Genomic DNA, 461373 nt, shown 5'->3' with positions numbered 1-461373 from the left:
AGAAATCAAAAAAATTGGTGAAGACAGTAAAATTGCAATTCGTAACATTCGTCGTGATGGTAACGAAGTTGTGAAAAAAGCTGAAAAAGCTAAAGAGATTTCTGAAGATGATTCTAAGAAGTATCAAACTGAAATTCAGACTGTAACAGATAAGTATACTAAACAAGTAGACGAGATCATTGCAGCAAAAGAGAAAGAGCTTCTAACTCTTTAATCTTTATTTGAATAAATGATGAACTTTCAAACGTCTAAATTAAAACATGTTGCAATTATAATGGATGGCAATGGGCGCTGGGCACAGAACCGCGCTCATCGTCGTGTGTGGGGACATGTACGTGGAAGTTCTGTTGTTAGTGATGTTGTAGAAAAAGCTGACGACATGGGAATTAAGGCCCTGACGCTTTATGCCTTCTCTACTGAGAACTGGGGTCGCCCGCCTTCTGAAATTAGAACTCTCTTTCTTCTTTTAAAGAAATTTCTTATTAAAGAAAGAGCTAAAGTTTTAAAAAATAATATTAAGTTTAATATTATTGGTGATATTTCAAAACTTCCTAAAGATACAATTGAAATTATCAGTCGACTAAAAGAAGAGTCGAAGGATAATACTGGTTTAAAGCTGACTTTCGCATTTGGTTATGGTGGACGCGCTGAAATTATTAGCGCTGTAAATAAATTAATCGCTGAAGATATTGAAGTTACTGAGGAGAATATTTCTCAGGCCCTTCACGCCCCTGAGTTAGGTGATGTTGACCTAATGATTAGAACTGGGGGAGATCAAAGAATCTCAAACTTTCTATTATGGCAAATTGCATACGGTGAATTATATTTCACGGAAACGATGTGGCCAAATTTCACATGTAAAGAATTTGAAAATATTATTTATGAAGTCGAAAAACGTGAAAGACGTTTTGGGCAAGTTTGTGAAACGGAATCATTAGCTGCTTCTAAAAATAAGATTAGAAAGAATATTAGATTAATAAATTAAACGGAATTAAAATGACAAATACTCAAAAAAGAGTCCTATCTGCCATTGTAATGATAGGTATCGTCGCATTAGCATATTCTATTGGTGTTGTTGGTATTGAAGCACTCCTTATCGTTGTTAGTGCAGCTTGCTTCTATGAATTCGCAAAGAATTTTCTCTCTCTTAAAGTAACAGGTATTTTCACACTCGTTAATTTTGTTCTTTTACTTGGAATTCAGTTCTGGGCAATGAACAACAACCACGTATTTGATGGGCTTCTTATTCCTTCAATAGGTTGTTTATTAAACCTTGTTCTAATAGGCTACTTGTTCATTTCTCCAATGGAGTCGATGAATTTTGTTAACCTTTTAAAAAGAGTAACAATTTTAAGCATGGTAATATTTTTGATTCCATTTCTTAATCTTCATTCACTTCTTAATCATGCTAATTGGCAAGCTCTTGTAATTATTCTACTAGTATTTAACTTTGGTATGGATACTGGTGCTTGGTTTTTTGGTAAGAACTTTGGAAAGACGAAGTTGTGGGCAACAGTGAGCCCTAATAAGACTGTTGAAGGTTTAATTGGTGGAGCCGCAACATCTGGCCTATTAGGAACTTTAGTATGGTATTATTTAATAGGTGATTTTGCGGTAAAATATGTACTGATCTTTTTTATTTTAGGTATTTTGAGTCAAGTCGGAGACCTGATTCAGTCTAAGTTGAAAAGACAAATAGGTGTAAAGGATAGCTCGAACTTGATTCCTGGACATGGTGGGGTTTACGATCGAATCGATAGTCTTCTCTTTGTTATACCGTTTTACACACTATTGTTAAGTTATAAGATTTTATAAGGGTTAGTATGTTAGAGAAAATTGTTATATTTATTTTATTTTTAGGTCCACTCGTATTTTTTCATGAGCTAGGACATTTCTTGTTTGCAAGACTCTTTGGTGTAAGGGTTGAAGTTTTTTCAATTGGTTTTGGTCCAAAACTGTTTAGATGGAAAAAAGGTGACACAGAGTACGCTATCTCTTTAATTCCACTTGGTGGATATGTGAAGATGTTTGGAGATGATCCATTCAACAAAGATGGTATTTCTGAAGAAGAAAAGAAATTTTCTTTTATTCATAAGAAAAAATGGCAAAGGTTTTGGATTGTTTTTGGTGGTCCTCTTGCTAACTTTATTCTTGCTTTCTTTATCTTCTTTGCTCTTTTCTTAACTGGTGAAAAAGTTCCAGAAATTAAGATTGGAAATGTGGCCAAAGAGACACGCTTTTATAAATTAGGTTTTAGAAGTGGTGATATTGTTAATAAAGTAAATGAACATCTTGTAACTTCTCCAAGTGATATCGTGCTGGAGAGTGATGGCCATATTAGTTCTTTAACTGTTGAGCGCCTTGGCCGAAAAGAAGTTGTGAAAGTTGATATGAAGCCAGAACAATTCTTTGAAGAAATGGTAAAGTATCCGCCATTTTTACTTCTGCCAATTGTTAAATCAGCAGATGGTAATCTATTTATTGTTTCTAAAGGTAATAAACCAAATACTGACTATAGCTTAGAAGAATTGGCCATTGAGGCAGGACACCTCGATCTATTTCCTGTGAAATCTATCGATACTGAAACAAGTCAGCCAATATTTGATAAGGAAGCTAAGGCCGTTGCACACTTAGATGTAACGAATGGTCTTAAGCACGCTCTTTTTACAAATAATTACTTTCCTATGGACTTAGTTGTTAAGAGTGTTCAAATGAAGTCTCCTGCAGATAAAGCAGGTCTTTTGGCAGGGGATATTATTACTTCGGTAAATGGAAAAGAAGTTAACTCATTTGATGAACTTAGAGGTGAAATCCAAGAAAATGAAGGTCAAGCTTCTTTAAAAGTTATTAGAAAGGGTGAGACTAAAGAGTTTAATATTACTCCTGACGTTAGAACTGAAAATGGTAAAACTGTTAAGTTAATTGGTGTTTATAGCCATGGTATTTATGCCGCTGGTAAATATGTTACAACTGAGCCAATGAATTTCTTCAAAGCAATTCCAAGAAGTTTATACCGTACATGGGACGGCGTTGTTAAAACATTTGAAGGCTTTAAAAAACTTATCACAGCAGAAGTTTCATTAAAGAATATTGGTGGGCCACTTACAATTGGAAAAGTTGCTTCCGACTCTTTCAATACTTCAATTTCATATTTTTTCCAGTTGATGGCTTTAATTTCTATCAACCTAGGTGTTATTAATTTATTCCCAATTCCGGTATTAGATGGTGGGCATATAGTTTTTCTTATTTTAGAAGCAATTAACGGTGGACCATTATCAAGAAGAAAGCTTGAGATTGCTCAGCAATTTGGTCTTTCTATTCTTTTACTATTAATGATTGGGGCGTTGTTTAACGATTTTACGCGATTCTTCTAATGATATACTTATTTATTGATACATCACATCTACTCCACTTTGGAATATTAGACGAGAACTTCTCTTGGGTTGAAGATGTCGTTGTTGAAACAAAGAAGACTTCTGAAGTTCTTCATGAAAATATTCATGCTCTACTTTCAAAGCATGGGCTTGATGTGAGTCATATTAAAGGTCTTATCTCAATTGCTGGCCCAGGTTCTTATACTGGTATGAGAGTAGGAGAAGGGCTTGCACAAGTTTTTGAACTAGATGATATTGAGGTTTTCTCTTTTTATAGCTCTGATATTCCAAGTATTCTTGGACAGGACTCGACTCACTGGATGTTTCCGGCATTTAAGAAAGAGTATTATATTCGTACAAATGATGAGGAGAAGCTTCTAACGCAAGCTGAATTCGAAGCATTTTGCTCGGGTATTGTGGATAAGTCACAATTATATACTCATGGTGCAAATGAGCTTTCAGAGCATTGTGAAGGGGATACTCGGGAGGTGCTTCGTAAGAATCCAGCACCGATTTTTAGCAAGGTTGTAAGTGAAAGAATGAGGCAGAGGCCTTATTATTTTCGACCACTTCACGTCGAATTTAAAAAGTCTTAGTATGACATGTCAGTTGAATATTGATAAATTATTAAAGTGAAAATATTTTATCTATCTAAGTCCACAATCAACTTTATTATAGTAGTAGCATTTCTATTATTACTATTATTCGGCTTTTATTTATTTTCAATTTACTTTGTAATTGTAGCTGTATTTCTATTCCTGTTTAGAAGGAAATTGAGCTCCTTTAAAGAAGATCAGGTAACAACTCGTGGATCGATCTATTCTCCAGTAACAGGGAAAGTTGTTGGTATTAATAAAATATCGAATAACGTTTCGGAGCTTTCAATTAGAATGGGACTATTGAGCGGATATGGGATATATTTACCAATTTCGGCGAGAGTAAATAACGTCATTTTTAATGATAAGGACTTTGGAACAAAAGTTATTCTAGAAGACTCTAACGATAGAAAGATTAGACTATTTTTTATAAATTCATTTTTTAAACGTGACCCAGAGCTAATTGTGTTGCCAGGGGACCTTGGAAGAAGACAAGTTGATATTGGCTTCTATCCACTTGGTGCTACTGTAAAGATGCAAGTCGAAAACTCTGAACTCCTCGTGGCCATGAATGAAAAGGTTAGGGGCGGAGAAACAATCGTAGGTCGCTATATAGAAGAATAAGAAGGAAATTCAAATGACAAGATATGACGGACAACCACATAAGCTAACTTTTTTCTTACCGAATGTTTTTACAGCATTGAATATGGGATGTGGATTTGCCTCAATTATTATGGCAACAAAGGGTATGTTCTACCCTGCTTGTATGATTCTGCTACTGGGGGCAATCTTTGATAGCGTAGATGGAAGAATTGCTCGTCTTACTGGGACTCAGTCTCAATTTGGTGAACAATTTGACTCTATAAGTGATGTTATCTCTTTTGGTATGGCACCGGCTTTAATTATTTACTTTAAGTATTTTCAAAACCTTGGTAGGCCAGGAATTGTTATTTCGTTCTTATACCTACTATGTGGTGCACTAAGGCTCGCTAGATTTAATGCAAATATTAATAAGGTTCCATCTAATTACTTCCAAGGTCTTCCAATTCCAGGAGGGGCCTTAGCGATTATTGGCTTTATTATGGTGACACTAGAGTTTAACTTTGGTGAGTATCAGAGTTACTACGCAGCTGCATATGTGATTTTTTATTCCCTACTAATGATCTCAAATATTCCGTTTAATTCATTTAAAAACTCGGATTATGTAAGAAAAAATCGCCGCAAGGTACTTGCGATGATTCTTCTCATTCTAGTATTAATCCTTATTTACGAGCAACTGATGATTTTTGTGCTGATTACTGCCTATGTTGTCGGATGTTTAGTGTATAATATTTTTAGTAAGGATACTAAAGTTGAATTATTCGACTGGGAAGAAAAAGATGAAGAAAGCGAATCTTAAAAACCTCTTTATTTGTACGCTATTAGTTTCAAGTACAAATGTTTTTTCTATAGACTTTAATCAGCCTCTGCCTGGAGAGTTAGATCTAAAAGATTCTCCGTACGAAAATGATCAAGGTTCTAATGATAGTGAAGAGGATAAGAATTCGATTCCAGATATCTTTGGTTCAACACCTCAGCAGTACACAGATGAAGAGCTTAAAAATGCTGTAATGAATTCACAAGATAAAGAGTGGTTGAAAACGGCCACTGATGAAGATTCAATCTTAAGAGACCCAAGTCCAAATTCATATGTTGAGTATAAAACTGAAGATCTACTTATAGATGTTTATCAAAAAGCAGATACTCAAATTGGTTTTACATATATCTATGATACTTATGATTACTCAGATAGTACTGGGACTTTTGAATCAATATTTCAAAACGATAACTCTGAAGCAGACTCTATTCAAGCAGGTTATCTTACATTCAATTATAGAAATTATTTTCAAAGAAATATTGTCTCGACATTCTTTCAGGGAAACCTTGGTCTATCATTTAACTCTGGAAAGGGGAAGTTTGGAGGCGGAACAATTTCACGAACAACATTTAATCTATGGTTGTTTCCAATTGATTTAAATCTTGGTGCGAAGTTAAACCTTGGAAAGAAGATTTCAATTACAGCTCAAGGTGGGCCAGTAATTGCTCCTATTTGGCAAAATAGAGATGATCGTGAACAAGGTGATGACGATAAAGATATTCGTCAAGTAGGTTATGGATATAACGCTTCAGCTTCGATTGATTTTTCGATTTATAATATTTTTCCAAATTTCGGAATGGACTTAAAGAAGTTCAGTGACATTAGTGAAATGAGTATTAGTCTTATGGCCAAGACAATGGATATTTCAGGATTTAAAAGAGAAGACTTTAGCGTGAGCGGAGTTTCTTTTGGTATAGGCTTTAACTTTGAGTATCTATAAAGTTACTTTTTCATACGATGGAACGAATTACTTTGGATGGCAGAAGCAAATTGGTCAGCAAAGTATTCAGGGTGAAATTGAAAAAGTTCTAAAACAATTATCAAAGTCTGATGATATACAAGTTGTTGGTTGCGGAAGAACTGATACAGGTGTTCATGCAATTTTTCAGGTTACTCGAATAACTCTTCCCATAGACATTAATCCAAATGCCCTAATGCGCGGACTTAATAGTCAGTTACCAGATGCAATAAAAGTTGTGGACTCAGAATATGCACCAGATGATTTTCAACCGGTTTTTAACGCGAGGAGTAAGACCTATCGTTACATATTCTCAGTTAAAAAACAGCCCAACCCCTTCTTGAGAAATTATGTGACCTACCTAGGCAAAGATTTGGACTTGGCCAAGCTGAATGAAGCATGTCAGCTATTTATCGGCGAGCATGACTTTGAAGGTTTCTCAACTAAGGGAACACCTGTTAAGTCGACAACTCGAAAAGTGACCAACTGTAGTGTCTTTGAAAGTGAAATGAACTATGGGCCAGGACTTAAAGAAAATGTCTTTATCATGGAGATAACCGGTAATGGATTCTTGAAGCAGATGGTTCGCTTAATTGTTTCAAGTATCTGGTCGTATGCTCAAGGAAAGATTTCAAGAGAAGTTATTGTGGGACAATTGACTAGTCCGAGTGCTGAAAAGGTTGCTCCGACGGCACCACCACAAGGCCTATTTTTGGTTAAGGTTGAGTATTAGGCTAATTGAAACCCCTTATATTCATTGACTTTTTGCCATATTCTAGCTAATTTCGGCTATTCATAATGTTAATATTGTCGCATAGCGAAGTGAGGATTTATTCATGACTTATAAAGTAGAACAAGTTAATGACTGCACAAAAAAATTATCTTTTTCATTCGATAACCTAGATCTATCTGAGCAAATTACTGTTGCTCTTAAAGAGAAGCAAAAATCAGTTTCAATCAAAGGTTTCAGAAAAGGTAAAGCGCCAATCGCTATGGTTGAAAAACTATACCGTCCACAGGTTGAAGGTGATGCTCTAAATCGTTTCGTACAAAAGGAACTTTTCGAAGCAATTAATAAAGAAGATCTTAAAGTAGTTGGTTACCCTAACTTTGAAAATATGGATTACAAAGATGGAAAGTCTGTATCATTTGATGCTGTTGTTGAAATCTTCCCAACTGTAGAACTTAAAGATTTCTCAAAACTATCATTCACAAAAGATACTGTTGAAGTAACTGAAGAAGATGTTGAAAAAGTACGTAAGAACTACCTTGCTCCAAGAGCAGAAATGGTTGAAGCTGCTGAAGGTACAGCACTAGCTAACGGACTATTCGCTGTTATGAACTTCGAAGGTGAAAAAGCTGATGGTGAAAAACCTGAAAATATGAAAGGTGAAGAATACCTACTAGAAATCGGGTCTGGTCAATTTATCCCAGGATTCGAAGAGCAAATGATTGGTATGAAAGCAGGTGAGAAGAAGACTCTAGAAGTTACTTTCCCATCTGAGTATCACGTAGAAGAACTAAAAGAAGCAAAAGTTAAGTTCCACGTTGAACTTCTTGAAATCAAAGAAAGAAAGCTTCCTGACTTTACTGATGAAGTAGCTAAAGAGCTAGGTTTTGAATCAGTAGAGGATTTCAAAGCAAAAACTCAAGAGAACCTAACTAAGCAAAATGAAAGACAAGCAGCAGAAAAGTTAAATCAAGAAATTCTTGAAAAACTAATCTCTGAAAATAGCTTTGATGTTCCATCAACTATGATTGCTCAACAAAAAGAGCACCTAAAGAATGATCTTGCAAACAACCTTAAGCAACAAGGTTTTACAGAAGATATGCTAGGTGAGTACTTTGAGAAGTGGGCCGGTGACTTAGATGAAAAAGCTCTTTTCCAAGTTAAGTCGGGACTAATTCTAGACCATCTTGCAAACAAGTACGAAGTTGAATCAACAGATGCAGACTTCGATGCGAAAATTGAAGAAAGTGCAAGCCTTTCTGGTCTAACTGCTGATCAAGTTAAAGAATTCTACACAAAAGATGAGCGTATGAAAGCAAACCTTATGTATGCAATCCGTGAAGAAAAAACTTTTGCAAAACTTCACTCAGAATTAAAAATTAAATAATACTAAGGGCCCGCTTTCTGCGGGCTTTTTTTTTTCTTCTTTAAATTACCTAAAACTTCAATATAATTTAATAAATTAATTATTGGAGAGTTCATGAGATTTCCTAGTTTTTTATTAGTATTAGTTACATTCGTAAGTTGCGCTCAGCTTGATTACAATATTCCTACATCTCGTATGGATAGTCCTGAAACAACGGGTGGGTTAGGTAAGGTAGATATCGCACTTGGTGTTGCAAGCGGCTATGATGTCGATCTTGCTGAAGGCTATGACTTTATTATTAGTGGTACGACAACAGAGGAGTCTGTTAGTGGGCCTGAGCCACTTCTAACTTTTAAAGGTAATCTAGGACTTCTTCCAAGACTTGATATTGGACTTCAAACATATCCGGACACTTCTGATCTTTTAAAAATTAAGTATCAGTTTATTGGAGGGGATCGAAAAACAGTTGGTCTAAAGATGTCTCTTCAGGGGGAGTTCGGCTTTGGCTATCATGAAGATGGCTCACTGAATACTGATTCGACAGTATATACTACTGACTTGAAAGCTAAGTCTCTAGGGGCCTCACTTAACGTTGGTTACCGAGTAAGCCCTACAGTTCTATTTTATTTAAATACTGTGTTTATGGAGTATAAGGTCGATGGAGTTTTGAAAGATGGTGCAACTATTTCTTATGATGGACAGCAGTCTCCAGAAGTTATTTTAGTGCTTCCTGGAATAAGGATTGATTTTGATACTGCTTATGTTCAGATGGAAACGGGATATTCGTTCTTAAACTCTTCTTATGATGATAAAAACTCAGATGATTTCACTTATGGCTTAAGTTTAGGTTATACATTTTAGATAAAGAAAAAGCCGCTTAGAGCGGCTTTTATTATTCTTGAATTTCATTCATTTCGTAAATTACATCGTATTTCTTTCCAGTAAAATCTGTCTTCACAATATTTTCACCTTCACAGAAAAAGTTTGATGCAGATGCTTTAAATCTTTTCTTAGTATTTGCATCCATAGCGTTTAAAGCTAGATCAACTTTACGACACTCTTTATTTCCTACAATTACTTTTGATACACTTTCGATATCCATGTAGCTTGAACAATAGTAATCAAGATGAGGAGCATCTTTATCAGAAGTTGTACTATTAAATCTAATACTATCTAAGTTCGAAACACCTCTCATAAGAGTGCGACCAAACTTACTAATGTCTTCATTTCTATCGTGAAATTGCTTATAGTCACCTTCAATTACATTAGAATAGAATTTTCCCGTAGCATAACCAGCTTTGATAAACTTTTTACCACTTTTGATCTGTTCTTGTTTTGCGACACTTAGCATTTCAAAACATTTGTTAAAGCTATATCTTTCAGCTTCTTTTACAGAACCGCTTCCACCACCACTTAGGATTGATGCTAGTCCATTTCTTAAGTTATTAGATTGAGAAGGTGAAAGGTTTAAATTTGCTGTTAGGTTATCAAATAGATCTGCTTGGGCCGTAGCACCTGTCAGGATCATAGCTGTTATCAGTAGTCTTTTCATAAAATTCCTCTTCTTTATTAAGGTGTGTTCAAGGAAATATTAGCGAAAATTGACAGCAAGGTGGTCTAAAATGGAAAAATTACTAGGGGTGTATAGATAATACCCAAGCCCCTAAGGGCTTGAAATTATTGATTATTTTTGAATTTGAGCCTTCATTAGGCGCTCAATTTGTACTCTGTGGTCACAGACGATCCAGTCATTTCCAGCACCTCTCCCAATTGGGGCATACTTATCTTGATCGATTCTACCACTATCAAGGAGTTCGTCTTCCACGTGCACCCTAACAACTTCACCTGTCACAAAAGTACCTGTTCCTGGTACATCACCGTAGCTTAAAGTATCTCTAAACTTACATTCAAAATGAATCGGTGATTCTTTCATTCTCTTTGGTGTAACAACTTCAGAATCTATTTCTGTGAGTTTAGCAAAGTCGAATTCAGACTCACCATGAGGAAGCTCTGTTGAGCAGAGGTTAACTTTCTCATAGTTGTGTTGAGTCACAAAGTTTACGACGAATTCTTTTTGACGAAGAATATTTTTAAGAGTGTCCTTTTGTTCTCCGTCGCTTGAACGAATCATTGGAGTGAAGCCGATGATCATTGGGTTTGCACTTACTACAGTAAAAAATGAGAAAGGTGCAATATTACTTGTTCCATCTTCATTAACAGTTGAAACAACTGCTATTGGTCTTGGAACAACTGATCCGATTAGTAGTTTATAATTGTCTTTAAAATCTTGTTTTGTTGTATCAAAAGTTGCCATAATTACATCCAGCTTTTCCAGTAGTCTTTATTTTCGTTTTCTTCAAACCATTTCGTTGGTTTAAGAGGGTAGCGAGTATCAACCATAACGGCATACTCGTCTGTGTATAGTTTATCTTCACCTGCTTCAAAGGCCTTTGGGTGTGGACCGTGGTGAACGCCTTGAGGGTGGAAAGTAAGTGCCCCTGCATCGATATTATCACGAGAGAAGAAATTTCCTTGGTGATAAAAAAGTACTTCATCAAAATCAATATTTGAATGATAGAAAGGAACTTTTAAAACCTTATGCTTCTTATCTTCAAGTGGCCTTTCTACAAATGAGCAAACAACAAAGTTTTTTGCTACAAAAGTAGTGTGTCCTGATGGAGGAATATGATAACGGTGACTCATGATTGGACAGATATCGTAGATTGAAATCTTCCAAGGATAGACTGAGCCCTTCCATCCCTTTGCTGTAAGAGGGTTAAATGGATATGTGATTGTTGTAATCTCTCCAAGTCTTTTGACACGTACACAATATTCAGGCCAGTCTTGATCACTTCCAAGTGCTGCTTCAGGTGTGAACTTTGCTGTTTGGTCATAAAGAGCATTTGGCCCTAGAAGACCACGTGAAGGTTCTTCAAATTCAGAATTCGATTCGACTTGGAAAAATTTTGCAGCTTGTGAAACTTTAATTGTATAAGTTGTTCCGCGAGGAATAACAATATAGTCACCTTTTACGAAAGGTACATGGCCATAGATTGTTTCAAAAGTACCACTACCTTCGTGAACAAAGTAGAGTTCATCAAAATCAGCATTTCTTAAAAAGTAATCTAGAGACTTTGTAATTGTTCCTAGACTAAGTTCACAATCATTATTTGTTAAGATTGCACGAAAATCATCCTGTAGGTCTTTGTGACTAAAAAGAGATGGAAGGTTCTTTGGTTTTAGATCTCCTGAAATATTTGTCCAGTTAACAGGTGGTTGAGTATGGTAGAGTTGGCTTACACGGCCAAAGAAGCCATTTCGTCCATGTTCTTCCTCGTATAAACCTTCCGGAATATCAACGTGAGCTTGCTTTGTATAAACGCCGCTTGCTTTAAAGCTTTCCATTTTATTATCTGTTGCCATTATCTTGTACCTCTTTGTGGTCCAATTTTATTTGTTAGTTTTCCAATCCCTTCTACTTCTAGAGTGATTTCATCGCCTGGCTTAAGCCACTTATCGATCTCTAGTCCACATCCTGTACCAACTGTACCTGAACCAAAAAGGTCCCCCGATAATACCCACTCGTCTTGTGAGACGTGAGCAATCATTTGTGCCCAGCTATAGTGAGAGTCACCAGAGAATCCTTCTGACCACTTTTCACCATTTACAGTTGCCGTCATTTTTAGATTTGGTTCTTTAAAGTCGAATTCATCAAAAGTTGTAATTACTGGTCCAATTACTGAACAAAAATCTTTACCTTTTGCTGGCCCAAGACGAACGGCCATTTCTTTCTTTTGAATATCACGGGCAGAAATATCATTAAGAATTGTAAAGCCAAAGATATGATCTTTTGCATCTTCTTCGCGAATATTAATACCATCTTTTGCAATGACCATCCCAAGTTCTAACTCGTAGTCGAGAATATTTGTATAGTGAGGCCATAAAACTTCTTGGTTGTGTCCAATGAATCCATGAGTTGGCCCTTTGTAGTAAGCAGGAATTTCATACCACGCTTCTGGGATTGGCTCATTTCTTTTTTTGAATCCAGCAGCGACATGCTTTTCATGTGCATAGAAGTCGCGGTAATTTGGAATTTTATCAATAGGTGTTTTAAGATTAATCTCATCAGATTTAAAAGCGATAGGTGTTCCGTCTCTAAGAGTTAGATCACCAACTTTTTCTAAGAATAAGTATAGGCCATAACATTCCCCTAGAAAGTCGATAGGGTCATCTTTCGTTTGTAAAATTTCTAAAAGAGACGGAGGGCAAGTGTGGTTTGCTCTTTGCCAAAAGTTAAAATATCCTTCTCTTTCATAATCACATGCCCAAACATTATTGGGATCAATAACGAGTCCATTATCTAATAAGATACCTAGACGAGGCTCTGGGCGATGAGTTCCATGATTTACATATTGGCAAATTTTCATACTAAATCCTTTCTGAATCTTTTGTTGTAAGAAGGAAGAATTCTATCGAATGCTTCAAAGAAGTGCTTCATTTCATCTTTTGTTCCAATACTAATACGCACGTATTCAGGCATTTCATTTGCTACAAGCTTTCTGATGATTACACCTTCATTTAGTAATTCTTCAAACATGAAGTCACTAGCTTCACTGCTTCCTGTTTTTAATGTAACGAAATTTGTGATTGATTTAATAGGAGAAAACTTTCTTTCTTCTAAAAAGACCATTAATTCGTCATATCTTTTTCTATTATTTCTTAACGTACGATCAAGATGTGGTTGATCTTCTAGGGCACCAACAGCACCTAATTGTCCAATCAGATTTGGTTCGAATGGAAGCTTAACTCGAGAGAGGTAACCAATTAATTCAGGATGGCCAAAACCATATCCTACACGTATTCCTGAAAGACCATAGGCTTTAGAAAAGGTTCTAAGTGTAAGAACATTATCATAGCGATAGTTCATCGAATCTGGGTAATCGTCTTGATCTTGAGCAAATTCAAAATAAGCTTCATCGAGAATAACTAGAACATGAGAAGGTACGTACTTCATAAGATAGTCGAATTCCTCTTTCGTAATATATGTTCCAGTAGGATTATTCGGATTAGCAATATAGATGACTTTTGTTTTCTCTGTAATATTGTCAGCAAGTGCTTTTACATCAAAGCGGTAATCATCAGTTAGTGGTACTTTGTTAAGCTTGGCACCAACACTTCTTGCAAGAATATAGAAACCGATAAAAGTATTGTCACAAGTAAGGACTTCATCATCTGGCTTAAGAAAGGCACGAGCAATATAGGCCATGATACCTTCAGACCCATTACCTAAAATAATATTTTCTAATTTTAGATCGTAAATTTCAGCAAGTTTTGATTTTAGAGCATAAGCATGCATATCAGGATAACGATGAAGGTCCCAAAGGCCACGAGTCATTTCACGAATGGCAAAGGGCGAAGGTCCTAGTGGATTTTCATTTGAAGCTAGTTTTGAAACTCGTGTAAGTCCTTTTTCTCTAACAACTTCATCGATTGGCTTACCAGCTTGGTAAACTTGTAGATTTTTTAAGTATTCTGGTACGAGATCTTTATGATGCATCACTCTTCCTATTTCATATTTTAGTTAAATTAAATTTGAGAAATTCTATCGTCTTTAGGGCCGATTGAATAGTTTTGGTCATCGCATCATGTATATGAGAACGAGATGAATTAGACTAACTCTATTATGAATAATTATCACTTTGGACAATTTACTACTGAGCATCTTGAACTAATCCAAGAGGGGCTTAACTTATTTAATACAGGTCATTACTGGATGTGTCATGAGGTCGTTGAAGACCTTTGGATGGATGCCATGGGAGACAATGCGCGTTATGTGTATTGGGTTGTGATTCAACTCGCAACAGCACTTTACCACCATGAAGATGACAATCTTAATGGAGCGACTGGGATGGTCAATAAGGCCAAAGGTAAAATTGACTTCATTGAAAAAAATCATGTGGAGTCGGATATAATGGATAGATACTTAGACTGGCAAAATTTGAAAAGTATTGTGAAGGCGATTCCCGTAAAACCAACTTTAAAAGACTTCTCAAAATTAAAAACTTTTAAATTTCCAGTTCAAAATTAATGGAGTCAAAATGATTGGAAAACTTCCATATTTCTTTTTTCGTTCAATGAATATTCTTAAGTCAGACAAAAAGATTATCTTGATCGCTCTTTGTCCGGTTTTAATTGGTTTTATTCTTTACTATTCATTAGGGCACTATGCCTTTAGTGAAGTCTCAACATGGGGACATGGTTATATCAATGAAAAGTATCCAGATCAGGGATGGGTTAGCACTGTCTTTTCTGGAGTTTTAATTATTCTTCTAGGAGTAATTATCAACTGGACATTCTTTATTGTGGTCTCAGTTATTGCCTCTCCTTTTAATGATATGCTTAGCTCACGAGTTGAGATGATTTATAAATTACAAAAAGAGACGAGTGATACACTTGCCCAGACCTTAAAGAGGCTACCTAGTATACTCATGAATGAACTTAAAAAGATTGGTGTGATTGTTGTTTTATCAATTATCAATATTGGTATTGGATTTTTCTTCCCACCGATTACATTTGTTCTAGGTGGACTAATTCTTGCGATTTCATTTATTGATTATTCTTGGTCTAGAAATAACTTAACTTTTGCGGAGTGCATAGGAGATGTAAAATCAGGCTTTCTTCCTTATTTACTAGGTGGAGTTGGATTTATGATTCTTATTTCTGTTCCAATCTTAAACCTATTCTTTCTTCCTCTTGCTGTTGTTTTCTTTACAGTAATTTATTGTGAATTAAGAGTTAAAGAGAGGACTCCAAGTGAAGAAGTTCCTACTCAGGGTTAAAGGTGATGAAGCAGAAATTGCTTCGATCCTACCCGTTGTAAATGCCATTGTTAAAGAGCATGAGGACAATCAAGTTGCAATTGTTTATACCGATGCAACTCAGATAGATGACTTTTGGTTACCTGAGCGATGTTGGGCCTATTCAATTTCAAAGAAAGAAACGGAGTCAATGTTTGCGGCACATAAATTTGCAGCAAACTTACACGAAGTTTTTAATACTGATTACTATATTGATTATGTGAATGATATGTACTCGGCAGTTCTAGGTCTAGCTTTTAGAGCAAATGTTAAGATTGGTTTACAAGGAGGACCAAAAAGTTTCTTTTATCAAGTATCTTTACCAGAGTATAGTGGAGAGTACTTAGATGAAAAGAAAGTGAGTGCTTTAAAAGCAGTGGAAGGGAAGTTTAACGATTCTAATATTGATCACGCTTTTACACATAAAAAAATCTCAAATATATTTATCAATTATCCACATAAGTATGACGTTGAATTTGTCGAAAGGATGAACTTTCTAGCAGAATGCTTACCGACATTGAAACTTCATGGTTATATTCCAAGTGAAGCAGTAGAGAGTTATGATGGGGTAAAGGTAAGTAAAAGAATAAGTTTATTTAGTGAATCACCAAATATTCTACGTCGTCGTATTGACGAGTTTGATGTTGTCATTACAAAGTCGCTTGCAACTGCGCAAATGAGTCGTAATCGTGGCCAGGTCGCCTTCTTAGTAGGTGATGAAGACTTGACTATCCCAGAGTGGAAGCATATGCCTGAGACCATTGGTCGTCTTTGTTTTAGTGGATCGACGCTTTTATCATATGGAATTAGCGAGCTAATTCAGCTAAAAACTTTTCCGGATTTAGAAGACTATATAGTTAATTATCAATCACTTAGACTAGTTCCATAGCTCTAAAAAACACTTGTTTGCGAGGCCGGCATAATATTGCTAAAATATTTCTATGGTGGCCGCAAAAGATCTTACATTTGCTCCTTTTGAAATCATTCCTGTGGAAGTGGATGATATCAAGTCATTGGCCAGAATCTATGTCGATTGTTTTTGGGAAAATTATAAAGGGATTCTCTCTAAGGATTATCTCTATTCATTAAAGTATTCAGATGTACAACAAACTTGGGAGCGAAAAATTCCTCGCAGGCCCACTGAGGGTGGAACTCTTGTGTTTCATGCACCTGATGGTGATGTGGTCGGCTTTATCGATTATGGGCCAGCTCGTGAACATGAACATGGTATTCCTGGTGAAATCTACGACTTTTATATTTTAAAAAAGTATCAGAAGTCTGGTATGGGACAAAAGCTATTTGAAGCTGTAATTAAAGACTTTAAAAATCGAGGATATGATTGTTTTTACCTTTGTACTTTTAAGGATAATCCTTCAAAAGGCTTCTTTATTAAAAATGGAGGAAAGGTTTTAAAAGAATCTCCCTTCGAATTTAATGGTGAGATCTATCAAGAAGAATATTTCTATTTTGAGATATAAAAAAGGCCCTTTTTGAAAGGGCCTTATTTTTTATGATTTGAATTGTTCGATTTGTTCTTTAAGTGAGTTTAGTTTTTCTTCAAAGTCACTTGCTTTTTGTCTTACTTCAACAACAACTTCTTCAGGTGCGTTTGCCATAAATTTTTCGTTGTTAAGTTTTTTTCCAATCTTATCGAATTCTTTTTGAGTTTTATCAAAGTCTTTCTCTAGACGCTTGATTTGCGCATCAAGGTCAATCACACCATCAAGCTTTAAAAAGATATCAGTGTGAGTCGTGGCCTTCATGATACATTTCTTAGGATTTTCACTAGACTTTGTTGCAATTGCTACATCTTTTGCACGAGCAAGATCTTGCATACCCGCCATATTATCTGCAAAGTAAGAAGATGCTTCTTCATCGTCAGTTAAAAGAACTACTTCAACTTCGTCTTTTGGTTTGATATTTACCGATTGTCTTAGGAAGCGAATTCCTGAAACAACTTCAATAAACTTATTCATCTTAACTTGTTCACTAGGGTAGTTAAGAGCAGTATCATATTCAGGGTAGTCTGCTGAGATGAGTAGATCTTCACTATCTTCTTTTAAGTAACCCCAAAGCTCTTCTGTAATAAAAGGAGTGATTGGGTGGAGAAGGGCAGTTATTTTTCTAAAGCAGTACTTAAGAACAGTCGCTCTTTGGACTTTAGCCGCTTCGTCTTCTCCGTTAAGAGTATTCTTTGAAAGCTCAATAAACCAAGAACAGAACTTATCGTAAACAAAAGAGTAAACTTCTGAACATGCGTCATCGTAGCGGAATGCATCGAGAGATTCATTCACAACTTTTGTTGCATCGTTAAGCTCCGATAGAATCCACTTCTCTTGATCATCAAGGTTAGTTGGAAGTTCTTTCTGAGCAAGGTCTAAGAATGGAGAGATGAATCGGAAAGCATTCCAAATCTTATTAATGAAGTTTCTATAACCAGCGATTCTTTCTGGATCGAGGTTAATTGCGCGGTTGTAACCAGAACCAGCAGCAAGAGTGAAGCGGAATGCATCGGCCCCGTATTGTTCAACCATCTCAAGTGGATCAATTCCGTTTCCAAGTGATTTACTCATCTTGCGACCTAGCTTATCTCTAACGATTGCGTGAATATAAACTTTATCGAATGGAACTTGATTAGAAAATTTTGTTCCCATCATCATCATTCTAGCAACCCAGAAGAAGATAATATCAAAGCCAGTGATTAGAACTGAAGTTGGGTAAAACTTATCAAAACCGCGCTCTTCCATTCTCTGCTCATTTGGCCAACCAAGCGTCGACATTGGCCATAGCCCTGAAGAGAACCATGTATCAAGAACGTCTGGATCTTGCGTGTATTCTTTAGCACTACACTTTGGACATGATTCAGGCTCAAGAGCTTCATCCGCCCATTGGTGTTCACATGATGTACATGTGAATACTGGAATTCTGTGTCCCCATAGAAGTTGACGAGAAACGCACCAGTTCTTTGGCTCGCGAAGCCAAGCAAAGTAAGTATTCTCCCATCCCTTAGGGTAGAAGCGAGTTGTATCATCTTCAACTTTTGCAACAGCTTCAGCGGCCATATCGTGAACATTTACAAACCATTGCTTTGAGATCATTGGTTCAATAACAACACCAGATCTTTCACCGTGACCAACTTGATGCACGTGCTTTTCTTCTTTAACAAATAGTTCTAATTCTTTTAGTTTTTCAATAACACCTTTACGAGCTTTCTTACAAGCTAGCCCCTGCCACTCAAGACCGTGCTCATTAAGAGTTCCATCTAGATTTAGGATATTGATGATTTCAAGATTATGTCTCTTTCCAATTTCAAAGTCATTGAAGTCATGACCTGGAGTAACCTTTAGACAACCAGTTCCTTTTTCAATATCAACGTGTTCATCACCAACAATTGGTACTTCACGGTTACAAAGTGGAACGATTGCTTTCTTACCAATTAGGTGAGCGAATCTTTCATCGTTTGGATTTACTGCTACGGCCGTATCACCAAGAAGTGTTTCAGGTCTAGTTGTAGCAACTTCTAATTTAATATCGCTGTCTTTTACAGAATAAAGGATATGGTAGAAGGCACCATTAACTTCTTTGTGATCAACTTCTGCATCTGAGATTGCTGATTGAAGCTTTGGGTCCCAGTTTACGATATAGTCTGACTGATAAATTAGACCTTCATTGTAAAGAGTTACGAAAGCGCGTCGAACAGCTTCGTTTGCTTCAGGATCCATCGTGAACATTGAGTAATCCCAGTCACAACTAGCACCCATTACTCTTTGTTGGTTAGCGATAACACCACCATATTGTTCTTTCCACTCCCAGATCTTCTTTAGAAAATCTTCACGTGAGTAGTCGTGCTTAGTTTTCTTTTCTTCATTCCAGATTAGCTCTTCAACTTTTGACTGAGTTGCAATACCTGCGTGATCCATTCCTGGAAGAAATAAAGTTTCATAACCTTTCATTCTTTTAAAACGAATAAGGGCATCTTGAGTTGTGATATCAAGTGCGTGACCTGCGTGAAGAATTCCTGTGACATTTGGAGGTGGCATGATGACGCAAAAAGACTCACCAGTCTTTCCTGCTTTAGGAGTAAAATACTTTTCATTTTCCCATTTCTGGTACCACTTCTTTTCTACATCATTAGAGCTATATGTTTTAGGTAGCTCATCGAAATTTTTTGTCACAATTTCTTCCTTTTTTCGATTTAACTAATTGAAATTATATATCATAGGATACACGTTATTTCTTTTAAAAATAGATGGGTAAATAGTTGAAATCCCCAAAAAGTACACGCCACCTTTAACTTTATTCCCAGTTTTCGACGGGCTCTGGAAGCTCTTGAGGGGCCTTGTAATCAGGGTCTTTGTCTGGCGCGTTATTAAAGAGAAGCTTATCAACTTGTCTTCTGGCCTTGATCAGATCAATGTCATTTATAGAGATATAAGATATATCATTATCTTTTTTGTAACTTGCGGCCGTAATACTTAAATTGCGATTTAGGGAGTTGAGAATTTCTAAGTTTGTTTTTAATAGTGTTGCATTGCGAACAGAAGTTGGCTTTTTGAGCGTATCGATCCAATATTGTAGGTAGCTGATTCGGTTCATGAATGCTTTTAGCTCCGGTGAAATTTTTAGATCTCTATTTTTAATATAGGCGTTGTACTCTCTTAAATTTCTATTTGTTAATAACTCACCAATATCTTTTAAAATTTTAGAAGATATTGATTTTGAAAATGGAAGAGAAGATTCGATTGATTTAATATTCTGATCAAGCTCGTTGTAGAGTGCTTGAGAGATATTTACGTGCTCATACTGCTTATTTAACTTTGTATTTAGGATGGAGTTTAAAATCATTAGCTCGATAAAATCATTATCAAGTGGAGAGGTTAGATTCTTACTAAGGTTAATAATATATTCTTGGTTTATCTTACTATTGAGATAAAGTTCTGTTACTAAATTCTTAAGCATCGGGCTAAGGCTTGGTGAAAACTTAAGCTCTTGTTGTGTTGGTGCAGATGCAAAAACTTTAAATGTGATAAGTAATAAAATTATAAATCTCATAGTTTTGACTTAATCTCTTTATTGATACTGAATTTCCCTTCTTTATTTTTTAACAAGTAGATCTTGTCCTTATAAGGAACTAAGATTGAATTATTATGAAGCACAATATTTGAAATATAGTTTAAATCGGTTCTTTGGTAGAGTTTCTTTTCTTCTAGATTGTAAGCGACAATCTCTCTTTGATTAAAGAGGTTAGAGTTTTCACTCTTTAACGTCAGAATAAAGAATAGCTCATTATTTAATATATTTAAATTAAAGGCCGGTCCAGACTGTGTGTTAATTAGTGGAGTTCTTTTAGTAAAATCAACTCTTCCTTTTTCTAACTCTGTTAAGTCCATATATGGATTCTTACCACCAGATGATTCAAGTATGAATACTTTCTTATCGGAACTAGCGAGGCTCACAACCTTATTCGCCTTATCATATTGATGAAGAAGATACTTCTTCTTAGAACGATTATTAAAGATATTAAGATTGATTTTAAAATCAAGGCCCTTATCTGTGTAATAGATGAGACTATCATCAAAAATCTCTACTTCACTTTGATGAAGTATGTCTTTTGTAGTTAGTGGAATTGAAAAACGATCGAGATTGTTTTTAATATTTACGACTTCAAGATATAACTTACTTTCATCTTCTTTTGTGTAAGAGATATAATTACTTTTATGATGAAATTTTGGATAGCTACCTTTTCCAACAAAGTCTAATTGATTCTTTTTGATTTGATAAAAATATATTTCTGATTCAGAGATGTATGAAAAATCTTTATAGTGACTACTCTTAACACTGATAATGTAGAGATCATCAGATGCCTTGATGACATCAAATTCGCTATCAGTCTTCTTTTCTAAAACTGTATTGGCGCGATTCTTTGCTGAATATGCAATAGCGTTCTTTCCTTTTAAATAGAAGGTAATCCCATTTAAATCGTCGTATTTAAGATTGTGAACATTTTGTCTTGTCGATAACTCAAGTAGTGCTGACTTTGAAAGTACACTTGTCGCAAGAAGTGATGAAATAATGATCTTTGTAAGTTTAGTAAAGGCCATATAACTCCCAATTCTTTAAAGGGCTCAATGTTGAGTACCTAGAAAGTGCTGTAAAGGCATTCGCCCATAATATGGAGCGAGGAGAATTGATATCATCCATGGCACTTCTAAAACTTAGATAAGTATTATTATTAATTTCTCTGTAACCATCAATAATAAATGGCATAGGTGTACAAACTCCGATCTTTCTTAGTTGGTAATGAGAAGGGTAGATATCCTCCGCACATCCTTGACCGTGAATAATTCCATTCTTTTTGTTATCCAAAAAGAATTTTAAAGAAGTAAGTGAATTGATTTCTTGTTCTTTAATATTTAGAACAGAAATTATTCTACTGTGAATATCAGCATCTGAAGAGTTGTACTTTGTCTTGAAGTAGTCAAATGAAAGAGAGCCCTCACTCCAGATCTCAAGTGCTTTACGATTATCAATCATCACATTGTATTTGCAGCTTTCAGAACGACAGGCCAGCTCCTGAGGAACAATCCAGCATCCGGCCTTATACTTTAGACGAAGTGGATTGTACTGTTTTTTAGAAACTTGTTCACACTTGATTCGACTAGAGACAATTTTAGTTTGGAATAGTGCATTTGCTACAACCATATTTAGGGCATTGTAATTCTCTTTTGAATTTCCTGGAATAAAAGGTAAGCACTTTTTCCCATTGTTAGAATTATAGCAAATACGAAGTGGCCACTTCTCTTCTTCATCTGATTCTAGGTATAGGCCATAGATCTTTTCATAAGAAGGGAAGACGCAGTCTTTGCTCTTTATATCATTAGTTGCAAAGTGTTTAATTACTCGAGAACCATTTACGATAGCGTAATTACCAATATTTCTTGGACAGTCATTGAAGTTATTCTTAAGTCTTGAAATTTTTAATGTTTCTGAAATCTCATTACAGCTAGGCATAGGGTAGAGTACTGATCCAGTTGCTGGTCCCTGAGTCATGCAACGATTTGGTTCTTTTCGTAAAAGAGAAATACATTTTAAGTAATCTAGATCTTTCAAATCTACTTCAGAACTCTTAGCTAAAATATTACGACAGCGAACTTCGATGTAATCAGGAGACTTTTGTTTATTTATAATTAGTGACCAAAAGTCTTGCTTAGAATAGTTTTTACAAAATAACTCTTCACGACTTAAGTTACTGCAAAAATTCTTAAAGTATAGAATATCTCTGTCACTAACCTCATCAGTATAGGTTTTAGATTGCCTTCTTAGGGAGTTGATATAGCTTCGCTCTGAAATACTAAGAGAATTATCTCGTAGCCTCTGAGAGAGCTTGTCTGCTAGCTCAATTGTATAGGGGGCACTACAGATATGATCAAGATTGATATTACTTTTAAGCTCCTTGTATTGATCAAGACACTGAGTTTGATTCCTTGGGAATTTAGGAGTTAGTTTTTTAAATGTATCTTTCAAAAGCCCTTTTTCAAACAGACGAGACTGCTTAAACGAGAGGCGACAATTACTTTTATAATAGTGTGCTAAAAAGGCATCTATTGGGACAAGGGCCGTAGAAGTAGAACTTCCCAACGTAATAGAGGTTTCAACATTTAAAAGAGGTCGATTATTAATTCTAATAAGACGATTTTTAAGAAGAGTATAGATTGAGCACTTATTCACATGAAACAATTCTGTATAATCTTGTTCACTGTAAAGAATGATGGCATTCAGTTGCCTTTTCGATAACTCAATTTTCTCTTCATCTTTAAAGTTTTGTCTAAAAGTTACCTTATCGCTTGGTGGATTGAGGATTTTTTCATTAACTTCATTTTGAAATGCATTTAACTTTTCTTCAAATGTTTCTAATAGACTGGTTTGATTTTCTTGAGTGCTTTGGGCGAGTATTTGATTTTGTAAAAAGCTAGGCTCAGCTAGAACTGAGCCTAGTATAATTGATTTAATCGATAGTTTTTGCAAGGATTGAAGCAACGTCTTCAATCTCAAGGTTTTCTGTACCTGTTTTTTCGCTAATTCCACCCTTAAAGTTTATCATACAGAAAGAGCAGGCCGTAGCTAATTTATCAACTTTCTTTTCACCAACATGCTCAAGGCGTCCAGCAGCTAGATCAGTACCAGCTTCAACCTCGTACCACATGTTTCCACCACCCATTCCGCAGCATAGGGCAGTATCTTCTTTCTTATCCATTTCTTTGATCTCAACACCAGCTGCCTTAAGAATTTCTCTTGGAGCATTGTATTCACCGTGGTGGCGTCCAAGATAACATGGATCGTGGAAAGTAAGATTCTCTTCGACTTTCTTTTCTGGTTTTAATTTTCCAGAACGTAGTAGGTCAGCAAGAAGTTCTGTGTGGTGAACTGTTGTAAAGTCACCATCATCAAACTTAGCGTATTCCTTACCAATTGTGTGAAGACAGTGAGGGCAGTGAGTTACAACTTTATCAAAGTCGTATTGTCTCATATTGGCAATATTCTCAATAGCGATTTCAAAGAATGAGTACTCATCTCCGAAGCGTCTGATCGGGTCACCGTTACATTTTTCAGTTTTACCCATTACTGCAAATGAAACACCTGCTTTCTTAAGAAGTTTAACTGTATCTTGAACAACTTTTTGGTTAGAAGCATCGTATGAACCGGCACAACCAACGTAGTAAAGGTAATCAACTTTCTTTCCAGCTTCGATTACAGGTACATCAAGACCGTCGGCCCACTTGAAACGATCATCTTGAGAGATCCCCCAAGGGTTACCATTAATTTGAACTTTTTGAACTGCTGTTGCAGCATCCGCTGGGATCTCACCAAGAGTTAAAGTCTTGTACCTCTTAGCACCCATGATGATATCAACGTGCTCAATATTTGCAGGACATTCTTCCATACATGCACCACATGTCGTACATGAATCCAACTCGATTGAAGAGTAAGTTGTATTTTCCCAGAAGTCTGCATCAGTTTCGCCTTTGGCCGCTGTTTCAAAAGCAAGGTCACGAGCTTTTGTAATGATCTTCTTAGGGTCTAGAGGTCTCTCTGCAAGGTTTGCAGGACATACTTGTGTACAACGTCCACACTCAACACATGCAAGAAGGTCTAGCTTGTTCTTAAGAGTAAGCTCTGAGATTTTTCCAAGCCCAAAAGTTTCTGCTGTTTCGTCTTCAAAATTCATTGGCTCAAGAACAGCACCACGTCTTGGAGGTGTAACTAGAGCAGCAAATGGAAGTACGAAGATATGTGAGAACTTTGTTGTTCCACATGCGGCAACAAATAACATTGTATTTGCCATGTGAACCATCCACATCGCGCGATATGAATACGCCCATGTTTGTTCTGAAAGTGGGATTGCTGAAAAGATTGTCGCAAGCAACCAACCTACTGGTGACCAAGTCGCTTCGCCAACTGGCATTCCAGTTCCCATAATTCTTACACCTTCAATCAGGTATCCAAGAACAACAAGACAGATTAGCATAGCGTACATAAATAATTCTTGCTTTGGTCTCGTAGCCTGTAGGTAATCAGGCTTGTCAATATATCTTCTTTTGTATGCAAGTCCGATACCTGCAAGAACCATAAGTCCTGCCATATCAGCTAGGAAGGAGATAACGATATAAACAGGTCCTTTATAAATTTTAAAAGGAGTATCTGCGTGAATGGCAACTAGATCCGTGGCAATCCACAAAATGACAAATCCCCAAAAGATTAAGCCGTGAAAAATTGCAACATTTCTAAAACGTGGAACTTTACCAGTTAGAAGCATTGTCTTAAAGAATGCTCCCCAGTTTAGTTTCTCTGGTAGAAGCTCTTTTAGGCCTTTGATGGCATCAACACCTTTCTTTCCAGTGATAAATTGAATTTTTTGATACAGGCCTTTGAACATAACAAAGACTGCTGCAAAAAATAGGATGTACATGACAACCTTAAACGAGAATGGAATATTCCAAAAAATTTCTCGCGTGGCAGCATCAAGAGTTTGATTCATTTCTTCCCTCGCTTACTTTTTAAACGTGAATATTAATTTTAATAATTTCAATCTTATATATATGATAATATATCATAAGAATCCCTATTTAATGAGTCGGAAATTATGATGTACGATAAAAAAAACTTAATATTTTTATTACTTCTCGGAATATTTTTTTCATGTTCAAGAGTAAATACGATTAACTTAAAAAAACATTCGTTTAATAACTATCCACAAAATCTAATTTTTATTCAAATACCCGGTTTAAGCGAAGAGCACATGGGTTATCTGCATTTTAAAAACCTAAATTATACGGCAAAGACTGAGCTAGAAAATTTCGCATGTTTTGGAAAAATGTGGTCATATAATATGATGACGATTACTCCAAGTGTTGAGGATCAACTACTGGCCCAAGTTAATGGCTATGGTTTGGCTAACCAAACATGTGATAAGTACCAAAGAAAGAGCCTTTGGGATGTGTTTATTAATTCTGGATATAGTAACTCGGTCATCTACCGAGGGAGTGCGCCGAACTTAGGAAAGATAAATAAGTGTAATGCAAACTTTTATCAAAACACTCGTTTATTCATTTCTGGGGCCAAAACTTTAAAGGAAGCAAAGTCTTTTCACTTTCAAAAGTCAGCGGAGTACAAGGTTGGTGAAATTTACAAAGACCAGTCTTGTCGTGGTAATAAATGTTTCTCAAATACGATGAATCTCTTTGAGCATGTCTTTGATTCAATGAGTGATTCAAATCGTCGCTTTGTAAATATTGTTGATTACGATCTTTATGAAATTTTAAAAAGACAGGACGCGAAGGAATTTGCGAAATATATGTCATACCTAAATAATTTCTTAGTTCAGGTGAGAAAGAAAGTTAGTACAACAAATGACTACTTGATTGTAGTAAGCTCGGTATCTCCAAAAGCTATTGATTGGCGCAAGGTTAATAAGAAGTGGAAATCAATCCCAATTGCTTCAAATAAGAAATCACAATTGATGTCCCCTGTTTGGGCCGATGGTGCACTCGCTGAAAATTTTTGTGGGATATATCTTGAGTCGGATCTAAACAGCCGCTTCTTCTGGCGATCAGAAGAAACGACTCTTCCGTTTTAGTGTAGATTTAAAATACTAGAGACTTCTTCTTTTGTGATCAAGTATGCTGTTTTACAGTAATCACACTTCGTTTCAATTGAAGCATCATTGTGAAATACATCATCAAAGCCACTAGAGCGTACAACACCTGCTACTCCTGTAACCATACGATCACGAGAGCAGTTGCACTTAAATTTAATCTCTGTTGACTTTAAGAAGTCAAAATCTAGTCCTTCAAATGCTTTTTGAATTTCATTATCTTCATTTAGAGCTTGTTTGAAAATATTATCGAAGCTCTCTTTGTTCTGCTTGATATAATCTTTTAAGCTTATAGACTCAACGACTTCTTCTTTATCAACATTTACTTCTGGAAGCTTTGTGACAAGCATAACCTGGTCACTGTCATCGCTGATAATAATTTGAGATTTCATCTGATACGATTTATCAAAGAAGTCATTCATAAGTTCTTTGATAGAGCGATTATCGACATTGATAATACTCGAATAAGGAGTTTTGCTATATGGAAATTGTTTTGCTGTTCTAAGCTTACCTGTTATTTTCTCTGGCACTGCCGGGAGATCTTCTGGAAGAATTAGTGTTCTGAAGAAGCCGGCTTGGTTCATTTCAAGTTTAAAGCGAAAGTAAGGATTGTCTGAATCAATGAAGATTCCCATATTTTCTTGTGGCTTTAAAAAATTAATTAGAGGAAGAATTGAAAGAGTACAATCTCTAAAGAAGCCGAAGCCCTGGTTGTTGACACTGTGAATAAGTGCTAGATCGTGGATAACTTTTTGACCTTCTAGAAAAGAAATTGCGAAGGTTTTCTCTTTATTAATGAAGTTGAATAGACGGCTTTCTTTAATCACAGTAAAATTCTCCTTGTAGGCGCTTTGTATATATCGCTTTTTGCTTAAAGTGTCATTTAAAAAGGGTAATGTTACGTGTTAAACCTCTATTTATATAAAAATCATTTTGATGAGTTATTTCAAGAGAATAAAAATATTGCTAACTGGCAAATTATCTGTCCTTCTCCACAGCGTTCAGACTTGTATCGCGATTATCTTATTCGTAAAGGACATGCAAAGAATACTGAAACAATCACAGTTGCTAAGTTTCTGTCGGATCACATTAATTTAACTGATGAACAAACTAAACTTTCAAAGTCTGAACTCATGGTTGACCTTTGGACATTTTGGAAATCGGCCGTCAATGATGATTATGAGAAGTTTCATTTTTGCTTTGAGCTATTCACAGAAGTTCGCTCATTTGACTTAAGTGGCTCCCTTATCGAAGAGTTGAGCCAGTTGGCCACACTTGAAAAAGATTGTATTTCAGGTCTAATGAGATTCCATACTTACCTTGAAACATTTCATATTGTTGATGAACAAAAATCTTATCAATTAGTAAGTGAGAGTTTTAGGCCACAAGAGAATGTGGGGTATATATTTATTGGATTTGACCATTTAAATGCAAATCAGATTGATATGTTAAAAGGGATGGGGAAAAAGGCTAACGTTTTTGTGCCATTTGAGAAATCAGTTTTTAATCAATGTGATAGTAAAATATTTTGGCCGAATTGGATTGAGCTTGAACAAACGAAAGAGGTAGAGGATTTAGAGGGGATATCTTGTGATTATATTTCAATCCCTTCGGGAAGAAGTGCTGAGTATTTAAGTGATTTGATTTCAGGAGAAAAACAAATTTTAAGTTTTTCTAATGGACTGGACTTAACTCAGGTTAATTCAATTCTTCTTTCGCAAAAAAGGTTTAAAACGGACTTTGCACTATTCTTTACTAGTGTTGATCAACTTACTTCAAAAGTTCAAGAACAACTTAACTTAAACAAAGGACATCTAAGGGCAGAGGACTTAATCACTTTTCTAGATAAGCTAGCTCTTTCTCATATGAATGAAAAAGGCTTTATGCTCTTTAAAACGATTCTAGCTTTCAAGAAAGAAGTGATTAGTTTTAGTGAGAAGGCGACAGTGAATGAAAATATCTATAACGCTGATTTAAAGCTTTTAAAAGAAGTTCTAGGTTTAAATCTTCCAAGAACATCAGTAGTTAATATTTCAATGACTGATACTGGTACAATCGGAACAAGAGATAATTTATTAACTTTTGAAAATGCTGATAAACAATACCTCTATATTTCAAAAGATGACTTAGGTGCTTTAAGTTCTTCTCAAAGATTCTCTAATGACGTTCTTGTAATTTTTAGTGCGTTTGGGCCTCTGCAAAGTAAGAACCTCGATATTATAATTTTAAGAAGTCAGTTAAGACGATTTATCAATAGTGGTGGGAAACTGATATTAGAAGAAGGTTTAACTCATGGGAGTTCGATAGCAGAAAATTTATTTGAAGGTGTTGAGTTAAACCCAGGGCATATGGAAGGTAGTAAAAGGAAGAATTTTAAAACTATCTATGGTCAAAAAGCTGCCATTCCTGAAAAGCTATCTCCTTCCTTCATCCAGACTTATATTGATTGTCCAAAAAAATGGCATCTGAAATATGCTCAGGGAGTTGATCTAGATGTCTCTTCTTCAGCATTTATTGATCGTCGCTATATTGGAACTATTAACCACAGTGTTATCGAGTCATACTTAGAGCTACACAGTCATTATGATCGAGGAGTACTTAAGGAGCTAATTTCTAATACTTTCAAACGATTCATTGATGAGAAGTCGCTACTACCTGAAAGAATTGATATCGAAAGCTTGAAACTCTCAGTAGAGTCTTACTGTAGTGGAATCATTTATAAGCTACTAGAAATTAAAAATGAAACGAATGTAGAGTTCTTCTTTGAAAGAGATATCTCAAAAGTAAACGAAAGCTACAAGGGATCCATCGACTTAGTTATTAAAGATGGAAGTGATTATTATATTTATGATTTCAAGACGTCTGGCGGGGCAGTTCCGTCAAAAACAGATATTAATGAATTTAGAAAGATCCAGCTTCTTGCCTATTTTGAAGCATGGGGTGTGGAGCATCACTTAAAAGGTGGCGGTTACCTTTGTCTCGAAAATTTGAAAGACTCAATATTTATAGGTGAAGAAAAGTTTTTTAATGAGTTTCATTCAAGAACAAATCGAATAGAGAATTATAAGAAAGAAGAGTTTAATGAGTTTATGAGTGAAACAATGGTTTCAATGAGAGAAGCCGAGTCTTGGCCGGCAACTCCTCAAAGCTCTAGTATATGTACCTTCTGCGTTGCAAATCCAATTTGTGCTAAAGGTGGAGATCAGTAATGGCCATTCAATTAAATTCAGAACAAGAAAAAGCAGTCATGCATAGTGGTGGTGTTCTTCTCAATGCTGGAGCAGGGTCGGGGAAGACTAGAGTTATTATCGAACACTTAGCATATTTAATAGAGAAGAAGTATGATGCACTTTTTGAAGTGGGACACACAGATATCCTAGGTCAGTTAAAATCATATCTTTCTAAAATAGTGGTGATGACATTTACAAAAGAAGCCGCTGGAGAGTTACAGTCTCGTATGTTTGATCGATTTTCAAATGTGGATGATGTTATAAAGAAGAAAGTAATTGATGAAGCACTAGAGTCTCTAGGGATTTCAACTATTCACAGCTTTTGTTTAAAACTAATTAAACGAGGTTATATTTTTGGTGCACCGGCTAATCTTGATATTGTTGATCGCTTCAAGATTAATGTGAAAATTGAAGAACTGACTAAGCAGTGGTTTACTCGTAACTTGAAAGAGCAAAAGATTGAGATATTTTTAAAGAATATTGATGCGCTAATCATTTCGATGCAATTTGTCTTCGCAAGTCCAGAGCTTAGGTATGAATGGTCCAGCATCGATGTAGACGATGTTTCATTTAACGAGAGTGAATATTTCGATAATATATTAGGCTTACTTGGCTGTAATGAAGTCTTTAGTAACCACTACTCAAGTGATACTTATTCGGATGAACATAGTAAGAAAGCCTGGTGGAAGCATTTAAGTGCATCAGAGTCTTTCTTTTTGTCTAAGAATTATAGCTGGGAAAATATAAAACGCTTTTGTGAAATCTATAAGTCTAATAAGCCTCGAAAATCGAAGGGAATACCTCAAGAAGTTGGAGAGCTTATTGATCAATGTAATTCTTTATTGAAGTTCTATGATAAGGAATCTGAAAATTATGATGCTTTCTTTGAAAATAAAGAAATATACCGTGAGTGGCTAACTCTATATAAGGAGTTATTTAATTATATTGAAGAACATTATTATAATTACCCTGGTATTGATTTTTCGGATATTGAATACTTAACACTTAAGTCATTAGAGGAGAGTGAAGAGTCACGTAGGCTCTGCCAGGAAAACTTTGATTATATTATTGTCGATGAGTATCAGGATACTTCTCCAGGACAGTATCAAATTATTAAGCATGTCATTGGTGAGAAATTTAATCGCTTAATGTGTGTAGGAGATAGGAAGCAGGCTATTTATGGATTTAGAGGTGGTGAAATTGCTGTCTTTAACCAAACGGAAAAAGTTATTCCACAAAATCTCTATATGTCTAACAATTACCGCTCTGAGGAAGCAGTTGTAAATTTCAATAATCAATTTTTTGAAACAATTTTTGGTCTTGGGGAAAAATATCAAGGTCATGATCAGTATAGTGTGAAAGTTGATTATCAAAATTTTCCAGATGTAAAGGAAGCAGGTCTTGGTATTGTAAAAGGTCACAAGGTAAATCTTGAGCTTGAATTAGAAAAGAAATCTTCGACAGTCTATGACAATATTGAAGCAGCTGCAATTTGTGAGTTAATTAAACGAAAGCAAAGTGAAAATCCTGGTGAAGAGATATGTATTTTATATCGAACACTAGCTCCTTCAAAACAGCTGATTTCTAATCTGATGTCCGCCTCAATTCCATTTGTGGCCCAAGTTAAAATTCCATATGGTGAAGACCCGCTTGTTATTATATTTAAGGCCTTTGTAAACTTCTTAATAGAAGGAGTTAAGGAAGGGGCTGATGAAAAGAGACTTCAGGCAATAGCACGATATTATAACTTTATCATAGAAGGGGTTTGTAGCCATTACTATGAATCATATCAAAATGTAGATGTATTAAATCTGATAAAGATGAAAGATATTTTTCTCAACAGTAATATTGAGTATGCATTTTGGTCATTTGTATTTGACTTGGGCCTATCAAGCTCTGCTTACAAGAATAACTCTGAAAAAATCAATGGAATCATTGGTGGAGCAAAGGGTGATATCGATCAAATATATAAAATTCTTAAATCATTAGAAAAAGACTCTTACAGTGCGAGCTTTTCTTATCTTTCTCAACCGAAAGTTCGAATTATGACAACTCACGCTTCTAAGGGACTAGAGTTCGATACGATCATTTTAGGTGGTATCCACACTAATGGACGTACTGTCGTTGATAAATCAAAATTCGGTGCTCTTCCTGGAGCATTATCTTGGAGTGCGGATATTAATAGTAAAAAATTGAATTCGTCACCTAATTTGATTTTAGAAAAGTTAATAAAGAAACAAAAAGAGTTCTCAGAGTCGAAAAGACTTTTCTATGTTGCCTGTACTAGGGCCGTCGAAAACATTGAATACTTTGATATTAGTATAAATGGTGAGGATGTTAAACACTCTGATAATAGCTGGATTGTTCCACTTAGAAATTATCAAATAAAAACAGTTTCTCTTGAAGACTTTGAACTAGACTATGAAGTTTCTCAAGCAACGCGACCACCAATTTACTTTCTGGATCCTCTAGGGATTAAGAATATTGAAAATAAAGTAGATATCGGCCTAATCTCTGAACTTTCAGTTACGAAGCTATCAGAGCTAGCTCTTTGTTCTAGAAAGTTCTACTTAAATCAGGTTTTAAAACTAGAAGATGATCTCAAAGAGTTTGCAAAAGAAAAAGATATTGAGCTACCACACATTCAAGGTGTTTCAGATGTTGATCGCGGAAATAGACTTCACTTTTTAGTAGAAAACTTAATCAAGGAACGTGATTTAAAATTCAATAATACTGATGAAGTAGAAATAGTCGGCTGGGTTGGAGATGAAATTAAGAAATCATCCCATGATAAAATCTTAAGTGAACACCAAATTAAATTTTCTTTCTTTGGCCAGATGATCACAGGGATTATTGACGGATTACTTTATCAAAACGGACAGGTAATCGAAATTTGGGACTTCAAATCAGGTTTAATTGATGATGATAAGTTACGATCATATTTCTTCCAGTTAAAGACATATGCTCTTGGTCTGGTATTAGTTGGTGAACAAGTTACTGAAAAAATTAAGCTGAAGGTCCTCGCTCTTGACCAAAAAAGAGTGATCGAGGAAGAGGTCTTAGTGGCCAACCTTGAAGCTGACTTATTTGCAACTTGGCGAAACCTTACAGACTTAGTCGGAAAAAGGATTCCACACTGTTCATCATGCACGTATGGAAATTTATGCCACCAATAAGCGACTTAAATTGTAGTTAACATCTTATGTTAAAATAATCACTGTAAATCCAACTATTTGAAAGGCAGGACGCTAAAATGATTAGGATGATCTTTGTATTATTTTTAACTTTTATGACGATTAAAACTTTCGCAGCAGAAAGTGATCTCTACAATTTTTCATGGCTTGATAAAGATAAAGAAATTTACGTACTTCAAAATCGTAAGTTCAAAAAACAGCAACGCTTCTTTGTGAGTGGAGGATTTGGTAAAACCCTTTCTGGCGCATTCGTTGATTCAACTTCGATGCAGTTAAGGGCAGGTTATTTTTTTACTGAAGAGCTTGGTGCTGAGTTTATTTATTCTTCAAACTCAGGTGAAGAAAACGATACAGCCGCTTCGGTTAGAAATAGTAATGGGGGAGGAAGTGGTTCTATTCCATTTAGAAGAATTGTAAATGACTATATTGGTGCTATGGTAACTTGGGCACCTTTCTATTCTAAAATTAATACATTCAACACTATTTTATATGTCGACTGGATCTTTGGTCTAGGTTTCGCAAAACTTAACGAAACAAATAACGGGCCAGAAGTTAGGGCCGGATCTCCAAACCCTGGTCTAACTATTGATGAGTCTCACACGGGACTAATGTGGGATGTTTCGACTAAATTCTATATTAATCAATCATGGAGCATTAGAGCAGATATTAACGGAATCCTGTATCAAGCAGCACCTGCGAGGGAATCTGGTTCAGAGAGTGATCAACTTTATTCAAATATTGATCTAACTTTCGCTGTTCAGTTTGACTTATAAAGGAAGCTATTGTGTTTAAGAAAGCGCTTATAACATTTCTAATATTGGGTCAGGCTTACGCTCTTGAGTCAATATGGACCGATTTAACGAAATCAAAAAATCGTATTACTCGTTATCCAAATATCATTAAGCAATTAATTGATAAAGAGATGTATCACACAGCAGTACCTTACGTGAAAGAGTACTTAGTTACATATAAAGGAAGAACGAATAAAAATTTCGAATATCTTTTTGAACAAGTTGTATCAAAAGTAGGGGATAGACAATTTATCCTGTTACCAGAAAGCTATCTGAAAAATATTGATTCACCGACTCTTAAGTATCTACTTGCAAAAAAGCAACTGAAGAGAAGAAAATACAAGGAAGCATTACAAACTTTAAATGGTACAATCCCATCGGCTCATCCGGTTAAACCATTTGCCTTACACCTTGAAGGTGTGGCGTTTACAATGCTAAGAAGTTTCAAGGCCGCTGTTGGCGCATTTGAAAATTGTATTGATCAATCAACAAATAGTAATGATGAAGTTCGAGCAAGGCAACTACAGATTAATCAAGACTATTGCTTGGCCGGAATTGCTCGAGTAAAGTATGAACAAAGAAATCTTGAAGAGTCAGAACTTGCGTTTATTGATATTGATAAAAGATCATATATTTGGCCTGAGCTACTAATTGAAGAGGCATGGAATAGTTATTATAAGGGAGACTATAACAGGACTCTTGGTAAGTTAGTAACATATAAAGCCCCTGTTCTTAACTATATTGTAAATCCTGAGATTAATGTTTTGAAGGCACTGAGCTACTATAAGCTATGCCTATATGATGATATGTCCAATATCATTGATGATCACTATAAAGAATTCGATAAGTCTAAGCAAGTTATTGATAAGATGCTTGCTAAGAAACACTCTCTTGAGTGGTACTTCAAGTTTATCAATAGTTATGTTGATGGAAAGAAGTATTACGATTCATTAACTAATAAGCTTCTTGAAAACGTAAGAAAGGACCCAGCTTTTCTTCAACTTTATAAGAGTTATAAAGATGGGCTTAGAGAAATTAAAACAATTAAAAAAGTAAGGAATAGAAGACTAAGAAAGATTCTTGCAATCAATCTGAAAGATTCGCTATTTTTACAGCAGAAGCTTATTGGGTCATATGTGAAAAAGGTTTTTAAGTTAACTTCTGCCCAATTAGAAAAGTCATTCATTGGTCTAAGTTACTTAAGACTTGAAGCTTTAAATGCAAGAAAAGCACTTTTATATAGTGGAATTACAGATACGGGTGCTAGGGGAGACATTAAGTACCTAAAGAGAAACTCAAAACAATATTTTTGGTCATTCAATGGTGAGTTTTGGGCCGATGAGTTAGGTGATTATGTATTTGCTCTTCGATCGGAGTGTCAGAAATGATTAAGGTTTTATTATTTGCAACTCTTATAAGTTTTAATTCTTTTGGTATCAAGCTTAATACTAAAAGAGATCGTATTGTTTCAGTAATCGATATGGAGCTTAAAGAGCTTGTGCGTATGAAACGATACTCAAAAAACGATACAATGCTCGATTTACGTATGGCCGAATTAAATTTAGAAAAGGGCCGAATCATTCGTGAACAAGAGAATGAAAACTTCTTCAATTTAGATATTAAGGATAAGAAGCGTATTGATCGCAAGAAGTTCTTTGCAGAATCTAGCTCTTACTACAACCGTGCTCAACAAATCGGTTTAGCAATCTTAAAGAAGAGGCCAAATGCAAAGGCCCGTTCACATATCTATTATATCCTTGCTTATAATGAACTTGAGAATGTTCAAATGGATCGCGCAAAGTCCTTATTTGTTAAGTCCGTTAAGTCTGCGCCAAAGAATGACTTAATTGGTGTGAAGTCTCGCCTTGCTCTAGGTGATATCTACTACCGAGAAGGGGACTTTAATAAATCTAAGAGATACTACGATACTGTCATCTATAAAATTAAAGATGATAAGTGGTATACAAAATATTTATACAATCTGGCTTGGTCTAACTTTAGAGTAGGAAAGAAGAATACTGCGATTAAGCAGATGAAAGAGGTTCATAGCCTATCTAAGAGTCCTAAATATATTGATAAGAAAGATATGGCCGGACGTGATGTTGGTTATTTCTATGCAGATAAGGGCGACACAAAGAGAGCTCTTCAGTTTTATCAGAATGAAAAAGGAACTCCAGAGAAGAATTTCTACGATATGGGAATGTTTCTTCTTGATAAGCAAAAGTATTCTCAAGCTGCAGGTATGTTTAAATCTGCTTTTAGAGGGAATAATGAAGAATATAAGGCGAAGTCTTTAGTTCAACTTCTTCAGATTTACGATAAGTATAATAATAATAAGAATTTTCTTGTTTTTGCACGTACAATCACTAAAACAAAACTAAACCCTGAACAAAGAAAAGAAGCACTTTTCTATGTGACAAAGAGAGCAGCTCATCTCCAAAAAGAATTGGGAATGTCACACAATAAGAAACGTCCAAAGGTCATGAGATTTAAGGGGCGTATTGCAGCAGAACTTTACTTCATTTCACAAGAAGTCGATCCGAACTTAGGTGAAAGGGCACTATTCTATGCCGGTGAGTCTTACTATGCAGCAGCAGAGTACAAACAAGCACTCTTTATGTACGATAAGGTTATCTCATCGGATAAGACAGATAATGTGTACTTTAAGCGTTCGCTAGCAGGTATGATTGTCGTACTAAATGATAAGAAAACGTCTGCTTCAACTAGATCAAAATATTTTGAAAAAGTATTTTCGACATATATTAAGCATGAAGATTCGAAGGTTAAAAAGAATAAGGCCGTTGAAAAACTATTTTCTTATTATGTCGATGAACAAAAAGACGCCAAAAAAGCTCAGAGCTTATTCTTTGTTTATGCTAAGGAAAACCCAAGAGCTATCTCAAAGAATGAGGCAATGATTGGGCGTATTGTTGACTTACATAAATCTCAAAAGAATAAATCAGAACTTATGAGTTTTGTTGGTGAGTTAAAGTCCACAGGGATTCCTCTTAGAAGAGGCTTTATTACTCACTTGAATAAAATTATTCTTGTTGCCCAGTTCTCAGATATTCAAAAGGCGAACCAAAAGGGTGATAAGGTAACGGCATTAAAAGGTTACTTGTTTATCTATAAAGACAAAGAAAGTACTGCTGAGGCCAAAAGAAATGCTGCTTACAATATTGCCGTTCTATTCTATGAATCAGGTAATGTTGATCTTATGTCTAAATGGTTAGATCGCGCAATTGATGAAATGCTCGTTTCTGAAATAACTAAGTTCTACGAATCTTTTAATAGCATTATTAGTGAGTTATTTTTAAGACAAAGAGTTGATGCAGGTATGGCACTAACTCAGAAGTTGTTAACGAAAACATGTTCGATTAGAGATAAGAATAAAGAAGGCTTACTTAAGAACTATATCGTTATGGGACTTGCTACTCGAAAAGATAGTGCTGCTGTTAGTTTTGTTGATGCACAATCTAAGTGTCGATTCAATAATTCGACTTTGTTAGCATCGTATGAGCAAATCTTTGATTACTATATTGATTTTAAACTATTAAGCAAGGCCGATTCAATATATCGTCAACGCCTAAGTGCTTATACAAAGAGCTTGTATAAAAAATCTGAGTATGTAGGGAAACTTTCGAAGCTTTCAAGGTCCCAGAAGAATAATTCTCGTTATGCAGGAGAGCTAAATTATATCTACAGTAAGGTGAAAAAGAAGAAAAGCTTAGCAATTGAAACAATAGACGAAGTCGCTCTGATGGAAGTTGATAAGTTAGAAAATGAAGTTAATAACTTTAATTCAATAGCTCTTAGCTTCCCTGAAAATAAATTCAATAATACGATGAAATTAAAGTTTAATCGCTTAGATCGTATTCAAGGAAAAGTCGCAGCAATCGTGGCCATGGGGTCTGGTGAGGCAATGGTTAAGAGTTACTCTCTTTTAATTAATTCATTTGATCAATTTTCATCTGACGTTGGTAATTTTTCACCGACAGGCAAGTCCGCTGAATATGTGAAGTCCTTTAAGGGAAGTATGGCCAACGTTTCAGCAAATCTCGCAACTAAGTCACGTCAATTAAAAAGAGAATTAGATAACTTAATCAATAAAAATGATGTTCTAACAGTAAACTTTGGGACGTTGTCGAGACAAGGTCTAGGTCTCCCAACGATGACAGGACCGGTCTTAATGGATAAGAGGGGGAATCGTTAATGAAGTATTTAGCTATTCTTTCAATGCTACTAATGGTTTCATGTGCTTCTTCAAAGAAGGGGACAACTCAGCAATTAGAAGATGGTGAGCAAATTGAAAACCTAACGAATGCTGATTTTAAACCAAAGAGTCAGATCCGCTATAATGCAGAAGCTGATTATCATTTAATTAATGATCTGGTTGATGATGTTTTAGAAGACGAATCTCTGGATAAAGTTAAGCTAGATAAACTTGAAGAAATTGATTCTAAAAAAACAGGACTTGTAGGTCTTTGTTATATGGGAAATACGAAAGAGGGACTTTCTCAACTTGATCAAATGTATGAGAAGTACAAGGCCAATCCTTCATATTGGAATCAACAAGGAATTTGTTCTTATAAATCTGGTAACAAGAGACTTGCAAAAGTGTATTTTAATAAAGCAGTTGCTTTAGATGATAAGTATATTCCAGCAATTAATAATATTGGTGTGGTCTATGTAGATGAAGATAAAGATGCGAAGGCCATTGCAGCTTTTAAACAGGTTCTGATCCTTAAAAAGAATAATAAGACGGCAATGTTCAACCTTGCCAATATCTACATTAGATATGGCCTGTATTCAAAGTCGATTTCTCTGCTTAAACGTTTATATTCAGTGAATAAGAACGATCGTGATGTGATTAACTCGTTAGTATATTCATATCTGTTTGATGCTAAGCCTAAGTATGCTTATACAATTCTTAAGGAAATGAACTCGGACTATATTGATATTCCAAGTCTTAAAATTGCTCTTTACTATTCTTTGAAGCAATTAAAGAGTGAACATGCAACTACAATTCAAAGTGATTTAGATACTACTGATATGAATGCTAAGGATAAGGCCTTCTATCAACAAGTTAGGAAGATGTAATGATGAAAGTATTAATGTCTGCCATTTTATTACTATTAACTACTCAAGCTTATGGACAAAAATCTGTTAAGGAAAAAGTAGTTTATAAATATAAGAAATTTGAACAATTTAATCTTGAAGAGATCAGTGTTGATGGAGAACTAGGTGCTCCTGGTGAAATTACAGTTTCGAGTCGCTACCTTCGTCAATTTAAAAATAAATTACCTTCAAAACCAAATTTTCATCTTGAAATGATGAAAGGTTTGGATCGTATACGCTAGGGAGTAGAAGTGGATCAAGGAAGATCATTTTATTTAAAAGGTAAAAAAGATATTCGTCTACCTCAGAAAAATCGTATTATCTTAGGAGCAAGTGACTCTTGTGATGTACGTATGAGAGGTGCTGGTATCGATGATATTCATTGTCTAATTGAGTTTGCAGACAAGGTATCTATCTACAGTATGTCTTCTTCAAAACCTGTATTAGTTAATGGAGAAGAAATTGTTACAACTGAACTAAAAGGTGGGGAGTCTATTACAATTGGTAATTACTCATTCACTTTTGATTCGACTGCTCAACTTCCTCCTCAGCAACTAATTCACCCTCAAGAGGTTGTGAAGAACTTACCAAAACAACCTAAGTTTAATGACGAGAGAATTAGAAAGGATGAAGAATACCAAGTTAACTATCCTTTAAGTATTGATGATAATGTAAAATTCTCTGAATATATATTTGAAGAACCAGATGAAATTTATCCAATCTTTAAATATAGCATTGATAAAGAAGCTGCGGAAGTTATTATCTTATTTAATGGAAAAATCGTTTCGCTAGATTATATCCCACACAAAGATGGGAAATTCTATTTAGTGGGTTCAAATGCTCGTGGAAATGATATTGAATTTCCATACCTAGGCAAGAAGGATAAAGTTGAGCTTCTAGATATTAGAAAGAATGATGTTGCAGTTGGAACTATTCCTGGATTTGAGCATCGTACATTCTTAAATAATAAAAACGCTAAAAGTTCACTTCGTCGAGATGATATCCATATTTTTGAAAAGGATAATCTAAAGGTTTTTATAAGAGGAACAGAAGCTCCTCCAATCGTTAAGACTGCACCGATCTTTAGACGTGATAAAGAATTAAGAAAATATCTTATTTTCTGTATTCTCTTCTTTATAGTCTTTGCAGCTGGAATGTTGAATTTTAAAGTAGATAAAGAAATCGAAAAAGAAAAGGTTCCTGAAAGAATCGCAAAAATTCTTTATCGTCCAAAACAACTTCGTGTCACTAAGAAGAAGAATGTTGTTAAAAATGAAGTTAAAAAGAAGGTTGAAAAGAAAGCACCAGTTAAACAGGCGGTTTCGAATGTTGAGAAGCCTAAAAAGGTAACAAAAAGTAAAGGTGATCCTAGACAAAAGTCTACTTCAACTCCTAAGAAAGGGAAGGCGAGACAAGGGAAGCCAAATGATAAACAAGTTGTGAGACAAAAGAAAAAGAAGGCGTCTAAGCCTGCTCGTACGACAAATAAGAAAACTACAGTTAAGAAGTTAGCGACAAATAGAAAAAGTCGCGGGAAAGTTGATGTTTATAAATCAACATCTTTTACTTCTTCAATGAACTCACTTATGGCCAAAGGTGGAGCTCTAAATTCTTTTAAAGCTGGTTCTGGAGCAAGTGAAAGCTTTGCAGATGATAACTCTGCACTATCGACAGGTGATTCAGCACAAGTTCAGAAAGCAGATGTTAAGGCAGAAGTTGGTTCATTAAGTAGTAAGGCGAGTGGAAAACTTTCATCATCGTTTGGTACAGATGGACTTGTTCAGAAGAAACAAGTTTATATTGCTGGTGTACCATATCGTGAGGTAATTTTAGGTTCAATGGATCGAAATGATATTATGCGTATTCTAATGGAGAACGTTCCTCAATTTAGATATTGTTACCAGAAAGAACTTGATGTGCAACAGAAAGGTATTTCTGGAGTTCTTGGAATGGAATTTGTTATTGGTGCCTCTGGTAACGTGACAAAGGCAAGTGTTGCCAAAGCAGACCGAGGTGTTCCGCCAAGTGTTAAAAATTGTGTTGTAAATCATTTAAAAACAATTCAATTCCCACGACCAAAAGGTGGGGCCGAAGTTGGTGTTCACGTACCACTTAACTTAAATTCAAGCGCTTACTAAATTCATCTAAAAAACACTAACGCCCCTTGTTGTAAAATAAGGGGCATATTTTCAATAATTTAATGAATCCATTGTCATTATCACGAGTAAATGTTCAATCATTGTGTTGTGAATGCTACTATCTGATGGGAAAACATACCGAAAAAACACGAGGTTTCTAATGAAGATAGTTAAACTTTTATTAATGTTATTAACACTTTCTGTATTTGCTAATGATAAAGGCCTAGAGATTGCTAGGAAAATGGATCAAGCGAATAAGGGTTATATTGGTGATACATCAACGATGGAGCTTGTCCTAGTTGATTCAAGTGGTGTTGAAATTATCCGTGAAATGCTAGGGGCATCTGGAGAATTTGATGGTGTTGATAAGAGTTTAATGGAGTTTAAAAAACCATTAGATGTTAAAGGAACAAAGCTACTTACTTGGACATGGAAAAATGAAAAAGATGATGACCAATGGCTTTATCTTCCGTCTTTAAAGCGAGTTAAGAAAATTAATTCACGCTCAAAAGGTAGTTCATTTATGGGTTCTGAATTCTCGTTCGAGGATATTGGTGGTCAAACAATTGAGAAATACAATTATAAATATCTAAAAGATGACAAGGTTGCAGGACAAAAAGTTTGGGTACTTGAAAGAGTTGCAAAGGCTAAGAGTTCTTACTCTAAAGTAGTGCTTTACGTTTCTCAAAAGTACTTAGCACCAGTTAAGTCAGAATATTACAATAAAAGAAATGAACACATTAAAACTTCTACAATGGATGAATTCAAATCATACACTGTTGGTAAGAGAAAGATGTGGCGTGCTAATAAAATTGTTATGTTAAACCTTAATAATAAGAAGCAGTCGATTTTTAAGTGGAAAAATAGAGTTATTGGTAAGGCCGTTAATGAGAATGATCTTACTAAGAGGAAGTTAAAGTAAATTGAAAACACTAATATACGGATTAATCACAGGTGCGCTTACACTATCAAGCCTTAGTTCTTTAGCTGATGGTAGAGGTGAGGTTTCATTAAACTTTAGAGGTTATGTTGATGATGCTCAAACTCTTTTAGGAGAGAATCAGCCTAATGAATTGGCCTTTGTTAAAGTTGCCTTAGAAGATAGAGGTGACTGGAGCGGGTGGGAATATAACCTTTCTCTCGTCGGTCGTGCTGATGAGAAGTATCAAGACAATAGTTATGTGGACTTCAATGAATTAAACCTAGGGCGTAGTTTTGGCAATTGGCAGGCTTCAGTAGGACAACATACCTTTATGTGGTCACGTCTTGAAGCATACCATGTTGTGGATGTTATCAACTCTCGTATCAATGATGGCAATATTGAACGCTTTGAAAAACTTGGAGAAACTTCTGTTGTTCTAAGTCACTATACAAGCATTGGAACGATGAAGTTTATCTATATGCCATACTTTAAAGAAGGCTTCTATCCTGATTCAAAAATGAGAATCTTTGATGGCCTTAGTCCTCAAAAACAAAATGTCGTTAAAGGCAATAAAATTACGGACTCAGATGAAGATAATGAATTTGATCAATTCGCAGTTTACTATGCACATCAGTTTGGTGATCTCGATCTTACTGTCTTTGCTATTGATCATATTGATCGTACGAGACCTGTTTTCGCGGCAGCATCTGTACCTGATTTATTAGCAGGGAATATCAATGCGTATTATCTTGATGTTGCTGATTACGGTACTGCGGCCACTTACTTTTGGGGTGAGCAAACTTTTAAATTCGAATACCTTTACTCTGACTTTAATGTAAACGACTCAGTTTCAATTATTGACTATACTGGTGGGCAAAGAGAGATCTTTAACTATCAACTAGCGTCTATTGGTCACGAGTACACATATAATTATGATAATAATTGGAGTTCTGGATTCTATACTGAATACCAACGCGTCCTTGGTGTTGGTAAAGATAAAAGAAGCCAAGCTCAGATTTTTCAAAATGATCTCTTTATTGGTCATCGTCTAGCACTTAACGATGCATACTCAAATGAGTTTATGCTCGGTCTCTACATTGACCTTGAGAGAGCAGGGGAGACTCTTTACTACTTGAGCTATGAGCGCCGCCTAAACAACGCATGGAAGATGAAGTTAAACTTCCGTGGAGTGACAATTGGTGATGATGCTAAGGCCGACAATCGAGGGCTCTATGTTCTTGATGGGGATGATGAGTTTGGCGTGACTTTAACTAGATTCTTCTAGCACAAATAAAAAAGGCTCCTTTCGGAGCCTTTTTCTTTATTACTACTCTTGTCCAAGAACAACGAATTTATACTGTTGAAAACCCGCTTCAGCAGCAGTGTGCATAAGCTTTTTAACATAGTTATACTTCAAAGACTTATCAATAACCAGATTCACAATACCCGAGAATTTTTTCGCATTAGGTGTCATCTTTGCAAGATCATCAATTTCTTTCTTCTTTGCAACGAGCTCGTTATAAAGTGGAACAATAAGCTTCCCACCTTGAGAGTAGAGCTGTCCTTTGAAGGTTTCAGTATTAAGGACTTCTTTATCGTCAACCCAGACGATCTTTGTCGAAACCTGAACAACAACACCTTGCTCATTAATAGACTTTGAAGCAGAGTGTGGGATTGTAATATCTTTTGGAATATTAAGAATTACACCTGTTGTATCATAGCTTCGAATTAGGAATACAAGAAGAATAACAAGAATGTCGAGAAGGGAAGTGATGTCAATATCAAACGGTTCCTTCTTTCTTCTGATTCCTCTATTTCTAATTGAACGATTTCTCATAATAAACCTGATTCTTTATTTCTACGATTGTGTATCGCCAAAAATAATATTGTTAAATAGCTCTAGAACCTTTACGTCCTGTCCATCTCTCTTTGTCCAAACTTCTGGGTCTGTTTTCTTGATATCGCGAACAGCATCCATGATCTTAATTAATTCTTCGTAAGAGATATTTGCATTTGGGATGAAGATAACTTCTTTCTCATCCACATATCTCTTCTTAAGGTCAATTAACTTTTCTCTTAGTTTGAATAGATCGTACTCACCATCAGCTGTTTTACCTGCTGTAAAGATACGTCTCTCATTTGGCCCAGAGTGTAGAGTGATATTACTCGTGTTGATCTTTAGAGTTAGATCTAATCTCTCTTTTTGCTTCTTTGGTGGAGTTGAGTTTGAAATGATAGGAACATCAGATCCAATCTCATAAATTCTCACAAAATTTGCAGACATTAAAAGAAAGAAGATAAAGATGAAGACCGAATCTAAAATTGGAATTAGATTCAGTCTCTCAACTTTCTTATTCTTATATTTTCGACTCGGTTTTCTATACATAATTACTTACTTTCTTCTGTATTTAAGATGTCCATTAACTTAACTGAATACTCATCGATCTCATTGATGATCTTTTCAGACTTTGAACTTAGGAAAGCGTGAATGATCATAATAGTGATCGCTACAAGTAGACCAAGGAATGTTGTGTTCATTGCTTGTGAAATACCTTTAGCAAGAAGTTCTGCCTTTTGCGTTGGATCAGCAGCAGCAACGGCCGCAAATGAAGCGATTAGACCTTGGATCGTTCCCAGAAGTCCGAATAGTGTTGAGATATTAGCAATTAGCTGTAGGTAGTTAAGTCTTAGTTCTACTTTTGGAATGATTTCTAAAGCAGTTGCATCGATTGCGTTTTGAATTTGCTCTGGTTTAGCAGAAGCTCTTTCAAGTCCACTTCTTAATACCTTTGGTAGGGCAGCGTTTGATCCTGAACATACACGTGAGGCACCTTCAACATCGTTTGCCATAATATAGCGACGAAGTTCATTCATAAATGATGCTCCATCAACATCAAATTTAAAGCTTAGTTTAAAGAATCTTTCTAATCCAATAGCTAGACCAACGGCCCAGATAAAGAGAATGATCCACATGAAGATTCCACCGTTTTGAAAAAAAGCAGCGATCGTGTTTACCGATGATACAGCTGTGCCTTCCATTTATAGCTCCTTAAAATTATGTACTAACTTAAGAATATTTTAACTCATATTCGCGTCAAGCACTTGATTTTAAAGACTTGGAAGTTTGTGCCGGTTCCTACTCGTAATTATTAGGGAATACTTGTCGCTCAATTCCCTCTATAAACGTATGAATAATTTTAATATGCATTTCTTGAATTCGATCAGAAAGATCAGCTTCAATAACGATAGGGAAGTCCACAAGATCCTTCATTTTACCACCGCCTTTTCCAAGAAGACCGACTACTTTCATCCCTTTTTCATGAGCTGATTTTACGGCCTCAAGACAATTTGGTGAATTACCTGAAGTTGAGATGGCAAGAAGGACATCTCCTTTGTGTCCATGGGCCTCAACATATTTTGAAAAGATATATTCAAAACCATAGTCGTTGGCCACACAAGTGATATGAGAAGAGTCCGCGATAGCAATGGCCGGCATTGCTGGGCGATCTTTACGAAAACGTCCTGTAAGTTCTTCAGCGAAATGCATCGCATCGCACATAGAACCACCATTTCCACAGCTGATCACACGGCCTCCACCTTTAATGGCCGTAACCATTTCGTTTATCGCTTTCTCCATAGTGGCGAAGTTTTCTTCATTAGCGATAAATTTTGTTAGAGTTTCTTGGGCGTGATTAAATGCGTGGGAAATAAAATTAGACATAAATTCCTTCTCAAAAAAGAAAAGCCTCTATCGTAGAGGCTTTTATTACATAAGTTCTTCTAAAGACTTCTTAATTTCTTCTTTTGTTTGAACACCAACTAGAGTCTTGCTTGCTTGACCGTCTTTAAAGAAGATCATTGTTGGGATCCCTCTAATTCCGTATTGTTGAGCAAGTTCTCCGTTATCATCAACGTTCACTTTTAAGATTGTTGCAGTTTCACCAATTTCTGATGCTACTTCATCAAGTACAGGTCCAAGTGTTTTACAAGGTCCACACCACTCTGCCCAGAAGTCCACTAGAACTGGCTTCGCGCTTTTTAGTACATCAGATTCAAAATTTGTTACGTCAGTTTTACCAACAGTACTCATATAATTATCCTCCAGAGCGTATGTGCTCTATTTAGTCTCAGTCTAAAGTTATATATTAAAATCCTATTTTTGGCTATTAATCAAAGTCTATTGACTGATAGAGAAGTTAAGCATTTCTTTAGTTAATATCTATTGTTTGGACTAGGTGCAAAAAATGCCTTGTTTTCTAATAAAATTCATAGGATAAGATAGTTATATGGATAGAAAGTACCTCTTAAAGTCGGCCATTAAGGTTGCACGTTATTCACGCATACTCGCTAAGGCAATTGACCTTTTTATTGTCGTCGTTTTGTCTCTATTCTTGTATCCAATTGGTATTCTTCTTTCGATCGTCTACTTAACTTTTGCTGACTCAATTCAAAATGGTCAGTCTGTTGGTAAGAAATTTATTGGCTTTAGAGTAATTTCTTTAGTTGACGGAACACCTTGTTCACTTAAGCAAAGTTTTATTAGAAATCTACCTTTTATTATTCCATTAGTATTTGCCATTATCCCTGTCGCTGGTTGGTTTATGGCGGTTATCGTTGGGGTTCCAATTGTGGGGATTGAGCTTTATCTCCTCTATAAGCTTGATTCAGGGCATCGCCTAGGTGATGTTATGGCCGACACAACTGTTATGGCAAACGATGATACAATGCTTGCAATTAAAAAGCGCAAAACAAATTGGTTTGAAGACCAGGGGACTCAAGCTTAGGCGAAGACTGTATTGATAATCTCTTCTAAATTACTTTTATCAATTTCATTAAAGCTTGCAAGTAAATCACTATCAACATCTAGGACTGCAATTAACTTTTCATTTTCTAAAACGGGAATAACAATTTCGGACTGACTCTTTGGGTCACAAGTGATGTGATTTTCAATAGAGTGAACATCTTCAACGATTTGCGTTTCCAATGTTTGGGCGGCAGTGCCACAAACTCCCTTGCCGAAAGGGATACGAAGACAACCAAGGGTTCCTTGATAAGGGCCTACAACAAGTTCTTTCTCTTTAGTAGGGTCAATCATGTAGAATCCACACCAGTAGTAATGGGGAAATGCCTGCTTTAAAATACAAGAAATGGTGGCCATTTTTGCAATTGTGCTACTTTCGCCTTCACAAATAGCAAAGATATCACGCTTCACTCTGGTATAAATTTCGATCTTTTGTGCATTGTCCATAATCGATTCTCCACATTAATCATTAACAGATTCAACATAATTGGCTAGATTTATAGCATAAATTGGAGATTATATGTCAAAGAAAAGATTAATCGTCGTCGACGTCAGTAACTTTATATTCCGTGCATTTTTTGCAATTCGTTCTATGAATGCCCCAGACGGAACACCTGTTAATGCCACTTATGGTGTGCTTTCAATGTTATTAAAAATTATGGCCAATTATAGGCCAACACATATGCTTCTTGCTCGCGATACTTCGGGTGGCTCTTTTAGAAATGAACTTTATGATCAGTATAAGGCCAATCGTTCTGAACCACCTGAAGAACTTGTTCCTCAGTTCGCACTTATCAAAGAACTTATCGACAAGATGGGTCTTCTAAATGTTGCCAATGAAACATATGAGGCCGACGACATTATTGGCTCAACTGTTGTTCAGTGGAAAGATGATTTTGATGAAATCCTAATCGCTTCAGGTGATAAGGACCTTATGCAATTTGTTGGCGGCAATATTAAGATGCTCGATACGATGAAGGACGTTACTTACGATGAGAAGGGTGTCTTTGAAAAGATGGGGGTACGCCCAGATCAAATCGTTGATTATTTATCAATGGTGGGGGACACTTCGGATAATATTCCAGGTATGCGTGGAATCGGTGCAAAGGGGGCCGCAAAACTGCTTGCCGAGCATGGAACTCTTGAGAAATGTTTTGAAGTTTCAGATACATTCAAAGGAAAGAAGTTAACAACTGCTTTTACTGAACATGTTGAGGATGCAAAGCTCTCAAAAGAACTAATTAAGATCGTCACAGATATTGATTTAGAGTGTAAGGCAGAGGATTCTGAGATTAAGTTCTATCCTTCAGAGGAGCTTCTAACATTTCTTAAAGATCTTGGTATGAACTCAATGATTAAGAGAATGGAAGATCTCAAATACCAACTTTCTATTGCAGATGGTGAGGAAGGAGAAGGTGAAGAGCTTGCATCTCCTTTTGAGCACAAAGTTACGACTCTTGATGAATTTAAGAAGCTTATAAAAGATCAAACAGCTCTTGCTGTTCAAACAGAGTTTGATAGTGAAGATATTCATGCTCGCAATCTTGTAGGTATAAGTATTTCATTTGATGATAATAATTCTTACTTTGTCGAAGTAAATGACTCTAATGAGAAAGAGCTGTTAGAGCTAATATGGGGTAATGAATCGAGAGAAGTATATAGTGAACACTCAAAGCGTGACTACTCTCACTTACTTAGACGTGGACTAGATTTTAAGGCGAATAATTTTGATGTTACACTGGCCCACTATAATGTTAGTCCAAGTACGAGACATAATCTTGACGTTATCGCATCTAATGTAAATGTAAAGGTAACGAATCTTGATAAGAAGACTCCTTTTATTACTTCACTTGAAACGGTTGAAGATAAGGCTTCTTATTCTGGCCTAAGATCAATTGCAGTCTTTAGGCTTGCAAACCAGCTAAAAGAAGAGCTTAAAGAGAAAGAGCTCGTTAGTGTTTATGAAGATATCGACAATAAGCTTATTCCAATCTTAGCTGAAATGGAATTTGAAGGTGTTCATTTAAATAAGGAATATCTTTATGAAATGGCAAAAGATCTACAAGAGTCTTTAGATAAGATTCAAAAGAAAGTTGATTCATATTCAATGAATGACACAATTAATTTGAATTCACCAAAACAAGTAGGGGAATTCTTATTTAATGAATTATCATTCCCTGTTGTTAAGAAAACGAAAACAGGTTACTCAACGGATTCTTCTGTACTAGAAGAGCTTGATTCAAAAAATATTAATGAGGTCCCAGGTTTAATTCTTCAGTATCGTGAATTAGGGAAGATTCTTTCGACATATGTGAAGGCCCTTCCTGAAATAGTAAATCCTAAAACAGGAAAGGTTCATACAAGCTTTAATCAGCATGTTGCTCAAACTGGCCGACTTTCAAGTGTGAACCCGAACCTTCAAAATATTCCAATTCGTTCTGAAACAGGACGACTTGTGAGAAAGGCATTTATAGCTACACCTGGTAACTTACTTTTAGCTGCCGATTATTCTCAAGTTGAACTTAGAATTCTTGCTCATTATAGTGAAGATCCAACAATGATTAAGGCCTTCAATGAAGACAAGGATATCCACGCGCAAACGGCAAGTGAAATTAACGGGATTGCCCTTGAGGAAGTTACAAGCGATGAGCGTTCAAAAGCTAAGGCCGTTAACTTTGGCCTTATGTATGGGCAGTCTTCATTTGGTTTAGCTTCAGCTCTTAAGATTTCAAGAAAAGATGCTAAAGCCTATATTGAAAAATACTTTGAAAGATTTTCAAAAATTAAAGGCTTCTTAGATAGCCTAAAAGAAGACGCTGAAAAAACAGGTTATTCAATTACAATGTATGGAAGAAAGAGATTTCTTCCTGATATTCATTCTAATAACCGTACGATCAAAGCAAATGCAGAGCGTATGGCAATTAATTCACCTATTCAGGGGACAGCTGCTGATATCATTAAATGTGCAATGATTAACATTGATGCTGAAATGAAAAAGCGCGGACTAAAGTCTAAAATGATTCTTCAGGTACACGATGAGCTTATCTTTGATGTTCTTGAGTCTGAGCTTGATGAAATGAAGACTCTTGTCAAAGAAGGCATGGAAAATGTTGTCGAGTTAAAAGTTCCACTAAAAGTTGATCCAGCATTTGGTGTTAACTGGTACGATCTAAAATAATTGTGCAGTATATATTTCCTCTCCACAGTAAATAAGCTCTGGAGAGGAGAATGTATCTGCATATCCTCTTTTAAAAAATATAATTGCATCGTGCTTATTTGGGCACAAATCTTTATAAAGTAATCTTTTGATCTCTGGTGAGCGACTTGAAACTAGGTCATAGGGAGAGTTGTAGCTGATGGTAATATAGTCTGCTGTATAAAGATAAGTGATGAATTCATCAAGAGTTATCACTTCATTTGGATGGAGATAGGTTGTTATATGATTGAATATGAATGTAGAGTTTACTGAGTCAGAAAAACATTCATCACAAATGGCCTCTTCAATAATATCGGAACTTTGACCATCAAGACAACCAATGTTGGAACACTCTAAGTGTAGTTCTTTTGTGAAATTTAGTGTCCAAACAATCTTAACATCTATTGCATAAGTGCTAATAATTGGTAAGAAAAATAATAGTATTATTGCTCGCATGATGAAAATAACCTCGCAAAATTTTGCTCCACCCTAACTGTTAAATCATTTTTGCATTCTCTGACTTTAAATTTGTATCCATCAACAACTCTCTTTGAGGCGAAGATAGTAAAGTTTCGCTCAAGAACTGTCTCTACAGCTAATTTTTCATCTTGGTTACTTAGGCAGTGGTTTCCATTCAAAAGAGTTGAACGACATCTTTTAGGAATTTCACCAAAACGCTGATAAGTTGTTTTAAGTTTTTCTAAGTCTAATTCCCATCTTCTAGGGATATTATCAAAATCAGTTAGGCCTTTGTATAAACTATAAAGGGCCCTTGCTACATAGAAGAAAGGACCGAGTTTAGAATTAAAGTAGGTGAGTGTGTTTGATATCCCTTCAAAATTGATTCGACATGCAGCACATGCAGCTCGACGACTAGGGTCTTTAGAAGACACATCAGAACCACTATTAGCAATTACGTCACCACCGCTGCGATCAAAGCAAGCACCAACAGAGATGCCTCTGAAATGATATAAATTTGTTGGACTCTTAGTACTACCTGTAATTGAGAGTGCACAAGGAACCCCAATTAATGGCCCAAATTCAGTAATGAGCTCAACGTTAACTTTTGATTTTTCGTAGTCTTTATTAAATTCAATTTGGCCATCTTTAATCATCTTATTAAATGAAGTGACGTAGCCGGGTGTAAGACTCACTCTTGTATAAAGAACACCTGGTGTGAAGAAACTCATCAGTCCCTGACCAATATCAGATACAAATTGAGTCATGACTTGCTTTGTTTTGAAATATGGATCATATACCTTGCAAGAGACGCGATCTGCATATGGGTTAAATAAGTCGGCCGAAGCTTGAGAAAACTTTGCTTTCCAGAAAAGATCACCATAGTAGCTAGCTCGAGATGTTTCAATAATATTAATAATTGATTTTCGTAAACAATGACTTATCGAACGACAAATAATATCTCCATTCTTATAAGTGATAAAATCTTGTGAAAGAGCATCACTCTCATAATGCTTTTCTGGAAATGTTTCAAATGTTTTTGCCGCGCGTGTCTTATCGATATACCACTGATGAAAACCTTCGTATTCTATCTCAAATTCATCATTCCAAATATTTTTTTGTTCAAGACTTTTACAGTAAGCACGTGTCTCATCCATGAGGGACTTATAATAATCGATAACATCATCATAGGGCATCTTTGAAAAGATAAGGTCGAGATTATCAATTAGTTCAGTTCCTTTAAGGCCTTCAATATGTTTTTTAGTAAAGCTAAATAGATCATCAGAGATAACAGAAGCTTCTGCACATAAGTAATAAAGATCATTTTTAATAGTATTTCCATCTAGATTTCTAAAGTAAAATGATAGCTGTTCTTTAACTTCCTCTGGCGTTAGGCGATTTCTCACTAGTGTAAAAAATGTTAATGAATCAATGAGTTTGTTTTTAACGTAGTTTTTGGTTTGCGTTTGGTTTTTAAATATGTGCTCGATCCATTTATCAGCATCGTTATACGAGGCAATATCGAGAATGTCCTGATTAACACTAGCAAATGGGTCCTTTAAAAGATCGTTTTGAACTCCTTCAGAAATAGGCGCTAGAATGTCGAGTTCTAAGGCATCCTTTTCAAAATTCTTGCGAGAGAACTCTCTAAATGAGTTTTCTGCGAGTCTTTTATTATTACAAGCGGGAATGATGTCACTCTTACATCCATTAGGAGAAAAAAGTATATAGTCTTGGGTATTTGAATTTCTAATGATTTGTTCGTACTTAGAGTTCTCAACTTTCAAATTCTTCATTGCCCAAGCAAAATAGAGCTTCATGGAATTCCAGTAGTCAAACCCAATTTCTTTCTCCCAGTATCTCTTTTTAATTCCTTCGATATCAAACTGGTAACCAGAAACTTGTAGGTTATCAATCTTGTCAATATCTTCTAAGCGACAATCAGATACTCTTTCATCTAAATCTAGTAGCTCTTGAGCGATACGGTTAAGATCTTGGACTGAGGGCTTTTGACCAAAAAGGTTTGCTTGTAATGGTCCGAACTTTTTTATTCTAATGCACTTAAATGTTTCATCGTTTTTGATATATTTTTTTTGGATGTAATTGCTATCTTCAAAACTATCGTATAGTCGATGCTTAAGCTTATGAGAGTTTGTCCAAAGAATATCCATATAATTATTAAGTTTTGGACATTCTAACTTACCATAACACTCTTTTAAAATTTTTTGATACTTAACTGGTATATTGTTTTCACTATCTAGATAGGGAAGAAGTGGTATCTCTTGATGAATGAGTTTTTGATGAATTTCATAAAGAAGGCGAGTTACCTTATTTCTGTAATCTCTTACGAGCTCTTTAATAACTTTTGTTTTATCCTGTCCCGTTCGATTTGCCAGACGATATGCTGCTTTGGCAGGTATTGTGTTATTTAAGAAAATAAACATCGAAGTTGTAGGTTTCTTTGAGTCAATCGCACAAGAAGCTCGATTATTTAAGTCGATAGTTGTTAGAGGTGTAACTAAATCATTTAGTCCTTGATGTTGCCAATCATGCCATTTGATTTTTGCATGGGCGTAAAAGTAATTAAAAATAGAAATAAAAAACCTCTCATCATAGAGAGGTTTTATAATTTAGAATTTTCCTTAACAATTAAAGAAAAGCTTAATTTTTTTAGCTTCCGCCATTTCCACTACAGTTGCTTGATTTTCCAATGATCGTTGTATAGAAAAGAATCATTGCTTCGTCAGCAGGAGTGAAGCCACGGCGTGTATTACCATCTGTGTCAAGTAGGCCATACATATAACGGTTAATAGCAATATAAACAGACTTAGGTACCTTAATACGTTGAGTACACTTACCGTTGTAGTATCTAACGTTAACTCCCCAGTATTCTCCGTTAATTTGTCCACCGTATCCTCCAGTGTAGATATTAACTCCACTTCCAGCTTGTTGATTCATTCCTTCACCAATATTGAATCCTACTTCAAAACCAGCAAATTTGTTTTCTGTTGAGAAGAGAGTACATTCTCCTTTTCGACACGAGACTTTAATGTCTTCTTCAATTCTTAGTAGAATTTCTTCATTTGAAAATTTCTCAAATTCAAATTGGTCCTCTCCACTACCAAACATATCATCAACATCGTTTGCGAAAGTCGTGCTTGTAAACATTAATAATAAAATCATCAGTAATTTCTTCATTGTTTCCCCTTTGCTATATATAGCTACTAAAAATCAATATCCCCAAAATCATCATCACTGTCATCGTCCGTTGGATCTTTCCCTGGAGGAGTACAAGTAAAGTATGGTGCTGTATAGTTGTTAACTGTTTTATTATCTTGAAGGTTACCCTCTTTCTTATATTCTAAAACTTCTGAAATTAGTTCTCCTGTTTTTTCATCTTGAGTTACCTTGAATTTTAATTTTAGCCTTAACTTGTGATCTTTCATCAGGACACATGATCCGTTAATACAGTAGTCTGAAAAGTATGGAGGCCATACGGGATCATCAAATACACGGCTAATTGAATTAACTGTATTCATAACTCCAAGGTGACTATTACCTGTGAATTTTATCGTATCAAAGACAGGGTAGCTTGGAAGTGTCTTTAAAACTTCAACTTGTGAGAATGGTGAAATTTCACCAATCGTTCTTCCTTCTCTATTGATAGAAGGGATTGTCGTCGGACGTAAGTTTAAACGAGACTTAATACGGCCCTTGAACATCATGAAGTTATATTCTTGATCATCAAGGATAACTTCAAGTTCGTAATCCTTACCGATTTCAAAATAATTGGATGTAATTTGTGTACCAACACCATTGATTAATCCTGTCCAATTCGCTGGAGCGATTCCTCCATCAAACCAAGAAGTAACATAGTGCTTTTTTCCATTTCCTGCTAGTTGTGTGAGGACGAACTCAGCAGCAATCGGTTGAGTATAATTACATGGTGCTGTACATGGCTTTCCTTGTTCACATTTCTTTTCACATGAATTTCTTACGAATAATGGTACACCAAAGTATGCACTATTCTTGGCTTCTTTCGATGTTGTCAGATATAGCTTTCCAAGTTGAATGTCACTTACTGGCCATTTCGTTGGAAACTTTGGCTCGTCTGGCTCAACTGTTTTATTTACTGCTAAGATTCCTTCAGGTGATTGATTTAATCTTAGTTTAAAGTCTTTAATGTATTTTAAATCTGGAGAGCGACCAGTTGCATCTCCTGATACATAGATACCAATAGATGCTAAAATATCTTGTAATTCAAATTCATTTTCTGTGTAGAAGTCATTTGTTAAACAAGCCTCATTAATGATTGGTTTAATGATATAGGCAGAGTCAGTACTTGGTTTAAAGAAACAGTAGTACCCTTGAAATCTAGCACTGTTCTTATCGATTCTTGTGACTTTACAGCCTGACTGAGTTTTTGGGAATTCGATACCAGACTCAGCAACGTCATTAACTTCAAACTCGAGGCATCGATTCATGATACGACGACGTTTTAGTAGGCGTTGCTCTCTTTCATCCTTAGTTGTTCCATTTGTATCTTCAAGATTTTCGATACGGCAGAAATCTTTAGAGCCGTAAGTAACCTTGTCATTAATACTGTATGTAAGGAATTTATCTGTGAGAACGAAATTTTCAATTCCTACAGTAATCATTGTGTAATGATTATTTGATGCCGCAGTCAAGCAGTTTGATGCAAGAATATTTGGCATTTTTTCTCTTCTAGTTCCTGAATCGTCGTAAATATACAGACCTTTACTGAGTGGAGAAATTGAAATGTTAATATTCTTTGGTGCAGTTGCAACTAAGCACGCAAGAGTATTAAATGTTAAAAATAATAGTATTAAGCCCCTGTAAATCATATTTCCCCCGCACATCTCTTCACTTAGTAAAGGCAGGGTGGAGAACCACCCTGCAGTATTTAAAGACTTTGATTAATAGTCGTAGTCGTGATCGTGACCTTGAATATTAGTGATAGCTGTATCAGTACAGATGTTTGCAGCTTGCATTTTCCATCTTCTGAACTTATCAACAGTTTTGTGAGCATATCTTGCATTCTCTTCGAATTCGTAACGTACAACACAACCTTTTAGGTCAGCTGCTGCATAACGCTTGAAGAATTCAACAACAGAGTTTGAAGATAGGTCAATTTGAGCAGAAGGGTTTCCTGATCCACCGTAAACTTGAACGAAGTCTCCATCTTTGTCTTTACAGAAAATTCCAGACTTAACAGCAAGTCTTGCTGCTGATTGGTAACTTTCTTCTGACCAAATAGTGTCATCTTCACCTAGATCCCAGTGATCGCTTGTGTTAGAACCAGCGATGTCTGTTACTGTTACCTTTCTTTCGAATTTGTAAAGTGGGTTGTCGATGCTTCCAAATTCAGGCATTCCTACTACGTAGTCATCTCTGATTTCTTCTGGAACGATAAAGTCAAATCTGTCTTCTGTTGATTCCGTTAGGTAATCTGGTCTTTGTCCGTAGTCGATTTGTGTCGCGCGGAAACAGATGTCAACAAAGTACTTCGCACCATACATTTCTGAACCAAGGTTGAAAGATAGTTCTTTAAGTCTTTTGCTGAACTGGTCATTTTGATTGATAAGAGTGTGGTAGTTGTACTCACCAGCTGTTTTCTCAACTGAGTATCTAAAGTTAGAACGATCACCATGATCTTTCCACTTCGTAATTTTACCACGTACAGTATCTAGAGTGTTTTCATTTCTTCCATCTAGATCACCAGCACAAACGCAATCACAATTTGTTCCATCTGGACCACAGTCTTGGCCTCCGCCTCCACCGTAACCACCGTTACCGCCTTCAGCGATTAGACCTTCTAGGAATGGATAACCACCACCATGGCCACCTCTTGATCCTGGATCACATGATCTTAATGTTTTCGGATTGTAACAGAAAACACCTCTGTGTTTCTTGTGCTTTAAACCAGCGTTACATGGATAGATTGATGCTCCCGAAGAATAGACATCAAAGTCGAATTGAACTCTCGCCGCTTGCGTCGAGAAGGCTCCCATAAAAAGAGCCGAAGCTAGTAGTAATTGTTTCATTACCCTCTCCTTTTTAGTTAGGTTGTTAGACAAAAAATATTGATGAATAAATTTGTAGCAACCGAATTTTTGAAAGTCGAGAGGGTCAAGGGTGGAAGGCCTGAATTTGTACTTTATTAACCGGCTTTTAAGAAAAGGTTAACTGATTGCTTCGTTTTCTTTTGATTCTGTTATTTGATAACCGAATTGTTTAACGATATCTTTTGGAGTGAGAATACCTATAATCCTTTTTTCATCAAGTCTCGAAACGACCGGTAGACGGGAGATTTGGAATCTTTTTAATCTGTGAAGAGCTATGTATAAACTTTGATCTGGATAGATTTTTATAATTTTTTTCTCGCAGAAATGTTCAATTTTTATGTCACCATTTCCTTTTGCAAGTTGTACTTTAAGTTCTGATGTTGACATCATTCCAAGTAACCTTCCATTTTTTAAAACAGGAAATCCTTGAAGTTCTGGGTTGTATTTTTGAATGTCTTTTAGTGTTTCATTAACTGTTAAAGTAGCACCATATGTAACGATGTCTTTTATCATTGCATCTTCAACATGTAGCTGATCAAGCACTTCGAGATCATCTCTTGTTGGTAAGTGTATTCCATCTTGTGCAGAAATTTGTTCGTAGATCGATTCATTTTCTGTTGGTTTAGAAGAGAGCATATAGGCAATAATATTTGCAATCATTAGTGGCAGAATAATATTGTAGTCTCTTGTTAACTCAAACACGATAAGGATAGAGGTAAATGGAGCTCGAATAACTGTAACAAAGAATGCTCCCATTCCAACGAGTGCATAAGCACCTGTATTCGTCGTAATCTCTGGAAAGAAAACACTTGCAAGGGAACCAATTAAACTTCCTAGTGTAGCACCCATTAAAAGTGTTGGCATGAAAAGACCACCGGAGATTCCGGCAGAGTAACAAAGAGATGTTGCTAGGAATTTTAAACAAAACATCAGGAATAAAACTTTTGGGTCGAGAATAAGTGAAAGTAATGTGTCTTCTAAAGTTCCGTGTCCACTTCCAATAACACTAGAGTGAACTTGTGTCATTAATGCAATAATTAGAAAAACAATCATCATGTAAGTTAGCTTATGACTCTTCATATGTTTTCGATTGAATTCTCTAAAGGCCAAAACCGATTTCATCCAAAGTGGCCCAATGAAAGCACAACTAATTCCAATTAATAAATAGAAGAGTAGTTCACGATGATCGTGCATCTTATAATAAAGCTGCTCAAACATGTGATGCTGTCCTGTAAGCATTTGTCCCGTAATGGATGCAACAACAGATGAGATAACGATTGAACCAAGTACTTTTGCATTGAGGTCACCAACAACTTCTTCTAGTGTAAAAACAACAGCAGAAATAGGAGTTGCAAATGCGGCAGCAATACCACCTGCTGCACCAACTGCAACAAGGGCCTTAACTCTCTTTTTTGAAATATGAAATGAATAACCAAGCCAAGAGGCAACACCTGAGGCAATGGTAACAGTCGGTCCTTCTCTTCCAAGAGAGACTCCTGAGCCAAGTGCAAGTAGAGTTGTCACTGCTTTAGCAAAAGTATCTTTTAAAGTAATTCTTCCATGATCAACAACAAGGGCCGCGCGAACCTTTGGGATTCCTGATCCTTCAGAGAAAGGGAATTTACGAGTCGTTAGCCAACCGGAAATAAAGAGGGCCGTTCCACCGAGAACGACAGATTGCCATGTGAATGTTGTATCTGTTTGGAGGATATGTTGTATCCAGTGAACACCTTTTTGTAGACCGACGGCGATAAGAGCTGATGCAACACCTGTAATGAGCGTAAGGACAAAAAATGTTCTCTCTTCTGCAGTTTCATTTTGCAGGAACTTTCCTAAAAGTTTTTCATTAAACTTTAGTTTCATACGCTAATTATCGGAGCGACTCCTTATAAAGATAAGTTAACAGGCTAATTTTTTTGGAATATCTCACAGTTTTAAGCTTCCGTGAAGGATAATTTTGCTTTGCGCTAATATAAATGTGAAAAAATATGATTTTTTCGCTTTGGTAGACCTTGACATGTATCCGTTCACTCCCAATTTATGTATAACTACTTATAAATTAAATAAAAAATGTATTTAACTGGAGGATTTATGCAAGTTAAACCATTACAAGATAGAGTTTTAATCAAAAGAATTGAAAATGAAACAAAGACGGCAGGTGGAATTTATATTCCAGATAACAACTCAGAAAAGCCAAGTGAAGGTGAAGTTATTGCAGTTGGGCCAGGTTATCGTCTAGATAATGGATCTGTTGCTGAACTAGCAGTGAAAGAAGGTGATAAGGTTCTTTTTGGTAAGTACGCTGGAAGCGAAGTTAAGCTTGATGGTGTTGAATACATTATTATGAAAGAATCAGATATTTTAGGAATTTTAGTTTAATCAAATTGATTAATAGATAGGAGATAAAAATGGCAAAAGAATTAAAGTACTCAGAAGAAGCAAGAGGACTAATCTTAGAAGGTGTAAATCAACTAGCTAATGCTGTTAGAGTTACTCTAGGGCCTAAAGGTAGAAACGTAGTTATCCAAAAATCATTTGGTGCTCCACACATCACTAAAGATGGTGTTTCTGTTGCAAAAGAAATTGAACTAGAAAATAACTTTCAAAATATGGGCGCTCAAATGGTTAAAGAAGTTGCTCAAAAAACAAATGAAGATGCAGGTGACGGTACGACAACTGCAACAGTTCTAGCTCAAGCAATCTATACTGAAGGTGCAAAGCTTGTAACTGCTGGGCACAACCCAATGGATCTTAAAAGAGGAATCGATACTGCTGTAGAAAAAATCGTTTCTGAACTAAGAACTGTAGCTAAAGAAATTAAGACTAATGAAGAGATCGAGCAAGTTGGAACGATTTCAGCTAACAATGATAAAGAGATCGGAACTCTTCTTGCAGAAGCAATGGATAAAGTTGGAAAAGATGGTGTTATCACTATTGAAGAGTCAAAGACTGCTGAAACAACTCTAGATGTTGTTGAAGGGATGCAATTTGACCGTGGTTACCTTTCTCCATACTTTGTAACGAATTCAGAAAAAATGGAAGTTTCATTTGATAATGCAAACATCTTAATTACTGATAAGAAAGTTTCTAATATGAAGGAACTTCTTCCAATCCTTGAAAAAGCTGTTCAAACTTCAAGACCACTTCTAATCATCGCTGAAGATGTGGAAGGTGAAGCAATCACAACTCTTGTTGTTAACAAGCTAAGAGGGACACTAAACGTTGCTGCTGTTAAGGCTCCAGGTTTTGGTGATAGAAGAAAAGAGATGCTTAAAGATATCGCAGCACTGACTGGTGGTACTGTAATCTCTGAAGAGCTTGGAATGAGCCTTGAAACTGCTTCTCTTGAGCACCTTGGTTCGGCCAAGAAAATTTCAATTGATAAAGAAAATACAACGATCGTTGATGGTGCAGGTGATGAAGCTGCTGTTGAAGCACGTGTTTCTCAAATCAAAGCACAAATTGCAGAAACAACTTCTGACTACGATAGAGAAAAACTACAAGAAAGACTTGCTAAGCTTTCTGGTGGTGTAGCTGTTGTTAATGTTGGTGCTCCAACTGAAACAGAAATGAAAGAAAAGAAAGACCGTGTTGAAGATGCACTAAACGCAACAAGAGCTGCAGTTGAAGAAGGTATTGTTGTTGGTGGTGGATCTGCTCTTGTAAAAGCAGCTAACGTTCTTAAAGATCTTAAAACTAATCGTGAAGAAGAAATGCATGGAATTAAAATTGTTCAAAGAGCAGTAGAAGCTCCTCTAAGACAAATTGCAACTAATGCAGGACTTGAAGGTTCTGTTGTTGTTAATGAAGTTAAGAAGAACGAAGATGCAAAATACGGATTTAACGCTCGTGACGAAAGATATGAAGATCTAATCGCTGCAGGTATCATTGATCCAGTTAAGGTTACTCGTTCAGCTCTTCAAAACGCGGCTTCAGTTGCAGGTCTTATGCTTACAACTGAAACAATGATTGCTGATATTCCTAAGGAAGACGGTCCAGCGATGCCTCCAATGGGCGGCGGAATGGGTGGAATGCCTGGTATGATGTAGAAAATTTTAGCGCGCAAGCGCACTAAAATTTTCGAAAGAAGACCTGGCAGTATGCCAGGTAAGCGACCGCAAAATTGGCCGCCTAAAGGCGGGCTATTGTTTGCGGCGCTAGGCCCCCAATCTTTAGCTAAAGAATTATTTCAACAAGCCGGGTTCAGGCCCGGCTTAGTTGTTTCAGGGCCAATGGGAAAGTTAGTGTAAAGAAGAAGCGACACTTTCACGAAGTGAAAGTTAGCAACAGAGCGACTGACATTTAAAGCCAACTCTTCAAGGCGCCAATTTCCAAAACCATCCCATCTTAAAATCTGAATTTTCAATAGCTTACGTGATTTATCTTAAGTAAATAAAGTATTTTTGTGGAAAACCGATATAATATTTATTACGAAAGAGTTCACTTTAGGGGGAAGCTTCATGGACTACTCAAGCATAAAAGCACTTGTTGTAGATGATCTTGATTACATTAGAAACTCGGTAAGAAGCATTTTGAATGATATCGGTGTCGAAAATATTAGTGAAGCTGTTGATGGTTCTTCAGCTTTAAGCAAGGTTGTTGAGGCACATGAAAATGGCACTCCTTATCAAATTGTATTTTGTGATGTTCATATGCCAAATTCAGATGGCCTAGACTTTTTATTTCAATTAAGAGCGGATGAGAGACTGGCCTATTTACCTGTAGTCATGGTTAGCTCAGAAAACTCTGTTTCTATTATTAAAAGGACAATCGAGTTGGGTGCGAATAATTATTTATTAAAACCTTTCTCTGCGAATGTCTTAGAAGATAAAATGAAGTCGGTTCTAAATAAAGAAGCGGCCCTTTAGGCCGCTTACAATATGAGTAATTTCTACCGTTCTTGTTTTCTTAATTCGTAGCTAATATCACTAAAATTGCGATTTACACAACTGACGAAAGAGTAGCTTACACCTCTTCCAATATTCATACAGTGACTAAGAAACATCCCTAATTCACCCTCAATTCTTCTAAAGTTATTATTGACACAACTTTCAAATGAGAAACTCAGGTCATCCCCAAAATTATTGCAGTATTGAAGGAATAGATTAGGAAGCTCAAATTCGGCACGCCTAAAGTTTGAGTTGATACAACTTGTGAATGAGTAGCTTACCTTATCACCGAAGTTTGAACAGTGTGATGGAAAATATCTTTCCTGTTCACTTGATGCACTCACATTGAGAATAGTAAAAACTAAAAATAGAATCGATACTAAAGCTGATTTCATAATTCCTCCCTAAAGTTATATGAATAATATTATTTTATGCAGTTTTATGAAGGATGTGCAACCAAAGTGTCTAACGCAATTAGCCTTATACTTTTTAGGGACAACTCGTTATAATTTTTGAAGTTAATAAAGTGAGGAAATATGTTTAATAAAACGCAAGAAGTTGAGGAGCAGAAACCTGCTTTTCTTTCAGGTAAATGGTTTAAAGACGAAGCACTATCATGGATTAAAATTATTTTAATCGTTTTTGGTTTCAGATCGACTTTTATTGACCACTACCACATACCAACAGGATCACTACTTCCAACAAATGCGATTGGTGATTCGATTGTTGTAAATAAGATGTCTTATGGATTTAAGGTGCCATTTACAGAATTCTTTAATCCAATCTATATCGGTGGACAATCTCTTCCTGAGCGTGGTGATATTGTTGTTTTCGAATATCCGATAAACCCTTCGATTCTTTTTGTTAAAAGAACAATTGGCCTACCTGGGGATACAATTGAAGTTTATGAAAATGAACTGTTCATTAATGGTAAGAAGGTCGAGAAGACTGCAGTTGAAGCTGAAGAAGATAAAGAACTAAGAAGCTTATATGACAAGGAGCCTTCACTTAACCCTGAAGATATGAAGTTCTATCATCAAACAATTGGTGAGAAGAAGTTCACAGTAGGTGAGAATCCAACATTCTTTAGACATCTAAATCAAGAAAAGGTAACTGTTCCTGATGGACATGTTTTCGTTATGGGCGATAACAGAGACTATTCAAGTGATTCTCGCGTTTGGGGATTTGTCCCAATGAAGAATATTCGTGGTAAGGCATTCATGGTTTGGATGTCAATGGTGTACCCTTGGTCAGATAAACCATTTCACTTTAGACCAAGTCGAATCGGTACATCTCTTTAAATTTTCCTGACAATAAATTCACTATGGGGCCACAAAGGAAAGTACTCAGGTACTAGTTCCTTTTTGGTCCTATGCTAAGTGGTTGTTTTTGTAGGACCACTAATCTTTCTATAGTGCGGCCTGTGGGGCATTTTGCACACTTCAATTGTAAAGTTTTTGTAAGTTGTTGAATCTATTATTTGTCAGTTTTGGCACGCAACCTGCTTATATATAAGTATCCAGAGGCCAGGGGGCCTCCCCAGGATTAGGACGATTTTGGGATTTAGCAATAGGACGTTGCTATGGAAACTGAGAGTTACACTTATGAATGTAAGGTCGCTTTCAGGAAAAAATGGGCCTAGAGGAAAGGGCAACAGAATTGTAAAAAAGCAAGAAGCTTAATCAAAACCACCTCTAGGCCCCTTTTAAAAACTTGTTGTTTATTTAGAGTGTCCACGGAAGGACACGAAGAAAACATGGAAGTTTATAGATAAGCTTTGGAGACATCCCTCTCTCCCTATGATTTGACCCAAAGCTTATAGAGGCCGAGAGTAACGTGTGTGGTTTTAAGAAAGGAGTACTCTCGGCCTTTCTACATTCTAGGGAATTATTTTCCGCAACCTCTTTCACCTTTAACTAACACTTGCAATGAACCGATGTGCTCATTGTGAGAAAATCAAACTATGTCATCTATTTACAATTTGAACGAGCACTAGGGGAAGAGTTTCTCTATATGTCTCGCGTTTTTTCAGAATTTGGAATGAAGCTTGTACCAATGAAGCTTGATGATTTTAAGTCCATAAGAATGAAGGAACATCAATTTGTTATTTGTTGCGTTCGCGATATTCGAGCACTCATTAATTATCAAAAACTATTAAAGAGATATATGAACTTCATGCTTAGGCAGGGAAGTATAACTTTATTTGAATATAGCTCATTTGCTATTTCTCATGATGATGCCATCCTAAAAACTAAGAAGGTCTTTCAAGAAAGACTTCCTGTCAGTATGTTTCGTATGGCAGATCGTGCAGGGCAGGAGATGTTCAGTAAACTTGTGACAAATTCTTCTCGCTGGCCAGGTGGGAAAAGAGCAAAATTACCTGAGTATTAAAAAGGGATTGAGAGAGAATGAGGATTTCAAAAGAAGTAAGTCGTTTACTTATTATACTAAGGCAAGATGCTGCCAGGCTTGCTGATAAGATCACTCACCGTGAAAAAGAGTATTTGCAAATATTGTCAATGAAGCGTACTCGTGAACATTTTAATGCGATTTTTAGATCAAACTTTAAAACAATAACAGTTGCACAGCTTATGCTCTTATCTGAAGAGTTGATTGTTAATCTTGAAGATTTCTATAATACCGTGGATGATCTCCATTGGTACCTTGCGCATACAGAAGATATGCCCGCAACTATTGAAGATAAAGTCCATGCTATGGTAAAAATGGTGAAAAACAAGTATGAACAATTAAATCTTTATCTAAATGCGGAGCTTGAGACTCATGAAGAAAGCGTTAGTGCTTAAATTCATCATTATATTATCTTGTCTATTTCGGGATGCTTTTGCACGCCAAAGTATTTCTGGTTCTCGCTATGAGCTACTGACTGGCCAAAGGGTGCAAGAGAAAGCCTCAAATATGTGGGATAAGAAATTTGCTCAACATGACTATATTTATGGAAAGTCTCCTGCAAATTTTCTTGCGAAGAATTATCAGCAGATACCTAGAGGTGCGACTGTTTTAGATATCGGAATGGGTGAGGGGAGAAATGCTGTTTTCCTTGCTTCAAAAGGTTATAAGGTAACAGGTGTTGATATTAGCTCTGTTGCTATTGATAAATCATTAAGACTTGCGAGACAAGCAGGTGTTCGTATTAAGACAATTCACAAATCTGTTGATGATTTAAAAATCGCTAATAACTCTCTGGATGCAATTATTTGCTTCTACTATGTTGATAGAGAAGTTTCTGAGAAATTGAAGAAGTGGCTTAGACCTGGTGGGGTCATTATTTATGAAGGCTACACGACAGAGCATAAGAAGAAATACAAAGAGCAGAGCGTGGATTCATATTTCTTAAAACCTGCAGAGCTATTAAGTATGTTCAATGATTTTAAAATTCTTAAATATGAAGAGCCACGTCACAATGCCGAGCTAACTCAATCAATCATCGCTCAAAAGCCTGAATAAAAGGCAGCTCTTTCCCGCAACTATCTAAAATAATTTAATATGGCACAATGGAAAGAGTGAAGTACTTCATTTTAGTTGCTACATTCTTGAGCGGAATAGTTTGTTATGCAAATATTCTCGAATTCAATAAAGACCTAGGTTATTTTTCTGGCAGGGTTTCACATATTGAAGGTAGTGCGAGACTAGTTCGCTTCAAGGTTGATTTTGATAATATCAAATACATAAATAAATTAGATGAAGTCGATTTATGGGGACTCCACCAAGAATCTTCAAAATGTAAGGCCATCGTTATGGGCCGTACGAGTCATTACTTACTTCTACGTATTCCAAGGTATGATGATTGTAATCGTAAGTCCGCATTTTCAACGGGAAGGTACTATAACTTTTATTCACAAGATCTCGTTAATAATGTTGCGATGGGTAATGAATTAATAGAAATTCTTGCTAAGAAAAAATTGGCCCTTGAGTCAAAAATTAGCCGCAATAAACAAGATATTACGACCTATGCGCAAAGAGTCGAAACGATAAACGCTCGTTATGATTTATTGAGGCAGAAATTAGAGAAGGAGTGGCGCGACGAATTGCGTCGACTCGAAGATGACCATCAGCAGCTTGTTCGTAACACTGAAGGTATTCAAACTCGTTTGAATGAGGTCGATTATAAATTACAACAATATCGCATTGAGTCTAAAAATCTTAAAGAAGACCGTTGGTCTTTGGATCCAAGGAATTACATCACAAAATAATTAACTCTTTTGTAAATAATTTTAGCATCTAGACAGACGAACGCGTACGTCCTAATGTGCATTCTAGCCATTTGGTGTAAAATTTTATATTGTGACTCGCTAAATATAAAAAGGATAAGTTTATGAAAAAAGGAATCTTTTTACTTCTTTTAAGTACACTTCTATTGTCAGTAGTAGGGTGTAATAAAAGCGGTGGAGCTAAAAAATCAAACAACACTTTTTACTACAATCTAAGTGGTACTCCTACAACTCTGAACCCGTTATCATCAACTGATGCGTACTCATCTAATGTTCATGGTTATGTACTTGAAGGTCTATTAACTAAAGACATTGAAACAAATGAGTGGCAACCAGCTCTTGCTGAATCATGGTCAATTGAAAATGATGGTTATGATTTTGTTTTCAAAATTAGAGAAGGTGTTAAGTGGCATGATGGAAAGCCTCTTACTGTGGAAGATGTAAAATTTTCTTTTGATGCGGTAACTCATCCGGAAAATAAGTATAAGACTGCTCACATGAAGTCTTACTTCGCTAACTTTAAAGAAGCGATTATTGAAGGCCCAAGAACAATTCGTTTTAAGGCCAGCAAAAAATACTTTGGTAACCTAATGTCAATTGCGAGTGGTGGATACCTTGCAATCGTTCCAAAGCATATCTATGAAAACCCAACTGAAGAGCAAGAAAAAGAACTTAACAAGACTTTAGTAGGTACGGGTCCTTATATCTTCAAAGAGCTTAGAAGAGGTAAAGGTATCTCTCTAGTTCAAAATAAAGACTGGTGGGGATATAAGACTGATCTTTATAAGAATGATTACTCATACGGTGAAATCTTCATGAGATTTATCAATGAGTCTTCTGTTGCTATTCAAAGACTTGAAAAAGGTGATCTAGATTTTAACGCTCTTTCACCTGAAGAGTATGAGCAAAAAACAAATGGCCCTAGATGGGGAAAAGATGTTTTAAAAGTTAAAACAGAAAATAAGTCAGTAAAAGGTTATGGATTTGTTGGTTGGAACTTTAAGAGCCCAATCTTTAAATCAAAAGAAGTTCGTAAAGCAATGAACTACTTAATGAACCGTGAAGAAATGAATAAGAAGTTCCGTTTTGGATACTCTGTTCTAGCAACTGGTCCACTATACGTTCAATCTGAATATGCAAATAAAGACGTTAAAGCGATTCCTTTTAATGTTGAAGAAGCAATTAAGATCCTAAAGAACGATGGTTGGAAAGATTCTGACGGTGATGCTGTTCTTGATAAAATGATTGATGGAAAGAAGACAAAGCTTGCTTTCACAATCTTAAACCCTTCAAAAACTTTCTCTAAGTACCTAACTATGTATCAACAAGATGCAAAGAAAGCTGGTGTTGCTATTGAAGTTAAGTACATCGAGTGGAACTCGTTCATTAAGGCACTTGATGAAAGAAACTTTGATGCTGTTACTCTTGCATGGTCTGGTGGATCACTAGATTGGGATCCAAAGCAAATCTGGCACTCAGATTCAGCTGCTAATAATGGATCTAACTTTATTTCTTATTCAAATAAAGAAGTTGATAAGCTAATTGATCAAGCACAACTTACTCTTGATAAAGAAGCAAGAAAGACAATGCTTAAAAAAGTATACAAGCTAATTGCTGAAGATTACCCATATATCTTTCTATTTAACGACCGTTATACTTTCTATGGACATACTAAACGTATGCAAAAAGAGAAAGATACTTACACTTACGGCGTTGGGTACGGAAGTAAGTGGTCGATTAAACCAGCTAAGTAAGTAGGAGAGACGACTTGTTTAATTATATCCTAAGAAGATTAATGATTATGGTCCCGACGTTGCTCGGGGTCAGTATCCTTATGTTTGTTATGGTAAACCTGGCACCAGGTTCTCCAATTGAACAAAAGCTTCAACAAATGAGATTTGGTGGAGTTGGTCAAACAACAACTGATACAAGCTCTAACAATGGGGCAGTATCTCAAGAGGTTGTCGAGGCACTTAAGAAACAATATGGTTTTGATAAACCACTTCATGTGCGTTACGTGATTTGGCTAAAGAATCTTGCAACACTTGATTTTGGAGAGTCATTTACATATGAAGAGCCAGTAATTGATGTTGTTATGAGTAAACTACCTGTATCAATTCAATTTGGTTTAGTGTCTTTTATAATGTCCTATTTAATATGTATCCCTCTAGGGGTCATAAAGGCCGTTAAGGCAGGAACTAAATTTGATGCAGCTTCATCGTTTATTTTATCTGCACTTTATTCAATTCCACCGTTTATGCTAGGTATCTTACTTCTTGTTTACTTTGCCGGTGGGACTTTTGTGGATTGGTTTCCGATTGGTGACCTTGTTTCAGATTATTACGATGAGCTAGGGTTCTTTGGAAAGATCTCAGATAGAGTTTGGCACTTTGTCCTTCCGCTCATTGCGTATATGGTAGGGCAGTTTACTGTACTAACTCTTCTTATGAGAAACTCGATGTTAGACGTTATCTCACAAGATTATGTACGTACAGCTAGAGCAAAAGGTTTATCAGATAAGGTGGTTTACTATAAGCACGCTCTTAGAAATGCCTTAATTCCAATTGTAACTGGATTTGGACATTTCTTATCTCTATTTTTTGCAGGGTCTCTTCTTATTGAAAGGATCTTTAACCTAGATGGGATTGGCTTACTTGGTTACCAATCACTACTAGAAAGAGATTATAACGTAATTATGGGACTGTTCTTTATTCAAACTGTCCTAATGTTCTTAGGTAACTTAATCAGTGATATTCTTTACACTGTTGTTGATCCAAGGATTGATTTCTCATGATTGAAAGATTTATTGAAAACGAACTTACACTTAAAAGATGGAGACGCTTTAAAAAGAGAAAATCTGCTGTTGTTGCAGTAGTTCTACTTTTTGCTTCTGTACTTTTAACTTTATCGGCACCATTAATTGCTAATAGCAAGCCGGTTTATATGACTTACCAAGGAAAGTCTTACTTTCCTGTATTTAAAGACTACCACCCTAAAGAGTTTGGTATCACTAACGTTTACGTTACCAATTATCGAACTCTAGAAATGGATAGTGTTATTTGGCCTCTAGTTCAATGGGATCCATTTGAATCCAATAGAGACGTATATGAGTATCCTGCTCCTCCTAGTGATGAAAATATCATGGGGACAGATGATAGAGGGCGTGATGTATTTACTCGTCTTCTTTATGGATATAAGTATTCGATTGCTTACGCATTTCTAGTATGGCTACTATCGACGATTATGGGAGTTTTCTTTGGTGGTATCATGGGATACTTTGGTGGGAAAGTCGATTTCTTCGGTCAGCGTGTCGTTGAAATCTTTAGTACTGTTCCAGTATTCTTACTACTACTTACGATGATTTCTATCTTTAAGCCGACGTTAACACTTCTAATTTTCATTTCTTCAATCTTTGGTTGGATGGGAGTTAGTTATTACGCTCGTGGTGAGTTCTTGAAAAATAGAAAACAAGAATTCGTCGAAGCTGCACGTGGTATGGGAGCATCAACATCTCGTATCATTATAAAGCATATTCTTCCAAACTCTCTAGGTCCGATTATTACATTCGCACCATTCTCTATTGCAGCTGGGATCTCTGGTCTTGCTTCTCTAGATTATCTTGGGTTTGGTCTTGCAGTTCCAACACCTTCTTGGGGAGAGCTTCTAAATCAAGCTCACCAGAACTTTAGAATTGCATGGTGGCTAGCTGTTTACCCATCAGCTGCACTATTCTCAAGTTTATTCTTACTTGTACTCGTAGGAGACGGAGTAAGAGATGCACTTGATCCAAAAATGAAATAATGAGGTTGGCGTGAGAATATTCATCTTAATATTCTCCGCCATTCTTTTCTTAAATTCTCACGCAAAAAATTATCGAGTTCTTTCAACACTACCAAGTTTTACTGAATCAATGTTCTATCTTGATGCTGGAGGCTTACTTGTTGGAGTTTCTAACTATTGTAATTATCCAGAAGGTGCAAAGAAGCTTCCTCGCTACGGTTCGTCCTTTGAAATTAACCTCGAAAAAGTCGTAAGTGATAAAGTCACTTCTGTTCTTTTGGCCGAAGTTCAGGGGGGACGAGTCAAAAAGAATTTAGAGAAGCTCGGTGTTGAAGTCATTATCACTCCCTACAAGAAACTAGGTGATGCCGTTGAAATGCTTAAGATTTTTAATAAAAAGTTTAAGCTCAATAAAGACCAGAAGATTCTAAACTTCGCTAATAAACTAGATGCGCTACTAAGGCCAATTTCAAAAGGCAAAAGGGTCTTAATGGTCATCGATGAAAAATTCAAAGATGGTAAATTGCACGAAGTTAGGGCCATTGGTGTCGATAATTATTATCATGAGATATTAACAAAATTAGGTGCTGAAAATATTGTAACGGAATCGGGTTATCCACTAAGAAGTCTTGAAAGCTTACTGACTTCAAAGTTTGACTTGATTCTTCGAATTTCTGATCGAAAAGTAAAATCAGAAGAAGATTGGAAGAATTCCTTATTTAAAGATAAAATCTATCTATACGAAAAAGATTATGCAGTTGTTCTAGGGCCTAGAACATTGTCACTTGTGAAAGACTTTAGGGAGATTTTGAAGTGATTCATTGTGAAAATTTATCAATTCAAAATAGGTTATCAGTTAAGGAATTCGCGTTTGAATCTGGCCACTGTGGTGTTATTGGACCAAATGGTGCTGGTAAGTCGAGTTTTCTTAAGGCGATTGCAAACCTTGTCGAGTTTCAAGGAAAGTGCTTTGTCGAAGGTGATGTTGCATATTGTGGTGATTGTTCTTCTATTCAAAGTGATATGGATGCTCAGGAAGTTTTGACCTATGCTCGCGGTAGCAAGGCACAAGACTTAGATTATCTCAAAAAGCTAGTTTCACATTTTAACTTTGAAAGCCTCTTGCTAAGAAGGGTATCGACTCTTAGCGGAGGAGAGAAGCAAAGGCTAAATCTTATTTGTGCTTTCTACTATGACTGTGAATTAACGTTGTTAGATGAACCAACAAATTTCTTAGATCCAATTTATGTTGAGAGCTTAAGTCGTTTCCTTCAAGAGTTTAAGAAAAGTTGTTTTGTTGTCTCTCATGATTTCAATTTTATTATTAATATATGTAATCGACTTGTGGCATTTGAAAAATCAAAACTAAGTTTTGACTCGACTGTCGATGAGGCATTCCAAGAAAAAGTGTTTGATAAGGTATTTCATAAGAAGTTTAATTACCATATCATGGATAATAAGAGGTATATTCTGTGAAGAAGACAATCCTCTTATATATAGTCGTTACTTTGGCCGTGGCCCTAACTCCATTCTTAGGTCGCGAGGGAATAATTGATTTAGATGTACAGGGCCTTTATATTTTAGAAAACTTGAGGCTTCCTCGTGTCTATTTGGCCTTTCTCGTTGGTGGAATACTTTCTGTCATCGGAAGTACAACTCAGGTTATCTTTAGAAATCCTCTTGCAACTCCTTATACGCTTGGTTTCTCAAGTGTGGCGGCTCTTGGGCTTGCTATTGCCGAATTAGGGTTTAACTCTTTTTCTTTAGGCGCTTATATTGCTCTTTCATCAATTTTTCTTCTTATTTTATTATTTCTTTATCTTAATAAGTTCTCATCTCAAAGAGTTCTGTTGTTTGGAGTATGCCTTTCTATCTTTTCATCTAGTGCAATTGTCTTTGTTCAAAGTATGCTTGGAAATGAAAGTATTGCTAGGTTAATTCGTTGGATGATGGGAAGCCTTTCTATTGTAGGATTTGAGAGCCTATTCTATACAGCACCTATTTACATTTTAGGATTGATCTTTTTTATCATTCACAAGAGAAGCTTAACTCTAATTTCTATTGGGGAAGACTTTGCTCAGACGAGAGGAGTACCAACTCGTAAGATTAATGCTACATTAATTCTTGTTTCAAATATTCTTATTGCAGCAGTTGTGTGGCAATGTGGACCAATTGGCTTTGTGGGTTTGATTATTCCACATATTACAAGAAGACTTGTTAGTGCTAATTATGAGAGAAGCTTAATGCCAACCTTTATCCTAGGTGGTGGTTTCTTAGTGCTTTGTGATTTTATTTCGAGAATTGTTTTAGAAAATAGTATTATACCGATTGGTGCGATTACTGCATGTGTTGGAGCACCAGTGTTGGCACTCCAACTATTTAAAAAGCAGTAAGCTTAATTTCTTTTAATTTCTTCTAGTTTGACGATGGCCTTTTTAAGAGCTGAACCTCTGCGGTAGAGAACTTCGACCTTATCTCCAACTTTGTACTCATATAGAGTGTTGAAAATATCATCAAAGTCATTAATCTCTTTTCCATCGATCTTTAGAATGACATCACCAAGAATAATACTTCTCGTACGTGGATCTTGAACTAGACCTTTAAGGCCAGCTTTTTCAGATGGACCGCCTGGGCGAACACTTTGAATAGGTAGTCCTTTTTCTACGTCAATGCCATAAAAATATGAAAGCTCTCTTTTTTCTGCAATAGCGATTCCAAGACCTGGTCTTTTTACCATTCCATACTTAATAATTTGTGGAACTACTTTACTGACAATATTGATAGGGATAGCGAAACCGACACCTGCTGATGATCCAGAGTTTGAAAAAATCATTGTATTGACGCCGATGACATTTCCAGATGAATCAAAGAGAGGCCCTCCAGAGTTCCCTGGATTGATTGAGGAATCTGTTTGCAGCATTCCACGAATTTCAACGCCTCCAATTCCTTGGATCCCACGATTCTTTGCAGAAATGATTCCTGTTGTAACCGTTGCATCAAGTCCAAATGGTGAACCAATGGCAATGGCCTTTTGACCAACTCTAACTTTGTCTGAATCCCCTCGGTTAAGAGGTTTGATATCTCTTGGAACTTCAATTAATTTTAGAACGGCAATATCCTTTGCTGGCTCTGTTCCAACTAATTTCGCCTTGTACTCTTTCTTATTATTGTTGAATCTTATTAAAAAGTTATCTCCACCTTCAACGACGTGATAATTTGTAATGATATGGCCCTTGTCATCCCAAACCCAACCAGATCCTTCTCCTTTGACAACTTGCTTATTTGTCATTGAAAAGAAGAATCCTCTTCGAGTCCTCATGCGACCAAGTGTTGAAATATTTACGACTGAGTTCACTGAACGATCAAATACTGAAATAGTATTTCGTTCACTTTCTAAGACGGCCTTATTTTCATCAAACAAAGCCTTTGAATTAAAGGATGTTAATAGAATAAGAATTAAAAAGAATGGCCTTAAACTGCTTTTCATAATATTCCTCATTATCTCTTTTTGACGCTCATCTCATTATACATATATAATCATAGTATAAAAATTTTGTAACACAGAAATGTCAAATTTCTGTAAGAATTCTGAGGTCACCCGTGGATATTAATTATTTTAATCGTTATACAAATCAAATGGAAGTGGAGAAAGTTTACGGGGATGCCGCAATCAATTTCTTGTATGGAAATCCGCTTGGAAAGCTGATCTCTGGTGCAATTACTTCATCAATCGTCTCTTGTATGTATGGCGAAATTCAAAATATGAACTTTACTAAGAATAAGGTTCCAAAATTTGTTAAAGATTACCAGATCAATATGGATGAGTTTTTACCAACTGAAGGGCGCTCTAAAGATGATCCATATGGAAGTTTCAATGAATTCTTTATTCGTAGGTTTAAAGAAGGAAAGAGGCCATTTCTTGATGAAGCTGATTCCATGTCGGCTTTTGCTGAGGCTAGATACTTTGGTTACGAGTCTATTACTAACCAAGTAAAGATTCCTGTTAAAGGTAAATTCTTAAATTCAACTGAATTACTACAAAATTCAAAGTGGGAAAGAGTTTTTGAAGACGGGCCACTTTTACTCGCAAGATTATGCCCTGTTGATTATCACAGATTTCACTATCCTCTTGATGGAGAAGTTATTGATTATTACAAGATTGGTGGTGGGTATCACTCAGTCAATCCACTTGCTCTTCGTAAGAAAAATGATATTTTTAGTACGAATATTCGCGAAGTGACAGTAATGGAAACGAAAGAGTTTGGTAAAATTGCATACGTTGAGGTTGGGGCAACAATGGTTGGCCGTATTGTTCAATCAAGTGATTTAACAACATTTTCAAGAGGTGATGAGAAAGGTTACTTCTTGTTTGGTGGGTCAACAGTTATCGTTATTGGTGAAAAAGGTAAGTGGGCACCTACTTCAGATATTTTGAATAATACTAAAAATGGAATTGAAACTTATATTCATTTAGCAGATAAAGTAGCACAAACTGGAAAGTGATCTGATGGGTAAATCCCGTTAGCACTTTCCTTGTGGAGATGTATCTGCTCACACTTTAATAAATCTTTTGAGTGAAGAATCCAGTCAATACGAGAGCCGTCTTCGCGAAAGCCTTTAAAGCTATGGTGACTCTCGCATTCTTCGTGTCCAAGATCAATCCATGGGTCAGTAAGGTTTAAGTTACTTTCATTTAATTCTTTTCTAACACTTTCAAATGGAGATTCGTTAAAGTCACCTGTTAAAATTAGTGGATAATCAGCTCTAACTTTTTCAATTTCATTAATAAGTACTTTAATTTGTTCTTGGCGAGTGCTTGATTCAAGATGATCTAAATGTGCATTAACAAAGAAGTAGTGTTTACCATTTTCTTTTGCCTTCAAAATGGCCCATGTACATAGTCTTGGAAAGGCGCTTCCAAACGATTTTGATGCTGCAATATATGGTGTTTCAGAAAGCCAAATATCTCCAGAGTTAATCAATTCAAATATTTCTGGGCGATAATATAGAGAAGGATACATTCGATCTTCAATCCATTCTCGATTCGTATCAATGATCTCTAGTCCATCTAGAAGTTCTTGAAAGTCTCTTAGTTGAGGCTCCCAACCTTCCTGTGTTCCGATAACAGCAGGACGATAGTTATTTAGTGCATTGGCAAGAATGACACGTCTTCCATCCCATGAATGAACTCCATCGGCCGGGTTATTAAAGCGAATATTTGAAGAAATTACAGTGAAATTAAACATATTCCATTAATGAAAACATATTTTTCATCAATAGAAAAATAGAAAACTCCAGGATCGACATAAGTGGTTAAAAAATCACTTATTTATTAAAAACATGCCTGTTAAGGAGGTCTTATGTTTCAACAAGAACAATTAGTTAAAGAAGTTAGAAAACGTTTCCCAAAGCATACGTATAAGCAATTAGCAGAGATTTTTGAGATGCAAACAACACGTTTGTTTAGGTTGATGAATGGTGCCGAAATGAGAACAAGTGAGTATTTTAAAATTAAAGAAAAATTAGAAATCAACTCTTCAGAATTGAGCTTATTAATTAAATTCTTAGAAAAGCATTCATTTAGCTTAAGTCGTAACGATTGCAATGAGATCGTTAGTAATTTAGAAGAGAAGTTTTTTATCAGAAAGTTAGCCGGATTATAGGGAGAAGTTATGTCACGTTTATTAATGGTTGAAAGAGCAATTCTAGAAGCTTGTGGAAAATCTCAGAAGACAATTTTTCAAATTTCTGATGAAACAGGAATGGATTTGTCTTTAGTTGGAAGTCTTTGTATTCGCTTAAATAAGAAAGGTATCTTAGAGAGACAAAGTAGTTCATATTCAATTAATAAGAATGCAAAGAGTCTATTAATTGCGAACACACCTGAAAATATAAAAAAAGAAGTTAACGAAGTATCAAACTCGATGGTCACCAACTACTTTAATCAAAAAAATGATCGCACCTTAAAACTACAAAAGGTATATGTTAACAAAACTGAAGAGTTAATTCTTAACTCAATGCTTGATCAGCTAAATAGTTTTGTTGAAGAGCTTCAGAGGAGTCACAAAAAGAGTTCTCATAATATTGTAAAGAAACAGAAAGTTTTAATGTGGGGACATGGAAATTATAGTGATTTAATAAATAGTTCATTAAGTTTAGCAAGATAAGTACTTAAGTTAATTTTATAAATACCCTGTTTGACCGGTTTCGTAACTTGAAATAATCTATTGTAAATATTTATTGTTTCAGGTTGCGAGGTCTCTAGTGAAAATCCTTTATTTTATTGTTCCATTTCTATTATTTGTTAGTTGTCAGTCAGATCATCAAGCAACGATCTACTTTGGTGGAAGTATATTAACGATGGATGGTGATAAACCTAGCTATATAGAATCTGTAGTTGAAGTAAATGGAAAAACAGTTTTCACTGGCTCTCTCACAAATGCATTCCAAAAATATTCGAAAGCGAAGAAAGTCGATTTAAAGGGAAAGACTATGCTGCCTAGCTTTCTCGACCCTCATGGACATTTTGCAGCTGCTATTCAAATGGCCGAGCAAGTAAATGTCGCAATTCCTCCTGTCGGTGGAGTTAAGAACATTAGTGATATCCAAAAAATATTAAAAAAATTCCAGGAGGTTAATGATATTCCAAAAGGTGAATGGGTTGTAGGCTGGGGATATGATAATGAGGGGCTAGAAGAGAGTCGCCATATTACAAAATTTGACCTTGATAAGGCACTTCCTGATCATAAAGTAATGCTAATACATGTATCCGGTCACGGTATCGTATTAAACTCTAAAGCACTTAAGTGGGCAGAAATTGATAAGAATACACAAACTCCTAGTGGAGGGGTTATTGCTAGAGTTAATGGCACTACTGAGCCAGCAGGATTATTAATGGAAACAGCTTATTTTTATCTCGTTCTCGAAAAACTTCCTCCAATGTCTGAAGAGAAGAGACTAAAGAATCTCGATAAGGCACAACAAATGTATGCCTCTGAAGGATATACACATATTCAAGATGGAGCGACATTATTTCATGATATTAAATTCTTTCAAAAAGCAGCAAAGCAAAAACGCTTCTATCTAGATGTTGTTTCGCTTCCTGCATTTAATGACTACGAAAAGTGGTTTAAGAAGGGCCTATTTAAATTTGGTAATTATGATAATCATTTAAAATTTCAAGGAGTAAAGATTCTACAGGATGGTTCTCCGCAAGGAAAAACTGCATTTATTACGAATGAATATTTAACAGGTGGCCCGGGGGGACAACTTCACTGGCATGGAGAAGGAACATTAGAACATGATGAATTCATAAAATTATTTAAAATGTTTGCTGATAATGGACTTCAAGTCTTTACTCATGCAAATGGAGATGCCGCAATTGATGAAGTTATTGAGGCGACGAAGACTTCAGGTGTGAAAGCATCTGATGATCGCCGTTTTGTTGTCATTCACTCTCAATTTCAAAGACCTGATCATTTGGATAAATACGTAGATTTAGGATTGTATCCTTCATATTTTACTAATCACACTTTTTTTTGGGGTGATGTCCATATTAAAAATATTGGAATGGAGAAAGCCAAGTTTATAAGCCCTGTGAAGACAGCAACAGATAAAGGATTAATCTATTCAAATCATACTGACTTTAATGTGACTCCACTCGATCCCTTCTTTGTGCTTTGGACAGCTGTTTCAAGGAAAACAAGAAATGGAGTAGTTTTGGGAGAGGATCAAAGAGTCGATATGTACACGGCTCTTCAGGGGTTAACGACTGGCCCTGCTTATCAAGTTTTTGAAGAGAATCGTAAAGGTAAGATTAAAGTTGGTCATCTAGCTGACTACGTAATTCTTGATAAGAATCCAATGGATCTTAAAGGGGATGAAATTAAAGAGATACAAGTTATGCAGACTATCAAGGAAGGAAAGACTGTCTTTTTAAAGAACTAGCCAACATAGCCGAACTCGTTAAGCATTTTGGCGACAAGTTCTTTCAATTGATATTTTAAAATCTTATTTTCGGGAGACAGTGTAGAGCATTCGATATAGCCAATCATTGTTTTAAAATCTGTCTCTCTTTCATTTTCTTTCAGCCATGAATCAAATGTGAGTATGGCCTCAACCCAAGAACGAACAGAGTATTGAGTTTTATCGATAAGACTAAATAAGAGTTCACCATTTTCTTTCTGACTAGGTGAAGACTTTAGATGCTTTTGTAGGTAACTAAAGATTATTTTCAATTCTTCTTCTGAGTGAATATTCTCCAATAGTAGACTTAGCCTTGCATCTGAGAGGAAGGCCACTGGGTATTGTGCTCTGAGTCTTCTAAAATACTTTTCAATCATAATACCTAACATGGTGTGCAAACTAGTTATTTTGTTCTAAACTAGCAAAGTTAATTATATCTAATTTAGCAAGGGTTTTTCATGATTGAAACTATTAAAAATATATGGCCATTGATCCATCGCCATCGTGCCAGAGTTATCGGAAGTATGATTTTCGGTATTGGTATGGCACTTATTAAAGGTGGTCAGATGGCGCTAATCAATCCACTTTTTACAAAGGGGCTTTCTCCAGAGTCGACGCTCGAAGAAATCCTAGGAATCGTGGGCCTTGCTTGTCTACTTGCTCTTATTAATTTACCTGTACGTTTCTTTCACTTTTACTGGATGCAATTTGCGATGAATGATGCAGTTTGTGAAATTAGAACAAAGATCTATTCAAAGATTCAAGATATCCCAATTTCATTCTATACGACGACAAAACAGGGTGACGTTATTTCAACGATCCTAAATGATACGATGATTTACTCTCAAGGTATTAGTGGTCTTCTCACTTTGATCAGAGAGCCAATCACTTTAATTGTTCTACTTGGTTATGCATTCTACTTAGATTGGCAGCTTACTCTTGTGACATTTGCACTTCTTCCAATTATGCTTTTAATTTTTGGATTCTTTGGAAAAAGAGTTAAGGCGCACCAAGCAGATGTACAGTCAAGACTTTCAGATATGACTCATGTTATTGGCGAAGGTGTTGGTGGACAAAAAATTATTAAGGCCTTTAACCTTCAGGATTATACAAGAAACTTTTTTAAGTCTTATCAAAATGACTTCTTTAGTTTTCAAATGAAAGCAGAAGTGATGAGACAGTTTTCACATCCTCTTGTTGAGTTTATGACAACGCTAATTCTTTCTTCTGTCATTGTCTTTGCTCAGGTGAAGATTACTGGGAACGCAATGACGACAGGGGAGTTCATTACTTTTATTGCTATTATGGCCATGATCCAAGATCCGATCAGAAAAACGAATGAAGCGAATCTTAAGATTAGTCAGGCCCAAGCTGCAGAATTACGTATCTTTAAATTCTTAAAGGTAGATAATGAAGAAGACTCTGGAACAAAAGAGCACTCCGAGTTAAGTGATAAGATTTCATTTAAGAATTTAGATTTCTCTTATGGTGATCATCAGGTAATTAACGACTTAAGTTTCGATATTAATAAGGGCGAGAAGGTTGCTCTAGTTGGACTTTCTGGTTCAGGAAAATCAACTCTAATTAATGTTCTTCTTGGTCTATACCCAGTTAAAAAAGGGAGCTACAAGATTGACGGTACAGACTCAAGTGAGTTCACTTTAAAGTCTCTACGTCACTATTTTGGTCTTGTTTCACAAGATATCTTTCTATTTAATACTACCGTGAGAGAAAACTTAACTCTTGGTAAGGAAGTAAGTGAAGCGCAAATCCAAGAAGCGTTGAAAGTTGCTCATGCGACAGATTATATTAATGAACTTCCAAGTGGACTTGAGACAGTTATTGGTGATCGTGGCTTAAGACTATCTGGTGGTCAAGCACAACGTCTGACAATAGCTCGTGCATATCTTCAAAATAATGATGTCTTCTTATTCGATGAAGCAACTTCTGCTCTTGATAATGAATCAGAAAAGGTTGTACAGGAGTCACTTAATGAGCTTGCGAAAAATAAAACAGTTGTAGCAGTAGCACATAGGCTTTCGACTATTCAAAACTATGACAAAATTATTGTTTTAAAAGATGGAAGAATGATTGAACAAGGTCGCCATGAAGAGTTAATGACTCGTGGTGGTGAGTATAAAAAATTATATGAATTAAGTGTGAAATCTTAGAAAATACCAAAGGCTACCTTAGAAGGGTAGCCTTTTTCCTGCCCTAAATGGGTGAATCCACTCAGGCTCTACATCATTAAGTTTTTTTCCAGACATTACAATTTCATACTTTTCAATAAAGTCAGAAGTGAATCTTTCCATAGAAAAGTTTTTGATTGCATAGTCTCGAATAAAGTCACGATCATAGACATCCTTTGTTGTATTAAAGTATTCAATGATCTCTTCGTGAGAGTAAAATGTACGACCTGTGCCAGGGGCGATTAAGTCAGGTAGTGATCCAAAGCTTGAGCCAAAAACTGGAAGTCCTTGAGTCATCGCCTCAATAATTGCTAAACCGAATGGCTCATGCCAGCGAACAGCAAATAGTAGGGCATCACACTGGCGCATATAATCTAATTTCTCTTGGCCACCAACCATTCCGTGGTTGTGGATTAAAGGGTGCCAACCAAAGAATTTAGAACCACCACCACAAATGTGAAGGTGCTTATTGGTTTGTCTTGCAATCTTTACAGATTGTTGTAGGTTCTTAACTCGCCAAGAAGCCTTTGCAAGAAAGAGTAGGCTTTTGATTTCAGTAATCTTACTTTCTTTATAAACGGCCGGATATTCATTCATATCAAGGCAGTTGTTTACGTAGCTTGTTGAACCGTGATGGCGAGCATGTGATTTTGAAACAAATACTGTATTTAAATCAAATTTTTCACCTGGGAAGCCATTTCCTCCAATATTAATAACGTAAGGAATATCAAGATCAACTTTTATATTATCAAATCCATGAATGACATCGATATTATCTGGAACGAATTTTTGCCACTCTTCAATATTTTCACATGCAATATGGTTAATGCCATATTCTGCTACTTGACTTTGCCCCGGGCCAATAAAGGTAACCTGGTGACCAAATTTAATTAATTCTTTCATGTGCCAAAAGACAAGTCTTTCAACACCGCCATAAGTTTTTACTGGTAATACTTTATGGTATGGAATACATACGTGCATTTAACTATCCTATAGTATTGGCCTTAGCCATTTCTTTGTTGTTTCAATGTCCTGACCTTTGGCCCTTGAGTAAAGCTCAATTTGGTCTTGGGCAATATTTAAAATATTAAAGTACTTAGCACAAGGATTAAAGAATATGTAGCCTGAAACTGAACTTGCTGGATACATAGCGAAGTTCTCTGTTAGATATGCACCTGTATTTTCTTTGACATTCATATAATCCCATAATTTTGCTTTTTCCGTGTGATCAGGGCATGCCGGGTATCCTGCAGCTGGACGAATCCCAGTATATTTTTCTTTAATGAGCTCATCAAGTGAGAACTTACGTTCTTCTTCAACTCCACACAATTGACGTGCTCTTTCATGAATTAATTCTGCATAGGCTTCTGCTAGACGATCACCAACGGCCTTGACCATAATAGATGTGTAGTCGTCACCCTTGTCTTCAAAACTCTTAGCATATTTCTCAACTTCATCACCCATTGTGACAACGAATGAACCAATATAGTCCTGTTTTTCTCCCTGTGGCAGAATATAATCAGCAAGAGAGAGGTAAGGGCGATCCTTTTGTGTTTTTTCTTTTTGTTGTCTCAGAAAATTAAAAGTACCAAATTCATTCTTATTTTTATCAAGTAAAGTAACTGTTTCATCTTTTGAATAAGCTGGCCAAAAACCTAAGACTGCTTTTGGTGCGAAACGATTATTTTCAATGATGTCATCAAGAATATTTTGTGCTTCATCGTAAAGCTTCTTTGCTTCTTCTCCATAATCTTTATGTGACAAGATATGTGGATAAAGTCCCTTTAGCTCCCAAGTCCAAAAGAAAGGTGACCAATCGATATACTTTGCAATTTCAGCAACACTAATATCATCAAATTTCTTGGCTCCAATGAATGGGGGAGTAAACTCGACAAATGTTTTTACAGGATCGATTCGTAAGTGATCACGGGCCGCTTCTAATGAAACTGTTGCTTGCCCACTATCTTTCTTATTTTCAAAATATTCTTTTGTTCTTTTTTGTGATTCTTTCAAATCCTTTAAGAAGTCGTCCTTTAGCTTTTCACTTAAAAGACTATTACATATTCCTACCGTTTGAGAGGCATCGCCAACGTGAACAACAGGACTTGTACATTCCGGAGCAATTTTAACAGCAGTGTGAGTTTTGGATGTTGTTGCTCCACCAATCAGTACAGGTACCTCAAGGCCTTGACGATTGAATTCTGCTACATTGTGAATCATCTCATCAAGAGAAGGAGTAATTAGTCCACTTAGACCGATGAACTTAGCCTCATGTTCTTTTGCAGCTTTTATAATATCTTCACAACTTACCATGACACCTAAATCAACAACGTTGTATCCATTACAGGCCAGAACAACACCTACGATATTCTTTCCAATATCGTGAACGTCGCCTTTTACCGTAGCAATAACAAATGTATTCTTTTTACTTTTACCATCAGCACCTTTTTCCATATATGGCTCAAGGTAAGCTACTGCCTGCTTCATAACACGGGCACTCTTAACAACTTGAGGCAGAAACATCTTTCCGGCACCAAAGAGGTCACCAACAACTTTCATACCGTCCATTAATGGACCTTCAATGACATTTAAAGGAATACCTAACTCTTGTCTTGCTTGTTCGACATCTTCCTCGATGAATTTTCCGATACCCTTTACAAGTGCGTGAGTGATACGCTCTCCAAGGCTCCCTTCACGCCAAGATAAATCATCTTCCTTGGCTTTTGATTTAACGCCTTTAAATTTTTCTGCATACTCGATTAAGTCATCAGTTGCACTCTCTGAACGATTAAAGAGAACGTCTTCGATTTTTTTCATAAGCTCTGGTTCAACATTTTCATAAACTTCGAGCATACCTGCATTTACAATTCCCATGTCTAAACCAGCTTTGATGGCGTGGTAGAGGAAAGAGCTATGCATTGCTTCGCGAACAATATTATTTCCGCGAAATGAAAAAGATATATTTGAAATCCCACCACTTGTTAGAGCTCCTGGGCAAGTCTCTTTGATTTCTTTTACAGCATCAATGAAGTTGATTGCGTAATCATTATGTTCTTCAATTCCAGTACCAACTGTTAGGACGTTTGGATCAAAAATAATATCGGTTGCGGGGAAACCAACTTCTTCTGTGAGGATTTTAAAGGCGCGCTGGCAAATTGAAACTTTTTCTTCTTTAGAGGCAGCTTGTCCTTTCTCATCAAAGGCCATAACTACAACGGCCGCTCCATATTGAAGGATCTTTCTTGCATGCTCTTTAAAAACTTCTTCGCCTTCCTTGAGCGAAATTGAATTAACAATTCCCTTACCCTGTATACACTTAAGACCTTCTTCGATGACATCCCATTTAGATGAGTCAATCATAATAGGGACTTTACAAATATCAGGCTCAGAAGCAATTAGGTTTAGAAACTTCACCATACAAGCTTTAGAGTCAAGGAGACCTTCATCAAAGTTGACATCGATAATATTGGCACCGTTTTCAACTTGTTGACGGGCGATATCCAAAGCTGCTTCAAAATTTTCTTCACGAATTAGACGTGCAAATCTTGGAGATCCTGTTACATTAGTACGTTCTCCTACCATGATAAATGGACGCTCACCCGTATAATCGAGATTAAGAGGCTCTAAACCTGATAGTCGTTGGTTCTTAGGTAAATCGTGTTTCTCACGTGGTTTGATATCTTTTAAGTGATTATAAATTGCATTGATATGATCTGGTGTCGTTCCACAGCAGCCTCCAACAATATTGACGAGCCCTGACTTAGCAAACTCTTCTAAAAGTGATGCTGTTTCATTTGGCTTTTCATCATAACCTGTATCACTAAGTGGATTAGGTAAGCCTGCATTTGGGTAACAAGAGATTAGACAATCGGAAACTCTTGATAACTCTTCAATATATGGACGCATCTCTTTGGCCCCAAGAGCACAATTGATTCCGACACTAAAAGGCCTTGCGTGCTCAACCGAGTTCCAGAAGGCTTCAACGGTCTGCCCTGAAAGAGTTCTTCCAGAGGCATCAGTAATTGTTACTGAGAGCATTATCGGAGTATCGAGATTATTGTCATCAAGATACTTTCTCATTGCAAAGATGGCCGCTTTTAAATTTAGTGTATCAAATGAAGTTTCTGCTAAAAGAAGGTCAGCGCCCCCCTCAATAAGCCCTTTTGTTTGCTCATAGTAGTTATCTACTAGTTCATCAAATGTAATACCTCTATAAGCAGGATTGTTTACATCTGGAGAAATCGAAGCTGTTTTATTTGTTGGCCCCAAAGCTCCTGCAACGTAGCAATTCCTTTCTGGATGTTCTTTCATGAAATCAAGACAGGCTGCTTTTGCGATTTTAGCTGCCTCTACATTTAGCTCATAAGCAATTTCGCTTAAGTGATAATCATCTTGAGCAATGCGAGTAGCAGAAAATGTATTTGTTTCAATAATATCTGAACCTGCAGCTAGGTACTTAGTATGAATTTCTTTAATAACTTCTGGTTTTGTGAGGTTTAATAAATCATTATTTCCTTTTAAGTCGATTTTTGTTTCTTGAAATCGCTCACCTCGAAAGTCTTCTTCGGTTAGGTGGTATTGTTGAACCATTGTTCCCATGGCCCCATCTAGAAACAGAATTCTATTCTTTAATATCGACTCTAGCTGTTTACGAATATCACTCATTAAAATAAACCTTTTAGAACATCAGTAACATTAGCACTGTCATTCATGACATAGAAGTGAACAGAAGGAACATTGGCACTTAATAATTCTTCTGTTTGTTTTCTTGCCCACTTAATACCAATTTCTTTGATATGATCTGGGTTCTCTGTTGCCTCATTAACAAATTCGTCAGGGAAGTCGACGTAGAAATGTCTTGGAACATTGGAAAGTTGTCCCATACTTTTAATTACTTTAATTCCCGGAACAATTGGGCATGTAATGCCGGCCTCTCGACATTTATCAACGAACTCAAAATATTTCGAATTATCAAAGAACATTTGAGTGACGATATAATCGGCACCAGCATCAACTTTCTCTTTAAGATACTTAATATCAGTTGCAAGGTTTGGTGCTTCAAAGTGTTTTTCTGGATAGCCTGCTACACCTACTGAAAAATCTAGAGGTAAGCTATTAGAAATCTCATCAAGGTAGATTCCTTTTTTTACGTTATCGATTTGTTCGACAAGGTCTTTTGCATAGAAATTTCTTTGGCGAGAAAGGTCGTACTTTTTATTGTAATTAAGGGCGTCTCCGCGAAGCGCGAGCACGTTGTGAATTCCAAGGTAGTTTAACTCAATAAGAGCATCCTCAGTTTCTTCTTTTGTAAATCCTTGAGTAAGAAGGTGAGTTACCGTATCAATCTTAAAGCGATTTTGAATGACCCCACAAATACCAACTGTACCTGGGCGTTTTTTATAAATTTTTCTTTCTACCGAACCATCATTCTTTTCATTGTAATAAGCACCTGCTGAGTGTGCTGTTACATCAATCCATGCAGGGTTAAATGGCAAAAGCTGCTTAACGATATCTGTTACGGCCGAAATATTTTTGCCTCTTGGTGGTGGTACAATTTCAAAACTAAAAAGCGGATTTGTTGCCTTGTCGATATGCTCGATAACTTTCATTCGTGTATTTCCCTATGTATAAATTTGTTACCTTATTTTAATCATTTATGAGCAATAAGAAAAGGCGAGGGCCCCTTTTTCTGGGGCCTTAGGTTAATTCGAATGAATCGGGTAGATGGATTATTTAGATAATTTTAAAGGAAGGATTTTTGTAAGTTTCTAAACATGAGTTATGTTTCAAACTTGTAGGATTTTTAGCCTACTGGTTTATATATTTGGACTTTTTTCACAATTGAAATGAGGGATCTATTCCACAATGAAATATATTGCCTATATTCAAGTGCTTATAAGTTTCACGTTGGGCCAAAAACTGTTATCATTATGTAGTAGAGGATAATTTGATGAATAAGGATCAGATTTACCATTTAGAAAGTGAGTTCATTAGAGTTTCTGTTACGAAGCAGGGAGCTGGACTGTTATCAATATTTGATCTTGAATCATATGTTGAATATTTGTGGCAAGGACATCCAACACTAAATCCCTGGAAGCCTCAGCTTATCTTTCCAATTGTAGGAAAGCTCAAGGATGACCAGTACTGGTTAGGACGTAAATATTATCACATGCAAAAGGATGGCTTTTTAAAAGACTTCCAATTTGAAGTAAAGAATCAACGCAGGGACAGAATCACTTTTGTTCATACGAATAATCAAGACACAGAGCTTATTTTTCCATTTCGCTATAGTATCGAAGTGACCTATATGGTTTATGGGCCAAAGCTTACAGTCTCATTTGTTATAAAAAATTTAGATAAGAAAGAAATGTTCTTTTCTCTAGGTTTTGCTCCGACTTTCAATGTTCCTCTTGGCCCAGAAGGTCATGAGGATTGCTTTATTGAGTTCTCTACTCAAGAGGAACGTGGAGCATATTTTTTAGAAAATGATCTTGTTAATTTTCATGATGCTGACAATAAGAAAGTTGTCCAAGACTGTCGTGTTTTCTTCACTCAGGATAATTTTAGAGGTGGAGAGATGGTGTTTAAGGATATTAAGTCAAAGAGCGTCGCTCTTAAGAATATTTTAAACGAGAAGTCAGTTAATATAGACTTAGGAAATATTCCTTATCTCTCAATATGGACTTATCCTGGTGCTAATTTCGTAAGGATTGCACCGGCTTTTGGTGTGACAGATGCGCTAGATTCTAATAATGACTTCTACACGAAAGAAGGCCTAATTGATTTAGAGCAAGAAAAGACTTTTAAACACGAATTTGTCTTTCATATCCGCTAGGCATATTCGCTAGGACCAGTAATGTATCATAATGAATTAGAAGAAATAAAAAACAGTATTCATACTAAACTCGACACTATGGTGTGGGGTGATATGTCGATTGAAAGAAAGGCCGATAAGAGTATTGTGACAGAGTTTGATATCTTTGTTTCAGACCAGGTTAAAAAGGTCTTTCATGAGTCTAATTTTGATTTCAACTTCTTTTCGGAAGAAGACCAAGAGAGTTTTGAGTTTCCTGTTATTGTACTAGATCCTATTGATGGAACTCGTGAGTTTGCAAAGGGCTATGGTGAGTGTGCAGTCTCCCTGGCCATTTTGTTTTCAGCAGATATTAATGACGATCGCAATTTTGGCTGGATCTATAATCCATTTACCGGGTTTGAGATCAGTAGTGATGTAAAGTACCCACTCGGAAGTCGCCATGCTCATGCTGAGGCCGTCAATATTATGATCTCGCGTTCAGAGTGGGAGAAGGGCGCTAATAAATTGGATTTTAAGCACAACTTTAGAATTACTCCACTTGGCTCCATTGCCTTTAAGTTAGGACTACTTGCTGCTGGTGCAGCTGAATGTGTTGTCTCTTTTCGTGATAAGAATATCTGGGATATCGCTGCTGGTGTTGTTATTTGTCACTCGAGGGGGATTCGTTCAGATGAGATAAAGGATCTTTCTAGCAAGAAGTTAACAGGGCCATTTATTTTCTGTCGAGATGAATTAAAAGTAGCTGTTCATGAAGAAGTTAATCGTCTGAAGAAGTCCAAGTCTTAGTTAAATAAATCTTCAAAATCTTTCATTGTAAGCTTTCCACTGAATAGCTCTTCATCATCTTCAGGAAGAAGTTCTTTGAAAAGTTCACGTTTGATTTCTTGGAGTTTTAAAACTTTCTCTTCAACTGAGCCCTTAATAATAGGTCTAAATACGTTTAGAGTATTTTTCTGCCCGATACGATAAGCTCTATCGATTGCTTGTGATTCAACAGCAGGGTTCCACCAAGGGTCCATAATAAAGACGTAACTAGCGGCTGTTAAGTTAAGACCAACTCCCCCGGCCTTAAGAGAGATTAAGAAGAGTTTTGTTTTCCCGCTTTGGAACTCATCAACTGCTGCTTGGCGCTTCTTAACATTTAGAGAACCATCAATTCGAGAGTACTTCCAGCACTGACTGTCAAAAGCTGTTCCAATAATATCGAGGTATGTCGTAAATTGAGAGAAGACGATAACTTGGTGACCTTCTTCAACAATTTGCTCTAAACTTTCAATAAGATAATCAACTTTCGTTGATGAAAGACTTCGAATGTCTTTTGTTGTTTTATTGCTATGGTTTTGCCATAGACAGCTCTGGCGAAGTTCAAGAAGTCCTTTAAGGATTTCACCATACTTCTTATTCTTAGGAGCATTTTGAATATTATCTTTAATTGATTGTAATTTATTTTTGTAAAATTCGTCTTCACTATCATCAAAACTAAGAAGGACATTATTTTCAATCTTAGGAGGTAGATCAGTAAGAACTTGGTTTTTTGTACGTCTAAGGATAAACGGTGCGGCCGTTTTTCTTGCATAGACTCTTGATTTAGGTGTCGAGCTCGATCTTAAAAATCTCAAGTCTCCCCAGATACCAGGAATACTAAGATCAATAATATTAAAGAATTCAGCAAGATCATTTTCAACAGGTGTACCAGTTAAACAGATTCTAAAGTCTGCATTGATTTTTCTTGCTGAAGAGGCTCCAAGTGAGCGCATATTCTTAAGATGCTGAACTTCATCTAGAACAAGAACATCATAATTAGTTTCTTCAAATTGCGCTTCAAGTTCTCTTTTAAGAATTCCATATGAAGTTAGGATTACTTTTGCTTTACTATCTTCTGGAAGCTCCCTATCGGCGCCGTGGAATATATGGACGTCAATATCTGAGAATTTCTTAAATTCATTTTCCCAGTTGAGAAGTAGGGAAACAGGGCAAACAATTAGAACTCGATCTATTTTATCGTAGATACTTTCAATAAAGGCGATGGTTTGAATAGTCTTACCAAGACCCATATCATCGGCCAGACAAGCACCAAGCTTATTCTCATGAAGGAATTTCAGCCAGTTGTAACCAGTCTTTTGGTATGCTCTTAGAGTTGAACCGAGATGCTCTGAAATAGGGTAGTCGGGAATACCTTCAAGATTTTGAAGTCTTTCGCAAAGAGCGATTTCTTCATCCGTTAAGGCCCCTTCAAGACCAATCTTTTTAAGCTCAAATAATTCAAAGATTCTGGCACGAGAAAAAGGTAGGATGAATTTTTTAAATTTTCCGTCCTGTATTTCTTCTTTGGCTTCAAACTTTGTGTATTTTTGAACAAACTTCAAAAGATCCTTTTGTTCATTATTTAGTAAGATGACACCATCTTTAGTAATAGCAATATTGTTGTCGAGGTCGACATTTTTAAGAACTTCTTGGTCGACGTCGTTAATTTCTAGCTCAAGGTCAAACCAACCAGAGCGTCCAATTTGCTTTCTTTCAAAGCGAATACGAGAGTTCCAATTCTTAATTTCATTATTGTTATAGAAAATTTCAACACCGTAAGGCTTTGTTACAGTAAATAGCTTCGATAGGCCTTGTGTGATTTGTGACATTGAAACTTGGAAAATCACTTCGTTTGTATCTCGATATAGGTAAGAGTAGCGGAAGAAGTGGTCTCCAAATTCCGTTACCATTACTTTAAAAAGAAGACGTTGAAGCTTATTATCGTATTTGTATAGCTTGTGATTCTCGTGATCAAAGCTTAGAGTGTAGTCTTTGCTAACAACTTCTGAGATCAGACGAATCCAAGCAGACTTCTTAGACTTTCCTGAAAGAGACTTCTTATAGCTATCAACACCTGTTTCAAAGTAGTGCTGAACTTCTCTTAGAAAGTGGTATGCTTCAATCTTTTTACGAAATAAATCGAGATAGCCACCTTCAAATGTGAGAGAGGCCATAAATTGTGGAGGCCTTGTTCTCTTTTCTTCTTTATTGAAGAACTCTACTGAAAAGTTGTTATAACCTTTTCTTTGAGAGTTATTAATATAGATTCTTAAATCTGGTGACTCGATATTTGTGATATCAAATTGCTTACCCTCAACTTCAAATGCGATGTACTTCTCAAGCCTTTCAGAGTAGGCAAGATTTAAGGCATCATCGATCTTATATGTTGATAAATTCGATCTTAGTGTCGAGAAGAACTCCTTTAATTCACTTGGAAGTGAAAAGAGTTCACCAGTATCCCAGTTAAAAAGATATAAACTTTCAAAGATACTAATATCACGGTGAGTTTTACCTTCTTCATCAAGTAAGGCAAAGCGAATACTCGATTTTAAGTCATCTTGAAAATCAACTCGTTGTTCTTTATTTGGAGCGATATTAAAGACTAACTTTCCTGATAGATTCTCAGGAATTGGAAACTCAATCGTTTTCTTATTAGTTAGTGAGTAATTTAGTGTTGAGTAAGTCGGCCCATGTGGCGCATTTTCTAACTCGTGTGGACCACTAATAATTGTCCCATACTCAAGTGGATAAACACCGTATCCACCGATAGGAGGGAGGTGAGTACTCGTATCAGACTGGTCATTATTTGTTGCAATATAGTACATAAAGAGAGCAGCTGTATGGTGGCAGTGCTTTTCTTTTGTCCATTCTAGACAATCACATGATGTTGATAGTGGTGATTCATCAGTTCCCTCAAGCCTCTTCTTATAGACGACCTTAGACTCATAAGGGCGATCTTCTTTAATGATTCCTGTTGTGATGAGGTAACCATCAAGACTTCCTTTCTTAAAAGAAAGTGAGACCTTCCCAAGGCTGAGAACTTTTCTGGCCTTAGAGATTGCCAGAGTTGAAAAATATTTTTTTGCTAGATCGAGTCCAGGTTCTTGTGTCATATATTACTTTTATGTCTAAAAGCCTTATTATAACGCAAAAATAAAGAATGTAATAGTCTTAGTTCTGTTAAGAAGAAAGGCCTCAAATAGAGGCCTTTTTTACTTAGTTATTTTCGATATATGACTTAAGAAGTTTCGCTCGAGATGGGTGTCTTAGCTTGCGAAGCGCTTTGGCTTCAATCTGTCTAATACGTTCACGAGTTACAAAAAAGTCCTGTCCAACCTCTTCTAGAGTGTGGTCAGACTTTTCACCAATACCAAATCTCATTCTTAGAACCTTTTCTTCTCTTGGTGTAAGAGTTGAAAGTACTGAACGAGTTTGCTCAGATAATGTAATGCTCATTACAGCATCTGCAGGTGAAATAATCTTCTTGTCTTCAATGAAGTCTCCAAGAGATGAATCTTCTTCTTCACCAATTGGTGTTTCAAGAGAGATCGGCTCCTTTGAGATCTTTTGAACTTTCTTAACTTTATCTACTGGCATTTCCATTTTCTCAGCAATTTCTTCTGGAGTAGGTTCACGCCCAAGTTCTTGGATAAGTTGTCTTTGAGTTCTTACCATTTTGTTGATTGTCTCAATCATGTGAACTGGAATACGGATTGTTCTTGCTTGGTCAGCAATGGCACGAGTAATGGCCTGACGAATCCACCAAGTTGCATAAGTTGAGAATTTGTAACCACGACGATACTCAAATTTATCAACAGCTTTCATAAGACCGATGTTACCTTCCTGGATAAGATCTAGGAATTGTAGACCACGGTTTGTGTATTTCTTAGCAATCGAAACAACAAGTCTTAAGTTAGCTTCAACTAGTTGAGCTTTCGCGCGGTCGGCTCTTTCTTCACCGTTAGTGATAATCTTATAAACTGTTTCGATATCATCAAAGCTCATTCCAGCTTCTTGAGATAGTCTTCTTAGTTTTCTAAGAATATCTTCTTGGTTACGAACTAGTTGCTCTACCTTTGCATCAGTTGTGTAAAGCTCTTTTGCGAATGCACGCTTAAATGCATCGTCTTCCATGATCTTCTCATGTAGGTCACGGTAAGCTTCAATTGTTTCAACTTCTAGGAACTTAAAGATACGATCTTGTTGTTCGTAAAGATCTTTAAATTGAAGGTAGTATTTCTTAACTGGCTCAACGAAGCTATTGATGATCTTTCTATTGAAAGTAAGGTCTGCAAGTTCAGTTGCAATAGCATCCATTTTAGTTTTTTCAGTTTTAGAAAACTTATCAAGAGTCCCATCATCTTCGTTAAGTGCAGAGTCATAAATTTCTTTAAGCTCATCACAAACCTTAATGATTGTCTTCTTAACTTTATCAACGTCTTTTTGAGTCGACTCATCATCTAGACCACGTACAAGTTCTCTTACAAACTCTGTTGGGTTTTCTAGTTCATTGATTCTATCTTTTAACGTGATAATTTCTGCAATCGCGTGAGATGACTTTAATGAAGAAAGAATAATTTCTCTTTCACCTTCTTCAATCTCTTTTGCGATAACAACTTCGCCTTCTCTCGTTAGAAGGGCAACAGAACCCATTCTCTTTAAATATAATTTTACAGGATCAGTTGAGGCACTTCTAAGTTCAGCTCTCTCTTCTTTTGAAAGCGTCTCTTCAATAATTTCAGTACCGTCAAGTTTGATTCCTTCATCTTCCTCTTCAACTTCGGCTTCAGTAACTTCAATTTCTGATTCACTGATAGCTAGCATAATGAGGTCAAGTTCTTCAGGAGCAATTAAGCTTGCTGGGATAGCATCGTTAATTTCTTCTGGAGTCAGGGAGTCTTGATCCTTACCGCGTGCGATAAGTTTTTCGAAACCCTTCGATTTTAAAAATTGTGCAGCACTTGACATGTTTGGTTTCTCCAGTCTTTTACTTTTTTAAAGCATGAAGCTTTTTACGAATTTCAATAATCTTTGTATTCAACTCAGTAAGCTCAGTTTGAGTGGTAACATTTCCTTTCTCTATGACTAAGCGATCACTTTCTTCTTCTAGACTAACTCTTTCAAGTTTTGCTTTGAGGTCCTTAATAATTTTAACCGCTCTCTCTTTTTCTAGTTTGATTCCTTTGTATTTATTTCTTATGCCATCATCTATAATTTCATGTAGGCCGTACTTGGAAGAACTCGAAAGCGCAAAATTTTTAAATTCCCTCTCATCTATTTCAAAGATTAAATTTTTCAGATTTAAAACATACTCTTTTACCCTATCTGAGTGCATAAAATCAAGCAGATCGGTCATTTCATCATACTCAAGACAATCCGGATGTTCAACGATAGCAAGTAGTAAGGTCTTCTCTGTACGTGAGATTGGAGCCTCTACTTCATCGATTATTGGCATCTCGTTTGCAACACTTTCAACAAAGCTTGCCATGTAGTCCTCGTCAAACTCTGGAGCATGCATTTCCATTGGAGGCGTCTCTTCGACAACGGCCGGCTTAAAGGTCTGAGATTTCTCGTCTTTTAAGAAATTTTCATAATTCTCAATGATGCTTTCTTTACTCGATTCAAGGTTTAGCTGCTTTGCCCACCCAACGAGTCTTTCAATGGCATTAAGATCTTTTCCAAGAGGTGAGACAAGATCAAAGGCCTGTCTTAGCAGTGCCAGTTTCTCGTCGAGAATCTCAATCTTGCGATCTGGTAGTATTTTTGAAAATTCATAATCAATGAACGGAAGCGCATTATCAATTCTATCTTGATAAGCAATGATACCTTCCTTCTCTAGGAAGTCGTCTGGATCTTTATGGGGATTTAGGTCGACAAACTTAGGTATGATGCCTGATTCTAGGAATTGGCGGTTTGCCCTCTGAGAAGCCTTAAAGCCAGCTTCATCATTATCGAGGGAGAGATAAATATTCTTTGTCATGGACTTAAGCGTACGAAGAGAGTTGTCACCAAGGGCCGTCCCCATGATTGCGACACTATTTTCAAAACCCTTCTTGTAGTTTGCAATTTGGTCCATATTTCCTTCAACTATAATCACGCTATCGCGCTTTCTAATGAATGATTTTGCAAGATGGAGGCCATAGAGTAGGTTTCTCTTATTAAAAATGAACGACTCTATAGAATTCATGTACTTAGCGTGTTGATATTCATGAATTCGTCGGCTAGTGAAGCCAATAACTTTACCGTAGTGGTCCCAAATCGGAAACATTATGCGCTCACGGAAAGTATCATAATGGGACTTATTATCGGCGTTATACTTAACGATTCCAATTTTCAAGGCTGTTTGAAGAATCTCTCCACGGTCCTTAGCTGGAAGTGAACAGATATAGTCATAGATACTATTCTTCTTTGGCGCAAATCCGAGCTGATAGAGGTCGGCGATTTCATTGCTCAAATGACGATTCTTTAAAAAGTCTAGGTATTGCTCTGGCTTTAGATTACGTCCCGATTGGAAGTAAATAGTTGAAGCGACCTTAAGAATCTTTTCAGCATAAATGAACTCTTTCGATTTTTCTTTTGTATTCGTATACGAGTCGAAATCAATGCCAAATTTATCACAGATATCCTTCATGGCCTCGATGAACTCCATACTTTGGAGGTTCATAACGAAGTCAAAGTGACTGTGACCTGCACCACAAGAAAAACACTTATAGATTTTCTTGTCATTAACAACAGACATGGAAGGGTTTGTGTCATCGTGGAAAGGGCAGACTCCGTAAAGGTTATTACCTTTGCGAACTAAGTGCACACCATAGCGCTCGATTAAATCAGAAATCGGGATTTCATTGACGATCTTTTCGCGCAGTCTTTGTAATGACATGTGTGTGACTAACCTAGCTTTTTATTTTGCTTTTTTGGATTTTAGAACAAAAGCTTTAATATTTACACCTTGCTCGATAAATATTTTCTCAAACTTTGTTTTAAATTGGCAAAGTAGGTGATCTGGAGCATCGTTCCATAGATCTTTTGTCTCAAGTTCAAGCTCAAAGAGGTCTTGCTTCTCGATAACTTCTTTCATCCACTCTGCATAACCATCATGGTCTGTCTTAACAAAGAAGTATCCACCTGGTTTGATTACTTTATATGCCCTTTCTAGGAAAGGAAGTTGAAAAAGTCTCTTCTTGTGATGACGGGCCTTTGGCCATGGATCAGGAAAGAAATAAAAGACTTTATCTAGCTCATTTTCAGCAAAAAGGTGCTCAATTCTTTCACCTTTAGCTCTTAAGTATTTAAAATTGCGGTAAGGGAGTGATTTTAGCTTCTTTGCTAACGCATAACTTCTCTTGAAGCGATAATCCAGTCCGACAAAGTTCTGATCTCGATAAGCATCACAATATTGTAGCATAAAGTGGCCATAACCAGTTCCGATCTCAAGACACAGTTCACCATCTTGCGAGAACACCTCTTGATTCCACTTACCACAGTGAACTTCAGCTTCTTCGTCTCTTAGAACAAATTCACTAAATTCTTCTAACTTGTCGTGGTAAGGGTTGCGGTGCTTGTACTGGAAGTCCTTAGCAAATGACTTGTCCTGGTCTTGGTCGTACGCAAATGGATCGTTTGTCGCTTCTTGAGCATCTGATTTTACTGGCAACTTATACTCCTAAATGATTATTGCACCTAGTTATCAAATTGAAGGCGCTCAGGCAAGGCTTTAAAACCTTTATACAGGCTTTTGTCCGAGTCATCGTAAACAAATATTAGGGATAATTAAGTATTAATTTACTCAAAAGCTTTAGAAACTGTAGTATGAAGTTTATTTTACACCTATTTCTTATATTTCTTTTCTCACAAGCGACTCATGCATTTGATGCGATGAGGAGAGGGCCAGCTTCTGTTGTTCCAACTCCCGTCTATAAAGAGCATGAAGTTAAGATTCTCCAAGGTCATTACCGCCACCAATACTTTCGCTATTTCTTAGAAGAGATTCTAACTCTTTCACGAAATGATTTTGGTGATTTTAAAGTGACGGCACTTGATTGTGGCAATGAAAAAGAGTGTGTTGACTCAGGTGCTTATAAAAATGGGGACATCATCTATTCTCCATCTGAAAACTGGGACTTATCAGGCTTCAAAAAAATTGAAGCCCCTATTTTATCTGGCCTAATGGGCCTTCGCTTACCAGTTTACGAGTATAAGGATCGTTTAAAATTTGAAGCGATAAAGTCTCCGGAAGAATATAAGAAAAAGCGGGTGTCATTCAATAAGAATTGGCGTGATTATAAAATACTAGAAAAGTATAAATTCAAATTAATTGCAGTTGATACGTTTGATGAAATCTATGGGGCACTAACTGACAGTCGTGCTGATTATACACTTAGAGGAGTTTCTGAAGCCTTCATTGAAATTATCAATCAAAAAGAGAACCTTCTAATCGATACGAAGAACTTTATTTATTATCGCTATCCAGTTTATCTCTATGTACGAAAAACAAATAAACGGCTTTATCGCGCTCTCATATCAGGAATGAAGAAGATGGAGAGTCAGTCATATAATAATTTTACAAAGAGTTTTGTGGGACAGAATCTTGTTTTGGATGAAGCTGAGAGTTGTAAGATCTATAATGTGAATACTGAAGTAGTCCAAGTTTTAAAGCAGTGCGAGCTTAAGGGCCTTATTGAAGCTGTTGCCAACTTTAATCGCAATTAGCCCTTAAGCATTTGTTCGATAATTCGTGCTGCTTTCTTAGCTTCCTGAGGGTTTTCAAGGCGCCTTTGAATGAGCTTTTGAAGTTGTTCTACCTCTTGTTTTTGCTGTGTTTTCGTCTGAGAGGTAGTAGGTGCTGCGTTTTCACGTGAATCAGCACCCTTATATAAGTGTGTATATTTTTTTACACCCATGAGAATTCCTAAGCAACCGCTTCTGCTGCACTTTTTTTCATTGTAGAAACTCTTTTCATATGTTCTTCAATGACTTCGTATAATTCTAATTTTGTTGAATATGGGTCCATGCCTTCAGGCATCGTTGAATAAATTACTTCGTTGTTGATTTCTGCAAAGATAAACCAGTTGTTACCTAGTTTTTGAAAAAGAACTTCTGTACCTTTGTGTTGAATTGTCATAAATCTTCCTCCTGAAATAGTTTTGCAGTCCTTGCTAAAACAATGACACTAACTTTATCGTCCCTTTAATTTTTTCTTTTAAAAAATTATGAGCATTATTAATGAACGGAAATCTTTGCCGATAGGCTCAAGGTACTAGTAACGATAGGTGAATCCGACGTTGTAACCAAACGTTCCTTCAAAATTTGTTGAGATCTGATTGTCTGGCCATAATTGAGAATTCACAAATTGACCATCAGACTCAAGTGTTGATGGAAGACGAATGTCAATTACTGGCCCATGGTAAAGATAGAAAGAAGGGGAGTCAAAAACCTTCTTATGGGATAGGTTGATTGAAAGTCTTACATTAAAGAAGAGTCCACTAAAAAGTTTCTCCTCTGCTAAGCTATTAGTTTGATCGTCTTGATTCACAAAACGTCTTTGGTAATTGAGCCCAACTTGTAGCATTGATTCAATTTCAAAATATTGTCTCTTGTGAAATGTGTAAGAAACGACAGGCCCAAAAGTATAGTGAATATTACTTTCTGTCGTAAAAATATCTCCACTCAGTCGATATTCCGCTTGTCCGGTTGTGATGCCACCAAAAAAACCGTAGTAGAGACGATTTCCATCATCAAAAGTCGCAGGACTTAAATACTTAACGTTGAGGCTTCCTTCAAATCCGGTACTCTCTTGTTGAACTTCTGAGTTGTAAGCGTAGCGAGAAGATACACCTTTTTTGAAGATAAGATCAAATTGAGCACGGTTTAGTGGACGTCCTTTTAGGGGGTATTCATCTGGAAGTGGCTCTGCGATAACATAATCAGTAGGATCATTTTTTACATAAATTGTATGACCTAAATCTTCTGACTCATTATTTAAAATAAGCTTAATAAAATCTTTTCGAATGTAGGCTTTTCTACCATCTCTTGTAAGAGTAACGTAGTAGGATTCTTCATTTAAGTAGTTCGGATGTAGGTAGACCTTTGTCCCTTTTCTTAACCTCATGAGTATGATGCCATCTTCATTTGGCTTACTTATAACTGGGGCTTCATGAACACGAATAATTCCATCAGTGGCAAGAATAGATGTTGTTAAAAGCATTATAAGTAATAGCTTTCTGATCATATTGAAACCTCAAACTCTTTTCCAATATTGATACTAATGGCAGTTGCTGAATTGTCATTGGTAAGATTCGCTGCTGGAAAAACTACATTTGAATCAAATGCATAATTTTGTTTTTTTAGATCTAGGCCAATGAAGTATTTGGCGTAGTTGTAATTAACATTGAGTCCAAAAGAATCAATTGTATGGCCAACTTTTAAATCATTTATCGTAGCTGATGTATAAAGAGATCTTTGCGCACTTAAGCCGGCCGCAATAAACGAGTTCTCGTTAATGTGATAGCGATACTCGATTCTTAGACCAACAGAAAAGGAAGTGAACTGAACTTCTTGGCCACTATTTTGGGCCAGGTATTCAGCACTAAGAAATACTGGAATATTTTCGAAAGTTTCGACTCCTGCTTCTGCTGCAATAGTTGTACTTGATAATGAAATATTATCTAAAAAGAAATTTGGAGTAGAGTTTCCTAGTCCTGCTCTGATTTGAGTGTAGGTATGGATTTGTTTTTTGTCGTATTCAATGGCCTTGAATTTAGTTTGATCAAAAGGTGTGAACTTCTCATTATTAAAAGTTAAAATCGTTTCAAGGTGATCAAGGTTTGTACTTAATGTAACGTACTTCACATTTTCTTCGCTACCGTCATTTGGGAGGATGAAGAAATAACGTGAGCCTGGTGATACTTCTTTCGTACGAATAATCGTATTTTTTTGAATACGGTAATAGCTCTTTCCATCCAGTGATTCGACTAGAGAGTTTGCTAGAATGACACTTCGAAAAGTTTTGGCCCTGAGATTATTTTTTATATACTTAAAACGTGGCTTCGCCTTTGTTTTAACTTTTTCTTCTTTCTTACTAATTCTTCTTAGATCCTCAAACAGCTTATCTGAAGAGGCTTGAGCAAAACAAAGTTTCTGAGATAAAAGGCCAATGATAGTAAGAATAATTAGTCTAGACATTCAAGTGCCTTTTGAAACGCAATGAAATTACTTTCGTATTTGAAGTCTTTCTTTGTTACTTGATCAAGTGGCACCCATTTATACCCTTGGTGTTCTTGAGGTGAAATAGTAATTTCTTTTTGATCAGTTCTTGCAAGGAAACAATACTCAGTCACATCCTTATTCCAACGGTCATGAAATTCAAATTTTTGATCAATTTCTAAAATCTCGGCTTCACTTATTGAAGTTTCTTCAAGTAGTTCACGCTTGGCCGCATCAAAAATATCTTCTCCAGGGTCAACAGATCCTGTTACATTCTGCCAGCCAAAACCACGATCCTCCTTCATTTCCAATAGAAGAATTGCTTTTAAACCATTGTGCATGGTGACAACTTGAACCTTTTTATGACGCGTATTCATAGGTTTATTATAGCAAAAAAATTTAATTTCAATGCCTTGGGCAAATTTGGAGGTTAATTTCTTTAATTTGTCTTACATTCCGTTCATTTTGTATCGCAAACTTTTGTCGATTCCCGTGGTTTTTGGTAGATTATTGCGATGGATATAATGCGAATTATCAATACATTAACTTTGGCCCTCCCGGGCTTTCTTTTAGCGATCTCATTTCATGAGTTTGGTCACGCTTGGATGGCCAAAAGATATGGTGATGATACGGCCGAGAGAATAGGTCGACTAACTCTTAATCCAATTCCACACGTTGATCTTGTGGGAACAGTTATTTTTCCTATGGTTGGTATTATGCTAGGTGGTGTTCCTTTTGGTTGGGCCAAGCCTGTACCTGTTGATGTTCGCCGTTTTAAAAATATGAAGTCAGGTATCTTTTGGGTTAGCTTTGCAGGGCCAGGTGCGAACTTGATTCTTATGGTTTTATCAGCGCTATTCTTTGGAATGGTCTATGCTTATGTTCCATCGACGTTCTCATTAAAGACACAATTTATGGATATGCTTCAGTATTCGGTATTTATTAATATCCTACTGGCAGTCTTTAACTTAATTCCATTTCCTCCACTTGATGGGTCGAAGATGGTTGCAGCTTATTTAGATTACAACTCAGCACGAAAATATGAAGAACTTCAAAGATTTAGTTTTATTTTTATTCTAATTCTTTGGTTTACACCAATCTTTGGCTACATGATCAGACCGGTTATGAGTTTAGGGATGGTATTAATGAATACTTTTGCAGGTATTCTCTCTTAGTTTGTTAATTGAGGGATTTGAGGGAATTAACACATGTTAGACACAACGATTAAGGTTAAAACGGATACATTTGATGGTCCACTTTCACTGCTTTTGCTTCTTATTCAAAAAGAGCAAATGTCGATTAAGGAATTAAACCTTACGAAAATTACTAAGCAGTACTTAGACTATCTTGCAAATATGAAAGAGCTTAACTTTGATATTGCAGGTGACTACCTATTCCTTGCAGCTACATTAGTTCTTCTAAAGTCAAAGAATGCTGTAACAGAAGAAGAGCAGGCAAAGCTACAAAATCAGCTTGGTGCTGAAGGCTCTTTAAATATCACTTCTCATGCAGAGCTTGTTCGTCGTCTAGAAGAGTTAGCTCTCTACCAAAAGATGGGGCAAAAGCTTTTAGAACTTCCTCAAACGGGGAAAGATATTTTTGTTAAACCAAAGGTAAATCGTAAGGAAATTGTTAACTCGATTCTAACACCGATGGAGCTAGAGAAGTTAACGGATACAATGATTGACTTCATTTTCCGTCAAAATCGTAAGTATACAGTTATTAAGCGTGACCGTTTATCGATTAAAGAGAAATTAGAGTTCTTAAAAACATATCTACAAGTTGGACAGAAAACAAATTTAGAAGAATTACTAGAAAATGATAGTAATAGTCGTATGGCAACAACGACTGGTGAAGATACTGCAAAGATGTCTGCAGATGGTAAGAATACAATTGATAACGTTGTTATTACTTTTATCTCACTTCTTGAACTAGCAAGACTTAAGCGTGTTCAAGTTTTCCAAAATGAAAGCTTTGGGCAAGTTTATGTTGATGTTGTGAAGACTCTTGATGATTTCGATGTAACTCAAGCCGATGGTTTTGATGACGAGAATGAATCAAAAGATAAGATCGATACACAAGAATTAGAAAATATGGAACAAGTAGCGCACTAATCGCTACTTAGAGAGAGCACACAAATGGAAGAGAACACAACAGTTACTGAAGCAAACCTAGAGTTTCTATCAACAGATGAAGAGATGGTTGAAGAGTTAGAAATGGCCCTTATGCCAACTGATGAAGACCTAGAGTTTCCAGAAGAGTATTTAAAGCTCGAATCTGACTTTGCTGATGAGAAGATGCAAGAAGATAAACTTTGGAAAGCTAGAACTGGACTTAATGAAGAAACAATCTGTGGAGCGATTGAGACGATTGTTTTCATGAGTGATAAGCCGGTACCACTAATGAAAATTAAATCACTAATTGATGAAGATATTCCTCTACGTGTTGTTCACGAGGCGATTACTCGTCTTCAAGATGAATATGAATTAAAGCACCATGGTATTCGTCTACAAGAAGTTGCAAATGGTTATCAATTTAGAACTAAGGCAACATTCTCTAAATATGTTCAAGACTTATTTAAGATTAATGAATTAGTACTTTCTCCAACTGCTCTTGAGGTACTAGCAATCATTTCTTATAAACAACCAGTTTCAAAAATCGATGTTGAAAAAATCCGTGGGGTTGATAGTTCTCACATCGTACGCGGTTTAATGGATAAGAGACTTGTTAAAGTTGTTGGCCGCTCGGAAGACGTTGGGCGCCCAGTTCTCTATGGAACAACTCCGGAGTTCTTAGAAGTATTTAATTTAGCAAATATTGACCAACTACCACCAGAGCATGAGCTTGCTGAAATTGCTACACAAGGTGTTGGGAAAATCGAAGATATTAAAACTCTTGTAAACGCTGATCTAGCATCACGTTTTGATCAAGATGAAATTGAAGAGCTTGATAATATCGCAATGTCGATTAAGTCAATTGACTCAGAAACAGCATTTACTAAATCTCTTAAGGTTCAAGAAAGAAGACGCAAGTCTGCTAAAGTAGCTGAAGGCGAGGAAGCGGCACCTGTTTTAACTGCTTTTGATCTCCTTGAACAACACCTGGATAACTCTCTCGTTACTGGTGCAAATAAAGAGTCTGCAGAGTCGGAAGTCTTTACAGCTATTACTTGTCCAGAGGTTATTGCTGATCTAACAAAAGGTCCATTTAATATCCCTGAAGAAGAGGAAGATGATTTTGAAATGATCGACCTTGACTCAGGTGAAGTTATTAAAGACCTGACGGTAGAGGAAGCACTTGAAGAAGTTGCTGACGCTATTCTTTCTTCTGAGAATACTGAAGCTCAAGAAATTGTAATCAATGAAGAAAATGATGAAGCGGATATTGAAGCTGCTGCAGAAGAAGTTGAAGAAATCGCAATTATTGATGAAACTAAATCAGATGAAGAGGCCGATCACCTAGCGCAGGCCCTTGATGATGCTTTTGCTAAGCTATTTGGTGGTGATTCAGCACTACCTCAAGATGAGATGGATGTTGACCTTGATGACAGCATCAATGAAACGACTCAAAACTTAATTAATGGGGCGAAAGACCTAGATCTTGACCTTGATTTTCTAAATAACAAGGACTTAGGAGATTCTGAGTCTCATATTGAATAAGAAATAATTACTTAAATACTTGTAAAAGCTTACGTTTAGTTCTATTTAGACGTAAGCTTTTTCTTTATAGCTTTTAACCGCCGTGATGGCAGATAGGAGAGTCGAATGTCTAAATTAGTACGCTTACAAAAATTTATTGCAGATTGTGGGATCACTTCACGTCGTAAGGCCGAAGACCTAATCGTTCAAGGACGTGTAAAGGTTAATGGTATTGCTATTCGTGAACTAGGAACTAAGGTTGATCCATCTGTTGATGCAGTTGAAGTTGACGGTAAGGCCGCCGACCTTGGTTCAGTAGAAAAAATCTATATGATTATGAATAAACCTCGTGGAGTAATGACAACAGTTAATGATCCAGAGGGAAGAGAAACTGTTATTGATCTTTGTAAAGAGATCAGTGAGAGAATTTATCCAGTTGGCCGTCTTGATTACCTTTCAGAAGGTCTTCTACTAATGACGAATGATGGAGATTTCGCAAATCTAGTTATTCACCCAAGCTCTGAAATTACTAAGGTATACGAGGTAAAAGTTTTTGGTGCGATCAATGAATTCCTACTTAAGAAATTAAGAGCAGGTGTCTATATTGATGGTGTAATGACAACGCCTCAAGCAGTACGTGTTATTAAGCAGCTAGAAACAAAGACATGGCTAGAGTTTAGAATTAATGAAGGTAAGAACCGTGAGATTCGTCGTATGTGTGAAGGTGCTGGCCTAACAGTAGATAAGCTAAAGCGTGTTGCTATTGGTGGACTAACTGTTGAAGGGATTGCTCCAGGCTCATACCGCCTTGTTAATAGAAAGAACTTATTAAATGCTATTGGAATTGACATGGCAGGGAATAAGACGAAAGATGCTGTTGAGTATATCTCAAGTAAAAAGTCTGTAAACTTAAAAAAGAAAGGTCATCAAGGTTGTACAGCTGCCGATGATAAGGCCTTCACTAAGTTTAGAAGAGAGACTTATTTCAAATCGATTAAAGAAATTGCTGAAACTAAAAAGGCAAAAGAAAAAGAGATTAGAAGACAGGCTTACGAAGAGAAAGAAGCAGCATTCAAGAAGAGACAAAACAAGAAAAAAGCTCGTCTTGCTAAAAAAGAAAATCAACAAAAACATACTCACGTAGAATTTGTTAAATAAAAAAAAGCCCCTTTACGGGGCTTTTTTATTATCTTCATATCATATATTTCTTTAATCTCGTTCCTGAATATCTTCAATTCGATCAACTCGATCATCAATTCTTAGGTCTTCATCCGTTCCTCTAATGTAACGGTTTAGATATTCAAGCTGGTTATAGATTTCTTGGTAGTTATTTGTTCCAATTCTTAAGTCTACAAGTGTCTCAGAGTCATCAACAATATAGACATCGAGGTAGAGATACTTCTCAATATCATCCTTAGGAAGAAGCTCCACTAGAAGTTGCATAATATATTGTTCATTATTCATTCTTCTGAGTTTTGACGTAAACTTATCGACCTTCTCATTGTAAGGCATGTCACTATGGATGATGTCGTAGAAATACTTTGCAAGCTTCTTTGTTTTTCTTTGATACTCATCTTCTGGGACGTCAAACGGATGAAGTCGAGAGTCCTTATCGTGACTTGTTGAGCGAATGACTCTTTTTCCTCTTAGGTGCTCTGCCAGACGGTAGCGAAACTCTTCAAATGGAATCTTGTTCAGATAAGAGAATGCATCTTTCTTTAGAATCATTGTAACTTTTGAATTAAAGTTTACGTATCTCTTCTCTTTAGGGATACGTGCTATCACTTCATCACGTACAAGATTTGGAAGAATTCCTTTTAAAATTCTCAAGTATCTTCTCTGTTCTAGTCTTCTAAATTCATTATCGATACGATTGAAATTCATCCCAACATTTAAAAATTTATCGTCACTATGTGAAGAGGTTAATCCAAAATATGAGAGGATCTCTTTTTCCTTGGTATCAAAGATTTCGATTGAGATCTTTGACTCCTTAGTTTTAGTGTAGTTAGGGTAGTAAAAAGCTACTGTAGAACCATCAAGTCTTTCAAAGTTAAATCGGTTGTTAACATAGTGACTTTTTGCACTTAACTTTAAAATATCAAGGTTAAGTTGAATACCTGATGATTTCGATTTGTATCTATTATGTCCTTTAAAGACTCTTTCTACTCTTGGGGTTTCTTGACCTTCATCAGCTCTCGCAATACGATCGACATCTTCAAGGTTAACGACATAATACTTATCAAGTAGGTCTGAGTTTAATGATTCAGCAAAGAGTTTGGCCTCTTTAAACTTAAAGACATTATTAAATAGTCTATCGTAAACTTTTCTAACTTCATCATCTTTTAGATTGAAGACATAGTCAGCAAGAATGATATTACCTTTTGTACGGGAAGCATCGAGTTTAAACCAGTCGAGTTTATATTCATAATCAACTTCTTGTCCTAAAATCTCAAAGCTAACTAATTCGATAGCAAATCGACTTTTAAAGCTTAAGCCTGAAGATTTCTTCTTTTGTGCGATAATTTTAACTCGAACTTTTTGGTCATCAAGTTTATAAACTTGGATTAAAAAGTCTCCGGCCATAGTGAAGAAGCCGGTTAGTCCTGTATTCATAAGAGGGATTGCATTGTTATAGCTAAAGCCCGTCGTCAGGGCCATTGAGGCCGGTATAGAGATAAAATCTCCTGGATTTAGTTCATCGACATATTTTGAGCGAATTGGAATTTTTGCCACATTAAAAGGGAGTGCTTTCATCGCATCTGTTTTCTTCTCAAATTGTCTTGAGATAACAACTTCATTGTTACGATCAACCTTTAGAAAGAAAGGAGTCTGTAATTCTGGAAAGAATGCATTCTTCGTGTCGTGATGAATTCTAAAATTGAACTGATCGCGACGAGTGTAATTTCCTTGAATATATGACTTTTCTACTTCGTACTCGTACTTACCTCTAAGGGATAGCCCGTCGGCAATATTAATTTTGAAGATATCCACGTCTAGACTGATCTTTAAACTATTAAAAGCATCAATCAGTTTACGATTTATATTCTCTTTTGAAAGGTGATCTCTAAGAAAGTACTTAAATTTCGAATATGCACCTGGTGAGCTGTCTTGAACGACCTCTTCAGGAGCGGGGACGTTATTGGTCTGCGGCTGCTTCGCTGCAAAGCTCATCGACGTAATTAGGATAATTGTCAGTGTTTTTAAGCTACTCATGTCTATGACTAATATCATAATAAATATTTGAAAAGTCGTTGAATGTAATACTTATAAGTATGAACAAAGTATAAACATTTTTGATGGACCACTTTACTTTATTGACTACTTAATTAGGCCGCTAAAGTTTTGTGGCACTTTAATTGGCAAGTATTGAAAATCACAGCCTTGTAATACAATAGATTTCCTTTGGGGAAAATATAAACTTTGACATAAATGGGCGTAATAAAAAAATCACAAGAGCCGATAACTAACTAGATATATTAAGTTTAATGAAAGAATCAAAACTTTTTTTATTTGCTGGGAAAAATTAGGTCGCTATTTGGAGAAATTTCTCAGTGATATATTAGTTGAAGATTATTGAGTAGGAGAAAGAGTAATGGAAGATCTTAAAAAGTTTTCTTTTTTAATTGTGGATGACATGAGCACAATGAGAAAGATCGTTAAAAAGTTATTGCGTGATTTAGGTGCTGATAGGTTTGTTGAGGCCGTTGATGGAAAAGATGCTCTTAAAAAGATTGTAGAGAATAAAGGTGGACCAAACGAAATATCATTTATTATTTCTGACTGGAGTATGCCAAATGCTACAGGACTAGATCTTTTAAAAACGATTAGAGGTAGTGAAAACTTTAAAGAGATGCCATTCGTTATGGTAACTGCCGAACAAGACGTTGCTCAGATTCAAGAGGCTATCGCTAGTGATGTAGATGGCTATGTAATTAAACCATTCGATCAAGCATCTTTTAAGAAGAGGTTGGCCCTGGCCATGAAGAAAAGGTTTCCACAAGGTTAATAGGAGGCTTTCATGGGTATGGTAGAGAGAATTACAAAATCTCACTTTTCAGTTTTGGCCTTCTCGGGCGATATCGATCAAGACTGTGTTAAGTCACTGTCGATGATCTTTGATGCGATATTAGAGGATGAAAAAGATAAATTAATAATTCTAGATTTTAAGAGTGTTGAGTATGTATCTCCAAAAATTTATAACGAAATTTTTAGGTTATTCAAGTCAGCAGAAGAAAAGTCAATTTTAATATATACAATTAATGCTCGCTCTAAACTTGTTAGAGAGCTCAAGAGTGACTATGTTGATGAGCGTTTCAATTTTACTGATTCAATTTCAAAAAGACTGCAAGAGCTAAATCTTAAAAAGAAAAGAATTGAGTTAGACGTAAACTTTGTAAACCCTTTTATTCAAGCTGCAATAGATACTTTTGGTGTTCAGGCGAATTTAAAAGTATTACCGGGAAAAGTTTCTAAAGCAAAAGATTTTGAAAGCTATGAGATTGGGTTAATTGGTTCCATTGATGTTCAAAATGAGCAGTTTAACGGAAGGCTTCTTATTTGTTTTCCTGATATTGTTTTTATCAATATTTATAATCAAATATTTGGTGAGGACTATACCGAACTTAATGATGATGTGAAGGATGCAATTGCAGAGTTTACAAATATTACCTTAGGACAAGCAAAGGCCACTTTGAATCAAAATAGAGGGATTGTGATTGACCGAGCAATTCCATCGGTTTTACTTAAAGAAAATTTTTCTGACATTGATTTAGGTAAATATGAGTCACTCATGATTCCACTTGCAACAAAAATGGGCTCTTTTTATATCTACATTCTACTAGGGGCAAATGAATAATTAAGTACTTGTAAAAAAACGAACATGATCAATGTCATGAAACTAAGATTATTTATAGAAATTTGAAGTAAGCCTCTAAAAACACTAATTAAATAAAAGTTTTGTCCGAATAATGAAGAGATATTAACACAAAAGACAAGATGTGATTATGGATGAGTTTGAATTAGAATTAAAGATGGATTTCCTAGAAGAAGCAGTACAGCTTCTTGAAGACTGTGAGGAATCTTTCCTAGAATTAGAATCTGGTGTCGATAATACAGATGAGCATATTGATAAAATCTTTCGTCTAGCTCACAACTTAAAGGGAACATCAAGAGCAGTTGAGTTTAGTGATGTTGCAGAGTTTACTCATGAAATGGAGGAACTAATCCTTAAGGTGAAAAAGGGTGAAGTTGAAATCTGTGCTGATGTTATTGATGTTTTCCTCAAGTGTTCTGACCATTTAAATAATATGATCTCTACTCTTAGAGATGATATAGATGCTAAGTTTAATTCAGACGATATTATTCAGTTAATTAAAGATGTCTCTAGTGCTGACGTTGAGCACGATGATCTTAGAATATCAAATATTCCTGATGAAGCAGAGTTTGAAGCTAATGCGTACGAGGAAGAAGAGGAAGAAAGTAGTGAAGACGATTTTGAAGATCAGGAACTACAAGGCATCCTTGATAATGAGGACGCAGTAAGTTTTGAAGAAGAAGTTGTTGCTGAATCTCGTCCTAGCGAATCAGATATCAGTGACCTCGATCGTATGCTATATGGAGAGTCTTTTGATTCAACAGAAGAAGCTAAGCCTGTTGAAGTAGCCGCTGTTACTACAGATGCGCCAAATGATCTTGATGCTCTAATGAATGAAACGGCTTCTCCAAAAGAAGTCCCAGTGGCAGACAATGTTGTAAGTTTAGAAGCTGTTGCAAAAAAAGAAGAAAAGAAACCTGTCGTTGCAGCTCCAAAAAAGCCAGTAAAACCAGAAGAGACAATTCGTATTGGTATTAGTCGTGTTGAAAAGCTTAATAACTATGTTGGAGAGCTTGTTATTCTACAAACTGTACTTAGTGAATGTAATGATCTCGTAGCTGATGAGCATGTTAGAAAAAGTGTAAGTCATTTATCAAAGATTACCAAAGAAATTCAAGATATTTCAATGAAGATGAGAATGGTTCCGCTTAAGACAACATTCTCAAAACTTCAAAGAATTGTAAGAGATACTTCAAAAGCACTTGGTAAGAAAGTTAATCTTACTATTGTTGGAGAAGAGACAGAGGTTGATAAAAATATTCTTGAGCAACTTTCAGATCCTTTAGTACACATCGTACGAAATGCTGTTGACCACGGGCTTGAAAAAAGTGTTGAGGATAGAAAAGCAGTAGGGAAGTCCGATGCTGGAGAGATTCAAATTAAGGCATATCACGAAGGTAATAGTCTTGTTATCGAAGTCGTTGATGATGGTAAAGGAATTGATCCTGATATTATTAAGAATAAGGCCATTGAAAAAGGCGTAATTAAAAATGCTGATAAGTTAAGTGATCAAGATGCGATTAACTTAATTTTTGCTCCAGGTTTTTCAACAAAAGAGGCGGTAAGTGAGATTTCTGGCCGAGGAGTTGGAATGGATGTTGTTAAGAAGAATATCCAAGATATTTCGGGAGCTGTTGAAGTTAAATCTGAAGTAGGCTCAGGTTCTGCTTTTAGAATTAAGCTTCCTCTGACAATGGCAATTATCGAAGGAATGGTGACAAGAGTTAGTGAAGAAAACTATGTGGTACCACTTAATTTAGTTCACGAAACAGTTTCTGTTACAGAAGAAAATTATAAAAAAGTAAATAATGTTGGTGGCTGTATTGTTTTAAGAGGACAAGTCCTACCAGCATTTAGGCTAAGTAAACTTTTGAAACATAATGTTAAAGAACCTTCAGTAAATGAAATCGCTCTTGTTGTAAGAACAGAAGATATGGATTTTGCAATTGTGGTCGATGATGTTCTAAGACGTCAACAAGTTGTTATCAAGAGTCTTGGAAATGATATTAAAAATACTCAAGGGTTTATGGGGAGTTCGATTCTTGGTAATGGACGACCTGCCTTAATCTTAGACTTAAAAGAACTTGTTGTTAATAAAGTGAGTAAAACGAAAGGCCAAAGATCAGTAAGTAACGCGGCATAAATTAATTATATAACTTGATGTGGGGATAATATGGAAAATGAAACAACTGATGTAACAAAAAGATATCTAGAGTTTAAACTTGGAGATGAGCACTACGCAATCCCTCTTCTGCAAGTAAGAGAGCTAATCTCTGTTCCTGAAACAACTAATGTACCTTTTAGTCCAAGCTATTATGTAGGGATTATGAATCTGCGTGGACAGGTAATTTCAATTATTGATCTACGTACTCGTCTTGGAGTCAAGCCAGCTGAATCAAATGAAGAAGCAGTTATTATTGTCGAATTTGGACAGCTATGCCTTGGAATCGTTGTCGATAATATCTGTAAAGTTCTTTCAGTAGATGAAGAACAAATCCAAGAAGTAGCTTCAGTTGAAACAAAAAAACGTGATCGTCTTAATAGAGTATACCGCAATAACGAGGCATTAATTCAGCTAGTTGACCTAGAGTCAATTTTAAATATCGACGAGATTAATGGCCTTGTAAAGAAAGCTGCTTAATAGAGACGGGTGCTTAAAGCACCGGGGGAAAATAATGAAACAGACAAAAATGTCAATGAACAAAAAAACGATTCTGAGTTTCCTTGGTATCTTTGCTATGTTTGGTATTGGTGTAAGTATTTCAATCTATTCATATTATGGACTAGTTGAAAACTTGAAGAATACTGTACAAGTGGATCTTCAATTAAAGGATTCTATGAGGACATTTGCTGCAAATCTTGGTGAGCAAATATCAAATGAAAAAGAATACGTTATTTCGCAAGACTCGGCATCCGTAAAGCGCTTTCTCGAAATTGATAAGGTTAATAATGAAGTATATGAAAAAATGAAGGCAATGGATGTTGATTACTCTGATGAAATTGGCTGGGAAGAGCTTTCAAAAAGTTATAAAGAACACTTCCAAAATTTTAGTCATACGCGTGAGGCATTGAAAGTAGAAGGAGATTCTAAGAATGGTCTTAGAGGAGAACTTCGTAGTTATGCACATGATATTGAAAACAAGATAAAGAAGTATGATTTAAATCCTAGCTTTATGATTTCTTTATTAAATCTTCGTCGTCATGAAAAAGATTTTCTTTTAAGAAGAACTAAGAAGTATGTTGATAAAGCATACTCTGAGGCTGGAAAAATAAAGAAAGAATTAATTGCAAGAAAGTATAAGCAGTATGTCTATAACGATGTCATAAAATCTGTTGATGATTACACTCGAACTTTCGATAAATTATATTCTAACCAGCAAAAGCTAGAGAATTATTCTCGAATAGCAGTGGTTGGGACAAGAAATATTTTTAAGATGATTCAAGAGAATGTTGATCTAGTAGATAGAAAAACACAAGAAAAAATTGAAGCAAGTACAGCGTTAGAAGAAAAAATTACTTTCTATATTCCAATTCTATTCGCTATTATTGCAGCATTTGCATATGGATTCCAATATAACTTTTCTAAATCAATTAAGAAAATTATTGGGCTTAGTGAACGTCTACGTGATTCTTCACAAGTTACTGCAAAATCTTCAACAAATATGAGTATGGCCTCATCTAAAGTGTCATCATCTGTAACTCAGCAGGCGAGTGCTATTCAAGAAACAGTAGCGACTCTTAATGAGATTACTGCGATGGTAAATAAGAGTGTTGAGAATGCTAAGATATCAAGTCAAAAGGCAGATGAGTCTCAACGTGTTGCCCTACAAGGGAAGAGTGCTGTTAATGAGATGGTTGAGGCCATTGGACAAATTAATGGTAATAACGAAGATATTATGAAAGAGATGAATCGTAATAACGAGGAAATCGTAAAGATTGTTGATGTTATTAATGAAATCTCTGAAAAGACTAAAGTTATCAACGATATCGTATTCCAAACAAAACTCCTATCTTTTAACGCTTCTGTAGAGGCTGCGAGAGCAGGTGAGCATGGTAAGGGATTTGCAGTTGTTGCTGAGGAAGTCGGAAACCTTGCTCAAATGAGTGGTAATGCTGCGCTTGAAATTGAAGAACTACTTGGTGGTTCAATTAAAAAAGTTCAGTCAATCGTTGATGAAACTCAAGTAAATGTAAAAAGACTAATTTCTGAAGCACAGACAAGTATTACTAAAGGTGTAGATGTCTCTGAGAATTGTGGGAAGATCTTAGATAGTGTTGTTGAAAATGTTGATGCTGTAACAAAAATGATGACTGAGATTTCAACTGCTTCTGAAGAGCAAGCTGAAGGGATTAATAATATTTCGGACGCAATGAATGAGCTTGATGAAGTAACACATACTAACTCGACAATTGCACAAGAAACTTCTGGTTTTGCAGAGAGCTTATCAGAGCAAACGTCAATCCTTAATGGGATTGTTGAAGAGCTAGAGAGTGAGGTCTTAGGTAAGATTCAAAACCTTTCTGCAGATAGAAGTGCATTAATCGATTCTATATCATCGACACCAGTGAAGTCACATACCGTAACTAAGAAAGAGGTTGTTGAAGACTTTCCTGTCTTTGAAAAGACTCCTATTGCTGAAGTTGTAAAACACGAACCTGCTAAGGTCGTGGCGAAGGCTGAGCCAGTGGTTGATGATATGGGCTTTGATGATCCGGTATTAGAAGTAGATTCTGATGAATACCCAAGTGAGAACGATACTAGGTTTGATAAGGCCGTTTAAAAATAATTAATTTAAATTAGGATGAGATTGAATGAGTAATCTTGCTAGAAGTTATATTGAAATAGCTCAAATGATGTCACAGGAGACAGGGACACACTTTACAGCGCAAAATGATGCAATGGTAAAGTCCCGTATTGACAAGAGAATTGTCGAGCTTCGTTTAAAAGATGCTGATGAGTACTTAACGTTAATTAAATCTCCCGGAAGTCAGGAAAAGAGTGAGCTAATATCGCTTTTAACAACGCATTACACATTCTTTATGAGAGAAAAAAATCAATTTGATTTTATCATCAAGTCTCTCCCTAAGATTGTTGAACGTGTAAAGAATAGTGGTCGTGATACATTAAAGATTTGGTGTGCAGCCTGTAGCAAGGGTGATGAAGTTTATAGTCTTGCTATGATTCTTAAAAAACATCTAAAAGAGATTGACCCTAGCTTTAAATTTGAAATTATCGCAACAGATATTTGTGAAAAATCAATTAAACACGCAAAGAAAGGTGTTTATTACTGGAAAGAACTTCAGAAGGTTCCTAAAGAATATCTCGAAGGTAACTGGTATCGCGGAAGCGGTGAGATCGCACCTTTTGTTAAAGTCAGTGATGAGCTTAAAAAATTTTGTAAATTTAAGGTTCATAATTTAATAGAGCAAAATAGTCCTGAGTATCGTGACAAATACGACCTGATTCTATGTCGTAATGTTTTTATCTACTTCAATGAAGAACAAATTGATAAAGTCATTAAAAAGTTCTCAAACTGTGTCACAAATAAGGGATACCTTTTAATTGGGATTTCTGAAACGCTAAGACGTCATGAAGGATTCCAAAGTCTTGGCCAATCAATTTACTTTAAGACAAATCATGAAACAAAAAGAAGCCTTAAAGTTAAAGAAGCTCAGGTAAAGAAAATTCTAATTATTGATGACTCTGGTACTGTAAGAAAGTTAATTAAGAAGTGTCTTACTGGTGATCCAGGTTATGAAGTCGTTGGAGAAGCTGTCGACGGGCAAGACGGATTAGAGAAAATTAAAGAACTTAAGCCTGATGTTATTACCTTAGATATTAATATGCCAAAAATGAGCGGACATGACGTTCTTAAAAATCTTCCAAAGGATCAATCTCTACAAGCGATTATGATTAGCTCTGTTAGTAAGAGTGATGGTGATATTGTTATGCGATGTCTTGAAGATGGTGCATTTGATTATTTAAAGAAGCCATCCTTCGATGATATTTTTAAATTTAAGAAGGCCTTATTGGAAAAAATTGATCTTGCTTATAATAGTATAGTTAAGTCTAAGAGACAAAAGCTCACAAGCTGGGTTGGGGCAAATAATTTTGACTTCTCGGGAAGTCAGTTAATTACAATTGGTGCCTCAACTGGAGGGACGGAAGCAATTAAGCAGCTATTAATGCGTTTTCCAAAAGAGTTTCCACCAGTTCTTATTGTTCAACATATACCTCCAGTATTTTCTACAGCATTTGCTAATCGTTTAAATGAGCTATGTCCGTTTGACGTTGTCGAGGCAACAGACGGTGAAGAGGTTAAGCACAATACTGTCTATATTGCTCCAGGTGGAATTCATATGGGAGTAGTTGGAAAGAGTAAATTAATGATCAAGTTAGATAGTGAAACTCCGATATATTCTGGACACCGTCCAAGTGTTGACTACCTATTCGAAAATCTTGCCCAACTTAAAGGGCATCGAGTAACAGCAGCACTTTTAACGGGAATGGGTGCAGATGGGGCCAAGGGGCTTCTTAAGTTGAAAGAGAATGATACTTTCACTATTACACAAGACGAAGAAAGTTCGGTTGTTTATGGAATGCCAAAGAAAGCATTTGAATTAGGTGCTTCATGTATTTCACTGCCGCTGGATAAGATTACTGAGCAAATCTTAACAAGGGTTGCGAAGAAATAGAAACTTGAGGGAGTTTGAGGGTTATTTATGAAAGGACAATGGACAATTAAGAAACAATTGATTGCTTTGTCAGCTACTATGCTTACGATACAGCTGATTATTGCATTTGTTGGTTATCAATCTTTAACATCAGTGAAGTCTCACTTGTATACAGTGTTTTCAAAAAGACTTCCAAGTATCAACAGTCTAGTACAAGCTGATCGTGATTTTCAACAGATGCTAGTGGCCGAAAGGACATTACTTTTAGAGGGATTATCAGCTAAGCAAAGAAAATCTTTGGCCGATGACTACTTTACTAATAAGCAACAAGTTGTTGATCGTTTTAAAAAATATACTGTCTTAGGTGACTCACCTAAAGAAATTGAAATCTCTAAGAAGTTTAATGAGGGTTTAGAAGCATTTGAAAAGACGGCCGCAGATAAGTTCCCTCTAGATAAAGAAGGAAATCTTCGTAAGTTCTCTAAAACAGAGCTTATTAAGAATTCATTAGGTCCAGTAAACTCTAAGTTTGAAGGAGCTAGAGATAGCCTTGATCAACTTCAAGAGTTAATCCTTGGAATGGGTGATGAAGAATTTAAAGAAGCAGATGAAACTTATTCTGATTCGATTTTCTTGATGTCGATTATTTCAATTATTAGTTTATTTGGTTCTGTTGGGATTTGTATCTTTATGGCAAGACGAATTGATGGCCGTATCAATAATATCGTTGAGTCAATTTCAAAAGAAGGACAAAACTTGGAGAATGTTTCAAATACATTTAAAAATAAGTCAGTCGCGCTAAGTTCTATTTCTGAACAACTTTCTGCGGCCGCTACAGAAACATCAAGTTCTTTACATGAGATCTCTCAAATGATTAAGAGTAATACTGATGGTTCTAATAATGTTGCTTCTTTAATCCAGAAAAGCCAAGAGTTAGTAACTGATGGTGTAAAGTCTTTAGGTGACTTGGGGCGCGGTGTTAAAGATGTCGATAATAGTACAACAGCACTGGCAAATACAGTTGAGAAAAGTAATAGTGAATTAAATGAGATTGTTAAAGTATTTGAAGAGATCAATGTTAAAACTCAAGTTATCAATGATATCGTTTTTCAAACGAAGCTACTTTCGTTTAACGCCTCTGTAGAAGCAGCAAGAGCTGGTGAAAATGGTAAAGGCTTCTCTGTTGTAGCAGAAGAAGTTGGTAACCTTGCTAAGATGAGTGGTGAATCTGCTGATGAAATTTCAAAACTACTTGTGGATAGTCTCAAGAAGGTAACAGATATTGTTGATATCTCAAGTAGGGATGTTAATGAGTCTTTAAATATGAGTAGAGATAAAATTAATAAAAGTGTTGAGATCAGTAATCAGTGCCAAGAAGTGTTTACTCAGGTGCTAAGAAATTTTGATGAAGTTTCAGCAAACTCTAATGAAGTTGCTAATGCTTCAAAAGAACAGCTGATTGGTGTTGAAGAAGTGAGTAAGGCGATGCAAGAAATCTCAAGTTCTGCAAGCTTAACAAGTCAATCAGCACATGACTTGAATGCTGCCTCAACTGAGTTAAGCCAAGCTGTTAATCATATTGGTAATGATATTTCTGATTTAAAAGGATTAATTATTGCTCAGATCAAGTCTGCGAGACGTGCAGTTAATAATGTCATTAATTTTAATAAGACGAAAAGAGAAACTGAGTCAAAGAAAGCAGCATAAAAAAATAATTAGCTTAAAAAGAAGAAGGGCACTTTTTAGTGCCCTTTTTTTTAACCATATTTTATCTAGGTTTTATGAACTCTCTATTTTATAATTAATGTAAAGAAGGGATGTTTGTATGTTGTTTTTTAGAAAGTATATCTTAGCAGTTACTGGGCTATTCTTGTGCCTATTCTTAATCATTCATCTCTGCGGAAATTTAATACTCTTATTACCACAAGAAAATGCACATTCTTTGTATAATCTTTATTCTCATACTTTGGCAGATAATATTTTTATAAAGGCCGTCTCATTTATTCTTTACTTTGCTATTGCTCTTCATACCTATATGGCCATTGTTATTACCTTAAAGAATTCTCGTTCTCAGGGTGTGGAGTATTCTTTTAAGGATAATAGAGAAGTCTCAACTTGGACCTCTCAGAATATGGGCTTTTTAGGATTTTTCATTTTATTATTTATTGTTATCCACATGGCAAATTTCTGGGCCAAAATTAAATTTGGTCTTGGGGGAAGTGTTTATAATGACACAAATGGATATAAAGATGTTTACTTATTAACGACATCATTATTTAGGAATCCATTCTATGTAATTTTCTATTGTGCTTTAATGGTTCCGTTAGGAGCGCATTTAAATCATGGAATATCAAGTGCCTTCAAAACACTTGGCTTTTATCGTTTAAGACATATTCGTATAATAGACTCTTGCGCAAAGATATTCTCATTCTTTATCACAATTGGATTTGTCGTCATTCCCCTTGTTGTCTTTATTAGGGAGGTTATGTAATGCTAAATTCTAAAGTCCCTAAAGGAAATTTAAAAGAGAAGTGGTCCAATTATCAAGCTGAGAGTAAGCTTCTTAATCCTGCAAATCGAAAAAAAGTCTCAATCATTGTTGTCGGCTCAGGTTTGGCCGGGGCAGGAGCAGCCGCTACTCTAGGTGAACTTGGTTATAATGTTGATTGCTTCTGTTATCAAGATTCTGCTCGTCGTGCACACTCTGTTGCAGCACAAGGTGGAGTAAATGCAGCAAAGAATTATCAACATGATGGTGATAGTGTTTGGAGAATGTTCTACGATACTTTAAAAGGTGGTGACTTTCGATCTCGAGAGGCCAATGTCTATCGACTCGCAGAATTGTCAGCTCCTCTTATTGACCACTTTACCCAACAAGGTGTTCCCTTTGCGAGGGAATATGGTGGTGTTTTGACGAATCGAAGTTTTGGTGGAGTCCAAGTTCAACGAACATTCTATGCCAGAGGTCAAACTGGTCAACAGCTACTCTTAGCTGCATATTCTCAACTTTCGAAAATGGTTAAAGCAGGAAATGTTAAAATGTATCCACGTACCGAGATGCTTGATCTCGTTGTCATCGATGGAAAGGCCAAAGGGATTATTACTAGAAATTTAGAATCAGGTGAAATTAAGAAGTTTATGGCAAATGCTGTTGTTCTCGCAACTGGAGGCTACTCTCGAGTTTTTAGACTTTCTACTCTTGCCATTGGTTGTAATGGTTCTGCTATATGGGCCGCTCACAAGAAAGGTGCTTTCTTTGCAGCTCCAAGCTTTACACAAATCCATCCTACTGCCTTACCACAGTCTAGTGAATTACAATCTAAACTTACTCTTATGTCAGAGTCCTTACGAAATGATGGACGAATTTGGGTTCCAAAAAAAGCAGGAGATAGTCGAGAGGCAAATGATATTCCAGAAGAGGAGAGAGATTATTACTTAGAAAGAAAGTATCCAAGTTTTGGAAATTTAGCACCGAGAGATATTTCTTCTCGTTCCGCGAAGGAGCAGATTGATGCTGGTCACGGAGTTGGTGCCTTAAAGAATGCTGTTTATTTAGATTTTAAGCATGCTATTGAAAAACTCGGAGTTGAAGTTATTAAAGACCGCTATGGTAACCTTTTTCAGATGTATGAGAAGATTACAGGTATCAATGCTTATAAAGAACCGATGAAAATCTCTCCTGCTGCGCACTTTTCAATGGGAGGACTATGGGTTGATTATGAATTAATGACAACTATCCCTGGCCTCTATGCAGTAGGGGAATGCAACTATTCAGATCATGGCGCAAACCGTCTCGGAGCAAATTCATTATTACAAGCGAGTATTGACGGCTACTTCATTCTGCCAAATACAATCAATAATTACCTTGCAGATGAGATGAAGTGTGAGCAGCCAGATATTTCTCATGATGAGTTTGATCGTTGTATCGAGAAGGCATCAGAAAGAATTAAGAAACTACTGATGATTGATGGAGTTAAAACTGTTGATCATTATCACAGAGAGCTCGGGAAAATAATGTGGCAAGAGTGTGCCATGAGTAGAAACCGTAGTGGTTTAGAAAAAGCAATTTCTCAAATCAGAAATTTAAAAGAAGAATTTTGGAAGAATGTTAAAGTAACTGGTGCTAATGAAGAGCTAAATCCAGAGCTAGAAAAGGCGCTACGCTTGGCCGACTTTATTGAACTTGGTGAACTCATGTGTGTGGATGCCCTTCAAAGGGAAGAGTCATGTGGCGCTCACTTTAGGGAAGAGTTTCAAAGCCCTGATGGTGAAGCAGTTCGCAATGATGAAGACTATAGTTATGTATCCGCTTGGGAATATAATGATGGCGAATATCAACTGCACCGTGAAGAACTAGAGTTTGAATATATACAACCAACGATTAGATCATATAAGTAGGTAATAATGAGAGTGATTTTTAAGATTTGGCGACAAGAAAACTCAAAATCAGAAGGACAATTTATCGAGTATGAGCTTGATAACGTTACTGAAGATATGTCCTTTTTAGAGGCCCTCGATATGTTAAATGAAAATCTCGTTTTAAAAGGTGAGAAGGTTATTGCATATGATTATGATTGTCGTGAGGGAATCTGTGGCCAATGTGGAGTATTTATCAATGGGAGAGCTCATGGCCCACATGCTAATACCACAACTTGCCAACTACATATGAGAAGTTTCACTGATGATGAAGTAATTGTTGTTGAGCCTTGGAGAGCTAAGTCATTTCCAGTTGTAAAGGACTTAGTTGTCGATAGAAGTGCTCTTGATCGTATTATTGAAAGTGGTGGTTATATCACTGCAAAAACAGGAACAGCTCCTGAGGCCAATTCGATTTTAATTGGAAAAGAAGTTGCAGATCTATCAATGGATTCGGCCGCTTGTATTGGGTGTGGTGCTTGCATTGCAACTTGTAAGAATTCATCCGCAGCTCTTTTTACCTCAGCGAAGTTAACTCACCTAAACCTTCTTCCTCAGGGAAAGGTTGAAGAAGGTCGAAGAACTCTAGAAATGACGAGACAAATGGAGTTAGAAGACTTTGGTCACTGCTCTTTTACTGGTGCATGTGAGATTGAATGTCCTGAAGGAATTTCAATCTCAAATATTGCGAGGATGAATTTTAATTTGTTAAAAGCTAAGATTTTAAAATAGTCCAAGTAACTTCCACCAAGCACCGCCAATAATCATCCAGATTAAAATATTTATGATGGAAATTAGAAATCCCATCTTCCACCAATCTGATAGTTCTACATAACCGGAGCCAAAGAAGACAGGAGCTGGTCCCGATCCGTAGTGTGTTAGTGAACCAAAGAGATTTGAGAAAAATCCTAGTGTGATGGCCATTAGATATGGAGGCACACCTACTTGCACTCCGACTCCTATAAAGACAGCGGCCATCGCTGTTACGTGTGCTGTGGCCGAAGCAAAGAAGTAATGAGAGTAGAAGTAAATCCCTGCTAAGATAGGAAAGGCAAGAGTCCAAGTGAGGGCCGACACTTCCATTGCCACGTACTTACTAAACCAGGGGACAAAGCCAAACTTATTTAAGTAGTCGGCCATCATGACAAGAACACCAAACCAAATAAGCGTATCCCAAGCTCCTTTTTCTGACTTGATATCATCCCAATTCAAAACGCCCGTAATAAGAAGAATTGATAGTCCCCCAAAGGCCGTTGTTGTTGCATTTATTTTCAATGTGCTGCCCAAGATCCAAAATGTGATAAGGAAAATAAAAGTCGCTATCATAATCCATTCTTGTTTGCTCATACGTCCCATTTCTTCAAGTTTCATTTTCGCTATTTCTTGTGCACCAGGAGTTTCTTTTATAGTTGGTGGATAAACAAAGTAGATCGCTAGAGGAACAATAATTAAGGAAACAACACCTGGGACAATCGCCGCGAGGGCCCAACCTCCCCATGTTATTTTAACTCCATTATCTGCGGCAAATTGTTGGATAAGTGGATTGGCCGCCATTGAAGTGATAAACATTGCAGATGTCACCATACAAACTTGAAAGCAACTAAGTGTTAAGTAGTGCCCGATTTTACGGTTGGTAGGATCATTGGGTTTTGAATCATAACTGAGGCTAAGTGACTTCATAATCGGAAAAATAATTCCACCGCCTCTTGCTGTATTCGACGGTGTTGCAGGAGCAAGGATTAAATCACTAATTGCTAGGCCATAAGCAAGACCTAGTGTTCTTCTACCGAGCAGGTAGACGAAGTAATAGGCAATACGAGAACCTAGTCCTGTTTTAACAAAACCTTGTGCAATAAAAAATGCCGTAACTATTAACCAAATAGTACTATTGGAAAAGCCTGTAAGGGCCTCTCCCTTTATCTTAAGTGTCTGTGTCAGTAGGCCTATTGAAAGTCCAGCTATACACATCGATCCCATGGGCATGGCCTTAATGATAATTCCTAAAATCGTACTTAAGAAAATGGCAAAGAGGTGCCATGCTTTTGGATCAAGGCCCTCCGGTATCGGCCGAGTCCAAATGAATGCACCAATTGCAATAACACAAATAAGCCTAATGATTTTTACTTCATATTTCATGATAGCTTTCCCTTTTAAATAAATTAATTTTAATGGTGATAATGAGAATGTTGCAATTTAAGAAAAAATTTAAGAAGATGCGCTCATGGAAATTACATCATATCACGCACATTTATATTACGATGAATCGACTTATGAGAAGGCCTTACTGGTTATTGAGAAAGCTAGGACTTTAGATTATGTACAAGTTGGTAGAGCACACCAAAAAGAAGTCGGCCCACATCCGCGTTGGAGCTGTCAGTTTCTTTTTGCCGCAGATAAATTAAATGAGATGATTCCTTGGTTACTTGAGAATAGAGAGGACTTAACTGTTTTCACACATGCTAATACGGGAAATGATTATCTTGATCATACTCAAAATACTCTTTGGATGGGTGAGATCCTAGATCTTAAATTAGATATCTTTAAGTAAGTCAAGACAGCACTAAATACGAGAAGTTGATTTATGTCATAAAAACACAAAGCTGATGTAGATCATGTTGCGCTCCGCGTAGGTTGCTATACTTATCAGAAGTTTAGTTATTACTGCAGGGGTAAAGTAAGTGAGTAAAGTTTCAATTTTTAAAGAGCAAGTTGATAAACTTGTTTCTTTTCATCAACAAATTCGTACAGAATTTAAAAGTCTAATTATTTTATCGCAGGCCGTAGGGGAATCTTCAAAAGATAGACCAGGTGCACCTCGTGGGATCTCAGAATTTTTATTAAGGTTTTGGATAACTCTTGAAGCAGATATGCAAAATGAAGAAAGGTATATTTTCCCTTTGATACTTAGGGAAAATTGTAGTGATGCATATGAGTATATTAAGGAAATGACTCAAGAGCATATGGAACAAGAAGAAGAGCTTAGAGGCTTGATTAAAATGGTACAGGAGTATGAGCTTCAAGATGAGACTTGTCCTGAGTGGGAAGGTCTTTATAAGAAAGTAAGGAAGGCCGTTGATAATCTTTGTAGGCATATGAATTACGAAAATGAAGTTATGTATTCATTTCTTTCACATTACGAAAATAGAAATGGTGCAGCTGTTTAAAAAAGTACAACACCAAATTCTTGAAGAATCAATTTCACAGTAGGTGAAATTGATTTCTTTGATGGCATTACTGCCCAAATTGGAATTGACTGATTTGTGTATTCACTAAGTAAAGGCAATAGAGTCTTATTTCTAATATGATCTAAAACATAGACACCTGGAAGCTTACAAATGCCTAGGCCCTGTAAGGCTGCATTCATTTGAGCACGTCCATTAGAACTCTTAAAATTTCCCTTAACTTTAATACTTTCTTTTTGGCCATCACTTGAAAATTGCCAACTATCATTATTACCAATAAGGCAATTATGGGAATTAAGGTCCTTTGGCTTCTTTGGCTGCCCAAATTTATTTATGTAATTTGGTGAAGCACAAACAAATTCCTTACGATCAGCGATTTGAATAGCAAATCCCTTATTTGGCTTTTTAGAAGTTACTCGAATGGCAAGATCAAACTCATGTGAGGTAATATCGATTAACTCTGTAGAAAAAACTAATTCGGCTTCGATGCCAGGATGCTTCATCATAATATTTGAGATAATCGGAGCAATAATATCTTCTCCATATGCACCGGCCAAAGAGATTCTTATTTTATCTTTAGTCGCCTCAAAGCTTTCTTTAGATTGCTTAGTAAATCTTTCTATTTCTTGGATATGATTCGCACAAATTTCAAAGTAATTTTTACCAAAGTCAGTAAAGTCGATAAAGCGTGTATTTCTCTTAAGCAGTGGTTGTCCTAGCTTGTCCTCAAGTTCTTTAACTGCCTTGCTTAAATGTGAACGTGAAACATTTAAAGCATCAGCTGCTTTTGTAAATGATCGATATTGTGCAACTTTTATAAAACTATAGATATGACTTAGGTCTTTGATTGTTTCCATATGTAAACAATTTGTCGAATAACGTCACAATTGTCAACAATCTAAAATGGGCCTAAAATAGATCAATTAATTAACAAATACCGGAGGTACTAAATATGAAAGTAAAAGCAGCTGTTGCTTGGGGACCAAATGAGCCACTTAAAATTGAAGAAGTCGATCTAGAGGGACCAAAAAAAGGTGAAGTTCTAGTTAAGATGCATGCTACTGGTGTATGTCATACTGATGCATTTACTCTCTCAGGGGCCGACCCTGAAGGTCTATTTCCTGTTATCCTCGGTCACGAAGGTGGCGGTGTTGTTGTTGAAGTAGGTGAAGGTGTAACAAGTGTTGAAGTAGGTGACCACGTTATCCCTCTATACACAGCAGAATGTGGTGAGTGTAAGATGTGTAAGTCTGGAAAGACAAACCTGTGTTCATCTGTTCGTGAAACTCAAGGTAGAGGACTTATGCCAGATGGGACAAGCCGTTTCTCTAAAGATGGAAAAATGATCCATCACTATATGGGAACTTCTACTTTTGCCGAGTACACAGTTGTTGCTGAAGTATCTCTTGCTAAAGTAAGTAAAGAAGCTCCGCTTGATAAAGTATGTCTACTTGGTTGTGGTGTAACGACTGGTATTGGTGCCGTTTTCAACACTGCAAAAGTTGAAGAGGGTGCAACAATTGCTGTTTTTGGTATGGGAGGAATTGGTCTGTCTGTTCTTCAAGGTGCAAAAATGGCAAAAGCTGGCAGAATTATCGCTATCGACATAAATGACGATAAAAAAGACATGGCCATGAAATTTGGTGCAACAGATTTCATTAATCCAAAAAATTACGATAAGCCGATTCAAGAAGTTATTGTTGAACTAACTGACGGTGGAGTTGATTATTCATTCGAGTGTGTTGGTAATGTTAATTTAATGAGATCGGCCCTCGAGTGCTGTCATAAAGGCTGGGGAGAGTCAATTATTATTGGTGTTGCCGGAGCTGGACAAGAAATCAGTACTCGTCCATTTCAACTCGTAACTGGACGTGTTTGGCGTGGAAGTGCTTTTGGTGGCGTAAAAGGAAGAACAGAGCTTCCTGGATATGTTGATCGTTATATGTCTGGTGAAATTAACCTAGATGATCTTGTAACATTTAAGTTACCATTAGAAGAGATTAATAAAGCTTTTGATCTCATGCATGAAGGGAAGGCGATTAGAACGGTAATTGATTATTCAATGTAGGTTTAATATGAAATTTGAAAAATTAAAATCACATAAATCATTTGGTGGGGAGACGGCTTTTTGTCTCCACACTTCAAAGATGACAAAGACAGATATGAAGTTTTCATACTTCAAACCTGCTACTGACAAAATCGACAATATAATTATCTGGTTATCAGGTCTTACATGTACGGAAGAGAACTTTATTACAAAAGCTGGAGCACAAGCTTATCTTGCTGATAGTAAGACTATGATTGTTTGTCCAGATACTTCTCCTCGTGGACTTGATCTACCTGGAGAGCATGACAGTTATGACTTTGGTTCAGGTGCAGGATTCTATCTCAATGCAACGACAGAAGGTTATAAAGATCATTATAAGATGTATGAATATATCGTTAGTGAATTTATACCAATGCTTAAGGAATCTTTTGGAGATGTGAAGCTTTCTATTACTGGTCATTCGATGGGAGGACATGGTGCACTGGTTATTGGCCTAAATAACCCAGAGTTATTTCATGCTATCTCTGCATTTTCTCCAATTGTTAACCCTACTCAAGTTCCTTGGGGAAAGAAAGCTTTTACAGGCTACCTCGGGGATAACGAAGAAGATTGGAAGCAATACGATGCTTGTGAATTAATTAGAAGTGGGAAAACTCACTCTAAGAAGATCCTAATAGAACAAGGTCTTGCAGATGAGTTCTTTGAAGAGCAGTTAAGAACAAAGAATTTTGAAGACGTTTGCGCTGATTTTAATCAGGAATTGATTGTTAATTATCGTGAAGGTTATGATCATAGTTATTATTTCATCGCTTCCTTTATTAAAGACCACTTAAAACACTTAATTTCTTAAGATATTATTTTAACAAAGGGCCTGCGGGCCCTTTTTTGTTTACTTTAGTTATGAATTTGAGTGAATTGTCGATATAATTATCCTCATGGATAAAATGAAACTAAGATTCTATGGCGCGACATCTACTGTCACTGGTTCAAAAACCTTCTTAACAATTAATGGTAAGAATATTCTTATTGATAGTGGAATGTTTCAAGGTGGAAAAGACTCTAATCAATTAAATAGTAAGCTTCCTAACTTTAATATTACGGAAGTTGATTCGATTTTTCTTACTCATGCCCATTATGATCACTCTGGCTATCTCCCTGTATTAGTAAAAAATGGATTCAGTGGAAAGATATATTGTACTGAAGTGACAAAGAGGATTGTTGAAATAATTCTACGTGATTCAGCTAATATTCAAGAAAATGATTTTAAAGAAAAGAAAATAGGTGCAATTCTTTACGACTTAGATGATGTCGATAAGACGATGACTCACTTTAGAGTAGTTGAGCAGGGTCAATGGTTAGGTGAAGACTTTCGCTATATCTTTGAAGAAGCTGGCCATATCTTAGGGGCGAGTAGCATTACTTTTGATAATGGTGAGTCTAAGATTTGTTTTTCTGGCGATGTTGGACGTAAGGATGATTTAATTCATTTGCCACCACATAAGAAAACAGAAGCTGACTATTTAGTTATTGAATCAACTTATGGAGATCGTCTTCATAAGAAAGAAGATACGCAACTGGTGCTAAAAAAACATATAAAAAGAATCATTTCGACACAAGGTGTGCTCTTGATTCCTGCCTTTGCAGTGGCCCGAACACAAGTCATTATCTATGAGCTATTTGAGCTTTTTGAAAAGTATCCTGAAATTGAAATTCCTATCTATCTCGATACTCCAATGGGAATACGTGTGACTAGGCTCTATATGCAAGAAGCTGAGAAATTAAAAGTTGATTCAAAGCGCTTTATTGATGCCATGAAGAAGGTTCGTTTTGTTGAATATAGTAGTGATTCAAAAAAATTAGCACGTGCAAAAAAACCATTTATCTTAATAAGCTCATCGGGAATGATTAGCGGTGGTAAAATTTTAAAATATATGGATATGTACGCAAAGCATGAAAATAACACTGTTCTTATTACTGGGTTTCAAGGTGAGGGAACGATAGGGCGTAAACTTGTTGATGATGAAAGAGAAATCTATCTCTTAGGTCACACGATGAATGTTAGAGCACATATTGAAAAATTAGAGTCAGTTTCGGCCCATGCTGATCGTGATGAATTAATAGATTATATTAAAAGCTCGGGTACTAGTCTAAAGAAGATTTTTGTCAATCACGGTGAAGAGCCTGTTGTCGAAAATTTTGTAAAGACTATTCAAGAGAGTTTAGGTTTTGAGGCCATCAATGTGGAAGATGGTATCGATTATATTTTGGGGGAATAATGAAAATTGTTGTGACTGGCGGTCCCGGTGGCGGAAAAACTACTGCACTAGATCTATTCAAAAGAGAGTTATTTGAAGATATTGTTGTTGTTCCTGAGGCTGCAACTTCTGTTTTTCAAAGTGGTGTTACAAGAGATAAACGACCTGAAGTTATAAAAGATATTCAAAAGATGATCTATGATTATCAAGTGAATTTAGAATCGATATATGAGAAGCAGAATCCTGATAAGATCCTACTATGTGACCGTGGAACTCTCGATGGGATGGCCTATTGGCCAGATGAATGTGAATCTTTCTTTGACAAGATCAATTCTACTTATGACCATGAGCTAAGTCGTTATGATGCCGTTATCTTTTTTGAAACAGGTGCAAACTCTGGTGGTGATATTACTAGTAATAATATCTATCGTAGTGAAACTAATCGTCAGGCAATTGAGTTGGATCATAAGTTAAAAGAGATTTGGTCAGTACATCCAAATTTTTACTTTGTTGATAGCAAGAAGTCATTTATGGATAAAATTATAAGTGGCGTTGAGATCTTAAAAGCAGTTGTTAAATAATGAAAAGCACGAAAAAGAGCAAGAAGGCTAAGAAATTAAAATATATCGTTCAAAAAGTTAACCGTAGCTTTGAGGAATTTGATAAGAAAAAGTTTAAGCGAAGCTTAGAGGCAGCAGGGGTTTCAGAAGAAGCAACTCAAGAAATTGTAAAAGAAATTTCAGAAGAGCTTGATCCATTTTCAACAACAAACGTTATTCATTAAAAGACATATCGTGCTTTAAAGAGGAGGTCAAAGTTAGATGCTGCCAATTATAATATTAAAAGGGCCATCTATAAATTAGGGCCGACAGGTTATCCTTTTGAAATTCTTTGTGCTGAAATGTTAAAGTCAAAAGGTTACAAAACTAAAGTTTCTGTTATTAAGAAAGGTAAGTTTGTTAGCCATGAAGTTGATGTTGTTGCAACTAGGCCTGACGGTGATATTTACTGTGAATGTAAATTTCATAATCGAAAGTATTACAAAAATGATGTGAAGATACCTCTCTATGTTCATGCCCGCTACTTAGATATTAAAGAAGCTAATCCTGGCTTGAATTTTAAATATGCTTTAATTTCAAATACACAATTCTCAGAAGATGCAATTAAGTATGCTAAGGGTGTTGACCTACTACTCTTTTCAATGAATTACCCAAAAAAGAATACGTTTTGTCATTTAATCCAGCGTTATCGAATTTATCCTATTACTGTCTTGTCGACACTAAGAGCACGTGAAAAAAAGCAACTCTTAGACAAGGGGATTGTCATTATTAAACATATTAATAAGGCGTGTCTGAAGGCATTGAACCTAAATGATAGCGAAATTCGAAAAGTCCTCAAGGAAGTTAAAGTTCTCATGAGCAAAGAGTAATCCTCTTATTTAATTCAGTTAAGTATCTAGAAGTACGTGATTTTAGCTATTTGTCTTTAGTAATAATTACAGCATAATCCTTATTTTCTAATTATCGTTCATAAAAATGGCATAATCACGCCATGCGTAATTCTGGAGGAAGATAATTATGAAAAGAGTAATGTCTACATTTCTGTCATCACTTTTATTGCTTACATCAGTTAGTGCAACGGCCGGTGATTTTGAGAATTATGTAAAAACTTTAAAGTATAGCAAGCTCGATTCGAAGCTTGGTGGAGATATTAAGGAGATTGTTACTCGTAATAAGCTCCCGCTTACACGTCCAGAATTTTGTCCCTTAAATAATACTCGCTCTTATGAAGAAGCACTAAGTAGCTTAAAGGCAATCGTTACAGTTTTCAAAGATGATTGTTTTGATGGTAATGAGTCTTTAATAGAGCAAGTTCTTAATAGTTCAAATGAACTTGAAGAGGAATTAAATAAGTTAAAGGAAGAACAGGGGAAAGAAACAGTTGATATTATCCCTTCTTCTGATGAAGTTGATATTAATGGTATTCCTCTTATGCAGGTTATGAATGGTGTAAACACTCTCTTTTCAAATAATAAGTGTTCAAGCCTTGATCGAACTTCTTTCTTAGAACGCTCAGCTGATGTCATTCAGACTTTTTCACAATTTGGTTTATATTCTCCATCTGGTGTAACTGTTGCTTATGGTGGTTTAGCAGTAGCCTCAATTCTAAGATTTGTTAATAATATTTTTAATGATCGTTTCCAATTTGAAAACGAAGAGGATATCAATACTTTCGTAAAACTTAATTGTGCCTACTATGATGTTAGAAACCAAGTAAAAGCACTTGAAGTTTTTGATATTGATACTGACAGACATTATACTGATAAAGAAATATCAAAGGCGCTAGTTGCTCAAGTGAAGAAAGAGCTAGAGTCACTAAAGAAGGCTAAAGACAGTGTTGAAGTAGAGTTTGAAAAGATTAAAGAAGCTGAAGTTGCAAAGGTTGATGCTGATGTTGAGAAGCTGATTGCCGGTCTTTATGAAAAAATGAAAAGTCCTCTTTCTGATAAGCCGGGTAAATCTGCTACGTACCAACAAGCTGAAATCCTTGGAGAGCTTGCTTACTCTAAGCCACTGCTAGAAGAGTACTTAGATGAATATATTGCAGAGTCTCAAGGCGCAGACCGTTTCTTAAATATGCTATTTAAACAGAAACTAAGTAAGCTGGACAATGCAATGGAGCTAATGGAGTTGAGTGTAAAGGATTTTAATCAGCAATTCCTTGCTGATATGGCCAGCTCATTTAACCGAGTTCTAAACAATATTGAAGAAAAGAGAAAAAAGGCCCGTGATAATTTTGATGATACTTATATGATTTCACTTGGTGAAGAAAATATCTCAGTTAAAGAGTATAAAGAACTTCTAAAGAGTGATGATCTTAAAAAGAGAGAGAAGGGAATTACTGACGCTTATAATGCAATTGCAGAAGTTGATAATCGTTTAGCTGCTATTATCGCAAAGAAAGAATATTCTTCAGTGGATTCAAAAGATGGTGATCTTAGAGAAATTATTAAGTCACTTGATGTTGTTCGTAATCACGTTTATGGAAAATACGGACGTGAGTTTCTAGATAAGATGAGAAGTCTTTCAGAAGAACAAAATAAAAACTTTAATCAAAAGTATAAAGATTTAGAAAAGAATTACGAAATCACTAAGTCTGGTGATTCAGCTGATCTTGGCGAAGATGCACAATTAAATGCTTGTGTTGATGTACAGACAACGAGAGAAATTTGGGTTTATGCTCAAAAGCTTTCGGAATTAGGTTATGACTTTATTGCGACAAATAACGATATCTTTGGTGATGCAGACAATGCTGATAGAAAGAGAATCAAGTCACACAATGATTCGGCCATCCTTGCTCGTCGTATTATCACAGCAAGAAACTACCTAAAGAAGATTGCAATGCAAAGAGAGCTTGGCCGTGAAGATGTTGAAGTAGAAGGAAAGAAATACTCTCTTACTGAAGCAGAAGGTGTTGTTCGTAATATTGAGTTCTATGGGAAAAGCCTAACGCTAGAAGAAGCACAAGACTACCTTGATAATAAATTTGGCCAAAAGGGCCTAAGAGGGGACCGACTTGGTCAGATTATGATGGAAATCATCAATAATCGTGACAAAACAGTTGGGCTTCAGAAGTTTTATAAAGTCCATAAGTGTTCAAACCTTTCAACAATTTCAAGATAATTAGAGGCCAGCATTAGCTGGCCTTTTTATGTGTATTTTATTTAGACCTCATTGTCTAATCACTCATTCATGCTATAAGTCCGAAATATTATATAAATTTAATTAAGGAGAAAATTGATGAAATCAATGATCATCTGTCTAATTACACTTATGTCGTTTAATGTTTTGGCCAAGTCAGTAACTAAGAATCTAACAAGTGAAGAAACTCAAGTTGTAGTTGAGCTTGTTAATAACTATAAAGTTCCTCTTCAAGTAAGCGGACCTTGTACTAAGGTTGAATTCGATATTATTGATAGTATTAAGGGCTTTAACCCTGCGGTATGGTCTCTAAATGCTGGATATATGACTTATCTTTTAGAAGAGAGTGAGGCGACAGATTTAGTATATCTATTTGATCGCGTGGAAGTTCCTTCTGTACTAATTAACTCATTTACACAAGTTTCGAGAGCAACAATTACTGGTTCTTCTTGTGGGTTTAATCCGTACAAGTGGTCTATTACATTTGATGATTTAGAGTAGGGAACATAGCTTGAGAGACTTGGTCAGCTTCGGCTTATAAACAGGATGTTTTGTATGCAACCATTAGCAGGAGCGATTGGTTGCCCTGCCTTCGCTGACATACGTCGCATCCTGCTCCTAAACTCGAATCAAGTTATGTTTTATATTGAGATCTCTATTTTTATAAAGTCGAGACTTGGTCAGCTTCGGCTCCTGCCTTCGCTGACATACGTCGCATCCTGCTCCTAAACTCGAATCAAATTCAAGTTCTATACCCAGACAACAATAATAAAAAAGCCCAGGATAAACCTGGGCTTTTTTATTATGGTGGCCCGGGCGAGACTTGAACTCGCACAGTATTGCTACCGGCGGATTTTGAATCCGCTGTGTCTACCATTCCACCACCGGGCCATTGAGAATAGAATAAGTCTATTCATTTCATGGAAATCAGTCAATTGTTAATAATTATCTATGAATATGACGCACGGTTTATTCTTTTTTGTTTTTTAAACTTATAAACTATTTCTATTAATGAGGACATATATGGAAGCACAGTCTTTGACCTATCTCTTTATTGCTACTGTCATTCTCTTTTTTCTTTTTACGAAGAAAGTAATGACGAATTCTACATGGACAGCAACCATGACCCCCCTAGCATCTATTATTGGTAGTGGTTTCCTTATTTCTGCACCTCTTTTAAATGAGCTAAGTGGTATATATGCTCCTGTCTTGATGGCCATCCTCTGTCTTGCTTCATTTGGGATAGGGGAAGTGATTCGTTGGAATATTAATGATGTTGAGCCTGTACTCTTAAAAAGTGATTTTAAAAACCACACACATGATAAGGTTCGGTTTAATGAAAGAATTAGTGACTGGGTCCTGGCCTTTGCTTATATTTTATCGATTACATACTACCTCTATTTATTTTCATCATTCTTTCTAAGGATGACAGGTGATCACAGCGTTGTTGTTGAAAAAGGAGTAGTAACAGTTGTTATTATGGCCATCGCATTCTTTGGACATCAACATGGATTATCATCACTAGAGAGGCTGGAGAGTGTTTCTGTTAACGTCAAGCTTTCCATTATTGTGACTTTTTTGATGGGCCTCGCTGCTTATCAATTTGGTTCCCATCAGATTGAGTCAAAAGATATTAGTAATTTTAACTATCATTCTTTAGCTGTCAGTTTGGGACTACTTATTATGGTACAAGGGTTTGAAACGAGTCGATACCTTTCTGAGAAGTATAATCGAGAATTGAGAGTAAGAAGTATGAGGTACGCTCAATTGATTAGTAGTGCAATTTATATGCTACTTATTGTCTTGTTTATTCCTGTTTTTAAATCTCATCCTTTAAGTGGAATGATTTCAGAAACATCTGTCATTGATATTGGTCAATTTGTATTTGTTCTCGCTCCTACATTCTTATTTGCAGCTGCTATGGCAAGTCAGTTAAGTGCTGCTATTGCTGACATGGGCGGTGGTGGAGGCCTTTTTGCTGAGATCTCAAGTGGGAGAATTAAATCGAAAAATGCCTACCTTTTCATAGCCTGTGTCGGAACAATTCTCGTCTGGCTATTCGATATTTTTAAAATCATTTCTTTTGCCTCAAAGGCTTTTGCTCTTTATTACCTATTCCAATGTATAAGCAGCTGTTTAATTAACTATCGAGTGAATAAGATTAAATTTACTTTCTCATTTTTAATGGCCGTTCTTTGCCTTGTTATTGTTATTCTTGGTCAACCATTTGAGTAAAACTCATTTTACTTTTGTTAATATAACTTAAGTTCTTATTTCTTTGTTAGATGTCGAAAGACTTATTGAAGCAACTCTACAAAGGAAGAAATATGAAAGTTGGATTTCTCGTTATTATTCTGTGTGCTATCTCATTTTTTGTGGGAAGAGGGACATCCTTTATGGGAAGTGCCCTAAGTGTAAATACCCTCATTCACGATAATCCTATGATGAAGGCTAAAGAGAAGAAGTTATCAAAGCTGGATAATGGTGCACTCGTTGATAGCGAAACGATGAATTATTGGAATTTACCTCAGGAAAGCGAAAAACGTGGTTCCTATGACAAATTGACAACCATTAACTTAGGACGTGGACTCTATACTGTTGGCAGTGACAGCATTGTTAACTTGCATTTCATTATCGGTAAAGATGGCGTTATTGTGTACGATACTGGTGATAATGAACACGATGCAAATGTTTTCTATAATGAAATTAGAAAAGTAACAAAACTTCCAATAAAGGCAATAGTCTACTCTCATGAACACTATACTTTTGGTGCAAAAGTCTTTGTTGATGAAGAAAAGCGTCGAGGAAATCGAAATATCAAGATTATTGGCCATCCAAATACGAATAATGTTATGGCCGTTTCTGGGGGAGTTGAAGCTCTTCATCCGGAGGTAGGTGGTGTTCTCATGGCAAGGTCTGTAGAGCAATTTAATCTTTACTTACCGGATAAGGGTGAAGATGCCCGTTTTAAAAATACTATTATTCCTGATAACAAAGGCTTTATACCAGTTAATACACCTGTGAAAAATGGCCAGAAGCTAACGATTGCAGGCGTAGGGATGACTTTTTATACTAAAGATGTCGGGACAGATACTTCTAACCAAGTTCTAGTACATATACCTTCTAAAAAGGCCGTCCTCAATAATATCGTGTGGGGATGGTTTCCAAATATCTATAGTCTACGTGGTGGAAGGTATCGAAACCCTGAAGAATGGAAAAGATCTGTTGAATTTATTAAAAATCTGAAACCAGAAGTTCTTATGAGTACACATTCCACAAGTATCAAAGGTCGTGATAGAGTTGCTCAACGCTTGCAGAACTATCAAGACGGGCTTGCTTTTGTTTTAGATCAGACTTTAAAAGGGATTTCATTGGGCATGGGGCCAGATGAGTTAAGATACTTTGTGACAATTCCAGATTACTTAAAAAAAGAACCAACGTTGATCGAAAATTACGGGCCAATTTCATCGATGCCTCCACGTATTTATAATGCAATATTTGGGCAATTTAATCGTGATGCAACAACTCTTTATCGTCTTCATCCTGATGATGAAGCAAAAAGAATTGTTCTTGCTATGGGAGGAGAAGCTAGGGTTAAGTCTCTTGCGGATTATGCATACAGAGATGGTGACTACCAGTGGTCTTGTCAGCTTGCAAGTTATTTAGTTCGCGTAAATAAGAGTAGTGATAATAATCAAATTAAAGCAAATTGTTTAAAGCAAATTGGCTATCGAAGCCTTGCAACAACTGCACGAAGTTGGGCCTTAAGTCAGGCCAGAGCTGCTGAAGAAAAGGTTGCAATTATTAAGAATGCTCCTGCAACATTTAGTCAGGTAAGAAGTAATGCAAGTGCATTTGTGAATAATTATCGTATTAGAATTAATCCTGGTCGAGCACAAGGTACTGATAAGTTCATTGCAATCAACCTTGGGTATGGTGAACAGTATGGCCTACATATTAGAAATGCAGTCGTCGACTTTGTAAGCGATAAAAGAAAGATTGATAAAATGAAAGATCTTGAAGTCCATATGAATAAAGATACATTTACAAAGTTATATAATAACCTCGGTACTGTTGATGACTTTATTGCTTCTGCTGATATTGGAATCGTAAAGGGGACGAAAGAAGAGATTGTAGAAGCCTTTTCTAATTTCGATATTATATACGATTGGGAAAACGATCCTGCTTTAAAAACTGTAAAAGAAAGAACACTCGCAAGTGAAGAGGAATAAAAATACTTAGCCCTTTCGTATTAACGAAAGGGTTTTTCTGCTGTCATATTGATAAATATCTTCTGGTATAAATTGATTAATTTTTGAATTATCAATAATACATGAGTACATAACAAAATCGATGAAGTAACTTGGAAATGGCCAGATCTTGCGTATCGCTTTAGAAAGAACTTCCAAGGTAAAAACTGGAAATGGAAAGTCTCTAGTCCCTGTTATTTTCTTTGCCTCTTGAATAGAGATTGTTTCACTAGGGGCAACGTTGTAAACCCCTGTCGGTAGTTTGTCGAGAGATTGAAATAAAATATTTGCCATGTCATATTCATGAATGAATTGCATCATTGGATTGAAATCAATAGGTATTGGAGTCATATTAGAGGTTAGGTATCTTGATATCGTATTATCAATTTGTGGCCCAATAATATTACATGGCCTAAGAACAACGGTTTCAATATTTTCTCTATTTTTCCACATCCAGTTTGTACAAAGAGCATCTACTTCTGTCACATCTCGAAGTTCAGGATGCTTGATACTAACTTTTAAAGGATAATCTTCATTAATAAATACTGGATTATCTGCTTGGGCGCCGTAGACATGAAAGGTACTAAGCATAATAAATTTTTTTATGGAGTACTTCTCAGCAAGTTCTAAGACTTTACTTGTATTGATAAGACTAAAACTCAAACGCTCCTCGGCACTTCCTCCAGGAGGAGTTATTCTACCGATTTGATAAATTATTTCAAATCTATTTTCACGAAATAGCTTTTCAAAATTTCTGCGAGTATAGCGCATACGATGAAATGTGAAATTTTCAAAGTCTACTTCATTCTTCATTCTTCTTGAGTCAATGCCAATAATTCTCGCATCAGGAATTCTTTTTGCCAGTAGCCCGCATAGAATATTTGAAAGACCACCTGAAGCACCAATGACTAGGATTGAACGTTTACTATTCATCGATCTCTTCCTTTGTCACTTTCTTTGTAAAGGCCCATGGCCTACGAGTCTTTCTCCCTTCATTAAGCATTGATTGAATAACTCTCTCTATTTCACGAATATGTGGATCGATTAAGCTGTCTTCACTATCTGAATTGATATCTGTAGGCAACTCAATTGGTTTTCCTACGTGAATATCAATAGGAGAGGGGAGTGGAAAGTAATTAGCACTTATTGGAAGAGCAGGTAATTTAAAAAAACTCGCAACAGAGCTTGCCTGATAGACATAAGGAAAGATCTCCTCTGCTCCAACCACGGCAACAGGAAGAATCTTCACTCCACTTTTAAGGGCCATGCGAAAGAAGCCAGGTGTAAATTCTTGGACATTATAATAGTTACTTGTGCTCTTAGAGACTCCTCTAACTCCTTCTGGAAAGATTAGAAGAGATTCTCCACGCTTTAAAAGGTTTAAGCAGTTGTCGCGATCACCAAGAACAGCGCCGCATTCTGAAGACCACTTGTTGATAAATGGTAGTGCTGTAAAAAAACGTTCAACCATTGGCCTAAGAACTCTTGGAGGTTCATTTTCGAACGCAAAGGCACATCCTATCATTAGGCCATCAATAGCAATTTGACCGGAGTGGTTTGAAATGACCATGTATTGTTCATCTTTGATATTCTCTTTTCCAAAAAGACGAACTTTAAAGTAGTGACGATAAATAGTGTAGAGTATTTCAAAGCTTTTGCGAGCTTTAGGTATACTTAGTCCCCATGGGTCTTCACATTCGCCATATAGGTCCAATAAACTTTGATAAGTTCTTTCAAGATTGTCTTTCTCCTCATTAGTGAGCATATCCTTGTAACTTGCGAGTTTACTTTCAAGAACTTGTTCAAAAGAAGAAAATTTTTTTGCTAAAAAATCTAATGAAATCATACTTATCTTTTTGTAAAATAGGGGACGATCTATTATTTATTCTATCTGAAAGAGTGAATTATGCAAAAAGAGGAATGGAAAACCAAGCTTAAGAAAATAGTTGATGAGTGTTCTCAGGAACTATCAAAAGCAACTGTTATTGGAAAGAAGATGCTAACGGCATCTCATACTAATACTCTGCTAAATGAGAAGTATCAAGAGTTGGGGCAATTGGCCGCTAAGCATTTAAAGTCAGGGATTCTTGAGTGGGAAAACCCAAGGGTTGATGAACTCTTAAAAGAAATTAAGGAATATGAAGATCAACTTCACCTCATGGAAGAAGATGTCTCAAATATTAAGTCTAAATGCTCAAAAGAATAATTTAGTCTCTTTGAGTGTTTGCGAGCTCATTTTGTAATAGCAGATAATTAATAATGGCATTCTCTAGTTGAGGGATCCCTTGTCCTTTCAGTGCCGAAATGAAGTGAATCTGAGTTACCCACTTGTGTTCTTTGAAAATGGCCGGTTTTAATTTATTTAGAGCTGCTCTATCTTTTTGTGTCTTAAGCTTATCTAGTTTATTAAAAAGTAAAAATGCTTCATGACCAAATGGACTTAGATAGTCTCTAAAAACAAGGTCGGCTTTTTGGTTAGGGTGACGAGCATCTTGAAGATTAAGCATTAGGTTTTGTTCCCCGCAGTTTCTAAAGAACTCATCCATTAAGTTTGCCCAATGAGCATGAATCTCTTTTGATACTTTTGCGTGTCCATAACCAGGAAGGTCAAATAGGTAAAACGGCGGAACATTATCAACAATTTTACCTTCTTTTTCTAACTGAAAAGAAAAGATATTAACTTGGCGTGTACGTCCTGGAGTCTTAGAAGTAACAGCTGTGCTCTTACCGAATAAAGAGTTAATTGTTGATGACTTCCCCGCATTAGAGCGGCCAATAAAACTTACACCAATTGGTTTCTCTGCGTTTAACCATTCGATTAATTGGTTAACGTCTGTCATTCCGTATCTGAATTGAGTTGTCCCTTTGGCAATTTTATATTCCATTTTACTTCTCTTCCGTTTATCAACGATTCTGCTTAAATTCTAAGGAGTTATATATGCTAGAAGTACCAAAGTTAGACAAGCTTGTAAAAGACACATTTTGTGCCCATGGAAATTCTATAGAGATTACACCTTTATTTGGTCCAAAACGTCGAATTTTATTGAATCGAACAGCCTATCATATTGATTTAACAGGAAAAGATCTCATTGTAGGGCCCTTAAGAATCACTCTACCAATACTATCAGAAAATGAGGAGGCCGAGTTTAATTTATCAATTGTGAAGACTAATGTTGGTGATACATTCTGTCTTTCAGGTATAAATGGAGCGACATTTAGAATTAATGGCACTTTTTCATCACATGCCTATTTAAGAAAAGGTGATGAAGTCGCCTTTGGCCGTAATCGTATTCGCTGCTTAAGTGATGATGTTGAGCAGGAAATTGGCCTGGACTATCGAGTTCATCCAAAGCTTAACGTATTAATTGAAGGTGAAACTGGAACAGGGAAAACACACTTAGCAAAAAGTCTACACGAGCAAAGTGGAGTCAGTGGAAATTTTGTACACTTAAACTTGAGTTCGTATTCTCAGAATATTTTAGAGTCAGAATTATTTGGTCATAAGAAAGGAGCATTTACAGGTGCTTTGAGTGATAAAGATGGAGCACTAAAAGTAGCAAGTGGAGGGACACTTTTCTTAGATGAAATTGATTCAATTTCAAAAGAAACACAAGCTAAGCTTCTCCTATTTCTAGATGATGGGCTTTTTTATCCTGTTGGATCAAATCAAGCTGAACATATAAAAACAAGAGTTATTGTTGCTTCTGGCCGGCCCCTTGAGAAGCTTGTTCAGCAAGGGAAGATGAGGGCCGACTTTTTCTTTCGTGTGTCTTCAGAAGAAGTTATTAAGCTTGATTCTTTACGTGATTGTGAGAAGCGTTTAGATCAGCTTCTTAACTCATATGAATTCAAACATGGTATTACGATTCATCCGAAGCTTAAGAGATTTTACCAAAATTATTCATGGCCTGGAAATATTAGGCAACTTAATGCTCACCTTAGAAAGAAACACTTGAAAGGCAAGACTAATCTTCTAACTTATTGTGAGATCGATGAAGGTCTTATGAAGCTAAATCAAATGAATATGGTATCTCAAGATGATCATCATTTTTATTCATACCGAGAAATGAAATATCATTACTTTCTAAAAATATATAATCATTGTGATCAGAATGTTAAGGCTTCAGCAAAGGTCTTGGGAATTTCAAATCAGACACTTCGAACTGTTTTATCCATTTAAAATTGAATCGATATAAACTCTTTCAACATGGCCGTCGATTTTTAAGTCTTCTATCAATTTGTTGACTTCGTAACGTACTTTCTCTTTGATAATCTTCTTACCTTCCGGTTCAAGAGGAAAGTTTGGTACAACTGCTTGAAGTGACTCATTAAGACGGTCACGTATTAAAATCTCATTTTCTGGTTTATAGAAATATTGTGCTGTGTAGCGGTTATTAGTTTCAAGAAGTACATCGATAAGAAGAGACTTCATTCCATTTCTATTTTTAATATAAATAGGAACATCCACGTTTCTCAAAAAGATGGTTCTCTTATTTGCAAGGCGGTAACGAGAACGACCCCATTTCGCTTTTTCAAGCTCATCTGCACTTGCAATCGTTCTTTCTTTCTTGGGAGCCGTTTTATCTGAGATTTCCTGAATATTTTGATAAACAGAAATTCCTGTAAGTGAAAATACCGTTAGGGAACAAGTTATACCGACGGCCTTTGCTGGTGAAATTGCTGCAAGTTTCGTCACTACATTTTTTGACCAAAAACCCTTGGCAACATTGTATGCCTTAAGAGAAAATTCCCCAGACAGCTTAAAGTTTTTGAAGGCCTCGCCAATTGTTGCCAAGCTTTGTTTCTTTGCCAGCATGAATGTAATGAATGCTGCAAGTTTAAGCCTAAACCATTTCCTAGCTGGTCCAGTGAGAAACTCTGGTAGAGATAAAATCTTTTTGATAAGGCCAGTCGTTGTGGCCAAGAAGTTACGATAGAGATGTTTAATCTTTTCAGGCGTGATTCCCGTAAAGAAATTGGCCAGATTTGTAAGCAAACCATTTAAATATTTTTCAATTTTTAGCCATTTATTCATCATTACGAAATATCCCCAAATCTATCTCTATAGTGCTTATCGGCAAGTGGTCAAAATACCTGAGTCTGTGGAGTCAATTCCTGAGTAATTTAATAGGCTAGGAAGTTTTTTCTGGATGTGGAGGAAGCTGAATGGATTCTTAAGAAATCCCAATAATTACACCGTAAAGAAGGGTGATGGGGAGAATTATTTAAGGAGAAGACATGCTTAGAGCATTAACATTACTTTCACTTTTGGCCATTGTTTCATGTGGGCCGATCTCGATAGATCGCCAGTTTCTTGATGTTATGGGAGAAGAAGATGAGGGATTCTCACTATTTAGCCCCGGTCAGGCCTTTGATACGGTTGGTGGAGACCCAAGCTATGTTAAATATAGTAGGGAAGAGATGATGAAAAGAACACCATCTAGTGAGGAGGATTATCCTGCATGGTCGCAAGAAAAGCGATTAAAAATGGAGCTTCAGGCAAAACTAGATAGTATGCGCCCGGAAGATCGAGAAGCTTTTCGTCGCAAGGAAAGGATGTTTGATAATGACTCACAGAAGCTCTATTACTTAACTTTGACCAGAGCTGAGCAGCAACAATATGGAAAAACTCTTGTTCAGTACGAGAGACAAAGAAAATTTGAGGCACGTAAGCCAGCTTCAATTTTTCACTATTCGCCACGAGCTCAGGCCCACCGCGAAATAGCAATGGGAATGGATAAGAAGAATGTAATTGATAGATGGGGAAACCCTCATCGCGTTGACACAGCAGGTAATCCTCAGCTTGAAAACGAGCGATGGACCTTCTTTGAAAATGGAGATCGTAAATATGTCTACTTTAGCCAAGGAAAGGTAGAAGGTTGGTCTCTGGAGTAGTGTGGAGAATCGTTAAGGAAGTATAATAAATATCGAATATTATTACTTCTAGCGGTTGATATCGCTGTGTATTTGAGTTAAAAAAGTCATTCATTGGGAGAGAAAATGGCCAAAAATATATATTCAATGACTGGCTTTGGTAAGGCCGAAGCAGGTAGTGAAAGCCTTCAAATTACAGTTGAGATCAAGACTGTAAATCATCGTTTTAAAGATATTCGATTTAAAATGTCATCACTATTCAATAGTGTTGAACTTGAAATGAGAAATCTTATTTCACAAAACTTCAAACGCGGAAGCTTTGATATAAACGTTAGTTATAAACGACTAGAAACGAAGTCTCGTTTTGATGATATTGATAGTGAAAAAGTGAACGCTTTTATCAGCTCGATGAAGCATCTGGCCGATAAGAATGATGTTCAACTTGATATTAAGCCAACTGATTTTTTACGTAATGAATTTATGAAAGAAGTCGATGAGTCTTCAATTGATGAGATGAATACATTTGCAATTGATGCCCTTAAGGGTGCCATTGAAAATTTAAAAGAGTCTCGTAAGGTTGAAGGTCAGAAAATGGTCGATGTCATTAAAAAGCATCAAAAATCTTATGAAGAGTTTTTTAATATTGTAAATAATAAGTCAGATGAATTCCAAGCGGCCGTAAAGGAAAGGCTTGAGAAGCGATTTGACGAATATAAAACGGCGATGCCAGTAGATGAACCTCGCTTTATGCAAGAGGTGATCTTCTACTTAGAAAAGATGGATATTCACGAGGAAATTAATCGTATAAATGCCCACCTTTCTAAACTTAATGATCTACTGACAAAAGGTGGAGAAGTTGGCCGTCAAATTGATTTTCTTATTCAAGAACTTAACCGTGAAACGAACACAACGGGATCGAAGTCAACTCTTCAAGAAATCTCTGAAGCCGTTGTTCAAATGAAGGTTCAGTTAGAAAAGATTCGAGAGCAAGGTTTAAACCTCGAGTAGTATTATGAGTGAAGGTAAAATTATAGTTATTGTTGCACCATCTGGATCAGGGAAATCGACTCTGATTAAGAGAATTAAAAATGAATTCCACGATCTTTTGGAATCTGTTTCTTTTACGACACGTAAGGCACGTGAAGGTGAAGAAAATGGAAAGCACTATAACTTTATTACGGAAGAAAAATTTCTTGCTATGAAAGAGCAAGATGCATTCTTAGAGTGGGCACAAGTTCACGGAAATTATTACGGTACATCAAAGGAGTTCGTGGAGAGTGAAATTGCCAAAGGGCATAATCTACTTTTCGATCTCGATGTCCAAGGTACTGACTCATTTAAGGAGTACTTTGGTGACCGAGCACGCGTGATCTTTATTGCACCACCAAGTGTTGAAGCACTAGAACAAAGGCTTCGTGGCCGTGGTACTGAGACGGATGAAAGTTTAAATATTCGTCTTGATAATGCAAAACGTGAATTACTAAGAAAGAATGATTACGATTATCTTGTGGTTAATGATGACCTTGAGACGGCATATATTGAATTAAAAGATATTTTTGAAGGAATCTTAAGAAAGTAATGTACCAGCAACTCGATTTCGCCCATGAGCGCGAATTAAATATTGATGAACTTTGTCGACGTGTCGAAACTTATTATCCAGACGCGGACTTCACTCTTTTAAGAAAAGCTTATCTCTTTGCAGAAAAGTCCCATGAGGGACAAATGCGAAGCTCTGGAGAGAAGTATATCATTCACCCGCTGAATGTTGCTGCAACTTTAGTTAAGCTTCATATGGACCTTGATACGATTATTGCAGGCCTTCTTCACGATGTCGTGGAAGATTGCAGTGTCACTCCTGAAGAAATTGAAAAAGAATTTACGACTGAAATTGCTCAAATTGTTGTTGGCCTAACTAAGATCTCTAAAATGAAGTTTAAGTCTAAGGAACAATCACAAGCGGAAAACTTCCGTAAAATGGTTGTTGCGATGGCACAAGACTTACGAGTTATTATTGTTAAGCTTGCAGATCGTATGCACAATATGAAAACCCTTCAGTATGTACGTGAAGAAAAACAAAAGCGTATTGCGGAAGAAACACTTGATATCTATGTTCCTTTAGCATCGAGACTAGGTATCAACTCAGTTAAGATTGAACTTGAAGATATTTGTCTTCGCTACTTACACCCGGATGTTTATTATCGTTTGGCCGAAAAAGTTGCGATGAAAAAGAGTGATCGTGAAATCTATATTGGAGACACGATTGGTGTCGTAACTGAAAAGCTTTTTGAATACTCGGTGAAGGCCGATATTACAGGGCGTTCTAAACACTTCTATTCAATTTATAAGAAGATGGTTTCTCGTGGTGTTGATTTCGAACAAATTCACGATATTCTAGCTTTTAGAATTATTGTGAATAATATTACAGAATGCTACAAGGCCCTTGGGGTAATACACTCTGCATTCACACCAATTCCTGGCCGCTTTAAAGACTATATTGCGATACCAAAGGTTAACAACTACCAGTCTCTACACACGACTGTTGTTGGGCCTAAGGCAGAAAGAATTGAAATACAGATTCGTACCCAAGAGATGCATGAAGTTGCTGAACGAGGGATTGCTGCTCACTGGAAGTATAAAGAAGGGATGTCTTCTGGTAAGACAAAACTAGATTGGGTACAAGAACTTCTTGAGTATAATAAAGATACTGATAATAGTTCTGAGTTCATGTCACATGTTAAGAATGACTTAGATGTTGGTGGAGTTTTTGTTTTCACTCCTAATGGAGATGTTTTTGAACTGCAAGATAACTCAACACCGCTAGACTTTGCCTATCGTGTCCATACAGATATTGGACATCGTTGCGTTGGAGCGAAAGTAAACGGCAGAATGGTACCATTAAAGTACGTTCTTCGTTCAGGTGATACGATTGAGATCTTAACTTCTAAAACTCAAACACCTAATAAAGATTGGCTTAATATTGTTAAGTCTTCTAAGGCAAAGGCCAAGATTAAATCATGGCTTCTCAAGGCCGAAAGAGAGCGCAATATTGAAGTTGGTAAAGAAACTCTTGATAAGGCATTCAAGGTACTTGGTACGACTTTAAAAGCAGTTTTAAAGCGTAATGAGCTTGATTATGCGAAAGAAAATCTAACGAATGTAAAAACATATAGTGAAATCTATAATAACGTAGGTGCTGGAAAACTTCATGTTGATAAAGTTATCGAATGTATTCCAGGTCTTAAAGACGAAAAAGTTGATGATGCGAAAAAGAAGGAGATCTCATCTCTTACTTCAACTATTTCTCGTACAGCTAAGAAGCGTGCCCATAAAGATAATGCAGTAATTGTTGATGGGATGGATGACTTAATGGTACGTATGGCCCGTTGTTGTAACCCTATTCCAGGTGATCCAATTATTGGATATATCACTCGTGGCCGTGGGATTACTATTCATCGTTCAGACTGTACTCGCTACGATGTAGGTGATGTTGGAAGACAAATTGCTGTTGAATGGAATGAAAACTTCACATTTAAGCACCCAGTAAATATCCGAGTTCTTACTCATGATCGTCCAGGTATTCTTTCAATGATCTCAAAAGAGATTGGAAACCTTGGTGTTAATATTCGCTCTGCTATGGCGAAGTCGACTCAAGATAGAAAGGGAAGCTTGATTTTTGAAATTGAAGTTAAGGATTACTCTGAACTTCTTAAAACGATTTCAGGACTTGAAGCACTAGACTCCGTGATCTCTGTTACAAGAGGATAGCGAACCATCGCAATAAAATGAAATTTATATTCAACAAGCCGGGTTCAAGCCCGGCTTTGTTGTCTGAGGAGCAATGGAAAAGCTCCTCTTATGCAATTAATTTTGAAAGTATCCAATTAAAGTTTCAACACCTTGACCAGAACCACCTTCTTGGGCCAGTGAAGGTCTAAAACCACTTGTCCAACCAAAGATATCAAAGTGTGCCCACTTAGTGTCACCAATAAATTTCTCTAGGAAAAGTGCTGCACCAATTGAGCCACCTTTTACCTTAGACATATTATTCATATCGGCAAAATTCGATTTGAAGCCTTTGTAGTAAGGTCTATATAAAGGCATACGCCAAGAAAGGTCACCGTTCTTTTGTGAAGCCTTTAGAAGTTTGTCTGCAAGCTCGTCATCGTTAGAAAACATACTCGTGACAAAATCACCCATCGAGACTTTTGCGGCTCCTGTTAATGTTGCAAAATCAATTAAAACTTCTGGTTTTTCTTTTTGAGTGATTGCAATATCCATAGCATCCGCAAGAGCTAGTCTTCCTTCTGCATCAGTATTACCAATTTCAACTTTTAGGCCATTGCGAGAAGTATAGATATCGCCTGGACGAGAAGCTAATTCATTAATTGAGTTTTCTGCAAGTGCTAGGTAAAGGTCTACCTTCTTTTTCACGCCTGATTTTTCAAGCCAAGTAGCAAAGCCCATAACTGTAGCTGAACCACCCATGTCTTTTTTCATTACGCCCATACCGGCGCCACTTTTAACATTTAAACCACCACAGTCAAATGTGATACCTTTTCCAACGATTGCAGTAGGTTTCCCCTTTGCTCCTGCTGGCCTGTATTTAAGGTGAACAATTCTTGGAGGAGTTGCAGATGCTTGTCCAACGCTTAGAATTAGCCCACAATTTTCTTTGGCAAGTTTCTTCTCGTCATAAATAGCAACCTTCATTGTCGTTGATTTTGCAAAATACTTCTTAACAGCATTTGCATAAGTTACAGGATTTAGCATATTTGCTGGAAGGTTAACGAGGTGTCTTGCTGTATTAATTGATTGTGCCACTGATAGAGCTGAGTCTACAGTTGATTTCGTTACTTTCTTTCCGTCGTCAAAGAAAGAGATAGCACCAAAGCTAAGTTCTTCTTTAAAGCGGTAAAGGGCGAGTTCTAAACCTACGATTGCACCAGTAATCATTTCTTTATCAAGTCCGTAGAAGTTAACTTCTACTTTCTTCGATCTCTCTTTTGTGATTTGACCAACAAGAGACCCTAAGGCCTCTCTTGCAAGAGAGTAGTTGCTATCCGCAATAAGATTATAATGTTGCTCTTCAGTTTTAACTTCTTCAATAACCTTGAAGATAATAGGTCCTTCACTACCAAGGATACTAACTTCTTTCTCTTCTCCAATTCTGTCAATGATCCACTCAGGGATATGCTCAGAATGAGTGATATTACTTTCTTCTAATGCACTAGCTGTTAGTAAGTAAATTCTCGTTACTGTTGAACGAAGTGTTTTTGGGCCACTTTTCTTAGTAGCCATGATTGATGGAACGATATTCATTATTCCTCCTATTTAAATTTTAATCTTCACTGGCCAAGGCCAAGTAAGTAAGTGTTCTGAAGTATTTAAATACTTCTTTGTAGATAATTTTAAGACTTCTGAAAGAGGTAAGTGGTGACTTCACTCCCCAGAAATAGAACTTGTAGTGATCGTTCTTACGACGACGATATTCGATTATCGATTTGATTCGAAGAATATGGTAATCATGTGACACAATCAATACTGAATCAATATTACTCTTTTTGCGAAGAGCTTGTAGTGTTTCTAATACGTTTTCATATGTATTTTTCGCATTGTAATCAATGTCGAGAAAATCATGGTTTATTTCATCAGTGATTTGATGACTTTGAATAAGAGTACTTACATTATTCTTTGTATGAACTCCTGAAATGAGAATATTCTCTTGATTGTATTCCTTCGCTAAGCGAATTGCTTCTTGAATACGGCCTCTATCTCCAGTAAAGACGACGATAATATCAGGTCGCTTCTTATAGAAAGTTTCTTTAGTTTTAACATTTTCATTTTGAGAGTAGAGGATGAGGGTATATGAAAGAAGTGAGTAGCCTAGGATGAAAATAACAAACTTGGAGAAAAGCTCGAGGGCCTTTCTCCAAGATCTTGTTTGTTTTGTTTCAAATACATACTTCTTATCAAACATAAAACAGTATTATCTATCCTTTCGCTGCGATAACTTCAATTTCTACCACAGCTCCCTTAGGAAGTGCTGGAACTTGAACACAGCTTCTTGCTGGGTATGGAGCTGTAAAGTAAGCTTCATAAGCAGCATTAACCTCACCAAAGTTAGCAAGATCAGTAACAAAAATTGAAGTCTTGATGATGTGCTCACGAGTTAGGTTTTGTGACTCTAGAAGCCCATCAATATTCTTCATAATTTGGTTTAGTTGAGGAACAAATCCTTCTTGTAATTCACTAGTCGCAGGATCAATTCCAATTTGACCAGAGAAGAAGTAAGTTCCGTTATATTCAACACCTTGAGAGTATGTTCCTACTGCGCTTGGTGCCTTATCTGTTGCAATAATATTCTTTTTAAAGCTCATAATAATCCTTCCTATTAGTCGTGCTTTGGCTCTTCTAATGATCTAAGGGCCGTTAAGCGACAAGAGTCAACGATCTCTTTAATTGAAGCCGTTCTTTGAATAATATTAACTGTCTGATTCATTGGAGCAAGGATTGGTCCAATAGCAGAAGCTTCACTTAATTGAGCAAGTAACTTGTAAGAGATATTTGCTGAGTTAAGTTCTGGGAAGATAAGAATATCTGCAGAACCACCAAGCTCGCTAAAGTCAAATAGGTGATCCATGATATTTGCGTTTACCGCAACGTCTGCTTGCATTTCACCTTCAATGATAAGCTCTGGGTATTTTTCCTTTGCCATCTTTGTTGCATTCTTCATCTTCCTTGCACCTGGAAGTTTTGAATCACCAAAATTTGAGTAACTTAAGAAAGCAATTCTTGGCTCTCTTCTCATTAGTGACTTGTAAAGGTGTTGAGTTGATTTTGCAATTTCAACAAGATCTTCAGCTGAAGGATCTGGTTGTACTGTCGTATCAGCTAGGAATAGAACACGGTCTTTAAATACTAAAATGAAAACACCTGCAGCTTTCTTTCCTGCTTGGGCCCCTATAACACTTAGAGCTGGTTTTAAGCAATCACTGTAATTTAAAGTTGGACCTGCGATAAATGCATCAGCGAGTCCTTTTTTAACCATCATTGAACCGTAGTAGTTTTCTTGGATCATTAGGTCTTCAGCTGCACTCAAAGAGACACCCTCTCTTTGTTTCATTTCACAGTATTCAGTGTAGAACTCTTTAAAGTTAGGTGCCTTACGTGGACGGATGATTTCGATACTCTCATCTAGAACCTCATCAAGGCTTAGTGACTTGATTTTTGCTCTAATATCATCTGGATGTCCAAGAAGAATTGGTTGAATTGTATCACCTTCAGCAAGAGTTTTTGCAACATGAAGAATTCTTGTGTTTACACCTTCTGCAAAAACCATTCTAACTTTTTTTCCATCACGAGCTTTAATTTGTGAAGCGAGACGGTCACGAACAGTTTTCATGAATGCACCAGAGGCCGATAGGCGACTTGCTAAGTGCTCAGAGTATTCTTGAAGGTCAGTAATCTGACTTCTTGCAACTCCTGTATCCATTGCAGCTTTTGCAACAGCAGGAGCAAGTCTAACAAGAACTCGTGTATCAAATGGCTTTGGAATAATATAATTCTTTCCATATTTGAAGTCCTCACCTTGGTAAGCAAGTTTAACTTCATCAGGTACTTCTTCTTTTGCAAGATCAGCAAGAGCGTGAACTGCCGCAAGTTTCATTTCTTCATTGATCTTACGAGCACGAACATCTAGTGCACCTCTAAAGATTGAAGGGAAACCTAGTACGTTATTAACTTGGTTAGGGAAGTCAGAACGTCCTGTTGCCATAATTGCATCATCACGAACTTCTTCAACTTCGCTTGGTAGAATTTCAGGGTCTGGGTTTGCCATTGCAAAAATGATTGGGCTCTTTGCCATTGTTTTAACCATATCTTTTGTTAAAACACCTTTTGCAGAACAACCGATGAAAACATCAGCATCAACCATTGCATCACCTAGAGTTCTTGCATCAGTTTCTACTGCATATTTTTCTTTGTACTCATTCATTCCATCAGTACGGCCTTTATAAATAACACCGCGAGAATCAGTCATTAGAAGGTTTTCATTCTTAACGCCTAGTTGAAAGAAGATGTTAGCACATGCCATTGAAGCAGCACCTGCACCTGAGAAGACAACCTTTACTTCTTCAATTTTCTTCTTAGATAATTCAAGGGCATTAAGGAATCCAGCAGCTGCAATAATTGCAGTTCCATGTTGGTCATCATGGAAAACAGGAATATCCATTTTTTCAATTAGTTGCTTTTCAATTTCAAAACACTCTGGTGCTTTAATATCTTCAAGGTTAATACCACCAAAAGTAGGCTCAAGTGCTTTAACAACATTTACCATACCTTCAACAGTTGATTCCTCAACTTCGATATCGAAAACATCGATGTCAGCAAAGCGCTTGAAAAGAATCCCTTTTCCTTCCATTACTGGTTTACCTGCAGCTGCTCCAATATTTCCTAGACCAAGAACGGCCGTACCATTTGAAACAACACCAACAAGGTTACCTTTAGCAGTATACTTGTAAACATCATCAGGATTTTTAGCAATTTCTAAACATGGGTGAGCTACACCTGGCGAGTATGCCTTTGTTAGATCAGAAGCAGTCAAACATGGCTTTGTTGCAATTACTTCAATCTTTCCTGGTTTACCCATTGAGTGGTAATCAAGGGCCTTTTGAATTTTTTGAGCGTCCGCGCTCGATTTGTCCGTGACTTTTTTATTATCAGTCATATGTAATCCTTTGAACTTAAAATCCTACGAAATTAAGTACAAAGGATACACTTGTTGGCCCTTATCCGACTAGTTTTTTATCCCTAATTAGGTGATAAATGAACAGAGTTAGACTTGTTGCAACAATCCCAATATAGAGCTCGTCAATATTGGCGTAGAAGCCAACTTTTGAGATATGACGCCACGTGGCCGTTGAGACAACTCCTATCAGACAGGCCGTCACAAACTGGTTATCACTAATTCGTTTCGGAAAGAGGTAACCATAGACAACTGGCAGCAATAGACATGATGCAGAAAATGAACCAAGAGTCTTCCAAACAGATTTTATATTTCCCTGGAAGTATTCAGACATAATCACTGTTAAAACGGCAACAAAAATAACTCCAAAGTGGTGAATCCAAATGCGACCCTTGTATTTCTTTGGTGCAAGGTCATAGGCCAGGTTTGTTCCTGCGATAAATAGGTAGGAATCGAGTGTTGATAATATTGTTGCAAGAATTCCCGCTAATAAAAATCCTTTTAGACCATGAGGCAGGATTTGAATTGCATATGTTAGGTAAGCATGTGCACTCTGTGCATCTGGTATTGCGGCTTTTGCATACATTGCTCCAAACGTCGTACAAATATCGAAACAAAACCAGATAAAAGTTGAGATCAGAATACCTTTCTTTGAAACTTCTCCACTTGTGGCAGAAAAACAGCGTTGATAAAAGTTTGGATCAACTAGAGTTGATAGGGCAATAAAACCCCAGACAAAAGTTGTTGCTAATGAGTTTTTACCCGTTAAAGACCAGTAGGACTCAGGTAGATTTGCTTTTAAATAGGAGATGCCACCAAACTCAAAGAAAGAGAATCCAAGAACTAAAGCAACTGCAAGACACATAACAAAGAATTGAATGAGGTCGGAAAATACAACTGACCTTAGCCCTCCCCACATAGAGTAGAGAACAACAAATCCAACTCCAAGACTTGTGTTAAGTAATAGCGATCCTCCAAAAATTAGTTGCAGAAAAATACCTAAACTAATTCCGTAAGCTATTGGGAGAACATTGAAGAAGTTGAAAACTGCGGTGAGTTTTGCTGAGCGTGGCCCAAACATTTTTTCAACTAAATCTGGTAGAGTAACCGCGTGATAAGGCTCAATTTTATCAATGAGAAAGAATGCAAAAATAATATAGGCGATGTACCAGAAAACACCTTGAGTGATAAAGTTATAAATACCCTGATTGAAGGCAATCTCAGTTACTCCAAATATTCCACCGTACCAAGTTGCAACAAGTGTCGCGACAAAAAGAGGTAGGGTGAGTCTTCTTCCCATGATCAGAAGATCGAGGAATGACTCTTTTTCTGTGGATTTATTCATGCGATATTGACCGTAAATAACACTGGCTATAGTTAAGCCTAAAATGGCAAAAAATATAAATAAGTCTAAAGATGATAGACTTTGAAATAAATCAATGCTGTTGTTCATATAGTCTCCGATTATGGAGTATGATATAGTATAGAAATTATAAATCAACCTTCAGGAACTCTTGTTATGACAATAACTCAACTGGAATATGTATTAGCAGTCGATAAACACCGTCACTTCAGAAAGGCATCTGAAGAGTGTCATGTTTCTCAACCAACATTGAGTATGCAAATACAGAAGCTAGAAGATAGCTTAGGATTTGTTATATTTGATCGCTCTAAGAATCCTATCGTTCCAACTATTGAAGGTGAAACTTTTATTGCTCAAGCTAGAGTTGTTAATAAAGAATTTAAAAAACTAAAAGATATTGCAAGTGATCCAATAGTCGGTATAGAAGGCGAGTTCAAACTAGGTGTAATTCCAACTTTAGCACCGTATCTTGTACCTCTTTTTTTAAGTCGCTTCGTAAAAGAATTTCCAAAAGTTGATCTTATTATTGAAGAGAGAACGACTGATGAAATTATTGAAAAACTTGATCGCGACGAATTAGATGCGGGACTTCTTGTTACTCCACTTCATAATAATCAGCTTGTTGAAAGAGTTTTGTTTTATGAACCACTCTATGGCTTTATTGCAAAAGATCACGAACTCTTTCACAAGAGCCAATTAGAATATTCTGACCTAGATAAAGATGGACTCTGGCTCCTTCAAGAAGGTCATTGTCTACGTGGCCAGGTTTTAAATCTTTGCCAGAAAGTTAAAGGCTTTCAGCACTTTGAAAGTGGATCCCTTGAGACAATTAAGAACCTTGTGGCCAAGGATAGTGGATATACGATTATTCCTCATCTCGATATGCTTGATTTAACAGGTGTTCGAAAGAAAATGATTCGCTCATTTACGCCTCCGGTACCAACACGTGAAGTTTCAATAGTTTACGGCCGAATCTTCTACAAAGAGAAGGTTATTGATGCACTGGAAGGAATGATCCTTAAAGTTATTCCAAAAGAGCTTAAGAGCTTTAAAAACGCCGATGTTTCAATAATTCCTATTGATTAGGTGACATTTTAACACCTCTGTTTGTTGTAATTTTTGGCCAATTTCTTACATTTGCTTAACTTTAGGCATTATGGGCCTATAAAAAAGACACCCAGGTTCTTATATCATGTTTATTTTTCTATAAATTACTCAATCAACAAGTTCACAAAAGAGCTTGAAAGGTTCCATAAGGAAGATTGGAGGAGAGGGTAATGTCAGTAAGAAGTTCCATGTTTTTATTAGTAGTTGTTTCCACATTCTTAACAGTTTCATGTGGGAAAAGTGTTCCAGCTTCAGCGGATGCAGATGTAGCAACAGGCTCAATCATTGTTGGCGATGTTAACTGGCAAGAAGTAATAGCTTTTGATGATTCTTCAGATATTAGAAAAAATTCAAAAGCAGTAGCTGATATTCAATTTTCAAACACTGGCCGTTGTACTGGCTTTTTAATCTCGGATAACGTTCTAATGACAAATCATCACTGCATCACAAGTGCAGCAGATGTTGTGGGAATGAAAGTTTTTATGAAACATGAAAAAGGTGTTTCAAAGTCAGGCCAAGGTGAGATCACATGTGATGAGTTCATCGGTAATGATGAGGAATTAGATTTTGCACTTGTTAAGTGTGAAGGGACGCCAGGTCAGACTTACGGTAAGGTTGTTTTAGATACAACTGAACCAGTAGAGGGAGATAGCGTTTATGTTATCCACCAAAACTGTGATTACTATACTGATTACAACTGTGACTGGACGAAGAAAGTATCTGAAGGAAAGGTTGTAGGACTTAGAGGAGATGTTTTATACGATGCTGACACTTTAGGAGGCTCATCTGGTTCACCAGTATTTAATGCAGACTCTGATAAGGTATATGCTATCCACCACGCTGGTTACGGCGGATGGGGAGGACGCGGAGTTTATAATGGTGCAGTATCAATGAGTCGAATTGTTCCATTTATCCTAGAAAACTTCCCAAGTGTTTTAGCGCAAGGTCAAGATGATAGCGATTCAACAGATAAGCCAGGCTCTGATAATGATACAGCACAAACGGCAACAGAGTTAGGTTCAGGATTCTCTCAAAATGTTGAAATCGACAGTGAAGAAGATGTTGATTTCTATAAAGCTGAAATGAAAGCAGGTGAAGTTTTAGACTTTAGAATCTTCTTCTCACACAGCGAAGGTGATCTAGACTTTGAAGTTCTTAAGAAAATGGGATCATCTTTTAAAGTTGTCTCTCGTAAAGAATCGTCAAGTGACAATGAGGCCGTGAGATTAAGAGTGAATTCTTCTAATACTTACTATATCAAGGTTTATGGTTACGCGGGAGCAAAAGCAAAATATAAAGTTCAATTTAAAAAATAAAATAAGGCCTCCAATCGGAGGCCTTTCTTATATCTTCATTTTTAAAAAATCTAATATTCGCTGTTCATACCAATAATATTTCTCTGAAGGAGATTTGATAAAGCCCACGTGACCACCATTTCTTGGGACCTCGAGGAATAAATTACTTTTCCTTTGTGCCAGCTCATAGGGATAACTTTCTTCCGATAGGAAGGGATCATCGTAAGCATTCAGAATGTAGAATGGGACGCGAATCTTTTCCAAGTGAGAGATAGGTGAAGCCTCTTCACGATAGTGATAACCATCGCGATAGCCGTAAATTGGGGCAGTAACATACTCATCAAAATCATCAATATGCTTAATATTTTTTACTTTATTCAGATCTACTGGTAGCTCCATGAGCTTGGCCTTTTCAATAACCTTTTTTCTCATGGAATAAACAAAGACATGTCGATAAATATGGCGTGAAATTTCAGTTTTTAATTTCACTGAACAGCCATTTAAATCCATAGGAGAAGAGAGAATAAAGCCACGGTAAATCTTGTGATTTACGAGCTCTGGGTGTCGTCCTAGGTAGTTTGCTGTTATAGCACCACCAAGGCTTATACCCATGAGAGAAACATGATCGTAGTCTTCAGAAACACTATCAACGAGAAATTTTAAGTCATGATAGTCTTGAGCATTATAAAACTTTTGTGTGCGGTTTAGGGTACCTCCACAAGAGCGCATATCCCAGGAGATGACATCATAACCTTGAGAGTTAAACTTCTTCATCATATCGACAATGTATCGATCGCGGCCGTTACCCTCTAGTCCATGAGAGATAATGATAAGGTGTCTTTTCTCAAGAGGAGAGTCAGTTGATGATTTATAATAGCGAAGAAAATCACCATCTGGTGTCGTTAGAGTTCTCTTTTCAAATTTATGCTTTGGAGTTCTTCTAATAAAGAATGGAATGATCGTTTGTAGGTGACCATTTTGTAGAGACTGATGACAAGTATAGCTTGATTCGATAACAGGCATTTCGTTTCCTCCATCTCCGTATTATAGCGCAAAAAGTGAAAATAAAAAAAGGAGGTCATTGACCTCCTTTCTTATAAATTTATCTAAAATTTAGTTTAGAAAATTAATTAAAGTAGCTCTTTTGGAACACCTCTAGGAATAGCGCTTAGAAGCTTCTTCGTATACTCATCTTGTGGGTTACGGTAAACCTCGTGTGCTGGACCGTATTCAACAATTTTACCTTTGTTCATTACACCAATTTCATCCGAGATGTACTTAACAACAGATAAGTCGTGTGAAATGAAGATGTAAGTAAGACCTAGTTCATCTTGAAGATCTTGAAGTAGGTTAAGTACTTGTGCTTGAACAGATACATCTAGTGCTGAAACTGACTCATCACAGATGATAAATTCTGGCTTAAGAGAAAGAGCACGAGCGATACAGATTCTTTGACGTTGACCACCAGAGAACTCATGTGGATAGCGGTTAAGGTGATCACCTTTAAGACCTACTTTTTCTAGAAGGTCAGCGGCCACTGCATATCTATCTTTCTTTGTTCCGCCGATACCGTGAATAACCATTGGCTCAGTTACAATGTCACCAATAGTCATACGTGGGTTAAGAGAAGAGTATGGGTCTTGGAAAATGATCTGCATTCTCTCACGCATCTCTCTCATTTGTGTTTTATTTAAATTAGTTACGTTAATACCGTCGTAAATTACTTCACCAGCTGTTGGTTCTAGTAGTCTAAGGATTGTACGGCCAAGAGTTGTTTTACCACAACCTGACTCACCAACTAGACCAAGTGTACGACCTTTTCTTACCTGAAGAGTTACATCGTCAACGGCCTTAAACCAATCAACTGTACGGCCAAAGATTCCACCTTTAATTGGGAAGTGCTTGTTGAAGTTCTTAACTTCTAGAAGTACTGGGTTTTCAGTTTCATTAATTTCTCTTGGTTTTTTCATTTCAAGAGATGAAACATCAATATCTTCTTTTGCATTTAGGAAGTCATCAACAGTAAGAAGTCTTACTGGGTTCTCATCTAGACTTGGACGACAAGCTAGGAGACCTTTTGTATAAGGGTGTTTTGGATTTTCAAAAAGTGCTTTTGTTGTATTTTGCTCAACTAGATCACCTCTGAACATAACCGCAACTTCATCAGCAATGTCAGCAATAACTGCTAGGTCGTGAGTAATGAAAAGCATACTCATATTATGTCTTCTTTGAAGATCAAACATTAGCTCAAGAACTTGTTTTTGAATTGTAACGTCAAGAGCTGTTGTCGGCTCGTCACAAATTAGAAGTTCTGGCTCACATGCCATTGCCATTGCGATCATTACACGTTGTTTTTGACCACCTGACATTTGGTGAGGATATTTATCAACTGATTCTTTTGGTGAAGGAATACCGACTTCTTCATAAAGTTCAATTGTTCTCTTACGAGCTTGTTCTTTATTCATTCCTTGGTGAAGCATAAGTACTTCATCAATTTGATTACCAGTTGTAAAAACTGGGTTTAAAGATGTCATTGGCTCTTGAAAGATCATTGCAATCTTATTACCGCGAAGTTCTCTCATTCTTTCGTTAGAAACCTTTGTTAGGTCTTCACCATTGAATAGAATTTCACCTTCGCTAATTCTTCCAGGAGGGTTAGGAATAAGCCCCATAATTGCTAAAGATGTTACTGACTTACCTGAACCAGATTCACCAACAAGCCCAACAGTTTTTCCTTTAGGAATACTTAGGTTTAAGCTTTTTACGGCCTTAACTCTTTCATCTTCTGTTTGAAATTCAACTGTAAGGTTTTTAATTTCCAGCATATTCTCTGCCATAGCATCTCACTTTTTAAACAATATTGATCAATTCTTAATTATAATAAAATCTTTTTGAAATCTTAATAGTAACTTAAATTTGTACCACTAACGACACATTATTTCACGACTTAATTCATCAAAAAATCTCGACAATTTAATATGATTTCAGTGACTTAGTATTCTACATGCTTACGAATTTGCTCTGTAAGAGCTTGTTGCGTTGTGACAATTTGCTCGCTGTAAGTTTTTAAATAGTCATTGTTTAGGTTTTCTACCTGAAATGGACGGCCATAGGCAACATAAATGCGACCAAATGGTTTTGGGATCTTCGTTTTGTCCCAGCTCTTGCTAATACAAAAACGACGAGTTGATATTGACTGGATGCAAAGAACCGGTGCTTCGCATTCGTGACTAACGACTAGTATTCCTTTTTTGGGAACATAGCTTGGTCCACGAGGGCCGTCGACAGTGATGGCAGAATTGAGTCTCTTCTCATTGATTTGTTCAATCATGGACTGTAGTGCCTTGGCCCCTCCGCGTGAAGAGCTTCCGCGAGTTGGGGTAAAGCCAAGTTTGGAAATTGTATCTGCGGCAAGGCTTCCATCTTTTGATTGAGAGGCCATTGTTACCATTCCAGAGTCTAACTCTGTTAAGACTGAAGTAGGGTAGTGCTCGTGCCATACAGCTAAAGCGTAGTTGCCGTGCTTTCCCATCTTCTTAGCAAGATCTAGGTTTCCCGGGTTTAGAACAATAATTTTTGACGTGAATTTAACAAATCTTAGGTACCAAGAAACTAATGTAGGAACTAACTTTAATAATATAGACATTTAATCATTATCTCAAAATTAAGATTCTTCGTAAATTAAGCAATTTAAAAAAAATCAGTGTTTATAACTTAGTCAATAATCTCTCAAAAAGTCCATATAATAGGCAATGATGAAGATCAGCTGACTAAATTTTTACCTACGAATTACCATCTTTTAACTTAATTAAGATGAGCGTCATCCATGAATCGACTATGATCAAAATAGAAAGAGTTCTCGACCAATTAGCTCGGGAGCTACTTGTTCTACGCTGACCATGAAGGAGGTGTTATGGCAGGTTTACGAGAAATCAAGAAACAGAGAACGAGAGAAATGATTCTAAAGAACTCAATGGAATTATTTACTCAAAAAGGGGTTGATGAAGTAGGAATGCGAGAATTGGCCCAGGTGTGTGGATTGGGGATTGGAACTTACTATAATTACTTTAAGTCGAAAGAGGATGTCATTTTCAGTCTATTTAGAGAAAATTTAAATTCTGCAATTACGAACAAGCCTTTCCGCGTTGAAGAAAATGAAACAAACGCAGATAATCTTGCAAATAATTACAAAGCGATTTTTCAAGAATTAATGATTCATAAGAATATCGCTGATGAATTTTTATCTCTTGCGTACAATACTAAGAATATGGCCGATAGTGACTCTGTTGCAGCGAGGTTGACTCCACAGATCGTTGATCTTTATTGGGGGTGGGTGCAACCACTGTTTAGAAGTGCTGGAATTATTATTCGCACTGAAGAGGAAGAAGGTTTTAGAAGAATGCTTTGGCATCACTTCTTATCAAGCTTTCATGCTTACACTTCTTCCTTTGGAGCAGAGGAGAGTATTGATTATATACGCTTCACTTCGCGCCACTTACTAGGTGGACTTAATTCGAATTAATAATAAGGGAGCTATGGCTCCCTTTTTACTTTAATTAAGTCTGCTCATATCGCAAGTTGTCCGAAATAGAGATTATGTCACTCAAGAAAATATTCTCAATCGTATTCTTCATCATTCTCTTATTATCATGTTTTAATGAGGGAGTGGATTCCCCCCTAAGAGCTCCTGCTAGCATTTACCAGTATAAAGTTATTTCATATACATCTAGTGCAATCGAATGCCGAGGGCATGTTGATGAGAGAGATATAGAGGGAACCCTTTTGGAAACAGTTCCTCTCGGGCCACAAGGACAAGCACCAATCAATATTTGCGGTGAAGAGCTAAGTTCTTTGAAGAGTGATCGAATTCGTCTTTACTGACTAGCAATGAACCTATTCTAAATTGGCATCCCTATTGCAACATAATATTCCAAATAAAAGAAATTGAACGAAGTTACAGCCTTCTATCGACTTAATTGCTGAACAAACTTTGTACAACTGTTTAAGGAATATTATGCGAAACCTAATTTTCAAGAGTTTACTGACTACTTTATTAACGGGGGCGACATTTGCTTATAGTGGGCAAGTTCTTAAGCTTAATAAAGATAGCGTTCCAAAAGAATTTGTGAAAACTCTTGAAGTATTTATCACTCAGGTTGATGAAAAAATTCCTGCTTCAGTAAGAGATGCTATTGGTGAAAAAGTTGAAGTAACTTTCTCTGATTTTAAAGAAAATAAAAATATTAGAAATTTTCCAAAAGATCGTTGTAACGAATCTGTACCTATTAAGTACGGAAGTGTGAGCTATTTTAATCGCGATGAGATCAAGATTACGTCTCTGTTTATCAAAGAAATTATCAATGGTGATGAAAGTATTGAACAGTTTAACTGTGGCCATAAGAATTATGTAAGAAAAGCACAGGCAACGATTTTACACGAGCTAGCACACCTCTATGATCTAAAAAAGGTTAGAACAAAAGAGCATAAGCAAAAAGCAAGAGTTTGTCGTAACGAAAAAGAGGAGCGCAATCATTTAAGTGATGAGTGTCGAGCAGTTCTTTCCCAAGATACGAATCGAAACTCGATTAGTGGATTGTTTTCATTCTACAAACTTGCAAACTGGAAGAAAGGCTTCTTTTCTAAGAAGACAAAGAATCTTTCGTCGAAGAGATCTGTGGATGCATATGAGTTTGAAAACTTAAAAGAGCATAATGCTGTTAACTTTGAGTTCTTCTTAATGGATAAAGAGTATAAGTGTAGAAGGCCTTCTTACTACAAGTTCTATAGTGAACTACTTAATCATGTTCCATTTCCTAATTACGACTGTAAGATTTTTTCTGAGATCATTCTGGATGACCTAAAGGTGACGAGAGATATCGATCCAAGTCGTGTATATCGAATTGATTACCTACTGGCTTCAAAAGGTGACTCAATGATCTCTGGGTTTGGTCACTCAATGTTTAGAATAGTTCTTTGTGCTCCTTTTAGAAAGAAGGTAGACGAGAAATGTTTAAAAGATAAGCTCTATCATGTCGTTCTTTCTTACCGTGCCAACGTAACAGATATTAAAAGTGACATGTTAAAAGGTGTTCTTGGTGGATATGACTCAGTTTTATTCATGCTCTCTTTCCCTGAGGTTATTAATGAATATAACGGTGGAGAGTTAAGAGATCTTATTAGTCAGCCAATCTATTTATCAGAGGAACAAAAGAAGGACTTCATCAATAAAGTTTTAGAGATTTATTGGGAGTACGAAGGTGATTATAAATTTATCACTAATAACTGTGCATCAGAATCAAATGAGCTATTTCAATCAGCTCTACCAAATAATGAATTTGCTTATGAAAGAGTTATTCTACCTTATTCACTTCTCGATAAGTTCACTGAAAGTGAATTCTCAAATGAAGATGATCTAGAAAACCTTGAGAAGGCACAAAAGAAAGGAATGTTCTTTCCAAGTGATATCGAGCTTCTTAAAGAAGTGAAGAAGTCTTTGTTTGGTACTGAGGCGTCAGACTACAACATTAAAAGACGTCGTATTCCAGGGCGTGATCATAAGTATAAAACAGTAAAAAGAGAAAAATTTATTAAAGATATCTTAGAAGAATTTGATGTCGATCGTTTATTTGAAAAATTCGAAGAATTAAATGCTTTAAGTGAAACTGTTGATGTTGAAGGAAAGCTAAACGATCTTTCAATTCTAACAGGCGCAATCTTTAAAATTAAACAGTCTTCAATTGATGAAGAGGTTGGGAACTTTTTAGACAAGAATATGGAAGAAGAAACTCCACTTGGTAAGAGAATCCAAGAATGGAATGAAATGAGAAAGTCGAGTCGCGTAAGGGCCAATGATTCAAGCTATGGAATTCCATTAGTTTTAAGAGACTCTGACTTTGATAGACATAATGTAAAGAGTGCAGAACTAGAAAAGATCGAAAATCAACTACTAGAAGACGTAAAAAGTAATTATGAAAAAGAGGTTCAGGACCTAGCAAGACTACTCGATTTAATTAGAAATATTCGTGATCAAGCAAGAATTATTTCAATGAAAGCATATAACAAGTAACAATTTATTTAAAAATAAAGAACAAAAAACAAAGAGGAGAAAAATTATGAAAAGACTTACTACAGCTACACTTATGACACTAATTGCACTTCAAGCAAACGCTATTGAAGTAAGAGACGCAACTCTAGGAGCTTCTTCAAAAGTATCTGAAGCAATCTATGATGCAGGTAAGAGTGCAACTGATAAAACTGTTGAAGTTGCTGACTTCACAGGTGAGCACCTAAAAGCATTTATCTCAAAGAACTTACAGTCATCTTATAAGGCATCTGAAAAACTAGCAAAAGAAATCGTTAAACTATCTGAAGTTTCTAAGCCAGCTTTCCGTTTTACTGCTGATGGCCTTGCTATGGTATTTGAAATCTCTGGAAAGGGAACAAAACAAACTTTAAAAGTATCTAGAAAAATCTATATCTTCCTTGAGCCAACACTTGAAGCAACAGGTGAATTTTTAACTGAGCTTCTAGAACTTGCATTCCAAGGGACATCAGAAGCTTCTGAGCTTCTTACTGATATCAATGAATTTCTTTCAAGAGTACTAGAGAAGCCAATTGATGTAACAAAAATGACTCTTGAAGAGATATTTGAGTTAATTGGAAAAGCAAGCGAGAAATCTTCTGAAGCTTCAGAATTTCTTCTTGGTGCAGAGAATTTTGAAAAGGGTATTGAGTACTCAGGAAAAGGAATCTCTCTAACTTCAAATGGTATTGGAGCTGCATTCTACCTTGTATCTCAAGCCACAACAGGTATTTCTCAATTATTTGATTTCAACAGAAAAGAAAGAGAGCAAATTGAGCAAATGGTTGAAAGAGGAGATGTAGACGGTCTTGCAGGTCTACGTGATCTAATTAGACACAATATCAACGAAGAAATTGTAAATGGAGAAGATCTAAATAGACTTCTAGATGACAATGCTATTGATACTTATATCAAGCTTAGACTATCAGTTCCTAATCTAGATCTTAAGTTAGAAGAAATCTACGGTAACCAAATTGTAAAATAATTTAAACTATAAAGGGATTAATAATGAAAAAAACAACTTCGACTATTCTATTTACTCTTTTATCTCTTCATGCAGTAGGAGCTGATATAAGAGACGCTGCATTTGATGCTTCTTCAAAAGTTTCAGAAGCTATCTATGATGCAGGTAAGAGTACAACGAGACAAACGATTAAAGTTGCAGACTTTTCTCGTGAAAAATTAGAGGCCCTTATCTCTAAAGGACTTCAATCTTCGTATCGTGCTTCGGAAAAAGTTGCTAAAGAAATTGTTAATCTCTCAGAGTTCTCAAAGCCGGCATTCCGTTTAACTGCAGACGGAATTGCTATGGTTTTTGAAGTCTCAGGTAAGGCGACGAAGTCTTCTCTTGAGGTTTCAAGAAAGATCTATGTTTATTTAGAGCCTAGTTCAGATAAGACAGAAGAGTTCTTAACTAAGATTATTGATCTCGCATTCGAGGGAACATCTGAAGCATCGGATCTTTTGACAGATATCAATGAATTCTTATCTCGAGTTCTTGAAAAGCCTCTTGATATTTCAACAATGGCCACTGAAGAGATCGCTGATCTTCTTTCAAAAGCGACACGAATGACTCATATTGAAAAATTAATTGAGTTAGCATTGGATGGAACAACTAAAGGGAGTGAGCTACTAACTGACCTTAATGAATTTCTATCAAGGGTTCTTGAGAAGCCAATTGATATCACTGGAATGACTCTTGAAGAGATATTGGAATTAATTGAGAATGCAAGTGTTGAATCGTCAAAGCTAACTGAGCTTTTAATTGGTGCTGATAATCTTGAGAAGGGTACTGAGTACACTGGTAAAGGGATCACTTTAACATCCGAAGGTGTTGGAGCTGCTTTTTATCTTGTTTCTCAGGCAACATCTGGGATCTCACATCTTTTTGATTTCAATAGAAAAGAAAGAGCACAAGTTGAGGCCATGATTGAAAGAGGTGATATTGAAGGGATTGAGGGATTACGTGACCTGATTCGCCACAATATCAATGAACAACTTGAAAATGGTGAAGACCTAAATCTACTTCTTAATGACAACTTAATAGATACTTATATTAAGATGAAATTGACTGTGCCAGAGCTTGATCAAAAATTAGAATCATTATACGGACTGCAATAAAAAAAAGCCTAGGTGATCCTAGGCTTTTTTTATAATTTAAATTCTCTGTGAAAGTATTTAAAACTTATTCCATCATATTGATTGAAGCAACCAATAACTTTCCCATCGATAATTGCAGGAGTTGATGCTAGGTCATCACCTGCAAAATCATAGAGTCTTCTTTTAGGCCAAAGAGTCTTGGCCTTTGCAAAGTCACTGATCTTATAAAAATAAAGGTTTTGAATATTTTTTGAAACTAAGTATCCGTCATGAATGATCGCCTTAGGCATATGTAGAGCTTCTCTATTTTGACGAATCGATATTACTTTATCCTGATTCATATTATTATCTAACACGACAAGCCCCTCAAAGGCCCTCTTCTTAGTTGAAAAATTATAAGTGACATTATCGAGCATAACAAAGATCTTTTCTCCATCATTGTCGATACCTGTTGCAGTCGATACTTGGCTTGGATCATGCGGAAGATCAAAATTGTGAATTGATTCAATACTATAAGCAGTAAGATCAATCTTAATTAGTCCAAGTGAGCCATGAGCGATAAAGAGTTTATCATTCATAATAGTCATATCTTGAGCTGTTTGATGTTTCTTTACTATTTTCTGATTTGTCGATGGGAAACTTGTGATGAACTCGTAATCATTAAGACTATGGACAAAGATATAATCAGGAGTGAGAATGTAGAGCTTTCCATTATATTCTTTAACAGAACGAATCTCGTACTTTGAAAAGATTAACCTAATTTGTTCTTGTTCGAATTTATAAAGAAATGGGCCTTTGAAAATATAGTAATTATCTCCTGACTTGTAATGGCCAGTGTCGCCTTTTTTAGAGGCACAGAATGAATCAAGATTGGCCTCCGATGCAAATGCGATTAAAGATATAATCACGACTAATAGAATTTGTTTCACCTCTTTCCCCCTAAATTTATTTAATATAAATATTATCGAGTCGTAATTCTTCTTCGTCAAAAAAACCTGACAAATCTTGATGAAGCGTGTTAGAAAGTCCCATGCTAGATAGAATCTTTATCGAAATTTCAAATATTTGCAACTTACAGTGTACGTTTTGTCCTGTTGTTGAGCGCGATAAGAAAGTTATGGGGCCAGAGGATTTTGAAAAAATTCTCGTTCAGGCCAAGCCTCTAGCAAAGCAAGTATGTCTTCACTTGATGGGGGAGCCATTGGCCCATCCTAATTTTTCAAAGATAATGGCCATCTGTGAAGACAATGGTGTTCCTGTCCAGATTACTACCAATGGAGTTGTCATTGCGGGACGTAAGGATGTTCTATTAAAGAGCAAAGTCTTAAGACAGATCAACTTTTCTATCCAAAGTTATAAAGATAACTTTCCTAACCGAGATTTCAATACTTACCTAAGGCCAATTTTAGACTTCTCTAGAGAACTTCATGAAGTCTCTCCTGAAACTTATGTAAATTATCGTTTATGGAACCTTGGGCGAAGTGAACAAATCATGAAAGAAAATGAAGAGGTCTTTCAAACTCTCGAGCGTTTCTATGATATTGAAATAAATCGTCGAACGCAGGTTGAATCGATAAAGAGTAAGAGGATCTGGAATAAGGTATATCTTCACTTTGACTCTCATTTTGATTGGCCATCTTGGGACCTTCCTAACCAAGGGGAAGTAGGGAAGTGTCACGCTTTAAAGACTCATATTGGAATTCATGCAGATGGAACAGTTGTTCCTTGCTGCCTTGATAAAGAGAGCCAGATACCACTTGGTAATGTTTTAGATGAGAGTTTAAAAAGTATTCTAAGCTCGCCTCGAGCGGTCGCAATGAGACAGGGCTTCGATAATAATATTCGTGTAGAAAAATTTTGTCAGCACTGTACGTATATCAATCGTTTTCAAAAAAATTAATCAATAATGCTCTTTAGCTTTTGAAGATTTGCAACCATCATCTTTCGATTTTTAATTGGAAAGTCTTTTAACTTAAGTGAAATCTTTTCTTGCACTTCACTCCACACATCATTGTATAGCTTCTGACCTTTTGTACTTAGAGCTAAGATCGTCAATCTAGCATCTTCACTTGATTTATTCTTAGTCACAAGGTCTTCATCAACCAAAATATTTATTGTTTTAGTCATTGCCGGCTGGCTAATTCCATGGTGATCGGCCAATTCCCCAACAGTATTTAGTCCTCTTCCAATATTAGAGAGGGCCCTAAATTGAGGATAGGAGATATGAGGGGATGCCGCTTGTCTGAGCTCACTACGAATTGAGCGAATAATGATTGGCATTACATCTAAAAGTATTCTTGAGAATTCTAGGTCTTTCACGTCTTTAGTATAAACCAAGGAGACACCGATCGTAAATTAATGCAGCAGCTGGAGAGCTGCTGCGGAAGGGTTTTTAATTATTGCTCAACTTCAAGATCAGAATCGTCTGAAAGTTCAGCATCTAGAGATGTATCTGAAGCTTCTGTTGTTTCAACACAATCACCAGTTACTGTACAATCCGCTGCTGGAGCAGACTCTTCAACTACTGCTGATTCATCTGTAGCAACTGAATCCGACCAGTCTTCGTTAGCATAAGAAACGAAAGCTGATGATAGTAGTACTAGAAGTAATAACTTTTTCATAATTAATCCTCATTGGTTTATGTTAAATATATAATGTAATTATATATCCTAGTTATATAACTTGGTTATATATTATTCCTTTCCAAAATTCCGTACAATAAAAAAATACACTTTTTGTGTAAAACTTTTGTCGTTATAATAAAATCTGGCATTTAAGCTCGGATAAAGAAGGAAAAATTATGTGGCAACCACCAAAAATTGAAACAAAAAGACTTGTTCTAAGAGAGGTAAGGCTGAGTGACAAGGAAGCAATTTTTGAATATGGAAAGAAAGCACATATCTCGAAGTATACCCTTTGGGAGCCTCATGAGTCAGTTGAAGATAGTGTCGACTTTATTGAGAAGTATGCTTTTTCAAACTACGAACAACATATTCCTGAGCCATTTGCAATTACTCTTAAAGGTGATGACAAGCTAATTGGTTGTGTCGGTTGCTTTTGGGTTTCAACAAAGAACAAGTGTATGGAGCTTGCCTATGTTCTAAATGACGATTTTTGGGGTAAAGGGGTTGTCGTAGAGGCGGCACAGGAAGTTATTAAGTATTGTTTTGAAAACTTTGAAATTGAACGCATTCAGTGTCGTTGTAAAGCCGAGAATATACAAAGTGAAAGGGTCATGCAAAAGCTAGGTTTTAAGTATGAGGGACTTCTTCGAAGTGAAATCTATCATCGTGGAAAGCACTGGGATATGAAGTACTATTCAATCTTAAGATCAGAAGTAGAATGATGTTTCGAGGGTGGCATATGTGTGGTCAGAGGCCCCTTTGAACTGAGGTCCATGCCAGTTGGCTTTTAAAGTTATTCGCATGCTGCTAAAGAATAAGTTGAATCCTGCATCAGCTTTGTAGTAAATATCTTCCAGGTCTTCATCAGCAATGACGTAGACTGAGTCGACCTTTTTAGAGCCCTGAAGAACAGCATCAAAGTAGTTCGCAACTGCTGAGCCATTTGCAAAGATTTCCAAGAAGCCAAGTCTCATTCCAAGTTTTAGGCCAATTTCTACATCACGTTTGATACCTCCGTAATGTCCTTGTAGCCATGGAGACATTTCAAAAATAGGGCCGCGATTTATTTTTATAATCTTGAACTCACCATTGAAGAAAAATTGATTACTAATTTGGTTTTGCCAACCATTCACTTGTGAAGAGGGTGTCATTTTATGAAAGAGATTTTGTAAGATTCCTGCCTTAGCATTTGGGCCTTGTTGTCCTGTCCAAAGATCAGCGCGGAAGTAGTAATTACTGTTAACATGGGAGAACCCTAGTATTCCATAGAGTAGACCTGTATAAGGATGATCGCCTTCAACAACCGTTGTACTTAAAGTTGCTTCAGGGGTGTAAATCTTGTGAGAAACACCGAAGCGAAACTTCGTTAGGGAGCCCTGGGAGTAAAGTCTCCTTTGATACATGAGTTCAAGGCCATTAGAGTAGTACTTATCTGTCTCAAAAGCAGCATCGTTATCAATCTTGATTGAAAACTCATTATTGGGCTTACTTTGCGCGAAAGTAGAGATGGCCAAGGTGAATAGGGTTAATATGAAGAACAACTTCATCAAATAATTGTACCATTTTCAATATCCGAGTACTTAGAGATGGCCAACTTTGCTTGTTTAGAAGAATGAATCTCTGTAATTTTAATATGATACAGGGGCTAAGTTAAGAATATCTTGTATTGTTTACAATAAATCTCATTGCTGATCACTTCGGTGTTATAAGCACTTCACGATGAATAGAATTAGCCTAAAGAATAAAGTTATTGCCATTACGGGCTCCACTGGAGGCCTTGGCCAAGCTCTAAGTTTAGAGTTAGCGAAGAGGGGTGCTTTGTTGGCCCTAATGGATATTAATTCTGAAAAGCTAAAGCTACAGGCAAGTGAGCTGAGTGGCCTAGCTCTTGAAGTTGACGTGACAAGCCTTGATTCAATTGAGGTCGCTATGGCGAAGGCCAATGACCACTTTGGGAAAATCGATATCATTATTGCAAATGCTGGTATTACAAAAATGGCCCCAATGATCTCTTCTAGTGAAGAGGACTTTTCTCAGGTTATTGATATTAACCTCAATGGACCTTGGAGAACTTTTAAAGCTGCTCTTCCTTATATTTCTAAAAGCTCTGGCTATATGGCCGCAATATGTTCGATGGCCTCATTTGTTCATTGTCCACTTCAGGCTTCATACGCTGCTAGTAAAGCAGGGCTTCATGCCGTTTGTAACAGTGTTCGAATGGAAGTGAAGCATCTAGGAGTTGACGTTGGAAGTTATCATCCAACTTTCTTTCCATCGCCATTAATGGATGGAGTTACAAGCGATCCAGTTGGAAACAAATTATGGGGCGGTAATAAAGAAGGTCCTTGGAAGATGATTACTATTGAAGAGGTTGTCTCTGATATTATTAGTGGTATAGAAGAGAGAGCGGAACTTGTCGTTATTCCAAAGCGCAAGACTCTTATCGCTAAGGCCAGTGGCTTCTTTAGGCGCTATATTGAACGTCGCGGTTTTAAAGGCAACGAAATACAAGAAGCAATCTCTCTTTCGCAAAGAAACTAATTCTAATTTGATTATAGAACTTCCTGTGTCCTTTTGAGATGGTCATCATTATTTAATAAGTGGACAACTTCTGTTAAGTTATGGGCACTTTCTATGACTTCTTCAGTATCGCTTTCAAGCTCTTCATTATACAAATAGTGGTCGATACTATCTTGAAGCTTTTGAAATAGAGGAAGAAGTCTGGCTTCAATTTCTTGAGAGAACATCATTGAAGTTTCTTGCTTAACAAGTTTCTTAATACTTTTATAAATAGATTCTTGTTTATGAAAGAAACCAAGTACAACTTTTGAAAAATAAACAATAAAAGATATAAATAAAATACAGTCGATAATATCATTAACGACAAGTGACAGTAGGCAAGCTGTTAGTGTGAGACTGTAGATATATTTAACTCTAGTGTTGGCGGCCAAGACAATCGTAAACAAGTAACTACTTAAAAGTAGTGGAAGCGCAATCGGGGAGCTTGAGCTTAGATAGTACTTAACGGTAAATAAAAGTTGCGCATTGAAGAGGTAAATATAACTGATCTTTTGAATCGAGAAGTGATTCGTCGTTCTGTAAAGATGAAATGCAAAGAGTAGAAAGTTTAAAACTATTGCAAGGCCAGTATAAGAAATATTTGAAATAGGATTGAATATTTCTACTGTAAAGAAAGTATAGAAGAGGCTCATCGACAGAATGACGATAATTGAAGACTTTTTGAAATTATTAAAAATTGGTACATTAAAGATATCAACTTGGTGATCAAGTAAGTGATCAACATCATCAAATTCTTTCTTTAAGAAGTCTTCAATACGACTACTGTTGGCCCTTAAGCTATTTTTGATCTTATCCCTATCGTCTAGTCCGGAAGAAATCATCGCAAGCATATTGTTGATAGGATTTAATAAATTGTGAGTAAAGTAACTCTTTAAGTTTAAAATATTTTTATGAAGTTCTTTTTTGTGCCAAATCTGATTAGCATTCTTCTTGAAGGTGATGGACTGAATGGAACTAACTGTCGTTATAAAAATATGAAGAAAAGTTACGAGAACGAGACTTTGATCGGCAAGAAAATAGTTATTAGTCGCTATTATGATAAAGTGTAAAAGACAGTACTTAATATTAGTATGCTGAAGATGGAAGGCCAACACTATGATCCCACCAATATAGCATAGGGAGCTCGTTGCAGAATAATCAGCCAGGCGAGGGTAGATTGACCAAATGAGACTCTCTATTACAACCGAAAAAAATATCACGAAAGAAATATTCTTTTTAAATAGCTTCTTATAAAAGACGACTGCCATAATGGAGTCGAAAGTGATCATATAATTGAATGTCGTTAATAGGTGTGGTTCAATATTGTAAAAATAGAACACGACATACAGTACAGACATTAAGAGAACTGCGAGAAAGTGCATCTCGAAGAATTCTCGATATTTCTGATCTAAATGGTAATAATCATTAACCAAAATCTTATCCTGTCCAAGCATAAATAACTGACTAGTAGTTATAACCTTTTAAAAGTATAATCATTATACAATACATTATATTTGAAAAAAGTACATATTTAGTCCAGTATTCGTTAACGTAATTTTAGCCGGTTATAGAATTTATGGGTATTTAGTGACCTTGAGGGGAAGAAAAAAGCCGCTTAAAACAGCGGCCTTGGTTTATTTCATAACTTTTAAAAATTCAATCATAAACTCCTTGTAAACGGAGTTGCTGGCCTTTAGAGCCGCTTGATAGGCTTTCTTTGCATCGACTTTTTGGAGCATACGCAGGTGAGCTTCAAGATCTTCTTTTGAGAGACTTTCGTATGACATGTCGAGTGCCATCTTTATGTTCTTTCCCTGCGCGGCCAAGATCGCATCTGTTTGCTTTTGAGCATTGCTAACGACTTCATTTATATTTAATGTCGGATTCTTTTCTTGCTCTGTATGAATCATCATGGCCTGGATCAAACTCTTAGATGAGGCCGTTGACTGCTCTAGAAGAGACGCTTCATCAATAATGCCATTCACCAACTCTTTTTTATCTTCAGGAAGCTCGTAATCTTTCCCATTGGTAATATGGTCGACTATTTTTTCCTGAGTTTGTTGTGCATTTTCTTGAAGCTTTTTTGAAGTCTCACTATCTTGAATTTCTGCGATGGCCTCAAGTTCATCAAGACTTAAGTTCTCGTATGATTTTTCAAGCTTTTCTTGGAATGGAAAGTTTCTTACAAGCTCTAGTAGCTTTTCTTTTTTCTCAGGGGACTGCTCATTAAACTTTTTATTCTTAAATGCATTTTCAAATGTTTGATTGAGTTTAGCTTTTGAAAGGTCTTTCAAAAGTTTTTTGATAAGCACTTTCTTTTCACTTAATACTTCTGGTGTATCTGCTGTTTTCTTTAACGTTTTAATTTCCACTGGGGAAGTCGAAGATGATTCATTCGATACCTGTTGTACTTCTTTCGCTACTTCATTCGTTGTCGTTGATGAAATGTCATCTTGTGCTTGTTTCGGATTTACGACTAAGTAATAAATCGCAATCAAGATAACTGGTAAAATTAAAATAACTTTTTTCATAATTCCTCGATATTTGGAGCTTTGATATATATCTTTGTAAATTTTGCTAGATTAGGCGAGAGTATTTTTATTTAGCCTTGTTGTAAATGAAGTGTGTAAAAACTAAGGTGTATTCGATAGTTCGTGCAATTATTCTAGCAGTGTAGCTTACTTATATTAGGTAACCTCATGAAAGTATTAATGTTTATTAGGTAAGTAACCGATCAGTTTAGTGGGATAATTTTGAGGGCCTACATGAACATTAGAAGTACATTAATTTTAACACTTTCATTCGTTGCGATTGGATTCTTTAGCTATTTTACTTTTGTTCATTTTGAAAGTGGTACTCGCTATCCTGCTAGTAATGGTATTGTCCTACCTTCAGGTCTCCATATCTCATGGGATCAAATTAACGAGATTAAGAATAGGCTGAAAACACTAGAAGAAGATAAGGTTTTCTTTCATTGGACGACAAGTGAAAATGGACTTCGTTGGGTTTCTCAAGGACATATTAACCAAGGGGAGGTTGAATTTTTTAATACACCTTCAAGTGAGCGCCAAGCACATGGTGCTGGTTTTTACCTTGCAGAGTCTTCAACTAGCTCATCTCACTATGGAGACTTTCCGGTCGTCGTTAAAATTTCAAAAGGTACTCCGATTTATGATTCGGTAGTTATCGAGGAAGTACTTGAGAAAACTCTTAATAATAGCAACGATATATCAGCTCTTGGTGCTCATATTAACTTTGTTAGAAATGTAACTGGAGATTGGTGGTTAACTCATAATCATTCAAATACGGCCAAGGTTGAATATGGTGGACGCTATGGAGCGCATGCAAAGGACCTAGAAATAAACGAGCTATCAGACTTTTATAAATATTTAAAAAAGTTTAGCTCTAATAATACGGCCCAGTGGTTAAATAGTTTCTATCACCTAAGTTATTACATGGATGGTATTTCTCTTATGAGGGCCATAAAGGTTAATCCTAGTAATCCGTGGGCCGAATTTGAACCTGAAAATTTTGAAATATTCAAAGAGATGAGAGAGGAGTATCTCGACGATACAAACCGGCCAAAAGTTAGAAATAATACCTGGGGACAAAATGATTATAGTAAAGAGTCATGGATTGATAAGCAGGTAAATGAAGAATTAAAATCTTTTTATCAAAAAATAAACAAGACAAGTGATTATCACTTTAGAGGTCACGGTATTCGTGCTGGAGGGGAGGAGTCTGGTCAACGTTTTAAGGCGACGCCTCTTCAGTTAAGTAATTTATTAGATAATCCACTATTAGATGTTTCATACGAACTGTCTGAGGATAAATCACACTTCTTAGTTTCTTATGAATACCCAAGTGTTGATCGTTGGCAGAAGGTGAGACATTTTCTTTCTGAAGACCTTATCTTAGCAATTGAAAGTGGAAGTGAATCAAATGAGAGATTAAATCAAAGAATGATGGAAGAGCTTCTTAAAGACCTTTTCTCTAGCTTATATAATAATGAAATTAATGAAGCAGACTTTCTTCGTCGCTTTATTTCAATACATCCATTTAGTGATAGAAATGGACGTATTAGTCGAATGTTTCTTGAGCGCGAACTTAAATTTAGAAATCGATCTCTTCCCCCTATGTTTCTATCTGATCTAGATCTTCTCTTAAGCAAGAAATCATTTTCAGAAGTTATTAAAGATAGTGAAAAAGCCTATTCTTCACTCTATGCTTCTTTCCTTGTCGAGTTCCTAAGTACAGGAATGGGACAAAAAATGGGGCATTATTATGATCTTGATGCTTGGAGTGACCTTTCAAAATCACTTGATAGCTTAGGAATGGGAGACTTAAAAGTTAGCACAGAAGATTATGATGATATCCGCCAACGTCGCTTTAATGATGTTTTTTCTGGTACGGGAGGAAAGGCATGGGACTTCTCTGTTGGAACGGATGGTGAGAAGACTATTGAGATTGCTAAAAAATATGGTGCTACTGGATACCTCGATTCAATTGTGGATAAGGCCAGAAGAATTATTGCAGGAATAAATGAAGCTAATGCACTTGAGGGTGATCATTTAATTGAAGTACAGCAGTTCATGGATCTTATATCTGACTTTGAAGGAGTTAAAGAACTAAGATCCTTGTTTAATACAAAAGTAGAAGAGATTATTGTAAATAGAGTTGACCAGCACCATTCCCAAATAAGATTAGCAAAACTCCTCGTTATGGGAATGCCATTTGATGAACAAGAAGTAGTAATTGCTCGCTTACTTGCTCCATTTGAAGCAAATGCGACATTAAAAAATAATAATAACTTTTATCAATTCCTATCTGGAGCAAGAAAATCCATCGATGCTAATCGACTGGTTAATAAAGTTGCTAAGGGAGAAGCTAACATAAGTGAGCTTATAGAAGTTGCCAAAAGAGCGAGTCGAAATAAGTGGGACGCATCCTTTTTAAATACGAAAAGTTTTGAAAAAGTTTTTGAAATGGCCGACTATGATCAGAAACACAAATTAAGCCTTGCAGTTGATTGGCCTAATTCGATTGATATAAATAGTGCGGAGAACTTTCTACGAATCTTTATTGATAGTATCAAAGAGAGCGAAGAAGACTCAGAGGGGCTGAATAAATACGTATTAAATAATATCGGTGAAGTTTATCGTAGATTTGAAAGTAATGTAAAATATGAAGAAAGAATCGGAAGGCAGCATCTGAGGCTAGTTGAGGGAAAGCCTAAAGTTATATACAAAATTCTAAGAGAAAGGATGACGGTTCATCCATATGAGACTTTTATGGATTTAGCCTTAAATAGTCTTTACGATTTTATAAGAAGTGATAATCCATCTGCAAATGAAGATATTAATACCTTTGTTAAGGTCTATATTCACTTTCAAGAGAATTGGAATACTTTATCAGGAGTGAGTTCAGATGAATTCTCAATTTTCTTAGAAAGGTTAGATTCTAGCTACCGTAAAAAGATACTAGAAAGGCTAGGAGTAAACTTTTCTAAAGGGCCAATGTTTGATGGCGTACTAAAGTTTTTTGATGAGAGTAGCAATGAAGAAGAAAAACAAATAATTGAAAGAAAGTTATTCTTTACTTTATCTGATTTGTCCCCTCTAACGGATGTCGAGGCCAGTAAACAATTTTATAAAGTTTTACCTTATATCGAAAGCCCTGATCTAAAGCTTTCTTTATATTTAAATATTCTTAATAAACCATTTCAGAGAGATGACTTGGCCACAAAGCAATTCCTAAGTGAATTTAAGAATTTAGTGACTTCTTCTATTGATGATTTAGAAGACAATAAGAAATTAAGAGATGTCTTCGCAGATAACGACAGTGTTATTCAAAATAAGCTAAGTCCATCAGATTTATTCTCTAAGGATGAGCAAATTGAAAAATTTATCCCACATTTTTCAAACTCTACTAAGAGAAGTATTGCAACTATGCTTGTGAATGATGCTGATACAGTTGAACGCTTGAGTGAAATTAAAAGTATTTTTGATAAACTACTTTCAACAAAATCTCTAAAAACAACTTGGAATGAAGAATTTTCGAATATGGTTAAAGATAAAGTTCTTGAGGCAATAGAAAAGGGAGACAAGTCTGATGATTTTATCTTAAGTGCCTTTAAATTGATGCTAGATACGAATAATAATTTTAATTATTATTCAACAAGTATTTTCAACTCTATTTCAAGAAGTGCTGAACTTGAATTACGTTTCTTAAATAAAATGAAAACGATTTGGTTTGAGCGCTCGATTGAAAAAATTAAAAATGACGAAATTAAGTTTACAGAAGTAATTGCTGGCAATAGCTGGGACACTTTTGTGTCTCTTAAGCTATCCTCGGACCAAAAAAGAAGCCTCTATCAAGTATTAGATGGAATAACGGTCAATGAGTTTGAATCTTCAATGTTTGGTGCAGGATCTAAATTTGATTTAAATAGTGATGTTGTAAAAGTAATCTTTGAAAATATTATGAAAATGGAAGATGGCGCCAGAAAAACACGTGTTTCAAAGGCCATCATTTATAAATTAAGACCTTCTATATTGGCAAAATATGGAGAAGGAATGAACTCTAATGTTAACGAGGTCAAGTCTGATATTAAAAAGATTCTGGCCCTTGGTGGAGCCAATGCTAATAATGATTTCATTTCAGAAGTGAGAAACGTTTTTATGTTCTTGCCAATGTGGGACCAGCTACATTCTGAGTTTAGTGGCCCTCTTTCAAGTGAGAGTTGTACCGATGTACTAAAGCAGATTCTAGGTAGTTAAATTCGGACTCACTTATTATAGGGCCTGATCATCTATATGTTTTCGATAGTGACGTCACCACTTCCAGTACTTGCTTTAATGGAAATTTCTGAATCGTCACTATTCCCGGCCTTATTTATAAGTTTTCCGCTGGCCGATTCTAGCTTTGAATTCACTTTTATGCCTCTTGGAACAATTACTGTAATGTCGCCACTTCCTGAGTTAAGCTGAGCCTTTAGTGTCTTGATTTGCGGGTTGATAAGCTTGATATTACCGCTTCCTGATTCAAAATTAACTTTTTTAAATTGACCCTTGGCATTTATATCTCCGCTACCAAGGAATGCTTTTAATGAGTCCATCGCTGAGTTTGTTATGGTGATCTGTCCGCTTCCTGAAGTAAGGTCACTGTCAGCATTAAGGCCTGTAATTGACGTATTTCCTGAGCCTAGCTTTGATAAAAGCTTCACTTGTTTTGGCATTGTAATATTAAAGTCTAATTCACATCGTGGCCCAGAAGAAAACCAACCAGAGCTCTTCTTCTTATTCTTTTGAACCTTTACGCTTACAACATTATTACTTTGTTCCATTTTTAAGTTGCAGCCTTCATCCCATTCTTTTTTTGTGTAAGAAATCTTCATTAAGCTACTTTCCGTACCTGTAATTGAAACATTCCCACTAGTACTTTCAAAATCAAGAAGACCTTTAGAAATTTCAAAGCTTTTTTCTTCTGCAAAAAGCATTGATGTGAATAATAGGGAAGCGCAAGCAATAAAGTATTTCATTAACTATTCCTTTTCTATTTAAAGTTAAAGTTCATAGTTAACTATAATTTTTTTAGCTAATTAGAAAATATTTATTCTAGAGTCTGTAGATATTCCCTACGTTTTGATACGCAATTAACTATCGTGGAGGTTATGCTTTGTAAATTATCAGTAAATGTGGATGATTGAGTTATGCATGGTTGGTTCACCTGACCTCCCATACTGGTCGGTCGGCGTTGTTCGGCATCAATTTGCCGTCGTGGCGGTTATGCTTTGTAAATTATCAGTAAATGTGGATGATTGAGTTATGCGTGGTTGGTTCACCTGACCTCCCATACTGGTCGGTCGGCGTTGTTCGGCATCAATTTGCCGTCGTGGCAATTGCTGCCTCCAAAAATATAAAAGGCCAGCTTTAAGCTGGCCTTTAGATGATTAGAATAGTTCTGGAAGATAGCTTGATAGGATATCCATCGCTTCTTTTAACTGCTCATATGATTTGGTAAAAGACTTTGAGCTTTTCTTGATATTCTTACAGTTCTCGCTTGCATCTTTAACGTTAATAAGGAAATCTTTAAAGTTTGATGTGAAATCTTCAACATCAGATTCATTCATATCAATTTTTTCAAGAGCTGATTTTGATTGTTCAAAATTTGTCATCAGCATTATTAAGTTAACACCTGCAATTGTTTTAATCGTTGCACAGTTTAGCTTTTTAAGTGCTCTCTTTTTCCCAAGAGCAAGAAAAACTGTATCTTCATATTCAGCTTTTATATTAGAAATATCTTTAATTGCATCAGTGTACAATTTTAATTGTACTTCTGAAGTCATTTTTAAAGTAGCTAGCTGAGCTTTCTCTTCTAATGTGAAGTCGTTTGCTAATGATAGTGTTGAAATTAAGATTGCACATACTGTAATTAGTTTTTTCATTTTCGTCTCCGTTTTTTATGTTTTGTTTTGTTGGAGCGAAAATAGCACAATGCGAATTATTCTCAAGGGCATAAGACTTAATACCGTTACAACTTTTGCGAAGGGGAAGTTTTTACAAGTTCTTGAATTTACGAGGTCTTTTGACGCCAAATGCCTTGAATAGCTTCTTCATATACTCGTCAATTGTGAGCTTATGTTGAGAGTATTCTAGGTCGAGTATGGCCATCTTTTCGAGTGCTTTATCACGAGTTGTAGGTAGAACGAACCAGAACTTCTTTTCAATATAGATTTTTGCAATACCTTTTTGGGTTAAATTTTTTATTTCATAGAGGTCATCTGTCATTGCGACAAAACTAAGCTTCATATTTGTACTCATGCTATCTGAGTAAATGTACTCATTTATTTGTTTAAGAATATCTCTTTCTATTTTTCCTTTATTATTTGTTGCAAGATAGGCGATTCGTTTTGTTGTGTATTTTTTTAGTTTTTCGATAAGTGACTCGAATCCGGCCATTACTTCTTTATCTTCGATAAAGTCAGTGTCAAATTTAGAAAAATAATTATCCATCTCTAAAAGAAAAATATGAGAATCCAGATCTATTTTAATCTTATCGATTGTAGTTATAAACTCTCGAATTGCTTTTAATGTTACCTCTCTCTTTTTCGTAAGGTTTGTATATAATTGTGTTTTATCAACATTGAAGTCAAATTTATTCAAGAAACTCATCATCTCTGATTCATTCGCATCGATAAACTCATATGAGTGTAGGAAGTGATTCACATCTCTAATGTCACTCGAAGACTTCAGGTAATCCCATAGCCATTCGTGCACGAGAATCCATGAAAGCTGTTCTTCAGAGATATTGCTAAATACTTCTTTATTAAAGAAAAAGATTTTACGTGCTGTCTTAAAACGTACAACTGCTTGAACGAGTGAGCAGTCTGCTGGCAGCTTAGACATGAGCTCTTCATCTTCAATATTGATTAGTTCATCTTCTGGTGACCAGTAGGTGCTATCACTGAAACTCTGCCTTTCTTTGTAGTTGGAAATAAACACACGAAGTGATTTTCCTAGGTGAGGGATTGTATTTTCTAGTTTTTCAATTATTGCCGCCGGAGTTGCTTCTTCATTTATGGCCATCTTATCACTTGAGTAATTTTTAGCGCGGTAGCTATCAAGTACCTCGATACTATTTCCACATAGTAGTATGTCTCCGCCATTACCAACACGCGATCCACCTGATGTACGCATCTGGCTTTTAAAGAGATCGATACTCTTCTTTTCATTATTTAAAAAGAAGTTTCCTTCATTTGTCTTACGCAGGTTTCCTGCTGCATCCTCAAGAATTTTAATGGCATTATTTGGCCTAGTATTTTCTTTATAGATTACATCTGAAAGATCGATATTATACTTCTGCTCAAGTGCTTCTAGATCATTCATGAGATCATCTTGATTTGCAAAGATCGAGATCGAAATAAATAAGGGAAGGAGTAGCGTTATAAACTTCATTCTTCTTCTACTTTGGTTAGTGGGAAAAATTGCAGGTTCATTTGATAAACACAATCAGGGTTGTCTTCAACGAACATCTCTAAAATTTCATCTTCAACTTTTCGAACAAATTGCTTTAGCTTGTTTAAGTTCTTTGAATTAACTGGAATCGTAAGTGCGGAAACATAGCGCTTATCGACTTCGATTTCATTAATGGCCTTATGTGCATTATCAAGCATCTGGTGATGAAAGTTTTGAATTGATTGGGATGGCATCTCGTCGTATGTATTAAGCCCATCTGTACAATTCTCAAGTTCACCTTGGCTATTTCTCTTAATCAGTCCTAGCTCAAGTAGTTCCTCTATTGCCTGTTCAACATCAGAAAGATTGACATCAAAGACTAATTTATTTGTTATCCACTCAGGATCAGACTTAAAATCTTTTAGTAGAATCATTTCTCTAATGGCAAAGTAGTACCATTTACAAATTCGCGAAAAGACTTCTTCTGAGAGTAGATTGAATTTTACATTATTCTTTGCTTTAATTTTTCGAAGTAGAGCAAGGTGAAGAGCAATATCTTTACCTTCAGACTTCTTAAGCTGAATTAGGTCTGAGAAGTAATCCACTTGCTCTTGCTCGTAATCAAAGTATTTATGGAATTTCTCAACAATCTGCTTACCTGGATGGCGATCACCATTTACGATCATTGTGAGGCTTGCCGTAGTCTTAAGCCCAAGCTGCCTTGACCACATACCAAAGCTAAAGTCTGCGCGAGACTCCTGCTTAAACTTAAAGAAGTCCTGTAGGTACTCCTTATAATCAATGTAGTCGTAAATATTAACCATCAGGTTATATAAAGCATATTTTGTGCCAATAAAAGATTGTGATATCAGGTGCTTGTAATTCTGAGGTGACTATTTAGTGATCAATGTAGCAGGAAAGTGAACAATAAAGAAAGTAGGGCCTAATACAAAACTGGTACTCCCAAGGGGCATCGTGCGGTAAAAGTGCCCCAAAGGGCAGTTTTGAAGCACAGATGAATGTGCATTTAGAAATCAAAGAGCGAAGCTCGCGTGATTTCGGATCGAAGCTAGTAGTTGGGAAATATTAATTTAGTGAAAGTTCGAATCCCTAGATAAATAGGGCCTAAAAATATAAAAGGCCAGATCTAAGATCTGGCCTAATATAAAACTGGTACTCCCAAGGGGGGTGTTAGGAATTTTAATTAATTCATATGTTTACACTGGAATTTAATACTTTCACTTAAAAATTTTATATTCTATTAATTTATATTGAGATATGTCGCAGTAAATGATGCTTAATGTTGTCTTTAAACATATTTTGTAACTCTTCATCAAATCCAAGTTCTTTAAATATAGCGATCAAAATACAACCGTATAATACTTCGTTTAAGTTGCCTATATTGATAGGGTTTATATAGTCTTTGAATCTCTTAAAACCGCCACTTTTCATTTTATTTGTGTGAACAATACAGTTTCTGATATCAGCTATGACTTTTCCAATTGATTCACCATTTTTAATAGGTGGAATGTTTAATTTAATGTCTTTAATTAAAGCCTCTGTTGCATACTCATTAATAAATATGTCACAGCATTTGTGTGTCGTGTTGAATACTCTGCTAATATGTTGCTCAATTCCGGCAATAGTTATTAAAAAGTGTTGAATACTAGATGGGGATAAGTTATTTCTTGAATGTGATACTTCATGGAGTAAATTCATTTCATCACTAAAAAAAGTGTGCCATTTATTTAGTGTGTCTGAAAAATTTTTAATGTAATTGATGTTTACATCATAAAAGTTAAATCTTGTTTCAGATGTAATATCGTTTATTGATTTTGTGTTTAGATATAAAGATTTTAATGTGTGTACTTTAGTGTCGTTAATGTAGAGTCTAATTGCAACAGGGTTTATGTTTTTAATTTGTATAAAGGAGAAAAACGCCTTAACTTCATTGATTATATTAAATGCATCTTTAATTTCAAGTGTGTTTCTTAAAGACTTTGCTGTAAAGATGTATTCAATGTTTTTCTTTAAGCTAGTCTGTGCATTCGGATAACGACCTTTCAATTCTTGATATTTATCGCTTAGTTCTTTTTTAAATTTATCATTATCTGTTATAAGATGAGACTTTACAAAGTTATCTATGAATGTCGCGGTAGCAGACATATGTAATTGTAACTTATATTCACTTGTTTTAGCTGTTAGAATTGGAGATCTATGGAAAGCTGTTTCTTCTGTTCCGAATGGGGCGCAAAAATCGGATGTAGAATTTAGGGAGAAGCAGCACTTATCAATTTTTTCATTAACGTAGTGGATTCCTGACAGTAAAGACTTTACCCGAATTTTAAATTGTGAACTGTTAATTGGGGACTTGAATGGATATGGATTGCTATAATGTAGTCCGATTAGAGATACTTTTCCTAACTCAACAACAAATCCATGAATAATATCTTCACTCTTTATTATATCTGACATACCTGTCGTCAAGTATACATCTAGCTCTATACCACTTGAGGGAGTGTATGTTAATTTACCAGGGAAGCGCTTCTCTGAATTACCATTATTAAAAAATTCACCAAACCATTCATATGTATTTGTATGTAGTAACTTGTTGGACATGTATTCTCCATAGATAGCCCTTTTTAGTGTGTATTATTTAAAAAATTATGTACAAAAATCTTAAAATCAATATAGATGTCTTTATTAGTTTTCATATGACCAGGATGACTGATTCCATTGTTGCATCTTAAGTAAGCGATGTCCCTTAGCATTCTTATATCTTTGATTGAAAGAGACTCCTTACCTAGGTTGTTTATAAGTAGACTAATGTTATAATTGTTTTGATTTTCGATTTGGTATTTGTATTTAGCAAACTCAATTAAAATATTATAAAGATGGTTTAAACAACGAGAAATATCACCTTTTCTCTCTGCTAGTGCAAGTTGTTTACACTGAAGTGGAAGAGATGGTATCTCCTTAAATAAGTAAGAAGGCGGTATTAATATTTGAGACGTATCATTGTTAATCTTGGTTATACTTCGCTTGAGTAATTTTATGTAGCTAGTACTTTCTTGTGATCTGCTCAATGTTTCACTTATATTTTCATCGAGTAGGTTGTTGATAAGTAAATACTCTACAAAGTGGTAGATTGAGTGATCTTTAAAATTTCTTTCAAAACTTTTTATTATGAATTGATTAAGGTCATCTATGAAATCTTTGTCGAAGTTGAAAAAGTTCAAGATTTGTTTTGGTGCAATTAATATATTTCTGTAGTTAAGATCACGCTCCGGATAATCCCAGTCTGAACAAGATTTAAGTGTTTTGTAGTAGTCTTCACTTTTTAGTTTTTCTTTCAGTTTTTCAATGAATAGCATGTTTAGAATAGAGGTTTGCGTAGTATTTAATTCTTTGATGTTCTCAAACATAAGATTCTTTATTATCTTTTTTGACTCCTGAATGACTTCATTATGGTCATTTATCTCGTGAAATTGAAGAGCAAAATCGCCTTGTCCGTTGCTTACAATACTAGCGTTGTCGAGAAACATGTCTATGTCATCAGAGGATGAAATATTGGTAATACTGCTCTTTTTAGAGTTCATTTGTAGACCAAGATGATTAGCGATATAAAATGATACGTCCGCAACTAGTGAGTTTAGGTCTGACACTTCAAACGCGTGGTTTTCAATGAATATATATATGTCATCAACATATCTAATGTATCGCCAATTGTTAGTGTTTTTACTTTGGTGTAAAAGTTTGTATATATAGTCATCTAGCTTATATAAGAATGTGTTTGCTATGTAACTTGATGTGATGTTTTGATTAGATACAGGTAAGCCTTTACTTGTGCTCATTAGTAAATAGAGATAGTCTGAAATTTCATCCTCAATAGCGTCAGAATGATCTTTAGTTAGTAGTACCTCTTCTGTTGTGTATTCTTTTATTGTTTTTAGTAGTTCTCTGTGATCTATTGAGTAATAAAAATCTTTTATATCCATCTTTATAATATGAAAGTTATTGCCTTCCCCGAAGATTTTGATAGCACTTTCCTTTAATCTTTTTAAAAAATCACTGTAGTCATCCTTGTATGTCACTGTACTTTTTTGAATGTTTTGAATATTTATGTCTGCACCATAGTAAGTGTGTACCCTGTTATTGAAATCAATATCTCTTTTGAAGTTCTCAAAAGTAGGGGTTATTAGTTCTTGTATATATATGCCGAGTGCTGTGTAGAGAATGAGAGACTCTTTTTCTAGAAAGTGAAATACTCGTGTCCCATTTAATCCTTTCGCTACATTGTAGTTCTTTCCTTTTAGATACTCATGATGATTGTAGAAATTACTGTGCTTAACATATTTGTCAAAAATAAATCTAGCATCTGGCTTATCTTTGTTACTTTTGTATATTAAGTATTCTATGTTATTAAAAGCATTAGCACCGGATTTTTCTTGAAGGTTTACCAAGTTTATAGCTTTAGCAATTCTCTCTTCTGTAAAAATATTTTCAAGCATGAATATTCCTTTGTATTGAAATATTTTATCAGAAAAAGATAAGAATATTATCCGGAATATAAATCCAGTATTATTATTTACTGATTTAAGAATTCGTTTGTTATGTACTTTTTGCTTATTTCTTCGTCTTCTATTAGTTCGATATATCTCTGTGTTTGATTTATTGTTTCATGGCCCATCAATCTTTGAATAACGGATATTGGAGTTCCTTTTTTGTAGTGCTCTGTTGCAAAGTAAACTCTAAGCATGTGAGGGGTTAAGTTGACCTTTGCATTAATAGCATAGCTTCGAAGAATCCTGCTTATACTGTCGCTTGTTAATGTGCCTCTTGGTGTATTATTTCGATATGAATTAAATATGTATAAATTACCCCTAGCTCTATTATTATTTATATACTTTAAAATTTCATGTTTTAAACTGTTGCTTATTGAAATATTCCTTTTTCTCTGCCCCTTTCCATTTATCATTATAGTATTTTTTTTGATATCTACGATTTTTAAATCTCTGAGTTCTTGTCTACGGATGCCAGTGTTTACAAAAATTAGAATAATGAGGAAATCTCTTTCTCCAATTATTGTTTTCGTATTTATTTGTTGCAACGTCTTTTGAATTTCTCTTTTTGATGGACACTTTGTTTTTTGAGCGCGTCTGTCTATCTTATATGGACGTACCATTTTGATTGAATTACTTGGAATTAGATCTGCTAAGTATAAATACTCAAAGAACTTTTTTACTGGAGCAAGTGATGTATTAATTGTGTTATAAGAAAGATTTTTGTTCTCAAGACTATTAATATACTGCTCAACCACCAAATGATTTATTTGATTTATACTTGTAAGCTCCATAGCCGAAGCCCACTTGAAAAATAGCTTTAATCTTTGCCTGTAACAACGTTGAGTTTGTGGTGCCCTTCTAGATAAAAATGCATTTAGCACTAGTTGATATCCATTTATTGAACCTGTAATTAGATCGCTATTCATTTAAACTCCTTGTTTTTTATATATTTACTTTCTTTGCATGAAGCAATGGGCCGCTGTAATTAATACTGAGTTATACATTGTGGGTGATGCTCAAAAAAACTCGTCACGAGTGTTTTAAGTAAGTTATTACTGTCCAAAAAATACATGATGGTGTTGTTTTATAGTAAGTAAATCAATGTCGGATAATATCCATTATACGACGTTGAAGGCTATTTTTTGGTACAGGGGGGGCAGTGCTTTGTTTTATATCCATGAATGTCCACATCATCATAAACACACTTTTGTTATGCGTGTAGTCTTCGATTTGTATTATCCGAGTAAACGGCCGAACTAACTGTAATTATTCCAATATTGAATTTTTCGAAAAATATTTCTTTACCCCTACATATTATCCGAATTGTTATTACTACATAGAAATAAGAGTAACTCTTTTTTGTAAGCGCTTACAACAAAACATTAAAACAAAAGGAACATACCACTATGTTAAACAGATTAACTCAAATTGTAGCAAAATTTTATGAACAGAGACTAACGGGCTCACTTGTTCTTTCATTTCAGTGTGGCACACCATACAGGATTACGACCAATGTTGACGAGGTCTTAAGTTGTCAGGAGAAAGATGAAGAGGAGGATTGTTAGTTTATGGAAAATCAAAAATACATTACGTTAAAAAAGATCATTGAGCCGGGGTTATTCCCGGCTGTTATGTGGTTGGTTTGTGGCTTAATAAACCGTAAGGAATTTATTTTAATTTCTGCTGCTGCAAAATTGGGAAAGACATTTTTCTGCCTTGTTCTAGCTATTACCGTTGCCAAGGGAGAGAAGTTTCTCGGTAGGTTTCCTACAAAAAAGGGGAAGGTACTGGTGATTCAAACAGAAGTTTCAGATGCAATGTTAGCAGAAAGATTAAGAACTCTTATAGGTGATGAAGATGTATCGGAATATGGTGAATCAATAATCTTTTACAATGAAAGGATTAAAATTGATTTACTAGAAGGCAAGAATAGGCTTGTCGAAATTTTAAGGGAAGTTAAACCTGATCTACTCATTCTTGATCCGCTTTATACGCTTCATAATAAAAATGAAGACTCCTCAAGTGACATGGCACCTCTTCTTACTGACCTGAAGACTATTGTGTCTGCTTTTAATATTGCATGTGTACTTATCCATCACCAAGGAAAGCGAAGTGAAAAATCAAATGGTAGTCAGCCGGGACATAAGCATAGAGGATCAAGCGCCCTTGCTGACGTACCTGATGCATCTTGGAGCTTGGAAAAAACAAAAGAAAAAGACTTGTTAAAGCTTTCGTTTGAGATGAGAAATCATGAGCCACTAGATACTTTAAAGATTAAGAGAGGGAAAAATATGACTCTAGAAGTGATTGGAGACCACGTTGAACAAAGTAGTGATGTAACAAGTGATGATATCTTTCAAATTGTTGATAGTGTTGGAGCAGTTAAATCGGGTGAGCTTGTCAGTTTAATTACGGAGAAATTTTCAATAAAGGAAAGAAAAGCTCGTAATGAAATTAAAAATGCAAATGAATTAGGAAAGGTGAATAAGAAAAACGTTGGGAAAAATTCTTTTTATTACACAAGAGAAGAACAACTGCACGACTGCATCCCCTTATAAGCGATGCATACGTGCAAATGTAAATGGAGAAAATTATGAATAAGAATATTAATGAAAATTATATTAAATCTAAACAAGCGTATGAGAACTGGAAGAATGGAGTAATTCCCAAGTGTGAACAAATAGTCAGAAGACAGATGCACTTTGAGGATGATCTCGAAAAGTTTGGGCTTACACCATTAGACATTATGAATTTAAACAAAGATGAGTTTGAGTTTAGGCATATTCCATTAAGCGATAAGATAGAAGTAAGGAAGGCGAAAGAATTTATTAAAAAGTACGAGTACCTTAGAAAGTTGGCTCAAAGGAACACCCATTACTTTGCAAGTTACTTCAAAGGTGAAATGGTTGGTGTGCAAGTTTTAAGTACTCCTAATATGTTTTCAAAAATACTTGGAGAAGACACGGCAAAGCTTGAGAAGGTTCTTAGTCGAGGTGCATGTAACTCGATTTCACCACCTTTTCTAAATTCGTGGCAAATATCTAAGACTATAGACTGGATGTCAAAAAATACTGAGTCGAGGCTATTCTATGGTTACAGTGATGTTTATGGTGCAGGCGAAAGAGGGATTATCTATAAGGCGTCTAACTTTATGTATCTTGGTGATAATTACGGCGGAAAAAAGGCATTGTTTGATCACTCTAATCCAGATAAGGGCATATTCTCTGATCGAGAGGCGAGGAAACTCGCCGCGTATAGGCGATATGCAAATGCCCTTGGTGTAAGTTGGGATATTTCGTGGAGTGAATCTGGACGCGTTAATTGGGGAAATATACCTGATGACGTTGAAACTGATCTTAGGTCGTCTAGTCGTAGCTACGTCGCTAGTTGTGAGAAAATTATTACACCACCAAAACGTAAATGGTTATGTATTAAGGGTGCAGATAGAAGAGAAACAAAATCACTACTTAAAAGATTTTATGAGGTTAACCCTAAGTTTTCACCATCTTCAAGAGTTGCAATAGGTGGTTTACCTTACCCTAATGATCTGGTTGGAGTATAGAAATGAAGGGGGATTTTAGAACGGCCTTCTCAAAGCCAATTTCATGTGCAATAAGTAGCGATACTAAAAGTATTGAAAAGCTAATGTCTGTAAATGATGTAGCAAGCTTTCTAAACGTATCTAAGGGGTACGTGTATCAGTTATGCCGAAAGGGTCTTATTCCTAAATATAAACGTTTAGGAAAGCTCTATTTTTTAAGAAATGAATTAGTAAGGTGGGTTAGGTATGGACAAGTTTGAAGTAGTTAATATCGAGACATTCGGTGATCTTTGGCAGGTGTATATTACTAACCAACTATCTAGTTTACAGCCACAAACACAACGGAACAGAGAAGAGTTGGCAAAGTTCTTTGATGGGATCACTGCGATCCCGTTAAAGGATTTTACATCAGAATTGATGTCGCAGTATTTAACTTTCAAGAAGCAACGATGCGTTAAGAATAAGAACCACAAAAGAAAGTCTTTTGATAATGAGTTAAAGCTATTGAGGACTGTTTTTAATTGGTATCGTGAGCACTTTGATTATCGCTTTGTTGTACCTATTACAAAAGCACACTGGAAGTTAAGTCGTATTACTTCTGAGAAGAAGACGATTAATAAGATGAATGAGCATGAATTAATTAGATTCTTAAATGCAATTGATAGTGAGGTATTTCGAGATCTTGCTATCTTCCAATTCTTGTTGGCATTAAGGGTTCAAGAGGCTGCTGGTGTAAGATTTGAGAGTATTGATCTTGATAAGGCAACTGTTTTGATTAAGGATGTCATTGTTTGGGGAAGAAATAAGCGATTTGAAAGTCTTAAGGAAGTGCCAAAAAATGGTGAGATTCGTTGCTGCCACTTAAGTAATGAATTACTTGATATTGTGAAGAGACGTTTTCAGTACCTTGATAAGGAACATGGGCTTGTGTTTCATGATAGAGGGCATCCATTAAGCTATAGGGCTATTCAGTATCATTATAATAAGGCTCTTAAGAAAGTAGGCTTATACGGTAAATTCTCATCAACTCACTTCATTAGACACTCTATGGCAACGCTTACTAGGATACACTGTGGAAGCTTAGAAGTTGTTCAAGCCGTTACAGGCCATAAAGATCAAAAGCTTGTGCAACACTATGCTAAATTTGCTCCTAGTAATCATCAAAAAATGGCCGTTAATTTATTATCTGAGAAACTCGCAGCTTTAAGTTCCCTATAGTTATCAGAGGTAAATAGTTGTAATTAATTGCAATGAAAAAAGTTTACGGGTTTCTTGTTGAGTACCGATAAGGGCTTTGAGGGGGAAGTATGAAACGAAATTTTATTGCATTAATTACATTACTGGGAATCATGAGCTGTGCAAGCGTTACAACAGAAGAAGGTAGCAGGGTTGTAGAAATGCACCACACTAATCCATTAACCGCTATGTGTACTGTTGTTAAGGACGAAACATATAATAGTAATGGATGGTTTTCCGGTGAAGATAAATTTGTAAACCACTTTAAAAACCAAGCTGCTGAGCTAGGTGCTAATACAATTTTTACGCCACTTGAAAATAAGGGGTACAATGTCTATAGAACGATTATGTTAGATTGTCCTAAGAGTGTTCATCTAGGAGACATCGCATATATTAAACAACAATGCTTAAAGCAGGATAATCAAAGTGCCTGTTCGGCAGCACGTGACTGGTACCATATTAGAAGGAATATTCGTGAAGCCGCTGAAATATCAAAGCACGCCTGTAATAAACTGAATGATGAAGCACAATGTGCACTAACAAGAGATTTTTATACAAAATATAATCTGTGCTACGAGAAGAACAGCGTCAACTCATGTATGGATATTTCGATGAGGGCGTATGAGCTGAAAGAAATAGGCTTGGCTATTGGTTACGCTACACAAGGCTGCCGAATCTCGTCTAAGGCTTGTAGAGTGGTTGAAATGCTAAGGGAAGCCAAAGAGTCTCAGGATAGGGATGCATATAGACGCCAATTAGCCTCACAGCAGGAAATACATATGATGAATCAGCAAAACCTTATGAATGAGCAACAACAGTTTTATCAGAATATGAATAGGGAATATAACAATAAGGTTATGAAAGAGTTCCTGAAGAATATTGGCGGTGGATACTAGCTATTTCTACGGCCTTGTTTGATAGATAACATAGTGGTAAATTTAGTGGATCATTAAAACTGGATTTAAAGTGGCACACCCGAATTTCATTTGCGCCGTAGATAGAAAACAAAAAAGCCAGACTAGGTCTGGCTTCTTTATAAAACTGGTACTCCCAAGGGGATTCGAACCCCTGTTACCGCCGTGAAAAGGCGGTGTCCTAGACCGGGCTAGACGATGGGAGCGCTAACTTATTTCCCGGATTTGGAAACCAAAAAACATAAAATGGTGATCTCTCTGCGACTCGAACGCAGGACCCTCTCCTTAAAAGGGAGATGCTCTAACCAACTGAGCTAAGAGACCATCTGTGTTTTGGTGAGATTGAATATAAGTAATCTTGGTTCAGAAGTCAACAGGGAATTTAAAAAAAATAAAAAAAAAGTGTAATTTTTTTAAGAAGTTAATTTTATTTACCCTTGGAATTTTTATCGCCCATCTTGTCATTAAAGGCCTTGTGAGCTAATTTAGCCCATTATTACTAGTGTTTTAAGAGGTAGGCTTCAGTGACAACAGAAGTAAATTCAATAAAAAATGATTTAGAAAATTTGGACGGAAAAAAAGTAGCGTTTCATACTTTGGGTTGTCGTTTAAATTTTTCTGAGACAGGAACGATTTCTCAGGGCTTTGTTGAGCGTGGGTATAAAGTTGTTGAATTTGGAGAGCAAGCTGATGTTACTTTTATTAACACATGTACTGTAACAGATAGTGCCGATTCGACTTGTCGTAATCTTATTCGTAAAGCACATCGCTCTTCTCCAGATGGAAAGATTGTTGTGGCCGGTTGTTACGCTCAAATGGATGCACCAAAAATTGCAAAGATGACAGGTGTTGATCTTGTTTTAGGAACAAGTGAAAAATATAAAGTCTTTGATTACTTAAACGAAGACGAAACAGATACAATCCATATTGATAAGTCGAAAGACTTCTTTGGTGCTGCTACTTCTAAAGAAGAAGGGCACACGAGAGCTTTTTTAAAGATTCAAGATGGGTGCAACTATGTTTGTTCATTCTGTATCATTCCTTTTGCTCGTGGACGCTCTAAAGCAGTTTCAATTGCTCAGGCGATAGAAGAGGCGAGAGCGGTCGTTGCTCAAGGTTTTAAAGAGATTGTACTAACTGGTGTAAATATTGGTGAGTATGAAACAACTTCTGGTGAAAAACTTTTAGATCTTTTAAAGGAGTTAAATGCTCTTGAAGGTTTAGAAAGAATTCGCCTAGGAAGTGTTGAGCCTAATACGATTACAGATGAGCTTCTTGATTATATGCAAGCTAATCCTAAATTTCTTGATCACTTCCATGTTCCAATGCAAAGTGGAAATGATGAAATTCTAACAAATATGAAGCGTAAGTACTCAGTTGAGGATTACAAAACGATTATCAATAAGATTATCACGCGTTTTCCAAACGCAGGGATTGGTGCAGATGTTATTTGTGGTTTCCCTGGTGAAACAGAAGAGCAATTCCAAGATACTTTTAATCTGCTAAAAGAATTACCAATTACTCACTTCCACGTTTTTCCATATTCTAAAAGAAAGAATACGGTTGCTGCACGTATGGAAGATCATATTCAGCACCCAGTAAAAAAGAGTCGCGTGAAGACTCTGATGATGCTTGGAGATGCTAAGCTTAATATGTTCTCTGAAGATTATATTGGAGAAACATCACAAGTCCTTTTTGAAAGGAAAGACAAGCAAGGCCTATGGGAAGGTTACACTTCAAACTTTATTCGCGTTAAAGTTGCACATGATGGTGATTTAAAGAATCAAATTCATCAAGTTCGCTTAACTGAGTTTAAAGACAATAAGGTTTTTGCTGAGTTATGCTGATTGCTGCGGCGCTCACGGTCTTTTTGACAATTAATTAACAATTAAAAACGTTTTCCTAACACAACTTGAACACTCAGGTAGGTGAAGTTTTATATTCTAGTCTTGTCAGTAGGAAACAAGGTTGGCAAGCCTTAGAATTTTTTGTTCTGCTTTTAAAAACTCCACTTGCCGATTTTAATTTCTCAAGTCCCTCTCTGAATCTGAAGAAGTGTCTTACTGATAAAAAATCTTTGTGCTACTGCGTACATCTCTCTCTCTCCCGCGGTGGCACAAGGGCTTTATAAATTAAAAATCCATCGCGCTTATAAAGATGCGATAGAGCATATACCACACACAATCTATGAGTAGCTTTGAATTAGGCACTCGCCTCAATGATGGTTTTCTGCGACGGCCATCTCAAAAAAAATCGACACAAGATGGATATAGGCCCTGAGATTACTCAGGGCCGAAGTTCTTAATACTTAGAAGTATTCTTTTAGGAATTTGATTTCAGATCTTTCTGGTCCGAAGGCAATGATACCAACTGGAATTTGGATCGCTTCTTCGATAAGAGCGATATAGTCTTTAACTTCTTGTGATAGCTCACCCTTGAAGTCATCGTTAAAGCCAGCAACTTCTTTTAGAATTGGTTTAACTTTCGCTAGATCAATTCCTGGATAAGCACAATCGATTGTACGACCTTCGTACTCATATCCTGTACAAACTTTAAGAGGTCCCATTTCAGATAATACATCTAGTTTAGTTAAAGCGATCGAAGTTAGGTTAGAGCATTTCACAGAATACTTTAGAAGAGGAAGGTCTAGCCATCCACATCTTCTCTTACGTCCTGTTGTTGCGCCGAACTCACCACCCTTTGTTTGAATATCTTCACCCATTTGATCAAAGAGTTCAGTAGGAAATGGCCCTTCTCCAACTCTTGTTGTGTAGGCTTTTGTTATCCCTAGAACTTCTTCAACTGTTCCACCAGGAAGACCAGCTCCCGAGTAGATTCCTGCGTATGCAGTTGATGAAGATGTTACGAATGGGTATGAACCAAAGTCGATATCAAGAAGTACACCTTGAGCTCCTTCAAAAAGGATTTTCTTTCCAGCACGCTTGGCTTCATCTAGAAAACTAAATGTATCACAAACGAATGGTTCAATTTCTTTTGCAAGTGTCATCAGTCTTTCAACTTCTTCTTCAACACTTGGGTATTCGCACTCATATAGGTTTTTAAAAAGAGTTTCTTTCTCTAAAAGGTTTGCTTTTAATTTTTCAGTTAGGATCTCTTTGTTAAATAGATCTTTTACCTTAATTCCTTTGCGAGAGATTTTATCTTCATAAGCTGGACCAATACCTTTACCTGTTGTTCCAATCTTAACAGGTCCTTTCGCTTCACGTTGACCATCTAGTAGACGATTGTAATAAGTGATAACAGAAGTGTTTGAAGATATTTTTAGCTTTTCAGGGGAAACTGATAGACCAGAATTCTTTACATTTTCTAATTCATTAGAGAATGCTTCTGGATCAAGAACGACACCGTGACCAATAACTGAGACACAGTGATCATGTAAAATACCTGAAGGGATTAAGTGAAGAACAACTTTCTTTGTGCCAACGATAATCGTGTGACCAGCGTTATTTCCTCCTTGGTAGCGAACAACAACATCGCATTTTAAACCAAGTAGGTCTGTGATTTTTCCTTTACCTTCATCTCCCCATTGAGAGCCAATAATCGCAAGTGATTTCATAATTAAGCTTTAACCTCATGTAGTAAATTATCGTTTAAAAAGAATTCTTTAAGTTGATTTACGGCCATCTCTCCAACTCTTAGTTGAGCTTCATCAGTGGAAGCTCCTAGGTGTGGAGTAAGAACAAGATTAGAAATCTTGCGAAGAGGTGAGTCTTCTTCTAATGGCTCAGTTGCGAAAACATCAAAGCCTGCTGCTTTAAATTTCTTTTCCATAAGAGCAACAGCTAAGTCTTCCTCGTTAACAATTCCACCGCGAGATGCGTTTACGAGGATTGCATGAGGTTGCATTTTATTAAATAAGTCCTTGTTCACCATACCTTTCGTTGCATCCATTAAAGGAGTGTGAAGAGTGATGATGTCACAAGTTTCAAAAATTTCTTCAACTGTATTTGCTTTCGAAACATAATCAAGTTCACTTGATTCGCAGAATGGGTCAAAGAATTTAACTTGTGGATCAAATCCTTGAAGACGTTTTGCAACGATCTTTCCAATTTGACCAAAACCAACGATACCAACTTTTTTATTAGCTAGCTCATTTCCAGTGTACTTTGATTTATCCCATCCACCATTTTTCATCGTGGCGTCTGCTGCAGCTGTATGTCTTAGAACTGTCATCATAAGAGCGATAGCGTGTTCTGCTGCTGAGTTATTATTGGCACCTGGAGTATTTGAAACTTTAACCCCACGCTCGCCACATTTTACTTTATCAATATTATCTGTTCCAGCACCTGCGCGGATTACATATTTAAGATTTGGAGCAAGTTCAAGGTACTCTTCTCCAATTGTTGTTGATGATCTAATAACAAGAGCATTTGCTTTTGGTAGTAATTCTTTAATCTCATCTTGAGTTAATTTTGCTTTTGGGTGAACTTCTAATTCGTTGATAGCTTGTAGAGATGCAAAAACTTCTGCATCCATTCCATCACAAACGACGATAAATGGTTTCACTCAGGCCTCCATGGATTTTTTAAGTTTTTCTTGTATTGCGATTATAGAACGCAACTTGCTACATGTAACCCTAATATTAGAAACTTTTTGTAAGTTGCTATTTAGTTTTTCGTTAACCATAATTATCATGATGCAAAAAAGTAAAAGTATGAAAAATATAAGAATTTTAAAGAAGTTATTAGGTATACTTATATTCAGCCAACTGTTTCTATCAGCTTCTCTTGCTTCCTATATTCCTGAGGGATATTTTGTTAGTCACGAGCATATGATTAGGGATTATCAAATTACTCAAGAGTACTCGAAAAGGGATTTCCTATCTTATATTTTAGAGCAGAATCCATCAGTTTCAATGGCCGAAGGCACTCTGATTACAGAGCGAGTTATCGAAGTCGCTGATCAATTTGGGGTAGATGCGAAGCTATTTCTTGCCCTGATTCGAATGGAGTCAAATTTCATGCGTGGTGCGGTCTCTCCAACTGGTGCTGTGGGTTTAACTCAATTCACATCAATTGGGGCCCAGGAAGTATCTGATCAGCTAGGGCAACGAGGCCCAAGTTATGCAAGCTTACAAAATACACTCTATCTAAATAATATTTTGCTAGACGGCATGCCTGAGTGGAGTCATTTGTGGTTGCGAGAGAGGACATGGACGCAGCAGAAGCTACTGTTTTTAGAAGATCTCGACCTGTCTCTCGTTTATGGGGCAATTCTATTAAAGGTCTATCTTGCAAAGAACTTCCAAGATGATCTCATGGTCAACTACTATGAGGCATTAGTTGACTACAATGGCGAACCTGGAGAGAGAAAATATTGGTATGCGCGCACAATCTTAAAGTTTTACGATGAAATCTAAACTGATTCGTGCTAGAAATTCCTTATGAAAAATATTCAAGTAATTAAAGCCGATATTACAACTCTTGATGTTGATGCCATTGTGAATGCAGCTAATAGTGAACTTAAAGCTGGAGGGGGCGTTGATGGTGCCATCCATGCTGCCTGTGGTGAAGAACTTGCCAAAGAACTTGCTGAAGCTGGTGGTTGTCCGGTTGGAGAAGCGAGGTTGACTCGTGCCTTTAATATTCCTGCGGAGTTTATCATTCATGCTGTTGGACCAAAGTGGGAAGGTGGAGCAAATGGTGAAGCAGATTTACTTGAAAAATGCTATATCTACGCACTCTCTCTTGCCCTTGAGAATGAATGTAAATCAATTGCATTCCCATGTATCTCAACAGGTATCTTTGGCTACCCAAAAATTGAAGCGGCCATTACTGCGACTTCAGCGGTAAAGAGTTTTGATGCTATTGAAGAATTTGATGATGTGATCTTCTGTTGCTTTGATGATGAAAGTTATGAGATCTACAAAACAATTCTGTAGCCTCTAAAAAAGAGTGATCTCTTAATAATACTTGAGTTAATTTACCCTTCTTCATTTTAGAATTTCTGTGAACGACTGATAAGATACATAACAGAGGCACAGTCATGAAGAAACGAAGAGTGTTCACTATTTTATTCCCCTTATTGGCCATCATTATTCTTGTGGCCTGTCTTGGAAGGGGTCACAATCTTAGAAAAATAAGAAGTGAGATGATTTCAGATCAATCACTGAATATCGCCTCAAGGGTTCCGGCCAGTACCTTTGTTGAAGGTGAAGAAGAAGTCGTTATTGGGAACTTCTTCGATATCTCAAGGCCAAACTCTCTCGATGATAGCGTTGGTTTTATACAAGAAGGTAATTGGTTTCAGGATTCCTTAAAAGGATATCAGGGTAGTATCAGCCGCTACACCAATGATTCAAGTGCAAGGGCCATCTACACGACTGATCTTTTAGGTGATTCGACTTATTGTATTTGGTACTACCGCGTGCCATCAATGAATGCAACGGACAATGCAATCGTTGATATTTTTGATGGTGTTGAAGAAATCGGTCTGGCCAACTTTAGCCTAAGACTCCCAAGTAACGAGAAAGGCCTTTACCCTTTAGGTGAATTCTCTTTTACCTCAGGGCAGGAGAGTCGTGTGATTATTTCAAAGGGTGCTGAAGATCCGCTGCTTTTAAGAGCTGATGAGGTAGTTTTTAAAAAGCTAGGAGATTATGAAGATTGCCAAGGAATGATTTATAAAGACCTTGATGAGAGTGCAACAATTGTGGCCAAGGCCATTGATCAGAAAACTTTTAAGGGAGTAGATGGTTATCGTGAATATGGTGACTGGGTAGATAGTAAACTTAAAGGAGCTGAAGGTAATAGTGTGCGCATGAGTGAAGATGAGTATGCTTATTCAACTTATAGCTTTATGCCAAAGAGATCTGATTATTGTTTACAAATATACCGTCCAACTGTTGTCGGCGCTCTTTCGAATGTTAAAGTGAGTATCTTTCAAGAAGATGTGGAAATCTTTACGACTTTTGTTAGTTATAATATGCCCGAGACCAAGAGTGGTTGGGTAGGTTTAGGAAAGCATGAGTTCAAAGAAAATGAAATTGTGACGGTGATCTTTGAAAGAGATCCTCGCGACATCGGCTTACTTCTAAGTGATGCCGTGAGGTTATCGATAGTATCTAAAGATAAAAGTTGTGATTAAATGAGTAGGTGGTAAGTCACAAATGCTCCACCATAGGCGAGAGCTGTCATATAGCCAAACATTAGGAAGACATGTCCCCATCCATCTGTTTCTCTGCGAACAATCCCAAGAGTCGAGATACATTGCATAGCAAAGGCAAAGAAGATTAGTAGTGACCAAGCAACGGCCGTGTTAAATACTGGCTCATTTGTTTCTGGATCAATTTCAGCACGTAGTCTTTCTCTTAGAGTTGTTGATTCTTCATCCACATCACCTAGTGCATAGATTGTTCCCAGAGTTGAAACGAAGAGCTCACGTGCACCCATTGCAACAGTGATCCCAACTCCCATTTTCCAATTGTATCCAAGAGGCTTAATAACTGGCTCAATTAATTTTCCAAATTGGCCAATTGTTGAATGCTCAAGAGAAATTGCAGCAGCTTCAGCTTCTGTTTTTCCAACAAGCATCTCTTGTGCTGGTTTTGGAAAAGTTGATAGAAACCAAATAACCATTGAAAGACCTAGGATGATTGTCCCGGCCTTTTTAAGAAATACTTTCCCTTTGAAAATCATTGATTTAAAAGCAGGTTTAAAAGTTGGCATTTGATAAAGAGGTAGCTCAATAATGAATGAAGTTGTACTTCCCTTATAAAGAGTTAATCTAAAAATCTTTGCAATAATAAGGGCCACAATACTTCCTAGGAAATAAAGGAAGAAGAAAGCAAGTGCTTGAGAGTTAAAGATTCCAAAAACAGTTTTCTCAGGAACAAATGTTCCAATTAGAAGAATATAAACAGGTAGCCTTGCAGAACAAGTAATGAGTGGAATCGTCATTAGTGTTGCAAGTCTTTCTTTCTTATCTGAAATTGTTCTAGTTGCCATAATGGCAGGTACAGAACAAGCAAACCCCGAAAGGTATGGAAGGAAGGCCTTTCCATTAAGTCCAAAGTAAGACATCGCGCGGTCTGTGATAATAGAAGCACGTGAGATATATCCACTTTGTTCAAGAAGACTAAGTAAGAAGAAGAGAATCATAATTTGTGGAAGGAAAATAACAACTCCACCAACACCTGCAATAATTCCATCAACGATAAAGCTATTTAACATACCTTCTGGAAGTAGGGTTGCAACGTATTCTCCGAATACGCCAACTCCGCCATCAATTAGATCCATGGCCGGGCCTGCCCATGTATAAATAGAGTGGAAGATTAAGTAGAAAATTGCCAGAAAGATAACTCCACCTAAGAATGGGTGAAGAACGAATTGGTCAATCTTATTTGAGAGTTGAATTAAGCTCTTATTTTTACCAATAGCATATGATGCTTTTAGATCTCTTGCTTCTCTTTGGTACTTTTCAATTTGGGAAAGCGCTGATACTTCATTTTGAAGTTCAACAAATTGATCTTCCTCAAAGCTTACATTGAACGGATTGTATTCCGTTGATTCATTTGAAAGTTTAATTTTACCTGATGGTAAAAGGATTTCGTCTGAAGCATTCTCTCTTAAGAAGTTCTCAAGAGTTGCTCCACTATCTCTCATTGTCGAGAATTTGATATAAGGAACACCAATATGTTCACCAATTTTATCAAAGTCGTAATTCTTTGTTACATCAAGGTCGTACTTGTTGAAGATGATTTTAATCTTTCCACCAAAGAGCTCCTTTACAGCAAGAGCAAGTGAAAGAGAAGAATCCAGACGAGCACAATCAACAACACAAACGATTTCGTGAAATTCTGTTACTTGATTATTTCTTCCAATTAAAGTGGAAACAGTTACAGCTTCATCAATAGAAGAAGGAACTAGTGAGTAGATACCTGGAAGGTCTACAACTGCTAACTTTTCTTCATGACGTGAATTTGAAATAAGACCTGCTGTGGCCGTATCAACAGTAATACCATTGTAATTTGCAACCTTGCGATTTGCTCCTGAAAGAAGATTAAAGATCGCTGACTTCCCTGAGTTTGCAGGGCCAATAAGTAAAATTTTTCTCATTAATGTAATTCCTCAACATTGATGAGACTTGCTTCGCTTAGACGAAGGGCAACTGTTTCACCATCTGTTAATCTAAGAGTAAGCGGGGAGCCTAGGAATGAAGGAGCGATAACTTGAATTGCATCACCTGGAAGAATTCCAAGCCCTGTCATGATTGTCTTATGTTTAAGTCCCTCATCAAATGAGAGGATCTTAACATTTACGCCTTTTTTAACCTTCGATAAAACCATATTTTACTCCATACGTCTCAATGGGCTTACTATAGTTTTATTAGTCAAACTTGTCTAGAAACTCTTTACTGATATGAACCATGTTTACACGGTGAGTTACTCGCGGTAGAAGGCATCTGTAAAGTGTGCAATGAGTGAATCAAGTACGTGTTCACCAAGTGAGAGCTGGCGATACTTGACTCCTGTTAAATCAAAGATACGACGAGAGATACGATTCGACTCAGTTCCAGCGTGCTTATCTTGTAAGTATACGATTTCTTTGATCTTTGAAGAAGCAAGAAGCTTGGCACACTCATGACAAGGAAAGAGAGTCACGTAACAAGTTGCGCCAGATAGCTTGTGATTAGAGTGAAGGATTGCATTGGCCTCGGCGTGAACAACGTATCCATATTTTTGTTGCTCGAGAGGGAGAGTCCTCTCCTTACCCCAAGGAAGTTTTGTTTCATCAATTCCTGCAACAAAGCCGTTGTAACCAAAAGTTATTTGGTGGTTGTTGTCGTCAACAAATACACATCCTACCTTTGTGGCCGGGTCCTTACTTTTGAAGCTGGCCATAATAGCCTGAAGCATAAAGTATTCGTCCCAGTTAACGGCACTCTTTGTTTGAATGTGATTAATCGACTTCTCAAGCTCTGTTCTCATGGCAGCAAGATTAGTTAATAATCCTTCACTTGGCAACTACTGGAAGCTTGTTAAGTCAGATAGGGTGGTGCAAAATATTGGAATGACAAGAGAACACAGGAAGAATTTTTTACTATCCTCTATTAAGATGGCCATCGCGACTCTATCAAGTCGTGTTCTGGGTTTTGCTAGAGAAATTTTAATGGCCAAACTCTTTGGTGCCTCAGGACTTACAGATGCCTACCAAATTGCCTTTCGTATACCAAATATGTTGCGTGATCTATTTGCAGAGGGGTCATTCTCATCTGCATTTGTTCCAATTTTTACTTCGGCAAAGAAAGATGGTGATGATCATGCCCGTAAACTTCTTTGGTCCATGGCCATTGTCCTACTTGCTATCACTTCAATTGTTTGTTTGTTGATTTTTATTTTTGCACCACAAATTATTCAGATCTTAACAAATGAGCTTTTTACTTCTGACGTAAATCGTTTTGAAATGTCTGTGTTGTTGACAAGAATGATGTCGCCATTTTTAGCATTTGTTTCAGTGGCCGCTTTATTTATGGGAGTTCTTAACACTTATAAGATGTTCTTTGCCCCAGCGCTGGCCCCGGCGGTATTCAATATTATAATGATTGTTGCAATGGTAACACTGCCTAAGTTTTTAGAGGCACGTAATCTTCACCCAATTGTATCTCTTGGTGTTGGTGTTCTCGTTGGTGGTTTCTTCCAAATGGTTATACAAGTGCCAATGCTCTTTTCAAAGGGCCTTGTAAAGTTAGATGGGGTAGAACTTTTCTCTAGTGATGTAAAAGAAATTTTAAAGCGCATGAGTATTGGTACAATTGGTGTAGCTGCCACTCAAATTAATCTTTTAGTCTCAACTTTTTTAGCGACAGGAACAGTTGTCGGAGCCGTTTCTTGGCTGCAATATGCATTTAGACTCTTTCAATTTCCAGTCGGTATACTTGGAGTTTCAATCGGTAACTCAAACCTTGTTTACTTCTCTGAACTTTGGAGAGGAGGTAAAGAAGAAGAGGCCAAAGGTGCACTTCAAACAAGTTATATAACGAGTCTTTTTGTACTCATGCCTGCAATGGCACTAATGTTTGCCCTTGCAAAGGATTGTGTAGCTATTTCTTTTCAACGAGGAGCATTTGGCCTTGATGATACGAAGATGGTAACGGAAGCTCTTTATGCTTACTTATTTGGACTGCCATTCTATGGACTCTATAAAGTCTTTTCGCCAAGCTTTTACACATTAGATAAGCCAAAAATTCCTGTGATTATTTCTTCGATCGCTGTTGGGATTAATATTATCTTCTGTTTTTCACTTGTTGATACTTATGGATTTAAAATTCTTGCAATGGGAACTTCAATTTCGATGATTTTTATCATCCTTACTCAGTCGGTTCTATTATTCAAATTGTTGGATTTGAAACTGAAATTTTTCTTTCCTCTAAGATTTTTTAAAATAGGTTTGAGCTCTCTGTTAGCTTTTTATGCTACACAGTATGTGCGTGGATACTTTCCGAGCAATATCTTTTCAACTCTTGATAACCTTGCGGCCTTCGTTATTGCAGCGTGTGCAGGTGCTTTTGCCTACATTATTGTGCTAAGTGTCTTGGGCGATTATGTTTTAATTCAGCGCTTCTTAAATAAGATAATCCGTCGAAATTAGAATGGAAGTAATCATAAATTTTCTTGCTTGATGAGTGGCAAGTCGTTAAACTTAAAGAGATTACACATTTGGAGCAGTAAATGAGAACAAATTTTGAAACACTCGAAAATTTAGCGAGTCATACAATTAATACACTTAAGGAAAAGGGTGTTATTGAATTCGATATTGCAAATCGTGAAAAGCTTATCGAATCAATGGCGACTGAATTTGGTGTATCACTTGCAACTGATGAAGATATTCGCGATCAAGCAATCGAAGAAGTTGAAGAGAAAATGGGTGTAGATAATATGCCTGAAGACGTAACAGAGTCTGAAATGTTCAACCATGCTCGTAAAGAAATTATTAAGTCATTCAGTGGTGAAAATATTGGTGGTCTATACTTAGTAGAATCACTACACAATATTGCAAACCGCATGACTGCATTCTTAATTGATTGTGAATTCATCGATGATGTCTTCGGAACCGACGAAGAGATTCACAACTTCCTAGTACAAAATATTAGAACATTTAAGACTAGATAATAAAAAAGCTCCTAACGGAGCTTTTTTATATTATGCAAGCTTTGTTCGAAAAACGGACCTTCAAGCAGACCATTCAAAACAGAACTTTCACTTTCTAAAATGACAATTCCATTTTCAGTCTTTAGTAAGGCTGCATCATAGTAGACACGAAGCTCATGGCCTTTAGTGGCCGTACCTTCCACGCGAAGGGTTTCGATACCTTGTTCATAAAGTTTTTCAAATGATTTTGGCTCGTGAATAATAGTCGTATCTTTATCGAAGACAAGTTCATTATTAATTGCGAGTTCTTCAAATGCCGATTGTAAATCTGGATAGTTTTTATCAGTAAAGCTAAAGCGTGATTGCCACTCGTAGCGTGTATCAGTTCTTTCAAATACTTTTAATTCACTATTGTCGATAGTGAGAGTCCACCAAGGTGGGATTGGAATTTCAAATCCCTGGAAGGGGAAGCTTACAGCATTCTTTAAGGCGACTTTTTTTTCACCTTTAATAACAAATGCCGCATAAGTAGCAAAAATTAATACACAAATGAGGAGAACCCACCAAAAAATATTACTCATAATTTGCAATTTATCGCTAAATTTAGGCTTCGTAAACGTAATATTAATCAGTTAAATCAGTAGTTTATAGAAAAAGTCGATAGTTTACTCAAGTTTCATTCATAAAGTGTCGTTAAGTAGTTGAGGATTGTTAAAGTTTTTATGGAGAAAACTATGAAGTTAAGACTTATTGGCACGAAAAGCATCTTATTGGCGATGATGATGCTAAATACATATGCTGAGATCGATATCAGTGATTGTATCTATTTAAGAGACAATGGCTATGAAGATGACGCTCAAGCATGTGTAACAAGAGCATCCCGTGGAAGCTCTGGAAGTAATGACTTCTGTGTCGATTGTTTACCTAAACTTCCTGAAAGAAATGAGTGGGCCGAAGTTGCAAAAGTTGCAATTCCTTCACTTGCAGCAATGGGGAGTGTTTATTTCGCCACTAAACACCAAGCTGATTCTCAAGAGTCATGGGCAAATGCTTATGAAAACGGAATTAAATCATGTCATGGCCAAATTGATGGCTATTTAGATTATAACCTTGAAAGAGGTGCAAACCCTGTTCTTCCAAAAGAACAAACATCAATGCTTAGCTCTTGTAATGGTTACGGCCACGGTATGTACGCTGGTGGACTTGGTCTTACTGGTGGAGCTTTCGGTGGTGTAGGTAATGGTTGGCTAGGACAAGGTTACACAGGTGGATTCCTTGGAGGTATGGGTGGACCAAACTTCGGAGGTAATATCTATGGAAATGCCGGATGGGGCATGGGAATGGGTAATGGTATGGGTAACGGTATGGGCAATGGCTTTGGTGGAAATTACCAAGCTAATGTTTATATGAACCCACTAGGTTCTCTTGCTGGTTCAGCTCTTGCTGGATTACTTACAGGTGGTAATGCTGGCTTTGGTGTTAATATCAATGGTGGAATGGGCATGGGTGGACACCCAGGAATGTACCCAGGAAATATCTACGGTGGAATGTACCCAGGTTTCGGAATGAACTCAGGCTTTGGAATGGGCATGGGAATGGCCGGACACCCTTACGGAACAGGTTTCGGAACAGGCTTTGGTGCTAACTTTGGCATGGGGATGGGCAATGGTTTTGGAATGGGTAATGGTTTCGGAATGGGCAACGGTTTCGGAATGAATACTGGTTTAAATTTTGGACTTAATATTGGTAACACTGGCGCATATCCTGGGATGAATACTGGCGCAGGCTGGGGAATGTACCCTGGATCTGGTTGGGGAATGCATCCTGGAACAGGTATCAATGCTGGATTCAACTTAGGTTGGGGAGTCAACGGTGGCTGGGGTAATAATGGTGGAGTTTATCCAACTTATCCAGGACCTGGAAACGGTGGTGTTATTTCTGGCGGTTGGGGAGTCAACGGCGGTGGAAACGGTAACTGGGGCCCTGGCGGTTGGGCCAATGGTGGTGGAAACCCTGCTTGTATGTGTATCTCAGCACCATGTGCTTGTGGAAATACATTTCCAGGTGGAAACGGAAATATCAATGGCGGTTGGGGAGTCAACGGAGGTTGGGGAACTGGCGCTAATAACGGTTGGGGTGTTAACGGTAACGCTGGTTGGGGAGTCAACGGTGGGAACGGTTGGGGCCTAAATGGTAATGCTAATGGAGGTTGGGGAGCCAACGGAAACTGGGGTGCAAATGGAAGCTATAATAATGGTTATCAAGCACAACAATTTCAAAGCTACATCAATGGACTTCAAGGACAAGCTGTAGCCCAAGGTAATTACCAGAACCAAGGAAACGTAGCATATGCTAACCAAGCTCTGTATCAGAACTTACATAATGCTCAACAAAATATTTATGCTAACTCTTATAATGGTTACTATAACTCTGGTACAAACTATGGTTCACTTGCTGGTGGAGGACTTAATGGTCAGTTTAGTATTGGTGTAAATGGTGGCGCCGGGTTTAACTGGGGTGCTAATTAAAAAAATAAATTGAAGAGATGAGAGATATAAGAAAGCCTCCCGGATGGGAGGCTTTTTTTGTATAATTTTGCGTTTGTTGCGAACCGAAAGACCTAAAGGTCTTTCTCTCGTGTATATCCTCATTCCAAATGAAGGACGCATAAATAAAAAAAGAGCTTATCAAGCTCTTTGTATTGCGTTTGTTGCGAACCGAAAGACCTAAAGGTCTTTCTCTCGTGTATATCCTCATTCCAAACGAAGGACGCATAAATAAAAAAAGAGCTTATCAAGCTCTTTTTTTATTTATTTATTATGCATTAGTATCTTAATCGATCCTCTGAAAAGTACTTCGATCTTATTAGCATCGAGACTTTTTTCGACAAGCCCTGGCCCAAAAGTTGGGTGAGCTAGTACATCACCAACTTCAAATTTGTGACGAATACTATATGCAATAGGTTCACCCTCTAGCTTCTCAAGGGCATTTTCCCAAACATTAATGATTTTTTCTTCTGTTGAAATTCTTTTCTTTGTCGGAGCTTTACGACGAGTAGCACTTGGAGATACTACTTTTTTTGGCTTGTAAGCATGAGTTGCTTTACAAGTATTACACAGAACTTTATATGGAGTATCTGCATCCTTCATTGCTACAATTAAATGAGCAAGATCTAACTTACATTTGCTACAATATGTTACAATTTCCTTACCAACACCTAGTTTTGACATATTCTCTCTTCCTTTTACTTAATTAGGTCAATTTAATGGCGAATAGGATTAAAGTAAAGAGAATAAAAGGTAATATGTAGATAATTATAATGAAGAAAAATACTTTAGCACTGCTGGAAAAAGCAAAACATTTACCGACAAAATCTGGATGCTATTTGATGAAGCGAAAACGTGCTGGCATCGAAGAAATTCTTTATATTGGAAAGGCGAAAAACCTTCGTAGTCGAGTTTCCAGCTATTTTAATAGTTCAGAAAAGTCACCTAAAACCCAAATCCTTGTCTCTCATATTCAAGACTTTGACTTTATCATGACTAAGACTGATGCCGAAGCATATATCTTAGAAAATAACTTAATTAAAAAGCATATTCCCAAATATAATATTCAGCTAAAAGACGATAAAAGTTATCCCTATATTCAGATTGATTTGAACGAAAAATTCCCACGCCTTGTTTACACAAGAAGGCCAAAGAGAAAAAAGAAAATTAAGTTATTTGGGCCTTTTACAACGGGAAGTAATATTTTAAAAATATCTCGCATCTTAACAAAGTCGTTTACATTGAGAGACTGCTCAGTAGAGGAGATGCGAAAGAGAAAACGTCCGTGCCTTATTTATCAGATGAAGCAATGCTCGGCTCCATGTGTGGATTATATTTCTGAGAAAGATTATTTCAAGGATCTTAATTACGTAATTAACTTCTTTGAGGGGCAAAGCAGAAATGTTTTAAAGATTTTAGAAGAAAAGATGTTTGCTGCTGCTGAAAGTGAACACTTTGAAAGGGCCGCAGAAATTCGTGATAGCATTGAAGAGTTAAAGTCTTTCTCTCAAAGCTATGAGAAACAAAACGTCGAATTATCTACGGAAAGAGACTTTGATATTGTTGCTTATCACGTTGGAGAGTTAGAAGTTGATATCTCAATCTATATGATGAGATCGGGAATTCTTCTAGGGCATAAAAATTATCACTTTGGTAAAGGCGATAGTGAGAGTGAAAATCATGAACTCTTTCAAACATTCCTTTTTCAATATTATTCAAATACGAAAGAAAAGCTTCCAAGTCGTATTTATCTCGATGAGAAAAAAGCTGACCTATCAATGATTAGTGAAGCTTTTAATGAAGTTCTTGATCAAGAAGTTGAAGTACAAAAACCAATTGGTAAGATGAAAACTCTTTATGATTTAACACTTGATCATGCAAGAGAACACCAGCGCTTTAGAGTGAAAAACCTTGATGGCCCATGGATTGGTTTAAATAAACTAAAAGAGCTTTTAAACTTAAAAGAGACGCCAAAAATCCTTGAATGTTTTGACGTTGCCATTTGGCAAGGGAAGTCTCCAACGGCTTCTCAGATTGTCTTTCGCGATGGAAAACCAGATAAGACACAGTATCGCTATTATCACTTGGAAGAAAGACCTGAAGGAAATAACGACTTTGCCATGATGAAAGAAGTTCTTGCACGAAGGTTAAAGAAAGGAAAACTTCCCGATGTCTTTATTGTTGATGGTGGGAAAGGACAAGTCTCAAGTTTCTTGGCCGTTCTTGAAGATTTTAAACTTGAGATTCCTGTTGTGGGAATTGCAAAGATTAAAACAAGTAAAGAGGAGTCATTCAGAGATAAAGAGGTTTCAAGTTCTGATGAAAGGCTAATTATACCTAATCGAATTAATCCTTATATTTTAAAGAAGACACCATCTCTTATGAGAATTGTTGTGCAAATGAGAGATGAGGCGCACCGTTTTTCTCGCAAACTTCACCATAAGAAGGAGAGAGATCGTATTTTTACTTCATGGTTTGATGATATCGAAGGGATTGGAGAGAAGACGCTAAAAACGATTCACGAAAATATGGACTTGAATCTTAAAGAGTTATCGCAGTTATCGGTAATTGAAATTAGTCACAAGTTGGATGTGAAGGAAGGGATTGCTGAGAGAATTCATACCAAGCTTATGGCCGAATTCTCTCAGAAATAATTGTCTAGTTTAGGTGGTGGATTTTTTTACGATTGCCGTGCCCGCAATCAGTACATCTCGAATTCTCGTGTATGTACAAGTTCTTATAATCCGATAGGTGTGTGTGAACCATCTTAGAGCCACATACAGGACAATCATTTAAAACCTTATGTACTTGATCGGCATCACCAAATAACTCTTCAAAGTTTTCAAATTGGAAATCTGGATCGAATGACATTGTAGCAACTCCTTTAAATAATAATTACTACTAGGGATTTGAGATTGTGCAGAGTGTCCCAAGCAGTGGATGTAGTTGATTTATCGGAGGCTTAACAATGTTCTGAAATTTATGCTTTTTTTTTTAATGACTTAGGGATATTTTACCCATAGGAAATAAAGTAATGGCGCAATTTTTAACTAAATTAACTAAAGATTTTAATAACGTTTTAAAACTCTCACGAGATGAGAAGCCGAATTACTATGCCAAATTATTTGAAAATACACTTTGGTATCCTAAGCTAAAAGAGCGCAAGCTTACTTCTAGTAAGGCTTCACAAGAAGTGACTGAGGCTCCTAAGCAAGCACCTAAGCCGACGGTCGTTGTTCCTCAGCAAGAAGCTGCAACAGTAGAGCAAACAGTCTTAGCGCCTAAAATAGAGGTTCCTATTACACCTCCGAAGCGCAAGATTGATATTGCAGCAGCTTCAAGCTCCGCTGAGTCCTCTCGCTCTATCAAAGTTAATAACGATATCAATAAATTTCTTTCACAATATAGTACTTCTTGGGACCTTGAATCAATTCCTGGCTACAAAGACTATCAAGGTGAAGTGGATATTATCTTCTTTGGACTGGATGAGATTGAAGAAGGGGAGCTTCCAGACTTCCTACCTTTATCAATGATTGAATCTGATCAAGATATTATGGGACGTATGATTAAGGCCATGAAGATTTCAAGTGGCCGCTTTATTCGTGTTCCATTTATTAAAAAAGATGCTCGTGAATTCCTTTTCACTTGTTGTGCTCACTTTAAGCCTAGACTACTTATTAGTCTTGGTGCAGCTGCTACAAACTTATGTCTAGATAAACGTGTTCGTCTTGCTAACGTTCATGGAGAGTTTCACTCAATTCAAATAGAAGTTGATGGAAATGCTCAGTTAATCGACGTCATGCCACTATTTCATCCTAAATTACTAGAGGTAAATGAGTCCATGAAGAAAACGGCATGGACAGATATGCAAAAAGCGATAAAATTTCTCTCAAGTTGAGTAGCTTAGTAAAATAATATATCATTTTACTAGAGAAGTTGCAGGGCAAGGATGCCGCACAAATCAGGACGATATTCGTTGAGAAATTTACTTATCTCTATCATTATACTTTCTTCATGGAATTCTCTTGCGAGAATTAGCCCATTACAAAATATACGATCAGGTCACACAATAAAGGTGAGGGTTGCAAAAGATCTTGATAACGTTCTTCTAGAAGGCGTTGATCTTACTCGTAAGGTAGTAGCAACAAGAAGTCGCAAAAGTTTTAAAGGCTTTAAAAAGATAAAAGTTAATTGTCAAAATCTACAATCAGTTAAATCTGTAAAACCACAATACTTAGCATCTCTAACATCACAAACAGGACTTATTAGTTTTGACCGTAAGCAATTTATGGGACAGATGCATATTGTGACGAGTGCTGATGGTAACTCGTGTGATGTTGTTAATGAGATGGACCTTGATGACTATATTGCAACTCTACTTGCAAAAGAAATGAATGCATCTTGGCCAATTGAAGCCTTAAAGGCACAGGCCGTAGCGGCTCGTACTTATGCTCTTCACCACATGATGATTTCAGGGCTTAAGAATGACACACTTTATGATTTAGAAAATTCTGAAAAACATCAAGTAAATGGAACATTTAATGATGTGACGGCCAGTACTCTTGAGGCCGCAAAAGATACAGCAGGATTAGTTCTTACAAATGGAAAGGGAAATCTTGTTCCCGCATTCTTTCATGCAAGCTGTGGAGGAACGACATTAGTTCCTTCTGATGTGTGGAGAAATGATGTTCATGGTTATTCGACGGTAAAATGTGATTACTGTCAGAAGAAGAAAAACTGGGATTCAAAAATTACAAAACTTCGCTTTAAGAAATTTCTTAAATGGGCAATGAGAAAGAAGTTTATTGAGAAACAAAGTTTAAAGAAAAAACTATTCTTATATCCAGATAAAAGAGATCAAAAAAATCTTTATGTTCAAAATGGTGTAAAGAAGATCAAAATCAAAAAAAGTTTATTCCGTCGCTACTTTGGTCGAGTCGAATTTCCTTCAAATCATTTCTATATGGTTGATGTCGGTGGAGCAGGTCTTCACTTTGTTGGAAAGGGCAATGGTCACGGAGTTGGCCTATGTCAGGTCGGTTCTTTAGGTCTTGCTCAAAAAGGAAAGGGCCATCGTGAAATCCTGGCCCATTATTTTCCGAAATTAAATGTTTTGAAACTTTATTAGTTCTTTTAAATCATTAAGGACATGGTGTTGAAAAACTAATATTTAAACCAACTGGTTGAAGAGTTCCTTGAGTTGGTTGTGAATATTGGTATGGAGCTGCAATAACTTGAAAGTGAGCTGAATCAACTGTTGCTGCTGGACAATTCGTTCCTGAACCTAGAACCGCTCCAGACTGCTGTAGGCTAATTCCCTGAAGTCCACGATCATCGCCAATAATTGGGTAGCTATAGCGGCCATCTGTAAATGAACGTGAGCAAAGAGAAAGGCGAATATTATAACCAGTTAGATTACTACCATTGAGTACTTTTGTAATGATAAGAATGTCCCCAAAGCTATTGACTCCAACGTGGTGTTGGTTTGATTCATTTGGTAGCATTCCTTCTTGTAGTGGACCTGCAACGACATCATTATTATAAGAGTAACCAGCTGGAATATTAGCAACAATCGTTCCTCTTCTTTGTCCGAGTCTAAGATAGGACTGGCCATAATTATTTAGATTATTACTGTCGTATCGGCCGTACTGACAACTAAAAGCTTGAGCATTCACAAGACTATCAAATAAGGCCTGACCTTGAGAGTCCATTCCAGTTGATCCTGTATTTGAACCGCTTCCGCCATTACCCCAACCTGAGTAGTAACCACCACTACCACTTTTAGAGTCTTGTCCACAGCTTGTTACAAGCATTGAAGCAATTGTCACAACCATTAATAACTTAAACTTTTTCATAATATCCTCAAATATTAGTTTTCACGCTATTACTTGTATCGGAGAGGATTAAGGATTTCTTTAGAAATTGATAAAATTAATTAAGAATTTTTTCAAATTAACCGAAATAGTAAGTAATTATGACAGCTTATGAACAAGTAAAAGAATCAACGTTTAAGATTATCACTGGATCCTTTAAAGATTTTAAAAAGGATGATCAGGCCAAGTTTCGTTTAAAGATGGGGCTCATCTTTGCGATCATTCCATTTATTTCAATTATCGTAGGATTTATACTTAACTGGATACTTTTAAAATCAACAATTATCTATATTACGACTTATCGTAAGGATATTGATTATATTATTGATTCACTAATTTATGACTACCTTCAAATTGGTTTATTAGAAGTTCTACCTTGGATGATTATTTCCATTGCCTTCTTATTAGTTGCGGGAATTGTTCTTGCGCAATTAATACTTAGGCCATTTGATGAGATTGCACAGTACTGTTTGGACTTTCTAGGATCTGAAGAAAAAGTAAATTCTTTCGACGGAGAACTTAAATCTGAGTTAAGATTACTGTCTAGTTTTAGTGATTGGTTCTTTACAACGACTTCAACTCTGCGCATGAGTGGGAAATTAACTCAAATTGAAGTTCCCGCTAAATACAAGAGGATACATAAACCTGTCTTTGAGACGATGTTCTTTGTCCATAAAAGTATCTACGTTGCTATTACATGTATTCTAACTGGAATGATCATTCTAATTATTAACTATGCTCTTTTTGATGCTGTGATTTCTGTGGTTAACGAAGTCTTTACGAATGGTAAAATTGCTAAAGATTACTTTAGTAACATGGCCTTAATTCAGGATGATATTGTAGGGATTACGATTATTATCAATATTATTTCTTATGGCTTTTTCATGGGCTATCTTTATAACAAAGTTGCAACGCCAGCATTTGGTATTTTTGCAACAATGCGATCTTTTATTAGTGGACGATATACATCAAGAGTTCACCTTATCGGTTACAAGTACGTTCGTCATCAGACGCGTGCCATCAACAAGTATTTGGACTATATGGAAAAAGAGTACTCAGTAAAAGATGATTGAGTATTTAACTTTGTTCAAGTAAAATCATAATAATAATTTGATGTGAAATTTGTTCATAATAACAAAAGGGATAGTAATGAAAAAAGCATTAGGCATTGTAATGTCATTAGTTTTACTTACGAGTTGTGTAGGTAAAGATGAAATCAAAAAAGCATTAAAAGATGATCCAACGATTTTAGCAGAAGCAATTAAAGCTAACCCTGCTGAAGTTATGGAAGCTCTTCAAGTTGCAGCTCAAAACGCAAAAGAAGCAATGGCGAAGAAAAGAGAAGAAGAGGAAAACAAAAAACTTCACGAGTTTATTGAAAACCCTCTAAAGCCACAAATCAGAGAAGACGAATCAGTTAGAGGTACTAAAGGTGGAATTATTACTTTAGTTGAATACTCTGACTTTCAGTGTCCTTACTGTACAAGAGGGTTTGATAATGTTGTTAAACCAATGCTTGAAAAGTACAAAGGAAAGGTTCAATTTGTTTATAAGCACCTTCCACTTTCTTTCCATTCAGAAGCTAGAATCGCAGCTGCTTATTACGAAGCAATTAGACTTCAATCTGAAGAAAAAGCATTCAAATTTCACGACATTCTTTTTACTCAAGAAGGTCAGCAAAAGCTAAGAAATCTAAAAGAAAAATACCTAAAGAAAACAGCGAAAGATCTAGGTGTTAACATGACTAAACTTGCTAAGGATGTTAAGTCTGAAGCAGTTGAGAAAAGAATTGCACAAGACGAAGCTGAAGCAAGAAAGTTTGAGATTCAAGGAACTCCTGGTTTCGTAATCAATGGTGTACCTGTTAAAGGTGCTTACCCACTTTCTCACTTTGAGATGATCCTTGGTCTTCTTAAAGAAAAAGGTAAACTTGATATCTAATCACTGATCAAGTTCAGTTTAAATATGAAGGCCCGCCACTAGGTGGGCCTTTTTATTTTTCCGTGTTATAATATGATCATTGGAGGTTAAAATGGTGAACTTCTTTGATCATAATCAAGTGAAAGTTAACAAAGAATTCTTTCGTGAATCAGCAAGACAAATTGATTATACAATTGAAGATTTTCTTCACGATGATATTCCACATTCTTTATTAGAACAAAATGTTTTAGATGTTGCTTACATTAATCATTTATCATCTTTGTTAAAAATCAATTCTATTTTTGATTTAGCACAAGAGATTTTAGAGCTTGAAAAAAGCTTGGATAAGCTTGCTCATCGTCTTCCTGTCGATATTAATATTCCAAAAATGGAAACTTTCTATCAACAACTAGGTCCAGTCTTTATTCAACTTTTTGTTGAAATTAAAGACCTTGAAGATCATAAAGAACTTGAAGGAGAGTGGCTAAAAGCCGTGAGAATCGCACTAGAGGAAGAGATAGTAGTTTGGCAAGAAAAAAACTTAAAATAAGCATGAAAATAAAAAAAATCTTCAAAAGTTAAAAAAAACGCTAAAAAGCCTTGTCAAAGCGTGTTTCAAACTTCATCCTATTTCTACAACAACTAAATAACTAACTATTTGGAGTTAAAATGAACAGAAAAGAACTTGTAGAAGCAATCTTAAAAAACAAAGAATTAAGCCACCTAACTAAGAAAGATGCAGATGCATTCGTATCAACTACTCTTGAGACAATCAAGAAAGCAGTTAAGAAAGGTGACGATGTTTCACTAATCGGTTTTGGTACTTTCACAAAAGTAAGAAGAGCAGCTAGAACTGGTATCAACCCAGCAACTGGTGAAAAAATCAAAATCAAAGCTAAGACACTTCCAAAATTCAAGCCAGGTAAAGCTTGGAAGGAAATGTTCTAATTTTTGTTTGAAATTAGTTTCATAATAAGAAGCCTCCATTACGGAGGCTTTCTTATTTTTAGGGGTATTTTTTGCCTATCAACCCTCTCTAGCGTCAAGAAAACGTCGACATTTTGACACCACTACTTTTTTACATTCCTCATAAAGTCTTAAAATTTCAAAATTAATGGGCAGAATCTTCCGGAACACACTTTACTATCTTGTAGAAAATGGCCGCTAGATGTATAATTTTTGACGAGGCACAGTTTTTAAAGGAATTTTTTTCTGTGTGAAGTAAAGGATTTATAGATTATGGCAGATGGAAGTGCTGACAATTCATACCAAGGAAGTGGAAAGAACCCTCTACTAACAGTAGCTCTACTACTGAATATCGTATTAATGGGTGTTATCGCTTACTTTCAGTACCAAACACATTTAAAGATCTCACAGCAGTCGTCTGTGGAAGATATCGTTAAGGCACAAATGGCCGAACAATCTCAAAATAAAGAGGTTGTACAGACTGGTGAAGCACAGGAAGAAGAAGGAAAGCTATTTCCACTTGATAGCTTCACGGCCAACCTTGCACAAGGTGATGGTCCTCAACGCTATATTAGATTAAATGCTGTTCTTAAGCTTTCTCTGAATGCGAAGGAAGAAGAATACAAGGCAAGAAAGCCTCAGATTAGAGATTCAATCATTAGTATTTTGAACTCTAAGAGGCCAAATGATCTCCTTAAAGTACAAGGTAAGGAATACCTAAAAGAAGAGATCAAATCAGCTATCAACTCATACTTAGTTGATGGAAAAGTTTTAGATGTTTACTACGTTGGTTTCCAGATCAACTAGTTAATATAAAGTATTAAGTTTAATTTTTGGCAGGATGCCAAGATCATCAAATCCTAGGAGGGGAACGATGGCACAGGTTTTAAGTCAAGACGAAGTCGACGCTCTATTAAACGCTGTAAACGATGGTGACGCAGATGATTTTCTAGGTGAAGGTGGGGATTTCGATGATGAAGCTGAAGACGAGAATATTCAGCCCTATGACTTAACAAATCAAGACCGAGTCATTCGTGGGCGAATGCCTATTCTTGAAATCATCTACGAAAGATTCATTCGTTCATTTCGTGTATCACTTTCAAACTCTCTAAGAAAGATCTCGACGATTTCAATGATCTCAACAGACCTTTTAAAGTTTGGTGAGTTTGTAAACACGCTTCCGATTCCATCGTGTATGTGTATCATGAAGTTTAATGAACTAAGAGGTCCTGCTCTACTAGTATTTGAATCAAAGCTTGCTTATGCAATTATCGATTCATACTTTGGTGGTACAGATCGTCCTTTCACAAAGATCGAAGGAAAAGAATTTACAGCGATTGAACTTTCTTTCATGAGAAAGGTTATGGATATGGCCATTGCTGACCTTGAAGAGGCATGGGCACAGGTTCACCGTATTGATGCTCAATACGTTAGAACTGAAATTAACCCACAATTCGTTGGTGTTGTTCCTCCATCAGATGTAATTATCGCGACAACTCTTGAAGTTGAATTTGAATCAGCTTCGGGAACGATCATGATCGTTGTTCCTTACTCAACGATTGAGCCGATTAAGCAAAAGCTTTCATCAAATTACCAAACAGATAATGACATGGCAGATAGTATCTGGACTAGTGCTATGAATGAGCACATTAAAGATACGAAGGCCGAGATTGTTGTAAAGCTTGGTGAAGCTGAAATGACTGTAGGAGATCTTTTAACTCTACAAACTGGAGATATTATTCCTCTTAATCAGGAAGCATCAAGCGAGGTTAAGGGAGCAATCCAAGGTGTAGAAAAGTTGAAGTGTCTTATTGGAACATACAAAGGAAACAGAGCGGTGCAAGTAACTCACGTTGATAAGACACCTAAAGTTTCTATGGATATTGAAGTCGAATAATTAAGGGAGATATAAATGAGTGATCAAACAGAACTAAATAACCAAACACAAGGGCTAGAGAACTTCAACACAATGGAAGTTGAAAAACTTGCTGATGAAATCAGAGCAGGTGACGATGCCATTAATAAGCTTAAGGTTCAAAACCTAGACTTTATCCTAGATATTCCACTGAAAGTAACAGTAGAGCTAGGTAGAACAGAAGTAATTATTAAAGACCTTCTACAATTAGGACAAGGTTCAGTACTAGAACTTGATAAACTAGCAGGTGAGCCTCTTGAGATCCTAGTAAATGGAAAGTTAGTAGCAAAAGGTGAAGTTGTTGTTGTAAACGAAAAATTTGGTATTCGTTTAACTGATATTATTTCGCCAATCGAGAGAATTGAAAATCTAAAGTAGTAGAGAAACGTAGGAACTAATTATGGCCAGACAACTTAAATTATTATTTTTAGCACTTTCACTTATGACAACGAATGCATTTGCTAGAGTTGAAGTCGGGAAGGTTAAGTTAACTAAAAATGGTTCAACAGGTATTGTTACGGTTGGGCTTAAAGGAAAGTTTGATACAACTCCTGAGTTAACAATTAAAGATGATATTATTCAAGTAGCGTTAAAAGATACAATCGTATGGCCAAAGATTGAAAAACAAGTATCTGTTAATGAAAAATTTGATACGAAACTTCTAGCATATCAATTTACGAAGGATGTAGCTCGTGTTCGTGCAATTCTCCCGTACGACATTAAGGGTAACGAAGATAAAGTAAGTTTAGAAGTTAGTGATAATGAAATTAAGATGTACTTTCCAATTACTGCGAATAAGAAACAAGTTGCAGTAACTAAAGCTGTTCCTACTAAGAGAGCTCCTGTAAAGCAAAAAAATGCTGAAGCTTATGATGAAAGCTACCTTGCAAAGCTACTAAAAGATAAAGAAGAAGTAACTAATAACAAAAATAAGAATAATGTAAAGCTTGAAAAGACTAGTGAGTCTTTACTAGCTCTTGCCAAAGAAAAGAATGAGCAGATTGAAGACACTGTAAGCAATCTTTCTTCAGGTGTTGAAAAAGGTGGATTTCAGATGTCGACTTATATTTTTAAATTTATTGGGTTCTTTGCTCTATTTGCAGCAGGTATCTTCTTTCTAATGAATTTCTTTAGAAAGGGAATGTTAAAGAAGGGTGGACTTGGTCTGTTCTCAAATGCAAAAATGGTTGAGGTTCTATCGACAACTTATCTTGCTCCAAAGAGAAGTCTTCTTGTTGTTAGAGTTCAAAAGCAAGTTTTCCTAATGGCCCAGTCTGAAAAGGGAATGGACTTCTTAACTGAAATTCAAGATACAACAGAATTTTTTAAAGAAGGTGAGAAGGCGCTAACGGGATCTAATTTTGATACAAATTTAGATACGGCAAACTCTGGTTCTAAAGAATTTAAGCTAAAAGAAGTTGCTCAGAATATGAAAGAAGCAAGTAACTCGACAGCTTCATCACAACAAGACATCTTAAATAGTCTTGCTGGACAAGCGACTCAAGAAGAGAAAGTAAGCTTAACAGCACAAATTAAGAAGAAAGTTAAGGACATGAAGTCTTTACAATAATTTTATTAAAATCAATTCAATAGGAAGTTGGATGAAGAATTTTTTAAGAGCATTATTAATATTTAGTATTGGGGGGTGGCTAAGTACGATCTTTGCTCAACAATCAACTAACCTGGGCCTTCCAGGTCTTTCTGTTAATTTTGGACAGGGAGTTGATCTTGTTGATACGATCGAATTAACTATTCTATTTACAGTACTTACTCTTGCACCGGCGGTTTTAATTCTTTGTACTTGTTTTACAAGAATCATCGTTGTTCTATCATTCATGAGACAAGCAATTGGTACGCAAAGTATGCCACCAAATCAACTTCTCATCGGTTTTGCTCTTTTCCTTTCTGTCTTTGTTATGCAGCCTACAGGTGAAGAGATTTATGCTAATGCAGTAAAGCCATATATGGATAAGAAAATAACGACGACTTTAGCAGTTGATCGTATTGAAGGTTCACTGAGAAAGTTTATGAATAAGCAGGTTCGTAAAGCCGATATTGGACTTTTCTATGATGTAACGAATCGTCAGGCACCACAATCAATTGATGACGTACCTATTCACTTTTTAATTCCGGCATTCATTATTTCTGAATTAAAGACAGCATTTCAAATTGGATTCTTACTTTATATTCCATTTCTAATTCTAGATATGGTTGTGGCATCTGTTCTAATGGCCATGGGGATGATGATGCTTCCTCCGGTTGTTATTTCATTACCATTTAAACTTTTACTATTTGTTCTTGTGGACGGTTGGCAACTTGTTACTGGATCACTTTTACGTTCGTTTAATTAGGAGTAATCATGGACTTTTTTTCTGACATCGCAAGACAAGCAATCACAATAGGATTAATGATATCAGCACCGATGTTAGCAGGTGCTCTTATTATGGGTATCTTGGTTTCAATCTTCCAAGCTGTAACCCAAATCAATGAACAAACACTTTCATTTATACCTAAGATCTTAGTAATTGTTGGGGCCCTTGTTCTAACTGCTCCGTGGATGACGGATCAACTAACAACTTTTACGAAAGATCTAATCATTTCTATTCCAAGTCTTGTTAATGGAAGGTAGGCCAAATTAGATGACAATTCAAATAACTGACATTGTCCCAATCATTGCATTCTGGTTAATTTTTACCAGGCTGCTGGCCATTAATTTTCAACTTCCTATTTACGATAACTTACCGATTCCTATGATTGTTAAGATCTTATCAACACTAGTAATGAGCTTTTGCTTCTACCCGTATATTCAGGGTGAAGTTATCAAAGATATTATGTTTGTGGGTAAGGACCAGTTTTGGGCCCTCACTATTATTTACACACTTATTGGATTGATAATTGGATATTTGGTAAAATCAATTATGGGTATCTTCCTGTCGGCAGGTAGTATCATTACCCAGCAAATTGGATTTGCGGCCATTCGCTACTTCGATCCATCTTCGGGTCAGCAAGTAGGTCCTTTCGAAAGGCTAATACAATGGACTGTTCTCGTTATGGTTGTTTCATCAGGTGCTTTATTACCAATGTTTAAAGGGATTTTTCAATCTTTTTATACGATTCATATTTATGATTTTGGTGTATTTGCAAAGTCGCATATCTTCTATATCGAAGCGTTCAAATCAATTTTTATTGCAGCGATTATGCTGGCTACACCATTAATTTTTACAAATATGCTCATCAGTACGGTTCTAGGAATTATTGCTCGTACTGTTCCACAAATGAATATCATTATGGTTAGCTTTGTCGTCAATATTGGCCTAGGTCTACTAGTATTTACGGCAACAAGCGATGAGTTCTTTCAAGTAGCATTTAGAATGTATACGGAAAGACTTGGTGAGTGGTTTAACTTTATCATTTAAGGGGTAAGTCGTGGCCGAAGATACAGATCAAGAAAAAACGGAAGACCCTTCCCAGCATCGAATTGACGAATCGAGAAGAAAGGGGGAGGTTGCATCCTCAAAAGAACTAACGAGTGTGTTAGTGTTGGCCGCTTGTATCATGACTCTAGCTCTTTCTCTTCTTTTTATTTATCAAGAAATGGAAGAGTTTATTAGATGGATTATGCACCTTAATCCAGCAACGGCTTTTACTGAAAAATCACTAAAAACTATAGCAAATAAAACGGCAACGACTGCACTAGTATGTGCTGCACCTGTGTGTATCGTTTCGCTATGTGCAGGTATTATTGCAAATGTTGCTCAAATTGGATTTATCTACGCACCTGAAGTTCTGGAGTTTAAACCAGAAAGAATTGACCCGATTAAAGGGACTAAAAATTTATTTTCGATGAAGGCCGTTGTTGAGGCGATTAAAGGTGTTTTCAAGTTTATTATTGTTCTTGGAATTGTTTACTTATATATGAAGGATGATATTACGCAATTTGTAGGCTTCCTACACGTTGACTTCCTTCAAGCGTTTGTTATTGGTAAAGATATTCTTGTAAAGCTTGGTTATTCAATTCTTGCTGGGCTTATCGTCGTTGCCGCTGGGGATTTTGCTTATCAAAAATATGCTCATAAGAAAAAACTTATGATGACAAAAGAAGAAGCAAAGCGAGAGTCAAAAGAGCAAGATGGTTCTCCTGAGGTAAAACAAAGAATTCGTCAAATTCAACGTGAACAAGCACAAAAGAGAATGCTTGCTGATATCCAAACTGCAGATGTTATTGTGACAAACCCAACTCACATTTCTATCGTTATTAAATATGACCAAGAGACGATGATTGCTCCAGGTATTGTTGGGAAAGGTGCTGATCACCTTGCATTAAGAATCAGAGAAATTGCGAAAGAACATAATATTCCAATTGTTGAAAATGTTCCTTTAGCAAGAGCACTATATAAATCAGTTAAAGTAGGGGAAGGAGTCCCTCGTACTTTATATAAAGCAGTCGCTGAAGTACTAGCGTTTGTTTATAAGCTTAAAAAGAAGCAAAAAGCGATTAGCTAATTAGAGTTTAGGAAAATATCATGGATGATATCTTTAAAAGATTAAAAGTTTTAACAGAGAATTCAGATCTCGCAGTAGCGATCGGTATTCTAGCAGTTCTTGCTGTTATGATTATTCCAGTACCTCCAGTAGTACTCGATTTACTTTTAGCAATTACACTATCATTCGCAATTATTATTCTTTTAGTTTCTGTATATACGAAGAAACCTTTAGATTTCTCTACATTTCCAGCAGTTCTTCTCGTAACGACTCTTTTTAGACTTTCACTAAACGTTGCTTCAACTCGTAATATTTTACTTCGTTCAGGAAGTGAGGGAACAAGTGCAGCTGGTGAGATCATCAGAAGTTTCGGTGAATTCGTTGTTGAAGGTAATTTTGTTGTTGGTATTATTGTCTTTATCATTCTTGTTATTATCAACTTTATGGTAATTACGAAAGGTGCTGGAAGGGTTGCAGAAGTAGGGGCAAGGTTTACTCTCGATGCAATGCCTGGTAAGCAGATGGCCATCGATGCGGACTTAAATGCTGGCCTAATTAACGATGAAGATGCAAAGAGAAGACGTGCTGAAGTTGCTGAGGAAGCAGACTTTTACGGGTCTATGGATGGTGCTTCAAAGTTCGTTCGAGGGGATGCCATTGCTGGTATTTTAATTACAGCAATTAATATTATCGGTGGGATCATCGTTGGTGTTGGTCAATACAAGATGAGTTTTGGAAGTGCTGCTGAAACATATACTCTTCTAACGGTAGGAGATGGACTTGTTTCACAAATTCCTGCTCTAATTATTTCAACTGCTGCCGGTATTATTGCAACAAGAAATACAAGTGAAGATAATCTTGGTGCTCAAATGAGTAAGCAGTTTAAACTTCACCCAAAAGCTGTTCTAATTGCTGGATGTGTACTCCTAATCTTTGCAATGATTCCAGGGCTACCAAAATTACCATTTATCACTGTTGGGCTAGCTCTAGTATATGTTTCAAATAAAATGGAAAACGAAATTGTACAAGAGAAGCTTGCTGCTGAAACAGTTGTTGAAGAAGAAAAGAAATCAACTCCTGAGTCTCTTGAAGATCTTCTTAATCTTGAGCTTGTTGAGCTTGAGGTTGGTTATGGGCTAGTCAATTTAGTTGATTCATCTCAAAACGGTGATCTTCTTGAGCGTATCACATATATGAGAAAGCAATTTGCTCTTGATTGGGGTGTTATCATTCCATCTGTACGAATTAAGGACAATCTTGAGCTTGCTCCAGGTGGTTACTCTCTAAAAATTAAAGGCGTTGAAGTTGCTCAAGGGGAGCTCGTTCCTGATCACTACCTAGCAATGGACCCAGGAAGTGTGATTGAGCCAATTGATGGAATTGAAACAATTGAACCAGTATTTGGACTTCCTGCTGTATGGATTACTGAAGACCAGAAGGATGATGCAGGATTTAATGGTTATACTGTAGTAGATCTCTCAACTGTTCTAGCAACTCACTTAACTGAGATTCTAAGAACTAACTTACATGAATTATTTGGCCGCCAAGAACTTGTTCGAGTTATGGATAATTTTAAAGAACACTATCCAAAAATTGTTGCGGATCTTGTTCCTGAAATCCTTCCTCTAGGGGCAGTTTTAAAGGTGTTACAGAATCTTTTAAGGGAAAATGTTTCCATCAGAGACCTTCGTACGATCTTAGAGTCTCTTTCTGAACATGGAACAAGAATCAAGGATACAGATCTCTTGACTGAAAATGTCAGACAATCGCTATACCGCACTATCACTGAGTCTATAAAGTCTGCCAATGGTGATTTGCCGATATTTACGTTAGATCGTAAAATAGAAGAACAGGTTGCTGGCAATCTCATACAAACAGAAAATGGTCAACAAGTTTCTTTAGACCCAAGAATTACCCAATCGATTTTGGCCAGTTTAAATGAGAAAATAGAGGAGGCCACAAACATGGGAGAAAAGATGATTGTTCTTTGTTCACCAGTTATTCGCGGTCACTTTAAGAAATTGACAGAAAAATTCATACCAAACTTGATTGTAGTAAGTCATAATGAATTAAGTCCGGATGTGAATATTAGGTCACTTGGAACGGTGAGGTTATAGGATGTACGTGAGAAAATTTGAAGCAGATTCTTTAGATGAGGCATTAGCGAATATTAAGGCCGAACTAGGACCTGACGCAATTATTCTTAAGACACAGACTAATAAGGGAATTAAGGGCGCTTTCAAAAAGAAAAAGATTGAAATTACTGCTGCTATTTCTGAGAAAAACTACACTAAAAAGGCCAAGGTTGATAACGTTCTAAACTCGGAACAAAAAGATTCATTTTATAAAAATAACTCATCTTATATTGCAAATATGATAAATTCACACGATCAAAACACTAATGGACAATCACAAGCTAACTCACTAAACGGATATGGAAGTTTAGGCCTTAACCGAAAGGTAAGTGCTGTTGAAGAAAACTCTTCACAAGCTAACTCTGGACTTGATGATTTTCTAAATTCAATTGACCGTGAAGAAGTGAAGAAGGCGACTGCAAATGCTGAGTCTGAACACTTTAATGATTTCTTAAATGGTGACTTTTCTCTTGAAGAAGAAATTCAGGAAGAGGTAATTGTTGAAAGACCACAAGTTCAACAAGCAAGACCAGTTCAACCTCAGTCTTATCATGAAACTCGTGCAAATAACGAAGAAGTAAATGAGTTAATGGAAACTCAAAGAAATAAAATTGATGAGCTTGAAAAGAAAATCTTTGAATTAACTCAAAGTGTGCAGGGGATGACTAAACCTCAGGCCCTTGGTGTTAAAGAGATGGTGACAATCTTTAGAAGCTTAGATATCGAAGAAAGATATATTCAAAAGGTTGTTCGTAAAGCAAATTTTGAATTATCTGATGAAGAAAAAGAAAATCCTGATACAGTATTTGAATTTGCTTTAAAAGAAATGATGGGTGAAGTTAGAACAGCAATGCCACTCTTTTCATCTGTCGATAATGAAGAGTCTAAAACAGTTACAGTAATTATTTCTGATGCTTCATGTGGACAGAGCTCAATGCTAACGAAGCTTTCTGCTCTTAAACAGGATTCTGTAATTATCAGAAACAAGGCCAACACTGGCTTTAAAGATAATACTTCTTTCTCAGAGAAGTTTTTTAATGTTGAATCAAATATCTGTGAATCAATTTCTGAAATTGTTGCCCAAACAAGAAAATCAATAGAAACAAAGAAAAATGTTTTTATCGACTACAAGGCAACAAATCAAGAAATCAATGAAATCAAGAAGTTCGTTGATGGATTAAGACGTAGTTTTGAAAATGTGGAAATTTTAATCTGTCTATCGGGAATCAATACAGAGTTGTATAATAGAAAAGTACTAAATCGTTATGCAAATATTGCAAATGGTTTAGTGGTAACACACTTAGATCAGTGCTTGAATTATGGGTCACTCTTTAATCTTGCAATTGACTTTAGCTCGTTACCTTACAAATTTTTTGGAACGGGTGAGATTGTTCCTGATGACCTAGAAGCTGCAACCGCCGAAAGGATTTTGGCCGGTATTTTTAAGCTGTAGCTTTTTTTGTTATTAGATTAAATTTATAAGTTTTGTTTAGGAGACAGGATGTCCAGAAACGATCTTTCAACATGGTTGTTATCGCACCGTAGTGACGATAGCTGCGAATTGAATGTTAAAACCCCTCTTAGTTACCTTAATGAAGAATGTGAAATTATTGCAGTTGGATCAGGTAAAGGTGGTGTAGGGAAGACTACTACCGCTTTAATGATAGCCAACGAGCTAAGTGCTAAAGGCAAGAAGGTTCTTTTAATCGATTGTGATTATAACCTTTCAAATACTGCCGTGAAGTTAGGACTACCTCTGAACGATAACTTCTATTCACTACTCTCTTTAGAAAAATCATTCGATGAATGTCTATACAAGCTTGGAAATATTCACCTTCTAAGTGGTTGTAATGGTAATAGTGACTTATTCGATACTAGCTTCGAGCACGATAAATTTATTATTGATATTATCGCGGCCCATAGAAGTGAATATGATCATGTAATCCTTGATTGCCCAGCAGGTGTTAATAAAGAGACGATAAATCTACAGGCCTATGCCGATTATCGTTTTATGGTTGTTAATCCTGACCGTTCATCAATCACAGATACTTATGCCTTAATTAAAATCCTAAATCAAAAATATCAAATTAAAAATAATCATCTCATTGTAAATAGAGTTGATTCAAATCAACAGTATAGAAAAGTTGTTAAGTCTCTAGTGGATACTGTTGCTAGCTTTATGCAAGCTAATCTTAGTGTATTAGGTGGTGTGAAGAATTTAGAGATTCCATCTGACAAATTTGATCACGCACTTTTAAAAACGGAAAAGAATTCCCTTTCGAAATATTACACTAACATCATTAATAAATTTACCGACGAGGACAGTACTAGTCGAGTCGCGCCTGCGTTGCTGAAGGGATTCAGTCGTGCTGGTAGTAACCCACAGCAACTAGCTTAATCAAGGAGTGAGAGAGATGTCATCGTTGGCCAAAAAATTAAAGAATTTAAAAGATTACAGATCAACTGTAGATCCAAAAGTAAAAGATGAGATCGTAGTGGAATACGCTCCACTAATTAAGTATATTGCGCAAAAAATTGCTTCACGCCTACCATCAAATATTGAATTAGATGATCTAATTTCATGTGGTGTTATTGGGCTAATGGATGCGATCGAGAAATTTGATCCTTCACGTGATAATAAGTTTAAAACTTATGCAGAATTTAGAATTAGAGGAGCTATCCTTGATGAACTTCGTTCACAAGACTGGGTACCTCGTTCTGTAAGAGAGAAGGCAAAGCTAATTGACCGCGCATACTCTAAGCTAGAATCTGAACTTGGCCGTCCAGCAACTGATGATGAAATGTGTAAAGAGCTAGAGTGTTCTAAAGAAGAATTTCACACAATGCTAAATAAGGCGAAGTCTGTCTCTATCCTGAATATTGATGACTCAGCGACATTTAATCGCAATGACAAGCGTGCAATGGCAGGACTAAATGAAGACAGTAAGGCAATGAATCCATTCACTGCTGTTTCAAATAAAAATTTCAGAGATAAAATTAAAGAGGGGATAGAGCAACTTCCAGAAAAGCAACGACTTGTTCTTTCTCTTTACTACTATGAAGATCTTAACCTTAAGGAAATTGGTCAGGTACTAGATGTAACTGAATCACGTGTTTCTCAATTACACACTCAAGCAGTAATGAAACTTAAAGCTAAGCTACAAACTATGTTTGAAGGTTATGAAGAACTAGTTAGCTAATCACAATACAATTTTAAAAACATACTTTTTTACTCAGGCCCTTTCAATTAAAGGGCCTTTGTTTGCCTATAAAATAAATTAATTAAGCCTTTAAAATTCAATTAAAAAATTGCATAATAGATTTAGAAATTCTTACGTTCACAGGATGTGAAGGACCGTTAACATATGGAAGTGATTTTCCCATTCCGACATTTAGGAGACCTATAATGAAGCTTCGTTTCAGTAAGCCGTTGTTTATCTATTTCTCTGTTTCTCTTATTCTAACGACAGCACTTGTTTCATACGGTGTTTGGTCCTTTTGGAAGAATGGCCCAGCTAATTTTGATCGCATGACAATGGTCTACGAATCAACTTCTAAATTTGAAGAGGTGAAGAATTCCAATACTCTTGAAGATATTAAAGAGTTAGTAAGAGTTGATCGTACAAAAGAGGCAACATCTGAATTCGAAAGATTTCAAACTTCAATTAAAGAACTAAATGAAATCGTAAACATTGCTGAATATGAGGCCCTAAATAATAATTTCTCTGATCTGAGAAAGAAATTAGATGACATTACAACTTCTGCAAATAAATCAACACTTATTAATGTTCTTAGAACGAAGATGATTGGTTTCCAAAATTTCGTTGTCCATAATCAGTGGAGAACTTTAACAAGAATTTCAAATAAAATTAAAACTAAAATTTCAGTGGGAACAACTAAGAGTTCTAATTTTTACAGTTACGGAAATTTAAAACGTCTACATGCTTCGATAGCAGGTGATGTGGACTATATGGAAAAGGTAACAATGAGATCAGTTCTTTCGGATGAAGATAAGAACCTTATTGTTGTTCGTCTTGGAACTTTAAGAACTGAATTAAATCTTTTAGAGAAATCTCTTAATACACTTCGTGACTTTGATAGTATTTGGAAGACTACAAATAAGAGCTATCTTGCATGGAGTGAGAAGTTTGGTCCAAAACTGACTTATCAAAAAATTGAATTAAATCAAACTTCTCAAACAACTTTATATGGTCTTGTCGCAATTATTGGAATTTTAGTTACAATTTTTGCAGGTGGACTTTTTATGTTCGCTTACTCTGAAAAAAGAGCAAAGAAAATGCTTGAAGCTACTTCACTTGATCTAATTAAGGATGGAGTAATACCAGTGAAAGCATCTCTTAAAGGTGATTGGTCACATCCATTTAAAGAAGAGATTGAAAAATACCGTGGCTATATTCACAAGAGAATGAGCTTTGGTTCGATCTTTCAAGATGCGATGCCTTTCTCATCACTCCTTTTAGATTCAAATCTTAATGCTGTTTGGGCCAACTCTTTATTCTATGAGCACTGGAGTATCGATAGTGCTAAAAAAGATATGAGTATCACTTGGGACTATTTAAGTACATTTACAAATCTCGGTGAAAATGACCCTGTAATAAGTGCTGTAAGAGACGGTGTGGCAGGAATCTATCAGATTCAAGTCAAAACAGAAAATGATAAGGAAGCAGCACCATTTGAAATGTACGTTTCTCCAGTCGAGTATGCAGATCAAAAGCGTATTATGGTTATCTTCTATCCTTTAAGAAGTTTAGAGGAGACGTTATCTAATCAAATGAAGTCAGTTGTTTCTCCGGTTTGGAAGTCTCTTGATGCTCTCATTGAGGATAAATTCAATGGTGAGTTTAGAGAAAAGTTACAACAAGATTTTTCAGCTGCTGGGATTGATAATGTATATGAAAAATTCACTAAAGTTAATGATCACTTCTTAATGCAGAAAGCTTCATTCTTGAAGGAAATTGAGCTTCTGGAAAATAACTTATTTGAACAATATAAAATTATTGATGACGTTAGAATTATTTTTGAAGGTCAGAAAGATTTACAAAAAGATGCGATTAATAAATTCAAAATTGCAAAAGATAAAATTGTATCAGTTGTTGAAATGAGAGCTAAGTTTGAAGAAATGAATCGTTATATGATCGAAATGACAAACCGCTTATTTGACGAAGAAATTGAATTAGCAACACGATCAGGTGAGATTGTTGAAATTATTAATGAGAATAAAGCAGCTTATGCAGGACTTGTAAGGTCACGTGACCAATTTAAATCATTAAAGTCACAAGTTGAGTTGTTTAGAGCGAGAAGTTCTCAAATTATCGATCAAATCCAACGAGGGGTTGCTAGTGAGACAACTGTTGGGAAGTTTGCTGGTGAGCTAAAAGAATTTAACTCGACACTGGGTAGTTTTTCAAAAGTTTCAACACAACTAGATGTTGGGCTTTCTAAAGTGCAAATCATTATGGATAGTAAAGAAGTACCTGATGTTAGTGCCATTAAAGATACTTTCAAGGCAATTAGAAGTGAAATTAATGATGTTGCAACTCAAACGCAACACCTATCACGTTTTGCTCAAGAAGAGGACGAAGAACTTATTTCTTCACTTCGCGGCCTTTATGGAAGTTTTCAAAATCTTCGCACTCAAAATGGCGAGATCGAACACACTGTTGCTGATAGTAATCCTATATTGTAAAAAAAAAGGCTCCTTAGGGAGCCTTTTTTATTTCTATAAATCAAAGTGATCTAAAAACATATTTAAGTTCAAGTCTTCAGGTTCTCCTGAATTATCGATGACAGTGTCAGCAAGCTTTGCTTTTTCTTCGATGTCGATTTGTTTTGCTAGAATCTTACAGGCTAGATCTTTTTCTATTCCATCACGGGCCATTAGGCGTTCAACTTGTTTTGCACGTGGGCAGTAAACAACGGCCTTGTGATCAATGAAAGAATCGAGATTCTTTTCAAATAAAAGAGGAACATCATAGATCACAACCTTTGGAGAACCGAGATCTTTAAAAGCTTTTAAGAAAGCTTCGGGAAGCTGACGATAGATTAAGCTTTCAATATCATTTTGAATTTGAATATCTTGAAAAAAGTATTCACGCAGTAACTTAAAGTTAATTGTGTTATCTTCTTCGACAACACGTGGGTAATAATTTTGCAAGTGCTCAAGAGACTCTTGTGTCTTATATACTTCTTTGACAAGTGCATCTGCATCGATGATAGGGAAGCCTTTTTCACGTAATAACTTAGATACTGTGGATTTTCCTGTGGCGATACCTCCAGTTAGTCCAACAACAGGACAAGGCATTTGATAAAGACGCTTATCTTTTTTTAGAGTGATGAATTCTTTTTTTAGCTTAATAGGTGATGCTTTCATAACTAGTTGCTTTTTTCGATTTCTTTAACACGAGACCAGAGAGTTTCAAGTTCGTCCTGAGAGCTTTCACGAATGACAATACCTTCTTCTCTGGCAATGTCTTCAAGCTGATTAAAGCGTCTTTTAAATTTTAAGTTTGCTTCTCGCAATGTGATTTCTGGATCTAGATCGAGATGTCTTGCAAGTTGTGCAACTGAAAATAAAAGATCTCCCATTTCTTCTTGGACTCTTTCTTTATTGAGCTCGCGCCCTGGAGTGAGTTCTTCTTTTAGCTCCTGCCACTCCTCTTCGACTTTATACATTACTTGCGTGTAATCTTCCCAGTCAAAGTTTATTTTATGCGTTTTCTTTCCAATTTTTGCAGCACTTGTAAGGGCCGGAAAAGAGAGGAGTTCATTACAAATTTCATATTTCTTAAGGCTTTCTTCATTTGCTTTTTCGGCCTTCTTTATTTCTTCCCAACGTTGTTTAATTTCCGCAACATCTTTTGCCTTGTTGTCCGTAAACACATGGGGGTGGCGTCTTACCATTTTATCAGCGATTGTCTTAGCAACAGAGTTAAGATCAAACTTAGACTCTTCACTTGCTAATTGAGAGTGAAGGACAACTTGAAGAAGAACATCACCTAATTCGTCTTCCATCTTTTTGTAGTTACCATCTTCAACTGCATGCATGAACTCATATGACTCTTCCATCAAATACTTTAGAAGGGACTTATGAGTTTGTTCTAGATCCCATGGACAACCGTCTTTAGGATCTCTTAACTTTGCAACAACTTCTCTTAATCTTTCCATTTCGCTTAGTGACATAACTTTGCCTTGGTAATATAATCTATGTAACTTAAGACAGAATAATACACCCTTAAAAAGAGATTGGAAATAATGGCCCATAGCGCAACTATTCAAGTGAACAAATCAAGACTTATTGTTAACTTAGCTGACAATTCTAGAAGTGATTGGGGACTTACGGCCTGTGAAAATATGCTAAAAGACTCACTTGTTGTCTTAAGTAACTTTCTTTATTCAAAGAACACTTGTTTAGATAAGAAGGTTCACGAAGAGATTGAAGTCGATCTTCACTTTTGTGGTGACTCTCGTATGAAACAAATTAATCGCGATCATCGAGGTAAAGATAAAACGACAGATGTTCTTTCTTTTCCTATGTATGAGAGCTTGCGTCCCGACAGTACGGATTTCGTTCTTCCTGGGCCTGTTATGCTTGGTGATATTATCATCAGTCGAAATGTGGCAGCAAAGCAAGCAAAAGAGTTTGATCTTGAACTTGAGCAAGAGGTTATTCACTTATTTTGTCACGGACTTCTTCATTTGTTAGGATATGATCACGAAATCTCACAAGAGGAAGAAGAAATTATGGAAGCTCTTGAAAAAGAGATTTTAACTAAAATTAAAAAATCTAGGCAGAAGAAATAGGAAAGTAGAGATGGAAGAAAGTACTCGCATAGCCCTTGGTGAGAAGAAATCACTAATGGCAAGTTACGATGATAAGCTTGCTAGTCTAAGGAGGTCACTTTGATGTTGACCAAAAGTCAGCACGCATAAGTGAAATTCAAGATATGGAGGCCATGCCTGGTTTCTGGGACGACAATCAGAACGCTGCCAAAGTTCAAAAGGAAAAAAACCTTTTAGAAGATGTCGTTAATACTTATACAAAATTAAAAGACCTATATGATGAATTCGAAATTTTAATTGAGTACGCAGCTGAAGGGGATGAAGATTCTGCAACTGGGGCGATTGAGATTGCTGATGAATTTGTCGATGAATTCAATAAGGCAGAACTGAAGGTTCTTCTTTCTGATGATGCCGATTCAAATAATGCTATTGTCAGTATTAATGCTGGTGCCGGTGGGACAGAATCATGTGACTGGGCAAGTATGCTCTTTAGGATGGTTAATCGCTGGGCCGAACACAAGAACTTTAAAGTTCAAGTTCTTGATGTACAAGATGGTGATAGTGCAGGAATTAAATCTGCTACGATGCTAATTGAAGGTAATTACGCCTACGGAAATCTAAAGTCTGAAACTGGTGTTCATCGCCTTGTTCGTATTTCGCCATTCGATTCAGCAAATCGTCGCCATACTTCGTTTGCTTCAATCTTTGTCTCTCCAGAAGTGGATGACGATATTGAAATTGAGGTTGCTGATAAAGATATTCGAATCGATGTTTACCGCTCAGGTGGAGCTGGAGGTCAGTCGGTTAACACAACTGACTCTGCCGTTAGGATTACCCACTTTCCAACAGGTTTAGTTGTTACTTGTCAGAATGAAAGATCACAGCTGCAAAATAAAATTCAAGCAATGAAAGTTCTTAAGTCTCGTTTATATGAGTTAGAACTAGAAAAGCAAAGAGCAGCAGCTGCAGAAGAAGAAGCTAATAAGAAAGAAATTGGATGGGGAGCGCAGATTCGCTCTTATGTTCTACATCCTTATAAGATGGTTAAGGACCACAGAACTAATTTTGAATCATCACAAGCTGAAAAAGTTTTAGATGGTGATATCGATGGTTTTATGGATGCCTACTTAAGATGGTCAGTTGATGGGATGAAGGAAGAGTAAATTGAGTTTTTTCTATCTTTTTAAAGATTTCCAATTACTTTTTTTTCGTGATCGATCTTCGCGCTATTTTATAACCGCCACAATACTGGGCTTAATGTTTTCTTTAGCTGTCATCCTTTGTAGCTTAGCTCTTATGGATGGCTTTGGAGTTACGCTTAAAAAATCATTAAATGCTGGAAGTGGTGAAGTTATTCTTACGGCCACAAATGGATTTTTTGAATTAAACGAAAACGAACAAAAAGATCTTAATAATTTTCCAATCGAAACAAAGATACCAATGCTACGTACCCAATCTTTTGTTAACAAAGATGAAAAGGGAAAGGCCGTCTTTGTTGTTGGTGTTAATGAACAAATCAATCAATTAGATAATGGTCTTGTTGAGCCACAAGAAAATGAAGTTATTATCGGTGATCTACTTGCGCAAGATCTAAAAGTTAAAGTTGGTGATACTCTGAAGTTTAGTTTCTCTGCAGGGAAATTAGGTGAGCGTTACTTACCAACTAATGCCGTCTTAAAAATTAAAGATATTAAAACTTTCAAGATCCATGAGTATCGAAGCCGCTTTGTTTATGTGAATTTAAAAAAGATTCAAACCCTGTTAGGGGTTAAGGGTCGAATCAATTTAATGAGCCTAAGACTAAAGCCTGAATATCGAAGTCTGGCCAAGATTAATGAAGTGGTGGCAGATATGAAGAGTGTCTTCTACTATGAATACAATATTGCTCCGTATTGGAGTGATTTTGCAACATTTCTTAAGGCCGTCGAATTTGAAAAGTATATGATTTCAATTGTCTTTTCAATTGTGGTTGTTTTGGCCATTTTCAACTGTCTTGCTTTTATTATTTTTTCTAAGGAAAGACGCTCTCAAGAAATATTCTTACTCTACGCAATAGGACTTTCTCCAAAGAAGTTTAGAACGCTATGGCTAGTTCAAAATATTGGGATCTGGTTTCTTGCCTTTATGGGCTCGCTTATTTGTGTTGAAGTCTTTGACTACTTCTTAGGGACGCTTGATATCTTCTCTCTTCCTACAGATGTCTATCACCTAAATCGCATTGAGCTATTCTTATCATTAAGAGATATTTTTATTGTTGGATTTATTTCATTTATCTTTATTATATTTTTAACTTTTATAGTTCTTAAAAGACTAGATTCAAAATCAATGGCCCAAGGTCTTAGAGAGGAGTTTTCGTAAATGGCAGTTTTAAATGTATCGAATGTTTACAAAGACTTTGGAAACTCCCATATCCTAAAGGGTGTTGATCTCGAATTATCTCAAGGCGAGCAATGTGTTATCAAAGGCTCATCTGGTTGTGGGAAGTCGACTCTTTTGTACTTGATTGGCGGCCTCGAAAATATTACTTCCGGTCAAATTACAGTCGACAACTTAAATATTGGCCAAATGAATGACGCAAAACTAGCGAATTATCGTAATTCCAAAATAGGATTTGTTTTCCAATTTCACTTTTTACTCTCATCTCTTACTTGCCTAGAAAATATTCTTCTACCGGCACGCTTAGGGGGACATGATGTGTCAAAAGTGAAGAAGTATATTCTTTCACTCGCCAAGACCCTAGGAGTTGCTGAGTGCCTCAAAAGGTACCCGTATGAAATTTCTGGTGGTCAGCAGCAGCGTATAAATCTGATTCGTGCTCTATCATTGCGTCCTAAGCTTTTATTGTGCGATGAGCCTACTGGAAATCTTGATTCGAAGAATTCTAAAATTGTGGCCGACCTTATTTTTGAGCTTTCAAGAGAGCTTGGAACAACCCTTCTTGTGGTCACTCATGATGAGGAAATGTCTCGAAAGTTTAGTCGTGTTCACACGATGATCGATGGGATCCTGCATTAGTTGGTCACTTTTTTGTGCAGGATGTTCGTTTTTCTTTTTGTAACTTTGTAAGATTATTGATATTTTTTTACTCAAGTATTTTTTGTCTGCACACACACATGGCAAGATCGCTGGATCATGGAGACTAGATGATTAACTCTTGGAAGAGTTTTATATATATTATTGTTTTTTCAATTACCTTAAGTATTCAAGCAAGTGAAATTGGACCACGTGTACGTCTATTTAAAATCTCAAGTGTTGAAGTTCAAGGTTTAAAGAAAGTAGAGAAAGAAGCTGTACTCGATAAGCTACGCTCTCGTGCGGGCCTTACTCTAACGAATGAAACACTCTTTGATGATATCAAGACTATCTATAATCTAAAGTACTTCGAATCAGTAGAAGCGCATCAAGATGGAAATAAGCTAATCTTTAAAGTTGTTGAAAAGCCTATTATCGCTAAGATTGTTTTTAGAGGTAATGATGAGGTTGATAAGGACGATTTAAGCGAAGGCCTTAAAACGAGAGAATATTCAATTCTTGATATTAACTCGATTCAAGCAGATGTTCGCCAGATGGAAAAGACCTATGAAGAGAAGGGCTTCTACCTAGCTAATGTTTCATATGAAATTAGACAAGTTGATAAAGAGAACGTTCACCTTGTTTATAATATTAGTGAATACGATAAGGTTCGAGTTAAAAAGGTTACGTTTCTAGGGTTAACTGCTTTTGCTGAAGAAGAAGTTAAGTCAATTATGGAAACAAGAGAGGAGAGTCTATTCTCATTCCTTTCGGGTTCAGGAAATTTTAAAGAACTTAATTTCAAAACAGATATCGAAAGAATCAAATACTTCTATTCAACGAAAGGTTACCTACAAGTTAACGTGGCCGTTCCTGAGGTCACTGTTTCTGAAGACAAGAAATGGGTTTTCATTACTGTTAAAATTAAAGAAGGTCCAAAATTTGATGTACGTGATGTCTACTTTCAAGGTGAGCTTCTTTTTACAGAAGATGAGCTAAGAGAGAAGACTAAACTTAAGGCCGGTGAAGTTTATTCAGAAGAGTTATTAAGACGTGATATTCAAACACTTACTGAGTCATACCAAGATCTTGGCTATGCCTTTGCCAACGTAATTAGAAATATCCAATTAGTTCCTGGTGAGAATAGAGTTGATATTCAATACTCATTTGAAAAAGGGAAGCTTGCTAAATTTGGACGTATCTCGGTAACTGGAAATACAAAGACTCGTGACAAGGTAATTCGCCGTGAACTTAAGATTCACGAGGGTGGAAAATATTCTGGTTCTGGTCTTCGTGAGTCAAAAGAGAATGTTAACCGCCTAGGTTTCTTTGAGCCAGGAAGTGTTATCTTTAATACGGTTTCTTCTCCTGGGCAAGATGATGTTCTTGATGTGGAAATTAGTGTTAAAGAAAAGAGTACAGGGCAAATTTCACTTGGTGCTGGTTATTCAACTGCGACAGGTGGATTCTTTCAAGCTTCGATTTCTCAGAATAACTTTAGAGGTTTAGGACAACAGCTATCGTTCTCAACTAATATTGCAAAAGAACAACAGAACTTTTCTCTTTCATTTACGGAACCATACTTTATGGACTCTAAATGGACTCTAGGAGGCGAGGTCTTTAGAACTGTAGATACTCAATTAGACTCATATGATTATAAGAAACATGGTTTTGCTGCTCGTATTGGTTATCCAATCTTCGATTACACAAGACTTTATACAACTTATAAACTTGAAGAAACTGAGTTAACAGACATTAAAGATCCGACAGTCGATGAGAATGAAGATGGTGTTACATCTTCTGTTCGTGTTGCCGTTGTAAAAGATAAGAGAAATAACCGCTTTGAACCTACGGACGGATACTACTGGAACCTTGCAACTGAGTACGCTGGTTTAGGTGGAGATAAGAAGTGGTGGAAGAATGAAATTGATTTACGCTACTTCTATCCTGTATGGAAAGAGCTAGTATTTAGAAGTCGATTCTACACTGGTAAAATCGAGGAGAAGCAAGGTGTTCCAGTACCTAGAAATGAGAAGTTCTCTCTTGGTGGTGCAAGAAACCTACGTGGTTATGATATTGAAGATATTGGGCCAAAAGAGTCTGTAACATATGATCACGATAATGATCCAGGAACTCCTGATAAAACAGAGTCATTTAATATTGGTGCTCCATTTACTGCTTTTACAACTCTTGAGCTTGAGCACCCTCTTGCAAAAGAAGCAGGTCTTAAATTTGTTACATTCTTCGATGCTGGTACAGCAAAGAGACTAGAAGATATCGATAAGATATATATGGATTATGGTTTTGGTTTCCGTTGGTTCTCACCAATTGGTGTTCTAAGATTTGAGTGGGGGGTTCCTATTAACCCTGATCCAGATATGAATAGCGGGACTAAATTCCACTTTGATATTGGACAATTATTCTAATTCGTAAGGAGACGATATGAAAAATTTATTAGTTATTGGATTACTTTTCTCTTCATTAACTGCATCGGCAATGAATATTGGTCGTGTTGATGTTCAAAAAGTTCTTTTAACAGTTAAAGAATCTAAAAAGATCAAAGATAAGCTGCAAAAAGAAATTGATAAGAAGCAGGCAGAACTTAAGAAAGAAGAAGAAGTTCTAGTAAAAGAAAAAGAGAAGTTTGAAAAACAAGCTCTTGTTATGAATGAGAAAACTAAGCAACAAAAAGGTCAAGAGCTACAAAAGAAGTTCTTTGGTTTCCAACAAAAAATGCAGAAGTATCAAGGTGAGCTTGCAAAAATGGAACAAACTGCAAAGGGACCAATTTTAAATAAAATTAAAGGTGTTGTTGAAGAAGTATCAAAAAGCAAAGGTCTAGACTGGACTTATGAAACATCAACAACTCCAATTCTTTACATCAAAAAAGTAACTGACATTACTGAAGATGTAATTAAAGCTTACGATAAAAAACATAAGTAATATCCTAATTAAAAAAGACTCATGAAGGGAATACGTAGGTATTCCCTTTTGTCGTTTTAAAGGAGGGGATAAAATGTCCATTCTTATTAAAAATATTATTGAAAACGATAGCGATATGAGTTTTCTATCTGGAAATTCTGATTACGAAGTAACAGGAATTTCTTCGATGGAAGAGATTATTGAAGGAAGAATTCTCTTTATTGGTGCTAAGAAATTTTTAGCAAAGTACCAAGAAGCGAAAGCTAGTGAGAATCTTGCATTAATTGTCGATGCAAAACTCTTTGAGTCACTAGAGGACTCTCAAAAGAAAGAACTTGAAGATAATTCAAAGGTGTTAATTTCTTCAACGAATATTCCTATCTCAATTACAAAAGCATCTAAAATATTTTTCGACGAAAAACTTGGTTCACTTAGCTATGATCTTGATGGCCGTAAAAGTGGCATGGCCACAATTCATCCTTCTGTAAAAATAGCTGAGAATACTTTTATTGGAGAAGGTGTCGAAATTGCTGCTGATTGCACAATCATGCCCGGTTGTGTGATTTTACCAAATGTTAAAATTGCCGAAAATTGTACAATTTATCCTAACGTGACAATTTATCCTCAAACTGTCATTGGAAAGAATTGTCGAATCCACTCCGGTACGACTATAGGTAGTGATGGATTCGGTTATAACTTTCATCAAGGTGTTCATCATAAGATTTGGCACTTCGGTGGAGTTGTAATTGGTGATGATGTTGAAATTGGTTCAAATACGAGTATTGACCAAGGAACATTTTCACCGACACGTATTGGCAATGGCGCTAAAATTGATAATCTAGTGCAAGTTGCACACAACGTTCAGCTTGGTAATGGAGTTATTCTCTGTGGACAAGCAGGACTTGGTGGCAGCACAAAGATTGGAGATTACGCTGTTCTTGGAGGAAAGGCCGCTGTCGCTGACAATTTAGAAGTCGGGATGGCCGCTCAACTTGCAGGAGGCAGTGTCGCTATTGGAAACGTGAAGCCGAAGGAAATCGTTGGTGGATACCCGGCAAGACCTATGCGTGAATTTTTACGAGGAATTGCTTTTTTACGAAAGAATATTTAACGGAAGGTAACGTATGCAATTAAACAAAGAACAAGTAATGCAAATTCTCCCTCATCGCGAACCATTTTTATTCGTGGATGAGATTACAAGTGTAGAAGCTGTAGGTGAAGTGAACGAGTTAAAAGATCTCGTTGGTGCAGTTGTAAAAGGAAATTATACAACTCGTGAAGATCACCCAATCTTCGCAGGACACTTTCCTGGAAACCCAATTCTTCCTGGTGTTGTACAGGTCGAAATGATGGCACAATTCACTTCATTTCAATTAAAGCTTTATTACAAAAATTTAGAAGAAGGTGAATTCGAAGTTGCGCTATTATCAATTGAGGGCGCAAAGTTCAGAAAACCAGTTCACCCTGGTATGAAATTAGATATTGAAACTGTATGTACAAAAATGCGTACTGGTTTCTTACAAAACGATTGCAAAATCTTTCACGAAGGCGACCTAGTAAGCCAGTGTCAGGTTCTTGCATCTTTTAAAGTAAAAGATAATTAAGAAGGAGCCTCCATGAGCGAGAGATTTCACCCAACTGCAATTATTCACGAGTCTGCTGAAATTGGAGAAGGAACAACTGTTGGTGCATACTGTATCATCGGTCCAAAAGTTAAAATTGGAAAAAATTGTGACATTCGTAACCACGTAATCATTAATGGTATTACAAGAATTGGTGACAATAATAAAATCTATCAATTCTGTTCAATTGGTGAAGAACCACAAGACTTAACTTATAGCGAAGATCCAACAGAAGTTGAGATTGGTGATAATAATGTTCTTCGTGAATATGTATCAATTCACAGAGGTACAATGAAGGATCGTCAAAAAACGACTCTTGGTAACAACTGTCTTCTAATGGCCAAAGTTCACTTAGGTCACGATGTTGTGGTTGGTGATCGTGTTATTATGGCAAACTCAACAAACCTTGCAGGTCACGTAAAAGTTGGTAATAAAGTTATCATTGGTGGTGGAACTAATATTTCTCAATTTGTAAAAGTTGCAGAAGGTGCTTATATCGGAGGTGCTTCAGCTATCGATAAGGATATTCCACTTTATTGTACTGCTTATGGTAACCGTGCAAAGCTTCGTGGGATCAATATCATCGGTCTTCGTCGTGCAGGTGTTGAAAGAAATGCTATTTCTGAAATTGTTGACTTCTTCCGTGATATGGAAGCTTCAACTTACTCACCACGTACATTCGTTGAAACTGAAGAGCTAATGAAGCCATATGCAAATAATGAAATTATCGAGCGCATTAAAGAGCATATTGTAACGACTAAAATGGGAATTGCGCCGTTTTTAAGCTAATAGGAATTAATTATGTCTAAAGTAAAAGTTGCTTCAATTGGTTATGGACACTTAGGTCAATGGCATGCTCAGAAAGCATATAATCTAGATAATTGTGAGTTAATTGCAATTGTTGAGCCTTTTGCCGCTAATCAAGAAAAAGCAAAAGAAAAATACCCTGATATCAAGATTGTCTCTGATATTAAAGAAGTCATCGGTGAAATTGATGCCGCCGTAATTGCAACACCAACAAGCTTTCACTTCGAAATTGCTAAGTTCTTACTTGAAGAAGGCAAGCATGTTTTTTGTGAAAAGCCAGTTACTGTTACAGTAGAAGAGGCAAGGAATTTAAAGTCAATTGCTAATGAGAAGGGTGTTAAGTTACAAGTTGGACATAGTGAAAGATGCCATCAAGTCTGGGAGCGTCTTGAAGAGTTTAAAGACATTACTGAAAATTCTAGTGTTGCTACAATTGTAAGAAATTCGCCATTTAAAGGAAGGGCCGCAGATGTTGGTGTTGTGGAAGATCTTATGATTCACGACCTCGATCTGGCCCTTATGCTTTTTGGAAAACCTAAGAGTATCAGAGCTTATGGGATGAAAGTTCTTACTGATAAATTTGATCATGTGAAGGCGCTACTAAGTTATGGCGATCGTCTCGTAACAATTGAAAACTCAAGAAACGATGTAAAGACTGAAAGAAGTGTACAAATCAATTCTGCGAAGGGAATTCTTAGAGTTGACCTATTAAATAATAAAGCTTCTTACTCAACAGATATTAAAGCTGGTGAGGAGCAAGTTATTAATGAATTTGATTACGAAAAACGTGATCACTTACTAATCGAACAAGAGCGTTTCTATAATGCCATCTTAAATGACACAAAAGAATTTGTAACAATTGATGATGGAATTGCTGCAATGGAATTAATTGCGGCCGTTAATGAATCGCTTGAAAAGAATATTGAGGTAGAACTTAATTGAAAAGCTGCTTAATAATTGCTGGTGAAAAATCTGGTGAAGAACATGCAATGACATTCCTTGAGACTCTTACAAAGGGAGCTCCTGATACTCAATTCTACGGAGTAGGGGGAGAACTTATGAAAGAGCAAGGAGTTGAATTACTTTATGATCTAAAAGATTTTTCTACCTGGGGAATAACAGAAGCAGTTAAAAAAGTTCCTTTTTACTATGGTGCTTATAATCGCATTATTGATGAAGTAAAGAAGCGTGGAACTAAAGTTGCTATCTTAATTGATTTCCAAACATTTAATCTGAAATTGGCCATGAAGCTTGAAAAGCTCGGAGTCAAGGTTCTCTACTATGTGGCACCTCAAGCATGGGTTTGGAAAGAGTGGCGTACAAAATACCTTCAGGCTTCTGTTGATACACTTTTTTGTATCCTTCCATTTGAAAAAAAGTGGTTTATGGATCGTGGTGTAAGTAAGGCCATTACAATTGAACACCCACTTCTAAAGAAAACGAAGCCTCTTCTTGAGGGATTTCAAAGACATGAAGTTGACTTTAAAAATGGAGAATTTAATATTCTTCTTCTGCCTGGAAGTCGACGCTTTGAGATTGAATTCATGTTACCTCAGTTTATTAGGGCCTGTCGAAAGCTAAAAGAAAATTATAATTTTAAGCTTTCTATTGTTAAGGCCAGCTCTGTTGATGAGGAGCTATTTTCTCGCTTCGAAGGTGAGTTTGATAGGGTTTATGAGGATCGTGAATTAGATACAGCTCTTAAGGAAGCGGACTTTTCATTTGCAACAAGTGGAACTGTAAACCTTTCATTGGCCTTATATAGTGTTCCTAGTGTGATTGCGTATGATCTCAATCTATTCAATACGTTTATCGCTGAAAATATTGTTAAGTATAAGGGCTTTGTTTCAATTCCTAATTTGATTCTAGGACATGAGGTTTATCCAGAACTCCTAGGTGAAGGTTTTAGTGAATATAATCTTGTCCGTAAGGCCAAAGAACTATTTGATGATAAGAATCGCTACGAGCTTGTTCTTAGTGAACTTCAAAAGCTAAGAGACTTAACAGAAGGTGAGGATATCGAAGTTTCTCAATATCTTCTCGATAAAATTAAAAGTGCTTATTTATAATGAGGAATCATGAATAATATTAATATAAAACTCATTAACTTCTTTTCTGTGGCCCTGACTCCAATTAGTTTTCTATGGGAGTGGATCTATCGCCTAAGAAGATTCGCATTTAAGATGGGGATTTTTAAATCATCATCGTTTGAGGTGCCAATTATTAGTATTGGAAACCTCTCTCTTGGTGGTACAGGTAAAACACCTTTTACTCTTTGGATCGGAAATTATTTGAATGATATTCTAAATAAGAAAACGATGGTTTTAACAAGAGGATACAAAGGTGAGCTTGAGAAATCGAGTGGAATAATAAAAACAGGCAAAAAGATCAGCGAGAACCCTTTTGTCTTCGGTGATGAGGCCCTCGTTTTAAGCCGAAACTTAAAGAATGCAAGCGTTGTTGTTGGCGCGGACCGAAGTGACAACTTAAGAAGATATTATGAAGAAGAAAAAGCAGATGTTGTTCTTCTAGATGATGGCTTTCAACACTTAAAGATTAATAGAAACTTAAATATTGTACTCTTTGATTCACTTCTTCCAATGTCAAAATATCATTGTCCGCCTAGAGGATACTTGAGAGAAGGTGTAAGTGCATTAAGAGAAGCTGATATCGTTCTATTTGGTAGGGCCGATCTTGTTAGCGAAGAAAAACTTGATACACTTGAGTCATATATTTTAGATAATTGTAAGGCAAATACACCAAGTGGCTTTTTCAAATATGCACCTAGTGCAATCAAGAACCTTCTTCACGAAGAAGAGTATGCTTTAACTGACCTAAAAGGAAAAAGTGTAATCTGTGTTTCTGGACTTGCTTCTCCGGAAGCATTCTTAAAATTAGTTAAGCAACTTGATGCAAATATAGTTGACGATTTTAATTTCCCTGACCACCACCTCTATAAAGTTAGTGAGTTAGATGGACTTGTCGAATTAGCACAAGAAAAGGATGCCATCATTCTTACAACTGAGAAAGATATTGTTAAAATGAAGAGGTGTTCAAGTAGTGATAAAATTCACTACCTACAAATTGGTATCGAATTTATAAAAGGCGAGCAATTTGTAAAAGATAAAATCAACTCGGTTGTTAGAGGTTAGAGTGAAAAATATTTTTTCTTTAAGTCTTATTGCCTTACTCCTTTTCGGTTGTGCCGGTGCACTCATGAAAAGTGATAGTGATGATGTGGATCTTGTGGAGATCTTCTCCACAGAAGAAAGTGAGACTCTAGATAAATTTAAAACGACTGAAGTTAAGCAGCCAAAGCCTACTCCTCCGCCATTTTCTTCTTCTATCGAAGAGAAAGAAATTGAGAAGGTTGAAAAGAAAGAGGCAAAGGCCGTTGCGAAGAAACCAAAGAAAGTAGTAGAAGCTCCAAAGGTAAAACTAAATCCTCAAGAAAGTGAGGACTATCCAAATGTATTTTTAAATTTTGATAAAGAATCTAAAAAATACTGGGAGAGTTACAAGCCTATCTTCTTTGTTGGTGAAGAATTTAAGTATGAAATTAGCTGGTCAATATTTAAGGCCGGTATTGCTACTATTAGTACGCAACCAATGGCAAAGATTGGTGATAAAGATGTTCTTCATGTAAATGCACTTTTAGAATCAGCTGAATACTTTGAAGGAATTTATAAACTGAAAGATACTCTTGATGTCTATGTTGATGCTGATAAGGGGAAGTTTTCTTCTTTAAAATATGAGATGAAGCAACGTGAGTCTGGTCAAATTGTTGATGATCTTCAGCTATTTGATCACGATGAATTAAAGACATATTTTTTCTATAACCGATTAAAGAAAGGGAAGACGAAAAAAGTAAAGAAAGTTGAGTATCTGCCACGCTATTTTACTGATTCTTTTTCGGCCCTTTATTTTATTCGTGGTATTCCTATGGAAATTGGAACAAGTTTTGACTTTCCAATTATCACAAGAGGTAAGGCATGGCTTCTTAAGGCAACTGTTGATGAAATCGAAAACATTACAGTGATGGGGAAATTATATAAAGCCTATAAGATTACGGCACAAACTGAATTCCCTGGTGTTTTAAAGAAGTCGGGAGATATTAACTTTTGGATCTCAACGGATGAAAGTAGAACTGTACTAAAGTTCTCTGCAAAGGTTAAAATTGGAACAGTTAAAGGAGAGCTAATCTCTCATAAAGCAGGAAAGGATACTGGTAAGTAAAATTAATGGTTAATATTTTTAGAAAACAACAGAATATTCTCTATGTTTCTCCAACCTATAGTTCAGGTTCGAAGGAACGTATGCTTTTAAGAGATAGTATTTTGTTAAAAGAAATTGGCCATAATATCTTTATCTACTGTCTGAAGGATTCATTTCTCCATCGTGAGTGTAAGAAGGCCGGAATCGATTGTATCTTCCACACAGGGACAACTAAACTTCGTGTATGGAATTGGTACAAGCTTTCAAAGCTAAGAGGCATTATTAAGCGCTATGATATCAATATCGTTCACTGCTACCAACTTAATTTCCTATGGCCACTGGCCTCGTTTTTAAGAAAGAGAAACTTAACTGCACTCTTTTTCACGATCAACTTTGAAGTTAGTAAGTTCTATAAGCAATTTTGGTATCGCCGCCTGATAGGAAGAATTGATCTCATTTTTATCCCTTTTAGAGAGATGATTGACTCTATCAATACTCATATGGATGTTCCTATTCGCAAGATTTATTCTTCAGGCCTTGGTGTTGATAAGATTAACTTTGAAAAAAAATATACTTTTGACGAAGAAAATCTTATTCACCTTTCTTGTTGGGTAAATGATCACGAAGTTGAACTAAACGACCTCTCTGTATGCTTAGAATCTTTGTGGGCACTAAATTTAGATAATGAGCTACCAAAGAGATTTAAGCTACATATTTTCTCAAATCGAAAGTGGGAGAGAAATATTCTCTACAATCCCATAAAAGATAGGATTGCTGAGTACAAACTTGAAAATTACGTTGAATTTCATGAGCATGATAATATTTATGAAGTTCGCTCTGATATTTGGATTTCATACACATCAAAATCGCCAATTGAAGATTATGCACTTCTTGCAATTTTAAAAGGTATTCCTACTGCGGTGCCAAGAAATGCCACAACAGAAGAGTTGCATCGTATCTATCATGGCTCACTTGCTACCTATCGTCAGGGCGATGCTAGGGAGTTAAGGGCCAAGGTTAAGGATATTGTCCAAAACAATGCTAAGTACAAGGAATCATGTCTAAAGTCTCGCGATGAGCTTTGGAATGAGCATGGTATCGATGGTTATAAATATAACCTATTTAAACTGTACGAGAAACACCTGAATAAACGCCTAAGGTTCTATAATTAATAAGTTTTTATTGTTGACGTAGGGCCCCGTAAATAATAAGATGCGCAAAATCATTTTAAAGTAAATTGTCTTCAGTAGAAGAGATTTACACTAAAGGCCTTGCCTTTAGATATCAAAAATTAAGGCACTGATTGGACACTTTCAGTTGTCTGCCGTGAGGTAAATTATGACAGATTTAAACAATCTAAAACAATCTTGGATGCAAGGTTACGAAGTTGTTCTTGGCGAAGACGTTGAGACAAGAGATGAAACAGAGTTTTCGAAGCTATTAGATTCGACAGAAACTCCAACATTTACAGAAGGTGAAGTTTTCAAAGGTAAAATTGTAAACATCTCACCTGATTACGTACTTGTTGACATTGGATACAAGCAAGAAGGTCTTGTTCCAAAAAGAGAATTCACTAACTACGATGGTTCTCTAAAAGTTGCACTTGGTGACGAAATTGAAGTTTATCTTGATAAACTAGAGTCTCACCTAGGTAACCTAGTTCTTTCAATGGACAAAGCTCAAATCCTTAAAGCTTGGGATAAAATTTCTGAAGCATGTGAAGACGGTACTCCAGTTACTGGTACAGTTGTAGCAAAAGTTAAGGGTGGTCTTTCTGTTGATATCGGTGTTAAGGCTTTCTTACCTGGTTCACAAATTGATGTTAGACCAACTAGAAACCTTGATAAGTTCATCGGTAAGAAGATGGAATTCAAAGTTATCAAATTCAACAAGAAACGTGGAAACATCGTTCTTTCTAGAAGAGCTATTCTTCAAGAAGAAAGAGGTAAACTACGTGGTGAAGTTCTTTCTCAAATTGAAGAAGGAATGGTTGTTAAAGGTATCGTTAAGAACATCACTGATTACGGTGCATTCATCGATCTAGGTGGAATTGACGGTCTTCTACACATCACTGATATGTCATGGGGACGTGTTAAGCACCCATCAAATATCCTTACTCTTGGTGACGAAATCGAAGTTAAGATCCTTAAGTTTGATAAAGAAAAAGAAAGAGTATCTCTTGGTCTTAAGCAAGTTCAAGAAAATCCTTGGGAAGCTGCACACGAGAAGTATGTTGCTGGTACAAAAGTTAAAGGTGAGATCGTATCTGTTAAAGATTACGGTATCTTCATTGAACTTGATGACGGAATCGAAGGTCTAATCCACGTTTCTGAAATGTCATGGACAAACTCTATCAAGAACCCAACGAAGCACTTCACTGTAGGTGAAATCGTTGAAGCTCAAGTACTAGAAGTTGACGTAGAAAACAAGAGAATCTCTCTTGGTATCAAGCAACTTCAAGAAAACCCATGGGATGCTCTAGAAGCTAAGTTCCCTGTAGGTTCAAAAGTAACTGGTAAAGTTAAATCAATCGTAGAATTTGGTATCTTCGTTGACCTTGGTGAAGAAGTTGATGCTCTAATTCACGTATCTGATTTCTCTTGGACTAAGAAAAATATCAACCTAAACGACGATTACAAAGTTGGTGATGATATTGAAGCTGCAGTAGTTTCAGTTGATAAAGAAAACCAAAAATTCTGTCTAGGTGTTAAACAACTTAAAGAAGATCCTTGGAAGAAAATTGAAACAAGACTTCCAGTTGGTACAATCGTTGAAGCTCAAATCGTTAGAGTAACTGATTTTGGTGCTTTCGTTGAACTTGAAACTGGTATCGAAGGTCTAGTTCACATTTCTGAACTATCTGAAGATAGAGTTGAGAAGCCAGAAGACGTAGTTAAGAAAGGTGACGTAGTTAAAGCTATGGTTATCTCTCTAGATAAAGATGCGAAGAAAATCGCTCTATCTATGAAATCTGCTCTAAACTCTGATACTCAGGGAATGCAACAAGAAGTAGTTAAGTCTGCAACTCTTGGTGACGTTCTTAAGGGCTTCAACCTAGGTAAAGAATAGCGTCATTGTTTGCCCAAAGGCAAACTATTGGACGCTATGCTAGCTCCCCATCTCTTTAGCTAGAGTTTGGTGTCGAGAGCGAGGGTTCAAGCCCGAGCGGTTCGCAGCAGGAGCAAGTAATCACGAAGTGATTACAAATAAAATATCTTAAATAAAAAGATACATGAGGCCACCGAAAGGTGGCCTTTTTTATTACCAACCCGCGCAGGCGCAGCCGATCGCGGAACCCACCCGCGTAGGCGCAGCCGATCGCGAAAACCCACCCGCGCAGGCGAAGCCGATCGCGAAAACCCACCCGCGTAGGCGCAGCCGATCGCGAAAACCAACCCGCGTAGGCGCAGCCGATCGCGAAAAGTCACCCGCGTAGGCGAAGCCAATCGCGAAAACCAACCCGCGTAGGCGAAGCCAATCGCGAAAACCAACCCGCGCAGGCGCAGCCGATCGCGGAAAGAAACCCGCGCAGGCGCAGCCGATCGCGAAAACCAACCCGCGCAGGCGAAGCCGATCGCGAAAACCAACCCACGCAGGCGAAGCCACCCGCGAAAAGCTCCAAAAGAGGGCCCGGCCCACGCAATCACGAAGTGATTATCGTCCAACCCCCTGAAACCACACCTCTAAAACAGACTAATATTCATTCTTTCTTTAAATCCCAACTTCCCTTAAAATATATTTATGCATAAATTCACTAAAAATAACTCTGGTTTTACCCTGCTTGAAATTGTTATGGCCGCAGGTCTCTTGGCCATCATTGCGCTAGGTTTCGCGCGCTTTATGAAGACTCAGATGAAGTCGACAAAAACGGCCATCAATCAAACAGAGTTAAATAATTATGCCAATGCTATTAAGGCATATATGGGAAAACCTGGGATCTGTAAGAGATCACTAGGGAAGCTTGGTAAGCTAGAGAACGATCTTATCTTGGATGAGATTGTAAGGCCTGATGGTAAGGCCAAGTACACAATAGGGGATAAAGTAAACGGAACGAATTTCGTTCTTTCTTCAATGTATATTACAAACTTCTACGTGAATAAAATTGAGGGCCAGGATTTCCATCGTGCAGAGCTTAAGTTAAATCTTGAACTAAGTCGTATGAATGATAATGCATATGGTGGCAAAACTATTATTAAACGCTTTGAAGTTGATCTCTTTGTTAATGACTCAAATCGAGTTGAAGATTGTGGAGTTCTTGGAGGGCTATATCTTCCTAGGATTCCATTTATGAATACATCTTCAAGCTCTTCTGAAACTGCTAAGTCTAATTCCGCCTCAGGGCCTAATAATGAGGGGACTACTGATGCCGGAACATCTAAGCAAGAGTCCGCAAATAATGAATTGTCGACGAAGAGTGATTATAATAAAGCGTTTGAAGACTCAGTTAATGAGGCCGCTCAAAAAACAGGGCAGGCAATATCACAAGAAGATATTAACAAGGCCGTGGATAATAATCCTGAGCTAAAAAAGGCAATGGAATCTCTTAAGTCTCTGCAGGAAAGCACTAAGAAGATGGAAAAACTTCTAAATGAAGAGTTTTAGATAGTCTTTATTGGTGGATCTTTCCATCGGGAAGACAAATTGAACAACCACCATCTTCTTCGTTGATATGAGAGGCAATTTCTTCATCCATCATTTCTTTTAATTTCTCAATTGTTTCACTTGAGGCACCAAGGGATTCGATAAGTGTCTGTGATACAGAAGGGATAACTAGCTTGATATCAAGTCCCATCTCTTCTAGCTCTTCCGATTTTTGATATGCACGATCTGCGTCTTCCATTGAAAACTCATATAAGGTAGAATTGGATAGGTTATCAATAATTTTAATGCGGCTAGACATGTGGACTCCCATTACACTTATTGATTAAATGTAACATACGAAGGCTTAATCGTGAAAATTAAAAAACTATTCTTTTTGTCTAATAACCAAATGATGATCACAGCTATCGAGGCGTTAGGTAAGGAAGTTGGCGGAGATTTCTTCACTCTTTCTAATGAAGAAGAGGCCTTTCACTTTATTAGAGATATTGTGCCTGAAGTCATTCTCGTGGACCTTTCAACAATTACGGCCGATACAATAGGGAAAATCGAATCAGAATTCTGTCAGAATATTCCTGTGGTTCAGCTTGTGACAAAGGGAGAAGAGGGTGCTCAACGTGTTATTGAGGCACCTCTAGATATTGCAAATCTTCTTTCAAATCTAGATCGAATTTGTGGAGATTTCAATGGAGAGGGATGAGTTATACATGTATCTTGGCCTGGCCATCATACTTCTTGTAATCATAGGAACATACTATTGGCGATTTCATTCTTAAAAAATATATTCAAAGGAAAAACTATGTCTAAGATTCGTTGTGCTCACATTCTTGTTGATCAAGAGTATGAAGCGAAAGATTTATTAAAGAAATTAGAAGATGGAAAAACTTTTGAAGAGCTTGCAAAAGACTTTTCAAATTGTCCTTCTGGTCAGCAAGGTGGAGATCTTGGTGAGTTTGGTAAAGGAATGATGGTGGCACCATTTGAAAAGGCGGCATTTGCTCTAGAAGTTGGAGAGCTTTCTCCAGTCGTTCGCACGCAATTTGGTTACCACCTAATTAAGAGAATTTCTTAAGCGTCTTTTATTTTTGTTCTGGGCACTTGTTGTCCAGAACGACTATTTGTCCTTCCTTATCATTTAAGACCAAGCAAGATTTTTTTTCATTTTTGATATTCTTAATAATTTCATTATGAATGGCCATGCAATGCCCATAACCTGGAAGTGTAAAAATATCATGTCCGCGAGAGCTATAAAGATTTAATCCGTTGATAAACCCTTGGCAGTCTAGAATGACTTTATCGTAGTTCTTATTTTTGATGGAAAACATGAAGTCCATATCTGTTTTAAAATAAGATTCAACCTCGATCGTTTTTACACCTGCAAGAGCAGACCAAGATAACATAGATAAAATTAGTGCGAGTATGATTTTGTTCATACTCGCTCTTCGGAATAGTAAAATTTATATTTAGTTTTTTACTTAGACTTCGTCTAGAAGGGGATCATGAGGCCCTAGTTCAAACTTTTGTAACCCTAATGGGTTATAAATAAAGTCAGGTACTCTTACTTGATAGTAGATCCCTTTTTCGTGATTACTTGTTCTAATAACGTTAGTTTTTGAAACGACGATTGAGTGGGCCGCTCCTGCATCATATGGAATAAAGAGATCGTAATTATTTTGTTTCTCTAAAAAGAAGTTAACAATATACTCACGTAACTCATCAATTTCTTCAGTATTAAAACTTGAGATCACAAAGCTATTAGGGTGCTTTCTCTTTATAATTGTTTCAGTGATCTTATCATTTAATTTGTCTTTCTTGTTAAAGACGATAAAGCGCTCTTTATCACTTAGGCCTAGTTCATCAAGTACGTTATTTGTTACTTCAAGGTGCTTCTCATAATTAGGGTCACTGATATCACAAGCTATAATGAGTAGGTCAGCCTCAAGTGCTGATTCAAGAGTTGTCTTGAAACCATCAATTAGAGTGTTAGGGAGGTTCGATAAGAAACCTACCGTATCAATGAGAATCATCGGTGGTTTTGTATCTGGGTTTAGCATTCTAAATGTTGAATCAAGAGTTGCGAATAACTTATCTTCTTCAAGTACATTAACTCGGCACAGACGATTCATAAGAGATGACTTTCCAGCATTTGTATAGCCAACGAGTGCCGTTGTAATTGCTTTCTTTGAACGTTTCTTCTTTTGCTCAATACGAGACTTTTCAACTTCTTTAAGTTCTTTTTTATAGAACTCAATACGCTCACGAATGATACGACGGTCGAGCTCAATCTGTTGCTCTCCTTCACCACCGCGAACACCAATACCACCTTTTTGACGGCCGAGGTGAGACCAGAAACCAGCAAGACGTGGAAGAATGTACTGTAGACGTGAGATTTCAATTTGAATACGCGCTTCTTTCGTTCGTGCATGCTCAGAGAAAATCTCAAGAATAATGTGGCAACGATCAACTACAGACATTCCTGTTAGCTTCTTAATATTTCTAATTTGTGAAGAAGTTAACTCACAGTCAAAAACTAGAAGAGTAGAACCTTCTGCTTTTGCATCCATTGCGATTTCTTCCAGTTTACCTGTTCCAAGGATTGTTCCCGGATCAACAGTTTTCTTATTTTGAATATACTGTTCACCTGTTTCAATATCGAGTGTGCGCATTAGTTCTCTCAGCTCTCCAAGTGAGCGAAGAGTATCTTTTTCTGTCGCATGTTCTTTGAACTTTGGACAAACTAATGAGACGAGAGAGGCCTTTGCCTCACGTGAAATAAAAAATTCATTATCAAGCATAAGTAATTTCCACTAATCTGTTATCGATAAGACGTGTTGGTTTACTTCCTACGAAGTAAGCTCCTGCGATAACAATTTCTTTTGTATTTGATTCAACATCTTCTAGATTGGCGCTATCAAGAATTTCAAGATAGTCCCAATTAGAATCCTTAAGGGTTTCTTCAAGGATTTCATTTAACTGAGCTTGAGCATCAACCCAAGTAGTTCTCATTAGAAGATTTTCTAATTCATTAAGTTTATTAGGAAGAAGAAGAGCGTACTCTTTTTCTTCTTTTGTTAAGTAACCATTACGAGATGATAGGGCAAGTCCACTTTCTTCACGCTTAATTGGTACGGTTGTAATATCAATTTCAAGGTTTAAATCATGGGCCATTTTTCTAATGACACAAACTTGTTGGTAGTCTTTTTGTCCAAAAAAGGCCTGACTTGGTTTAATTAAAGTGAAGAGTTGGTAGACTACAGTCGTTACACCACTGAAGTGAGTAGGGCGACTCTGACCGCATAGCTTCTGGGTAATTCCTTCAACTGAGACTGTCGTATTAAAGCCCGCAGGGTAGACCTCACTATTATCTTTTGGAAGAAAAACCACGATGTCATTAACACGATTACCAGCAGTTTCTCTAATTAATTCAAGGTCTTGTTCTGGTGTACGAGGGTAGCTATCGAGGTCTTCGTTTTCTCCAAATTGTTTTGGATTTACGAAAATGGTAACAACTACTTTCTCACAAGTTTCAAGTGCACTTGTCAGAAGGCTCATGTGACCCGCATGTAAGTTACCCATTGTTGCAACAAGGCCAAGTGAGTCGTGAGACACTTCCTTCATTGTTGCAATTAAATCTGATCGCGTTTGAATTAACTTCAAGCTTTAATCCTTTTAAATATTTCTTTTGCTAACTCGATTTTTGATAGCTCGCCAGTAAAGGCAATTTCACCATCGTTAAGGATTGTGTAGTTAGCTTCATTATTTCCGAAACCTTTTCGCTCAGTTTTACAAAGGCCACTATTGACATGTGTTCCAACTAGGAGCTTTGTTGGTTTGCGATTATATTTTGATTCTAAAACTTCTTTTGAAAGATCTGTCTCTGCAGCAAAGCCAACGATTATTTGATGGTCCAGTTTATTGGCAACAACATGTGCAAGAATATCCTGGGCCTTTTCAAACTCAAGGCTTGAAGAAAGGGCCTCTTTTTTTAGCTTACCTTCTGCTGTTTTAAACTTCAGATCACTAATGGCGGCCGTTGAGATATAAGTATCAAATTGATTCTCAAGAGCAAGAACTGCTTCATACATTTCATCTGTTGTTCGAACAGAAATAATCTTAACTCCTGGAAGACTTCTTAGGTATTGAAACTCTGGACAAGAGTTTTGCCCAAGTAAGATTATAGTTTGATTCCCTAGACGAAGTGATTCTTTTGCAATCTCATAACCCGTTTTTCCAGATGAAGGATTTGTGACGAAGCGAACTGGATCAATAGGAGCAACTGTTGCACCAGCTGTAATAACCACTCTTTTTGAGGTTTCATTAATTGAAGGATTAATGGCATCAAAATTTGCTAAGACCTCTTCAACTGCTGGGATTTTACCTGCACCGACATCGCCACATGCAAGTTCACCAGATGCTGGTGGATAAATAAAGACATTACTTTGCTTATTTAGGCGGGCCAATAGATCAATATTTTCTTGTGTGATTGGATTAGTCCACATCGACGTATTCATGGCCGGATAAATTACTGTTTGAAACTTATCCCATCCTGCTAAGAAGACAGAGGTTAGAAGATCATCAGCTTTCCCCATGGCAAGATTGGCAATAGTATTGGCACTCGCAGGGTAGATATGAAGTGAGTCGGCCCATTTTGCCAATTCAATATGAAGCACTGACTTCGTTTCTACACTGGCACTAAAGTCGGATTGAGCGCTGTAAACTTCGGCTGCACCAAGGTAAGTGTAGAGGTCTGCCTGAACAAATTTCGTTGCTCCGCCTGTTAAGATAACCTTTACCTCGTGGCCCTTTTTTACCAGTCCTCTTACAAACTCAATTGACTTGTAAGCGGAAACTGAGCCACATACACCTACTAATATTTTCATATATTTAACTTTCTGGTTGTTAATACTATGTGTCTATCTTATATATGTTTTTAAGGATTTAGGCCATTGAATTTGAAATATCTGAAGGTATTCGGAAGGCCCGTGTAATAAGTAACAAAGGTAAGTTTATGAAATTTGGTAAGTTCTCAATCATCTCACAACGTGACGTACAAGCACTAGGTGATACGCTAGAACTCATCTACATAAATTACGATCATATCGTGTCAATGAAGCCTATTAATATCGTTATGGATGGTGATGTTAAGGAAGGTTATTGGCTACGTCTATCTAATGGCAAGAAGTATCGTGCCATCGAAATTCCTGCTAATTTTAAAAAGAATTTTGTAAGTTAAATAGAGCTTGGTGAATGAGGTTGTTCTGAATTTCACCGTGGTCCTTCAGCTTCTCTGAATCTCCACCCGTTAAAATAACTCTGTGTTGATTGTATTTCCTTACTTGAAGGATGATCATTTCTGTATAGGCTGCGTACGCGTGGGAAATGGCCTGTTTTGTATTGGTCATGTCTGTTAAGTCTATTTCGCTAAGTAGGGGAAGATTGGCGGAAAATTTAGGATATGACTTTAAGTAATTATTTAAACCTAGAAAAATGGGGCCACCAAGATGAGTTCCATTTGTAATTTCATCAAATGTGATAAAGCTTCCCAAATCAACGAGAAGGAGCTTCTCATTTGGAAATTTCTTTTGCAGAAAGTAAGAGATGACTTTACGATCAATTCCTAGTTTTTTTGGATCATAAGATGTTTTGAAATCTTTGATTAGGTCGTTTGCATTAATTGCACTTGCTGGAAGAAGTGGAGTTATTTCTTTAGAAACATTTGAATAGATGACAGAAGAGTTCTCTTTAAATGTAAAATCAAAGTTTCGAATGCTTAATTTCTTAACATCTGTAAGAGTGTCACTTTGAAAAACACCAATTTTAAGAAAAGTGTTACCACTATCAATGGTGTAGGTCTGCATCGTCTGTATCATCCACGTTCTTATTCTTTAGAATATACTCACTAATTAGCTTAAGCTTTTGATCAAAGAAGTTAGCAATAGGTGTACAAAAATTTGGATATTTTCCTGGTCCCATTTTCAGAAGATCATTAATAACAAGAACTTGTCCATCAGTGTTCTTTCCTGCACCAATCCCAATTGTCGGGATTGAAAGCTCTTTTGTAATGATTGTGGCAATCTCATCAGTGACACATTCGAGAACAATTGCAAAACATCCGGCCTCTTCTAAAAGCTTTGCTTCTGCTAGAAGTCTTGCCTTATCTGAGTCATTTTTGCCGTGAGTATAGTATCCACCTTGCTCATGAACACTTTGTGGAGTTAGGCCAATATGTCCCATCACAGGAATACCAGATTGAGTTAATCTTTTGATAATATCGAGTTGGTGAGGATAGGCACCTTCAAGCTTCAGGGCCTCTGCCTGAGTGTCTTGAAAGAGCTTCGTAGCATTCTCAAGGGCCTTGTCAAAAGTTGTATAAGTACCAAAGGGCATATCAACAATCACAAATTTATTTGGTGCACCTCTTCTTACTGCTGCTCCAAAAATGGCCATTTCTGTTAAGCTAACTTGAACTGTCGTATCGTAGCCAAGAACAACATTTCCAAGACTGTCTCCTACAAGAATCATATCAAGTTCTGTTTCGTTTAACATTTGAGCTGTTTGATAATCATAGCAAGTAAGAACTTGAAGTGATTTTCTTGTTTCAGAAAGTTTTGATTTTCTAATTTTTCGAGTTGTTAGCTTCTTCATTCCCATGAACCAATTTCTTTCCAAAGCTATTGTAAACTTTGGTGATATCTAAGTTATTCCACTCACTTATAACCTGAGAGAGCTGCTTTTGGAAATCGGTATGAAGAATTTCACGGGCAAAAGAGCCATTTTCGATATTTTTATAGATTTTATTGAGCTTGTTCTGATATTCATTATCAAATATCAATGACTTGGCCATTTCTCCTCCCATGAAGGCATTAGGGGAGATAAGCTTCATAAACTCTGTAGGGCCAAATTTTATCATGGCATCAGCAATGAGCTTTACCTCATGCCAGCATTCGATATAGGCAATTTCAGGGGAGTGACCTTTTTTGACAAGAGTCTCAAAAGACAGTCTTGCTGCCTGTGGAATAACCGAGCAGAGTATCGATTGCTCTGAAAAGAGATCACAGATTGTTTCTTCTTCAAAACTACTTTTGATTGGGCCAACATTAATTCCCAGATCCTTTGCAAGCTTTAAGAGGCTTTCATCATCACAGTTTACAACTGCAGTTAGGGGAGCCTTCGTTTCATAACCAAATCGTAGCTCACTTGCAATGGACTTAGGCGCTAAAAGAAAGTGCTCATACGCAGGAAACTTTGCTCGTAGGTCTTGGTACATGACACTATAGCCGTGACCGTAAACCAATCTTTGCTTAAAATTCGTATCAGAGAATTGAAGAGAAGTTAAGATTTCTTCATGGGTATCATCTGGTGTAAGGATGATGATAAATTTGAAATTAGCAATTTTGTTATTTGTAATATCAATTGTTGGCAGGCCCATTTTATTTGCTAAAGAAGTTGAGCTACTATTTTGGCGTAGGCCGATAGTAACTTCTCTACCAGAGTCTCTAAGGTTTAATGACCAAGACTTAGCTTGAGAGCCAAAACCAATAATTAAAATATCATTAGAAATATTATCGCTACTATTTTTCATCATAAAAATTAGATATCATGGATTGAAACAATAAGGGAAGTTATGGCACAGGAAGTAATCTATTTTTCTAAGAAAGGTTTAACTGCACGTGATGCATTAATTAATGAGGGAAATCTTTGGGGGAATTCTTTCTTTACGACAATTCTTGTAAAAGGTGGCAAGGCCATCTTTTGGGATCAGCATCGTCAAAGATTGGAGAAGTCATTTCAATATTGTTGGCCTAACGATTTTAATAACTCAATAATTGATGAAGTTCAGCTGGCCACGGCAAAAATACTTGGTGATTTCAGCTCAATCCCTCATGCTTATCTTAGGATCACTTTTTATCGAGAACTCTCTGGAGTAATACAATTTTGGATATGGGCCGTTGAAAAAGATCAGCTTAAAAGTTCATTAAAGTTGAATTCCCATTGCTATTATCCAGATCAAAATTTTCCCGACTTTTTAAAGCGAAGTAATTACCAATACCAATTTCAGTTAAGAAGGGAGAGTCTCGCACTTGGCTATGATGATGTCCTCCTACTTGATCCAGAGTCTTATCTATTGGAACTTCCGACGGCCAATATTATCCTCAAGAAAGGGGATGATTATATAACTCCAGTTGCAGAGTTTGGTGTACTTGATGGAATCTCTCTTGAGAGGGTAAAATTCATGTTAGAAAAGCTAGGACGCCCCCTGAAAGAGATGCGCGTTCATGCGGCCGAGTTGCATGAGTTTGATAGTTGTTTCACAACAAGTTCATTTAATGGCATTAGGCATATTTCAACTATCAACGAAGTAGCATATACTGAAGATACAGAGATTAAAAGTTTAGTTAATGAGTTTTACGGAGAAATTTGGTGACAAAAGTTTTGAAGGTTAAATGTCCTGAATGCTCAAAAGAGTTTAATTATTATTCAAGTGATTTCCGCCCATTTTGTAGTGAAAAATGTAAGATGGTTGATTTAGGAATGTGGCTTACAGAGAATTATACAGTTGCTAGTCAGGAGCCTCTTTCTGATTCTGACTTAGAGGCCGTCATTAAAAAGAGACAGGATGAAGAAGATTACTAAGAGTGAACTTATTGCCATAGAAGGCGAATTAATAAAAATCGCACGTGGTGCCGGAAGAATTTTAAAACCTTTTCAAAAAGATCTTTCAAATCTTTCGATTAGCTACAAAGATGCTCAAGGAGCAGTCTCTGCAGCTGACCATGCATCTGAAGGCTATATTATTAATCAACTCTATAAGCTTCGAGCAGATATTCCTGTGCTGGCAGAAGAAGACTTCTACCACAAGTATCAAGGTGATTATAAACACCTAAAGGAATACCAAGATAGTGACTATCTTTGGGTTATTGATCCACTAGATGGAACAAATAATTTTGTCCACGGATTAGAGCACTACTGTGTATGCCTTTCTCTAACTTACAAGCTACAACCAGTTGTTGGTGTGATTTATATTCCTGAAAAAGGGGAATTCTATTGCGCGACTAAGGGCAATGGAGCCTATCTCATTAAGGGGAAAGAAAAAACTCGACTTAAGAAAACACGTTCAAGAGACCGTGGCTTCCTATTGGCAACTGGCTTTGCTACTGAAAAGGGAAAACCATTCAATGATGAGTTCAAAAAATTTAAAAAAGTCATGATTAATATATCTGCTGTTCGCAGACTTGGTTCAGCGGCCATTGATCTGTGTTATGTCGCTCGCGGGATTTTTGATGGTTTCTGGGAGAAGGGGCTTGCTCCTTGGGATGTGGCCGCTGGAAAAATTATTTGTACAGAAGCTGGTGCTAAAGTAACTGAGTATAATGATCGAGATCATAATATCTTCTCAAAGACAATTATTGTGGGCAGAAATCCGCTTTATGAGAAGTTAAATGAAATGGTCTCTGACTAAAAGACTCTACTTATTTCCTACATTATCGGTTCATTTTTGCTATTTTTTCATATCTTTTAAATGGCGCTGATTATGTTAAAATAATCAAAGGTTTATATATTAAAAGGATTAAAAAGTGACGAATTCTATCACGAGATTATCAAGAGAAATGATGTACGTTAGCGACAACGTTTTTTATATTTTATTCTCTATTCTTATACTTTTAATTTGTGTCATCGTCGTTTATTGGTTTTATACACGAAAACGTATGCAGGAGTTACAACATCAAATTCCAGCGAATGTTTTAAAAAGCTATCTCGACTCAGTTATTCAAAATTCAAACGCTTTAAAATCTTCTCTATTTAGAGGTGGTGGACTGGAGACAGGAGAGGGGATTCCTTCTGTTGTTCCTGGTGGAAGCTTACCAACGGGTAATGTTGACGGAGCTCAGTTAGCAAGTAAGAATGCTGAAATTGCTGCACTAAATGGACAGATCGCAAATAAAGATTCTCTTATTAGAGACCTTGAAGCACAGCTGGGTGCTGTTGAGCAATCGGGAGATAATTCAGATTCTGCTCAAATCATAACAAACCTAAATTCTGAAATTGCCCAACTTAAATCGCAAATCGAAACATTGAAAGCAGCAAGTGAATCTGCTGGCGATAGTAGTGCAGAATTATCTGCTCTTTCATCAGAAAGAGATGAGCTACAGGCAAGACTTAAAGAATATGAAATGATTGAAGGTGATCTTGCTGACCTTAGAAAATTTAAGCAAGAAAACGAACAACTAAAGGCACAATTAGCAGAAGGTGGAGGAGCTCCGTCTAAGCCAGCTCCTGAAGTTGATTTAACTCCTGATGCTGAACCTGAAGTTGATCTCTCTCCTGAACCAGAAGAAGTTGTTGCTCCAGATGAAGCACCTGTTGAAGCTCCTGAACCAGTTGAGGTTCCAGAGCCAGCACCTGATAACTTAATGGCCGAAGCTTCTGAGTTCTTTGAAGAACCAATTGAAGAAGCGACAATGGAAGCAGCTCCTGAGCCAATTGAAGAAGCTGAGGCTCCAGCTCCAGCTCCGGCCGCAGCTGAAGTTGCAGGGGAGAAAGCTCCTGAGAATGAAGCAGCAGATCAGAAATCGGCAGAAGAGCTTTTAAGCGAATTTGAAAAAATGCTTGGTTAAAATTAATCTTTAAAAAAATAGAATAACTTAGACAAGGATGTCTTTTGAAAAAACTACTTCTTATTGCAACATTAATTGTTAGTTTTAACTCGTTCTCTGCTGTAAATCATAAGGCCCATCAAGCGGTGCTAACACAGAAGCTCGAAAGACAATTCAAATACAATTTAAAATCAGCTGATATGGAAAAGCTTAAGAAGCAAGTTTTAAAGCTTAAAGGCAAGTCTGTTGCTGCGCTTATCAATGTAATGAAAGATGAAAAGTATCCAGAGAAAAACCGTTGGATGGCAACTTTCTTACTTGGTAGAGTTATGGGGAAAAAGTCAGCTCCTTTTATTTCTAAGTTTGCAAAGCATCCTAATTGGGTCATGAGAATGGCCGCTCTAAAGTCACTTCTGGCATTAAATCAAACAGATTATAAAGATGTATATAAGCAGTCTTTAAAGGATAATTCTCTTATTGTTCGCTATCAAGCACTGGAGAATGTGAAGAGAATGAACCTTACTGATCTAGCTCCAAATATTTGGGCAATGCTCTATGATAAGAGAAATTATCACATTAATGAAAAGCTTAAATCGACTAAGAGGGCCCATATTGTAAAAGAGATTATTACAACAATAGGGGATTTAAAATTTGAGAAAGCTAAGAAGCCTCTTTTATCAATGATCCAAAAAGAAAAGTATTCTGATATCCACAGAGAAATTTCTGAAACTCTAGAGAAGATTACTGGTCGAAAAGCTCCAAATGGTAATCTTAAAGAAAAGAAGCGTTTCTGGTCTAAGATCTCTCAAGCGACTGTTGTTATTCGCTAGTATTCAAAATGATTTATTTGAAATGATGGGTGATGAAACTTAAAGGCGTGTCCTTTTGGTTTTATCACGACAATCTCTTTTTCCTCAATATGAGTTTTTTTCTGAGCATCTAAGACACTGATAAATTGCTTTAACTCATTTTGTGATGGAGTGTTAGGGATTGAGCTAAAGATGATATTGAGTTGTTCACCATAGTTCTTCGAAAAGAAGAAGTGACTTGCCCCATCTTTAATTAGGTCTTTATTCTTTGATTTTAAGATTCTTTCTTCTAGAGTGCCATCAACAAGGTGGTTCATGGCCTCAAGAATTTGGGACGAACTCTCTTGTTGTTGATCGTAAAGGCAAATGACTGCGCCAATTCTTTCATTTATCAATGTGAAGAGTTCGTGTTTTAGTGCCATTATTATTGTGCTTTACTGATTTTATCTAGGATACCGTTTACAAAGCTCTTTGATTCTTCTTTTCCATAACTCTTAACAAGATTGATGTACTCATTAATTGCTACGTTATTTGGAGTTTCTTCAAATTTGATTTCGTAAGTACCAAGACAAAGAATTGCTCTTTCAATAGCATCAACAGAGTCAAAGCTTCTCTTTAGAATATAAGTTGAAGCAGTTTCCTTGATCTCTGGAAAGTTTTTAATAACACCAGTGATTAGTTTGTTACCAAAGTTTTGAACACTTGGATTGATATCATTATCATGGTGTTCTTCATCTTCTTTCATGTAAGATTCTTCAAACATTTCAATATCGGCCTTAAGTTTTCCAATATCATTTTTGTACTCTTCAAGTTCTGCTTTGAAGTCCTTTAAAAATAATTTATAGATAAATTTAAAAGCAAAACGACGTGCTGCTGACTTATTGTTGAATGCTTGGTTTTTCACTAGTTGAATCCTTATTTAATAAAAACTTTTCTTTTAAATTTCCAAATTGACCAATGCTCTTTTGTAAACTCTCAATGAATCCATCAATATCTTTGAAGTTCCAATAGAATGAAGCATATCTAACGTAGGCAACAGGGTCTAGCTCGTAGAGCTTTTCCATAACAACTTCACCAACGATCTTAGCAGGAACTTCAATATTGTTCATTTGCGAGAGAGTCATTTCGACATCGTCAATTAATCGGTTGATTTGTGCCGTAGTTAAAGGTCTTTTTTGACAGGCCTTATTGATCCCTTTCGAAATTTTTTCGCGGTTATAAGGCTCACGTCTTTTATCGTTCTTTACAAGTGCCGGTACTTGAAGCTGGAGCTTCTCATAAGTCGTATAACGAAAGTCACAGTTAAGACATGCTCTACGACGACGAACAGCGAGTCCGTCGGACAGGTGTCTCGAGTCAATAACTTTTGTGTTTGGTGTTTGGCAACTTGGGCAATACATATCTATTTCTAGCATATTATGAATGCATTGCATATTCTGATTTTGTAGGTGTGAATAATTACTGTAGGGAAGAGATCTGCCTAAAGTTGTCTTCTAGATCTTCTAGGACCTCGATACCATCTCGGTACAACATAACAGTGAAGAACTCTTGTTTTTCTCCTGTGCGCTGTGTAATTTTGTATGGAGAAACAGCTTCTTGTTTATAGGCATGAGACTTATCCCATTTAATCTGTGGAAAGGATTCAAAGACGAGCTGCGCAAAAGAGACGCGACTTGTATCTGATGGATCCATCTTATAGTCGTATGGCTTCCCAATATTACTGAGGGCCAAAATAATACCTTGTGTTGTTTCCTGATAAGAGAGCTTTCTCTTTCTGATAACTGCAAGATCATCTTGGTTATACATTGAATCGATGCTTTTAAGTTTTATGCCTTCTCGCGTTGTCGTTATAAAGTTAAGCTTCTTTGATTGAATATCCTTTCGATATTTGATGACGTAGGGATGTTTAGATAGGCCAAGCTTTACAATCTCATCCCAAGATCCAATCCAAATGCCAACATTATCCCAAAAGCGATCGACAACAGCGTTATTAAAACTATTCTTGTTATGGGTAAAGACAATATCCATTGGTCTTAGTTGATAGGCTAAGTGTGCCTTCTCTGTTTTGCCAATATAGGTAACTTGGCCACCTTTTAAATTTTCAAATTTAATGGCCTTATTAAAATAGCCTACATAGTAGCTCTTATCCTTTAGTGCCATAGAAGAAATTGTGTTTTGGATTGAAGGTTGTATTTCATTCCATCTCTTTTTCTTATTATAGTTCTTAATCAATTCATTGTAGACAAGTGTTTCTTCAATAAGTGGATTGATGTAATAAGAAATTCTTGTTTTATTTTTTACCTCTTCAAAAATTTTAATATCTCGATAAATTGTGGCAAGTCTAGCAAGCCTCTTGTGAGAAGGGGATTTAACAAGCTTTTGAACGAGGCGCTTATAATAATCACCTAACTCTTTATGCAATGTTATATCTTTTTCGTTTTTAAGTGTTTCACGAATTTTATTCTTTAAAAGAAGATGATTTTCGTAGATTGCAATATTGGCTATATAGCCAACTTTTAATGCCTTGATAATCTCACTCCCTTTAAGGTCGTAAGGGTTAACAATGGCAAAGTCCACATCGCGTTCTCGTCTTTTAAGTTTACGATTTCCTGTGAAATAAATTTCACGACGTTGCTCAACTTGAGTCGTTTGATTTGTGCGAATCTCAAAGCGAGTTGTTGAATCAGTTACCCATGAAATATTTTTTAAAAATGTATTAAGTTCTGCAGTTATTTTTTGATTTGAATCGAAGTATGGAGAGATAAATTTTAAGGAATTCTGTCCTTCTTTCTTTTCTGCCTTCGCAAATTCCATGCGCCATACGAGATTCTTTTCAACAGATTCTTGTAGCTTGTATAAGTTGTCTTTGTTGATTTCAAATTTAGATGGATTGTAATCTGTTGTTGTTGAAGCGATATAGCGAGAAACTGCGGCAGAATACTGATCGTACACCATTTCAATTTGATCGACAGTTGAAGCACAAGACGACAGAAGAGTTGAAACTAAAATGGCCGAAATAAATTTTGAATGAAACTTTCTCACAGTATCCCCATATACTAAATCACATTTAGTTATCGGAAGATTAGTAAGATTTTATTAATATAGGAGGATAGCAGGAAACTATCCTCCATAAAGTATTGAAATTAGTAAACAGGAAACTCTTTACAAAGTTTTTCAACTTGGCCTTTGATGTCTTTAAGGACAGCTTCATTTTCAGCATTTTTAAGTGCTTCAACAATCCAAGTTCCAATTTGTTTCATTTGTTCTTCACCCATTCCACGAGTTGTTAGAGCAGGTGTTCCAAGACGAATTCCACTTGTGACAAATGGAGATCTCGTGTCACCTGGAATCATATTCTTATTACAAGTAATCCCGGCTTCTTCTAGGGCCTTTTCAGCAACCTTACCAGTAACACCAGCAGGGTCTGTTTTCATTAGGATTAGGTGGTTGTCAGTACCGCCAGAAACAATTTCCATTCCAAGGTCAGTAAGCTGCTTTGCTAGCGCTTGGGCATTAGTAATAACTTGTTTTTGGTAATCCTTATATTGGGGATCAAGTGCTTCTTTAAATGAAACTGCTTTTGCTGCAATAACATGCTCTAGAGGTCCACCTTGAATTCCAGGGAAAACATTGAAGTTAATTTTCTTTGCAAGCTCTTCATCGTTAGTCAGGATAATCCCACCACGTGGTCCACGTAGTGTTTTGTGAGTCGTAGATGTAACAATATGTGCATGAGGAAATGGTGAAGGGTGAAGACCAGCAGCAACTAAGCCTGCAATGTGGGCCATATCAACCATTAAGTAAGCACCAACTTCATCTGCAATTTCTCTAAACTTAGCAAAATCAATTGTTCTTGGGTAAGCGGATGCACCAGCAACGATCACTTTTGGTTGGTGTTCTTTAGCTGCTCTTCTTACATCATCGTAATCGATCATTTCTGTTTCTGGATTTAGTCCATAAAACTTCACGTCAAAATATTTTCCCGAGAAGTTAACAGGTGAGCCATGAGTTAAGTGACCACCTTCAGAAAGGTCCATTCCAAGAATTTTATCTCCTGGAGCAATGATTGAAAAATATGCGGCCATATTCGCACTTGAACCTGAGTGAGGTTGTACGTTTGCAAATTTGCATCCAAATAATTCACATAGACGATTAATTGCAAGTTGCTCAACTGAATCAACAACTTCACAACCACCGTAGTAGCGCTTATTTGGTAAACCTTCTGCATACTTATTTGTAAGCACTGAACCTTGTGCTTCCATTACTGCTTTTGATGTATAGTTTTCAGAAGCAATTAATTCTAGTCCTTCTTCTTGTCTTGCTAATTCTTTATTTGTTAATGAGAAAATTTCCTCATCCATTTTTTCTAAGCTATTGGCGTTTTTATGAAACATTCTTTATTCCTCGATTTTCTTCAGTACTAGTGAAGAGTTAGTCGACCCAAAACCAAATGAGTTATTTAGGGCGTATTTAATATCTTTCTTAACTGCAGTGTTTGCAGTGTAGTTAAGATCACATTTTGGATCTTGATTCTCTAAGTTAATCGTTGGAGGAATGATTCCGTGGTGAAGGGCAAGAGCTGTAAAAACAGTTTCAACACCACCTGCTGCACCAAGAAGGTGACCAGTCATTGACTTCGTTGAAGAGATGTTGATTTTCTTAGCATGTTCTTCTCCAAGAACTCTTTTTATCGCACCAGTCTCAGCAACATCTCCAAGTGGAGTAGAAGTTCCGTGTGCATTTACATAATCAATATCTTCTGGCTTTATCCCAGCATCTTCGATTGCTTTTTTCATACAACCATAAGCACCGTCTCCCTCTGGATGTGGAGCTGTAATATGGTGAGCATCAGAAGTTGCTCCATGGCCTACGATTTCAGCATAAATCTTAGCACCTCTTTTAACAGCACTGTCATAGTCTTCAAGAATTAGGACACCTGCACCTTCACCCATAACAAATCCATCACGATCAACATCAAATGGGCGTGATGCTTTAGTTGGCTCATCAACGCGTTTTGAGAATGCTTTCATGTTAATGAAGCCACCCATACCAAGGTTACAGATAACAGCTTCGGCGCCACCAGTGATCATAAGGTCGTGACGTCCTGAGCGAATTTCTTCAACTGCATTTGAGATAGCGTGACACGAAGATGCACATGCTGAAGAAACTGTATAGTTAACTCCCATAAAACCGTGTCTGATACTTAGAACACCAGATGCCATATTTGGGATAATTGCTGGAATGAAGAAAGGCGAAATACGACGAGGACCGCGCTCAACAAATGTCCTTGCTGTTTCTTCTGTGATTGGAAAACCACCAATACCAACACCTAGAATTGCACCAACTTTATACTTATCAAAATCTTCTAGGTTTGCACCTGAGTCTTTTAGCGCTTCTTCTGTGGCATGAAGTGCGAAGTGAATGAAGCGGTCATATTTCTTTGCCTCACGAGCTTCCATGATGCTTTCATCTAATTCGAAGTTCTTAACTTCGCCGGCAATCTTAATTGCAAGATCTGGAATAGGGAAGCTTTCAGCTTCTGAGATTCCTGACTTTCCTTCAATTAAACCATTCCAAACTTCTTGCGTGTTGTGACCTAATCCACAAATTGTTCCAAGGCCTGTGATAACAACACGTTTATTACTTTTGCTACTCATATATATTCCTTTATCTTCCTTTATTTTTTATTCAATTCTTCTAAGTTTTTTTCCTAGTATTTGATAATTTTGCAGGCATTTTGACAAGGCGTAGAGGGTCTTAATTTTTACGCTTTTCAAGGATTACTGTTTAATATTTAACGCAATTTCAATAGGTTGAACACCTTATTCATTTTTATCATTAATAACTTAATATTTTTAACGACTTATACGATAAGACTGCCATGAAAAAGATTAACCTATTAATTTTATCAATTTTATCTGTTTACACTTTTGGCGCAAAGGTTTCTGTTGAGTTTGCCAACGATATGCGTTTTGATAGCTGTAATGCTCCAGTTGAAGTACCAGTAGTTATTTGTGAGGATGGCGACTCTCAAGTTGTCCTTCAAAGAAACCAAAGCGGTCACTTATTTGGAATTTACCGTAATGGAAGTACTAAAGAAACAGAGCTATTCCCTGTTAAAACAATTAGTGATGGAAAAGAAATTATTTTTCATAATGCCAATAGTAAACAATTTGTTTCTCAAAGAGCAGTGCAAGAGTTTGATACACCGGCCGCGCGTATACAAGCAATGGATGAGGCCCAAAAATCTATCTTCTCACTTATAAGAAATATAGATCCTTCTCAGAAAGAAATTAGGGATAGCTTACAAAACATCTTAGAAGGTGTTGAAGATGATATTGAAAATCAAAATGAAAAGGTGACTCAAGCATACACAAAGATGTGGGTCCAAGATAATAATAATAAAAATCATCAATGTGAGATGGCCACGAAGTGTACCATTAAAAAGTGTGGCGATAATCACTACATAATTTTTGATCCGGCCCGTAATGTGTATATGCCTATCAATTACTCTCGTGATACGAGAGGTAATGCTCAGTTCACTAAGAATGACAGCTATATCAAGTATGCTCGTACTCTGGGTGGCGCTGTTATTGAGAGAAATGAAGAGTATGAGAAATCTCGTCTAACTGTTCAAAGAAAGGCTCCTGAAGCTATGGGGCATAACTCCACAACTTTCTTTAGCATGCAGGATGCAGGATTTAGTGATTATTTAAAAACTGTTCTTCCACATTGTCCTAAAGATATTCAGGGAGATATTATAGGCCTTGGCAGGCAATCGGTTCGCGAAAGAGATAATTTAGATTTCGTTCATCTTGTTGATGTCGTAAATGGAAATATTAATAGTCAGTATATCAACCGCCAGTTCTTACCAAAGAATAGCTGTCGTGATGGTGATAGTTACTTTGCATCTGATTCATATGAAAAAGTTCAAGACTATCGTCCACGCGCTAGTGGTGTTATCTCGATTCAAAAAGCAAATGAGCTTTTCAAAAAGGCCCGTGCAATGGAAGGGATGGCATGGCAGTACGTTCAAGATGGATGCTATGCTCGTTCTGAGCTCATGGTTAATATGTTTGAAGAAGAAGGGGTTATCGCAGATAAGGCCTGGGCATCAGGAAAACTTAAAATTCCTAATCAACAATTTCCTTACTGGAGTTATCATACGGCCCCTGTTGTTTATGTTGATAATGGAAGAGGTGGAGTATCAAAGATGATCATTGATCCTGCTATTGCTTCAAAGCCGATTCATGTAAATGAGTGGCTGGAAACAATGGGAGCAGATGCTTCTAAGGTCGATCACGTGGGCTTTCCTCCAAGCTTAGATGCTGTGAGTGTAGGGAAGACTGCTTTTGGAATTGCTAGTAGGGAGTCTTATCACCCACAAACTGCGGCGAATATGATGAGTCGTGAAGCTAGATCAAAGGCAGCGAAAGAACTGTTAGCAAATTATGAGAAGAGAATTCTTTAGGAATAATTAAAATGAAAAAAATATTTCTTTGTATGTTATTAAGTTTTATATCTGCTCATGCGGCCAATCTGGTAACATCACAATATCATGTCTCAACTTTTAAGTTAGAGAAGGATGAAATTACTGTTAGCTTCGTGGAGAGTGCTCCCTTTTACCGAGCGAGTAAAAAAGATGCGAAGTGCTTTCAAAAGGCTATTAATTCAAAAGAGAAGGTTGAGATAAAGTACGATTACAAAACTTTTCAAATTAAAAATTGTAAAAATTTATAAAAAGAAAGCCTGCATATTGCAGGCTTTTTTTATCTAAGAATTAATTTTTTGATTATTGCTTAGACTCTAGGTACTTAACAACGTCTTGAACAGACTTAAGACCTTCTGCATCTTCTTCTGGAATTTGAATATCAAATTCGTCTTCCATTTTCATCATAAGCTCAACGATGTCTAGTGAGTCTAGGTTTAGATCGTCTACGAATGAAGTTGTAGCATTGATTTTTGCGATATCGATTTTTGTTTGATCCGCTACTAGTTGAATTACTTTTTGTTCCATATTTGTCTCCTAATAAATATATTAAGTTATAAACTCAATTTCTCTCTCTTATATAAAAATTTAATTTTAGTATATTAATATTTTTCTAGATATAAAGTCCACCGTCAATTTTAATAACTTCACCTGTAATATATCCTGACGCTTGGCTAAGTAGAAAGCACACAAGATTTGATACATCTTCAGTTGACCCAAAGCGTGAAGTTGGAATCGAAGCAATATAGGCTTCTTTGGCCTTTTCTTCAAGGGCATCAGTCATATCTGTTTGAATAAAACCTGGACAAATTGCGTTACAACGAATGTTGCGGCTAGCTAATTCTTTAGCAATTGACTTCGTTGCACCAATTAAACCTGCCTTAGAAGCTGCATAAGCTGTTTGAGAAACATTTCCCATAAGACCAACAACTGAGCTCATATTTACAATCGATACGTTTTCAGCTTTTAAGAATCCACGTGAACAGATACTTGTTAGCATGATTGCACCTTTAAGGTTTGTATCAATTACTGCGTCAAGATCAGCTTTTCTCGTTCTTAGAAGAAGAGTGTCTTTTGAAACACCTGCGTTGTTTACAAGACCTTCAATTGGACCAAATTCCTTTACGAAGTCATTTACGGCCGTTTTCATTTGTTCTTCATTATTAAGATCAAACATTAGTCCTGTTACATTTGAAGCACCTAGTTCTTTAAGTTGAGACTCTACTTCTTTAGCAACATCTTCTTTTCCTTCACGGTAGTTGAAGATAACGTGAGCACCTTGGGCAGCTAGTGATTTTGCAATATCTAGCCCAATCCCACGGCTTGCGCCAGTTACTAATACTCTTTTATTTTTTAAATCATTATAAGTTGCAATCATATTTGCTCCTATGAGTTTAAAGCTTCCCTAAGGTCATCAAAAGCACCTTCTTTATCAAGTGAGATAACTTTGATGTTACGGTTAATCTTTCTTGCTAGTCCCATTAGAACTCGTCCTGGCCCAACCTCAACACAAAGAGTGTCATCGTCTAGGCTTGCAAAACTTTGAGTCCAAAGAACTGAACCATCAATTTGTTTGATCAGGTTCTCTTTTACAACTTCACCGTCTGTACCAATTTGATACTTTTTGGCGTCAATATTGGCAATATAAGGAATTGTCGTTTTATTAAAAGTTACGTCATTAAAAAATGCTGCCATATTCTCTCTGGCCGGCTTCATGAGGCTAGAGTGGAATGGTGCACTAACTTTTAACTCAACTGTCTTATGTGGGTCAGAGAAGTTTTCAGAGATCCAAGCAACGGCCTTATCACAGGCATCTGCATGTCCTGAAATAACGATTTGCCCTGGCTCATTAAAGTTGGCAGGCATAACCTCGTTACCGTCTGTTGAAACTTCCTTGCATGCCTTTTCAACGATTTCAGCAGGAACTCTCATAACGGCATACATTTTTCCCATTCCCGCAGGAACAGCTTCTTGCATATATTTTCCACGATTATGAACAGATCTTAGAGCGTCTTCAAAGCTTAGCGCACCTGCTGCAACTAGAGCAGGGTACTCACCAACAGAGTGTCCAAGAACACATGAAACTTCAATGCCTGCTTCATCTAAAATCTCTTTAGCTTTTTGGAAAAGACCAATTGAGTAAGTTAGGATTGCCGGTTGTGTATTTTGAGTAAGTGTAAGCTCTTCTTCAGGGCCTTCAAGCATAATCTTTGAAAGGTTATAGCCAAGAGCACTGTTTGCTTTTTCAAGTAATTCAAATGATGGGTGTCCTTCAAGACTCTTTCCCATTCCTACGTATTGTGATCCCTGACCAGGGAAAATCAAAACAACTTTTTTCATAATATAAAACCTTAATTAATACCTAAGTAGAGTTGCTCCACTAGTTAAACCTGCACCAAATGCATCTAGTAATAATAGCTGACCTCTTTTGATTCTTCCATCAACAATTGCTTCGTGCATTGCGATTGGAATAGTTGCAGCTGATGTATTTGCATATTTATCAATATTAACAATAACTTTTTCAGGGTTGATCCCTAGAAGTTTACCTGTTGTTTCGATAATTCTCACATTTGCTTGGTGAGGAATTAACCAGTCAACTTCTTCAAGGTCTTTACCTGCTTTTTCTAAAACTTTCTTTGCATTTTCGGCAAGAGTTCTCGTTGCTACACGGAACATTTCTTTACCTTTCATTTGCATATAGTGAGTTCTTTCGTTTAAGTGTTGAGATGTAATTGGGTCAACTGCTCCACCTACTGGTTGGTCAAAGAATTCTTTCCCTGCACCATCTGCACCTAGTTCAAGTGATAGAATATCTGAATCATCACCATCTTCGTTTGCACCAACAATGGCAACACCACAACCATCTCCAAAAAGAATACAAGTGTTACGATCTTCCCAGTTAACTTCTCTTGATAGCATTTCAGAACCTACGACAAGTGCATTCTTGATTGCACCCATGCGAATTAGTCCTGTTACCATATTTAAACCGTAAACAAATCCAGAACAAGCTGCTGCAATATCAATGGCAGCACATTTATTTGTGATTCCTAACTTTTGTTGAAGAATACAAGCTGTATTTGGAAGTTTATAATCTGGAGTAACTGAAGCAAAGATAATCATATCAATATCATTCGGTTCAAGGTTTGCTGCTTTTAGTGCATCTTGAGTTGCATGGTAGGCCATGTCACTTGGCCACTCGCCACCTTCTGTTGAGCAAATATGACGTTGACGAATTCCCGTTCTTTCATAAATCCATTCATCACTTGTTTCGACCATACTTTCTAGATCGACATTTGTTCTAACTTCTTTTGGAGCGTAGATTCCAGTTCCTTTAATCTTTACTTTAATATCCATTTAAATTCCTAATCTTGGTAATAAAAAATTGCGCCTATTTTATTGAGTATAACAATGATGGGGAAGGGCAGGGGCGTTATTATTTGACACTGTGTGTTTTTAGGTTAAATTTACATAAAAAGGCCACATTCGTGGCCCTGTGTTCATTTTAAAAGTTTTGAAGCTTCTTCAAGCCTTTGTAGACGGCGTGAAGCCAATCCTGTCTTTAGGAATTGAACAAGATCTGCCTTCTCATCCTCTGTTAGCTTTAGAGGACGCCTAATATCGTCATCGCTTATTAACTGATATCGCAATTTATTGTTAATAAAATTTTCATCTTTAACGATTTTTTCTTCGTAATGACCTTGAGTTACTTCGTTAACAATATAGTTTTTAATAGCTGGGCGAGTGTGATTATAGTGATCAACAACCTCTTCTAGGGTCTCGTAAACACCGTTGTGCATATAAGGGGCAGATAAGTGTATATTTCTGAGTGGTGGTGTCCTGAAATTATATTGATCTGCTTTATTGCCTGTTACTTCAAAACGTCCCTTGTCATTTAAAGTAGCCGTTGCACTTATTGGCCCAATTTGCGGTAGACCAATTGACTTATAATCCCAGTCTGTTAGATGCTGGCCACTGTGGCAATTGATACAAGCACCTTTATCTAAGAAAGTTTTAAGTCCTCTTTTTTCAGACTCATTTAATGCACTTAGGTCACCATTTAAGTATTCATCATAAGGCGTATCGATAAGATTGAAGTTTCTTGTGATGAAGGCCGCAAGTGCGTTGGCAACGTGTGAGATATCAATCTTACCGGCCTTAAAGTCTTTCGGATATGCTCTCTTAAAGAGGTTTTGGTACATGGCACTTTTAGATCCATTTAATAGACGATCAACATATGCATCCCATTTTGCTAGGTCGCCTTTTTGAGAAGCGATTTCATTATCCTTTCCTAACATTTCTTCTACTGAAAGTAGTGGGAAGATAACTTGCGCAGCAAGCGCATTGCGAATTTTCCTATTTAATTCTGTCTTGGCATTTAGCTCGCTACTTGGAGTTTTAAATTCTCCCTTGCTCCAGTCAACATGAACTCGTCCATCCCAAAACATATCAGTGATTTCATCATAGCCAAGATTGATTAATGCTGGTGCATGGCGCTTGATAATAAGGCCTTTTCCATCTTGAATACGACTTTTTCCAAGTCCTGCGCCACCTGTTCCAATCGAGAAGGGGATATTATCTCCTGTTCCCAGCATTGGATGATGACAGTGCATGCATGTAATATCCTTATTTCCACTAAGGCGAACCTCTGCAAATAATCGTGAACCTAGAATCACTTCATTTTGATTTTGTAATTGTGATTCAGGTAAGGAAGTTAAGTTGTGTTTTGTGATGAGCTTAGAAAGTGCTTCATCTAGAGGTGATAATGCAAATGTATTAAATACGAATGCAATTGTTAAAAGTAATCTCATGGTCTCTCTCTTAGTTTATGTACATAAATATATACTAAGAAAGAGTTTGATGGGTCAAACTTATTTTCGCTATATTTTATTCAAATCAGTTAAAGCGCAAAAAGCCCACTCGAAGAGTGGGCTTTTTTATATGAAAAATAATGAATTATCTTATTCTTCTACTTCTTCTGCGTCTGCTTTTGTAGCGAAGATTTTCTTACCTTTCCAGTAACCAGATGGAGAAATACATCCCTTCTTAGTTAGTTCACCAGTTGTTGAATCAGCTACAACTACATTGTTCGCGTAAAGCTTGTGTGTTTGTCCAGCTCTTCTTAGGCCTTTTCTTGAAACACTTGTCTTCTTCTTAGGTACTGCCATTTTCTACTCCGTTATATTCAACTTCAATTTTTAACTACAATTATGAGCTTACTTTATTACCTTACTCACTTCATTATTACAAGCCTAAAAGTTAGGCCTAATTAATTGCTATGTCCGCAACTGTCTGTATTTAGGTCGACTCCACAAGTTTGACAAAGACCTTTGCAATCTGCGTCATGAACTGGGTAGTGATTTATGGCCAAAAAGCAGTTTTCAGCTACTGCTTCTTTTAGATCTGCCTTACCTCTTTCATGAAAAAACATATCGGCCGTTTCATCCGAAATATAAATTTCATCAACTTCTTCATATTCTGGATCGTCTTCATATCTCTTATTGATGAAGGCACATGTAAATTCAGTTTCAAACTCTTGGGGAGTGTCTAGTAAACAGCGAACACAAGTTGCTGTATAGGCTCCAGAAGCTTTTCCTTTCACAATAAGGTGCTCTCCAAAAGTATAATCACGCGCATTCTTAAGTTGAAGCTCAACATTTAAGTGCTCAAAACCTTCTGGCTTAACTTCCGGATCGAAGTCCTTTGTGATGCCATCAAGAATTGATTTTACCCATTCATTATTCTTATCTGTTAGTTGATAAGTTTCAAACTCGTCGCCAACACGAGAGATAAGAATCGTTGAGTCTTTCAAGAATGTATTATCTTTATTTACGATTTGCATTTTTTCCTCTGTCGTTTGAACTCTCTGTTTATATTGCGAAGGGCCAAAAGGCAAGAAAATTGGGACATTATGAACGCAATCGTGTACTTTTTTACTTATGAGAATCTTTCTAACGGGCTTTTCTGGAGCCGGCAAAACAACATTTGGTGAGAAGTTATCTAAGGACGATCAATTTCAAGTATTTGACTTAGATGAAGAAATCTTTAATCGCATGGGTACTGGTTATGACTCATTAGCTGAGTATATCCAAGACATTGGAATCGATGAATTTCGCAAGGATGAGTTCGATATGATTAAGCTTCTTCACCAGAATATGAAAGATAATTACCTCGTTTCACTAGGGGCCGGTGCACTTGATGAGCAAGATGTTGTTGATTTTATCTCTGAAGTTGGCGGAAAACTTGTTTATATTCAAAGTACTTTTGAAGAGTGTTGGGAGAGGCTTAAAAAAGATGGTAATCGTCCGCTGGCAAAGAATGGCATGGTTTTCATGAAGGATCTTTATGAAAAACGAATTCCACGTTATGAAAAAAGTGATCTATTTCTAACACAGTCCCAAATTCAAGAAATAAATACAGTGGAAGAGCTCTTAAAATTGCTATAACCCTTGTATTTTGATACGATTTTAGACGATGTTATGTCCTTAGAAGGAGTTTTTGCGCCATGACAATGAATAGTCCAAAAGTAGCCGTTCTTTCTTCAATGATTGAAGATTGTAAGGGATTTTCTAAAATCTTTAAAAATATCAATATTCTTATCGATTCATTTGATGACGCTAATGCGTTTCTAATATCTCATATTCAAAGACAATATGACTTAGTTTTAGTGCGCGCTCAAGACGTGGACTATGAAGGCCAATCTCTATTTGATCGCCCTGAGCTAAAGAAAGTTGAAAGAGTGTTTATCGTTGCCTCAAATTCTGACCTTAAGTCTGTTGCAAAAATTGAAAGCCTTGGCTCGATTTTTACAGAACTCGACCTGCTTGTTCAGGTTCGAGGCGTTCTCGATCAATACAATCGTAAAACAGCATTAATGAGACAGGTGAGCCAGTTTGAAGCTTTCCACGATAAGTATCGTCATAAGCAAGAAGCACTAGTTGCTAGTCTTGAAAGTGAAAGAACAAAGACTCTGTATGGAAAGGACTTTTTTGAAGTTTGTGATTCGATAAACTTTAATAAGGATAATAGTGACTTTAAATCATTAATTGCAAATGTATTTGAACCACAAGAATTCGTAACAAGTATTACGGTCTTTGACCTTAATCGTAAAACAAATAAGTTATGTGCTGTTAAGTACGATGGGATGAAAAATATTAATGTCCCAGATATTTGGCTCGGTCATATTAAGCTAAGTGGTGTTAATGAGAATGGAATGAATATGGTTAAGAATATTGTTTCTAATCTTGTTCATAATCCTGTTGTCACTCTTGCAATGTCTGCTAACGCCGAAGATATTACAACTGTTGTTGCACTTGAAGTCGATCGCGATTATTTATTTAACTTTAACTGGCAAGTAGTAGAGTCTCTGCTAAGTGGAGTTTATTCTCAACTTGTGAATGCAAATACTCACTCTGCGGCAGTGGCAAGTGCTCAAGGGCCATTTGAGCTACTAGGGCAAATATCTCAAACAACTCATGGGAGAAACTTAATTGCAGTAGATACGTCTGAAATTACAGACCTTCTAGAGTTAAGATCTGACTTTGATTTTGATTGGGAAACATTTTGGCGCGATATGAAGATTAACTTATCGCAGGTAACTAATTTATCAAATATTTATAATATCTCTTTTGAATCAATTATTTTAGATGTTGAAAATGACTTCTTTGATGAGAGCTTTGCAGCAACGAAAGATCTTTGTAAGAATATCCGTTTAGCAAAGTACTTCTCAGGTAAGGATAAGAGCTTAATTCTTTCGATGTCTTTAAATGTATTTGAAGTTCCATATTCTCAATATTCAATGGTAACAACTGCAAGAAAATTGAAAACTAAGAGATCGTTTCAAGAAAGCACGTTATGAGAATAAAAAGTTGCATGGAGATTAACGTCTCAAATCTTGCAAGTAACTATCAACTACTAAAAGAAATTTGTCCAAATAATGAAGCCCTTTTTATGGTTAAAGCAAATGCATATGGCCATGGAATGGTTCCTATCGTTAAGTTTGCATACTTTGAATTGGGAATAAAAGAGTTTGGCTGTGCTAGCATTGGCGAAGCCTTAAGACTTCGTGAAGAAATACCAAACGGAGAGTTTGAAGTTTACGTTTTCTCTGACGTGAATCTCGACCTTCAAGAAGCAGCTGATATTTATCTAAATAACCGTATCATTCCAGTTTTATCTAATGAGTCAAATTTGAAGTACTTCTTAGAGCAAGAAGACTTTAGATACTTTCCACTGTGTTTAAAATTTAATACAGGAATGAATCGTCTTGGTCTAAGGCTTGATCGAGTTGATGAAGTGGTTAAACTAATTAAAGCATCCGGAAGAAAAAGTATTTATCACTTAATGTCTCACTTCTCGAGTTCAAGTTTATCAATGATAAAGAATAAGAGGAATCTTGCGCAGAAGGAAAATTGGCGAGAATTGAAGTCCCAATTAACTGCAGCAGGAATTGAAATTGATAAGTCCTCGCTAGCAAACTCTGGTGCAATTGAGCAGAAAGTAGGACTAGAAGAAACTCATGTCAGGCCCGGACTTATGATGTATGGGCCAACCTCGCTTCTTCCTCAATATAGTCATTTAAGTTGTTGGCAAGGAAAGTTAATTTCAAGGCTCGAAACTACTTTTATTAATAGCTTCAAAGTTGATCGCGGAACTCCAATAGGATACGGAGCAACTCCATGTCCAACGGATGGGGTTGTTGGAATATTTGCCCTTGGCTATGGTGATGGATTCTCAACTCGTTATCAAAATGTTCACTTAAGACACGGTAGTGAAGTTGGACAGATTGTAGGACGAGTGAATATGGATATGGGACAAATTTTGTTTAATAATCAAGATCTCGAAATCAAAAATGGGGAGAGGTTTGTGGTTTGGGATCAGGAAGGTGAGAACTTTTCTAATATTTGCCTTGAGTCTAAGACAATTCCTTATGAAGTGTTCATTCACTTAACAGAAAGAATTCCCAAAATTTATCGACAGTAAGTAGCAGTTTCACTCTTTTTCCTTTAAAATTTCATTAATGAATTATTTACTTAGAAGTTTTGTAATCTTTAATGAAAACATAGGTCGCATCTTTATAAAAAATATTGCGGGCCTAGGTACGATAATGAACTTTATCGTTAACTTTTTCTATTGGGCAACAAGAAGGCCTTATCGCTTTAAATTATTTTTTGAGCAGATGGACTTTATTGGCAATAAAAGTTTATTCATTATATTTTTGGCCGGATCATTTACAGGAATGGTAATGGCCTATCAGACCTATTTTGGTTTCAAGTTAATTAATGTTGATTCATTAGTTGGACCTGTTGTTGCTATTACTTTAGCAAAAGAGCTTGCACCTGTTTTAACAGGACTCATCGTTGCTGGACGTGCTGGAGCGGCTATGGCCGCCCAGATTGGAACGATGAAGGTAACCGAACAAATTGATGCTCTAGAAGTTATGGGGATCAGTAGTGTTCAATTTCTTGCTGTACCAAGAATTGTTGCTGGTACACTTTCTCTTCCACTACTTTCAATTTTCTTTTTACTTGTTGGAAATATTGGTTCTTATATTGTAGGAACGATTGCACTAAAAATTGATGATGCAATTTATCTCTCAAAACTTGGTCAGTTCATGTATGTCTCAGATATTTTCCAAGGAATTATTAAAGCAACAGTATTTGGCTTTGTTATTTCTGTTATTGGAACATACTTTGGTTTTTCTGTTACAAAAGGTGCCCAAGGGGTAGGTAAGGGAACAAACTTAGCTGTTGTTTGGGGAATGATCTCGGTACTCGTTCTTGACTATTTCTTAACGAGCTTTTTAGTGCAGGTGATGTAGAATGTTACACTTTGAAGATTCGTCAGTAAAAATATTTAACTTAACTAAGACATTTGGGAAGCATACTGTTTTAAATGATCTTAGCTTTGATATTGAAAGAGGAAGTATTACAACAATCCTGGGATTCTCAGGAGCTGGAAAATCGACTCTTTTAAAACATATCCTAGGACTCCATCATCCAACCTCTGGAAAGATTGAAGTTTTAGGTAAGGACCTTTCTCTTTTAGAAGAAGATGAGCTTAGAAGATTCCGTCAAAATTACGGAATGCTTTTTCAATATGCGGCCCTATTTGACTCTAAGACTACTTATGAAAATGTAGCCTTTCCATTAGAAGAATTCACAAAAATGAGTCCTAAGGAAATTGAAGAGAAGGTATTTGGACTATTAAAGTCTGTTGGCCTTCAAGAAATTTCATTTGATAAATTACCAAGTGAACTTTCGGGTGGGATGAGAAAGAGAGTTGGTCTAGCGAGGGCATTGGCCTTGAGCCCACAAGTAATGCTCTATGATGAACCAACTACTGGTTTAGATCCAATTACGACAAAAATGGTCAACGACTTAATCGTCGATACAAGCCATAAACATAAAGATATAGGATTAACGTCAATTATTATTTCTCACGATGTAAAAGCAACGCTGGAAATTTCCGACTACGTTGCCTTCCTAAATCGTGGTAATATTGTTGAGTACTTACCTGCAAAAGAGTTTAGAAATTCAAAGCACCCACTCGTGCAAGAGTTTATTAATCTGTAAGTACTAAGCCTAGGGAAGAGGGTTAAAATGAATGAATTTAAAGTAGGGTTGATGGCCCTAACTGCCATGATAGCAGTTGTTGTCATGTCACTTGTTGTAACTTCAAATCAATCAGGATTTGGAACATATAATGAGTACTACACAACAGTTAGTGATGCATCTGGTATTTTTCCAAAAACACCAATTAAGGTTGCCGGTATCAATGCCGGTCGTATTAAGGATATTCGTCTTATTGGAAATAAAGCGGAAATTACTTTTGAAGTTCTTTCAAGAGTAGGGATTACAAAGGGATCTAAACTTAAGATTCGCTCAGTTGGTTTCCTTGGTGATAAGTATCTCGAAATTTATATTGAAAACGCAAAAGAGATACTTCCTGATGGTTCTGAGATTATTGCAGAAGAAAAAGCAGGTATTGAAACTCTCTTAAAAGATGCAACAGAAGTTATGCAAGATGTGAAGACTCTTGTCGGTAGTATCAAAGAATCATTTGTTCCTGAAGGTGGCGAGCCTGCCATGAAGAAGATCATTCGCGATGTTCAGCTTACTCTAGAAAATACTCGTGAGATGACGGCCAAACTAAATGATATCGTTGGACGTAATAATGAAAAGATTCAAAATATTGTTAATAACTTAGAAGCCTTTTCTGATCAAATTGCTTTTCAAACAGATGCCAATGAGCCAGAGAGTGCTGTAGCGGACGTAAAGGAAATCTTAAAGAAAACTGATCGCATGATGGCCGATCTACAAGATCTTGTAAGAGATATTAAAGATGGGAAGGGGACTGTTGGTAAGCTTTTAGTTGAAGAAGAGATTGCTGATGAAGTTAAAACAACTCTAGCAAGTGTTCAAAAAGTTATTGGACGTGTTGATAGTATCCGCACTCAATTCTCTGTTTACACTGGAGCAAATACTGGAACAGGGCAAACTGACACAACTGCTGAACTTAGAATTTTTCCTTCTCCTGGTCGCTTCTACTTACTTGGGGTAACAACAACTGAGTTTGGGCCAGAAAAAAGAAAGGTCACGGAAACAACAGTTGGTGGAACGACAACTATCGTTGATGAGAAGAAGAGAAAGTATAATGATGTTCTTCTTAATCTTCAGCTTGGACGTCGAATTGATAATTGGACATTCCGTGGTGGTCTAATTGAATCTTATGGTGGTTTTGCTGTAGATTATAATTTTGATGACTATGGTCTGGTATCGACACTAGAAATTTTTGATTACAGAGAAGATGTAGGGCCAAATATTCGTGTTGGTCTAGATTTACAACTTTGGAACGTTCTTTATGGTAAAATCGAAGGTGAAGATTTAATTAATGACCCACATGCGGTTTACAGTCTTGGTCTAAAATTTAATGATGAGGACTTAAAAGGACTCATAGGAATTTTTCTATAGGATGTAGTAAATAGATGATGATGGACAATAGAAATTGGCTAATTCGCACAAAATCAAATAAGATTCTTGGCCCACTTTCGAAACAAAAAGTTATCGAATTTGTTCAAGATGGAACTCTAACGGATGAAGATGAAATCTGTAGTGGGAACGGTTATTGGTTTTGGATTAAAGAAGAGGACTTATTAAATCGTTATTTATTTGGCGAAGAAGAGCAAAATTTCAATCCAGTTTCTGAAGCAAAAACGAAAGTGGCCTCTAGTGTAACAAAACTAGTAAAGACCACTGGTATCGTTGATAAAATGAAAGATTCAGAAGATGAAATTCCATCGACGCCTCCAACTCCAGAAGTTGAAGTTCCTACGAGTGGAACGATTTCGATCAATACAAATGAAGATGGTGAAGAGATCGTGTTACCTGAAGATGGTGATCTCGATTTTCCTGAGCCAATTGATTATAGCAATAACACTCTTCCACAGCACGACGCTCCAGTAAGCCCAAGTCCTCTAAAGGATATGGACTCTGGCGTAAGCATGTCAGAAGTGGCCTCGGCCATGAATGTTGAAGAGGAAGAAGTAATTCTACCAAGTGATGATGATTTAGATTTTCCTGATATAGGCAGTAGCCAATCTACAATCTCACTAGTCAAAGAAGAAGAGATTGAAGAAGCACCCTCTACAGGTAGCCAAATTGATCTCTTAGTAGCAGAAGCTGAAGCAGAAGCTATCTCGCAGAATGAAGATTCTGAGGTTGAGGCAAAGTCTGACCTTGATGATATTGCTGAAGATGCTAGGCTTGCTCTTGAGAGAGAGAAGTTAGCCGAGCTACCAAAATCAGCTCCCGATCTAAATGAGGAAGAGGACGTTATTCAGCCTATGAAGGCCGTTGAAATGCCTCGACCTAAAAAAAAGAAAACTAAGAAAAAGTCTGGAAAATCCAAGAAGAAAAAAAGAAAGAGTGATTATAGCTTCGTTTATGTAGCGATTGGTGTTCTCATTATTTTACTTTTCTTTATCTCTAAGTTTTACTCAAAGCTAGTAGGGAAAGATCTTTTTTCTCAAGTGCAATTCAAGATGCCGACAACAACGGTATTGGCCCAAGAATTTCAAGCAGATAAAAAAAAAAGATATTTTTAAACTACGTTAATATTTCATACAACTTATCTTTGAGTGGTGTTGAATATAAGCCAGAGTTTGTAAAATCACCGCCAGCTAATTGTTCAAATATCTCAAAGTTTGAATTTAATTTAATCTATGCCTTCACTACATCTGGTCAGTCTTCAAATCAGTGGATTGAGTTTCAGGCCAAATGTCAGCAGCTTTTCTATTCTGATATTATTATGCAGAATAAAGGAGAAGTCCGCTCAATGAAGAAGGTTGAAGAACTAGAAAAAGCTCTCAAAATTAAATTTGATAGTAAGAATATTGCTCATCAAAAGTTTTTAAAAAAGTTAGAAAGAAGTAATTTTCATCAACTTGTGCAAGAGATTGTTATAGCATCTTCTCTTAATAAGGGAGAGTGGCTTACAGGAGTTATCATCGACCTTCTAAAGAGGAATATCGAACTTTACCCTGTATGGATCAATGATAATATTCCAAAGCAGGCCAGAGCTCGATATGAGGCCGCTCTTATTAAAGTATTTGATATTGTAAATGACTCAAGTATAGATGAAGTTTATAAATTAATGCTTTTTAAAAAATTTACTCACATCTCTTCAGGAGATAGTCGATTAAAGTTAACACAGCTTCTCAATCAAACTTTTGGATCGGCTCTGGAGTTTGACCTATCAAGCTATAAGTTTGGAATTAAGCTCGCTCCGTTTTGGGTTCAAGAGCTTGATGACTTTAAGATGAAACAGAAGCTTGTTGAACGTTATTTTAATACACCAGCGATTCAAGGCTTCGATGATTATGGGAATATTCTTTTTGAATATAATATTCCTAATATTGGTAAGAAGAGGGACGATTTAATTAATAAAGTCGCAACTTCATATAAGTCTTATAATTTTGAGAAAATGATGGCATTAATGGTCGGACTAAGAAATCCTGTCTTTAAGAGAGAGCTGGTTAAGAAAGATTCATATTTTGAAAGGCCCATCTTTAGTATTGAAAGAACTTATTTGGCCAATAAGCTAAGTGAAAAAAATAGTAGCTGGATTGCGTTTCATTTACTATATCTAGGTCAAAGGGACGAAAATATAATTAAGAATATAATGGTTGATCTATGAAAAATATCTTTATCTATCCTACTGATACCGTCTGGGGAATTGGTGGAAACCCATTTGAAATCGAGACTTATGAACTAATTGCTAAAATTAAGGGAACTTCAATAAATAAGCCCTTAAGTATTTTAACAAATGACATACAGAACCTAGTCGAAAGCTTTAGTGGATCTGAAAGTTTAGATGAATTATTTGATGAGCTTTTTAAGTATCAAATTACAGTAGGTATTCCTAAGGCCAGCTTAAAGCTTCGTTTTCCATCTGGGCCATTTGATGAAACAAGTTATATATGTTTTCGCGTAATTCAAAATGAAATTATTGATGAGTGCATAAAGGACTTCCCGGGCTTTATCACTTCAACTAGTTTAAATTTAACTGGAGAAGATCCAATTAGTGATACTGATGAGGCAAACCTTTTTTGGCAAAAGCACTGTCCAGAAACAAACTTCATTAGTTCAGAGTTTTTAGTTCCAAGCGGTAAGTCTTCAACGATTGTATTTATTTCTGGCCTTAGTGCAAAGATTATTCGTGAAGGTGAGGATATTCAAAGTATTCTCGAAACTTTAGATAGGCATGGAATTAATTACTAATTACTCCCAACCTGAGTTTTATCGTTTTTCACGTGATTCAATTGAACTAGCTAATCTCGTAGTCAATCGTCTTATCGAAAACTCTATTAGTCCTGGAAGAGTTGCAGACCTGTGCTGTGGCAGTGGTGTTATCTCACTTGAAATTATTCAAAAATTAATGGATGAGCCCTCACTTAAGGTGAGCTCTATTGATTTCTATGAGATTCAAGAGGATTATCGTAATCATCTTGAAACTAATATTAACCTAGTAAGTGAATACTTCTCTAATACAGAATTCAATATCAATATTTGTAATATTCTGAGTGACTTAGGACAGTCTCAAGATAAATATGATCTAATTGTAATGAACCCTCCATACTTTCACCATGCCAGTGGCCGTTCACCAAAAGATGAGAGAACAAGAATTTGTCGAGAATATAAAGAGGGACAACTTAAAGGCCTCTTGAATAGAGGAATTGAATTTTTATCTACTAATGGAAGGTTCTTCTTTGTATGCCGTGAGGATAAAGAAAGTATCAAAGTTATTGATGAGCTTTCTCTTAAGTATCAAGTTGAGAAAGTTAGCGAGGCTAGTGCCTTTTCAATCTACTTACTTCTTCGTTCTTAATTGAAAGTATAAAGACTTTAGAGATTCTTTAAGGTCCTTATCACCAATGTCTTTAAACTCATTCTCAGCTGCCTGCATAATGGCCTTGTATTCGGGAGATTGAGGGTGAAGTCTATTTTCAACTTCCTTCTTTACTTGCTCTTTCTTTACAACCGCCGATTTCTTCTTTGTGAAATATTGATTATCAACTTGGAAGAAAACTTTTGTGATATGGCCTTTTGTTTGCGGCAGAACATTACCAATCGATTTGATAATTTCTGTTTCCATATATTTTAGTTGTTGAGCATAGACAGGGTGAGAAGTTAAAATTGTCAGTGACTTGTGCTTAAGTTTTAGTGGAATTGTAAATTGTGAAAGCCTTGGACCAACAATTTTATCCCATGAATTTGAAAGGTCGAGGAAGTCAAAAAGATCCACACTCCCAAGTCCTTTTTTCTTTGGAGCATAGTTCTTGTAACGTGCTAATTGCCCGTCAGTATCAATATCTTTGAGGATGTCTTTAAGGTTTTTCACAGCGTGCATCATATATTAAATAGGCTCTTACAGTCAAAGTAATAGACGATTCCATTAATCCTAGGCATATTAGTAATATGAAGTTTCTTATACTTATCAGCGTCCTTTTATTGAGCTCTTGTGCGGGGTATCGTTTTAGTGACTCGAGTAATCCATTTGAGGCACAAGGTGTTCACAGTGTAACAGTTTTTGTTGTTAAGAATCACACGGGAATTACTGGTCTTTCACAAATCTATACCGATCAAATCGTTGAAACATTATCTTCATTTAGTAACTTAAGAGTTCGTACCGGAAAGAATTATCGCAGTGATGCTATCTTACTTGCGGAAATTACAAGTAAGAAAATAGCGGGTAAAGAAGTCAGAGAACAGGGTGATACCCTGATGAGTGATGATCAAAAGAATCAACTTGGTGGAAATAGGAACGCCTTCTATCTTTCAACTGAAGGTGCTTATGACTTTGAAGTTGAAGTTAGTGTCTTTAAAAAACCGAATTTTGAAGAAATTAAATTCTATGAATCATTTTATAAATTAGATCATTCACAATTTCCACGTAGTATCTTCTCAAAGAAGTTCTCTATCAATAGTTCATATATCATTGAAAACACTGTTGGAGGAATTGATAGTTCTGCACCTTTAAGAAGTGTTAAGAATAGAGGAACATTTAAAAAGTCTCTAGCTGATGATGCGAAGGATTTTGGAGAAGATTTTAGAGAGGTACTTCTTTATGCCTTCTAAGAAGCAAAGCTTTGAACTTAATGGAATTGATAAGATTGTTTCTATTTTGGAAGCTTTTGAAGGTGTCTATCACTTAAGTGTTCCAGATGAATTTACCTCAAAGATTATTTGTGACAGTTTGGCCAAGAAAGCAAAAAAGCTTTGGCCTCATGAGTTTAGCCTCGACTTTATTGAGCAAGAGCTTTTAGCTGGTGGTGGTTTATTTGGCCCTTCTGGCCCATTCATCATTATTGATGCTCAAGAAATTAAGGCAAATGCATTCGAAACTTTTAATAATAATCGTCATTTAATTAATGAGTCGATTATTTTTATAACGAAGGGAAGGCTTCCAAAAGGTTTTCCTAAAGATGACTTAACAGCACTTTCTTTAAGTGCTCCAAAACCGTGGCACTTTGGCCAATATCTCGATGTATTCGCTAAGTACTTTGGTTTTCAAATCTCACCACAAATTAAAAACTTTATTGAGAAATCGGTTCCAGATAATGCCAGTGACTATTTCAATTGTTGCCATATTCTTTCTCACCATGTTGACGAAAGGGGAGCAATCTCTCTTGAAAAGGCGAAGTCATTAATTAAGGTTAAGAAGTTAGACTTCTTTGATCAGGCCGATCTATTTAACCAATCGAATCTTAAAAGGTTTTATTTAAACCTTCTTCTAATAGAAGATGACTTCGGACTTTATCTAGATTTCTTTCGATCTTTTCAAGGACACGTGAATAAAGTTATTGATCCTTCGTATTTGGCAGCGAAGAAGTCTCCAAGTAAGTACGATCGAGGGATTCAACTTGCTGCTCGTAAGTGGGACTTTAACGAATTAATAGATTTTCAACAAAAGATGATTAACTTTGAGATTATGGCGAAGTCTAAGGACTTCTGGCTAAGAGACTGCCTAAGAAGGGAATACTTAGGTCTTTAGAAATATAAGAAATTATTAAGAAATAAGCACAAACACAAAAAGCGGAGAAGTCTCTCCGCTTTTTATATATTCAAACTTTCGTAAAAGATTAAAGTTTGTTGATTTGGCTAGCTAGTCTAGACGTTTTTCTACCAGCAGCGTTACCTTTAATAACACCGTGCTTAGAAAGACGAGAAAGAAGCTTTTGTGCAGTTACTAGAAGAGATGATGCTTCTTCTTTTTTTCCTGCTTCAATAGCGTTTCTTACGTTTTTAACAGCTGATTTAACAGCAGTTTTTCTTGCAGTATTTCTTTCGTTTCTAACAATTGATTGTCTAGATCTTTTCTTTGCAGATTTGTGGTTTGCCACAATCGACTCCTACGTTTAACTTGTTCAACATCTAATTAATAAGCCCCTTTTTATAATCTGCCAAGGGCCCTTTTGCAAGGGAAAAGTTAAATTTACACGACAAGTCACTATAATTTATTGAATGGAAAGGGTGGTCCATAGGACCAAATAAGGCCCTATTTACCAGTAATTTAATGGACGATCCCTTATAAATTAGGTACTTTCAATGCCAATACAAAGGAGACACAATGATTAAACAAATTGCCGTTATTGGAGCGGGGCAAATGGGGCGTGGGATTGCTCAGGTTGCCGCCATGAATGACTATAAAGTTTTTATGTATGATATCTCGGCCGAGGGCCTTGAGTTCGGTTACAACTTTATCAAAAAGCAATTGGACAAAGGTGTTACTAAAGGAAAGTGGGAGCAGTCATATGTTGAGACAACTCTTGCAAACCTAACAGCAACTTCGGATATGGCCGATCTTAAGGATTGTGACCTATTCATTGAAGCTGCAACTGAAAACAAAGAAATTAAATTTAAAATCTTCAAGCAATTAGATGAAATTGCAAAGCCTGAAGCGATCCTTGCTTCAAACACTTCTTCAATTTCTATTACAGAAATTGCCGCTGCGACTTCTCGTCCTGCAAAAGTTGCTGGAATGCACTTCATGAATCCAGTTCCTGTAATGAAGCTTGTTGAAACAATCACAGGTCTTGAGACAAGTGATGAAACGATCAACGCAGTTGAAGAGGCTGCAACTAAAATGGGTAAAACTGTTGTACGTGCAGATGACGTAGCAGGTTTTGCTGTTAATAGAATTCTTATGCCAATGATTAACGAAGCATTCTACACACTTTATGAAGGTGTTGCTGAAGCTAAGGGAATCGACGATGCCATGAAACTTGGTTGTAACCAGCCAATGGGGCCACTTGAGCTTGCAGACTTTATCGGTCTTGATACTTGTCTTGCAATCATGGAAGTTCTTCACGATGGCCTGGGTGATACTAAGTATCGTCCATGTCCACTTCTTAAGAAGTACGTAACAGCTGGTCGTTTTGGGCGTAAAGTTGGAAAGGGTGTTTATGAATACTAATTTTGAAACAATTGCATTTGAAAAAATGGGTGACTTTGGTGTTTTAAAAGTTAACCGTGAAAAGAAATATAATGCTCTTAATTCTCAAGTTCTTCATGAGCTAAAGGATTTCCTATCTTCACTTAGTGAAGGTCATGACCTTAAGGGAATGATTTTTACAGGTGCTGGTGAGAAAGCATTTATTGCTGGTGCAGATATTGCAGAAATGAGTGATATGAGTGTTGATGAAGGACATGACTTCTCAACTCTTGGTCAAGATGTAACGCTTCTATTCGAAGGTTTAAACATTCCAGTGATCGCTTGTGTAAATGGTTTTGCACTAGGCGGTGGTTGTGAGATGGCCATGGCATGTGACTTTATTTATGCAACAAATACTGCTGTATTTGGTCAGCCAGAAGTGAAGCTAGGTCTTGTTCCTGGCTTTGGTGGAACACAGAGACTAGCTAAGCTTATCGGTCGCAATCGTGCTAAAGAAATTATCTACACTGGACGTAATGTAGATATTAATGAAGCAAAAGAAATAGGCCTTGTTGTTCGTTCATTTGAGACACAACAAGAAATGCTTGATGAGGCAGTGAAAACTTTAGAAAGTATTGCTAAGAATTCACCAAATGCTGTCGCGATTTCTAAACAAATTATGAATGAAGGTAATGACCTTACAATTGAGCAAGGTCTTGATATTGAAGCTCGCCACTTTGGTGATATTTTCTCTTCTTACGATATGAAAGAGGGGACAGCGGCTTTTGTTGAAAAAAGAAAACCTGTATTTAAAGGGGAATAATAAATGATGTTAAGTGACTACCAAGAACTTAGAGACCTAGTTTCTAAATTTGCAGACAGTGAAGTTGCACCACTTGCTGCTTCTATTGATAAGAACGAAAAGATTCCAACTGAGCTTGTTGGTAAGCTTGGTGAGAATGGTTTTCTAGGTTCATATGTTCCAGAAGAGTACGGTGGAGCAGGTATGGACTACGTTTCATACTCGATCATTGTTGAAGAGATCTCTCGTGCCTGTGCTTCAACTGGTGTTTTAATTTCAGCTCATACATCTCTTTGTGTATACCCGATCTTAAATTTTGGTAATGAAGAGCAAAAGAAAAAATATCTTCCAAAACTTGCTTCAGGTGAGCATATTGGTTGTTTCTGTCTGTCTGAACCAAATGCTGGGACAGATGCTGGTTCATTAACAACTTATGCAGAAGACAAAGGTGATTACTACGAAATCACAGGGACTAAAAACTTCATTACAAATGGTAAAGAAGCAAATATTGCAGTTGTTTTTGCAAAAACTTCAAAGACTGATAACTACAAAGGAATCTCTGCATTCATCGTTGAGTGTGACTCGGAAGGTTTCGAAGTTATGAAGTGTGAAGAAAAGCTTGGGATCAAAGGATCTTCAACAGCTCAAATTGCATTCGATAAAGTAAGAGTTCCAAAAGAGAACTTACTTGGTGAATATGAAAAAGGTTTCAAGATTGCCATGAATACTCTTGATGGTGGTCGCATTGGTATTGCTGCTCAGGCACTAGGTATTGGTGAAGCTGCTTTCCGTTATGCTAAGCATTATTCAAATGAAAGAGTTCAGTTTGGAAAGCCTTTACATGCTCTTCAGGCAATTCAATTTAAGCTTGCGGATATGAGTACAAAACTTGCTGCGTCTCGTCTTCTTATTTGGGAAGCATCTCGCAGAAAAGATAATGGTGAAGAATACTCACTACAGTCAGCTCAAGCGAAGCTTTTTGCTGCTGAATCTGCAATGTGGATTACAACTCAAGCAATTCAGGTTTGTGGTGGTAATGGTTATACAAAAGAGTATCCGGTTGAGAGATTCTTCCGTGATGCTAAAATTACAGAAATTTATGAAGGGACTTCAGAGATTCAGAGAGTGGTTATCGCTGCGAATGAGCTTAAGAGCTTAAAGTAGATAGTTGTTCAATTGAAAGAGAAGTGATACGGTTTTAACTTGTTATGTTAAAGAAAATCTTGGAGAAAGTAGGCATGGCCAAAAAAACTACTAAGAAGAAAACAGCTAAGAAAGCTGCAAAAAAAGTTGCGAAAAAAACGACTAAGAAGACAACTAAAAAAGCAGCTCCTAAGACAGCTAAGAAAACAGCTAAAAAGACTGCAAAAAAAGTTGCGAAGAAGACAACTAAATCAGCAGCTAAGAAAGTTACAAAAAAGACGGCCAAAAAAGCTGCTAAGAAGGTAACGAAGAAAGCGGCCAAAAAAGTAGCCAAAAAAACAACTAAGAAAGCTGCCCCAAAAACAGCAAAGAAAGTAACTAAAAAAGTTACAAAAAAGGCAGCTAAAAAAGTGACTAAGAAAGTAGCCAAGAAAACAACAAAAGCTGCAGCAAAGAAAGTAGCAAAGAAAGCGACTAAGGCACCAGCTAAGAAAGTTGCAAAGAAAACAACTAAAAAAGCTGCGGCAAAAACAACTGCTAAGAAAGCAACAACGAAGCCAACCAAAGCAAAAGCTAAGAAGGAAGAGATTGTTGAAGAAGTAGTTGAGGTAGAGGAAGAAGTTGTTGAGCTTCAGCCTGAGCTTTTTGAAGAAGAAGTAGAAGAGGTTGAGGAAGACGTTATTCCTGAAGAAGAAGAGGAAGAAGTTGTCATTAAAAAGACTCCACTTCCATCATCAGAAGAAGAGAAAGTAGAAGAAGTATTTAGACTTGCTGAAACTTTAGATTACTTCCTTGGTGATACGGATGAGTGTTTAGCAAAGGGATGTGATAACCCTGCTACAACAGCTGGTTTCTGTCGTCTTCACTATATTGGATATTGGAAAGAGATCAAAAACAAGATCTCTATTCTTGAAGAAGGAATGCTTCAAAAATATGTAAAAGAGATTATTGGTAAATATCCGGTAAAAGTTATCGATGAGATCTTAAAAGATCTTAGTGATGATAAGTCATTCGTTGATGTTCTTCGTGAGATGGATATCGAAGCGGATGAGAGCTTTGACGAAGTTGATGATATTGATGCAGAAGACGATCAAGATATCGCTTTCGAAACTAAGTCATCTGTTAAAGCTATTATGGATGAGGAGTAGCGTCATTGTTTGCCCACAGGCAAACTATTGGACGCTACGCCAGCTCCCCAATCTTTAGCTAAAAAATTATTTCAACAAGCCGGGTTCAAGCCCGGCTTTGTTGCTTCAGGAGCAATGGGAAAGAAGCCGCAAAAAAAAACGATATTTTCACAAAGTGAAAATGAGTGAAAATTCTTTCTTACATGACCGAAACACGCGAGCTTTGCTCTTAGCGATACTTTAGCGAAGCTAAAGTTAGCAATATGCCTTCTCATATAAACAAAAGCGACACTTTCACGAAGTGAAAGTAAGCAACAAACCTTCTCATATAAACAAAAGCGACACTTTCACGAAGTGAAAGTAAGCAACAAACTTTCTCATATAAACAAAAGCGACACTTTCACGAAGTGAAAGTAAGCAACCTACTTTTTCATATAATCAAAGCGACAATTTTACGAAGTAAAATTTAGCAAGAACCAAAAACTACTCACCCTTAAACAAACTTAAAAGGTAAGTGTTAATATCACCAACATCAAGTGTGGCATCATCATTTGAAGATTCAGAATAATCCATACCTGTTGATGCAAACTTTTCATTTAGCTCATCAGCAGAGTAGCCAATTGATCCTAGATCAACTCCCATCTCTTGATATTTTTCACGGTTCTCTTCAGATAGAATCGAATTTTTCATCTCCATGGCAAGTGCACGAGTGTTTCGTTGAGTGTCTTCATTTTCATCTCCACTTCGAATTTCAAGATATGAAGAAACAATATTGTTGAAGTGGACAAGTTTTGAGAAGTTTTCCGCTCTCTTTTGTGTTTTTTCAGCAAGTGCGGCTATTGTTTCTAAGTCTTCGACCTCGCTAAACTCATCACCCTTTGTTGTATGCTTCTTTATTTCATCACTTAATGACTGAAGGATAGCGTCTTTCTTGGCTTCGTAGCGTTTGGCGATTTGGTCTTTTACACCTTGTACTGTGGCAAGATTCTTTGCTTCATCCTCAGTGTAGCCTTCTTCAATTAGTAGCTTTGCAACTTCTTCTGGATTATCTTCGATATCCTTAAGTTTTTGTAGTGTGATTTCTTCTTGAACTTTAAGCTCTCCAAGTAAGGAGTATTGTTCTTCTCTATTTGATGAAAGGAATTTTTGACAAGCTTCAGCGTCTACGATTTGGCCATCTTTGTAGCACTCTTCCATTGCTGCGATTTCTTCTTTTTGACCTTTGGCCATCGCTTCCATTGCATCCCCAGAAGAGATTGTTGTGAGAGCATCAATACTCTCGTCAGAGTTCTCTCTTGAGTCGTACATTTTTACGTTTGATAAACTATCTACGCCTTGTAGTTTTTCAAACTTTTTTGCAATTCCATCAGTCGTCGTAATACTCTGTCTTGCTAACTCAATATATTGAATAACATTACATGCTCTAGGGTAGGAGTAGCGAACGAGGGCATCACACTTATCAACTTTTTCATCACTATCTTGACCGGGAACATGTCTGGCGCATTCGTTTACAATATCTGCACGGACGACTGTCCTTCCACCTTGAGTGTTGCTTGGGTCGGGATTGAAGACTTTGAATTCTCCGCCGGCCGCACCTGCGTAGCAGACGGCATTAATATTACCAATACAGGCTTCCCAATTACTTGCTGATTTTAGAACTTGTTTTTGCTCACCTGTATTAGGGTCTGTTTTAACAACAGTTTGATTAAGGCCTGCAAGGTTTTCATTTTTAATAGTTTCTCTTTCTGTTTCATCTTCAGAGATAAGAGGATAACCGTAGTTCTTCGATTCAATACAATAGCTTGTAGCCGCAGAGATAATATTCTTACCTAATTGTGTTTTATATAATTCAAAGAAAGTTTTCTGGCTGGCAATCTTATCAAATTTACCTTTAGTGCTATCAAATTCTCCGTAAAGAGCCTTTTCAAGTTTTTCGATAAGAAATTGCTTTAAAGTTTCAAGGCCCTTAGATGTTCCTTTCGTTGTATCCATTGTTGTACGATAACGTCCTGATCCATCTTTACCACTTTGCTTTTCAACTAATTTATTGATCTGTTTAAGGGTTCCTTCATCTGCTTGAATTTTACTCCATAGGCAGTTTCCAACTTCAATTCCGTTGAATGAACTTCTTTGTGCTTCTTGTTTGTAGCATTCAGAGTACATATCTTGAACGCCTGGTACACTCATGGCACTTTCAAACATTGGGTTCTGACTTGTTAGAACTTGAAGGTAGCGTGCCTCTGCGTCGTCGTTGCTATTTTTGGCAACGGCACTAAGGCTTAAGCTAGTAAGAATAAATAGAGTTTTCAACCTCATAACCATATTATACTACTCGGTTATTTAGGGAGATAACTTTAATTCAATTTGATTTAATTTGATGTGATTTTAGTAATTTAGAAGGAGTTTAGAGGGGAGGTTATTGCAAAGAAATTGAGGACTTAACCGTCCTCTCCAATTGCTTCAACTGGGCACGCCTCAAGGGCCGACATACATTCTTCAAGTTCTGCGTCGTTTGAAGGTTGAAGTTTTACGAAGGCATGTCCTTCATCGTCATTCATTTCAAAGAAGCGAGGGGCCTCCATCACGCAAGCATCACAGGCGATGCATTGGTCATCAACATAGAATTTTCCATCTACATTTTGATCAAATTTTGCGCTTTTGTCGGCCATCTCACTTCTCCAAATTATTTATAATTACTGTGGTAATTGTGCGTATTTATTTTGCTTAAAAGTATATTCTTTACCTAACTTATCTAGCAGAGTTTTTAGAGTTTGTTGAGCACTAATATTAGTAAGTGCGTTTACATCGTAACCCTTTGAATCTGTTGACTTAGCTGGAGTTGTTGCAACAATTGTTGTTTGTGTTGCATCTTCAAAAGTAAATAGACCTGAGTCTTTTGTGAAAACTTCAGCAACTTGTTTTTCATCAAGCTCACCTGTTGGCCCAGCACCTTCAAGTTTATTGATATTGATTTCTTTAATACCAAGCCCGTATTTTTCTTCTAGTGACTTAAGTGCTTTTGAGTTTGAAGCAGCTTTTTGTACTTCTGTGATTGCTTTCTTCATTAGAGGAGCAACATCTTTTTCTTTTTGAAGAATTTCTTTTGCAATATCTCTTTGGTGATCTGCTAGCTTTGCTGTAACAGCTTCCTTGCGATCTTCGGCGTAGATAATATGGTAACCGTATGAAGTTTTAACTGGCTGCGAGATTTCACCTTTCTTAAGTGTGAAAGTTGCTTTTTCAAACTCTGGAACCATTTGGCCACGCTTAACCCAATTAAGGTCTCCACCATTGGCCTTACCTTGTGGCTCTTGTGTGTATTTCTTTGCAAGTGCTACGAAGTTCTTTTTGTTAACTTCTTTTCTGATCTTATTTGCTTCTTTTAGTGCATCTGCTTCATTACCATTTTCAAAAGTAATTAAGATATGTCTTGTTTTTACTTCTTCTTGTTGGCTTAGTAGTGGAAGTTTGTCTTTAAAAAGAGATTCAACTTTTGCTTTGTTAGCTTCTTCTTTTAGAAACTCAGTGATGTCAGAAGATGAGATCGTTACAAGTTTTCTAACATTTGCATTTTTGATTGTGATAATTTTTGCATTTCTCTTTTCGTTATATAGCTTATTTAATTCTTCAGTTAGTGCCTTTGAAACAGGTACATGTTGAACAATATTTTGAAGTTTTCTTTGTGCAATTCTTTCTTTTGTTTCTTCTTCATAATTTTCTGGAGTGAACTTATTGTATGAAAGAAGAGTCTTATACTTATTGATGTCGAATTGCTTATTTGTTTGAAAGTATGAAGTATTTTTAATGTCGTTAACAACTTCATCTTTTGAAACAAGAACACCAAGATCTTCAGCAAGAACAACTCTTAGCTTTTGGAATACTAAATTTCTGATCGCGTTGTCGTAAACTTTATACTGGCTCATTTGTTGAGAAGTAAGAGGTTGTCCTCCACCAATAAACTTAGAGTAAAAATCTGACTGTCTTTGAACTTCCATATTGAAGTCACGTACTTTGATATCATGACCAGCAACACTACCAATTGAGTCTGGTGTACCAGTGTTGAAGAAAGGGCCTGAAACCATGAATGAAATAACGATAATCCCGATGAAAAGAGTCAGGAATATCTGCGATGATTTTTTCTGAAAATTAGATGACATTTTACCACTCCATGTAATTTTAATTTTCGATATTATCACTTAAATATGCTACTCCGTAAAGAATATTGGCAGTTTAAATAATCCTGTGTACTCTTTTAATATAAAAAAAAATAGCAACTTAGGATTAGAATGAAGCTAATTGCATCGGAAGGATCTCGAACCAAATTAATCATTAACCTAGTTGTCTTATCACTTGCATTTTACGGCGTGTCAAAGCGTAAGGCCCCTTATAAAGAAGCCTCTATTTTTGAAAATGTTATGATGGACACCTTGGCCCCTCTACAAAGAGGTATTTCAAATGCATACAAGAATGTAGCATCATTCTTTGAAGACTATATGCTCAATGTTAATGCGTCGAAAGAAAATGTATCGCTTAAAGAACAAATTGGTTCTCTAAAGCAAGAAGTCTTTGCATTAAAGCAATTGGAGCAAGAAAACCAACGTCTGCGTCAAATCTTAAATTTTGGTAAAAAAATCAAACACGAGATGATTTCTGCCCAAGTTGTTGCGTGGGATTCATCGAGTGACTTTAGAGTTATCCGTATCGATAAAGGCTTTAAAGATGGGATCAAGCTACAATCAACGGTTGTCACTTCTGATGGGATTGTTGGTTACGTTTATCGCCTAACAGATCACTTTGCAGATATTTTAACAATTCTTGATCCAAGTAACCGCGTTGATGTCATTGTTAACCGCACTCGCTCATACGGGATCCTAGAAGGGTATTCTGGTTGGCGTACTGTGATGAAATATGTTGTTCGTACAGACCCTGTTCGTCTAAATGATTTAGTTATTACTTCCGGTCTTGGTAATATTTATCCTCGCGGAATTCCGGTAGGGATTATCACAAAGATTGAAAGAGAGAGTTACGGAATTACTCAACACCTTGAAGTAACTCCAACTGTCGACTTTTCAAAACTAGAAGAAGTTGCTGTCCTTGTTCCTTCTGAGGATCAAGATAAGAAGCGAGTGGAGTGGGAAGCTCTAGAGAATAATGCCCAACAAGGAGATGGGAGATGATTAAGTCTTCAGATATCCCAATTCGATTACTAATTACTGTATTAATCCTGATTGTTTTAGAAGTTCTGGCCAGTGCGTTCTTACCACTATTTGGCCTTAACAAGTATATGATCCCATTTAATGTACTTCTTGTTCTGTATATTGGTTTCAAATTAGAAACTCCATACCTTGCAATTATCATTTTAATTCTTCAGTTAACACATTCTCTATTTTCTATTGAAGGTTGGGAGTATGGAACGATTTCAGGAATTCTAATTTGTATTGTTATAGGTTACTTAAGAGACCTTCTGCATTTTACAAGTAGCTTTATTACAATGCTTACAGTTTTTCTCTTCCAAGTACTTTGGTTTTTAATTAGTTCATCATTACTTTACTTAAAATTTGATAGCTTCGATTATATTGTACAGAAATTTTGGCGCTTTATTCCTGAGAGTATTATCTTATCTTTATTAGCTCCAATTTTCTTCTCTCTACTTGATAAGGTATGGAGAACGAAGAGTGAAGGCCTCATGGGGAATAATGTCTAATGTTTGCTGAAGAAGAAGTAGTTCGGTCCCATAAGACTAGGGCCGACATTCTATTTACATTAATCACACTTGCATTCGCGGTTATTTTAATACGTTTATGGTACTTACAGATTTACCAAGGTGACCTTCTGTATCAATATTCAATTCAAAACCGACTAAGAAAGGAAACGGTTAAGGCCCCAAGGGGAATGATCTTTTCTCGTAATAATCAACTACTTGTTGATAACGTTCCTCGCTTCGACTTAGTTATCATTCCTCAATATCTTGATAATAGAAAAGAGACGATTAAAAAGCTTGCTAAGATTCTTGATATGAGTGAGAAAGAAATTCACTCGACTTTAAAAAAGTATCGTGGTCAAGCACGCTATCGTCCTGTTCGTATTAAGAAGAATATCTCTAATAAAGAAGTTGCTATTATTGAGACAGAGAACGAGAAGCTTCCTGGTGTTCAGGTCGAAACATTTATTTCACGTGAATATCGAGACAAAGAAGTAGGCTCTCACTTATTAGGGTATATTGGTGAGATTTCTCAAAATCAACTTCCACGCTATCGCAAAAGAGATAATATCGACTACAAGCTTGGCGACTTTATCGGACAAGCTGGTGTTGAGGAAAGATTTGATCGTGATCTACGTGGTGAAGATGGTTATCAAATTATGGAAGTTGATGCCAGAGGGCGTATGCGTCGATCTATTGGAACGAGTAATATTCTTGCCGGAATTGAAAATAAAAAGGCAACACCTGGAAATAATCTAAGGCTAACTATTGATCGAGATATGCAGAAGACGGCCTATAAATCATTAGAGGGAAAAGTTGGTGGAGTAGTGGCCGTTGACGTTAGAAATGGTGAAGTTCTAACTATGGTTTCACGTCCTTCTTTTGATCCAGGACAATTCTCAAAAGGTCTAACTTCAGAGTATTGGAATTCTCTCATTAATAACCCTGATCGTCCTCTTCGAGATCGTACGATTCAAGATCACTATGCACCAGGTTCTACTTTTAAAGTCTTTACAGCAATTGCTGCTTTAGAAGAAGGCATAATTAAAGCTAAAGATGAAGTGATGTGTGGCCCTCGCTTTCGCCTTGGACGTCGTACATATAATGACTGGAAAAGATCAGGACACGGAATAACTGACTTATATAAATCTTTAAGAAGATCTGTAGACGTTTATTATTACAAGATTGCAGTTGAGCTTGATATTGATATTCTTGCTAAATACTCGAGAATGTTTGGACTTGGTGAAAAAACTGGAATTGCATTACCACGAGAAACAACGGGATTAATCCCAACTCGTGAATGGAAAGAAAAACGCTTCGGAGAGAAGTGGCAAGATGGTGAAACGGTAAGTTGTGTTATCGGGCAGTCTTATATGCTAACGACACCTCTTCAGTTAGCCGTTTCATATGCGGCCATTGCTAATGGTGGGAAAGTTTATAAACCACAAATCGTAAGAGAAGTTTTTAATAACAAAGGTGATATTATTAAAAGCTTTAAAGAAGATCTTGTCCAAACAGCTAAAGTAAGTGAACAAACTTTAATTGATGTAAGGCAAGGCCTTTATGAAGTTGCAAATCACCCTAGAGGTACTGGTTGGTGGGTCAGAGGGACTGGTGTTAAGATGGCCGGTAAGTCAGGAACATCACAAGTTATCTCAATGAGTACAACTGAACTTTTCTCTCGTTGTGCTGATAAACCATATAATCAAAGACACCACGGTTTATTTGTGGCCTTCGCTCCTTATGAGAACCCGCGTGTTGCAGTTGCCGCTGTCGTTGAACATGGTTGTTCAGGTTCAGGTGCTGCTGGTCCAATTGTTCGTAATGTCCTTACAACATATATGAAAAAGTATATGCCTGATCTTCATAAAATTTACGCTAAGGAAGATCGTAAGATAATGTCTGACTTCTTTGCTGAAAGAAGAAAGAAGAGACAAGAAGCTGAAAGGCTAAAAGCTGAGAAAGAAAAAAAGAATGAAGAGTCTGACGGTGATGATGAAGGTCAAACGGAAGATTAAAAAGTGAGAGCTTAATGGATTTATCTAATATTAAAGAATTTTTTAAAAGGTATGATTTTTCGTTCTTTCTTTTAAGTACGGTAATCTTCTTCTTCGGAATTCTAAATCTTTATTCAGCAACTCATGCATCAGCTTCGACTGCGCATGCTAATTTATTTAAGGTGCAGATCGGTTGGTACGCTCTTTCAATTGTAATTGCTTTTGTTATTAGCTTTATTAACCCTCAAAACCTTTATCGCTTTGCTTGGCCTATCTATCTATTCAATATCGTTCTGCTCATCTTAGTAATCGTTCTAGGTCACAAAGGAATGGGGGCAAGGCGTTGGCTAATGATTGGTCCTATTAGGTTTCAGCCTTCGGAGTTAATGAAGATATCTGTGATCTTCGTCTTAGCAAGGTACTTTAGAAACTATGCTCCTGATAATGAACTTGGACTAAAGGATTTAATCAAGCCTGCCATCCTAGCTTTTATCCCAACGATTTTAATTATTGTTCAACCAGACTTAGGGACAGGGCTTCTTATTCTTTTGATTTTCTTTACAATGGTATTTTTTAGAAAACTAAAGTGGAAGACACTTCTTATTCTCGCACTTGTTGGCCTTGTTAGTGGTGGAGTGATGTATCAATTTGGTCTAAAGGAATATCAACGAAATCGTATTAGAACATTCATTAATCCCACTGCTGATGCAAAGGGGACTGGCTACAATGCCATTCAGTCAAAAATTGCGATCGGTTCAGGAAAGATATTTGGTAAAGGTTTAAGAAAGTCATCTCAGGCTTCACTGAACTACTTACCTGAAAATCACACCGACTTTGTTTTCTCAATTTACAATGAAGAACATGGATTCTTTGGTGCCATTCTTCTTATTGGACTCTATCTCTTTTTATTCTTTCGATTTGTTTGGCTATCCGTGAACGTCAGTCGAATATTTGAGTCCGTCACCATTATTGGAGTTATGAGTATTTTCTTTTGGCACACCTTTATCAATATGGGGATGGTTATGGGACTGCTTCCAGTTGTAGGATTGCCTCTTCCTCTGATGTCATATGGAGGTTCTTCTCTTTTAACCTTTGGGGTTTGTATAGGGGTTGCTACTTCAATTTCAAATACGAGACGCTTCTTTTAAATAGGGGAGTTTTGGCATCGATAATGCATTTATATAGGTAATACACCTTAATATGGAGCAAATATGCCAAAAAAGATGATCAAACTTTTAACACTTGTCTTATTACTATCCGCACCACAGGCTTTTGGGGCCGGCTTTGGTAGTGAATTCGAGTTATTCGATCGTCTTAAGGAAGATATGTGGAATCTAGGGCTAGATTTTGAATATGTTCATACTGCTGATCTTAAATTACCTAATACTAATGTCATTCACGAAGGTGGAGAGATGGAACAGGGACAGCTTCTTGTGAAATCAGTGCCTTATGAATTGATCCATCGTTTTGAGCGCTCATTTTAAGATTTGATTAAAATAGTACTAATATTTGACTATGTCTTTTTACTCTCGCTACAATATTCGTGCTAGTGAGGTATGCAATGAAGAACGTATCTGCAATTGGAAGTTTACTGAAGAAGATCTATCGTATCTACAGTAATCACATTCTTAGTTATCTACAAGAGAAAGGCTTTACAGACTTAAGGCCGAGCTTTCTTGAAATTCTTATTTATATTTGTGAAAACGAGGGCCCGACGATCAAGGAGATTGGTTCTGCTTGTGGCCTAAAGAAGCAAACAATGACGAGTCACTTAAACGAATTACAAAAACGTGGCTATATCATTCGTAAGTCTTCTGAAGTTGATAAGCGTGAACAACGCGTTTATTTAACAGAATATGGTGAGAAATTTAAGTTCTCTCTCTTTGATGTTCTTGAGTTAATTGAAGGAAATTATTCGAGAAGAATTGGAGAGGTTGAGCTTGAAAGAATTCAATCTACTCTAGAGAATATGCACAACAAATTAAATAATGTTGAAAGGCATACATTAGAGTCGAGGATTCAACTCAACCTATCACTCGATTTTTAGTAAATAGTTTAAGCTACTTTTACAACAACGGAACCTTGTGTTGCTGGCCAAAATTTGTAGCCACCTGAAACGTTATTCACGTTAAAGAAGCCTTTCTTTACCAGCTTTTCACACGCCTGAATTGACTTAAGCCCATCTTCGCTAATGACTAGGATTGGTGTTGTCTTATTTGTGATCTCAACATAGCGGTGATCGAGATCTTCATAAGGAATATGGATTGCGCCTTCAAGCTTAACAGGCTTCTCATAATCCTTTGGAGTGATATCTAAAATAATATAGTCCATATCCTTGTCTTCGTAGACATCAAATGCCTTGCGAGGTGATAGGTCATTATATGGAAGTCCCATTAGAATCATATTATCATCAATGAATTCGCCGTTCTTTACGCGAATTAAATGATTTCTTTGAAGTGAAACAGAGAAGTCGACTTTTTCGTCAATCTTTGCAAGGTTACGCTCAATATTAGTTAGTCTAGTATTGATAAAATCAAGCATTTGAAAATATTTTAAATCCACGAAATTCCTCCTCGTTCCAATTCCATATCGGCTAAACAAAAGGAGTAATGAGAAAACGAGTCTTGATTAGAAGAGCGGGTAAAAATTTCCGTAATAGATATTCCCAGTGATAACCGTCGTTAAGAAGCATGAGGTGAAAAGAATAGCACCTTCATAAATACCATACCCGAGCTCTACACTTAGGTTTGCATCGTCAGTATCATCTTTCTTTATTTGTAGATCATCTTGAATTGAGAAGACCAGAATGAGCCCCTTTCTAATAATAGGGATGATGATAATGGAAAGTAGGATTTTTAGAATCACTTGAATTGTATACCACTTAATATCTTGTAGAGAGTGATCAAGAGAAGAAGAGATAATTGTACAAAGTCCTAAGATGAATCCCATATATGAAATTGCAACAGCAAGACTTTTTTGAACGAGAAGTCTGTTAAAAGAGAGCTTCGATATAATTTGAAAAGTCTTAGAGCAGAATCCTATGAGAACAACGGCAAAGAGCCATAGGAATAGCGTCATAATTAGAGAGCTATTTGATACCTTAATAACTGTTTTTAAAATATAAGCCAACGAGATTGAGTGAGAAAAACATATAATAGCGTAGGCGTAATTTTTGCGTCGTAAGATTTCATCAGCATATTCAAAATTGTAGAGAACAATACTTTCTAAGATATAAAGAGATGCAAGGTAGAGAGCGATAACCATTAGAGACTCTAAGAAAAGCTGTCCTAGTGCAAAGTACATCCCATCAGAAACATTGATCACAATATTTGAATAGATGATTCCAATACCAATAATTCGTCCGAAGAGGTGAATCGTATCAGTTGAGTTTTTTGATGGAGAGAATTTTTTTAAAATTTGGTGTTTGATTGATGGAAAGAGAATTAAATGAGCTTGCTTATAAATATAAATAATAAAGCAAATAATTAGTGCAAAAATAATTCGAATAATTAATTTATCGTATAACTCATTCATTCTTTTGTTCCCACTTAGGTAAACTAGTATATTTTTTTAATATGTCTTTTAGTGTTGTTTTGTTTTCACTTTTCTTCTTAAATGCATAGTGTGCAGTGGTTACAGAACCTTTTGTTCCAAACTCATTATTTAGTCCATAGAAAGGAGAGTTTGCCTTTTCAAGAACAATCATCCTACGGTAGAAATCATAAGTTGGAGTAAAGTCTCCCCAGTGAAATAATTGAGGGAAGTTCTTATATGTTCGGTGAAAGCGCCAAACCTTTTGTCCTGAATCCGAAGTTCTCCATGTTCCATAAGCAGGTGAGCCAATGTAAATTGAACCAGGGGGCATCGGAACTGTTGAGCTTACATCATTTTCATATCTTCTAAAAAGAGACATTCCAATATTTGCTTGGTTCTCAAGAAAGAACTCACGAGAGATTCTTACATTAATTCTTTGTGGTGCCTTAAAGGCATGAATGATTTGATAGCGGTGATGATAAGTTTTAATGAGGGCGCCAGTTGAAAACTCTCTTTCAAGAATTACTGAAATAGGTGAGCCCTTAAAAATATTTGCATATGCATTAGCATTTGGAACAAAGATTGTTCTTTTCTCAGACGGAGAAAAGCTCTTCGATATACCGAGGTAAAGCAAAATTAATAGCACATAAAGTGAAAACTTATTCATATCTATTTATTATAGACGACCTTGACGAGCCTAGTCCAAAGAATCAAAGATTAATTTGAAGAAATAATTTTATTAATTTCTGCTAAATTCTCTTTGCTTAGTTTTTCCATATCACAATGAAGTCTATTAATAGCATGGGACTTCGAAAATTTGTGGAATAGGTCAGTTGCTTCGTTAATATCGAAGTACTCTGTTTTTCCACCCATTTTTGAGTTCCTTACAACTTTCATCGTGTATTGCCCCTTATTCTTTGGTCTATCTGCAGCGTAATACTTAGATAGACGTCCTGTTGAAGATGAGCGAATTACTTCCATATTGATAGACTCTAAGTAGGCTTGAACCTTTTCTAGAGTTGCTAATTGTGAAGAGTTGAAAGATTCAAAAATCTTTTCTGGCGTTTGGTTATTAACAATCGCCCTTGCATATGGGTTATTTGAGTGTCTTAAAATCTTCATAAGGTGATAATCATCGTGCTCAATATACTTTTCAATATCGGCCGGGATTAAGTACTCATATGGAGATGTTTTAAAATAACGTTGTAAAAGCTTTTCAAGGCAAACTGCACGGTAGTGGAAGTAAACCATGATGAACATGTGGTAGCGACTTAGTAGAAAATCATCAAAAGTAATGACAGCTCTTTCAGATATTCCTAACGTGGCCTTTCCATCAATAATTGCAGCTTCAAGATTATCAAGTAGCCAATCAAGATCATAAGAACCGTAGCTAACACCACAGAAGTAACTATCTCTTAAAAGGTAGTCCATACGATCACAGTCAAGCTCACTTGAAACAAGTTGATGAAGAAGAGGGAAGTAGCTAATACCATCAATTTTAAAATAGTCATGGTCGTTAGTCTCACCACGAATAAGATCCGCAATATACTTTCTTTCAACACCAAAAGTTTTTTCAACTTCTTTTAAGCTATGTGCGAGAGAGCTATCTGCAATGGCCTTAATCGTATAGTCTTCATGAGTCGCTTGGCGATCACTTGTTTGATCACGACCGAGAAGATATTCTTGAGGAATTTTTAGATCCTTAAGTTTTGGCATCACGACCTCTGTCGAGTGGCTTAGTGGAGCGTGTCCAATATCATGCAGAAGACAAGCTAGCTTAAAAGTCTCCTTAATTCTTAAGTGTTCTTTTGTGATGATTTGGTTTTTAAAGAGACGATCAAATGCCATCTCTCCAACTTTCATCACACCAATAGAGTGAATAAGACGGGTATGAGTCGCACCAGGAAAAATATATTCAGAGAAACCAAGTTGTTTAATATTGCGAAGACGTTGAAAAAAATCTGCACGAATAATTGGTTCTTCTTCTTTTAAGATGTGAATTGATCCGTGGACCGGGTCTCTTACTTCCATTGAATAACTTCCTCAAAAAATTATTTAAGCTTATCCTTATTTTGAACTAGCCAGTTAATGATATCTTGCGATTCAAACATTGGCTTATCGTCAATATAGAGACAAGGTACTGTACGTCTTCCTGTTGTCTTAATATGCCTTTCTAGGGCCGATGTGTCATTCATTATATCGCAATAAGTTAAATTAATCCCTAGTTGATCAATTACGTCCATAACGCGATGACAAAATGGACAACCTGTATAGTAAAAAAATTCTAATTTCATAATATCGTTCCAAATAGAAAAAGCGGCAAAAGCCGCTTTTTCGTTATTTATATTTTATCTCAATAGATTTTAGTAAAAATCATCCTCATCTTCATTTTCTTCAGACTTATCAAGACCAAGAGCGTATCTTTCGTCTTCATCAAGATCGTCTGTTGATACTTCTTCTTCCGGTGAGTCAAATGCATCATTGTATCCCCATCCAAAGCTCATATCATCTTTTTCATCTTGTTCATCGTCAGGATTATATTCCTCTTGAAGATTTGGTCCTGGCTCACTGTAGTTTTCTGCAGCTTCTAGTCCAACACTATCTTCGCTCTCTTCAATTGTTTCAAGCTTAGTTTCTTCGGCCACTGCAAGTTTATCTTCAATCTCATACTCTTTTAGTGAGTCTGCCAGTTGAGAATCAAGAGCATCCTTGTGTTTCTCTTTATACATTGCAATTGCTTCTTCACGAGAAAGACCTTTTGTTGAGTCTTTTTTACTAGTATCTTTCTTTGCTGCTTTTGGAGCTGCTTTCTTTGCAGTTTTCTTTGTCGCTTTTTTAGCTACTTTCTTTGTTGCTTTTTTAGCTACTTTCTTTGCTGCTTTCTTTGTCGCTTTTTTAGCTACTTTTTTTGCAGCTTTCTTTGTCGCCTTTTTAGCTACTTTCTTTGCAGCTTTCTTTGTCGCTTTTTTAGCTACTTTCTTTGCAGTTTTCTTTGTCGCTTTTTTAGCTACTTTCTTCGCAGTTTTCTTTGTCGCTTTTTTAGCTACTTTCTTTGCAGTTTTCTTTGTCGCTTTTTTAGCTACTTTCTTTGCTGCTTTCTTTGCTGCTTTCTTTGTCGCTTTTTTAGCTACTTTCTTTGCTGCTTTCTTTGCAGTTTTCTTTGTTGCTTTTTTAGCTACTTTCTTTGCAGTTTTCTTTGTTGCTTTTTTAGCTACTTTCTTTGCAGTTTTCTTTGCAGTTTTCTTTGCTGCTTTCTTTGTTACTTTTTTAGCTACTTTCTTTGCCGCTTTTTTTGCAACTTTCTTCGTTGCTTTCTTTGCAGTTTTTTTGGCAGTCTTCTTGGCTACTTTTTTCTTTGCCATATATACCTCGCGAAAAAGTTATAAATACGTCCCTAGTATATAAAAGATCGTTAAATTTTCGCAAGCTCTTTTTTATTTATAATGGCCCATTACAGGCCATTCTAAAGGGGAGTCGGTAAATTAAGATAAATTGATTAGAAGTATAAATCAGGACCAAATTCAGAGAGTTCTGTTTTTGGAAGAGGGTTTGAAATAACATCCCCCGTGGCTTTTACATCTTCTGGGCTTCGAGGAGTTTCTCCTTCTGGTGAAAAGCCTGCCTGAAACTCCATATAATTCGATTCATTCTTTGCATAGCCAGATGCAGTATCTGTTATTGATACGAGGCTAATAAGCTTTGTTGAATAGGCATTTCGACGATGGTTCTTACCCTTGTTAGTAAATGGGTTCACCGAACGGCCATTGTTTTCCCCGCCATAATCCTTACCTGGAGCATATGCTGTCCTAAGTGAGTTGTTGTTTAGAGAGGGCGAAGGTGGGTTGGCCTCGTTATTTTGGCGATAAGTCGTAATATAGTAGAGGTTAGATTGATTTTGCTGGGCCTTGTTATTAATATAGGTCTTTACGGCACCCAATAGTGGGATTGTTTCACAATTATCTGGTTTTGCTTCTTCATCTTTTCCAAGAATGAAGTATGTGAAGCGAGATGCGATACTTTGCTTTTGGCACTGTGGAATTGGTAGGGCGACAGTTGTTGTCGTCGGATCCCCATCAACATCTGGATCAAATATGGCCTTTGATGCATCAATATATGCCGTTGGATCCTGCGCACTCGTATTCCTAACTTTAGTAGCATAAAAGCTGAGGGCCTTGCGAAAAACAATAACAGCATCACTTAAAGTATCGATATAGTCAGTTAGAACTCCAGTTAGTGCTTCACGGTCCTTATAGAGAAGAGTCCCATGAAAGAGTGGAGCAAAATAACCAATTGTTTTGGCCGATGGATCAATATAGCGAACAGAAGGAAAATGATCAGCTGTTGTATCAGTTTCTAAACTATCAACTGTAGGAACCATATAGTTAATGGCATCGTAATTGGTTGGAGCACGAACATTTTGAAATGCCTCCAGGAGGTTTTGGGCCGTTACACCTGCTTGATTAACAGTGTAGTTTGGAATATTTGCTCTCAGATCTACAAATTGCCTTGTTGTAAATAATCCGGCATTTTCACCTGTGATATTACTTGGATTCGGGTTGTAAGCAAGGGTTGGTAGATCTGATTCCGAAGTCGTTTGCGAGTTTAAATTGTAGATCATATTCGGGATTGTAAACTTAACATCGACGTTTGAAGGAATACCACCAATGGCCGCTGTTGTATCTGCTGCATCAAGAAAGAAGTCTGAAGTTGCTGGTAGTGGAAGGCCTTGAATCTTTACACCATCTGTTGGGTCATTAGTAGTTCTTGGGTCACCTGTTGTTGTAAATCCCATAATGAAGTTCGCGCTTCTTGAACCAGAAGCATTAGCGATACGAGCAGAGTTTGAGCTTGATTCAGCGTAGTCTTTTCCAACCGTAGGAGAAACAAGAGCTGGTCCAATTCGTCCTCCAAATGGCTTTGCCGCTGCATATGCGGCCATATCAATAACTTGGCCAAATGGGTTTAAAAGTCCTGTGTACTTAACTTTTGCCTTAACTGCATAGTAAGTCACAACCTTTGGGTTCTTATAGAATCCAAGGATATAGCCCGGTACAGGAAGGGCCGTTTTTGTTGAGGCACATGAGGCTTCCGCTGCTGTTCCACTTGAGTCTGGAACGGCAATTGTTGAAATCCCTTCAGTCGTTGGTGCAAAAGTAGTAAAGAAAGTTGTGAAGTTCATGATCATTGGAACAAGATCAAGATAGCGCTTTGAAGAAGCAACAAGCTCTCCACCATTATAACTGGCATCTTGAGGGATGAGAAAGCTGGAAAGCGATTGTGGAGAAGGTGTAAAAGTTTTTGGTGCTAACTCATAAAGAACTAATGAGTTCTGTAGCGAAGAACCAAAGCTTTCATTAAAAATCCCACCACCAACAGACTTAGATGCTGCAAAATAGGCCTTTAGTGGTCGATCGTTAATTGGAATACCTGTCGACTGGTTCTCCATACTTAGTTGTTGTGGATTTATACAGCCAGTAGCCGCACCACCACCACAAATTCCTTGAGTAATAGGTGGGCGATTAACAATCATTTCAAGGTTTCTAATTCGAAGGGCAAGCTCCATCGATTCAATCCAAGCACCAGTGCGGTCTGCAGCTGCAATTGGAACATCGTTTTGGGAAACTCCAGCGGCAAAGGCGTAGTTCTTTGCGGCCGAAAAGTTGTAAGTCGAACGAACCATACAGTTCTTGGCCTTTAAGTTAACAAAGGCATCCATTGTTCTTTCAAACTCTTCACTTACATCTGGAATACCTGCAACGTGAAAACGTGGAAGACCAGGGATTTGATAAATTGTACAAAGGTTTTCATTATTACCTGAACCAAAATGAAGGCATATAGAAGGAACGTTATAATGGTCACCCTTAACACCACTACTAAAGTCAGATCCCGTTTCATCAAACCTTTTTAAGGCAAAGTTCATTGTCGCTGTTGTATTAGCGTGAGTATTTTCATTAGCAAGTTGACCTAGAACGTAGTACTTAAACATCCACTCTTTATAAGTATTTCGCATTTCCCAGTTTAGGTGAGCGATATTTGTTAGCTGTCTGGCCTGGGAGGCTGCTCCTGACCATGCAGCCGAATCAACTGCATTTTGCAGATTGATCTTGGCCTTTACAAAGAGTCCTACATTCACCACAAATGCGATAAATGAGAAGATGGCCACGAGGGTAACTCCAAAGAAGATACTGATTTGGCCTTTTTTATTTTTAACTAGTTTTTTTGAATGTGAATGATGTGCTTGTGTCATAGTGCCTTATTTTTCCGGTAACTTAATGCTACCGAAAGTGGCATTTATGCGTCAATTCATATGAACACTTTCTATTTTCAGTTAGTTGCACTGAGTTATTTTGGCATTGAACTTGTAATAGTAATAGGTACCAAGGATATGGTGCCTGATCCCTGGAGTAGAACGTTTGTGCAGGCAAGGCTAACCACCTTAACCATGGCCACATCGGTCATCTTTAAGTACCTGATTATTGGGTGCTTATCTCTACCAGGCTTATGGTCTTGTTCGACTCATGGATGAATAAGAACAGGGCCTGGTACCTTTTTTACCTGCTTATAACAGGGGAGTTAAATTGGTAAAATTAAGGAGTCGAAGTTTGTTAACTTTGTCGATGCTTAGGAGGGCGATAATTGAAGACATTGAATTCATTTAATCCATTAGAGACGCGTACTTACAAATTTAAGAAAGCGCATATTGAATTCTTCTGTCCTCTTTGTCGCACTCAAAGGGCAGTTATCACAAACCCTCATATGAATGCAAAAAATTACTTCCAAGTATTCATGCTGACTGTTGCTACAACTGGGATACTATACCCATTTGTGAGCTTTGCAGGAATCTTCTCATTCTTTCTATACTGGGCCGGTTTTGAAGCAGCACTAAGACTGAATTTCAAAAAAGAAATTCCATGTCCTCATTGTGGCTTTGATGCAGCATGGTACAAGAAAGATGTTCGTATCGCTAAGTCGAAAGTAAAAGAGTTTTGGCAGACCAGAGGTGGCCATGCTCAAATTGCTCCAGAAAATGTAGAGCAAGCTTTTGCAGACATGAATTAAAAAAAAATAGAATCCCAATTTTTTCACTTTTATCATTTCAAGCTCTTGACGCAGCTTGCTCTTTTTTTTGTATTTGCAAGGCTATTTATGACTTCTCGATAAGGGAAAGTCGTATTATTGTAGTAAAGTATTAAGGTAATACTCAACCTTGCGGTTATAACTGAATTCTAAAGTATTGTTTCAGTTATACGCGATTAAGATTGGAGGAACAAATGAGTGTAAACAAGGTTATTTTAGTAGGACGTTTAGGACAAGATCCAGAGCTTAAGTACACACCATCTGGGATGGCAGTATGTAACTTCTCACTAGCAACAGGTGAGTCTTGGACAGATAAAAACGGACAAAAACAAGAAAGAACTGAATGGCACAGAGTTGTTGTTTGGGGAAAACTTGCTGAATTATGTGGTCAATACCTAGCAAAGGGCCGTCAAGCTTACTTAGAAGGTCAACTTCAAACAAGATCTTGGGAAGACAAAGACGGTAACAAGAGATACACAACAGAAATCAATGCAAGAACTGTACAATTCCTAGGTGGAGCAGCTCCATCTGCAGGTCAAGGTGCTTCAATGGGTCAGTCGAATAACAACTCATTCAATCAAGAGCCACCTCAGCAAGATGATATGAACCAAGGTTACGATATTTCATCTAACGCTTCATTCACAGCTGATGACATCCCATTCTAGAGATTAATTTTCTAAATAAATTTGAATACTTAAGGCCACTCTTATGAGTGGCCTTACTATTTGTTAAAGAAATCTTAACTTCTTGGCGATAAGTGAGTTGATGAGTCAGTTAAGATTTTTAACATTTTTAGTTGTTTTGGCTTCATGTGGTTCTTTTGAACAGCACGGTGGTCTTCTGCCGTTAAGTAAGGTTGAAAGTAATGAGATGCTTTTAACTGAAAGTGAAGAGGCTGAGTATCGTTATCTTGCAGACCTTTATGGGATCTCGGAAGAGAAGCTGGATCTTAAAGGTGATGCTCCAAAGAGAGTTGTTCAAACTGAAAAAGATTGGCAACTTGAGGATGTAAACCTCAATGAAATTGAAAATAGCTCATTTGTCATCAGTGATTATGAAGTAAGCTTCGTTGAAGATAAATTTAAAAATGAAGCTCAACTTGTTGCCGAGGCCAAGGCGGCCGAAGCTGCAAAGAAGAGAAAGTCTCGTGGAATTGCTTCTGTTCCAGAAGTAAGCCTAGTTCACAAGAAGAGAAGACCGGCCTCGCTTTTTGCTATGGCAAAGAAATCAACACCAGAATCAATTCGTTACTATATTGCCAAAAAAGGCGCTGATGTAAATGAGAAGAATAAGAGAGGGGATACTCCTCTTCATATTGCGATCAAGAATAAGCGTTTTGACAATGTTCGTGCACTATTAGGAATGAAGGCGGACCCCAATATACCGGATGCAAGTGGAAAGACTGTTGCTCAGTATGCACAGGAGATGGGAATAGACTCAATTATAAAATTAATGAAGAAGAAATAAAAAAAGCTCCCGATGGGAGCTTTTTTATTATGTAACTTTTAGTTTGATTACTTTGCTGCTGGAGCTGCTTCTGATTTTGTTTCTTCAGCTGGAGCTTGTGCTGGAGCTGTTGTATCAGAGTTAAGTGGAGCTGCAATTGGTGCTGCACTATCAAGAAGTGACTTAGACTCTTTACCTGATTGAATCTTCGCTAGAAGAATACAATTACCTAGGAAAAGAACTGTAAGAACAACTGTGATTTTACTTAGGATATTACCTTGTTGGCTACCTGTGAATACGGCTTCTGAAGCACCACCTAGAAGACCTGCTTCCGCACCTTTACCAAATTGTAGAAGAACTACGATGATTAGAAGTACTGAAACAACACCGTGAAAAATCATTAAACCAGTAACCATAATTTATTTCCTTTCAATATAAATAGATAAATTAACAACAATTTATATCAACACATCGAGGCCATGACAAGTATTGTCTATGACCTAATGAGTTATAAATATTGAAACTGATCGTTTATTTAGTTTGGACAACCTGTGAAGATCTGCTTTTCTAGATTAAAAAGATAGCAGTCGCGCTTCTTGTAAGCATTTCTAAAGAATTGAGGTGCTGCTTTTGCGACGGCCTTTCTAACTTTGTAGATCTCTGGCCAAGTAAGAGAAACGGGCATCTTTGTGTGAAGATAGATATTTCCATTATAAGGTTTTGCAACACGGTCCCAAGCTTCCTGAGTCGGCTTATCATCCTCGTCTCTGTTTAAAAACCAAAGGTTATCAAATTCACCTTTAAAGTCTTTAAAGAGCTGAGCGAAAGTTTCACCTTTGTAAGTGAACATATTGTCAAACTGAGTGAGCTCCGCTGTTTCTGAAATATTGTATGAACCACTCATTAACTTTGTTTTTGAGAAATCATTCTCATCATAGTCAAAGATCATGTATTTATGGTGATTCAATGCCCAGTGGCGTGGAGATGGTGCGTGAGAATAGTACTTAATTCTTACTGGTGCGACCTTATTCTTATTTCCAGGAAGTTTCTTCCAATTATAAACAAAGTAAGGAGTCATCTCTTTTGATTTTGTGCTTGTTTTATATTCTTGATTGTCGGCAACAATCTTAACGTCGACACCTCTTTTAACTGCATCTAGAAGTGCATCAGCAACTTCTTTGATAACAAGGTGATTAACATTAACAAGAATATTCTTTTGCGATTCATTGATTAGCTTAATCATGGCATCTCGAACTAGCCATGTCTTTTGTCCATTTACTTTACGAGCAGTCATCTTGATATAGCGTCCCTGAAGGTAGCTCTTAGATGATGGCTTTAGGTTTGTGTATTTAAAGTTCATTGAACTTGAAACAAAGGAAGGATTCTCTTCTTCATTTGGATCATTCTTTAAACTTTCAAGATCAAGAGATGCTAGGTTTTCTTCTTGTGTTTCTGAAGTGTAGATATCTTTTCCCGAGTTCCATAGAAACTTGAACTCACGATTTAAAGTATTGATTGTTAGGCGACCTTCTTGTGAAGAGTCATTGTTGAAAATAAAATTCTCAGAGTAGCGAGATTTGGCACCACCTGAAAGATTGGCACTTGAGTTGAAGGCCCATTTATCATCTACAATGGAGAACTTCTCATGCATTTTTTTGTAAGCAAACTTTACACCACAACCAGCATCTTCGATTGCTGTTGCGTAATCATTAACTCGAGAGTTATTTCTAAGGTTAGGGTGGAGGACAACTTTTACGTCAACACCTGATAAGCATGCGACTTCTAAACTCTTTGCAACTTTTGAATCCGACCAGCTGTAGACAGTTAGCCAAACCTTTTCTTTTGAACCATCGATTGCTGAGTATATCTGATTAAATGCTTCCTCTCCTTGGTGTGGTGAGAAGAGCGCCCAAAAGCTTGCCCCAGCGAAGATATTACTTGCAATTAGTGTCGTAAATAGCAGTTTTTTCATTCAGTCTCCCTTCAGATTTGAGCATTGTGTATCCCACGCAATGCGAAATGAGAAGGTTGTAAGAAATTATTTCAATAAAAAAAATGGTCAGAAAGTGATATCAGCAACTTAAATGGATTATTACTTTGACCTTCGGCAATCCCTTATTTACCATTTTCATATGGGAAGACTTAAGAGACTTTGGCCATGGCTGGCCTGTGCTGCAACGGTATTTTCGATTTCTGGAAATAGCTTTGCAAGTAGTTTAAAAATTACAACATTTAACTTACGTTGGTATGGACTGGGAGGAGAGATCTCAGGACAAAGATCTGACGAGTATCGTGATCCTTTTATTACAGAGTTTCTAAGTACGAAGTATATCAATACTGATATTTTTCTCTTTCAAGAAGTCATCGACACAGAAAGATTAGGGCAATTAATGAATGGCCTTGGTCACCATTGTGTTTCTTATCGTCATGAGCAATTCAATCACCAGCATCTTATGATCTGTTTAAAAAAGTCTCTAGATATCGTTCCTGAAAAAGGTGATGACGACTATACTTATCCACTTATGGAAAACCGTCCTTACTTAAGACCGGCCCTTTATGGACAAGTTATCGATCGTTATTCAAAGAAGCCATTAATTCACTTAGTCGGCCTCCACCTTAAGGCCGGGCCTAGCTCGATAGATGCACGCCTTGAGCAAGTTAATAATTTAAATAAGAGAGTTCTCGAGTATCGCCAAAGCAATCTTCCTGTTGTTATTGCAGGGGACTTAAATACATATCGTAATTCTCGTTATGAAGACAAGGAATCTGACCTCGTTGTTCTAGGAGATGCCTTTAAGTCAATTGATGTGACGAGAAGAACTAGTGACTACGATTATACTTATCGTAATGGTGGCTCTGGAAATGTTTTTGATCACTTCTACGTATCTGATAATACTGAAACGAAGTATGTCGAAATTTGGCGTGCTTGTGGTGGAAGTAGCCGCAATACAAAGAGATTAGAAAATCTCTCTTGGTATCAACGCTTTATTTCTGACCACTGTCCAGTCTCACTAAGAGTTGATATACAATAGTAAGCTTAATTGTTGGTAAATTTTAACATTTGAATTTAACTTTAATTAGGCCTTAGTGTTCATTTTTTTATGCTAATTTTTCGGGCATGAAAGCTTTAATTATTTTGTCACTCTCTGTCCTGACGTTTGTATCTGCGCATTTTACATATGCGCAAGATGTAAAACCAAATGTCGTATTACTAACATCTCTTGAAACACCTCGTATTTGGTACAAGCCTAAAGGCTGGAAGATTGATCCGAAACTTGAAAAAATCTTCAAGAAGCACTTTGATAAGTCTGGCTACAATATTGTCGTCAAACATAGTGTGGACTTTCACGAGCTACGTCGCCAGCTGCACAACCCAAATAATATTGCCGTGTTCTGGGCATCCCATGCGGCCGGTACAAGTCAAAATACAACGGGTTCAAATAATATGGGAGCTGTTCTAAGTATTAACGGAAAAGACGTAAAGGACCTTTTCAAGTCTGTGCATCCAAATATTCGCTATCTTGGGCTTGTTGGATGTGATGCTGAGGGCATCCTTAATGAGATCTCACGGGAAGGACACTATCGTTATAATCCAAACTTAATCACTCATTCATTCACAAAGAAAATTGATGCACGTAAGGGCCTTAAGAAATCTCTTAAAGCATCAGTAGGACAACTTGGTTATACAAAGAAGAGATTATTCTTCCTTAGGAAGAAGTCACTAATCTTTCGCCATGATTTCTATGGAAGAGAAGATCTCTTAAAAGTTAATAACTACTTTCATTGTGCAAAAGAGAATGGCTATCTTGTCAAAGGTGTTCGCACACTTACTCATGACTCAATGGAAGTAGCAATTACTAATTCTCAGGGGATTCTAAAGATTCTTCCTGCAGCTAAAGCAGGGGATCGACAAGAGTTTCAATTCTACTTACCATATCATCCAGAGTTTGCTCGTCGTGATATGAAGATCAATGTTGATAGTCTCATTTATTTTGCTGAAGAAAGAAAATATTTAGGTGAATTTGACTTTGAAACAGATTGGGGAACAGACTGGCGTGTCTTTGCTAAGCCCGACGGAACGGTCTTAGGAGTTACTAAGAATCTATACTTACCAAGGGGAAGTTTGCCATCAATTGATGATGTTCAGACTTACAAGGAATTAAGTTGTAACGATACTGAAGAAATGAAAGTTCACGTTTATTAATTAAGCGTGAAGACCCATGTAGCTGTCCGCTTGTAGGGCAGCACCACCAACAAGGCCTCCATCAATGTCTAGGCATGATAGGAGGTCTTCTACATTTGAAGGCTTAACAGATCCACCATAGAGAATCGAAGTTTTGTCTCCATCGATTTCTAAACTTTCATTGATGTATTTTCTAATGAAGGCATGAGTTTCTTGTGCTTGCTCAGGAGTGGCGGTTACACCAGTTCCAATGGCCCATACTGGCTCATAGGCAATGATGATTTTGTCACTCTTAATACCAGCAAGACCTAGGCGAAGTTGCTCTGAGAGTACTTCTTCGACCTTACCAGCTTCTCTTTGCTCAAGAGTTTCACCTATACAAAAAATTACTGTTAGGTCATTTGAAAGAGCGATTTTTGTTTTTGCATTTAGAGTTGCATCATCTTCATTGTAGATTGAGCGGCGCTCAGAGTGACCAATGATCACAAAGTGGGCACCGATGTCCTTTAGTGAAGCAGGAGAGATTTCTCCTGTAAAGGCTCCGCTATTTTCTGTTGCGCAGTTTTGGGCACCAATCTTAAAGTCGTCAGTATTTTGAAGACAAATAGGGATGTGGATTGCTTGTGGAGCAATCCATGCTTCGTGACGAAGTTTAGAACTGTCGATAGCATCAAAGAAGGCGATAACGTCTTCTGTGTTCTGATTCATCTTCCAGTTTCCTACGATATACTTCGTTCTCTCAGTCATATTTACATCCCTTTTAATTATTTAAGTTTTATTCAACACCAAATTTTAGAGCACTAATTCCTGGAAGGCTGCCTTTCTCGATAAACTCAAGAGAAGCACCACCACCAGTCGAAACGTGACTCATCTTGCTTGCAAGTCCTGATTTGTTTACAGCACTTACCGAGTCTCCACCACCAACAAGAGTGTAGGCGTCTGACTCACTTAAAGCTTCAGCGATTGCAAAAGTACCCTTGGCATAATCTTCATTTTCAAAGATTCCCATTGGCCCATTCCAAAGAATCGTCTTTGCTTCACGAAGAAGAGAGCTATACTTTGCAATTGTTTGTTCTCCAATATCTAGTCCCATCTTTCCATCTGGAATACCAACTTTATCAACTGCCTCCGGCCTTCCACCAAATTCACTTGAAACAACGTGGTCAATTGGAAGAACAATTTTGTGTGCAGTACTTTGAGAGAAGATTTTCTTTGCTAGACTTACGTCTTCATCAGAGCAAAGAGAAGTTCCAACTTCATTTCCTTTTGCTTTTAGGAAAGGGTAGGCCATAGCACCACCGATTAAAAGACTCGATACACTTGAAAGTAATCTTTCAATGATCTTGATTTTATCACTTACTTTTGCACCACCAACTACTGCAACAAATGGAGTTTCAGGTCTTTGCGTAATTTTCGAAAGAGCTGCGATTTCTTTTTTCATAAGAAGGCCAGCGTAAGCATGGTTCTTAAAGAATGCGTTGATTTCATAAGTTGAAGCGTGTTTTCTGTGAGCAGCACCGAATGCATCGTTTACATAGATATCTGCGTATTCAGAAAGTTTACGGGCAAACTCGCGATCATTTTGTGTTTCTTCTTTGTGAAAACGAAGGTTTTCAAGAAGAATGATCTTGTTAGAGTTTAAAGTTAAAAGAGTTTTAATTCCTCGATCAAGACATGATTCAGTTAGCGTAACTTCTTCACCAAGTTTATCTGCAAGATATGTTGCAACTGGCTCAAGAGAGAAGTCTGGATTCACTTGTCCTTTTGGGCGACCAAGGTGAGACATCATAATTAGCTTAGATGCACCTTTGTCTAGGATTAGCTTGATCGTTTCAAGAGCATTATCAATTCTTGTTGTATCAGTAATCTCTTTAGTTTCTTTATCTAGAGGTACATTGAAATCAAAACGAACAAGAACTTTCTTGTCTTTGATTTGTGAATCATCAATGCTGTCAATAAATTGTAATGCCATAGTTTTTCCTAATTTACTTTTTAAGTATTAAAGTTGGCTACCGATGAAGCCTGCAAGATCAATTACTCTGTTAGAGAAACCAGCTTCGTTATCATACCAAGTAACAACTTTTACACTCTTCTTATCAATTACTTTTGTCAGAGGAGCGTCTACACATGAAGACTCTCTCATGCCCATAAAATCAACAGAAACTAGTGGCTCATCTTCAAATCCAAGGATACCTTTCATTGAAGTTTCACTTGCTTCTTTTAGAGCTGCGTTTACTTCTTCTTCTGTTACTTCTGTTTCTAGATTAACAGTAAGGTCAACTAGAGAAACGTTTGGTGTAGGAACGCGAATTGCGAAACCATCAAGCTTTCCTTTTAGTTCAGGAATAACAAGACCAACTGCTTTAGCTGCACCAGTTGTTGTTGGGATCATTGAAACCGCTGCTGCACGAGCACGACGAAGGTCAGAGTGTGAAGCATCTAGGATATTTTGATCACCTGTATAAGAGTGAACAGTTGTCATGTGACCATTTGTAATTCCAAACTTATCGTGAAGGACTTTAGCAACTGGAGATAGACAGTTAGTTGTACAAGATGCATTTGAAACAACTGTGTGTTTTTCAGCATCATAAGTATTCTCATTGATACCCATAACGATTGTGTTATCAACATCTTTACCTGGACAACAAAGGATAACTTTTTTAACTGTTCCAGTTACGTGCTTCATTAGAGATTTTTGGTCTTTAAAAACACCTGTTGCATCAATTACGATATCAACTTTATCTTGTGTCCAAGGAATTTCACTTGGATCTCTATACTTATGAAAAGAAATCTCTTTTCCGTTAACATGCATTTTGTGTGATTCATCGACACTTACGTCACCGTTGAAACGTCCAAATACTGAATCGTATTTAATTAGGTGAACGTAGTCATTGATATCTCCTGGTGAGTTAACTGCAACGACTTCTAAGTTTTCAATATTGCGGTTAAAGATTTCTCTAAGAACTGTACGACCAATACGGCCCATACCATTAATACCAACGCGGATCTTTCCAGACATACCTGACTCCTGTGCTTAATTATTAAAAAAAATACCCCTGTAATATGCCACAATCGAGAGAGATTGCCTACCTAAAGCACATATTTCTAAGAGGATGCGACGTTTTTGCTCACTGCCCAAAAAATAGCTGAACAAGCTATAATTTTACTAATGCAGACAAGTTCAAAAATGCCATCAAATATCATTCACTATAAATCCAAAGCGGATTATGAGAATGGAATCAAGAGTGAAGCCTCTGTGCCTGAAAAGCTTGCTAAGGATGCAACTAAAGTTGTGGAGAAAACTGCTAAGGTTGCCGAAGCTGCTGCCAAGGCATCAATATCAACAGATGCTCTTGCTATTGCTCAAGCCGGAAAGAAACTGGCCGTGGATGCCGTGACAACAATTGCTAAGTCAGCTGTTAATGCACCAGAGGAGAGTAGTGAAGTTAAGAAGATTGAGCCGGTAAAGGAATTACTACCAATTAATAAGCCTGCAATTTTCTTTTTAGAAGGACTTCATCTTTCAACTCTTAGCTCTAAAGGTGGCCTTGAAGATATCGCTAAATCTTTTAGCGATGGAGAGTTTGTAAGCTGGAATGATGAAGATAAGGTTTTTGAGGATGTTCTTAGGCGACCTAAGGATCAACCAATTATCCTAGTTGGTCACTCCCTTGGAGGTGATGCGGTCGTGAACTTGGCCAATCGACTCAATAGTGCAGAGGCCGGTTTTAGAGAGGTGAATCTTCTTGTGACTCTCGATTCGGTAGGCTTTGATAATGATATCATCCCGAAGAATGTAAAAAAGAATCTCAATTTTATGCTGGATCGCTCTTTTATTTTCAATGATGGGCCTAATGTTGCTCGTGATTTTAAGACAACAGATGTGATCAATATTTTAAGGCCAGAGGGTCACACGAAGATAGATGAAGCAGCCGATGTGCATCGCGAAATTTTTCAAGAAATTACCCAAATTTTAGATCAGAACTACTTGGCCAAGAGAAAGCAACAACTTGCGGGCCTCTATCGCGCTTTCTATGAGATGAATCAGCAAAATAACTCGTAATCCTTTCTAGTCTTTATCAACTCATTATGCTATGAAGTGTCATGCTAAAATATGTTATGATCCTTTGCGTTGTTTTCTCTAGCTCTTGCTTTGCAATTGTTGGGGGAGAAGCTGTGAGTAAAGGTGAGTATCAGAGTGTCGTGGCCCTTGTTAGACTTGGGCGTCCCTTTTGCACAGGGATAGCCCTAACTCCAATGCATATTCTTACAGCAGCTCATTGTCTTGAGAATAAAAATTTCAAATCAATTCGCGTCTATATTGGTGAAGGCAAGTCTATGACGGCCTCAACAAGAGAGAATCTTGATGCCCAATATAGCGTCACTGGAATAGAGCTACACCCGAGCTTAAAGTTTAAATACCCAAATGGGCCGCTGGCCGATCTAGCAAGTTTGAAAACAGTTGATCTTGCTGTTCTAACAGTCGATGTACCTTTGAGGATTAAAAAGTTTTACTCTCTTCTTACTGACCCAAGAGAAGTATTGGCCAAGATTATTCCAGGTGGAGTGACAACTGCTGTTGGATTTGGATACACAGGCGAAATCGGTTTCATGCCAATGGACTCAGCTCATGCCAATATTATTTATGGGCAAAAGAGGGTTGCCGATATCCCAATCTTTGAAGCATTTTTCAATGAAGTCGATATGAGAAATAAGCAAACAGATACTTGCTATATCGATAGTGGTGGACCTGTTTTTGTTGATGTTAATGGAGAAAAGAAGATCGCGGCCATTGTTTCAGCTTCTTTTGGTTTTTGTGCTGAAGGAAAGTATGCCACTTTATATTCTCTGGCCTATCACTCTGCTTGTTGGCTTAAGAAGGTAACAGGAATCTCTGATGAGTTTACTGACTTCCACTGTGGGCGAAATATTAAAATTGCGCAAGAATGCTTTGGTATCAAAAACGAAAAAGACCTCTTAAGTTGTGCCGATAAATACTCAGACGAAATCCTTCGTAGCTATCCTTAGTCATTTAAATCAATGACTTACAATCGAGTGTTATTTTATTAACCATTTATAAAGAAATATGTGAATTAAGTCACCTTAACTGCGTGTTATAATTGCGCGATGGAAACGATAAAGAAGCTTTATGAGCATAAGAAGAAGGTATGTCACGATACAGAAATAAAACCTGAGATGATTGAGGATTTTGTCGAAGAGGCCCTCAATATAATTTTACCAGGTTCTGTCAGGATGCAATTTTTAAATTATGAAGACTTCGAGTTGTATTTCAATCGTCACCTTATTAGTACAGATCAAATTTTAAATCACTTAAAGCTCGATACTGATGCTAGGGCAAAGCTTATTGAAAGTTATGGCCTAGAACTGTTAACACTTGCAGAGAAGATTGAAGTTGATGCGACAGCACTATTGGAAGGAGACCCTGCTGCAAAAAATATCTGTGAAGTTGTTCTATGCTATCCCGGGCTCTTTGCCATTGCCTCTTATCGATTGGCCCATTTCTTCTACGGGAAATCTTTAACAATCTTTCCTCGTATGATTGCAGAATACGCCCATAATAAGACAGGAATCGATATTCACCCAGGAGCTAAGATTGGGGAATCATTCTTTATTGATCATGGAACAGGGGTTGTTATTGGAGAGACTGCTATAATCGGTAATCGGGTAAAGATTTATCAAGGGGTAACCTTAGGAGCTTTATCCGTCAGTAAGGAATTAGAGAATACGAAGCGCCATCCTACAATTGAGGATGATTGCGTGATCTATGCACACGCAACAATTCTTGGAGGAAAAACTGTAATAGGTGAAGGCTCAACGATTGGTGGGAATGTCTGGCTAACACAAAGTGTGAAGAAAAAATCAATTGTTTATCATAAAAGCGAAGTTCACTTAGATGTGAAGGATCGACAATTTAGTACCGAGGAGCTTACATATGAAATTTAATAATATTTTGGACACCGTTGGAAATACACCTCTTGTTAAAATCAATCGTCTCTTTCCCGAGGCCAATAAGAAAAATATTACAATCTATGCAAAGCTTGAACGTGCAAATCCAGGTGGATCAATCAAAGATCGAATTGCTAAGAGAATGATTGAAGATGCGCAAAAGAAGGGGCTTGTGAAAGATGGAACAGTTATCGTTGAGCCTACTTCTGGAAATACTGGAGTCGGATTGGCCATGGCCTGTGCAGTTCTAGGTTATCGACTAATCATTACGATGCCTGAGAGTATGAGCTTAGAAAGAAGACGTTTAATGGCCTTATTTGGAGCTGAGTTAGTACTCACTCCCAAAGAGAAGGGAATGAAGGGAGCAATAGAGAAGGCCCAAGAGATTTGTGATCAAGAGTCTAACTCGTGGATGCCAATGCAATTTGATAACCCATCAAATGTTGATGTTCATCGAGATACAACAGCAAAAGAAATTTTAGAAGATATTGATGGTAGCATTGATTATCTTATTACTGGTGTTGGAACAGGTGGCCATATAACTGGTGTTTCAGAGGTCTTAAAAGAAAAATTTAGCTCTTTAAAAGTTATTGCGGTAGAGCCAAGTGATTCACCTGTTCTATCGGGTGGTGATCCTGGTCCTCATCCTATTCAAGGAATAGGAGCAGGATTTGTTCCTAGTGTTCTTAAGCGTGAGCTACTGGATGAAGTGGTCACAATAACAAAAGATGAAGCTTTTGAATTTGCTAGAAGTGCAGCTCGCTTAGAAGGTATTCTTTTGGGGATTTCAAGTGGAGCATCTCTCGCGGCAGTCGCTAAGAAAATAAGCGAGATGCCTGAAGGCTCAACTGTGCTAACTTTTTGCTACGACACAGGTGAGCGCTATCTATCAACTGAAGGATTATTTTAATTTAAAGAATAGATTTTCGGCGTTGCTATTGGCAACGTCGATTAATTTTTGGGCATCTATTTCTTTATGAGTTGCAATGAAGTCTGCAACACATGGAAGATAGAATGGGGCATTTTCACGTCCTCTAAAAGGAACTGGAGTAAGATACGGAGAGTCTGTTTCAAGAAGCATTTGCTCAATAGGAACGATATCTAAAACATCGCGAACATTACTAGCATTTTTAAAAGTCACAATTCCATTAAATCCAATGTGGAACCCTTCACTTAAACAAAACTCAGCAAGCTCGATACCTGAAGTAAAAGAGTGGATCACTCCTTTTCTTTTAAGTGTTGTTGAGAAGTTCTTTAAGATGGCCTTTGTGTCTTCATCCGCTTCACGTGTGTGAATCACAACAGGAAGGTCACTATCACATGCAATTTGTAATTGTTTTTCAAAAGCTTCTTTTTGGATATTTGGGTCTGAGAACTCGTAGTAGTAATCAAGTCCAATCTCGCCAACAGCAACAATCTTAGGATTTGCTAAACTATCTTCTATTTCTTGATAAGTTTCTTCTGTAATATGCTTGGCCTCATGAGGGTGAATCCCTTGAGTACCGTAGACAATTTCATTGGCCGTTAACTCTCTCACTTTTTTTAGATTGTCAGGAGAGACCGCAATAGTCACAACTTTATTAACACCATATTCTTGGCATTTTTCTAGTGTATCAATTAATTCTTGGCCTTTGAGGTAGTCGAGATGACAGTGGGTCTCGATCGGACCCACTGTATATTTAGGTATAATTCTTTCTTTTTTTTTACTCATTAGTTTTTAGCTTTATTCTCTTTTAATAGGTGATCCATAATTGCAGTATAGTCACTTAATGGCCTTACACCTTCAATTTTTACACCATTAATTAGCTGAGTTGGTGTCGATAGTACATTAAAAGAATTGGCCTGAGCGATCATATCCACAACGGCCTGCTTTGTTTCAGGCTTTGCCATACATTCAGTTACTCCAAACTCTTTTCCTTTATTGCTAATCCACTCTGCAGTTAGGTTTGATTGATTTTCAAAAATAGCATCATGAACTGATTTGAATTTTTGAGGCCCAACACAACTTGCAAGGTATGCCGCTTCACATGCTAGCTGGTGAAGAGGTCCACTCATTCCAGCATTACAATTGTGATCAAGTGGATAGAAGAAGTACTGAATATTAATCTTTCCTTCGTATTTCTTTTCAATTGTAGGAAGTACTAAGTTAAGAGCATTACACGCTGGACATTGAAAGTCTGAAAAGACTGACATTTGAATTGGCGCATCTTTAAAATCTTCTGAAGAAGAAGCTAGACGGTAAGGAGAAGCTTTCGCCGGAGTTCCTAAGTTATTTAGATTCTTAAACATTGCAACGATTTGTGCATTTCTTGCAGTCGAATTTTCAACTTTTGAATTTGTAAAACCATAAGCGACAGAACCACTGATAACCATAGAGATTGCAGCTGTTACAAAGAATTTTGCATCAAAATCACGATCCGCTTTGTATTGAAACATCATGGCCAGTCCAATCCAAGAAGCTACATAGTAAAGTGTACAGAATGGACATAGAGTTCCAAGCATTACTAAAGAGTAGATAAATAGGACAAGACATCCAATACCATTTAATAGAAGTAGAAGAAATAAACTTCCTTCGGCTCTTTTGCTATCAACCATATAAAAAAGCATAACCATGGCACCCATAACAATTCCAAAGACGGAAATTGGAACACCTGCGATATTTGATAGAGGTGAAAGAGTTGCTGCATCACATGTTAAGAATGAGTTGATATTACATGCAGAAGCAGAACCAAAACCTACAGGAAATTTAACTTGGTAGTAGTGGTTAGTTAGATAAATTGAGAGAATAAACATCGCAAGACCTGCGACAAAAAATAAAACTCTCTTGTTAAAACTTAGGCGATTTAAAAAACTATCAGTCATATTTTAATTCCTTTTTAAAATATTATAATTTCTCTTAGTTGTTTGATTTCTTCTAAAGCTATTATAATTGAGATTTTCAAATGTGCATATATTGGTAGATATGACATGTGCATTTGGAAATTTTTTTGCAATTTGTGCCCTTAATTCCATCTCTAAGTTGAACGTTAACTTGCCTTCTATCACGGCAAATGCTTGGGAGTTAGGAAAATTTTGTTTAAATTCTTCGCTTACCTCATAATTTACAGCACTTATGTGTGGACCAATAAGGATAATTTCAGGTTCAATTTTTTTAATTTCGTCGTTTAAGATAATTTGTTCAGCTAGGCCGCGCCAACCGGCATGAATATTAGCAACTCCCGATTTACCAATAATTACTATGGGTAAGCAATCAGCGGTCTTAATTGCTAGTGGACGCTCAAGTTTGAGGCCAGATATTATGGCATCAGCTTCATTATTGTTAGAAGCAGGGGTGCCGACCACAATAGAGGAGTGAATTTGCTTTACTTCATCAAAATCAAAATCAGGTCGGTCATCATATACTTCGAAGAGATAATCTGAAATTTTCTTCTGATAAAGTAGTTTTGCCAAGTCTACTCCGCTTCCGACTCAAGAAAGTCGAGGACTTCTTGAAAGATTGGTGGAGGTGGTTCTTCAAAAAATAATTTCTCTTTTGTCATCGGGTGAGTGAAGCCAAGAATTTTAGCATGTAAAAAAGGATGCTCGTAATCTTTAATAATGGCCTTAAGTCGATTATCAACTCGTAAGAGGTCATTCTTAGGCACGCCATAAAGAGGGTCCATAAGAATGGGAGCATTGAGGAGCTGACTTAGATGAACACGAATTTGATGTGTGCGTCCTGTTTCAAGCTTAAGCTCAACATGGCTTAGATTTTGGTAATATTTTAGTACTTTATAATTAGTGATTGAATTTTTACCTGTGCGAACATTAACGGCCATTTTTAAGCGATTATTTGGGTGGCGGCCGATAGTAGACTCTAGTCTTCCTTCCGGAGCAAGCTTAGTGCTTACACTGATACATTCATAGTAACGATCAATATCGTGGGCCTGAAAGAGTTTTACAAGTTCTTCGTGGCACTTTTGATTCTTCGCCACAACCATTACACCACTTGTTCCCTTATCAAGACGGTGAACAATTCCTGGACGCTTTTCATCACCAACTCCTTGAATGTCTTTACAGTGATGAAGGATTGCGTTGACAAGAGTTCCTGTATAATTTCCCGGTGCTGGGTGAGTCACCATTCCAACAGGTTTTACGACAATAGCAAGGTGCTCGTCTTCAAATAAAATTTTAAGTGGAATGTCTTCTGCTTTGGCAGTGGATTCTCTTGGGGGAGGTATGTCAATCAGAACTTCTGTGCCTACAGCAGGCATTTTCTTTAGTTCAATTTTTACATTAGAAGTAATGGAGCCTTTTTTAAAAAGCTCCTTTAAGAAACTTCGTGATTGCTCAAGTTTACTAGCGAGGACTTGATCGAGTCGAGTAAACTCATCATGGTCTTCTTGGGTGATCTTAATAATAAACTTAGAATTTTGATCACTCATGACAACTTAATTGCCTTCCTTTAAAGCCTTAATTCTTTGAAGGTATGAGTTAGCAACTAGATCAGGGTTTAACTTTAAGACTTTTGCATATTGGTAGACGAATCCTCTAACGTAAACGATAGCAGGCATCTTATCGACTTCTTCATTTTCAATATATTGTAAAAATGTTTTTGAAATCTTTGTCATATCAGACATTCGACTAACATCAACTTTTTTGTACTCGCGAACTTTCTTAAGGAATTCACCAGTATATTCACTACATTGCTCAATTTCTTTTTCAAACTCTGCGTTTTGTTCATACTCTAGGCCGTAGCGTTTCTTGGCCACAAGACGATTCATCTGGTTTGTCACTTTAATCGTATTTTCATCTTCAGGCTTTGTTGTAGTTGTTGGAATGTAGTTTGTATCATCTTCGATAACAATTCCACGTGCTTGATTGTACTTTTTTCTCTTCGTTGGATTGCTTAGAATATTATAAGCTTCCTCAATAAGCTCAAGTACTTTATGTGCCTCTTCTTCTGATAGGAGAGAGTAAATGGCCAGACTGTCACCACTGTATGCAGTTCTTGCTGCTGTATATGCTTTTTGAATCTCATCGGCCGAAGCATTAGGTGCAACTTCTAAAACCTCATAATAGTTCTTATCTTTACTCATTTATTCCTCATTAAATTAATTAAACAATTTTCTTCGTTAGATTTAAAATACGATTGATGACGTGCTCGAAATTCTTTACAAGTGCTGAATTCGGGAACTCTAGGATTAGAGGTCTCTTTTTCTTTACACTTTGCCAAACCGTTGCATCGTATTCAAGAAATCCAACGTAATCTAAGTTGATACCAAAGTACTTCTTAGAAATGATTCTCATGGCAAAACCAATATCAATGTCGGCTTGCGTTCTTGCCTGATTGATAACTAACTTTGGAGTAATGGCCTCGATTTCTCTCTTAAGTTTTAAACCTTGCGCCTCATTGATTTGCATGGCCTTTTCTATAATCTCAGATGGAGTACGATTTTCACCTACTTTTCCATTTAGAACTTTATCAATTAGTGGCCCTAGCTCTAAGAAGTCATCAACCGATTGAAGTTTACGGTGGTAAATTGACTTGATAAAACGATAAGTATTCTCAATTGAGGTTGGCTCTGGAAGAGTTACTAGAATACCTTGATCTGCTCCTAAGAAGAAATCTAAAGTATTATTTGTTGTTCCCGCTCCGAGGTCGAGAAGAATATAATCGGCATCTAATTCACGAAGATCATTCAAAACCTTTGATTTATGAGCGGCCTTAAGATTGGCCATCCCTAAATTATCCTGTGCTCCGCTGATTAGACTTAAATTCTTAAGTGGAGTAGGAGTAATTAGATCTGAAAGTTTTGTATTTGGTTTAGTGAAGTAGTCACTTAAAGTTTTAGATGGAACACTTACCCCAAGGCATGTGTGAAGGTTTGCACCTCCGAGGTCCATATCAATGGCAATAACCTTCATTCCCATTAGGGCAAGGCATATCGATAAGTTTGACGTAACCAGACTTTTCCCTACGCCACCTTTTCCGCCACCAATGGCCCAGATTTTCTTGCCATTATTTGATGCACCTAGATATTGGCCAGCATCTGCTAAATGTGAATTTGTACTATTATTCAAAATACGTCCTTGTATTACTTGCTTAACTTTCCATCATTATAGCCAAAATTAAAAAGCCTCGAAAAGGTCTTTATTTTATTTTTCTAAAATTATATATTGTTGTAATGGAAAGTATTTATAGATTCCCAAGTAAGTTTGAACCACACTTATTAAGAAAGTTAGTTCATATTTTTGCTGGATTGGGGATTGCCTCAATTTATCTTCTGTCTAATCTTGATTCTCATAAGTTTTCAATTATTGTTCTTGGAGCGAGTGCTTTATTTACATTGGTTGAAATTCTTCGTTTGAAATTTGATGGAATTAATCAAGTATTTGTAAACTCTTGTCGTGGTGTTCTAAGGGATACTGAGATTAATGGCTTTACGGGCACACCTTTTTTTCTTCTAGGTATTGGACTTTCTTTCTTTTTCTTTGATGAACAAATTGCACTTTTAGCAACAATCATTCTTTCATTAGCAGACCCTGCATCTTCATTTATTGGCATTCGTTATGGCAAAAGAAAAGTAATGCAAGATCGAACTTTTGAGGGATCGTATGCTTGTTTTCTGACGACATTTTTAATAGTAGCAATTTATGGACTTATGTATTTTCCATTGAGCTTGAAAATTATTATCTTTGCTTTCTTTACCGCTATTGCAACGGCATTTATTGAATTATTGTCGACACGAGTTGATGATAACTTCACGCTTTCATTCTTTAGTGCTTGTGCCATGGCCTTAATAAATATTTTAGTTGCCCTTGTTTAATTGGCCTGTTTAAGCTGAAGATTTTCACTAACAAATTCTTCAAAGGCCTGTGCCACGATAGGGTCTTCATGAAAGATGTGTTCATCAGTAATTAGAGAGTTTAAAATTTTAATTTTATCATTGATATTATCTTGCTCTAAGAGAAGCTGTCTTATTTGACGACTCTTGATAATAAAAGTAGCAACATAATTGATGATTTGGTCTGGCTTATTTAAAGTTTCAATAAAGTAGTCACGGTCTTGATCATTTGGAATATTAATATCAAGCCAATTATAGAGAATACTTTCAAGGCGATAGAATTCATCAATATTACTCATGACACATTCATCATCTTTCAAAATCGTTACGTTATACATCGGGTAGGGGTTAGATTGGGTTGGGTAATTAACTTGGCATTTACCTATACAGCGTACCAATACCTTTAGGGTATTTCCGTCAACTCTTTCAATCATAAGAGGTTGTCCAATACCAAAGACTTCACATGGGTATGCGAAGTAGGTTTCAAAATCTTTTTCCATGGCCAGAGAAATTCCAACGGGGTTTCCTGCGCAAGTGGCCTCTTCAAATATGTCTTGAAAAATATCATCGACAACATAAAGAGGGAGAGATGTTCCCGGAAAAAAGACAATGTTGGGAAGAGTGATTACTGGAATTTCGATACGTTCTGGGAAGTTTAAAGTCATGCTTTATCATAGCTTTTATAGGCATTTGAAGCATATTAAACCTTATTAAAAATGGTAAATCTTCTTTGCTCATGCTGGAAAGTACGATAGCATAGCACTATGATTTTAAAGCAAATTCCACATTTAGTTACCACTGTTTGGGGTGGCGAAAAGTTAAAAAAATATAAAGACCCTGAGGGGTCGTTTGATGGCCCATTAGGTGAAACGTGGGAAGTTTCAACTTTAGAAAATGGCCTTTCTCTTTGTGAAAATGGCCAAAGCCTTGAAGAAGTTCTAGAAGGCAAGATCCTTACTTATTTAATTAAATTTATCGACACAAGTAAGAACTTATCGATACAGGTTCACCCAGATAATGAATACGCTCATATCCATGAAGATGCTCTCGGAAAAGATGAGTGTTGGTATATTCTAGATGCTGAAGATGATGCTGGAATTTACCTTGGCCTAAAAGAAGGGATCACTAAAGAAAGATTACAAAAGGCCATTGAAAGTGGTGAAAACGTTAATGAGCTTCTGAATTTCATTAATGTTCAAAAGGGAGACTTTTTCAACATTCCGGCCGGCTCAATTCATGCTATTGGTGAGGGAGTTACACTTGTAGAAGTTCAACAAAACTCTGGTGTTACCTATCGCGTTTGGGACTGGAATCGTATGGGCCTTGATGGAAAACCTCGTGAGCTCCATGTAAAGAAGGCCATGGATGTAATTAACTTTAAACCAAGTGCTAATGAGTTAGAGCATTTTCAATATAAGAACCTTGATAGAAGTGGCCTGTTAACAAGTAATAACTACTTCAATGCAAGAGTGAAAGTACTTGGAGCAGGAGACGAAAGTGTCCTTTCTCTAAATGGAATTAGCTCGATTGTTGTTTTAGAAGGAACTTGTGAAATTGATGATACTGAAATTAATGAGTATGAGTCGGCAGTGGTAAAGGATATTGAGTCCGCTATCTTGAAGGCAACAACGGACTCGAAGGTTTTAGTCGTTAAACAAGTTTAGATAATATTACAACTTAGTGGGTATGTTACTTCGTGCCCATTCTTAGTTCGAATAGAAATATAAGTATTCATTTCATTTGAATTCGTCACATCATCAAAGTGAATTTGATATTTTTGTCCAGCAAGTTGGTAGTGCTTTGTTACTGAGTTTCCAACTTTATGTGTGCGTCCAATTAGGGCCTGGGCCGGTGTACGACCTTCTACTTGAATCTGATTTCCTTTTAAATTGAATTCAATATTCTTACGCATTGTAGAGCATTTAAAATTAACAGAAGCCTGAGCTGATAGTGTGAATGCTAGTGAAAATGCAATTAAGCTAAGTAGTTTCATATTCCCTCCAAGATTTAGACACTGTCTTAGATGCAGGAATAATGCCAAGTGTTTGATCGTAATATCAGTACGTTATGGTGGACTAGAAGGTAAAATGATTTTGCAATTGTCTAAGTTTTATTCGAAATCTTTTAGGTAGTACTCTGCTAGATCCTCATCTGAAACTTCTTCTTTTAAATCCTGCTTTCTGAGCTCAAGAGGAATACTACTAGAATCATCGTCATCTTTCTCATTGAATCCAAATGGGCAATGAAGGCAGCCGCTCTCACAGCAGTAACCACGACGTAAATGGAACTCTTTTGTAAAAACAGTATTACCGTCTTCGTTAATGTAGAAATCTTTTTTGGAATCGTCGTGAGAGTTAGTCATAGGCTCTAAATAAGTAAGGCCCCTAATTCAGGGGGCCTAAAGTGTGTGTGGTGTTTTGCAAAACGGTCACTCTTATATCTAATAAAATTTATTACATCAAGGAAATTTTCAAATAGATTCAGGATAATGCAACACGCATACAGATTGCGTATTGTAAGTAGCTAAAAATTAAAATACAATAAAATCTAGACTAAATTTATTAATGGTAACAAATGGAGCTGTCCTGTGACTAAACCTTGGCTTAAGCACTACCAAAATGGTGTTGCTGAAGAAATTAATCCTGAATTATATCCTTCAATTCCAGCATTATTAGATGAAAGCTTTGCAAAATTTGCAGATAAGCCATCTTTCCACTGTATGGGAAAGACTCTAACTTATAAAGAAATCGATCATTTATCTAAGAAGTTTGCTTCTTATCTTCAAAATGATCTTGGGCTTAAAAAAGGTGACCGTGTCGCTATTATGATGCCTAATATTCTTCAATACCCAGTTGCTCTTTTTGGAATCCTTCGTGCTGGTATGGTTTGTGTAAACGTAAACCCACTTTATACAGCAAGAGAGCTTGAGCATCAGTTAACTGATTCACAATCTAAAGTTATTATTATTTTTGAAAACTCTGCTTCTGTTCTTGCTGAAGTTGTAAAGAACACACCAATTGAGCATGTTCTAGTAACTCAAATTGGTGATATGCTTAAGTTTCCAAAGTCACTACTTGTAAACTTTGTTATTAAGCACGTTAAGAAGATGGTACCAAATTGGGATCTTCCTGGAGCAAAATCATTCCTTGAGGCCCTTGATAAAGGTGATGAGTCTAAATTTAAGAAACCTGAAATTAATAGTTCTGATCTAGCATTTCTTCAGTATACAGGTGGAACAACTGGTGTCTCTAAGGGCGCAGAGCTTATTCACAGAAATATTGTTGCCAACTTATTACAAGCAGGTGAATGGATTTCTCCAGTTGTAAAAGAAGGTGAAGAAATTATTATCACTCCACTTCCGCTGTACCATATCTTCTCTCTAACAGCGAACTGTTTTACGTTCTCAAAAATTGGAGCGCTAAATGTTCTAATTACAAACCCAAGAGATATCCCAGGATTTGTTAAGGAGCTTAAGAAGTGGGACTTTACAGCTCTTACAGGTGTAAACACTCTATTTAACGGATTACTAAATAACGAAGATTTTAAAACAGTAGACTTCTCTCATCTAAAGCTAACTCTTGGTGGTGGGATGGCCGTTCAACGTGCTGTAGCTGAAAGATGGAAGGAAGTAACTAAAACACCATTAATTGAAGCCTATGGTTTAACTGAAACATCTCCGGCCGCTTGTATAAACCCAATGGATCTTAAAGACTACAACGGAATGATTGGTCTTCCAGTTTCTTCAACTGAAGTTTGTATAAAAGATGATGATGGTAATACGCTAAATGCAGGTGAAGTTGGTGAGATCTGTATTAAAGGTCCACAGGTCATGAAAGGTTACTGGGGACGCCCTGAAGAAACTGCAAAAGTTATGACTGATGACGGATTCTTCAAGTCTGGTGATATCGGTGTTATGGATGAAGATGGTTTCTTTAAGATTGTTGACCGTAAAAAGGATATGATCCTTGTTTCAGGATTCAATGTTTATCCAAATGAAATCGAAGAGATTATTGTAACTCACCCTAAAGTTTTTGAGTGTGCTGCAGTTGGTGTACCACATGAGAAATCAGGTGAAATTGTAAAACTCTTTGTCGTTAAAAATGACCAATCATTAACTGAAGAAGAGTTGTTGGCGTTCTGTAAAGAAAACCTAACTGGTTATAAGAGGCCAAAAATTATCGAATTTAGAACTGAGCTTCCTAAGTCAAATGTTGGGAAGATTCTAAGAAAAGATCTAAGAGGACAATAGTCCTAAAATAATAAAGGGAGCTAATAAGCTCCCTTTTCTATAATCGTAAACTTTTTAATTGTTTAATCGTATCTAAATTATAAAGATTAATTCTCAACGTCGAATAAGCAGCATCTTTCACAACAGCATCCACGAACTCTGGCTTCGTTGCTCCTGTTAAGGCATCTGTCATTTCAGTTGGATATTTGACCTTTTTGAAAACTTCTGGATTTAGTCCGATTAATAGGTGAAGGCGGTTGATATCATCATCAGTCATTGGCCTGTGAAACTTCTTCGTTAATCCACTCTTAGACTTTAGTTTTAGAAATTCATATTTTGTATTGTAAAAGAGTGTGAAGATCACAGGCAGGCAGGCACTATTACAACCGGTCGTCGTATTCACTTCGCGGATAAATCCAAGTTTCTTTCCATTTTTGTCATAAGCAATTTGAACAGTTGTATTGATTGGGTTGTCACTAATCGTATCTGAAACACTAACTTTCTTAAGCTTTGTGACCTTTGGGAAGATCGATTGGTAAAAACTAATATTATTTGCAAAAGAAAAGGAGAATGATAAAAATAAAATAAAAAATATCTTAAACATAGGCATCCTCAATGAGATTTTTATTACTAGTGTTAATTCTATTTCATTCTATGACTTTTGCTCAAAAAGTGCAACGCGACGTTAAGGCAACGCCTAGGCTTGATGATAAGCACTTTGTCATTGTGCCGGGCCCTTCATATATGCCAAGTACTAAACTTGGACTTGATCTCATTGGAATGTATCTCTTTGATGCAAATGGCGGAAAGTATAAGGACAGTTTAAAGCTAGTTCCACCTTCAATTATTGGTGCATTTGGAAAGATTACGACAAATGGAACCGCCATGGGCGCCATTGGAGCCAAGCTTCACTTAGGTGAAGATAAATGGCGTCTTACTGGTGGGTATATTGAAGGAAATATTCTAAGTCAGATGTTTCAAGCTGACTTCGAACGCTTTCTTGATACTTCAAATAAAATTCGTGCTGTTGTCGTTAATATTAATCGAAGAGTGTGGAAGGATTTATTTATAGGTGGAGGAATTATTTGGAATGAAATTATTTTTAAGGCCGATATAAATCCTGCTAATTATGCAACAAATACTGGATTAAAGTTTAATCTATTTTACGATACTCGCGATAATACCTTTTCTCCAACAAGTGGCTTCTATTTAAATACGCGTACAAATTTCTATCGTGAGAATCTTGGTGGAGATGATAATATTACGACGCTTGAGGCGACTCTATCACACTATTTTTCTCTTGCTGGAAATTCTAACCATCTCTTTTCTTGGCTCTTTGATTCAAGTTTTAATCTAGGTGATACGAACCCAAATTATAATTATAACTATGGTTCACGTGGCCCTCGGGGATACACTGGAAAGGTTTATGAGGGTGCGAATATGATTCGTATTGAGGGTGAGTATAAGCACTATTTTGAGTCCATTATGGATGGGAAATTTGGCGTTGCTGGTTTTGCTGGTGTTGGTTTTGTTTTTGGGGGAGAATCACGAGTTGGAAATGAGATCCCATCAGATCTTTTTGAAGCTGATCCATTAGCGCATATTGGGACAGGAATTCGCTACAAGGTTCTTCCTAAGCAAAACCTTAATTCTCGTGTAGACATCGCCTACGGTCGAGAAAAAGAATTTACGATGTACTTTGCCTTGAATGAGGCAATTTGATGAAATCACATGAAGTAGACACCATGTTCACTTTTTAGACACCATGTAAAACTCTAAGTTGTAGAAATTATTGATGTTTTGTACCTACTAGTTGGCACTGTGATTGCACTATATAGGGCATGAAACTTAAAAAGCTAATCTCATTCATTATTATTTCTCTATGTTCATTCCAAATGGCGTTTGCTCAGACGATCGAAAATACAAGATCTGTGGCAAGTGTTTATGATCTGGCCGAAACTCTGGCAGAGCTAAAAGAGATTAAGAAGAATCTTCGTGGTAGCGTTTCAAGCGATCTATCTGAAGAAGAAATGGCACAAATTGCACAAGGCTTTCAAGCTCAAAGCGCTCAAGAGTCACAAGGTGAAGCTGAGTTTCAAACTGAATTCATTACTTTTCTTGATTCAATTAAGAAGAACTCATGTGGTGTTAAAGATTATCAAGAAGAGCAAAAGCAAGCAGAAGCAAAGAAAGTTACAAGAGGAGATAATCTATTCTCTAATATCGCTGCAGTTATTGCTGAAGTTGAAGTTGATGAAAAACTTAATCGTAAGCAAAATAGAAAAATCGATACTTATTCGGCCCAAGCTCTTAAGTACTTTTCAAGAGCAAAGTCACTAAAGACTAAGATTGAAGATATTATCAATAATACTAATGAAGCGTATGCAGATAAAGAAGAGCTTCTTCTGACTTACAATGATTCTATTATTAAGGGCCTATATGACATTAAGGTTATCCTTTCACCATTTAGAAATATGTCGGCCATTAACATGGATGAGATTTTACCAAAGCTTACGACAGACTTTATTGAAGAGGACACTGAGCTTTATAATTTTCTTATTCACGGTGAAATGAAAGATAAAATCTTCTTTACTGTAAATATTGATGGAAGTGATGTTGAGTTAAAACTTAATACTTTCCTAAATTCTAAAAGAGATGTTGTTACGATTAACGAATCACCGAGTGCAAAAAACTACTTACGTGCTCTTAGAATCCTAACGATTCAAATGATGGCAACTCAAATTAAAAATTATGATCTGATGATCGAGTCTAAAGAAGATAAGATCGTTATTCCAAAAAGTTGTCGTAGTGAAGTAAATGGTTCATGGCCACACCTTTTAGAGCTTAAGGTAGATGAGTCTGTTGCAAAAACATACTTAGATAACCTTATTAAGAATTCTGGACTTTCATATGATGAAGGTAATCTAGAGCTTATGAGTGTTAGAGAAGCACAGGAGCTTAACCCTCTCGCTGAGACAATGGTTGCTTCTACTTCTGTTGAAAACTTCCTAAGAGCGGCAAAAGGTAAGGAAGGGACAAACTTTTATCAAAAATTTCTTAAGGCCGGTTTTGACGAAGTTAATGCTTATAACAAATTTGTTGATATGAAGATGGGTGAAGTTGCTCAAGCTTATAAGAAGAATATTTACTCTTATGAAAGAGGATCAAGAACAAGAAAGTCAAAAGAAGTAACGACTAAGGATATCGCTCTAATTAATGATATCATTGCTGTTGTTCCAGAATCAAAAACAATTGAAGTTGATATTTATGAAGGTGATCAGAAGTATGTTGAAAATATTTATCCATCAGCGATCAATGCCTCTCCTTACTTAGCATCTAAAATGGCCCAGGCCAGAACTGAGAATTTAGAAGATATTATTAGTGACTCAATTAAAAATGAACTAAAGAACAATAAAGTTGTTATTGAGTTTCCATCTCTATACTCTCAAGAAGCTTACCGTAACTGGGGACTTAATACTCTTTATCAAAAAGCACTAGAGCTTCAAGATGAAGAACAGTTTAAAGTAGGTTCACGTCATAATAATATGCTATTTGGTTTTTGTTATAGAAATCCAGCTCAACTTTGTAAGGGACTATCAAGAAAATCAAATGTTCTTAACAGAGTTGTGAGTTATATCGATTCTTTAAAGATTGACGGAAAATTTATTCCTGTTGCTCGCCTGGATCAAACAAAGGTTAAGGAGAGTTATGTAACTCTTGCGAAGGTATTCGACTACCTTAGAACAGGACCAAAAGCTTTTCCTGAGCTTGTAACTAATGAATACGATTATTTATTAGATCAAATGCAGGCCCTTAATCCACTTGCAAAAGTGAGACTAGGGTATCTAGTAGCTCGTGAAGAGCTTCAAAATATTAGAGATGGTAGAGTTAAGACATATAAGAAAACTGCTCGTGGAATGAGAGTTGATTATAGCTATAAGTGTTTTAATAACAATATGAATGCTTATCTTGAAAACCTTGAAGAGGCCGCTGAAATTCTTAAAGTTAACCGTAGCATCAGACCTAACTTTCTAACGAGTGAGTTAAAGAAAGATGAGTATAAGAGACTATGGAATACAATCTTTGATGAGTTTAATAAAGATACAACACAAATTATGACAGCAGAGCTTAACTCTGGGAAGAAGGCGTTTGAGCTAATTGATTCACTTTCGAATAAGGTAACTATAGAGCGAAATCAAATTGAAGATGCTGCAAATGAAACAATTGAAGGACGTCTACTTTATCAAACAACAGAAGATATTAGCACTCGTCTACAAGAAGAAGATGTTGAAAAAATTGCTTTCTATAAGGAAATCCTAGCAGCTAAGTCACATACTGAAAGAGCAGCAATCTTTGATTCTCGACCAGAAAGTATTGATATCTTTGATGACTATGAGTTAGTACATAACTTTCTAAAACTAAATATGGATCTTAAGGCTCCTGTTTATAAAGAAATTTTAAAGAGATCTGCTCTTAAGCGCCAACAAGATACTTATAAGAAACTAAATAAGTTTTGCCAAATCGATGAAGACGATATTGATAGTCTTAAAGAAAACTTCTATGCAACTGTCAAGATCCAAGATCAACTTAATCAGCTTCTTGGAATTCCTGCTGTTCCAAAAGAGTTAATGGATAGAATGGATGACTGGAATAGTGACGAAAAGTGGGCAATGTTTAATGGTGTCTTTGGTTTCCTACTTGGAATGGGAGCTGTTCTAGCTGCAGGATCATGTACAATCGTTACTGGTGGTCTATGTGGCCTTGCTATCGCTGGTGCTGGTGCTGTTGGATTTGGTATGCAGGCAAATGCAATTCGTTTGGAAACTAAAGTAAAATTCCGTGCTGATAGAAGTGAAGAATATGTTGGAGAAATGGCCGATCTTGGTTTCACGGATTCAAACTCTACTGAAAATGTTGCAAGAGGGTGGATGGCCGTAGCATTTGAAGTTATTGGAACAATCTCAATGATTTCAATTCTGACAAGAAGTGTTTCGGTTGGTTCAAAAATCTTTAAAGAATCACTAAAGGCCATTGTAAAGAATCGTTCACAACTTGGAATTAAAGAAGCATTAAAGCAATCTGGAAAAGATGCTTCTGTTATCGTAAATGAATCAGAAGTTGAATTTGCAAAGCTAGTCCTTGGCCTAAAAAAATATAGTGATGTATTTAAGAAGATGCTTTCTTCTAAGTCGATGGATGATATCGCTGAGAATTTAAGAAACTTAGATTTAGATCAAGAGTTCGTCGAGAAGACTCTTAAGAAAATGGATCGTATTGAAGCTAATTATACAGCTGGGAAACTATCTCAGGCTAGTTATAATAAAGCGATTAAGAATATTGTTGCAAGTGTTGAAGAAGCAATCACACGCTCACATGGTGGAATCTATCGTTATACAAGTGATGTCGCTGTTAACCTAAATTATACTCAAGTTGACGAGGCCCTTGGAAATACTGTTTCAAAACTTTTTAACGGAAGCCCTCTTGAACTAAGACATTATATGGGAAGCTATGTGAAGAGACTTAATGCTACAAAACTAAGCAATTCTTCAAAAGCTGCACGTTCAAAATTAAGAGTGAGAAAAGCAGATCAGGGTCAATATATGACTGGAACAAATTGGATCGTTCGTGCTTGGAATGAGAATACTGCAAACTTAGCTAAGAACCGTCGTCAGTTCCTTAAAATTTATGATGAACTACAAAGACTTCCTGAAGCAGAATTAGCAGATTATATTGCTAAGAATGCAGATGTATTAACTGAGATTTTTGTGAAGATTCCTTTAAGAAAGAGAGACTTCCCTTATATGCTAATTCAAGGAGCACCTCACACTGGTGGGTTCTTTGGAAAAAGACTTCCTGTTATCTCAGCTGTTGGAGAAGGAGTATTAATGAGAAAGATCTTCACTGCACGTGCAAGACTTATCTCTGAAGTAGCTCGTCGCTCAGCTCGTGAAACTCTTGGAATGAAGAAAGTTCTTATGGCCGAGACAGTAGGTGACCTTTACCGTGGACTTGAAGTATCTGTTCTTGAGGCGCTTCCTAAGATGACGAAAAAAGAAGTTACTGAAGTTGAAACAATGATTGCGACAGTAAAAGAGAAGGCAATTTCAGGTATTATTAGAAATTTAGAAAGTGATCGCGCTACCGTTAAATTTATGAATAAGTACGGTGTGAGTTTTGATGGCCTTACTCCGGACCAAACATTTACAGAGTTAAATAGAATTCTTTATTCTCCAAATGGGACTATTGAAAACACTCTTTCTCGCTACCTATGGGCAAGTGCTGATGTTGAGGGATTATTTAAGGCACCTGAGTTTTCTGGTTTAGCTTATAAAGTTATGAGAGACACAATTGAAAAAGAAAATATTGGAAGCTTACAACGCTACCTAAATGCTCTCAAAGTTCTACAAATTAAGGACAATGGAACACTTGGTAGCGTCGAAATTTTTTAGACTATTTAGAAAAACATTTCGTATCTGGATCTCTTAAATATTCAAGCAGGGCCAGCTTCTTTTGACGAGTTGCTGGTGTTCTTGCTTCATCGGCTTCTCTTTGAAGAACATCAAAGAAAGCATCCATCGTACCTTTTTTTGTATCTTTCATCTCATCAGATGTAGCTTTCAAAAGACGAGTTAGCTCAGTCATTTCCGCGTCACTAAATCCACTAGATAGGAATGAGTAGAACTTGTGTCCATTTGTATTGCTGAATAGATCAACCTTACCACCACTAACTGAAACATCTCTGATGGCAGCGATTAAATCTTTTTGTACAGGTGAACCGACTTTCTCCGCTGTTAAAAAGTAGAGTAGTGCTTCTTCATCCGTTGCATTAAGCATTGGTGTACGGCTTGACCATTTCTGAGACTTAACTGCTGAGTTGATCTGGCGTGATAGCTTAACAGGTGAACTATAACGAGACATTACCTTAAAGATTCTTTGTGAGTAATCATCTTTCATCTCTGACAGGACAAAGTTGAAACCAGCATCAGATAGATTCTTATTCACACACGGTGCACATGAAAGGATACCGCTCTTATTATAACCATAACGTTGTGATAGATAGACAAAGTTATTGATTGCGTTTTTAATTTCTTCAGGAGTGGCCGATTCTTTTGAAAAGACTTCTTCTACTTTCTGAAAGCGGGCCTTGTCTTGCGATCCAGAAACCATCATTTTTAGAGTATTCATACTGAAGTCTTCTTTCTTCCCAGTATGAGAAAGATCCTTCATTGCTAATTCAATATTGTTGGCAACTACAGATCTTACTTCTTGATCCGCTATCCCACTTTTTACTAAAAGCTCATCCAGGCCGTGACCCGCTGACTTAAATACACTGAATACCGAACCAAATGACAGCTGACTCGTAAGCATTAGGAATACTATTTTTGATGATAATTTCATTCAAACCCTCTTCTGATAATTTCTTAAGTAAAATATCGGCTAATTTTGATCAAATATTTAGTAAGGAGCTATGTGTTATGGGTGTGAATCCTCAAAATATCAAGGAAATCAGGATGTTATAAAGATGAACAATTCTTGAATTAAGATATTCACTTGGGTACAATGACGCCTCACTTTGGGGATCGTATTATGGTAAACTTATTTAAGATATTAGTTTTATCTACTTTTCTACTGCCGAACTTGGCCTTAGCAAGTATTGATGGAGCGACAGAATCTGAGATCGAAACTTGTCGCCGTCTAAGAATTTTTCTTGCTGGAGCTGTTGGTGAAGTTGAGTGCCAAACTGAATATCAAATCTACTCTAAGTTTGTTGGTAATTACGATCGTCAGAGAGTAAAAAAAGAATCTAAGAATGTTCGTATTGGTGCCTTTAATTTATTTAAGCCAGGTGCGACTCAAACAGAATACAAAGATCATCAACTCGTTGCTGAAGTGATTAATCACTGGGATGTTGTTGCGGCCATTGAGCTTACTTCTAATAATGGGCTTAGCAAGAGACACAATGATGCAATCGTTGAGTACTACACAAATCGTCTAACTGAAATTGAAACGACTAATGGTGATGTAAACTCTTTAACAACACGAAATGAGCTAGCTCTTATTCGTGAGCAATACGACTTTCCAGGATATATTCTTCTTCTTAAAGAGCTGCAAAAACTAGACTCTTCTTGGTCTCTTGTTCTATCTGGTAAGCAAGAGGGAAGTGAGAACGCGACCGTAAAAGAACTAACAGGTTTCTACTATAGAAGTAGTGTCGTTAGCCTAAAAAAGACTAACTACTGTCGTGATCGTTATGGAAGAAATGGTAACTTTGGCTGTCTACCAGTTTTAGATGAGAAGACTTTTGGACGTGATGTTGATGGGCTATTTTCAAGAAGGCCGTTTATTTCTACATTTGAATCAGGTGAATTTGACTTTACTTTACTTGCAACACACGTGATTCACAACACTCCTTCAGACGAAGCACTTCAGAAAAAAATTCTTAAAAATGTTTATGGTGTCGAAGACTATAAAGATATTGGGCCAGGGGTAACTCAACTTAAGTACGCTCGTTTTGCGGAAGTAAGGCTAATGGCGGAGTTTGTCGACTATCTGAGAAAGTCATACTACGAACAAGACTATATTATCTTAGGGGACTTTAATTTAGAGAGCTCTAATAATTACTGGGAAACTTTCTTTAATGACTTTAGTAACCTAGAGATCAGAATTGAAGGTGCAACTTCAATGGCCGTTGGAAAGAGTCTTTCAGATGGAACAATTACACATGGGACAAAGAGTAACTACGATCACTTTTTATTCGATCCTAGTGAAACGACTAACTGCCAAGGTGACGGTGCTGCTAAGATCTTTAACTTCATTGAAGGAGATTTTTCTCGTCTAATCAATAGAAGATACCTTGTTCGCTCAAATGCCATGTATTATTCAACGACAAGAGAGAAAGAGATGTACCGCTTAAAAGCTGGTGGCCGTGAAAAAGTAGAGTCACTTGTAAGCAATTATGTGCGCTCTATTGAAAATAAAATGACGGTAAAGAGTGGTCAGCTAGTAAAGAGATTTGATATCGAAGAAAGCAAGCAAGAGTTCTACGATCGTGTGATCGACTCTCAATTATTCGATAAAACTTATTACAGCTATCTAAAAGAGGTAATGAGTGACCACCTTCCAATCTATATGAATTGCTCAAATCAATACGACAACGACTAGTTTTATCAGTGCCTAGGCATTGATCGAATTTGGGAAACAACGAACATAGAAAAGGCCTCCGAATGGAGGCTTTTTTATTATCTAAGTACTTAATAATACGTATTTTTTGGGGCCGTATATATCTTAAACGTCCTATGAAATTTGTTCACAATAGAAGATATTTACCGACAAAAGTCTTAAAATCTAATCATTAATCAACTTAATAAAAGGTTTTAGTATGATCAGAGCAAAAGAGCTTATTTGTTTAACAGCGGTACTTATGGGGCTTACTTCTTGTCAAAATGACAATGCGATTATTTCTCCGGAAGTAGAGGCCAATAGTAATAATGCTATTATCGGAAAAGATGATCGAAGATTAACTGTCGATAGCTTAAATAAAACCTTTTATCGAAAAGTTGGTCAGCTACGCACAGAAGTGAAGTATGGAGACTCTGGAATTAATAAAATTGCAACATGTAGTGCTACACTTATAAATGAGAAGTTTGTTATTACTGCAGCTCACTGTGTATACTTGGGCGATACAACTGATTTACTTAAGAATACTTATTTTTATCCTGGCATTGATGGGGTTGATAAGTTTGATAGTGGACGCTATCCAGTTGTTCGTGTTTATCACCCTGAACTTTATAATAATATATATTTCTCATCTTCTGAAGATATAGCAATACTTGAGCTTGGTGTTGGCAGTGATGGAAAAAACGCGGGGCAAAGAGTTGGAACTCATGGCTTCTGGGGAAAAGAATCTTTCCCAAGTGGTGAAACGCTAACGATCGGCTATCCAGGAGATAAGCCGAGTGCGAGACAGTTTTATGAAACAGGGTGTGATATCTCTAATAGTAATTATAATCATCTTTCTTTGAATGTAGAATGTGATGTTATTAAAGGACAAAGTGGTTCACCTATTTTTGTCTATAATTCAGAGTACGATAGCTTCTATATACATGGAGTTATCACTAGTGAGAGTCCTAGAATGAACTTTGGAAGTTTTCTTTCTAAAGAGAGGCAAAAAATCATTAATACAATAATAAAGGGAAGCTTTTCGACGAATAATGATTTTGAAGAAAAGTGGATCACGAAAAAGATTGTTCAGGATAATTTAGTTCGTATTCTTGTTAAAAATACATGCCAAAACGATGTTGCTAAGATCGCAATAAACTTCAAAAATGTAGAAGGTGAATGGGAGAAAATAGGATTCTATTCTGTCGGTGTAGGGGAAACTAGTCAGCTAGCAGTAAGCCCTAATGGAGTATTCTACCTTCATGCTAGAAGTAGTAATTGGAAGACCATTATCAGTGGTGGAAATGTATATGATCTACCAGGAAGTGGATCACAAAAATTCAAAAGGTACTCAACAGATAAGTATGGGGATTATGTCGTAAATGTGCCGTGTTATTAATATCATGTGATTTAAATATTAACCGAAGCTGGCCGTCGTAGGCGCAGCTTTCGGTTGTTTCAAAGCGATAACGATTAATATCAATTACCCTCAATAATAATTCCTTTCAAAAACATTTTATGTATCCTACAATAAATTAAGTTTTAATTTACTTAGGGGTTGATGTTGAGAAATTTTCTTACTTTATTCTTACTTGTCTTAACTTTATCGTCATGTGGAAAGAGCGACATTGTCGTAGGTGGAAAATTTAATCCTTTAGAGAGCCTCTCTGTTGAAGAAGCATTTTATGCTCAGGCCATAGGAAGATGTACAAATAACACTCGCATGCATAGGGCCTTATCATTCACTGGAATTCTTTCAAGAGAAATCGCAGGCGAGCGCTATATGGCCGAAATTAAGGTCATTCTTGATCGAAATTCAAAGACGTATGATATGACCTATTCTGAGTATCCATTTCCTGCCAATGTCGATCAAATGTCTTATACAACGAGTTCATCAAGTACATATGAAGTTGTGGAAAATACCATTGTTCTAAAGAATTTTGCTAATATCAAAGCAACTATAGAGAATGATAAAATTTCACCTCTTATGGAAATCACAAATGATATTCGAAGTATTATTGATACTAGAACAATCGTAGGGCGTGCCAAATTCTATTCTGATGATGATATTGTTAATGAGTGTTTGTAGTCTGATTGATTACATTATTACTATATGAAAAAAGCCTCCGAATCGGAGGCTTTTTTATTAGATTAGTTTACTTTAGTTCTACCTTAGGAAAAAGCGCCTCCGGCGGTTGAGGCGTATAAGTCGCCTTACCAAATTCCATAAGCTCAGATCCGCTTACGCTTGAACCAATATATTCAAGAGCAGTCTTTGTACACTCAGGTAGGAAAGCTTGAAGCATATAAGATGCCGCGGCCATTCCGTAGAAACAGTTGTAAGCGATTGGTGCAAATGCTTCTTCATCAGCTTTGTGCTTCCAAGGTTCTTTGTCGTTAACGTATTGGTTTAGGCTAACAATAAGATCCCAGATCGCATCAATTGCTTTATTGTGCTCACGTTTTTCCATGAACTCTTTAGCGCGCTCAAAGTGTGGAAGAGCGTCGATTTCTTGAGTCACACCTTGTGCAGTATAAACTTTATCAGGGAAGCTCTTCAGACCTAACTTGATAACTCTCATAAGAAGGTTACCGTAGTCATTTGCAAGTTCACTATTGTGCTTATCTACTAATTCTTGCTCAGAGAATTTTCCATCTCCTGAAGAAGAAATATTTTTTAGCATATAGTAACGGAAAGTATCTGTTGGATATTTTTCAAGCATTTCAAATGGGTCAACAACATTACCAAGTGACTTACTCATTTTCTTACCATCTTCAGCAAGTACCATTCCGTGAACGTAAACTTGTTTTGGAAGTGGAAGATCAGCGGCCTTTAGCATACAAGGCCAGATCACAGAGTGAAACCAAAGAATATCTTTTCCAATTACGTGCATATCTGCTGGCCAGAACTTTTCAGCTTGTTCTTTATTAAGAGCAGAGTAGTAGTTAATTAGAGCATCAAACCATGTGTACATAACAAAGTTTTCATTACCAGGAACAGGTACACCCCAACCTTGGCTTGGACGAGAGATTGCAAGATCTCTTAGGTCGTCATTTTCAAGGCGAGATAGGATCTCTTTGTATCTTGCTTGTGGCACGATAAAGTCTGGATTGGCCTTAAGGTGATCGATAATCCATTTTTGGTATTCGCTTAGTTTAAAGAAGAATCCTTCTTCTTCCTTAAGTTCAAGTGGCTTGTGGTGTTCTGGACAATTTCCATCTGGAGCTTGTGCTTCAGTATAGAATGACTCACAAGAAAGACAGTAGTTACCAGAGTAGTGACCGTGGTAGATAAGTCCTTTTGCTTCTAGATTCTTCCACAGCTCAACACAAGTTTCAGCATGACGATCTTCTGTTGTTCTAATGAAATCATCGTATTGAATATTTGCTTTTGCACATAGCTCTTTGAAAATTTCAACATTAGCATTAACAAACTCAAGTGTTTCAAGTCCCGCTGCTTTTGCTGATTCAATAAGTTTTTGTCCGTTTTCATCTGTTCCTGTTAGGAAGTGTACTTCTTTCCCAAGAAGTTTATTCCAGCGAACGTATGAGTCAGTTACGATCTTCTCGTAAGCGTGACCAATGTGTGGACGTCCATTAGGGTAGTCAATCGCTGTCGTGGCATAAAATGTATTCTTCATAGTTTATCCTTTAACTACAATGTTACAGATTCTTCCTGGTACATAGATCTCTTTTACAATTGTTCCCGTTAGGAATTTCGCAACTTTCTCGTCAGCTTTTGCCTGAGCTAGGAAGTCTTCTTTTGAAATATCCGCTGGAACGTCAATTGTTGATCTCGTCTTTCCATTAACTTGGATCGCCATTGTGATGAGGTCATCTTTTGCAAGATCAGCATCAAACGCTGGCCAAGCTGCAAGAGAACAAGAAGTCGTTTCACCAAGGTTTGCCCACATCTCTTCAGCTGCGTGTGGAGCAAATGGAGAAAGAAGTCTTGTGAAAGCTTTTGCTGTATCTTTTGATACCTTTCCAAGCTTGATAACTTCGTTATTCATAACCATCATTGCAGAGATCGCCGTGTTAAAACGAAGGTTTTCAACATCTTCAGTAACTTTCTTAATTGTCTTATGTAGGTGCTTAAGAACGTCTTGATTTGTTTCTTCACCTTCATAAGTATTTTCTGGATTACCGTAGAAAGAGAATGACTTTCTTAGGAAGTTGAAAACACCTTTTACACCTTTTGTTTGCCATGGCTTAACTTTTTCAAGTGGCCCCATAAACATTTCGTAAAGTCTTAAAGCATCTGCTCCGTATTCCTTGATGATATCATCAGGGTTTACAGTATTACCTTTAGACTTACTCATCTTTTCACCGTGCTCATCTAGGATAAGACCTTGGTTGAAAAGTTTTTGGAATGGCTCCTTAGTTGAAACAAGTCCTAGATCAAATAGAACCTTGTGCCAGAAACGAGCATAAAGTAGGTGAAGAACAGCGTGCTCAACACCACCAACGTATAGATCTACAGGCATCCAGTATTCTTCTAATTGTTTATCCCAAGCAACTTCAGAGTTCTTTGGATCGATGAAGCGTAGGTAGTACCAACAAGAACCTGCCCATTGAGGCATTGTATTTGTTTCTCTTCGAGCTTTCTTCCCAGTCTTTGGATCAGTTAAGTATAACCAGTCATCAATACGAGCTAGTGGAGATTCACCAGTTCCTGATGGCTCATATTTTTCAACTTCTGGAAGACCAACTGGAAGTTCATCCTCATCAAGGCATCTCACTGTTCCATCTTCAAATTTTAGAATTGGGAATGGTTCACCCCAGTATCTTTGACGAGAGAATAACCAGTCACGAAGCTTATAGTTAATCTCTTTCTTTCCAATACCATTTTCTTCTAGGTGAGCGATTGCTTTTGCAATCCCATCTTCCTTATTTAGGCCATCAAGGAATCCTGAATTGATATGAGTTCCATCTCCTGTGAAAGCTGCTTCGTTGACGTCACCACCTTCAAGGACAGGGATAATTTCTAGATCGTACTTCTTTGCAAATTCCCAGTCTCTTTCATCGTGGGCCGGAACTGCCATAATCGCACCTGTTCCATATGAGATTAGAACATAGTCTGCAATCCAAACTGGAATCTCTTTTCCATTAAGTGGGTTGATTGCGTATGCACCAGTGAAAACACCTGACTTGTTCTTGTTAAGATCTGTTCTATCAAGATCAGACTTAAGTGATGCTTCTTTGATATAAGCCTCAACTTCAGCTTTCTTATCGTCTGTTGTAATTTGTGCAACAAGGTCGTGTTCAGGAGCTAGAACCATGTAAGTTGCACCAAATAGAGTGTCTGGACGAGTTGTGAAAACATCGATCTTTGAATCAACACCTTTTACTGTAAAAGAAACTTGAGCACCTTCTGAGCGTCCAATCCAATTTCTTTGAAGTTCTTTAAGAGACTCTGGCCAGTCAAGATCATCAAGATCTTCGAGTAGGCGGTCTGCATATTCAGTGATTTTTAGCATCCACTGTTTCATTGGTTTTCTAACGACCGGGTGACCACCAACTTCAGATTTTCCATCAATGACTTCTTCGTTAGCTAGAACTGTTTTAAGTTCAGGACACCAGTTAACTGAGATTTCATCTTCAAAGGCTAAACCTTTATTGTAAAGTTGAGTGAAGATCCATTGAGTCCACTTATAGTAGTCAATACTTGATGTTGCGATCTCGCGATCCCAGTCATATGAAAAACCACAAGCTTTTAGTTGTCTTGTGAAGTTACCAATATTTTCTTTTGTGATCACATTAGGGTGAGTACCTGTCTTGATGGCATAGTTTTCTGCCGGAAGACCAAATGAGTCCCAGCCCATTGGGTGAAGAACATTGTGTCCATTCATTCTCTTGAAACGAGCAAGAATATCTGTTGCTGTATAACCTTCAACGTGACCTACGTGAAGACCAGCTCCTGAAGGGTATGGGAACATGTCCAATACATAGTATTTAGGTTTCGATTTGTCTGTTGAGTCTGTTCTAAAAGTTTTGTTGTCGTCCCAAAACTTCTGCCATTTTGGTTCAATTTCACCAAAGTTGTACTGCATTAAAAGCTCCTGAATTTACTAGTAAAATATCAGGCCGAATTATAAACCCTATAATGTAGATCGTCTATTATGTGTATCGCGTTAACTTGGAGATGTCCTGCTAAAGGAATTGCCAAAATAAGTCAGTGGATTTATACTTAAGCCATTAAAAGTAGATTAATTTTTTGAATGGAGAAACGATGTATCGTTTAGTGCTTTTTTCCCTTACTCTAGTAGGGCTAGTTCTTGTTATGAACCTTTCTGGTTATCAGAGTATTGAAGTCAACAATGATAAATATAATTTTGAAGATGCAAAGAAAGCACATGCTGCTCACGTAATTGAAGTAGCAGAGCTTGCTAAAAAGCATGCAGAAGTTACAGCACCTCCAAAAGTTACTGATGAAGTCATTGAAGAGAAAACTCTAATTCCTCTTGATACTCCACAACTAGTAAGAGCGGATAAACTTTATAAGCAATGTATTGCATGTCACGGCAAAGATGCTTCTGGTAAGGCCGCAAATAAAGCACCAAGAATCGGTGGTCAAATGGATTGGTATATTGAGAAGCAACTTCTTGATATGAAATCAGGGGCCCGTGTTAACCAACAGATGTTAACAATCGTAAAGAAACTTTCTGCTGACGATATTGCAGACCTAGCGGCTTACTTATCAAAGGTGCCATGGGGCGGAGTTAAAAACTAAAATTTAATTTCAATAAGAAGCCGCTTTTAAAGCGGCTTTTTTTTTGGGAGAAACTATGAAGATCTTTTCACTTTTACTTCTTTTAGCAATTACTGCTTGTGCATCAAAGCCGAAGCTTTATCCAAACTCTGCTTATCAAAAGTATGGAAAGATACAGGCGCAACGCGATATTGAGATTTGTATGGGGAAGGCCGATGAGTTCCTCGAGAGTGATCGTGGAAGGCAAATGGTGCGTGAAGGTGGAAAAGGTGCCGCGTGGGGTGCTATCGTTGGTGCTGTCGCAAGTGCAGTCTTTGGTGGTAATGCTGGTAAGGGTGCAGCTCAGGGCGCAGCAATTGGTGGTGCTAGTGGCGCAGCTCGAGAAGGGCTTAGTGAAGATCAAATTAAGCAACGTTTTGTAAACCGTTGTCTTGCAGAGAAAGGCTACGAAGTAATCGGGTGGAGATAAATGACTTTATATCGTTATAAGAATATTGAACCAAGTGTAGGTGAGGGGTGCTATATTGCGGATTCTGCCGATGTCATAGGGAATGTCTTTCTAGGAAAGAATGTTTCTTTGTGGTTTCAGGTTGTGGCCCGTGGTGATGTTAATGAAATTCACATTGGCGACAATTGCAATATTCAAGATTTAACAATGCTTCATGTAGAAGACAATATTCCCCTAATCATTAAAGAGAATGTTAGTGTTGGTCACAGCGTGACTCTTCATGCTTGTACTGTTGAAGAGGGATGCCTTATTGGTATGGGGGCGACGGTCTTAGATGGTGCAGTCATTGGCAAGAACTCGATTGTAGCGGCAGGGAGTGTGGTTCCTCCTGGAAAAGTCTATCCTCCCGAGAGTTTTATCATAGGGACTCCAGCAGTTGTAAAAAGAAAACTAACACCACAAGAAGTGGAGCAGTATAGTAATCACTATAAGTCATACTTAATTACAAAAGATGAGTATTTAAATGATGTCGAAGTTATTTGCTAAGCTTTAAAAGATTAAAGACCTTGTCCACAAGGTCATCTCTAGAGAAAGGCTTAACAAGAACATTCGTTACACCTGAGTTGATGACACTCACCATTGAACGGTTATCTAAGAACCCTGAAATAAGAAGGTATTTCATTTTTTGATATTTCATGGACTTACTAGCAATATCTATGAAGTAGGTACCATCTTTATCCGGCAGTTTGTAATCAATAATAACTAAATCAAATTCCTCATTTCTTAGTTTTAGAAGTGCAACACTCACAGAGTCTGCTGTGACAATATTTCGAAAAGCACCGGTTTGCTCAAGGAATGTCTTTATTAGAAAACAAATCTTTTCTTCATCATCAACGATGAGAATCGAAGGTTTTCTAGGCGTAAGAGTATTTTTTGAAGGGGACATCGCCATTAGCCCTGCTCCTCATTTTTAATACCAAGCATATTTAAAATATCTTCTTTATTAAACGGCTTTTCAATAAAGCCTTTCACTTCTTTATTCTTCTCAATCTTTGCACGATCAGCTATCCCAGACATAATATATGTAGGAACTTCTATACCAAGATCAATGATATCTTTTGCAAACTCAACACCATTTACTTTAGGCATATCATAATCTGTAATAATAGCATCGACATCTGTTCCATCTAAAATTCTCTTCGCTTCAACAGCATTTGATGCAAAGATGAGAGTGATCGGTCCCTGTGCAAAGAAGTTTGTAAAGAGATTGAGAATCTTTGGCTCATTATCGATAACAAGTACTTTTTTAAAATCATGATTTGTACTTAACTCGCTGTCAGTAAATGTCGTCGTCTCCATTTTTGGAAGAGTGATTTGAAACTCACATCCTGATTTTGAATCTATTAACTCGAGTGAGCCTGAATAAGAATCAATTATCTTAGAAGAGATTGAAAGTCCAAGGCCAGTACCTTCGCCAACTTCTTTTGTCGTAAAAAAAGAATCAAAGATCTTGTCTTGGTTCTCTTTAGGAATACCTGGGCCATTGTCTTTAATTGTTAAGAGATAGCAAACATCATTGCTTGAAATCGTGATCGCTATTTTTGGTGAAGCTGTTTGGGCTTCAGTCAAAGCATGAATAGCATTTGTTATTAAGTTAATAATAACTTGCTCAATTTCAATTGGATTTACTTTTACAATCGAAGAGGTCGAAGGGGAGAAATCTAACTCGATTTGATTTTGCTCTATAGGGAGTTTTAAAAGAGTTAGAGATTTTTCAATGATATCTTCTAGAGACATGAATTTCTTATCACTGTCTTTATTATGAAGAAAGCTCTTTAGGCCTTTTACGATCTTTGTAATACGATCAATAGACTCACGAGTATCATTAATACTTTCATTAATAATACTTTGTTCTTTTAGTTCTTCTCCAGCTAAGAGAACACTAATTAATTCAATATTTCCTGAAGCAATTGTTAAGGGGTTTGAAATTTCATGTGAAATTGTCGCTGTAATCTCACCAATAGTACTAAGCTTATCAGCTTGGATAATTTGATTATGAATTTGCTTAAGTTCTTCAATTTGAAAGCGATACTTCGTGTAGAGATTCTTTTCGATACTTATATCATTAAAGCAGATGACTTTCTCATTGTTTTCACTTTCTATAACTTTGATAACCACATGGTAAAATGTTTGATCATCGAGAAAGATCTCTACTTCTGGTCCAACCTTAACATCGTGAATATCTTCTAGGAAATGCTCAATATCAAAGCCTGTAAATAGGGAACTGAGCTTAGGTGACTTCTTTAACACCCTTGGCGATTTTTTAAAGAAGGAAGCAAAGAAGTGATTATAGTAGATAATCTCATTATCATTATTAATGACACATATTGGTTCAAAAATAGAGTCGTATAATTCGTATTTTACCATCAGTTACTTCTTTAGTTATTTCATTTGTTTAATGAATTGAAAGTACTGCGCTTCAATAGCATCAAATTCTAGTTCTTCACCATCGTCATTTTTCATGACTGGCGCTTTGTTATCAACGACATCATTAGTTTTAATTAGTATCATCTTTACATCGTCAGAAGATTCCTCATAGTAGGGAGCGTAGAAGCTTTCTACTTTTATTCCAGGTTTAACAAAACCATGGACCATATTGATTTGTTCAATGACGGTCTGAGGACAGTGAGAGTAGGTGATTGCACCTGTCAATTCCCCAAGCATGTTAATCCATTCTCGAATCCCACACGAGTTAATCATTTCAACAGCGTTGAAATTAATATGAAGATCTTTATCCTTCACTCCAAGGATAGGAGTAAGGTCTGCATCCTCATCAATTCTTCCTGTTAAGTTTAAAATTGTTACATCATTTTCAGTCTTTATATCGACCTTTAAGTTACTCATATTTTAATCCTTTAAATTATAAAAACTTATCGATGGTATTCTCTTACTAATCTCTTTATACCTTTTGTTTTTTTCTATATAGAGGTAGAAACTAGTGCTATCTTCATTTGCGACAATATGAAGTCGATCACAGTTTTGGAATATTAAGTATAAGCCTAGTCCTGCTCCTCTTCCTTCTTGCCTTGGACTCTTTTCTACAGCTGCGCGGTAAAGTGAGTCAATAATTGAAGATTTGGCCACACTAGTATAACTCTTGTAGTGTACTATCGTTTTGTTTTCATCCTGAGAAATTTCAATTTCTCCGTGTTTTTGGTTGCTTACTCGATGAAAAATATCATTTGTGTAAAACTCATTTATAATCAATTTTAATTTATTTTCGAAGCTTTCGTGATAATCTTTTAGGTCAATGTCGCTTAAAAGAATTTTACATTTTTGATCAAATTCATTTTCAAGATTGATCGTCACCTTACTTGTTTTCTTACTAACGATTCTACTTTCGAGATTATTTGGCTTCTGTTTCGTTAAGTATGAAATGATATTTGTGATCTCATCCTGTAGACAAGGTGAGGTTCCTATCAGGTGATTTGTTCTATTTTCCTTTAGGTATTTTAAATTTACGAGAGTGTCGTAGCGACTTAAGAAGATATCGCATGAACTTGTAAGCACATCACTTATTTTAAGGTTAAGACTTGGAGCTTGAAAATCTAACGCTTCAACCTCTTTGAATTTTGAATTTTCAATCTTAAATTCTATACCCATAAGCGCATCACTTTATTTCCTGGCAGATCAGAGTTAGATCATCGTCAAATGAATCACTTCCTCTGTGAGCGTGTACAACAGAAACTATTGTATCACGAATATCGCTACCCGTGTGACTCCCATATGTCATTAAGATCTTAAGTAGATTTCTAAGTCCCCACTGTTTACCATCACTATTCTCTGCTTCAGTTATTCCATCAGTCATGTACACAAGAAGGTCTCCTTGTTCGAGAATAATGGTTTCGTACATATATTTAGAGTCTGAGCTTTCACCTAGTCGTGGCCCTTTTGCTTCAAGTAGGGGAAGAATATCTGCTTTTGTGATTTCTGACTTCTTTGGGACTTTAAGTACCTCTAGATGACTTGCATTAGTATATGAGTACTCTTTTGTTTTCGTGTTATAGACAGAAACAAAGGCCGTAAGAAGAATCTTGTTATTTGAAAGGTTAATAACCTTATTTAGGTGTGAAGTAATTAGGGCCGGAGAAATCTGAGTCTCATCTTCTGACAGTCTTATTTTAATACTATTAAAGGCCGAATTAATCGCTGAAGTAAGAAGGGCCGCAGGTAGGCCGTGACCAGTAGCATCTGCGATAATGGTAATGATATATTCATTAAACTCATAGTTTCCCCACCAGTCACCACCACACTCTGAAGCTGGAGCAGCATAAGAGCTTAGGCGAACACTTGGAGTGTCAATGTCTTTTGGTGGAAAGAATTCTTCTTGTACCATTTTTGCCACCTTAACTTCTTCGTCTAGGCGTGCCTTCTCTTTCATTTCTTCAATATATTCTAGAATCTCGCGACTCATTTGATTAAAAGAATCACCAAGGGTTCCAAGCTCGTCACTTGTGTTGATTTCAACTGTCGACTCAAAGTCTCCTTGACCAATACTAATGGCCCTTTGATAGAGTTTTTCAATTGGTTTGGAAATCGTTTTTGATAATAAGATGATAATGATTGTCGACAGAGCAATGATAAAGATTGCAAAGAAGATCGCTCTTTGGACAAGAAACTTCGTTACTGATAAGGCATCTGACTCAGAGATTGTAGACACAATAGAGAGAGTGAAGGCCTTTGTTTGTGCCAGAGAAACCAAGTAGTCATCTTCATTAAAGGTAAGTTTCTTTACGATATTATTACCTTTAAGCTCACTCTTATCATAATTATGAAGACCAATTAGGTCATTACCAAGAACGAGGTTGCCATCTTTAAAGACAAGCGTATTATAGGTTCTGTTTTGTGAGAGTAGGTTATTTAAAATATTGGCCTTAATAACGATTGAAGTAAGGCCTTTGTTTATCTTTTTAGTGAGAATGACAAAAAGCTCTTCTTTGTATTTGAAAGAGCTAAGAGAATTATCTCTCGTATCTTTTGGAATCGCTAATTTAAAGTCATTTTCATTCTTTTCAAAATCTTTATTAATGATGAATTGGTTCTTTTCAATGAAGGCGAGAATATACTTACTTTCCGCAACGGCCTTTGCTCTTAGTTTATTATTTTTTATAAGAGCTAAATTTTGAAGATCATTCTCTATTTTATTAAGAGTGTAATTCATTTCCTTGGCCACACTTGTGACATTAAAAAGCGAGTTCTCGTATAAATAGGCCTTCTTATCCTTTTCAAAGAGGTGAGTGGCATATTTAGTTAGAAAAGCGATAACGATAATTAGTAACGCTGTATTTAGCGATATTAATTTAAGCTTGATCGGAAATGTCGGTCTCTTGCCCATTATTTACCTATGTAGAAGTCTATTGATTAATTAGCTACAATGATATTAACGATTTGCGTCATGCGCAAGAATGAGAAAAGAGTACCAGGAACAATGTTGGGGCGACTAAATTCATTAGTTGATACATTTCTAATCTTGATGTGCATTTGTGTTGCGGCCTTTGCTGGCAACCAAGTTTTCAATACATCATATATTCCACCGATCATGGGTGGGGAGCGCATTACTTTAGGTCAAGTCTTCGAGTTACAAAATGATGTGAGAAGAAGAAGCTTTGATAATTTCTCTTGGCATGATCTAGGCTCTAATGAGGCCCTCTTTCATAACGACCGTATTTTCACTGATAAGGACTCTACAGCGCAGTTAGAATTTAGTTCTGGTAATCGCATCAAAGTGTCTGAAGAAAGTCTTTTTAAAATTACACAAGAAACGGACGGAATTAATCTAAATATCGAGCAAGGTATAATCTTTGCTACTCTTAATAATGCCAATGAAGCCTTTGTCGTTAAAGTGGGCGATCAGATATATGAAATCACTTCGAATGATTCAAAGATTAAGATCTCAAACTCAAATGGGAATAAGGAGCTTTCTGTTCTTGATGGTAAGGCAAGTGTTAGGCTTGGAGACCGTGAAGAAACAATTGAAAAAGGTGTAAGAGTTCTTCTTACAGACGAAAGTTATACGATTAATCAGAGTTGGCCAAGTGAGTTTTCACCGCTCGATGGTGATGTATTTTACGTCAATGATAAGAATTTAATTACATTTAACTTCAATGAAAAAGTTGAGAAACTATTTTTATCCAATTCTCGTTCGGCTTTTGAAAATGGAGAGGCCCATGAGGTTAATGGCCTTGAAATCGCACTTAAGAACTTATCTGAGGGGACTTTCTATTGGCAGGTGAGTGATGTGAATAATGTTTCAACGGAGAAGTCTTTTGAAGTTGTATATGAAGTGATTCCTGAATTTGAGAATCTGGATGAGACTCAAAATACGATCTTAGTTGATAATAAAAAGCTTATTTATACTCAGCCATTTGATGACATCGAATTAATGATTAATGGAAAGATGTGGAATGATTATGACTATGACGATGGTGAGCTTAGGCTTACTTTTGAAGAAGTCGGTGACTATGAAATATCTTATCGAAATAAAGCTGAAGATCACCCTTATGCTCTTTTTTCAAGGCCTGTCTTAATAAAAGTCGTTGCAAAGCCTGGAGAGATTGTTTTAAAGAGACCATTTAATGGAGAAGATTATTATTTCTATGATGATGGTGTTGTTAAGTTCTCTTGGGAAACTCAAGACCTCTTTAGTGAAGTGAGTACATATCTCGTCCTAAATGGCAAAAGGCAGTTAGTTGCAGGAAATTCTTTTTCAGCTCCTGTAACAGAGAGTGGTGAGTACCTTTGGTCTCTAGAGTATGTGTTAAATAATGAAGTGATAGCACGCTCTAAAGAAAATAAATATCGTGTGACTTTTGATGATGATAATAGTGCTCTTGAAAAGGGACGCAAGATTGTTGTTAAGAAGCCTGGAGATGTAATTGATCTTACATGGCAACAGCAGGGAAGTGATAAGTTTGTTGTCGAAGTTTCACGAGAACGTAATTTTAAAACAATAAAGGAATCGATAAAAACAACTGGTAGTAATACAAAACTTCTTATCAAAGAGCTTGGAGTACACTATTGGCGCGTGAAGAATGAAGAGAATAAATTTGTTCCTCCTGTGAAGATTATTATTGTTCCTCCGCCTCCTCCAAAGGCACCTCGAATTGATAAAGTTGAAAAGAGAGTTCAGATATTAAAAAAGTCGCTTCCTCTGGCAATTTTTAATCTATTTATTGATCAGGCATTTGCTCAAGATAGTGTTGAGCTAAAGTGGGAACCAGTAAGTGATGTTAAAGAGTATCGTATTCAGATTCTTGATGGTGAAAAAGTCATTGTTGATGAAAAAGTGAAACTTAATCGTTTTGAATGGAACGATTACTTAACAGGTCACTTTCAATGGAGAGTTTCTGCGATCGATTATTGGAATCAAGAAAGTCCATTTTCTGTATTAGAAGATTTAATCATTACAAAGAAGTTTGGTGGAGCAAAGGGGATTGATCTTGTTTCTCCAAGACACGGCATAGCTATTAATGAAGGCGACGTGGTCGAAATGAAATTTAATCAAGTTCGTGGAGATAAGTTCTTTATTGAAATTTCCAAGGATAAATATTTTACGAGTATTAAAGAAATTGCGCTTGGAAAAAAGACGACATATACGTTTAGAAATAAATTGGGATCCAGCTTTTATTGGCGTGTGAAGGCGATTGAGAAAAAAGATATTATCTATTCTAAGAAGAGAAGAGTAGATGTTACAAAAAAAGAAATAGCTCAACCTAAGAAGGTTGAAAGTGTGATGCTTCCTAAAAAATCTAAGAGAAGAAAGAGTTGGTACTTTGGTTACGCTCCAGAAAAAACAAGTTATGAAGTCATTAGCGGAGGAAAGAAAATAGTTGTTGATGATATGAACTTCATTTCTTTTTATGGGGGCCACAAAGGAAAATTAGATAACTATCACTACCTTTTTGAACTTAAGCAATCAAGTGGTGTTGTCTTTGATGATCTTGGCTTTAATCAAACAGCTCTTAAGGGACAGGCCCTTAAAGAATATCAGAGATTTCATTATGGACTAACTTCACTTCTAGAGTACCGTAGTGAACTTGAATATAATGGTAGCGAAGTTACCTCAAGTGCACAGTTCTATTTTAACCTCGGACTTACTGGAAAGTTTCAATATGAAAAGATAAGCCTTTCTCTGGATTATTTCTTCTTAAATTATGCAGGCCTTAGCGCTCAAGTTAGTTATGAAATTAATCGTAACTACGAAGTCGGGATTAGCTTAGAATCGAGAAGTAATTCCAAGCTAGAAGCTGACTCTACTAATATCGCCCTTCGTATCCAATATAATTATTAGGAAATATATTTTATGGACTGACCAGTATATGGGCCATATTCTGGGCCTATTTATCTTGATATTCCTTTCTAAGTTATTGAAAACTACAAAAAAATAGACCATTTTCGAGGCATGCCGAAGGGCGTTTTATAATGAAACCAGATTTGAACTAGAACTTGTGAGGGCATTTTGATGAGAGAAAGAAGAAGGCCACATTCACATTTATATTCGGTAAAGCTAATTGCTTTTCTCGTTGGGATTATAATGACTGCCTCTTCTTGTGTTCCACAAGATGAGATTGATGATTTAGTTAATGTTCCGGGAGCTGACCTACCAACGCTTCCAAATTTAGACGTTGCTTGTTACCAAGATGTGTATGCACCTAAAGAAGAAGATATAACAAGAAATATCGATATTCTGGTAATTCCAGATACATCTGCTTCGATCATTGCGGAAAGAGCACAGATTGCGGAGGGCTTTAATGCCTTCTTAGATGTCCTTCCTGCTGCAGCAGATGTGAATATCGCAGTTATGCTTGGTCACGGTTCTGGCTCTTCACGTTTTGGTACTCTTTATACAAAGTCAACTGAGCCAACGATTCTTTCAAATCGTTCTCTGACAATTGAAGAGATTAAAGCGCACTTAAGAACTAAGATGGAAAACCCTGCTGGTGATTATCGTACAGATGGTGGAGAGGCCGGTCTTGCATCTCTTAATCGTGCACTTGAAGATGATTACTATAGCAATATACAAGCACAGGGCTTCTTTAGAGAAGATGCCGCCCTCGTTGTTGTCTTTGTTGCTGATGAACAGGATATTTGTGCAATTTATCCGGAAGGTGTAACGCCTGTTCCTGATCCACAAGGTGGTGAGGACCGCTCACGTATTACAGAATGTTTTGATGGTGACACACAGGTTGTTACTCCAAAGAGTGTCTTTGATAAATTAAAGGCCCGCTATACTGATCGTCCATTAGTTACAGGTGGAGTTATTTACAACAATTTAAGTACCATCCCATTTGGTGGAGAAAATGAGATTGGCTATGGATATAAAGAGTTCGTTGAGTTTGGTGGAGGATTTACTGTTGATATGGCCACAGGTGAGTACGGTGATGGTTTATCTAAGTTAGGTACACTTGCCATGTCACGTATTGATCCAGTTAACTCATTTAATTTAGAAGTTGCAAATATTGATACGAATACGATTAGAACTTTTGTTGATGGAAAGGAAGTACAGTATTCATACGATGCTGAACTAAATATTGTTTCTCTTAATGAAGAGCGTGGGCCTTTCTCTATTGCAGCAGTTCAATACTGTGAGAAGCCTTCAGTCTCAAAGCAAGTAATTCAGATAGTCGCTGGTGGTTCTCACTCTTGTGCCCTTATTGCTAATGGTGAAGTAAAGTGCTGGGGTGATAACTCAAAAGGTCAGTTAGGCCAAGGAGATACTGTTAATCGTGGTGATGATGAAGATATAAATTCGATTCCAGCAATTGACTTAGATGGAGAGCTTGCTCTACAAGTTATTGCAGGAAATCTTCACACATGTGTACTTACTGAATCTAATAAAGTGAAGTGTTTTGGTGACAATACATACGGACAACTAGGGATGGCATCAACTGATACGTTAGGTGACGATGAGCAGCTGTCAGAATATGGTTACACTGAAATTGGTGGAATTGTAAGAAAGCTTTATGGTGGTACCTATCATAACTGTGCACTTTTAACGACAGGTGATGTTCGTTGTTGGGGACAAAATTATTACGGCCAACTTGGAACAGGTGATACGGAAATCATTGGTGATAATGAAACACCGGCAGAAGGTAATCTTGTTGCCCTTGGAGCAAAAGCAATTCAAATGGATATTTCTTCGATGAGTTTTCATGCTTGTGCCATTTTATCTGGTGGAACACTTAAGTGTTGGGGACGTGGGACTCATGGGCAATTAGGCTTAGGAAATACTGATAGTGTTAATTCCCCAAGTTTAGCAACACCAACCCCTAAAGGAGTTATTGCTGTTACGACAGGTGGTATCCATACTTGTGCACTTCTTTCTGACTCTACAGTTTACTGCTTTGGGCATAACTCTCAAGGGCAGCTAGGGGATGGAACAAGTGAGGCCATGGGAGATAATGAAACACTAGAGAATCATACGGCGCTAGATTTAGGGTTTGAAGTGGCCTCTGTTGTTGCATCTAATACAGCGACTTGTGCAATCTCTAAAGCTGGAGAGGCCAAGTGTTGGGGGAATGGGGCGTCAGGTAAGTTAGGTCAAGTTGGAACAGCTAAGATTACTGGTGATCTTGCAAACCTTCCTGCAATCGAACTTGGTAAGAGTGTTTCTCAAGTTTCAGGTGGACTAAATCACCACTGTTTCTTAACGACGGATGAGGGCCTTGTAAAATGTATTGGTAATGGTAGTAAGGGACAACTTGGTAATGGAAATACTGAGTCTATTGGTGATGATGAATCGCCAGTACTAGCAAGTTTCCTTGCTCTTTTTGATATTTAAAAAGTTAATACCAAATAATAAAATCATAAGAACGATGGCACCGAGTATACTTTCATTATTCGGTGTCATATCTTCTCTAACTGCACACCCTGGCTCAATTCCTGATTGAAGAGTTTCAAAACCACTTGCACCTAGAGTTACGATTGTTGGGGTCGGTGAGTAAGATCCACCAGCTCCCGTGATAACTCCATCAAGCTCATCAAGACGAATAATTCCATCGCCTCCGTCTCCTCCTGCTCTTCCGTTTACTCCTCCAGCTGCACCTCCAGTTCCTCCTGAAGCATCAAGAGCTGCATTGAGTTCGATATTTCCAATTGCTTGAAGGAAGATGATTCCACCGGCTCCACCACCTGAACCTCCAGAGTCTCCGTTGGCCGAAGTCGTTCCTGGTTGTCCAGCTCCACCGTTGGCCAGAATAGCTGCATTGATATACATATCTCCACCAGCGGCGATATGGATAATTCCACCGCCATTCCCTCCTGGAGTTGCGCCTGGCTCTGTTGCTCCACTTTGCTCGCAGCCTCCGCCACCATTTCCACCACCGGCACCACCAAACATTTGTGATTCGAGGCTAAGGGCCGAGTCGTATGTAGCCGACGTTGTTCCTGGAGAGCTTAGGGTGTCAGAGCCATCAACTGGTCCAGATGAAACACCTGATCCGCCAACTCCTCCAAGAGTTGCATGAGATCCACCAGCGCCACCACTTCCACCAATATCTGAAAAACTCGATCCTCCACAAGCTGCATCTGTTGCACTGGAACCTTCTGATCCTGGAAGTGCTGCCGGACCTAGTCCTGCACCATAGCCTCCAGCAAGGCCTTCTGCTACTGATATTGAGTGATCAATTGTCACGTCACCTTGAACTTTAATGATGAGGGGATTACCTCCTGTAATTGTAATTGCACCTGTTGTTGTCAGGTCTGTACAATTATAGGTTCCACTAGGAATAGCACCGACCCAGCTACACGAAAGGTCACTACCGTCGCCTGTATCAACGGCGCCAAAAGTAGTTGATGATATTAGTAAGAATATAGGTAGGATAAATCTCTTCACTGAAGAAATTTTAACATATCTTAGGAATGTCTTTAACTAGGTATAAATGACTAGAAATTACCTTGGAAGAAGTTAAAGCGAACGGCCTCAATATCCTTTCTTCCCTGGTTATATGAGAAGAAACTTTGTTTTAAAACTTGAGAGCGTACTTCAATCTGCTTAGTTTTCTGGTTGAAGATAAATTCAAGTTGAACTTCTTCATTCGTTGCCTTTAGATAGACGTCATTTCTTTCAATCTTATAGCCACCAATTTTTCTGATGACACTTGCAAGCTTTTCAATATTTTCTTCTGGCGTTGTGCCAAGCATTTTAAAAGGCATGATATAGCTAGAAGAAGCCTTCTTCTCTTTTGAGGAAAGACAGTTGTCGATTGATGGGCAAGTGAAATTGTCCAGACTCGTAGACTCTTGAATAAGGAACTCTTTTGAGCACGATGCTGCCGTAAAAAGAATTGCGATTATTAGTGATAGTCTAGCGAGTCTCTTCATTAGTTTAGTCCTTCTCTTTTTATCTTAACTAAAACATATGGTTGAACAATGAGGTATTGGAATTCTGTATTCTCTTCTTCCCATGTTCCAATTTGTTCATCAGTAGGGCGAAACATTTGTTCATCAGCAAGCCACTTCTTAATATACTCAACCTCATCACGGGCCATCGTAAAGCCAACGGCCGGAAGGTCAAGCTCGTCAGTGATCATAAATAATGCTTCTCTTTCATGGTGAGGCTTTAGAAGATCCCACTTCGCATCATCAATATCGTTTGCTAATCTTTCTAATAAGTTCTCATTACTATTTTCATCGTTCATATTAATTTCCGATTAAATTGCTTTCATCATTTGTTTATCGTTATTAATTTGTGCAATTAACTTCTCATCTGTATCAATGTAGTTAGATGTATGAACTTTTTTAGCTGCTTCTATTAATTCTTTAGAAGGCTCGTCCTTATCCATTTCATTCTTAAGAAGAGAGTAATATTCTCTTTCAAGTTTGTTCTTTTTCTCTTCCTTCTTACGATAGTAAGGAGTAAGGATAAAGAGGAAAGCAAGAACAGCAATCATTGACCATACGATATGATAAATTTTCAAAAATACACCTCATGATTTAGTTTCGTAATAAATATACTATGTTAAAATTGCTCTGTGAATGATTTAAAGAAACTAGTTATTCTTGCCCAAGGCGGCGACACAGAGGCATATCACGCCTTTCTGGAAACTATATCTCAAACAATAAAACGCATTGTTTCTTTTAAAATTTTTAACGAGTCTCACCGCGACGACATATGTCAGGAAATATTAATAAGTATTCATCATTCACTTCCAACTTATTCTCCTGAAAGGCCAATAATGCCTTGGATTAATTGTATTATTGAGCGTCGAATTATTGATTACATTCGTAAATACACGAAATTAGAAGAAAGAGAAGAAATCTTTGATGAGGCCGTCACAAAAGAGGCCAATGCAACGAATAACAATATAGAAAGACTTGCTGTTGAACAGCAATTAGAGATGCTTATTGAAAAGTATCTGACTGAAGAATTACGTAGGCCACTTTTGATGGCAAAGCTTGAGGGGCGTAAGACTAAGGAGATTTCAAGGGAGCTTGGAATTTCCGAAGCAGCAACTCGAACGAGAATTTCTCGTGCAATGGCAAAGTTAAAAAAAGCGGTTAGGATTAATAATGGAAAATGAAAAATTAATAAATTCATTAGTTAGCGACTTAAGGCCTATTAAACGATTGGCCTCTCCGAGTATTCGTGCGATGCTATGGGCCGTACCACAATTTCTTCTTAGCGTTATTGCCATATCAATAAGCTCTCCAATTGAATTTAAGTATATGTTAAACGCACAATTTATTATTCAAGTGATATTTGCCATTATTGCTCTTGGAATAGGCTCTTATCTTGGTTTTGCTAATACTGTTCCTGGGCTTCTTAGTGAAAAGAAGGCCAAGCTTGCCTTTATTCCATTTCTTATTTTACTAGGGCTTATCATCTTTAATATTATTTATCCTGTAGGACTTGATCTTACACATGAGCATCGTGCAAATTGCTATCAAGAACTTAGTGCACTTATGATTATTGGCTTTGCTCATAATTATTACATGCTTAAAAAGGGTTTTATTGCCTTTAGTAGCGCAACTATTGCAACAGGTTTTTTAACGAGTGGAATGATTCCGTTAGTGATTCTATACTTTGGATGTTCATTCTCAACTCAGCACTTAGTTGTTTCTCACTATCTTCCGATTATTGTGATTACAACTATAGGTTTATTAATTTTTAAATTAACTAAAAAACTAAAATAAGGTGTAACAATTTTTATTTTAAATTCGAATATAGAAGTAAGAAGGCTTTAATCTTCTTAAAAGAAATATTAAAGGAGAATATTATGAATTCTAAAAAATCATTATTAATGGGTGCTGCTGTAGCAGGTCTAATGATCTCTTGTACGGGAACAGAAACAAAGAAAATGCCTGAAACTTCAGCCAGTGAAGTAATGTGTTACGGAGTTAACTCTTGTAAAGGGCAAGGGGCATGTCACGGAAAGGTTGATGCTTGTAACGGTAAAAATGGATGTCAAGCAGAGCTTAAGTGTGGTGGACAAAACTCTTGTAAAGGAAAAGGCCTAATTAAGCTTACAAAAGATGACTGTGAAGCTAAAGGCGGAAAAGTAGCTAAAAGGTAAGAAATGCAAAAATACGGTGTTGGATTAAGGCATACTCATTTTCCATACTTGGAAAGTGAGCACTCTAAATCACAAGAAGGTGTTGAGTGGTTTGAGGCCCTTCTCGAAAATTATATGGGAACTTTTGGGAGGCCATATAAAATGCTTGAGAAAATTAGGGCCGATTATCCAATAGCGTTTCATGGAGTTTCTCTATCGATTGCATCTAGCGAAGACTTAAATGTCGACTATATGAAAAAGGCAAAAGAGTTATATGATAACTTCGATCCTTTTGTGATAAGTGATCATATGTGTTGGACAGGGCATGCCCATTCAAATTTACACAATCTTTTGCCTTTTGCGTATACCAAAGAAAATCTTAATACTATTGCTGAGAAAGTCATGAGGGTGCAAGACTTCTATGGTAGGGAGATGGCCTTTGAAAACCTCTCTGCTTATTTTACTCTTAAAAACTCGTCAATGACAGAGGCCCAGTTTTTAAATGATCTGGCCAATAAGAGTGGATGTAAAATTCTCTTAGACTTTAATAACGTCTACGTAAATGCAATTAATCAAAAATTTGATGCGAGTGAATTCTTTGAGACGATTGAGTCAAAGAATGTTTCTCAAATCCACTTGGCCGGCTACTCTGATCTTGGTACACATCTTTTTGATACTCACTCTCACCCTGTTCATGATGAGGTATGGCAGTTGTTTAAAAAATATTGTCATAAATTTGATGTTCCAATTCTTCTCGAATGGGATGAGGACATTCCAGAATTTCCTGTCTTAGAAGAAGAAGTCTTAAAGGCAAAAGAAATATTTAAAGGAGCTCAATAGTGAAACATCATGAGTTTCAAAATAAGTTCTTAAAGGGTGTTCTAACTAAAGATATTTCACAAGATATTATGAGTGAGATGATTCCTATAGGTGAATTATCAAACGAACAGGTTCTAGAAGTATATCAAAATGACTATCGAGCACGCTTGCAAGAAGTGATCGGTGATAATTATGAGACCTGTTGGTTTGTCTTAGGAGACGAAGACTTTTTGGAAATATCTCTATCTTATGTTGAATCTAAGCCTTCAGAGTTTACTAATCTTCTTCATTACGGTGATGACTTTCCAGACTTTATCGCTTCTCGTGTGAAAGATTTTTCTTTCATAAGAGATCTTGCAGAGTTTGAAAAAAGATTTTGGCACTTATTTCATCAAAAAGATAATCCTAAGGACTTTAATCCTCAAGACCTTGGAGAGGGAATTTTTGAGGCCCCATTAAAACTGAAAGATACATTCTCTCTTTTCACTAGTGATGTTCAATTATCCGAACTTTGGCAAATGCGAAAAGGGGATAGTGATAAGAGCTTTGAAGATATTCAGGGAAATGAGTTAACAATTCTTTATAAAAGAGAAGAGAAGATGCAAATTCAAATTATCTCAGAGGGAATCTTTGAGCTCATCTCGAATTTAAAAAATCACCAAACAATTCTTTCGGCCGTGGAAAATATTGAAGAAGAAAAATTGAGTGATCCAAATCTATGGTCAGTTTTCTTCAATCTTCTTGGTTATATTGCTGAGATCAAAAGCAAATAAATCCTTTGCAATCTCTAGACAATCTTCTGTCACAGGAGATTCAATAACGATATCTTCTTGAGTGATAGGGTGCTTAAAGCACAGTTTGTATGAATGAAGAAAGATGCGATAAAATTTATAATCTTTTCTAAATAGGTTGTTAATTGAAGAGTGTCCATACTTTGTATCACCAACTAAGTTATGCATTCGACGTGAAAAATGCTTTCTTATCTGATGTTGTCGGCCTGTAAAGATCTCAATATCAACGAGACTATATTCTTCATTAGTGGAGATTCTTTTAAATGCTGTCTTTGCGTCTTGAATGCCCTTATCCGTTTTAATCGGGAAGTCATAAACACCTTCTTTTTCCGCGATCCCTTTAACCATGGCAACATAGTGTTTAGAGACATTGTCACTATTCCACTGCTCTTTCATAAGTCTTGTTGCCTCTTTTGATTTAGCAAAAAGAACAACTCCTGATACGGGCTTATCAAGTCTATGAATCGGGAAGAGGTAAAGGTCTGTTTGCTTCTTTAAAGACCTAAGTAGACTTCTTCGATCAGAGCTTCTTGCCTTAAAAGGGTGGACTAAAAGATCACTGGGTTTAGTGGCCGCAATATAGTGATCATCTTCGAATAGGACTTGGATTTTGTTTTTCACGCCTAATTTATAACAGATAAATCGGAGGTAAGTATATGTAATTTTAGGATATCTTACTCTTTTACTAAGGTACTGTGTGTAAGTTACCGATATGTGAGACGTGAGAATATTAAGAGAGAAACTATATTTTATTTTATTCATATGTGTGGGAGTTTCATTCTCTGTAAGTGCATCGGAGTCAGGGGTACTCTATCGCAATGGAGAGACTTCAATTTCCTATGACCGAAATAAAGATCAATTTATCTTTCGAGATGGAAAGTCTGTTTCCGAATATTCAAGATTCCGCTACAACGACTTGATTCTCGAAAAATTTAATCGCATTCCTATTGAGGATCACGGAGAGATTGAAAGGCGTTTAAAGTTAGTAAAGAAAACGTACCATATTTCGGCACCTGCTCCTGAAGAGATTCTTCAAGAGAGTTTAGCTGTTGCGGCTAAAATTAATGAAGCGGATAATTACGGGTGTGGTGATTCTCGAATAAATATTGGAGATGACAAGGTTGCTTTTACTGCAGAGATAGAAATTGAAAAACTTGATGTTAAAAAAGAAGGCTTCTTTGGTCTAGGAGAGCTTGAAGGTGCTGAGTTTGAAGTAAATACATCTAACGATAACCCTCTACACGGCGGTCTTATGGCCCTTGGAGTTACTAATTTTAACGAACGTGATGGTATTGAAGGGGATGATCGAGGTCTAACATTTGGGGCCAAGCTTTCTGCTAAACTAAAATTTGAGAATGGTGAAGTCCTATTAAGTTATAATTCAAGGGCCTATACAAAGCTTGTTGAAAAATCATGTGGAATGGTTGAAATCCGTGGGCGTCTATATGAAAGATTTTGCTATCAAAATGACGACGGATCTTGGAATCAAGAAGGTTTAAATAGAGATGATATTGATATTAGTGTTTATCGAAAATTAGGTGATGATAAGAAGAGCTTTGTGCAGTTAGGTGCAGGACTTACTATTATTGATGATAATGGCCTGGCTATGAATACTCAAAGGGCCTGGCATAAAATGTCTAAAAGTGCTGGTACTGTTCAGTATAAGAATTATGGACATATGGAACAAATTATCTCTCCTAAGGCCACTTTTAAGGTTGGAAAGATCTATGACTATAAAAATGATGAAGGAACTATTTCAACAAGTTCTCAACTTTATACTGGAGGGCAACTCTCTCATATAAGTGGAAATGAAAATTATATCGGAGTTGGTGGTGAGTTTAAGGTTAAATTTGAGCCAGAAGGTAGCAAAGGGAAGTTTCCTGCTGTCGAAACTCGTTTCTACTATGATGGACAATATACTCAAGAGGGTGAGATGAATCACTACTATGGTGTTGAGGCCAAGACAAATGTTTATACAACAAAGAAGTCTGTTATCTATATTAAAGCGGGAATGGGAATTGAAGATGATCACTATACTCGTGAATATGAAAACTATGGAAAATCTTTTTTAAATCCAAATTTAGATATTCAACATTACTTAGGTATTGGTATCGAAAAAAGGTTCTAAGCATAAGCAAAGAACCTTTTCGACTATTTTATTTTTGAGTTTATTTTTCTTGATAGAGATGAACATCTCTTTGAGGGAAAGGAATTGAAATTCCTTCTTTATCAAATTCTAATTTTACATTCTCTTGCATATCAAACATAACTTGCCAGTAATCAGCGGACTTTACCCATGGCCTTACAGCAAAGTTAACAGAACTATCTGCAAGGGCAGAAACAGCAACTACTGTTTCTGGCTCGTTAAGAATTAAAGGATGCTCTTTTGTTAGTCTCATGAGAACTTCCTTGGCCTTCTTAATATCATCACCATAACCAATTCCAAAAATCATATCAACTCTTCTGATACTTTCAGCTGAATAATTAACAATACTACCTGATGAAAGTGATCCATTTGGTAAAATAACTGTCTTATTATCTGCCGTATTTAAGATTGTACAGAAAAGACCAATCTCTTTTACTTTTCCAATAAAGCCTTGTGCTTCAATAACATTCCCAACTCTAAATGGTTTAAAGAAAAGAATGAGGACACCTCCGGCTAGATTCCCTAGAGCTCCTTGAAGTGACATACCAAAGGCCAGACCAGCGGCACCAAGCATCGCAACAAAACTAGTCGTCTTGATTCCTACCATTCCAATGATAGTGATAAATAATCCAATCTTAAGGGCTATACTTACAATAGAAGTAATGAAGCCTCTTAGAGAAAGCTCAACTTCCTTCTTTTGAAGTGCTTTATCAACAAGTCTATCAATGAAATTGATAACTTTAAGTCCAATAATTAGGACAATAATTACTTTAATAAATTGAAATCCGTAATCTGCAGCAATATTCGTTAGTTTTTCAATATTGGCTTCGTTTAGTAATTCTTTCATTTGTTCTCCTAAAAACTCGCAAGAAGACTTATCGTTGTTTTGTAATCGTGTTGATCTCTTCCTTCAACCGGATCATTCTCGTATTCCCAAAGAACACCTGCTTTAAGAGAGAATGTGCTATTTATTAGCATACGAATTGAAGGCTCCATATTAATAATATAATTTTCACTATTTTTTAGACTCGGGATATATTCGAGCCAGTAACGGGCACTCACACCCTTGCGAAGTTCCTTACTAACTTCATAAAAGGCACGTATTTTTTGTTCATGGCTATCAGGCTCATTTTGCACAAAGTTTTCTCTGGTATAACGATAACCAAGTTCAGCGAACATTTTATAAGTATCTTGATCGTAGAACTTATACTTAAAACCTATTTCCATGTTATTTCTGGCCCAAAAACCTTTAAACCGATCTGACTCAAAAAGGTCGCCCACGTAGATATCAACTTTTTTTGAAAGAACGTGATCAACTCTTAATAGGGCACTCCATTTTTCATCATCAACTACATCGTCGGATTCACCATAAGAATAAGACCCATTAAAAGTGAGGGTATTCGTCTCCCACTTATATGAGTTGCGGGAAGCAAGGTCATAAGTCTTCTTATTGGTATTTCCACCAGAAGCAATAAAAGTAACTTCATCTTCTGATTTGAATTGAGCATGGGCAAATTGGCCAAATAAGATGGCCATAACTAAAATTTTTTTCATACAAGATTCCTTTGTAAAAAGCTATTTTATGTTCATCGTATATATTTTTGTTCCTAAATTCTGTCTATTTATCTTAACTATGATTAACTTTTTTGTACAATTGATCTAATCGCAAATAATGCCAACTTTCATTGGTTTGAGATAACACTTATTTGGAAGCATTTATTATTGGGCCACTCATTACAGAGACTTAGAAACTGATAAAAAAACTTGATTATTAATAGTCTGTTTATCGGCAAAATGGGGCAATTGTTTGTGCGAAGTGTTTTTCTCAATTAAAATTACTTAATTGAGAAATTGGAGCTATTAATGGAGTTAATCGAACCATTCTTGAATGCTTTACTTGAAGTATTCAAAAAACAACTAAATATTCCGCTGCTGGCAGGTGAGGTTCATCCAAATTACGAGTTTAAAGATACAGTTGATATTGTAGGCCTAATCGGAATAAGTAGTGAGAAGATCAATGGGGAACTTGCCCTTTGTTTTAATAAAGCTAGTTTTCTCACAATTTACAATACAATGTTCTCTGAAAATCAAAAAGAACTTAACGATGAAATTACTGATTCCGCAGCTGAGTTTGTCAATATGGTACTTGGTCAAGCAAAGGCCGAAATCAATAAGATTACAGGGTTGACTGTAGAAAGGACAACTCCTGAAGTATTTTTAGGAGATGCTGTAAAGAATGATCGCATCACTGGGCCAAGAACAGTAACAATCCCTTTTGAGCTTCCTGTAGGGATGGATAAGCAAGTATTTTATATGAGCTTAACAATTGACGAGTAAGCAAGTGAAAAAAAAAATACTTCTAATCTCATTTCTATCTATTTTTCTTTTTATTTCATGTAACAAAAAGTCTTCTCCAAAAGCAGAGCTTAAGTATTGGAATGACACCCCTGTAACAAAAAAGATTAAGACTTATTTAAAAGATATTTCAGATGAGAAGTCTAAAAACTTTATACCTACAAGTGAAAGAATAGCAGTTTTTGATAATGATGGAACTCTTTGGGGTGAGTACCCTATGTATGTTCAGTTTATAGCACTGTTGGACTTTTATAAGGATATCATTGTTGGGAAATACAATAGGCGTAATGCTCTCGTAGATGAAGTGGTAGAGCAATTTCCAAATGTAAAAGATAAGGGAAAGCTTTATCAGGCCCTGCTTGATATGCAAGCAGGAGTTACTAATGATGAATATATGGACTATATGGCCGAATGGCTAGCAACCAAAAAACATCCGACACTAAAGAAAAAATATACGGAACTCGTTTATGCTCCAAGTGTTGAGCTAATGAGAACACTAGAAGCTTTTGACTTTAAGGTTTTTATTGTCACAGGTGGGGGAACTCACTTTGTTAGAGTTTTAAATAAGATCGTCTATGAACTTCCTTCTTATCAGATAATTGGAACAAGATTTGGAAAGAGGTTTTCAGAAAATGGTAAAGTCGAATTTCAAAATCAGGCCAAGCTTGCTTTCTTAAATGACAAAGAAAATAAACCAGTGGGAATTTTAGAACATATTGGAAAGGTTCCAGTCTTTGTTTTAGGAAACTCAGATGGTGACTTTGCAATGGGTAAGTATGCGAGCTTAAATTCAAAATTTAAGTCATTTGTTGGAATTATTCATCACGATGATAGTGCACGAGAGTTTGCTTACGATAGAGGTTCTCATGTTGGAAAATTAGATAAAGTTCTAACAGAAGGGGATAAGTACTTCGTAAACTTAATCAGTATGAAAAAAGATTTTAAACAGATCTATTTTTCTGAATCAGATAAAGTCCATCACGAATAGGGAGCATGGTCTTATAAAGATCATCTCTCGATTCAATGTAGTTATTGAACTCTACTAGAGCATTTGTCGTTTTGTCTTCAGGGTCAATATTTTCTGAAGTAACCTTTCCATTCCAAAGAACATTGTCCACAACGATCATGCCATTATCACTTAGTAGCTCTAGTGAGAGCTCAAGGTAGTTCCTATAGCTTCCTTTGTCTGCATCGATAAAGACTAGATCAAATTTCTGTCCAGCTAAATCTTTTAAGACTAGGTTTGCATCACCAAAGCGGGCCTCTATTTTACTTCCTACTTCGCTGCGATCCCAATAGGATTTTGCAAAAGTATTAATCTTTTTATTTTTATCAATTGTGACAACTTTACCGTCATTCGGAATATTTTCGGCCATGGCCAAAGCTGAGTAGCCAGTAAAAGTTCCAATCTCTAAAATAGTCTTGTAATTATTTGAACGAATAAAGAAGCCTAAAAGAGAGGCCACTAGTTCTCCAGAGATCATGCGCCCAAGAGGGTGATTATCTTTTGTATAATCGCCTAGCTCAACGCAAAGATCACTTGGGATATTTGATTTATTTAAACAATATTTTTCAATTTCTTTTAGATTTTCCACTGAAACTCGATTAGTTTATTTCCGCTTACTTCATCACAAACGCTTGTTAATTCTTTTGTTAAGAATAGCATAGAAATATACGCATTGTATTTAATGATATATTTAAAACCTGGAGAAATGTAGCGGTCTAGTTCTTCTTTAAGTTCCAAGCAGTTTGGAGAGTCAGTCATATATGACGTTTCAAAATCAAGTCTCTTAAAACCTTTCTGTCTTGAGAAGTCAGCGCTATAGAAACATTGTCCGTCATTAGATTCAACATCAAGAATAATTCTTCTTGTCGAGTCAGAGATACCTAGTTTTGTAAAAGACACATTAAGTGCTGCAATCTCGTTTGGCGCAGCTACTTTATCGCGAAAGCTCTTGCAGGCAAAAGTCGTAAAATCAGTGACAAATTTCATATCTGTTGCACTTGGTGCAATTCCGCTCGCATAAGTTGTTAATATCATTAAGAAAGAGAGAAGGAGTTTTTTCATATTTGAGATCCTTTAATAATTAGTTTGGCTTGTGCAACATTGGTTTTCTTATTCATACTCTTGTCCAATTAAAGAGTAAAGTTAGTATGAAATTTTGATTGATACTCTCTAAAAAAAACTTAATAACCTGATGTTTTTACTTAAGTTTTGGTAGTTCTTTCCGATAAGCCCAGTCCTATGGAGCAGTTCTTAAATAATTTCCTATTAGGAGCATCAATCTTACTTCTTTTAAGCATTGTGCTCAGCAAGTCTTCAAGCCGCTTTGGTCTGCCGGTTCTTGTGCTATTTCTCTTCATAGGGATGATGGCCGGATCAGATGGAATTGGGGGAATTAACTTTAGTAATTACGAGTTAACTCACTCTTTAAGCTTAGTTGCTCTATGCCTAATTATTTTCAACGGGGGATTTGAAACTCCATTTAACAAAGTAAAAAAAGACTTCGGAAGAGGAGTCGTTCTTTCTTCAATCGGAGTTATGCTGACAACTTTCTTAGTTGGTGGCTTCACTCATCTTGTCACAGACTTAGGCTTACTTGAGTCCTTACTCATTGGTGCCATTCTTTCGGCAACTGATGCTGCAGCTGTCTTTTCTGCATTCAAAGATCCAACTGCACAAGTTGGTGATGTTAAAAATATTCTTCGTTTTGAATCGGGAAGTAATGATCCCATGGCCTATTTTCTTGTCTCTGTCATTATTGGCTTCATTGAGCAAGGAATGGGAGATGCTCAAACGACTGCAATCATGTTTATCTCAAACCCTATTATTGGTTTAATTGGTGGTTGGGTTACTGCTCGCTCATTCATCTTAATCAATAACGTGGTTAAACTAGACTTTAATGGACTTTATCCACCGCTTACAATGGCCATGTTATTTCTTGGTTATTCTTTAACGACAAAGCTTGGCGGAAATGGGTTCTTAGCAGTTTATGTTTTTGGGATGATGATTGGTAATCGAAAGATTCTACACAAGAACTTACTTTCATTATTCTTTGATGGGGTTACTTGGCTTTCGCAAATTGGTCTCTTCATTATGTTAGGACTACTAGTCTTTCCAAGCCGACTACTTACTGTTGCTCCGGCAGGACTTTTCATTGCTTGCTTCTTAACATTTGCAGCAAGGCCAATAACTGTTTTCCTGTGCTTAATTAAGAGTCGTTTCAACTTAAATGAAAAACTCTTTGTTTCATGGGCAGGACTTAAGGGGGCAACACCAATTGTCTTTGCAAGTTTTGCAGCAACTCACATTGGAGAAAAAGCTCACGTCTTATTTGATATTGTATTCTTTGTTGTGATTGTCTCTGCTCTTATGCAGGGGTCGTCTCTAAAGTTTGTTGCAAGAAAGTTAGGACTTGTTGTTGAGCAAGAAGATGAAGCAAACTTTCCTGTTGATATGGAGCTACTTGAACAAACAAAACACGGTATTGTTCAATTAGAGATCAGACAAACTGATTATGCTGTTGAACATCGAGTTGTCGATTTAAGGCTTCCACCTGGAGCAATCGTTCTTTTTATTAAGAGGCACGGTGCGTTCATTATTCCTGATGGTGCAACTGTTTTTGAAAAAGGTGATAAAATTCTTTTAGTGACTAAACTAAAAGAGGACTTAGAAGCAGCTCAGGAGTGTTTCGTAAAAAAAAAGATTGAAGAATTAGATGAAGAGGATGATGATACACAAGAGTTACATGCAGCCTAAAATTAGTTAGGTTACTTACTAAAGGATATTTGTGGGAGTTCATGACCTTACACAAGGATCTGTTATCAAGTCTTTGTTTAAATTATCAATACCGATCGTCATGGCCAACTTTCTACAAACGGCCTATCAGTTAACGGATACTTTTTGGGTAGGGCGCTTAGGGACAAATGCTATCGCATCTCTTTCTCTTTCATTTCCTGTGATTTTTCTTTTAATTTCTATGGGAGCAGGTTTTGCTGTTTCAGGAACGATCTTAGTTTCTCAGTATACTGGTCAAAAAAATACAAAAATGGTCTCAAAAGTATGTCTTCATACTTTATTTATTATTCTCATTACATCAGCAGTATTAGCTGGTATTGCTTATGCAGTAATTCCCTATGTCATTCGTGCAATGACTCCAACTGTTGAAATACAAAATATTACTATTTCTTATTTAAGGATTTCATTTATAGGTTTGATCTTTAGTTACCTCTATATGATGTTCCAATCTTTATACCGTGGAGTTGGAGATGTTAAGACGCCATTTTATATTGTTCTCTTCTCTGTTGTTTTAAACTTCATTATCGACCCCATCTTAATTATGGGTTATGGACCAATTAAAGCTTATGGAGTTGATGGAGCAGCATATGCAACAATTTGTACACAAGGGCTGTCTGCTGTTATTGGACTCTACTTACTTGCAAAGGGGAAAGGTGGAATTAAAATAGATTTCACAAAAATTTCTTTTGATTTTTCATTAGCTAAAAAAATTATTCACCTTGGCTTTCCTGCTTCGACGGAACAATCTTCACGAGCGATGGCCATGATGGTGATGACATTTCTGATCGCTACCTTTGGGGATATTGCACTGGCCGCTTATGGTATTGGGATTCGAGTTCTTACATTAATGATTATTCCAAGCTTAGGATTTGCTATGGCAACATCAACTCTTGTTGGTCAAAATATTGGTGCGGGGAAAATTGAAAGAACTAAAGAAGTCACGAGTAAGGCACTATGGGTAATCTTTATTGCTTTATCGATTGCTGGAGTTGCATTTTTTATTTTCGCTGAGCAAACCCTACAAATTTTTGTGCCAAATGAAATTGCGGTCATTAATGAAGGGGCAAATTTCATTAGAATTATCGCTCTTACTTTTGGCCTCATTGGAGTTCAACAAGTAGCCTCTGGTGCCATGCGAGGGGGCGGAAGTCCGATGATCTCCATGATGGTTGCCATTGTTTCTTTATGGGTAATTCGCTTTCCAATTGCATATGTTCTTTCTAAACATACACCACTAGGACAAACTGGAATTTATCTTTCATTTGTTGTGGGAAATATTCTTGGAGCTGCCATTGCTATTTTCATCATTAAGCAGAATCGATGGATTAAGAACCTAACTGATCCAATTACTGAAGAAGAGCGCAAAGTTATCGAAGAGACTATTGTTGAAGATGGTGTAATTTCCTGATTTTATTGAGTTGTAAAGAATAATTGTTAAGATAATGACCTAGCTTCCCGATAAGGTATTGAGAGATATCTTTGAGGGGGAGAAGTGAGAAAGGTTTACTTAATGCTATGTGTACTGGCGCTACATACATATGCAAATGCTGTTGTCGTTAATACCTATGAAAGCATGTCTACCTCAAACTATGCCCAAGACGTCGAAAATCAAATTGATAGTGTTGTTAATGAAGCAATTGAGGATATGGAAATGGATCCTACTTCGACTCCTGAAAGTGCCGTTACCTGTGACCCTAATACAGCAATCGATAATCATGCCCCTAAGGCCAATAGAGCTCTAGAAGAAGGCCTAGCATTAGCTGAGGCTGCAGCAAGAGGTGAGGATTGCCAATTCTATGAAAAATTTCTTGATCAAGGTGTACCTGCCAATGCATTAAAGCAATCGCTTATGTACTACAAAGAGAATAAGAAAAAATTTAAAAATAAGAATTATATTACAATCGCAGACTACTCCCAGAACTCAAAGCATAAACGTTTTTTTCTACTCGATATGAAAACCGGAGAAGTCAAAAGTTATAAAGTTTCTCATGGTAGCGGAAAGGTTAGAGGTGTCACTTACGCCGATGCGACAATCACTGATAGTGGTAGAGTGACTAGGGCATCAAATCATGTTGGAAGACTCGTTCGCTGTCGTGTGCCTGCAAGGGCAAAGCCTAAGCATGATCAATGGGCCATGACGAGACCTGGCTTCTTCAAAACCGGTGAATTCTATATGTCTAGTAGCCATGATGAAAGAGTGAAAGGGCAAAGAGGCTGGCCAACTTTTAGAGCATCAGGAAGAAATTATAATGGAATGCGCTTAGATGGCCTTTCAAAAGGTGTTAATGATAAGGCCCGCTCACAAGGTGTTGTTATGCACGAGGCTTATTATAATCGCGGTAATATCATGGGAAGAAGTTTTGGTTGTCCTGCATTCGTACCGGGTGAAGGGCGAGAGATTATGGAAAAAATCAATAACGGCTCCCTCTATTATTCATATGTTCCTAATGAAGGATGCCGTAGTGATTATAATAAGGCCCTTAAGGATGTTAAGGGCTGGGAAAGAATGTGTACAAGACGCAATTAGCCCTTATTTACATCAAGTTGATTTGAAAATTCAATTGTTCGAATCGGGAATGGGATTGTAATTCCATTATTATCATAATATTTCTTAATATTCATAACGGCCTCATGGCGTGCCTTATAAAATGCGACTCCTGCTCTATAATCAATCCATACTCTGGCCGTTAGATTGATTGAGCTCGCTCCAAATTCTTCAAAGAAAACTTCGACTGGAACATTTTCAAGTCTTCCACTGATGGCCTCAAGTGCTTCTCTTGTTACCTTTTCAACTTTTTCAAGATCATCGTGATACGAAACGCCAACCGAAATATCCACACGACGTCGTGGCGTACTTGTGTAGTTAATAAAAGGTTTTGTAAACATATCTTTGTTTGGAATAAAAACTTCAAGTCCTTGGTAAGTCGTGATCCCCGTTGTTCTTAATTCGATATTTGTTACCTGCCCGACGATCTTATCAATTTCGATAATATCACCAATTTGATAGGGCTCGCGAAAAGCAATGAGTACACCTGAAACAAAGTTTGCTGCAATTTCTTGGAAAGCAAAACCTAGTGCTAAACCGATTACCCCGGCCCCTGCAAGAATTGATGTGACTGTCTTTTCGAGGCCTATTATTTCTAAGGCCGTAAAAATACCGACAACGATGACAATGACATTTGTCGTTGTTCCTAGGATCTCATTAACAGATTTTTTGTATGAAACTTTTTGTAAAACTTTTTTAACTAAGTTGCGAAGAGTTTTACCAAGATAGAAGAAAACAAATAGGGCAACGATTGCAACAATTAAGTTTGGGATATTCTTAATAAAAGCTTCGTACCAAAAAGTTAGTTTTCCTGAAATGAGTGTAAAGACTCTATTAATATCAAACAATGTAAACTCCATCTTAAGTTATTTCTTTAAATTTTATCTCATTTAAAAGAAATAAAAAAGGAGCTTATTTGATTGAGATCTTTGCAAGTTTTTCTTTGTATAGATTTGAAATTACCTTAGGCACTTTAAACGGAATGGTTTCGATTATAAGCTTTTTAAAGAACTCTAGGTAACTTGCTCTACGATACCAAATTAAGCTTGAGAGGTTCTTAGTCATCGGCTCATAACCTTCATTAATGAGCTCTTGAATACATTTAGAGTTATCAAGACGATTGTACTTACTTAAATTGAGGGAGAGAATAATATCAGCATCTTCAATTTGCTCTCTTGTTCTAAGATCAATGGCAATATCCATGGCATTACTAATGATGGCAAAAGTATCATCAGGTTCTTGATACTTTTGTACTCCATTTAAGTCGACTGCAACAATAATACCGGCACCCATATCTTCAAGTGGGGAAACTGGAACATTTTCTGTAATACCCCCATCAACTAGTGTTCTACCGTTGATTACTTGAGGAACAAATGCTCCCGGAACACAAACTGAGGCACAAACTGCATCGGCCAAATTTCCTTTGTAAAAAACGACTTGTTCACCAGTTGAGATATCTGTCGTGCAAATTGCCAGAGGGATCTTTGCATCTTCGATATTTACATCACCAAGGTCTTTAATAATCATTTCTCGTATGGACTTCGTACTAAAAAAACCTTTCTTAGGTATTGTTAAACTTATTGTGTCTTTATAATTTAGCTTCTTTGCCAAGGATAGAAAGTCGTCGTAATTCTTACCAAAGGCATAGTAAGAGGCAACAATAGCGCCAACGCTTGTTCCTGATAAATAGGAAATTGGAATTCTTTGTTCTTCAAATGCTTTTAAGACGCCAATGTGAGCGATACCTTTTGCGGCACCTCCACCAAGAGCAAGACCAATTTTAGTATTTAGAAAGTTCCATCTCATAGTCTAATCTTATCGGAATATGGGGGACATCTCCACATAAAATTGAAATTCCTTCTTCTTGAAAGGATACGGCCTTTTTATCGAGAGAGTGGGAGTATTTTAGGGCAAAGATATTTCTTCTTAGATATTTATTTAGTAACTTTTTGGGAGACTTAAGTCCTAAGCTACTGGCATGTTCAATATAATATGGAGTTAAGAATGCGCTACGACCTAGGGATTCAAGAACATGTCTTACCATGCAGTTATATTGGCCATATTTTTTCTTATTTGAAACTTCTTCTTCGATATACTCAACGATACCAAGATAGTCTTCATTCTTAAGTCGTTTAGAAATATTTGAGCGAAGTTCTTTTATATCAACTGATTCAATATCTTGATACTTATAATTAGGGATAGAAAATTCACTTGGTATATTTGGGGCCTTGCTCATTTCAATAAAGTCGAGGCATAGGATTGGAATACCGGCACGACGATACTTTTCTAAGCTTGGATTTAAAAGTCTTGCGTAGATAAGAGATATTTTTTCTACGAAGATCAGACTATTTGAAATCTTTCTACTTTTAGAATTAGTATGATCTGAGTAAATTCCTCGACGGCTTCGATTACTTGCGATTGCGGCGTCGAGATGCTCTTTGAAGCACTCCATTGCTATCGACTCTTGGGACAATGCAAAGAAGGCGAGAATGAAGGGAAGCGTTCTCATGCTCAACTACTATCATTTAGCCTAGTTTGAGTAAAGAGAGAGTAGAAGTTTTTCAGGGAGCATCGGGTCGAGACTTTGATAGTGAAGTTGTTATAATTACACAATGAAATCAGGAGCTTACCCATGCAATATATCAAGCAAGAAGAGTGCTATTTAATTAAATTATATAAAGACGAAGATCTTTTTACGTCCCTCGAAGAATTTGCGGCAGCAGAGAACCTTGGCGCTGGGATGTTAAAGGGGATCGGTGCTTTAAAAGATGTGGAGCTTGGTTTTTATCACCTTGATACGAAAACATATGACCGCAAAGAATTTAATGGTGACTTTGAGCTACTAAGCCTTGATGGAAATCTTTCTCATCTAGATGGAAGGCCTTTCTTTCACATCCATACTGTTTTAGGTGATGAAGATTTTTCTTGTAAAGGTGGACACCTTTTTCGCGCGACAGTTGCAGTGACAACTGAGATCTATTTTTTTCCAATCGTTCAAAAAATCGAAAGAAAGATGGATGAAGAAATTGGTCTAAACTTACTATCATTACCACAAGCTTTTTCTCGTTGTGGAATTAAAGGATAGAATATGAAATTTAATCGCCCATTTTTTATTAAGATTCACCTCTACTTGTCAGCTCTAGCTTCTCCCTTGCTTCTGATGATGGCCATTACAGGTATCTCTTACTTATTAGGATTAAAGGGAAGTGAAGTTGTTGAGCCAGTTAAAGTCGTCCAACTTTCAAAGGCACAGTTAACAAAAGAAAATATTTCTGTAGAGTTAAATGAAATCGATGAGAGTTATGATTTTGCCTACGTTAAAACTGTCGGGGATGGAGCAATTACTAGACCGACAACTCGTGATTACTATAAGTTTCAAGTAAAGGAAGATGGGACGCATATTTCTTATGTGAGGCCAAACCTTCTAAAAAGACTGATTGAACTTCATAAAGGTCATGGGCCGCAGTTCTTACGTTATATTGAAAAAATTGTTGGGATCTTTCTACTTCTAATCATTTTAAGTGGATTGTATTTAGCATATACAATAAAAAAAGAAAGAAAGGTTGTCGGGATCTTATTTCTCATTGGCCTAAGTCTTTATCTATTCATGTAGAATTACTTTAGCCATCTTGTGAAGCGCTCGTGATTGCTTAATCTCTTATTTTCTTTTTGGATTTTAAGCTTCACGCGCTCTTCTAAGCTCAATTGATCATAGATTGGAATATCTATCGTCTTAGTTTCCTCTCCAAACTCTAATGTTTCTAAATCAATATACATAAGTCTACTTTTAGTAATAAAAAAGTAATTGAGTTGCCACTCAAAATGGTAACCGTAAGGAGCAGTTAGCTCGTTTAATCGAACTTGAATCTCTGAGACCCTTTTGGCCAGCTCCTTATCTACTTTTTCTTCGACAAGTCTTGCTAGTTTTCCATTTGGAATATCATAGAGAATAAGAGAGTCTGTTTCTTTGATAAGAGTTGGAAGCTCTGGGTATTCGGCCGTAAATCTTCTCATTAATGGAAGAGCTTCCGGTTCGATTTCATTTTTTAAGAGTACCATGTAATTTTCTTTTTCATACTTCATGAAAAAGAAGAACTTACTTCTTTTATCGATATAGAGTGTTATATCGTCAAAGCCTAACTCTGATTTTATGAGCTCTTTTGTATTCAAACCATGACCTCTCTTTAAGAGAGATTATATCATAGTTTAAATTCTAGTGGGCCTTCTTGTTCTTAGGAGGTGAAAGGCGAGTCGAAAAGCCAAATAGTAAATATCCAGGGCATATACCCAGTATTCCTGTGACTAATGGTATTACACCAATGAGACCCCAATAAGTTTTAGGACCTATAACAACTAGTGAAATAAGGATCATCCCTACAATGATTCGAATAATTCGATCTGTATTTCCTTCATTTATTTTCATTACTCTCTCCTTTTAAATTCAGCATTATATTGGCCATAAAACCTGAACATAGTATGGAGTGATATTAGAAAATCTTAACAATCAGGCCCTTAACCATCCTGTTAGTGAAAGTCTCGCTTTGTATGCAGGGAGAACTTCATGGGGAAGGTCTTCCGATAGAAAGATAAGAAGTCTTCCAAGCATAGGCTTAATACGAGATACTTCCTCATCTTGTCTTTCATGGTGATAGATAACGACCTCTCCACCGTCAGCTTCTCCCATATCACTTAGGTACAGAATCACACTTAGGCGTCTAAGGCCTCTACCTCGGTGCTGATCCACATGCTTTCGGTAGAAGGCTCCTTCGTCATAGCAGGCAAAGTGTCCTTCGTAAGAGCGAATGCCTAAGTAGAAAATAGGGTTGAGTTGATCCTTGAGATTATCAAGAAATTTTAAATATTGTTGAAGGGCCAGAGGGTGGTCGGCCATCTCTCCTTCAATCCACGAAGTGAGATCTCCACGAATTCTTTCGTCAAGTCGCTTTGTTAGTTGTCGTCCGACCTTTGCTTCTTGGAAGTCTCCAATATGAAAACGAGTCTGGGCCTCGTCCCTTAGGGCACGGGCCAATTCATTTGAAATAAGCGTATCGCTCACATAAAATCGCTTCTCAGTTAAGGATTCGATCAGCGTATCAAGCTCTTGCATTTAAATGTTCTCACTAGGCCTAGGGCCTCAAAGGGTGGCAGGAAGGATTGGCCACCAAAATAATGGATGAGATGATTTAATCTTAAAGGCTACCTAAGTCAATCGAATTGTTATAACATGAATAGAAATAGGATGAATTATGATCAAAGCACTTTCTCACTTAGTAATAACTTCTAAGAATGTTACGAATATTTCGAACTTCTTCACAGATGTCTTTGGTGTTAAGGCCCATTTTGCCAATGAAGATTTTGCAGATTTTGTCCTTCCTGATAAAAGTCGTGTGGCCTTCTTTCGTCCTGTAGGAAAGGCCGCTAAATTCTTTGAATTAGTAGATAATCCGGCCCAAGTCTCTTACGGTGTGACCGTTGAAAATGTCGATGACTTCTATAAAAAGTTAATGGCCTTAAGTTCTCAGTATCAATTTGAGGTGAGTGGTGAACCGAAGGATCACCCATGGGGAGAGAAGAGCTTTCTTTTGATGGATCCAGATGGTAATCGTTGGGAGATAACGCAGTCACCTAGTGACGATGGGCATCTTGTAGATATCTCATAATTAGATGGAATCTATATTTTTAATATAATTGATAACTAAACGGCCACGGGGTAAATAAAGCCTGTATTTAAGTGGAGGTCGTTATGAAATCAGTTGTTGTTCTTTTATCTGTTATTCTTTTTAGCTCAGCTATGGCCTGCCCAGAATTGAATAACGTTGATCTTGCTTCAAGTTATGATCGTGATGAATATACAGAGGTTTACTCTGAGCGCCTTCCTAAATTATCAAAAGAAGAGTTTGCAAAGTACACTGAATTAGCAGATTTTGATTATGACTACTGTGCTGATGCCCTAGAGCTTAGAAGGCTTGAGGCGACACAAACTGGTACAGTCTATACAATCGTCGTTACTGTTGAAGATCATTGTGACGGTGGTAATTCTTATGGAAATATTTTCGATGAATCTGGGTCTAAGCTCCTAGGTCGCATCGGTGATTCGTATATTGCCTGTTTCTAATATAGAAACTAATCAGCTTGCTTTGGGAATCTTTACCACAAAGCAAGTTGTTTTTTCACTTGTGTCTAGGAATAACTCCCCTTGATGCTTTTCTAGAATTCCTTTTGAAATCGATAGTCCTAATCCCGTTCCTTTTCCGACTTCTTTCGAAGTGTAGAAAGGTTCAAATATTTTACGCTGAAGATCTGGGCCAATGCCTGGGCCTGAGTCCATTACACTGACAAGAACAAAGTCTTCTATCTCTTTCACTGAAATATCAATCCAAGGTGATTCAGATGCTTCAATTGAGTCATAAGAGTTATTTAATAGATTGATAAAAACTTGAGAGATTTGAACTCTATCTGCATCGATTTTAACATTGAATTCCTTGCTCTCAAGATCAAACTTAAGCTTGATTCCATGGGCCCTAAATTTCTCTGCACAAATGGCCGTTGCGTCCACAAGAGTTTCTTTAAGAGATACGACTTCTCTTTTTATCTCAGCTGATTCACGAGAAACAACTTTAAGACTAGAGATGATACGAGTGATGCGATCGATTGTTTCAAGAATTCGCTTGATATGAATATCGTATTTCTCTTTATTTATTTCTCCAATATCTAGTAAACGCTTAATTTGATAAATTGAGCCGTAGATAACAGTTAGAGGGTTATTTATCTCGTGAGCAATACCACCGGCCATCTCTCCAATTGCGCTTAAGCGCGAACTATAGATAAGACTCTCTTTAGTGCTATTTAGCTTATCCATAGTTTCCTGTAAGGCGATGGATTTATTTACCTCACTTCGATAAGTGCGATCCACAAGACTAAGGAGCCTGAAGAATAGTAGGCTTAACATAATCATAGTCAGAGAATGAATGATGATAAGAGAAGCTTCTGGCCCATCGAGAAGTAAGTAACTTGAAGTGACATAGCTAATAATTGCAAGGAGAGTGATAAGCCCACTGTAAATATGCTTTCCAGTTACTTCAAAGAAGATATTATTGCTGGAAACGATCATAATTAAATAGAGATACCAGAACGGTGAGAATGGCCCATCAACGATATAAACTGCAAAAGGGCAGAGGATACAGATTGCAAAAATTTGTCTAAAAATTTCGATATGTAGAGAGTTCTTAGCTCGAATACTTATTTGAGAAATAGTGAGATTGAAAATAAGAAAAGAGAAGATTCCAAAGAAGCTATTTAATCTTTGGGTGTCTTGATACTCATAAAGCCCGACAATAATGGCGAAGAGCATTGTAAACGGACCGAGAGTAAAGTCCATAATTCTTAGGATGTCTTTGATACTCTCTGTTGGCCTCTTGGGGTTTATATTTAAATTCATTCTTGTCCTGTAAATGTGAGCTCATTTATAGATTTACCGTAATAATAAACTGAGTTCAATAATATTTAACTGAAATATTATGTTAAAATTCATCCATAATTTATTAAAAAGACGTGAGGGAAGATGGATTTAAGTCAACACGATAAGCTATTAGTTCAGCAAGTAAGAGAAAATTGGGAGCTTTTGGGTTATGAGACAAGAAATAAGTATCAATTTTTGAACGAAGCGCAAAAACCTATTGGTTACGCAGCAGAACAACAAAAAGGATTTCTTGGCTTTATAATGCGCCAGTTCTTAGGTCACTGGAGGACATTTGACCTTCACTTCTTTGATCAAAGTCGCAATGAGTATATGGTTGCTAAACACCCATTTTGCTTCTTTTTCCAGCGCCTTGAAATACTGGATTTAAATGGCCAAATGATTGGTTCACTTCAGCAAAGATTCTCTTTAATAACTAAGAAATTTGATGTCTTAGATGCTCAGGGAAATGTCATCATGGAGATGCGCTCGCCAATTTGGAAGCCTTGGAATTATCCTTTTTATTCTCGTGGGCAAGAGGTTGCCTGTGTCTTAAAAAAGTTTTCGGGACTATTCTCAGAAATGTTCACAGATCGTGACAATTTCGCCATTGATTTAAAAAGTCAGTCGTTAACGACTGAAGAAAGGAAAATAGTCCTTGCAACATCTGTTTTTATCGACCTTGTCTATTTTGAAAGAAAGGCGAAATAAAGAATAAGAAACTCTTTGATATTGGCCTCTAGGGTATGCGAAAATAAATAAAAAACGTATACTCTAGGAGCTTGCTTGAAAAAGATATATATTTTCACCATTGTCGTTATCTTTGTTTTATCTGCAATCCTTTTAAGAGTTTTCTATTTTAAAAATAACTATGAATTAATCTCTCCTAAAAAAGGCGATGTTGTTGAGGCCATTTATGGCCTAGGGCGAGTTGATACTGATAAAGAGTTTAATGTGAAAATTGGAGTCCTATCTCTAGTTGAAAAACTCTACGTTAAAGAAGGGCAGAAAGTTAAAGAAGGAGATCGACTTGTTAGCTTCGATGGCCGTGTTCTTTTTAAAGCGCCTTTTGACGGGACTGTCACTCTCATCGCAAATAAAGAAAAAGAAGTTGTCCTCCCACAAGTCACTGTCCTTAGAATGCAAAACCTCAATGAGAAATTTATTGAAGTTTCACTAGAGCAAGAGGCAGCTCTAAGAGTGATTCCAAACCAGAAAACGAGAATCATTTTTGAAAGCCAGTCTCAAAAAAAATATGAAGGATATGTAAAAACGATTTATCCAAGAGAAGGTGAGTTCATCACCCGTATCGAAGTTAAGGGCCTTGAAAAAAGTATTCTTCCTGGAATGACTGCTGATGTGGTTATTGAAGTGGGGAAGAAGAAAGGAGTTCTTTTAATTCCTGTAAAGGCCATTAGTAATGGAAAAGTTCTTCGTATGCGAGATAAGAAGAGAGAAAAAGTCGAAGTCGTTACAGGTAATAATGACGGTATGTGGGTTGAGGTTGTCTCTGGAGATATTAAACTTACAGACCTTTTATTCATCAAGAGGTAGTCATGCTGTTCTTATCGATGAAGCAATTATTTTCTAAAAAAAAGCAAACACTTCTTATTCTTTTAGGAATTAGTTTTGGAACAATGCTCTTCGTCGCTATCTCTGGCATTCAACTAGGGCTTAGGCAATATATCATTAAAGCACTTTTAAATAATACTGCTCATATATTAATCTCTGGAAAAGAAGATCTCATTGATCGCCCACTCGTCAATAAGTGGTTTTATGATAACAAGCAAGTCAATTGGATTACTCCTCCATATGGGAAAAGGAGTGAATCGAAACTAGAAAATTACCAAGGCTGGGCCGATCGCCTTTCTCACCATCCAGATGTTTATGATTTTAGTCCACGCCTAACAATACAGGTAATGTTAAAGAGAGGTGATCTAACACACAGTATGGGGCTTATAGGAACAAATGCTAGGCGCCAAATTAGAATTAGTGATATTACCGACTATATGCTGGAGGGAGACTTTTCTTCTCTAGCTAGTGGGGGAAATAAGATCATTCTTGGTGCTGCAGCCGCCGAAGAAATTGGAGCTCGCGTTGGTCAATTTGTCGAGGTCATTGCTGGAAGCCTAACTCATAAAAACTCATTTAAGATTGTAGGACTTTTTTCTTTTGGAGATGATCGAGCCGATAAAGCGATAGCATTCTCTCATCTTGAAGATGTTCAGAAGCTTAATAAAACACCTGGGCGAGTTTCTGAAATTGCAGTGTCTCTCTTTGATATGAATAAATCACAAGAGCTTGCCGATCAATGGTCTCTCTTAAGTCATGATAAAGTTGAAGATTGGAAAGAGTCTAACCCCATGTTTATGGAAATGATTATGATGCAAGATATAGTTCGTTACTTCATCACAATTGCTATTCTCATTGTTGCGGCTTTTGGAGTTTATAATGTTTTAACAATTATGATTAATCAAAAGAGAAAGGAGATAGCAATCCTTCGCTCTATTGGCTATGGCCCAAAACGAATTCTTGAGCTTATTATGTATCAAGGTATATTCCTTGGTGTGAGTGGTGGAATTGTTGGATTGACTTTAGGGTTTACAATCTGTCGAGTTGTAGAAAGTATTGAATTAAATATTAATATTGGTGGCGATAACCATCTACTTATGGATTACGCACCTTCAACGTATATCATAGCATTTGTTGCGGCCCTTCTTGCGTCCTTAGTTGCAAGTTTTCTTCCAGCTCTCTCGGCCAGTCGAATGACTCCAATTGATATCATTAGGGGAGAGTGATGATTAAGGCAGAAGATATTATTAAAGAATTTGGAGATCCTCCACAACGTATCCTTCACAATATTTCAATGGAGATTAAGAAGGGAGAGTTTGTTTCAATTTCTGGGCGCTCAGGAAGTGGGAAATCCACACTACTTTATATCATTAGCTCCCTTGATGAGCCGACCTCTGGTCATATTCATATTGATGGAAAAAATGTTACCCATATGAGTGTTGATGAAATTCATGAATTTAGAAATCGCCATATTGGATTTATCTTTCAATTTCATTACTTACTTCCAGAGCTTACGGCCTTAGAAAATATTTTGCTACCTCCTCGTAATCTTGGTTTATTAAAGAAGTATGGGCCTCGGGCCAATATGCTACTTGAAAAGCTTAATATTCCATACACAAGGGATAAGCTTCCTGGACAACTTTCGGGGGGAGAGCAGCAACGAGTGGCCATTGCTAGGGCCCTTATTATGGAGCCTAGTTATATCTTTGCAGATGAGCCAACGGGAAACCTCGATACAGCAAATGCTGAGATTGTCATGAATATCTTAAAAGAGACTAATAAAGAAAAGGGAACGACTATTGCTCTCGTTACCCATGATCCCGATTATGCAGCAATGGCCGATAGGGAGATTTTCCTTGTCGATGGCCATGTTTCAGAGACTTATACAGGTGAATAAGTATTATGCACCCTCTGGAATTTTTACCAAATAGCTTATCTCGATGTATTTTTTTGATAAATTTAAGCTATGAAAACACTAAGCCCAAAACTAAAGAAAATTGTTCTAACGGGAGTTCTTTTACTCTCTCAACTTAATCAGGCCTCGACATTTATTCAGGCCGAAGAGACTCCTTATAAGTATATTAAGGCAACGGAAATTGTTAATGACCGTTATATCTTCGAAGAGTGTCACGGGAATAGGGAAGAGCTAAAGTGCCGCAATCTCTTTTCTGATTACAGAACTTTTGCAAGAAGCGACATTAAGAAAATGGCCGATATGAATGGGCGTCATGCTTTATACGCCGCTGGTGCTGATGTTGCAATCCTAGCAGTTTCAGCTTATCTTGGATTAATTATTGGAGCAAAGGCGACGGCCGCTTACTATATTGGAACTGGGGTGAGCCTTGATGGTGGAGTCGCTGCTGTCGGTGGTTTCTTCTTTGGTGTTCCGTCAGGTACAGCTGTAGGAACAACTTTTGCAGCAGGTCTTGATGAGCTTGATCCATTTGTTCATCGTGATATGTCTATTGCTCTAGAGCAAGTTATCGGTGTTGCAGATGAAGACGATCTTGATGATGTGGAAGCAAAACAGATTAAGGATGGGATGATCGTTGAAATTGAAGATATTAATTTCCAACAATTGAAAAATAAAATTAAAAGTCAGTTAGAAGATTTAGAATAATAAAAAAAGGGCCTGTAAAAGGCCCTTTGTTATTTCTTACTCAGCATCAACTGCTGGAAAGTATTCTGCTTGTTCCCCAATCTTATGATTTTCTGGGAATTCTTTTGCAAGCTCATCAATCGAGTAAACACTCTCTGGAAGATTTAAAGAGACACGAAGCTTATCCATTGTCTCTGGCGCAAATGGCCTAAGCATTACTAAGATATTTCTTAGAATGTAGAAACATGAGTAAAGTGCATCTGTTCTTTCTTTCTCATCAAAGCGGTCATCGTGAGGCTTGTACTGATTAAATAGTCCGTTAATAATACGAGCGTAATTCTCAAGGGCACCAAGTGCTTTAGGATATTCTCCCTTCTCCATGAATTTCGTATATTGCTGAACAATCTTAAGAGTTTCTTTTTCAGTTTTGCCAATAAGCTCACCCTTAGGAACCACGCCACCAAATTGCTTGTGACAAGCTGAGATTGGTTTTTCAAACGCAGCGTTCATTGGCCCAGCAAGGAATGCATTCTTTGCCTTGAAAACCTCAAAGTCAAAATTAGAAGCTTTCTCTGAAAGACTTAAAGTTGATAGGAAGTAGCGAACTTGGTCTGCTGTATATCCCATTTCATCGATAAGCTGATCACCAGTGTAGAAGTTTCCTTTTGATTTACTCATCTTCTCACCATTGATTTGTAGGTGGAAGTTAGAGAAGACGTCAGTTTGTTGGAATTCACCTTTTAGCGCTTGTCTCATTGGATCTTCTTGAACTCCAAACCACATCGCTCCCTGCATAAGAACGTAGAAGAAAACATTATCAGTTCCAAGGAATTGGAAGACCTTTGCTTCTGGATCAGTCCAAAATTCTTTATAAAGATCAGGGTCTAGACCTTTCTTCTTAAGAGCAACTTTTGTAAATGAAATCGGTGCAATTAAAGACTCTGGCCATACATATAAAGTCTTACCCTCCATGCCTGGCTCAATATCTGTTGGAACTGGAATTCCCCATGAAACGTCACGAGTAATCGCTCTGTGTGCCCAACCATCATTCAGTTCACACTCAATTCCTTTATCTTCTAATTGTTTCTTACCTGATGCAAGATCAGCTAAGTTCTCAAATTGAACAAGAACCTTTCTACCTGGAGCATAACGACTCTTATGCTTTGGAAGTTCTTCTTTAATTTCTTTATATGCTGGTTCAGACTTATTTGTGAAAGTTACACAAGGATAAACTGTACCAAAAGCTTCTTGAAGAATAGGCTTTCTCCAAGTTTTCTGCTTTGTATTTAACCATTCAATTAACTGATCAGTTACTTTCCACATATTCAGATACCAGTGGTCCGTGTCTCTTAGCTCTGGGGTTGCATCACTTACTGCAGAGACTGGGTTCTTTAATTCATGTGGGTCGTAGTTCTTTCCACAAACATCACATTCATCACTATATGCTTTTGTATTTGAACAATCTGGATTTGGACAATCTCCCTGAACATAGCGATCAGGTAGGAACATATTAAGTTTTGGATCAAACCATTGCTGGCTTGTTTTCTTATCTAGCATTCCATTAGCGTGCATTTTTCTAAGAAAGTCTTGGCAAAGCTCTTTGTGAGCTTCGTAATTTTCTTCCTTCGAAGTACCTGTATAAGTATCTAGGCCAATCGAGTAACGCTCCATTGTCTTTGATTGTTTTGCATGAACTTCACCAATGAATTCTTGTGTCGTCTTCCCAAGTTTTTTGGCCGCAACTTCACTTGTTGATCCATGATCATCAGTACCACAAACAAATAGTACGTTGTCATTACCAATAAGGAGTCTCATCCAACGAGAGTAAATATCTGCTGGAACATGGGCACCGGCCAAGTGGCCAATATGAACTGGCCCGTTTGCGTATGGCATACCTGCTGTAATAACTGCTTTTTTCGGGCGGCTTACACGAGATAGAATTGTTGGAATGTCCTGCTTCGGACGCATGTCTTTTTTGTTTTTTACTTCATTATTCATAGAGAGTAATTTAACACTCTGAGCCTATCTTCGTCTATTAGAAAAGTGTTCGTGTGCCACCCTCAAAATTGAGTAAGGCTTCCTTGATATCAGCTCCACCTGCGTAGCCTGAGAGTTCTCCTGACTTAGCTATGACGCGGTGACAAGGAATGATTAAATTAATTGGATTTTTCGCATTGGCACTGCCAACCGCTTGGACAGCTTTAGGAGAGCCTACGCGCTTAGCGATATCGGCATATGTCGTCACTTCTCCATAAGGAATATCGAGAAGTTGTGCCCAAACTTGTTTTTGAAAGTCGGTGCCTTTTGAAATACTAAGAGGGATTGAGAATTTCTTACGACTTCCTGCAAAGTATTCTTCAAGTTGGTCGTGGGCGGTATTGAGGTACTTCACAATTCTTTCATCGTCTTCATAATGTGGCCCATCGTATTCTTGCTCCTGCCAACCAAGGTAGGAGAGGCCATTTTCATTTGCACAAATATAGAGAGTGCCAAATTTTGAATGGAATTCAATCTGTCTATCAGTCATGGGGGGATTATAGCACTATCAAATCTTAAAAAGAACTTATGTTTAAGTGATCTATTTTGAAGTTTATTGCGTATATATAGTTAAGAGAGATAAAATTAACTAATTTTTAATTCCTGGAGGAAAGATGAAAGTTATCAGTCGTTTATTTATTGCAATATGTATCATGTTCTCTTTTGCCTATGGGGAAGAAATTAAGCTAGGACAAAATGTTCCAAAGTTTACGATTAAGAATCACGAAGGCAAAAACTTTTCAATGATGTCACGAAAAGGGAAGTGGACTGTTCTATATTTCTATCCAAAAGCAGGAACTCCTGGATGCACAAAACAAGCTTGTGCTTTTCGCGATAGTATAAAATCAATTAGAAAGCTAGGCGCTGAGGTTTATGGAATCAGTACTGATTCTGTAAAGGATCAAGCTGCATTTCATGAAGAGCACGCTCTTCAGTTTGATCTTCTCTCCGACGAGGATGGTAAAGTGACAAAGAAGTTTGGAGCGAAGATGGCCGTTTTCAATATTTCAAAGAGATGGACCTTTATCATTGATCCAAAGCTAAAAATTGTTGCGATTGATCGTGATGTTGATCCAATGCTTGATGCAGACCATGTCTCTAAAAAATTGGCCCAACTACAAAAGAAAAAGTAAATATCAATACCCTCGATACACTTTTGTATTGAGGGTAATCTTTCAATTTTCCTCATCATACCTAATCATTCTATTTATTTACCAATCCTTTGACCTATTGAGTTGATAGTTAAGAAAAATTAAGTTTGTGCTTCTATAGCTAAAATCTATTCTGGTATAGGAAAAATATATTATCTTTAGACCTGTCTCTCATCGATACTGATTGCATCGAAAACATAGATTTTCAAAGGAGCTAAATATGAAAAGAAAAATACCTTTGCTAATTGCTACCGTAGCACTTTTGAGTTGTGCATCTAATTCAAATGAAAATATGGGACAGCAATTTGCAAGCGGTGAAGCCAAGCCAAATAGTTTTTGGTGGCCTAGCCGAATCGATTTAACACCTCTTAGGCAACATTCAAAGGAGTCAAGTCCACTAGGGCCAAAATTCAACTACGCGAAAGAATTTAAAAAACTAAATCTATCTGCAGTAAAAAAAGACATCAGAAAAGTATTAACGACATCTCAAGACTGGTGGCCAGCTGACTACGGTCACTATGGGCCATTCTTTATTCGTATGGCCTGGCACAGTGTTGGTACATATAGAAGTCACGATGGCCGCGGAGGTGGCGGTGGTGGCCAACAACGTTTTGAACCACTTAATAGTTGGCCAGATAACGTTTCACTAGATAAGGCCAGGAGGCTACTTTGGCCTATTAAAAAGAAATACGGAAATAAAATCTCATGGGCCGACTTAATGGTTCTTACTGGGAACGTATCTCTTGAAGATATGGGATTTAAAACAATTGGTTTTGCTGGTGGCCGTGAAGATGACTGGGAAGCCGACCTTGTTTACTGGGGGCCAGAAACTCAGTGGTTAGCAGGAGATAAGAGATATAAAGGTGAGCGTGAGCTTGAAAGACCTCTTGCGGCAGTTCAGATGGGATTAATTTATGTTAACCCTGAAGGACCAAACGGAAAGCCAGATCCATTACTAGCAGCGAAAGATATTCGTGAAACATTTGGAAGAATGGGAATGGATGATGAAGAAACTGTTGCTCTAATTGCTGGTGGTCACACTTTTGGTAAGGCACACGGTGCTCACAGGCCACAAGATTGTTTAGAATCTGATCCAGCGGGAGCTCCAATCGAGAACCAAGGCTTTGGTTGGAAGAATAAGTGTGGAAAAGGTCACTCTGAAGATACAATCACTTCAGGACTTGAAGGAGCTTGGAATGCAACTCCTACTCAGTGGACAACAGGCTATCTCGATAATTTATGGGCCTTTGATTGGAAGCTCACTAAATCACCAGCGGGAGCACATCAGTGGGTTCCAACAGATGAAGGAGCCGCCGATATGGTTCCTGATGCTCACTTAAAAGATGAGCGTCACGCTCCAATTATGTTCACAACAGACATCGCTCTTAAGGAAGATCCTGCTTATGCAAAAATCTCTAAAAGCTTTTTAGATGATCCAAAGAAATTTGAGTATGCATTTGCTAAAGCTTGGTTCAAGCTTACTCACCGTGATATGGGACCACAGGCTCGCTATATTGGTAAGGAAGTTCCGAAGGAGTCGTTTAAATGGCAAGATCCAACTCCTAAAGGGAAGAAGGTTTCTAAGACAACAGCTTCGGCAATTAAATCTGATATTTTAAAGTCAGGATTATCTGTATCTGATCTTGTTAGAACTGCTTGGGCATCAGCATCTACATACCGTGGAACTGATATGCGTGGTGGTGCTAATGGTGCACGTATTCGCTTGGCACCTCAAAAAGATTGGGCCATTAATAAAGTATCTAATGTAGATAAAGTCATTCCTAAGCTTGAAAAAATTAGTAAAAGATATGGAGTCTCTCTGGCCGACACAATTGTTCTTGGTGGTGCAGCTGCAATTGAGAAGGCTTCTGGTAACAAAGTTAAGGTACCATTTGTTTCTGGGCGAGGTGATGCGACCCAAAGACAAACAGATGTAACTTCATTTGCTTATCTTGAGCCAAAAGCTGATGCTTTCCGCAACTATTACGCTGAAGAGTCAGGAAGAACACCAATCTATATGCTAATTGATAAAGCAAATATGCTGGGACTAACTGTTCCTGAAATGACTGTTCTTGTCGGTGGGATGCGTGCTCTTGATGCAAATGCTGATGGATCAAAAAATGGTGTTTTCACGAAGCGTCCTGGAAAACTTACGAATGACTTCTTTGTTAACCTTCTAACGATGGACAATAAGTGGACGAAATCAAGCACACCTGGTCTATACAATGGTGTTGATAGAAAATCAGGAAAGGTTAAGTACACAGCAACTCCAGTTGACCTAGTATTTGGTTCTCACGCAGAACTAAGAGCTGTCGCAGAAGTTTATGCTTCTAATGATGGTCAGAAAAAATTCATGGAAGACTTTGTTAAGGCTTGGACTAAGGTAATGCAGGCCGATCGCTTTGATCTGAAAAGATAAGATAATATGCCTGGCCGAGTGAAACAACTCGGCCAGTTTTTTTTATATGAAAACTATCATTTTAATAATCTTCATTCTTGTTCTCCAAACTTCTTTTGCTAAGGAATATATCGTTCATGCAATTGATGTAATGGATGGACACTCCATGGTTTTCAAACCAAGCTTTCTTCATATCGAAATTGGGGATAGCGTTAACTTTATTCCTCTTAAGGGACATGGCCATCAACCACAAATGATCTTCGGTCCGGAAGGACAAAGTCCTTGGCGTGCTGATAAAGGTAAGCCTATCAAGGTAAAATTTGAAAAAGAAGGGATACATATTTTTAATTGTAAATTTCACTTTGTAATGGGAATGGCTGGAATTATTCAAGTAGGAAAGGCCACTAATTACCAAGAAGCAAAAGACTTCATTAAAAATTATAAGTCAAAGATTGCGATTAAGAAAAATCGCATCGATGAGATATTTAATAAAATTATTATTCCTTGAAGGAATCTTTTGTATAGCAATTATGAATTTCTAAACAAGTCGCTTATTTTGTAAGATAAAAAATGGAGGCATTGTGAAGAAAACATCATTTGGTTACATCAAATCAATTCTTTGTTATGAGTGAGTACTACAGGCCGTAGTACTTACTCATCCAGTAAATTAGTGTAATATCATAGCCAGGGTTTTCATCTGCGGCCGCACCTCTTTTATCATAACCAACAGTATAAGGCTCTCTTTGCCACATAAATGAACCACCAGGGTGGCGATGTCTGATATCAAGAGCATCCGCAGAGATCGACATAAAACCTTTTCCTCCGTACTCAGGGTATTGGACAAGCTCGATATCCTCAAGTGGTGGTTTTACAATACTTACATTCCTTGGCGAACGCTCTAAGAAACGCACAAGGTTTTCTTGAATGCGCGTGATCTTTTCCTGAGAAACAGCTTCAGGGTTAAAAGAATACTCAATTAAATTAAAGAAAGAATTGTCGTGATGACCTGTACTATACTTAATGACTTTATAAGACCTAAGCATGTCCGCACGACGTTCTTGATCTTTTTCTAACCTAAAGTAGTTATAAAAGTGCATATTAAGCAGGTTGAATTTGTAATACTTATTAACATTATCCTTGGCCGTAATATTATGAAAAATATAGGCCGTCTTGCTAAGCTCTGACATACGGTTGAGCTCTTGCGTATACTGTCCTGGGAACATATGTTCGCCAATGACAAGCATATTAAGTTGCTGCTCAGGGCTTCCAAACCAAACTGTCGGTGCGATAACTTTTGCGGGTGTGATAGTGATTTCACGGTCCTCAGATATCGTCCAATTATTTCTTATTAGATAATCAAGCATCATACGATAATATGAAGCGGCCTTTGTCTTAATCTCTTCATCTTCAATTAAGTCATAAGTAATTGTTAGGCCAAAGATAATTCCAGTATACTGATCTCTTGTAATACCTTTTTTCTCGTGATGGTTAACCCATTTTTCACCTTTGTAGTCGACGATCTCATAATCAAGGGGGTCTCTGTCTTTCATTAGAGCACGGCCGGCCATACTATTAAGTGGCTGAGCAGATCTTGAAAGGAGGCCGCTAAAGCCATTTACACCAAGTAGGTTTCCAATTCCTTCTAGATTTGTCCTGATATTATTTAAGGCCTTCTCATTTTGTGAAACACTATAACGAAAGGCCTGTGAAGCAAGATAGGCTCCATTCCAAATCGCTGCATCTGAAAATGTACCGAAGCCAACAACTTCACCCTTTGTTCCTTGTCCATTCGGCCCATAGGCATCAAACCAAGAGATATAGTCATTTTGATTATATCTAAGGTTTAAAACTGTTCCATTTATCATATGCTTTTGAGCAATTTTATCTTCGATATTCTCAATCGTTTCCTCTAGGTCCGAAAAACTATATCGAGGGGGAGACTTAAGGCGTTCTGGTGTTGCTTGCCTAAAACGCTCGTTTAGGACAAATACTGTTTTAAGCTGTTCGCTACCTTGAATAAGGAGCTTATCAAAAGACTTGTTAATCTTCTTTTTTAATACTTTCTTGGCCGCAACAAGAATACCATTTATCAGAACATTAGAAGCTTTAAGATCAATTTTTAATTTTTTATCGATGGTATCAATTGACTTCACTCTAATGACGCTATTTTCGTCTCTGACGTAGTTGATAACGTATTTAAACTTAAGCTCCTTAATATTTAGCTTAATAAGTTTTGTCATACGAAACCATTTCGTTTTATATCTTAAGCGAGCTCTAAGCTTTAACTTCCACTTATTTGAGTCCGGAATCCCGACAACAATTTTATTATCTGTAATCTCATAGAACTCAATCGGGAAGTCGAGAATATTGGTTTCAGCAATATTTGCGCTCATAAGCTTTAAATTGCTACCAATTTCTTTATTGTTAAAATTCTCTTTAACTTCTTTATTGATATTGAAAATAATATCTTTTTTGAAACCATTGAATAATGACTTTAATTCGTTGTTGAGAGTGCTTTCATGAGAAAACGCGAATGAATAACTTTGCACTAAAACGGCAAGGAATAAAAAGTACTTCATATTACTATCCTATGTATTACAAATTAAAATTTTTATCCCTAAGTTAATTTGGAAAAACTATAGTAGTTCAAATTGTTTATTGCAAATATGATAGGAGACTTTTGGAGTAGAAACTGTCAAAAGTAAGAAACTTAAGAAAAATTAAGTAATCTGACCAGTTTCCTGGTCAGAATGGCATCACTTATTAGTATTTAATTAGAGTTTTTGTATCCATGATAAACTCACCATCGCGATCAGGCGAGTAGACACGGGCCTTCCCGTGAGTATAGATCTCAAGAACGATATCGACTTCATTATATTTGTCGATGACTTTATCTTCGACACAGATCTTTTCAAAACATTCAACAGATTTACCTAGCTGCGCATATGGGAAAGAATATGTACCTGGCCCATGGGCAAGATCTACTTCTACCATATCCTTTACTTTATCAAAGCTAGTTACAAACCCTGACCAGCCAAAGATATCCATGACCTTATCATCTTTACAAAGCGACTTGTAGCACTCACTAGCAAAAATAGGCATTGCTAATAATAAAATAACGATTACTTTTTTCATTTAAAACTTCCTTGTTCTATTCCTTAGAAAATGTATCAACAAATTTTTTGATTTCATCAACGTGCTCAAGAATATACTTGGCCTTTGTTAAACCAAAGCTCATAACAGTACCGTACTTTTCCAGTTCGTTACCTTCATCATCGACTTTATAAATTTTAAAAATCTTATTGCCTTTAAACTCTTCAACACCGACGTTATGCGGAGGTAATTCGTAACTCATATACATTCCTTATTAGTCTAGTTAATTACTCTTATTCTATCACTTAAATCAAAAAAAAATAAATGATAAAAATTTAATATCATTAATATTTATCCGAAAAGTAAAATATAGAAAAACATTTTTAAATTTATATCAAGGGTTCTTCATGGAAAATATGGCCAAAGAAATAGAGATGTTATTAGAGCTAGAAAACGAAAAACTTTCATATGTAAGTCTTAAAAACTTATGTGAAAAGTATGATGTCGAGTTAGAAACTCTTCCACATACCATTAAAATTCTAATTGAGAATATCGCTAGAAGAGTTGATGGAAAGGATGTGAAGTTAACTGATGTTGAGGCTTTAGTTAAGTGGGGAAGTGGTTACGATAAGAATGCATCACTGGCTTTTATGCCCGCACGTGTTTTAATGCAAGATTTTACGGGAGTACCTGCTGTCGTTGATTTAGCAGCAATGAGAAGTGCCATGGCTAGAGCAGGTGGCGACCCGAAGAAAGTAAATCCTTACGTAGGGGTTGATCTTGTTATCGACCACTCTGTCCAAGTTGATAATTTTGGTAATGCACAAGCTTATGAAAAAAACCTTGCGCTTGAATATGAAAGAAACGCTGAAAGATATGCTCTTTTAAATTGGGCACAGCAAGCTTTTCAAGACTTTCGTGTTGTTCCTCCTGGCATGGGAATTTGTCACCAGGTAAACTTGGAACATCTTGGTCATGTTGTCCAAAGAAAAAAAGGCTGGGCCATTCCTGATACTTTAGTTGGGACGGACTCTCATACGCCTATGATTAATGGACTAGGAGTTCTCGGATGGGGAGTTGGTGGTATCGAAGCAGAAGCGGCAATGCTTGGGCAACCGATGTTTCTACCTGAACCAATTGTTATTGGTGTCCGAACTAAGGGAACTCTTCCGGCCGGTGCTACTGCTACTGATTTAGTACTAACACTTACTGAGATGTTACGAACTCACGGTGTTGTTGGGAAATTTGTTGAATTCTTTGGAGATGGTCTAAGTAATTTAAGTATCGCAGATCGCGCAACTCTTTCAAATATGTCTCCAGAATTTGGTGCGACAGCAACGCTATTTCCAGTGGATCAAGTGACTCTCGATTATTTAGTTATGACTGGTCGAGGTGATAAGGTAGAACTAGTCGAAAAGTATTCAAAAGAACAAGGGCTATTTAGAAGAGATGGAGATAAGGAACCACAATTTAGTGAAGTCCTAGATCTCGATTTAAGTCTTGTTGTTCCAAGTTTAGCTGGACCAAAGCTTCCTCAGCAAAGAGTTGGTCTTGATAATGCTCGTCAGTCATTTGATGATAATTTTAAAGTCGAAAAAAATGATGGCAAAGTTATCAAACACGGTGATGTTGCAATCGCTGCAATTACAAGTTGTACAAATACTTCAAACCCATCTGTGATGTTAGCAGCAGGTCTTGTGGCAAAGAAGGCCGTTGAAGCCGGTCTCAAAACCAAACCTTGGGTTAAGACTTCTTTAGCTCCAGGTTCTCGAGTGGTAACTAATTACTTAAAAAAAGCTGGGCTTTTACCATACCTTGAAGAGTTAGGCTTTAATCTTGTTGGTTACGGTTGTACTACTTGTATCGGTAACTCTGGGCCACTGCCAGAAGATGTTGCTAAAGATATTACTGATAATGATCTTGCTGTTGTTTCTGTCTTGTCCGGAAATCGAAATTTTGAAGGACGAGTACATAGTCAGATTAAAGCTAGTTATTTGGCTTCTCCTCCTCTGTGTGTTGCCTATGCTCTGACTGGAACATTTCTTTGCGATCTATCTAGTGAAGCAATTGGCCAGGATGCAAATGGTAAAGATATTTACCTTAAAGATATTTGGCCGTCTGCAACCGAAGTTCAAGATCTCATTTCTTCCTCTGTAAGCTCTGAACAATATGAATATGAGTATGGACGAATCTTTGCAGGAGATGAAAAGTGGAAGAGCATGGCCGTTCCTAAAGGAGACCTCTTCGAGTGGCAAGATGACTCAACTTATGTAAGAGAACCAGACTTCTTCGTAAATCTACCTGAAAAAGTAGCACCATTAGAAAATATTAGTGATGCAAGGGTTATGTGTTTACTCGGTGACTCAATTACAACAGACCATATTTCGCCGGCAGGAACGATTGGAAAAGATTCTCCAGCTGGTAAGTACTTAATAGAACAAGGTGTTTCGCAAAAAGATTTCAATAGCTTTGGTTCACGACGAGGAAATCATGAAGTTATGATTCGTGGGACATTTGGAAATATTCGCTTAAGAAATGAAATGGCCCCAGGGACCGAAGGGCCTTGGACAACCCATTTACCAAGTCGTGAACAAATGAGCATTTATGATGCTTCTAAACGCTATCAAAAAGAGGGAGTTCCTTTAATTGTTGTGGCCGGGGGAGCATATGGATCAGGTAGTTCTCGCGATTGGGCAGCCAAAGGAACAACTCTCTTAGGGATTAAGGCCGTTCTTGCTGAAAGTTATGAGAGAATCCATCGAAGTAACCTTGTGTGCATGGGTGTACTTCCTTTGCAGTTTAAAGAAGGTCAAAATGCAAGGTCTCTCAAGATCACAGGTCTTGAAACATTTTCGATCGAAGGGATTGAAGAGGGAATTACACCTCTTAAAGAGCTTTCAATTAGGATGAAACGTGAAGATGGTAGTGTCGAGAATTTTGAAGTCATTCTAAGAGTCGATGCTCAAGCGGAAGTCGATTACTATATACATGGTGGTATTCTGCAAATGGTTCTAAGAGAGATGCAAAGTAATTAAGAATTTATAAAAAGCCAATTTTTACTAATTTGTCTAAACTTACTGTGCAATTAAGTGTTTATACTTATTTCGTATGGCGATTTTGGTGCTCTACTTCCGTGTTGTTATTCAATTTATAATGAAGGAACTCACAACAACATAGGAAGGATAATATGACGAACAAAACAGGTGTTTTAGCATTTGGGGTGATTAGTTATTTAGTAGGCTTTTCCGCTCTCGTTGGTTGGATCGGCAGCATGTTAGGTTTAATTCCATTTCAATATGGAATTGTGGATTACACAACGGACTCTCTTGGTAGTGCATTTGCTATTGCCATCGGTCTTACAAGTTTATTTGCGATTCAACATACAGTAATGGCCAGGAAAAGATTTAAAAAATTTATAAATCAATATATTCCAGCGGCCGCTGAACGATCTCTCTATGTAATGATGTCTGGAATCACACTTCATTGTGCCATTTTATTTTGGCCAAAAAATGGTGTTGTTATGTGGAGTATTGAAAACACAATGGCCTCAACTCTCATCATGAGTATTGGAGTTGCTGGATGGGCCTATCTATTTGTTGCAAGCTTTGCTTTAAATCACTTTGAATTATTTGGCCTAGAGCAAGTTTATAACTATTATCGAGGAAGGCCAGTTCAGCGTGTCCCTTTTCAAGAGAGCTGGATGTACAGCTTTGATCGTCATCCTATTATGACAGGTGCTCTTATTGGAATGTGGTTTACTCCTGAGATGACTGTTGATCACTTAATGTTTAGTGGAATTTTTTCTGCTTATATTGTCGGTGGGGTTTCTATTGAAGAAAGAGATCTTGTTAGGCAATGGGGGAGTCGCTATATGGACTATCGAACTCGTGTGAAAACCATTATTCCAACTTTTGATATCATTGGTCCAAATGATATCAAGGCAAGCGAAACTAAACAAAAAGATCAAAAGAAAGAAAAAGCTGGGCAAAAGAAGAAAGCCGCTTAGTCTTGAGGGAGCCTTAACTCCCTCTTGCTTATTGAAAATTCTTCATGAATAGAAAAGCATTTGTGAATTTAAGTCTATTTGGTGATAATAAGGGCTATGCGCAAGAATCGTTTTCTCTATTCGACAATTATTTCGATAGGAATTCATGGACTATTAATATTTGGGACAGCTTCAGCTTTGAAGCCAAAGTCTTCGAATACGCATTTTTCAACAAATCAGGCCCAGGCCATTCAGATTAGACGATTAGTGAAGGTAAAGAAAGTTACTGAATCACCTAAGAAGCTCATTCAAAAAAAGGCCCGCTCAAAGCAGCTGGTAAAGAAGACGGCCACCAAAGTAGTTGAGCAGTCCCTAGAGAATACTCCAGTGATTAAAAAAGTCGTCGATGCTGGAGAGGCTAGTGAGAAGGCAAAGTACCTCAAAACGATTAGAGATCAAATTCTTGCCCAGAAACGCTATCCAAAAGTGGCCAAGATGTTAAAAAAACAAGGGGTTGTTGATATCTACTTTGAGGTTTCGTATCCAAGCAACCTTTCTAATATTCAAATTCAAAAGGGAAGTGGTCATGCCATTCTCGATAAGTCGGCCCTTGAAACAATAGAGGCCCTTGGGGATCTTCCTCATATGCCAGACTTTCTAAAGTCAGAAGTTCTAAAGGTCGCAATTCCTATTAAATATGAATTATTGTAATCATAGTAACGCACTGTAAAAACTAACTTCTTTATTAAAACCATTCCAAAAATCAGTTCAAATATGATAGTTTGCCTGCATGATAAAAAAGTTTGATGGCCAATACAGACTCGTCTTTCTGGGCCTTCTCACAAATTCACTTATCTTTGCGCAAGACGTGAACCGTCTTGAGTCGATTTATATTACCGATGAGGTAGAGGTCTATGAAGATGGGCAAAGTGCTGCTTTAGGATTACAGGATGAGATTTCATCTGATGACCTTGAAGAAGAAGTCGCTCAAAGTATTGATGATGTTTTAAAGAATACATCTGGTGCTACAACTAAGGGCGGTCCACGCGCCATTGGCGAAACCCCACAAGTTCGTGGTCTCGAAGCAAATAAGTTATTTGTAAATATCGATGGTGTAAAACAAACTTTTTATTTTTCAAATCACAACTATTCTCATCTTGCAGTTGATCCAGATAGCATTAAAAAAGTAGATATATTTAAGTCAAATACAGATTACTCACAAGGAATTAGTCTTGGTGGTGGAATGTCTTTTGTGACTAAAGATGGACGCGACTATCTAAATACCGGTGAAAAGTCTGGGAGTATCGTAAAGTATTCTTTTGAAGAAGCTTCAAATATGAATGCTGAGTCTGTGAAAACTTTTGGACTAATGAGTGGTGGAGACTATCTTCTGAGCGCTAGCTTTAAAGATTCAAAAGATCTCAAACTTAGCGATGAGACTACTTTAAAAAATTCTGCTTTTGAAACATATAATATTTCAACGAAATTTAATTTTGATTTAAAGAATTCTCAAAAAATAAAGCTTAGTGCAGAACTTTATCATCTTGAAGATGAATCTCCGCTAAATGCAACTCTTGATCCACCAAGTGATCTGACAACTCTTCACGGAAAAACGATCATAAAGCGTGAGTCTGTTAGTGCCGAGTATAAGCGAAAGGGCCTTGTAGGAAATCTCTATTTCTCTGAGCAATTTAATATGCAGGAGCGTGATAGTGATGGCCGTAAGGAAGAGAGAAATATCGAAACAATTGGTACTCGATTAAAAGATCAACTCGTTTTAAGAGATGATTTAAAACTTGTTATCGGTGCTGACGCAACAGTTGATAAGGTAACTGGTAAGAGTACAACTGGTAGTGTTTCAGATTATCCAGATGGTCAAATTACTGAAGCCGCGGCTTTTGCTCAGCTGGATTATAAAATAGGCGGACTTAGTATTGCACCAGGTGTCCGTTTTAGTGACTATAAGCTTGAGTCAAAGGATTCAAGATTTAAGGATGTAAAAGATAATAATCTTTCTTCAAAAATCTTAGTGAATTACGAATACAATGGTTTTAATTTCTTCTCTAACTTTGCACAAGGTTTTAATTCACCAGATGTTCAAGAAGTCTATGCTACTGGTCTACATCGTCCAGGAGATGGATTCTTTATATCTGATAACTACTTTGTGACAAACTTAGACCTTAAACCAGAAACATCAACCACACTTGAATTTGGAACAGAATTTAAGAAGCAAATCTTTTCTGATTTAGATCTTCTTACATTTAGGGCAAGCGGTTATGTCTCAAAGGCCCGTGATTATATTGATCAAGAGATTATTGATTATGCCATTTTTGATGGAAAAAATGGAACAACTCAATTTGTTAACCGTGATGAAGTGACTCTTTATGGACAGGAGTTTGACCTTAGGTATCTATATGATCAAGTTGAGTTTGCTATCGGTTATTCGCGAAGTGTTGGTTGGGACAATTCAAGAAAGATGTGGCTTTCTAATATGCCAGCAAATACTTATACTCTAGGATTCAATTATCACCTTGATCAATATGGTATAAAACTTGGCTACGATGCTCTAATGGCCATGAAGCAAGATCGTGTAAATCCTGCTTCCCTTGAAAGAACAACGGCCACAGCTGGTTATACACTTCATAATATCTTTGCTTCAAAAGAGTTCTCTTCTGGAGTGCTTAACGGTCTAAAGGTGACGACTAGGCTTGATAATTTAACTGATAAGTCATATCGAAGACACGGCTCTTATATTCATGAAGTTGGTCGAAATTTTAAAATGAGTATTCAATATAAAATAAAGCATTTTTAATAAACGGAGTTTCAATGAAAACAATTTTAGCATTCTTAATGGCAACATCAGCAATTGCAATGATCCCTCAAGGTACATATCTTCTTGATCGTATTGAGTGTACGACAGGTGAGACACTTAAACTTGGTGGAGCATTTATGAGATATAATGTGACTCTTAAGGTTGAAGAAGAAAAAGCTGAAATGACGGCAGTTGCAAAGAGCGCAAAGTGGGCACCATACTTACTAAATTGTACTCAAGTTAATTCAGGTGAGTTTAAGTATGTTGGCCCAGGTCAGTATCAAGGTGGACTTGAAATGACTAAAGTTAAATGTAACCTTGGTGTCTGGGAAGGAATTTTAAAGAAGCAACACTTTGGTGTTGAATCAAATGGATCAATCTTTGACTATGAGTATAACGATGGAAAGCTTGTCCTTAGTGTGAAAGACACTTTTACAAATTATAAAACATGTCGTGAAGCCGGCGGTTCACCAATTTATCACTACAATAAACAATAATATCTTTTATAAAGGTTGTGTCATCTTAGATGGCACAACGTATTTGTCAAAATCATCTGCACTTAAAAGTCCTAATTCAATTGCTGACTCCTTAAGAGTCGTACCTTTAGTATGTGCATTCTTTGCGATCTTAGCAGCGTTATCATAGCCAATATATTGATTAAGAGCGGTGACTAACATAAGTGAGTTATTTAGGTTCTTTTCTATATTCTCACGATTGGGGACAATTCCACTAACACAATTCTTGTTAAAAGAATCCATTGAATCGGCAAGTAATGTGAGAGAGTGTAGGAAGTTGTGAATCATCACCGGCTTATAAACATTGAGTTCAAAATTACCTTGAGATCCAGCAAATCCGATGGCCGCATCATTTCCTAAAACTTGCACACATACCATCGTGATGGCCTCACATTGTGTGGGGTTTACTTTTCCTGGCATGATTGAAGACCCCGGTTCATTTGAAGGAATAGAGATCTCTCCAATCCCACATCGTGGCCCACTAGCAAGCCATCTAATATCATTTGCAATTTTCATTAAGGCAATTGCAAGTCTTCTCAAAGCACTTGAACCTGCAACAAGAGCATCATGTGCTGCAAGGGATTCAAACTTATTAGGTGCAGTAATAAATTTTCTTCCCGTAATTTCTGAGATTTTTTGTGCCACAAGTTTTGCATATTGGGGGTGTGTATTAAGGCCTGTTCCAACAGCAGTTCCTCCTAGTGCAAGTTCTCTTAGATTTTCAATTGAGTGAATAATATCTCTTCTTGCTCCTTGAAGCTGTGCTTTGTAACCAGAAAATTCTTGTCCAAGAGTAAGAGGCGTAGCATCCATTAAATGTGTTCTTCCTATCTTTACGATATCTTGAAATTCTTCAGTTTTCTTTTCAAAGATTGTGATAAGGCCATTTAGTGATGGGATTAATCGATCTTCAATTTGTTCAACAGCTGCAATATGCATCGCCGTCGGGAAGGTGTCGTTTGATGATTGTGATTTATTGACATCATCATTGGGGTGAATTGGTTTTTTTGACCCCATGATACCGCCACTAATTTCTATAGCGCGATTTGAGATAACTTCATTTGCATTCATATTTGTTTGTGTTCCTGAGCCCGTTTGCCAGATAACAAGAGGGAAGTGCTCATCAAGCTTTCCCTCTATAACTTCATTAGCGGCCTGTATAATAAGAGCGGCCTTTTCTTTTGGAAGTTTTCCTAGTTCTAGATTTGCAAGAGCTGCACCTTTTTTTAGAATTCCAAGGGCCCTTATCATTTCACGTGTAAAATGGTCTTTGCCAATCTTGAAGTTTTGCAATGAACGTTGAGTTTGTGCTCCCCAGTAGCGAGAAGATTCAACTTTAACTTCACCAATACTATCTGTCTCAATTCTAAATTTCATCACAATTCCTTTATTATTGTTTAGATTCTAGTACAGAAACTTAGTGGGCCAAATCTTAAGAAAGGTTAAGTATGGAATTTTCTATAACTCAAATAGATCTAAAGTGAAGACAACAGGGATTTCTTCCCCTGTTTCGTTTAAGACGACTTCAAAATCTTCAAGTAGCTTTAATACTTTTTCTTTTAGCACGGGTAGATCTTTTCTCGAAATACCAAGTAGACTTGAATAATGAAGATCATTTTCTTTCACATCATCAACTGACTCCATGGCCTTTTGTCGCCAGTTAACATGATGGCGTGGAAGCATATCTGAGCCCTGGGGGAGATGAATTCTCGTACTACCAATGGCAAGGTGGCCATTAGAGTCTATCATGACAAAATTTTTATCAATTAGAAAATCAAGAGCATCCTTAACAATTTTAATACTTAACTTTAAATGAGATGCGATCTCATGAGCTTCATTAAATGCTGGAAGGGCCGTTAGAATATGAATTGCAACATAGTACCAGCTTGAGTAGTACTTCATTTGATCTTCACTGGTAAGTGTATTAGAGGCCTTTATTCGATTTTTGATTTCTTTACGCTTATTCTGTATTTCATTAATTTTTTCTAAAAAATATTTCTCTAGTTCCACACTACCGGCACGGTCTTTTTGTACCATGAGAAGAAAATAGTCTTTTTCTTCATCTGTTAATTGTAGATAATTTGATGCTTTAATTGCATGCTCTAGCGAGAGGTGTGAGCGAAATGTGAGTACCTGGTTGATAAAGGAGAGCTGACAATTTAGCTCTTCGCTAAGGGATTTCCTCGTTAAATTCTTCGACCTTCGGCCAAGGCATTCTCTTAGGTATTCTCTATATTCGGTAAAATCATAAATATTCATATGTTAGTATTTTATAACATAATAAGTAACAAAGTTATAACTTTTATATAGAGTTGTGTCATTTGTTTAGATATAAAGCCTTCACAATAATAAATACCAATGGAGGCATAAATGAAAACAATAACTTACGTATTAATTTCTTTAATCTCACTTTCTGTGGCCGCGGCCAGCGCTTCAGATCTAAAGTCCCAAGTTCTTACAGATCAGCTACATATTGAGGAAGAGTTTCTCATTAATATTGAGCCTGAATCACTTGAGTGCTTTTCTAAGAATGAAAGCATTGGATATTGTTTTGTTCAAGGTGATCTAAATGCACCAAACTCAAGTTGCGACTTTATGATTTCAGTAAGTGCATCTTCATATAATGTGCTCACGCTTCAATGTGAAGAGTAGTTGTCTAGTTCCCAGACAATGGACGTAATTATTTCAAAAAATCAGGTGCATCATTTAGTTGATGATAAATTTGGAGATATGATGAAAGGCTTATTTTTTATAACATCTTTATTCTTAGTTCAATCGACACTCGCTGAGCAAGTAAAGTGTGTACCGTCCTTAGAGATTCCAAAGGATATTAAGAAAGACTTTTATCAGAATTATAAAGTTCAAACTCAACGACTTGGTGTCGGAAGTAGTGGTGGTGGAGACACTATTCGCCACTACTTTATTTCTGAAGCTAGGGAAATCCTAAATGAGCTAAGAAGTCATCCCAAATCAATTAAAGGCCTTGTCTCCCTAGACAGTATAGAGAAAATCCTCGATATCAGATTTATTAAAGTTACTTCAAAGAAGTTAATTGATAATACTGGCTCAATTGTTGATGCCTTTGCTAGTGAAGGTCAAATTACTTTAAATGAAGAGATTTGGCATAACTACATCAAGAGAAGTGATAATGTGAAATGGCTTGTGCTACACGAGCTTCTTAGAGCAAGTGGCGTTAATGATGATAATTATATTATCTCTAATAAAATCATCGAAAGGGCCCCTGGGCTAACTTTTAATAGCTACTTAGCAAAATGTGGTGATTATAAATTTATTTTAAAATCAAATATTCCTGTTGCTGCTTATGTTGGTGAAAAGTATACGAAATTAGATTCTGTTAGCATTTATGATGGGAAAGCAAATATTAGATTTCATAACAAGAAGCTAGAGATAAACGAGAAGACATGTGAGAAGAAGGCCGTTGCAAATGGTTTAGTGGCCCAAGTCTTAGTTGAAAAAGATAAAATCCAACGAAATCATCATATTAAAATTGATACGAATTCGTTAAAGTGCTTAAAAAGACAGATCTACGGATTTGAGGGTGCTTTTACAGGTGTCTGTATAGTTGAAGGAGACTTAAAGGCTCCTAACTCAACTTCAACTTTCTCTTTGAACGCTTCAATATCGGATGGAAGCCCTAAAATACACTACAATATCAATGTTATTGATGGTGAGGGGATTGATCCTTTCTAAAGATTTATGATTCTAGCTTGAATCTTTCCATCTTTATGAGTGAATTGAATTGATAAGTCACTTTGCTTAACTCTCATATGCTTATTTTGATCTTCACAATAAGTGTCCAACCAAAAATTCATTCTAATCATCATCTCGTTGTCGCTGTAAGTAGGCCTTTGCCAATGGCCATTATTCAAATTAAAACCATAAACAACTTCTTTATCTCCGCAAGACAAGTTCTTATAAATGGCCTCTCCTAAGTGTTCAAATTTTCCATTATACGTATAACTAAGGTTCGAACTAATATAGTTATTTGCATTTGAAAGTAGACGAAGTGTTAATGGTGTCCCATTAACTACAAATTCAAAAGATTGCCAATTTTTACTCCATTGATTCCTAACTTTTGTTCCTAATTGATCTAGAAAACTATGACTGATAATTCCAATTTGGTGCCCTAATTCGTGTATCAAGATACCAATCATGGCGGGAATATCATTAGCAATAAATTTAGAATCCTCTAAGTTTATAAAGATATGACCACGGTGACTAAAGCCCGTTTTTGCAATACGAGAAGTGATATCGACTTCGTTGTGAAAGAAATCCCCAGCAAACTCTTTGCTAACAAAGATAAGAGGTCTTTTCATATAGGCCTTAGTGATGAATAGCTGATTTATCTCTCTTAATATCGATTCTTCTAGAGCATCTATCTGACACTCATACTTATCGCCAAGACAGTTAAAGATTGCGCTTTGAAGATTGTGATAAGCAAAGATGAAGTTTTGTTCAATAACTCCTGAACCATTACCAACAATATCACCAGAGCCTAATGCCTTCATGATAGGCATCGATTTTATATTAAAGTTCTTTGTTAAGATATAGCTTTGGGAAGGGGTGAGTCTTTCAAGTTCTTTTGAAAAAATAGAATTTGAAAATAGTAGTACTGTTAAAATTAAGTAAATTTTCATCGTTCTTCCTAGTGCTTAACAACTTGACCCGTATGGGAAAAGAATTGTGTATTTAGCTGATAAAGATTGTCAGCATCATTTGTTGAAAACTTCTCATTAAAATCTTTAATAAAATCGAAGATATACTTCTTAGCTTCAGCAATATCACTTTCTTTCACTTTCATTGTGACTGCTGTTATTTGTCTTTCATTTACAGATTGTTCTTCAATTGATTCAAGAGCACGATTAATCATCCCGTGATGGTGTCTCTTAATTGCTGAGCTTGGGACATCATTTGTTGTAATAAGTCCTTCTTTAAGAACAATTAAGCGACCTTCTTCATCTCTTCCGATAGTTTTAGTCTCAAGCATTGTCTCTATTGCGTACTTAATTTGTTTGAGGGGAACTTTCTTTCTAAGTTTTAGATGAATCCACTGAATATCTTCAACGAATGAAGGCATTGAGATAAGTTGTTTAATTGCTAGAAAATACCAGTCACTTATCGCATTGAACTCTTTTAGACTAAGTGAAATAGCATTTTCTTTTAAATTTAATGCGGCAATTTTCTTTAAGATCTCTTTAGTATCTTTGTTCTTCTTTTGTGCTTTTTCTAGCTGAACAAGAAGCATGAAATATTGCTTCTCTTTCATATTTAATTTCAGGTCTTCAGAAAGAGCATGGATCATTTCAAGACTAGGTGATCTTTGTCCCTTGATGACCATTGTTAGTGAACTAGGGGATTTGTACCCAAGGCGATTTGCCCATGTTTTTAAGTTATTTGCAGTATGGGAATAAAGCCCATCAGGCATACCGGCCTTAATAAGGAAGTCACAATAACTTTCAAAGTCAAAAATTGAAACTCTTGGATCTTTTATTTTAAGCTTTTCTTCCATTTGTTCCCTAAGTGAAGAAAGGCCCTTTAGGGAAGGGCCTTTCAGATTTAATTACTCACAAGCTTCGATTGTGTAATTTTTCGTGAATAGTTTTCTACCCAGTTTATTGTCATGTCTTCTACCGTGAAGTGTTTTATGTACATCGATATCGTATGAAAGTGGGTGTGTATAAGTATATGTTTCGTACTGCATACAATACTGACGGCCATCTCTTCGACCTTGATGCGACCAACGTACACATCTTTCTCTTTCTGTTACGATTTCAGCTGTACCATAGTAGCTTGTATAAGCAGTACAGATACTATCTCTATCTCCGCCACGGTGTTGCCACTCAACACATCTTTTAAGCATTTTCTTCGTTCTAATTGTGTCTCCATCAAGACAAGCGAAGAATACAGAAATCGCGCCACCATTATCTAGATTTAATGCAGGCTCATTGAAAGTAACTTTCATAAAGTTGTCTTTGATAGTTTCCCAAGAGTCATGTTCAGTAGGCATTCCTGCTAGGACTGACGTTGAGACAAATAGTGCTGCAATTAGTGTAATTAACTTTTTCATTTAAATTCTCCCTATAGTTAGTTTGACTCTGTCGAATCATGTGTTCTAAAAATCTAAACTAAAACTATGTAGTGGTGAGAACTATGTAAATAAAATTTCACGATATAGCAAACTATGTTTTCACAAGATGTGAATCCTTAATTGCGATGTGAGGGTCACCACCCTTAAGGTGAGTGGCAAGCTTTTGAAATGTTGTAGAAGTTAAAATAGTAAATTTTTAACTTTCTTTCTTTTGGGCCAGGATTCGATCAAGTCCTCTAAAGACCTCTTCACTGGCGTCTTCCATTTGCTGAAAGCCATCAGTAATAACATCGATATTATTTTTAACATCGTCTAGGTAGTTAAAAATAACCTTTGTTCCTGAGTGAACTGCCGCATGATCTCCTTCAATACAAGGAAAGCTTGATAGGCGAGAGAAGCTGGCCTTTCCATCTCCTTCGTAATACCACTTCCCAAGACGGCAATTGTGATGATCAACAAAGTCGAAGGCAGGTCTTTCTTCGATGACTGAAATATAAGTATTTATTTTCCAAATAACGTGATCAAGCTTAGCTAAGCTCATGAATACTTCATCATTTGTTGCTGAAATATCTGAGAGTGCATCTTTATTCTTAACAGTTGTTTGAGAAATACTTTCATCAAATTGATTAATTTTATCATTGATATGATTTGTTTTATTAAGAGATTCGTTTGCTGAACTCTGAAGTTGCTTTGAAATCGAGATAAAAGAATCTGTTTTACTTCTAATATTCTCAAGTAAGTCAGTTGTGGATGTTGCAAGCTTTTGAACTTCTTCTGCAACAACTGTAAAACCTTTTCCAACTTCACCTGCACGAGCAGCTTCAACAGAAGCGTTAAAAGAGAGTAACTTAGATTGAAAGGCGATTGTTGAAATTCCTTCAATTGCATCAAGAATATCTTTCACACCTTCTTCAATATTAAGTGACGATTTCGAAGTGTATTCCATATTGTTCTTAAGGCTTGAGACATCCTCAAGAATCTCTTTTGAGTCTGTTCTAATACTGTCAAAAGAAGCGTCTACCTCAGTCAATCTATCTAGTGCTTGGGTGCTGTTTCCAACAGAATCAGCTAAATTCTTTTGAATTTGTGAAAGCCCGTCTTTAATTTTGTAATTTTCTGTTTCTAATAGTGCAATTTTTTGCAAAAGAAACTCATTCTCACTGACAAGCTCTTGAACCTTCCCTTGGGAGCTTGCTAATTTATTAGTAAGCTCAATATACTCTTGAGTCGGTTGTGTTTCTAGTTCTTCTTTTTTGAAATATGTTTTAAATTTTAGAATTCCCATAAATATATTATCGGATTGAGCTAGATAAATTTAATGTTATTTAGATGATTGTTATCAGGGAATTGAAGAAAAGGCGTGATTTCTCACGCCTTTTTTACTTATAGTTTTGGTAAAGCTTTAGCTTCTAGTGAACCAAGGAAGGCCTTAATGCTTTCTCTATCTTCTGCAGAGATTTCAACACCGAGCTGGTGCTTGGCCATAATAGTAATGGCCTCATCAAGTGTTTTAACACTTCCATCATGAAAGTATGGAGCTGTCTTTGTGATATTTCTTAGAGTTGGCACCTTGAAGAAGAATTTGTCATCTTCATTTTTCGTTACTTCAAAACGCCCTTCATCTTTAGTTGGATACTCTTCAGCAAGCCCTAGCTTTTGAAACATTCCACCACCAACGTTGGCACCGTCATGACATGTCGTACATCCAATCTCATTGAATTTTTTAAGCCCAACTTTTTCTTGGTAGCTTAGAGCTGAATGATCACCGTTTAAGTATTCATCGTAACGACTAGGCGTTAGAAGTGTTTTTTCGAAAGCACCAATAGCAACTCCTACATTGTTAAAGTTGAATGCTTCTTTGTTACCAAATGCTTTTTCAAAAAGTGCACGATACTCTTGTGTATCGATTTTCTTCATGGCATCTGAAGCATGTGCTAAACCATGTTCAACTGGATTTAGAATAGGTCCTAGAGCTTGCTCTTCGACGTCTTTAGCTCTTCCATCCCAGAACTGTAAGAAGTTTAGGGCGGCATTGTAAACAGTTGGAGAGTTTCGCCCGCCAAGAGTTCCGTCGTGACCAGGTGATGTCGGAAGATTATCGACACCAAATTGGTCGAGTTTGTGACATGAATTACAAGAAATTGTGTCATTTATTGATAGCTTCTTTTCAAAGTAAAGTGTCTTTCCTAAGTGAATAAGATCTTTATTAGATTTTACATCAATTAAAGATGCAGGCAGTGGAGAAAGAACTCCATCGACTTCTGAAAGTAATCCCTTGTCATCAAATTGTTTAATCTCTTGCTTATTACAACTAATAGCAAGTACAAACATACCTAAAAGCATGCACTTCTTCATGTCTTCTCCCTCTTAAAAAATAGCGTTATTAACTCATTATATCGGATTTATAAAATTCTAAAATAGGTATTATTTCTCATTTAGAAAATTAATAACCCTCTTCTCTAAAGGGGCCTTTGTTAAGCCTACTTTTCTGGCCGTCTTAGTCGCTTCTTCTTTTGATAGTCCTTCGTATTGATAGAGATGAGTTAAGTACCAAGCAGCGGCACGATTACCACTTGAGCAGTGAACATAAATCTTCTTGTCTTTGTTATTGTTGATGATTTTTGAGATCTCACTTAAAGATCTTTCATCGATTTCCTTGTCTTTATTGAAGAAAGGAATTTGATGATATTCAAGATTAAGCATCTTCGCTGTTGCTTCTTCATCATAACCCTTGAATTCATTTTTTCCTCTTAGATTTATTACGACTTCATAACCATCTTTCTTGGCCTTACTTAAAGTAAGCTTTGTTGGTTGTGGGGCTATAGCTAAGTGACTTACAACTTTTGCTTCTTCATAAGTTGTAACAATTGGTGTTTTTTCAACATTATGTGAAGTTGAGCACCCAGTAAAGAACACTGCCATGAGAATAGTTGTAAAAAGAGCTGTCATCGTTTTCATATATAATTCCTTTTTTATTTAACTTTAAGTTAGCATACACTTAAATAGTTAAATGATATTTGACCTACATCAAATATTTATTAAAGATAGTGGCATAGGATGATTTATATGGAAGAACTTATTCAATTTATACGACACAATATGATTTTTGTTTTTATTATTACCTTTGTCATGTGGCGAGTTTATCGTTTTTTCAAGGCCAGGAACGAAGTTCAAAGAATATTAAAAGAGAATAATTATCAATTAGTCGATGTTCGAAGCGAAGGGGAGTTTCAAGGCTTCTCAATTCCTAATTCAATAAATATTCCAATTGATCGCTTAGGTTCTGATTACGAAAAACTTGATAAGAACAAAGCTGTCATTGTCTACTGTGCCTCTGGTGGAAGAAGTGCCATGGCCAGACTACACTTGAAGCGACTAGGCTTTAAGAATGTAGTCAATGCTGGTGGTGTTCACGCTCTATCTCGTATCCTAAATTAAAAATGAGGGTAAACTTTATCCTAAATTAACTTTCGAGTTCCGTTTTTTGGTACTTTTGTGTTATTTGTTTGAAAAAGTTCAGGAGTGAACTATTTTCTCTTCATTAACTTACTTAGCAAGGAGAATGGAATGAGAAATGATGTATTTTTAGCTCTAAAAGATGTAATGAAGGTCCGCAAGGTTAACTATAAGGACTTGGCCGCTAGAATTGACATGTCAGAGTCGGGGCTAAAGAAACTTATGGCAAGTCAGGACTGTTCTGTAAGTAAATTAGACCAAATATGTGATGCTCTAAATATTAACTTAGGAGAGCTCTTTTCGATTGCCCAGCAGTCCAATGAATCAGTCCTACATTTTGATAATAAACAAGAAGCTTTATTCCTTAAAGAGCCAATTATCTATCACTTCTTCACAGAACTACTCTCTGCCGATGGAGATTGGAAGGAAGTGGTTAAAAAGCATCGTCTTGATAAGAGCAAGTCTCTATCAATGTTAAGAAGCTTAGATAAGGTTAATCTTATTGAGTTGGGAGAAAATGATCGAGTAAAGCTACTATTTAAAGGAAGTGATATCAAGATCTCTTCTAAACTGGGTGCTTTGGTAAGCTTCGATATTGATCGATATTTCTTCGAATACGCCCAAGAACAATTCAAATTAGAGCAAAAAACTTCACGTGGATCTAGAGGAAGTCTTTATTTAAAAAAAGAGTCAGTTACTGACTATCTTAAGGCCCTTGATGATTTACAATTAGAATTTGCTAAGAGGTCAAAGAGAGAGGAGCTTCTTTATGGAAGTGAGAAGCTTGAAAATATAACTTTTATGTCTTATCTGGCCACTGATTTTAGGGCATCGGACTACGTATTTACTAAGTAAATAATTCAAAATCAAAGTTAATGAAAATGAAAAGACCATTAAAGTAATGAAGGACCTTGTTGTCGAAATAAAAGATGATAAGAATTTAAAAATTGAGGGACGAGTTATAGGTGAGGATGATGTCTATCTTATTCTAGAGCCTAAGGATGCTTCTAAGATGAATATCAGTGTGAAATTTGAGTCTTAATAGAATATAGAAAAAAAGCGCCACTTACGTGGCGCTATCTCTTATATTACATCTTTGAATCTAGCGTCATCTGCACTAATTGAATCTGCATCAATTAATTCTAAATTTTTCTTCTTTTTAGCAAATGGCATCTTAATCACGGGCTTCACCGGACTTGCCGCTACTGGCTGCGCATCTGAAACATTTTGACCAAATACAATCATTTGAATATCTTCGACAATTCTTGAAAGGTCATTTGATTGCTCTTTAAGTTCTGCCGCCTTTGATGAAGAAGTATGAGCAACGGATGTATTCTGTTGCGTTACTGCGTCAAGCTGTTGAACTGCCGTTGTGATTTCGTTTACACCTGCTGATTGCTCAGTTGATGAAGCTGCAATTTGTCTAACGGAGCTATTAACTTCATTAAAGCTTTCTAGAATTTCACTTAAGACAGAGTCACATGTTTTAATCTCAACTAAACTTTCGTCAACAGACTTCTTACCATGCTCGATAATTCCAGACATTTTAGATTTAGAGTTCTCAACAGTACGGTGTACTTGTCCTATGCTTCGTTCTAGTAGTTCTGTAATTTCTTGGGCCGCTGTACCACTCATCGCAGCTAGGGCACCAACTTCTTCTGCTACGACAGCAAATCCTTTTCCATGCTCTCCTGCTCTTGCAGCCTCAACAGAAGCATTGAAAGAGAGTAGCTTAGTTTGGAAAACAATATCATTGATAACTTTTGTTTTTTCTGAGATCTCATCAATTACTTTTGTAATATTTTGAATCTCAACATTGTTTTCTTCTACACTTTGAATTAGGACTTCATTATTTTTGTGAATATCTTCAATCTTATGCTTTACACTGCTAACATACTCTTTACCTTGTTGTGCTTTAGCTTGACTCTTCTCCGAAAGCTCAGAAGTTGTACTAGCATTTTCTGAGTTTCTATCGACCATCGCTGAAATTTCAGTAATTGAAGCAGAGGTCTCTTGTAGACTGGCTGCTTGCTGTTCTGTTGCAGAAGAGAGATCAGATGAACTCTGTGCAAGAGCGTTTGCTGAATTTAGAACATTATGTGCTCCAAGCTTAAGTCCCTCTGCAAGTTTCACAAGGCTATTAGAGATCGCTTTTGAAAATGTTAGGGCAAGAAGTAAAATTGCAATCCCTGAAATTGTAATTAAAGTCATGATTACTTTTCTTACTGTATAAAGTGATGCCAGTGCTTCATCTTCATCCATTTCACTTAGGATATACCAATCAAGTCCTGCAATATTTAGTGGCTTAAATGCACTAATAACATTTACATCACGATAATCTTCAAAGATTTCAGCTCCAGTTTTTCCGCCTACAACATGATCTGCTCCAAGAGTATCAATCTTAGCAGCAAGGGCAGATGTTTTCTTCGACTTCATATAATTGATAGCACTTTCGCTTAGTCCTACTTTATGCATTGTCTTAAAGAAGTTAGATTCGTCTTCAACAAGTGCTCTCGAGACACTTCTCATCACTTTATCTTTACCGATAATATAAGTTTCTCCTGAGTCCCCTTGACCTTGTTCTTTCCACTTTTCCCCACTTGTTAAGATCTGATTGATCTTAGCAACAGGTACTTGGAAAACTAGCACAGCACTTAATTGATCATTCTCATAGATTGGTGCTGAGATAAACTGAGCAGGTGCTTCATAACTTGGGTAGTATTTTTGAATATCAGTAAAGAAGATTGCATCTTTAGATTTTGCATTAAGTGCTAAGTTATATGCTTGAGCTAGGCCTGAGCTTGCATAAGGACCAGTTTTAAGGTTTGTCGCAAAGTCAGCTTCTTTGTAGACAGAGTAAATAACTTCGGCGTTTTGCGCATCAATTAGAAAAATATCATAATAACCAAACTTATTTAAGTACGTACGAAATGCATCATGATACCTTTCATGTGTCTTAGAGTAATTTGATCCATCTTTAAGTGAAACTAGCGCATCTTTTGATCCAAGAGGATTGTTATTAGAGCTAATAAAGGCGTTCTGAAGAAGTAATTCATTCTTACTTAACTCACTAATAATCTCACTTGTTCTATCAAATTCTTTCCCTATATTTGTTTTATTATATTGGCCGCCAAAATCATTGGCATAGAAAGATGTGAGTGCTGATTTTGCAGCATTAAAATCTGTTCTCGTTTCTATTTCATATGTCTGGAAAGATTTTTTGAACTTTCTCGCAGCATCAATTGTTGAAATATTCTGGGCCAGGGCCGAGACTTGGCCGCCCATTGTCTTATATAATTCTTCGAGTTGAAAGCTTCGCCCTTCACGTATCGAAATTAGCATATTCTCAGCATTCTTATGTAGTGTCTTGTCGACATTGTTAAGAACGACGAATGTTATTGTTAATGAAGGTAGTAGGCCCGCCAATAAGAACCCGAGAACCAATTTTTTATTTAGGGAAAATTTACTAATGCTCATTAACTATCCTTTTTTATTAGCCTAAAATAATATTGTTAACTGAGTTATCGAGTGTTTTCTAAATAACTTTATAGAAAATATTGGCATTTTCTTTATAGATAGTTTTTATTGAAATTGTTTACCCCCTTTAATAACTGTTAGTTAGAAGTTTTTTGATAAAAATCCCTGATTTATATTATAAAAAAACTCTAAGTAAAAATTATTAAGCTCTAACAAGGCTATTGTCTGAGCTTAGTTTCATCATTAAAATCTTTGCTATGGAAGCCATAAGTTTTTTAAATGAAGTCATGAATTCATACCACGAACTATCAAGTGACTGTTGGGATGAACTACAAGAAGCCTTTAGAGTAAAGTCATTTAGAAAGGGGACTGTTTTAGTCGACTTTGGCGATATTCCTTCTAAGTTCTACTTTGTTTATAAAGGTCTTGTTAGGGCCTACTCGATGGGCCAGGATGAAGCCGCCAAGGAAGTTAATAAGAATTTCTTTGATGAAGGAAGGTTTCCAGCTGCAGTAGTGGCCTCACTTGATAAGAGCCCTTCAGAGATCTGTATCGAAACACTAGAGGATTCAATTCTAGTAGAAATTGATCATGCCAAATATCGCCAGCTACTAGATAAATATGAAGACTTAAAGTGGTACCATATCAAGTATCTTGAAAGGCATTGGGTAAAAGAGAAAGAGCCTGTTGAAATCTCTCTTCTAGATGGGGAGGCTAAAGAGCGCTACCTCTCGTTTATTGAAGAAAACCCTGGCCTAGCAAAACGAGTTCCTCTTTATCACTTAGCATCGAAGCTTGGAATTACGCCAACTCAATTGAGCCGAATAAGAAAGTCTATTAATTGATTCTTTTCAACATATGTAAAGGAAGTCGCTCCGAAATTTCTATATAGTAAGGACATGACAAACTTTGCTTTAGTTCTACTATCTATTTTATCTGGGGGCCTTATACTTTTACAAAGTAGTCTAAATGGTCAACTTTCTAAGTATACACAGAACCCTTTCTTTTCCTCTTTTGTACTTTATTTCTTTAGTGCCGTCTTCATGATCGTGATATTCTTAAGCACACGACTTAAGGCACCAAGCATACAGGTTTTAAAAGGGATTCCTTTATACCTTTGGATTACTGGAAGTATCTTAAGTATTATCGGCCTAACTTTAGTTTATTGGCTTATGCCAATATTAGGGGTCTCAAAAGTACTAAGTGGTATAATCACGGGACAAATTATTACGGGAATGATTGTCTCTCATTTCGGTTTTTTTGAGCTACCTGTGATTGAAATAAATCGCTATAAAGTTCTTGGCGTGGCCTTCTTATTTACTGGAGTCTATTTAATCAATTGGAGTGCAATCAATGAATCAATTAAATAATGAAATCAAAAAATTCTTAGTTGAAAATACTTTCAACAATATTGATATATTAATTAGTAATAGGGCCATTTTAAAACTCGATACTGAAAGTCTTCACGATAAGTTAATTGTAAGAAAACGTGGAGGCTATTGCTTTGAAAATAATCAATACTTCTATACACAATTAAAAGAAGGTGGAAACAAGGTTAGGAGAGTTCTCGGTCGAGTCGTCTATGGAGATACATCAGATGATAAGCCTAGATCTCATCAGGCTACAGTCATTACGATTGATAATAAGCAATATCTAGTCGATGTTGGCTTTGGCCCTTATACTCCTGGCGCAGCTATACCTTTGAGTGGAGAAGAGGTTGAGAGCTTTAATAATCGAGTGTATCGAGTTACAAAAATAAATGAGATTGATTATCAATTAGAGATTGAAAAGAAAGATGGTTTCTTTTCTCTCTATCAATTCAACCTTGCTAATTATAATGATGCTGACTTTAAAGTGGCAAATTACTATACCAATACACATGATGATTCAAAATTTACGACATCTCTTGTTCTCTCTCAACAAACTGAAAGTGGAACAAGATTTATTAGCAATTTGTTATATTCTGAAATTAGTGAAAATGATCGTAAAAATATTGAAATTAACTCAGCAGATGGGCTCTATGAGACTATAGTCGATGCATTCAGTGTTAACTTTACAAAAGAAGAGTGTCATTATCTTTTCGATATTGTTAGTAAGTTTTCTTAAGGTGCTTTGCTTAAATTCTTTTGGTTGACGGGAAGCGCATAAAAAGAGACTAATGAGTTAGTAAAACGTAAAAAAGAGATAATAAGCATATGAGCAATAGCTTCACTAATTTAAAAATAGATAAGAGATTAAAAAATAACCTTAATGATTTGAAATTTGAGACGATGACACCTATTCAGGAAAAGTCTTTACCCATTATTCTCGAGGGGAAAGATATTATCGCTCAGGCCAAAACTGGAAGTGGCAAAACTGTGGCCTTTGGACTAGGCGTACTAAATTCTATTGATATCAAACAAACGAGACCTCAGTGTCTGATCCTATGCCCAACTCGTGAGCTTGCAGAGCAGGTGGCGATGGAGTTGAGAAAACTTGCTCGCTCAATTGCTAATATGAAAGTATTAACCATCACTGGTGGAAGATCTGAGTACCACCAAGAAAAGTCCCTCTCTCATGGGGCCCATATTATTGTTGGAACTCCTGGAAGGGTACTGAAGCTTTTAAAAAGAAAAGTTCTTATTCTTGATTTTGTTAAAAACTATGTTCTTGATGAAGCAGACCGAATGCTTGATATGGGATTTTATGAAGATATTTCTCGTATTTCAGCATTTGTGCCAAAACAAAGACAGACCCTGCTTTTTTCCGCTACATTTCCTGATGATATTGAAGAGCTTAGTAAAAGACTTCAAAACGATGCCGTTAGGCTAAGCGTTGATGTCGCTCACGAAGAAACAAATATAAAAGAAGAATTCATTAAGCTAGATTCTCATAAAGATAAGATGGCGATGCTTCTTAAAGTCTTAGGTAAGTATCAGGCCAAGCGTTTCATTATCTTTTGTAAAACAAAGAAAATCACAGACGTCGTTGCTGATGAGCTTCATAAATCTGGTGTGGCCGTGGAATCTATTCATGGTGATCTTGATCAAAATGAAAGGACTGCTGTTCTTACAATGTTCTCAAATAAGAGTCTTTCTGGTGTCGTGGCAACAGATGTTGCGGCCAGAGGAATTGATATTAAAGATCTAGATCTCGTTGTTAACTTTGACTTATCAAATGATCCTGAAGTCTATGTTCACCGTATTGGTCGTACAGGACGAGCTGGTAATGAAGGAAGGGCCGTAAGCTTCTTTGTCGAACAAGAAGCAGACAGCTTAGAAAGTATAAAAGAGTATCAGGCACGAAACTATGAAGTTATTAAACCTGATGCCTTTGATGATGCTGGTGAATATAATATTAGGCCAGAGATGGCGACTATCTATATTCATGCAGGAAAAAGAGATAAATTAAGGCCAGGCGATTTTGTGGGAGCAATTGTTGGTGAGTCTGGTATTGATTCTCAAGATATTGGTGATATTTCAGTAACAAAGAATATGAGCTATGTTGCTGTAAAAGCTGATCTAATTAAGCATGTTGTTCACAGTCTTCGAAAAGGAAAAATTAAGAAGAGAAGATTTAAGTTGGGATTTCTTTAATGAGTAAAGAAATGAAGATTTGGGTCGATGCTGATGCCTGTCCAAAGGCCGTAAAAGAAGTTCTTTTCAAGACAGCGATTCGTCTGCAAATTCCATTAGTTTTAGTGGCCAACTCTTATATGAATATTCCTCTTCACGAATTAATTTCCTTTGTTAAAGTTGAAAGTGGTGCCGATGTCGCTGACATGTACATTGCTGAAAACGCCAAAGATGAGGATCTCGTTATTACTGCTGATATTCCTCTGGCAGCAGAAGTCGTTAAGAATGGAGTACTTGCTATTAATCCTAGAGGTGAGCTATATGACGAAGAAAATATAGGTGAGCGTTTGTCTATGCGTGACTTTATGAAAGAGCTTAGAGATGGTGGTGTTATCACTGGCGGCCCTGACTCGTTTGGAGTCAAGGATAAAGCAAATTTCGCAAACTCATTAAATAAAATTCTCTCTAAGAAAGGATATAAGTAAATATCCTTGATTCTCTAGAATCTCGTAAGGAACTCAAAGTAAGTTGCACCATCTAACATGAAAGTCGTGTAAACTTCTGTGTTTTGTCCAATCTTTCCGCCAATTGGAGCAGTGTTAATATCTGAGAAGTCATAATTCTTATCACCAAACTCTTTGATAACAAAAACAAGTAGACCTGCACCTTGCGAAAGAAATTCTCCTAGGCCATTTTCTTTGGCCACTGCATAGGCAACCTTAGAGAAGCCGGCATGGCACCATTTATTTGAAATATCACCTTGATTGTGAAGGGCACTACAAGGGTCATCATTTTCGATGAAATAGTCTGATCTAGAGTTAGATAAGAAAAGGGCCGACTTGCGACTTAATCCTAAGACTTTAAAGTCCTGTGGTCTTTCTTCGCTATTCTTAATATATTTTTCAAAGAAGATTGAGGCAGCTCGAGTTGACTCCTCACTATCTCCAATTACGATATCTTTGTACTTTTCAGAAAGTGCAACATACTCTTTGGCCATTCTTGAATAAGAATCTTCTTGTGCCAGCATCATATTTGGTTTGATGTTAAATCGCATATCCTTGAGGGCCTGCGAGTCGGCTTGCGAATTAGCAAGAGCTGAGAAAGATAGTAGGATTGTTAGTGGCATTATCAATTTCTTCATATGTCGTCCTCTTAAATTATTTTGAATATCTTAACTAATTACCTAAGTCAGAAGTAAAAAAGTGAAAAAAAGAGGGCCTGTTCTAATATTGGACAGAAGTGATATTAGGTGTTTATGCTATAATATGGAGAGTGGAGGTAGTTGAAATGAAAGAGATTTCCGAACAATACAAGCGTGATCTACTAGAGTCGATTCCTGTCGTCTCAGAAATGAACCTTGAGATTAAGACTGTAGAAGATCAGAAAATCGTACTAAAAGCTCCTTTAAATAAGAATATAAACTATGAAGGAACAGCATTTGGTGGAAGTATCAACACACTTGCGATTCTGTCTTGTTATCTTCTAACTCATCATACGATGAAAATTCACGATATTGATTTTAAGTCCCTCGTTATTCAAAATAGTGAAATCGACTATCTTATGCCAGTTGATTCAGACTTTGAAGCTGTGGCAGAAATTGATAAAGCTTCAGTTGCTAGCTTCATTCGATCACTTAAGCGCCGAAAGATTGGCCGCTTAAATGTTCACTCGAAAATCATGGTAGGAGACAGCATAAGAGCAAGTTTTAAGGGCCGCTTTGTCGCTACTTTATAATTCGTATTCTTCTTTTGTTAGAAATAAGTGACCACGCCCATTGCATAAAGACCATGACCTTATTTCTAAAGTTGATTAAGAAGAATATATGAACAAGGCTCCAAGCAAGCCAAGCAATTGGTCCCGCTAATTTTATTCCTTTCCACTCTAGCACCGCCTTATATTTGCCCACAGTTGCCATCGATCCCTTGTCTAGGTAATTGAAGGCAAAGCGCCTATCCTTTAATAATTGCTGGGCCAGATGCTTTCCTTGTTGAGCAGCGACTGGGGCAAGAGAGGGAAGTGGGCTACCATCTTGAGACTTAAAACTTGCAGCATCTCCTAAAATAAAAATATTAGGATAACCTTTTAGGCTTAGATCTTTTTCAACGACGGCCCGTCCCATTCGATCTTGTTCGACACCAAGCTTAGAGATTAATTTTGTTGCACGATTACCTGCTGCCCATATGATATTTTTCGATTCAATTCTTTGATTCTTAGTTTGCACATAGTCGTCACCAATATCCTCTACAACCTCATCTATTAAAATCTTTACTCCAAGATCTTCTAGGTACTTTCTTGCCTTTTCGGAAGTCGGGTGAGTATAGCTAGAAAGAATCTGCTGCCCCCCTTCAATGAGATAGATTTTAGTTAGCTTGGGATCGAAGTCATGGTATTCGTTTACAAGTGTTTTATATGCGACCTCAGCAAAAGCACCAGCTAATTCTACTCCTGTAGGGCCTCCACCGATGATAACAATATTTAGCTTCTTTTCTTTCTCATTAAGCTTTATCTCTTCTTTTTCAAATGAATCAAGGACACGGTCTCGAATATTAAGAGCATCAGTTAGTGTCTTTAATCCTGGTGCATTCTTCTCCCAATTCTCATTACCAAAGTAGAAAGGTCTTGATCCTGTTGCTACAGCAAGGTAGTCATACTGATACTCATCGCCACTTTTACATTTTACTACGTTAATATCTTTATCGATGGAAACAACTTCTTGCATATGCACTTTGATATTTTTTGCATGTGATAAAATTTCACGTATTGGCATTGAAATATCACCTGGCGAGAGAGAAGCCGAGGCAACTTGATAGAGCAGAGGGTGAAATAGATGGTGATTCTTCTTGTCTAGGATAATGACTTCAAATGAATCTTTATTGGCAAGCCCCTTGGCCAAAGCAATTCCTGCAAAGCCTGCTCCTATGATTACTACTTTTACCTTTTTCATTACGCCCCCCTTGATCTTCTACATGTTAAATTTAAATCAACTTTGTAGTTGAAACAATGCGGCTGATTTGAAATAATTTATTTCCAATATGGAAATAATTGAAAAAACAACATTTGACCGTTTATATGCGCTACAAGTTGCAATTGTTGTTGCGCGAGAGGGGACATTTGCAAAAGCTTCGAAGATTTTAGGAACATCTGCTTCAAATATAACTAAAGAGATTCAGAAGTTAGAGAATTATCTTGGAGTTGTACTTTTTAAAAGAACGACTCGATCTTTTGTTCTTACTGAAGAGGGGCTAATAACACTAGAGAAGTCCAAAAATCTGCTAGAGGAATTAAATCACTTAGAAGAACAGCTCCATGGAGTTGTTGATTCGGTAAAGGGAGTAATCCGTATTACTGCTCCGACAACAATTGGTCAGAGCTTCTTGGCCCCAATATTTGCTGAGTTTCAACTGCATTACCCTTATGTTGAGATTGATCTCATCTTAACGGATCGTGTACTTGATCCAGTAGAGCATAATATCGACTTAAGTATTAGAACCGCCTTTCAATTAAAGGACTCCTCTTTATATATGAAAAGAGTCACTCAGATTGACCGTGTTATCTGTGCTTCACCTAATTATATTGATCATTTTAAAAGGCCAACGAATCTTGAATCTCTTAGTAAGCATAATTGTTTGTTATACCTAAGAGGAGATAGTCCCTTTATTTGGAGCTTTAAGAAAGGACAGAAAATCAGTCATATTCAAGTACAAGGCTCATATAAATCGAATAATTTGATGTCACTCATAAAGGCCTGTGAGCTAGGTGTTGGAATTTTAAATGTTCCTCGCTACTTAGTTGATGAACAAATTCAAAGTGGTGAATTGATTGAGCTATTTAAGAGTTGGGAGCTTCCATCACACAGCTTATTCTTTCTAACTTCAAGAAAACCTTCTAGTTCAAAGAAGTTAGAAGTATTGGAAGAATTCTTATCGGAGAGACTGACATAAAAAAGATAAGTAAAAAAATTGATTCATATATTATTCATGAAGAAGCGCAGGAATATAATGGTTGTTCATATACTTATGAAGGCAAGCACTATATTCAACGTTGTTCTAAAGTCACTCCTAAGAAAGTCGGACAATTTGTTACTTTGTGGAAAAGAGACTCTGGTGGAAAAACCATCCCATATCACTCGAAGGACTCCCTCGATTATGTCGTCATTATTTGTGATACTGAAAGTGAACAGGGGTACTTCTTATTTCCAAAAGATGCCCTAGTTAAAAAAGGGATACTTTCTTGTGCAGGTAAAGAGGGAAAGCGTGGCTTTCGCATTTATCCTAAATGGGATTATCCTACTAGTAAACAGGCAATCAGTTCACAAAAATGGCAACTCGATTATTTCTTCACTGGAACTTTTCAAGCGATTAGTTAAAAGCTAGTATTACTGAATGAAGAGGTTAATACTTGTCACCGTCTTGTGGGCGTTCTCATTTAGTTTAATAGGTCAGTATATCGCTGGTAAGATGGACACTTATCTTGCCATCTTTCTTAGACTCTTATTTGCATTCATAGTCTTTATTCCATTTTTAAATTTTAAAAACTTCTTCAAAGTGGAATCTCTCAAAAAGATGCTTATTGGAACACTCCAGATTGGTGTGATGTACTTATTTTATTATAACTCGTTCAAGTTCTTATCTGTCTCTGAAGTGGCCCTCTTTACAGTGACGACACCACTAATTATTTCAATCATCGGAAATATCATTGAAAGACGATTTGTCTTAAGACAACTCATTAGTGTTTTCTTAGTTGTCATTGGTGCTGCCATTATGAAATGGAGTCATATTTCTAATGACTATATAATTGGTTTCTTGCTGGTTCAGGGAGCAAATATTTCTTTTGGAGTTGGGCAGGTACTTTATCGAAAGATAGCTTCAGATCAAAATCAAATGCAGAATTTTGCACTCTTCTTCTTAGGTGCTCTTATTCCAATTTCTTTCGTTTTAATCTCAAGGCCAACTGTTGATCTTTCTCAAATTTCAACTTTGCAATGGGGAGTTTTACTGTGGCTTGGCTTCGTTGCCTCTGGTGTGTGCTACTACCTTTGGAACACTGGAGCTAAATTAGTTTCTTATGGGGAGCTTGCTGTTATGAATAATGCAGTTATACCTGCAGCTATTCTAGTTAACGTCATTTTCTGGGGAGCAAAGATTCAATGGACATCATTCTTGCTCGGCGCCTTCATTATTGTTTGTGGTATTTTAATCGAAAATAGGAAGGCCCATGAGTATTAGTATCAGAAAATATAGAGAAGATGATAGTCTCGAATTACTTAATCTATTTAACAAGACTATCCATACTGTTAATATAAATGACTATAATTCGACTCAAGTAAATGCTTGGGCCCCCAACGATCGTGACCTCAATGAGTGGCGCGACTCTTTCTCTAGCCGAGAAGTCTTTATTATCGAAGTCGATCAAGTGATTGCAGGCTTTAGTGATATTGAATTAAATGGTCATATCGACCGCTTCTACATCTCTTCAGATCATATAGGACAAGGAGTAGGTGAGAAGCTTTATCTTGAAATTGAAAAATGTGCTAAATCTTATGCTATTCAAAAGCTCTTTCTTGAAGCCAGTATTACTGCAAAACCTTTCTTTTTGAAAATGGGTTTTGAGATCATGAATAAGCAAGTAGTGACTCTACGTGGTGTAGATTTTATTAATTATCGTATGTGTAAATATATTTAAGTTTTTTTGTCCTAAACTTAAATGATAGAATACATATATGAAAGAAAATAGTATTCGCACGGAAGTCATAGCAGGAATAACAACCTTCTTAACGATGAGTTATATTATTTTTGTCAATCCACTCATCTTATCTTCAGATGGCACAGGAATGTCTTTTTCTGCGGTTATGACAGGAACCATCTTGGCAAGCTTTGTTGCAACTCTTCTTATGGGGCTCATTGCAAAGCTTCCTTTTGCCCTCGCTCCAGGGATGGGACTTAATGCCTTCTTTACTTATACTTTAATCCTCGATCAGAAAATACCTTGGCAGCAAGCCTTAGGCTTAGTTTTTTGGTCAGGTGTAGTCTTTGTTATCTTGTCAGTGACGCCATTTAGAGAAAAGCTTGTAAAATCGATTCCAAAGAACTTAAGAATGGCCATGGCCGTAGGAATTGGAATCTTCCTTGCATTTATTGGGCTTAAGAATACTGGTATCATTATTGATCATCCAGTGACTCTTGTTCAAACTGCACCTCTCTCAAGTGAGGGGACTGCCGTAGTACTTGGTTTTGTTCTTATTATTGCATTATTTAAAAAGAATATTCCGGGAAGTCTTTTGATAGGCATACTTTTTACTTGGACACTAGGAGCACTCTTTGGCAAATCAACTCTTCCTAAAAGTTTCTTTGCAAATCCTGATTTTAGCTACTTTATGCAAGCGGATATCATAGGCGCCTTAAAGATTGCCTATATTCCAAGTATTTTGACTCTTATGATGACTGATCTTTTTGATTCTTTATCGACTTTTATTGGAGTTGCTGAAACAGCTAATCTTAAAAATGAAAAGGGTGAAATAAAGAATATGAAACAGGCCCTAACTGTAGATGCACTTGCGACTCTCTTTTCTGCATTCTTTGGAACATCAACGACGACAACTTTTGTTGAAAGTTCGGCCGGAGTTAGTGTTGGTGGCCGCACAGGATTAACATCAATTATTACAGCAATCTGTTTTCTTCCTTTTCTCTTTCTTGCTCCATTTGCCGAGTCAATTCCAAGCTATGCGACGGCACCAGTTCTTATTTTTGTTGGGATTCTCATGTTTAAGAATATCTCATCTATAAATTTTGATAAATTTGAAGAAATGATTCCTGCATTCTTATGTATTGTTCTTATTCCACTGAGCTTCTCAATTACAACGGGAATCATGTGGGGATTATTTGTTCATACTATTTTATATATTGTAGCTGGACGCATAAAGGACTTAAGTCTAACAGAGTGCTTACTTTCTATTGTCGCTTGTTTATATATTATTTTTCACTAATAAAATGGAGTTTTAATGAAAGTTTGTATTATTGGAGCATCTGGAAAACTAGGCCAGTATATGCTTAGGCATTGTTTAGAGCGAGGTTATGAAGTCAATGCTGTATGCCGAAGTCAAAGTGTTTCAAAGCTAGACGCCTTTAGCAATAAGGTTACAATTTTTCCTGGTCAGACAGATGATAGAGAGATCATTAAAAAAGCCGTTGAAGATTGTGATGCGGTCTTAACAGTTCTTGTCCCTTGGGGAGTAAAAAATTACGCATCTGGAACAGCGCAAGCGGTTTTGGATTTTGCCCGTAAAGAGGCCAGACTCATTTTCTCTTGCGGATGGCATATTTCAAAAGATGGAAAAGATAAGTATAGTTGGCAAATTAAATTTCTCGTGCCTGTAATCGCCTTCATCGCAAAACTATTTAGACTTGTGGATATTAGTGATCAAGAAAGGGCCTGTGCAAAAATATTTGCAAGCGATAAGAAGTGGACAGTCGTCAGGGCCAGTGACCTTGAGGAAGGGGAGAGTGAAGGACTACCTATTTGGAGAGAACATGTTGGTGATCCTGATCTTGCAAAGAATCGTACACGCCGTATTGATTTTGCACTCTTTATGGTTGAGGCCATGACAAATAATGAATTAATTCAAAAGGCACCGGCCATTGTTAGTTGTAAATAATTGATCTTCATCAAATATTTTCAATGTGCTTTTTGATATATTTAAGTGAGGAGAATTAAATGAAAAAAATTATTATCTGTGACTCATGTGGTGCAATAAATCGAATTGATACAGCGAAACTGTCGGCAAGTGGTGCTGTATGTGGAAAGTGCTCTAAAGATTTGGATACAAGTGCAAAGGTTCAAAGTATTACCTTTGATAAGCTTGAAAAAATTATTCAGCATTCAGAGCTTCCTGTTTTTGTCGACGCATATGCTGACTGGTGTGGCCCTTGTAAAATGTATGGACCTATCTTTACTGAATTTGCACAAAAGAATTGGCAGACAGCTGAGTTTTATAAAATTGATACAGAAAAGAATCCAATGATCTCTGTAAAGTATGGCATTCGTGGAATCCCGACCACTCTGATTTTTAAAGAGGCGAAACTTGCACATTCACAAAGTGGAGTCTTACAAGGTGTGCACTTGGATCAAATGCTTTCTAATTTTTAAAAAACTAACAACTTGGATTAGTTCCACATTTTGGTACTTTGAATTCAGTTGTTTAGCGTTTCCTTTGTATGAGCTATCATTTATTCATCATCGATTAAGATGGATAAATTTAGGAGCGTATCATGTTTAACTATTTAGGAACTATCATTATTAAATAATTTCTAAGCCTCCTTAAGTGGAGGCTCTCTTATTTGTACATATTTTCAAGTCTTTACAGTTCAACAATATTGTAAAAGTAACTGATTCCTTAGAAGTCATTTGAAGAAGCTATTCCTTTCTATTAAATTCAGCGAGAATAAAGAAGGGAAATTCATGAAAATCATAATCTTAAGCCTATTATTATCTCTTGGTGTTAACGCTGAAATGGTGTCGATTAGACAATATCAAACTCCAGTGAAGAACCAAAAAGACAGAAATACATGTGCATACTTTGCGGTAACGGCCATGCTTGAGGGTGCTATTAAGAAGAGATTTGATATGGAATTTGATATTTCAGAGCAATTTCAAATTTACTATGGGAAAGAGCATTTTGGTGAATATTCAAATGCTGAGCATGGATATACTTACGAAATTGCACGTAACTTTAGCAATCAGTACTTCTTTATCGAGGAGGCCCAGCTTCCTTACCAAATGAGTTATTTTGAAAATAATGGCCCTTGCTCACAATACGATCCATTCGATGAAAGTGCGCCATCTTATTGCTTCTCTCATGCTCCGGTCGATACTAGCTCACTTAAGAGAGTAAAGATGGATGGGTTAGAAGTAAAAATGGTTACAAATTTATGGAGTTCTTGGAAATCTAAAACAGATTTATACGAAGATGAAATTAGAAGCGGTAATGGCCTTGTTGCAACAGTCCTCGTTTATTCTCCACTTTGGGAAAGTGCCCATGTTACACTTCCTGATGAAACTTTTGCAAAATGCGAGTCTGGTGAAGTGGCCTGCTATGGCCATGCAATTCACTTTACTGGTTTTGATAAAGAAAAGAGAATCTTTCAATTTAAAAATAGTTGGTCAAGTGAGTGGGGAGATGAAGGCTATGGCTATATGTCTTATGATTATGTCATGAAGCACGCAGTTGATCCCATCTCATTTAGATGGGACCGCTTTTTGGCCGATATCAGAAAATAATATCAAACAAGATATTTAAAATTCTGACTCTCAATCGAATTAATACTTTCAAATGTAGTTTGCGCAATATTACTTAATGCCTCATGAGTTAAGAAAGCCTGATGAGAAGTAATTAGAACATTTGGGAAAGTCATTAGTCTTGCAAGATCATCGTCTTGGAGTACATCCTGAGAATGGTCATCAAAGAATAGGTTTTCCTCTTCTTCATATACATCTAGACCGGCAGCTAAAATCTTCTTCTCTTTTAAGCCTTTTATAAGGGCCTTTGTGTCGACGAGTCCACCACGACTTGTATTGATGAAGACGACACTATCTTGCATCTTCGAAATATTTACTTCATTTATGAGATGGTATGAGTTTTTATTAAGAGGAATATGAAGAGAGATGATCTTCGATTCTTTTAAAATCTCATCAAACCCAACATACTCAACACCCAGCTTCTCTAACTCAGAGTCTTTTGATAGATCAAATGCTAGAACTCGACATCCAAAACCAAGGGCTATCTTACAAAAGGCCTTTCCAATCTTTCCCGTACCAATGACTCCAATCGTTTTCTTATAGAGGTCAAAGCCGACAAGGCCATCGAGGTTAAAATTACTTTCTCTAACGCGATTATACGCCTTATGAGTTTTTCTATTTAAAGTTAGAATCATTGCCATCGTATGCTCAGCAATGGCCTGAGGAGAGTATTCTGGCACTCTTGTTACAGGGATGGACTTAGACTTAGCATAGTCAAGATCGACATTATTAAAACCCGCACATCGTAGAGTGATCAATTTAATACCAAAGTCACTTAGCTGATCTAGTACCTCTTTATTCACTTTATCATTTGTAAAAACACAAACGACATCATGACCTTTGGCAAGTGGGGCAGTTTCTGGATTAAGCTGCTCTTTGATGAATGTCATATTGTGCCCACTCGCTTGGTTTAATAAATATTCTTTTTCAAAATTGTGGGTACTAAAAACAATTATCTTCATAGGTCTCTCTCGTTAACTTATCTATTAAACGGCATTAATTTATCTCTAGTATATGATACTAAATTTGTTAAAATTGTAACTTATAATCTTTAAACGGAGTTTTCATGAAAGAACTAATATTATTATCTATAATCTCTCTACAGTCTTTTGCTCAAATACCTTCGATTAGACCAAATAACTCAATAATTGTTGAAGACTTTTGTATTTGCAAAGAGAGTAAAGTTGTTACTTATTCTGGTGACATTAAGTGCTCTCAAGTATGTCAAAATACTTCTTTCGATGTGGCAACAATGATTGCTAGAACAAGTGTAGGGGACGATATATCTTCTAACCCTAAATTAAGAGATCTTAATGGATGGTGTAGTAATGACCTTGATAATGGCGCTCTTAACCCAGCATCTTGTTCACTTGTTGTAACTGATGGGTCGGGTGATGAGCTACAATTACTTCCAAAAACATATAATGGCACTAATTCTTTTGAGGTTATCTTAGAAGGCCTTGATACGAGCAAAGGTTCAGAATATTCTTTTTATTTGGAAGAAAGTGGTAGTGAAGTTGAGTTTGCCAGAAGTGGAGAAGGTTATATTTCTTTCTAATGCTCATCTAAGCAGGGGATTAGATAATATACATTACAATATGCTTATTAAAGATTGACTTCTACCAGAAATAAAGAGATCAAAGGGATTGATCTAGATACATTTTAAATATTCGCCACTGCTAGTATTTGGATTAAGCACTGGCACTAACGCTAAAAGCAGGGATATTTACTATGTCATCAATCAATTCATTTGATTCTCTTAATCTATTACCAGAAATTCTTTCAAGTCTTAAGCTGAAAGGATATTCAAAACCAACTCCAATTCAGGCGAGCTCAATCCCTCACTTACTAAATGGTGGAGATATCTTAGGTATTGCCCAGACTGGTACAGGTAAAACAGCGGCATTCTCATTGCCTATTTTGAATAACCTAGGCTCTAATAAAGTAAAAACTAAGCCAAGGCATATGAGAACATTAATTCTTACTCCTACGAGAGAATTAGCATCACAGATTCATGAAAATATCGAGGAGTACGGAAAAGGCCTAGGCATAAAAAGTACGGTTATATTTGGTGGAGTTAAACCAAGACCTCAGATACAACAGTTAAAGAAGGGAATGGATGTCATTATTGCAACTCCAGGTCGCTTTTTAGATCTCATGGGTGATGATCATATCAAATTTACTCAACTTGAAACCTTTGTTCTTGATGAAGCCGACCGTATGCTTGATATGGGCTTTATTCGCGATGTAAATAAGATCATTGCCAAGCTTCCAAAGAAGAGACAGACTCTATTATTTTCAGCAACAATGCCTCAAGATATTGTGAACCTATCAAAGAAGCTTCTTGTGAAGCCTAAGAAAGTAGAGGTTACTCCAGAGTCAACAACAGTCGAAAGAATTGATCAAAAAATCAATTTCGTTCATAAAACAAATAAGCCAAAACTTTTAAAAAGTATTTTAGAAGATCAAACAATTGAGCACGTGCTTGTTTTTACAAAAACAAAGCATGGAGCAAATCGTGTCGTAAAACATCTTGAACAAGTGGGAATTACGGCCGCGGCCATTCATGGGAACAAATCGCAAAGTGCACGTGAGAAGGCACTCGGTGGATTTAAAAAAGGTGACATTAGAGTTCTTGTTGCAACTGATATTGCTGCTCGAGGAATTGATGTTTCTCACATCACTCACGTTATTAATTACAATCTTCCAGATGATCCAAAGAGTTATGTTCACAGAATCGGGAGAACAGCAAGAGCTGGAAGAGATGGGATTGCAATTTCATTTTGTGATGACACAGAAAAGAACCTTTTAAAAGATATTGAGAAAACAATTAAGTATCAAATTCCTCAAGATAAAGACCACCCATTTCATGGTGTCGCAGGAGCTCCTGCACAACCCCAAAATAATCGACGTCCAGAAAAGAAGAAGCAGACATCTTCAAGAAGTGGTGCGAAGTCTAAAGGCAATAAGACGAGTAAGTCGAATAATCAACAAAGAAGTGCGAGACGCAGACGTGCTGCAAGTAAAGCGAAGTCGATTAAAATAGGTTAGTGGGATTGCTTCTTTTATGGCCCAATATGCTTCCATACAGAAAGAAGGGTTTTAAGTGTTTGCTTATGATTTAAGTCTTGATCTTCATTTAAATATTTAACTGTTGCCAACTTTATATCCCTGATAGTTGAACTCTTATTAAGATATTTCATGTAAGCATTGAAAAAAACTTCAGTTGCAACTTCATATCCTACACCCTCAAATTCAGCTGTTCCCTCAGACAAGAGGTAAAAAGCATTCGTTACTATGCCTGCATTATAATAAACATTAGGGCCATTAGGCTTGTATTCGTCAAAGTTACTTGCTTGATCATTTTGTTCTGGGTTTGAAATATCACGTAAGCAATTACCCTGACCAATATGTGCTTCATGTCCTAACTGATAGCAATCTGCACTTGGATTATTTTTAAAGCAAACAAAAACCCCGATAATATCTGCAAATGCTTCATTGAGTGAGCCTTGGTCACCATCGGAAGCAAGTTCTATTGTATTTGCTAACAGGCCATGAGCAAATTCATGGGCAACGATTCCAATACTTGCAGAAAAGTGTGTGTGATCTGAAATATCTGAACTCTGCCCGAATGTAATTATATTTTTATCTTTATCCCACCACTTAGCATTATCATTAAATGAGCCTTTTTTTAAAAGCACTGAAATTACTTCCGCCCCTTTATTATCAAAGCTATTAAACCCTAAATGCTCTTTTACGATTCTTATTGTTTTTATAGTGTTAACATGAGTATCTACGAGAGCAGGATTTGAGAATAAGCAATTTTGTGATTGTACAATTTTTCCTGGTACTCCCCAAAAATCATCAGATAGGAAATACAATGGATCATTGTTTAGGTTGCCATTGCTGTGACCTGTAGTAGTTGTAACTTTATATTCTTTGGAGTGAAGGTATTGTTGAGCAGTATAAATATTTTCAACAACGTCAAACACCTGAATCTGACCTTGAGAATCTTTACTATGACATGTGACCATACGGTGATCTTTAAACTGATTAGCAAAGTTATAAGGAAAAGCCTTAAGCGATATGAAAATAGATACAAGAGCTAATAATAGATACATACGTTCTTATAAGGAATCTAAATATGAGTCGCAACTTATATAAATATAATTTCAGTATTTTGTAAAAACTACAGGCAATCTCTTTTGTCGGTACGTCGATACTTTTGGCATTTTAAACGACTTATATTCTTTTGAATGATGGTTTTTTTCTTTTTGCATTTGAAAACTGTATTCTTCACAAGATATTTAGCTTCTTTCATCGATCTAGAGTGATAAATGCGAAAATATGGTCAATATTGGCGGAAGTCGTTCGTTAAGTAGCTGTTTATGCGAAATGTATCGACGTACCAAATTCATGTATACTTTTTAGACACTTTTCCTTACTCCATAAAAATTCTTCAATAGGTCTGTTTCTCGATCAAAATAGTCTATAAGATTGATTGTATTCACATTTTAACTTACGCCGAGGACACACTATGAACAAGATTATTATTGGTTTTTCACTACTCTTAACATTACCAAGCATTTCAGCTCAAGCAACTCCTGTGTTGACATTTGACTCACTAGTAAACCCTGCAAAAGTTAAGCTTGTAGAAGAAAAAGTAACGAACATATTAACTACGTCATTAGAGCGATCTAAAGTCTTAAAAGAAAACAACGAATCTGATTATCGAGACCTTGTTGAGCATATTAATATGTCATTCAATGGAGAACTTAAGCTTCTTCTAAAAAATAAAATCAAAACTGTATACGAAAGAAGAAAGAATACTTACACAGCAGATGAATCACTAGAAAATGATATTGCACAATTTTTCCAGGAGATTAATGAAATTCATTCAGAAATGTCTGAACTTAGAACTAAGTCTGAAGGTGTTAATGGATGGGAAAAAGATGTCGAGAATAGAACTCACAAGAAGATTGCACAGCTTTGTAAATCTAAAACTTCAAACCTATGCAATACTTTAGAAAGCCTAATCAGAGGTAGAACATTACATGCAGGTAATAAATGTATTTCGACTTCTCTTTCAAACTGTACTATTGATATTATTAAAGACATTGCTCATTTAGAAGACAAACCAGTACGTGAGTACGACAAATCTAAATATATTCCACATAGAAGTATGTATCTTCTTCCGATTAGTTTCTTATCAGAAAATAGTTATATTGATTCTTTAAAAGAAATTCATAGAAATAAGACAGAGATTAAAGTGTCTCATAGTACTTTCTTCAATAACACTATATCTTATTCAGCTGAGGAAGTAAGTTTCAAGCTTAGTCGTAATGGAGCTTCTAGAGTTATATTTGGAGGCCAATATAGTAAAGTAGAAGATTCACTAGGCTATTTTTATGAACTATACTCTCAAAAAGAAACAACACCGAATATGTCAGCTTCATATTAATCAAGAAAAAGTTAGATAGAGTTTAAAAACAGTACTTTAGGGTACTGTTTTTTTGTTTTTACTCGAAAAGAATTTAACAAGGTTCTAACAAGGGCTCCAACTGACTTTTACGTAAACACTGCGTTACTTAAAAAAGAAAAGATAATTCAAATAAATCACATCAGCTAGAGTTGATAAGTCGATTCACATTTCCATATGAAGTTGATACCTTCATTCTATGTACTTTAAAAACTATGAATTACAAAACTTACATCAGATAAAATCATTTATCGATAACCAAAATGTAGAAACATTTTCTCTTCACTTTTTAGACCAAAGAAGTGCTGTTCTTGCTTTTGATTCTAATGATGTGCTTGTGGCAGTGGCCATGCAAGTGCGTAATGATTTACATCCTAATACTATTGATATTGAGATTTGTGTACACTCAGATAAAAGAAGACAGGGGATTGGAGCTAAGATCTTTGATAAGTTGATGCAAGAGTTTCCAGCTCAGTCTGGTGATTATGCACTCGATTTAAAGTGTGAGAGTTCAGATAATGAAGTGCAGCTATTTGCAAAAAGTCTAGGCTTTGAACATTACCTAAGTTGTTTTAATAAAGTTTTTAATATCGATGAATTAACATTGATAGATTGCCCGTATCACTTTATGACTCTTTCTGAATTCTATAGTCTTAACGAAGAAGAGAATAAGAGAAAGGTCAAAGAATTTCACTGTTCTCGTTATGACAGAGATCATGAGCCTTATCTTCCGTTAACTAAAGATCAGGGTATTCGATTTGATTACTATAATGATGGCGATATTAAATATGGTGGTGTCATCTTAAACGGTAATAAAATAATTGCATGTTCTTTTGCCTATTTGAATATTGAAGAAGAGCTAGATGAAGATCTTGAAAATATTACTGGCCTTCATGGATATGCTATTGGATTGAGTAAAGATGTTGAAGCATCTCTTGTTCAGGCATTATATAGTCATCAAATGAGACTTCTTAAAAAAGAGGGGTATCAGTATATCTATATTGAAGTTGATTCAATAGAGTCCACGTCTGATTTAATGCTTAAATGGCTACCTCCTATGAGGGCACCTTTACTACGCTTTCAGAGGAAGGTGTAAAGAAACACTACCTAGAATCTTGATACGGAGACAGAGTGTTTAAGGTGTTTAGAGAAAATTTATTTGTTTAAATGTAATTATGGATAGTTTTATGCAGTATACGCTTGATGCAGAAATTTTAGATGAATTGAGACTTGATGGCTTTTTTGTTGGATGGCCAAATCCTCCTTCTCAAGAAGTTTTTAAAAAACTATTAAGAGGAAGCTATAAAGTTGTCTTAGCTCACAAAGATGCAAAGCTAGTCGGCTTTATTAATAGTATTTCTGATGGTGTCTTATCAGCTTATATTCCTTTACTTGAAGTTATTCCTGAATTTCAAGGAAAAGGAATTGGTAAAGAGCTAGTTATTAAACTCAAAGAAGAACTTTCAAACTTATATATGGTGGACCTTCTTTGTGATGAAGAATTAATTCCATATTATGAAAAGCTTGGGATGATGAAGACCCAGGGTGTATTTTTAAGAAACTACGATAGACAGTCTGGGGAATAGGATAAGAGTTTTATAACCAATGTAGCTTAAGTCATTCTATAAAATCTTGGAAGTGTACTTACATGTATTTCAAATTCTCGGTATTTCTTTTTGATATTTTTGCTATTTTCAGGACTTTCAAAAAGAAGAATTAATTTATAGTAATTTTTGAGCCAGTAAAATTGTGGTGTTGAACCACAAAGTGCATTATGAGTACTAGTCGTTTTTAACGCTTTCTTATATTCATCATTAAATAACTTAATCAAATGAGTAAGAGCTTGATCTACCTTGTGGATATTTATGTAGTACCACGCTAATAGATAAGAGTTATCTCCTATGGCAGAAAGGTAATCATTACGACCTGTTAAAAATCCCTTATTTATAGGTTTATTTAGAACTGATTCCCAGTTTGATTGTTTAGAGATTGCTTTTTTTATTATTCTTCTAAGATCGTCAGTAGAAAGGCTTATAATGTAATCATCATTTTTAGAATTAGATCTTATGTTATATTGATACCTTATTTTTGGTGTTGAAACTTTGAGTAAATTTAAAAGTAATGATTTCTGAGAAGATATATTTGGCTTATTTTTATCTTTGCTGAGTTTAATTTGTAACTCATCTATTTCTTTTGAGGTATCTCGAGTTGGTATACACTTCCCATTTACCTGAGTACTTAAAATAAGTGCAATGATAAGAACATACTGATACATTATTGTTGTCTCCTTAAAATATATTTATATTGTATAATTTATTTATGAAATATGAAACTAGTACTTTTCGCCATAATCTCAACTTTTTTAGATTTCTAATGATCTTTGTCGGTCATATTGATCGTTTGAGAGCAATTATTTTGAAATATGCTTTTAGAGTAAAAGGATTGAAGAGTCTTTATATCTCTAGAGACAAGAGAATATTTTCTAGTTATGTCGTTTTGAGCTTTTTTAGTATGGCCTTATCGGTTCTAAGACCAGATATGTTACTTATCTTCGGTCCATTAATTTATGGATATTGGCATTTAATTTCAAGTTACAAGTATTCTTCTTGCTTAAATAATTCATCTAACCAATCATCAAATATACAGCGATATATCATATATGGTCTAATTGCTATTACTTTTCTAGAAATGTGCTTACGATTTTATGTGAGGTATTTTAATAGCGATATTCTTCTGCCAAATGGTTTTATTGGTTTAACTTTATCTATAATTTACTTTTTTATACTTTTCATTTGTTATGGATCTTTTAAACAAATAAAGAGTTTTTTAGCGTGCTTTCTTATTGGTATATCAATTCTTTTTCTGGCCTGGAATGAGCCTTTAAATTTTGTATCAATTACTTTGTTTGGTCATAATTGGATCGCATTTATTTTTTGGTTCAAGTTCTCTCGAAGTAAGAAGAACTTGAAAGTCGCTATTTACTCATTTCTCATTTTTATCTTATTTCATTTGTTTGTATTATATGGAGTCTTTGATTCATACTACTATTTGTATGAAGAACATTTTTTTGTAAAATCAGGTTATCAAAAGTTTGCGTGGATACTTGCTCCTTGGTCTGATGAAAGTATCAATTGGATGAGAGGGTTAAGCTTGTATACTTTTGGTCTTTCGATGCATTATTTTATTTGGTTGAGAGCAATACCTGAAAATATATATAAAAACAAAACGCCAGTAAGTTTTAAGAAAACTCTTATATCTATTCATTATGGATTTGGCCCACTTCTATCGTATTTACTAATTTTTATTTCAATTATAGGTACAATTCTTTGGTTAGCCTGGTTTGAAATAGGGACATTGGTATATTTCTTTATTTCGAATATTCATGTCTGGACCGAACTTTCATTACTTTTTTTGTCATTTTCTATATTTAGAAATACATCGGCAGATACTGCTTAGAGAGTCAATAATTCAGGAAATGTTAGTGAGATTGCTTAGTTGGTTCTCCTGACCTTATGGTCAGGATGACCGGTATGTCTGCGAGAGGCAGGAGCCGAAGCAGACCCCGTCGTGGTCGGCCATGAGTTGTTCAGCATCAAATTGCCATACTGGCACTTCTTACTTGAAATTTAGTGTTATCGAAAATGTTAGTGAGATTGCAGAGCTGGTTACCCGAAAGCTCCCGTCGTGGTCGGTCATGCGTTGTTTTTTATGAATTTAAGAAAATTTTCTAGATTGCAGGGAACCCTCTCTCCCTCGCATCCTGCTCGGTCGTGCAGGGTTGTTCCGCGCAAAATGCCTTCGTGGCATTTTTCGCGTCCAAAAAAAAAGCCGAGTGGGTTAACTCGGCTTTTAATATCTTAGTCTCCGAAGAGATTAAAACTTGAATGTTACGAAATGAAAATGGCGGGAGCGAAGGGACTCGAACCCTCGGCCTTCTGCGTGACAGGCAGACGTTATAACCAACTTAACTACGCCCCCGCATTTCGTAAGACTTAATATAGGGATTTCGGTTTCATTCGTCAATAGAAAAATTTAAAAAAAGTTCAATTTTTTTTCGCCTTTCTATAAAATTTGTCTACAGGAATGTGAAAAAGCCAGTAATAAAGGACGTCTTAGAATATTTCTGTTAAGATTATGCCACTAAGAAAAGGTAAATATTATGAGTTTTTTAACGTCACTTTGGAATTATATTTTAGTCTCTGCCCCATTTTTAATGTTTGGGCTTCTTGTTGCAGGTATTATTAAGGCATTCATCTCAGTTGAGAGAATAAAGAAGGCCATGGGTGGGAAGGGCCTAATGGGTGCCATTAAAGCATCGGTTCTTGGAATTCCTCTTCCTCTATGTAGTTGTGCGGTTATTCCTACGGCAGCGACCCTAAAAAAGCAGGGAGCCTCAAATTCCGCCACATCTGCGTTTCTAATCGCAACACCTGAGTCTGGGGTTGATTCAATCGCCATGACTTATGGAATGATGGATATTCCGATGACAATTATCCGCCCTATTGCAGCTTTCGTTTCAGCATTTGTTGCAGGAGCACTCCAATTAGTTTTTAAAACTGATAAAGATGTTGAACAGGTGCAAGCAGAAGTTAAGCCAAGCTGTTGTGGAAGTTCTAAGAAGAAAGATGAAAGTGTAATTGTAAAGCAAAGCTTTGGAAAAAAAGCTAAGGCTTCTTTTCATTTTGGTTTTATTGAACTTGTTGATGATATGGCCATATGGCTTGCGTTTGGTATTGTGGCCGGAGCATTTATTGACTTTGCTCTTCCTGCAAATTTCTTTGATGGCCTTTCTGGCTGGGCAGGAAGGGGAGCGATCCTTCTTGTTGGAATACCACTCTACATTTGTGCATCGGCAACCACGCCAATTGCAGCCTCTCTTGTGATGAAAGGAATGAGCCCGGGAATGGCGTTACTATTTCTACTTGTGGGTCCTGCAACTAATATTTCAAATATTCTCGTTATTGGTCAGTATATTGGAAAAAGGGGAGTTGTGATTAATCTTCTTTCAATTGCACTTGTTGCCTTAGGTTTTTCATTCTTAACTGATTACCTATACAGTGCTTTTTCTTGGCCACTTAATTTTAATATTTCTCATCACAATCATGATTCATCAAGCTGGTGGGAAATTTCACTCGCAGTTGCATTTACACTGCTACTTCTTCGCTCACTTGTATTTGTCGAGCTTCCAAAAAGAATTAAAAAATATTTTGAGGATAAAGGAAATTCAGGTAGCTGTTGCGGATAACAGCTACCTGTTTAAATATAGAAGTCTTTATTTGTGACGTTTTTCGATATCGTCTTTTGATTTGTAGATCATACTTCCAAGACCGTTGATAATTGCCGAAGAGCGCTTACCAAGAGCAACTCCTTGAATATTTGCCTCAAAATTTTCGATATCAAAGATCTCCATTTTATCAGAGTCGTTCCAATCGCGACTAAAGCGTCTTTCAAAACTAGCAACTTCCTTCTTATCAAAGATCTGTGCACCAAACTCTCTAAATGAACCTTGGAGAGTGTCTGGGTTGATATTTGATGAACCACCTAGAACAGTAATTCCATCAATAGATGTAATTTTTCTATGGTTTTCTTGGTGATACTCTTTAGTTGATCCATCTGGAAAGTTTGCTGTAATACCATAAGTCTTACGAGCACGTACTTGAATTCCAGCATCTACTAGCTTCTTAACGAATAGAGTATTTGGAAGGCCATTCATTCCAAAATTTCCGTTGTGGTCGATTACAAGTTTAATATCTAAAAGAGGATTTTGTCTCTTTGCTTTAACAAGAGCATCAATTACATACGAATCATAGAGGAATAGTTGTTCCATGAAGATATTCTTTTCTGCTTTTGAGATCATATCAACTAAGATATTTCTAACATTCTTAATTGTTCCATCAACATCAGCTTCAGCAAGACGAATAACTGAGTCGCCCTTAACTTCATACTTCTCTTTCTTAATCCTCATATCCTCAAGGATTTGATCCTTCTTAGAGAGGTAAGCGCGATTATCAAAGCCTTGTTCTTTGTAGTAGAAACCGATTAGCTCTTTTGGATCTTCTGTTAGGGCCGCTTCTAGGTCACGGTAGTATGAAGCCTGAACTAGTCCAGCTGCAGCTCCTGTAACATAGATAGCGTCATCATAGTAGTAACCACCACTGTGATCGGTCCAGTTCTTTGAACCAAAATATGCCTGAGCATTTTCTGTATTCCCATCAACGACAATAACTTTCGAGTGGTCGATTTTTGATTCAAAATACGTACTACCTGATTCGAAGTACTTGATTGCTTCAGCTGTTTTTGGAATTAGTTTTGTAATACCAAAAGGAATCCCTGGAGGGTGGCGCTGAATATTTGCTTGTAGTAGAGAAACACTCTTTTTTAATACTGGGTCTTTTTCACGACGCTCTTTGATATACTCAAAAATTGGCATCATTTCATCTAGCATATTGTAGTTTGTTGCATAGTCGTGAAGTAGGACAACTTTAAAATTTGGATTGGCCTTAAGTTTTTCTTTGGTTTGATCTAGAAGGTACTCCGAAAGAGTTGCACCTAGTGTTCCTCCAAAGAGAAAAATATCGATAAAGATTGAATCCTTAGAGCTTGCAATCATATCACGAATTTTGATGTAGATTGGATCCTGTTGAAAAATGATATTTCCTGTAGGATCATCGGCCGTTGGCATTTTGATATAATCTGAATCAAAATCAAGTGTTCCGCCAGCAAAGATGACTCTTTGATTAAGCCAATCGATACGCTCTAGAGAGCGTTCATTTTCTGAAACAATCTCTGTTTTATTTGATGGAACAAAGCCAAGAGCAGAGAGTGAATAATTATTAATATCACTAAATGTCTCTGTAAAGTCGATCGTTGCAATTTCATTTTCTTTAATGCTTTCAATAACATCTTTGCTACTGGCGATCTTCATTGCTTGAAGTTTGAGAGTAGGAAAGTATGTTGAAATAGAATTTGAATTGATTCCTTTTCTTGTTATTTTAGAAAGAAGCTTCTGGGCCTCTTTCTTGTCCTTGTCTTTCGTAAGTGGATTATCAATATAGTCTCTAAGGATAAAGAGTTTGTAGGCCAGGAAGTAGTAGATAACTTTACCAAGCTCTTTCTCATTTGGTGATACCTTTGTCCAGTAAGTAACAGGCATGGCAATCTTACTTGGAAGTACACTGTCGACTTCTTTTAAAAATTCAACTGCATCTTTCTCTTTTGACTTGTCCAGTTCTTTGATCTTATCAAAGAAAGACGGCGCATGAGCATAATCACGTTGGCCATAGACTGAGTTGTAAGACTCCAAAAATAGTTTTTGTGAGTCAAGTCGATCCTTGATGTTGAAACTTGCGGCAAATGATTGTACTGCAAGTGTCGAAAGTAGAGCTGTTGTTAATAATTTCTTCGTCGATTTCATAGTCGATCCTATTATTTAATAAATTTTTCTAAGTTAAGTTTTTCTACTAGGTACTCAGTATTCTCTTGTAGAAGAGTCTTCTTGATTGCATCTTTAACATGCATTCTTAAATCATAATCTCTAGGATTAGTTGTTATACGACTCTTCTTAGTGAACTTCTTGTCTTTGTGACTGTATACAAGTGTTTTTATTTCACCATTGAAGTTTGTACGAATTGTACCGTTTGAGTAATCGCCTTTGATTTTAAATTTGGATGTCTTAATATCGTTCTTCTTGCTAAAGAAACTAAAGATTCTTTTGAAAAAGCTATCGTGCTTCTTATCAAGGGAAACGATTTCACCAAAGTGAAAGATAGTTTTTGTCTTCTTTGGAATTAGGCTGGCAAGATTGTACTCATAAATTGTATCAACAGTAAGAACATGAGGCTTCTCTTTCTTAGCTTCAAATTCTTGCTCTGTAATATTTAGATACTTCGATTTGAATGAATCAATTTTTAAGTCAGTAGGGTAGTTCACTCTGTAGTATTTACGAAGTCGTACATATCCTTTAACACCATTCTTCTTAGGCTTTGGAATAGGTTGAGAAATTTTCCAATCTGTATCAATCAATTCCGATGTCAGTGTGATTGCTCCACCAAGGTATTGGTAGACATCATTAGAAATTGGAATCTGAGTGTCGAGTACACGATGAGAAAAGTTCTTGTTATATGTTTGATATGCTTCATAAAGTGTTCCTTGAGATTCAAGGTTGATAAGCTGGTTTGTTTTAAGCTCGTCTTTGTATGAAATAGTATCTTTGTTATAAGGCGTAAACATAATATCGAATTCAAAATTTGAATCGATAAGTTTGTGAACTTTAATTGTATAGACAAAAGTATTAAGGAATTCCTTTGTTAGCTCGGGAAGAACTTCTGACTTAAGAGTTGTCCCACCTTGATTACCTTTTTCAATGAGTCTTTTGAAACCGGCAGTGAGACCCTTTTCAATTGCTTCTTTTCCATTTTTTGTGAAATACTTTGCGCCTTTGTCAGACCAGAAGTCGACAGACATCTTGTAGTCAACGTTTCCGTTGAAGTCCTCGTAGATGACAAAGTCTTCAAAGGGGAAGAGTTGTTGGTATTCTTTGTATTCGCCTGGAACTTTTTGTGAGGCAGGGGCCCTTCGCTCTTGGATCTTTTCTTTTGAATAGACGTTATCAAATTTTGATGTTGAAAAGAATTGATACGCGACAAATGTATTAACACTAAGTACGCACGCTAAAGCGATAAAACTTTGTTTCTTACCTTCACTCATAATATGTCTCTCTAATTAGTAATTATCCTTCTTCTCTTGTCGGTTTTTAAATGCAAAAACTTTACTTCTAATTCGTAATGCCTTGAAAACACTTGATAGAAGTAAAGTCAGACTCTATCGCTTGTAAAAAATACTGGTCATTTTTTATAAAATGTCTCTCTACATATTACCTTTATTTAAGTTTAGAAAAATTCGGATGGACGTTATCGTTATTTACAACCAAAAAAAACATGGAGGAAAAAAATGAAAAAGGTAATTCTAAGTCTAATTCTTGCAACAGGTCTTTCGTTTAATGCGTCTGCAGCAGTAGGTATGTTAACTGGTAACTGCTATATCGCTTACACTGGACTACTTGCAATGAAGGTAGGTGTTGGTTACTCTGTTAAGGCAATCTTTAGTGGCGATCCGAGTGATTGGGTAAAAGCTGCAAAAATTGGTCTAGCAGGATTAATTCTTTTAGATGATGAAGGCTTAGCTGAATTTGGTCCAGTGTACGGCTCTCTTAAAGGTGTGAGTGCTGATCAAATTGCTATCTACAACTCTGAAGTTGAAGAAGCGAATTTAATTCTAGAAGAAGTTGTTGCTCAAATGGATCGTGATACTTCTGTAGCAGAGACTAAAGAAATTTGGGCGCGCTACGAATCTTCTCTTTCTCCTGAAACACTAGATGTAATGCGTGCGATTGTTTCAGAATAAATAATATCTTCTACAAAAAAAGAAGGCCCTCTTTTGAGGGCCTTTTGTTATTGCTATAAATTTTCTTCGTAAACGAGTTTCTTGATATCTTTGACATTGTCGACGTAGAGTTTTCCGTAGAGGTGATCGATCTCGTGTTGAAAAACAGTTGCTAAGAAGTCCCTAGCTTCAAAAGTAATTTCCTCTGCTTTCTCATTCAAGTACGTCACGCGAATATGGTTTGGTCTTTCCACATATCCTCTAAGGCCTGGAACAGAAAGACATCCTTCCCAATAGCCATCTTCTTTTTCCGTTAAGAATTCTATCTTAGGATTGAAGATAATCATTTTTCCACTTGGACTAGCGTCTTCGTAGCGAGAGTCTTCTGGTACATCAATTATTGTAACTTTCTTAGAAACTCCAATTTGAGGAGCTGCGATACCTATGCCACCAACTGCAATCATTGAATCATTCATATCTTCTATAAGCTGCTTTGTTTCTTCGCTTAGTATCTCTTCTTTTGTAAAGTCTTGCGCTATTTCTCTTAATACGGGATCACCCATTGTTCTGATTCTTTGAACTGTCATAATTTTATTCCTTTAAATTTACTTTCACCTTCGATTCTATCATAATTTTAATATGAAAATCTTATTTGTTTGTCTTGGAAATATATGTCGTTCACCGGCCGCTGATGGGGTTCTATTTCATCGAATCAAAGAGCTCGATTTGGTTGAACATATTCAGGTGGACTCTGCTGGTACGAGTGCATACCATGCTGGAGAAGGTGCAGATCGACGTATGCAAGAGCATGCTTTAAAAAGAGGCTATACTCTTCCTAGTATTTCAAGAGGTTTTATTAAAGAAGATCTTGAAAATTTTGATCTTATTATTGCAATGGATAAGTCAAATTATAGAAATATTCTTAAATTTGACACTGAAGGAAAGTATAAGAATAAGGTGAAGTTATTTTGTAGTTTTTGTAGTGGAGCTTATACTTCATATGAAGAAGTTCCTGACCCATACTTTGGTGGGGCAAGAGGCTTTGAAGAAGTAATGAACCTTGTTGAAAATGGAGTAGAAGGAATTCTAAATCAATATGGCAATAAAGAAAGATAATTATATTACTCCTCGTGGGTACGCAAAGCTTGAAGAAGAATTGAATTTTCTAATGAAAACAGAAAGACCTGAAGTGACAGCGACTGTTAAGTGGGCCGCTTCATTAGGCGATCGATCAGAAAATGCTGACTATCAATATGGAAAGAAAAGACTTCGTGAAATTGATCGACGTATCCGCTTTTTAAATACTCGAATAAACGCGGCTTTAATTGTCGATCCACTTTCTATCTCATCTGAAAAGATCCAATTCGGTGCAACGGTAGTCTTGGAAGATGAGGATGGCAACGAGAAGAGGTACTCCATTGTAGGAGTTGATGAAGTTGATACGACCAAAGGGCTCGTTAGTTGGAAGTCTCCGATTGCAAGGGCCATGATTGGCAAGGAAGAAGGGGATGAGGTTATCGTTCAGGCTCCTGGTGATGATTTTGAATACACTATAGTAGAAATTAATTATATTGATATTGAGGTATAAGATGATGATTGAATGTCCCGTTTCTCTCGGTGAGCTAGTTGATAAAATGACAATTTTAAAAATTAAGACGGAAAGAATTGAGGATGCTGACCGTGTCCGTCTTGCTCAAGCAGAATATGATGAGCTTGCAAATACTTTGGCCAAACTAAACTTGGAAGGTATGGACAAGTTTATCAGTGAGCTTAAAGATATTAATGAGGAGCTTTGGGTAATTGAAGATGATATTCGTTTGAAAGAGAAAGCTGGTGACTTTGGTGATGAATTTATCTCTCTGGCACGTAGTGTCTATAAAACAAATGATTTGAGATTTAAGGTTAAAAATTCAATCAATATGAGTTACAATTCTGGCATAAAAGAAGTCAAATCATATAAATAGATAACAAAAGAGTATTTAATGTCGAAAATTCCAACGAATTTGAAGTACCAACTTTATGAAAAGTCAGTTCAAAATCACGAAGCTGATATTGAATTTATCAACAAAGAGTATAAAAAGATTTTTGGGCGCTCTCCAAGAACTCTAAGAGAAGACTTTGGTGGAACGGCCGCAATGGCATGTGACTGGGTAAAAGAAGGTGGTGATCGTGAAGCTTGGGGGATTGATCTTGATGAAGAGCCACAAGCGTATGGAATGGAAAATCACTACTCTCGTCTAACAGATGAAGAGAAAACACGTATGCATTATATCAATGGAAACGTGCTTGATGATTACGACTTTAAAGCAGATGTTACTGTTGCCTTTAATTTTTCATACTTCATTTTTAAAGAAAGAAATGTTCTTCTTAATTACTTTAAGCAGGTAAAGAAGAATATGGGGCCAGAGAGTGTTTTCATGGTCGATATCTTTGGTGGAGAAGAATGTCGTCAAGAGTTAGAGGAAGAAACAGAGCACGACGATCATACATACTTCTGGGATTGCGATAGCTACAATCCTTTAACTGAAGAAGTTCAATACTATATTCACTTTAAAACACATAGTGATGGAAAACTTTATCGCAAAGCCTTCTCTTATGATTGGAGACATTGGTCAATTGGTGAGATTAAGGACATCATGAAAGATGCTGGTTTTGAGAATATTATCACATACTGGGAAGGTGAGGATGATGATGGCTCAGGTGACGGGATCTTCTATCGCTCAACAGTTGAAGAAAATTGTGAGTCTTGGGTGACTTATATCATGGCCTACTAACCTATTTTCAGTAGGTTAGTGAGTGTAAATTCGATATAACATCTCAAAAACTAAATAAATTCACATTTTTAATGCTACAAGCTACTGTTTTTAAAAATCTAAATAGGACAGTAGCTTGTGAAAAAACTAGTTTCATACTTTGTTGGAAATAGCTTTCTAGTAAACTTATTAAGTATCATGATGGTGCTCTTTGGGATTATCTCCCTTGCCCATATGAAAAGAGACTTAATATCAAACTGGTCATCAAAAAGAATTCAAATAACTGCCACTTTAACCGGTGCAGGTGCTTCTCAAGTTGAGAGATTTCTCACTTATCCGATTGAGCGTGCCATTAAAGGTAGTGCTGGAATTGATAAGATTTGGTCAAATTCTCAGCAAGGATATATGCGAATCAATGTTGATGTAAAAGATGAGTTTGAAGAAATTGATGATCTCGAAACACGTATTAAAGACGCTATTGAAACAATTCGTGGAGACCTTCCTTCTGAAACTAAAGATATTGTTGTTCGTCATATTAAGCAAACAGATTCTTGGTTTAACTACTATGCAATTTTAAATTTTGATCAAGATAGCGATCTCCACCAGAATTGGCTTTTAAAAATTGAAGAAGAACTTGAAAGGGTTAATGGTGTTTCAAGAGTTGATACTTACGGCTACACTAAAGATCTCTATATTAAGCTTAATGTCGATAAAATGGCCCGCTACAGAATCAATCCTTCTGATATTTACAATAAGATTAAAGAGACATTTAGAATTTATCCTCTTGGAAGTATTCGCAAGGGAAGTGATTCTTACTCAATTGAAATTGAAAATCTAAACTATGATATTGAGTCTCTTAATAATCTTTTAATTCGTTCAAATAACTCAAACCATACGCTTCGCCTTAAGGACTTAGCGACACTCGAGTACCGTTTACCTAAGATTAACAGAACTAATTATACAAATGGTAAGCCGGGGATAAGCTTTAATATCTTTAAAGATGTTGAAGCAGACTCAATCACATTAAAAGAGCTGCTAGAAGAAAAGCTAGCTAAAATTAATAAAGAAGCTCCAGAGGAGCTGAGTATTATTAGTGTTGAAGATGGGCCTGCATTTATTGAAAGGCAAATTAATGCACTTCAGTCTAACGCTTTAATGGGAATCGTTCTCGTTCTAATCACTCTTTGTTTATTTCTAGGTTTTAGGACAGCAATTATGACATCTATTGGGATGCCTCTTGCTTACTTCTTTACTTTTACTGTTCTTGAGACAATGGGAATTTCAATTGATCTAATCTCTGTTGTAGGAATGTTACTCGTAATTGGTATTCTCGTTGATGATGCTATTATTATTTCAGAACAATATATACAAAACCTAGAAAAGGGAGCAAGTTCTAAAGATGCAGCTGTTGGAGCAGTTCTTTCTACTTGGAAGCCTATTTGTGGAACGGTTGCTACAACTCTAATTGCCTTTGCTCCAATCCTTGTTGGAAAGGACTCAATGTCAAATATCTTAATGGCAATTCCAGTTGTTGTTTTCTCTGCACTTCTTTTGAGTTTATTTGAAAGTTTCTTTATTCTTCCAAATCACTTAAAGCACTTTGTGACAAAGGCAAATGGTCATCATGAGTCAAACTATTTTCAACGATTCAAGCGTGGATACCTGAGACTTCTTGATGGTGCACTTAGGTGGCGATATATCGTTTTAACGGGCTTTGTTGTGGCCATGATTGGTTCAATTATATTTGCGAGTAAGAATATTAACTTTAATTTCAACCTAAGTATTTCATCTGAAACAGTGGAGTTCGTTGGCTCCTTAAAAGACTCTGAGAGTCTTGATGATTCATTTAAGCAATTAGCTCCTGTTGAAGAGGTGATGAATAAGATTGATAAGAATAAGTACAATAACTATCAATTTACGATTGGCCAAAACTACACAAATGGTAAAAAACAAGAAGGGCCACAATACTTCAGTTATCGAGTTTCATTTTCTCAGCTTGATAATAATGTCGAGGCCAATAAGAATGATGTTCAAGACTATCTAAAAGATCAGCTAAAAGAGCTAGAGAAAACAGGTAAGTTTGAGAGACTGGAAGTAAAGATTGCAAAAGGTGGAAATGATGAAAGTCGTGAAAACCTCGTTGAAGTAACAATTCAGTCTCTGTCTCCATTCAATGTTGAAGAGGTAACTGAGTATACTAAGAAGGCCATTGAAGATTTAAAGATCGAAGGGATTAAATCGGTTGATCTTGATGATTCTCTTTTTAAAGATGCTTGGGTATTTACTCCTAAGAAGGATGAGATCCAATCTCGTGGACTTTCTCTTGGGCAGGTCTCTAGCCAACTTGTTCAGTTTATCAGTAAGAATGAGGTATATGAATACACAAGTGGTAATCGCAAAATCCGCTTTTTAACTTATGCTGCTGATGGGGACGATTTAACTTTTGAAGAGCTTGGAAACCTTCCTGTTGTTCTTGCAAACGGTGAGGTTATTAAGTCTTCAGAGATTGGTAGTTGGAAGAAGCAGAAGAAGCAATCAGTGATCAGACACTCAAACTTAATGAGAAAAGTTGTTGTTGATCTTCCATTTGATAAAGAAATTATAAAAAAAGAAGTACTGATTAAAAAAGTTGATCTATTAACAAAAGAGCTTTCAAAAAAATATCCAGATCTAATGTTTAATGCACAAGATGCTGATGAACAGTCGAGAAAGAATAAGAATTCGATGGTTAAGAAATTTGCGTTTGCGCTTCTTGGTATCTTCTTCATTCTTGCAGTTGTACTTAGAAGTATTATGCAGCCACTGCTCATTTGTTCTGCAATCCCATTTGGAGTAATCGGTGTTATCTGGGCCTTCTACTTTCAGGGGTTAGATATCAGCTTAATGGCCATTATCGGTATTATTGGTATGGCCGGGGTTGTTGTTAATGACAGCTTACTTCTTGTTGTAACGATTAATGAGAAAAGAAGTGACTGGTTTAGCTTTCATCGTCCTGAGATCCTAGAAGGAGCAGGAAGCCGGCTTAGAGCAATTATTCTAACAAGTATCACAACTCTTGGTGGTGTTTTCCCAATGGCCTATGCAATTGGTGGAGATGCTGGATTTACTAAGGGACTGGCCATGAGTATGGGCTGGGGACTTCTTTTCGCTACAGTTCTAACACTTGTCGTTCTTCCATGTATGCTACTTATCCAAAGAGATTTTATGGTTTTCTTTAAGCGTAAAATTTTAGGAAAGGGGAGAGCAGAGGAAGTTGTTGAAGAAATAGATGAAGTTGTTATCGTAACTAATAAATTAGAAGAAGAAAGCGTTATTCACTAGAATAACTCTTTCTCAGCTTCTTTTGCTTTTTGTTCTTCAATTTTCTTGATCATTGCTTCTCTTTTGAGAATACGATCAATACGGTAGAGGATTGTTTTTTCAAGGATTCCATCCGAGCGAACAAGTCGCCATCCTTGTAGGAAGTCTTTTTCAATCATCTGACGACGATAGATTGAAACCTTAGAGACCTCTTGTTTTCCGCGATATCCTTTAATGACATTTATAACTAATTTAAATTGGGCCGCCTTAACCATTTCTTTAGAGCCAAAGGCATCAGAGAAGTTAATTTGACTCGTATTGTTGATCCAACGAGTTTTTACGACTCCAGCTTCTTGGTTTTTCACAGAAATATCGTACTGTTGCATAATTTCTAGAACTGCTTGCCAAGTTTGGTTAAAATTAGACTTGTAGGTCTTAGAAGGAATTTCTGATTCTTCAACTAATTGTTCAAATTGTTCATATGAACTACAACCAAATAGCAGGGAAAAAAGCACTATTATTTTTAACATTTTCATATAATTATAATAACATAGTCGTAGACTCGATCGAGATAGAAAAATTGACACCAAAGGAGATGGTAGTGGAGCATTTTGGTCAGATGAAGGAAGTTTTAAAACTTGAAGCTGATTCAATTCTAAGAGTTATTGATCTCTTGGATGAGAAGATGTGTAACAAACTGACGGATGTCTTCGAATATCTCCATGCTCACAACGGCCAAATGGTCTTATGTGGTGTTGGGAAATCTGGCCTTATTGGTGAGAAACTATCTTCAACTTTTAGCTCTTTAGGTCTGCGCTCTATCTTTCTTCATCCTACCGAGGCCCTACACGGTGACCTTGGGAGAGTCAGTGAAAATGATGCCATTATTTTCTTATCGAAATCTGGTACGACAAGTGAAATTCTAAAACTTATTCCATTTCTAAGAATCAGAAAAGAGAATCGTATAGCGCTTGTAGGTGATTTAACAAAGCAAATTGCTCTTGAGTGCGGGATTTCTTTTGACTGTTCTGTTGAGCGCGAAGCTTGTATCAATGACCTTGCTCCTACGACTTCATCAACTGTAGCTCTTGCTATGGGTGATGCGATTGCTGTTGCCTATGAAAAATTTGTGGGGCTTTCACGTGAAGGCTTTGCAATTAATCACCCTGGTGGAAAATTAGGTAAGTCCCTTACGATGAAGGTAAAAGATCTAATGTGGATCGCTAAAGAATGTCCAATTCTTGAGTCATCAAATCTTCTAAAGGACGCAGTTCTAGAAATGACGAATAAGCCTCTTGGTGCACTTGCTGTCATCGATCATGGTAGTTTTAGTGGAATCCTTGTAGAAGGTGATATTAGACGCTCTATTGCTAAGAATGCTAATGCTCTTGAAACGGCACTAAGTGAAATTATGACAAATGAGCCAAAGAAAGTTTCTTCAAATGACCTTGCTATCGATGCTCTCGCACTAATGGAACAGAATAAGATTTATGTTCTGCCTGTTATTGATGGGACTGAGTTTAAGGGATTCATTCGCATGCACGATCTTTTAAAAGAAGGCTTTTAATCTTAAAGTGAAAAATCCTTTATCTCTTGTTTAAAGTTTTCAGTACGAATTAATTCTCGTCCATCTTGTTTGATTACGGCCGAGATTCCTGTATTTGTTGCTCTGATAATTGGAAGGTTAAACTCCACAGCTCGCCATTTTGCTAAGAATAAATGCTGCTCTTGTTCTGAGTAAGGCCCATACCAAGAATCGTTAGTCACATTGACGATGAAATCAATCTTTTCACCTCGCTTCTTAACTTCTTTAATATACTTTCCTACATAGCGAGGAAAGAGAACTTCATAACAGATTAGTGAAATAAAATTCTTATTTTTGACTTCAAAATTTGTATACTTCGTTCCACTTGCAAAGAATGAAATATTTGTTAGGTGAGGGGCAAGATACTTATTTAACGGACCAAATGGCAGGCCTTCTCCAAATGGGATGAGAACCTGTTTATGATAAACCTGATCAATAATTCCTTCACCGCGAGATAAGACTGTTGCATTATAAGTATTTTCTAAAACGCTAGGATTTGTTGAGGCAAGATCATATGTTCCAAAGAAGTAGCTTGCTTCACTATTAACGAAAAGATCCATTAGCTCACCAGCGAGCTTTTTATTTTCTCTTGAAAAAATAAATCTCGGATATGATGTCTCGGGCCAAATGACGAGGTCAATATCATCAACTCCATCTGCTAGACTTAGATCCTTATAGATATTAATAACCTCTGAAGAAGCAAGTCTAAGCCCTTGTTCAGATTTGAGTTTTAAATCGTTTCCAATATTTCCTTGTACAATGCGAATCTTAAGATCGTCTCCAATCTTGGCCTTGATTGGGCCGACTCCAAAGTTAACAAGTAAGAGCGCTAGGATGATTCCACCTTGGACCTTGTGGAGTTTTTGCTTTTGATAGAACATGAAAATAAGGTGTCCTATAAATAAGCTTAAGAAGCTATAAAAAGGAACGCCTAAGAGTCTTGCAGGCTTTAGAAATGGAGAAATCTTAAGCCATGGATGACCAAAAAGGGCCGGAAACTGTTGTGGAGTAAAGTACTCTAGGGCCACAAAGATTAGTGAATAGAGGACTCCTCCAGCTAATGTATCAATCTTCACATGCTTCTTTAAAAGGAAGAAGATGATTAGAAAGAGATAGAATTGTGGGGCAATAATAACTGAAAACAGCTGCCACAGAATAAAGTTGAAAGGAAAGAATAAATTCCCAAACTCATTTAACGTAAAAGTTAGCCAGTAATAGCCTGCAAAATTATATCCCCAACAGAATAAGAAAATATTTAAGAGATTATACTTAAAACGATTTTCATTTTTTAATCCGTAAAAAAGAACGGCGGCACTTAAAAAGATTGTCGGAAAGATTGTGAACTTTCCAATGAATGGGAAATTTAATGCGTAAATGATACCTGCAAGAATGTGAACAACTGGCAGGAAGAATTTATTTTTCAGCAGGCTAGACATACTTTATTGTCGTATATGATTTAACATTTGCCAATACTAAGCTTATGAAATTACAATATTCTTATGGATAAAGAATTCTTAAACGACATACAAAAACATCAACATCTCTTCATGGAAGATAATATTGCACAGGATGTGCAACTTATAACATGTCCTAAGTGCGAAAGTGAAAATATTGTTGAAGACCGCTGCCAAGAATGTGACTTCGACTTATCTTTTAATCCATTAGGAGAACCATTAGGGGAGAAGAGTTTCTATACATTTCGTGAAAGGTATTGGCTGACTCTATCTCCTCTGGAAATGGAAAATCCCGCAATTTTCCAAGGTGATGTGAAGTTTAAGAAATTCATGATCAAAGTCCGTCGCCGCTACAATAATCTTCTTGATTACTTCTACAGTGAAGAGTCGAAGAACGATAAACTTAGGCCATTGTACCTACAAGAACTTGTGGATATCGTGATTGAAATGATGAATTCAGGTGTAAGTGAGCAAGAAATTTGGCAGCCTTATACTCAGAAGGGGATTGAAGAGGTCTCTCTTTATGAACGTATTAAGGAGGCAATTTCTGAAACACGAGAGCTTAATAAAGGCCAAGTCGAAAGTTTTCTTGATTATAAAATGATGGGATTCTTTAAGGTGTCTTATTTATTGTATGGAATGCTGGCGGTGATTTTTGTTATGGGGACGACCCTTGCGCTTACGTCCTATTTAAGGGCCATCTAGGAGTTTAATTATTTTCTGATAATTACTTTTGGAGTGTTTGCTACTTCTCTCTTGCTTCCTTTGTAGCTAGCAAGTTTTCCGTTTGTTTTCGTGTTTAGTTTTTCTGCAAGCTCAACTGCTGCTGTTGCGTCTACACGTCCTGAAGATTTAACCTTTCCATTAAAAGTAATTTCTTTCTTAGCAGTGATTGAAATGATCTTCTTAATTTGCTTTGCTGAAAGACCTGGGTATCCAGCTTTTAGCATTGCAGCTACTCCAGAAACAAATGCAGTTGCTTGTGAAGTTCCTGTTAGTAGTCCATTTCTTGACGTTGGGATAGCAGAGTTAATTTTGTATCCTGGTGCTGAAACATCTACAGTTTGTGCTCCCCAATTAGAAGAGTTAAGGATATTCATCGACTGGTCGTGAGCAGTTACAGTAATGATATTTGATAACTTGTAGCTTGCTGGGAAGTAAGCTGTGTTCTTGTTATCGATATTTTCTTGCTCGTTACCTGCTGCTGCAACAACGATGATTCCTTTTCTTTCTGCTTTCTTTAGAATTTCAAGTTCTTCTAAATCTGGCTCTGGTCCACCACCTGAGTAGTTAATGATATCAACACCAAGATCAACAGCATAACGAAGTGCCTTGATTGTTGAGTTTAAGTTATCCTTACCAGAAGCATGACGGTTGTAATACTTAAGTGAAAGAATCTTAACATTTGGGAATACTGATTTAATAATTCCTGAAACGTGAGTTCCGTGACGGTTCTTATCGTAAGGAGTATTTACATTATCTGCACCTTTAGAGAAGTCTAGCCCAAAATTAGTAATGCTAGCATCACCTTTAGGTACATAGATATTATCTTTAAGGAATGGGTGAGTTGGATCAATACCAGTATCAATAACTGCTACGACAACTTCTTTTTGAGTTGTTAGTTTTTTAAGTGCACCTGGAAGATTAATTGAACCTTGTGCAAAGTTATTCTTAATTCCCCAGCTTGAAAAACGAGATCTTAATACATCAGTATTAGATGTTTCTTTTTGATATTCTTTTTTGAAAACACGTTGTCTTAATTGATCAAATGATAATTTTTGACCTTCACCAGCTCCAAAAGCAAAAGAGCTAGCAATTAAAGTAGAAAGTAGTAGAAAAGATTTTAGTTTCAAAAAGTGCTCCTTAGTAACTCAAACTCACTGTTATAGAATGCACAGCATGTGCCAACACTATGACAGGATTCTACCTACTTAAACCGTTCACCTATAGTCTATATGGATAGTTTATAGATAGGTGTCAAAATCTTATACACTATTTTGAAAGTGGTGGTAGAAAATAAGGCCAAAAGGCCACCGTGTTCATTACTCCACTTTATTAAGTTACCGTAATCATTATATCAGACTTTGGCATGGCCCGTGCTTAATTATGAACAGAAGAAGAACTTACCATGGAGGGTAATTCAGTGAAAACAATTTGGACACTATCAATCAGTATCTTTGTCTTTGCATATGTCATGATCGTAGCACCAATTAATAACACAAATTCAAGTACAACGAGTCCTAAGGTGGAGGAGATCCTCAAATCAAATGAACAGGTTAAGAAAGTCTTAAAAAGGGATATATCAAAATATGTCTATATAAAGAAGGAGACCTTTAGTGTAGACGAGGGGATGGCCCTATAATAAAAAAAGCCTGCAATTGCAGGCTTTTTAACTAACATTTGGAATATGAAAAAAGCTATGAAGCTCTTCGCATGTGTTGCTCTTCACGCTCTCTTTCTTCAGCGTGCGTGATACAAAGATCGGCCCATGGTTGGTTTTCAAGCCTTTTCTTACCAATTGGCTCGTCACAATCTTCACAGTGTCCGTAAGTACCGTCTTCAATACGGTGAAGTGCCTCTTCGATCTGTCTCAGTTTAGTCATTGCTCTAGCACGCATATTAAATGTAACCTGTTGGTTAATTACTGCGTTTGCCACATCACCTTCGTCAGGTAGATCATCTGTCGACATCTTAAGGTCTTCAGTACTTGTTAGAATACCACCGTTAAGAATTTCAGCTTTTGCGGCCAATAACTTCTTTTTAAAATATTCTAGTTTTTCAGCTTCCATTTAGTCCTCCTCCTTAACGAAGTAAAACAAGCAAAGTTTGTTGGTTAAACTATTACGCGACACTTAATTTTAACCCTGAATTTATTTAGTTCAAAAGTTGTTTTAAAAGTCGGCAATAGTTGCTTTCAATTCATTTTCAATAGTTGCCCTAAAACCTCAGCCTTTGCTTCGCTCTGAAGCTCCTTGGGAACCTATTGTAGGCACTCTTCGTATGTGGCGGGAAAATAATTAACTTAAATTCTTTTTACCAATAATATCGGTAAGTTCTGCCGGTAATAAAAAAAGGACGCTGAACGCGTCCTCACTTTTTTCGCCTAAATTTATTGGCATTAAACTATGTTTATCGTTGATCTATCTCTTCTTTGATATATGGTCGGTTAAGATCAACAGCTCCTGTTGTTGAATTGACTATGAAGTACTGATCAAAAGTTGTTGTGGCCATATCTGCTAGAGCGAAGTTCGTTCCATTTGTAAGAATCCCTGTATCAAGTACTCCAGCAAATGAAGCTGGATTGATAAAGACGTAGTGATTGCTTAGAGAAATGGCCGATCCAGCATTATTATTGCTGTGAATATCTGTTGGGTTATACCCATCCTTATGACCTACATAGAGAACATTTTCATAACTAACATTAAATGTATTCGTTCCTTTATTTGAGAAGAATGCATATGTGTTAACTGGAGCAGAGTCAGTAAACATATTGCCAATGAACTCAAGATTCTTAAATGCAAACATCTCTGAGCTTGATAATGAATAATCAATGCGATCAACAAGAAGAGAACCTGTCGGTGAGCCAAATGTATTATTCTTCACACTAATATTTTCAAATACTGGCCCTTCTCCGCTATTTTCAGTTGAGTATGCTCCTGCAACTAGGCCAGTCGCAGAACATCCAACACTACCTTCAACCGTATTATTATCGAATTGAATATTGTGAAATTGTGCTCGATCATCACCTGAGTTATTGTTGCGACTTATTCTTCCCATGAGAATCCCAGCAGACCCTGAAGAACTACAATTAAACTTTACAGTTGAGTTTGCAATACGGAGATTTTTAATTCGTCCGTGCTCAACATATGGAAAGATACCGTTAAACATTTGATTGGCTCCAGTGTAGTCATTGTAGAAGTTTGAAATAGTGAAACCATTACCATCAAGAGAGCCATTGTATGAATTATTAAAGTCTGATAACTGAAGTGATTGTCCCCCCATGTCAATATTATTTACGAGTCTAAAACTAAAGTTACTTAAGAATAGATTGTTCTTAATAAATGTTAGGTCAGCTGCATTTGAAAGAAGAAAAGGGGTTTCTTCAGAACCTGTCACTATCGCACGGCCATTTGTTGCAAATCTCATAAAACGATTTAGGGCAATATCTAACTTAGAGTCACCACTTAACGTAAAAAATTGGCTCCCCACAAAGCTTGGAGGTAGAGTCTTATTTGGAAGGTCGTTAAAAGTAAGACTGATTTCTCCACCTGGTGTTCCATATCTTAGAGCACTTTGAGAAAGTACTGTTGTGCTATCTGTGTAGCCTTCGTATACAAATTCATGAACCGCAACTCTATCTTTAATATTTACTAGAGTGGAATCATTAATAAACCCAATAAAGTCGATAATATTAGCGGTACTCGCTCCCCATCTTGTATAGTGGTGTCCACGAACAGTTACATAGGTATTTATATCTGGCATAACACCAATAAGGGAGCCGCTAGAGTTACCAGTGGCATATCCAAGATTTGTAAAAAGTAGACCGGAATAGAAATTGTGATAAAAATCTATAGAAGAAAGATTCGTTGTTGATGAAAGTGTCCCAAGAGCACCTCCAACACCTTCAAGTCCGTTTGATCCTGCAGCTGCACCAGAAATCGCGTTAGTCGCAACATGATTAAGTCTAAAGTTAGCATTGCTTCCATCTAAATTTAGTCTTCCTACTAAGCCGCCAGCACTTCCGTCGGCACTAACACTTGCTCTCGTTGCTGAGTTATAAATTCCAAATGAATCACTTGGGTTGGCAAAAACCGCATGCCCAATAATTCCACCAGCATTTTTTAGCGTTGTATTGATACTTCCAGTTGTTATTGAAGAGCGAATTTGAAAATACTCAGGATTGAAAATCTTTCCGGCGATTCCGCCAGCACCTTGAATCGTGTTGTAAGAAAGGTCACTTGAGATTGCTAGGTGAATATTATTTTCACCAAGTTCTAGACGACCAAGATTATTTGCGGCCGGTGACTGATGTTGTCCTAGAAGGCCTCCAATGATTGCAGGCGCAGCAGATGTGTATGAGTTTGTGAAAACATAATTATTACTATAGGTACTAATATTTGTGAGGTTTTCTGAAAAACCAATTAGGGCCCCAACAGACTGCTGTGTATTTGTTGAATCAACCTCTATATTAATATTTCCTTTTACATCATAGATTCTAATATCACGATTATTAGTTCCAATATCTGTTGAACCACTTGTTAAAGCACCAGCAAGAGAACCTACATAGACACTGTCGCTGGCCGGTAAGCCTGTACATTTTAGATTGAAGTTACTAAATGTAATTCTTTCAAATTGTGTGTTCACATTCTTTGAAGTCGTTCCATCATAGAAGGATTGATTAAAGAGTCCTCCACATGAGTGGCCAAGACTTGATCCAGAGGGTGTCGTAGAAGGTGATGAATTTGTCATTGAACCCGAAATAATTAACTCATGAAATCTTGAAGAGTCTCCTAAGTATTTGGCAAGAACAGGACCTGCTGTCAGAGAATTAACATTGATATTTAAATTATCAATCTCTGCTTCTTCGTCTGTTACAGTACTCCCGATACTATTGAATAATGAATCTGAAGCACCAATAATATGAGGTAGCTTCTTAATGCTTAGGAGGATATCTCCTTCTAGTGTCCCACTAAAATTAGTCCCTGATGTTGCAGGTGCAGTACCGGCAAAATCAATAGCTCTTCCGATAATATAATTATCAGAAGGGTAAGATGCGATATTATTAAATTGATCTGCCGTACAGATAATATTTGTCCCTCTCGAACCAGCACTATCGGCAGCAAATGGAGAGCTTGTCGCCGCCCCTGCAAATGCACAAGAATCATAGCCTGCTAAAATTGTGAGACCATTCATTGAGTCTTGTGTTGCTAGTAGGTATTCTAGTGAAGGAAGTTCAGTTGTCTTAGGAATTCTTCTCACTTGAGAGGCACCTGAGCAAGCAGTATCATAGTAGGCCACGATTTCAACTGGATTATAAAAACCGTTATCACTTGTTACAACGTTGTAGTCAGCTGTCAGATCATAAGTAAAAATATCACCAGCATTTGGTGTTAAGCATTTTGATTCAAGAGTTAGGCTAGGATCGACAACACCTTCAGCATTAGTTGTCAGGTAGCGAATCTTAAGTGATTGAGCATTACTTGGAGCCTCATCACAGCTGTCTCTTTTTCCTTTCCCCACAACCTGAACAACACCGTGACAAGTTTCAACCTTAAATTGATTGCCTGTTGTACTGTCATGAATAACTGTATTAGTTAGGGACGCACAGTTGGCCGTTGTCATAACTAAGTTCATTGGAGTTTCAGTTGAGTCGACTTCTGTATTTATCTGAGAACAATACTTTGTCCCTGTAAGGTTTGATGGAGTAGTTCCACTATGCCAACCAATGGCCTTTACATCGTAATTACCAAAAGGAAGCTCAATTTCAATTTCAGAAGATGAACTTGGGTCGAGACCAATTTGAAAAACTTGTTTCGTCGTATTATTTCGCCCAAAGATCAGAACACCACCATCAAAGTTTGAACTTAAATCACCAACCAAGAATTGTGATTTTGAAAATGTAACTTTTGTGTTTGATGTTTTTACCCCACATGAAGTGAGAAATAGCGATACTAGAAATAATCCAAAAATATGACGGTGCATACGGTCCCCAAATTCAATTTAATCCACAAAACTTATCGGTTAAGCAAATCTTAACCTTTAAAGAATAAGGGACAAAAATCTACGGGATTTCAGAGCTTTAGATGATTGATTGGCCAAAGAAATGCCATTTCTTAGTGCCATCTTAGTAATATGTGTAGTTGAAAAGCTGTCCATTGCTAGTAGTTAAGTCAAAGCTTCCTGCTCCAGAGGGGCTACCTGAGACTGTAAGCGTACATGACATCGATACTGGACACGAAATATCCCCACTTATTGTCAGTGTGTCCGGAGTTGAGACGATAGAGAAGTGTACAATATCATCCGTATTATTTGTGTAAGTTATAACTGTGTTCCCACCAGTTGTTAGATCAAGACTTGCACCAGGAGTTGGCGCTAGGTCTGGGATAGGAATCGTAACAATAGGTGCCGCTGTAACACTAAAGCGCTTCGGTGGCGATGTTATATTCATGCTTAGACCATCATCATAATAAGAACCAGTCATTCTAAATTCAAATGTTTCGCCAATATCAAAGTTAGTTGTATTACCATCAAGGACAACATCTCCTGTAGTCATATCATAGGAGATAGGGCCAGAGCCAATTGGATATCCACAAGCAACAAAAGTTGAATCATCTGTTCCCGCTACCTTGTATTCACAAGTATAATTCATCGAGTTGCCTTGATAAGTGTCGTTTGCAACATCATATGGGCCACCAACCTGTACTGTTGTTGAAGAGTTTCTTTCAAATGAATGAGTCGAATTCGTGATAGAAATCTCAAAAGGAGTCGGAGGCATTAAGTAAGTAAAGTATGTCCCATCATAGAAGTGACGATCATTTCCAGCAGCGTCTTTTTCACCAATACTATTCATTGTGACAAGTTTGCCATTTTGGCCAGTCGAGCAATCTGTTGTTCCACCATCCTTATCTTCAAAGCCTTCAATTCTAAGAGGTAAGTGAAAGCCTCCCTTAAGCCTAATTGGGAGAACGAGTCCAACGGAAGAATCAAGAACCATTTTAGCGTAGTCGCCACCATCAAGAAGATTACCGTTAGAACTACTATAGCAAGTATTCAATGATTCATTAAATTTTGATTGAGTGTAAATATGGTCTCGATTAATAGGTCCTTCGTAGTGAGGAATACCAAACTTAAGTGAGAGATCGGTATTAAATCTAATATACTCGCCCATATTACAACTTGAGCTTTCACAAATTGACATATACTTGGCCGTTTGAAGTCCATCGATGAATTCTGCACAAGGGTGGCCAGCATCCACAACATTTGCCGGTGCCGCTTGATCGACTTTTGTCAGGTTAAAATTAAATGTTGTCTGTTCTGGAATTACAGCATTCTTTACAACAGAACAATAGAGGTCACCTTCCATCATCTCGCCGGCCGTTGAACCATGCCATCCTAAAACCATAATTTTCCAATTTCCATTATCAAATTCGTGATCAAGAGTTGCCTGTGAAAGGGGAACAACATAGAGAAGTGGTGGTTTATCTGAAGGGCCACCAATAGCTAACATAACAGCACCATTATCAAAGAGTCCCGCTACTTGAGAGAATGCACCTTGAAGCTTTACTTCAACATTTGAGGACTTTCCCCCACAGGAAGTAAGGATGATAGCGAATGAAATTAGTAGCATATTGATAATTTTCATAATTCCCTCAGACAGTTAACTAAATAAATTATCGTCTATCGCTATAATAAACTTTAATTTAGTGTAGACTAAACTTCTCGTGATTACAGTCGTTTAGGGAAGTGCTCCTGAAGAGATATGCCAATAATTAGCGTAAGAATTTTGATTTTATATGCGATAGAATACTTAGGAGGATAAGGGCCGAAAAACCACCAATAACACCTAAGAATAGGTTTTGAAGTATTTCATATGTGTAGAGGTCTAAGTGAAAGCTATGAGCAAAGATTCCACCGGCAACGAGAAACATTGCAATTGTCCCAACAATCCCAAGTCCTCTCATAATCCAAGGCATTGAGCTGACACAGGCATAACCAAGTTTCTTATACTCTTTTCTGATCAGGTAGAGACCAAGATCATCAATTTTTACTAAGACTGCAACTAGACCGTAAATTAGAACCGAGGCCAAAAGTCCTACAATAATGAGAGTTATAAGCTGATTAACAAATGGGCCACTAATACTATTTTGTGCAATAACGATAATTTCAATTGAAAGAATTAAGTCCGTACGAATTGCACCGGAAACTTTCTTCTCTTCACTAATCTCTGCCAGAACCTTCTTACTATCTTGCTTGGTAACTTTTTCTAAAACCTTGTGAGCACCTTCATAGGCCAAGTATATTCCACCAATAAGTAGAACGACTTGAAGGGCCGGAGGATAGAAGTAGGTAAGAGCAACAACTCCTAAGATACTGTAGAGTTTATTTAAGAGGGAGCCTACAAAGATTTTCCACACCATGGGAAGTTCTTGATCGGCATTTACTCCGTGAATAACTCCTGCATTAACTGCTAGGTCATCGCTCATGAGAGCACTAGTCTTTTTGATAGCAACTTTTGACATGATGGCCACGTCATCAAATGTTGTTGCGATATCATCGAGAAGAGACAGAAGACTAAACATATTTTACAAATGACTTCGGGCTTAGAACTAGCTCGCCCGAGCGCTCCTTCTCATGGATATACTTTCTTAGTTCGTCTTGCGCCTTATTAATTGCTGAAGCAGGTTTTGGCTGGTCATACTTAATTAAAAATTCTTCACGAATACCAGCTGTTACTTCTGAAAGTAGGTCGTTGATTAACTCTTTCGATGACATTCTTAGGGCACAGGCCATAATGTCAATATTGAAGTTTAAAAAGAACTCGCGCTTCATATCTATCGTCATATAACGAAGGCGATCGATATCTTCCACTGACTCCGAAATATTCATTGCAAGCTGAGGATTCTTATCGTGAATCTTGGCAAGTTGCTTTTGGTAGTCATCAGGATTTAGACCATTAAAAAGATTTGTATCTAGGCCCTTTAGTCTATTTTCTCTCTTCTTTACAAGAGAGCCGATTGAATCATATGTGATCGAGTTAAGAGTTTGTGTGAACTCAACGCCAATACGAAGAAGGTGAGTTTGTAAGCCTTCTCCTGAAACGTGGTAGCGGTTAACTGAAGCGATCTTCGCTTCGTGTTGCTGTGGCAGCTCTTGATCCGTAATAGATGTGATATAGATTGTCTTACCGATTTCGTACTTTGCTTTTTTTTTGGCATCAATAACAAAAGCAAGTCCCCTAAGTGAAATGTCGAGAATGATATCATGTTGCGTTTCTTCTTCGCCTTCAACTTTATAAGAGATATTCTTAAAGTCTGGATACTTGTAAGTAAATCTCTCCACACTACGGCGATCTCGCATTCGAACTTCACTTGGCGTCTTAAAGGATAGTCCACCGTTTTCTAATTTGAAAATATCTTTTTTAAATATCATATCCCCTGCAGGGTAGTGAAAGAAAACTGGTGAAAGCGGGGCGATACGAGTGTAGAAGGGTGCACTTTCTTTTGTTAATTTAATCGAACATTTTTCAATTGTAACGGAATTGAAGGTTGCAGTGTATTCTTCGCGCATGTCTTCATTGTTTTGCCAAAATTTCAAAACAGCGCCTTCCTCATAGAGCTCAGTAAGCCTTTTAAAAATATAATCTTGATCGAAAGATGACCATAGTTTCATAGTTTTATACTTCTTTAATTATTGTTTCTTATTAAGATCTCGCCAGCTACGCCCCTTGCGGTTTGCTCTGTTCTTTTGCCAATAATCAACGGCCTGACTGTGCTCTTTATATGTTTTAGAAAAAACGTGAGTCCCATCATTTTTTGAGACAAAGTATAGGTAATCGTGTTTCTTTGGATTAAGTGCTGCTTTTAGTGCCGCAAGTCCAGGGTTTGCAATTGGCCCTACAGGAAGACCTGAGATTTTGTAAGTATTGTATGGAGTCTTCTGTCTTAGGTGCTTCTTGCTGATATTTCCTTTATACGACTCCCAGATCCCATAAATAGTTGTTGGGTCTGATTGAAGACGCATTCTCTTTTTTAGGCGATTGTGAAAAACGCCAGAGATTGTCGGTCTTTCAAACTTTGCACCTGTTTCTTTTTCAACCATTGAGGCAAGAGTTACGAGCTGATGCTTTGTTAGCCTTACTTTTGAAAAATCTAAGTCTTTTGTTTTATCTTTAAAGTTATCATACATGCGGTGAATAATTGCACGGGCCTTCATCTTCTCATGGAACTGATAAGTGTCAGGGTAAAGATAGCCTTCAACTCGACCTGCTGGAATACCTAGTGAATGAACAAACTTCTTATCTTTTGCTTCTTTAATGAAATCTTTTTCATCAACAATTTTTTCATCGGCCAAGGCCTTAGCAATTTGAAAGAGGTTATAACCTTCTGGGATTGTTACTCGGACCGTTAAGCTCTTTCCACTAATAAGTAGTTCAAGTAGCTCGTCCATTGTGATCCCTTTTGGGATGATATAGCGTCCGGCCTTAAAGCTTGTTAGCTTTCCTTCAAATTTTACATAGCGATGGAAAAGGCGCGGAGAGTAGATGATCTTGTCTTGTGCTAAACGGTAGTTAATCGTTCCAAAAGTGTCTCCACTATTAATTTGGAATTCAGTTTCAGGGCCACCGTATTGCCAATGATAAATGTTGTAATAAGTGTGTGCCACTAAGAGGCAGATCGATAATGCAGGTGCAAGCACCAAAAAAATAAATAAGTTTTTCTTTGTCATAATAACAATAGGATATCTTATTTTTATATTTTGTGAAATTAACTTCTTATGAAATCTTCTAGTATGATCACCGCACTAAGCTCATCAATTTTTGTTGGATCGAACTGAAAGTTATACTCTGGAGAGTTCAGCATTCGCTCCTTGGCCGACTTAGTCGTTAAGGTTTCATCTTGTTGGTAGAGTTTTACACTAGGAAATTTCTCAACTAATGCATTAAAGATAGCCTTGTGTTCTTTAGTCTTTTCACTTTCATTGCCATCGACGAAGTAAGGGATCCCCATGACGATAACTTCCACAACTTGGTCTTCTATAACTTGTTCAAGCTCATGATAAAAGTGAGCAATCCCTTTGTTGATGATACGGCCTGCCCCAATAGGGAATGGCTCACGCCCAGGGCAGAAGAAGCCAAGGCCTATGACCTTCTCTCCATAATCAATAGAGAGGATATTGAGGCCACGAAATTCTTCAAATTTAGGATAACTAGAAAACTCATTCATATTAGGTAGTTATGCCCATTTTGGCGCCTCAAGTCAATCTCTAAAGTCAGCTTGACTAGGAAAGGGGGAGGGTTTATGATGAGTTTATCTATTTAAATCAATACCAACCAATTAAATCTAATAAATCCATGCCATTAATGGATCATTAATAGAGGCAAATTCTAAATAAATCCAATTTTATATATTCAGATATTTCAGGAGTAGTACATTTTATGCATTTAAGTGAATTGAGAGAGATGGAAATCAAAGAGTTAAACAAGATTGCTGAGAAGGCAAAAATTGAAAACTCTGCGGGGATGAAAAAACACGAACTAATCTTTGCTATTCTAAAAGCACACGCAAAAGAGAAGCAGGACATTTTTGGAAATGGTGTTCTTGAAATCTTACCAGACGGTTTCGGTTTCTTAAGGTCTCCTGGTTATAACTACCTTCCTGGTGCCGATGATATCTACGTATCACCAAGTCAAATTAGAAAATTCGCACTTAAAAAAGGTGACTCAGTTGAAGGACAAATTCGTCCTCCAAAAGATAACGAAAGATATTTCGCTCTTTTAAAAGTAAGCACTATTAATGATCAAGAGCCAGCTGCTCATAAGAAGACAGTTCTTTTTGATAACTTAACTCCACTATATCCAGAAAAGAAGATCAACCTTGAGTTTAATCCAAGCAATTACTCAACACGTATGATCGATATGTTCGTACCGCAAGGTTTTGGTCAACGTTGTCTAATCGTTGCACCTCCAAAAGCTGGTAAGACGCACTTACTACAAGAAGTTGCTAACGCAATTACTGAAAATCACCCAGACTCAGTTCTTATCGTTCTTCTAATTGATGAAAGACCGGAAGAAGTAACTGATATGAAGAGAAATGTTAATGCGGAAGTTGTTTCATCAACATTTGATGAGCCAGCAAACCGTCACGTTCAAGTTGCAGAAATGGTTCTTGAAAAAGCAAAACGTCTAACTGAAGCAGGAAAAGATGTTATTATCCTTCTCGATTCAATCACTCGTCTTGCTCGTGCATATAACACTGTTGTTCCACCATCTGGAAAGATCCTTTCTGGTGGGGTTGACTCAAACGCACTACACAGACCAAAGAGATTCTTCGGTGCTGCTAGAAATATTGAAAATGGTGGCTCACTTACAATCATCGCTACTGCACTTGTTGATACAGGTTCAAGAATGGATGAAGTTATCTTTGAAGAATTCAAAGGAACAGGTAACTCTGAAATTCAACTTGATAGAAAGCTTCTTGAGAAGAGAATCTTCCCAGCACTTGATATCAACAAATCTTCAACTCGTAAGGAAGACCTACTTATGGATCAACTAGATCTACAAAGAACTTATGTTCTTAGAAAGGTTCTTCACCCAATGAGTACAATTGATGCAATGGAATTTATGCTTCAAAGAATTACGAAGACTAAGACTAATGCTGAATTCATGGACTCAATGAATAGCTAAGAAAAAGCTAAAAGGATTTTAAATGAGCATGTTTGATAAGCTTGATTCAGTCGTACAGCGTTTTGAGGTACTGACTGAAAAAATGGCAGACCCAACATTATACGATAGGCAAGAGGAGTTCAAAAAGATTTCAGCAGAGCGTGCTAATCTTGAAGAAGTTGTTATTGCTTACAAGAAATATAAGCAAATCAAAGAGGATATTGCTGAAGCAAAAGAGATGCTTAAGGAAAATGATCCTGATATGAAGGAGATGGCAAAAGAAGTTCTCGATGAGAATGAGCCATTAATTCCTGAACTTGAAGATGAACTAAAGATTCTTCTTCTACCAAAAGATCCATTAGATGATAAGAACGTTATGGTTGAAATCCGTGCCGGTGCAGGTGGGGATGAGGCTTCGATCTTCACTGGTGATGTTCTAAGAATGTACCAAAACTATGCTCGCTCAGTTGGGTGGAAAGTTGAAATTGATTCTCTTTCAGAAAACGATGAAGGGATTAAAGAGGTTATCTTCTCAATCTCTGGTGAGAAAGTTTACTCAAAGATGAAGTATGAATCTGGTGTACACAGAGTTCAACGTGTTCCAAAAACAGAATCTCAAGGGCGTGTCCACACATCAACGATTACAGTTGCAGTAATGCCTGAAACTGAAGATCTTGAGTGGGAACTTGATATGAATGATGTTCGTGTTGAGGTTATGCGTGCCTCTGGTTCAGGTGGACAGCACGTTAACACGACTGACTCTGCGGTTCGTATGACTCACATTCCAACGGGAATTGCAGTTTATAACCAAGATCAAAAGTCACAGCTTAAAAATAAAGAGAAGGCCAAGAAGATTCTTGCAGCACGTATCTTTGATAAGATGTTACAAGAAAAGAATGCTACAGAAGCAGCTGAGAGAAAAGGCTTAATCGGTACAGGTGATCGTTCTGAGCGTATTAGAACATATAACTATCCTCAAGGACGTTTAACTGACCACCGTATTGGTCTAACTCTTTACTCTCTTGATAAGATTATTGAGGGAGATATGGCCCCGGTTCTTGATGCACTTATTGCTCACAACCAAGCAGAGTTGCTTAAAGGCCAAGAGGAATAAGTAGTAGCATGAGCTTTACTACACTTGGGGACTACATCGGCTCGTTCTTTAATGAGAATAAAAAATTCTTAGAGGCAAACTACCCTGGAATTACTCTTTCTCGTTTAAAGGCCGAGCTGAAAGACTTTTGTCGCATCCTCGAGTCTCAATTCGATGACATTTATATTTCTGAGAATAAAGGTGTCATCGAAGAATTCTTAAAAAAAGTCAGGCAGGGAATTCCCCTGGAGTATATTAGCAATCGTGCTTTCTTTTACCGCTCATCTTTTTATATAAATGAAAATGTTCTTATTCCTCGAAGTGAAACAGAAATCATGGTGGAGTGGACTTCTGAGTATATTAAGAAGAATAAGCTTAATGATATCTCTATTGCAGATATTGGAACTGGAAGTGGTGCCATTGCCCTAAGTCTAGCGGGAGAAATTGGAGAAATTGAAGCAAGAATTGTGGCAAGTGATATAAGTCCTAAGGCCTTAGAAGTTGCTCGTGCCAATAAATTCTTTCACCGATACCGCTACCCAAAGACGGTAAAAATTGTCTTTGAAGAATCTGATTTACTAACAAATCTCAATGAAAACTTCGACATCATAATAAGTAATCCTCCATATATTAAAGAGGATGCCGACTTAAGTGAAGTTCATGGACAGGTTCACCGCTTTGAACCTCATCTGGCCCTTTACTTAAAAGATGAAGATTATGATAATTGGTTTAGAAATTTCTTCCAACAAGTGGAGGAAAAGTTGAATGCCGGTGGCCTGTTCATAATGGAAGGTAGTGAATTGCATTTAGAAAACTTAAAAGATATTTTAGGTGAATATCAATTCTCTAATCTTGAACTGATTAAGGACTATACAGATCGCTACCGTTTTCTAAAAGGAATTAAAAATGGATAAAATTATAGTTAAAGGACCAGCACGTCTTTCTGGTGAAGTTGAAATATCTCCGGCCAAGAATGCCTGTTTGCCAATCTTAGCGGCAATCCTCTTAACAGATAAGAAAGTTACACTAACAAATCTACCTCAGTTACGTGATATTAACACAATGCTTAAACTTCTTGAGATG

445 protein-coding genes, 4 tRNA genes and 1 pseudogene (2 of these 450 only partly in view) are annotated in these 461373 nt (G+C 36.7%); 263 read left to right on the top strand and 187 right to left on the bottom strand.

Going from position 1 to position 461373, the window contains the following annotated elements; genetic code table 11:
- From frr to ACRXC1_RS14630, 11 genes are all read left to right on the top strand, one after another.
- Positions 1-214, top strand: partial view of a ribosome recycling factor gene (gene frr / locus ACRXC1_RS14680; RefSeq protein ID WP_392910734.1) — the 3' end only. The gene continues 344 nt to the left of window position 1, outside the view; 214 of the gene's 558 nt are visible here — the last part of the coding sequence; its start codon lies off the left edge, out of view; its stop codon occupies positions 212-214.
- A gap of 15 nt (positions 215-229) precedes the next feature.
- Entirely contained in the window at positions 230-985 is a 756-nt protein-coding gene (gene uppS / locus ACRXC1_RS14675) for a polyprenyl diphosphate synthase (protein WP_433659887.1), read from the top strand.
- Between the two features lie 11 nt (positions 986-996).
- Entirely contained in the window at positions 997-1815 is an 819-nt protein-coding gene (locus ACRXC1_RS14670; protein WP_392910732.1) for a phosphatidate cytidylyltransferase, read from the top strand.
- A gap of 8 nt (positions 1816-1823) precedes the next feature.
- Entirely contained in the window at positions 1824-3374 is a 1551-nt protein-coding gene (gene rseP, locus ACRXC1_RS14665; RefSeq protein ID WP_433659884.1) for an RIP metalloprotease RseP, read from the top strand.
- Entirely contained in the window at positions 3374-3970 is a 597-nt protein-coding gene (locus ACRXC1_RS14660; RefSeq protein WP_433659882.1) for a hypothetical protein, read from the top strand. The genes rseP and ACRXC1_RS14660 overlap by 1 nt, the downstream gene beginning before the upstream one ends.
- A 177-nt stretch (positions 3971-4147) precedes the next feature.
- A complete protein-coding gene (locus tag ACRXC1_RS14655; protein ID WP_433659880.1) occupies positions 4148-4594 on the top strand; it encodes a hypothetical protein in 447 nt (148 codons plus the stop codon).
- A gap of 13 nt (positions 4595-4607) precedes the next feature.
- Positions 4608-5369: a CDP-diacylglycerol--serine O-phosphatidyltransferase gene (gene pssA / locus ACRXC1_RS14650; protein ID WP_392910724.1), complete on the top strand. Its 762-nt coding sequence runs from the start codon at positions 4608-4610 to the stop codon at positions 5367-5369.
- Positions 5350-6327 carry a hypothetical protein gene (locus tag ACRXC1_RS14645; RefSeq protein WP_433659878.1) on the top strand — a complete coding sequence of 326 codons (978 nt, stop codon included), beginning with the start codon at positions 5350-5352 and terminating at the stop codon, positions 6325-6327. The genes pssA and ACRXC1_RS14645 overlap by 20 nt, the downstream gene beginning before the upstream one ends.
- Entirely contained in the window at positions 6314-7078 is a 765-nt protein-coding gene (truA, locus tag ACRXC1_RS14640) for a tRNA pseudouridine(38-40) synthase TruA (protein ID WP_433659876.1), read from the top strand. The genes ACRXC1_RS14645 and truA overlap by 14 nt, the downstream gene beginning before the upstream one ends.
- 103 nt (positions 7079-7181) lie before the next feature.
- Complete coding sequence (tig, locus tag ACRXC1_RS14635; RefSeq protein WP_392858048.1) at positions 7182-8462, top strand: trigger factor; 1281 nt, start codon at positions 7182-7184, stop codon at positions 8460-8462.
- Positions 8463-8555: 93 nt separating this feature from the next.
- Positions 8556-9302: a hypothetical protein gene (locus ACRXC1_RS14630; protein WP_433659874.1), complete on the top strand. Its 747-nt coding sequence runs from the start codon at positions 8556-8558 to the stop codon at positions 9300-9302.
- A 31-nt stretch (positions 9303-9333) separates the two neighbouring features.
- Here the strand turns inward: ACRXC1_RS14630 and ACRXC1_RS14625 are convergent, their stop codons facing one another.
- From ACRXC1_RS14625 to hisC, 5 genes are all read right to left on the bottom strand, one after another.
- The gene (locus tag ACRXC1_RS14625; protein ID WP_433659872.1) at positions 9334-9993 is read right to left on the bottom strand and encodes a hypothetical protein; all 660 of its coding nucleotides are present in this window, start codon (positions 9991-9993) and stop codon (positions 9334-9336) included.
- A 132-nt stretch (positions 9994-10125) separates the two neighbouring features.
- Entirely contained in the window at positions 10126-10755 is a 630-nt protein-coding gene (locus tag ACRXC1_RS14620; protein WP_433659870.1) for a flavin reductase family protein, read from the bottom strand.
- 2 nt (positions 10756-10757) lie between these two features.
- Positions 10758-11864 (bottom strand): homogentisate 1,2-dioxygenase, encoded by a 1107-nt coding sequence (locus ACRXC1_RS14615; protein WP_433659868.1) that lies wholly within the window; start codon positions 11862-11864, stop codon positions 10758-10760.
- On the bottom strand, positions 11864-12868 hold the full coding sequence (locus ACRXC1_RS14610; RefSeq protein ID WP_392910710.1) for a fumarylacetoacetate hydrolase family protein: 1005 nt from the start codon (positions 12866-12868) through the stop codon (positions 11864-11866). The genes ACRXC1_RS14615 and ACRXC1_RS14610 overlap by 1 nt, the downstream gene beginning before the upstream one ends.
- On the bottom strand, positions 12865-13998 hold the full coding sequence (gene hisC / locus ACRXC1_RS14605; RefSeq protein ID WP_433659865.1) for a histidinol-phosphate transaminase: 1134 nt from the start codon (positions 13996-13998) through the stop codon (positions 12865-12867). The genes ACRXC1_RS14610 and hisC overlap by 4 nt, the downstream gene beginning before the upstream one ends.
- A gap of 126 nt (positions 13999-14124) precedes the next feature.
- Here hisC and ACRXC1_RS14600 point away from each other — a divergent pair, with 126 nt between their 5' ends.
- From ACRXC1_RS14600 to ACRXC1_RS14585, 4 genes are read left to right on the top strand one after another with little or no spacing between them, the layout of a single operon-like run.
- On the top strand, positions 14125-14529 hold the full coding sequence (locus tag ACRXC1_RS14600) for a DUF309 domain-containing protein (protein WP_392910705.1): 405 nt from the start codon (positions 14125-14127) through the stop codon (positions 14527-14529).
- Positions 14530-14539: 10 nt separating this feature from the next.
- Positions 14540-15280: an EI24 domain-containing protein gene (locus tag ACRXC1_RS14595; RefSeq protein WP_433659863.1), complete on the top strand. Its 741-nt coding sequence runs from the start codon at positions 14540-14542 to the stop codon at positions 15278-15280.
- Positions 15255-16187 (top strand): hypothetical protein, encoded by a 933-nt coding sequence (locus ACRXC1_RS14590; protein WP_433659861.1) that lies wholly within the window; start codon positions 15255-15257, stop codon positions 16185-16187. Before ACRXC1_RS14595 ends, ACRXC1_RS14590 begins: the two co-directional genes overlap by 26 nt.
- A 52-nt stretch (positions 16188-16239) precedes the next feature.
- Positions 16240-16776: a GNAT family N-acetyltransferase gene (locus tag ACRXC1_RS14585; protein ID WP_392910700.1), complete on the top strand. Its 537-nt coding sequence runs from the start codon at positions 16240-16242 to the stop codon at positions 16774-16776.
- Positions 16777-16806: 30 nt separating this feature from the next.
- Here ACRXC1_RS14585 and ACRXC1_RS14580 read toward each other — a convergent pair whose 3' ends face one another.
- The 5 genes from ACRXC1_RS14580 to ACRXC1_RS14560 all read right to left on the bottom strand — a co-directional run bounded on the left by ACRXC1_RS14580 (position 16807) and on the right by ACRXC1_RS14560 (position 25334).
- Entirely contained in the window at positions 16807-19473 is a 2667-nt protein-coding gene (locus ACRXC1_RS14580) for a valine--tRNA ligase (protein WP_433659858.1), read from the bottom strand.
- A gap of 121 nt (positions 19474-19594) precedes the next feature.
- Positions 19595-20350 carry a hypothetical protein gene (locus ACRXC1_RS14575; RefSeq protein WP_393060533.1) on the bottom strand — a complete coding sequence of 252 codons (756 nt, stop codon included), beginning with the start codon at positions 20348-20350 and terminating at the stop codon, positions 19595-19597.
- On the bottom strand, positions 20347-21399 hold the full coding sequence (locus ACRXC1_RS14570; protein WP_393060535.1) for a hypothetical protein: 1053 nt from the start codon (positions 21397-21399) through the stop codon (positions 20347-20349). The genes ACRXC1_RS14575 and ACRXC1_RS14570 overlap by 4 nt, the downstream gene beginning before the upstream one ends.
- A complete protein-coding gene (locus ACRXC1_RS14565; protein WP_433659856.1) occupies positions 21386-23323 on the bottom strand; it encodes a hypothetical protein in 1938 nt (645 codons plus the stop codon). Before ACRXC1_RS14565 ends, ACRXC1_RS14570 begins: the two co-directional genes overlap by 14 nt.
- Positions 23304-25334, bottom strand: a complete 2031-nt coding sequence (locus ACRXC1_RS14560) for a (Fe-S)-binding protein (RefSeq protein ID WP_433659854.1) — start codon at positions 25332-25334, stop codon at positions 23304-23306. Before ACRXC1_RS14560 ends, ACRXC1_RS14565 begins: the two co-directional genes overlap by 20 nt.
- A gap of 261 nt (positions 25335-25595) precedes the next feature.
- On the opposite strand from ACRXC1_RS14560, the gene ACRXC1_RS14555 reads away from it, so the two are divergent.
- The gene (locus ACRXC1_RS14555) at positions 25596-26432 is read left to right on the top strand and encodes a hypothetical protein (protein WP_433659852.1); all 837 of its coding nucleotides are present in this window, start codon (positions 25596-25598) and stop codon (positions 26430-26432) included.
- Here ACRXC1_RS14555 and ACRXC1_RS14550 read toward each other — a convergent pair.
- Positions 26429-27277 carry an Hsp33 family molecular chaperone HslO gene (locus tag ACRXC1_RS14550; RefSeq protein WP_433659850.1) on the bottom strand — a complete coding sequence of 283 codons (849 nt, stop codon included), beginning with the start codon at positions 27275-27277 and terminating at the stop codon, positions 26429-26431. The genes ACRXC1_RS14555 and ACRXC1_RS14550 overlap by 4 nt on opposite strands.
- A 75-nt stretch (positions 27278-27352) precedes the next feature.
- Between ACRXC1_RS14550 and ACRXC1_RS14545 the strand changes: the two genes are divergently transcribed.
- From ACRXC1_RS14545 to ACRXC1_RS14500, 10 genes are all read left to right on the top strand, one after another.
- Positions 27353-29659: a PD-(D/E)XK nuclease family protein gene (locus ACRXC1_RS14545; protein ID WP_433659848.1), complete on the top strand. Its 2307-nt coding sequence runs from the start codon at positions 27353-27355 to the stop codon at positions 29657-29659.
- Positions 29659-32856 carry a UvrD-helicase domain-containing protein gene (locus ACRXC1_RS14540; RefSeq protein ID WP_433659846.1) on the top strand — a complete coding sequence of 1066 codons (3198 nt, stop codon included), beginning with the start codon at positions 29659-29661 and terminating at the stop codon, positions 32854-32856. Before ACRXC1_RS14545 ends, ACRXC1_RS14540 begins: the two co-directional genes overlap by 1 nt.
- 77 nt (positions 32857-32933) lie before the next feature.
- Positions 32934-33647, top strand: coding sequence for an outer membrane beta-barrel domain-containing protein (locus ACRXC1_RS14535; protein ID WP_393060548.1), 714 nt, complete (start codon positions 32934-32936; stop codon positions 33645-33647).
- A gap of 11 nt (positions 33648-33658) precedes the next feature.
- A complete protein-coding gene (locus tag ACRXC1_RS14530) occupies positions 33659-35053 on the top strand; it encodes a hypothetical protein (RefSeq protein WP_433659844.1) in 1395 nt (464 codons plus the stop codon).
- The gene (locus ACRXC1_RS14525; protein WP_433659842.1) at positions 35050-37878 is read left to right on the top strand and encodes a tetratricopeptide repeat protein; all 2829 of its coding nucleotides are present in this window, start codon (positions 35050-35052) and stop codon (positions 37876-37878) included. Before ACRXC1_RS14530 ends, ACRXC1_RS14525 begins: the two co-directional genes overlap by 4 nt.
- A complete protein-coding gene (locus ACRXC1_RS14520) occupies positions 37878-38765 on the top strand; it encodes a tetratricopeptide repeat protein (protein ID WP_433659840.1) in 888 nt (295 codons plus the stop codon). Before ACRXC1_RS14525 ends, ACRXC1_RS14520 begins: the two co-directional genes overlap by 1 nt.
- Entirely contained in the window at positions 38765-39025 is a 261-nt protein-coding gene (locus ACRXC1_RS14515) for a hypothetical protein (RefSeq protein ID WP_392910681.1), read from the top strand. The genes ACRXC1_RS14520 and ACRXC1_RS14515 overlap by 1 nt, the downstream gene beginning before the upstream one ends.
- Before the next feature lie 9 nt (positions 39026-39034).
- Complete coding sequence (locus tag ACRXC1_RS14510) at positions 39035-40921, top strand: AgmX/PglI C-terminal domain-containing protein (protein ID WP_392910680.1); 1887 nt, start codon at positions 39035-39037, stop codon at positions 40919-40921.
- Positions 40922-41081: 160 nt separating this feature from the next.
- Positions 41082-41843, top strand: a complete 762-nt coding sequence (locus tag ACRXC1_RS14505) for an outer membrane lipoprotein-sorting protein (RefSeq protein WP_392910678.1) — start codon at positions 41082-41084, stop codon at positions 41841-41843.
- Between the two features lies 1 nt (position 41844).
- Positions 41845-43128: a hypothetical protein gene (locus ACRXC1_RS14500; protein WP_433659837.1), complete on the top strand. Its 1284-nt coding sequence runs from the start codon at positions 41845-41847 to the stop codon at positions 43126-43128.
- Positions 43129-43170: 42 nt separating this feature from the next.
- Here ACRXC1_RS14500 and ACRXC1_RS14495 read toward each other — a convergent pair whose 3' ends face one another.
- From ACRXC1_RS14495 to trxA, 5 genes are all read right to left on the bottom strand, one after another.
- Positions 43171-43680: a biopolymer transporter ExbD gene (locus tag ACRXC1_RS14495; RefSeq protein WP_021268040.1), complete on the bottom strand. Its 510-nt coding sequence runs from the start codon at positions 43678-43680 to the stop codon at positions 43171-43173.
- Between the two features lie 21 nt (positions 43681-43701).
- On the bottom strand, positions 43702-44229 hold the full coding sequence (locus tag ACRXC1_RS14490; protein WP_392858104.1) for an ExbD/TolR family protein: 528 nt from the start codon (positions 44227-44229) through the stop codon (positions 43702-43704).
- A gap of 2 nt (positions 44230-44231) precedes the next feature.
- Entirely contained in the window at positions 44232-44882 is a 651-nt protein-coding gene (locus ACRXC1_RS14485) for a MotA/TolQ/ExbB proton channel family protein (RefSeq protein ID WP_392910671.1), read from the bottom strand.
- A 97-nt stretch (positions 44883-44979) separates the two neighbouring features.
- Positions 44980-45564 (bottom strand): D-sedoheptulose 7-phosphate isomerase, encoded by a 585-nt coding sequence (gmhA, locus tag ACRXC1_RS14480; protein WP_433659834.1) that lies wholly within the window; start codon positions 45562-45564, stop codon positions 44980-44982.
- 45 nt (positions 45565-45609) lie between these two features.
- A complete protein-coding gene (trxA, locus tag ACRXC1_RS14475; RefSeq protein WP_021268010.1) occupies positions 45610-45933 on the bottom strand; it encodes a thioredoxin in 324 nt (107 codons plus the stop codon).
- A gap of 196 nt (positions 45934-46129) precedes the next feature.
- Between trxA and ACRXC1_RS14470 the strand changes: the two genes are divergently transcribed.
- Entirely contained in the window at positions 46130-46627 is a 498-nt protein-coding gene (locus ACRXC1_RS14470; protein ID WP_392910669.1) for an RDD family protein, read from the top strand.
- On the opposite strand, the gene ACRXC1_RS14465 is transcribed toward ACRXC1_RS14470, so the two are convergent.
- Positions 46624-47091 carry a GAF domain-containing protein gene (locus ACRXC1_RS14465; protein WP_392910667.1) on the bottom strand — a complete coding sequence of 156 codons (468 nt, stop codon included), beginning with the start codon at positions 47089-47091 and terminating at the stop codon, positions 46624-46626. The two genes, ACRXC1_RS14470 and ACRXC1_RS14465, sit on opposite strands and share 4 nt — an antisense overlap.
- Before the next feature lie 73 nt (positions 47092-47164).
- Here ACRXC1_RS14465 and polA point away from each other — a divergent pair, with 73 nt between their 5' ends.
- Complete coding sequence (polA, locus tag ACRXC1_RS14460; protein WP_433659830.1) at positions 47165-49822, top strand: DNA polymerase I; 2658 nt, start codon at positions 47165-47167, stop codon at positions 49820-49822.
- On the opposite strand, the gene ACRXC1_RS14455 is transcribed toward polA, so the two are convergent.
- From ACRXC1_RS14455 to ACRXC1_RS14430, 6 genes are all read right to left on the bottom strand, one after another.
- Complete coding sequence (locus tag ACRXC1_RS14455; RefSeq protein ID WP_433659828.1) at positions 49814-50296, bottom strand: hypothetical protein; 483 nt, start codon at positions 50294-50296, stop codon at positions 49814-49816. The genes polA and ACRXC1_RS14455 overlap by 9 nt on opposite strands.
- Positions 50284-52743, bottom strand: a complete 2460-nt coding sequence (locus ACRXC1_RS14450; protein ID WP_433659826.1) for a hypothetical protein — start codon at positions 52741-52743, stop codon at positions 50284-50286. Before ACRXC1_RS14450 ends, ACRXC1_RS14455 begins: the two co-directional genes overlap by 13 nt.
- Before the next feature lie 226 nt (positions 52744-52969).
- Positions 52970-53497 (bottom strand): hypothetical protein, encoded by a 528-nt coding sequence (locus ACRXC1_RS14445; protein WP_433659824.1) that lies wholly within the window; start codon positions 53495-53497, stop codon positions 52970-52972.
- A 26-nt stretch (positions 53498-53523) separates the two neighbouring features.
- The gene (locus tag ACRXC1_RS14440) at positions 53524-55164 is read right to left on the bottom strand and encodes a hypothetical protein (protein WP_433659822.1); all 1641 of its coding nucleotides are present in this window, start codon (positions 55162-55164) and stop codon (positions 53524-53526) included.
- 72 nt (positions 55165-55236) lie between these two features.
- A complete protein-coding gene (locus ACRXC1_RS14435) occupies positions 55237-56364 on the bottom strand; it encodes a hypothetical protein (RefSeq protein ID WP_433659820.1) in 1128 nt (375 codons plus the stop codon).
- 138 nt (positions 56365-56502) lie between these two features.
- A complete protein-coding gene (locus tag ACRXC1_RS14430; RefSeq protein WP_433659818.1) occupies positions 56503-58248 on the bottom strand; it encodes a chloride channel protein in 1746 nt (581 codons plus the stop codon).
- A gap of 228 nt (positions 58249-58476) precedes the next feature.
- On the opposite strand from ACRXC1_RS14430, the gene groES reads away from it, so the two are divergent.
- The 3 genes from groES to ACRXC1_RS14415 all read left to right on the top strand — a co-directional run bounded on the left by groES (position 58477) and on the right by ACRXC1_RS14415 (position 61253).
- Positions 58477-58764 carry a co-chaperone GroES gene (gene groES / locus ACRXC1_RS14425; protein WP_392858125.1) on the top strand — a complete coding sequence of 96 codons (288 nt, stop codon included), beginning with the start codon at positions 58477-58479 and terminating at the stop codon, positions 58762-58764.
- 29 nt (positions 58765-58793) lie between these two features.
- A complete protein-coding gene (gene groL, locus ACRXC1_RS14420) occupies positions 58794-60434 on the top strand; it encodes a chaperonin GroEL (protein WP_393060564.1) in 1641 nt (546 codons plus the stop codon).
- Positions 60435-60845: 411 nt separating this feature from the next.
- Positions 60846-61253 carry a response regulator gene (locus ACRXC1_RS14415; protein WP_433659815.1) on the top strand — a complete coding sequence of 136 codons (408 nt, stop codon included), beginning with the start codon at positions 60846-60848 and terminating at the stop codon, positions 61251-61253.
- A 23-nt stretch (positions 61254-61276) separates the two neighbouring features.
- Here the strand turns inward: ACRXC1_RS14415 and ACRXC1_RS14410 are convergent, their stop codons facing one another.
- The gene (locus ACRXC1_RS14410; RefSeq protein WP_433659813.1) at positions 61277-61669 is read right to left on the bottom strand and encodes a hypothetical protein; all 393 of its coding nucleotides are present in this window, start codon (positions 61667-61669) and stop codon (positions 61277-61279) included.
- Positions 61670-61810: 141 nt separating this feature from the next.
- Between ACRXC1_RS14410 and lepB the strand changes: the two genes are divergently transcribed.
- From lepB to ACRXC1_RS14355, 11 genes are all read left to right on the top strand, one after another.
- Positions 61811-62575 carry a signal peptidase I gene (gene lepB / locus ACRXC1_RS14405; protein ID WP_392910643.1) on the top strand — a complete coding sequence of 255 codons (765 nt, stop codon included), beginning with the start codon at positions 61811-61813 and terminating at the stop codon, positions 62573-62575.
- A gap of 646 nt (positions 62576-63221) precedes the next feature.
- On the top strand, positions 63222-63665 hold the full coding sequence (locus ACRXC1_RS14400; RefSeq protein ID WP_392910641.1) for a hypothetical protein: 444 nt from the start codon (positions 63222-63224) through the stop codon (positions 63663-63665).
- Between the two features lie 17 nt (positions 63666-63682).
- Positions 63683-64078 carry a hypothetical protein gene (locus tag ACRXC1_RS14395; RefSeq protein ID WP_433659810.1) on the top strand — a complete coding sequence of 132 codons (396 nt, stop codon included), beginning with the start codon at positions 63683-63685 and terminating at the stop codon, positions 64076-64078.
- Positions 64056-64739, top strand: coding sequence for a class I SAM-dependent methyltransferase (locus ACRXC1_RS14390; RefSeq protein ID WP_433659808.1), 684 nt, complete (start codon positions 64056-64058; stop codon positions 64737-64739). Before ACRXC1_RS14395 ends, ACRXC1_RS14390 begins: the two co-directional genes overlap by 23 nt.
- A 47-nt stretch (positions 64740-64786) precedes the next feature.
- On the top strand, positions 64787-65485 hold the full coding sequence (locus tag ACRXC1_RS14385; protein ID WP_433659806.1) for a hypothetical protein: 699 nt from the start codon (positions 64787-64789) through the stop codon (positions 65483-65485).
- 122 nt (positions 65486-65607) lie between these two features.
- Positions 65608-67257 carry an ABC transporter substrate-binding protein gene (locus ACRXC1_RS14380; RefSeq protein ID WP_392910632.1) on the top strand — a complete coding sequence of 550 codons (1650 nt, stop codon included), beginning with the start codon at positions 65608-65610 and terminating at the stop codon, positions 67255-67257.
- Between the two features lie 14 nt (positions 67258-67271).
- Positions 67272-68297 (top strand): ABC transporter permease subunit, encoded by a 1026-nt coding sequence (locus tag ACRXC1_RS14375; protein WP_433659804.1) that lies wholly within the window; start codon positions 67272-67274, stop codon positions 68295-68297.
- Positions 68294-69304: an ABC transporter permease subunit gene (locus ACRXC1_RS14370; RefSeq protein WP_392910628.1), complete on the top strand. Its 1011-nt coding sequence runs from the start codon at positions 68294-68296 to the stop codon at positions 69302-69304. Before ACRXC1_RS14375 ends, ACRXC1_RS14370 begins: the two co-directional genes overlap by 4 nt.
- Before the next feature lie 10 nt (positions 69305-69314).
- A complete protein-coding gene (locus ACRXC1_RS14365; RefSeq protein WP_433659801.1) occupies positions 69315-70100 on the top strand; it encodes an ABC transporter substrate-binding protein in 786 nt (261 codons plus the stop codon).
- Entirely contained in the window at positions 70097-70759 is a 663-nt protein-coding gene (locus ACRXC1_RS14360; protein ID WP_433659799.1) for an ATP-binding cassette domain-containing protein, read from the top strand. The genes ACRXC1_RS14365 and ACRXC1_RS14360 overlap by 4 nt, the downstream gene beginning before the upstream one ends.
- Complete coding sequence (locus tag ACRXC1_RS14355; protein WP_433659797.1) at positions 70756-71676, top strand: FecCD family ABC transporter permease; 921 nt, start codon at positions 70756-70758, stop codon at positions 71674-71676. Before ACRXC1_RS14360 ends, ACRXC1_RS14355 begins: the two co-directional genes overlap by 4 nt.
- A 2-nt stretch (positions 71677-71678) precedes the next feature.
- Here ACRXC1_RS14355 and ACRXC1_RS14350 read toward each other — a convergent pair whose 3' ends face one another.
- On the bottom strand, positions 71679-72770 hold the full coding sequence (locus tag ACRXC1_RS14350; protein WP_433659795.1) for a S1C family serine protease: 1092 nt from the start codon (positions 72768-72770) through the stop codon (positions 71679-71681).
- Positions 72771-72883: 113 nt separating this feature from the next.
- Between ACRXC1_RS14350 and ACRXC1_RS14345 the strand changes: the two genes are divergently transcribed.
- The gene (locus ACRXC1_RS14345) at positions 72884-73786 is read left to right on the top strand and encodes a phosphatidylserine decarboxylase (RefSeq protein WP_433659793.1); all 903 of its coding nucleotides are present in this window, start codon (positions 72884-72886) and stop codon (positions 73784-73786) included.
- On the opposite strand, the gene ACRXC1_RS14340 is transcribed toward ACRXC1_RS14345, so the two are convergent.
- Positions 73750-74529 (bottom strand): endonuclease/exonuclease/phosphatase family protein, encoded by a 780-nt coding sequence (locus ACRXC1_RS14340; protein ID WP_433659791.1) that lies wholly within the window; start codon positions 74527-74529, stop codon positions 73750-73752. The two genes, ACRXC1_RS14345 and ACRXC1_RS14340, sit on opposite strands and share 37 nt — an antisense overlap.
- 114 nt (positions 74530-74643) lie before the next feature.
- On the opposite strand from ACRXC1_RS14340, the gene ACRXC1_RS14335 reads away from it, so the two are divergent.
- The 3 genes from ACRXC1_RS14335 (at position 74644) to ACRXC1_RS14325 (ending at position 77230) form a co-directional block, all read left to right on the top strand.
- Complete coding sequence (locus tag ACRXC1_RS14335) at positions 74644-74946, top strand: hypothetical protein (RefSeq protein ID WP_433659789.1); 303 nt, start codon at positions 74644-74646, stop codon at positions 74944-74946.
- A 9-nt stretch (positions 74947-74955) separates the two neighbouring features.
- The gene (locus tag ACRXC1_RS14330; RefSeq protein ID WP_433659787.1) at positions 74956-75450 is read left to right on the top strand and encodes a hypothetical protein; all 495 of its coding nucleotides are present in this window, start codon (positions 74956-74958) and stop codon (positions 75448-75450) included.
- Between the two features lie 97 nt (positions 75451-75547).
- On the top strand, positions 75548-77230 hold the full coding sequence (locus ACRXC1_RS14325; protein ID WP_433659785.1) for an amidohydrolase: 1683 nt from the start codon (positions 75548-75550) through the stop codon (positions 77228-77230).
- Here the strand turns inward: ACRXC1_RS14325 and ACRXC1_RS14320 are convergent.
- Positions 77227-77637 carry a hypothetical protein gene (locus ACRXC1_RS14320; protein ID WP_433659783.1) on the bottom strand — a complete coding sequence of 137 codons (411 nt, stop codon included), beginning with the start codon at positions 77635-77637 and terminating at the stop codon, positions 77227-77229. The two genes, ACRXC1_RS14325 and ACRXC1_RS14320, sit on opposite strands and share 4 nt — an antisense overlap.
- Before the next feature lie 69 nt (positions 77638-77706).
- On the opposite strand from ACRXC1_RS14320, the gene ACRXC1_RS14315 reads away from it, so the two are divergent.
- The gene (locus tag ACRXC1_RS14315) at positions 77707-79419 is read left to right on the top strand and encodes an ABC transporter ATP-binding protein (RefSeq protein WP_433659781.1); all 1713 of its coding nucleotides are present in this window, start codon (positions 77707-77709) and stop codon (positions 79417-79419) included.
- Between the two features lie 18 nt (positions 79420-79437).
- Here the strand turns inward: ACRXC1_RS14315 and ACRXC1_RS14310 are convergent, their stop codons facing one another.
- The 3 genes from ACRXC1_RS14310 to ACRXC1_RS14300 are packed head-to-tail and all read right to left on the bottom strand — an operon-like array spanning position 79438 to position 85046.
- Positions 79438-80418 carry a glycosyltransferase gene (locus tag ACRXC1_RS14310; RefSeq protein ID WP_392910604.1) on the bottom strand — a complete coding sequence of 327 codons (981 nt, stop codon included), beginning with the start codon at positions 80416-80418 and terminating at the stop codon, positions 79438-79440.
- 9 nt (positions 80419-80427) lie between these two features.
- Positions 80428-84102, bottom strand: a complete 3675-nt coding sequence (gene metH, locus ACRXC1_RS14305; RefSeq protein ID WP_433659779.1) for a methionine synthase — start codon at positions 84100-84102, stop codon at positions 80428-80430.
- Positions 84102-85046, bottom strand: coding sequence for a methylenetetrahydrofolate reductase (locus tag ACRXC1_RS14300; RefSeq protein WP_433659777.1), 945 nt, complete (start codon positions 85044-85046; stop codon positions 84102-84104). The genes metH and ACRXC1_RS14300 overlap by 1 nt, the downstream gene beginning before the upstream one ends.
- A 341-nt stretch (positions 85047-85387) precedes the next feature.
- Between ACRXC1_RS14300 and ACRXC1_RS14295 the strand changes: the two genes are divergently transcribed.
- Together ACRXC1_RS14295 and ACRXC1_RS14290 are read left to right on the top strand one after the other, a co-directional pair.
- Positions 85388-86272: a hypothetical protein gene (locus ACRXC1_RS14295; RefSeq protein WP_392910598.1), complete on the top strand. Its 885-nt coding sequence runs from the start codon at positions 85388-85390 to the stop codon at positions 86270-86272.
- A 21-nt stretch (positions 86273-86293) separates the two neighbouring features.
- On the top strand, positions 86294-87040 hold the full coding sequence (locus ACRXC1_RS14290) for an inositol monophosphatase family protein (RefSeq protein WP_433659775.1): 747 nt from the start codon (positions 86294-86296) through the stop codon (positions 87038-87040).
- Here ACRXC1_RS14290 and ACRXC1_RS14285 read toward each other — a convergent pair.
- The 5 genes and pseudogenes from ACRXC1_RS14285 to trmB form a co-directional block, all read right to left on the bottom strand.
- Positions 87037-90171, bottom strand: a complete 3135-nt coding sequence (locus ACRXC1_RS14285; protein WP_433659773.1) for a DEAD/DEAH box helicase — start codon at positions 90169-90171, stop codon at positions 87037-87039. The genes ACRXC1_RS14290 and ACRXC1_RS14285 overlap by 4 nt on opposite strands.
- Before the next feature lie 103 nt (positions 90172-90274).
- A complete protein-coding gene (rpoD, locus tag ACRXC1_RS14280) occupies positions 90275-91711 on the bottom strand; it encodes an RNA polymerase sigma factor RpoD (protein WP_232215063.1) in 1437 nt (478 codons plus the stop codon).
- Positions 91685-92026, bottom strand: a pseudogene (locus tag ACRXC1_RS14275) (RNA polymerase sigma factor region1.1 domain-containing protein); the annotation flags it as partial. The pseudogene ACRXC1_RS14275 and the gene rpoD, both read right to left, overlap by 27 nt.
- 19 nt (positions 92027-92045) lie before the next feature.
- On the bottom strand, positions 92046-93938 hold the full coding sequence (gene dnaG / locus ACRXC1_RS14270; RefSeq protein WP_433659771.1) for a DNA primase: 1893 nt from the start codon (positions 93936-93938) through the stop codon (positions 92046-92048).
- 21 nt (positions 93939-93959) lie between these two features.
- A complete protein-coding gene (gene trmB / locus ACRXC1_RS14265) occupies positions 93960-94712 on the bottom strand; it encodes a tRNA (guanosine(46)-N7)-methyltransferase TrmB (protein ID WP_392910589.1) in 753 nt (250 codons plus the stop codon).
- 155 nt (positions 94713-94867) lie between these two features.
- Between trmB and ACRXC1_RS14260 the strand changes: the two genes are divergently transcribed.
- On the top strand, positions 94868-95767 hold the full coding sequence (locus tag ACRXC1_RS14260; RefSeq protein WP_433659769.1) for a hypothetical protein: 900 nt from the start codon (positions 94868-94870) through the stop codon (positions 95765-95767).
- On the opposite strand, the gene ACRXC1_RS14255 is transcribed toward ACRXC1_RS14260, so the two are convergent.
- From ACRXC1_RS14255 to ACRXC1_RS14235, 5 genes are all read right to left on the bottom strand, one after another.
- Positions 95764-95958, bottom strand: coding sequence for a hypothetical protein (locus tag ACRXC1_RS14255; protein WP_433659767.1), 195 nt, complete (start codon positions 95956-95958; stop codon positions 95764-95766). The two genes, ACRXC1_RS14260 and ACRXC1_RS14255, sit on opposite strands and share 4 nt — an antisense overlap.
- 8 nt (positions 95959-95966) lie before the next feature.
- Positions 95967-96179, bottom strand: coding sequence for a hypothetical protein (locus tag ACRXC1_RS14250; RefSeq protein WP_433659765.1), 213 nt, complete (start codon positions 96177-96179; stop codon positions 95967-95969).
- Positions 96180-96314: 135 nt separating this feature from the next.
- Positions 96315-97286, bottom strand: coding sequence for a hypothetical protein (locus ACRXC1_RS14245; RefSeq protein ID WP_433659763.1), 972 nt, complete (start codon positions 97284-97286; stop codon positions 96315-96317).
- Positions 97283-98239 carry a hypothetical protein gene (locus tag ACRXC1_RS14240; RefSeq protein WP_433659761.1) on the bottom strand — a complete coding sequence of 319 codons (957 nt, stop codon included), beginning with the start codon at positions 98237-98239 and terminating at the stop codon, positions 97283-97285. Before ACRXC1_RS14240 ends, ACRXC1_RS14245 begins: the two co-directional genes overlap by 4 nt.
- A complete protein-coding gene (locus ACRXC1_RS14235) occupies positions 98227-98637 on the bottom strand; it encodes an NUDIX domain-containing protein (protein WP_433659759.1) in 411 nt (136 codons plus the stop codon). Before ACRXC1_RS14235 ends, ACRXC1_RS14240 begins: the two co-directional genes overlap by 13 nt.
- Positions 98638-98775: 138 nt before the next feature.
- On the opposite strand from ACRXC1_RS14235, the gene ACRXC1_RS14230 reads away from it, so the two are divergent.
- The 4 genes from ACRXC1_RS14230 to ACRXC1_RS14215 all read left to right on the top strand — a co-directional run bounded on the left by ACRXC1_RS14230 (position 98776) and on the right by ACRXC1_RS14215 (position 103056).
- The gene (locus ACRXC1_RS14230; protein WP_433659757.1) at positions 98776-99435 is read left to right on the top strand and encodes a site-2 protease family protein; all 660 of its coding nucleotides are present in this window, start codon (positions 98776-98778) and stop codon (positions 99433-99435) included.
- 33 nt (positions 99436-99468) lie between these two features.
- Positions 99469-100374, top strand: coding sequence for a segregation and condensation protein A (locus tag ACRXC1_RS14225; RefSeq protein WP_392910574.1), 906 nt, complete (start codon positions 99469-99471; stop codon positions 100372-100374).
- A 24-nt stretch (positions 100375-100398) separates the two neighbouring features.
- The gene (gene scpB, locus ACRXC1_RS14220; RefSeq protein WP_433659755.1) at positions 100399-101919 is read left to right on the top strand and encodes an SMC-Scp complex subunit ScpB; all 1521 of its coding nucleotides are present in this window, start codon (positions 100399-100401) and stop codon (positions 101917-101919) included.
- 105 nt (positions 101920-102024) lie between these two features.
- On the top strand, positions 102025-103056 hold the full coding sequence (locus ACRXC1_RS14215) for a pseudouridine synthase (protein ID WP_433659753.1): 1032 nt from the start codon (positions 102025-102027) through the stop codon (positions 103054-103056).
- 51 nt (positions 103057-103107) lie between these two features.
- Here ACRXC1_RS14215 and ACRXC1_RS14210 read toward each other — a convergent pair whose 3' ends face one another.
- Positions 103108-105111 carry a hypothetical protein gene (locus ACRXC1_RS14210; protein ID WP_433659751.1) on the bottom strand — a complete coding sequence of 668 codons (2004 nt, stop codon included), beginning with the start codon at positions 105109-105111 and terminating at the stop codon, positions 103108-103110.
- Between the two features lie 379 nt (positions 105112-105490).
- Here ACRXC1_RS14210 and ACRXC1_RS14205 point away from each other — a divergent pair, with 379 nt between their 5' ends.
- The 10 genes from ACRXC1_RS14205 (at position 105491) to ACRXC1_RS14160 (ending at position 118594) form a co-directional block, all read left to right on the top strand.
- The gene (locus ACRXC1_RS14205) at positions 105491-105904 is read left to right on the top strand and encodes a response regulator (protein WP_103217672.1); all 414 of its coding nucleotides are present in this window, start codon (positions 105491-105493) and stop codon (positions 105902-105904) included.
- 12 nt (positions 105905-105916) lie between these two features.
- Positions 105917-106753 carry a chemotaxis protein CheX gene (locus ACRXC1_RS14200; RefSeq protein WP_392910566.1) on the top strand — a complete coding sequence of 279 codons (837 nt, stop codon included), beginning with the start codon at positions 105917-105919 and terminating at the stop codon, positions 106751-106753.
- A gap of 148 nt (positions 106754-106901) precedes the next feature.
- Positions 106902-108914 carry a chemotaxis protein CheA gene (locus ACRXC1_RS14195; protein ID WP_433659748.1) on the top strand — a complete coding sequence of 671 codons (2013 nt, stop codon included), beginning with the start codon at positions 106902-106904 and terminating at the stop codon, positions 108912-108914.
- A gap of 30 nt (positions 108915-108944) precedes the next feature.
- A complete protein-coding gene (locus ACRXC1_RS14190) occupies positions 108945-109412 on the top strand; it encodes a chemotaxis protein CheW (protein WP_392910562.1) in 468 nt (155 codons plus the stop codon).
- Positions 109413-109446: 34 nt separating this feature from the next.
- A complete protein-coding gene (locus ACRXC1_RS14185) occupies positions 109447-111552 on the top strand; it encodes a methyl-accepting chemotaxis protein (RefSeq protein WP_433659745.1) in 2106 nt (701 codons plus the stop codon).
- Between the two features lie 31 nt (positions 111553-111583).
- Positions 111584-113467, top strand: coding sequence for a chemotaxis-specific protein-glutamate methyltransferase CheB (gene cheB / locus ACRXC1_RS14180; RefSeq protein ID WP_433659743.1), 1884 nt, complete (start codon positions 111584-111586; stop codon positions 113465-113467).
- A 27-nt stretch (positions 113468-113494) separates the two neighbouring features.
- Positions 113495-115153, top strand: coding sequence for a HAMP domain-containing methyl-accepting chemotaxis protein (locus tag ACRXC1_RS14175; protein ID WP_433659741.1), 1659 nt, complete (start codon positions 113495-113497; stop codon positions 115151-115153).
- Between the two features lie 118 nt (positions 115154-115271).
- Positions 115272-115937, top strand: a complete 666-nt coding sequence (locus tag ACRXC1_RS14170; RefSeq protein ID WP_433659739.1) for a succinate dehydrogenase cytochrome b subunit — start codon at positions 115272-115274, stop codon at positions 115935-115937.
- Entirely contained in the window at positions 115937-117844 is a 1908-nt protein-coding gene (locus ACRXC1_RS14165; protein ID WP_433659737.1) for a fumarate reductase/succinate dehydrogenase flavoprotein subunit, read from the top strand. The genes ACRXC1_RS14170 and ACRXC1_RS14165 overlap by 1 nt, the downstream gene beginning before the upstream one ends.
- Positions 117845-117850: 6 nt before the next feature.
- The gene (locus ACRXC1_RS14160; RefSeq protein WP_433659735.1) at positions 117851-118594 is read left to right on the top strand and encodes a succinate dehydrogenase/fumarate reductase iron-sulfur subunit; all 744 of its coding nucleotides are present in this window, start codon (positions 117851-117853) and stop codon (positions 118592-118594) included.
- Here ACRXC1_RS14160 and ACRXC1_RS14155 read toward each other — a convergent pair.
- Positions 118586-119998, bottom strand: coding sequence for an anion permease (locus ACRXC1_RS14155; protein ID WP_433659733.1), 1413 nt, complete (start codon positions 119996-119998; stop codon positions 118586-118588). The genes ACRXC1_RS14160 and ACRXC1_RS14155 overlap by 9 nt on opposite strands.
- Before the next feature lie 85 nt (positions 119999-120083).
- On the opposite strand from ACRXC1_RS14155, the gene ACRXC1_RS14150 reads away from it, so the two are divergent.
- Both ACRXC1_RS14150 and ACRXC1_RS14145 read left to right on the top strand, forming a co-directional pair.
- On the top strand, positions 120084-120410 hold the full coding sequence (locus tag ACRXC1_RS14150; RefSeq protein WP_433659731.1) for a DOPA 4,5-dioxygenase family protein: 327 nt from the start codon (positions 120084-120086) through the stop codon (positions 120408-120410).
- 130 nt (positions 120411-120540) lie between these two features.
- Positions 120541-121026, top strand: a complete 486-nt coding sequence (locus ACRXC1_RS14145) for a hemerythrin domain-containing protein (protein WP_433659729.1) — start codon at positions 120541-120543, stop codon at positions 121024-121026.
- Here the strand turns inward: ACRXC1_RS14145 and ACRXC1_RS14140 are convergent.
- Positions 121023-121901 carry a LysR family transcriptional regulator gene (locus ACRXC1_RS14140; protein ID WP_433659727.1) on the bottom strand — a complete coding sequence of 293 codons (879 nt, stop codon included), beginning with the start codon at positions 121899-121901 and terminating at the stop codon, positions 121023-121025. The genes ACRXC1_RS14145 and ACRXC1_RS14140 overlap by 4 nt on opposite strands.
- 95 nt (positions 121902-121996) lie before the next feature.
- On the opposite strand from ACRXC1_RS14140, the gene ACRXC1_RS14135 reads away from it, so the two are divergent.
- The 8 genes from ACRXC1_RS14135 to ACRXC1_RS14100 all read left to right on the top strand — a co-directional run bounded on the left by ACRXC1_RS14135 (position 121997) and on the right by ACRXC1_RS14100 (position 129548).
- On the top strand, positions 121997-123112 hold the full coding sequence (locus tag ACRXC1_RS14135; protein WP_392910539.1) for an S-(hydroxymethyl)glutathione dehydrogenase/class III alcohol dehydrogenase: 1116 nt from the start codon (positions 121997-121999) through the stop codon (positions 123110-123112).
- A gap of 7 nt (positions 123113-123119) precedes the next feature.
- Complete coding sequence (gene fghA, locus ACRXC1_RS14130; RefSeq protein WP_433659725.1) at positions 123120-123941, top strand: S-formylglutathione hydrolase; 822 nt, start codon at positions 123120-123122, stop codon at positions 123939-123941.
- An 85-nt stretch (positions 123942-124026) separates the two neighbouring features.
- Positions 124027-125367: an MBL fold metallo-hydrolase RNA specificity domain-containing protein gene (locus ACRXC1_RS14125; RefSeq protein ID WP_433659723.1), complete on the top strand. Its 1341-nt coding sequence runs from the start codon at positions 124027-124029 to the stop codon at positions 125365-125367.
- Positions 125367-125927 carry an AAA family ATPase gene (locus tag ACRXC1_RS14120; RefSeq protein WP_433659721.1) on the top strand — a complete coding sequence of 187 codons (561 nt, stop codon included), beginning with the start codon at positions 125367-125369 and terminating at the stop codon, positions 125925-125927. Before ACRXC1_RS14125 ends, ACRXC1_RS14120 begins: the two co-directional genes overlap by 1 nt.
- A complete protein-coding gene (locus tag ACRXC1_RS14115; RefSeq protein ID WP_433659719.1) occupies positions 125927-126130 on the top strand; it encodes a hypothetical protein in 204 nt (67 codons plus the stop codon). Before ACRXC1_RS14120 ends, ACRXC1_RS14115 begins: the two co-directional genes overlap by 1 nt.
- Before the next feature lie 54 nt (positions 126131-126184).
- Positions 126185-126775, top strand: coding sequence for a restriction endonuclease (locus ACRXC1_RS14110; RefSeq protein WP_433659925.1), 591 nt, complete (start codon positions 126185-126187; stop codon positions 126773-126775).
- Between the two features lie 148 nt (positions 126776-126923).
- Positions 126924-129029, top strand: coding sequence for a hypothetical protein (locus ACRXC1_RS14105; RefSeq protein WP_433659717.1), 2106 nt, complete (start codon positions 126924-126926; stop codon positions 129027-129029).
- Positions 129030-129146: 117 nt separating this feature from the next.
- On the top strand, positions 129147-129548 hold the full coding sequence (locus ACRXC1_RS14100) for a hypothetical protein (RefSeq protein ID WP_433659715.1): 402 nt from the start codon (positions 129147-129149) through the stop codon (positions 129546-129548).
- Positions 129549-129852: 304 nt separating this feature from the next.
- Here ACRXC1_RS14100 and ACRXC1_RS14095 read toward each other — a convergent pair.
- Positions 129853-129938 (bottom strand) — tRNA-Leu (locus ACRXC1_RS14095).
- Positions 129939-130070: 132 nt separating this feature from the next.
- Between ACRXC1_RS14095 and ACRXC1_RS14090 the strand changes: the two genes are divergently transcribed.
- Both ACRXC1_RS14090 and ACRXC1_RS14085 read left to right on the top strand, forming a co-directional pair.
- The gene (locus ACRXC1_RS14090; protein WP_433659713.1) at positions 130071-131282 is read left to right on the top strand and encodes a hypothetical protein; all 1212 of its coding nucleotides are present in this window, start codon (positions 130071-130073) and stop codon (positions 131280-131282) included.
- A 92-nt stretch (positions 131283-131374) separates the two neighbouring features.
- Positions 131375-133279: an alkyl sulfatase dimerization domain-containing protein gene (locus tag ACRXC1_RS14085; RefSeq protein WP_433659711.1), complete on the top strand. Its 1905-nt coding sequence runs from the start codon at positions 131375-131377 to the stop codon at positions 133277-133279.
- Between the two features lie 6 nt (positions 133280-133285).
- On the opposite strand, the gene ACRXC1_RS14080 is transcribed toward ACRXC1_RS14085, so the two are convergent.
- Positions 133286-134230, bottom strand: a complete 945-nt coding sequence (locus tag ACRXC1_RS14080; protein WP_433659709.1) for an NAD-dependent epimerase/dehydratase family protein — start codon at positions 134228-134230, stop codon at positions 133286-133288.
- On the bottom strand, positions 134223-135143 hold the full coding sequence (locus ACRXC1_RS14075; protein ID WP_433659707.1) for a lysophospholipid acyltransferase family protein: 921 nt from the start codon (positions 135141-135143) through the stop codon (positions 134223-134225). Before ACRXC1_RS14075 ends, ACRXC1_RS14080 begins: the two co-directional genes overlap by 8 nt.
- A gap of 60 nt (positions 135144-135203) precedes the next feature.
- Here ACRXC1_RS14075 and ACRXC1_RS14070 point away from each other — a divergent pair, with 60 nt between their 5' ends.
- The gene (locus ACRXC1_RS14070; RefSeq protein ID WP_392858265.1) at positions 135204-135503 is read left to right on the top strand and encodes a hypothetical protein; all 300 of its coding nucleotides are present in this window, start codon (positions 135204-135206) and stop codon (positions 135501-135503) included.
- A gap of 1 nt (position 135504) precedes the next feature.
- Here ACRXC1_RS14070 and yihA read toward each other — a convergent pair whose 3' ends face one another.
- Complete coding sequence (yihA, locus tag ACRXC1_RS14065; protein ID WP_392910512.1) at positions 135505-136182, bottom strand: ribosome biogenesis GTP-binding protein YihA/YsxC; 678 nt, start codon at positions 136180-136182, stop codon at positions 135505-135507.
- Between the two features lie 53 nt (positions 136183-136235).
- Between yihA and ACRXC1_RS14060 the strand changes: the two genes are divergently transcribed.
- Entirely contained in the window at positions 136236-137477 is a 1242-nt protein-coding gene (locus tag ACRXC1_RS14060; RefSeq protein WP_433659704.1) for a sigma 54-interacting transcriptional regulator, read from the top strand.
- Here ACRXC1_RS14060 and ACRXC1_RS14055 read toward each other — a convergent pair.
- Positions 137466-138335, bottom strand: coding sequence for a flagellar basal body-associated FliL family protein (locus ACRXC1_RS14055; RefSeq protein WP_433659702.1), 870 nt, complete (start codon positions 138333-138335; stop codon positions 137466-137468). The two genes, ACRXC1_RS14060 and ACRXC1_RS14055, sit on opposite strands and share 12 nt — an antisense overlap.
- A gap of 200 nt (positions 138336-138535) precedes the next feature.
- Between ACRXC1_RS14055 and ACRXC1_RS14050 the strand changes: the two genes are divergently transcribed.
- The 4 genes from ACRXC1_RS14050 to ACRXC1_RS14035 all read left to right on the top strand — a co-directional run bounded on the left by ACRXC1_RS14050 (position 138536) and on the right by ACRXC1_RS14035 (position 142936).
- Complete coding sequence (locus tag ACRXC1_RS14050; RefSeq protein ID WP_433659700.1) at positions 138536-139192, top strand: hypothetical protein; 657 nt, start codon at positions 138536-138538, stop codon at positions 139190-139192.
- Positions 139193-139297: 105 nt separating this feature from the next.
- Positions 139298-140179, top strand: coding sequence for a YicC/YloC family endoribonuclease (locus tag ACRXC1_RS14045; protein ID WP_433659698.1), 882 nt, complete (start codon positions 139298-139300; stop codon positions 140177-140179).
- A gap of 4 nt (positions 140180-140183) precedes the next feature.
- On the top strand, positions 140184-140750 hold the full coding sequence (gene gmk / locus ACRXC1_RS14040; protein WP_433659696.1) for a guanylate kinase: 567 nt from the start codon (positions 140184-140186) through the stop codon (positions 140748-140750).
- Positions 140750-142936, top strand: a complete 2187-nt coding sequence (locus tag ACRXC1_RS14035; RefSeq protein WP_021268329.1) for a RelA/SpoT family protein — start codon at positions 140750-140752, stop codon at positions 142934-142936. The genes gmk and ACRXC1_RS14035 overlap by 1 nt, the downstream gene beginning before the upstream one ends.
- Positions 142937-143032: 96 nt before the next feature.
- Here the strand turns inward: ACRXC1_RS14035 and ACRXC1_RS14030 are convergent, their stop codons facing one another.
- The 5 genes from ACRXC1_RS14030 to ACRXC1_RS14010 all read right to left on the bottom strand — a co-directional run bounded on the left by ACRXC1_RS14030 (position 143033) and on the right by ACRXC1_RS14010 (position 149367).
- Complete coding sequence (locus ACRXC1_RS14030; RefSeq protein ID WP_433659694.1) at positions 143033-144490, bottom strand: leucyl aminopeptidase family protein; 1458 nt, start codon at positions 144488-144490, stop codon at positions 143033-143035.
- A 19-nt stretch (positions 144491-144509) separates the two neighbouring features.
- Positions 144510-145148: a YdcF family protein gene (locus ACRXC1_RS14025; RefSeq protein WP_392910498.1), complete on the bottom strand. Its 639-nt coding sequence runs from the start codon at positions 145146-145148 to the stop codon at positions 144510-144512.
- Positions 145149-145161: 13 nt separating this feature from the next.
- Positions 145162-145548: a Rid family detoxifying hydrolase gene (locus ACRXC1_RS14020; RefSeq protein ID WP_392858290.1), complete on the bottom strand. Its 387-nt coding sequence runs from the start codon at positions 145546-145548 to the stop codon at positions 145162-145164.
- Between the two features lie 14 nt (positions 145549-145562).
- Positions 145563-147896, bottom strand: coding sequence for an NADP-dependent malic enzyme (locus ACRXC1_RS14015; protein ID WP_433659691.1), 2334 nt, complete (start codon positions 147894-147896; stop codon positions 145563-145565).
- 61 nt (positions 147897-147957) lie between these two features.
- Positions 147958-149367: a sodium:solute symporter family protein gene (locus tag ACRXC1_RS14010; protein WP_433659689.1), complete on the bottom strand. Its 1410-nt coding sequence runs from the start codon at positions 149365-149367 to the stop codon at positions 147958-147960.
- A gap of 66 nt (positions 149368-149433) precedes the next feature.
- On the opposite strand from ACRXC1_RS14010, the gene ACRXC1_RS14005 reads away from it, so the two are divergent.
- Together ACRXC1_RS14005 and ACRXC1_RS14000 are read left to right on the top strand one after the other, a co-directional pair.
- Positions 149434-150363: a hydrogen peroxide-inducible genes activator gene (locus tag ACRXC1_RS14005; RefSeq protein ID WP_433659687.1), complete on the top strand. Its 930-nt coding sequence runs from the start codon at positions 149434-149436 to the stop codon at positions 150361-150363.
- A gap of 191 nt (positions 150364-150554) precedes the next feature.
- On the top strand, positions 150555-151700 hold the full coding sequence (locus ACRXC1_RS14000; RefSeq protein ID WP_433659685.1) for a trypsin-like serine peptidase: 1146 nt from the start codon (positions 150555-150557) through the stop codon (positions 151698-151700).
- 27 nt (positions 151701-151727) lie between these two features.
- Here the strand turns inward: ACRXC1_RS14000 and ACRXC1_RS13995 are convergent, their stop codons facing one another.
- The 3 genes from ACRXC1_RS13995 to ACRXC1_RS13985 form a co-directional block, all read right to left on the bottom strand.
- Entirely contained in the window at positions 151728-152702 is a 975-nt protein-coding gene (locus ACRXC1_RS13995; protein ID WP_433659683.1) for a YheT family hydrolase, read from the bottom strand.
- Between the two features lie 107 nt (positions 152703-152809).
- Complete coding sequence (locus ACRXC1_RS13990) at positions 152810-154516, bottom strand: ABC transporter ATP-binding protein (RefSeq protein ID WP_433659681.1); 1707 nt, start codon at positions 154514-154516, stop codon at positions 152810-152812.
- Between the two features lie 155 nt (positions 154517-154671).
- Complete coding sequence (locus tag ACRXC1_RS13985) at positions 154672-155325, bottom strand: lysophospholipid acyltransferase family protein (RefSeq protein ID WP_433659679.1); 654 nt, start codon at positions 155323-155325, stop codon at positions 154672-154674.
- 267 nt (positions 155326-155592) lie between these two features.
- Here ACRXC1_RS13985 and ACRXC1_RS13980 point away from each other — a divergent pair, with 267 nt between their 5' ends.
- The 5 genes from ACRXC1_RS13980 to ACRXC1_RS13960 all read left to right on the top strand — a co-directional run bounded on the left by ACRXC1_RS13980 (position 155593) and on the right by ACRXC1_RS13960 (position 160881).
- Entirely contained in the window at positions 155593-156201 is a 609-nt protein-coding gene (locus tag ACRXC1_RS13980) for a TetR/AcrR family transcriptional regulator (RefSeq protein WP_392910481.1), read from the top strand.
- Positions 156202-156275: 74 nt separating this feature from the next.
- The gene (locus tag ACRXC1_RS13975) at positions 156276-156560 is read left to right on the top strand and encodes a hypothetical protein (protein WP_433659676.1); all 285 of its coding nucleotides are present in this window, start codon (positions 156276-156278) and stop codon (positions 156558-156560) included.
- A 133-nt stretch (positions 156561-156693) separates the two neighbouring features.
- Positions 156694-158745: a DUF4105 domain-containing protein gene (locus tag ACRXC1_RS13970; protein WP_433659674.1), complete on the top strand. Its 2052-nt coding sequence runs from the start codon at positions 156694-156696 to the stop codon at positions 158743-158745.
- 46 nt (positions 158746-158791) lie between these two features.
- Positions 158792-159745, top strand: coding sequence for a hypothetical protein (locus ACRXC1_RS13965; protein ID WP_433659672.1), 954 nt, complete (start codon positions 158792-158794; stop codon positions 159743-159745).
- Between the two features lie 23 nt (positions 159746-159768).
- Positions 159769-160881, top strand: a complete 1113-nt coding sequence (locus ACRXC1_RS13960) for a hypothetical protein (RefSeq protein WP_433659670.1) — start codon at positions 159769-159771, stop codon at positions 160879-160881.
- A gap of 29 nt (positions 160882-160910) precedes the next feature.
- Here ACRXC1_RS13960 and ACRXC1_RS13955 read toward each other — a convergent pair whose 3' ends face one another.
- Entirely contained in the window at positions 160911-161789 is an 879-nt protein-coding gene (locus ACRXC1_RS13955) for a hypothetical protein (protein ID WP_433659668.1), read from the bottom strand.
- A 101-nt stretch (positions 161790-161890) separates the two neighbouring features.
- On the opposite strand from ACRXC1_RS13955, the gene ACRXC1_RS13950 reads away from it, so the two are divergent.
- Complete coding sequence (locus ACRXC1_RS13950) at positions 161891-162760, top strand: radical SAM/SPASM domain-containing protein (protein ID WP_433659666.1); 870 nt, start codon at positions 161891-161893, stop codon at positions 162758-162760.
- On the opposite strand, the gene ACRXC1_RS13945 is transcribed toward ACRXC1_RS13950, so the two are convergent.
- Both ACRXC1_RS13945 and ACRXC1_RS13940 read right to left on the bottom strand, forming a co-directional pair.
- Positions 162757-163179 carry a MarR family winged helix-turn-helix transcriptional regulator gene (locus tag ACRXC1_RS13945; RefSeq protein ID WP_433659664.1) on the bottom strand — a complete coding sequence of 141 codons (423 nt, stop codon included), beginning with the start codon at positions 163177-163179 and terminating at the stop codon, positions 162757-162759. The genes ACRXC1_RS13950 and ACRXC1_RS13945 overlap by 4 nt on opposite strands.
- Positions 163180-163256: 77 nt before the next feature.
- Positions 163257-163481: a hypothetical protein gene (locus tag ACRXC1_RS13940; RefSeq protein ID WP_392858327.1), complete on the bottom strand. Its 225-nt coding sequence runs from the start codon at positions 163479-163481 to the stop codon at positions 163257-163259.
- 179 nt (positions 163482-163660) lie between these two features.
- Here ACRXC1_RS13940 and ACRXC1_RS13935 point away from each other — a divergent pair, with 179 nt between their 5' ends.
- Entirely contained in the window at positions 163661-164206 is a 546-nt protein-coding gene (locus tag ACRXC1_RS13935; RefSeq protein ID WP_433659662.1) for a GNAT family N-acetyltransferase, read from the top strand.
- Here the strand turns inward: ACRXC1_RS13935 and ACRXC1_RS13930 are convergent.
- The gene (locus tag ACRXC1_RS13930; protein WP_433659660.1) at positions 164192-165031 is read right to left on the bottom strand and encodes a lipid A-modifier LpxR family protein; all 840 of its coding nucleotides are present in this window, start codon (positions 165029-165031) and stop codon (positions 164192-164194) included. The two genes, ACRXC1_RS13935 and ACRXC1_RS13930, sit on opposite strands and share 15 nt — an antisense overlap.
- Before the next feature lie 172 nt (positions 165032-165203).
- Between ACRXC1_RS13930 and ACRXC1_RS13925 the strand changes: the two genes are divergently transcribed.
- Positions 165204-166025, top strand: coding sequence for an SDR family NAD(P)-dependent oxidoreductase (locus ACRXC1_RS13925; protein ID WP_433659658.1), 822 nt, complete (start codon positions 165204-165206; stop codon positions 166023-166025).
- Between the two features lie 11 nt (positions 166026-166036).
- On the opposite strand, the gene ACRXC1_RS13920 is transcribed toward ACRXC1_RS13925, so the two are convergent.
- Together ACRXC1_RS13920 and ACRXC1_RS13915 are read right to left on the bottom strand one after the other, a co-directional pair.
- Positions 166037-167476: a hypothetical protein gene (locus ACRXC1_RS13920; RefSeq protein WP_433659656.1), complete on the bottom strand. Its 1440-nt coding sequence runs from the start codon at positions 167474-167476 to the stop codon at positions 166037-166039.
- Between the two features lie 201 nt (positions 167477-167677).
- Positions 167678-168574 carry a hypothetical protein gene (locus ACRXC1_RS13915; RefSeq protein WP_433659654.1) on the bottom strand — a complete coding sequence of 299 codons (897 nt, stop codon included), beginning with the start codon at positions 168572-168574 and terminating at the stop codon, positions 167678-167680.
- A gap of 234 nt (positions 168575-168808) precedes the next feature.
- Here ACRXC1_RS13915 and ACRXC1_RS13910 point away from each other — a divergent pair, with 234 nt between their 5' ends.
- A complete protein-coding gene (locus ACRXC1_RS13910; RefSeq protein WP_433659652.1) occupies positions 168809-172822 on the top strand; it encodes a Fic family protein in 4014 nt (1337 codons plus the stop codon).
- 32 nt (positions 172823-172854) lie between these two features.
- Here ACRXC1_RS13910 and ACRXC1_RS13905 read toward each other — a convergent pair whose 3' ends face one another.
- The 7 genes from ACRXC1_RS13905 to ACRXC1_RS13875 all read right to left on the bottom strand — a co-directional run bounded on the left by ACRXC1_RS13905 (position 172855) and on the right by ACRXC1_RS13875 (position 181490).
- Positions 172855-173583 (bottom strand): DUF4097 family beta strand repeat-containing protein, encoded by a 729-nt coding sequence (locus ACRXC1_RS13905; protein WP_433659650.1) that lies wholly within the window; start codon positions 173581-173583, stop codon positions 172855-172857.
- A 411-nt stretch (positions 173584-173994) separates the two neighbouring features.
- Complete coding sequence (locus ACRXC1_RS13900) at positions 173995-174489, bottom strand: hypothetical protein (protein ID WP_433659648.1); 495 nt, start codon at positions 174487-174489, stop codon at positions 173995-173997.
- A gap of 112 nt (positions 174490-174601) precedes the next feature.
- The gene (locus tag ACRXC1_RS13895) at positions 174602-175999 is read right to left on the bottom strand and encodes a hypothetical protein (RefSeq protein WP_433659646.1); all 1398 of its coding nucleotides are present in this window, start codon (positions 175997-175999) and stop codon (positions 174602-174604) included.
- Positions 175996-176823 carry a TIGR02147 family protein gene (locus ACRXC1_RS13890; protein ID WP_433659644.1) on the bottom strand — a complete coding sequence of 276 codons (828 nt, stop codon included), beginning with the start codon at positions 176821-176823 and terminating at the stop codon, positions 175996-175998. The genes ACRXC1_RS13895 and ACRXC1_RS13890 overlap by 4 nt, the downstream gene beginning before the upstream one ends.
- Positions 176824-177265: 442 nt before the next feature.
- Positions 177266-178618: a hypothetical protein gene (locus tag ACRXC1_RS13885; RefSeq protein WP_433659642.1), complete on the bottom strand. Its 1353-nt coding sequence runs from the start codon at positions 178616-178618 to the stop codon at positions 177266-177268.
- A 23-nt stretch (positions 178619-178641) separates the two neighbouring features.
- The gene (locus tag ACRXC1_RS13880; RefSeq protein ID WP_433659640.1) at positions 178642-180510 is read right to left on the bottom strand and encodes an RNA-directed DNA polymerase; all 1869 of its coding nucleotides are present in this window, start codon (positions 180508-180510) and stop codon (positions 178642-178644) included.
- A gap of 77 nt (positions 180511-180587) precedes the next feature.
- Positions 180588-181490, bottom strand: coding sequence for a tyrosine-type recombinase/integrase (locus tag ACRXC1_RS13875; RefSeq protein ID WP_433659638.1), 903 nt, complete (start codon positions 181488-181490; stop codon positions 180588-180590).
- 480 nt (positions 181491-181970) lie between these two features.
- Between ACRXC1_RS13875 and ACRXC1_RS13870 the strand changes: the two genes are divergently transcribed.
- The 6 genes from ACRXC1_RS13870 to ACRXC1_RS13845 all read left to right on the top strand — a co-directional run bounded on the left by ACRXC1_RS13870 (position 181971) and on the right by ACRXC1_RS13845 (position 186237).
- On the top strand, positions 181971-182129 hold the full coding sequence (locus tag ACRXC1_RS13870; RefSeq protein WP_433659636.1) for a hypothetical protein: 159 nt from the start codon (positions 181971-181973) through the stop codon (positions 182127-182129).
- Positions 182130-182132: 3 nt separating this feature from the next.
- The gene (locus ACRXC1_RS13865; RefSeq protein WP_433659634.1) at positions 182133-183122 is read left to right on the top strand and encodes an AAA family ATPase; all 990 of its coding nucleotides are present in this window, start codon (positions 182133-182135) and stop codon (positions 183120-183122) included.
- Positions 183123-183157: 35 nt separating this feature from the next.
- Entirely contained in the window at positions 183158-184126 is a 969-nt protein-coding gene (locus tag ACRXC1_RS13860) for a hypothetical protein (protein ID WP_433659632.1), read from the top strand.
- 2 nt (positions 184127-184128) lie between these two features.
- Complete coding sequence (locus tag ACRXC1_RS13855; RefSeq protein WP_433659630.1) at positions 184129-184365, top strand: helix-turn-helix domain-containing protein; 237 nt, start codon at positions 184129-184131, stop codon at positions 184363-184365.
- A complete protein-coding gene (locus ACRXC1_RS13850) occupies positions 184352-185323 on the top strand; it encodes a tyrosine-type recombinase/integrase (RefSeq protein ID WP_433659628.1) in 972 nt (323 codons plus the stop codon). The genes ACRXC1_RS13855 and ACRXC1_RS13850 overlap by 14 nt, the downstream gene beginning before the upstream one ends.
- Positions 185324-185412: 89 nt before the next feature.
- The gene (locus ACRXC1_RS13845; protein ID WP_433659626.1) at positions 185413-186237 is read left to right on the top strand and encodes a hypothetical protein; all 825 of its coding nucleotides are present in this window, start codon (positions 185413-185415) and stop codon (positions 186235-186237) included.
- 146 nt (positions 186238-186383) lie between these two features.
- Here the strand turns inward: ACRXC1_RS13845 and ACRXC1_RS13840 are convergent.
- Both ACRXC1_RS13840 and ACRXC1_RS13835 read right to left on the bottom strand, forming a co-directional pair.
- Positions 186384-186461: transfer RNA gene (locus ACRXC1_RS13840), tRNA-Glu, on the bottom strand.
- Between the two features lie 41 nt (positions 186462-186502).
- Positions 186503-186579: transfer RNA gene (locus ACRXC1_RS13835), tRNA-Lys, on the bottom strand.
- Positions 186580-186779: 200 nt separating this feature from the next.
- On the opposite strand from ACRXC1_RS13835, the gene mtaB reads away from it, so the two are divergent.
- Positions 186780-188102 (top strand): tRNA (N(6)-L-threonylcarbamoyladenosine(37)-C(2))-methylthiotransferase MtaB, encoded by a 1323-nt coding sequence (mtaB, locus tag ACRXC1_RS13830; protein WP_433659624.1) that lies wholly within the window; start codon positions 186780-186782, stop codon positions 188100-188102.
- A gap of 461 nt (positions 188103-188563) precedes the next feature.
- Here mtaB and ACRXC1_RS13825 read toward each other — a convergent pair whose 3' ends face one another.
- Together ACRXC1_RS13825 and ACRXC1_RS13820 are read right to left on the bottom strand one after the other, a co-directional pair.
- Complete coding sequence (locus ACRXC1_RS13825) at positions 188564-189832, bottom strand: adenylosuccinate synthase (RefSeq protein WP_433659622.1); 1269 nt, start codon at positions 189830-189832, stop codon at positions 188564-188566.
- Between the two features lie 2 nt (positions 189833-189834).
- Complete coding sequence (locus tag ACRXC1_RS13820) at positions 189835-190782, bottom strand: hydroxyacid dehydrogenase (protein WP_433659620.1); 948 nt, start codon at positions 190780-190782, stop codon at positions 189835-189837.
- 148 nt (positions 190783-190930) lie between these two features.
- Here ACRXC1_RS13820 and ACRXC1_RS13815 point away from each other — a divergent pair, with 148 nt between their 5' ends.
- From ACRXC1_RS13815 to ACRXC1_RS13805, 3 genes are all read left to right on the top strand, one after another.
- On the top strand, positions 190931-191635 hold the full coding sequence (locus ACRXC1_RS13815) for a transglycosylase SLT domain-containing protein (RefSeq protein WP_433659618.1): 705 nt from the start codon (positions 190931-190933) through the stop codon (positions 191633-191635).
- 24 nt (positions 191636-191659) lie between these two features.
- Entirely contained in the window at positions 191660-192157 is a 498-nt protein-coding gene (locus ACRXC1_RS13810; RefSeq protein WP_392858362.1) for a macro domain-containing protein, read from the top strand.
- A gap of 104 nt (positions 192158-192261) precedes the next feature.
- Positions 192262-193362 (top strand): hypothetical protein, encoded by a 1101-nt coding sequence (locus ACRXC1_RS13805; protein WP_433659616.1) that lies wholly within the window; start codon positions 192262-192264, stop codon positions 193360-193362.
- Here ACRXC1_RS13805 and feoB read toward each other — a convergent pair.
- From feoB to ACRXC1_RS13790, 3 genes are all read right to left on the bottom strand, one after another.
- The gene (gene feoB / locus ACRXC1_RS13800) at positions 193359-195332 is read right to left on the bottom strand and encodes a ferrous iron transport protein B (protein WP_433659615.1); all 1974 of its coding nucleotides are present in this window, start codon (positions 195330-195332) and stop codon (positions 193359-193361) included. The two genes, ACRXC1_RS13805 and feoB, sit on opposite strands and share 4 nt — an antisense overlap.
- Positions 195332-195562 carry a FeoA family protein gene (locus ACRXC1_RS13795; RefSeq protein ID WP_392910430.1) on the bottom strand — a complete coding sequence of 77 codons (231 nt, stop codon included), beginning with the start codon at positions 195560-195562 and terminating at the stop codon, positions 195332-195334. The genes feoB and ACRXC1_RS13795 overlap by 1 nt, the downstream gene beginning before the upstream one ends.
- 96 nt (positions 195563-195658) lie before the next feature.
- Positions 195659-196204, bottom strand: coding sequence for a deoxycytidylate deaminase (locus ACRXC1_RS13790; RefSeq protein WP_433659613.1), 546 nt, complete (start codon positions 196202-196204; stop codon positions 195659-195661).
- Here ACRXC1_RS13790 and murJ point away from each other — a divergent pair.
- On the top strand, positions 196203-197864 hold the full coding sequence (murJ, locus tag ACRXC1_RS13785) for a murein biosynthesis integral membrane protein MurJ (protein WP_433659611.1): 1662 nt from the start codon (positions 196203-196205) through the stop codon (positions 197862-197864). The two genes, ACRXC1_RS13790 and murJ, sit on opposite strands and share 2 nt — an antisense overlap.
- Positions 197865-197944: 80 nt before the next feature.
- Complete coding sequence (locus tag ACRXC1_RS13780) at positions 197945-198385, top strand: DUF507 family protein (protein WP_021268496.1); 441 nt, start codon at positions 197945-197947, stop codon at positions 198383-198385.
- Between the two features lie 11 nt (positions 198386-198396).
- On the opposite strand, the gene ACRXC1_RS13775 is transcribed toward ACRXC1_RS13780, so the two are convergent.
- Entirely contained in the window at positions 198397-198945 is a 549-nt protein-coding gene (locus ACRXC1_RS13775) for a hypothetical protein (protein ID WP_433659608.1), read from the bottom strand.
- Positions 198946-199098: 153 nt separating this feature from the next.
- On the opposite strand from ACRXC1_RS13775, the gene ACRXC1_RS13770 reads away from it, so the two are divergent.
- Positions 199099-200892 (top strand): hypothetical protein, encoded by a 1794-nt coding sequence (locus ACRXC1_RS13770; protein WP_433659606.1) that lies wholly within the window; start codon positions 199099-199101, stop codon positions 200890-200892.
- Between the two features lie 282 nt (positions 200893-201174).
- Here ACRXC1_RS13770 and ACRXC1_RS13765 read toward each other — a convergent pair whose 3' ends face one another.
- Positions 201175-201594, bottom strand: coding sequence for a hypothetical protein (locus ACRXC1_RS13765; RefSeq protein ID WP_392910422.1), 420 nt, complete (start codon positions 201592-201594; stop codon positions 201175-201177).
- A gap of 89 nt (positions 201595-201683) precedes the next feature.
- Between ACRXC1_RS13765 and uvrC the strand changes: the two genes are divergently transcribed.
- Entirely contained in the window at positions 201684-203564 is a 1881-nt protein-coding gene (uvrC, locus tag ACRXC1_RS13760) for an excinuclease ABC subunit UvrC (RefSeq protein WP_433659604.1), read from the top strand.
- A 4-nt stretch (positions 203565-203568) separates the two neighbouring features.
- Here the strand turns inward: uvrC and ACRXC1_RS13755 are convergent, their stop codons facing one another.
- Positions 203569-203781, bottom strand: a complete 213-nt coding sequence (locus tag ACRXC1_RS13755) for a hypothetical protein (protein ID WP_021267851.1) — start codon at positions 203779-203781, stop codon at positions 203569-203571.
- 163 nt (positions 203782-203944) lie between these two features.
- Here ACRXC1_RS13755 and ACRXC1_RS13750 point away from each other — a divergent pair, with 163 nt between their 5' ends.
- Positions 203945-204808, top strand: a complete 864-nt coding sequence (locus ACRXC1_RS13750; RefSeq protein ID WP_433659601.1) for a hypothetical protein — start codon at positions 203945-203947, stop codon at positions 204806-204808.
- A gap of 78 nt (positions 204809-204886) precedes the next feature.
- Positions 204887-206038 (top strand): SpoIID/LytB domain-containing protein, encoded by a 1152-nt coding sequence (locus tag ACRXC1_RS13745; protein WP_433659600.1) that lies wholly within the window; start codon positions 204887-204889, stop codon positions 206036-206038.
- Between the two features lie 13 nt (positions 206039-206051).
- Here the strand turns inward: ACRXC1_RS13745 and ACRXC1_RS13740 are convergent, their stop codons facing one another.
- Positions 206052-206765 (bottom strand): hypothetical protein, encoded by a 714-nt coding sequence (locus ACRXC1_RS13740; protein ID WP_433659598.1) that lies wholly within the window; start codon positions 206763-206765, stop codon positions 206052-206054.
- A gap of 119 nt (positions 206766-206884) precedes the next feature.
- Here ACRXC1_RS13740 and ACRXC1_RS13735 point away from each other — a divergent pair, with 119 nt between their 5' ends.
- From ACRXC1_RS13735 to ACRXC1_RS13655, 17 genes are all read left to right on the top strand, one after another.
- On the top strand, positions 206885-207856 hold the full coding sequence (locus ACRXC1_RS13735) for a hypothetical protein (protein ID WP_392910410.1): 972 nt from the start codon (positions 206885-206887) through the stop codon (positions 207854-207856).
- A gap of 76 nt (positions 207857-207932) precedes the next feature.
- Positions 207933-208724 (top strand): DsbA family protein, encoded by a 792-nt coding sequence (locus ACRXC1_RS13730; RefSeq protein ID WP_392910408.1) that lies wholly within the window; start codon positions 207933-207935, stop codon positions 208722-208724.
- A 91-nt stretch (positions 208725-208815) separates the two neighbouring features.
- Complete coding sequence (locus ACRXC1_RS13725) at positions 208816-209253, top strand: hypothetical protein (protein ID WP_392910406.1); 438 nt, start codon at positions 208816-208818, stop codon at positions 209251-209253.
- Positions 209254-209372: 119 nt separating this feature from the next.
- Complete coding sequence (locus ACRXC1_RS13720; RefSeq protein ID WP_021268333.1) at positions 209373-209651, top strand: HU family DNA-binding protein; 279 nt, start codon at positions 209373-209375, stop codon at positions 209649-209651.
- A 291-nt stretch (positions 209652-209942) separates the two neighbouring features.
- A complete protein-coding gene (locus ACRXC1_RS13715) occupies positions 209943-210476 on the top strand; it encodes a flagellar basal body-associated FliL family protein (protein WP_433659594.1) in 534 nt (177 codons plus the stop codon).
- A 67-nt stretch (positions 210477-210543) separates the two neighbouring features.
- Entirely contained in the window at positions 210544-211566 is a 1023-nt protein-coding gene (fliM, locus tag ACRXC1_RS13710; protein WP_021267929.1) for a flagellar motor switch protein FliM, read from the top strand.
- Between the two features lie 15 nt (positions 211567-211581).
- Complete coding sequence (fliN, locus tag ACRXC1_RS13705; RefSeq protein ID WP_021268549.1) at positions 211582-211962, top strand: flagellar motor switch protein FliN; 381 nt, start codon at positions 211582-211584, stop codon at positions 211960-211962.
- Positions 211963-211984: 22 nt separating this feature from the next.
- Positions 211985-213154: a flagellar biosynthetic protein FliO gene (locus ACRXC1_RS13700; protein WP_433659592.1), complete on the top strand. Its 1170-nt coding sequence runs from the start codon at positions 211985-211987 to the stop codon at positions 213152-213154.
- A gap of 31 nt (positions 213155-213185) precedes the next feature.
- A complete protein-coding gene (gene fliP, locus ACRXC1_RS13695; RefSeq protein ID WP_392858401.1) occupies positions 213186-213935 on the top strand; it encodes a flagellar type III secretion system pore protein FliP in 750 nt (249 codons plus the stop codon).
- An 8-nt stretch (positions 213936-213943) separates the two neighbouring features.
- On the top strand, positions 213944-214213 hold the full coding sequence (gene fliQ, locus ACRXC1_RS13690; RefSeq protein ID WP_392910399.1) for a flagellar biosynthesis protein FliQ: 270 nt from the start codon (positions 213944-213946) through the stop codon (positions 214211-214213).
- Between the two features lie 10 nt (positions 214214-214223).
- The gene (locus ACRXC1_RS13685) at positions 214224-215000 is read left to right on the top strand and encodes a flagellar biosynthetic protein FliR (protein WP_021268508.1); all 777 of its coding nucleotides are present in this window, start codon (positions 214224-214226) and stop codon (positions 214998-215000) included.
- A gap of 10 nt (positions 215001-215010) precedes the next feature.
- The gene (flhB, locus tag ACRXC1_RS13680) at positions 215011-216087 is read left to right on the top strand and encodes a flagellar biosynthesis protein FlhB (RefSeq protein WP_392910396.1); all 1077 of its coding nucleotides are present in this window, start codon (positions 215011-215013) and stop codon (positions 216085-216087) included.
- Between the two features lie 20 nt (positions 216088-216107).
- Positions 216108-218183, top strand: coding sequence for a flagellar biosynthesis protein FlhA (flhA, locus tag ACRXC1_RS13675; RefSeq protein WP_392910394.1), 2076 nt, complete (start codon positions 216108-216110; stop codon positions 218181-218183).
- A gap of 7 nt (positions 218184-218190) precedes the next feature.
- Positions 218191-219654: a hypothetical protein gene (locus ACRXC1_RS13670; RefSeq protein WP_433659588.1), complete on the top strand. Its 1464-nt coding sequence runs from the start codon at positions 218191-218193 to the stop codon at positions 219652-219654.
- 48 nt (positions 219655-219702) lie between these two features.
- Positions 219703-220599, top strand: coding sequence for a MinD/ParA family ATP-binding protein (locus ACRXC1_RS13665; protein ID WP_392910390.1), 897 nt, complete (start codon positions 219703-219705; stop codon positions 220597-220599).
- Positions 220600-220615: 16 nt separating this feature from the next.
- The gene (locus ACRXC1_RS13660; RefSeq protein ID WP_392858414.1) at positions 220616-221401 is read left to right on the top strand and encodes a FliA/WhiG family RNA polymerase sigma factor; all 786 of its coding nucleotides are present in this window, start codon (positions 220616-220618) and stop codon (positions 221399-221401) included.
- A 206-nt stretch (positions 221402-221607) separates the two neighbouring features.
- Entirely contained in the window at positions 221608-223908 is a 2301-nt protein-coding gene (locus tag ACRXC1_RS13655) for a hypothetical protein (protein ID WP_433659586.1), read from the top strand.
- Between the two features lie 33 nt (positions 223909-223941).
- Here the strand turns inward: ACRXC1_RS13655 and coaE are convergent, their stop codons facing one another.
- Both coaE and mazG read right to left on the bottom strand, forming a co-directional pair.
- Complete coding sequence (gene coaE / locus ACRXC1_RS13650; RefSeq protein ID WP_392910386.1) at positions 223942-224592, bottom strand: dephospho-CoA kinase; 651 nt, start codon at positions 224590-224592, stop codon at positions 223942-223944.
- A 2-nt stretch (positions 224593-224594) separates the two neighbouring features.
- Complete coding sequence (gene mazG, locus ACRXC1_RS13645; protein WP_433659583.1) at positions 224595-225401, bottom strand: nucleoside triphosphate pyrophosphohydrolase; 807 nt, start codon at positions 225399-225401, stop codon at positions 224595-224597.
- Between the two features lie 72 nt (positions 225402-225473).
- Between mazG and ybeY the strand changes: the two genes are divergently transcribed.
- From ybeY to ACRXC1_RS13565, 16 genes are all read left to right on the top strand, one after another.
- On the top strand, positions 225474-226022 hold the full coding sequence (gene ybeY, locus ACRXC1_RS13640; RefSeq protein ID WP_433659581.1) for an rRNA maturation RNase YbeY: 549 nt from the start codon (positions 225474-225476) through the stop codon (positions 226020-226022).
- Positions 226023-226050: 28 nt separating this feature from the next.
- Positions 226051-227164 (top strand): peptide chain release factor 2 gene (gene prfB, locus ACRXC1_RS13635; RefSeq protein ID WP_392910740.1). Its coding sequence is split into 2 segments (ribosomal slippage): positions 226051-226122 and positions 226124-227164, totalling 1113 coding nucleotides; the frame shifts between segments, so codons are not numbered across the junction.
- Position 227165: 1 nt separating this feature from the next.
- A complete protein-coding gene (locus ACRXC1_RS13630; protein WP_392910382.1) occupies positions 227166-228359 on the top strand; it encodes an ABC transporter permease in 1194 nt (397 codons plus the stop codon).
- On the top strand, positions 228360-229016 hold the full coding sequence (locus ACRXC1_RS13625) for an ABC transporter ATP-binding protein (protein ID WP_392858428.1): 657 nt from the start codon (positions 228360-228362) through the stop codon (positions 229014-229016).
- A 128-nt stretch (positions 229017-229144) separates the two neighbouring features.
- Positions 229145-231439 (top strand): outer membrane protein assembly factor BamA, encoded by a 2295-nt coding sequence (gene bamA / locus ACRXC1_RS13620; RefSeq protein WP_392910380.1) that lies wholly within the window; start codon positions 229145-229147, stop codon positions 231437-231439.
- Between the two features lie 16 nt (positions 231440-231455).
- Entirely contained in the window at positions 231456-231956 is a 501-nt protein-coding gene (locus tag ACRXC1_RS13615; RefSeq protein ID WP_433659578.1) for an OmpH family outer membrane protein, read from the top strand.
- A 73-nt stretch (positions 231957-232029) separates the two neighbouring features.
- Positions 232030-233046: a UDP-3-O-(3-hydroxymyristoyl)glucosamine N-acyltransferase gene (gene lpxD, locus ACRXC1_RS13610; protein ID WP_433659576.1), complete on the top strand. Its 1017-nt coding sequence runs from the start codon at positions 232030-232032 to the stop codon at positions 233044-233046.
- Between the two features lie 13 nt (positions 233047-233059).
- A complete protein-coding gene (locus ACRXC1_RS13605; protein WP_392910374.1) occupies positions 233060-233539 on the top strand; it encodes a 3-hydroxyacyl-ACP dehydratase FabZ family protein in 480 nt (159 codons plus the stop codon).
- A 12-nt stretch (positions 233540-233551) separates the two neighbouring features.
- A complete protein-coding gene (lpxA, locus tag ACRXC1_RS13600) occupies positions 233552-234346 on the top strand; it encodes an acyl-ACP--UDP-N-acetylglucosamine O-acyltransferase (protein ID WP_392910372.1) in 795 nt (264 codons plus the stop codon).
- A gap of 12 nt (positions 234347-234358) precedes the next feature.
- Positions 234359-235306 (top strand): Gfo/Idh/MocA family protein, encoded by a 948-nt coding sequence (locus tag ACRXC1_RS13595; protein ID WP_392910370.1) that lies wholly within the window; start codon positions 234359-234361, stop codon positions 235304-235306.
- A complete protein-coding gene (lpxB, locus tag ACRXC1_RS13590; RefSeq protein ID WP_433659573.1) occupies positions 235303-236433 on the top strand; it encodes a lipid-A-disaccharide synthase in 1131 nt (376 codons plus the stop codon). Before ACRXC1_RS13595 ends, lpxB begins: the two co-directional genes overlap by 4 nt.
- A 9-nt stretch (positions 236434-236442) precedes the next feature.
- Positions 236443-237516 (top strand): tetraacyldisaccharide 4'-kinase, encoded by a 1074-nt coding sequence (gene lpxK / locus ACRXC1_RS13585; RefSeq protein WP_392910365.1) that lies wholly within the window; start codon positions 236443-236445, stop codon positions 237514-237516.
- A 1-nt stretch (position 237517) separates the two neighbouring features.
- Positions 237518-238600, top strand: coding sequence for a DUF3108 domain-containing protein (locus tag ACRXC1_RS13580; RefSeq protein ID WP_433659571.1), 1083 nt, complete (start codon positions 237518-237520; stop codon positions 238598-238600).
- Between the two features lie 5 nt (positions 238601-238605).
- Positions 238606-239751 carry a hypothetical protein gene (locus ACRXC1_RS13575; protein ID WP_392858447.1) on the top strand — a complete coding sequence of 382 codons (1146 nt, stop codon included), beginning with the start codon at positions 238606-238608 and terminating at the stop codon, positions 239749-239751.
- Between the two features lie 166 nt (positions 239752-239917).
- Entirely contained in the window at positions 239918-241648 is a 1731-nt protein-coding gene (locus ACRXC1_RS13570) for a 30S ribosomal protein S1 (protein WP_392910360.1), read from the top strand.
- Between the two features lie 672 nt (positions 241649-242320).
- On the top strand, positions 242321-243181 hold the full coding sequence (locus ACRXC1_RS13565; RefSeq protein WP_433659568.1) for a type IV pilus modification PilV family protein: 861 nt from the start codon (positions 242321-242323) through the stop codon (positions 243179-243181).
- Between the two features lie 7 nt (positions 243182-243188).
- On the opposite strand, the gene ACRXC1_RS13560 is transcribed toward ACRXC1_RS13565, so the two are convergent.
- Positions 243189-243479, bottom strand: coding sequence for a hypothetical protein (locus ACRXC1_RS13560; protein WP_392858454.1), 291 nt, complete (start codon positions 243477-243479; stop codon positions 243189-243191).
- A gap of 51 nt (positions 243480-243530) precedes the next feature.
- Between ACRXC1_RS13560 and ACRXC1_RS13555 the strand changes: the two genes are divergently transcribed.
- The gene (locus ACRXC1_RS13555) at positions 243531-243878 is read left to right on the top strand and encodes a hypothetical protein (protein WP_392858456.1); all 348 of its coding nucleotides are present in this window, start codon (positions 243531-243533) and stop codon (positions 243876-243878) included.
- Between the two features lie 99 nt (positions 243879-243977).
- Positions 243978-244250 carry a peptidylprolyl isomerase gene (locus ACRXC1_RS13550; RefSeq protein WP_392910354.1) on the top strand — a complete coding sequence of 91 codons (273 nt, stop codon included), beginning with the start codon at positions 243978-243980 and terminating at the stop codon, positions 244248-244250.
- A gap of 7 nt (positions 244251-244257) precedes the next feature.
- On the opposite strand, the gene ACRXC1_RS13545 is transcribed toward ACRXC1_RS13550, so the two are convergent.
- The 4 genes from ACRXC1_RS13545 to coaBC are packed head-to-tail and all read right to left on the bottom strand — an operon-like array spanning position 244258 to position 248058.
- Positions 244258-244611 (bottom strand): hypothetical protein, encoded by a 354-nt coding sequence (locus ACRXC1_RS13545; RefSeq protein WP_392910352.1) that lies wholly within the window; start codon positions 244609-244611, stop codon positions 244258-244260.
- Between the two features lie 42 nt (positions 244612-244653).
- On the bottom strand, positions 244654-245973 hold the full coding sequence (hflX, locus tag ACRXC1_RS13540) for a GTPase HflX (RefSeq protein WP_392910350.1): 1320 nt from the start codon (positions 245971-245973) through the stop codon (positions 244654-244656).
- Complete coding sequence (gene panC, locus ACRXC1_RS13535) at positions 245966-246835, bottom strand: pantoate--beta-alanine ligase (protein WP_433659564.1); 870 nt, start codon at positions 246833-246835, stop codon at positions 245966-245968. Before panC ends, hflX begins: the two co-directional genes overlap by 8 nt.
- Complete coding sequence (gene coaBC / locus ACRXC1_RS13530) at positions 246832-248058, bottom strand: bifunctional phosphopantothenoylcysteine decarboxylase/phosphopantothenate--cysteine ligase CoaBC (RefSeq protein ID WP_433659562.1); 1227 nt, start codon at positions 248056-248058, stop codon at positions 246832-246834. The genes panC and coaBC overlap by 4 nt, the downstream gene beginning before the upstream one ends.
- A 128-nt stretch (positions 248059-248186) precedes the next feature.
- Here coaBC and ACRXC1_RS13525 point away from each other — a divergent pair, with 128 nt between their 5' ends.
- Positions 248187-248411, top strand: coding sequence for a hypothetical protein (locus tag ACRXC1_RS13525; RefSeq protein WP_392910342.1), 225 nt, complete (start codon positions 248187-248189; stop codon positions 248409-248411).
- Here ACRXC1_RS13525 and ACRXC1_RS13520 read toward each other — a convergent pair.
- The 3 genes from ACRXC1_RS13520 to ACRXC1_RS13510 are packed head-to-tail and all read right to left on the bottom strand — an operon-like array spanning position 248389 to position 250763.
- The gene (locus tag ACRXC1_RS13520; protein WP_433659560.1) at positions 248389-249036 is read right to left on the bottom strand and encodes a type III pantothenate kinase; all 648 of its coding nucleotides are present in this window, start codon (positions 249034-249036) and stop codon (positions 248389-248391) included. The two genes, ACRXC1_RS13525 and ACRXC1_RS13520, sit on opposite strands and share 23 nt — an antisense overlap.
- Positions 249017-249823 carry a 3-methyl-2-oxobutanoate hydroxymethyltransferase gene (gene panB / locus ACRXC1_RS13515; RefSeq protein WP_433659558.1) on the bottom strand — a complete coding sequence of 269 codons (807 nt, stop codon included), beginning with the start codon at positions 249821-249823 and terminating at the stop codon, positions 249017-249019. The genes ACRXC1_RS13520 and panB overlap by 20 nt, the downstream gene beginning before the upstream one ends.
- Positions 249795-250763, bottom strand: coding sequence for an NAD(P)-binding domain-containing protein (locus ACRXC1_RS13510; RefSeq protein WP_433659556.1), 969 nt, complete (start codon positions 250761-250763; stop codon positions 249795-249797). Before ACRXC1_RS13510 ends, panB begins: the two co-directional genes overlap by 29 nt.
- Before the next feature lie 39 nt (positions 250764-250802).
- On the opposite strand from ACRXC1_RS13510, the gene ACRXC1_RS13505 reads away from it, so the two are divergent.
- The 5 genes from ACRXC1_RS13505 (at position 250803) to ACRXC1_RS13485 (ending at position 254603) form a co-directional block, all read left to right on the top strand.
- A complete protein-coding gene (locus ACRXC1_RS13505; protein WP_433659554.1) occupies positions 250803-251603 on the top strand; it encodes an aminotransferase class IV in 801 nt (266 codons plus the stop codon).
- Positions 251600-251812 carry a DNA gyrase inhibitor YacG gene (locus tag ACRXC1_RS13500; RefSeq protein WP_392910330.1) on the top strand — a complete coding sequence of 71 codons (213 nt, stop codon included), beginning with the start codon at positions 251600-251602 and terminating at the stop codon, positions 251810-251812. Before ACRXC1_RS13505 ends, ACRXC1_RS13500 begins: the two co-directional genes overlap by 4 nt.
- A complete protein-coding gene (locus ACRXC1_RS13495) occupies positions 251796-252638 on the top strand; it encodes an inositol monophosphatase family protein (RefSeq protein ID WP_433659551.1) in 843 nt (280 codons plus the stop codon). Before ACRXC1_RS13500 ends, ACRXC1_RS13495 begins: the two co-directional genes overlap by 17 nt.
- Positions 252639-252753: 115 nt before the next feature.
- Complete coding sequence (locus ACRXC1_RS13490; RefSeq protein WP_433659549.1) at positions 252754-253794, top strand: hypothetical protein; 1041 nt, start codon at positions 252754-252756, stop codon at positions 253792-253794.
- Positions 253795-253838: 44 nt separating this feature from the next.
- Positions 253839-254603 carry a HEAT repeat domain-containing protein gene (locus ACRXC1_RS13485; RefSeq protein WP_021268203.1) on the top strand — a complete coding sequence of 255 codons (765 nt, stop codon included), beginning with the start codon at positions 253839-253841 and terminating at the stop codon, positions 254601-254603.
- On the opposite strand, the gene ACRXC1_RS13480 is transcribed toward ACRXC1_RS13485, so the two are convergent.
- From ACRXC1_RS13480 to fabF, 6 genes are all read right to left on the bottom strand, one after another.
- On the bottom strand, positions 254600-255004 hold the full coding sequence (locus ACRXC1_RS13480) for a hypothetical protein (RefSeq protein ID WP_433659547.1): 405 nt from the start codon (positions 255002-255004) through the stop codon (positions 254600-254602). The two genes, ACRXC1_RS13485 and ACRXC1_RS13480, sit on opposite strands and share 4 nt — an antisense overlap.
- A 2-nt stretch (positions 255005-255006) precedes the next feature.
- On the bottom strand, positions 255007-255486 hold the full coding sequence (gene nusB / locus ACRXC1_RS13475; RefSeq protein WP_392858481.1) for a transcription antitermination factor NusB: 480 nt from the start codon (positions 255484-255486) through the stop codon (positions 255007-255009).
- Positions 255461-256015: a transcriptional regulator NrdR gene (nrdR, locus tag ACRXC1_RS13470; RefSeq protein WP_392858482.1), complete on the bottom strand. Its 555-nt coding sequence runs from the start codon at positions 256013-256015 to the stop codon at positions 255461-255463. Before nrdR ends, nusB begins: the two co-directional genes overlap by 26 nt.
- A gap of 25 nt (positions 256016-256040) precedes the next feature.
- Positions 256041-257624 carry a YiiX/YebB-like N1pC/P60 family cysteine hydrolase gene (locus ACRXC1_RS13465; RefSeq protein WP_433659544.1) on the bottom strand — a complete coding sequence of 528 codons (1584 nt, stop codon included), beginning with the start codon at positions 257622-257624 and terminating at the stop codon, positions 256041-256043.
- 101 nt (positions 257625-257725) lie between these two features.
- Positions 257726-258976: a serine hydroxymethyltransferase gene (gene glyA / locus ACRXC1_RS13460; RefSeq protein WP_392910318.1), complete on the bottom strand. Its 1251-nt coding sequence runs from the start codon at positions 258974-258976 to the stop codon at positions 257726-257728.
- Positions 258977-258979: 3 nt separating this feature from the next.
- Positions 258980-260239 carry a beta-ketoacyl-ACP synthase II gene (gene fabF, locus ACRXC1_RS13455; protein ID WP_433659541.1) on the bottom strand — a complete coding sequence of 420 codons (1260 nt, stop codon included), beginning with the start codon at positions 260237-260239 and terminating at the stop codon, positions 258980-258982.
- 224 nt (positions 260240-260463) lie between these two features.
- On the opposite strand from fabF, the gene ACRXC1_RS13450 reads away from it, so the two are divergent.
- Together ACRXC1_RS13450 and ACRXC1_RS13445 are read left to right on the top strand one after the other, a co-directional pair.
- Entirely contained in the window at positions 260464-262053 is a 1590-nt protein-coding gene (locus ACRXC1_RS13450) for a protein-glutamine glutaminase family protein (RefSeq protein WP_433659539.1), read from the top strand.
- Positions 262054-262064: 11 nt separating this feature from the next.
- Positions 262065-262322 carry a hypothetical protein gene (locus ACRXC1_RS13445; RefSeq protein ID WP_433659537.1) on the top strand — a complete coding sequence of 86 codons (258 nt, stop codon included), beginning with the start codon at positions 262065-262067 and terminating at the stop codon, positions 262320-262322.
- Between the two features lie 52 nt (positions 262323-262374).
- On the opposite strand, the gene acpP is transcribed toward ACRXC1_RS13445, so the two are convergent.
- The 7 genes from acpP to ACRXC1_RS13410 form a co-directional block, all read right to left on the bottom strand.
- A complete protein-coding gene (gene acpP, locus ACRXC1_RS13440) occupies positions 262375-262599 on the bottom strand; it encodes an acyl carrier protein (protein WP_021268262.1) in 225 nt (74 codons plus the stop codon).
- 85 nt (positions 262600-262684) lie between these two features.
- Positions 262685-263449, bottom strand: coding sequence for a 3-oxoacyl-ACP reductase FabG (gene fabG, locus ACRXC1_RS13435; RefSeq protein ID WP_392910310.1), 765 nt, complete (start codon positions 263447-263449; stop codon positions 262685-262687).
- An 8-nt stretch (positions 263450-263457) separates the two neighbouring features.
- Positions 263458-264411, bottom strand: coding sequence for an ACP S-malonyltransferase (gene fabD / locus ACRXC1_RS13430; protein WP_433659535.1), 954 nt, complete (start codon positions 264409-264411; stop codon positions 263458-263460).
- Positions 264412-264426: 15 nt separating this feature from the next.
- On the bottom strand, positions 264427-265425 hold the full coding sequence (locus ACRXC1_RS13425; protein WP_433659533.1) for a beta-ketoacyl-ACP synthase III: 999 nt from the start codon (positions 265423-265425) through the stop codon (positions 264427-264429).
- A gap of 143 nt (positions 265426-265568) precedes the next feature.
- Complete coding sequence (locus tag ACRXC1_RS13420) at positions 265569-266879, bottom strand: cytochrome-c peroxidase (protein WP_433659531.1); 1311 nt, start codon at positions 266877-266879, stop codon at positions 265569-265571.
- A 150-nt stretch (positions 266880-267029) separates the two neighbouring features.
- Positions 267030-267236 carry a 50S ribosomal protein L32 gene (rpmF, locus tag ACRXC1_RS13415; RefSeq protein WP_021268644.1) on the bottom strand — a complete coding sequence of 69 codons (207 nt, stop codon included), beginning with the start codon at positions 267234-267236 and terminating at the stop codon, positions 267030-267032.
- A 101-nt stretch (positions 267237-267337) separates the two neighbouring features.
- Complete coding sequence (locus tag ACRXC1_RS13410) at positions 267338-267910, bottom strand: YceD family protein (protein ID WP_392910302.1); 573 nt, start codon at positions 267908-267910, stop codon at positions 267338-267340.
- 97 nt (positions 267911-268007) lie between these two features.
- Here ACRXC1_RS13410 and ACRXC1_RS13405 point away from each other — a divergent pair, with 97 nt between their 5' ends.
- From ACRXC1_RS13405 to ACRXC1_RS13360, 10 genes are read left to right on the top strand one after another with little or no spacing between them, the layout of a single operon-like run.
- A complete protein-coding gene (locus tag ACRXC1_RS13405; RefSeq protein ID WP_433659528.1) occupies positions 268008-268514 on the top strand; it encodes a shikimate kinase in 507 nt (168 codons plus the stop codon).
- A 59-nt stretch (positions 268515-268573) separates the two neighbouring features.
- Entirely contained in the window at positions 268574-269926 is a 1353-nt protein-coding gene (locus tag ACRXC1_RS13400; protein WP_433659526.1) for a hypothetical protein, read from the top strand.
- The gene (gene alr, locus ACRXC1_RS13395; RefSeq protein ID WP_433659525.1) at positions 269923-271050 is read left to right on the top strand and encodes an alanine racemase; all 1128 of its coding nucleotides are present in this window, start codon (positions 269923-269925) and stop codon (positions 271048-271050) included. The genes ACRXC1_RS13400 and alr overlap by 4 nt, the downstream gene beginning before the upstream one ends.
- Before the next feature lie 37 nt (positions 271051-271087).
- Positions 271088-271888, top strand: coding sequence for an MlaE family ABC transporter permease (locus tag ACRXC1_RS13390; protein ID WP_433659523.1), 801 nt, complete (start codon positions 271088-271090; stop codon positions 271886-271888).
- Position 271889: 1 nt separating this feature from the next.
- Complete coding sequence (locus tag ACRXC1_RS13385) at positions 271890-272642, top strand: ABC transporter ATP-binding protein (protein ID WP_392910291.1); 753 nt, start codon at positions 271890-271892, stop codon at positions 272640-272642.
- Between the two features lie 27 nt (positions 272643-272669).
- Entirely contained in the window at positions 272670-274040 is a 1371-nt protein-coding gene (locus ACRXC1_RS13380) for an MlaD family protein (RefSeq protein ID WP_392910289.1), read from the top strand.
- Between the two features lie 14 nt (positions 274041-274054).
- Positions 274055-275173 (top strand): hypothetical protein, encoded by a 1119-nt coding sequence (locus ACRXC1_RS13375; protein ID WP_433659520.1) that lies wholly within the window; start codon positions 274055-274057, stop codon positions 275171-275173.
- 29 nt (positions 275174-275202) lie between these two features.
- Entirely contained in the window at positions 275203-276264 is a 1062-nt protein-coding gene (locus ACRXC1_RS13370) for a hypothetical protein (protein WP_433659518.1), read from the top strand.
- Positions 276261-276848: a Sua5/YciO/YrdC/YwlC family protein gene (locus ACRXC1_RS13365; RefSeq protein ID WP_392910283.1), complete on the top strand. Its 588-nt coding sequence runs from the start codon at positions 276261-276263 to the stop codon at positions 276846-276848. The genes ACRXC1_RS13370 and ACRXC1_RS13365 overlap by 4 nt, the downstream gene beginning before the upstream one ends.
- Complete coding sequence (locus tag ACRXC1_RS13360) at positions 276832-277455, top strand: methyltransferase (RefSeq protein ID WP_433659515.1); 624 nt, start codon at positions 276832-276834, stop codon at positions 277453-277455. Before ACRXC1_RS13365 ends, ACRXC1_RS13360 begins: the two co-directional genes overlap by 17 nt.
- Here ACRXC1_RS13360 and ACRXC1_RS13355 read toward each other — a convergent pair.
- A complete protein-coding gene (locus tag ACRXC1_RS13355; protein ID WP_392910279.1) occupies positions 277438-277968 on the bottom strand; it encodes a DUF721 domain-containing protein in 531 nt (176 codons plus the stop codon). The genes ACRXC1_RS13360 and ACRXC1_RS13355 overlap by 18 nt on opposite strands.
- Before the next feature lie 77 nt (positions 277969-278045).
- On the opposite strand from ACRXC1_RS13355, the gene ACRXC1_RS13350 reads away from it, so the two are divergent.
- Entirely contained in the window at positions 278046-278705 is a 660-nt protein-coding gene (locus tag ACRXC1_RS13350; protein ID WP_433659513.1) for a hypothetical protein, read from the top strand.
- Complete coding sequence (locus ACRXC1_RS13345) at positions 278665-279621, top strand: hypothetical protein (protein ID WP_392910275.1); 957 nt, start codon at positions 278665-278667, stop codon at positions 279619-279621. The genes ACRXC1_RS13350 and ACRXC1_RS13345 overlap by 41 nt, the downstream gene beginning before the upstream one ends.
- A gap of 88 nt (positions 279622-279709) precedes the next feature.
- Here the strand turns inward: ACRXC1_RS13345 and rpsT are convergent, their stop codons facing one another.
- Positions 279710-279970 (bottom strand): 30S ribosomal protein S20, encoded by a 261-nt coding sequence (rpsT, locus tag ACRXC1_RS13340; RefSeq protein ID WP_021268462.1) that lies wholly within the window; start codon positions 279968-279970, stop codon positions 279710-279712.
- A gap of 227 nt (positions 279971-280197) precedes the next feature.
- Between rpsT and ACRXC1_RS13335 the strand changes: the two genes are divergently transcribed.
- From ACRXC1_RS13335 to ACRXC1_RS13320, 4 genes are all read left to right on the top strand, one after another.
- Positions 280198-281043, top strand: a complete 846-nt coding sequence (locus ACRXC1_RS13335) for a 3-hydroxybutyryl-CoA dehydrogenase (protein ID WP_433659511.1) — start codon at positions 280198-280200, stop codon at positions 281041-281043.
- On the top strand, positions 281033-281824 hold the full coding sequence (locus tag ACRXC1_RS13330) for an enoyl-CoA hydratase/isomerase family protein (RefSeq protein ID WP_392910271.1): 792 nt from the start codon (positions 281033-281035) through the stop codon (positions 281822-281824). The genes ACRXC1_RS13335 and ACRXC1_RS13330 overlap by 11 nt, the downstream gene beginning before the upstream one ends.
- A gap of 3 nt (positions 281825-281827) precedes the next feature.
- Positions 281828-282967 (top strand): acyl-CoA dehydrogenase, encoded by a 1140-nt coding sequence (locus tag ACRXC1_RS13325; protein ID WP_392858529.1) that lies wholly within the window; start codon positions 281828-281830, stop codon positions 282965-282967.
- Between the two features lie 74 nt (positions 282968-283041).
- Positions 283042-284094: a hypothetical protein gene (locus ACRXC1_RS13320; RefSeq protein WP_433659508.1), complete on the top strand. Its 1053-nt coding sequence runs from the start codon at positions 283042-283044 to the stop codon at positions 284092-284094.
- Between the two features lie 462 nt (positions 284095-284556).
- Here the strand turns inward: ACRXC1_RS13320 and ACRXC1_RS13315 are convergent, their stop codons facing one another.
- The 3 genes from ACRXC1_RS13315 to ACRXC1_RS13305 all read right to left on the bottom strand — a co-directional run bounded on the left by ACRXC1_RS13315 (position 284557) and on the right by ACRXC1_RS13305 (position 288230).
- The gene (locus tag ACRXC1_RS13315) at positions 284557-286389 is read right to left on the bottom strand and encodes a hypothetical protein (protein WP_433659506.1); all 1833 of its coding nucleotides are present in this window, start codon (positions 286387-286389) and stop codon (positions 284557-284559) included.
- 122 nt (positions 286390-286511) lie between these two features.
- Entirely contained in the window at positions 286512-286742 is a 231-nt protein-coding gene (locus ACRXC1_RS13310) for a ferredoxin (RefSeq protein ID WP_021268351.1), read from the bottom strand.
- Positions 286743-286766: 24 nt separating this feature from the next.
- A complete protein-coding gene (locus tag ACRXC1_RS13305; RefSeq protein WP_393098633.1) occupies positions 286767-288230 on the bottom strand; it encodes a peptidylprolyl isomerase in 1464 nt (487 codons plus the stop codon).
- 129 nt (positions 288231-288359) lie between these two features.
- Here ACRXC1_RS13305 and mreC point away from each other — a divergent pair, with 129 nt between their 5' ends.
- The 6 genes from mreC (at position 288360) to ACRXC1_RS13275 (ending at position 293818) form a co-directional block, all read left to right on the top strand.
- A complete protein-coding gene (mreC, locus tag ACRXC1_RS13300; protein WP_392858539.1) occupies positions 288360-289250 on the top strand; it encodes a rod shape-determining protein MreC in 891 nt (296 codons plus the stop codon).
- Positions 289247-289777 (top strand): hypothetical protein, encoded by a 531-nt coding sequence (locus ACRXC1_RS13295; RefSeq protein ID WP_021268664.1) that lies wholly within the window; start codon positions 289247-289249, stop codon positions 289775-289777. Before mreC ends, ACRXC1_RS13295 begins: the two co-directional genes overlap by 4 nt.
- On the top strand, positions 289777-291792 hold the full coding sequence (gene mrdA, locus ACRXC1_RS13290; RefSeq protein WP_392910263.1) for a penicillin-binding protein 2: 2016 nt from the start codon (positions 289777-289779) through the stop codon (positions 291790-291792). The genes ACRXC1_RS13295 and mrdA overlap by 1 nt, the downstream gene beginning before the upstream one ends.
- Before the next feature lie 14 nt (positions 291793-291806).
- Positions 291807-292919 carry a rod shape-determining protein RodA gene (gene rodA, locus ACRXC1_RS13285; RefSeq protein WP_392858542.1) on the top strand — a complete coding sequence of 371 codons (1113 nt, stop codon included), beginning with the start codon at positions 291807-291809 and terminating at the stop codon, positions 292917-292919.
- A 63-nt stretch (positions 292920-292982) separates the two neighbouring features.
- Entirely contained in the window at positions 292983-293255 is a 273-nt protein-coding gene (locus ACRXC1_RS13280; protein WP_433659502.1) for a hypothetical protein, read from the top strand.
- A 77-nt stretch (positions 293256-293332) separates the two neighbouring features.
- A complete protein-coding gene (locus tag ACRXC1_RS13275) occupies positions 293333-293818 on the top strand; it encodes a MarR family winged helix-turn-helix transcriptional regulator (protein WP_392858546.1) in 486 nt (161 codons plus the stop codon).
- An 8-nt stretch (positions 293819-293826) separates the two neighbouring features.
- Here ACRXC1_RS13275 and ACRXC1_RS13270 read toward each other — a convergent pair whose 3' ends face one another.
- The 7 genes from ACRXC1_RS13270 to ACRXC1_RS13240 all read right to left on the bottom strand — a co-directional run bounded on the left by ACRXC1_RS13270 (position 293827) and on the right by ACRXC1_RS13240 (position 301552).
- Positions 293827-294333 carry a rhodanese-like domain-containing protein gene (locus ACRXC1_RS13270; protein WP_392858547.1) on the bottom strand — a complete coding sequence of 169 codons (507 nt, stop codon included), beginning with the start codon at positions 294331-294333 and terminating at the stop codon, positions 293827-293829.
- A gap of 66 nt (positions 294334-294399) precedes the next feature.
- Positions 294400-295305, bottom strand: coding sequence for a hypothetical protein (locus ACRXC1_RS13265; RefSeq protein WP_392910261.1), 906 nt, complete (start codon positions 295303-295305; stop codon positions 294400-294402).
- The gene (locus tag ACRXC1_RS13260) at positions 295298-295972 is read right to left on the bottom strand and encodes a hypothetical protein (protein ID WP_392858550.1); all 675 of its coding nucleotides are present in this window, start codon (positions 295970-295972) and stop codon (positions 295298-295300) included. The genes ACRXC1_RS13265 and ACRXC1_RS13260 overlap by 8 nt, the downstream gene beginning before the upstream one ends.
- Before the next feature lie 50 nt (positions 295973-296022).
- Complete coding sequence (locus ACRXC1_RS13255; RefSeq protein WP_392910259.1) at positions 296023-297336, bottom strand: HD domain-containing protein; 1314 nt, start codon at positions 297334-297336, stop codon at positions 296023-296025.
- Positions 297337-297356: 20 nt separating this feature from the next.
- Positions 297357-297599, bottom strand: a complete 243-nt coding sequence (locus tag ACRXC1_RS13250) for a glutaredoxin family protein (RefSeq protein ID WP_392910257.1) — start codon at positions 297597-297599, stop codon at positions 297357-297359.
- Between the two features lie 69 nt (positions 297600-297668).
- Complete coding sequence (locus ACRXC1_RS13245; protein ID WP_433659498.1) at positions 297669-298667, bottom strand: histone protein; 999 nt, start codon at positions 298665-298667, stop codon at positions 297669-297671.
- Positions 298668-298801: 134 nt separating this feature from the next.
- Positions 298802-301552, bottom strand: a complete 2751-nt coding sequence (locus ACRXC1_RS13240; RefSeq protein WP_433659496.1) for a Tad domain-containing protein — start codon at positions 301550-301552, stop codon at positions 298802-298804.
- A gap of 389 nt (positions 301553-301941) precedes the next feature.
- On the opposite strand from ACRXC1_RS13240, the gene ACRXC1_RS13235 reads away from it, so the two are divergent.
- From ACRXC1_RS13235 to ACRXC1_RS13225, 3 genes are all read left to right on the top strand, one after another.
- Positions 301942-302364 carry a hypothetical protein gene (locus ACRXC1_RS13235; RefSeq protein WP_433659494.1) on the top strand — a complete coding sequence of 141 codons (423 nt, stop codon included), beginning with the start codon at positions 301942-301944 and terminating at the stop codon, positions 302362-302364.
- 212 nt (positions 302365-302576) lie between these two features.
- Positions 302577-303047 (top strand): single-stranded DNA-binding protein, encoded by a 471-nt coding sequence (locus ACRXC1_RS13230; RefSeq protein ID WP_021268448.1) that lies wholly within the window; start codon positions 302577-302579, stop codon positions 303045-303047.
- A 100-nt stretch (positions 303048-303147) separates the two neighbouring features.
- Positions 303148-303849 carry an ankyrin repeat domain-containing protein gene (locus ACRXC1_RS13225; protein ID WP_433659491.1) on the top strand — a complete coding sequence of 234 codons (702 nt, stop codon included), beginning with the start codon at positions 303148-303150 and terminating at the stop codon, positions 303847-303849.
- 47 nt (positions 303850-303896) lie between these two features.
- Here ACRXC1_RS13225 and secG read toward each other — a convergent pair whose 3' ends face one another.
- Together secG and ACRXC1_RS13215 are read right to left on the bottom strand one after the other, a co-directional pair.
- Positions 303897-304244, bottom strand: coding sequence for a preprotein translocase subunit SecG (gene secG, locus ACRXC1_RS13220; protein WP_392910247.1), 348 nt, complete (start codon positions 304242-304244; stop codon positions 303897-303899).
- 119 nt (positions 304245-304363) lie between these two features.
- Positions 304364-305800: a phospholipase D-like domain-containing protein gene (locus ACRXC1_RS13215; protein ID WP_392910245.1), complete on the bottom strand. Its 1437-nt coding sequence runs from the start codon at positions 305798-305800 to the stop codon at positions 304364-304366.
- A 160-nt stretch (positions 305801-305960) separates the two neighbouring features.
- Between ACRXC1_RS13215 and ACRXC1_RS13210 the strand changes: the two genes are divergently transcribed.
- Positions 305961-306860, top strand: coding sequence for an endonuclease/exonuclease/phosphatase family protein (locus tag ACRXC1_RS13210; protein ID WP_433659488.1), 900 nt, complete (start codon positions 305961-305963; stop codon positions 306858-306860).
- Positions 306861-306946: 86 nt separating this feature from the next.
- On the top strand, positions 306947-308032 hold the full coding sequence (locus ACRXC1_RS13205) for a hypothetical protein (RefSeq protein ID WP_433659486.1): 1086 nt from the start codon (positions 306947-306949) through the stop codon (positions 308030-308032).
- Here ACRXC1_RS13205 and tpiA read toward each other — a convergent pair whose 3' ends face one another.
- Genes tpiA through gap form a run of 3 tightly spaced genes read right to left on the bottom strand, consistent with a single transcriptional unit; the run spans position 308033 to position 311030 of the window.
- Positions 308033-308758, bottom strand: coding sequence for a triose-phosphate isomerase (gene tpiA, locus ACRXC1_RS13200; RefSeq protein ID WP_392910239.1), 726 nt, complete (start codon positions 308756-308758; stop codon positions 308033-308035). It abuts the gene before it with no gap.
- A gap of 28 nt (positions 308759-308786) precedes the next feature.
- Positions 308787-309983: a phosphoglycerate kinase gene (locus ACRXC1_RS13195; RefSeq protein ID WP_392910237.1), complete on the bottom strand. Its 1197-nt coding sequence runs from the start codon at positions 309981-309983 to the stop codon at positions 308787-308789.
- A 27-nt stretch (positions 309984-310010) separates the two neighbouring features.
- Positions 310011-311030, bottom strand: coding sequence for a type I glyceraldehyde-3-phosphate dehydrogenase (gene gap / locus ACRXC1_RS13190; RefSeq protein ID WP_392910236.1), 1020 nt, complete (start codon positions 311028-311030; stop codon positions 310011-310013).
- 150 nt (positions 311031-311180) lie between these two features.
- Between gap and ACRXC1_RS13185 the strand changes: the two genes are divergently transcribed.
- The 4 genes from ACRXC1_RS13185 (at position 311181) to cysK (ending at position 314888) form a co-directional block, all read left to right on the top strand.
- The gene (locus tag ACRXC1_RS13185) at positions 311181-312074 is read left to right on the top strand and encodes a hypothetical protein (RefSeq protein ID WP_433659483.1); all 894 of its coding nucleotides are present in this window, start codon (positions 311181-311183) and stop codon (positions 312072-312074) included.
- Positions 312075-312115: 41 nt separating this feature from the next.
- The gene (locus ACRXC1_RS13180) at positions 312116-313039 is read left to right on the top strand and encodes a S1 family peptidase (RefSeq protein ID WP_433659481.1); all 924 of its coding nucleotides are present in this window, start codon (positions 312116-312118) and stop codon (positions 313037-313039) included.
- A gap of 99 nt (positions 313040-313138) precedes the next feature.
- Positions 313139-313975: a serine O-acetyltransferase EpsC gene (epsC, locus tag ACRXC1_RS13175; protein WP_433659479.1), complete on the top strand. Its 837-nt coding sequence runs from the start codon at positions 313139-313141 to the stop codon at positions 313973-313975.
- Positions 313965-314888 (top strand): cysteine synthase A, encoded by a 924-nt coding sequence (gene cysK, locus ACRXC1_RS13170; protein WP_433659477.1) that lies wholly within the window; start codon positions 313965-313967, stop codon positions 314886-314888. Before epsC ends, cysK begins: the two co-directional genes overlap by 11 nt.
- Here cysK and ACRXC1_RS13165 read toward each other — a convergent pair.
- The 6 genes from ACRXC1_RS13165 to ACRXC1_RS13140 are packed head-to-tail and all read right to left on the bottom strand — an operon-like array spanning position 314880 to position 320041.
- The gene (locus ACRXC1_RS13165) at positions 314880-315689 is read right to left on the bottom strand and encodes a TatD family hydrolase (protein WP_433659475.1); all 810 of its coding nucleotides are present in this window, start codon (positions 315687-315689) and stop codon (positions 314880-314882) included. The genes cysK and ACRXC1_RS13165 overlap by 9 nt on opposite strands.
- The gene (locus tag ACRXC1_RS13160; RefSeq protein WP_433659473.1) at positions 315689-316840 is read right to left on the bottom strand and encodes a vitamin K epoxide reductase family protein; all 1152 of its coding nucleotides are present in this window, start codon (positions 316838-316840) and stop codon (positions 315689-315691) included. The genes ACRXC1_RS13165 and ACRXC1_RS13160 overlap by 1 nt, the downstream gene beginning before the upstream one ends.
- Positions 316841-316843: 3 nt before the next feature.
- Positions 316844-317428 (bottom strand): polyphenol oxidase family protein, encoded by a 585-nt coding sequence (locus ACRXC1_RS13155; protein ID WP_433659471.1) that lies wholly within the window; start codon positions 317426-317428, stop codon positions 316844-316846.
- 2 nt (positions 317429-317430) lie between these two features.
- Complete coding sequence (locus tag ACRXC1_RS13150) at positions 317431-318402, bottom strand: RluA family pseudouridine synthase (RefSeq protein WP_392910222.1); 972 nt, start codon at positions 318400-318402, stop codon at positions 317431-317433.
- Positions 318403-318408: 6 nt separating this feature from the next.
- Positions 318409-319056, bottom strand: a complete 648-nt coding sequence (locus ACRXC1_RS13145) for a helix-turn-helix domain-containing protein (protein ID WP_433659469.1) — start codon at positions 319054-319056, stop codon at positions 318409-318411.
- Between the two features lie 19 nt (positions 319057-319075).
- Positions 319076-320041 (bottom strand): P-loop NTPase, encoded by a 966-nt coding sequence (locus ACRXC1_RS13140; protein WP_021268144.1) that lies wholly within the window; start codon positions 320039-320041, stop codon positions 319076-319078.
- A gap of 104 nt (positions 320042-320145) precedes the next feature.
- Here ACRXC1_RS13140 and ACRXC1_RS13135 point away from each other — a divergent pair, with 104 nt between their 5' ends.
- Positions 320146-320787, top strand: coding sequence for a diacylglycerol/polyprenol kinase family protein (locus ACRXC1_RS13135; RefSeq protein ID WP_433659467.1), 642 nt, complete (start codon positions 320146-320148; stop codon positions 320785-320787).
- Here the strand turns inward: ACRXC1_RS13135 and ACRXC1_RS13130 are convergent.
- Complete coding sequence (locus ACRXC1_RS13130) at positions 320784-321470, bottom strand: LON peptidase substrate-binding domain-containing protein (protein WP_433659465.1); 687 nt, start codon at positions 321468-321470, stop codon at positions 320784-320786. The two genes, ACRXC1_RS13135 and ACRXC1_RS13130, sit on opposite strands and share 4 nt — an antisense overlap.
- Positions 321471-321569: 99 nt before the next feature.
- Between ACRXC1_RS13130 and ACRXC1_RS13125 the strand changes: the two genes are divergently transcribed.
- Positions 321570-322469 (top strand): class I mannose-6-phosphate isomerase, encoded by a 900-nt coding sequence (locus ACRXC1_RS13125; protein WP_433659463.1) that lies wholly within the window; start codon positions 321570-321572, stop codon positions 322467-322469.
- Here ACRXC1_RS13125 and ACRXC1_RS13120 read toward each other — a convergent pair.
- Complete coding sequence (locus tag ACRXC1_RS13120; protein WP_392910210.1) at positions 322466-322798, bottom strand: hypothetical protein; 333 nt, start codon at positions 322796-322798, stop codon at positions 322466-322468. The genes ACRXC1_RS13125 and ACRXC1_RS13120 overlap by 4 nt on opposite strands.
- A 117-nt stretch (positions 322799-322915) precedes the next feature.
- Complete coding sequence (locus tag ACRXC1_RS13115) at positions 322916-323167, bottom strand: DUF5522 domain-containing protein (RefSeq protein WP_393060710.1); 252 nt, start codon at positions 323165-323167, stop codon at positions 322916-322918.
- 225 nt (positions 323168-323392) lie between these two features.
- Here ACRXC1_RS13115 and ACRXC1_RS13110 point away from each other — a divergent pair, with 225 nt between their 5' ends.
- The gene (locus ACRXC1_RS13110; RefSeq protein ID WP_433659460.1) at positions 323393-325054 is read left to right on the top strand and encodes a long-chain-fatty-acid--CoA ligase; all 1662 of its coding nucleotides are present in this window, start codon (positions 323393-323395) and stop codon (positions 325052-325054) included.
- A gap of 37 nt (positions 325055-325091) precedes the next feature.
- Here the strand turns inward: ACRXC1_RS13110 and ACRXC1_RS13105 are convergent, their stop codons facing one another.
- Entirely contained in the window at positions 325092-325637 is a 546-nt protein-coding gene (locus ACRXC1_RS13105; protein ID WP_433659458.1) for a hypothetical protein, read from the bottom strand.
- Between the two features lie 11 nt (positions 325638-325648).
- Between ACRXC1_RS13105 and ACRXC1_RS13100 the strand changes: the two genes are divergently transcribed.
- Both ACRXC1_RS13100 and ACRXC1_RS13095 read left to right on the top strand, forming a co-directional pair.
- Positions 325649-326755 (top strand): BamA/TamA family outer membrane protein, encoded by a 1107-nt coding sequence (locus ACRXC1_RS13100; protein ID WP_433659456.1) that lies wholly within the window; start codon positions 325649-325651, stop codon positions 326753-326755.
- A gap of 119 nt (positions 326756-326874) precedes the next feature.
- Positions 326875-331482 carry a hypothetical protein gene (locus tag ACRXC1_RS13095; RefSeq protein ID WP_433659454.1) on the top strand — a complete coding sequence of 1536 codons (4608 nt, stop codon included), beginning with the start codon at positions 326875-326877 and terminating at the stop codon, positions 331480-331482.
- 1 nt (position 331483) lies between these two features.
- Here the strand turns inward: ACRXC1_RS13095 and ACRXC1_RS13090 are convergent, their stop codons facing one another.
- On the bottom strand, positions 331484-332431 hold the full coding sequence (locus ACRXC1_RS13090) for a hypothetical protein (protein WP_393060712.1): 948 nt from the start codon (positions 332429-332431) through the stop codon (positions 331484-331486).
- A gap of 189 nt (positions 332432-332620) precedes the next feature.
- Between ACRXC1_RS13090 and ACRXC1_RS13085 the strand changes: the two genes are divergently transcribed.
- The 3 genes from ACRXC1_RS13085 to ACRXC1_RS13075 all read left to right on the top strand — a co-directional run bounded on the left by ACRXC1_RS13085 (position 332621) and on the right by ACRXC1_RS13075 (position 336281).
- Positions 332621-334195, top strand: coding sequence for a hypothetical protein (locus ACRXC1_RS13085; protein ID WP_433659452.1), 1575 nt, complete (start codon positions 332621-332623; stop codon positions 334193-334195).
- 217 nt (positions 334196-334412) lie between these two features.
- Positions 334413-335591 (top strand): trypsin-like serine peptidase, encoded by a 1179-nt coding sequence (locus ACRXC1_RS13080; protein ID WP_433659450.1) that lies wholly within the window; start codon positions 334413-334415, stop codon positions 335589-335591.
- Between the two features lie 165 nt (positions 335592-335756).
- Positions 335757-336281: a hypothetical protein gene (locus tag ACRXC1_RS13075; RefSeq protein ID WP_433659448.1), complete on the top strand. Its 525-nt coding sequence runs from the start codon at positions 335757-335759 to the stop codon at positions 336279-336281.
- 67 nt (positions 336282-336348) lie between these two features.
- On the opposite strand, the gene metG is transcribed toward ACRXC1_RS13075, so the two are convergent.
- Both metG and leuS read right to left on the bottom strand, forming a co-directional pair.
- Positions 336349-337833, bottom strand: a complete 1485-nt coding sequence (gene metG / locus ACRXC1_RS13070; RefSeq protein ID WP_433659446.1) for a methionine--tRNA ligase — start codon at positions 337831-337833, stop codon at positions 336349-336351.
- Between the two features lie 3 nt (positions 337834-337836).
- The gene (leuS, locus tag ACRXC1_RS13065) at positions 337837-340245 is read right to left on the bottom strand and encodes a leucine--tRNA ligase (protein WP_392912325.1); all 2409 of its coding nucleotides are present in this window, start codon (positions 340243-340245) and stop codon (positions 337837-337839) included.
- Positions 340246-340424: 179 nt separating this feature from the next.
- On the opposite strand from leuS, the gene ACRXC1_RS13060 reads away from it, so the two are divergent.
- The 3 genes from ACRXC1_RS13060 to ACRXC1_RS13050 are packed head-to-tail and all read left to right on the top strand — an operon-like array spanning position 340425 to position 341898.
- A complete protein-coding gene (locus ACRXC1_RS13060; RefSeq protein ID WP_433659443.1) occupies positions 340425-340925 on the top strand; it encodes a c-type cytochrome in 501 nt (166 codons plus the stop codon).
- 55 nt (positions 340926-340980) lie between these two features.
- Positions 340981-341373: a cell envelope biogenesis protein OmpA gene (locus ACRXC1_RS13055; RefSeq protein ID WP_433659442.1), complete on the top strand. Its 393-nt coding sequence runs from the start codon at positions 340981-340983 to the stop codon at positions 341371-341373.
- Positions 341374-341898: a gamma carbonic anhydrase family protein gene (locus tag ACRXC1_RS13050; protein WP_392912331.1), complete on the top strand. Its 525-nt coding sequence runs from the start codon at positions 341374-341376 to the stop codon at positions 341896-341898. It abuts the gene before it with no gap.
- Here ACRXC1_RS13050 and ACRXC1_RS13045 read toward each other — a convergent pair.
- The 5 genes from ACRXC1_RS13045 to ACRXC1_RS13025 are packed head-to-tail and all read right to left on the bottom strand — an operon-like array spanning position 341888 to position 346747.
- Entirely contained in the window at positions 341888-342304 is a 417-nt protein-coding gene (locus ACRXC1_RS13045; RefSeq protein WP_392958062.1) for a response regulator, read from the bottom strand. The genes ACRXC1_RS13050 and ACRXC1_RS13045 overlap by 11 nt on opposite strands.
- On the bottom strand, positions 342304-343779 hold the full coding sequence (locus tag ACRXC1_RS13040; protein ID WP_433659439.1) for a hybrid sensor histidine kinase/response regulator: 1476 nt from the start codon (positions 343777-343779) through the stop codon (positions 342304-342306). Before ACRXC1_RS13040 ends, ACRXC1_RS13045 begins: the two co-directional genes overlap by 1 nt.
- Before the next feature lie 15 nt (positions 343780-343794).
- The gene (locus ACRXC1_RS13035; RefSeq protein ID WP_433659437.1) at positions 343795-344256 is read right to left on the bottom strand and encodes a hypothetical protein; all 462 of its coding nucleotides are present in this window, start codon (positions 344254-344256) and stop codon (positions 343795-343797) included.
- A gap of 3 nt (positions 344257-344259) precedes the next feature.
- Complete coding sequence (locus tag ACRXC1_RS13030; protein WP_433659435.1) at positions 344260-345015, bottom strand: hypothetical protein; 756 nt, start codon at positions 345013-345015, stop codon at positions 344260-344262.
- Between the two features lie 7 nt (positions 345016-345022).
- Entirely contained in the window at positions 345023-346747 is a 1725-nt protein-coding gene (locus ACRXC1_RS13025) for a SpoIIE family protein phosphatase (protein ID WP_433659433.1), read from the bottom strand.
- Positions 346748-346786: 39 nt separating this feature from the next.
- Between ACRXC1_RS13025 and ACRXC1_RS13020 the strand changes: the two genes are divergently transcribed.
- Positions 346787-349702: a hypothetical protein gene (locus ACRXC1_RS13020; protein ID WP_433659431.1), complete on the top strand. Its 2916-nt coding sequence runs from the start codon at positions 346787-346789 to the stop codon at positions 349700-349702.
- 171 nt (positions 349703-349873) lie between these two features.
- Complete coding sequence (locus ACRXC1_RS13015) at positions 349874-352192, top strand: RCC1 domain-containing protein (RefSeq protein ID WP_433659429.1); 2319 nt, start codon at positions 349874-349876, stop codon at positions 352190-352192.
- Here ACRXC1_RS13015 and ACRXC1_RS13010 read toward each other — a convergent pair.
- Genes ACRXC1_RS13010 through ACRXC1_RS12995 form a run of 4 tightly spaced genes read right to left on the bottom strand, consistent with a single transcriptional unit; the run spans position 352160 to position 354329 of the window.
- Entirely contained in the window at positions 352160-353245 is a 1086-nt protein-coding gene (locus tag ACRXC1_RS13010; protein WP_433659427.1) for a hypothetical protein, read from the bottom strand. The genes ACRXC1_RS13015 and ACRXC1_RS13010 overlap by 33 nt on opposite strands.
- Before the next feature lie 50 nt (positions 353246-353295).
- Positions 353296-353733 carry a DUF1499 domain-containing protein gene (locus tag ACRXC1_RS13005; protein ID WP_433659425.1) on the bottom strand — a complete coding sequence of 146 codons (438 nt, stop codon included), beginning with the start codon at positions 353731-353733 and terminating at the stop codon, positions 353296-353298.
- Entirely contained in the window at positions 353733-354050 is a 318-nt protein-coding gene (locus ACRXC1_RS13000; RefSeq protein WP_433659423.1) for a DUF2288 family protein, read from the bottom strand. Before ACRXC1_RS13000 ends, ACRXC1_RS13005 begins: the two co-directional genes overlap by 1 nt.
- Positions 354051-354062: 12 nt before the next feature.
- The gene (locus ACRXC1_RS12995) at positions 354063-354329 is read right to left on the bottom strand and encodes a hypothetical protein (RefSeq protein WP_433659421.1); all 267 of its coding nucleotides are present in this window, start codon (positions 354327-354329) and stop codon (positions 354063-354065) included.
- Positions 354330-354383: 54 nt separating this feature from the next.
- On the opposite strand from ACRXC1_RS12995, the gene ACRXC1_RS12990 reads away from it, so the two are divergent.
- From ACRXC1_RS12990 to ACRXC1_RS12970, 5 genes are all read left to right on the top strand, one after another.
- A complete protein-coding gene (locus ACRXC1_RS12990) occupies positions 354384-354932 on the top strand; it encodes an RNA polymerase sigma factor (RefSeq protein ID WP_433659419.1) in 549 nt (182 codons plus the stop codon).
- Entirely contained in the window at positions 354922-355545 is a 624-nt protein-coding gene (locus ACRXC1_RS12985; RefSeq protein WP_433659417.1) for an NrsF family protein, read from the top strand. Before ACRXC1_RS12990 ends, ACRXC1_RS12985 begins: the two co-directional genes overlap by 11 nt.
- A gap of 83 nt (positions 355546-355628) precedes the next feature.
- On the top strand, positions 355629-355925 hold the full coding sequence (locus tag ACRXC1_RS12980) for a hypothetical protein (RefSeq protein ID WP_433659415.1): 297 nt from the start codon (positions 355629-355631) through the stop codon (positions 355923-355925).
- A 3-nt stretch (positions 355926-355928) separates the two neighbouring features.
- Positions 355929-356744, top strand: coding sequence for a DUF692 domain-containing protein (locus tag ACRXC1_RS12975; RefSeq protein WP_433659413.1), 816 nt, complete (start codon positions 355929-355931; stop codon positions 356742-356744).
- The gene (locus tag ACRXC1_RS12970) at positions 356744-357496 is read left to right on the top strand and encodes an HvfC/BufC N-terminal domain-containing protein (protein WP_433659411.1); all 753 of its coding nucleotides are present in this window, start codon (positions 356744-356746) and stop codon (positions 357494-357496) included. Before ACRXC1_RS12975 ends, ACRXC1_RS12970 begins: the two co-directional genes overlap by 1 nt.
- Here ACRXC1_RS12970 and ACRXC1_RS12965 read toward each other — a convergent pair.
- Positions 357446-358135 (bottom strand): RluA family pseudouridine synthase, encoded by a 690-nt coding sequence (locus tag ACRXC1_RS12965; protein ID WP_433659409.1) that lies wholly within the window; start codon positions 358133-358135, stop codon positions 357446-357448. The genes ACRXC1_RS12970 and ACRXC1_RS12965 overlap by 51 nt on opposite strands.
- A 145-nt stretch (positions 358136-358280) precedes the next feature.
- On the opposite strand from ACRXC1_RS12965, the gene ACRXC1_RS12960 reads away from it, so the two are divergent.
- A complete protein-coding gene (locus ACRXC1_RS12960; protein WP_433659407.1) occupies positions 358281-359642 on the top strand; it encodes a hypothetical protein in 1362 nt (453 codons plus the stop codon).
- Between the two features lie 40 nt (positions 359643-359682).
- Here the strand turns inward: ACRXC1_RS12960 and ACRXC1_RS12955 are convergent, their stop codons facing one another.
- Both ACRXC1_RS12955 and ACRXC1_RS12950 read right to left on the bottom strand, forming a co-directional pair.
- Positions 359683-360507 (bottom strand): mechanosensitive ion channel family protein, encoded by an 825-nt coding sequence (locus ACRXC1_RS12955; protein ID WP_433659405.1) that lies wholly within the window; start codon positions 360505-360507, stop codon positions 359683-359685.
- Positions 360508-360515: 8 nt separating this feature from the next.
- A complete protein-coding gene (locus ACRXC1_RS12950; protein ID WP_433659403.1) occupies positions 360516-361214 on the bottom strand; it encodes a DUF481 domain-containing protein in 699 nt (232 codons plus the stop codon).
- 309 nt (positions 361215-361523) lie between these two features.
- Between ACRXC1_RS12950 and ACRXC1_RS12945 the strand changes: the two genes are divergently transcribed.
- Together ACRXC1_RS12945 and ACRXC1_RS12940 are read left to right on the top strand one after the other, a co-directional pair.
- The gene (locus tag ACRXC1_RS12945) at positions 361524-361997 is read left to right on the top strand and encodes a chemotaxis protein CheX (protein ID WP_433659401.1); all 474 of its coding nucleotides are present in this window, start codon (positions 361524-361526) and stop codon (positions 361995-361997) included.
- Positions 361998-362001: 4 nt separating this feature from the next.
- Positions 362002-363003 (top strand): HAD family hydrolase, encoded by a 1002-nt coding sequence (locus tag ACRXC1_RS12940; RefSeq protein WP_433659399.1) that lies wholly within the window; start codon positions 362002-362004, stop codon positions 363001-363003.
- Here the strand turns inward: ACRXC1_RS12940 and ACRXC1_RS12935 are convergent.
- Together ACRXC1_RS12935 and ACRXC1_RS12930 are read right to left on the bottom strand one after the other, a co-directional pair.
- Positions 362957-363610, bottom strand: a complete 654-nt coding sequence (locus ACRXC1_RS12935) for an O-methyltransferase (protein ID WP_433659398.1) — start codon at positions 363608-363610, stop codon at positions 362957-362959. The genes ACRXC1_RS12940 and ACRXC1_RS12935 overlap by 47 nt on opposite strands.
- Positions 363598-364083, bottom strand: a complete 486-nt coding sequence (locus ACRXC1_RS12930; protein ID WP_433659396.1) for a hypothetical protein — start codon at positions 364081-364083, stop codon at positions 363598-363600. The genes ACRXC1_RS12935 and ACRXC1_RS12930 overlap by 13 nt, the downstream gene beginning before the upstream one ends.
- 177 nt (positions 364084-364260) lie before the next feature.
- Here ACRXC1_RS12930 and ACRXC1_RS12925 point away from each other — a divergent pair, with 177 nt between their 5' ends.
- The 3 genes from ACRXC1_RS12925 to ACRXC1_RS12915 all read left to right on the top strand — a co-directional run bounded on the left by ACRXC1_RS12925 (position 364261) and on the right by ACRXC1_RS12915 (position 368341).
- Positions 364261-365775, top strand: a complete 1515-nt coding sequence (locus ACRXC1_RS12925; protein WP_433659394.1) for a potassium/proton antiporter — start codon at positions 364261-364263, stop codon at positions 365773-365775.
- 31 nt (positions 365776-365806) lie between these two features.
- A complete protein-coding gene (locus ACRXC1_RS12920) occupies positions 365807-367222 on the top strand; it encodes an MATE family efflux transporter (protein ID WP_433659393.1) in 1416 nt (471 codons plus the stop codon).
- An 84-nt stretch (positions 367223-367306) separates the two neighbouring features.
- A complete protein-coding gene (locus ACRXC1_RS12915) occupies positions 367307-368341 on the top strand; it encodes a murein L,D-transpeptidase catalytic domain-containing protein (protein WP_433659392.1) in 1035 nt (344 codons plus the stop codon).
- Here the strand turns inward: ACRXC1_RS12915 and ACRXC1_RS12910 are convergent.
- The 3 genes from ACRXC1_RS12910 to ACRXC1_RS12900 all read right to left on the bottom strand — a co-directional run bounded on the left by ACRXC1_RS12910 (position 368338) and on the right by ACRXC1_RS12900 (position 370868).
- Complete coding sequence (locus ACRXC1_RS12910; RefSeq protein ID WP_392912382.1) at positions 368338-369207, bottom strand: mechanosensitive ion channel family protein; 870 nt, start codon at positions 369205-369207, stop codon at positions 368338-368340. The genes ACRXC1_RS12915 and ACRXC1_RS12910 overlap by 4 nt on opposite strands.
- A 64-nt stretch (positions 369208-369271) precedes the next feature.
- Positions 369272-370165 (bottom strand): patatin-like phospholipase family protein, encoded by an 894-nt coding sequence (locus ACRXC1_RS12905; RefSeq protein ID WP_433659390.1) that lies wholly within the window; start codon positions 370163-370165, stop codon positions 369272-369274.
- On the bottom strand, positions 370140-370868 hold the full coding sequence (locus ACRXC1_RS12900; RefSeq protein WP_433659388.1) for a hypothetical protein: 729 nt from the start codon (positions 370866-370868) through the stop codon (positions 370140-370142). Before ACRXC1_RS12900 ends, ACRXC1_RS12905 begins: the two co-directional genes overlap by 26 nt.
- A 123-nt stretch (positions 370869-370991) precedes the next feature.
- Here ACRXC1_RS12900 and ACRXC1_RS12895 point away from each other — a divergent pair, with 123 nt between their 5' ends.
- Together ACRXC1_RS12895 and ACRXC1_RS12890 are read left to right on the top strand one after the other, a co-directional pair.
- A complete protein-coding gene (locus ACRXC1_RS12895) occupies positions 370992-371444 on the top strand; it encodes a PPC domain-containing DNA-binding protein (RefSeq protein WP_392912388.1) in 453 nt (150 codons plus the stop codon).
- A gap of 3 nt (positions 371445-371447) precedes the next feature.
- Positions 371448-371972, top strand: coding sequence for a PepSY domain-containing protein (locus ACRXC1_RS12890; protein ID WP_433659386.1), 525 nt, complete (start codon positions 371448-371450; stop codon positions 371970-371972).
- Between the two features lie 2 nt (positions 371973-371974).
- Here ACRXC1_RS12890 and ACRXC1_RS12885 read toward each other — a convergent pair whose 3' ends face one another.
- The 3 genes from ACRXC1_RS12885 to ACRXC1_RS12875 form a co-directional block, all read right to left on the bottom strand.
- Entirely contained in the window at positions 371975-372529 is a 555-nt protein-coding gene (locus ACRXC1_RS12885; protein ID WP_433659384.1) for a hypothetical protein, read from the bottom strand.
- 43 nt (positions 372530-372572) lie between these two features.
- Complete coding sequence (locus ACRXC1_RS12880) at positions 372573-372782, bottom strand: YgaP family membrane protein (RefSeq protein ID WP_433659382.1); 210 nt, start codon at positions 372780-372782, stop codon at positions 372573-372575.
- Between the two features lie 81 nt (positions 372783-372863).
- Positions 372864-373466 carry a 2OG-Fe(II) oxygenase gene (locus tag ACRXC1_RS12875; RefSeq protein WP_433659380.1) on the bottom strand — a complete coding sequence of 201 codons (603 nt, stop codon included), beginning with the start codon at positions 373464-373466 and terminating at the stop codon, positions 372864-372866.
- A gap of 139 nt (positions 373467-373605) precedes the next feature.
- On the opposite strand from ACRXC1_RS12875, the gene ACRXC1_RS12870 reads away from it, so the two are divergent.
- Positions 373606-374019, top strand: coding sequence for a VOC family protein (locus tag ACRXC1_RS12870; protein WP_433659378.1), 414 nt, complete (start codon positions 373606-373608; stop codon positions 374017-374019).
- A gap of 83 nt (positions 374020-374102) precedes the next feature.
- Complete coding sequence (locus tag ACRXC1_RS12865) at positions 374103-374474, top strand: hypothetical protein (RefSeq protein WP_433659376.1); 372 nt, start codon at positions 374103-374105, stop codon at positions 374472-374474.
- A gap of 12 nt (positions 374475-374486) precedes the next feature.
- Here ACRXC1_RS12865 and ACRXC1_RS12860 read toward each other — a convergent pair whose 3' ends face one another.
- A complete protein-coding gene (locus ACRXC1_RS12860) occupies positions 374487-375797 on the bottom strand; it encodes a sensor histidine kinase (protein ID WP_433659374.1) in 1311 nt (436 codons plus the stop codon).
- Between the two features lie 123 nt (positions 375798-375920).
- On the opposite strand from ACRXC1_RS12860, the gene ACRXC1_RS12855 reads away from it, so the two are divergent.
- The 5 genes from ACRXC1_RS12855 to ACRXC1_RS12835 all read left to right on the top strand — a co-directional run bounded on the left by ACRXC1_RS12855 (position 375921) and on the right by ACRXC1_RS12835 (position 380007).
- Positions 375921-376526, top strand: a complete 606-nt coding sequence (locus ACRXC1_RS12855; protein WP_433659372.1) for a phospholipid scramblase-related protein — start codon at positions 375921-375923, stop codon at positions 376524-376526.
- Between the two features lie 75 nt (positions 376527-376601).
- Positions 376602-377369 (top strand): efflux RND transporter periplasmic adaptor subunit, encoded by a 768-nt coding sequence (locus tag ACRXC1_RS12850; protein ID WP_433659371.1) that lies wholly within the window; start codon positions 376602-376604, stop codon positions 377367-377369.
- A 2-nt stretch (positions 377370-377371) separates the two neighbouring features.
- On the top strand, positions 377372-378613 hold the full coding sequence (locus ACRXC1_RS12845; protein ID WP_433659369.1) for an ABC transporter permease: 1242 nt from the start codon (positions 377372-377374) through the stop codon (positions 378611-378613).
- On the top strand, positions 378613-379284 hold the full coding sequence (locus ACRXC1_RS12840) for an ABC transporter ATP-binding protein (protein ID WP_392912410.1): 672 nt from the start codon (positions 378613-378615) through the stop codon (positions 379282-379284). Before ACRXC1_RS12845 ends, ACRXC1_RS12840 begins: the two co-directional genes overlap by 1 nt.
- A 69-nt stretch (positions 379285-379353) precedes the next feature.
- The gene (locus tag ACRXC1_RS12835; RefSeq protein ID WP_392912412.1) at positions 379354-380007 is read left to right on the top strand and encodes a hypothetical protein; all 654 of its coding nucleotides are present in this window, start codon (positions 379354-379356) and stop codon (positions 380005-380007) included.
- Positions 380008-380043: 36 nt separating this feature from the next.
- Here the strand turns inward: ACRXC1_RS12835 and ACRXC1_RS12830 are convergent, their stop codons facing one another.
- Positions 380044-381984 (bottom strand): methionine--tRNA ligase, encoded by a 1941-nt coding sequence (locus tag ACRXC1_RS12830; RefSeq protein WP_433659366.1) that lies wholly within the window; start codon positions 381982-381984, stop codon positions 380044-380046.
- A 37-nt stretch (positions 381985-382021) separates the two neighbouring features.
- Entirely contained in the window at positions 382022-382513 is a 492-nt protein-coding gene (locus tag ACRXC1_RS12825; RefSeq protein WP_392912416.1) for a methylated-DNA--[protein]-cysteine S-methyltransferase, read from the bottom strand.
- Between the two features lie 124 nt (positions 382514-382637).
- Here ACRXC1_RS12825 and ACRXC1_RS12820 point away from each other — a divergent pair, with 124 nt between their 5' ends.
- From ACRXC1_RS12820 to ACRXC1_RS12810, 3 genes are all read left to right on the top strand, one after another.
- On the top strand, positions 382638-383156 hold the full coding sequence (locus ACRXC1_RS12820) for a peroxiredoxin (RefSeq protein WP_433659363.1): 519 nt from the start codon (positions 382638-382640) through the stop codon (positions 383154-383156).
- A 238-nt stretch (positions 383157-383394) separates the two neighbouring features.
- Complete coding sequence (katG, locus tag ACRXC1_RS12815; protein WP_433659361.1) at positions 383395-385593, top strand: catalase/peroxidase HPI; 2199 nt, start codon at positions 383395-383397, stop codon at positions 385591-385593.
- A gap of 46 nt (positions 385594-385639) precedes the next feature.
- Complete coding sequence (locus ACRXC1_RS12810) at positions 385640-386080, top strand: plastocyanin/azurin family copper-binding protein (RefSeq protein ID WP_433659359.1); 441 nt, start codon at positions 385640-385642, stop codon at positions 386078-386080.
- A 127-nt stretch (positions 386081-386207) separates the two neighbouring features.
- Here ACRXC1_RS12810 and ACRXC1_RS12805 read toward each other — a convergent pair whose 3' ends face one another.
- The 3 genes from ACRXC1_RS12805 to ACRXC1_RS12795 all read right to left on the bottom strand — a co-directional run bounded on the left by ACRXC1_RS12805 (position 386208) and on the right by ACRXC1_RS12795 (position 388927).
- Positions 386208-388151, bottom strand: coding sequence for a hypothetical protein (locus tag ACRXC1_RS12805; RefSeq protein WP_433659357.1), 1944 nt, complete (start codon positions 388149-388151; stop codon positions 386208-386210).
- Between the two features lie 184 nt (positions 388152-388335).
- Positions 388336-388707, bottom strand: coding sequence for a hypothetical protein (locus ACRXC1_RS12800; protein WP_433659355.1), 372 nt, complete (start codon positions 388705-388707; stop codon positions 388336-388338).
- 16 nt (positions 388708-388723) lie between these two features.
- Positions 388724-388927 carry a hypothetical protein gene (locus tag ACRXC1_RS12795; RefSeq protein ID WP_392858733.1) on the bottom strand — a complete coding sequence of 68 codons (204 nt, stop codon included), beginning with the start codon at positions 388925-388927 and terminating at the stop codon, positions 388724-388726.
- 145 nt (positions 388928-389072) lie between these two features.
- Here ACRXC1_RS12795 and acnA point away from each other — a divergent pair, with 145 nt between their 5' ends.
- The 5 genes from acnA (at position 389073) to ACRXC1_RS12770 (ending at position 395959) form a co-directional block, all read left to right on the top strand.
- Positions 389073-391700, top strand: coding sequence for an aconitate hydratase AcnA (gene acnA, locus ACRXC1_RS12790; protein WP_433659353.1), 2628 nt, complete (start codon positions 389073-389075; stop codon positions 391698-391700).
- 152 nt (positions 391701-391852) lie between these two features.
- Positions 391853-392671: a methyltransferase family protein gene (locus ACRXC1_RS12785; RefSeq protein ID WP_433659351.1), complete on the top strand. Its 819-nt coding sequence runs from the start codon at positions 391853-391855 to the stop codon at positions 392669-392671.
- A 96-nt stretch (positions 392672-392767) separates the two neighbouring features.
- On the top strand, positions 392768-393361 hold the full coding sequence (locus tag ACRXC1_RS12780; RefSeq protein WP_433659349.1) for an energy transducer TonB: 594 nt from the start codon (positions 392768-392770) through the stop codon (positions 393359-393361).
- Between the two features lie 79 nt (positions 393362-393440).
- Positions 393441-395462 (top strand): TonB-dependent receptor domain-containing protein, encoded by a 2022-nt coding sequence (locus tag ACRXC1_RS12775; protein ID WP_433659347.1) that lies wholly within the window; start codon positions 393441-393443, stop codon positions 395460-395462.
- Positions 395463-395476: 14 nt separating this feature from the next.
- Positions 395477-395959, top strand: a complete 483-nt coding sequence (locus ACRXC1_RS12770) for a hypothetical protein (protein WP_392912432.1) — start codon at positions 395477-395479, stop codon at positions 395957-395959.
- Positions 395960-395965: 6 nt separating this feature from the next.
- Here ACRXC1_RS12770 and fumC read toward each other — a convergent pair whose 3' ends face one another.
- Entirely contained in the window at positions 395966-397354 is a 1389-nt protein-coding gene (fumC, locus tag ACRXC1_RS12765) for a class II fumarate hydratase (RefSeq protein WP_433659345.1), read from the bottom strand.
- A gap of 81 nt (positions 397355-397435) precedes the next feature.
- Entirely contained in the window at positions 397436-398236 is an 801-nt protein-coding gene (locus ACRXC1_RS12760) for a TIGR02147 family protein (RefSeq protein ID WP_433659343.1), read from the bottom strand.
- A 111-nt stretch (positions 398237-398347) separates the two neighbouring features.
- Between ACRXC1_RS12760 and ACRXC1_RS12755 the strand changes: the two genes are divergently transcribed.
- Positions 398348-398629 carry a hypothetical protein gene (locus ACRXC1_RS12755; protein WP_433659341.1) on the top strand — a complete coding sequence of 94 codons (282 nt, stop codon included), beginning with the start codon at positions 398348-398350 and terminating at the stop codon, positions 398627-398629.
- An 81-nt stretch (positions 398630-398710) separates the two neighbouring features.
- Positions 398711-399688, top strand: coding sequence for a hypothetical protein (locus ACRXC1_RS12750; protein WP_433659339.1), 978 nt, complete (start codon positions 398711-398713; stop codon positions 399686-399688).
- Here ACRXC1_RS12750 and ACRXC1_RS12745 read toward each other — a convergent pair.
- The 6 genes from ACRXC1_RS12745 to ACRXC1_RS12720 all read right to left on the bottom strand — a co-directional run bounded on the left by ACRXC1_RS12745 (position 399685) and on the right by ACRXC1_RS12720 (position 405044).
- A complete protein-coding gene (locus ACRXC1_RS12745) occupies positions 399685-400635 on the bottom strand; it encodes a hypothetical protein (RefSeq protein WP_433659337.1) in 951 nt (316 codons plus the stop codon). The genes ACRXC1_RS12750 and ACRXC1_RS12745 overlap by 4 nt on opposite strands.
- An 8-nt stretch (positions 400636-400643) precedes the next feature.
- Entirely contained in the window at positions 400644-401507 is an 864-nt protein-coding gene (locus tag ACRXC1_RS12740; RefSeq protein WP_433659335.1) for a DUF4423 domain-containing protein, read from the bottom strand.
- Positions 401508-401558: 51 nt separating this feature from the next.
- Positions 401559-402065, bottom strand: a complete 507-nt coding sequence (locus ACRXC1_RS12735; RefSeq protein WP_433659333.1) for a hypothetical protein — start codon at positions 402063-402065, stop codon at positions 401559-401561.
- Between the two features lie 217 nt (positions 402066-402282).
- Positions 402283-403371: a methyl-accepting chemotaxis protein gene (locus ACRXC1_RS12730; RefSeq protein ID WP_433659331.1), complete on the bottom strand. Its 1089-nt coding sequence runs from the start codon at positions 403369-403371 to the stop codon at positions 402283-402285.
- A 98-nt stretch (positions 403372-403469) separates the two neighbouring features.
- Positions 403470-404441 (bottom strand): cytochrome-c peroxidase, encoded by a 972-nt coding sequence (locus ACRXC1_RS12725; protein ID WP_433659329.1) that lies wholly within the window; start codon positions 404439-404441, stop codon positions 403470-403472.
- Between the two features lie 69 nt (positions 404442-404510).
- On the bottom strand, positions 404511-405044 hold the full coding sequence (locus ACRXC1_RS12720) for a hypothetical protein (RefSeq protein ID WP_433659327.1): 534 nt from the start codon (positions 405042-405044) through the stop codon (positions 404511-404513).
- 108 nt (positions 405045-405152) lie between these two features.
- Between ACRXC1_RS12720 and ACRXC1_RS12715 the strand changes: the two genes are divergently transcribed.
- The 3 genes from ACRXC1_RS12715 (at position 405153) to ACRXC1_RS12705 (ending at position 406584) form a co-directional block, all read left to right on the top strand.
- Positions 405153-405524: a rhodanese-like domain-containing protein gene (locus ACRXC1_RS12715; protein ID WP_433659325.1), complete on the top strand. Its 372-nt coding sequence runs from the start codon at positions 405153-405155 to the stop codon at positions 405522-405524.
- Between the two features lie 129 nt (positions 405525-405653).
- Entirely contained in the window at positions 405654-406397 is a 744-nt protein-coding gene (locus ACRXC1_RS12710; protein WP_433659323.1) for a helix-turn-helix domain-containing protein, read from the top strand.
- Positions 406398-406443: 46 nt separating this feature from the next.
- Entirely contained in the window at positions 406444-406584 is a 141-nt protein-coding gene (locus ACRXC1_RS12705) for a hypothetical protein (RefSeq protein WP_392912451.1), read from the top strand.
- Between the two features lie 41 nt (positions 406585-406625).
- Here the strand turns inward: ACRXC1_RS12705 and ACRXC1_RS12700 are convergent, their stop codons facing one another.
- Positions 406626-409019: a methyl-accepting chemotaxis protein gene (locus ACRXC1_RS12700; RefSeq protein ID WP_433659321.1), complete on the bottom strand. Its 2394-nt coding sequence runs from the start codon at positions 409017-409019 to the stop codon at positions 406626-406628.
- A gap of 257 nt (positions 409020-409276) precedes the next feature.
- On the opposite strand from ACRXC1_RS12700, the gene ACRXC1_RS12695 reads away from it, so the two are divergent.
- From ACRXC1_RS12695 to ACRXC1_RS12675, 5 genes are all read left to right on the top strand, one after another.
- Positions 409277-409864, top strand: a complete 588-nt coding sequence (locus tag ACRXC1_RS12695) for a Crp/Fnr family transcriptional regulator (protein WP_433659319.1) — start codon at positions 409277-409279, stop codon at positions 409862-409864.
- Between the two features lie 54 nt (positions 409865-409918).
- A complete protein-coding gene (locus ACRXC1_RS12690; RefSeq protein WP_433659317.1) occupies positions 409919-410389 on the top strand; it encodes a DMT family transporter in 471 nt (156 codons plus the stop codon).
- Positions 410373-411125, top strand: coding sequence for an arylamine N-acetyltransferase family protein (locus ACRXC1_RS12685; protein WP_433659315.1), 753 nt, complete (start codon positions 410373-410375; stop codon positions 411123-411125). Before ACRXC1_RS12690 ends, ACRXC1_RS12685 begins: the two co-directional genes overlap by 17 nt.
- 89 nt (positions 411126-411214) lie before the next feature.
- Positions 411215-412594 carry an ATP-dependent RNA helicase DbpA gene (dbpA, locus tag ACRXC1_RS12680; RefSeq protein ID WP_433659313.1) on the top strand — a complete coding sequence of 460 codons (1380 nt, stop codon included), beginning with the start codon at positions 411215-411217 and terminating at the stop codon, positions 412592-412594.
- Between the two features lie 11 nt (positions 412595-412605).
- Positions 412606-413058 carry a YaiI/YqxD family protein gene (locus tag ACRXC1_RS12675; protein WP_392912485.1) on the top strand — a complete coding sequence of 151 codons (453 nt, stop codon included), beginning with the start codon at positions 412606-412608 and terminating at the stop codon, positions 413056-413058.
- Positions 413059-413072: 14 nt separating this feature from the next.
- On the opposite strand, the gene ACRXC1_RS12670 is transcribed toward ACRXC1_RS12675, so the two are convergent.
- Positions 413073-413714, bottom strand: a complete 642-nt coding sequence (locus tag ACRXC1_RS12670) for a hypothetical protein (protein ID WP_433659311.1) — start codon at positions 413712-413714, stop codon at positions 413073-413075.
- Between the two features lie 146 nt (positions 413715-413860).
- On the opposite strand from ACRXC1_RS12670, the gene ACRXC1_RS12665 reads away from it, so the two are divergent.
- On the top strand, positions 413861-414307 hold the full coding sequence (locus tag ACRXC1_RS12665) for a YiiD C-terminal domain-containing protein (protein WP_433659309.1): 447 nt from the start codon (positions 413861-413863) through the stop codon (positions 414305-414307).
- Here the strand turns inward: ACRXC1_RS12665 and ACRXC1_RS12660 are convergent.
- Positions 414297-415517 (bottom strand): NAD(P)/FAD-dependent oxidoreductase, encoded by a 1221-nt coding sequence (locus tag ACRXC1_RS12660; protein WP_433659307.1) that lies wholly within the window; start codon positions 415515-415517, stop codon positions 414297-414299. The two genes, ACRXC1_RS12665 and ACRXC1_RS12660, sit on opposite strands and share 11 nt — an antisense overlap.
- An 88-nt stretch (positions 415518-415605) precedes the next feature.
- Here ACRXC1_RS12660 and ACRXC1_RS12655 point away from each other — a divergent pair, with 88 nt between their 5' ends.
- The 8 genes from ACRXC1_RS12655 (at position 415606) to ACRXC1_RS12620 (ending at position 421846) form a co-directional block, all read left to right on the top strand.
- Complete coding sequence (locus ACRXC1_RS12655) at positions 415606-416514, top strand: LysR family transcriptional regulator (protein ID WP_433659305.1); 909 nt, start codon at positions 415606-415608, stop codon at positions 416512-416514.
- Entirely contained in the window at positions 416481-416939 is a 459-nt protein-coding gene (locus tag ACRXC1_RS12650; protein ID WP_433659922.1) for a MepB family protein, read from the top strand. The genes ACRXC1_RS12655 and ACRXC1_RS12650 overlap by 34 nt, the downstream gene beginning before the upstream one ends.
- 16 nt (positions 416940-416955) lie before the next feature.
- Positions 416956-417798 carry an EamA family transporter gene (locus ACRXC1_RS12645; RefSeq protein WP_433659303.1) on the top strand — a complete coding sequence of 281 codons (843 nt, stop codon included), beginning with the start codon at positions 416956-416958 and terminating at the stop codon, positions 417796-417798.
- On the top strand, positions 417788-418255 hold the full coding sequence (locus ACRXC1_RS12640) for a GNAT family N-acetyltransferase (RefSeq protein WP_433659301.1): 468 nt from the start codon (positions 417788-417790) through the stop codon (positions 418253-418255). Before ACRXC1_RS12645 ends, ACRXC1_RS12640 begins: the two co-directional genes overlap by 11 nt.
- A 37-nt stretch (positions 418256-418292) precedes the next feature.
- Positions 418293-419555 (top strand): NCS2 family permease, encoded by a 1263-nt coding sequence (locus tag ACRXC1_RS12635; protein WP_433659300.1) that lies wholly within the window; start codon positions 418293-418295, stop codon positions 419553-419555.
- A gap of 15 nt (positions 419556-419570) precedes the next feature.
- The gene (locus tag ACRXC1_RS12630) at positions 419571-420224 is read left to right on the top strand and encodes an NAD(P)-dependent oxidoreductase (protein ID WP_433659298.1); all 654 of its coding nucleotides are present in this window, start codon (positions 419571-419573) and stop codon (positions 420222-420224) included.
- A gap of 59 nt (positions 420225-420283) precedes the next feature.
- Complete coding sequence (locus ACRXC1_RS12625; protein ID WP_433659296.1) at positions 420284-420715, top strand: thioredoxin domain-containing protein; 432 nt, start codon at positions 420284-420286, stop codon at positions 420713-420715.
- Positions 420716-421027: 312 nt separating this feature from the next.
- Positions 421028-421846 carry a C1 family peptidase gene (locus ACRXC1_RS12620; RefSeq protein ID WP_433659294.1) on the top strand — a complete coding sequence of 273 codons (819 nt, stop codon included), beginning with the start codon at positions 421028-421030 and terminating at the stop codon, positions 421844-421846.
- A gap of 2 nt (positions 421847-421848) precedes the next feature.
- On the opposite strand, the gene ACRXC1_RS12615 is transcribed toward ACRXC1_RS12620, so the two are convergent.
- The gene (locus ACRXC1_RS12615) at positions 421849-422826 is read right to left on the bottom strand and encodes a 2-hydroxyacid dehydrogenase (RefSeq protein WP_433659292.1); all 978 of its coding nucleotides are present in this window, start codon (positions 422824-422826) and stop codon (positions 421849-421851) included.
- Positions 422827-422930: 104 nt separating this feature from the next.
- Between ACRXC1_RS12615 and ACRXC1_RS12610 the strand changes: the two genes are divergently transcribed.
- Positions 422931-423422 (top strand): hypothetical protein, encoded by a 492-nt coding sequence (locus tag ACRXC1_RS12610; RefSeq protein WP_433659290.1) that lies wholly within the window; start codon positions 422931-422933, stop codon positions 423420-423422.
- Between the two features lie 173 nt (positions 423423-423595).
- Entirely contained in the window at positions 423596-424915 is a 1320-nt protein-coding gene (locus ACRXC1_RS12605; protein WP_433659288.1) for a DEAD/DEAH box helicase, read from the top strand.
- Positions 424916-424929: 14 nt separating this feature from the next.
- On the opposite strand, the gene ACRXC1_RS12600 is transcribed toward ACRXC1_RS12605, so the two are convergent.
- Positions 424930-425985 carry a M4 family metallopeptidase gene (locus tag ACRXC1_RS12600; RefSeq protein ID WP_433659286.1) on the bottom strand — a complete coding sequence of 352 codons (1056 nt, stop codon included), beginning with the start codon at positions 425983-425985 and terminating at the stop codon, positions 424930-424932.
- Between the two features lie 416 nt (positions 425986-426401).
- Between ACRXC1_RS12600 and ACRXC1_RS12595 the strand changes: the two genes are divergently transcribed.
- The 3 genes from ACRXC1_RS12595 (at position 426402) to ACRXC1_RS12585 (ending at position 428929) form a co-directional block, all read left to right on the top strand.
- On the top strand, positions 426402-427325 hold the full coding sequence (locus tag ACRXC1_RS12595; RefSeq protein WP_433659284.1) for a hypothetical protein: 924 nt from the start codon (positions 426402-426404) through the stop codon (positions 427323-427325).
- A gap of 217 nt (positions 427326-427542) precedes the next feature.
- The gene (locus tag ACRXC1_RS12590) at positions 427543-428439 is read left to right on the top strand and encodes a GNAT family N-acetyltransferase (RefSeq protein ID WP_433659282.1); all 897 of its coding nucleotides are present in this window, start codon (positions 427543-427545) and stop codon (positions 428437-428439) included.
- Positions 428440-428518: 79 nt separating this feature from the next.
- Positions 428519-428929, top strand: coding sequence for a GNAT family N-acetyltransferase (locus tag ACRXC1_RS12585; protein WP_433659280.1), 411 nt, complete (start codon positions 428519-428521; stop codon positions 428927-428929).
- A gap of 26 nt (positions 428930-428955) precedes the next feature.
- Here the strand turns inward: ACRXC1_RS12585 and ACRXC1_RS12580 are convergent, their stop codons facing one another.
- Complete coding sequence (locus ACRXC1_RS12580) at positions 428956-429618, bottom strand: hypothetical protein (RefSeq protein WP_433659278.1); 663 nt, start codon at positions 429616-429618, stop codon at positions 428956-428958.
- A gap of 44 nt (positions 429619-429662) precedes the next feature.
- On the opposite strand from ACRXC1_RS12580, the gene ACRXC1_RS12575 reads away from it, so the two are divergent.
- Positions 429663-430799 (top strand): hypothetical protein, encoded by a 1137-nt coding sequence (locus tag ACRXC1_RS12575; RefSeq protein ID WP_433659276.1) that lies wholly within the window; start codon positions 429663-429665, stop codon positions 430797-430799.
- Between the two features lie 445 nt (positions 430800-431244).
- On the opposite strand, the gene ACRXC1_RS12570 is transcribed toward ACRXC1_RS12575, so the two are convergent.
- Positions 431245-431321, bottom strand: a tRNA-Asp gene (locus ACRXC1_RS12570).
- Positions 431322-431502: 181 nt separating this feature from the next.
- Here ACRXC1_RS12570 and ACRXC1_RS12565 point away from each other — a divergent pair.
- On the top strand, positions 431503-432588 hold the full coding sequence (locus ACRXC1_RS12565; RefSeq protein WP_433659274.1) for an SO_0444 family Cu/Zn efflux transporter: 1086 nt from the start codon (positions 431503-431505) through the stop codon (positions 432586-432588).
- A 27-nt stretch (positions 432589-432615) separates the two neighbouring features.
- Here the strand turns inward: ACRXC1_RS12565 and ACRXC1_RS12560 are convergent, their stop codons facing one another.
- Entirely contained in the window at positions 432616-434757 is a 2142-nt protein-coding gene (locus tag ACRXC1_RS12560; RefSeq protein ID WP_433659272.1) for a phospholipase D-like domain-containing protein, read from the bottom strand.
- A gap of 11 nt (positions 434758-434768) precedes the next feature.
- Entirely contained in the window at positions 434769-436049 is a 1281-nt protein-coding gene (locus ACRXC1_RS12555) for a hypothetical protein (protein WP_392912667.1), read from the bottom strand.
- Between the two features lie 243 nt (positions 436050-436292).
- Between ACRXC1_RS12555 and ACRXC1_RS12550 the strand changes: the two genes are divergently transcribed.
- Positions 436293-436745 carry a hypothetical protein gene (locus ACRXC1_RS12550; protein WP_392912669.1) on the top strand — a complete coding sequence of 151 codons (453 nt, stop codon included), beginning with the start codon at positions 436293-436295 and terminating at the stop codon, positions 436743-436745.
- A 53-nt stretch (positions 436746-436798) separates the two neighbouring features.
- Here the strand turns inward: ACRXC1_RS12550 and def are convergent, their stop codons facing one another.
- On the bottom strand, positions 436799-437311 hold the full coding sequence (gene def / locus ACRXC1_RS12545) for a peptide deformylase (protein WP_392912671.1): 513 nt from the start codon (positions 437309-437311) through the stop codon (positions 436799-436801).
- Between the two features lie 52 nt (positions 437312-437363).
- On the opposite strand from def, the gene ACRXC1_RS12540 reads away from it, so the two are divergent.
- The 5 genes from ACRXC1_RS12540 (at position 437364) to ACRXC1_RS12520 (ending at position 442798) form a co-directional block, all read left to right on the top strand.
- Entirely contained in the window at positions 437364-437840 is a 477-nt protein-coding gene (locus ACRXC1_RS12540) for a low molecular weight protein-tyrosine-phosphatase (protein WP_433659269.1), read from the top strand.
- Entirely contained in the window at positions 437821-438312 is a 492-nt protein-coding gene (gene greB, locus ACRXC1_RS12535; RefSeq protein WP_433659267.1) for a transcription elongation factor GreB, read from the top strand. The genes ACRXC1_RS12540 and greB overlap by 20 nt, the downstream gene beginning before the upstream one ends.
- A gap of 1 nt (position 438313) precedes the next feature.
- The gene (locus ACRXC1_RS12530; RefSeq protein ID WP_433659265.1) at positions 438314-438688 is read left to right on the top strand and encodes a DUF6165 family protein; all 375 of its coding nucleotides are present in this window, start codon (positions 438314-438316) and stop codon (positions 438686-438688) included.
- Positions 438689-438706: 18 nt separating this feature from the next.
- Entirely contained in the window at positions 438707-439498 is a 792-nt protein-coding gene (locus ACRXC1_RS12525; RefSeq protein WP_433659263.1) for a class I SAM-dependent methyltransferase, read from the top strand.
- Positions 439499-439615: 117 nt separating this feature from the next.
- Positions 439616-442798: an efflux RND transporter permease subunit gene (locus ACRXC1_RS12520; protein ID WP_433659261.1), complete on the top strand. Its 3183-nt coding sequence runs from the start codon at positions 439616-439618 to the stop codon at positions 442796-442798.
- Here ACRXC1_RS12520 and ACRXC1_RS12515 read toward each other — a convergent pair.
- Entirely contained in the window at positions 442795-443313 is a 519-nt protein-coding gene (locus tag ACRXC1_RS12515; protein WP_392912683.1) for a hypothetical protein, read from the bottom strand. The two genes, ACRXC1_RS12520 and ACRXC1_RS12515, sit on opposite strands and share 4 nt — an antisense overlap.
- Positions 443314-443378: 65 nt before the next feature.
- Here ACRXC1_RS12515 and ACRXC1_RS12510 point away from each other — a divergent pair, with 65 nt between their 5' ends.
- Positions 443379-444344: a KpsF/GutQ family sugar-phosphate isomerase gene (locus ACRXC1_RS12510; RefSeq protein WP_392912684.1), complete on the top strand. Its 966-nt coding sequence runs from the start codon at positions 443379-443381 to the stop codon at positions 444342-444344.
- A 2-nt stretch (positions 444345-444346) separates the two neighbouring features.
- On the opposite strand, the gene lnt is transcribed toward ACRXC1_RS12510, so the two are convergent.
- Entirely contained in the window at positions 444347-445798 is a 1452-nt protein-coding gene (gene lnt, locus ACRXC1_RS12505; RefSeq protein ID WP_433659259.1) for an apolipoprotein N-acyltransferase, read from the bottom strand.
- 63 nt (positions 445799-445861) lie between these two features.
- Here lnt and ACRXC1_RS12500 point away from each other — a divergent pair, with 63 nt between their 5' ends.
- A complete protein-coding gene (locus ACRXC1_RS12500) occupies positions 445862-446521 on the top strand; it encodes a hypothetical protein (protein WP_433659257.1) in 660 nt (219 codons plus the stop codon).
- 8 nt (positions 446522-446529) lie between these two features.
- Here ACRXC1_RS12500 and ACRXC1_RS12495 read toward each other — a convergent pair whose 3' ends face one another.
- Positions 446530-447669: a S8 family serine peptidase gene (locus ACRXC1_RS12495; RefSeq protein ID WP_433659255.1), complete on the bottom strand. Its 1140-nt coding sequence runs from the start codon at positions 447667-447669 to the stop codon at positions 446530-446532.
- Between the two features lie 290 nt (positions 447670-447959).
- Here ACRXC1_RS12495 and ACRXC1_RS12490 point away from each other — a divergent pair, with 290 nt between their 5' ends.
- Positions 447960-448178, top strand: coding sequence for a hypothetical protein (locus ACRXC1_RS12490; RefSeq protein WP_392858847.1), 219 nt, complete (start codon positions 447960-447962; stop codon positions 448176-448178).
- Between the two features lie 55 nt (positions 448179-448233).
- Here the strand turns inward: ACRXC1_RS12490 and ACRXC1_RS12485 are convergent, their stop codons facing one another.
- The 7 genes from ACRXC1_RS12485 to ruvX all read right to left on the bottom strand — a co-directional run bounded on the left by ACRXC1_RS12485 (position 448234) and on the right by ruvX (position 457758).
- The gene (locus ACRXC1_RS12485) at positions 448234-448605 is read right to left on the bottom strand and encodes a TraR/DksA family transcriptional regulator (protein ID WP_392912622.1); all 372 of its coding nucleotides are present in this window, start codon (positions 448603-448605) and stop codon (positions 448234-448236) included.
- A gap of 340 nt (positions 448606-448945) precedes the next feature.
- Positions 448946-452518, bottom strand: coding sequence for a hypothetical protein (locus tag ACRXC1_RS12480; RefSeq protein ID WP_433659252.1), 3573 nt, complete (start codon positions 452516-452518; stop codon positions 448946-448948).
- 142 nt (positions 452519-452660) lie between these two features.
- Positions 452661-454178 carry a hypothetical protein gene (locus ACRXC1_RS12475; RefSeq protein WP_433659250.1) on the bottom strand — a complete coding sequence of 506 codons (1518 nt, stop codon included), beginning with the start codon at positions 454176-454178 and terminating at the stop codon, positions 452661-452663.
- Between the two features lie 127 nt (positions 454179-454305).
- Positions 454306-455115: a DUF808 family protein gene (locus ACRXC1_RS12470; RefSeq protein WP_433659248.1), complete on the bottom strand. Its 810-nt coding sequence runs from the start codon at positions 455113-455115 to the stop codon at positions 454306-454308.
- Positions 455108-456205: a FliG C-terminal domain-containing protein gene (locus tag ACRXC1_RS12465; RefSeq protein WP_433659246.1), complete on the bottom strand. Its 1098-nt coding sequence runs from the start codon at positions 456203-456205 to the stop codon at positions 455108-455110. Before ACRXC1_RS12465 ends, ACRXC1_RS12470 begins: the two co-directional genes overlap by 8 nt.
- Positions 456206-456223: 18 nt before the next feature.
- On the bottom strand, positions 456224-457261 hold the full coding sequence (mltG, locus tag ACRXC1_RS12460; protein ID WP_433659244.1) for an endolytic transglycosylase MltG: 1038 nt from the start codon (positions 457259-457261) through the stop codon (positions 456224-456226).
- A gap of 38 nt (positions 457262-457299) precedes the next feature.
- On the bottom strand, positions 457300-457758 hold the full coding sequence (ruvX, locus tag ACRXC1_RS12455) for a Holliday junction resolvase RuvX (protein ID WP_433659242.1): 459 nt from the start codon (positions 457756-457758) through the stop codon (positions 457300-457302).
- Positions 457759-457970: 212 nt separating this feature from the next.
- Here ruvX and rho point away from each other — a divergent pair, with 212 nt between their 5' ends.
- The 4 genes in view from rho to murA are tightly spaced (at most 28 nt apart) and all read left to right on the top strand, a layout consistent with a single transcriptional unit that may run on beyond the window.
- Positions 457971-459218, top strand: coding sequence for a transcription termination factor Rho (gene rho, locus ACRXC1_RS12450; RefSeq protein ID WP_433659240.1), 1248 nt, complete (start codon positions 457971-457973; stop codon positions 459216-459218).
- Positions 459219-459246: 28 nt separating this feature from the next.
- Positions 459247-460311 carry a peptide chain release factor 1 gene (gene prfA / locus ACRXC1_RS12445; RefSeq protein WP_433659920.1) on the top strand — a complete coding sequence of 355 codons (1065 nt, stop codon included), beginning with the start codon at positions 459247-459249 and terminating at the stop codon, positions 460309-460311.
- An 8-nt stretch (positions 460312-460319) separates the two neighbouring features.
- On the top strand, positions 460320-461204 hold the full coding sequence (locus tag ACRXC1_RS12440) for a N5-glutamine methyltransferase family protein (protein WP_433659238.1): 885 nt from the start codon (positions 460320-460322) through the stop codon (positions 461202-461204).
- Positions 461197-461373 carry the start of a UDP-N-acetylglucosamine 1-carboxyvinyltransferase gene (gene murA / locus ACRXC1_RS12435; RefSeq protein WP_392912640.1) on the top strand. 1074 nt of this gene lie beyond the right edge of the window, so the window shows 177 of its 1251 coding nt (coding positions 1-177); the start codon lies at positions 461197-461199; its stop codon lies beyond the right edge, outside the window. Before ACRXC1_RS12440 ends, murA begins: the two co-directional genes overlap by 8 nt.

Source organism: Halobacteriovorax sp. GFR8, assembly GCF_050955245.1.
Lineage (GTDB): Bacteria > Bdellovibrionota > Bacteriovoracia > Bacteriovoracales > Bacteriovoracaceae > Halobacteriovorax_A.
The sequence above is the reverse complement of the archived record's forward strand: the minus strand, read 5'-3'. Positions and strand labels throughout refer to the sequence as shown.

Excerpts from the sequence above, each read along its gene's own strand:
- uppS (WP_433659887.1), top strand. The coding sequence starts at position 230 with ATGATGAACTTTCAAACGTCTAAATTAAAACATGTTGCAATTATAATG.
- ACRXC1_RS14670 (WP_392910732.1), top strand. The coding sequence starts at position 997 with ATGACAAATACTCAAAAAAGAGTCCTATCTGCCATTGTAATGATAGGT.
- rseP (WP_433659884.1), top strand. The coding sequence starts at position 1,824 with ATGTTAGAGAAAATTGTTATATTTATTTTATTTTTAGGTCCACTCGTA.
- ACRXC1_RS14660 (WP_433659882.1), top strand. The coding sequence starts at position 3,374 with ATGATATACTTATTTATTGATACATCACATCTACTCCACTTTGGAATA.
- pssA (WP_392910724.1), top strand. The coding sequence starts at position 4,608 with ATGACAAGATATGACGGACAACCACATAAGCTAACTTTTTTCTTACCG.
- ACRXC1_RS14645 (WP_433659878.1), top strand. The coding sequence starts at position 5,350 with ATGAAGAAAGCGAATCTTAAAAACCTCTTTATTTGTACGCTATTAGTT.
- tig (WP_392858048.1), top strand. The coding sequence starts at position 7,182 with ATGACTTATAAAGTAGAACAAGTTAATGACTGCACAAAAAAATTATCT.
- ACRXC1_RS14630 (WP_433659874.1), top strand. The coding sequence starts at position 8,556 with ATGAGATTTCCTAGTTTTTTATTAGTATTAGTTACATTCGTAAGTTGC.
- ACRXC1_RS14625 (WP_433659872.1), bottom strand. The coding sequence starts at position 9,993 with ATGAAAAGACTACTGATAACAGCTATGATCCTGACAGGTGCTACGGCC.
- ACRXC1_RS14620 (WP_433659870.1), bottom strand. The coding sequence starts at position 10,755 with ATGGCAACTTTTGATACAACAAAACAAGATTTTAAAGACAATTATAAA.
- ACRXC1_RS14615 (WP_433659868.1), bottom strand. The coding sequence starts at position 11,864 with ATGGCAACAGATAATAAAATGGAAAGCTTTAAAGCAAGCGGCGTTTAT.
- ACRXC1_RS14610 (WP_392910710.1), bottom strand. The coding sequence starts at position 12,868 with ATGAAAATTTGCCAATATGTAAATCATGGAACTCATCGCCCAGAGCCT.
- hisC (WP_433659865.1), bottom strand. The coding sequence starts at position 13,998 with ATGCATCATAAAGATCTCGTACCAGAATACTTAAAAAATCTACAAGTT.
- ACRXC1_RS14600 (WP_392910705.1), top strand. The coding sequence starts at position 14,125 with ATGAATAATTATCACTTTGGACAATTTACTACTGAGCATCTTGAACTA.
- ACRXC1_RS14595 (WP_433659863.1), top strand. The coding sequence starts at position 14,540 with ATGATTGGAAAACTTCCATATTTCTTTTTTCGTTCAATGAATATTCTT.
- ACRXC1_RS14585 (WP_392910700.1), top strand. The coding sequence starts at position 16,240 with ATGGTGGCCGCAAAAGATCTTACATTTGCTCCTTTTGAAATCATTCCT.
- ACRXC1_RS14575 (WP_393060533.1), bottom strand. The coding sequence starts at position 20,350 with ATGAGATTTATAATTTTATTACTTATCACATTTAAAGTTTTTGCATCT.
- ACRXC1_RS14570 (WP_393060535.1), bottom strand. The coding sequence starts at position 21,399 with ATGGCCTTTACTAAACTTACAAAGATCATTATTTCATCACTTCTTGCG.
- ACRXC1_RS14560 (WP_433659854.1), bottom strand. The coding sequence starts at position 25,334 with ATGAATCAAACTCTTGATGCTGCCACGCGAGAAATTTTTTGGAATATT.
- ACRXC1_RS14555 (WP_433659852.1), top strand. The coding sequence starts at position 25,596 with ATGGGTTATCTGCATTTTAAAAACCTAAATTATACGGCAAAGACTGAG.
- ACRXC1_RS14540 (WP_433659846.1), top strand. The coding sequence starts at position 29,659 with ATGGCCATTCAATTAAATTCAGAACAAGAAAAAGCAGTCATGCATAGT.
- ACRXC1_RS14535 (WP_393060548.1), top strand. The coding sequence starts at position 32,934 with ATGATTAGGATGATCTTTGTATTATTTTTAACTTTTATGACGATTAAA.
- ACRXC1_RS14525 (WP_433659842.1), top strand. The coding sequence starts at position 35,050 with ATGATTAAGGTTTTATTATTTGCAACTCTTATAAGTTTTAATTCTTTT.
- ACRXC1_RS14520 (WP_433659840.1), top strand. The coding sequence starts at position 37,878 with ATGAAGTATTTAGCTATTCTTTCAATGCTACTAATGGTTTCATGTGCT.
- ACRXC1_RS14515 (WP_392910681.1), top strand. The coding sequence starts at position 38,765 with ATGATGAAAGTATTAATGTCTGCCATTTTATTACTATTAACTACTCAA.
- ACRXC1_RS14505 (WP_392910678.1), top strand. The coding sequence starts at position 41,082 with ATGAAGATAGTTAAACTTTTATTAATGTTATTAACACTTTCTGTATTT.
- ACRXC1_RS14495 (WP_021268040.1), bottom strand. The coding sequence starts at position 43,680 with ATGAGAAATCGTTCAATTAGAAATAGAGGAATCAGAAGAAAGAAGGAA.
- ACRXC1_RS14490 (WP_392858104.1), bottom strand. The coding sequence starts at position 44,229 with ATGTATAGAAAACCGAGTCGAAAATATAAGAATAAGAAAGTTGAGAGA.
- ACRXC1_RS14485 (WP_392910671.1), bottom strand. The coding sequence starts at position 44,882 with ATGGAAGGCACAGCTGTATCATCGGTAAACACGATCGCTGCTTTTTTT.
- gmhA (WP_433659834.1), bottom strand. The coding sequence starts at position 45,564 with ATGTCTAATTTTATTTCCCACGCATTTAATCACGCCCAAGAAACTCTA.
- trxA (WP_021268010.1), bottom strand. The coding sequence starts at position 45,933 with ATGAGTACTGTTGGTAAAACTGACGTAACAAATTTTGAATCTGATGTA.
- ACRXC1_RS14470 (WP_392910669.1), top strand. The coding sequence starts at position 46,130 with ATGGATAGAAAGTACCTCTTAAAGTCGGCCATTAAGGTTGCACGTTAT.
- ACRXC1_RS14465 (WP_392910667.1), bottom strand. The coding sequence starts at position 47,091 with ATGGACAATGCACAAAAGATCGAAATTTATACCAGAGTGAAGCGTGAT.
- polA (WP_433659830.1), top strand. The coding sequence starts at position 47,165 with ATGTCAAAGAAAAGATTAATCGTCGTCGACGTCAGTAACTTTATATTC.
- ACRXC1_RS14455 (WP_433659828.1), bottom strand. The coding sequence starts at position 50,296 with ATGCGAGCAATAATACTATTATTTTTCTTACCAATTATTAGCACTTAT.
- ACRXC1_RS14450 (WP_433659826.1), bottom strand. The coding sequence starts at position 52,743 with ATGTTTATTTTCTTAAATAACACAATACCTGCCAAAGCAGCATATCGT.
- ACRXC1_RS14445 (WP_433659824.1), bottom strand. The coding sequence starts at position 53,497 with ATGAAGAAATTACTGATGATTTTATTATTAATGTTTACAAGCACGACT.
- ACRXC1_RS14440 (WP_433659822.1), bottom strand. The coding sequence starts at position 55,164 with ATGATTTACAGGGGCTTAATACTATTATTTTTAACATTTAATACTCTT.
- ACRXC1_RS14435 (WP_433659820.1), bottom strand. The coding sequence starts at position 56,364 with ATGAAACAATTACTACTAGCTTCGGCTCTTTTTATGGGAGCCTTCTCG.
- ACRXC1_RS14430 (WP_433659818.1), bottom strand. The coding sequence starts at position 58,248 with ATGAAACTAAAGTTTAATGAAAAACTTTTAGGAAAGTTCCTGCAAAAT.
- groES (WP_392858125.1), top strand. The coding sequence starts at position 58,477 with ATGCAAGTTAAACCATTACAAGATAGAGTTTTAATCAAAAGAATTGAA.
- groL (WP_393060564.1), top strand. The coding sequence starts at position 58,794 with ATGGCAAAAGAATTAAAGTACTCAGAAGAAGCAAGAGGACTAATCTTA.
- ACRXC1_RS14415 (WP_433659815.1), top strand. The coding sequence starts at position 60,846 with ATGGACTACTCAAGCATAAAAGCACTTGTTGTAGATGATCTTGATTAC.
- ACRXC1_RS14410 (WP_433659813.1), bottom strand. The coding sequence starts at position 61,669 with ATGAAATCAGCTTTAGTATCGATTCTATTTTTAGTTTTTACTATTCTC.
- lepB (WP_392910643.1), top strand. The coding sequence starts at position 61,811 with ATGTTTAATAAAACGCAAGAAGTTGAGGAGCAGAAACCTGCTTTTCTT.
- ACRXC1_RS14395 (WP_433659810.1), top strand. The coding sequence starts at position 63,683 with ATGAGGATTTCAAAAGAAGTAAGTCGTTTACTTATTATACTAAGGCAA.
- ACRXC1_RS14390 (WP_433659808.1), top strand. The coding sequence starts at position 64,056 with ATGAAGAAAGCGTTAGTGCTTAAATTCATCATTATATTATCTTGTCTA.
- ACRXC1_RS14385 (WP_433659806.1), top strand. The coding sequence starts at position 64,787 with ATGGAAAGAGTGAAGTACTTCATTTTAGTTGCTACATTCTTGAGCGGA.
- ACRXC1_RS14380 (WP_392910632.1), top strand. The coding sequence starts at position 65,608 with ATGAAAAAAGGAATCTTTTTACTTCTTTTAAGTACACTTCTATTGTCA.
- ACRXC1_RS14370 (WP_392910628.1), top strand. The coding sequence starts at position 68,294 with ATGATTGAAAGATTTATTGAAAACGAACTTACACTTAAAAGATGGAGA.
- ACRXC1_RS14350 (WP_433659795.1), bottom strand. The coding sequence starts at position 72,770 with ATGAAAAGCAGTTTAAGGCCATTCTTTTTAATTCTTATTCTATTAACA.
- ACRXC1_RS14340 (WP_433659791.1), bottom strand. The coding sequence starts at position 74,529 with ATGTTTAATTTCACTGTAATTTCTTCAAATATTCGCTTTAATAACCCG.
- ACRXC1_RS14335 (WP_433659789.1), top strand. The coding sequence starts at position 74,644 with ATGTTTCAACAAGAACAATTAGTTAAAGAAGTTAGAAAACGTTTCCCA.
- ACRXC1_RS14330 (WP_433659787.1), top strand. The coding sequence starts at position 74,956 with ATGTCACGTTTATTAATGGTTGAAAGAGCAATTCTAGAAGCTTGTGGA.
- ACRXC1_RS14320 (WP_433659783.1), bottom strand. The coding sequence starts at position 77,637 with ATGTTAGGTATTATGATTGAAAAGTATTTTAGAAGACTCAGAGCACAA.
- ACRXC1_RS14315 (WP_433659781.1), top strand. The coding sequence starts at position 77,707 with ATGATTGAAACTATTAAAAATATATGGCCATTGATCCATCGCCATCGT.
- ACRXC1_RS14310 (WP_392910604.1), bottom strand. The coding sequence starts at position 80,418 with ATGCACGTATGTATTCCATACCATAAAGTATTACCAGTAAAAACTTAT.
- metH (WP_433659779.1), bottom strand. The coding sequence starts at position 84,102 with ATGAGTGATATTCGTAAACAGCTAGAGTCGATATTAAAGAATAGAATT.
- ACRXC1_RS14300 (WP_433659777.1), bottom strand. The coding sequence starts at position 85,046 with ATGAAAGTTATCGAGCATATCGACAAGGCAACAAATCCGCTTTTTAGT.
- ACRXC1_RS14295 (WP_392910598.1), top strand. The coding sequence starts at position 85,388 with ATGAATAAGGATCAGATTTACCATTTAGAAAGTGAGTTCATTAGAGTT.
- ACRXC1_RS14290 (WP_433659775.1), top strand. The coding sequence starts at position 86,294 with ATGTATCATAATGAATTAGAAGAAATAAAAAACAGTATTCATACTAAA.
- ACRXC1_RS14285 (WP_433659773.1), bottom strand. The coding sequence starts at position 90,171 with ATGACACAAGAACCTGGACTCGATCTAGCAAAAAAATATTTTTCAACT.
- rpoD (WP_232215063.1), bottom strand. The coding sequence starts at position 91,711 with ATGGGTTCTGTTGCCCTTCTAACGAGAGAAGGCGAAGTTGTTATCGCA.
- dnaG (WP_433659771.1), bottom strand. The coding sequence starts at position 93,938 with ATGTCATTACAAAGACTGCGCGAAAAGATCGTCAATGAAATCCCGATT.
- ACRXC1_RS14260 (WP_433659769.1), top strand. The coding sequence starts at position 94,868 with ATGAAGTTTATTTTACACCTATTTCTTATATTTCTTTTCTCACAAGCG.
- ACRXC1_RS14255 (WP_433659767.1), bottom strand. The coding sequence starts at position 95,958 with ATGGGTGTAAAAAAATATACACACTTATATAAGGGTGCTGATTCACGT.
- ACRXC1_RS14250 (WP_433659765.1), bottom strand. The coding sequence starts at position 96,179 with ATGACAATTCAACACAAAGGTACAGAAGTTCTTTTTCAAAAACTAGGT.
- ACRXC1_RS14245 (WP_433659763.1), bottom strand. The coding sequence starts at position 97,286 with ATGATCAGAAAGCTATTACTTATAATGCTTTTAACAACATCTATTCTT.
- ACRXC1_RS14240 (WP_433659761.1), bottom strand. The coding sequence starts at position 98,239 with ATGTCTAGACTAATTATTCTTACTATCATTGGCCTTTTATCTCAGAAA.
- ACRXC1_RS14235 (WP_433659759.1), bottom strand. The coding sequence starts at position 98,637 with ATGAATACGCGTCATAAAAAGGTTCAAGTTGTCACCATGCACAATGGT.
- ACRXC1_RS14230 (WP_433659757.1), top strand. The coding sequence starts at position 98,776 with ATGGATATAATGCGAATTATCAATACATTAACTTTGGCCCTCCCGGGC.
- ACRXC1_RS14225 (WP_392910574.1), top strand. The coding sequence starts at position 99,469 with ATGTTAGACACAACGATTAAGGTTAAAACGGATACATTTGATGGTCCA.
- scpB (WP_433659755.1), top strand. The coding sequence starts at position 100,399 with ATGGAAGAGAACACAACAGTTACTGAAGCAAACCTAGAGTTTCTATCA.
- ACRXC1_RS14215 (WP_433659753.1), top strand. The coding sequence starts at position 102,025 with ATGTCTAAATTAGTACGCTTACAAAAATTTATTGCAGATTGTGGGATC.
- ACRXC1_RS14210 (WP_433659751.1), bottom strand. The coding sequence starts at position 105,111 with ATGAGTAGCTTAAAAACACTGACAATTATCCTAATTACGTCGATGAGC.
- ACRXC1_RS14205 (WP_103217672.1), top strand. The coding sequence starts at position 105,491 with ATGGAAGATCTTAAAAAGTTTTCTTTTTTAATTGTGGATGACATGAGC.
- ACRXC1_RS14200 (WP_392910566.1), top strand. The coding sequence starts at position 105,917 with ATGGGTATGGTAGAGAGAATTACAAAATCTCACTTTTCAGTTTTGGCC.
- ACRXC1_RS14195 (WP_433659748.1), top strand. The coding sequence starts at position 106,902 with ATGGATGAGTTTGAATTAGAATTAAAGATGGATTTCCTAGAAGAAGCA.
- ACRXC1_RS14190 (WP_392910562.1), top strand. The coding sequence starts at position 108,945 with ATGGAAAATGAAACAACTGATGTAACAAAAAGATATCTAGAGTTTAAA.
- ACRXC1_RS14185 (WP_433659745.1), top strand. The coding sequence starts at position 109,447 with ATGAAACAGACAAAAATGTCAATGAACAAAAAAACGATTCTGAGTTTC.
- cheB (WP_433659743.1), top strand. The coding sequence starts at position 111,584 with ATGAGTAATCTTGCTAGAAGTTATATTGAAATAGCTCAAATGATGTCA.
- ACRXC1_RS14175 (WP_433659741.1), top strand. The coding sequence starts at position 113,495 with ATGAAAGGACAATGGACAATTAAGAAACAATTGATTGCTTTGTCAGCT.
- ACRXC1_RS14170 (WP_433659739.1), top strand. The coding sequence starts at position 115,272 with ATGTTGTTTTTTAGAAAGTATATCTTAGCAGTTACTGGGCTATTCTTG.
- ACRXC1_RS14165 (WP_433659737.1), top strand. The coding sequence starts at position 115,937 with ATGCTAAATTCTAAAGTCCCTAAAGGAAATTTAAAAGAGAAGTGGTCC.
- ACRXC1_RS14160 (WP_433659735.1), top strand. The coding sequence starts at position 117,851 with ATGAGAGTGATTTTTAAGATTTGGCGACAAGAAAACTCAAAATCAGAA.
- ACRXC1_RS14155 (WP_433659733.1), bottom strand. The coding sequence starts at position 119,998 with ATGAAATATGAAGTAAAAATCATTAGGCTTATTTGTGTTATTGCAATT.
- ACRXC1_RS14150 (WP_433659731.1), top strand. The coding sequence starts at position 120,084 with ATGGAAATTACATCATATCACGCACATTTATATTACGATGAATCGACT.
- ACRXC1_RS14140 (WP_433659727.1), bottom strand. The coding sequence starts at position 121,901 with ATGGAAACAATCAAAGACCTAAGTCATATCTATAGTTTTATAAAAGTT.
- ACRXC1_RS14135 (WP_392910539.1), top strand. The coding sequence starts at position 121,997 with ATGAAAGTAAAAGCAGCTGTTGCTTGGGGACCAAATGAGCCACTTAAA.
- fghA (WP_433659725.1), top strand. The coding sequence starts at position 123,120 with ATGAAATTTGAAAAATTAAAATCACATAAATCATTTGGTGGGGAGACG.
- ACRXC1_RS14125 (WP_433659723.1), top strand. The coding sequence starts at position 124,027 with ATGGATAAAATGAAACTAAGATTCTATGGCGCGACATCTACTGTCACT.
- ACRXC1_RS14120 (WP_433659721.1), top strand. The coding sequence starts at position 125,367 with ATGAAAATTGTTGTGACTGGCGGTCCCGGTGGCGGAAAAACTACTGCA.
- ACRXC1_RS14115 (WP_433659719.1), top strand. The coding sequence starts at position 125,927 with ATGAAAAGCACGAAAAAGAGCAAGAAGGCTAAGAAATTAAAATATATC.
- ACRXC1_RS14105 (WP_433659717.1), top strand. The coding sequence starts at position 126,924 with ATGAAAAGAGTAATGTCTACATTTCTGTCATCACTTTTATTGCTTACA.
- ACRXC1_RS14100 (WP_433659715.1), top strand. The coding sequence starts at position 129,147 with ATGAAATCAATGATCATCTGTCTAATTACACTTATGTCGTTTAATGTT.
- ACRXC1_RS14090 (WP_433659713.1), top strand. The coding sequence starts at position 130,071 with ATGGAAGCACAGTCTTTGACCTATCTCTTTATTGCTACTGTCATTCTC.
- ACRXC1_RS14085 (WP_433659711.1), top strand. The coding sequence starts at position 131,375 with ATGAAAGTTGGATTTCTCGTTATTATTCTGTGTGCTATCTCATTTTTT.
- ACRXC1_RS14080 (WP_433659709.1), bottom strand. The coding sequence starts at position 134,230 with ATGAATAGTAAACGTTCAATCCTAGTCATTGGTGCTTCAGGTGGTCTT.
- ACRXC1_RS14075 (WP_433659707.1), bottom strand. The coding sequence starts at position 135,143 with ATGATTTCATTAGATTTTTTAGCAAAAAAATTTTCTTCTTTTGAACAA.
- ACRXC1_RS14070 (WP_392858265.1), top strand. The coding sequence starts at position 135,204 with ATGCAAAAAGAGGAATGGAAAACCAAGCTTAAGAAAATAGTTGATGAG.
- yihA (WP_392910512.1), bottom strand. The coding sequence starts at position 136,182 with ATGGAATATAAAATTGCCAAAGGGACAACTCAATTCAGATACGGAATG.
- ACRXC1_RS14060 (WP_433659704.1), top strand. The coding sequence starts at position 136,236 with ATGCTAGAAGTACCAAAGTTAGACAAGCTTGTAAAAGACACATTTTGT.
- ACRXC1_RS14055 (WP_433659702.1), bottom strand. The coding sequence starts at position 138,335 with ATGATGAATAAATGGCTAAAAATTGAAAAATATTTAAATGGTTTGCTT.
- ACRXC1_RS14050 (WP_433659700.1), top strand. The coding sequence starts at position 138,536 with ATGCTTAGAGCATTAACATTACTTTCACTTTTGGCCATTGTTTCATGT.
- ACRXC1_RS14045 (WP_433659698.1), top strand. The coding sequence starts at position 139,298 with ATGGCCAAAAATATATATTCAATGACTGGCTTTGGTAAGGCCGAAGCA.
- gmk (WP_433659696.1), top strand. The coding sequence starts at position 140,184 with ATGAGTGAAGGTAAAATTATAGTTATTGTTGCACCATCTGGATCAGGG.
- ACRXC1_RS14035 (WP_021268329.1), top strand. The coding sequence starts at position 140,750 with ATGTACCAGCAACTCGATTTCGCCCATGAGCGCGAATTAAATATTGAT.
- ACRXC1_RS14030 (WP_433659694.1), bottom strand. The coding sequence starts at position 144,490 with ATGAATATCGTTCCATCAATCATGGCTACTAAGAAAAGTGGCCCAAAA.
- ACRXC1_RS14025 (WP_392910498.1), bottom strand. The coding sequence starts at position 145,148 with ATGTTTGATAAGAAGTATGTATTTGAAACAAAACAAACAAGATCTTGG.
- ACRXC1_RS14020 (WP_392858290.1), bottom strand. The coding sequence starts at position 145,548 with ATGAGCTTTAAAAAGAATATTATTGCAACAGATAAGGCACCAAGCGCA.
- ACRXC1_RS14015 (WP_433659691.1), bottom strand. The coding sequence starts at position 147,896 with ATGACTGATAATAAAAAAGTCACGGACAAATCGAGCGCGGACGCTCAA.
- ACRXC1_RS14010 (WP_433659689.1), bottom strand. The coding sequence starts at position 149,367 with ATGAACAACAGCATTGATTTATTTCAAAGTCTATCATCTTTAGACTTA.
- ACRXC1_RS14005 (WP_433659687.1), top strand. The coding sequence starts at position 149,434 with ATGACAATAACTCAACTGGAATATGTATTAGCAGTCGATAAACACCGT.
- ACRXC1_RS14000 (WP_433659685.1), top strand. The coding sequence starts at position 150,555 with ATGTCAGTAAGAAGTTCCATGTTTTTATTAGTAGTTGTTTCCACATTC.
- ACRXC1_RS13995 (WP_433659683.1), bottom strand. The coding sequence starts at position 152,702 with ATGCCTGTTATCGAATCAAGCTATACTTGTCATCAGTCTCTACAAAAT.
- ACRXC1_RS13990 (WP_433659681.1), bottom strand. The coding sequence starts at position 154,516 with ATGGCAGAGAATATGCTGGAAATTAAAAACCTTACAGTTGAATTTCAA.
- ACRXC1_RS13985 (WP_433659679.1), bottom strand. The coding sequence starts at position 155,325 with ATGTCTATATTATTAAAGTTAGTTCCTACATTAGTTTCTTGGTACCTA.
- ACRXC1_RS13980 (WP_392910481.1), top strand. The coding sequence starts at position 155,593 with ATGGCAGGTTTACGAGAAATCAAGAAACAGAGAACGAGAGAAATGATT.
- ACRXC1_RS13975 (WP_433659676.1), top strand. The coding sequence starts at position 156,276 with ATGTCACTCAAGAAAATATTCTCAATCGTATTCTTCATCATTCTCTTA.
- ACRXC1_RS13970 (WP_433659674.1), top strand. The coding sequence starts at position 156,694 with ATGCGAAACCTAATTTTCAAGAGTTTACTGACTACTTTATTAACGGGG.
- ACRXC1_RS13965 (WP_433659672.1), top strand. The coding sequence starts at position 158,792 with ATGAAAAGACTTACTACAGCTACACTTATGACACTAATTGCACTTCAA.
- ACRXC1_RS13960 (WP_433659670.1), top strand. The coding sequence starts at position 159,769 with ATGAAAAAAACAACTTCGACTATTCTATTTACTCTTTTATCTCTTCAT.
- ACRXC1_RS13950 (WP_433659666.1), top strand. The coding sequence starts at position 161,891 with ATGCTAGATAGAATCTTTATCGAAATTTCAAATATTTGCAACTTACAG.
- ACRXC1_RS13940 (WP_392858327.1), bottom strand. The coding sequence starts at position 163,481 with ATGAAAAAGTTATTACTTCTAGTACTACTATCATCAGCTTTCGTTTCT.
- ACRXC1_RS13935 (WP_433659662.1), top strand. The coding sequence starts at position 163,661 with ATGTGGCAACCACCAAAAATTGAAACAAAAAGACTTGTTCTAAGAGAG.
- ACRXC1_RS13930 (WP_433659660.1), bottom strand. The coding sequence starts at position 165,031 with ATGAAGTTGTTCTTCATATTAACCCTATTCACCTTGGCCATCTCTACT.
- ACRXC1_RS13925 (WP_433659658.1), top strand. The coding sequence starts at position 165,204 with ATGAATAGAATTAGCCTAAAGAATAAAGTTATTGCCATTACGGGCTCC.
- ACRXC1_RS13915 (WP_433659654.1), bottom strand. The coding sequence starts at position 168,574 with ATGAAAAAAGTTATTTTAATTTTACCAGTTATCTTGATTGCGATTTAT.
- ACRXC1_RS13910 (WP_433659652.1), top strand. The coding sequence starts at position 168,809 with ATGAACATTAGAAGTACATTAATTTTAACACTTTCATTCGTTGCGATT.
- ACRXC1_RS13905 (WP_433659650.1), bottom strand. The coding sequence starts at position 173,583 with ATGAAATACTTTATTGCTTGCGCTTCCCTATTATTCACATCAATGCTT.
- ACRXC1_RS13900 (WP_433659648.1), bottom strand. The coding sequence starts at position 174,489 with ATGAAAAAACTAATTACAGTATGTGCAATCTTAATTTCAACACTATCA.
- ACRXC1_RS13895 (WP_433659646.1), bottom strand. The coding sequence starts at position 175,999 with ATGAAGTTTATAACGCTACTCCTTCCCTTATTTATTTCGATCTCGATC.
- ACRXC1_RS13890 (WP_433659644.1), bottom strand. The coding sequence starts at position 176,823 with ATGGTTAATATTTACGACTACATTGATTATAAGGAGTACCTACAGGAC.
- ACRXC1_RS13885 (WP_433659642.1), bottom strand. The coding sequence starts at position 178,618 with ATGTCCAACAAGTTACTACATACAAATACATATGAATGGTTTGGTGAA.
- ACRXC1_RS13880 (WP_433659640.1), bottom strand. The coding sequence starts at position 180,510 with ATGCTTGAAAATATTTTTACAGAAGAGAGAATTGCTAAAGCTATAAAC.
- ACRXC1_RS13875 (WP_433659638.1), bottom strand. The coding sequence starts at position 181,490 with ATGAATAGCGATCTAATTACAGGTTCAATAAATGGATATCAACTAGTG.
- ACRXC1_RS13870 (WP_433659636.1), top strand. The coding sequence starts at position 181,971 with ATGTTAAACAGATTAACTCAAATTGTAGCAAAATTTTATGAACAGAGA.
- ACRXC1_RS13865 (WP_433659634.1), top strand. The coding sequence starts at position 182,133 with ATGGAAAATCAAAAATACATTACGTTAAAAAAGATCATTGAGCCGGGG.
- ACRXC1_RS13860 (WP_433659632.1), top strand. The coding sequence starts at position 183,158 with ATGAATAAGAATATTAATGAAAATTATATTAAATCTAAACAAGCGTAT.
- ACRXC1_RS13855 (WP_433659630.1), top strand. The coding sequence starts at position 184,129 with ATGAAGGGGGATTTTAGAACGGCCTTCTCAAAGCCAATTTCATGTGCA.
- ACRXC1_RS13850 (WP_433659628.1), top strand. The coding sequence starts at position 184,352 with ATGGACAAGTTTGAAGTAGTTAATATCGAGACATTCGGTGATCTTTGG.
- ACRXC1_RS13845 (WP_433659626.1), top strand. The coding sequence starts at position 185,413 with ATGAAACGAAATTTTATTGCATTAATTACATTACTGGGAATCATGAGC.
- ACRXC1_RS13825 (WP_433659622.1), bottom strand. The coding sequence starts at position 189,832 with ATGAAATCACTTGCGATTATTGGCTCTCAATGGGGAGATGAAGGTAAA.
- ACRXC1_RS13815 (WP_433659618.1), top strand. The coding sequence starts at position 190,931 with ATGAAAAATATAAGAATTTTAAAGAAGTTATTAGGTATACTTATATTC.
- ACRXC1_RS13810 (WP_392858362.1), top strand. The coding sequence starts at position 191,660 with ATGAAAAATATTCAAGTAATTAAAGCCGATATTACAACTCTTGATGTT.
- ACRXC1_RS13805 (WP_433659616.1), top strand. The coding sequence starts at position 192,262 with ATGAAGAAACGAAGAGTGTTCACTATTTTATTCCCCTTATTGGCCATC.
- feoB (WP_433659615.1), bottom strand. The coding sequence starts at position 195,332 with ATGAGAAAAATTTTACTTATTGGCCCTGCAAACTCAGGGAAGTCAGCG.
- ACRXC1_RS13795 (WP_392910430.1), bottom strand. The coding sequence starts at position 195,562 with ATGGTTTTATCGAAGGTTAAAAAAGGCGTAAATGTTAAGATCCTCTCA.
- murJ (WP_433659611.1), top strand. The coding sequence starts at position 196,203 with ATGGCAGCAAGATTAGTTAATAATCCTTCACTTGGCAACTACTGGAAG.
- ACRXC1_RS13790 (WP_433659613.1), bottom strand. The coding sequence starts at position 196,204 with ATGAGAACAGAGCTTGAGAAGTCGATTAATCACATTCAAACAAAGAGT.
- ACRXC1_RS13780 (WP_021268496.1), top strand. The coding sequence starts at position 197,945 with ATGAGAACAAATTTTGAAACACTCGAAAATTTAGCGAGTCATACAATT.
- ACRXC1_RS13775 (WP_433659608.1), bottom strand. The coding sequence starts at position 198,945 with ATGAGTAATATTTTTTGGTGGGTTCTCCTCATTTGTGTATTAATTTTT.
- ACRXC1_RS13770 (WP_433659606.1), top strand. The coding sequence starts at position 199,099 with ATGAAGTTAAGACTTATTGGCACGAAAAGCATCTTATTGGCGATGATG.
- ACRXC1_RS13765 (WP_392910422.1), bottom strand. The coding sequence starts at position 201,594 with ATGTCAAAACTAGGTGTTGGTAAGGAAATTGTAACATATTGTAGCAAA.
- uvrC (WP_433659604.1), top strand. The coding sequence starts at position 201,684 with ATGAAGAAAAATACTTTAGCACTGCTGGAAAAAGCAAAACATTTACCG.
- ACRXC1_RS13755 (WP_021267851.1), bottom strand. The coding sequence starts at position 203,781 with ATGTCATTCGATCCAGATTTCCAATTTGAAAACTTTGAAGAGTTATTT.
- ACRXC1_RS13750 (WP_433659601.1), top strand. The coding sequence starts at position 203,945 with ATGGCGCAATTTTTAACTAAATTAACTAAAGATTTTAATAACGTTTTA.
- ACRXC1_RS13740 (WP_433659598.1), bottom strand. The coding sequence starts at position 206,765 with ATGAAAAAGTTTAAGTTATTAATGGTTGTGACAATTGCTTCAATGCTT.
- ACRXC1_RS13735 (WP_392910410.1), top strand. The coding sequence starts at position 206,885 with ATGACAGCTTATGAACAAGTAAAAGAATCAACGTTTAAGATTATCACT.
- ACRXC1_RS13730 (WP_392910408.1), top strand. The coding sequence starts at position 207,933 with ATGAAAAAAGCATTAGGCATTGTAATGTCATTAGTTTTACTTACGAGT.
- ACRXC1_RS13725 (WP_392910406.1), top strand. The coding sequence starts at position 208,816 with ATGGTGAACTTCTTTGATCATAATCAAGTGAAAGTTAACAAAGAATTC.
- ACRXC1_RS13720 (WP_021268333.1), top strand. The coding sequence starts at position 209,373 with ATGAACAGAAAAGAACTTGTAGAAGCAATCTTAAAAAACAAAGAATTA.
- ACRXC1_RS13715 (WP_433659594.1), top strand. The coding sequence starts at position 209,943 with ATGGCAGATGGAAGTGCTGACAATTCATACCAAGGAAGTGGAAAGAAC.
- fliM (WP_021267929.1), top strand. The coding sequence starts at position 210,544 with ATGGCACAGGTTTTAAGTCAAGACGAAGTCGACGCTCTATTAAACGCT.
- fliN (WP_021268549.1), top strand. The coding sequence starts at position 211,582 with ATGAGTGATCAAACAGAACTAAATAACCAAACACAAGGGCTAGAGAAC.
- ACRXC1_RS13700 (WP_433659592.1), top strand. The coding sequence starts at position 211,985 with ATGGCCAGACAACTTAAATTATTATTTTTAGCACTTTCACTTATGACA.
- fliP (WP_392858401.1), top strand. The coding sequence starts at position 213,186 with ATGAAGAATTTTTTAAGAGCATTATTAATATTTAGTATTGGGGGGTGG.
- fliQ (WP_392910399.1), top strand. The coding sequence starts at position 213,944 with ATGGACTTTTTTTCTGACATCGCAAGACAAGCAATCACAATAGGATTA.
- ACRXC1_RS13685 (WP_021268508.1), top strand. The coding sequence starts at position 214,224 with ATGACAATTCAAATAACTGACATTGTCCCAATCATTGCATTCTGGTTA.
- flhA (WP_392910394.1), top strand. The coding sequence starts at position 216,108 with ATGGATGATATCTTTAAAAGATTAAAAGTTTTAACAGAGAATTCAGAT.
- ACRXC1_RS13665 (WP_392910390.1), top strand. The coding sequence starts at position 219,703 with ATGTCCAGAAACGATCTTTCAACATGGTTGTTATCGCACCGTAGTGAC.
- ACRXC1_RS13660 (WP_392858414.1), top strand. The coding sequence starts at position 220,616 with ATGTCATCGTTGGCCAAAAAATTAAAGAATTTAAAAGATTACAGATCA.
- ACRXC1_RS13655 (WP_433659586.1), top strand. The coding sequence starts at position 221,608 with ATGAAGCTTCGTTTCAGTAAGCCGTTGTTTATCTATTTCTCTGTTTCT.
- coaE (WP_392910386.1), bottom strand. The coding sequence starts at position 224,592 with ATGAAAGCATCACCTATTAAGCTAAAAAAAGAATTCATCACTCTAAAA.
- mazG (WP_433659583.1), bottom strand. The coding sequence starts at position 225,401 with ATGTCACTAAGCGAAATGGAAAGATTAAGAGAAGTTGTTGCAAAGTTA.
- ybeY (WP_433659581.1), top strand. The coding sequence starts at position 225,474 with ATGGCCCATAGCGCAACTATTCAAGTGAACAAATCAAGACTTATTGTT.
- ACRXC1_RS13625 (WP_392858428.1), top strand. The coding sequence starts at position 228,360 with ATGGCAGTTTTAAATGTATCGAATGTTTACAAAGACTTTGGAAACTCC.
- bamA (WP_392910380.1), top strand. The coding sequence starts at position 229,145 with ATGATTAACTCTTGGAAGAGTTTTATATATATTATTGTTTTTTCAATT.
- ACRXC1_RS13615 (WP_433659578.1), top strand. The coding sequence starts at position 231,456 with ATGAAAAATTTATTAGTTATTGGATTACTTTTCTCTTCATTAACTGCA.
- lpxD (WP_433659576.1), top strand. The coding sequence starts at position 232,030 with ATGTCCATTCTTATTAAAAATATTATTGAAAACGATAGCGATATGAGT.
- ACRXC1_RS13605 (WP_392910374.1), top strand. The coding sequence starts at position 233,060 with ATGCAATTAAACAAAGAACAAGTAATGCAAATTCTCCCTCATCGCGAA.
- lpxA (WP_392910372.1), top strand. The coding sequence starts at position 233,552 with ATGAGCGAGAGATTTCACCCAACTGCAATTATTCACGAGTCTGCTGAA.
- ACRXC1_RS13595 (WP_392910370.1), top strand. The coding sequence starts at position 234,359 with ATGTCTAAAGTAAAAGTTGCTTCAATTGGTTATGGACACTTAGGTCAA.
- lpxK (WP_392910365.1), top strand. The coding sequence starts at position 236,443 with ATGAATAATATTAATATAAAACTCATTAACTTCTTTTCTGTGGCCCTG.
- ACRXC1_RS13575 (WP_392858447.1), top strand. The coding sequence starts at position 238,606 with ATGGTTAATATTTTTAGAAAACAACAGAATATTCTCTATGTTTCTCCA.
- ACRXC1_RS13570 (WP_392910360.1), top strand. The coding sequence starts at position 239,918 with ATGACAGATTTAAACAATCTAAAACAATCTTGGATGCAAGGTTACGAA.
- ACRXC1_RS13565 (WP_433659568.1), top strand. The coding sequence starts at position 242,321 with ATGCATAAATTCACTAAAAATAACTCTGGTTTTACCCTGCTTGAAATT.
- ACRXC1_RS13560 (WP_392858454.1), bottom strand. The coding sequence starts at position 243,479 with ATGTCTAGCCGCATTAAAATTATTGATAACCTATCCAATTCTACCTTA.
- ACRXC1_RS13550 (WP_392910354.1), top strand. The coding sequence starts at position 243,978 with ATGTCTAAGATTCGTTGTGCTCACATTCTTGTTGATCAAGAGTATGAA.
- ACRXC1_RS13545 (WP_392910352.1), bottom strand. The coding sequence starts at position 244,611 with ATGAACAAAATCATACTCGCACTAATTTTATCTATGTTATCTTGGTCT.
- hflX (WP_392910350.1), bottom strand. The coding sequence starts at position 245,973 with ATGCTTGATAATGAATTTTTTATTTCACGTGAGGCAAAGGCCTCTCTC.
- coaBC (WP_433659562.1), bottom strand. The coding sequence starts at position 248,058 with ATGAAAATATTAGTAGGTGTATGTGGCTCAGTTTCCGCTTACAAGTCA.
- ACRXC1_RS13525 (WP_392910342.1), top strand. The coding sequence starts at position 248,187 with ATGAAATTTGGTAAGTTCTCAATCATCTCACAACGTGACGTACAAGCA.
- ACRXC1_RS13520 (WP_433659560.1), bottom strand. The coding sequence starts at position 249,036 with ATGCAGACCTACACCATTGATAGTGGTAACACTTTTCTTAAAATTGGT.
- panB (WP_433659558.1), bottom strand. The coding sequence starts at position 249,823 with ATGAAGAAGCTAACAACTCGAAAAATTAGAAAATCAAAACTTTCTGAA.
- ACRXC1_RS13510 (WP_433659556.1), bottom strand. The coding sequence starts at position 250,763 with ATGATGAAAAATAGTAGCGATAATATTTCTAATGATATTTTAATTATT.
- ACRXC1_RS13505 (WP_433659554.1), top strand. The coding sequence starts at position 250,803 with ATGGCACAGGAAGTAATCTATTTTTCTAAGAAAGGTTTAACTGCACGT.
- ACRXC1_RS13495 (WP_433659551.1), top strand. The coding sequence starts at position 251,796 with ATGAAGAAGATTACTAAGAGTGAACTTATTGCCATAGAAGGCGAATTA.
- ACRXC1_RS13480 (WP_433659547.1), bottom strand. The coding sequence starts at position 255,004 with ATGGCACTAAAACACGAACTCTTCACATTGATAAATGAAAGAATTGGC.
- nrdR (WP_392858482.1), bottom strand. The coding sequence starts at position 256,015 with ATGCAATGCATTCATAATATGCTAGAAATAGATATGTATTGCCCAAGT.
- glyA (WP_392910318.1), bottom strand. The coding sequence starts at position 258,976 with ATGTTTCATAAAAACGCCAATAGCTTAGAAAAAATGGATGAGGAAATT.
- fabF (WP_433659541.1), bottom strand. The coding sequence starts at position 260,239 with ATGAGTAGCAAAAGTAATAAACGTGTTGTTATCACAGGCCTTGGAACA.
- ACRXC1_RS13450 (WP_433659539.1), top strand. The coding sequence starts at position 260,464 with ATGAAAAAGATTAACCTATTAATTTTATCAATTTTATCTGTTTACACT.
- ACRXC1_RS13445 (WP_433659537.1), top strand. The coding sequence starts at position 262,065 with ATGAAAAAAATATTTCTTTGTATGTTATTAAGTTTTATATCTGCTCAT.
- acpP (WP_021268262.1), bottom strand. The coding sequence starts at position 262,599 with ATGGAACAAAAAGTAATTCAACTAGTAGCGGATCAAACAAAAATCGAT.
- fabG (WP_392910310.1), bottom strand. The coding sequence starts at position 263,449 with ATGATTGCAACTTATAATGATTTAAAAAATAAAAGAGTATTAGTAACT.
- fabD (WP_433659535.1), bottom strand. The coding sequence starts at position 264,411 with ATGAAAAAAGTTGTTTTGATTTTCCCTGGTCAGGGATCACAATACGTA.
- ACRXC1_RS13425 (WP_433659533.1), bottom strand. The coding sequence starts at position 265,425 with ATGGATATTAAAGTAAAGATTAAAGGAACTGGAATCTACGCTCCAAAA.
- ACRXC1_RS13420 (WP_433659531.1), bottom strand. The coding sequence starts at position 266,879 with ATGAGATTACTTTTAACAATTGCATTCGTATTTAATACATTTGCATTA.
- rpmF (WP_021268644.1), bottom strand. The coding sequence starts at position 267,236 with ATGGCAGTACCTAAGAAGAAGACAAGTGTTTCAAGAAAAGGCCTAAGA.
- ACRXC1_RS13410 (WP_392910302.1), bottom strand. The coding sequence starts at position 267,910 with ATGCAAATCGTAAATAAAGATAATACATTCTTGAAAGACTCAACGATT.
- ACRXC1_RS13405 (WP_433659528.1), top strand. The coding sequence starts at position 268,008 with ATGAGAATCTTTCTAACGGGCTTTTCTGGAGCCGGCAAAACAACATTT.
- ACRXC1_RS13400 (WP_433659526.1), top strand. The coding sequence starts at position 268,574 with ATGACAATGAATAGTCCAAAAGTAGCCGTTCTTTCTTCAATGATTGAA.
- alr (WP_433659525.1), top strand. The coding sequence starts at position 269,923 with ATGAGAATAAAAAGTTGCATGGAGATTAACGTCTCAAATCTTGCAAGT.
- ACRXC1_RS13390 (WP_433659523.1), top strand. The coding sequence starts at position 271,088 with ATGAATTATTTACTTAGAAGTTTTGTAATCTTTAATGAAAACATAGGT.
- ACRXC1_RS13385 (WP_392910291.1), top strand. The coding sequence starts at position 271,890 with ATGTTACACTTTGAAGATTCGTCAGTAAAAATATTTAACTTAACTAAG.
- ACRXC1_RS13380 (WP_392910289.1), top strand. The coding sequence starts at position 272,670 with ATGAATGAATTTAAAGTAGGGTTGATGGCCCTAACTGCCATGATAGCA.
- ACRXC1_RS13375 (WP_433659520.1), top strand. The coding sequence starts at position 274,055 with ATGATGATGGACAATAGAAATTGGCTAATTCGCACAAAATCAAATAAG.
- ACRXC1_RS13365 (WP_392910283.1), top strand. The coding sequence starts at position 276,261 with ATGAAAAATATCTTTATCTATCCTACTGATACCGTCTGGGGAATTGGT.
- ACRXC1_RS13360 (WP_433659515.1), top strand. The coding sequence starts at position 276,832 with ATGGAATTAATTACTAATTACTCCCAACCTGAGTTTTATCGTTTTTCA.
- ACRXC1_RS13350 (WP_433659513.1), top strand. The coding sequence starts at position 278,046 with ATGAAGTTTCTTATACTTATCAGCGTCCTTTTATTGAGCTCTTGTGCG.
- ACRXC1_RS13335 (WP_433659511.1), top strand. The coding sequence starts at position 280,198 with ATGATTAAACAAATTGCCGTTATTGGAGCGGGGCAAATGGGGCGTGGG.
- ACRXC1_RS13330 (WP_392910271.1), top strand. The coding sequence starts at position 281,033 with ATGAATACTAATTTTGAAACAATTGCATTTGAAAAAATGGGTGACTTT.
- ACRXC1_RS13325 (WP_392858529.1), top strand. The coding sequence starts at position 281,828 with ATGATGTTAAGTGACTACCAAGAACTTAGAGACCTAGTTTCTAAATTT.
- ACRXC1_RS13320 (WP_433659508.1), top strand. The coding sequence starts at position 283,042 with ATGGCCAAAAAAACTACTAAGAAGAAAACAGCTAAGAAAGCTGCAAAA.
- ACRXC1_RS13315 (WP_433659506.1), bottom strand. The coding sequence starts at position 286,389 with ATGAGGTTGAAAACTCTATTTATTCTTACTAGCTTAAGCCTTAGTGCC.
- ACRXC1_RS13310 (WP_021268351.1), bottom strand. The coding sequence starts at position 286,742 with ATGGCCGACAAAAGCGCAAAATTTGATCAAAATGTAGATGGAAAATTC.
- ACRXC1_RS13305 (WP_393098633.1), bottom strand. The coding sequence starts at position 288,230 with ATGTCATCTAATTTTCAGAAAAAATCATCGCAGATATTCCTGACTCTT.
- mreC (WP_392858539.1), top strand. The coding sequence starts at position 288,360 with ATGAAGCTAATTGCATCGGAAGGATCTCGAACCAAATTAATCATTAAC.
- ACRXC1_RS13295 (WP_021268664.1), top strand. The coding sequence starts at position 289,247 with ATGATTAAGTCTTCAGATATCCCAATTCGATTACTAATTACTGTATTA.
- mrdA (WP_392910263.1), top strand. The coding sequence starts at position 289,777 with ATGTTTGCTGAAGAAGAAGTAGTTCGGTCCCATAAGACTAGGGCCGAC.
- rodA (WP_392858542.1), top strand. The coding sequence starts at position 291,807 with ATGGATTTATCTAATATTAAAGAATTTTTTAAAAGGTATGATTTTTCG.
- ACRXC1_RS13280 (WP_433659502.1), top strand. The coding sequence starts at position 292,983 with ATGCCAAAAAAGATGATCAAACTTTTAACACTTGTCTTATTACTATCC.
- ACRXC1_RS13275 (WP_392858546.1), top strand. The coding sequence starts at position 293,333 with ATGAAGAACGTATCTGCAATTGGAAGTTTACTGAAGAAGATCTATCGT.
- ACRXC1_RS13265 (WP_392910261.1), bottom strand. The coding sequence starts at position 295,305 with ATGAATGAGTTATACGATAAATTAATTATTCGAATTATTTTTGCACTA.
- ACRXC1_RS13260 (WP_392858550.1), bottom strand. The coding sequence starts at position 295,972 with ATGAATAAGTTTTCACTTTATGTGCTATTAATTTTGCTTTACCTCGGT.
- ACRXC1_RS13255 (WP_392910259.1), bottom strand. The coding sequence starts at position 297,336 with ATGGAAGTAAGAGACCCGGTCCACGGATCAATTCACATCTTAAAAGAA.
- ACRXC1_RS13250 (WP_392910257.1), bottom strand. The coding sequence starts at position 297,599 with ATGAAATTAGAATTTTTTTACTATACAGGTTGTCCATTTTGTCATCGC.
- ACRXC1_RS13245 (WP_433659498.1), bottom strand. The coding sequence starts at position 298,667 with ATGGCAAAGAAAAAAGTAGCCAAGAAGACTGCCAAAAAAACTGCAAAG.
- ACRXC1_RS13240 (WP_433659496.1), bottom strand. The coding sequence starts at position 301,552 with ATGACACAAGCACATCATTCACATTCAAAAAAACTAGTTAAAAATAAA.
- ACRXC1_RS13230 (WP_021268448.1), top strand. The coding sequence starts at position 302,577 with ATGAGTGTAAACAAGGTTATTTTAGTAGGACGTTTAGGACAAGATCCA.
- ACRXC1_RS13225 (WP_433659491.1), top strand. The coding sequence starts at position 303,148 with ATGAGTCAGTTAAGATTTTTAACATTTTTAGTTGTTTTGGCTTCATGT.
- secG (WP_392910247.1), bottom strand. The coding sequence starts at position 304,244 with ATGGTTACTGGTTTAATGATTTTTCACGGTGTTGTTTCAGTACTTCTA.
- ACRXC1_RS13215 (WP_392910245.1), bottom strand. The coding sequence starts at position 305,800 with ATGAAAAAACTGCTATTTACGACACTAATTGCAAGTAATATCTTCGCT.
- ACRXC1_RS13210 (WP_433659488.1), top strand. The coding sequence starts at position 305,961 with ATGGGAAGACTTAAGAGACTTTGGCCATGGCTGGCCTGTGCTGCAACG.
- ACRXC1_RS13205 (WP_433659486.1), top strand. The coding sequence starts at position 306,947 with ATGAAAGCTTTAATTATTTTGTCACTCTCTGTCCTGACGTTTGTATCT.
- tpiA (WP_392910239.1), bottom strand. The coding sequence starts at position 308,758 with ATGACTGAGAGAACGAAGTATATCGTAGGAAACTGGAAGATGAATCAG.
- ACRXC1_RS13195 (WP_392910237.1), bottom strand. The coding sequence starts at position 309,983 with ATGGCATTACAATTTATTGACAGCATTGATGATTCACAAATCAAAGAC.
- gap (WP_392910236.1), bottom strand. The coding sequence starts at position 311,030 with ATGTCTGGAAAGATCCGCGTTGGTATTAATGGTATGGGCCGTATTGGT.
- ACRXC1_RS13185 (WP_433659483.1), top strand. The coding sequence starts at position 311,181 with ATGCAGACAAGTTCAAAAATGCCATCAAATATCATTCACTATAAATCC.
- ACRXC1_RS13180 (WP_433659481.1), top strand. The coding sequence starts at position 312,116 with ATGCTAAAATATGTTATGATCCTTTGCGTTGTTTTCTCTAGCTCTTGC.
- epsC (WP_433659479.1), top strand. The coding sequence starts at position 313,139 with ATGGAAACGATAAAGAAGCTTTATGAGCATAAGAAGAAGGTATGTCAC.
- cysK (WP_433659477.1), top strand. The coding sequence starts at position 313,965 with ATGAAATTTAATAATATTTTGGACACCGTTGGAAATACACCTCTTGTT.
- ACRXC1_RS13165 (WP_433659475.1), bottom strand. The coding sequence starts at position 315,689 with ATGAGTAAAAAAAAAGAAAGAATTATACCTAAATATACAGTGGGTCCG.
- ACRXC1_RS13160 (WP_433659473.1), bottom strand. The coding sequence starts at position 316,840 with ATGACTGATAGTTTTTTAAATCGCCTAAGTTTTAACAAGAGAGTTTTA.
- ACRXC1_RS13150 (WP_392910222.1), bottom strand. The coding sequence starts at position 318,402 with ATGAGTGATCAAAATTCTAAGTTTATTATTAAGATCACCCAAGAAGAC.
- ACRXC1_RS13145 (WP_433659469.1), bottom strand. The coding sequence starts at position 319,056 with ATGAGTAAAGATAAGAACTATTATGAGGTTTTAGAAGTTGCACCTAAT.
- ACRXC1_RS13135 (WP_433659467.1), top strand. The coding sequence starts at position 320,146 with ATGGAAAGTATTTATAGATTCCCAAGTAAGTTTGAACCACACTTATTA.
- ACRXC1_RS13130 (WP_433659465.1), bottom strand. The coding sequence starts at position 321,470 with ATGACTTTAAACTTCCCAGAACGTATCGAAATTCCAGTAATCACTCTT.
- ACRXC1_RS13125 (WP_433659463.1), top strand. The coding sequence starts at position 321,570 with ATGATTTTAAAGCAAATTCCACATTTAGTTACCACTGTTTGGGGTGGC.
- ACRXC1_RS13120 (WP_392910210.1), bottom strand. The coding sequence starts at position 322,798 with ATGAAACTACTTAGCTTAATTGCATTTTCACTAGCATTCACACTATCA.
- ACRXC1_RS13115 (WP_393060710.1), bottom strand. The coding sequence starts at position 323,167 with ATGACTAACTCTCACGACGATTCCAAAAAAGATTTCTACATTAACGAA.
- ACRXC1_RS13105 (WP_433659458.1), bottom strand. The coding sequence starts at position 325,637 with ATGTTTAAGATATTTTTTATTTTATTTTTATCATTCTCCTTTTCTTTT.
- ACRXC1_RS13100 (WP_433659456.1), top strand. The coding sequence starts at position 325,649 with ATGAGATTTTTATTACTAGTGTTAATTCTATTTCATTCTATGACTTTT.
- ACRXC1_RS13095 (WP_433659454.1), top strand. The coding sequence starts at position 326,875 with ATGAAACTTAAAAAGCTAATCTCATTCATTATTATTTCTCTATGTTCA.
- ACRXC1_RS13090 (WP_393060712.1), bottom strand. The coding sequence starts at position 332,431 with ATGAAATTATCATCAAAAATAGTATTCCTAATGCTTACGAGTCAGCTG.
- ACRXC1_RS13085 (WP_433659452.1), top strand. The coding sequence starts at position 332,621 with ATGGTAAACTTATTTAAGATATTAGTTTTATCTACTTTTCTACTGCCG.
- ACRXC1_RS13080 (WP_433659450.1), top strand. The coding sequence starts at position 334,413 with ATGATCAGAGCAAAAGAGCTTATTTGTTTAACAGCGGTACTTATGGGG.
- metG (WP_433659446.1), bottom strand. The coding sequence starts at position 337,833 with ATGAAGAATACATTTTATGCCACGACAGCGATTGACTACCCTAATGGA.
- leuS (WP_392912325.1), bottom strand. The coding sequence starts at position 340,245 with ATGCAGTACAACTTTGGTGAAATTGAACCAAAATGGCAGAAGTTTTGG.
- ACRXC1_RS13060 (WP_433659443.1), top strand. The coding sequence starts at position 340,425 with ATGTATCGTTTAGTGCTTTTTTCCCTTACTCTAGTAGGGCTAGTTCTT.
- ACRXC1_RS13055 (WP_433659442.1), top strand. The coding sequence starts at position 340,981 with ATGAAGATCTTTTCACTTTTACTTCTTTTAGCAATTACTGCTTGTGCA.
- ACRXC1_RS13050 (WP_392912331.1), top strand. The coding sequence starts at position 341,374 with ATGACTTTATATCGTTATAAGAATATTGAACCAAGTGTAGGTGAGGGG.
- ACRXC1_RS13045 (WP_392958062.1), bottom strand. The coding sequence starts at position 342,304 with ATGGCGATGTCCCCTTCAAAAAATACTCTTACGCCTAGAAAACCTTCG.
- ACRXC1_RS13040 (WP_433659439.1), bottom strand. The coding sequence starts at position 343,779 with ATGGTAAAATACGAATTATACGACTCTATTTTTGAACCAATATGTGTC.
- ACRXC1_RS13035 (WP_433659437.1), bottom strand. The coding sequence starts at position 344,256 with ATGAGTAACTTAAAGGTCGATATAAAGACTGAAAATGATGTAACAATT.
- ACRXC1_RS13030 (WP_433659435.1), bottom strand. The coding sequence starts at position 345,015 with ATGGGTATAGAATTTAAGATTGAAAATTCAAAATTCAAAGAGGTTGAA.
- ACRXC1_RS13025 (WP_433659433.1), bottom strand. The coding sequence starts at position 346,747 with ATGGGCAAGAGACCGACATTTCCGATCAAGCTTAAATTAATATCGCTA.
- ACRXC1_RS13020 (WP_433659431.1), top strand. The coding sequence starts at position 346,787 with ATGATATTAACGATTTGCGTCATGCGCAAGAATGAGAAAAGAGTACCA.
- ACRXC1_RS13015 (WP_433659429.1), top strand. The coding sequence starts at position 349,874 with ATGAGAGAAAGAAGAAGGCCACATTCACATTTATATTCGGTAAAGCTA.
- ACRXC1_RS13005 (WP_433659425.1), bottom strand. The coding sequence starts at position 353,733 with ATGAAGAGACTCGCTAGACTATCACTAATAATCGCAATTCTTTTTACG.
- ACRXC1_RS13000 (WP_433659423.1), bottom strand. The coding sequence starts at position 354,050 with ATGAACGATGAAAATAGTAATGAGAACTTATTAGAAAGATTAGCAAAC.
- ACRXC1_RS12985 (WP_433659417.1), top strand. The coding sequence starts at position 354,922 with ATGGAAAATGAAAAATTAATAAATTCATTAGTTAGCGACTTAAGGCCT.
- ACRXC1_RS12980 (WP_433659415.1), top strand. The coding sequence starts at position 355,629 with ATGAATTCTAAAAAATCATTATTAATGGGTGCTGCTGTAGCAGGTCTA.
- ACRXC1_RS12975 (WP_433659413.1), top strand. The coding sequence starts at position 355,929 with ATGCAAAAATACGGTGTTGGATTAAGGCATACTCATTTTCCATACTTG.
- ACRXC1_RS12955 (WP_433659405.1), bottom strand. The coding sequence starts at position 360,507 with ATGAAAGAATTACTAAACGAAGCCAATATTGAAAAACTAACGAATATT.
- ACRXC1_RS12950 (WP_433659403.1), bottom strand. The coding sequence starts at position 361,214 with ATGAAAAAAATTTTAGTTATGGCCATCTTATTTGGCCAATTTGCCCAT.
- ACRXC1_RS12945 (WP_433659401.1), top strand. The coding sequence starts at position 361,524 with ATGGAGTTAATCGAACCATTCTTGAATGCTTTACTTGAAGTATTCAAA.
- ACRXC1_RS12930 (WP_433659396.1), bottom strand. The coding sequence starts at position 364,083 with ATGAAAAAACTCCTTCTCTCTTTCTTAATGATATTAACAACTTATGCG.
- ACRXC1_RS12925 (WP_433659394.1), top strand. The coding sequence starts at position 364,261 with ATGGAGCAGTTCTTAAATAATTTCCTATTAGGAGCATCAATCTTACTT.
- ACRXC1_RS12905 (WP_433659390.1), bottom strand. The coding sequence starts at position 370,165 with ATGAGATGGAACTTTCTAAATACTAAAATTGGTCTTGCTCTTGGTGGA.
- ACRXC1_RS12900 (WP_433659388.1), bottom strand. The coding sequence starts at position 370,868 with ATGAGAACGCTTCCCTTCATTCTCGCCTTCTTTGCATTGTCCCAAGAG.
- ACRXC1_RS12895 (WP_392912388.1), top strand. The coding sequence starts at position 370,992 with ATGCAATATATCAAGCAAGAAGAGTGCTATTTAATTAAATTATATAAA.
- ACRXC1_RS12890 (WP_433659386.1), top strand. The coding sequence starts at position 371,448 with ATGAAATTTAATCGCCCATTTTTTATTAAGATTCACCTCTACTTGTCA.
- ACRXC1_RS12880 (WP_433659382.1), bottom strand. The coding sequence starts at position 372,782 with ATGAAAATAAATGAAGGAAATACAGATCGAATTATTCGAATCATTGTA.
- ACRXC1_RS12875 (WP_433659380.1), bottom strand. The coding sequence starts at position 373,466 with ATGCAAGAGCTTGATACGCTGATCGAATCCTTAACTGAGAAGCGATTT.
- ACRXC1_RS12870 (WP_433659378.1), top strand. The coding sequence starts at position 373,606 with ATGATCAAAGCACTTTCTCACTTAGTAATAACTTCTAAGAATGTTACG.
- ACRXC1_RS12865 (WP_433659376.1), top strand. The coding sequence starts at position 374,103 with ATGAAATCAGTTGTTGTTCTTTTATCTGTTATTCTTTTTAGCTCAGCT.
- ACRXC1_RS12860 (WP_433659374.1), bottom strand. The coding sequence starts at position 375,797 with ATGAATTTAAATATAAACCCCAAGAGGCCAACAGAGAGTATCAAAGAC.
- ACRXC1_RS12855 (WP_433659372.1), top strand. The coding sequence starts at position 375,921 with ATGGATTTAAGTCAACACGATAAGCTATTAGTTCAGCAAGTAAGAGAA.
- ACRXC1_RS12845 (WP_433659369.1), top strand. The coding sequence starts at position 377,372 with ATGCTGTTCTTATCGATGAAGCAATTATTTTCTAAAAAAAAGCAAACA.
- ACRXC1_RS12840 (WP_392912410.1), top strand. The coding sequence starts at position 378,613 with ATGATTAAGGCAGAAGATATTATTAAAGAATTTGGAGATCCTCCACAA.
- ACRXC1_RS12835 (WP_392912412.1), top strand. The coding sequence starts at position 379,354 with ATGAAAACACTAAGCCCAAAACTAAAGAAAATTGTTCTAACGGGAGTT.
- ACRXC1_RS12830 (WP_433659366.1), bottom strand. The coding sequence starts at position 381,984 with ATGAATAATGAAGTAAAAAACAAAAAAGACATGCGTCCGAAGCAGGAC.
- ACRXC1_RS12825 (WP_392912416.1), bottom strand. The coding sequence starts at position 382,513 with ATGACTGATAGACAGATTGAATTCCATTCAAAATTTGGCACTCTCTAT.
- ACRXC1_RS12820 (WP_433659363.1), top strand. The coding sequence starts at position 382,638 with ATGAAAGTTATCAGTCGTTTATTTATTGCAATATGTATCATGTTCTCT.
- katG (WP_433659361.1), top strand. The coding sequence starts at position 383,395 with ATGAAAAGAAAAATACCTTTGCTAATTGCTACCGTAGCACTTTTGAGT.
- ACRXC1_RS12810 (WP_433659359.1), top strand. The coding sequence starts at position 385,640 with ATGAAAACTATCATTTTAATAATCTTCATTCTTGTTCTCCAAACTTCT.
- ACRXC1_RS12805 (WP_433659357.1), bottom strand. The coding sequence starts at position 388,151 with ATGAAGTACTTTTTATTCCTTGCCGTTTTAGTGCAAAGTTATTCATTC.
- ACRXC1_RS12800 (WP_433659355.1), bottom strand. The coding sequence starts at position 388,707 with ATGAAAAAAGTAATCGTTATTTTATTATTAGCAATGCCTATTTTTGCT.
- ACRXC1_RS12795 (WP_392858733.1), bottom strand. The coding sequence starts at position 388,927 with ATGAGTTACGAATTACCTCCGCATAACGTCGGTGTTGAAGAGTTTAAA.
- acnA (WP_433659353.1), top strand. The coding sequence starts at position 389,073 with ATGGAAAATATGGCCAAAGAAATAGAGATGTTATTAGAGCTAGAAAAC.
- ACRXC1_RS12785 (WP_433659351.1), top strand. The coding sequence starts at position 391,853 with ATGACGAACAAAACAGGTGTTTTAGCATTTGGGGTGATTAGTTATTTA.
- ACRXC1_RS12780 (WP_433659349.1), top strand. The coding sequence starts at position 392,768 with ATGCGCAAGAATCGTTTTCTCTATTCGACAATTATTTCGATAGGAATT.
- ACRXC1_RS12775 (WP_433659347.1), top strand. The coding sequence starts at position 393,441 with ATGATAAAAAAGTTTGATGGCCAATACAGACTCGTCTTTCTGGGCCTT.
- ACRXC1_RS12770 (WP_392912432.1), top strand. The coding sequence starts at position 395,477 with ATGAAAACAATTTTAGCATTCTTAATGGCAACATCAGCAATTGCAATG.
- fumC (WP_433659345.1), bottom strand. The coding sequence starts at position 397,354 with ATGAAATTTAGAATTGAGACAGATAGTATTGGTGAAGTTAAAGTTGAA.
- ACRXC1_RS12760 (WP_433659343.1), bottom strand. The coding sequence starts at position 398,236 with ATGAATATTTATGATTTTACCGAATATAGAGAATACCTAAGAGAATGC.
- ACRXC1_RS12755 (WP_433659341.1), top strand. The coding sequence starts at position 398,348 with ATGAAAACAATAACTTACGTATTAATTTCTTTAATCTCACTTTCTGTG.
- ACRXC1_RS12750 (WP_433659339.1), top strand. The coding sequence starts at position 398,711 with ATGAAAGGCTTATTTTTTATAACATCTTTATTCTTAGTTCAATCGACA.
- ACRXC1_RS12745 (WP_433659337.1), bottom strand. The coding sequence starts at position 400,635 with ATGAAAATTTACTTAATTTTAACAGTACTACTATTTTCAAATTCTATT.
- ACRXC1_RS12740 (WP_433659335.1), bottom strand. The coding sequence starts at position 401,507 with ATGGAAGAAAAGCTTAAAATAAAAGATCCAAGAGTTTCAATTTTTGAC.
- ACRXC1_RS12735 (WP_433659333.1), bottom strand. The coding sequence starts at position 402,065 with ATGAAAAAGTTAATTACACTAATTGCAGCACTATTTGTCTCAACGTCA.
- ACRXC1_RS12730 (WP_433659331.1), bottom strand. The coding sequence starts at position 403,371 with ATGGGAATTCTAAAATTTAAAACATATTTCAAAAAAGAAGAACTAGAA.
- ACRXC1_RS12725 (WP_433659329.1), bottom strand. The coding sequence starts at position 404,441 with ATGAAGAAGTGCATGCTTTTAGGTATGTTTGTACTTGCTATTAGTTGT.
- ACRXC1_RS12720 (WP_433659327.1), bottom strand. The coding sequence starts at position 405,044 with ATGAAAACGATGACAGCTCTTTTTACAACTATTCTCATGGCAGTGTTC.
- ACRXC1_RS12715 (WP_433659325.1), top strand. The coding sequence starts at position 405,153 with ATGGAAGAACTTATTCAATTTATACGACACAATATGATTTTTGTTTTT.
- ACRXC1_RS12710 (WP_433659323.1), top strand. The coding sequence starts at position 405,654 with ATGAGAAATGATGTATTTTTAGCTCTAAAAGATGTAATGAAGGTCCGC.
- ACRXC1_RS12705 (WP_392912451.1), top strand. The coding sequence starts at position 406,444 with ATGAAGGACCTTGTTGTCGAAATAAAAGATGATAAGAATTTAAAAATT.
- ACRXC1_RS12700 (WP_433659321.1), bottom strand. The coding sequence starts at position 409,019 with ATGAGCATTAGTAAATTTTCCCTAAATAAAAAATTGGTTCTCGGGTTC.
- ACRXC1_RS12695 (WP_433659319.1), top strand. The coding sequence starts at position 409,277 with ATGGAAGCCATAAGTTTTTTAAATGAAGTCATGAATTCATACCACGAA.
- ACRXC1_RS12690 (WP_433659317.1), top strand. The coding sequence starts at position 409,919 with ATGACAAACTTTGCTTTAGTTCTACTATCTATTTTATCTGGGGGCCTT.
- ACRXC1_RS12685 (WP_433659315.1), top strand. The coding sequence starts at position 410,373 with ATGAATCAATTAAATAATGAAATCAAAAAATTCTTAGTTGAAAATACT.
- dbpA (WP_433659313.1), top strand. The coding sequence starts at position 411,215 with ATGAGCAATAGCTTCACTAATTTAAAAATAGATAAGAGATTAAAAAAT.
- ACRXC1_RS12675 (WP_392912485.1), top strand. The coding sequence starts at position 412,606 with ATGAAGATTTGGGTCGATGCTGATGCCTGTCCAAAGGCCGTAAAAGAA.
- ACRXC1_RS12670 (WP_433659311.1), bottom strand. The coding sequence starts at position 413,714 with ATGAAGAAATTGATAATGCCACTAACAATCCTACTATCTTTCTCAGCT.
- ACRXC1_RS12665 (WP_433659309.1), top strand. The coding sequence starts at position 413,861 with ATGAAAGAGATTTCCGAACAATACAAGCGTGATCTACTAGAGTCGATT.
- ACRXC1_RS12660 (WP_433659307.1), bottom strand. The coding sequence starts at position 415,517 with ATGAAAAAGGTAAAAGTAGTAATCATAGGAGCAGGCTTTGCAGGAATT.
- ACRXC1_RS12655 (WP_433659305.1), top strand. The coding sequence starts at position 415,606 with ATGGAAATAATTGAAAAAACAACATTTGACCGTTTATATGCGCTACAA.
- ACRXC1_RS12645 (WP_433659303.1), top strand. The coding sequence starts at position 416,956 with ATGAAGAGGTTAATACTTGTCACCGTCTTGTGGGCGTTCTCATTTAGT.
- ACRXC1_RS12640 (WP_433659301.1), top strand. The coding sequence starts at position 417,788 with ATGAGTATTAGTATCAGAAAATATAGAGAAGATGATAGTCTCGAATTA.
- ACRXC1_RS12635 (WP_433659300.1), top strand. The coding sequence starts at position 418,293 with ATGAAAGAAAATAGTATTCGCACGGAAGTCATAGCAGGAATAACAACC.
- ACRXC1_RS12630 (WP_433659298.1), top strand. The coding sequence starts at position 419,571 with ATGAAAGTTTGTATTATTGGAGCATCTGGAAAACTAGGCCAGTATATG.
- ACRXC1_RS12625 (WP_433659296.1), top strand. The coding sequence starts at position 420,284 with ATGAAAAAAATTATTATCTGTGACTCATGTGGTGCAATAAATCGAATT.
- ACRXC1_RS12620 (WP_433659294.1), top strand. The coding sequence starts at position 421,028 with ATGAAAATCATAATCTTAAGCCTATTATTATCTCTTGGTGTTAACGCT.
- ACRXC1_RS12615 (WP_433659292.1), bottom strand. The coding sequence starts at position 422,826 with ATGAAGATAATTGTTTTTAGTACCCACAATTTTGAAAAAGAATATTTA.
- ACRXC1_RS12610 (WP_433659290.1), top strand. The coding sequence starts at position 422,931 with ATGAAAGAACTAATATTATTATCTATAATCTCTCTACAGTCTTTTGCT.
- ACRXC1_RS12605 (WP_433659288.1), top strand. The coding sequence starts at position 423,596 with ATGTCATCAATCAATTCATTTGATTCTCTTAATCTATTACCAGAAATT.
- ACRXC1_RS12600 (WP_433659286.1), bottom strand. The coding sequence starts at position 425,985 with ATGTATCTATTATTAGCTCTTGTATCTATTTTCATATCGCTTAAGGCT.
- ACRXC1_RS12595 (WP_433659284.1), top strand. The coding sequence starts at position 426,402 with ATGAACAAGATTATTATTGGTTTTTCACTACTCTTAACATTACCAAGC.
- ACRXC1_RS12590 (WP_433659282.1), top strand. The coding sequence starts at position 427,543 with ATGTACTTTAAAAACTATGAATTACAAAACTTACATCAGATAAAATCA.
- ACRXC1_RS12585 (WP_433659280.1), top strand. The coding sequence starts at position 428,519 with ATGGATAGTTTTATGCAGTATACGCTTGATGCAGAAATTTTAGATGAA.
- ACRXC1_RS12580 (WP_433659278.1), bottom strand. The coding sequence starts at position 429,618 with ATGTATCAGTATGTTCTTATCATTGCACTTATTTTAAGTACTCAGGTA.
- ACRXC1_RS12575 (WP_433659276.1), top strand. The coding sequence starts at position 429,663 with ATGAAATATGAAACTAGTACTTTTCGCCATAATCTCAACTTTTTTAGA.
- ACRXC1_RS12565 (WP_433659274.1), top strand. The coding sequence starts at position 431,503 with ATGAGTTTTTTAACGTCACTTTGGAATTATATTTTAGTCTCTGCCCCA.
- ACRXC1_RS12560 (WP_433659272.1), bottom strand. The coding sequence starts at position 434,757 with ATGAAATCGACGAAGAAATTATTAACAACAGCTCTACTTTCGACACTT.
- ACRXC1_RS12555 (WP_392912667.1), bottom strand. The coding sequence starts at position 436,049 with ATGAGTGAAGGTAAGAAACAAAGTTTTATCGCTTTAGCGTGCGTACTT.
- ACRXC1_RS12550 (WP_392912669.1), top strand. The coding sequence starts at position 436,293 with ATGAAAAAGGTAATTCTAAGTCTAATTCTTGCAACAGGTCTTTCGTTT.
- def (WP_392912671.1), bottom strand. The coding sequence starts at position 437,311 with ATGACAGTTCAAAGAATCAGAACAATGGGTGATCCCGTATTAAGAGAA.
- ACRXC1_RS12540 (WP_433659269.1), top strand. The coding sequence starts at position 437,364 with ATGAAAATCTTATTTGTTTGTCTTGGAAATATATGTCGTTCACCGGCC.
- greB (WP_433659267.1), top strand. The coding sequence starts at position 437,821 with ATGGCAATAAAGAAAGATAATTATATTACTCCTCGTGGGTACGCAAAG.
- ACRXC1_RS12530 (WP_433659265.1), top strand. The coding sequence starts at position 438,314 with ATGATGATTGAATGTCCCGTTTCTCTCGGTGAGCTAGTTGATAAAATG.
- ACRXC1_RS12525 (WP_433659263.1), top strand. The coding sequence starts at position 438,707 with ATGTCGAAAATTCCAACGAATTTGAAGTACCAACTTTATGAAAAGTCA.
- ACRXC1_RS12515 (WP_392912683.1), bottom strand. The coding sequence starts at position 443,313 with ATGAAAATGTTAAAAATAATAGTGCTTTTTTCCCTGCTATTTGGTTGT.
- lnt (WP_433659259.1), bottom strand. The coding sequence starts at position 445,798 with ATGTCTAGCCTGCTGAAAAATAAATTCTTCCTGCCAGTTGTTCACATT.
- ACRXC1_RS12500 (WP_433659257.1), top strand. The coding sequence starts at position 445,862 with ATGGATAAAGAATTCTTAAACGACATACAAAAACATCAACATCTCTTC.
- ACRXC1_RS12485 (WP_392912622.1), bottom strand. The coding sequence starts at position 448,605 with ATGGAAGCTGAAAAACTAGAATATTTTAAAAAGAAGTTATTGGCCGCA.
- ACRXC1_RS12480 (WP_433659252.1), bottom strand. The coding sequence starts at position 452,518 with ATGCACCGTCATATTTTTGGATTATTTCTAGTATCGCTATTTCTCACT.
- ACRXC1_RS12475 (WP_433659250.1), bottom strand. The coding sequence starts at position 454,178 with ATGAAAATTATCAATATGCTACTAATTTCATTCGCTATCATCCTTACT.
- ACRXC1_RS12470 (WP_433659248.1), bottom strand. The coding sequence starts at position 455,115 with ATGTTTAGTCTTCTGTCTCTTCTCGATGATATCGCAACAACATTTGAT.
- ACRXC1_RS12465 (WP_433659246.1), bottom strand. The coding sequence starts at position 456,205 with ATGAAACTATGGTCATCTTTCGATCAAGATTATATTTTTAAAAGGCTT.
- mltG (WP_433659244.1), bottom strand. The coding sequence starts at position 457,261 with ATGACAAAGAAAAACTTATTTATTTTTTTGGTGCTTGCACCTGCATTA.
- ruvX (WP_433659242.1), bottom strand. The coding sequence starts at position 457,758 with ATGAATGAGTTTTCTAGTTATCCTAAATTTGAAGAATTTCGTGGCCTC.
- rho (WP_433659240.1), top strand. The coding sequence starts at position 457,971 with ATGCATTTAAGTGAATTGAGAGAGATGGAAATCAAAGAGTTAAACAAG.
- prfA (WP_433659920.1), top strand. The coding sequence starts at position 459,247 with ATGTTTGATAAGCTTGATTCAGTCGTACAGCGTTTTGAGGTACTGACT.
- ACRXC1_RS12440 (WP_433659238.1), top strand. The coding sequence starts at position 460,320 with ATGAGCTTTACTACACTTGGGGACTACATCGGCTCGTTCTTTAATGAG.